A 461,373-nucleotide genomic window follows, 5' to 3' on the forward strand; every position below is an offset into this window, starting at 1 on the left:
ATAATGGAATCCCAGCTCAAATGATGCTCGATTCCTTCGACATCACGGTAAATATTTTCCTCCTGAACGCCGATCATCTCCAGAAATTCCTCCAGCAAATGATGCCGTTCCATAAGCCGCTTGCCCATCTTCTTACCTTTGTTCGTTAATACCAGCCCGCGGTATTTTTCATAGATCAGATATTCATCTTTATCCAGCTTTTGAATCATTTTCGTGACGGATGAGGGGTGAACCTCCAAGCCTTCGGCGATATCCGAAACGCGCGCATATCCCTTCTCGTCGATCAATTTGTAGATGCGCTCCAAATAATCCTCCATGCTAGGTGTCGGCATCCTTTTCCCTCTTTTCTATAATTACGTGACCCTTCAAAACCGTTCTACCCGCACCTGTAATGATACATGGTTTGAAGACTAGTTGGCAAGTCCCGGAACCTTTTTCTGGCTGAAAGCAAGCCCATTTCTTGTCCGAAACAACGCTGCTGCAGCGCCCGCTAAAACTTGTAAAATGCTAATGACATCAATCTGTCAAAATTTAAGCCACTCCGGCGTAATGCTCTGGAGCCAGATCGTAATCCGGAACATCTGGTTCGTGAACAGCAGCACCCCCATCACAATCATCAATGCGCCGCCGACCTTCATCAGCGTCTGGGAGTACTTCAGAATCCAGCGGGTGGATCCGATGAAAAACGCCAGGACAAAAAATGGCACGGCAAAGCCCAGCGAGTAAGCGGTAATGAGCGGGAACCACGTCCCCGGATCGGTAGCAGCAAGCGCAATAATCGCCATCAGAATCGGTCCGACGCAAGGCGACCAGCCTGCGGCAAAGCCGATCCCGAACAAAAAGGTGCCTATGTATCCTGCCGGCTTGCCTTTAAAATTGAATTTGAAATCTTTCATCAGCATCCGCGGCTGAAAAATACCTAACAGCATAAGTCCCATCAACACGATAAGCAGCGCGGAGAGCTGACGGATCAGTCCCTGGTATTCGATAAAAAATTCGCCGAACAGTCCGGCGCCCCATCCGAGGGAGTAATACACTGCCGAGAAGCCGAGGATGAACGCCAGCGTATGGGTCATCGTACGGAAGCGGACATCTTTGCGGCTTTGCTCATTCTTCAGATCATTGACGGACATCCCCGTAATGATCGACAGGTAGGAAGGGTACAGAGGCAAACAGCAGGGAGAGATAAAGGATGCGAGCCCCGCGGCAAACGCAATTCCAATATGAATATCGGCCATGACTATCAGCCCTCCTTAGGTCGTCGTAAAACCTTTTCTGCCCAGCATCGTAATGACAAGCAGTGCAATCAGCAGCAGCACAATTGTGGCGCCTGGCGCCAGATTGAACAGTCCGGCCATCATCAAGCCTCCGATGACAGCCAGCTCCGAGATGATCACCGACAAAATGATGGAGGACCGGAAGCTTCTGGCGAGCAGCAGACTGATTGCCACCGGAATCGTAAGCAGCGCGGACACAAGCAGGGCGCCGACGATTTTAATCGCTGTGCTGACAACAAGCGCGGTCAATACCGTGATCAGCATGTTCATCATCTTCACGGGCAAGCCGCTTACACTGGCGGCATCCTCCTCGAAGCTAAGCAGGAAAAACTCCTTGAACAGCAGCGCAACGACAGCAATGACAACCACGGTTACGCCGGCTACCATATAGATATCGGTTGTGTCCAGCGTGTAGATGCTGCCGAACAGATAACTCATGACATCGGTGTTGTACCCCATTCCCAGCGTGAAGAAGAGGGAGGCCAGCGCCACACCGCCGGACATGATGATGGCTATCGACAGCTCGGCATAGCTTTTGTAAGCCTTGCGGAGCTTCTCGATCGCAAAGGACGCGAGCACTGCAAACACGAGGCCGGCTGCGATCGGGTATACCTCAATCAGAAAGCCGAGCGCCACGCCCGCGATGGTCACATGGGACAGCGTATCGCCGATCATGGACAGCCGGCGCAGCACGAGAAACATCCCGATGAGCGGTGCCGTAATGCCGATCAACACGCCGCCGACAAGCGCCCGCTGAAAAAAATCGCTAAACAATATATCAAGCAATGATAACGTCTCCTTCACCTACGATGTTCAATCAAACGAGAGAATGCTGAAGATCCTCTTCCGCACAGTTCTCTATTTCATGCGAGTGCCGGACAAAGAACTGGATTTTGCCGTTCTGCGAGACCGGGGATTCTCCCAAATAATCCTTCACCATATCCAGATCATGGGTCACCATCAGGAACGTCATGTGATGGCGGGCGTGCATATGGGTAATCAGATCAAAAAAACCTGCCTGCGTCTCCGCATCGATCCCGATCGTCGGTTCGTCCAGAATGAGCAAATCCGGCCGGTTGATCAGCGCCCGGGCCAGAAAGACCCGCTGCTGCTGTCCGCCGGACAACGCACCGATCCGCTTGTCCGCAATATCCTGAATACGCATCACCTCAAGCGCATCATCACATTTCTGCTGGTCCTGACGGGACAGGCGCTTGAACAGGCTTTTGCGATTGTAGAGGCCGGACATCACCACCTCCCGCACCGTGGCAGGGAACAAGGGGTTAAATGCGTTTTTTTGCGGAACATAGCCGATGCGCTCCCAGTCCTTGAATTTGCGGATCGGTGTGCCGAACAGCTCAATCGCCCCTTCTGCAGCAGGCAGCAGCCCGACAATCATGCGCAGCAGCGTCGTTTTTCCCGCGCCGTTCGAGCCGACGATCCCGACAAAATCCCGCTCCTTGACCGAGAAGTTCAGATCGCGGATGACCTGCTGGTCTCTATAGCTGAAAGAAACCTTGTTTAATTGTATGATGGATTGATGGCAATCCTGTACTTCCGGCTCCATAAATCTGGCCGCCTTTCTATGGATAAAATCGAATATTCGAATGCATGTCTTAAAAAAAGTGTAAGATGGGGATTAGAATCCCCATCTTATTTATTGTAAAGCCTTCTTCAGATTTTGCAAATTTTTCTCCATCAGTGTGAAGTAGTTTTCCCCGCGCTCCGCCTGCTCTTTCGTCAGGCCTTCCACCGGGTTCAGCACCAGCGTGTCGACGCCGGCTTCAGAAGCAAGCATTTTGGCAATCTTGTCAGACACCAGTTCCTCAAAGAACACGTACCGAATTTGGTTGTCTCTGACGATGTTCGCAAGCTTGACAATATCCTGCGCTCTTGGCTCCGCATCTGGTGACAAGCCCATGATCGCATGCTGTGTCAGTCCGTAGTCGCGAGCCAAATATCCGAAGGCCTGGTGTGAAACGACGATATCTTTTTTCGGCAAGCCAGACAGCTCGGTCTCAAAATCTTGATCCAGCTTGATCAGCTTCTGCTGGAGCGCTTCAAATCGCTGCTCATAGCCTTCCTTGTTCGCAGGGTCCACCTCGATCAGACTGTTCTTGATGTTCTCAGCCATAATGAGCGCCGATTTCGGGCTTACCCAAGTGTGGGGGTCGGTGTGATGGCTGTGATTGTGACCGTCGCCGGATGTGTCTGCGCCTGTGTCTTCTTCAGCTGCGTGATCCGCTTCCGCCTCATGACTGTGATCATCCCCGGCATGTTCTTCTTCATGAGCGTGGTCATGACCTTCATGCTCATGATCATGCTCATCTTCATGGGCATGATCGCCAGTCTCGTGCTGGTGATCGTCATGAGCATGGTCATCATGAGCGTGGTTATCTTCCTCATGTCCCGGATCCTCTACGGCTCCGCCATGATTATGACCGTCGTCTCCCTCGGCGTTAATCAATTGGATCCCTTGGCTGACTTCAACCGCCTTCACCTCGGAATCCTTGTTCAGCCCTTTCAGGAACCCTGGAACCCAGCCCTCCAGCCCGGCTCCATTGTACAGGAACAGCTGCGCTTTGGACGTGTTCAGGATGTCCTGACTCTTCGGCGTCCAATCATGGGGCTCCACTCCCGTAGGCAGCAAACTGATTACATTCGCATCTTCGCCGCCGATTTCCTTGGCAAACTCATATATCGGATAAAATGTTGTAATCACGTTGACTTTGCCTTCCACAATGCCTCCCGAGCTGTTTCCACAGCCGGTGATCGCGAGGATAATCGTCAGCAGGATGGCTGACATCCATGTTGCTTTTTTCTGTCTCTTCATAACTCAAACTCCGCTCCTATCAACTAATCGTAATGATTACTATCAAGATTATAAGAGCAAACATGAGCCAAGTCAACATAAATCGTAACGGTTACTATTAATGTTCATTCATAGCCAGAGCTGCCTCCGGCAAAAAAGCGGAATGCCTTGGCCAAGGCATTCCGCTTCCATATAAGGCTTCACGATGAGCCGTTTATTTAACAACCGCGCCATTAGGCATGCTGTCCGGCACCGTAGCCAGCGTCAGCTGTTCTCCTTCGGAGGCCGCCAGAATCATGCCCTGAGACAGCTCTCCTCTCAGCTTGACCGGCTTCAGGTTCGTCACACAGATCACCTTGCGACCGACCAGCTCCTCCGGCTTGTAAAATTTCGCGATGCCGGATACCACCTGGCGCTGCTCAAAGCCGAGATCCAGCTGCAGCTTGAGCAGTTTATCCGCCTTCTTCACCGGCTCACAGGCGATAACCTGGGCGACACGCAGCTCCACCTTCGCAAAATCCTCGATGCCGATCTCCTCTTTAAGCTCCACTGGCTCCGCTGCTGTTTCACTGCCAGCAGCCGGATTCTTGCCGCCTTCACCTTCGGATGCGGAAGCTGCCGCCCCGCCGGTCATGGCGCTGGCAATGTAGGCCACTTCAACTTCCGGGTCAAGACGCGGGAAGATCGGATCTCCCTTGTGCAGCTTGGTGCCGCCCGGAATAGCCCCCAATGTGCGGCCGCTGTCCCATGCGGTCAGCTCGCCTTCCTCGATGCCGAGTTGCGCCCAAATTTTGCGAGGGGTGCGGGTCAGGAACGGCTGCAGCAGAATCGAGGCAATCCGCAGCGACTCCACCAGATGGCTCATGACAGAAGCCAGCTCCTCGCGCTTGCTCTCATCCTTCGCCAAGGTCCAAGGCTGCGTCTCATCAATATACTTGTTGCTGCGGCTCACGAATTGGCTGATCGCCGTCAAGGCCACGGAGAACTCCATATTCTCCATAGCGGCTTCCACTTTGTCATAGACAGCCTGCGCCGCTTCTTCCAGCGACGCATCAAACGCCGTAACTCCCGCGCGGAAAGCCGGAACTTCTCCGCCGAAATATTTATCTACCATAGCGACTGTACGATTCAGCAGGTTGCCCAGATCGTTGGCCAGATCGGAATTCACGCGCTCTACAAAGCTTTCCGGCGTAAACGTGCCGTCCGCTCCGAATGGAACCTCGCGCAGCAAGTAATAGCGCAGCGCATCGAGGCCATAACGGTCGATCATCGTGACCGGATCAACGACATTGCCTTTGGACTTGGACATTTTGCCATCCTTCATCAGCAGCCAGCCGTGTGCGAACACCTTCTTCGGCAGCGGCATATCCAGCGCCATCAAGATGATTGGCCAGTAAATCGTATGGAAACGGACAATCTCCTTGCTCATCAGATGAACATCCGCCGGCCAGTACCGCTCATACAGCGAGCTGTCCTCTGAACCGTAGCCAAGCGCCGTCACATAGTTCAGCAATGCATCGATCCATACATAGATCACATGCTTCGGATCACTCTTGACCTTGACGCCCCATTCATAGGTTGTACGGGAAAACGAGAGATCCTCCAGCCCCGGCTTGATGAAGTTGTTAATCATTTCATTCTTGCGGGAAATCGGCTGAATGAAGTCCGGATTCTCCTCATAATATTGCAGCAGACGATCGACATATTTGCTCATCCGGAAGAAATAGCTTTCTTCCTTGACCAGTTCTACTGGCCGGCCGCAGTCCGGGCATTTGCCGTCCACAAGCTGCCGCTCCATAAAGAACGATTCGCACGGGGTACAATACCAGCCTTCATATTCGCCTTTATAAATGTCGCCCTGCTTCAGAAGCCGCTCGAACACGTCCTGTACGACACTCGTATGACGCTTCTCCGTCGTCCGAATAAAGTCTTCATTCGAAATATCCAGCTTCTTCCACAGCTCCTTGATGCCAGCCACGATGTCATCCACGAACTGCTGCGGTGTCTTGCCAGCCTCTTGCGCTTTGCGCTCGATCTTCTGTCCATGCTCATCCGTCCCCGTCAGATAACGGACGTCATAGCCGCGCAGACGCTTGTACCGGGCAATCGCATCCCCCGCCACCGTTGTGTAAGCATGCCCGATATGGAGCTTGTCGCTCGGATAATAGATCGGCGTCGTAATATAAAACGTCTTCTTGTCTGTCACTTGGCACCATCCCTTTGCACTGAATTGAATTGATTGTGAAATTTGACCTGCTTGCTGCTTGCTGCTTGCTGCAAAACAGCAAAAAACTCCCGCCCCCTATGGGACGAGAGTTGATCTCACGTGTTACCACCCAATTTCCCTGCGTCCTTGACAGACCGCAGGCTCATCAGCCGCGCATAACGGCTGTCCATTAACGCTGGATCACGCCGCTCCTTTACGGCAGCTTCAGGCAGATGCTGCAAGCGCTCAAAAGCGGATCCTCCAAGACCATTTTCCGAAATCAGCCAAGACCGGTTTGCAGCTTCCCCGGCTCTCTGTACAAGGCTTGTCGTTTCGTACTTATCTCTTCCTCGGATATTGCGATATCGGTATAGTTGTATTCATTTTATTAAAGCTCTATCCACGATGTCAAGCGATGCCGTACTATTCCGCTTCCACCCGTGTTTTCTGGCCGCCGGGCGGTGGAACCAGGTCGATTCCGCCCGGATGGAATGGATGGCATTTGGCGATTCGCTTGGCCGCCAGCCAGGAGCCCCTCAGCGCTCCGTGCACCTCAATGGCTTCCAGCGCATAGGCCGAACAGGTCGGGTAAAATCTGCAGGTCGCCGGTTTGAGCGGCGAAATGTATTTCCGATATACATGGATTGGAACTTGAACCACCCTGCGCGCCGCCTTCATCCCCGCTCATCCCGCCTGGCCGCGCCCACGCCTGACATCGGCTTGCCGCCCTCTTCCTGTCCGCATTCGCGGCAGTAGCCAAACACCTCGAATTTATGCTGTACAACCTGGAAATCATCCGGAGCGTCTGTCAGCTGCATCGGACAGAACGTAATCGGATACGTCTTCTGACATTGCAGGCAGATCATGTGATGATGGTGATGATCTTCGCTGCAGCGGCCTCTGAACTTGACCCCTTCTTCGAAGACGACTTGCTCGAGAACTCCCAGATCGTTCAAAACGCGCAAATTGCGATAGACGGTATCAAAGCTGAGACCGCTGTACTTCTGCCCCATATATTCATATACATCTTTGGCCGTCAAATATCCCGAATGTTCGCCAAACAGCTTGGCGAGCGTCTTCCGCTGATCGGTAATGCGCAGCCCGTGTTCCGACATGGCTTCGATGATCTGATCTGTCGTAAGCATACGCGGCTGACCTCCATTTCTGTCGATGCTTGTTCTTTCAGTCTATTATCAATTTCGGGTACCGGCCTCTTCCGATTTCTAAGCCAACCCCTCTACCGAATCGGCATGAACGCTCAATTACAAGTAGAAAGCCGCACCAAAAGACGTGCACAATTCTCCCTTAATAATGCCTGAAAATGATAGTATCGTCAATGAACGGCCTCATTGCCTGATCGCCGGGCATCTCGAAAATACGAAAACACCCCCCGTTCTGTAACGGAGGGTGCGGAATTCTATCCTAGGATAAAGGTAAAAGGGCATGCATGCAGTTCATATCACGGCAGGCGGCTCATCCCGTCCAGCGCTTACTTGCTTTCCGGAAGCGGCTGGAGCAGCAGATTGACCGGCAAGCTGCTGCCTGGGGCAGCAGTGAACAGAATCTCTACGCTCCGCTCATAATCCCCTGTGCGATAGAGCACGGTTGCTTCATGCGGTGCGGCTACCGCCCCGCTGTTCGGCACGTTGATAATGTTGCCGTTGACCATCACTGCGCCCATGTATCTGCCTCCACGCGGATTCAGCGTGATCAGCGTGTTCGGGGCGACGCGATGGAGCTTGATTTTGTACAGCACACCAAAGTTGCCGGAATTGGACTGCGGAACGCCAGTGATGCCATCAAAGCCTTCCAGGTTCGGATCATTAACGCGATCGCCGATCGCAATTCTGGCCGGCGTATCGCCCACCCGTTCATAAGTCTCAATGATGCGCGTTGCATCCGCATAGGTTCCTCTGTTATGCACGCCGTCAACCGGCTGCAAAATGAGATGAGGCAGCTTCTGGATCGGGTCCTTCGCCTCATCGATCATAATGACATCGTAACGGATCGGCGAGTCGGTATACAGATCGGCAAACATGGAGACCACATGTCCGTTCGCAAGCGACTGTCTGCTCAAATCATCCAGGATAACTCTGCTCTCACCCGGCGCCAGCGAGATGGTCTTGAAGCTGTCCGCGGACTGCATCGACTCGAGATAGCGCTGAACGGATGCCCGCCCAGTAGCCGTCGGAATATCAATCGGACCGCCCATGCCGGTGTATTGGGTAGTGATCCGTGCTGGGGTGTTGTTGATGTTGGTGGCCACCACGTACATTTTCATTCGCTTGCCTGTAGCGTTCAAATGGTGGATCATGAACCGCGTGTTGCCAACGCCAACCTCACGGTACACGATACCCTCCCGGTACACCGTTTCAGGCGAATTGCTTCGGATCAGAAGCGCAGGCTCCGATCTTCGGGTAATCGGCACGAGATTCATCGACGGAACCTCCAGCCCGTTGAATGTGAACTTGTCCCCGATTTCGGTAAACATATGATTGAATTCATCGCGGGTGTACATCACCTCGCTGGAGACCTGAATAACCTGCTGATAGCTGGAGGTCGCTCCATGGCTGTCGGTGACGACAAGCGTTACCGTATGACGTCCAGCCGTAAAGAAGGCTGGTTCGTTATTCTCCCAGCGGTAGGTGATCTCATCGCCAGGATCGCGGTCATAGCTTTGATTGATGTACGTAATTTTCTCGCCGATTTTATACTCTTTCTTGTCTGTCATAAACATGGCGACAGGCGGTGTATTCGGCGCCTTGACTTCAATGTTCACATAGTACGGATCGCTCCACTGTCCGCTCGAATCCTGAACGGAATAGGAAACGGTATGCAGGCCCGGTTCATGAAACAGGTCCTGACGTCCTTCCCAGCGCTCATCCACGATATCCAAGCCGACTGGAGAGTGTGCGCTAGTGGAATACCGCACCCGGGTCTGTCCGGCAAAAATCTCGCCCGGCTGAACCGTAAAGGAGGCGATCGGCTTGGTAGAAACGTTGAGAATGACCCGTTTGTTCGGCTGATCCACCCGATACGGAATGTCCAGCGCTTGCGTGATGGAGGTCAGCGGCACCATGAACACATTGTTCGATTGGTATGCTGCGCCTTTCATCGTTCTTTGCTGACCATTGACGGTGTACACATTGCTGTTCGTTTTAAAGCGCAGCACGTCATTGCCGCGTGTAATGATCGTTTCCTTCGTGGTGTTGTCGTAGGTTAGCCGCAAGCCAACCCGGTCCACCAGCGCCCGAATCGCCACGTAGGACACGCCGTTTGTGACTGCCATCGGTTGACCGGCGGTGTATTCCCGGCCGTTTTGCACCATTCTGGCACTGTTCATATACAGAACCAAATCATGCGGTCCAACGCCCGGAATATTCGGCGTTCCGGTTCCCGGGTTGGCCGTGCCTCCCCCAGGCTGTCCACTGCCGCTTTCCATTCGCGCAAGGTCCAGAATGACCCGCTTGCCCGGCTGATCAACGGAGTACGGAATGCCAAGTGCCTGCGTAATCGCCGTCAGCGGCACCATGAACACATTGTTCGACATATAGGCTGTGCCCCTCATCGCACGGGTCTCGCCGTTCACTTTATAGTTGCTGCTTCCGTTCGTGAAGCGAAGCTCATTGCCATTTTTCAGAATGATTGTTTCTTTCGTCTGGTTATCATACCTTAACGTCAATCCGGCCCGTTCTACCATCGCGCGGATCGCTACATAGGATACGCCGTTCTTCACTGCCATCGGCTGGCCGGCCGTAAACTTCTCACCATTGTGGTACATGACGTCGCTGTTCATCAGCAGCACCAGGCTATTAGGGGCAGACGCTGCCGCTAAACCGCTTGCAGAGCTTGTGGCCACTGCCTGAGAATTCGCCGCGGTCCCTTCCGTTTGACCGGACTCCGTTGCAGGCTCTCCTTCGCTTGGCTCCGAGGTGATCGACTCCTGCTCCGTAGCGTCCGAATGGCTCACAGATGCTTCATCCGTTTCTCCGCCGGACAGATCGCCATCGTGTGACACAACTTCTGCTCCATCGACAGCCGTGAACCCTTCACTGGCCGGGGACTCCATATCTGCTGACACACCATCCGCAAGGCCAGACTCCCCGGTCAAGCTGCTCGGATCTTCTTCAAGAGATGAAGGCACGGTATTGCTTGATGATACCGTCGTTGTTGTCCAATCCTGTGATTCTGCTACTACGGGTACAGTGCTCATGACCTGGGCCGCAGCAAGCACGGTAATCATCGTAAATCTTCTAAAATTCATCATTTGCTCCTTTATTGCACGTTATAGTTGACTTAAGCTAAGAATAACTGCGAAATCATATCATTAGACGCAGAAAATGCGAAAAAGTTGCTATTATCATGTCGAAAATAGCAATCTGAGAGAATCCATGGATATCCTATTCTGAATCGAAAGTCATAGACCAGCACTCGGTCTGCGGGGACGTTCAATGGTGAGAAATCGATAGAGGGGACTTCATCGTCAGAGAGGCAATGGTATTCTGTTCATCTATATATCGGTAACCACACGTGGAATGTTTATGTCGAAGATGTGAATGATGATGTCAAAAAAACGGACATATGCCCCTGCATCTGCTTGAAACGCTTTATCAGATCTACAGGGGCATGGGTTCTCACATCCGTATGTCCATATCTATGGATAGGTTAGGAGCTATGAGCGAGCGGGTACTCTTCGCCAAGCGCCACCGGCAGCTTGCCTTTCGGCTTGAGCTTCCCAATCAAGGCGGCCGCTGCCGCCTGCATCAGAGGCGGCGTGTTCTCATAGCTGCACAGATAGGTTTTGATTCCTTCAAGAAATTCGATGTCATACGGGTTGCGCGAAGCCAGCACAACCAGAGACCCGCGCTGCAGTGAAGCCAGCTTGTTCACCAGCTGCTGCTGGCCATGCGGCAATCTGCTCTCGGCCGTATAGGTGACGGCGATGATCTGCTTGTACCCGTCGGCATCTTGGACGACCTGCGCCACTTCCTCGTCCGTCATATCAGTGCTGATACGCAGCTCGCGCACGGGCACGCCATAGTCCTTCAGGGCGTCACCAAGGGTGTAGCTTTTGCTCCAGGCCTCATCGACCTGGGTCGCTTGGCGCAGCTCCGGCCAGATGACCAGCGTATCCACATCCTTGCGGATCGGCAGCTGCCCCTCATCCTTCACCAGTGTCAGGCTTCTTCCGGCGATGGCATACAGAAGCTGCTGTACTTCCTCCTGTGGCACACCGGATGCCGAGAGCGGAAGCTGCTCACGCTGCTTAATCTGCCGCTGCTTCAAAGCGAGAATCCGCTCCACCGATGCGTCGATCCGGCTCTCCGGAATTCTTCCGCTCCGGACCGCTTCCACAACCGCCCGAATGGCTGCGTCCTGCTCCGCATAGGTGTGGCTGACCAGCACGCAGTCGGCTCCCGCCAGTATTGCGAGCACGGCGCCTTCCGCCACGCCATACTGCTTGGAGATGGCATGCATCTCCAGGCAATCGGTAACGATCAGCCCTTGGAATCCCATCTCCTCACGCAGCAGGCCGGTCAATACCGGGCGCGACAATGTAGCAGGATAGCCGCTGTCCTCGATCGCCGGGAAGCTAACATGGGCGGTCATAATCGCATCAACGCCCTCGCGGATCGCTTGTGCAAACGGAACCAGCTCCACCCGGTTCAGCCGCTCCCGGTCATGCGGCACGGAGGCTCTGCCCAGATGGGAATCCACACTTGTGTCTCCATGTCCCGGGAAATGCTTTGCTGTTGCCGACACCGCTTCCTCCTGGTAGCCGCGGATAACGGCGCAGCCAAGGCGGGCAACCGCTTCAGGGTCTTCGCCGAAGGATCTCACCCCGATCACCGGGTTGCGAGGGTTGTTATTGACATCAAGGCATGGCGCAAAATTCATGTTGACGCCTACCGATCGCAGCTCGCGCGCACAGATTTGGGCGGCGATGTACGCATCCTCTTCGCGGCCGGACGCCCCCAGGGCCATGCTGCCCGGAACCCGGCTGACTCCGTCCTGGTCGATCCTCGCCACCATCCCGCCTTCCTGGTCAATCGCGATAAACAGCGGCGGCTGATCGCCGGCGGCCGCCAGCTCCTGCAAGGAATCGGATAAGGCCGACAGCTGGCTTAACGAACGAACATTGCGGCGAAAATAGATGATTCCGCCTACCTGATGTTGCTCCACCAGTGCCCGGGCATGCTCATTAGCTTCAATATCATCAAAGCCGCATATAAACAACTGTCCTACCTTTTGCTCCAAGCTCAACGATTGCAACGTCCACTTCATCAATTGGGCACCTGCTTTCCTATAGTCGATTTGGTTATATGGCTCTTCCCCGTCAGCTCCCGGTACTCGGATGGCGTCATTCCGGTCGCCTTCTGGAACACTCTCGTGAAATATCGCCGTTCATGATAACCGACGTATGCGCCGATCTGGGTAATGCTTCGATCGCTGTTCTCCAGCAGGAACCTGGCTGCCTCCACCCTTTTGCCGGTCAAGTACTCCACAAATGTCTGCCCGACATGGTTCTTAAACAGGAGGCAGAAATAACTCGGGCTGATGCCAAGCAGCTCTGACAATTCCTCAATGCCAAGGTCCTGGCCCATATGCGTGTTGATATATTCCAGAGCGGCGGTCATCATCTGCTCGGGTGTTCTTTTGCCCGTGTCATCCGGCTCCGGCGTATCGTCGAATAGAGGAAGATGGCCGTAATATCGTTCCTTCGCCTGTTTGATGCGAATTTCCTCGCCTGTCTCCCGAATCTTCATCTCAAGCTCCCCGTAATGGATCGGCTTGCTGATATAATCCTTCACACGAAGCTTGATCGCTTCTCTTGCATATTCGAATTCCTCATAACCGGTCAGCAGAAAGATCTCCGCATGGCAACCCTGCTCCCGAAGCTTCGCTATAAACGTCAAGCCGTCCATGACCGGCATGCGTATGTCGCTAAGCACGAGATCGGGCGTATACCGGGCAGCCAGATCCAGCGCCTCCATACCGCTTCGCGCCAGTCCGGACACCTCCATCCCCATCTCGCTCCACGGCAATACCTGGTGAAGGTTGCGCAGAATCGGAGCTTCATCGTCAACCAGCAGTACTTTCAGCATGTTCCCACCGCCTTCCATCGTGATAAGGGATTACGCATTGAATGACCGTGCCGCCAGGACGGCTGGAGCAGATGTACAGCCCGTAATAATCGCCGTACTGGATCCTTATGCGGTCGGCAACACTCCTTATGCCCAGCCCCCGCTGTTCCCGGTTCTCCATCACATGATCCGGCGCTTCATCAACGTGATTGTCCACAGGATCATCGCTCGCCATGTATTCAAAAGCCGCCAGCTGCTCGGCGTCCATCCCGAGTCCGTTATCCTCCACACGTATGATGACGTTGCCCCGCTCCTTCCAGGCCGTGACCCGGATCATACCCTTGTACGGGATGCCTTCAAACCCGTGCTGGATGCTGTTCTCCACCAGCGGTTGCAGCGTCAGCTTCAATATTCGGCTCATTCTGAGCTCTTTCGGGATATCAATCTCGTAATCGAACACGTCCTCAAAACGGAATTTCTGGATCTCCAGATAGCTCACCAGATGCTTGATCTCCTCTTCCAGTGTGATTTCCTCCCGCTCCTGGATGCTGATCCGCAATATGCTGGCCAGCCGGTACACCATCTCGCTCACCTTGCGCCCCTCATTCTGCACAGCCAGAACGTTGATCGACTCCAGCGTATTAAACAGAAAATGCGGCTTGATCTGGGCCTGGAGCAGGCGCATCTGGGCTTCGGTGTTCTGCCTCTGCTCCTGCTTGATCTGGGCAAACAGGCCGTTGATCCGGTTCATTAAATTGTTGAAGCCCTTGGACAGCAGCAGCAGCTCATCCTCGCCCTTCTCCTCCACCCGGGCATTCAGGTCCCCGTCTTCAACCCGGCGCATAAACCTGACGATGACGGCAATGGTGCCGGTAATCCGGTTCATGAACAAGCGGTTGAACACAATTGCCGTTACAAGGCAAGCGCCGATAATGACCAAAAACCATTTGGCAAATGAGGTGACTTCCTGAGACAAAGAATTCCAGTCCGTGAAAGACACCAGATTCCAGGCATAATCATCCAGATGATAGATGGAAACGATATTTTCCTCTCCGTTAAAATTCGCCTTGAAACTTTGGTATCCCTCCCTGAATTCCACATTCTGCCTCAAATATTGTCGAATGTTCTGCCCGTCCATCGTGCCGCCCGGGTCGAAAAGGATAAGCCCGTCGTTGTTGACCAGCATGAAGGAGGTGTTCTGATGATTGTTGGAAAGTGTCAAGTTGCGAAAAATATCCTCGAACTCCCAGGTCTTGATCTGGACAACGAGAAAACCGAGCTTGCGCAGCGTGTTGACATCCTTGACGAGCCGGATCTGCGTGAACACCGGCTCCGTGCCGGTCAGTTCCGGGAATTCATGCGGCGCGAGCCACTTCGGAATCCCGTTCAGTTCGATCACTTCATGATAGAGTCGGTTGTTCTTGAAATCATCAAACGGAAGCGCCTGGAAATTTTCTTTGCTGAAAATCGGAATCGGCGCGGACTCGCGGTTGAAATGGTACAAAAAAGCGTAGTTGATCGCTGGGTGATTGTACAGAAGGTTGCGGAAGCTGCGCTGCCGCTCGTTCAGGTTGAGCAGCTCCGAATCGGTGATCAGGTTCTGGGAATCCGGATCCTTGGCGCTGAGCGCCATCGCAAACACCGAGGTGGCAATCCCGTTGTCGGTGACATACTCCATCTCCTTAAACACGCTCGATATGCTGTAGCTGATCGCCTTTAGCGAATATTCGGCCTGCTGGCTGTATTTTTTCTCGATCGAATTGTAGGTGATGAAAAATGTAAATAAGCCAAGCGCAAATAACGGAATGATGATCAATCCCAAAAATGCGGTAAACAGCTTGTTCCTTAAATTCATGTGTTTGCTCCCGTAATGCTCAAGTTATAGCGGGCCAGCCCCACGCCACGATTGGTGAAATTCACTCCGTCTGCCGGAACAATGCTGCTGCCGGATAACATGACTGACCGCATCCACTCATTCCCTTCCCGCATTGGCTGCCTCCTGTACCTCCTGAACCCGCATCAGCATATCCCTGGCCCCGATCTTGCCGCCAATCACCTGCTGGATGCCGATGCTCAGTTCCGTATTGACCTCAGCTTGGACGAGGGCGTCAAAGGCCGGGTACGACTTGTCGATGTCGTTCAACGCCTTGAAAATGTCCTGCAGCAGCGGATCATCCGAGGTGGAATTCATCACGGCCAGGTCCATCTTCATCGCCGGCAGCACGCCGTCCTCCTTCAATCCTCTAAGCTGCATCTCCTCATTCCACATCTGCTTGATAAAGAGCTTGACCGCGTGCAGCTTCCGCGGGTCTTTGGCAACGGCGGCAGAAAAACCGTACCCGTTATTCGCATCCTGCATCACGACAATCGGGTCGTCTTCATGGACCGGTGGAAGGTTAAAGTACCCGATCTGCCCCACCAGCTCACCCGCCTGCTCCGGATCACGAAAGATGGAGTTGGCCCAGGAGCCGTCCATCATCATTACCGCTTCGCCGGAGATGAGCTGCTCTCTCATGTCGGCATAATCAAGGCCAAGCTCGCCTTTTTTGAAATATCCCTTCTCCACCCATTCCTGGTGCTTCTCTACCCCTTCGACCACCTGCGGGTCTGTCCATTTCGTATCGCCGGTCTTGAAGCCGTAGGTGACCCCGGGGCCGGCGTAGTAACTCCACAGGTTGTTGGTCAGCATGAGCGGAATCCAGGCATCCTTGGAAGACTGGGCAAAGGGCACCTTCCCGTCCGCTTTGATCGCATCGGCAACCTGCTCAAGCTCCGCAAGCGTACGGGGAACGCTGAATCCTTTTTCCTCGAAATAAGGTTTGTTGTAATAAATGCCCTCAATCGTGCTTCCGATCGGCAAGCCGTAAATTTTTCCGTCATGGGTGAACGGGTCCAGCGTCGTGAATTTGTCCCTCAGCTCCAGCTCATCCAGAATCGGCGTCAGATCGAGCATCAGCCCTTCCTTGGCATACAGTCCGGCTTCCGGGCTCCCGAACACATCAAAGATGTCCGGTGGCTTGCCCGCAGCCATCTCCCCTCTCAGCTTCTCCTTGCGGTTCACCTCGGCATCCACCGCATCCAGCCGGATGGTCAGGCCAGGTACGGCCGCTTCCGTTTTGCGTACTACCTCATTAAGCAGGGCGAGGCGAAACTTCTTGGAGTCGCCCACCTGTGTATGACGGACGGTCATTTCAAACGGATCGGAGCTGACGCTGCCCGCTTCTTCCCCAGGCTGTGCAGACTCGCCGCCGGGAACACTGCAGGAAACGAGGAGTATGGAGGCTGCCAGCCACCAAGCGATCCAGATCGCGGCGCGTTTATCGTTCATCGTTCATGACCCCTTCAACAATAACCGGTATTTTGTAAGCTTTCAGTCCCCTGATTCTCTGTTTATATCCCATTATAGAAAGCGATTTCGGTTTGCGGAAGGTCACTTTTGGCTATAGCAGGGATAAAATCGTCCACAGCTCTCGCGCCATTGCCTGCTTCCGGCAGGGGTTCTAACGTGATAGCTTGCCTGCAGAGCCCGAAGAAGACCGGTACGGGCGTCAAGCACCAGTCAGTCGTCAAGTCGCTCGTTGCAGGACGACGGCCTCGCACATAATAAAGAGCACTTAACCGAAGCTCCCCTCTGTACGGACTAGCCCGAACAGGGATCAAGCTTATGGTTAAGTGCTCGTCATGGCTTATTGGATTGTCAGAAAACAAATGACCGATTCTCTCCGCGTGGTGGCGCATCTTCCGTGCGCGGCTCTGCCGCTACTTCCAGGCTATACGCTCGCAAGGGCCCTGCCTTCCTCGATCAGCCGGTAGGCACGATCCACCTCGGCTTCGGTTGGCGAAGGCATGCCTTCCAGCGGGTAGGCTTTGCCGAGAGCCTCCCATTTATAGACGCCCATCTGATGGTAGGGAAGAATTTCGAACTTCTCCACCCCTTGCAGGGTGCCGATAAATTGGCCCAGCCGGTGCAGGTCCTCCTGATCTTCATGGATGCCCGGAACATAGACGTGCCGGACCCACATTTTCCGGCCATGGTCAGACAGCCAACGCGCGGTCTTTAACGTCCGTTCATTCGATTTGCCGGTCAAAACGATATGCTTCTCATCGTCGATATGCTTCAGATCCAGCAGCACCAGATCCGTGACCTCCAGCAACTCACGAATTTTCTCCGGCTCGTTGTAGCCGTTCGTGTCCAGGGCAGTGTGCAAATTCCACCGGCGCTTAACCTCCCGGAACAGCTCGGTTACGAACGGATACTGAAGCGTCGGCTCGCCGCCAGACACGGTCAGCCCGCCGCCGGATGAACGATAGTAGGGCAGATACGATTCGATCTCGCTCAGCACCTCATTGATCGTCATCTCGCGTCCTTCATTCAGTCCCCAGGTGTCCGGATTATGACAGTATTGGCATTTCAGCAGGCAGCCTTGCATGAAGAGTACAAAGCGGATACCCGGACCGTCAACCGTACCGAAAGTTTCTAGGGAATGGACATGGCCTTTCATCATAGGAAGTCATCCTTTCTGTATCCGCTTTGTTATTGGCTGTACTGGTCTGCCGTGTTACATCGAGGCATGGAAGGTCCGGTTAATGACGTCGAGCTGCTGCTCGCGGGTCAGCTTGATGAAGTTGACCGCATAACCCGATACACGCACCGTCAGCTGCGGATAGTTCTCCGGATGCTCCATCGCATCGATCAGCTGCTCGCGGTTGAATACGTTCACGTTCAGATGATGCGCCTTGCTGCCAAAATATCCGTCCATCATCGAAACGAGGTTGTTCCGGCGAACGTCTTCCTCCTTCCCAAGCGCCTTCGGCACGATGGAGAAGGTGTTGGAGATGCCGTCCAGACTGTCCTCGTACGGCAGCTTCGCCACCGAGGTCAGCGAGGCGAGCGCGCCTTTGCGGTCACGACCGTGCATCGGGTTCGCGCCCGGTGCGAACGGCTCTCCTGCCTTGCGGCCATCCGGCGTGGTGCCGGTCTTTTTGCCATATACAACGTTCGACGTGATCGTCAGCACCGATTGGGTCGGCAGCGCGTCGCGATACGCCTTATGCTTGCGCAGCATGCTCATGAAGGTTTCCACAAGCTCAACGGCTATGCTGTCTACCCGGTCATCGTTGTTGCCATAGCAAGGGAAATCGCCTTCGATCTCGAAGTCAACGGCAACGCCTTGCTCGTTACGGATCGGCTTCACCGTCGCATATTTAATCGCGCTTAGCGAGTCGGCAGCAACGGACAAGCCGGCAATGCCGCAGGCCATCGTGCGCAGAATGTCGCGGTCATGGAGCGCCATCTCGATCCGCTCATAGCTGTACTTGTCATGCATGTAATGGATGACGTTCAGCGTGTTCATGTACAGCTTCGCCAGCCATTCCATCATCGGCTTGAAGCGGTTCATCACTTCGTCGTAATTCAGCACCCCTGCCGTAATTGCCGGGTACTCCGGTCCAACCTGGGCGCCGGATTTCTCATCCTTGCCGCCGTTGATCGCATACAGCAGCGCCTTCGCCAGGTTCGCCCGAGCGCCGAAGAACTGCATCTGCTTGCCGATCCGCATGGCGGATACGCAGCAGGCAATGCCATAATCATCGCCATAAATCGGACGCATCAGGTCATCGTTCTCATATTGAATGGAGCTTGTTTCGATCGATACTTTGGCACAGTACTTCTTGAACGCCTCCGGCAGCTTCTCAGACCACAATACAGTCAGGTTCGGCTCCGGTGCAGGTCCCAGGTTGTACAAGGTGTGCAGGAAGCGGAAGCTGTTCTTGGTCACGCGGGTTTCGCCGCCGACGGACATGCCTCCGATCGATTCGGTTACCCAAGTCGGATCCCCGCTGAACAACTCGTTATAATCCGGGGTGCGCAGAAACTTCACGATGCGCAGCTTCATGACAAAGTGGTCGACCAGCTCCTGGGCTGTCTGCTCGTTCAGCGTTCCTTCTTGCAGGTCGCGCTGTACGTAAATGTCGAGGAAGGAGGATACCCGGCCCAGCGACATCGCCGCTCCGTTCTGCTCCTTGATCGCAGCGAGATAACCGAAGTACAGCCATTGGAATGCTTCCTTGGCATTGTTGGCCGGTTTGGCAATGTCATAGCCGTGCATCTTGGCCATTTCCTTCAATTCCTGAAGGGCGCGAATCTGTTCGGACACCTCTTCACGCAGACGAATGACCGCTTCATCCATATGATCCACTTCAAGCTCCTGCAGTTCACGCTGCTTATCGCGGATCAGGAAATCCACGCCGTACAGCGCCACCCGGCGATAGTCGCCAATAATGCGGCCGCGGCCATAAGCATCCGGCAGACCGGTGATAATGCCCGCTTTACGCGCTGCTCTCATCTCGGAGGTATAGGCATCAAACACCCCTTGGTTGTGCGTCTTGCGAATGTGAGTGAACATGTCCACGATGCTTTGCGGAAGCTCGAAGCCGTAAGCATTGCATGCGTCGATCATCATCCGGATACCGCCAAACGGCTGAATGGAACGTTTGAACGGCTCATCGGTTTGCAATCCGACGATCTGCTCCTTGTCTTTATCCAGATAGCCTGGCCCATGTGACAGTATGGTGGATGGCGTGTTGACGTCCACATCCAGAACGCCGCCGCGCTCGCGCTCTTTCACGCTCAGCTCGGATATAATTTCCCACAGCGCCTTCGTGTTCTCCGTCGGACCCGCCAAGAACTGCTCATCCCCATAGTAAGGTGTAATGTTGCGCTCGATAAAATCATTGACATCAACAGCCTTCGCCCATTTACCGGTCGTGAAGCTTCTCCAGCCGACTTCCTGTGTAATCACCGACATATTGAATCCCTCCAATATTTTTTTAGGCAACTTGAGCCCGGAGCGGGAAATCCACGGGCGACATCCCAGATCCGCTTATGTGACATATTTCACAAATGTGGATGCTGCTATCCCGCTCACAAGCTGCAAGCTTCCGTTTTTCTTCACTTGATCTGGGACTCCAGAATGCTTAAATCCTGCTACACCTTTATTGTAGACCTGCTGCCAGCCTCAATCTGTGATAATGATCACAAATCATGGCCTGAACGTGATTTTTATCACCTGTGACTCCGCTCCTCGAAACGCACTAGCCGCCATCATTCAAGCTTCGCCTTGCGGTGCGGAGCCCGTCTGACATCCGCCTCGGGAGCCCGCCGCAGCCGATTAGAATCGGCCGTAGAAGGCGTTGCGATAGATGTCTGCCAGTTCGCTGACCAGCGGCAGCTTCGGATTGCTCGTGGTGCACTGATCCTCGAATGCCCGGTCAGCGAGCTGTTCTACCCGGCTCTCGAAATCGGCCGGATCGAAGCCCAGCTGCTGGAACGATTCTTCAATGCCCAGCTTGCGGTTGAGATCGCGAATGGCCTGGATCAGGCTGTTCACGCCTTCCTCGGTCGTGCGCGCTGGCAGTCCGAGAATGCGGGCGATCTCTGCATACCGCTGATCCGCCACGAACGACTTGTATTTCGGCCATGCGGCATGCTTGGTCGGCTTCTTGGCATTGTAGCGGATCACATGCGGCATCAGAATCGCATTGGTACGACCGTGCGCGGTATGGTACTGACCGCCCCATTTATGCGCCAGACTGTGGTTGATGCCGAGGAAGGCGTTGGCGAAGGCCATGCCCGCCAGGGTCGAGGCGTTGTGCATTTTCTCCCGCGCAAGCTTGTCACCCGTCAATGCCGATGCTTCAAGATATTCGAATACCAGCTGGATCGCTTTGATGGCGAGGCCGTCTGTATAATCGTTGGCCATGACCGATACGTAAGCTTCAATCGCATGGGTCAGCACATCCATCCCTGTATCGGCAACCGCCGTTTTCGGCAGCGAGTATACGAATTCCGGATCGATAATCGCCACATCTGGCGTCAGCTCATAATCCGCCAGCGGATACTTGGTATTGCCCTGGATTTTGTCCGTGATGACCGCAAACGAGGTCACTTCCGAGCCTGTACCCGAGGTTGTCGGAATCGCCACGAATTGGGCTTTCTGGCCAAGTCTCGGATATTTGAACGTCCGCTTGCGGATATCCATGAACTTCTGCTTCAAACTGTTGAACTCGGTGTCCGGATATTCGTAGAACAGCCACATTGCTTTCGCGGCATCCATTGGCGAACCGCCGCCAAGGGCAATAATGCAGTCCGGCTGGAAGCGCGCCATCATTTCTGTTCCGCGCTCGACCGTCGTAGTCGACGGGTCCGGTTCCACTTCCGAGAACACTTCGATCGCAACCGGCGTCCGGCGCTGGCGCAGGTAATACTCCACCCGCTCCACGTAACCGAGCTTCACCATCACGGGGTCGGTCACGATGGCCACACGTTGAATGTCCGGCATTTTGGCAAGGTACTGCGTTGCGCCTTTTTCAAAATAAATTTTGCTCGGCACTTTAAACCACTGCATATTCACGGTACGTCGGTTCACCCTTTTCACATTAATCAGGTTGACAGCCGTTACGTTCGAAGACGTTGCATTCCGTCCGTAAGAGCCGCAGCCCAGCGTCAACGACGGCAGGTTCGTATTGTAGATATCCCCGATGCCTCCCTGGGAGGACGGCTGATTCACGAGAATGCGGCAGGTCTGCATGCGATCGGAAAACTTGGCAATGACCTCTTCGTTATTCGAATGGATGACCGAGGAGTGACCCATCCCGCCGAAGGCAACCATTTCCTCTGCCCGCTTGATCCCCTCTTCCGCATTCTTCACTTTATAGCAGGCCAGCACCGGGCTCAGTTTTTCCGCAGACAGCGGATAGCCAGGTCCAACCCCGGCCAGCTCGGCCACGAGAATCTTGGTGTTCTCCGGCACTGTAAAGCCGCATGCCTCGGCGATCTTGACCGCAGGCTGTCCGACGATCGCAGGGTTCACTGCGCATTTATCGGCAACCATTGCCCCGGCCGTCAGCTTCGCTGCTTCCTCTTTGCTTACAAAATAGCAGCCGTTCTCGATCATTTTCTTCTTCACCTGGTCATAGATCGGCTCTTCAATGATGACCGCTTGCTCGGATGCGCAGATCATGCCGTTGTCAAACGTCTTCGAGAGGATCAAATCATACACCGCCTGATCCAGATCAGCGGTTCTCTCAATAAAGCATGGCACATTCCCGGGACCGACGCCGAGCGCTGGCTTGCCGCAGCTGTATGCCGCCTTCACCATTGCCGAACCGCCGGTGGCCAAGATGAGCGCCACATCCGGGTGGTTCATCAGCAGATTTGTTTTTTCCATGGAAGGCTCCTCAATCCATTGGATGCAATCGGCAGGCGCCCCATGCTTCACTGCAGCCTCCAGCAAAATTTTGGCTGCCTCGCGACTGCAGGCCTGTGCTGACGGATGGAACCCGAAGATGATCGGATTGCGCGTTTTGATCGAGATCAGCGCCTTGAATATCGTGGTGGATGTCGGGTTCGTCACCGGTGTAATGCCCATAATGATGCCGACCGGCTCCGCAATCTTTTGATAGCTTTCGTACGGATTATCCTCAATGACACCTACCGTCTTGTCATATTTGATGCTGTTGTGAATATATTCGGTAGCGAACAGGTTTTTAATAATTTTGTCTTCATATACCCCTCTTCCCGTTTCCTCCACGGCCATTTTGGCCAGCTGCATGTGCTGCTCAAGCCCGGCCATCGCCATCGCCTGCACGATCCGGTCTACTTGTTCTTGATCGAGAGCCATAAACTTCTCCCGCGCCCGGTTCGCTTTTGCAATCAATTGATCAATATAACCGGTTGCCGTTTGCTTTTTGTTATCCGCGTTTTCTTTCGTTACAGCCATCTCTCTTCGCCTCCTAATGGTATTCGTTTCTATGTTCAGCGCATCCTCACGCTGCTTACGGTTTGATCATATCATGCGCCAAACCAAAATCATGTGAATTTTTTCACAATATAAAAAATAACGAAATATTTCGTTAAAACACCTATACCTGTGCCTTTTCATTCCAATCACGATCCGCCCCACTATGCTATTCTTCCCCGTTTATCACCTCTTTTAAGTGAAAATGATCACAATGTTTGAAATTTAGACACTTTTGTCGCGTCACAAGTGAATTTTTTCACGTTATAATGTATTTAAAGATTGAATGTATTAAAAATAGGATGTTAGGAGATGCCAACAATGAAAACGATGGAACTGACAATGCAAGCCCAAGGAAACACACGCTGTTTTTCGGAGCAGAACTTGAACCGTCTGCTCGTTGCCATGAAAGATAGAACGCTCCCTGAAGGCTCCCATCTGTTTTGGGAAGGCGATTTTTCCGACAAACTTTATTACATCAAGAGCGGCTGTGTCAAATTAACGAAATCGACCGATGAAGGCAAAGAACTGATCCTCTATATGTATCATCCCGGCGACATGGTTGGCCAGGCCGATCCGTTCTTCGGAACGAATCACAGCTTCTCGGCCGAAGTGGTAGAGGACACGGTGGTCGGCGTCATCGATCAAAAAGAGCTGGAAATGCTGATCTGCCAACACTGCGATTTTGCGATTGATTTCATGAAATGGATGGGCATCCATCACCGCATCACCCAAACCAAATTCAGAGACCTGATGATGTACGGCAAGCCGGGGGCGCTCACCTCCACGCTCATCCGCCTGAGCAACAGCTACGGTCAGCAGCAAGAGGACGATACCGTTCTGATCAACAAAAAGATTACGCACACCGACCTCTCCAACATGATTGGCGCAACCCGGGAAAGCGTAAACCGGATGCTGAGCGACCTGCGAAGAAAAGACGCCATCGAATATATCGGAGGCATGATTCTGATCAAAGATATGACGATGCTGCAGGATATTTGCCACTGCGAGCTGTGCCCGGAGGAAATTTGCAGGATCTAGGCGAGCAATACCATAGCATGAGCCTCCCCCACCCGGCTGGGCTATCCTTCAGATCAACGATATCGAGGATGGCCTTTTTCTTTTGTCACAAAAGCGGACTTATGCAGCTGGCTAGCCTGTAAAGTCCGCTTTCTTGTTATGTTTATTTAGCCAGCGTCTTCTCCTGGCCGCTGTCCTGCGTCTTCGTGCTTGTCTTCGTCTTCGCCGAAGAGATGAACCAATAAGCCATCCCGAGAAACACACTGCCCCCGACAATGTTGCCAAGCGTCACCGGCACCATGTTGCCGATCCAACCGGCAATCGACACCGTCTCCGGATGCCCGGGCAGCATGACCGCCAGCGTAAGCAGCGACATATTCGCTACGCTATGCTCGTACCCTGTTGCAATAAAGGCAAACAAGCACCACCAGATCAGAATGAGCTTCGCCGTCTCCCCTTTGGTGCGCATGCCCATCCATAAAGCGAGACAGACGAGCCAGTTACACAGAATCCCCCGGAAAAACAGTTCCATAAACGGATCGTTCATCTTTTTGGCGGCCGCGGTAAAAATCAGGTGATCAGCCGGAATGCCCTTAAACAGTCCGGAGCCATAGATCAGACTGCTGAGCACAATGGCTCCGACAAGATTTCCGATGAACACAACCACCCAGTTCTTCAACGTATCCGATACGGTGGTCCGTCCGGACAGCGTGCTCATCGTAAAAAACATATTGTTGCCGGTAAACAGCTCCGATCCTGCAAACACAACGAGTGTGAGCGCAATCCCGAAGGCCGCTCCCATCACGAGAGACTGAAGCGGCGAACCTTCCGCTGCAAGCGGAGCGCCCAGCCTGAATATCAGCATGATGCCGATTCCGACATAAGCGCCCGCCAGCATCGCGGATACGAAGTAACGCAGAAAATTGGTCTTCATCTGTTCCTTTTTCTTGACCGCCGCCTGGACGACGGCTTCCACATCTTCAGCGAACACGGACCTCACCTCCCGGGTGCTCCGTCTGCTGGCCGCCTGCCGCCACGCCTACCTCAATCATTCCATCGGCCTCCCGGACCGGAAACGTTCGCACGTGGCCGGTATCCGGCGCTTGCACGAGGCCCGTCGTCAGATCAATTTTCCAGTCGTACAGCGGATCATATATATAGTGGCCGGATACGATGGCCTCGGCCAGCGTTCCTCCTTTGGGGTTAGGGTTTTTGTTCTCCAGTGCAAACCAGCGATGATCCGAGGTTCGGAAAACGGCGATTTCCTCGCCGCATACTGACACCGTCCTTCCGAGCAATGTCGGGAAATCCTCCGGCCGGCCAACAGGTGTAAACATTCCGTTCTCCATGTGTATCATCCTCCGTTCAGGTTTTATAAAATCAGCTCATCGTGACCGGTTTGACGTCCTCAAACAGCGTTTCCCGCAGCGTCTCATCCTTCAGCACTTTCTTCCAAGGGTCTTCGACCTGCTTGAGGGCAAGCTCGATTCTTGCGACCAGCGCCTTCCGCTCGCCGTCATTGCTCAGCACCGCTTCACGGATAGAATCAAGGCCCAGACGCTCCACCCATTCCGATGTTCTTTCCAAATATTTGCCGGTCTCGCGGTAATACTGCATCAGCGCCGCACAGATCTCAATCAGCTCTTCATCCGTCTTCACTTTGCAGAAAGAATCGGCAAGGCGTGCTTTCGTTCCCCCGTTGCCGCCGACAAAGATTTCCCAGCCGCCGTCATTGCCAACGATGCCGATATCTTTGGTGCAGGCTTCGGCGCAGTTCCGCGGACAGCCGTTAACCGCCATCTTGAATTTCGCCGGGAAGTCCAGCCGCTCGAACTTCTTCTCGATCAAGGCGCCCATGCTCATGGAGTCCTGTGTGCCGAAGCGGCAGAACTGGGAGCCTACACAGGTCTTCACCGTCCGCAGCGACTTGGCGTACGCATAGCCTGACGGCATATCCAGCTCCTCCCACACCTTCGGCAGGTCCTCCTTCTTCACGCCGATCAGATCCAGACGTTGACCGCCCGTCACCTTGACGACTTTCACATTATATTTCAGCGATACATCCGCAATTTTCTTCAGATCCTCCGGTGTCGTCACCCCGCCGTACATCCGCGGCACTACCGTAAACGTGCCATCCTTCTGAATGTTGGCGCTCAGCCGCTCGTTCACAAAGCGGGACTCTCGCTCCTCCTGATGCGTTTCCGGATTCAGCATGACGAGGTAGTAATGGATGGCAGGCCGGCACTTCGAGCAGCCCTCGGGATTGCTCCAGCCCAGGACATGCATGACCTCTCTCGTGGAGGTGAGTCCTTTATCCCGGATCTGTGCCACAATTTCATCCCGGTCGAGCGTCGTGCACGGACATATTCCCTGCTTGGCACTGGCTGTATAGCCGGCCCCGAGCACGCTCTGGAGAATCTGCTCCACCACCGGCTTGCAGCCGCCGCAAGAGCGGGTCGCTCCCGTGCAGGCCTTAATTTCATCTACTGTCGTTAAGCCCTCTCCGTTAATGGCATCCACAATCGCCTTTTTCGTCACCCCGTTACAGCCGCACACAATCTCGTCATCCGGCATGTTCTCCACCATCGCAGCTTTGCTGCCCCCGTGTCCTCCGCATCCGGTTCCCATGATGGAAGCATAGATTTCATCCGTCATTTCCGCCTTCTGTCTGACCAAAGACTGCAAGCTGGCCGATTCGCTTACGTCGCCGAACAGGATCGCTCCGACGATGCGCCCGTCCCGCATCAGAATTTTTTTGTATGTCTTCTTCCACTCATCCTTAGCGGTAATCACGGTATGCTCCGGCTGCTCCAGGAACTCGCCGGCCGAGAACACATCAACTCCGCTGATCTTCAGCTTGGTCGATACCACCGATCCTTCATACGGCTTAGTGTCCACCCCGCTTAAATGCTTGGCCAGCACCTGTCCCTGCTCAAACAGCGGAGCCACCAGGCCATAGCATACGCCGCGATGCTCACAGCATTCGCCTACCGCATATACATCTGGCATCGACGTTTCCATATAGTCATTGACGACAATCCCGCGTCCGGTCTCAATGCCGCTCGCTTGAGCCACCGCCGTATTCGCGCGAATGCCGACCGCCATCACAACCAGCTCGGCCTCCAGTTCGCCCCCATCCTTGAAGCGCAACCCTTTCACCCGGGTATCTCCCCATATTTCAGTCGTCTGTTTCCCGAGCAGGAAACGGATTCCCTGGCGCTCAAGCTCCTGCTGCAGCATCCGGGCCGCATGGGAGTCGAGCTGGCTCTCCATCAAGTCGTCCATCAGGTGAACGACAGTGACCTCCATACCAAGACTCACCAGCCCTTTGGCTGCCTCAAGTCCAAGCAAACCGCCGCCAATGACAGCCGCCTTCTTGTAGGTTTTGGACGCTTCGAGCATGCGGGTACAATCCGCAATATCCCTGAAGCCAACGACGCCTTCCTTATCACTGCCTGGAACCGGAAGAATAAACGGCCGCGAGCCGGTCGCAATAATCACCTTGTCGTAAGGCACGTTCAAGCCATTGTCGCAGACCACCACTTTGTTTGCCTCATCAATGGCTGTCGCTGCCGTACCGGTGTGAAGCGTAATCTGATTGTCTTCATACCATTGCCAGTCATTCAATACGATATCATCGATCGTTTTGCTGCCCTCCAGAACGTAAGACAGCATGATCCGGTTGTAGTTCGGGTGTGGCTCCTGGCCAATGACCGTAATATCATAGGCTCCGCCCAGTTTAATAATTTGTTCAATCGTGCCAATTCCGGCGATGCCGTTTCCTATGACAACTAATTTTTGTTTTTTTCGATTCGTCACGATGCATTCCTCCCCACTCGTTATGCAGCTTATCTCTTCCCTTACATGTCAATTATATCGTTTGAGTCCTTCTAATTTTGTGATATTTTTCACATAATATAGTTAAAAATTTAATTATTCATACGAATACGAAAATAAACCCTGACTGAGAACATGTCTCAGGTCAGGGTCTATTTTTGTGGAAGTGCCGAATGAACCACCGTCATTTTTCAATCCATTGCTCCGCCCAACTGGAGATTTCATCCATTACGGGACGAAGCGCTTTCCCCTTTTCAGTTAATTCGTATTCAATACGAACCGGAGTCTCCGGGTAAACATGTCGTACCAAAATGCCCTCACATTCCAAGTCCTTCATTCTCTCGGACAGCATCTTGTCACTCATGGACGGTATGACACTGGAGATGTCTTTAAACCGCTTCGGTCCGCTCATCAGCGCCTGAATGATCAGTCCATTCCATCGCTTGCCAAGGCATGCAAACGCCGACTCAAACCGGGGACAGAGCTTGATGTTTGTAGCTCCCATATCCTTCACCTCTTTGCGAAGTCACCTTGTACTCATCATTATACGGGTAAACACTAACATGTGAAACTTACGATTAGTTAGTATGTTTCATTTTAGCATATTTTTAGGCTTCTGAAAACCTTTTAGCCCTTTTTCCTCATAAAATCAGCTGTTTCTTCTTAAAATTTGAGATAAATGATCCAGATCAGACATAACAATATCGGTCAGCTTCCTGTTATATAGTATAGCAGCCGGATGAAACAAAGGGAATATTTGATAGATTTCCCTTGAGAAGATATAGCCCTTATCCGGCATTGCCGGATCGGCCGCCTGCTGAACTGGCCCTTCAATCAGCTTGCCGTGCAGTGAAGTAATCGTTTCGTGACTGCCAATCAGTCTGTGCAGCGCCGTATTGCCCATCGGCACAATGATCTGCGGCTGAACCCAGCGAATCTCTTCATCCAGTATGGGCGCATGCGCCAAGATTTCAGTTTTGGTAGGCGTTCGGTTGGAACGGCTGATCACCGTCTCCCCTGACGCCCGGGTCAGCGGCTTCTCCTTATACGGTCTGCTGCGGATGACGCTGGTGATATACACCTCATCACGGGTAAGCCCAAGCCGCTGTAAATACCCGTCCAGCTCCTCCCCGGCCTGACCGGAAAACGGCCGTCCTTCCTGGATCTCTGTCGCTCCCGGCGCTTCACCGACAAACATCACCTGTGCCGGATACGTGCCTCCCCCAAGCAGAAATCCTTCCACCGGGTGCCCGCTCAGCCGGGCTCTGCAGACGGCAATGACGGATGGATCCACCGGCGCGCTTCGGATTCCACTCAGCATTCGGTTCCCCTCCTTCCAGGTTATCCACCCTTTCATACATTATATTACCCTAAGATGCAAAGAAACCGGTCAAGAATATATAATCCTTGACCGGTTCTGCCGCTATTATGAATGCGGAAGCTAACTTATACGACCGGAATCTGCAGCGGACGGATCGGCTGACTGTTTCCGAACACCTGTTTACCCGCTTTGGATGGTGCCCACCGAATCGCATTGGAAATGACTTTCAGCACTTCAGGGTTGCGGTAGGTTGGATAGGTTTCATGACCTGGACGGAAGTAGAAGATATTGCCATGTCCGCGCTTGAATGTGCATCCGCTGCGGAACACCTCTCCTCCGGAGAAATTGCTGATAAAGATCAGCTCATCCGGGGCTGGAATGTCAAAGAACTCCCCGTACATCTCCTCTTGATCGATAATGATCGGACCTGTAATTCCTTCAGCGATCGGATGCGTCGGGTTGACGCTCCACATCAATTCCTGCTCCCCGGCTTCCCGCCATTTCAAATCGCAACTTGTGCCCATCAGAGCTTTGAATGGCTTGGAGAAATGGCCGGAGTGCAGAACGATCAGCCCCATACCGTCAAGCACGCGCTTTACCACTCGATCTACAATCTCGTCGCTAACCTTGTCATGAGCCATATGTCCCCACCACAGCAGTACATCGGTGGAATCGAGCACGTCCTGGGTCAGTCCATGGTCGGGCTGATCCAGCGTTGCCGTCCGGATGATAAAATCCGGATGCGCCAGACCCTCGGCCAAAGCCATATGAATCCCTGTCGGATACACGGCTTTAACCTCCTGATGAATATTTTCGTGAACGAACTCGTTCCAAATCGTTACATTAAGCATGTAGCTGTTCCCCCTAGAAATGCATTTAGTCGTTAGCTTGCACAGCGGATCAAATAACTTATACCCACCACATTTCTCCGAGCGGCTCTTCGATAAGCACTTGTTTCAGGTTATCCACCGCTTTGGAGAAGCCTTCTTCTACAGACATCAAGCCATCCTCGTGCTCGATGCTGACCACATAATCATACCCGACGAGACGCAGAGCGCTCATCATATCTGCCCATTCCTTCACATCATGACCGAATCCGACGCTGCGGAACTGCCAAGCGCGATCCAGCATATTCGTGTAGGACTGCATATCCGTCAAACCGTGCTTGTTAACATTGATTGGATCAATGCTGGTGTCCTTCGCATGGAAGTGATGAATCGCTCCGGCACGGCCCAAAATTTGAATCGCTTGTACCGGATCAATGCCCTGCCACCACATATGGCTCGGATCAAGGTTCGCCCCGATCACTTCGCCGGCAGCCTCACGCAGGCGCAGCAGCGTGCCTGGAGTATGAACGGAGAAGCCGCCATGCAGCTCAAGACCGATCTTCACATTGCGGTCAGCAGCGAATTTACCCCACTCGGTCCAGTAAGGAATCACTTTGTTTTCCCATTGCCAGTCCAGGATTTCCTGGTAATCGTTCGGCCAAGGAGCTACAGGCCAGTTCGGATATTTGGCATCCTCATGGTCACCTGGGCAGCCGGAGAACGTGTTAACGACAGGCACTTCCAGTTTCTCAGCAAGCTCAACTGTTTTTACGAAGGCATCGTGAAAATCTTTTGCGATCGCTTTTTGCGGGTGAAGCGGGTTGCCGTGGCAGCTCAGCGCACTGATGATCAGCCCGCGCGATTCCACCGCATTTTTGAAATTCTTCAATGCCGTTTCATTCTCAAGAAGCTCCGCCGGGTTGCAGTGCGCATTCCCCGGGTAACCTCCGGTTCCAATTTCAACCGCTTTCAGCCCTTTGGCTGCAACATAGTCAAGCGCATCTTCCAGCTTGCGCCCGCTGAACAGTACCATAAATACTCCAAGTTTCATTGTTGGATCTCCTCCTGTTTCCATGAATTGATTCGAATTGATTCGGGAACTTCCCTTGCTGTAATTACCACAATAAATCCGGGCAGTAACTTTCTTCGACAAGCACTCCCTGTGCTCCTGCTTCACGAGGAGATGTTATCAGGCAGTATCTTTTACTGAACAGCCGTGCATATACACCATCTTGTGTCATGCTTCCCTCTGCTTGGCGGATTAGCCCAAATCGGCCTGCTGCGGAGCCGGGAGCTTGCCGTAATGATAAGTGCTCTGCAGCACGATATGGCGGCCCTCCAGAGACGACTGCTGGAACGACTGCATAATCTCCAGCACATGGTACGCAAGGCGTCCGCTTGCGCGATGATCCTTGTTGCTGTGGATCGATTCAATCATGTCATTAATGCCGAGCCCGCGCTCATTCTGCCCGCACTCGAACACAGGATCCAGCGTTTGCCATTCATCGGATCCTTGCTTGCGCAGCTTAACCTCACCATTGAAGTAGTTCGGATCGCCGAGGCTGAGCGTGCCCTGCGTGCCGTAAATCTCAAGCCACGGCAGCGAAGACCCGCCGAAAATATCGAAGCTGGTAATCATCGTGGCAATCGCTCCGTTCTCGAAATCGAGCGTGCCTGCCAGATGCGTCGGGGTCTGCACCGTAATCGGCTTGCCCTGCAGCGGACCGGAGCCTATGCTGCGATCAGGAATCTGAATGCCTGCCGATGCGCTCACCCGGCTTGCAGGACCCAGCAGCTCGACCAAAGCCGACAGATAGTACGGCCCCATGTCCAGCATCGGCCCGCCGCCCGGCGCATAGAAAAATTCAGGATTGTGGTGCCAGGCCTCCGGCCCGGAACCCATCATGAATGCGGTCGCCGCAATCGGACGGCCAATCAGCCCGGATTCAATGGCTGCCTTGGCTGTCTGGACGCCGGAGCCGAGGAACGTATCCGGCGCACAGCCGACGCGCAGCCCTTTCAGGTCTGCCTTGTTCAGCACCTCTCGTCCTTCTTCAAGCGTGATCGCCAGAGGCTTTTCGCTGTATACGTGTTTCCCGGCCTCAAGCGCCGCTACATCGACACTTGCATGGCTGGCCGGAATCGTCAAATTAATAATCAGATCAATGTCAGGACGCGCCAGCATCTCTTCTACCGTGCATACGCCCGGTATGCCGTATTCCTTGGCCTTTGCTTCTGCGTAATCCATAACCAGATCGGCGCACGCGATCACTTCAACCCACGGGCTGTTCTTCAGGTTGGTGAAGTATATGCCGCTAATATTGCCGCAGCCGATAATGCCTGCTTTCATTTTTGTCATCGTTGTCACTCCTTGACCCATTGGATATGCCCGGTCTAGTAACCATGGTATTCTGAAACGCTTTCGTTTAAAATGAATAATATGATTGAAACATGAACTATCTGGTCATTATTTTCTTTTTTGAAGGAGACATTTCGTCATGGAACCATCTTTTACAAGCCAAGTCGTCGCAGCAGATTTTTCCTTTCACCGTAAGCCTTTTGAGATGACGCTCCCCGACGGTTTTGACTCCTACTTAATGCGGCTTCAAACCAACGGACGCTGCCGTGCGATCATCGACGGCGAACTTGTCCATATCGAGCCCGGCGATCTGCTTATATGCCGTCCCGGTCAGCCTTACGAGCTTAAGATTGACGATGAACTTAACGCCCATGGAGAACTGACGATTGAAAGCGGCGATTATCATATCTTTATCAAAGGCGATTGGGTTGATGCATGGTGGAACGCTTTAAAGCGCCCGGCCAAAATCCGGATGCCGCTGGAAGAACGCTACCTGAGCCATTTTCGCTCGCTCGTGCTGGAGCAGCGGCGCATCACCAACCCCTATCCCCAGATCGCCGACTATACGGTCCGGATTCTGTGTCTTGAGGTGGACCGGCTGCTGTCCGAGCAGCCATCCACAACGCCGAAGACCTATCTGGCATACCGCATGAAGAACTATATTGAAGAGAACGCCTCCTCGATGTTCAAGCTGGAGGATGTCGCCGGGCATGTCGGCATCAGCGTCTCCCGGGCAGTGCATCTGTTCAAAGAGGCGTTTGGCACCACCATCATGCAGTACACGATGGAAGTGCGGCTGAACATGGCCAAGGAACGGATCGTATTCAGCCCGCTCTCGCTTGAAGATGTGGCGGAGACGTCGGGCTTTGCCAACTATACTTATTTTCACCGGGTATTCCGGTCCCGATTCGGCGTATCGCCCAAACAATACCGCATGGCCAGCCGCACGCCTACCTGAGCAGCTGATGCTTAGAGTCTGACTTTAGCTGCACATTCTAACAGCGCCTGTGTCTGCCGCTGTGCGAATGCCGCTTCGGACGATAATCGCATAGGCGTAGGCAGCAGTTCCAAAGGCAACAGTGGAGTGAACCGCATCAGACTGTTATTACTAAACAAGCCCGGGCAAGGATCCACTCCTTCCTCCGGGCTTGTTAGGATTCACGCGATAGTTCAGATGACGCTTCACCAGCTTAACAGGTCAAAGACTAGCATCCTCTAACGCGCTCCCTTCACTTCCATATCTCCATATTCCTTACAAAGATCCTTTTAAAGAAGAATCCAGACATGCCTCAACAGCATGCTTTACCTCAGAATACAAGAGCGGCTCGCAAGCGACTGTTACCCACAGTCTTTGCAAGCCGTCCGCCTTCTATGTACCGCTCTTGCGGGCGGCAGCGATCTGTTCCATCGCCTCGGTAACCACCGCGGCCAGATCGTCATTCCCGTAGAGGGACAAAACGCCAAGAACGGTATGATCCGCAATATCCCCGGCTTCCTCCTTCGGCACAGTCAGCGCAAGCGCTCTGGCCAACGGTTCATTCACCGGCTGATCGGGATATGCCTTGCGGTAAAGCTCCGCAGGGCCCAGCCCCTGATTCACGCACCACTGGGCGAACACCAGGATCATCATATCCTCATCCTGCCTGTAGCTTTCCACAATCCGCTCTTCTAGGGATTTTGATTCTGAATCCATATGATCGGTCTCCTCCTCATGTATCCAAGGGCTTCACCCGCGTGCAGCTCCAAGCGCGCAGGGAAGGATGCGGATTGACCCAGCATCAACCGCATGTTGACCCTTTCCTCATGAGCACATTATAACGGTATCTTCGCCAGGAGACAAAACCCGCGGATTAATCCGCCATCTTCACTTGCACAGGCTTGCGTTTTTGCTTGTCATCATTCTTTTTCTTCGTCCACAAGCCTAGACCGATAATAAGGATAACGACAATAATTTCAAATCCATACTTCAACACGTTGTTTGCAAACCAGTGATGAATGAGCGGCTCTTCTACGATCATCTTGGAAGCGGTCCATGTCAGAACGGCTGCACCGATCGTAATGACTACCGGATAACGTGTGGTCAGCTTCAAAATAATTGTACTTCCCCATACCATAATCGGCACCGAGATGGCCAGACCGAGAATAACGAGCAGGAAGCTCTCGCCCGCTGCACCGGCAACCGCAAGCACATTATCCAGACCCATCATCGCATCCGCGATAATAATGGTCCGAATGGCTGCCCACATCTGGTTCCCTGCCGAAATTTCATGATCCTTCTCATCCACCATCAGCTTGTAGGCAATCCATAGCAATGCCAGACCGCCAACAAGTCGCAAGCCTGGAATCATCAGCAGATATACAACAAGCAGCGTCGCAACGACACGAACGGCAATGGCGCCGACCGTTCCCCAGATGATGACCTTCTTCTGGTCTTCCTTCGGAACGTTGCGTGCAGCCAGACCGATGACGATCGCGTTATCGCCTGCCAGCACCAGGTCAATGAGGATAATGGACAACAGCGCGGTCCAAAATTCTACTGACATGATATCCATGCTTCTTCACTCCTTCTTTCTTGATATCGATATGTTTTCCTGATACCGACGTCCACCATGCAAAAACGTTGTTTCCTTTTTCTAAGCAGTTCAACAACGTTTTATAAGCGCAAAAAAGACCTTTACCTCATCAATAAATAAATGCAGGCAAAGGTCTCGCTAAACAACTGGTTCGTTGCCAGTAAAGCCGGAGTTCGGTGAACTCGTAATGACGACTTTACTGCTGGAGCTACTCCCCTTTGGGAACTATTCGGCTGGACACATTATAGCACATGACCAACATGTTGTATATATAAGTTTTGACATGAGCACCACTTCTTTCTTGGGGCCAGGACTGCATATTTTCAACCCGTACGTAAACGGACGGCAGCGGCTCTTTTCTGGTATGATAGATATATTCGCCAGCTCAGCAAGAAAGGAAATTATGATCATGAAATGGCTCGTTCCTGCAGTCTATCTCTGTGTGCTCGTTATCGCCTTTATATACAGGCAAGACATCTTCATCTGGCTGGAGCAGTCCCCGGCATTTCCACTGATGATGCTGCTTGCAACGGTGTTCGCTCTGTTTCCCTTGATGCCGTACAAGGCGGTCATCGCCGTGCTCGGGTATACCTACGGGACGATGGGGGGAGCGGTTATCGCCTGGGTCGCCACCACCATCGCAGCCATCGTGGTTTATGCGGTAGCCCGAGTGGTGTACCGCGACTCCGGCCACAGGCTGATCGAGCGGTATCCGGCTCTGGCCTCGTTTACCAAGGCGGTGCAGACCTACCCATTTCGGGCAGTCATCATCGCGAGGCTGCTGCCGGTCATCCCGCAGACGGCCGTCAACATCTATGCCGGGGTGGCGCCTGTCCCTTTCTGGACTTATGTGATCGCTTCTGGCATTGGCAAAATCCCGTCCATTCTCATCTATGCCTACCTCGGTCACGGCCTGTCCTTGAACCCCGCGCTGTTCGGTACTGTGGCCGCCATCATCATATTGCTGTCCACACTGCTCATGATCGCCTATCAAAAGAAAGGCAGCCGAAGATGAAACTTTCCTCCTGCCTTTTTGGCTTCATGGAACCAAATGATTTATAATATAATGCACAGCGTTTAAATTCTAACCCTATTATGGAGGGATAATATGAATCACTCAACGAATGAACTGGCGACATTTGCCGGAGGCTGCTTCTGGTGTATGGTCTCTCCGTTCGATCAGCTGCCCGGCATCGTGAAGGTCGTATCCGGCTACACTGGCGGCCATACCGAGAATCCGACCTATGAAGAGGTATGCTCCGATACTACCGGCCACTACGAGGCTGTCCAGATCACCTACAATCCGGACATTTTTCCTTATGAGCGACTGCTGGAGCTGTTCTGGCAGCAGATCGACCCTACCGATGCAGGCGGCCAATTCTATGACCGGGGCGCCTCTTACCGCACCGCAATTTTCTATCATACCGATGAACAGCGCGAGCTGGCGGAGCAATCGAAGCAGGCGCTGGCACAAAGCGGACGTTTTGACAAGCCGATCGTGACCGAGATCCTGCCGGCCAGCACGTTCTACGAGGCAGAGGAATACCATCAGGACTACTACAAGAAAAATCCCGTTCACTACAAGCGGTATCGCAAAGGCTCCGGGCGCGAGGATTTTATCGAATCCCACTGGAGTGAGCCGATTGACAAGAACGAGCTGAAACGCCGTCTCTCCCGCCTTCAATATGAGGTAACCCAGAACAATGCTACCGAGCCTCCATTCCGGAACGAATACTGGGATCATGAAGGCGAAGGAATATACGTGGACATCGTCTCCGGCGAGCCGCTGTTCTGCTCGCTGGATAAATATGATGCCGGATGCGGATGGCCGAGCTTTACCCGTCCCATTCAGGATCATGTCATTAAAGAGCGGATCGACCTCAGCCACATGATGGTGCGTACCGAGGTTCGCAGCCGCCGCGCCGACTCCCATCTCGGTCATGTCTTTGACGACGGCCCGGGTCCGGACGGCTTGCGCTACTGCATTAACTCTGCCGCGCTGCGGTTTGTGCCGAAGGAGGACCTTGAGAAGGAAGGCTATGGACAATATTTAATGCTGTTTGAATAAAGGCGGAGCCATTCTACAACTGCCTGATATTCGGCTGAAGAAGGGGATAACTCCCCTTCTCAGGCTGTCGAGAAAGTCTCGACAGCTATTTTTTTGTGTATTTAGTTCAACACGACACCGCGTTAATATTGTATAATATTTAGTAAATAAACTGTTCGGAAGGGTGTTAAATATGTTGCGTTCTAACCGAGAAAAACAGCAGGCTTACGAGTTTGTTTCGATTGAAGAATTGGTTCCCCACGATCATCTGCTTCGTAAAGTGGACAAGTATATCGATTTCTCTTTCATCGACGAAAAGGTCCGTCCGCTTTACTGTGCTGATAATGGGCGACCAGCCATCGATCCTGTCGTGTTATTTAAGATGATTTTCCTCGGTTATTTTTACGGCATCCGTTCAGAACGTCAACTGGAACGCGAGATTCAGACAAATCTGGCATACCGTTGGTTTCTTGGTTTGGGATTGACAGACAAAGTTCCGGACCATACCACCATTAGCTGGAACCGACGGACTCGTTTCAAAGACACTACTATCTTTCAAGATATCTTCGATGAGATTGTGCTGCAGGCAATCGAGCATCGCATGGTCGGCGGACGAGTCCTGGTTTCGGATTCCACGCATGTGAAGGCCAATGCGAACAAACACCAGTACACCAAACAGCAGGTTCTACAAAACACACGAGATTACATGGACGAACTCAATGGCGCAGTAGAAGCCGACCGGAAGGCGCATGGAAAAAAGCTTTAAAACCCAGAGAGGATGTGGTCGAGAAGAAAGAAATCAAGGTGAGCAAAACCGACCCGGATAGCGGTTATATGATTCGCGATGGCAAACCGGAAGGATTCTTTTATTTAGATCACCGGACCGTTGATCTAAAATACAATCTGATTACCGATGTCCACGTCACGCCGGGAAACGTTCATGATTCTGTACCGTATTTGTCGCGTTTGGATCGCCAACGAGAGCGATTTGGTTTTGAAGTTGAAGCCGTTGCCCTGGATTCAGGTTATTTAACAACCCCCATCTGCAAAGGATTGCAGGAACGGGGGATCTTTGGCGTGATTGCTCACCGGAGATTTCATCCGACCCAAGGCTTGTTTCCGAAGTGGAAGTTTACCTATGATGCCGAGCGTAACCGTTATATTTGTCCGCTCCAGCATGAATTGTTGTATCGCACCACGAATCGAGAAGGATACCGGCAATATGCCTCCGACCCGAAGCACTGCAAGACTTGCCCGATGCTGGAGCAATGTACCCGTTCACGGAATCACCGCAAGGTCGTCACGCGCCATGTCTGGGAAGACAGCAAGGAATGGGTACGAAACAACCGGCTCAGTCGATCCGGTAAGTATTTATACCGAAAACGAAAAGAAACGATTGAGCGAAGCTTCGCGGATGCCAAAGAGCTCCATGGGTTTCGCTATTGCCGGTTGCGCGGGTTGCAAAACGTCAGGGAACAAGCTCTGATGACAGCAACCGTGCAGAATATGAAGAAGATGGCGATCCACTTGGATCGCCTGGAAAACAGGGGGTAATCCCCCCATTTCCCCTCTTGAAGTGACCACTTAAAAAGGGAGAAACCCTGTACTTTGAAAAAAGTGCAGGGTTTCTCGACAATCTGAGAAGGGGATAACTCCCCTTCTTTTTTTTGTTGTGTATGCCGCGCTCGCCTTCTAACTTGCTGTTGGATGCTTTCTTATCCTCGGTCGCCCGAAGTTTGGCTTAGGTCGGTTAAGCCCATGTTCTCACGGGTAATAGGTCTGTAACGAAGCAGCTGCTGAAATCGATGCTGAAATGGAGGGATATCCATGCCTTGGAGTGCGAATGATTATCCGCCGTCCATGAAATACTTGAAGCCGCGTGTCCGCAAAAAGGCGGTTGAGATCGCCAACGCGCTGCTCGAGGAAAACTACGAGGAAGGCAGAGCGATTGCCATCGCCACTGCCAAAGCCCAGGAATGGGACGAGAACCATCCGGAGGACGAGGAATAACCGGGATTCATCTTGATTATACCAAGACAAACGCGAGTACCCGCACGGGGGACCAGATGCGTAAGCGGCTGCTGACTTACGACCATGCGCAGCTTGAATAATCAAAAGCGGTCATTCGTGATAAGACTCACGAGTGACCGCTTATTGTTATTTCCGATTCGGTTATGATTCAAGGGTTACACCGACCTCCCGCTCACGGGATGGGCGCTGCCAGGCTTGGCGGCAACAGCAGCTCGCCGGGCCGTTGCACGTTTGAATATCGGCTTGAGCGGCTTCGGTTTCGCGACTTGCTTCTCCCGGCCATAAGCGACCGTCATCGAAATGACCTGCCCTGCAATCGTAACCGCCAGAATGGTGAACATGGTCTCCATCAGCGGCAGATACGCCAGCGACAGAAGCAGCACCGCGGCATCCATGATCAGAATGACCGTACCGACCTTAAGTCCGCTCCATTCGCTGATCAGTACGGAGATCGCATCATCCCCGCCCGTAGCACCGCCATAACGCAGAACGATTCCCGCTCCAAAGCCGGTAAGCACACCGGAGATTAGAGCCGCAACCAGCAGGTTATGGTGAAGATCGATCACCAGGGTCGAATAACGCTCCATCAACGCATAGAACAAAGAGAACATCGCCGCTGCCACGACCGTGTTAATGATGAACTTCTTTCCCTTCAAAAACAGGGCAACCAGCAGCACCGGAATATCCAGCAAAATCATGCCGAGCGCTGGCGGAATGTCCAGCACATACTTGCCCAGCAGTGCCAGGCCTACAAATCCGCCTTCGGATAAATGGTTCTGAAAATTAATATGATAGTAGGTAAAAGCCATTAATAACGTACCAAATAACATCGCTGACATTTCAATAATGAAGTCTTGTCTTTTCCTCATACAGGATCCCTCTTGTCGTAGTAGATTGGTCAGACAAAGGCCCATCTCTACGCACAGGCATCCTGGAGGAGCTCATCCTTCGGATAATCATCCTATCCTTCCTTTCGTAGAGACCGTCCTTGTCTTCAGACGTCCGACATCGCTCTACGGAGGAAGCTATGTGTATGACAGATCATAACGTTTCCAAATCGTCCTTTGGGGAATTGTCCTTCGGGGACACATGGTATCCTGATCCTTTCTTTATTTAGTTGTTTGCCAAGTTCCAATTGTATTATACCACAAAGTGAAGGCCGACTAAACAGGGGCTGGAGATATTTGGGCAATCAAGCAGTAAAATACACGCCGGCTCCCCCTCATGGCTCATGCTCCCTCTATGTATACGACCAGCATCGTTCACATATTCGAAAAATCCAGTGTGACGATAATCACAAATGGATGTTCGGGCCATCCCTATACTTGACACATACGAATGATTTACAATGCTTATTCACGAGAAACAGTATCTGGAAAAAAGGGAGGCCGTGTTATGCTGCACAAAGAAACGATTGCAATCATCAAATCCACCGTGCCGGTACTCGAAGTTCACGGGACCGAGATTACGTCTGTGTTCTACACAAGACTGTTCGACAATCATCCCGAGTTGCTGAACATATTCAACCATGCGAACCAGCGCCAAGGGCGTCAGCAAACTGCGCTGGCCAACGCCGTATATGCCGCCGCAGCGCATATTGACCGCCTGGAGGAGATTGTGCCTGTCGTCAAGCAGATCGGCGAGAAGCATCGCGCGCTCGGCATTTTGCCGGAGCATTATCCCATCGTGGGCACAACCCTGCTTGCGGCGATGAAGGAAGTGCTGGGAGATGCGGCGACACCTGAAATTTTGAATGCTTGGGCGGATGCCTACCAGGTGATTGCTGATGCGTTCATCAGCGTGGAGGCGGAAATGTACGAGAAGGCAGCCCGTGTGCCTGGCGGCTGGTCCGGCTTTCGGCGTTTTGTCATCGATCGGAAAGTGACGGAAAGCCCGTTGATCACCTCATTTTATCTCGTGCCGGAGGATGGCGGGGAAATCGCGAGCTACGAACCCGGACAGTATATTACACTGCGGGTGAAGCCAGAGGGAGACTCGTATTCTCATCTGCGGCATTACAGCTTGTCCACGGCTCCCGGAAAGCCTTACTACCGCATTACAGTCAAACGCGAGGACGGGGTGAATGGCGAAGGCGCCGGCGTCGTATCCACCTGGCTTCACCGCCAGGCTGAGGAAGGAACGGTCGTTGAAGTCAGCGCGCCAGCCGGCTCCTTCACCTTAAATTCCGATTCGGAGTTGCCCCTGGTTCTCATTAGCGGCGGGGTTGGATTGACCCCGCTGGTGAGCATGCTGGAAACGGCGCTCACCAAGCAGCCGTCCCGTCCAGTCGTATATATTCATGCCGCCAAATGTGGAAGCCAGCACGCGATGCGCGATCATATTGAGCAACTGACTGTCCAGCATCCGCAGCTCCGCTCTTACGTGATCTATGAATCTCCAGAGCAGGAAGACCAGTGCCATAAGACAGGCTACATTGACCTTGAGTTGTTGCAGGAAACAACCGATCCGGGCTCCGACTTCTACTTCTGCGGACCGGTGCCGTTCATGCGCGCCGTATACAGCCACCTGAAAGCGATGGGCGTGCCTGCGGATCGGGCGCATTACGAATTTTTTGGACCTGCCGGAACGATCGAGCAATAATCTGTTTTCCTTCAGAGGCTCCGCTCAGCGTACATAGCATCTGCGCGCTGGGATGGCAGCCTCTTTATGATTCAGCATAAGCCTGCCTAGCCCCGTTCGTTAAATTCCGGTGAACGCAGCAGCCGATTAACCGTTTCCCGCCGTACGCCGATCAGCTGTCCGATTTCCTCCTGGGTCAAATATTCGGTCAGATGCCTGCCGTCGGAGTGCTCGTCCAGCCAGCGCATTAGCAGTGTCAGCCGCTCCTGCGGCGTGCCCACGGTCAAGTGGTCCAGCCGGGTCTGCATAAAGCGCAGCTTCTCCTGAAGTAGACGCGCCACCTCCAGCGGTTTCTCCGGATCTTCCCGGAGCTCTCGGTACCAGGTCTCCGCCGGGATCACTTCCACTTCGCTCTGCATCAGCGCCGTAGCGGTTCCATGCGTTTCCTTCGGGCTGATGAGCGAATGATGAGGAACCGTTTCACCCGGATATAAAATGTTGAAAAGAACCATATTGCCATTCTCGTGCAGACGCGTGACCTTGAACAGACCGCTTTCGATACGATATAAATACTTCCCGCTATCCCCTTGCCGAAACAAAATTTCTCCCTTGTTCAGTCTCATTCCCGATCACACTCCTTTGTCGCGTAGGTTTATGCTAAAGACAACGAAATTCTCCATAACGATATGGAGCCATGAATCACACAATGCGATTACCGTAACTATAACAGATGAATGCGCTCAACATCCCTGGAAGAACCAGAATTTGTGGATTGTTTTTCAATGGATGAAGTTCTAAGATGAAAGAAAAGGAACGTATGTTCCTGTATATGTATAAGGTATCACGCTGCATCTACATCACTTGAATCAAGGATGTGCCGCTATGACAAGACTATCCAAGACGCCTCCCCCTCCATCGGAGGAAGACGCCGCCCTGGTTCGAGACTATGTCACTTACTCGGTGCTGCTCGCTTGTGCGAACCGGGATCTCCGGACGCTGCGCACCCTCGATCTGAAGCTGTCCAGCCTGTATATCCACAGCCTGGATGAAGTGAAGAAGGACATAACGGAACACAGACGCCGCATCCAGCTGCAGCTTCGCCGGCACGGCATTCGGCTGTATCGTGAAGAGCGGTGTGCCTATGGCATAGAAGCCCATTACTTGTGCCGAGGCTTCACGTGCAGCCTTGTCGCGGAATGGGCCGAGATGAAGCCGATCTGGATTCATCTTATGATGAATCACATCATGAACCAAGTGTCTCCCGGAACACAAACAGACTGCTGACAGCGGGGACATCCGCTATCAGCAGTCATTATGCAGCATGGCGCTCCATCGCTATTCGACCACGCTGCCCTCCGGGGCCAAGGCCGTGGTTCCTCGCTCCACCAGCTTGACCGGAACGAGCACGCGGCCTGGAGTCTGTCTTCCCTTCTCCAGCCACTCGACAATGATTTCGGCAGCCTGACGCCCGATTTCATAGAAATTTTGCTCAATCGTCGTGAGCGGGATAAGCACATGCTCGGTTACCGGATTATTGTCAAAGCCGATAATCGAGAACTCTTCCGGAATCCGGATGCCTCTGTCCAGGCATAAATTGAGCAGCGATGCGGCAATGAGATCATTTTCGGTATGGACCGCCGTCACGCCATCCGCGCTGTACGAGTCCAGCAGCTCCTTATAGAACCGCTCCCCTCCGACCTGCTCCCGATATCCCTTCATATTGAGCCGGATATAGCGGCTGTCAATCGGAAGGCCGTGGTCTTTCAGCGCCTGGCAGTAACCGAAATACCGGTCTCTGACGGAGGAGGTCGATTCAATCGTCACCGCGGTCAGGAAAGCGATCTTGCGATGGCCAAGCTCTATCAGCCGCGAAACCGCCTGGTAAGAGCCGTTAAAATTGTCGGATACGACAGCCCCGAGCGGCAAGCTTTCAAAATATTTATCTATCGTGACGATCGGATACTCGTCCAGACAGAGCCGATGCAATATATCGTAATTCGTCTGGTCATTCCGAGGATATAAAATGATGGCCGCGATGCCCTTTCGGGTCAGCATCTCCAGCAGATCGCGCTCCTTCTGCGAATCGTAATCACTTTGATGGATGCTCAAATAGTAGCCGTTAGCGTTCAGCCAGTCCGAGGCCCCGCGAATATACCCCATCGTCCCCCGGTCATCCTCTGACGGCAGGATCAGCGATATCATCTTCCCGGTTCCCTCAGCTCTGTTCTCCTGTCCCCGGTTTCTGGGCTTGACGAAGCTGCCGCTTCCCTTGATCCGGTAAATGTATCCGTCCCGCTCCAGTTCATCGAGCGCTCTGCGCGTCGTGATGCGGCTGACTCCGAATCTAGAGCTCAGCTCTGCCTCGGTCGGCAGCTGGGATTCAGGACGATACAGGCCCGATGAAATTTCCGACTTCAACTGATCCATGATCACGCTGTACAGCGGTTTATTGTCTTTAGTCAACTTCGTTCTCATCCCATCTACGGTTCTCTTTTTCAGTATCTCTCCCGGTATTAACACTTGCAAAATTCGGACGACGCTGCATCCTTGTTATAGTAAATTATAGCGTTTTCCGCATTGCCGTGTAAACTGAGGGGCAGCTTGCCTCCCTGCAATCATGGCTCACTTTACATTTATATACCGCTCATACTGCGCTCTCTTGATGTCCAAATATTTGCTTGCTCCCATCCTCTCCAAGGTGGAGACATAGGTGTCCCAATCCGTATCCAGGCTCGCTTTGCCGGTCACGAACTTCACGCGCATCTCTTCAATATACTTGTTGATGTCGGTGAGAATCGCGCTCGTTGTTCCCGCTTCCTCGTCGGTTGGCACAAAATCCGGCCACAGCTCCTTCGGCGCCAGCTCGTCCAGCTCGGCAGGATCGGCCTTAATCTCATTTTCCACCGTCGTGCCTCTCGCAGCCATCCGCAAGTCATCGTCCGGCTCGACATACGGATAATAAGCGCCATATACATTGTCTACATATTGGAATGCTCCCAGCTGCACACCGCCCTTGTAGTTCAAAATTTCATCCTTGTATCTCGGCTTGCCGTCCACGATCTCATACGTTTCCCCTTCCAGGCCGAAGGTGCCGAAGTTAATCCCTTCTTCCCCGTAGAAGTAGTCAATCCATTTGATCGTTTCGACTGGATACTTGTTTTTATTGGTGATAATAAAACCGAAGATGCCTTTGGCCGGCGGCCCCAGCGTACTAGCCACCTTATCCCCGTTCGGACCTTCCAGGGCGTTGATGCCGACATAGTGCTCGGACGCTTCCTTGCCGATATACCCCGGTCCCTCCCATACGAAGGAGCCGATCAGGTTATTCGCGCCGTCGGTGGACCATTTGGCGTAATCATAGCCGGTCGTGAAGTTCTGCTGCGCCAGCGAACCGTCCTGATACAGCTCATGCATATACCGCAGAAGCTCCCTGTATTTCGGATCATTAAACGTCGTTTTCACCTGACCGTCCGTATCCTTATACAGATACTGGCCAAACGCCTTGGCACCTCCCTCGCCCATGCCGAAGCTGCCGGCCAGGAAGCTCTCCAGGAATGTCCAATACTGCGTTTCGAGAACCCAGCCGAGGCGGTTCGGATCCTTCTCCCGCACGGTCTTTAGCGCCTGACGGAATTCCTCCGTCGTTGCCGGCACCGGCAGCCCGGCCTCATCGAGCCAGCTCTTGTTGATATACAGGCGGACAGAGTTGAACGCCTTCGAGAAATCAACATAAGGCAGGGCATAGATATGCCCATCCGACATCGTGATGGCGCCTCTAATGTCCGGATTGTCATTCAGCAGCTTTTGCAGGTTGGGCGCATGCTCCTCGATCAGATCCTCAAGCGGGATGAACAGCCCCTGCTTGCCGTATTTCATCAGCTCGTCTGTGCCGAAGGCAATCCGGTAGAAGGCGTCGGGCAGATCATTCGAGCCGAGCATCACATTTTTTCGCTCCGTGACCGCTGAGCCGGCCAATTCTTCAAACTCGACATGGATGCCGGATATCTCCTCATACTTTTGCCACATCCACAGCTGGTCTGCAGGCGGATGGACGTCGGTGTATCCGCGCTTGACCATTTTCAGCGTAATCGTTCCCGGATCGTCCGTCTCTCCCGGCTCCGGCGTTGCCGTATTGTCCGAGCCGCTGCATGCCGCAAGCAGCAGAGCACACGATATTGTCCAGGCAAGCAAAGCAAACCATCTTGTTCTCATCATTCTCTTAACCCCTCTTTCGTTCATGATCATGAGGCAAGCGCAGCCTTGGCGCACCGGCGGTGATGAATCCGGCCTCAGCCTTTAATTGCACCCACTATAATGCCTTTCTCAAAAAAACGGGACAGCATCGGATACAGCAACAAGAGCGGCAACGCAGAGATGACCACAATCGCATATTTCAGACCTTCCTTCACCATCATCTGGTCCGCATACTCCGCGCCCACCGATATCCCGGCCATCTCCTTGAAATCGTTCTGGACCAGAATTTCCCGCAAAATAAGCTGAAGCGGAAATTTCTCTCGGTCCGTTAAATAAATCATCGCATCAAAATAGGAATTCCAGTGGCCTACACCGTAGAACAGAATCATGACGGCAATGATCGGCATCGACAGAGGCAGCACAATCCTGTACAGCATCTGAAAATCATTGCACCCGTCCACATACGCGCTCTCCTCCAGCTCATCCGGAATCCGGGTCTGGAAGTAGGTGCGCATAATAATCATGTTGTAGGCGCTGATCGCGCCGGGCAGAACAAGTGCCCACATTGTGTTCAGCAGGCCAAGCTGCTTGTTGACCAGGTAGAGCGGAATGAGGCCTCCGCCAAAAAACATCGTAAAAGCAAACAGCATCGTAAACAGCCTTTTCCCATAAAAGCGCTTTCTTGACAGCGGATAAGCGCCGAGCACCGTCATCCCAATATTGATCGCGGTCCCGGTCAGCGCATACAGGAGCGTATTCCCATAGCCCCGCCAGATTTCGCTGTTCTCGAACAGCTTGGCATAGCTGTCCAGATTGAAGCCCGCGGGATACAGCAGCAGCGGCTTGTCCCAAAGCTGACGCGGATCAGAGAACGAGGCAAACAACACAAACAGCAGCGGGTACAAAATAACAATTGTAATGAGGATCGCCAGCACGAGGAGGATCGCATCGGCCAGCTTCTCCCCCGGTGTGCGCTTGATGTTCAGCAGCACGGCTCACACTCCCTTCTTGAATGACCTTTGCCTTCTACCACAGGCTTGTTTCGCCCACTCGCCGGGCCACCGCGTTCACGATGATCAGAATGATAAAGTTAATGATGTTGTTGAACAGCCCGACGGCTGCAGAGAAGCTGTACTGCGTATTCAGCAAACCGCTTTTGTACATATAAGTGGAGATGACCTCCGAGGTTTCCAGATTCATGGCGTTCTGCATGAGCAGAATTTTCTCGAAGCCAACACTCATAATGCCGCCGGCACTCAGGATCGACAGAATGACAATCGTCGGTATGATGCCGGGAAGCGTAATGTGCCAGATGCGGCGGAGCTTGCTTGCCCCGTCCATATAGGCCGCTTCATACAGGTCTGGAGAAATGCCGGAGATCGCCGCGCTGTAGATGAGCGAGGACCAGCCAATGCCCTGCCATACGCCCGACCATACATACAGATGCCAGAAGTTTGAAGGCTCGGCCAGGAAATCTTTCGGCTGACCGCCGAGTGCAACGAGAATGGAGTTAAAGACACCGTTGGTTGGAGAGATGAAGAAAAACAGAATGCCGACCGCAACAACGACCGAGATGAAGTGAGGCGCATAGGAGATCGTTTGGGCGAAGGAGCGGAATTTGCGGCTGCGCAGCTCGTTGAACAGAAGCGCAAGCAGAATCGGTGCAGGTATGCCGACAAGCAGCCCGTACAAGCTGATCCCGAGTGTATTTTTTAAGATAGTCCAGAAGTAATAAGCATTGAACAGCCGCTCGAAATGATCGAAGCCGACCCATGGACTGTTCCAGATGCCTAACCCGGGCATAAAATCTTTAAAGGCGATCTGCACGCCGTACATCGGCCAGTAATGCCAGATCAGAAAATAGAGCACCGCCGGTGTAATAATGATGTACAGCCCGAGATTTCGTTTCAGCTGCTTCTTCGCATATGTCCATCTCCCCGGGCTTGTTGCCGGCTCCGCGGACGCCGAGTTTAACGGTTTTAGCGGGACGCTCATACAGAATTTGACCTCCTTTGTGCATGGAATCATGAAATCGACCGCCTGCCTTCAAGCAGGCCAATCTCCTGTGACCGGATGGTTTCTATGGGAAGAACAACGCATCCTTATCCACCATATGCGCGATCACCTCCGCCTCTTAATTTGTACTACCATTTTTTTGCGACTCTCATATTTGTTATAACACATTCTAGTGAGAACTCATTTTACCGTCAATATCCCTTGAAAAAACGTTACTTTAGTATCATTCTCCCGAAATTTGTTATGACAAATAACGACATGAACCTGGGCTGATATGGCTGGATAAACCGAATTTCGACAGAAATCCGATCTAGCTCCAGTACGCTATAGGCATAATTCACTACCTGAACAGCTCCATGCGACAGGCCTAATGGATAGCGGATGATATAACAAAACGCCCCGCTCACTCCTGCTCAGGCAGAAAGGATCGGGGCGTGTAGCACCACATATGTTATTGTCACAGCCTCAAGGCGGAGGACAACTCCACCCTTAAAACGGATGTCTTGTCCGGGATGCCTTGTCCAGGCTGGCGTGTAACCGAGCAATGGTGTCATTCGGTTAACGCTACATTCCTTCATCACCCGCTTCGTGCCATCCTGACGAGTCCTCGGCCAGTATCCGCAGCGTTTCCGGGTCCAGTTCACCCAGCCGCCACAACACGATATCCGAAATGCCCGCAGCCTCCGCCTGCTTGATCCATCCCGCAAGCGTAATACCATCGGCATACCATACCGTGTGCTTCGCCCCCTGCTCATCGTTGTACTCAAAAAACAGCGCTCCGCTATCCGGATCCCGCTTCGGATCATCTGCGCTCAGCTCCGCCAGCTCTCCTGCCCGCTTCTCGGTGACGGCAACAACGCTGCCGTCTTCACTCCAGGCAAACCCGCCTGTAGCCAGCGCCAGTTCATGCTCCCCCGGAAGACCGTTCAGCTTGCCCGCCAGTTTCCGGATTAATTCATGATCCGCCTTCGGTCCGGGCCCGCTGTGACCGCCATACAAATTATAGGCCATCATGACATAGGACGGCCCTTCCGGCAACCGCATTGCATCCAGATCTGCGCCAGGCTCAAGCACCACCCGCAGGCTCAGTCCTTCCTTCCGCAGACGCTCGTACAATTCCTTATAAAATCGGGACAAGCGGCTCCAGTCTGTCGGCTGCACCTTTTCGTAATCGATCTCCACCCCGGAGAATCCGTACCTTACCGCTGTCGCAGCGATCTCCTCGATATGGCGGCTGCGCGACTCCTCCGAAGAGATTAGGCGGGATACGAGCCCGGGGTCCTTCTGTACGATCACACCGCCGTCCTGGAAGTAATCATTGACAATCGTCAGCAGCATGCCATGTATTCCCGCCTCCACGGCCGTCTCCCGCACGCGGGGCAGCCCCTCTGCAAATGCCGGCGTAAAATGGAGCGCATCCGACGCATCATAATAAGCCGCAAAAAAACGAACACTTTCCAGCTGGGAGCCTAGAAGCTGCAAATCCTCCGCACCTGCCTCCCACTGCCAGTCGGTGACCCAGGCGGACAGCGAAATCGAAGCTGCCGATGAGCCTACAGGCTCCCCGGCGTCTCCTCGCTGTTCTCCACCCCATATGACAAAGACCACGGCCAATATGCACACTGCCAGAGCAGCTGCGGCAACAGCCCATCGTATAGCCTGCTTGCTCATCGGACCATTCCTTTCGCGCTGCTTATCAGAAGTTATCAATGGCCCAATCCACTACGGTGTCAAACATGTTTCTTGCTTTCACCGCCGCGCCTTTCATCCCGGTCTGCTTGCTTGTGAACAGCACGGTACGCTTGTGATCCGGAAGCTCTTCCGTGGTCACCGTCACCTGATCAAATATCGCATCATAAATGTCATCCTTCTCATTCTGCTCGTGATACTGCGCTTCAAGGGCTACGCCGCCAGTGCGGATCGAAGGGTCGATGGACAAACGCTCGAGAATGACCTGCTGATCCGCGATAATGCGTACGGAATTGCCGGTAACCGAAACTTCCAGCTGCCGCTTGCCCGGAATATTGATCGGGTATTCCGGCTCATCCTGACGGGCGCCGGACTGGGTTTGTGCCTTGGAATAGACCGTCGCTTTATCAAATCGGAGATCTTCTTCGCCCCACTTCACATCCGACAGCTTGTAGGTGAACAGCTCCTTCGGAAGCTCGCCCTCCTTCTTCTGCTCCAGCCGAATGACGTTATTGTCCAGCAGTACGCGGAGATATGATGACTTTGCTCTGTCATGCCGGATGTAGATCGACTGCTTTCCAACGACGTTGCCGAGCAGCGTTGCCGAGACGGTTGTTGTCGCATCAAACGCCGCCTGCTCGCTGCCGTTCAGATACACCGTCCCTTTGCCGGACGGAGGCGAAGTGACGATGATCTGGCTGCCCGCGAACTCGGCGGCTCCGTCGAGCAGGCTCCATTTCTCCGCGAGCGCTTCATCACCGCGAACGAACTGCAGACGCTCGCCGGTATCCTTGCGAAGCTTCATCAGGAGATGATTGGTCGACCAGTAAGGAGCAGGCTGGACCCGCGTCAGGTTGTGCGGTCCGCTGTCCTTCGTGTTCCAGGCACTCCCTTCGCGGCTGAAGTTCAGCTTGAACAAATCTTCAATCTGTGACACATTGGCGTCCCGAACCAGATTGTTCATCCCCTGGTCAAGCGCGTTGGCATGCATGATCATATACGTGCCCGGCACATAACCGAGCGATTCGGTATACACGCTCCGCATCAGCTCATAATCAGCGCCAATGCGTTCCTCCATCTGTTGCCGGTTCTCCGTCGGAATCATATTCTCGTCGCGAATGAAATCCATCAGATAGTGATTGTAGTATTCCACATCCGACTTGTCCGTCAGCTCGTTCTCGTCCTTCACGCCGATGAACCCGCCGTCTTTATCAAAAATGTTGATATACGTCAGCCGGTATCCGTTCGTCCCGAGCTCCCAGAAACCCGTTTCTTCCATCTTCAGCATCTCTTTGGGCTGGAGGAACTTTCCTTCACTGGCCCCCATTTTGTTGGCATAGGACAGGAAGGTCGCCTTGCCGTTGTACTTTTCCAGAATAGGCTGGGCGAACAGCGCGGAATCATTCCGGCCGTCCTCAAACGACAGGAACAACGCCCGCTTGGGCAGCGGCTTGCCCCGCTCATAAAAATCGATGATATCCTGCTGCGAAATCGTCACATATCCCTGTTCATGCAGCACCTTGAGATGATCATTAAGCTGGCTCTTGGCAACCAGCTTGGACGAGCCGCTCCGCCCAACTCCGAAATAGGAGATGGCAATAAAGCCTTCTGTCTGATCCCAGCTAGCCCGGTCAGGCTCGCTGTAGGTTTTCAAATCAAATACGGCATTGACCAAAATAGCGGTCAGCAGCACCAGCAGGAATACCTGCACAACGACCTTCATTTTTTTTCTGCGATTTTTTCTATCCACATTGAGCGCCGGATTGCGCTTGTTATCCATTACCGTCATCCTCATTTCAATATCCTCGGACACCGGTTGATGCCGTTATCCGGTTAATCCGCCTTTGCGCTTGCGCGCTTCTTTCTTCAGTCTGGCTTCCACATCCTGCGGCGTGTCCCGGGTCCCCCAGGTGGACTTCCAGAACGTAAACCAGGCGACCGGCATCTGCCACAGCAGCACAAACTCATAGAACAGGCAGAATACAAAACCGAATATCCACAGCCTGCTCTTGCGCAGCAGCAGATGGGCCAGGCTCATCAGCATCGCCATCATCAACAGCCCCAGCAGGAACGTTCCCGGGAAGATGCCGTGCACAATCGGCACATACATCAGGTTGTAGGCAACTACGATCGGGGCGGCGATCGGAACGATCAGGCCGACGTAGAAGAACAGCGCCATGAACGGCTCCTTGCGCCATATGAATCCGCCGGCCCGAAGCGACTCCCGCAGCCAGGAGCGTTTCCAGCGCATCTGCTGCTTCAGAAACACGTCGACCCGCGAAGGTACGATTGTCGAGCAGACCGCGGAATCCTGATAGCCTGTGCGATGCTCCTTCAATATAAAGTTGGTCATGCTTCGGTCATCACCGAATGTCGCCGGCTTGCCAAGAAACTTCTGGTTCAGCCAGTCGTCGGCATACTTCAGCACCAGATCCTTGCGGTAACAGGACAGCGGCCCGGACAGACAAGTGACGCTGTCAAACCACGATTCCGCAGCCTTCATAATCCGGAACGCGATATAATACCGGACCGTCTGCAGCTTCGTAATGGAGTTGGTATATTTGTTCTCCACATCGGTCCGTCCGGCCACACCGCCCATTTTCGGGTCCTGGAAAGGCTGTACCAGATGGCGGATCGCCGTCGGGTCCAGGAAGCTGTCCGAATCCACAAACACGACCAGATCATGCTTCGCCATCTCCACCCCTTTGACAAGTGCGGCCCGCTTGCCTGCATTTTCAGGCAGCACTGTATAGAAGAGCCGATCCTTCGTTGCATAGCGCTCTGCCTCGTTGTGGATCGTCTCGATCATATCCCTGATTCTCTCCACCGACTGGTCTGTCGAGCGGTCATCCACCACGATGACCTCCAGCTTATCGACCGGATAATCCTGGTTCATACAGCTCAGAATCGTTCGCTTGATCCATTCCGCTTCATTGAAGCATGGGATAATAATCGATACGCCGGGCGTATAGCTCGGGTTAATCGGAACATCCCGGTACAATGCGCCAAACAGGTAGCGAGTCAGCAAAAAGGCCGCCGCAATCAAGCTGTACAAATACAGCACCATATTATATTTGAAATAGATCAGACTTTCGGTCCGAAGCAGCATAATGAACAGCACGGTGCCGAGCAGAAGCGCACTGGCGGAATACACCGAGTACCCCCAGCGCTTGCGCTGCATGTATTCCGTGAGCGGCTTCGCGAACTCCATCGCCAGCATATATTCCACTTGTCCCGCCTCGCCCTGGGCCTCGAACCTGCGCACGACCGTCGCGTCGATCTTCACCCCGGATTCGAAGCCTTCCGGCATCGCGCCTGGCGGAATATTGAACCTCGCCCTGATCTTGTCCCCCGGCTTCAGTTCCGGATGTTCGGACGGCAGCCTCAGGAGAAGCCCGGTGGCCGAAATATCCGATGCTTGTGCGCGGATGCCTTCACGCCGCCTCCACTGCCCTTCACGTTGCACCAGCACGTCAAAGTCGGCGGCATACCGCAGGCTAAGCATCCGGAGCTTCTCCAAGTATTCGGTATCGGACAGATCGGCATCCAGGACATGTCGGCCTCTTCGATCTGCCGACACCCGAATCTGCTCCGGGTCCGGTACATAGGACAACCGTCTCCGGTCGGCTCGCGGCTGCGTCAGAACCTCTTTCATTTTTTGGCGTCGTTTATTAAATATCACAGCAATTTCTCCAATCTATCAGCTTACAAGCTCCAGTAGCGGAAGCCTCTGCTCTCGCATTCCGCCCGGTTATAGGCACCCTTCACATCAACCAGAATCCGTTCGTCCGCCGAGCCGAACATCCGCTCCACATCAGCGAGGGATAAAGCTTTGAATTGACGGTGCGGCACCGCCATAATGGCCATGTCCAGGCTGTGAAGATCGGTCATCTCCGACAGCTCGATGCCGAACTCTTCATACGCGTGTGCCGGTTCGATATAAGGATCTACTACCAGCGGCTGAACCCCGTATTCCCGAAGCTCCCGAATCAGGTCTATGACCTTGGAATTGCGAATATCGCGGCAATCCTCCTTGAAGGCCAGCCCCATGACGGCCACTTTGGCGTTTCGAAGATCCAGGCGATACTTCACGGCAAGCTTGATCGCCTGCTGCGCCACATACTTGCCCATGCCGTCATTGATGTGCCTGCCGGCTAGAATGATTTTGGAATGATATCCGAGATCCTCTGCCTTGTAGGTCAGGTAGTACGGGTCAATCCCGATGCAATGCCCGCCCACCAGGCCGGGCCTGAACTTGAGGAAATTCCACTTCGTCTCCGCCGCACGCAGCACCGCGTTCATATCGATCTCCATCTGGTGAAACAGCATCGACAGCTCGTTCATGAACGCGATGTTAATATCGCGCTGGGCATTCTCGATCACCTTGGCCGCTTCCGCGACCTTGATGCTCTCCGCCCGGTGGACACCGGCCTCGATAATGAGCTCGTACAGCCGGGCCACCGTATCCAGCGCCTCCCCATCGCTGCCAGACACAATCTTCACGATATTCTCCAAACGGTGCACCTGATCCCCCGGGTTGATGCGCTCCGGCGAATAGCCGACCTTGAAGTCCTCGCCAAGACGCAGCCCGGACGCCTCTTCCAGAATCGGCGCACATACTTCCTCGGTGACCCCGGGATATACCGTGGATTCGAATACCACCAGCGATCCGGGAGTCAGCGCTTGACCGACCATTTGGCTAGCCCCGCGCAAAAATTTCAGGTCCGGCACATTGCCGCTTTTCACCGGTGTCGGAACAGCGACGATGAAGCAGCGAGCCTCCTTCAGCTTGTCCGGATCGGAGGTGAACGCCACGGTGCTATCAGCCAGCTCCACCCCAAGCTCGCCGGTAGCATCGATGCCCTGCTGATAGAGCGCAATCTTCTCCTGGCTCAAATCAAAACCGATAACATCCACCTTTTTCGAAAAGGCAACGGCCAGCGGCAGCCCGACATATCCAAGGCCCACCACCGCAACCTTGTCGGTACGGTTCACAATATTGTTGTATAGTCCCATCTTTAATTCCTTTCCCTGGCACCGCTCTGATGCTCGATCATATCCGCCATTTTCACAAAGGTATATCCCTTATCCTTCAGTCCTGTCAGCACGCGCGGCAGCGCTTCAATCGTATGAAGGCCATCCAGCATATGCAGCAGAATGACGCTTCCCTCTTCCGTCTTGGTCATAATGCCGTTCACGATGTCATCCGCTGTATTGCTCGTATCCCAGTCGAGCGTAGTCACGTCATACATGGCCATGATTGGATAGCCGGTTGCCGCAATGGCCTTGGCACGCAAATCATCGACCACGCCGGTTGGCGGCCGAAACAGCATGACCGGCTGCTCCTGTATCGCTTCGGTGATGACTTGATGGGCCTTGACCACATCCTCCTGCAGTTCCTCGGGAGTCAGCGTCGTGACAACAGGGTGACTGTAGGTATGGTTGGCTACATCATGGCCGCCCTCCAGCATCGCTCGGGCCAGGTTCGGATTGTCCTCCACCCCTTTTGCCCGAAGGAAGAAGGTTACCTGTACATCATGCTCCTCCAAAATATCCAGAATCTGCGTTACCGTCTTGTCGCTTCCGAAATCATCAAACGTAAGCGCGACTTCTTTGCGGTCCGTTCTCGCTTTATACACCAGCTCGTAAGCAGCATCGTGATAGTCCGGGTTGATCTTGGCCGCATCATAACCCGGAATGGATGCAAGCGGCTTGCGTTCGCCGCCATTCTCAACCAGCTCATCCAGTGTGATCAGCCGGTATCCAATGTCTTCCGCTGCCTGAGCAATATACTTCACCGCGGCCACAACTTCCGGATTGATGTCCGTGTTCATGGAAATAATACCGCCCCGGGTCATATACCGGGCGACATATTCCCCGATCTCCTCGGCGCTTTGCATGTCACGGTCCCGCGGATTAATGTTATAGCTGACCACAGCCTTCATTCCCAGATGTGCAGCCGCTAGCGGAACGTCCTCTGGGTAGTCTCCAGATCGTGTGCGAACATAGCGGGGCTTCACGCCCGTCTCGCGCTCAATGACCTCGTTAGCCAGCTGGATCTCCTTATATATGCCGTCATAATCAAGCGTGCTCATATCGAGCTGATTCAGCGTATTATTCTCAATTTCATGCCCGCGGGCCGCAATCGCCTTGGCGATATCCGGCTCCTCCGCCACCCTGACGCCCGGGAGAAAGAACGTCGCCTTCACCCCGTGTGCATCCAGCTCATCCAGCAGGGCTGTCATCGTCTTCTGGTCCCCCATGCCATTAAAGGTAAGGGACAGCTCCTTTCGGGCCGTGTACACATAGGAAATTTCCCTGCTCTTATCCCCTTCATAGCGCTCCACTGCCGGGGCCGGCGATTTGACCTCGCCCTTGATCGTGCCTGATGGATGGCCCAGCAGACTGCATCCTCCAAACACCGGAATAATGGTTAGCAATATTAAAAACCGGAATCCTGAAAACATTGTCTCTTTTACTTTAACTTTCATTTCCACGCCTCTCTCTCAACCAATAACCACGTCTTTTGACTTATTTCAGAAATGGAATATACCGCCAAAGAATCACCTGCTATGCTGTCAATGTAACCGGAGCCGTCTTTCCAGCCTAGGAAGTTTGACATAGCGACTCATAGTATACGACCGGCTTCTCTACAATTCCTATACAGCCTGACAGCATGCTGTCAGGGGTCATTGATGCAGAAATGATAAAGGTGCTCATTTTCATTTCATGCCCATGCGCGAAAAAGCCCGTGTACACGCAAAAAAAGGCCGAAAACCAGCTCGGTAAGAGCCAGTCTTCGGCCTTTTATGTTTTTTTTATGAACAATGTACATTTCTTGTATGCTTGTGATGTTCAGTACGGTGCAGCAAAGGGTCCACAACTGACATCAACGTTCTTCTTCCGCCATGGACATCCTTCGATCCATCCACGCCTGATAGTGATGAACGGCCAGACCGGCGAACGACGGATGCCCGCTGCCGAGCGTTGCCGCCCGCTGTGCTTCCTCCTCCATCGCCTGCTCGCTTTTGGAATAGAAGGTCAGATGGTCGCCCTCGTCCGTGTTGCCGAGCTCCATGCCAATCCATACCTGCTTGCCAAGCTCATCCGCCTGTTCAAGCTCCTGGCGGGACAGTTCGTACATCAGCTCCCCATCGTCACGGTAGGCCATGACGGCAATGGCATCCATTCTGGATATGATCCAGCGGCTGAACGATCCGGAACCGGACGGGCCAGGAATCCTATCGAGCCAGAAAGGAACCGCGGCGCTGATATATAGCCCTTGCCGGGACGCTTCCCTTGCCCATGCCGACATATTGATGCTCCATTCCGCGACGACCTGCTGCTGCTCCTGCTCCCATCGCTCTCTCACATAGGGCTCCACATCAAATTGAATGCCGTCAAACCGTTCCTCCGGCCGGGATGCCGCGTGAAATCGTTCCAGCCAGGAGAGCAGCTTCATCCCCTCATCAAGTCCCTGCGAATAGGCCCATTCGGGATGCCCGTCCAGCGCATGAACCTCAATGCCAGCCCGATGCGCAAGCGCATTGAAACGGCGATAGTCCTCATCCCGCACTTCCTGCTGAATTTGCAGAAAGATCGTCGTGATCCCTTCATTCATACTGAAGGAGACGATCTCCTCGGCTTGGCTCCGGATCAGCTTCGCTTCCCACACCCAGGTCGCTTTGTTCTCATTCACCGAAGGCGAAGGGAGAAGAAGAGGAAGAAGGACGAGCAGCAAAAGTCCGGTGAGCCCTGCCAAGATGAACAACCTTGCCCTTGCCGATACGTTCTTCATTCCTCGCCTCCATTCTTTTAGGCTAATACCGCCTCGCCAGGCTCAGGGATGTGCTGGACGGAATGACCGATTTTATAAATATGCGGCTTGGCATGTGCTTTAAACGCATTCCGCGTATCCAGGATCGGAACCCCGAGGGAAGCGATGGTGCCATAATCAAATCGGCTGTGGTTGGTGATAAGCACCATGCAGTCATACCGGCTGAATGCCGACAGATCGTATTCAATGCTGCGGACCGTCTCCCCTTGCTTGTTCACAAAGGAGGTCGCGTAAGGATCATAATAATCCACCGCAGCTCCGTTCTCCTTGAACAGTTCATAGACCTCAAGCCCCGGTGATTCCCGCAGATCGCTGATATCCGGCTTGTACGCCATGCCGAGCAGCAAAATTTTGGACCGTTTGACCGATTTGGCGTATTCATTCAGAATGGTGGCCGTTTTATTGATGACATAATAAGGCATGTTGTCATTCGTCGACTGGGCCAGCTCGATAAATTTGCTGTAGAAGCGATAACCCTTCGCCTTCCACGACAGATACATCGGATCAAGCGGAATGCAGTGGCCGCCAATGCCCGGTCCCGGATAGAACGGCATGAATCCGAACGGCTTCGTCGCCGCTGCGTTGATCACCTCCCACACGTCAATCCCCATGCGGTCGCACATCATCGCCATTTCATTCACAAAGGCGATGTTGACACTGCGGAACGTGTTCTCCAGCAGCTTGGACATTTCCGCAACCTTCGGACTGCTCACCGGCACCACCGTCTCCACATATTGGCTGTACAGCGCCTCGCCCAGCTTCAGGCATGCTTCGGTCGTTCCGCCGATCACCTTCGGCGTGTTCCGCGTATTAAACCGGCTGTTGGACGGGTCGACACGCTCCGGCGAAAAGCACAGGAAGAAGTCTTGGCCAACCTTGTATCCAAGCCTTTCCATCTCGCCCTGAATCAGCTCCTCGGTTGTGCCCGGATAGGTCGTGCTCTCGAGTGTGATCAGCGCTCCCCGCTTCATGAACCGCTTCAGCTGGTCCACCACCATCGTAATGTAAGAGGTATCCGGGTCCTGATTCTCGCTCAGCGGAGTAGGAACACAAATGCTGACCGCATCAATGACCGCGAGCATGCTGTAATCGGTCGTCGGCTTGAAACGTCCGGTATCGATGCAGGCGGCAAGCTCTTCGGATGAAATATCGGTGATATAGGATTCGCCACGGTAAATACGTTCGATTTTATCCGCGTCCAGATCAATACCCACCACGGTAAATCCTTGCTTCACCATCTCTACGGCCAGCGGCAGCCCGACATACCCCAAGCCAACGACACCCAAAACAGCCTTTTTGCTTTCAATTGCGTTCAATAACGTTTTGTATTCCTCATTCACAAGCACTCAACCTCCATTGGATGTGTATAGTCTATTGCTCCAGCACTAGCGACAACAAGCTTCTTATCGATTTATTGCAGGCAGCGGCGGATGCGGGCGTCGAGCTCGACGGGCGAGAACGGCTTCGTTACGTAATCGTCCACGCCGCTTTCAAAGCACTGGCTTATCGTCTGCTCCACCCGTTTTTCCGTCAGCACCACAATTTTGGGCGGATGCTTCACCGCAAGCTGCTGGATATGATGAATGAACGGCAGCCCGTCGATCCCGTGCAGGTTCAGCTCCGTAATCATCAGATCCGGCTCCCATTTCACGATCAGGTCAAGCGCCTCCAGGCCATCTGCAGCCTGCAGCGTTTCATATCCTTGCATCGCCAGCCGAATATGCAGAAATTCGCGCACGGCCGCATCCTGATCGACGATCAATATCCGGCCGCGGCCCCTTTCAGATTCCTGCTCTGTATAAATATAAATATCCGAGCTGGTGCTCAGGCGAGTCGCTTCCGCCATCTGTTTGATCACAGACGAAGCTGGCGGTTCTGTCAGGGCAGCAAGCGTAATCCGAGGCTCGCCCAACCTCTGCTCCTCCAGCAGCTGCTTCAGCAGAAGCGCCTCATAATGGGCAGCATCCAGAGAATAGCCCGGCAGCGTCACCGCCAGCGTCCGCATTGCCGCATCCTCCCGAACTTGTGCGCCTGATGCGGACAGCTGCTCCACATAACCGCGGACAGCATCCTTCATCTCGCTCAGACGGTCGGCGCTGTACAGAAACATCAGCGCAAAACCGCTGCCTCGATGCTGGCGAGCTTCTTGTTCCAGCTCGTCGTATAAATCTGTTGACTGTACACGCTGCAATGTAGCTTGAGACATGATCCACTCCACCTCTCTTTAATTATTGAATGTATATCTTATTGAACCGGGCCTGGCTGCGGTCTAAGCTGTCTTGGACTTCTCTTTCCAGCTCTGCCGGGTCATCGTGCCCCATGTGTTGTTGTTCTGCAAATATTGAATATGGCCCTGCACTCTCCACAGCACGCCCAGCTGGTGGTATCCCACAAACTTGAGCGCCGAGAACAGCAGCATTTTCACCAGATCTGACAGCTTGTTGTACCGTCTGAACGCCATCTCCTCCAGCAGCAGCGCCCCGATGCTGAGCAGGTAGCCGCCCAGGAAATTGACAAGTCCGAATACAAGCAGCACATGCCAGTTGGTCATATCCATCAACACATATCCAAGCAGAGCCAGCAGGCCCGTAATTCTGAAGTAAGGGTTCAGCGCTTCAAAAATGACGTTGTAAGGCATCGTAAGCCAGCCCATCACCTTGTATCTCGGGTTGAAGAGCATGTCGCGATTCTCGATCATGTTCTTCAGGTTTCCCCGGCCCCAGCGTTTGCGCTGGTTCGAGAGAATATGATACGAGTCTGGCGCCTGTGTCCAGCACACCGCTTCCGGACAGAAGGCTACACGATACGGAATTTTATTCTTCAGCATATAGCGGTGAAGCTTGATGATAATGTTCATATCCTCACCCGGATATCCGCCACGGTAGCCGCCAACGGCAATGACATAATCCTTGCGGAACATGCCGAACGCTCCCGAGACGATGATGAGACCGTTGATATGGCTCCAGCCGATGCGGCCGCCCAGAAAAGCTTTCAAATACTCAATGGACTGGAACATGGGCCACATCTTGCGGGGAAGCGAAACTTCCTTGACCGCTCCGTTCTCAATGATGCAGCCGTTGGCAATCCGAACGTCTCCTCCGATCGCCACCGTCTCCTCCGGATTTTCCATGTACATTCTCGCCATCCGGATCAAAGCATCCTTCTCCAGCAAAGAATCGGCGTCAATCGACGAGATGAGCGGATAGCGCGACAGATTAATGCCGGCGTTCAGCGAATCGGCCTTGCCGCCGTTTTCCTTGTCAATCACATACAGATGCGGATACTGCGGATTATGGTAAACGCCGCGAATTCTCTGCGTATCCAGACGCCCCCGGATTTCAGGGTTCGGAATAGCCTCTAGCTCATATTCCTTCAACAACACGTCCAGCGTGTCATCAGAAGAGCCGTCATTGATGACAATGACCTCGTAATTCGGATAATTGAGTGTCATCAGACACCGCACGTTCTCGGTGATCGTCAGCTCCTCGTTGTAGGCTGGCACCAGCAGCGACACCGACGGAACGAGCTCGGAGCCGGATAATGTGTTGTATGCCGAATAGGCAGCACGTCTGGAAATGTTCCAAATATTTCTGAAAGATAGCATCATAATTACAAAATAAAGTGCACTAACGATCATGACGTAATAAATTGCCGTCATGCCATAAACGAGCAGGATGTCCCTAAGCAGTGTAATCGCCTCCTACCCCTGCCATTTTGCCGATGCGCTTGCTCGGCTTCGCCCCGCCGAAATAGCGGTCATACAGCAGCTTTTTCTTGTTGAAATCCACCATCTGCTCCACTTCCTCATGGTTCCCTTCCTTCGCCATGATCCGTTCGATCCGGTACAGGGCAGTCTCCCTCGCCGGGCCCGTACCGTGAAGGGCCGCCTGGCATAATGTCTCAAATCCCTGCTCACCGAGAAGGGCCAGACTCTCTGCGCTATAGTTGCGCACATGCCAATTGTCGTCCTTCAGCGCCTCAGCCAGCAGCGGAATGCTGCCTGCCGCATGGAGACGGCCAAGCGCTTGCGCGCAAGCGGCCCGAACCTCCCATTCATGATCGTTCATCAATTGGGCAATCGTCGCATCCTTGAGCACCGGATTCGAGCTAAGGTACAGCTTGACCGCCTCGGCCCGCACATCCTTCTCGCTCGATCCGACGAGCCGATCCAGGGTAGGGACGGCGCTTGGCACCGCCTGCCCCCACATCGCCACCAGCGCCACCTTGACCAGCCCTGGTTCTGGGTCGTCAAGGAAGCGCCGCAGCAGACTTGCCGAATCCAGCCTCGTCTCCAGCAATATGTCAGCCGCCAGCGCGTGAATCGGCTTGCCGCTGGCCAGCAGCTGCAGCAGCATGTCTCGAATCTGCTCCGGCTGATCGGCGCTCTTCGCAATCGCCCTGGCGATGATGATCGCCAGCGGGCCATAGTTCGTGCGGGCGAGCAGCTTGAGCAGCTGCGGCACCGCCTCCGATGCCCGCATCCCGCCAAGACGGTAGGCCGCCTCAATCCGCTTGCCCTTCCGGAAGCTGGACAGGCTGCGAATGTCCCGCTCAACAAAACCGGCTTCCCGGCACAACAGCAGCAGCTTCTCTCTTGCTTCCCCTTTCAGTTGCTCAATCCACTCCATCAGCTTGGCCTGGATGACGTCGGCCTCGATGCGGTCCAGCCTGCCGGGGGGCAGCTGCAGTTTGACATCATCGTGCAGATGCATCTGCACGTATACGAAATAGTCGCGATGCTTCGCCGTGTATGCCTCTATTTTGCGAAGGGCTGCATTATGCTTGATTTTCATGCAGAACAACAGAATAATGCCTGCTGTGATCATCGCCAGACAGATATAGATAAATCCATAAGCCAAGGCTATATTTGAAAACATATCCGGATGGTTCCTCCTTTTGATAGGATCTAGGTGCAGCGTTAGGTATAGGCGTTAAGGCAGCCGCTGGAAGAGCTCCTGCATCTCGTAATAACTTTTCTTAAGCCGCTCTTGATATCCAACCGTTTCCCAAGGCTCCCATGTGTACAGTGGAATATGCTGCAAATTGATGGTGCTTGCGGCATCTGACGGGATGTCCGGCACCTCTTCGCCCGCCGGATCGGCGGCTCTCTCTGCAATCCACGGAATCAGCCGTACGCCCTCCGCGGTTGTGGTGGTGAATTCCCGGTTGTCCCCAAGCGGACTGTAGTCAATGACCTGCAGCGAGCTTGGATCGCCAAAGCCCAAGAGCATCCAAGGGATCCGCATTTCCACGGTATTTCCCTCATACTGCCACGTCGTAAGCGAATTGAATTCCGGCGAGCCGGGATCGCTGATGCCCCGCTTGAGCAGGCCTACGGTTTCATCCAGGAAGGGATGGGAGAAGCGGGTATCCGGCGGATTCATCAGCAGGCTGATCGCGAGCTTCCAGGAATGGAAGCTTCCGCCCGGCACCTTCGGGTCGTCCTTGGACCCTTCTGCCGGATCTTCCGGCAGCATCCAGTATCCTTCCTTGCCATACAGACGCTGGTGAAAATCATAGGATGGAGCAATCGCAACCTGGGACTCGCTGTCCTTGCCAAGCTGGATCAAAGCCTCGAGGCCTCCGCCGTCCATCCGGATTCCGCCCAGCTCCTTCTCAGGCACGTCCCCGCCCTCAATGGTGTCGGCACCGATGAATAATCTGGACCGCTGCGGATCAAAGGGCTGCTCCAGCTCCATGCCGATATACAGGTAAGCTTCGTCATGGGTGAGACGCATGCTGCGAATGCCTGGCGCCTCTCCGCCCCATAGCTGCACCTCCTCCTCGGGAAGCTGGTCCCAGTCGGACAAATCGCCGTCAATGACGATATCCCCATCCTTGCCGGACTGCATGGCCAGCAGGCCGAACATCTTTTCATTGGTGAGCACATTGAGCCAGAATGGACGCCGGTCATCGGGAATTTCAAACGGCATCGTATTCCATGTTTTTTTGAACCATTCGTCCTGCCACATGAACAGGATGGCTCCGGAATAACCTTCCTCATATATGTCTTCAGTCAAGGATACATTCACCTTGCCCTGCTCGATTTCATCATGACCGCCCTGGTCGCGTCCTCCCGGCCCATAATGGGAAATTCCGATGGAGGATGGGACCCCGTACTCGGTAACCATAATCGGCATGTCCGTGAATTCGGCCTTCAGTCTGCGAAGATACGCTTTGTAGGTGTTGTAGCCCCCTTTGTCATCCGGGATCGTCCAAAGCGTCTCATCTGTCCGGAAGAAATCCGGATAGTACGGATACACGTGATAAGAAGCAAAATAACCTGCCTCCCAGTCGACCGGCTGTACATGTCTGGCATCCACGGACACCATGTCCTCTTCAAACAGCGGCTCTCCGGGATGCTCCAGCACGTCGGTAGTCACCCAATTCGTAAACGTTATCGGGTGCTCCCAGCCGTACTTCCGCTCTGCGGCAGCGGTGTGGTCCAGCATCGAGGCAAGCCAGCTTTCGAACGGACTTGCTCCTTCCACGGCCGAGAAGTAGGCCCCTTCATAACGCGGCATATCCTCGTGGAGCCGGTTCGTATTGTCGACCATCGCCGGGTCCCACTCGGTACCGATATGCCAGGCCATTAAATACTTGCCTGCGTTTACCGTGTATTTGCCGCTGGCGCTGCCCTTCTTCTCCTCCAATGTGATGTCCCCGTATACCGCTGCGACTGCTTTTTCAATCTCCTGCTTGAACATCTCGACAATTTCCGGATCATAGGCATCCTGACGTTCAATCAGCTGCTCCTCCGGGGACCAGATGCCTTGCATGAAATAGAGGGCGTCTTCTCCCTTATCATGGTTGTACTTCACAAGCGCTTTGTAGAAGACCGGGTTATGGACCGTGTAAATTCGGATCACATTCGCTCCCATCTCATCGATCTGCCGGAACCAGCGCAGGTAGTCCTCCTCACGAATTGGCATCTCGCCCGGAAAATGCCCCGGTACCGTCGCTCCCAGGTTGACGCCCTTGGCAAACATCGTCTGCCAGTTTCCATGTTCGTCATACACCTGAAACTCTGTGCCTTCGGTTTTGAACTTCATCTGGACTCCATCTGCATCCGCATAAGCGGGCAATGACGGACGCATCCATCCGAATATTACAGCGACACCGCAGAGAAGCATCACCGTAAGCAAGCATACTGCGACTATCCATTTACGTTTGCTCATCGTCTCGTCTTTCACCTTCTCCTTCTGTGACATGTTCATGGCCACATACCGGCTGAATCGACGTTTGAGCTACATCGCCATTCTATAGCCGATATCGTCCCGTTGCCATATTCCTTCTTTACCAACTTTTATTTTGAAAATAATAGTCATAAAGAATCGAATATGGAATTTTCCACTCTTTTTTCATAAAAGGCGTCTGCTCGTCTTATTCTTCTGTATTCGTCCGCTTGAAACCGTTCTAACGCCGTCTGTAGCGCTGGCCCCTTATGTAAGTTTAAAAGGCTATGGATGACAGAACATGTAAGGGCCGGCACGTATTGCGAGCTTGCATATGAACACGCTCGGACGGAAGCGAATCGATTATTTAAACGCAAGAAAATTTCTAAAGTTACGGTCATTTTTACATCATTATCCATATATATTACAAAATTGATACCAAAGTCATACAGAGAAACGAGGGAAAACCGCGTCCTGCATAGGGTTTCCACAAATCGCCTTTTGATCAAAATAAGAAGGGAGTCCCGTACCGGGATGGGTATTATTTTAAAACAACGACCTTCGCGTTCAAGTGGTAAGTATCGCCTATTTTTTTAGGAACCTGTTTCTGCAGTGATGAAATGGGTGTCTCAATTAGTTACAAAAATGATAATTTTCCGCGCAAACTGCTTACGACGGAGACCCTGAAATTCATTTTATAATTATGATTCTCATTAAAATCATTTCCTGATCCCACCATCAGGTCCTGTTATTCACATAACATAAACAACCACTGGAGTTAGAGGCTGGGTTAAATAACGGCGAACCTTCATAAACGGCTGCCCCATTCCTTGTTCTTGAAGGAGCAGCCCCAGCGCAAGGATGATAAAGGATGTCCCCCTTTTATCCTAAATCGCAATATTGTGCTATTAAGCAACAAAATCTTGTTAGGTCCACAAGCTTCGTTCCGATACAATAAAAGAGACAGAACAGGCGCGAATAAAGCGCGAGAGGAGCTATGATCATATGCCGGATTTGCAACCTTGGTCCCGTCTTCGAATGGGTGTAGATTATTATCCCGAGCACTGGGATGTGTCAATGTGGGAGGAAGATGCTCTTCTAATGAAGAGAACAGGTGTCAAAATTGTGCGATTAGCCGAATTTGCATGGAGCCGCATGGAGCCTGCCGAAGGTCAATTTGACTTCACCTGGCTGGACCAGGCCGTAGATCTATTTCATCATCACGACATCGGGGTAGTCCTGGGCACGCCCACGAACACCCCTCCGCGGTGGTTAACCGATTCCTGCCCGGACGTGCTGCCGATCACCGCCAGCGGACAGACTGTACATGCGGGAGTCCGCGGCCACCGCTGCTTCAACAGCCCTTCCATGCGCACGTATGCCAGCCGCATCGTGCACAGGCTTGCCGAACATTATGCGGGCCACCCGGCCGTGGAGGGATGGCAGATCGACAATGAATACTGGCTGCTGGAATGCCACTGCTCCGCCTGTAATGAACGTTTTCGCGAGTGGGTGAAAGCGAAATATGAAACGCTCGACGAGGTGAACCGTTCCTGGGGAACGGTCGTATGGAGCGGCGAGTTCAATGACTGGACTCAAATTACGACACCGCTTGGCGGATCTCCATTCCAGAATCCGTCTTACCTGCTGGATTATTACCGGTTTCAGTCGGCTTCGGCTGCCGAATTCCAACAGGAGCAAATCGCTTTGCTACGGAAGCTTGCACCGGAGCATTACATCACGCATAACTTCCACAGCTATCCGCAGAAGCTCGATCTGCATCAAATTGGCGAAGAGCTGGACTTTGCTTCCTTCGATTATTATCCGAATACATCGCCGGACAAGACCTCTACTGGCCCTTATAGCGGCGCGCTGTCCCTGGATTTGACGCGCGGGATCAAACAACGGGGCTTCTGGATTATGGAGCAGCTGAGCGGACCTCCCGGCTGCTGGTTCCCGATGTGGCGGACGCCGCAGCCCGGTTTTATTAGAGCTTTTGCCTGGCAGACGATTGCCAGAGGCGCGGACACCGTCGTTCATTTCCGCTGGCGGAGCGCGCTTCAAGGGGCTGAACAGTACTGGCATGGCCTGATCGACCACAGCAACGTGCCGGGACGTCGCTTCGAGGAGTTCACACAGCTGTGTGAGGAGGTCAACAAGGCCGCGGCTAATCTGTCAGGCACCACCGTGCAGAGCGAAGCGGCCATACTGTACGCAAGCGACCAGCTGCTCTCCATGGGCATTCAGAAACAGTCCGAGGGGCTCGATTATTATGAAAATATAAAGCAGTGGCACAAGGCGCTAACCAAGCTTGGCATCGGGGTCGATGTCATTCATACCGATGCCCAGCTGGACAGCTACAAGCTTGTCATTGCCCCTCATCTCTATTTGATGGACGAAGCCTTGGCCGAGCGGCTGGAGTCCTACGCCGCTTCGGGCGGCACCGTCATTCTGACCACGCGATCCGGGGTGAAGCAGATGAACAATATTTGTCATATGGAGCAGCTGCCTGCGCTCCTCTCGCGCTGTGCCGGGGTAACCGTCTCCGAGTATGACCCCATTGGCAAGGATGCCCATATCATCACGACCGGTGATGCTTCTTATGCTTGCTCGCAGTGGAATGATCTGCTCGTGCCGCAGACCGCTGAACCGATTGCATGGTACAACGATGACTTTTACTGCGGCACTCCGGCAGTTACGCGCAACCGCCTCGGAGAAGGAACGGTGTATTATACCGGAACCCAGCCGGAGGAAGCATACCTGATTCGGCTTCTCCGTGAAGCCGCCTCGGTCGCCGGTCTCAGCTGCTTCGACAAGGAGCTCCCGGAAGGCGTGCAGCTCACCGTGCGTACAGGTGAACAAGCATCCTATCTATTCGTGCTCAATTTGAGCCGAGAGGAAGCTGTTGTCGAGCTTGAAGCAGCGTATCCGAGCCTGCTGACCGGCGAGGTCTGCGGGCGGGAGCTGACCCTCCCGCCATATGGCGTGGAGATCTTGGAACTGCCGCGTGAACATGCATAGGGCCCGCTGACGCTAGGCGGGCGAGCTTCTTGCGGGCGAGCTTCTTGCGGGCGAGCTTCTTGCGGGCGAGCTTCTTGCGGGCGAGCTTCTTGCGGGCGAGCTTCTTGCGGGCGAGCTTCTTGCGATACAAAAAGCCTCCCTCCGTCCATGGCTGTGACGCCATAGACGAGGGAGGCTTTTGTATAATTTCCGGATGCTGCTATTCGTTACTGCACTTCCACTACAAATGAAGCGGTGAACACTTCACCTTTGTGTTGAAACTGCCCCCATATTTTATAAACACCGCTCTCTGGAAACGAAGTAACGAACTCGGCTTTAGGCCCGGTGTCCTGCCCGTCAAGCGGATGCACATGGAGATAATGCTCCGCATCTTCGGATAGGATGACCACATGCCCGATTGCGCCCAGATACGGCTCCAGATCCTGGATTCCTTGCTTAGTTGCCGCATCCCGGATATCAAAGGTCAGAATTGCTTCCTCATTCGAGAGGGTATTGCTGAGCGTCAGCTCAACTTCCTTGCCGTCGACCTCTGCGATCAGGCTTTCGTCAGCCATTAGCGGTTGCAGCTCCGCTACTTCTCCATCCGCCTCCATCCAGTCACTGACGGTCATGCCACCTTGGCCCTTCGGTACAAAATCGGCAAACAGCTTGTACCTTCCTCCATACGGAAATTCGGTTGTCACCGTAAATCTGCCGTTCTCCTCATAATCAGGGTGAATATGCTCAAAAAACGACAGGTCCTCATTGACTACAATCAGATGCATCAGTTTCTCATGACTGATATCAAAATCTTGAACCGGATTCCCCTCCGAGTCAGTTACCTCTAGCGTCAGCTCCGCATTCTCGGCTGCTCTGACAGGCCCATTGAACGAAAAATCCACCTGGTAATGATCCCCCGCAGCGCTGTGCATATCCGAGTGGCTATCGTGCCCGGCATGACTGTCTCCATGACTGCCAGACTCATGATCTGCCGAGCCTTCCTCATGTTCATCGTCATGCGTTGGTGACATGACCGCCGTATTTTCCTGATCGGATCCGACATGCCCTTCGGCATGCTCGTCGCTCGTGCCCGGCCCCTTGCATGCCGTCAACAAGCCAGAAACAAGTAATAAACCGACTGTCATGAGCGTTAATTTTTTTATCATTGCGACCTCCCTATCAATACTGTTCTCGTGCTGTTATCGCCCTGATCTCGCTACGAAATAGCACTTTTACATCACACAGTATACCCCCCTATCCTATATATAAACAAGTTTTACTATCATTCTCCACATATAAATGCAATCATGACCACCCGTCCAACGGGTGGTTTGCTCTTGGGGTATAACCCCTTGTTGCCAAACTGCGCCTAAAGACGCTAGCCTGACAATAAAATTGTTCAGGCTCAGTGTAATTTGTCACTTTCACTTACCCGTTAAACGGGTTTACTTCTTTTTGCTACTGTTTCTGCTAAATGGATCTTCATACTCTTTCACACTCAATTTATCTATTGCTTGGTCATGTGCTTCTTGTTCACGGATATATTTTGCGACGGTTGCCTCATTCAATCCTACTGTACTGACGTAGTATCCCTCCGCCCAAAATTTTCGATTGCCATACTTATACTTCAAGTTGGCATGCTTCTCGAATATCATAAGTGAGCTTTTTCCCTTCAGATATCCCATGAACGATGATACTGATATCTTTGGGGGAATGGCTACCAGCATATGTACATGATCTGGCATCATGTGGCCTTCTATGATCTCTACTCCCTTGTATTTACACAATCGTTTGAAGATTTCGATTAAATCTTTTCTCACTTGATTATAGATCTCTTTCCGTCTATACTTCGGGGTGAACACAATGTGGTACTTGCACATCCACTTCGTGTGAGCTAGACTATAGCTCTTGTTTGCCATCTAAGACCATTCCTTTCATTTTATTGAGCCTGAACATCTCAATTTTATCGGAATGGTCTGGATGGTCAAACCCTCGATCCCTCCACCCGCATAGCGGGTGGTTTTTTGTTTCGCACGCTTCGCGAGCTCAACTGGCTAAAGCCATAACAAAAAAGAATGCCCAAGCGCGTTGCTCTTCGGCATCCTTCAAAGGTTAGGTCGCTTTATTCATCCCGATAATCTCATAAATCCGATTCATATCCAGATGCTCGCGGACGATGTTGGCGACACGATCAAACTCCTGCTGCTTGCGCTCCCTGGCGTTGAAGGAAACGGAAACGGCGGGCAGGCCTTTGGTCATGCGAATCCCGTTCAACCAGGCTCTGCGAAACAGATCATTGTCAAACAAACCATGCAGATAAGTGCCCCATATTTGTCCGCCTGGCACACCACAGCCTTCCTCATGCCAGCCATGTTCCTCAGGGGATGACGAAATGTCGGAGACTCCCTCTATGCGAAATAAAGATCTGCAGGAAGCTCCCCCCTCATCCAAGTAACGGGTAATTCCCATGTGTATTTCGTATGCCTCAAGCGGCAGCACGTGCTCTTCATCCGGAAGGTGCAGCCTAAGGGGATGATGATCCGCCAGGTGTCCAGATGCTCTTACGGTTCTTTTATGCTGGAGGAAGGTTGTCGTGAGTGGCAGCAGTCCCAGCCCGCTCGCTTCCCGGGTGCTTCCCTCCACCGCATGCGGATCTAGCAGCTGCTCGCCAAGCATCTGATAGCCGCCGCAAATGCCGACAAGCTGGGTTCCTCGTTCCCGAACCTGGTGCAATATGGCCTGATCAAGCCCCCGATCCCTCAAAAATTGAAGATCGCTGATCGTATCCTTGGTCCCGGGCAGTATGACAACATCCGGTGTGCCAAGCTCATCCGCGGCGCTGACATATCGCACAGCGGTATCCGGTTCCCAGCCGAGCGGATCAAAGTCGGTAAAGTTGGAGATGCGCGGATAACGAATAACGGCAATGTCCAGTTCCCGATCATGGCCTCCGGCATGACGGCGGCGAAGTTCCTCTAGCGCCACAGAGTCCTCGGCATCGATCCGCATATCCTCCACATAAGGAAGAACGCCAAGCACCGGGATGCCTGTCCGCTCTTCCAGCCAATCCAGCCCAGGCTTGAGCAGCGCCAGGTCTCCCCTGAACTTATTGATAATAAACCCTTTTACCCGTGCGGCTTCATGCGGTTCCAGCAAGGCCAGCGTGCCGACGATGGAGGCAAATACCCCGCCGCGATCGATATCGGCTACGAGGATGACCGGGGAATCCGCCCAGCCCGCGAGATTCATGTTGACGATATCCCGGTCCTTCAGATTGATCTCCGCAGGGCTTCCGGCCCCTTCCATCACCACGATATCGTATTCCGCACGCAAGCGATCCAGCGCTTCCAGCACGATCTGTTTAGCCGTCGGCAAAAACTCCGTCCGATAAGCCATTGCACTCATACGTCGCTCCGGCACGCCATGAATGACAATCTGCGAGGTCATGTCCTTGACCGGCTTGATCAGAATCGGATTCATATCGGTTGTCGCGACGATGCCGCACGCCTCAGCCTGAACCCCCTGCGCCCTCCCAATCTCTTTGCCATCCAGCGTTACATAGGAGTTCAGCGCCATATTTTGCGATTTATATGGTGCCGGCCTGAACCCGTCCTGTAGAAAAATACGGCACAGTGCCGTCGTCACCACACTCTTCCCGATATCAGAAGCTGTTCCCTGGAGCATAACCACCGCCCCTTTTTCGCTGGCAGCAGCCCTGTTCTTCCTGGTCTTAATCGGCTCCAACTCCATTGGCTCTCCCCATCTCTATACGAACTTTCCACGCTCCGCTCCTAAGTGGAGTGCGCGTTGTCATACCTCATTATCGTCGGCTTTTATGCGCTGTGCAAGTTATTAAAGAGTAGCCTGGTGGGACGGATGGTATCCCTCTAACATGTGTTGCGGATGTATGAAGCTAAGGCTAGCCCCTTCAATCCTGCTTCGTTTCATGTATAAAAGCGACCTGCCGCCATCTTCTGGCGCAGGTCGCTTAGTAGATACGTTGCTTCACTATCCTGTTTCGGACAAGTTCATCCGGATGGAATGCCGCCTTTTTCGCTTACAGAGGGGCAGGAAGACGCAGCTTGGGCCCCCATCACATCGTCAAGCTTGGCGACTGGCCTAGTGCGGCACCTGCGAACGAAAATCCCCTCGGCTCGACTGGTCCCCGTGGTAAAACACCACATCCCCGTCCCTTAGCGGAAATGTATTTCCGTACGGGTCAGCATACGTGCTGCCATAGCCCTCCAGCCGCCACTGATTCATCAATGGCGCATGAATGTACTGCAAATGCGGCTGACTCGTGTTCCCTTCGCGAATCGTCTCAATATTGAAATTCACAATAATATAACCGTTTCGCAAAAAGATGTCCGCTTTCTCATCCAGCCGGTTCGTCCGCCCATACTCGGCCACATTCGTTCCTTTCGGCACGACATACACATCTGCCGGGATGCTGTATTCCCCGTACCAATGCTGGATCGACGCATTCGCCCGCAGCGGGTTCACCGAGGCCGGCAGGTTCGTTTTCGGCCCCAGCAGGGTGCGTACCTCCGGCGGCAGCAGCAGCCAGTCATAGCGTCCGACCCATGTTTTGGACTTGCTCAGCTTCTCGATATACTGCCTCGCGTACGCCGCGCCGCTCAGGCCCGAAGGCGCGCCCCCCGTCTGGTAGATGTACGCTGCCGTGTCCTGCAGTTCCTGCTGCGGCACATTTCTCAGCCGCTCGTTCAGGATCACGTAGCGCTTCTCGGTATCCTGCGGCGAGCCGACGCGGATGAAGTACTGCTTGCCGCTGTGGTAGTACAAATCGACCGGCTGCCGTCCCGTTCCGTCCTTGTTCACAAAGTAAAAGCTCGGTGTAATCGAAATCGCATCTCGCGGACCGAACATATTCCCTTTCGTTTTCAGGTCAAATTTGAAATGGTAGCCGGTCTTGACGGCAGCGTTCTTATAGCCCTGCACCGGATGTTTGCCCGGCGCAACCGGCAGCGTATACGGAAGCGCGTTGCCACGGGTGCGGCCGTCAATATCGCGCAGTCCGGTCCAATAGGACGCCCCGGTGGGGTTCGCACTGCCTTTGGCCGTCCGGAACACCGTCTCCCAGTTGTAATCCGCAATGTCGGTAATATGAAAATCGTAGACCCGCCCGATCACGTCCACCGGCTCGATATCGGTGGCCACATGATGGCGCCAGTCCCGGTTCGCTCCCGCCTCGGGGGTGAAGTCCGGCGGCGCATTCTCGGCAATCGTGCGGAAGTACACGTCATAATTCCCTTCGTCGACCCAGACCGGGAGGAAGAACTCGGTATCCAGCTGAGCCGTCGGAATGGTAATCCAGGTCTGCTTCGGGTAAAAGGTGCGCCGATCCCCGCTGTACACATCAAACGGAAAATACACCTGCTTGACCCGAACGTATTTGGCATAGTCCCGGTTTCCGTAGCCCGGATAGTTCACATGCTGCCCCGCGGTCGGAATGCGTACGGTGAAGGGCCGGTCCAATATGAAGGCCGCCCGGTTCGGATTCGGGTTGGTTTTCTGGTTGTGCGGCTGATCGTCGGTCACGGACGAGTAGTTCACCACCGGCGTATGCACGGTCACCGTGTTGATGCCATGAATCGGGAATTCCTTGTTGTCCCCGCCGTTGATGTTCCCGGGAAGCAGGGTGTAGAAGATTGTTCCCGCACTGGTGGTGTTGGCCCGGTTCACTTTGTCCGGCGTGATCAGATTCCCAGGCTTGTACAGCACATTCTGATCGATCTGAGGCGGTTCCGGTATAGGGCTTGGTCTAGGCCCCGTTTCCGCAACCCGGCTGCCGCTCATGAGGGTCTGCCCGTTGAAAACCAGGGTGTCGTTGGTCACCTGTACTTTCTCGACGCCTTGCTCGGCCACGCTCTGTAAATTCTCGCTCGGTGGGGATGGCCGGCTGGTGAAGCTGCTGCCGCCATAGGTGCCTGGCGGAGCGGTAATCGGGTCCGCCGGAGAAGGCGGCTCGAAGCTGCCGGTTGGGCTGGCCGTAAACGGCGGCGGCTGATATCCTTGCGGCGAAATGGTGATCTCGCCGCCGGGGAGCGCGTAGTTTCGAAGCAGACCGCGATCGATGCGGTAGACTTCGAGGTTGTCGATAACCCAGTAGGCATACGGGCGCTCGACAGTGTATCGCTCGACCACCGTCTCGGTGTCGGTCTGCGGATCCGGCACAGTGGTTGGGTTGCCGTCGGCATCCTCCGGCCCCGGCTGCCCGGGATCCCAGTGCAGCGTCCAGTTCTTCTCGACATTCACTTCAAAAGTGCAGACGCCGGACATCTGGACAAAGGTATGCTGGGCCAGGTAGCTCCTTGCAAAAATGTTGCCATATAGCGTCTCGGAAGTCGGTATGCCCTGCAGCACATCGAACCGTTCGCTGCCGCGCTGGTCGGCCAAGATTTTCGCTGTGACGACTGGATCCATGTAACGGCCCTTGATCTTCGTGCCAGGTGATGGTGGTGTACATGCCGCTGTTGGCGGATCCGGGTCTGGTGTAGGCGCTCCGCCCACTGTGATCGTAATTGATGCGGTCAGAATATAACCGTTATTCTCATCACTCTTCCATACAGCTGTGATCTTAGCTGTGCCCGGGCTATTGGCCATCACCCTGCCGTTGTCATTGACCAGACTGACCACGGAGGATTTGTCTGAACTCCAGGTCGTTTGATCCCTTGAAGCAACGTTCACAGGATTTTTATAATCTGTCTCTCCAGGAGCTATGGTCGAAACCAGTGCCTGCAAATCTGTTTCCTCTCCCACTGCCAAGCTTGTTTTCCCTTTGACTTCCATGCGTTTCTGTTCTACTTCATCAGCACGCCAGAAGAGATTCAACGGTGTGTAGAATCCAACTCTCTTCACGGTCCAGGGTAGAAAGCAACTGCAGGTGTCATTCCATGGACGTTCACCGGTGTCTTCATACCTGAACTCCTGATATAAATCAGAACTTGATGGGCCCACTTTACCGGTTTGGGATGTAATTAGTACTGCTGTTTTCAGATCCGTGATTTCAAGCTTTGTGATGTTTGATTCCACACCTTGGCGTAGCGGCACGGTTTCGACCCTGGTAAGCCTTTCGTTAGTTAAACTGCTTTTGGGTACAGGAAGGCCACTGTAATCGACATACCCATGCGGCTGATATATCGGATTACTTTTCATCTCAATTTTATCCCTTACCTCACCAATGGCTGGATATCCGTTGGAAGCTGTGCCGATGTTCGCCACGTAGACAAACCCACCTGGAGCTCGGTAGCTTTCCGCTGCAAAGCGACCATCCGCAATTTGAAACCAATACACCCCCGGATTAGATTCACGCTGACCTTGAACTGTTCGAATTCTCTTTTGGTAAGCTGTAGGCCCTTTGGAAGCGTCCGGTGTGTACGTTGGAGGCCCGATATCTTTGGGTTCATCAGGGCTGACATCAACGACTAGACCATTATCTGGTGCAGCACTGACTGAATGAATCCCAAGGATAGAAACGGTTAAGCAACTCATTAAAAGAGAGATGATAAGATAGTTAATCTTCTTCATCTTACACTTCCTTGTTATTCTGGTTTATAAGGAGGTCCGAACATAACCAATGTATTGCCGCTACCCATTTCCCCACCACTATCCCCCAGATATCTATGCATCCAGAAACGGCGTGGAATATCCTTTTTGAAGAAACCGGTGGTTAAGAAATCGTCAACTCTAGGCAGTACGGTGAGACCGTATTTAGAAATAGCTCCACTTTCAAACCCTCTTCCTTGGGTAAAGTTGTACAACGTGGAAGTAGGAAAAGCCGCATTGGATAAAGATGTGTTATCATTTGGAACTACTGTAGTCTCAAGGAAAACATTATAAGCATCATCAAATATTGGCCAATTGAATTTTTCATCCACGAACATTTTCCCGTACAAATTTTTCGGATTTTTCGACGTATCAGCATCAACCACAATCATCCGATGAATCGTCATCATGCCTCGGTTGTACATCATTTTGTAAGGCTTATCTTTAATGCGGTCAAAGCTTGTCTCCTTATCAGTTCCTGAAAATTTACGAAATCTATATGGCGTTGCCGTCGTCAAATTCGTCCCAGTCAGTCCGACCTCGCGCATTTCTCTCAAATCCTGGAAGTCTTCCGGATCCTTATCCTGCACGTTTACGTATCTTGCCAGAATTACGGCGACTTCAGCGCGGGTTGTTGTCTTCCCCGGACCAAACGATCCGTCCGGATAGCCGGACATCAGTCCAGTTCCAAGTGCCACCGCCACATAAGGATAATCGGCTTTATTCAGCCCGCCCTTGTAATACTCGGCCACCGGAACGAGCGTATCCTTGGTGTCGCTAACAGCTTGTTTGAAGTCTTCATGCTTCGCGGCTAGCCCCGAAGCCATCCACTTCGCCATTTCTCCCCGGGTCAACGCCGTTCCCGGCTTGAATCCGTTCGGATAATCCTGAGCCGATATAAATCCCATCCCTATCGCCTGAGCGATTGCGGATTGAGCCCAGTGGCCTTGAATATCCGAGAAGGTTCCTTGTCCGCTCTCCATTTCATTATTAGACACTCTGGCCATTAACGCAGCAAATTCCGCCCGGGTGATGTTGGCATTCGGACGAAAGGTCCCGTCGGAATAGCCCTTGAAATAACCTTTATGAACAGCAGATTCTATCGCACTTCTCGCCCAATGATCTGCAGGGACATCCTTAAACGAGGATGCTGCCGATGCAGGCTGAACATCCACGACTCCGCATACGGACAGCAAAATTGCCAATGCAGAAATGATATGCTTGCGCAGTGAATGACGAACGTTTACTTTGGTCAAAATGTACTCGCTCCTTCTCCCTGTTCTGGAAAGCTCGTAATCGATCATTGAAATGAGCCGAATCCCATGCCCATCTCGCCCACATTATCCCTCTTCCTCTCTACCTCCTCACCTCTCACAACTAAGGCACTGCTTTATGTATGATGAATCTCCTTCCTACGCCCTTGCTTAGGGACATGCACGACTTCTCTCACATCCACCCTTCGAAAACAAATAGAATTATGCAAGAGAATTTGTAGTCATTTTATCACATATTACAATATATTGGTATAAAATCCCTATTAAAATATGATCCGATAGTCTCTATCTCATGTTTGTGTACAAAACAAAAACAGCAGCCCCCCCAAGACCTGCTGCCTTGGGGACGCCGCTGTTCTATAGATACTCCTATCCATCTCTAATGGTCAAAATATTGTCTTTTCGCAGATTACTCCTTCACAACCAGCTTCAGCGGAGCCGGAATGTTCTGCTCTACCTCGTTGCCCTGCAGCACATCACTCGCTGCCTGAACGGCCAGCTGACCGATCAGATCCGGCTGCTGGGCCACCGTTGCGGTCAATCTGCCCGCCACAATCGATTTCAGGGCATCATCATTGCCGTCAAAGCCGATGACCATAATGTCCTTGCCGGAGCTTTGGATCGCTTCGATCGCACCCAGGGCCATCTCATCATTATGTGCGAACACTGCCTGCACATCCGGGTTGCCCTGCAGCAGGTTCTCCATGACGTTCAGCCCTTTGGTCCGGTCAAAATCAGCTGCCTGCTTCGCAACAACATTCAGCTGCACATCCGCCACATCGTGGAAGCCCTGACCGCGCTCACGGGTTGCCGATGCACCCGGCACCCCCTCAAGTTCAATCACTTTAGCGCCTTCGCCAAGCTGCTCTACAATATATTCCGCCGCCATCTGGCCGCCCTTCACGTTATCGGAGGCCACCAGCGCTTCAACCTCGCCCTGCTCAGCCGAACGGTCCAGCGTAATAACCGGAATGCCCAGACTGTTCGCAGTCTGTACCACTGTGGAAATCGCCGAGGAGTCGGTAGGATTAATCAACAGCACGTCTACCCCTTGTTGGATCAGGTCGTCGACGTCATTGCTTTGTTTGGCGGAATCATTTTGCGCGTCCACCACAACCACATCCATACCCAGGTTGGCTGCCTCAGCCACCACGCCGTCCTTAAGCGATACAAAGAACGGGTTGTTCAGCGTGGAGATGGAAAGTCCGATTTTCATATCCTTAATGTCTCCAGATCGGGTCGGCTTTGCCCATTCCGGCGGCTCCAGGGAGCAGCCGGTCATGAAGATGAGCAGAAGCGATACCAGGAACAATGTTGTTTTTTTCATCGTTGATTCTCCTCCTTAGGCCGATTTCTTCCGGTCGATCAACACGGCAATCGCGATCACGACACCTTTGACCACCATTTGATAGAAGGAATTGACACCCAGCAAATTGAGTCCGTTATTTAGCGTTCCGATAATAAGCACACCGATTAATGTGCCGACAATCCGTCCGCGGCCGCCAGTCAGGCTCGTTCCTCCCAGAACGACCGCCGCGATGGCATCAAGCTCGTAAGAAGTGCCCGCCGTCGGCTGCGCGGAATTCAGACGCGAGGTCAGAATAGCGCCTGCAAGCGCGGACAGCATGCCCGCCAAAGAATAGATCATAATTTTGACACGCGACACTTTAATGCCGGATACAAGCGATGCCTTCTCATTGCCGCCAATCGCGTAGGTTTTGCGGCCGAAGGATGTTTTATGCAAAATGACCCATAGAATCGCAAACGTAATCATCATCGTAATGGCAGGCACCGGAATGCCAAACAGATAACCGCGCCCGAACAGCTGGAAAGCCATGCTGTCGCCAAGGCCTGTGATCGGATTTCCGTTTGTGTATACCAGCGTCAATCCCCGAAAGATCGTCATCGTTGCCAAAGTTGCAATGAACGGGGCCATCTTGCCCTTCGTGATCATAAGACCGTTGACCATCCCCATGACGCCCCCGAGCAAACAGCCGATAATGATCGCAAGAATCGGATCAAAGCCGGCCAGCATCATGTTAGCCACGAACGCACTGGACAGGGCCAAGATCGAGCCGACGGACAGGTCGATCCCGCCTGTCAGAATAACAAAGGTCATGCCAAACGCAATCAAGGCGTTAATCGATACCTGGCGCAGCAGGTTCAGAATGTTAAGCGGTTCCAGAAAGCTCGGATTAAGGATCGAAACGATGACAATTAGCAGCACCAGCCCGAGCAGCGGACCAAGCTTTTGCGTCAAGCCGGAGACCTTGAACCCTTTTTCCATTTTCGCTTCATTGATACTCGTCATGTTAATGCCCTCCTGTAGCTAGAGTCATAATAAACTCCTGTGTTGCATTCGAACGGTCCACTTCTCCAGTAATTTTGCCCTCGTGCACAACCAGAATCCGGTCGCTCATGCCAAGCACCTCCGGCAGCTCCGAAGAGACCATAATGATGGCCACCCCGCGCTCAGTGAGCTCGTTCATCAGCTGGTAAATTTCCCGCTTCGCTCCGATATCCACACCCCGGGTCGGCTCATCGAGGATAAGCAGGCTCGGTCCGATGCCGATCCATTTGGCAATGACCACCTTCTGCTGATTGCCCCCCGACAGATTGCGGGCTGCCGTTTCGGTCGTATGCGTTTTGATCTGCAGCCGCTGGACCAGGGTATTGACGAAATCCCGTTCCTTTTTGCTGGAAATAAACCCGTTATGCGAGAAGCTGAACAGATTCGTCAGCGCCATATTCTCCCGAACCGAGAAGTCCAGCACCAGACCCTCGTCCTTCCGGTCCTCCGTGATAAACCCGATGCCATGCTTGACGGCGTCTGTCGGCTTGCGGATCGCCACCTTCTTGCCTCTCATATAAATCTCGCCGCTGTCCAGCGGGTCAAGCCCGAAGATTGCGCGCATGATTTCCGTTCGCCCTGCCCCCATCAGACCGGATACACCGACAATTTCCCCGGCGCGGACGGCAAAGCTGACATTGTCAAACCGTCCCTTGGCCGACAGGTTCTTCACTTCAAGCACCACCTCGCCCGGCGAAGGGCTGCGCGCAGGATAACGCTCGGTCAACTCGCGGCCAACCATCTTGCGGACAACCTCGTCAAAGCTCGTATCGGCAATCGCTTGAGTATCGACGGTCTTCCCGTCCCGCATCACCGTAATCCGGTCACAGATCGCAAAGATCTCCTCCATCCGGTGCGAGATATATACGATCGACACGCCCTGCTTTCTCAGTGCGTCGATCACTTCGAACAGCTTCTGAATTTCCCGCTCAGTCAAGGCCGCCGTCGGCTCGTCCATGATGATCACCTTGGCATCCGTCATCAGCGCCTTGGCAATTTCAATCATCTGCTGCTGTCCAACGGAACACTCCCCCGCCTCCTGTGTCAGCGGTACCGACACAGACAACTGCTCAAACTGTGCCTTCGCGAGCGCTTTCATCTGTTTTGTGTTCAAAAAGCCGAAGCGCGACGTCATTTCCTTGCCGATGAACAGATTTTCCAAGACGGTCATTTCCGGCCAGATGTTAAGCTCCTGGTGGATAAAGGCCACGCCCTTCTCCTCCGCCTCCTTCGGGCTTCCGAAATAGGTTTCCTTCCCGTCGATCACAATCGTCCCTTCATCCAGACGGTGCAGGCCGGTCAGAATGTTCATCAGCGTCGATTTGCCTGCGCCGTTCTCGCCCATGAGCGCGTGCACCTCTCCTTCGCGGAGGTCGAAATCCACACCGGTCAGCACACGGTTCGCGCCAAAAGCTTTATGAATGTTTTTCATCACGATGTTCATGGTTGTTCCTCCTCTTTAGCCGAAATGGACACCTGCCTGCAAAATGCAGTTCGCGTACGGTTTCGCTTCCCCTGTCCGGATGACCGCCTTCGCAGTGGCCATCTGCTGCTTGAGCTCTTCATGCGGGCAAGCATCGATATCGCAATGCTGGAACCTGTTATGAATATATTGAAGCGTCTCCGCATTGGCTGCATGGATTTCCTCGGCAACGATCACCTTCTCCACCACCATATCTTCGGCGATGGCATCCACCACATCGCGGAAGCTCGGCTGGCCATGCTTGATGGCCAGATCAATCTTGAGGACCCCCGGCGGAACCGGGAGGCCGACGTCCCCGACCACAATCGTGTCGGTATGACCGAGATCGGCCAGCACTTTGGCAATGTGGCTGTTCAGTATGCCCTGCTTCTTCATGTTACAGACTCTCCTCTACGAGGCTCCGCGTCGGCATGCCGCCCTGGGCGCCAAATTTGGTGACTGACAAGGATGCTGCCCGGTTGGCGAATTTCAGACTGTCTGCCAGACTCTTGCCCTCGGCCAGCGCGACCGCCAAAGCGCCGTTAAAGGTATCTCCAGCTCCCGTCGTATCCACCACTTCGACCTCATAGCCCGGGATGACCACTTCCTTCGTCCCGTCATAATAGCGCACGCCCCGCTTGCCCTCGGTTATGAGCAGTTTGTTCGGATAACGGCGAAGCGACTCTTCGAGCGGCGCGCCGCCGAACAGAATCGACGCTTCATGCTCATTCGGCGTAATATAGGCTGCCTGCTCAAGAACTGCCTCTGGCACCGGACGCGCTGGCGCCGGATTCAGAATGAGCGGAACGCCATGCTTCGCGCACAACGCACTTACATAAGCTACCGACTCCTCCGGTATTTCATGCTGGACCAGCACCATATCCGACTGCTTGATCACATCCTCGGTCTTCTCGATATAAGCAGGCGTCACGCAATCGTTGGCGGCTTTAACAACGACGATGCTGTTGTCTCCTTCAGCCAGCACGATGTGCGCCGTTCCGCTCTCCATACCTGTAACCGGTTCCACATGCTTTACAGAAACACCGTTGTCTCTGAAATTTTGCAAAATGGCCTGCCCGAAGTGATCATCGCCCACACAGCCGATCATCGACACTTCGGCTCCCAGCCTTGCGCAAGCGACCGCCTGGTTGGCGCCCTTGCCTCCCGGAACCGTCTTGAAGCTGTCGCCGAGCACCGTTTCGCCAGCGCCAGGGCGTTTGGACGAGGTCACCACCAGGTCCATCGAAGAGCTTCCAACTACCGTTATTTTTGCCATGATTAGTCCACCTTTCTCGTTGTCTGTCGTTCGATGAATTGAACGGGATATTGTTTGCTTTTTCGTTCGATATGCTGTCCTTCCATGAGCTGTATCAACAGCTCCGCAGCCTCGCGCCCCATCTCATAGGCCGGCTGGTGAATCGTGGACAGGGACGGAGCAAGCAGTCTGCTGAGCGGAATGTCGTCAAATCCGATAATCTGGACGTCCTCCGGCACCCTTTTCCCTAACCGAAACGCTTCCTGCAGCACCGCCGAAGCCACGATATCGTTACTGGCGATCACCCCGTCGGTATCCGGGTATAGCCGGAACAAGTCTTGGGCCCAGCCCTCCGCTTCGGTAAATGAAAAGGATGTCGTCTTCAGCACATCATATGAAAGACCCCGCTCTCGCACGACCTCCACCGCACCCTCGTACCGGTCCATCGCCGGTCCGACATGAGCCGGTCCCTGGATGATCGTGATCCGCTTGCTGCCGCGCTTGATGATCTCCCGCGCAGCCAGTCTCCCGCCTTCTCTGCCATCCGCATACACGGATGGACGGTCGCTCGTCGTCCGGTCAAGGAACACAATCGGAATGCGCAGCTCGGCGTACATCTCCGCACCGGGATCATTCGTGGAGGATATGATGCCCACTACGTGATTCTGAATGAAGGTCTGGATGTAGTCCATCTCCTTCTCCCGGTTCTCATCGCTGTTGCCAAAGATCAGCCGATAGTCGTTCTCCTGCATCCGGTCCTCGACGCCGCGCGCCAGCTGCGGAAAGTAAGGGTTCGTAATATCGGGCAGCAAGAGCCCCACCAGCTTCGACTTCTTCTTGTATAAAGAACGAGCCACCTCATTCGGTGTATAGTTCAAGGCGCGAATCGCCTCTTCCACCTTCTGCCGGGTATCCTCATGCACATAGCCGTTTCCATTCAGCACTCGGGAGACGGTAGCGACAGATACTCCAGCCCGGCCCGCTACATCCTTAATTGTTGCCATCAGCCATCACCTCTTTGATGTGTGTAACCGGTTACAGGTATAACATATCATACCCTTCTATTTTTTGCAAGCGTTTTATTCGCATATCGAATTTTGTAAATATATTACTTTCTTCTAACATAAATCCCAACTTATTTTTACATATATTCCCTATACTCAATAGCTGAAAGGCCAAGTGTGGAAAGTGAGGTCAATCAAAGACATGGAAAAAGAATTCACGCTGTCTCCACCGAGCACGCCCATCACGCCTCCGGCTAATGAGATGGAATCCGCGCGCGAGCGCAAGCGCACCTCCATTCGCAAAATCCGTCGCAGGGAAATCACGCTGGCATACGCCTGCTTGGCCCCCTCGCTGCTGCTGTTCGGCGCGTTTCTGTTCTACCCCTTGCTCAAATCCGTATATCTCAGCCTGTTTCTTACGGATCCGCAGGGCCGCGTAGCCGAATTTGTCGGCTTTGGCAATTTCAAGGATATTTTAAGCTCGGACATGTTCTATAAAAGCTTTGGCAACACCCTGATGTTCATGCTGCTGACCGTTCCAACCGGCATTGCGGCCGCGCTGTTTTTTGCCGCTCTAACGCACAACAAGCTGACAGGCATGAAGATATTCCGGTTCATCTTCTCGCTCCCGATGGCCGTTTCGGTTGGGACAGGCTCGATGATCTGGATGATTCTGTACCATCCGACACTCGGCATGCTGAACTATATGCTGTCACTGGCCGGCCTCGGCCCTGTGCAGTGGCTGACCGACCCGAAGTGGGCGATGATATCGATTGCCATCATGACCGTGTGGATGAATCTGGGCTTCAATTACATCCTGATGCTCAGCGGCATCCAGGGCGTGTCAGAGGATATCTACGACAGTGCGCGCATCGACGGGTCCGGTCCGCTTCGGACGTTCTTCCGGATCACGATGCCGCTCATTTCGCCGACGCTGTTCTTTACGCTGGTTGTATCCATCATTGGTGCCTTCCAAGCATTCGGCCAAATCAATATTTTGACAAAAGGCGGGCCGATGAACAGCACCAACGTCATCGTGTACAACATCTATCAGGACGCCTTCATCAACTTCCGGTTCGGCATCGGAAGCGCCCAGGCCTTGATCCTGTTTGTCATCATTCTGACGCTGACCCTCCTGCAGTTTAAATTCGTGGAACGGAGAGTGCACTATCAATGAGTTTGCGACTTCTGCCCAAAAGCTTCATCTACCTGCTTCTCCTTGTCGGAGCGCTGGCCGTAGCTTTTCCGCTCCTGTACACGCTGTCCACCTCTTTGATGACCGAAGCGGAATCGGCCGTGTACCCGCCGCCGCTGCTTCCGGAGACAATCAATCTGGCCAACTTCCTCAAGGTTATCGAGACGATTCCGGTGCTCCGGTTTATCGCCAACAGCGCCATCGTCTCCTGTGCCACCATGATTGGACAAGTCCTCACCTCCGCGCTGGCCGCCTATGCGTTCGCCTTTCTTCGATTTCCCGGGAAAACGCTGCTGTTCAGCCTGTTCCTTGCCACGATGATGGTTCCGTGGGAAGTCATTATGATTCCGAACTATCTGACGATCAGAAGCCTCAATTGGCTGGATTCCTACCAAGGTCTGATCGTCCCGTTTCTGGCCACCGCCTTCGGCACCTTCCTGCTCAGGCAGACCTTTCTGTCATTGCCGAAGGAGCTGTTCGAGGCCGCCCGGGTGGACGGCTGCGGGCATGTCCGGACGTTCCTCAGCATGGTGCTGCCTTTGTCCGTGCCGGGGCTTGCAACGCTGGGGGTGTATTCTTTTTTGAATAACTGGAACATGTATTTATGGCCGCTGTTGACCACGAACCGGGAGGAAATGCGCACCGTCCAGATCGGCATCGGGATGCTGCAATTCGAGGAGATGAACTCCTGGAATCTGATCTTGTCCGGCGTGCTGCTGATGCTCTTGCCTTCCCTGCTCCTGCTCGCGCTTGGCCTCAAGCCGCTTGTGCGAGGGATTACTGCCGGGGCGCTGAAAGGCTAGGCTCCGCCCGCTTCAATTACCGTACAGCTATAGTTTGTCGTTGTGCAAACGAAAATCAGCCTTGTGCTGCGGACAGGCTCCCAGAGCCCAGGCCCGGTGCAATTTCTGATAAATGAATTTTCATAAGGGAGAGATTAACCGATCATGAAACGTTTTGGCAAAAAATCCTTCAGCCTGCTTCTTCTGAGCTGCATGATGATGTTCACAGCCGCCTGCGGCGCAGGCACAACTGCCAGCGGAAGCGATTCCGGACAAACTCCGAGCAGCGCTTCACCCGCGTCTGCAAGTAACAACGAGCAAACGCAAGAACCTATCAAAGTCGTATGGTGGCATTCCATGAGTGGTGAACTCGGAACAGCCGTTGACCAGCTGATTGCTGAATTTAACTCGTCCCGCTCGGACATTCAGGTTGAAGGCGTGTTTCAAGGAACCTATGATGAAAGCCTGAACAAGCTGAAAGCATCCCTCGGCTCCAACAGCGGTCCGACGATGATTCAGGTTTACGAAATCGGCAGCCGTTTCATGATGGATACGAAGGCGATTCGTCCGGTGCAGGACTTTATGGATGCAGAACAGTATGATATCTCTGCTCTCGAACCTAACATCAAGAGCTATTATACCTTTGACAACAAGCTTCATTCGATGCCGTTCAACTCGTCCAATCCGATTCTGTATTATAACAAGGATGCATTCAAAGCGGCCGGGCTGGACCCGGAAAATCCGCCGCAAACCTACGAAGAGGTAGCCGAAGCAGCCAAGGCGCTGACAACAGGCGATCAGACCGGCGCTTCCTTTGCCATCTACGGATGGTTCATGGAGCAGTTCTTCTCCAATCAAGGTGCGGAGCTGCTGAACAACGGCAACGGACGGAATGATCTGGCCACCGCTTCCCAGCTCAACAGCCCTGCCGGTGTGAAAACACTGGAATGGTGGAAGCAAATGCTCGACGACAAGGTGCTGCTGAATCTGGGCCGGAAAACGGATGATACCAAGAAGGCTTTTGCAGCTGGGCAGATTGCCATGATGCTCGACTCAACGGCATCCCTGCGCGGTATTGTCAATGCGGCCGAAGGCAAATTCGAGGTAGGGACAGGCTTCCTGCCACGTCCATCCGATGGCGGCAAGGGCGGCGTGATCATCGGCGGGGCAAGCCTGTGGCTGATGAACAACAAGCCTGAAGAAGAGCAGAAGGCCGCTTGGGAATTCATGAAGTTTTTGGCTGACCCAACGACCCAAGCCTACTGGCATGTGAACACCGGTTACTTCCCGGTAACTACCAAGGCCTATGATGAGCCTATCGTGAAGGAAAATCTGGCGAAGTATCCGCAATTCCAGACAGCCGTTGACCAGCTGCATCAGACTGAAGAGAACCTGGCTACTCAAGGGGCGGTTATGGGCGTATTCCCTGAGGCGCGTCAGCTTACGGAGACTGCGATCGAGGAAGTATTAAACGGTCAGAAGACCCCTCAGGAGGCGCTGGACAAGGCAGCTCAGGAGATCACCTCCAAAATCGAGATTTACAACAAAACAGTGAAGTAATCGCTTGGTGCAGGATATGCCCCTTGAGGTGCAGCTGCGGATTCTACGACGATCTGCGGCTGTACCTTCAAGGGGTGTTTTGTTTCGACCCCAAACTCCGGCCGCCGTTATCCAAGCCGCCACCTTCTTCCCTTGTCTTCGCTCCTCTTCCCGGTAGCCTCCCGTCTTCTTGCCGGAGCGTCGCTTCCGAGCAGCATCTCCCACTTGCAGATTGTACTCCATGCCTTACGGCTTCTTCGAGGCTATCTATCTATGGATGATCTCCCTGATACGGGGCGCCTTCTCGTGCCTGACAGCAGCAGCTGGGTAATGAGCGCCAGCACCGGCAGCTCAATAAGCGGCCCTACAACGAGCGCCAGCGCCACCAGCGGCTCGTCCGGAAATGCCGTGACGGCAATGGCCAACGCCACCGGCGAATTGCGGGCAAGGATCGTCAGTCGCAAGCTGGCCGAGTCCTCGTAGGAGAACCCGAGCAGCCTGCTGGCAAGTCCGCCAACGATGTAATTGACGGCAAAAAACAGCAGCACCGGCACCAGCAAAATGTACACCGTCTCCATATGGGCAAACAGCTGCGCACCCTGCGACGCAAACATGGCCGCAATGGCCAGCGACAGAAACCACAGCTGGGCTTTAGCAAAAAACGGGGTTATGCCCCGCTCCAGCCAGGCCGGTCTTCTGCGAAGCAGCGCGCGCGTGAGCAAGGCAAGCCCGAACGGCAGCGCCAGAACGAGCAGCACACTTTCCGCCAGCGAGCTCAGGTCGAATGTGCCCACTGTTCCGGAGAATACCAGCAGATATACCGGAAGCAGCAGAAGCTGCAGCATCAAATTCATCGGCAGAATCGAAGCCGACAGAGGCACATTGCCTCTGGCAATCGAAGTGAACACCAAGTACCAGTCTGTACACGGGGTCACCATCAGCATCATAAACCCGATCCACAGGGCAGGATGCTCTGACAGAAAGATGGCGCCAAGCCCCCATGCCAGCAGCGGGGTCCACATATAATTAATGACCGCGCTGGCCGACAGAAATCGGAGGTTCGCGAAAGCCTGCCGCAGCTGCCTGAGCGGAATTGTCAGAAACAGGCCGTACATCATCAGCAGCAGCGACGGCAGAATGATCATCTCGGCATAATAAAGAGCGGTCGGGATTTGGCCAATCGCTAAACCAATCCCAACCGCCGCTATAATAATCAGTGTTTGTAGCTTATCCATCGTACTCATCGCCATTCCTCCGCACACGTCGGCTCGTATCTGTAGACCCGATCGTCTCAGTGCCGGAACATAGCGATCTTCCGCACGCAACATCCATCTTAGGTCCAACCGTAACCCCATTATAGCAACTGGAGCTGCAGCCGTCCACGGGCACAGCGTGTTCATGCGAAGCGACTTAGTCGAAGTACACGGCCTTTCCGGTACGTGCAGACTCATAAAGAGCTTCCAAAATTTGCGAAACGACAAAAGCCTGTTCCGGCGTAACTACCGGATCGGTATCGTTCTCGATCGCTTCAATCCATTTTCTCATTTCCACGTCCGGAGCTTCTTCTTTACCGCCCTCATAGAAAGCAACGCCGCCAGAGCTAAGCTCGATGTCCTTGGTGTACAGACGGCTGAATTTCTCTCCGTTGATCCGCAGACCGTTCTTCATGTCTGCTCCGCCCTCGGTGCCGCTCAGCGTGCACTTCGCTTCATCCACTTCGAGCGTATTGAGCGCCCAGCTGGATTCCAGCATAATGGTTGCGCCATTCTCCATCACGATCATCCCGAAAGCGGAATCCTCAACGGTAAACTTCTTAGGATCCCATGGTCCCCAAGCGTTAGCCGCGTTCTCGCGTTTGGCCAGCTCATGATAGGTCGAACCAAGCACAACCTTCGGCTTATAGTTGTCCATCATCCAGAGGGTCAGATCAAGCGCGTGAGTACCGATATCAATCAGCGGACCTCCGCCTTGCTTCTCCTCGTCCAGGAACACACCCCAGGTTGGTACGGCTCTTCTCCGCACGGCATGGGCTTTTGCAAAATAAATATGTCCAAGCTCTCCGGCATCACACAGCTCCTTGAGATACTGGCTGTCGTTCCGGAAACGGTTGTTGTAGCCAATCGTCAGTTTCTTGCCTGTCCGTTTCGCCGTTTCCATCATCCGCTTCGCGTCAGCGGCTGTTTTGGCCATCGGCTTTTCACACATTACATGCTTGCCCGCCTCAAGCGAAGCAATGGAAATCTCCGCGTGAGAATCGTTCGGAGTCAACACATGAATAATGTCAATTGTATTATCCTTCAGCAGCTCCTTGTAATCTGTGGTTACCTGAGCTCCCTCGATTCCGTACTTCCCGGCCGCCTGCTCGGCCCGCTCCTGAACGATGTCACAGAACGCTACCAGTTCTACATTGTTCAGCTTGCTCAAGCTTGGCAGATGCTTGCCGTTCGCGATTCCACCACATCCGATGATCCCTACACGATATACTTTGCCCATGTTGATCGTCACCTTCACTTTCTCAAATTTCTGTTCCGGCATGATAAGTATGTAATATCCTGACAGCCATCTCTAAGGTATCATATTTTGCAGCTTTTTTTAGTATAACAATGCGACATGATGTGTATAAAATTACGACATCCGCCTGATCCAGCCTGCTCTTGTTTTGGCAGGTTTCACCGTCTCTTTTCGACAGTATTCGTAATTTTCCTTAATAGAGGATTAATTTTTAGCTTCTTCATGGTAAGATGATAGTAAAAAAATATAGAAGTGAGTGGGTCATGAATACTATCAATAATCAGGAACCGAATCATGCCGTAGGATACAACTCTCTGACCAAAGTTTTTTTTGATACCATTAAAACCGGAATTATCAAGTCCAACCTCATTGCCATGTTTGCGGGGCTGTGTATGGCACTGTACGTGTTTGACACCTCGTTCATGGACAATATAACGAAGATATGCCTGGCTTTGCTCGGATCGTCCCTTGTGATCGGTTCGGCAGGCGCGTTTAACAACCTATATGACCGGGATATCGACGCAATTATGGAACGCACCAAGAACCGGCCGACCGTCACCGGACAGGTGGACACGCCGATTGGACTGACCATCGGGATTCTGATGAGCCTGTCAGGCTTCATCGTCCTGTACGCCGCTTCACCGCTGGCGGCCCTGTTCGGATTTCTCGGACTGTTCTTCTACGTGGTGCCTTACACGATGTGGACGAAGCGGACGACGGTGTACAACACCGAAGTCGGAAGCATCTCCGGCGCCGTGCCGCCTCTGATCGGCTGGGCCGCGATATCCAGCGACATGCTCCGCATGGAAATATGGGCGATCGTCATCATGATGCTGCTGTGGCAGATGCCCCATTTCTATGCCATCGCCATCCGCAGACTGGATGAATACAAGGCTGCCGGCGTTCCGATGTATCCGGTCATCAGAGGAATCCGCAGAACGTATCACCGCACCAACGTCTATCTTGTGCTGCTCGTACTGTCCAGCCTCCTGTTCTGGTCGCTGAACCCGTATATTGCAGCGCTGGCCGTGCTGATGAGCCTGGGCTGGCTCATCCTTAGCCTGGCGAGCTACCGCGAGACAGATCCGGCCTCGTGGGCGAAGAAGATGTTCATCTTCTCCCTCAATCACCTCACGCTGCTGTTTCTGGTCGTTATTATCTTTTCCGTTGTCGCTCAAATTTTATAACTCTTTCAACAGGGCTGTCCTTTGCGGGCAGCCCTGTTTTGCAGATCATGCATGACAAACAGGCGACGAATCGGCGCAATACCGGCAACGCTCCTGTATCAGGAAACGCCGGCCGACAGGATATCGTCAATCCTGATCCATTCCCACTCCCCGGGTCCAGTCGTCAGCTTGATCTCCCGCCGGTGGGTCAGGACGATCGTAACCACGCCGGTCCGCTCCACCTCTTCGTATTCATCGTACAGCCGCAGCGTAATCGTCCGGTGATCGTAAAAAGATTCCGCCAGCGCATGTTCAATCAGCTCCATCTCCTGTGCGTCCAGCGTCGGCTTAACCTTTCTCCCCTCTTCCAGCTGACGGCGAATAATGGACTCCTTATGCTCCGGCAGCATCATCCGGCTCGATTCCCACAGCCCGTTGCCTTCCAGTTTTTTTCGTGTTGTCATCTGTAGTGACCTCCTATCTTCGTTGAGCGATCCAGTGCCTGGCCTGCCTCTGTCATAGAAACAGCCCGAATAATGATGGCATCCCCGTATTTCCGTTTCAGCGCATCGGTCGTGCGCTCAAGCGCCATCCATTTCTCCCGGTCCATATCAAACAGCGATAATTGATACTCTTGGTCCGGGGTCAGCTGCGACAGGCTGATGCCCACCTGCCGGACCGGCAGGCCGTCCCAATGCTTCTCCAGCAGCCTGCACGCCCAGCGGTACACCTGATTGGTGACGTTGGAAGGATCATCCATCTTCATCTGTCTTGAGAAACCCGAAGGCCGGTCGAAATCGGCACCCGTGCAGTGGACGGAAACGACATGCCCCATGAATCCAAGCCCGCGGCACCGCTGGCATACCAGCTCCGTCAGTTCCAAGAGCACCACCTTGATCTCTTCCAGCCTGCCGTAATCGCGGGGCAGCGTCATCATATGCCCCACCGACTTCGGATCCACCTGATGCGTCCCCGGACGCACGGGGCTGTCATCGATGCCGTTGGCGATTCGCCAGTAGAGCTCAGCCTGAATATCCGAGTTCCTGCCAAACTTCCGGCGCATCATCTGCTTCAGCTTGGCCAGAGGCGTCCTCGCCACACTGCCGATCGTAGGCAGCCCCATCGCCATGAAATGCCGGGTCATCCGGCTGCCGGCCATAAACATGTCGCTGACCGGCAGCTTCCACAGCGTCCCGTCCAGATGATCTTTGGACAAGGTATAGATCCCTGACGGCGATTTTTTGCCATAGTTGTCACAGGCCATCTTCGCCAGAATCTTCGAGTCGGCAATGCCGAAGCGGGTGTACACCCCTGTCGCTTCCTGGACGTAATTCTGAATCATGCGGGCCAGTTCCTCCGGTGTACAGCCGTACAGATGCAAGCTGCCGGTCACATCGAGAAATTGCTCGTCAATGCTGTAAGGCTCCACCAAATCGGTGAAGGACTTGTAGATATCCGTAATCTTCATGGAGACGTCAATGTACCGCTGCATCCGGGGTTTGATGACAACCAGCTCCGGACACTTCGCCATGGCCTCCCCTAGCCTTTCTGCCGTTTTTACCCCCTTCTCCTTGGCCTTCGGACACGCTGCAAGGACAATGCCCGAGCGTCGCTCCGGATCGCCGGCAACGACCAGCGGCCGGTCTTGATATTCCGGATGCTCCGCCTTCTCCACGCTTGCATAGAAAGACTGGCAATCGGCCAGCATGATCACCCGTTTCGATGCCTTCACATCAGACACCCCTTGTCTTCCGGCTTAAGCCCGAGGTAAGCATACGCCCTCTGCTCAATCTCCGCCTCGATCAGCCCCCACAGCATGGACAGCTTGTGATGATAGCCCCGGCATACAAAATCAACCTCAATCCCAAGGCTTGACCTTCGGTTGTCGTAAACCTTCAGATCGCTTTCCCGCATCTTCCGGCGCGCCTTCGTCAGATCCGCCATCGCCGCAAGCTGCAATTGATCGATCATCATCCGGGTCAATTCCGGCGTTCTGGCATCGCATCGGCACAGCGTTTCCCCGTCATTCTCCAGCACGTCGAGCAATAACGGCAATACAGCATAATCCTTCACCAGTCTCGTTTCTTCCGGTTTGAGACCTATACTCAACATGACAATCCCACCTCATAATGAGAACGTTTGTTTGTATTATATGCGAACATACGTTTTATTATCAATGTAAATATAATCCTATTGGCTGATCGCTCTGGAGGACCGATGAAATACGCGCCAGATTCATAAGAATAACCGGATTGGAACAGGATATAGTTATCGATCTTATCAGGCGGCATACTGCGAAGCTGCAACCAAAATTCGTGATTGAAACCGAAGGAGGAAATGTCCCCCTATGCATGGAGTTGAGCAATGGCTGCATTCCGCAAGCCACAATTATCTTTTGATCGCTGTCGCAGCTGTACTCTTTTTTGCTGTCAAAGCTGTGATCGGGTACATAACCTACCGCCATTATGATCGTCAATTGAAGGAGCTTGATCAGAAAATCGAAACGCTGCTGCAGCAGAAGCGATAAACAAACATTAGCACGCACAGCCTATACCGCTGGTATGTGGAAGCGGATCTCGACCTCGCTAACCAATGCATGCATCCACAAAAAAATCCCCCGGCAGGGTCATCCGCGAAATGCGGACTGCCAGGGGATTTTTCCATAACATCAACCGTACAGATGAATCAATGCGGAACAAAAACGAGCTGAAGTACAAACAGCACTGCAAAAATATACATCAGCGGATGCACGGCCTTTCCTTTGCCCTTCACGATTTTCATCAGCGGGTAGGAAATGAAGCCGAGCGCAATGCCGGTCGCGATGCTGGAGGTGAGCGGCATCGTCAGAATGACGAGAAAAGCCGGGAACGCCTCATCAAAGTCCTTCCATTCGATATGGCGGACATTGCTCAGCATCAGGCAGCCAACCACGATCAGCGATGGCGCCGTAATAGCCGACAATCCGGCAACAGCGCCGATGAGCGGGCTGAAGAATGCCGCCACCATGAACAGCAGCGCCACCACGACCGCTGTGAGGCCAGTCCGGCCGCCTGCGCCGACACCGGCTGCCGATTCAATATAAGCGGTAGTCGGACTGGTGCCGACCATCGAGCCAGCCACCGTGGCCACAGAGTCCGAGAACATCGCCCGCTCGGCGCGCGGCAGCTTATTATCCTTCATCAGCCCGGCCTGTTCAGCCACGCCGACAACCGTCCCTGTCGTATCAAACAGCGTCACGAGCAGGAAAGAGAAGACGACGGCATACAAGCCGTGGGAGATCACGTCAGCAATCGAAGTGACCGGATTCCATACCAGAATCCCCTCAGGCAGCGTCGGGAGCGACACAACTCCGCCCGTAAACGACAGCATGTCCGCAAAATAAGCGATGATCCCCGTAATAATCATGCCGATGAACAGCGCCCCCTTCACATCCCGGGCCAGCAGCACAAGCGTCACCGTCAAACCTGCCAGCGCCAGTACAACGGTCGGCTCATGGAGATTGCCAAGAGCAACCAGATTGTCCGGATGGGCCGTAATGATGCCGCTCATTCGCAGGCCGATAAAGGCGATGAACAGCCCGATCCCGACCGTAATCGCATGCTTCAGATTTCCGGGGATCATCTCGATCAACCTGCGCCGAAGCGTGGTCATCGAGAGCAGCAGGAACAGAATCCCCGCCACGAACACCGCCGAGAAGGCCTCGACGTATCCAAGCCCGTTATGGCCCTGGACAACCGAGTATGTAAAATACGCATTCAGCCCCATCCCGGGCGCAACCGCAATCGGATACCGCGCCACGAGCCCCATCAGCAGCGTCCCGATAACAGTCGCAATAATCGTAGCCGTGAAGCTCTGTTCAAACGGAACCCCCGCTTCAGACAGAATGAGCGGATTCACCACCATAATATAAGCCATTGTAAAAAAAGTCGTCGTACCGGCTACCACTTCAGTCTTGGCCGAGGTGCCGCTTGCTTTTAAATCAAACACAAACCATATCCTCCATTTCTAATGCTTGTTGCTGTAACCGCTGCACCCCTCTTGGGCATGCAGACTCATGCATGGTATACTCTAACACAAACGATGATATCGATCCAAGGAGGCCATAGAAACGATGTGCGGACGCTATACATTGACCGTGACCTGGGAAGAGCTGCTCATGCGCTACTTGATTGACCCGGATTCGGTGTCCCCGTTCCATATACCCCGTTATAACATTGCGCCCAGCCAGCAGGTGACCGCCATCATTCATGACGGTACACGCCGCCGGATCGGGCAGCTGCAGTGGGGGCTTGTCCCTTCCTGGGCCAAGGACGCGTCCATGGCCGGCAAAATGATCAACGCTCGCAGCGAGACGCTTGAGAACAAGCCTGCTTATAAGATACCCTTTTATCGTAAAAGATGCCTCATCCCTGCCGACGGATTTTACGAATGGCAAAAAAACGAACATGGCAAGCAGCCCTTCCGCATTCGTCTTCGGGACGGCGGCATCTTCAGCATGGCCGGACTGTACGATACATGGGTGACGCCGGACGGTCAGAAGCGCAGCACCTGCACCGTCATTACAACCGAGCCGAATGCGCTGATGGCGCCCATTCACAACCGGATGCCGGTCATTCTGCGGAAGGAAGATGAAGCGCTGTGGCTGCGCCGTGAGGACGCCTCCGCAGCCGGCGATGCGCAGGCCATGCTCCAAGCGCTTCGGGAGCTGCTGCGGCCGTATCCCGCCAGCGAGATGCAAGCCGAGCCGGTCAGCACAGCCGTCAATTCGGTCAGAAACGATACCGAAGCATGCATCCAGTCGATCGCCGATGCTTGAGCGATCACCGAACACTCAGCTCTGTCTACACCGCGCCGTCTCGCTGATCTCGTCACGGCAGAAGCCCCGGCTGTGGAGGAGACCCTCCCGCAGGGGCTTCTTCAATTCCAGCGATGAGATGTTCGATCGTTCTAACGGAACATGCCCCACAGCTTGATCAAATGGAACGTATTCTTCGGATCAATCCGCTGAGCAAGCACGAACTGAACGATTTGCTGCTCCTGCGTTGCCGTAAGCCTTTCATTCAGAATGCCGCTGGCTGTCCGCACCAGCTGCTGCACCTTTAAACTGTTCTGGAGATCGGATTTCGTCAAATGTTGAGTCAGCCCTTTAATTCTCTCCTTGACCGCCGGGTTTTTCATTTTCAGCTTGATCCGCTCCACCAGCTGAGGACTAATGCCGTACTGCTGATAGCTCAATATTCAGGCACCTCCCGTTATAATTGCTGTCGCTTTTTGAGTATATGACGAAAGCCTGTCCATTGTGCTAATAGATTCGGTCACTTGTCCGGGCGAAACGGGCCTTGCGCTGTTAGATGAGCGCCAATCCGAGCGACCCTGTAAACGCGGGTAGCCTGAACTTCAGCCAGACTCCATCGCTTACACCGCTCGATCGTTTACACCAATCGGGAGCTAATCCATAATATCGCCTTGAAAAATGTTCTCCTGCTGCAAGTAATTCCGCAACGGCGCATACTCGGGCGATGTCCAGAAGGCGCTGTCGCTCACCAGCGCTGCGGCATCATCGCGAGATTCCTCGACGATCTTGAAATCGGCGGTCATATCCGCCAGCCTGAACTCCGGCAGCCCGCTCTGCTTCGTGCCGAAGAAATCCCCGGGTCCCCGAAGCTCCAGATCACGCCGCGATACTTCAAAGCCATCATCGGTCTCCGTCATAACCTGCATCCGCTCCTGGCCTACCTCCGATTTCGGATCCGCTACCAGGATGCAGTAGGAGGCATGCTCGCCCCGGCCAACCCGGCCCCGAAGCTGGTGCAGCTGGGAGAGGCCAAACCGGTCCGCATCCATAATCACCATCAGCGTAGCGTTCGGCACATCAACACCTACCTCAATGACGGTGGTGGAAATGAGCAGCTGCACCTCATTGCTGTAGAACTGCCGCATCACTTCATCCTTCTCGCCCGGGGTCATCCGGCCGTGCAGCAGCCCGACCCGGTATTTCGGAAACGCCTGCTGCATCTGAACATGCAGGTCAATCGCATTTTGAACATCCAGCTTGTCCGATTCTTCAATCAGCGGTGTAATGAGGTACGCCTGGCGCCCCTGATCCACCTCTCGTGCAATAAAGCCGAGCACGCGCTCCATCATCTCATGCTTGACCCAGTAGGTCGTGATCGGAATCCGTCCCTTCGGCCGCTCCGACAAGGTAGACACATCCATATCGCCAAAAGCGGTAATAGCCAGCGTGCGCGGAATCGGCGTTGCCGTCATCGTGAGCACATCCGGGTTATACCCCTTGCGGCGCAATATGCTGCGCTGGTTGACGCCGAAGCGGTGCTGCTCGTCGGTGACAACCAGGCCGAGCTGGCGGAAATACACATCCTCCTGGATCAGCGCATGCGTGCCGACAACAACATCCGTCAAGCCCATCTGCAGCGAAGCGAGCAGGTCCTTGCGCTTTCTCCCGTTGACGCTTCCCGTCAGAAGCCCTACCGTAATCCCGAAGGGCTCGAACAGCTTCTGGAGCGAGCGTGTGTGCTGCTCGGCCAAAATCTCTGTCGGCACCATCAGCGCCCCCTGAAAGCCCGAGCGCACCGTCGTGAACAGCGCAATCGCAGCCACGACCGTTTTGCCGGAGCCGACATCACCCTGGAGCAGCCGGTTCATGCAGTAGGGTGAGCGCATATCGTGCAAAATCTCCAGCTCCACCTTCTTCTGTGCATCGGTCAGCTCAAACGGCAGGCTCCGAACAAACTCCCGGATCGTGGCATTGTCCGCCGTATGGACCACGCCGTCCATACGCTTCCGGTTCAGGGCGCGGAATGCCTGCATTTTGAGCTGAAACAGAAACAGCTCCTCATACACCATCCGCCTGCGCCCTTCCTGGCCTTCTCGCGTATCCACCGGCTGATGAATCGTGCGAATCGCCTGTTTCCGGGGCATAAAATCATATTTTTGCAGCAGCGTCTTCGGCAAAATTTCAGGAATCATATCCCCATACTGCTGCAGCGCCTGGGTCATCGTCTTCCGCATCCAGGCCTGGGTAATCTTGCCTCCGACCGAATAGACCGGCTGCACCGTTCCGCTGCGGAACGCGCCCTTGTCCGGGAACTCCGATTCCGAAACGGTAAGCTGCATTCTGCGCTGATCCCATTTGCCTGTCAGCACAATTTCCCGGCCCGCAGCAAGCTGATCCTTCAAGAAGTGACGGTTGAACCAGGTTGCCGTAAACATCCAGCTCTCCGCCAGCATCTTGCAGGTTAAACGAGACTTGCGTCCGTAGCGCTGGAGCACCGGTACGCCGGCGATTTTGGCTTGAATCGTAATTTTGTCCCCGTCCTTCACCTCGCTCAGGGAGCGAAGCCGATAATCCTCATAACGAAACGGATAATATTCGAGTAAATCCTTGACCGTAGAGACGCCAAAGGCGTGAAGCTCCCCTTCCTTGAGGGCGCTCACGCCGTTGATCTGTCTGACGGATATTTGATCGAGTTCCAAACTCATAACATCTACCTCACTTAAGCAGGCCATATATAAGCCGCGATCGTGCCCGGCCCGACATGGGTGCCGATAACCGGCCCGATGTCGGAGTACACCACATCCTCCACCGTAAACACTGCGGACAGCTGCTGCAGGAAATCCTCCACCAGCCCCCGATCGGCCGTATGGCCTACCGCGACATGAACCTTCGTCACACCTGTCAGATCTTGCTGGAACAGCTCCACCATGCGAGCTGTCGCCTTTTTGCGGCCGCGAACCTTTTCCACCGAGAAAATAATGCCTTCCTCATCGATAGACAGGATCGGTTTAATATTCAGCAGCGTTCCCAGAACAGCCGAGGCTTTGCCAATTCGTCCGCCCTTCTGGAGATACTCCAGCGTATCAACCAGGAAGTAGAGGCGGCGCTTGCTGCGCAGCTCCTCAATCGCGGTTATAATCTCCTCGACTGGCTTGCCCTCGGCTGCCAGCTTGGCTGCATGGGCTGCAAACAGCCCGAATCCGTAGGAAGCCGATTTGGAATCCCATACCGTAATCTGGTCCGCTTTCTCCTCTAATAGCGAGGTGGCCAGCTTAGCCGATTGATAAGTGCCGCTCAGCCCTGACGAAATATGAATCGACAGAATGGAGCATTCCGGATATTGCTTGAAAATTGACTCGTAAGCCTGCACAAAATCAGCAGGAGACGGCTGGGAAGTCGTTGGAAGCTGCGGAGATTCCACAAGCCGCTTATAGAACTCCCCGGCCGATATATCTACGCCATCCAAATATGAATCCTCGCCGAACATCACTTTTAACGGCACAATATGAATGTTATATTGCTTCACCAGGTCTGCCGGAATATCTGCGGTGCTGTCTGTTACAATCACGGTTTTATTCACCGTAACCCCTCCTAATCCATACAATCAAATTGAATGATTCGGTTAAGACTCCACAGAGAACAGGTACGAATAGATCGGCTGACCTCCATAGTGCACTTCCACTTCAGCGTCCGGATATTGTTCCCCTAACCAGCCCGTGAGCGCCTGGGTATCTTCCTCGGAAGCATCTTCCCCTGTAAGCAGCGTCACGATTTCATCGCCGGATTCCATCATCTTGCCAAGCAGCTGTTTGCTCGCTGACAGCAGATCCTCCGCTGCCGCTACAATGTTGGAGTTCCGAATGCCAATAAACTGGCCGGCCTTGATCTCCAAATCGTCGATGGTTGTGTCGCGTACGGCATAGGTCACCTGGCCTGACTGCACCCGCGCAATCGCATCCAGCATGTTCTCCGTGTTCACATCAGCACTCTCGTCTTCCTGGAAGGCGAAGGCAGCCGCAATTCCCTGCGGAATCGTCTTGCTTGGAATGACCGTTACGCTGCGCTCATCCTCAAGCAGCTCTCTGGCCTGCTGAGCCGCGAGCACGATGTTGGAGTTGTTCGGAAGAATGTAAACATGCTGCGCTGAAATCGAAGACACCGCGTTCACGAAATCTTCCGTGCTCGGGTTCATCGTTTGACCGCCTGCCAGAACGACATCGATGCCGAGGCTTTTGAAAATCTCGGAGATGCCGTCACCTGACGATACCGCGATGAATCCAAATGGAGCTATCTCGTCTGCCGGCGGAACCGCCGGAGCTTCAGGCGTGCGGGCTTCTGCCGGAATATCGGCAAACAGCTCCGGCATCGGGGCGATATCCATCCCCGTCGTGAGCAGCTCGCGATGCTGCTCGCGCATATTCAGAATATGAATCTGGGTAATCTCGCCATATTGCAGGGCCAGGTTCAGCACTTCCCCCGGCGCCTTGGAATGAACGTGAACCTTGATCGTCTCGTCATCCGCAATGACAATAATGGAATCCCCATTCACTGCAAGCGCTTTCCGGAAATTATCTTCATCGAAATCTGCGTCTTGTCCCCCGCCAAGCTGGCGATTGATAAAGAATTCCATATCATACAGAAATTCGATATCTTCAGTTGCAAGCCTGGACTGCGCCGAGGTTGGAACCGGGATCTCTGCCGCTGCAAACGGGCTTGTCTGCTGTACCGGTTCGGCGGAACGGGACACTGCTTGTGCCGTATCAACCGACGCCACACCTACCGGACCAGCCGTCGTCTCTTCTTTTAAAGCAGCCAGGAAACCTTCGTAGATGTAAACGAGCCCCTGTCCGCCCGAATCGACAACGCCCACCTGCTTGAGTACCGGCAGCATGTCCGGTGTCTGGGCCAGCGTTTCCTTCGCTTTCGCCAGCACCTGCTCCATCAGTTCCACAATGTCTGCCGTTCGGCGGGAATAGTATACACCATGCTTGGCCGCTTCCTTGGCCACCGTCAAAATCGTACCTTCAACCGGCTTAACGACCGCTTTGTATGCCGCCTCCACGCCGGTCTGAAGCGCGGCTGCAAACTGCTGAGGCGTCAGCTCCGCATGCGGTGCCGCATATCGGCTAAAGCCCCGGAACAACTGGGATAGAATAACACCCGAGTTGCCGCGCGCGCCCATAAGCAGCCCCTTGGACAGCACACCAGCGCTATGTCCTACCGACTCCGAATATTTGTTCTTCAATTCAGTCACACCGGCAGTCATCGTCAAATTCATATTGGTTCCTGTGTCACCGTCCGGCACTGGAAACACATTCAAGGAATTAACGTGCTCCGCATGCTGCTGAAGCCGCTCCGCTCCGGCTAGAACCATCGCGGTAAATTCTGTTCCATTTAAAGAACGCTTACTCAATGAGAATTCCCCTTCCTGACTTGATACCCTAACATCAATCACATTCTATTTCAAAGCTCACCAGCCGAAACGAAATGCCCAAGCCATATATAGACACTCTATAATATACCTAAGTCAATGACCTAGGATCACGGACATGATGGGCTGAAATCTCGTCCCTTCGTTCGACATGAACAGGGCCCCGCCCAAACATGCCGATGATCCATAACTTTCCGTCATTCGAAATATTATGGACTAAACAACATTGTACTATAAGAAGTAAGAGAAATAAATGTTTTTAGGGCAGTTGACGGAGCAATTTTTACTGTGATATTATATTTAAGTATTGTTTTATGCAGGGTTAGTGAACAAGGAGGTGTAATAAATGGCTCGCAAATGTTATGTAACTGGCAAGAAACCAAGCAGCGGAAACCATGTTTCCCACGCAAACAACCACAACAAGCGCACTTGGGGCGTTAACGTTCAAAAAGTCCGCATTCTCGTGAACGGCAAGCCAAAACGTGTATACGTCAGCACTCGTGCTTTGAAATCCGGTAAAGTGACTCGCGTATAATCATCTCATGTTATAATGAAGAAAAACTTCTTAATCTCCAGCACCTTTCGGGGAGCGGTCCGGGGCAGGAAGTTTTTCTTGTTTTTGGATACATACATATCTAAACAAAAAGCACCTTGCGCAGCCAGGTGCTTTTTCAGATATAAGAAAGCCCCAAAGCAGCTGCAGCTACACCCGAGCACTCTCTTATATCACAAGAAAAACCTTCCGCGGGGCCTCGGTATGTCTCCCCTATCCGGTATACCCGCATCACATCGTGATTCCTTATGTTCTTCATCCAGTAAAGCACCCCTGGCGGTGCCGCCCCAGTCGAAAGGTTGGTTGGCCGTGACAAGCTGTCAGCCTTTGTGAAACGTATTTAAAATGGCTTTCACAAAACCTCCCAAAAACTTCGGCAGCTTGAACGTATAGAATTTCATGTCTCACCCTCCCCAATCATTCTCATGCCTTCCTATAATATCGTATGCACCAAGCCTACAGATGTGAACACAGACAAAAAAAGGCTACATGAGAACCCAGCTCATGTAACCATACTTATGCGGTAACGCCCCGCCCTATGCATCGCATGTGGTCAAACCGGGCAGCTCCCTGGGAAAAACACCACGCGCAGTGAGGGGCGCACGTGGTGCAATCAGCAAAAATCATGTTAGGTTGCCTCGTTGCCGGCTTAGGATACGCTGCTGCGAATGCCGGCGATTGCGGCAGCGCGATCGGCCTGGCCGTACACAGCGCTTCCTGCCACCAGCACATTCGCTCCGGCTGTAGCGACCAGCGGCGCTGTCTCCGCCGTAATGCCCCCGTCTACCTCAATGTGAAGATCGGCTTGGCCCGACTGCTCCGCCCATTCGCGGATCTGACGAATCTTGTTCACGGTCCGTTCAATAAAGGCTTGTCCGCCAAATCCGGGATTCACCGTCATGACAAGCACCAGATCCAGATCCGGAAGCACCTCCTGCAGCACATGCGCCGGCGTGCCCGGATTGATGGCTACCCCTGCCTTCGCGCCAAGCTCCTTGATCTGATGAACGACACGATGAAGATGAGGGCAGACTTCAGCATGAACGGTAACATAGTCCGCTCCCGCCTTCACGAAATCCGCGATATAACGCTCCGGCTGCTCGATCATGAGATGAACGTCAAGCGGCAGCGAAGTATGCGGTCTGATGGCCTGCACAATCGGCGGCCCCAAGGTAATGTTCGGGACGAAGTGCCCGTCCATCACATCGACGTGGATCCAATCGGCTCCGCCTGCCTCAACCTCCCGCACCTCTTGCCCCAGCTTGGCAAAATCAGCTGACAATATCGATGGCGCTATTATGATCATATTAATACCTCCGCTTCTTGTCTTTCATTTCTGCATAAAACTCTGTGTAATGAACATAGCGGCTTTCTGCAATGCGGCCCTCTGCCTTGGCCCGGATCACTTCACAGCCCGGCTCGTGCATGTGGCTGCAGCCACGAAACTTGCAATCCGCCGCATAAGGAACGAACTCGCGGAAGCAGCTCGACAGCTCCTCAACCCCCAGCTCCAGAAAATCAAGCTGGCTGAAACCCGGCGTATCGGCAACGAATCCGCCATTATCCAGCTCAATCAGCTCCACATGGCGCGTCGTATGCCGGCCCCGTCCAAGACGCATGCTAATCTCGCTTGTCGTCAGCGACAGCCCTGGCTGGAGGGAATTCAGCAGCGAGGACTTTCCTACGCCGGACTGTCCGGCAAACACGCTGATTTCGCCCGCCAGCCGCTGCTTGACCTGCTCAACACCAATCCCTTCCAAGGAGCTGGTAATCAGCACCTCGTAACCGATGTTTTCATACAGCGCCTTGACCTCTTGAACCTGTGTATCGTTCTCGTCAGCCAGGTCCTGCTTAGTCAGGCATATTAACGCATCCAATCCGGAATGTTCGATATGTACAAGAAATTTATCCAGCAGCACCAGATTCAAATCCGGCTCCTTCACAGAAAACAGAAGCACAGCCAGATTCACATTCGCTACCGGAGGACGAATTAATTGGGAAGACCGTGGAAGAATTTCATCCACGGTCCCCTCCCCATTCTCAGTTAGCGAGTACTTTACATGGTCTCCAACGAGCGGAGAGATGCCTCTTTTTTTGAAAATGCCGCGGGCTCTGCATTGAACCGCCTGGTCTTCCCCGGATATCGACCGGTCATCTCGAAATGGTTTGACATAGTAATATCCGCTTAGCGCCTTCACGATCAGTCCCTCTAGCATATAATAGGCCTCACCTTTCCTGTTGGATTTAGATTTATAATGAAGTTCAAGAACCGGCTACCGCAAGCGACATACCGGACAGACGAACTCATCCGAAAGCATGTGCTTGTAGTGTCCGGCCGGTTATGTCAGCTTCGGCTAGTCATCGTTAGTCGTCATTTCCGCGACCGTTCCCTCTGCCGTTGCCATTACCATTGCCGTTACCATTCCCATTATCATGGCCTTCACCTTCATCCTCAGAGCCGCCCTCCTCGGAACCGCCCTCACCTTCGCCTCCGGAAACCGGAACATCCCGCACCGGCGGCGGTTCAATCGTAGGCTCCGTCACGGTGCCGTTCTTGGCATCCGTATAGGATACGACATAAGTGTCAATGACCCGCCCGTCACGGTGAACCATGACGGTTGCATCTTTGTTTGGCGCGAGGACAAGATCGACCGGTATCGTCTCCATCGTTGTAATCGTTTTGTTCACGGCTTCCTTGTTCTCGCCAAGCGCATCTGTGAATACAACACGGATTCGGCTCGGCTCACCCTCATAGGCAGGAGCAACCGGTACGTTATAACGATAGTTGACGATGTCATCCGGCAGTCCGGAGCTTACCGTAATCGTAATCTTCGTTCCGGGAGATACCGCTTCATTCGCTTCAAACGGCCACTGCTCCATTACTTTGCCTCTCTCGACATCGTAGCTCGATTTCTCCTTCACGGCCTCTACTTCAAGGCCTAGCGACTCAATCGTCTTGACAGCTTCGTCCCTGGACATGCCAATCAGACTCGGCATATTCACCGTCTGCTTGCCGCGGCTGATCGTCAGCACAATCTCCACCTGGTCCGGATCGAACTCCGCACCAGCAGCTGGCGATTGCCGGATGATCTTGTCTGCATCCACCTCATCGTTGTGCTCGGTGTTCTGCTTGATCGTCTCCTCTTTCACGTTCTGCGCCTTCAGCAGCGCAAGCGCCTCTTCGTAGGTTTTGCCGCTTAAATCCGGCATGACGCTGAGCGGCTTGGCCGCGCCTACGGACAGCTGGATCAGCGAATCCTTCTTCACCACAGTGCCTTCAGGTCTGCTTTGACCAAATACGATCCCTTCATCCACCCCTGGCTTGTACTCCCGGATGACTTCCGGATCAACCGCAAGGCCGCTTTCCTCCAGCAGACGAATCGCGTCCTCTTCCGGCATATCCACTACGCCGGGCACCGTCACCTCAGGCACTTCAAGCATCTTGTTAACATAGGCAACAACCCCGGCCATAATCCCCAAGAACAACAGCACAGAAGCGATGATCACCGTCGGCTTCACCCATTTGCGCTTACGTCTGCCGGCGGCTTTCTCATCCGGCCCGTCCTCTTCCGCATCCGGCTCGTCCTTCGGACGGCTGCTGCGCTCCATGCTTTTGATCGCCGGCATAACCAGCGTGGAATCCTCATCTTCCTCAAATTCCATCTTCGGTTCATTGATGCGGCTTGGCAGCAGGCAAGTCTCCAGATCCTCCATCATTTCCTCGGCGGACTGGTACCGCTCCTGCGGATTTTTGCGCATCGATTTCAGAATGACGTTCTCCACGCTCTGAGGAATGAGCGGATTCACTTCCCGCGGCTCCTCAAATTCCTCCTGCAGATGCTTCAACGCAACGCTGATCGGGCTTTCACCGAGAAACGGCAGCCGACCGGTCAGCATTTGATACAGTACGATGCCAAGCGAGTACAGATCCGATTTCTCCCCTGTGGCCACCCCTTTGGCGTGCTCCGGAGAGAAATAATGAACCGACCCGACCACCGAACCCGTCTGCGTAATCGTAGTCGAAGTGACCGCTCTTGCAATACCGAAGTCCGTCACCTTCACCCGGCCGTTGCGGCCGATCAGAATGTTGTGCGGCTTGATATCGCGATGAATGATCTGATTCTGATGGGCGTGTCCAAGGGCATCGCAGATCTGCGTAGCAATTCGGACCGCTTCCTCGACCTGCAGCGGCGCCCGTTCTTTAATGATTTCGTTAAGATTATTCCCTTCCACATACTCCATAACAATATAATGAATGTCGTCTTCCTGGCCCACATCATAGATGCTGACCACGTTCGAATGCGATAGGGATGCCGCAGACTGCGCTTCCCGCCTGAAACGACGGATAAATTCCTCGTCATGCACAAACTGCTGCCGCAAAACTTTGATCGCCACATAACGATTCAGCAAAATGTCCTGCGCCTGATAGACGAGCGCCATCCCGCCGCCGCCAATTCGCTCTATAATTTTGTAACGACCAGCCAATTCATGTCCGATCATGAATCCCACCCCTTTATACGTTGCCCGGCGGCCTCTTCCTGATGTTCAAACATCGCCACGGTAATGTTATCCTCACCGCCGGCAAGAAGCGCGAGCTGAAGCAGCCGATCCGCTCTTTCCTCAAGAGGAATGTCCAGTGCGCCGGCAATTTGGCCGATTCGTTCCCGGCTGACGCGGTTGCTAAGCCCGTCGCTGCATAACAGCAGCACTTCCCCGTCGCCGAGCGACACCGGAGTCAGTTCAACCGATACGTCGATATCGGTTCCGAGCGCCCGGCTTAACACATTCCTCCGGGGATGCGTCTCCAGTTCATCTTCCGTAATCTGGCCGCTCTTATATAGCTCATTGACCAGCGTATGGTCCTCGGTCAGTCGAATAACCTGCTCAGGCGCAACCTTATATGCCCGGCTGTCGCCGATATGACCGATATACCCTTCGTTCCCCCGGAACAGCACCGCGACAATCGTCGTCCCCATATTGTGCAGACGCTCGTCGGAAGCAGCCTCCTGGTATATGACCTCGTTCGCATGCAGTATCGCATCGCCGAGCGCGGCGCGAACGCCTTCCATCGACATGTCCGGGTCCAGGGAGGACAAATCCTCGGCCACGGTGTCCACAGCGAGCCTGCTGGCGGTATCGCCGGCCTGATGGCCGCCCATGCCGTCGGCCACAACGCCAAGCGTGTAGCCATGCTCCATATTTCGAACGAATACTGAATCTTCGTTTACAGGACGGACCCGTCCAACATGGCTTACATGAACCGTCTTGATCAATGTTTTCTCACCTCAACTCCATATGCTTGGCCCGAAGCTGGCCGCAAGCGGCAGCGATATCGTGGCCTTGCTCGCGCCGGATGGTAACGTTGACTCCTTTATCCGCAAGCGCGCGCTGAAATTTGAAAATATCATTTCGCGATGTGCGGACATATTTCCGCTCCGGCACATGGTTCACCGGAATCAGGTTGACAAAACAGTTCATGTCTTTAATGACATCCGCCAGTTCTTCCGCATGTTCAACCTGGTCGTTCACCCCGCCGATCAGAGCATATTCAAATGTGATGCGGCGGCCGGTCTTCGCTTGATAATACCGAAGCGACTCGATAACATCATCAAACGGGAATCTGCGGTTGACAGGCATCAGCTTCGAACGCAGCTTGTCGTTCGGCGCGTGGATGGAAATCGCCAGATTGATCTGTGTATCCTCATCGGCAAATTTATAAATGTTAGGCACAATGCCGCTGGTCGAGACGGTAATGTGACGCTGCCCGATGTTCAGCCCCTTCTCATGGATCATGATCCGCAGGAACTTCATCGTGGCCTCATAGTTCTCAAACGGCTCCCCGGAGCCCATGATCACGATGCTGCTTACCCTCTCGCCGCTCTGATCCAGAATCTTCTGAGCCTGAACGACCTGGGCCACAATTTCTCCCGGAGTCAGATTCCGCTTCAGTCCGCCGAGCGTAGAAGCGCAGAACGTGCAGCCGATACGGCAGCCGACCTGTGTCGTAACACAGATGCTGTTGCCGTAGTTATGCTTCATGATGACCGTTTCGATCGCGTGATCGTCGTGAAGGCCGAACAGAAACTTGACCGTTCCGTCCTTGGACTCAAACCGCGTGATCTCCGACAGCGTCACAAAGCTGAACTCGTCCTCAAGCTTGCGGCGAAGCTCCTTCGACAGATTTGTCATCTCCTCAAAGGCGTTCACACGCTTCACGTACAGCCAGTCAAATATTTGGGAGCCCCGAAACGCAGGCTCGCCCTGTTCCTGAGCCCATGCTTGAAGTTCTTCCAATGAATAGTCGTATATAAAAGGCTTCATTTCACCACACCTGTCTAATTTCATTCATATGCACATCTTTTTTCATTCTTCCTATTTTAACATAAATAAAAGGCACCGTAAAAGAGAAAACCCGCCGAAGCGGCGGGATAACAGGATTCTTGGACCGCTCTCCAGCGCTTAGGGAAGCTTCCGGAGTCTCGCAATATAGAATCCGTCACTATGAAAATGCTGCGGCAGAATCTGAATGCCTCCCCCTCGCACGAGCGCCGCCTCACGCAAGCGAGAAAGCGGGCCAAGAGCGTCTTCGGCAAGGGCAAAGTCCGCGCGATCCGCGAGGAAATCCGCCACGGCCTCCTCGTTCTCGGCAGGCTCGATCGTACAGGTGCTGTATACGAGCAGCCCGCCTAGCCGCAGCAATTCGGCTGCGGTATGAAGCAGCCTTCTCTGCAAAGCGGCGATCTCGGCGATATCCTCCGGCGACTTGCCCCATTTCAGATCCGGCTTTCGTCTGATGACGCCAAGCCCCGAGCACGGCGCATCCAGCAATATCCGGTCGAAGGATGCCGGCTCGAACCGGGAAGACAGCTCCAGCGCATCGCCAGTTATCGTCGTCACACAGTCGAGACCCAGTCTGGCAACCTGCTCACGGATAAGCTTGCCTTTATGAGTGTGAATATCGTTCGCAACGATCTCGCCTTCATCCTTCATCAGCTCAGCCATGTGAGCCGTCTTCCCCCCGGGGGCGGCGCAGCAGTCCAGCACCCGCATGCCCGGCTCCGGCGCAACTGCCTCGGCCACGAGCATCGAGCTCTCATCCTGAATCGAGATCATTCCTTCGCGGTACCATTCGGTGAGCGCCATATTGCCGCCGCCCTGCACCACGATGCCATAGGGGCTTAGCGCGGAGGGTTCTGCTGTCAGATCATGCGACCGCAGCTCTTCCAGCATCGCGTCCCGGCTGATCATCGTGGTGTTCACCCGGACGCTGACGGCAGGCGGGGTGTTGTTGGCGGCGCATATCGCTTCGGCCGTCGCCTCGCCATATTGCAGCATCCAGCGCTCAGCAAGCCATTCCGGGTGGGAATGGCGCAGCGCGATCCGGCGGGCCGGAGGCAGAGCGTCCGGAATCTTCAGCTCATCCTTTTGCCTCAGTACACTGCGCAGCACGCCGTTGACCATGCCGGAAATGCCCTGATGCCCCCGGCGCTTGGCCAGATTCACCGCTTCGCTCACCGCTGCATGCTCCGGAATCCGGTCAAGGTACATGAGCTGATAAAGGCTGAGACGAAGCAGCGCCCTTACCCACGGCTGGAGCTTCGCCACCCCTTTGTTCACGAACTTGTCCAGAAAATAGTCCAGCGTGTTCAGTCGCGAAATCGTCCCGTACACCAGCTCCGTTGCCAGGCCGGCATCCGCGCGGCTTAGAGAAGCCTTCTGAAGGGCAGCGTTGAGCAGCAGGTTGCTGTAAGCCCCCTCCTGCTCAACTTCGGTCAGCACATTCAGCGCCAGCTCCCTTGGGGATGCCGGACGCCCTTTAGCTTTGCCGCTGCCGCTCATCCGAGTACCGTCCCGACCGTCATGCTTGTCCCGCGGACAAACTGCTCGGCAGTCATCGCCTTTTTCCCGCTTGGCTGCACGGTCAGCAGCTTGATCGTCCCGTCACCGGTCTTCACCAACACGCCCTGCTCCGTCAGCTCAAGCACCGTGCCTGGCGCTGCATCCGCCGGTCCTGCCGCTCCCTCCGGCTTGGCGGTGGCCCACACCTTGAACACCTCGCCGTTCCACAGGGTAAATCCGCCGGAGAACGGGACCAGTCCGCGAATTTGATTGTAAATGTCGCGCGAGGAGCGGGACCAGTCAATCCGTTCATCCTCCCGGGTCAGGTTAGGCGCATAGGTCGCCTCAGCTTCGTTCTGAGGCTCCGCCTCCACCTTACCCTGCATGAGCCGGGGCAGCTGCTGCTTGAGCAGTTCCGCCCCGGCAACGCTCAGCTTCTCGAACAGGCTTCCGGCCGTATCCTCCTCCGCGATCGCGACCTCAAGCTTCGCAATCATATCGCCGGTATCCAGCCCCTCGGCCATATACATCAGCGTGATGCCGGTGACCTTCTCGCCGTTGATAATGCAGCGCTGAATCGGCGCGCCCCCGCGATAGGCGGGGAGCAGCGAGCCGTGCACATTCAGACAGCCAAGCCGCGGCATATCGAGCACCGATTTCGGCAAAATCTGGCCGTAAGCTGCCGTGATGATCATATCCGGCTCATACTTGGCCAGTTCAGCCACCGCCTCCGGACTGCGCAGCCGCTGAGGCTGCAGCACCGGGATGCCGTGGCGAAGCGCCGCTTCCTTGACCGGTGTAGGCGTCAGCACTTTCTTGCGCCCTTGCGGTCGATCCGGCTGCGTAACGACGGCAACCACGCGGTAACCTTCGGACAGGAGCATCTCCAGGCTGGGTACGGCAAAAGCCGGCGTTCCCATAAATACGATGTTCATCGGTTCTCCAGCTCGCTTCTCGGCGGCTCCGGCGTATATTCATACACCCGTTCCGCGATATCGGTGAACAGCACGCCGTTCAGATGATCGATCTCATGCTGGAAGGCACGGGCCAGCAGTCCTGTCCCCGTTACAACAATCTCGTTGCCGTCGCGGTCCAGTCCCTTGACAGTAACCTTCTCTGCGCGCCGCACGTCTCCGTTCCAGCCCGGGATGCTAAGGCAGCCCTCCGGACCAAACTGCTCGCCCTCGCTCTCGATAATCTCGGGGTTGATCATCTTGATCAATCCGTTCTCGTCCCCGGCATCAACAACGATCAACCGCTTCAAAATGCCGACCTGCGGAGCCGCCAGCCCGACACCATCCGCGTCATACATCGTGTCTGCCATATCATCCAGCAGCTTCTGCACGTTCGGGGTAATTTTCGTTACTTCCTTGGCTCTTTTGTGAAGAACCTCATCCGGTTCCTTTACGATAATACGAATTGCCATTTACGCTACACACCTTCCTTGGACTTTTCAACATTATATGCGGATTTACATTAACATTTGCGGATCAACGTCGATGCTGATGGCAAGCCCGCTGTCCCGTACCGATTCCTGCAGCTGCTCCGCAGCGTCCCGGGTCAGCGAGACGGCATCCATCGTCCCACGCCATTTTATCATACATTGAAATCTGTATCTATTTTTAAGCCGGGGAATCGGGGAAGCGACAGGCCCGAGAATATCCAGCGCATCGGCTGCGAATCGGTCCAGGCTCCCGAACCATCCCCGCCGGTCTGCTTCTTTCTTCACCATCGCGGCATAATTTTCAGCGGTTCGCACAAGCAGCGGCAGCTGTTCATGGGAAAGGGTCACCAGAATGAGCCGGCAATACGGCGGATAATGCAGCGCCTTCCGATGCTTGAGCTCATCTTTGACAAAGGATAAATAATCATGCCCGCTCGCATGGATAATGGAATAGTGCTCCGGCGTATAAGACTGGATAACCACCTCGCCGGGCAGCTGATGGCGGCCGGCTCGACCGGCCACCTGCGTCAGAAGCTGGAAGGTCTTCTCCGCCGCCCGGAAATCCGGGAGATTCAGGGCCGAATCGGCCGTAATGACGCCGACCAGCGTCACATCCGGAAAGTCAAGCCCTTTGGCGACCATCTGCGTGCCCAGAAGCACGTCCGCTTTTTTGTCCCGAAACTGCTGAAGCAGCTTCTCGTGGGACCCTTTTTCCGTCGTGGTATCCACATCCATCCGAATGACCCGAATGCCCGGAAACAGCTTGGCCAGCTCTTCCTCTACCCGCTGTGTACCCGTGCCGAAATAACGGATATGCTCGCTTCCGCAATCCGGACAAACGTCGGGCGAAGGAGCGGCATAACCGCAATAGTGGCATCTGAGATTATTAGACTTCTGGTGATACGTCAGCGAGATGTCACACTCCGGGCAGCCTGCAACATAGCCGCAGCTCCGGCACATGACAAAGGTCGAATAGCCCCGCCGGTTCAGCAGCAGAACGGTCTGCTCCCCTCGCTCAAGACGCGCTGCAATCGCTTCATGAAGAGGGATGCTGAACATAGAGCGATTCCCTTCGCGCAGCTGCTCCCTCATATCGACAACCCGAACCTCCGGCAGCCGGTTGCCCAAAGCGCGGGAATGCATCTCCAGCAGCACAGGGGCAAAATCATCCTGGGCCTGGGAACGGGCCGCATGATAGCTCTCCAGCGAAGGGGTGGCCGAGCCGAGTATGACGGCAGCCCCGCTTAAAGCAGCCCTGTGGATCGCCACATCCCTTGCATGATACTTCGGCGTTTCTTCCTGTTTGTACGACGTTTCGTGCTCCTCATCCATAATGATGAGGCCAAGACGGTCAAACGGCGCGAAGACCGCCGATCTGGCGCCGACCACAACCGACGCTCTGCCTTCCCGGATTTTGCGCCACTCGTCATACCGCTCTCCGTCCGAGAGGCGGCTGTGCATGACCGCCACCCGATCACCGAAGCGGGCCTTAAAGCGCTCCACCATCTGCGGTGTCAGCGAAATTTCGGGCACGAGCACAATCGCTTGACGCTCCTGCTGAAGACAGCGCTGGATCGTCTGCAGATAGATTTCCGTCTTGCCGCTGCCCGTAACGCCATGCAGCAGAAACACGCCGTGCTGGCGCTCGTCCAGCTTGTGCACGATCTTGTCGTATACCCGCTGCTGTTCCTCCGTCAGAACAAGCGGCTCGCTCGGCTTGAAATGTCGGCCCCGATACGGATCGCGGAACACTTCCACATCCTTGATCGCAATGAGTCCTTTATCCGCTAGCGCCTTCACCGTGCCTGCCGTCACGCCAAGCGTCTGCAGCAATTCCTTCTGCGAGATCGGCAGCAGCGGCTCGATCTCCAGCAGGTAAGAGAGCACCTCTCTCTGGCGCTGGGCTTTCGCCGGGAAATCCCCCAGCGCCGCTTCCGCCGCCGCTTTCTCTACCGCCAGTTCGACGGCCTTCATCGTTTTCTTCTGCAGCTTGTCCTTGATCTGCTGGTGCTCGCTCAGCATTCCCCGCGCAAGCAGCGTCTTGATCACATCCGCCTGATCCGGAAACGCGCGGGACAGCTGCTGGATCGTCACCTCGCCCCGTTGGCCGACAAAGCCGAGAATCCGCTCCTCCTCTTCGCTTTCAGGCTGAAGAGAGAACAGCCCTTCGGTCTCATCAGGGGTGTCAGAACGCTCCGGCAGTGAAATGTATCGTTCAGCCTTCCCCTTCAGCGCGGTCGGCAGCATCGACTGCAGCGCTGTAATCTGCCTGCACGCATACCGCTCCTTCATCCATTCCCCGAGCTGCACCAGCTCCCGGGACAGCGGCGGCAGCACATCGAGCACCTCCTGGATCGGCTTCATCTTCGAGGTGTCCATCTCGGGACGGGGATGCAGCGACACAACGAATCCCTGCAAGGTCCGATGCCCGAAAGGAACACCGACCCGGCTCCCTACCTCAATCCAGGGCCGCAGCGAAGCAGGGACCAAATAGTCAAACGGCCGGTCCGTATCCTTGGACGGCACGTCCACAATGACTTTGGCCATTTCCATCAGACAGACCTCCCGGATATCCGCTCGGCGGCGAGCAGCAGCAGCCTGCGGGCAACTTCCTCCTTGGACATCAGCGGCAGCTCAAGCACAAGACCTTCCGCGTCATAGATATGAACCTGGTTCGTATCCGTACCGAAGCCCGCCCCCGCTGCTGTCACATCATTGGCTACGATAAGATCACAGTTTTTGCGCTTCAGCTTATCCTTGGCATGTTGCTCGAGCGAATCTGTCTCGGCGGCGAAGCCGATCAGATACTGAGAGCTTTTGCGTTGGCCGAGGCTCTCCAGAATGTCTGTCGTCTTGACCAGCTCAAGCGTCATCGTATCCCCGCGCTTTTTAATTTTTGACGTAGCTACTTGCGCAGGCCGGTAATCGGCTACGGCAGCCGACTTAATCACAATATCGCTGTCGTCAAAGACGCGCAGCACCGCCTGATACATCTCCTCGGCAGACTCCACCTGTTCGGCGGAGATCCCCTGCGGAGGCGGCTCATCGGTATGGCCGGCGATCAGATGAACATCAGCGCCCAGCGCTTGGGCCGCTTTGGCGATAGCAAACCCCATTTTGCCGGAGGAATCGTTGGTGATATAACGCACCGGGTCGATCCGCTCCATCGTCCCTCCTGCGGTTACAACCACTTTTTTACCTTTCAATATGTCAGAAGATGCCGCGTTGAGCGCTCCCACAGCGTCCTGGTCGGCCTGCAGGCTCGTCTCCCGGTCCCTGAAAAACTGCTCCACAACCTCAACAATCGTCTCAGGCTCTTCCATCCGGCCTTTTCCTACATAGCCGCAGGCCAGCAGGCCATCGCCAGGTTCAATCATCTGCACGCCCCGGGATACCAGCGTCTCCATATTCGCCATGACAGCCGGATGGGTGTACATATGCACATTCATCGCAGGCGAGATCATTACTGGAGCTGTTGTAGCCAGCAATGTCGTCGTCAGCATGTCGTCCGCGAGGCCATGGGCCATTTTGGCAATCACATTGGCTGTAGCAGGGGCTACAAGCACGAGGTCGGCCATATCCGCCAGATGAATATGCGAGACAACCGCAGGATCTCTCTCATCAAATGTATCGCTGTATACAGGGTTTTTCGTTAAAGTTTGCAGCGTCAGCTCTGTGATGAACTGTTTCGCGGATTCCGTCATGATGACATGAACATCCGCCCCTCTCTGGACGAGCCTGCTGCATAACGTCGCCGCTTTATAGGCAGCAATGCCGCCAGTAACGCCAACCACGATCACTTTTCCGCTTAACATGAACTATCCCCCGCTTTCGTTCGTAACAAGCTTGCCGTCCTATACCAAACAACTTCAATTCAAAAAAATAACAACCTTTCGGTTGTCACATTGTGCTTATACAAGCGTCCTATTCAGCTATCGGGGAAGCTTACGCTTCTCCCCGTTCAACCTTGATGTAGTCGCCGTAAATCTCCTCAAGCGCAACGCCTACGAATTTGTGAGACTTCGGATCCTCCAGTTCGCTCGGAGCCCCTTCACGCAGCTGGCGCGCGCGGCGGGATGCAGCCACAACCAGCGAGTATTTACTGTCAACCTTGTTCATCATTTCATCAATGGAAGGGTATAACACAGTACAGCACCTCTTTCATCATACTTAAAGTCCCCGTTGTGAGAGGGGTAGGTCCATTCATTCCAAGTAAGGGAAAACAAAACCGCCTAACACCGAAGTTACCTTGCGATTAAAGAAAGCGCAGCTCCTTCTTGAGAAGCATGCTTTCTTTAACCCACAAAAAAACCTCACCCTGCACATGGTCAGCGGCGGTTACTTTCTTATTTTACAATGTTCGGCTGTAATAATCGATTGTATTCGTTCACAAGCCAGCTCAATCTTGTCATTCACTACCGCATAATCATAATGCTGCAGCAGATTGATTTCGTCAACCGCGACGGACATCCGGTGGTCAATCGTATCCTGGCTCTCTGTTCCGCGGCCCTTGATCCGGTCTTTCAGTTCATCCAGAGACGGCGGCATCAGGAATACAAAGATTCCATCCGGAAACTTCTCCTTCACCTTCAGTGCTCCTTGAACCTCAATCTCCAGAATAATATCCTTGCCCTCAGCCAGCGTCTTCTCCACAAAATCACGGGGAGTTCCGTAATAGTTCCCGACATATTCAGCATATTCCAGCAGCTGATCATGTTCGATCATCTCAAGGAACTGCTCGCGCGTCTTGAAGAAGTAGTTGACGCCATCCACTTCCCCCGCACGCGGAGAACGCGTCGTGGCCGATACAGAATACACCAGATCCGGAACCTGGCTGCGCAGCGCCGTGCATACGGTTCCTTTACCAACTCCGGACGGACCGGACAATACAATCAATAATCCCTTAGACATAATACTCCTCATTCTATTCGTCGTTGTCGTCATCTTTGCTGGACAGACGGTGTGCTACCGTCTCAGGCTGTACCGCCGATAAAATCACATGATCGCTATCGGTGATAATAACAGCTCTAGTCCTGCGGCCATATGTAGCATCAATCAGCATATGACGATCTCGTGCTTCTTGAATAATCCGTTTGATCGGAGCCGACTCCGGGCTCACGATAGAAATGATTCGGTTGGCCGATACGATATTTCCGAAGCCAATATTAATGAGTTTGATTGCCATTTTGCGGTTGTTCCCCCTATACATTTGACTCTATTGCCGATTCAAGCCGAGCTCATTCCACGTTGGCGGCTTGTTCACGAATCTTCTCCAGTTCCGCTTTCATTTCGACAACACGGTTTACCAGAGTCAGATGATTGGCTTTCGATCCAATCGTATTGACTTCCCTGTTCATTTCCTGAATTAGAAAATCCAGCTTTCGGCCGACAGGTCCTTCATGGTGAAGCAGCTTCCTGCTCTGCTCCAGATGGCTCCGAAGACGCGTGAGCTCCTCGTCAACATTGGAGCGTTCGGCAAACAAAGCCACTTCCATTCCAAATATATGTTCATCTACAGCCAGTGACCCGTCATCCAGCGCCTCGATACGCTGTCGCAGACGCTTCCGGTATTCCTCCGGAACCGTCGGTGCAAGCTCTGTCATCTCACGGTGCAGCGCCTCAATGCGTTCAAGCCTGTGCTCGATATCCGCGGCCAGAAACGCCCCTTCCCTGCTTCGCATCTGCAGCAGTCCGTCAAGCGCCTCGTTCAGCCCGCCCAGCAGCGCCTTCTCCCACGCTTCCTGGCCGTTGTCGTCCATCGGCAGGCTGCCTCTTGGACTGACCAGAATGTCGGGCAGCGACAAAATATCCTTCGCCGTCAGACTTCCCTCGATACCGTAGGCTTTCAGCTCCTCGGCGGCCTGCAGATAGGCCTTGACCCGGGCGTGGTTCAGCACCGCATCGGCGTTGTCGCCGCTGTGCTCCCTGTTAATAAATACATCCACCCGACCGCGCCCGATTCTGGACTGAACAGCCCTTCTGAAGCTGTCCTCGAAGCATGTCCATTCACGGGGCATCCGGAACACAACCTCACAGTATCTGTGATTGACAGACTTCACCTCAAACGACACGCTATAGCCCTGAAAATCGATAACGGACTGGCCATATCCGGTCATGCTCAATGACATCGGAAATCACATCCATTACACTATTGTAATTGAAAATTATTAATGAAACAAGTGGGGGGTCGGCCTTCCCGACTTCTCCCATACATGCTCCATCAACTGTACACTCATCTCATAGAACATGAACGGCGTCATCAAATAAATACCGTTAAAATGCTCCATTGCTACCTCCAGCAGCTCCTGGCCGATCTGAACCCCCATCGCCCGGCCTTCAGCGCCTTCAAGCCCGGCCATGCGCTCACGGACGGCGTCCGACAGCTGAATGCCCGGCACCTCGTTATGAAGATATTCGGCGTTGCGGCCGCTGGCCAGCGGCATGATGCCGATAAAGATCGGAATATCCAGATGCGCGGTCGCTTCCTTCAGCTTCACGATCAGCTCCGGATCATATACGGGCTGGGTCATAATGTAGTCCGCGCCAGAGGCAATCTTCTTCTCCAGCCGCTGAACCGCCTTGTCCAGATGCTTCACATTCGGATTAAATGCAGCGCCAACCACGAACTTCGCTTTCTGCTTGAGCGGCTTGCCGGAGAAGGCGATCCCTTCGTTCAGCTGCTTGATCATCCGAATGATCTCAAACGATGTCATATCATACACCGAGCTTGCCCCCGGCAGATCGCCGAACCGTGCCGGATCGCCGGTGACAGCCAGCACATGGTCGATGCCAAGCGCATCAAAGCCCATCATATGAGACTGGGTGCCGATCAGATTCCGGTCCCGGCAAGCAATGTGAATAAGCGGCCGCAGCCCTACCCGCTCCTGCACCAGATGGCCAAGCGCCATGTTGCTCATCCGGGTGACGGCCAGCGAGTTGTCCGCCAGCGTCAGCGCATCGGCCCCGGCCTTTTTGAGCGCTTCTGCCCCCTTCATGAACTTCGTGATGTCCAGGTCGCGCGGCGGATCAAGCTCCACGATGACCGTATGGCGCTCCTTGACCAGATCCACCAGGCTCGGGCTCTGATTCAGGTCATCGCCCCTTGAGGCATCGCTTGAACCCGGCTCCTGTACCACAATTCGCGATGGAATAGCTTCATCCCGCTTCGGCAGCGGCACAGGCGTATAGCCGGACAGCGCCTTGGCAATCTCCGAAATATGCGCCGGCGTCGTTCCGCAGCATCCGCCGATAATTCTGGCGCCCAGATCGGCAAAAGGAACAGCCGTGCTACCGAAATAGGAAGGGCTGGCACCATAGCGGTACTCCCCGTCCACGTAATCGGCGATCCCGGCATTCGGAAAGACCGAAGCCGGAAGATTCAGTTCCCCTTCCAGCGTCTCCAAAGCGCGCTTGATGCCGTTAGGCCCAGTGCGGCAGTTGAATCCGATAACATCTGCGCCCTCATCACTGAGTATACGGCAAGCTTCCGGCATCGTATACCCGTCCAGCGTGCGCGCCACATCCTCGACAGCAAATTGACAGATGACCGGCAGGCTGCTCAGCCGGCGCATCTCCTTCAAAGCTAGCTGAATTTCTTCCACATCATAGAAGGTTTCGAGCAGAATGCCGTCAACCCCTTCCGACAGCAGCACGTCCAGCTGCTGTTCGAAATACCGCTTCAGCTCCGATGAAGACAGATCCCGCCGCCGCCCGGCGCGAATCGAGCCTATTGCGCCGACGACGTAGACCTGCTCGCCCGCTGCCTCGCGCGCAATCATGGCACCGGCCCGGTTAATTTCAGCCACTTTGGATTCCAGACCGTATTTGGACAATTTATCGTAATTGGCGGAGAAGGTGTTCGTCTCAATCACCCGGGCCCCCGCTTCGATATATTGGCGATGAACATTTCTGATGACCTCCGGGGAGGTCAGATTCAGCTCTTCATAAGAAATTCCGACGGGGAAGCCTTGCTGATACAAATAGGTACCCATCGCGCCGTCGCCGACCAGTACCTCTTTCTCCAATGCCTGTCGCAGATCCGGTTTCACTGCATTCCCCTCCAACTGATTGTTATTTTCAATAATGTATCATAAAACCTTCCCAAAGATAAAGGGACAAAAGCGAGTTCGGACGCGAAAAAACCGAAGCCTGCTCCCCTCCTGCTTGAGGCCTTTTCCACCCATGATCCGAAACCACCGATAACGAAAAAGAAGCCCTTCCCCGGAAGCTGCCCTGATGGATCGCTCCTGTCTGAATGAGAACAGCGCGAGGTGCGAGACCCCTGTCTCATGCTTGGGAGCCGATCCTCGTCAACGCCGAGGAAAGACTTCTATACAAATGTCGTGCAAGGCACGTTCTACTCAGCTACCGTACCTTTATATACGATTTCAGCCGGCCCTGTCATGTACACGTGATTGTCGCTTTCGTCCCACTCGATGAACAGATCCCCGCCCTTTAGCGAGATCGTGGCCGAGCGATCCGTCTTCCCGTTCAGAACGGAAGATACCAGCGTTGCGCAAGCGCCTGTACCGCAGGCCAGCGTCGGCCCCGCTCCGCGCTCCCATACCCGCATGTCCACCTGGTCCTTCGCGTTCACCGTCGCAAATTCCACGTTGATCTTCTTCGGGAACAACGGATGAACCTCCAGCTTCGGCCCCCACGCAGCCAGATCGAAGTTGACGGCATCGTCAACGTAGATCACACAGTGCGGGTTGCCCATCGAAACCGCGGTAAAGCGGAATTCGCGTCCGTCCACCTCGACCGGATGGTCGACGACAGGATTCGCATCCACCGTAGTCGGCACGCTCAGCCCATCGAGAACCGGCTCGCCCATGTCCACGCGCACGCTGCTTACCTTGCCGCCGCTGACGGTCAGCTGCAGCTTCTGCACCCCTGCGCCAATCGTCTCGATTGTAATCTCCTCGCGGGTGGTCAACCCGTGATCATAGACGTACTTCGCGACACAGCGGATGGCGTTGCCGCACTGCTCCGCCTCGGAGCCGTCCGAGTTCATAATTCGCATCATGAAATCCGCCTTCTCGGAAGGCAATATATAGACAAGCCCATCGGCACCGATGCCGAAGAATCGATTGCATAATTTCACAGCCAGGTCGGAGGCATTCTGCGGAAGCTCCTTCTCACCGTAAACAACGACAAAGTCATTGCCCAAGCCATGCATTTTCGTAAATTCCATCCTACATCCATCTCCTCTGCGGTTGCTGCTTATGGACTTAGCATACCGCAGATTCGAGTGGACATCCAATTCATTTTATGCCGAAATATTTGCACTCTTCGTCATCATGCTCCGGCGGCGGTTGCGTCTGCCGCCCCACACGCTGCCAGCGCCCATCAGGAAGGTAGGAATGCCTGCGGCCACAAGGGTAAGCGCCCATTCCTTCAGGCCGAGCGGCACCGTTTTGAAGATCGGCTGAAGCGCCTCGATATACATGACGCCGAGCATCAGCAGCACCGAGGAGGCGACGGCCAGCACCAGCGACTTGTTCTGCAGCGGGTTGCGATGGAAGATCGAACGCGAGCTGCGGCAGTCAAACACATGAATCAGCTGCGCCATGACAAGGGTGGCAAAGGCCACTGACTGCGCTTTGGCCAGTTGGGCCGGATCGTTCGGGGCAATGCGGAGCGTCAGCCAGAACGCGCCGAGCGTGCAGAGTCCGATCAGGAAGCCGCGGCTAATAATTTTCCAGCCGAGACGTCTGGCAAATATGTTCTCTTTGGCGCCGCGCGGCTTCTGCTCCATCAGATCCTTCTCCGGCTGATCCACGCCGAGCGCCATCGCCGGCAAACCGTCGGTCACCAGGTTCACCCACAGAATCTGAATCGGGGCGAGCGGCAGCGGAAGTCCCATCATCATCGCAAAGAACATCGTCAAAATTTCACCTACGTTCGAGGCAAGCAGATAGCGGATAAATTTGCGAATATTCTCATAGATGCTCCGCCCTTCCTCGATCGCCGCCACAATAGTGGAGAAGTTGTCATCGCTCAGGATGAGCGACGACGCTTCCTTGCTGACATCCGTGCCGGTGATGCCCATCGCTATCCCGATGTCGGCCGCCTTGATCGCCGGAGCATCATTGACGCCGTCGCCGGTCATAGCCACCACATGCCCTTTGCGCTGCAGCGATTTGACGATGCGCAGCTTGTGCTCCGGCGAGACCCGGGCGTACACATAGGTCTGATCAACTCTGGCGTCAAGCTCCTTGTCATCCAGGCGGGCCAGCTCCTGGCCGGTCATCGACAGTCCGTTGCGCGGCAAGATGCCCAGCTGCGCCGCAATCGCCTCGGCCGTCGTGCGATGGTCGCCGGTAATCATGACCGTCTTAATGCCTGCCCGGCGGCATTTGGAGATCGCGTCGCGCACTTCCTTGCGCGGCGGATCGATCATGCCGGTGAGCCCGATAAAGATCAGCTGGCATTCCGCTTCCGTCTCGCTCTCCGGTCTATCATGCGGACGCAGGTCCCGGTAAGCGAGTCCGAGCACCCGCAGCGCCTCGGAGGCCATCTTCTCATTGGCGCCGAGCACTTTTTGACGCAGCGTTGGCGTCAGCGGAACGACATTGCCGTCCCACAATATATACGTACATTTATCCAGCAGCACATCCGGGGCGCCCTTTGTGCACAGCAGGCGGCCTCCCTGATGGCTGACGATGACGGACATCAGCTTGCGCGTGGAATCAAACGGGAATTCCTTGTCCCGCTGGTACATGTTCGCCAGGCTTGTCTGGGTTAGTCCCATCTTCGAAGCCAGCGTCAGCAGCGCGCCCTCCGTCGGGTCCCCCTTCAGCTCCCAGACGGCTGCCGGCTCCGCTTCCTTCCCTTTGCGGCGGCTGCGGCTTTCCTCCTGCGCCGTTTCTATAATCTCGGCGTTGTTGCACAGCCCCCCGACCTGGAGCAGGCGGCGCAGCGCCTGATCGGAACGGAGCTCAACCGGTTTTCCTTTGAGCAGAATTTGTCCGGCAGGCTCATAGCCTTGCCCGGTCACCTCCATCGTACGCCCCCCGAGCCACACCCGGGTGACCGTCATTTTATTCTGGGTGAGCGTGCCCGTTTTATCCGAGCAGATTACGGAGGCGCAGCCAAGCGTCTCCACGGATGGCAGCTTGCGCACGATCGCCTTGCGCTTGATCATCCGCTGTACGCCGAGGGCCAGCGCGATCGTCACGATGGCGGGCAGCCCTTCAGGTATGGCCGCCACGGCAAGGCTGACGCCCGCAAGAAACATGCCCGGTACCGGCTGTCCATGCAGGATCCCCGCCACAACAACGAGAATCGTAAGGCCGAGGGAGACGCCGATCAGAATCTTTCCAAGCTGCTCCAACCGGTGCTGCAGCGGGGTTTCCTGGGACTCCGTATTTTGGATCAGATCGGCGATTTTGCCCATCTCCGTCTCCATGCCGGTCCGGATGACGACACCTCGGGCCGTCCCCCTTGTCACCATCGTCCCCATGAAACCGATGTTCTTCTGATCCCCGAGCGGCACATCCTCCTCAAGGATTTCGGCCGAATGCTTGTTCACCGGCATCGATTCCCCGGTCAGGGCCGATTCCTCGACGCTGCAGCTGTTCGTTTCGATCCAGCGCACATCGGCCGGAACACGGTCGCCGCTTTCGACCAGCACCACATCCCCCGGAACGAGCTCCCGGGCTGCAATGTAAATCACCTTGCCGTCCCGCACCACCCTCGTGGTCGGCGCCGACAGCTGCTTGAGCGCCCGCAGCGACCGTTCCGCTCTGAACTCCTGGATAAATCCGAGGATCCCGTTAATGAATATAATCGCCACGATGGTGACGGCATCCAGGTACTCGCCCAGCAGACCGGAGATCAAGGTCGCTCCCAAGAGGACCAACACCATAAAATCCTTGAATTGATTCAAAAAGAGGGCCACCGGAGAAATTTTCACGCCCTCGGACAGCTCGTTGTATCCGCTCGTTTTGCGTCTTTCCCCGGCCTCTTCTTCCGTGAGGCCCTGGTCCGGATCAAGCTGCAGCGCCTGCTGGAGCTCCTCCGTCTTCATCTGGTGCCATTGCTTTTGTTCCATGCTTCCCTTCCCTCCCGGTTGATTGCAAGTTCCGGCGGATGACAGCTTTTCCACCCTCTCATTCGTAAATGTATTCGGACAGGTCTTGAATTATCACACGATAGCCCTTAAGTTTTTGCTGGAATTATGGCATCATAGAGAGGTGCTCAAGCGAAGGGCAACGAGAAGATAGGAGAATGATTATGGCACTCGACGGAATTGTTACAAGAGCCATTGTGCATGAGCTTCAGATGTGCAGAGGCTCCCGCATTAATAAAATATATCAGCCAAACGACCGCGACATCGTGCTTCATCTGCGCACCCAGCAAGGAAATGCGAAGCTGCTGCTGTCGGCGAACCCGACCTATCCCCGGGTCCATCTGACGCAGGAAAGCTTCCTCAACCCGGCCGAAGCGCCGATGTTCTGCATGCTGATGCGCAAGCACTGTGAGAGCGGCATCATTGAGGACATCGAACAGGTTGGCATGGAACGGATTATCCACATCTCGATCCGGCAGCGCGACGAGCTTGGTGACGTGTCCCTGAAGAAGATCATCATTGAACTTATGGGCAGACACAGCAACATCATCCTTGTCGATCCGGCGGCGGGCACGATTCTGGATGGCATCCATCACGTCACCCCGGCCATCAGCAGCTATCGGGTCGTCATGCCCGGCTTCAGCTACACGGAGCCGCCCGAGCAGCACAAGCTGAATCCGCTCGAAGTGGATGGGGAGTCCTTCCGGGATGCTTGCCTGCTCGATTCGCAGCCGGCCGTCTCGTGGCTTGTCGGCGCGTTCAGCGGACTCAGTCCGCTGGTTGCATCGGAGATCGCCTACCGCGCGGGCGAAGGCAGCGGCCATTCGGCGGAGGAAAGCGAGAAGGATTGCGGCAGCTTGTGGAGCGCCTTTCACGATGTGATGCAGCAGGTGAAAGAGCATCGATACACGCCGGTATCCGGGGAGAATGCCAAAGGAAAATCGGTGTTTTCCGTCATTCCGCTAACGATGCTGGGCGGGGAAACGACGCCATTCGAATCGGTCAGCGCATGCATGGAAAATTTCTACGGCGAGAAGGCCCAGCGCGATGCGGTCAAGCAGAAGGTCAGCGATCTGCTTCGCTTCCTTCAGAACGAGCGGACGAAGAACATTAAGAAGCTGGACAAACTTCACGAGGATCTGGCTGAAGCCGACGATGCGGACCGGTACCGGATATTCGGCGAGCTGTTGTTCGCTTCCCTGCATGCCATAGCGAAAGGCGACCGTGAAGCGAGACTCGTGAATTTCTACGACGAGAATCAGGCCGAGGTGACGATCCCGCTTGATCCGCTGCTGTCGCCATCGGATAACGCCCAGCGCTATTTCAAGAAATACAACAAGTACAAAAACAGCCTGGCCGTCATCGAGGAACAGCTTGGCAAGACACGCGAGGAAATCCGTTATATCGACAATCTGCTGCAGCAGCTTGCCCATGCCTCCCTGAACGATATTGACGAAATCCGGGATGAGCTGATCCAGCAAGGGTATCTGCGAGACCGCAGCAAAAAGGTCAAAAAGAAGAAAAAGAACGACAAGCCGACCCTGCACGTCTTCACATCGTCCGAAGGCATCGAGATTTACGTTGGCAAAAACAACCTCCAGAACGAATATGTGACCAATCGTCTGGCCGCTTCAGCGGACACCTGGCTTCACACGAAGGACATTCCGGGCTCGCACGTGGTCATCCGCAGCGCGGAATATGGCGAGGCTACGCTGGAGGAAGCGGCGATGCTGGCTGCCTATTACAGCCAGGCGAAGGAGTCCAGCAGCGTGCCGGTCGATTACACCCTGATCAAGCATGTCCGCAAGCCAAGCGGTGCCAAGCCGGGGTTTGTCATCTACGACAATCAGAAAACGCTGTTTGTGACCCCGGACGAGGAGCGGATCAAGCAGCTTCCTAACGTAATCAGAAACAACCGGAACTAACGCCGGGTGTTCGCAGCCGTAATCTGCCATGGACACTCGGGTAAATGCTGCGTTTGTCTTATGTAGCGAGAGAATATGCTAGCGTGTTTCAGGCTTATAGTTCGAATCTTGCGTCCCCACAACAAACAGCCCGGCAAGGCTCTGACCTTGTCCGGGCTGTTTGTTTCGTTCCACGTCTGTGTATTCCACGTCTGTGTATTCCACGTCTGTGCATTCCATGTCTGTTCGTTATGTTCCAATGGGACGTTGTATTTCAAAAGGCTTCGTCCCTGCCTTCGCGCCCAGGCAGCTCGCTGCTGCTCCGCCAGCAGATGCGCGGCTAGGATAGAGTTGCCTTCTCCTTCTAGCGGAAACAAACGAAAACAGCCGCCAACCGCTACAGACCGGTCGTTCGGCATGCTTGTCGCAGCCGGTCCAGTACGTCTATCGAAATCCGGCGGCTGCCAATGTCACCGTGAAACACCTGCCCCTGCCGGACGCCGTGATAATCCGATCCGGCGGTAACGATCAGGCCGAACTCCTTGGCCAGCGCCAGGTAGCGTGCCTCTTCCTCCGGCCCGTGATCGGAATGGTACACTTCAATGCCGGCCGGCTTGGCCTGCTCAATGATGCTGCGCACAAGCTCATCGTCTTCATATAACCCCGGATGGGCAAGCACAGGGGCGCCGCCAGCCTCGCGAATCCAGGCGCAGGCTTCCTGCGGCGATATGCGTGGCTGGGATGCATAGGCAGCGGCCCCCTTGGCCAGATAGCGGTCGAATGCATCGCGCATCGTCTCCGCATATCCTTTGCGCACCAGCGCGTCGGCGATATGCGGACGGCCGATGCTTTCGTCCGGTTTGAGCGGTCGGCCAAGACCGCCGATCACCTCTTCCATCGTTATATCGATCCCGAGCTGCTGCAGGTTGGCGATGATCTGGTCGTTGCGCCGCTCCCGGGTCTGACGAAGTTCGGACAGCCGCGCAAGCAGCGTCTCATCCCGGTGATCGACATAATAGCCGAGAACATGAATGTCCTGGCCTCCAGCCATCGTGCTGATCTCTACGCCCGGAACGACGGTCAGGCCGTCACGTTCTCCGGCAAGGAGCGCTTCCTCGATCCCGGCCACCGTATCATGATCCGTAATCGCTAGCGCGGCAAGGCCGCGTTCCCGCGCCAGCCGCACATTCTCTTCCGGCGTGTTCATCCCGTCCGATGCACGGGTGTGGGTATGCAGATCACATTCCCTTTGTTTTATCTCATCCTGTATATTCATCGCTCAGCAACCTCTCTTATAGATTGTTCTGATTCTCTTATTAAGTCCACTGCCGCTTGCGAAGATAAGACAAAAACGTCATCGCCGACATCGGCAGCAGCGCCGATTTCAGCTGAATGGCATAAAACTTCCGCTTGAAGGATGCATCTGCGATATCAATCATTTTGACCAGACCGAGCGCCGTCTCATGCTTGACCGTCGAGGTGGACAGCATCGTAATCCCCAGCCCTTCCTCGACCGCCGATTTGACCGCGCCGGTGCTTCCAAGCTCCATAACGGTGCGGACGCTGCCGGGATCGATGCCTCGCTCATGCAGAACATCCTCCATCACCTGGCGGGTTCCGGAACCTTTCTCCCGCAGCACAAAAGGATACGCCAGCACATCCTCCAGCATGACCTCACCATCCTGTTGCGCAAGCGGATGATCGGCAGGAACGATAAGCTTCAGCTCGTCCTCCATCACCGCATCAAGCATCATATCAGGATGATCCACCGGCGCTTCGATCAGGCCGAAGTTCAGCTGATGGCTGGCGATCTCATCCAAAATCTGCGTGGTGTTCATCACTTTCAGCATGATCGAAATATCCGGATACTCCCGGCCGAACGGACCGAGCAGACGCGGAAGCACATATTCTCCGATCGTCAGGCTGGCACCGAGCTGAAGCCTTCCCTGCAAGCTGCTGGAAAAAGCGGCCATCGCCGCATCCGTCTCCCGGGACAGCTCCAAGCTTCTGCGCGCAAAAGGCAGCAGCGTCCTCCCCGCTTCGGACAGCTCCATATGCTTGGTGGAGCGATGCAGCAGCTTGGTGCCGAAGTATTCCTCCAGCGCCTGAACCTGCATCGTCACCGCAGGCTGGCTCATATGAAGCGCCTGGGCCGCCGCCGAAAAACTTCCCGCTGTCGCCACCGTGTAAAAAATATGTAGCTGATGAAAATTCATAACTGCAATCCCCTCTCGCTGCCTCTATACCGTTTATTCTACCATACAAGCGCATTCAAAAAAGACATCCGCGCTTTCGCTCGCATGTCGATTCCTATATGTTACGCTTAAATTCCGCTTAGGTGATGACCCTGATGCGGCTCCTTATTTCCGTTTGCGGCTGTTCTTAATCAACGTCATCCGCCGGGAATGACGCAGCCAGGAATAATAGGATTTCAGATCACGAAGCTCAATCGTTTCCGACATCCGTCCCAAAAAGGTAATAATAATCATCCGGTGCAGCGGATTTCCGATCAGATCCCGCTCTTCCTCCAGTTCGGCGAATTCGGCCACAACGACCAGGTCGTCATCGATCAGATAGACGTCCTGTTCATTCCGGTAGTAAGGCACAATCCGGTCCTGCTTCAGGCACTCCCACATCCAGGAGCCAATCTCCTCATGCGATGTGGTAACGCCCTTCACCCGGTCTGTATATCGATTCTTCGCGTGGTTCGTTATGACGATGTCGGCTACCTTTTTATCATTGAGTGTTATATAAAACGGCTCGTAGGTGCTCCACCGCTCCGTCCCTTTGTCGCGCATGGAATATCACTCTCCACCAAATGGGTCTTTATATCTAAGTATATATACCCAACATATTACATCATTCCACTTATATTCACAAGATTGAAACATGACATGATGTGAACAATTGAGTAAAATTTAGAATCTTCTGCATTTTTATCCAGTGTCTCTATCATTTTATCGCGCTAGAATGCAAATTATGCCAGTCACCGGTGAATACACGATAAAAAAATGACGCATAAAAAAACAAGCGGCCTTTCGGCCGCTCGTGCGAGCTTGGCATCATTCCTGATGGGACGCGGCGAACCGTAGACAACCGTTCAGGTTACGGTCCGAAATATTTGGTCTTGTCAGGAACTTTGCTGCTGTATTCCGTCTTGATCTCATTCCGGTAGGAGCGTTCAATTTTGCGAACATAGGAAAGCCTCCGGATATTCTTCATAATCTCTTCAGCACGGTCTGCATTGACGTACATGACGACATAATGCATTCTGCGCGAAATATAATGTACGCTGCCGTATTTCTCCAGATTTCTCGCAGCCTTAACGTCGCTTACCCATATGATGTAACCGGTGCGTTCCGCCAGCATCCTCTTCCCCTCGCTTCACTTTCGTCTCGGTCATCCGGCCAGATGCACTAGCCGCACTGACACCCGCCGCCGCTTCCGCAGCCCTTCTTCGGCAGTGGATCATTGCCTGGAACCTTGATGCTGTCTGATACGGAGTAGGCAATTTTCTCCGACATGGTATGCAGGAGATCGTCCAGATTCTTCTCGGCCAGCTTGAAGCGCTTGACAGCCTCGAAGGCCTCCAGCTCAGCTTCGACCGCGCTTACTTCTTCCTTCGCCGAATGGTAGTTCGGATGGAAATGGCCAAAGCGCTGTGTCTCTTCGAACAGCTCTTTCTTCTGCTCAAGCTTTCTGACCAGAGCCTGAATCTCCGGATCGTTCTGTACCGCCTGCTTCCAATATAGATAATCCGCCACTTCGACGGAAGCATTGATCATATCGCCCAATTCATAGGCATAGGTGAGCACCTCGGCCATATCGACCGTATTGATTTCCGATACGCTCATGAACTCATCCCGCTTCTTTATTAGATTGGTCCGCCCGGTGGGTGGACTCTTTTATCATAGCATAACGCACGTCTATTAAGAAGGGGGAAATCCAATGCCTGCTATGGAACAATCAGCCTCATCTCCTGCCATTGCCCCTCGCCAAGCTGAACATCGGCGCCAGGGGAATCCGCATCCGGCTCGTAGAGGACGCCAGCGACCCTCCACGGGCTCCGCAGCAGCTGTACCGGAATAAACTCCCTTCTCTTGCCTTCGAGCGAAATTTCGACCTTGAGGGCCAGCTGTACCGCCTGTTCCATTATTTGTTTGGCCGTAGACAGATGGTATGAACGGTAATCCCGCGTCCACATCACCGGAAGCTGGGCCAGGTCCGGGCTGTTGTCTTCCTTCGGCTCGGCCTCATCCGGCCTGTACAGCAACGCAGGATGAGACATGCGGATAAGACCGGAAGAAGGCGCGGAAGGGCGGTCATCTGCTCTCTCATTGCCCGCTTTCCCCGCTTCGCTGCCATATTTGTCGGTGACTGCCGGGACAGGCGGGCTGATAGGGCTCATATGCGCCATCCCAGCCGCTTGCTCCATCGTTTCCAGTGTCGCCATGCCGCGTCTTGGCGGCAGTCCTGCTGCCGTCAGCAGCTTGCGGATGTCCGAGACCTTGTCCGCCTGGACGGCAAAATACAGAGGGCCGAGTCGCTTGATATCGTCCTTGAGCCGAGGATGATTCTCGATCAGATCCGCTTCGTCCGAAGTCGTGCAGGCCAGCACGGTCAGCTCCATAAAGGCCGTTCGCCCGATCTCCGCCGACCACTGCCGCAGAGCCGCAGCCACATTGTCCGGGATGCCCCCGGCCGCATGCGCCTCCAGAAAGGAAATGGCCTGGCCGGGACTTAGGTCCGCGTCCGCAGCCATAGCCAGCGCTTCCCGGGAAAGACGGTAAACCGACATATGGTCATCGGCCACCCGTTCAGCAAGCCGTGCCGCCGTATACCGGACCGTGTACGGCGTATCCGGCGGAATCAGCACTTCGAAATCCGGCTGTACGATCAGCGTGGCAGGTTCTCCCTCCGCCTCCATCCAAGGGATATCCTCAGCCAAGAGCTGTGCGCCTGTCCGCATGCGCCAGCGGAACAGCGTGTCTCCGCGCTCGTTCTCGCCAAGATCCAGCCAGCCCGCTCCGCTCAGCAACTGAAGCCACGCCTTCAGTGCCTGAAGCAGCCGGCTCCGGTTCGCTTCAGGCAGCAGCCGCTTCTCCTCCAGCTGCTGCAGCAGCTGGGTGTCGGCATGCCACACTCCGGCCGCTAGCCGAGGACTGCACAGCAGCCATGCCGCGTGCTGAAATTCCGGCTCACTTTTCATATAACGCTGCATCAGACACTGCAACAGCCGCTTCTCCATCGCCGCTCGGGGCAGCTTCAGCCATGCGTCCAGGGAAGGCCTGTGCAGGACAAGCGCTTCTGTGTCCGGCCGCAGCAGCCCCAGCGCCAGCAGCAAATCCAACATAACAGCCACATGGGGGGGGTACGCTTCAATATGTTCGTAAGGCAGCTCAAGCCCTCTCACATCGTCAGAGGATAAGGACAGCACCTGCGACAGCCGCTGGATATGCTTCTTGTGCAGCACCCCTTTGGCGGTGAGTGACAGCTCATGCAAGGACGCATACACCAAAGCATTGAACAGATCTGTTGCTATGCCGGCCCTTCCCTCCTGGATCAGACTGACAGACGATGTCAGATCCGGACGATCCGCCAGCCCGCCGTAAAGCGACGCAAGCTGGACCAGCCTGTCGAAAGGGATGTAATACAGCCGCTCCCCCCAGGCTTTGATGACCGCTTGGACCCATCCAAGCTGGCGCAGCTCGGCAAAGACCGCCCGGACTTCAGCCCCGCTCATGCGCTGTACCTGAAGCGCACGGAGCTTGCCATCATCAAAGCCGGTGCTGGTGAATGTGCGCCATATCTGATCCAGCACAGCGCGCTGCCCTGGCTTAAGCCCGGCAATCGTTTCGTGATCCGTTGATCGTATGGTCATCGCTGGCCTGATACCTCCCTTTCCGCAGCAGCGCCAATCTGGCCTGGCTTCCGTCCCTGTTCTTCAGCCAGGGGGATCGACATCGCCTCATAGACGTAGCCCTGCTCGACAAGGAACAGCTGGCGCCGCATGGCAAACATCTCCTCACGGCTGTCGCTGGACACGAGCGTATAGAAGTAGGCTCGGTTCTCGCCGCTCTTCGGCCGCAGAATCCGCCCCAGCCGCTGCGCCTCTTCCTGGCGGGAGCCGAAGGTCCCGGACACTTCGATCGCCACGGACGCATCAGGCAGGTCAACGGCAAAATTGGCCACCTTGGATACGACCAGGACCGGCGTCTCTCCCCGGCGGAAGGAGGCATACAGCTCATGGCGCCGCTGCTGCGGCATTTGGCCTGATATGAGCGGAACCTGCAGCTGCTGGGCAATGGCGGTCAGCTGATTCAGATATTGGCCGATAATCAGAATTTGAGCGCCTGGATGGCGCCGGACAAGCGCTTTGATCAGCTCCAGCTTGGCTGGATTCTCGGCAGCCAGCCGGTACTGCTCCCGCTTGCCGCTGTACCGGCATCTTTCCTTGATCGGACCCGGCAGCGGCACCTTCACCTCGATACAGCGGACAGCCGCGATCCAGCCCTGCTCCTCCAGCGCCTTCCACGGCATCTCGTATCGCTTGGGCCCGATCAGCGAGAACACATCCGCCTCCCGGCCATCCTCCCGCACAAGCGTCGCGGTCAGTCCGAGCCGCCGCGTAGCCTGAATATCCGCCGTAGCCCGGAACACCGGTGCAGGCAGCAAATGAACCTCGTCATAGATGATCAGCCCCCAGCGGCGCTCGTTGAACAGCTTCATATGAAACTGCTCCTCCTCTTTCCGGTGGCGATGGGTCAGAATCTGATACGTAGCCACCGTCACCGGACGAACCGCCTTATGCTCGCCCGTATACTCTCCAATCTGCTCCGGCAGCAGCGTCGTTTTATCCAGCAGTTCGCTAATCCATTGTGTGACCGACGTGGCATTTGAGGTCAGAATCAGCGTCTCGCACTGGAGTTCGCGCATCGCAGCGAGCCCGATGATCGTCTTCCCGGCTCCGCAGGGCAGGACCAGCACGCCGCTGCCTCCCTCACCGCCCGACTCCTTGAAGGCGTCCACCGCCGCCCTCTGGTAGTCGCGCAGCCGGAAACTGCCTTTCGGAGCGGCTACACTGCCAGCCAGAATCCCGTCGACCCGCTCCGCGCCTTCTTGCTCTGCAGAGCGGCCTTTCTGCCCACTTGATTGAGCAGAAGCCGCAGCGGATATGGCCCGGGGAGTGCCCGTCTGCTCCGACAGCGGCTCCTGCCGCTCCGGTTCCCTTTGTCCGGACGTGCTTCGATCCCCGTCCCGCCAGTCCAGCGGCAGAAACTGCCCGTCCTGATATCCGACATGATCGAGCACAGGGTACCCCAGCCGGGTCAATTCCTGCTTCAGCAGCCCTCTTAGCCGAGAGGGCGCCTCCGCTTCCAGTTCACTTAGGATGACGAGACCGCTGCTGGCCAGTGAAGGATACCCCTTCAGCTCCGCCAGGACGGATGCACTCCGGCTCTGAAGCAGCAGCCGGCCATCACGCGCCGGATGCATCTTCAGCGTCAGCTGTCCATATCTGGCAACGAGACGCCGAATGTCTTCCTCCAGCGCCGCAGGCAGCTCCCACCGGGAGAGCGACCGGAGACTTATGCATATGTGATCTGCGGTCAGTCCTGCGGCAGCGGCGTTCCACAAGGATAGTGGGGTAATGCGATATGTATGGTATGCGGCCGGACTTTTGACCATATCGGCGTATTGCGCCAGCTCTGCCCGGGCCTTCTGGAAGGACGGGTGAGCTGTTTCCAGCAGCACGGTCCGGTCCCGCTGGACAATACAAGGCTTCTGTTCCACATCGATGACCTCCTTGGCTAAAAAAAGAAGCTCACATCCATTTAAGCTGGATCTGAACTTCCGGTTATGATGTCATATTATTTCCCAATTGCCAAGGTTCATGCATCGGTCCGGGTCCGGACCGTTTCCGCTGCTGGCTCCTCCCTTATTCCCCACGCTGATAAGCGCGGACAAGCTCGGTCAGCAGCCTCGCTCCGTAGAGCATTGCGTGCTCATCGAAATCAAACTTCGGATGGTGATGCGGATATACCGCCTGCTTCTCCTCGTTGCCCGCCCCGATAAATATGAAGCAGCCCGGGATTTCGCGAAGGTAGTAGGAGAAGTCCTCTGCCGGCATCAGCTTGGTCGACTCCTTGATGGCGCCGGGCTCAAACACCTTCGGTGCGGTGCGGAAAAAGCGCGCGGTCTCCGCCTCATCATTCACCAGCGTCGGATAGCCCATCAGATAGGATACCGACGCCTGCGCACCATAGGTTTCCGCTACCGATGCCGCCATCGCCTCAATCTTCCTGCGGACCATCAGACGCGTCTCCTCGTCAAAGGTGCGCACCGTGCCGGTGATCCGGCTTGTGCCGGCAATCACGTTCTGCGCGGTGCCGGCCTGGAACGTGCCTACGGTGACCACCGCAGGCTGAAGCGGATCCACCGAACGGCTGACAATCGTCTGCAGCTGCATGACCAGCGCCGCTCCGGCAACAAGGGCGTCTGATGTGACATGAGGCATGCCCCCGTGACCGCCGCGCCCGGTGATATCGATAAAAAATTCATCCGCCGATGCCATCAATGGCCCCGGAGCGCTCGCCACCTGGCCGACCGGCAGCGGGGTCCAGAGGTGAAGCCCGTATATGACGTCAGCTCCTTCAAGCGCGCCATCCCGGATCATCTCGATGGCCCCGCCCGGGCACACCTCCTCCGCAGGCTGGAACAGAAACCGGATCTCGCCCTCCACTTCCTCCGGCCGGGATGCAAAATAAGCCGCTGCGCCCAGCAGCATGGAGGTGTGGCCGTCATGCCCGCAGGCATGCATGGCGCCCGGAACCTTCGATGCATACTCGCAATCCTTCTCATCCTGAATCGCAAGGGCGTCCATATCCGCGCGAAGCACCACCGTTTTGCCCGGCTTTCCGCCCTTGAGGCTGCCGATCACACCGTGACCGCCGACGCCTGTTCTCACCTCGATGCCGATCTCCCTCAACCGTTCGGCGACATATGCCGCCGTCTCCCGCTCGTGAAAAGACAGCTCCGGATGGCTATGTAGATGCCGCCGCCAGGCGACCATTGTCGGGAACCACTGCTCCCAGAACACTTCCTTCATCTCTGATCATCCTTCCTTTAGCCTATCGGCTGGTGTTCGTCGGCAGCAAGCCATGCAGCATGGAGAGAAACAGCCCGTGTCCTACCATCTGATCCACTTGGCCTCCCTCCTTGATCGTATGACAGGCCTCACGTAAAGGAACCCAGATGGCAGCCACATCCTCTCCATCGTCTGGCTCCGGCTCTGCCGCTCTCTTGATGTCATCAGTATAATAAAAATGCACCTTGCGATTGGTCAGCGAGGCTGCAGGGTAAGCCTCTCCCATATATGTAAGTTCATTGCACAGCACGCCGGTCTCCTCGGCAAGCTCCCGCTGAACAGCCGTGACCTTGTCCTCGTCATGCCGGATCGTTCCGCCCGGCAGCTCCCATGTCGACGCTGACACCGCCTCCCGGTGCTGGCGAACCATGAGCAGGCAGCCTTCATGAATGACTACCACCGCCGCCGATTCCGGCATATGGTCAATCACCGCGATCTCCTTCCCGTCATGCTCCTCCACCGCATAATACTCCGTATCATACACGATTCGATTCATCGGACTTCCCTCTTTTCCGTCAGTTATTTGGGCATCATGAAATATATACCCCTGCCGGAGCGGGAAGCAGCAAACGGATCGGGCTGGAAAATTACTTTTATTCTAACAGAAAAGATAGAGATCTGTCCTACACGAAAACACCCTTCGGATAAAAGGGCTGCAAATTGAAGGCTCACAAGAGCTTCAGGCTTGCACAAGTTACTGAAACATACTATCATATTAAAGAACTTTGCTAGTGGAATATTAAGGGGGTTAACGCCGCATGATTTTTGAAAATACAGGCTTGGACGGTATGCAAAGCGATTTGGCTTATCTCGACGAATGCGCCGAGAAGGTCGGCTTTATTCGTTGGCAGTGGGAATACTACCGCGCTACATATGATTTGAAAATTGAAGATAAAAAAAATAACGATGAGTACTTCCTCCGCTTCAATACCCGCGTGGTTGAAGGAAAGCTGGAGAAGCCGGACACCATCCTTAAGATTGAAGCCGTATACATGGGCAGAGCGACATTCCCGCACGGCCTTGAGTATGAAACGATGGCACCGTCTCCGGTGATGAACATCGCCAACAAAAAGCTGCAGGAGCTCAAGGCTCTCCTGGAAGCGTAAGTGGTAACATCTTATGATGAAAACGACCAATCCCCAGCCCCAGACCAAAAGAGGGACGCCAGATTTTCAATTGCTTATTCTTACCCTGCTGCTGGTCGGATTCGGACTGATCATGGTATTCAGTTCCAGCTCAAGCTTGGCCGTCTTCAACGAGAAATTTAATTACGACCCGCTCTATTTCACCAAGAGGCAGGGGGTATTTGCCGCTCTTGGATTGCTCGTGATGCTGGTCGCAATGAACATCAATTACAAGATATACAAAAAATTGTTTATTCCGGTGTTTTTCCTAACACTGATTCTGCTCATCTTGCTGATCATCATCGGATCGGCTACCAACGGCGCCCGGAGCTGGTTTAACATGTTCAGCCTGGGAATCCAGCCTACCGAGCTTGCGAAAATCGCCACCATTGTATATTTGGCCGCGCTGATATCCAAAAAAGGGGAGCGGATCCGTCAATGGAAAGGCGGATTTTTCCCGGTGCTGATCATCGTTGGCGTCGTGGCAGGTTTAATTATGCTGCAGCCCGATCTGGGCTCCTGCTTCATCCTGGTCGCTACGTGCGGCCTGGTGATCTACGCAGGCGGAGCAAGCCTGAAGCATATTCTCGGCTGTATATCCCTCGTCGTTCTAGGATTGGTGCTTACACTCGGAGTCGGCTCCCTGTTCGATTCGAGCGGCCCCTCCGACGAGGCATCTAAAGATTATAAGGTCGGCCGAATCGAGGCGTTTCTGGACCCGTTCCAGGACGAGTCCAACACAGGCTACAATCTCGTTCAATCCTTGATCGCGATTGGCCAGGGCGGCATTACGGGCGCGGGCTACGGCGAGAGCATCCAGAAGCTGCACTATCTGCCGAACCCTTATAACGACTTTATCTTCTCCGTCATCGGCGAGGAGTTCGGCTTTATCGGCACCTGCCTCTTCCTGCTGGTGTATCTGTATTTTATATTGCGGGGCATCATTATCGCGCTTCGCTGCTCCGACCCGTTCGGCACATTGACCGGGGTCGGCATTATGGGACTGATTGCGATTCAATCCTTTATTAATATCGGCGGAGTCACCAATACGATTCCGATCACAGGGGTTACCCTTCCGTTCATCAGTTACGGCGGCTCTTCCCTGCTTGTCATGATGCTGAGCATGGGCATTATGCTGAGTATTTCAAGGGACAGCAACCGCCCTGTCAAAGAGGAACAGGTAAAATCTGTAGTAAAAAAAGACTACCGGACATCCGTGTAGTCTTTTTTTATGCTTCGGGAAGGGTATGTACTCCCCGATGACTATTTCGTTCTTTGCGGCACATCATCCATGATGTCATCCTTGAAGGCAACGCCCTCGACCTTGACATTCACCTCGACGACTCGAAGTCCGGTCATGCTTTCCACCGCTTCGCGGACATTCTGCTGAAGCATACGGCAGACTTCATGAATCGGCGTCTCATAGAGCACGATAATCCGAAGATCGATGGCCGCCTCAAGCTGACCTACCTCCACCGTAACACCTTTTTGCACATTCTTTCCGCTCAGCCGCTTGGCCCATCCTTCGGATAATCCGCCTGACATGGCTGCAATTCCGGGTGTTTCCAGCGCCGCCAGTCCGGCAATTTTCGAGACGACATCATCCGATATCCGAATCAAACCGCTATCCAGTTGAAGTTGTTCCGTCATGCCATATCCTCCTTCACCTCATTATCAGTTATTGTAAATCCTAACAGGCCCAAAAAGCAAATGCCAAGCGCAGATGAATCATTAATTTTTCGAAAAAAATGGGTATATTACATGAAGGATATGGTACCGAACGACATCTTCCTCCAGCGAAGCTTAGACAAATTACTACAAAACCATCGGATTCGGGGTGCATACGATGATAAAAAAGCGGTTGAAGCCGATCTTGCTCATCCTGACCTTCCTGCTGAGCGCGGCCGGACACTTTGCCGGCTGGAACACAACCGTTCAATTTCTGCTGTCCGCGATTGCGGTCATCTTTGTAGCCGGGTTTCTCGGCCGGGCGACCGAGAGCGTAGCCCACTACGCCGGACAGCGCCTGGGCGGCTTTCTGAACGCCACCTTCGGCAACGCAGCAGAGCTGATCATTGCGATCCTGCTGATTAGAGAAGGGCTGTACGACATGGTCAAAGCGAGCATCACCGGCTCCATCATCGGCAATCTGCTGCTGGTGCTCGGGCTGAGCCTGTTCATGGGCGGGCTGAAATTTAAAATCCAGAGATACAACGCCACGCTGGCAAGCCTTAACGGCTCCCTGATGACGCTGTCCATCATCGCCTTGTTTATCCCGGCTGTGTTTCTGAACACCCATTCTATTACAACCGAAGGCATCAAGATGCTCAGTCTGATTGTCGCCGGCATATTGATTGTCGCTTACTTAGCGTGGCTCGTGTTCTCCATGATTACACATAAGGAATACTTGGCAGATGTCAGCGACAGCAACGATGAAGATGCGCTTGCGCATGAGCATGAGCCGGCCTGGACCAAAAAGCGCTCGATCGTTTATCTCGTCATTGCAACAGTGATGGTCGCCTTTGTCAGTGAATGGCTTGTCGGGGTGCTGGAGCCGATTAGCCATCAATACGGCCTCAGCGAGCTGTTTGTGGGCGCCTTCCTCGTTGCCATCATCGGCAATGCCGCCGAGCATAGCGCAGCGATCATGCTGGCGATGAAGAACAAAATCGGAGCGGCCGTTGAGATCGCCGTCGGTAGCAGTCTGCAAATCGCCCTGTTTGTAGCCCCTGTGCTTGTGTTTATCAGCTTCTTCCTCGGCAATACGATGGATATCGTATTTACGACCCTGGAGCTGTTAGCGATCGGCGTAGCCGTGTTTATCGCCCGCTCCATCACACAGGACGGCGATTCCAACTGGTATGAGGGACTGCTGCTTCTAGCGGTTTATATTATTTTGGGTGTTTCTTTCTTTCTCGTCTAAAAGGAACAAGCGACTGGCCACGGGCACCTTGTTAGGGCCTGCCAGTCGCTTTCGTTTTTAGTCTTTCGCTTCACAAGCTAACGATCAGCAACAATGGATGATCCCGTCCCGGCGGCCTACATACAGCTTAGTTCAGGCAGCCATACCTTCGCCTGCCGCTTTGCGCTTTCGACAGCGCCCAGCGTCATCGCCAAGCTGTGAATATTGTGCCTGATATCCGTTTCCGAGCGTTTGCCGGACTTCAATGAATCAAACATCTCGTCAAGACATGCCTCTCTTCGTTCTGGCCCATACCACGAACCCTGCCTCCCCGCCGCCGAGGCTGATTCCAATGCATCCGCTCCTTCATACACTGGCTCATGATCGCCGTCCCACAGCATCGTTCCCTTGGGTCCGACAAGCCGCCATGCTCCCTCCCAGGAGGTGGAATGCCCTACCGCGCTCCAGCTTCCGTTGTATGAAAATACCGCTCCGCAGCTGAACTCGAATATGCAGACAGCTGACGAATTACCCTGATACCAGGAGCCGTCCGGATTAAATTCGTGACAATACACGGCCATGGGATCCGACCCGATTAAATATCTTGCTGCATCAAACGTGTGGATCGCCATATCAATGAGCAGAGGGTGTGCCATCATTTCCCGAAAGCCGCCAAATCGCGGACCGAGAAAAAAATCGGCTGTCACAAAGCCCGGAGGACCGATCCGGCCGGTGTCAAGCTCCGCCTTCAAAGCTCTGATCTCCTTGGTATAGCGTCGATTTTGCATCACTGCACAGCTTCGTCCAGTACGATCCGACACGTTGATCAAACGAACGGCATCTTCCATGGAAAGTGCCATCGGCTTCTCCATCATCACGTTCGCGCCATGCTCCATTGCCGTAATGGCATTGGCGGCATGCGCTTCCGGGATGGAAGTGTCCAGCAGCAGATCGACTCCCTCGGAAGCAACTGCTTCGGCCACCGCTTCATACACCGGCAGCTTCAGGCCGAAGCGCTGCATAGCCTCAAGGGCCTTCTCCGGCTGAACATCCACGAGGGCAACGAGGTCCACATCGTTTCGCTTCAGCGCGTATTCCAGCCAGCGTGTCCCCATGCTGCCGCATCCGGCCAATACCGTCTTGTATTTCAAACGCCTCACTCCCCGCTACAGCTTTCCGCTGCCGTATGAAATCCGTGGATTCGTGACATATTCACCGCCCCGGCATCGTTTCAAATATTGAAGCGAGCTTACCTGCGCGCTCATCTCCAGCTCGTCCTTGAAGACCGGGTCATGCCTGCCTTCGATGTCGATGCTGCCTTCATAGCCTTGTTGCATCAGTATCGTCACTACATCCGTCCAGTTCGTATCCCCGAAGCCAGGCGTCCGGTGCCACACAAACGGATGAGGACCATGGATGCCATGCTCCCGAATGACATCCCATGCGATGGTGGCATCCTTGCCGTGTACATGAAAAATCTTGGATGCCCATCTCCTTAGCTGGGCAATCGGATCGATCAGGCTGACCATCTGATGGCACGGCTCCCACTGCAGTCCCAGGTTGTCATTCGGCAGCGCGTCAAACATAAGCTCCCATGCAGTCGGGTTGTGGGCGATGTTCCAGTCGCCCTTGTCCCATGTGCCGTGCATATCGCAGTTTTCAAAGGCCAAGCGGACTCCGCGATCCTCTGCCCTGCGGGCAAGCTCGCCGAATACCTGCTTGAACTTCGGCAAAGAAGCCGGGATCGGTTCGTCCGGAATCCGTCCTGTAAATCCGGATACCACGTCGCAGCCGAATGCGGCGGCATGGTCGATCGCGCGCTCCCAGCTTGCCAAGGTGTCGGCATTATCGCCGGTACCGGTTAGGGGATTGCCAAAAACCGTCAGGCTGGACACAACAGCTCCGCTGCCGCCCAGCAGCTCGCGAACTCGCTTGGCTTGCTCTTTAAGATCGATGTCGCCTGTCGTCTGCCAGTAAGTGATGCCAAAGCTTTCAAAGCCATGATCCAGGTAATAGGGAATAACTTCCTCCGCGTAGACACCCTTGATTAGGGCACCTATCTTTAAGTGCCTCATGGATGATAACGCCCTCCTTCGCCCCCTTGTGCACCTTCATTCTTATCCCAAGCCAGATAAAGCGCATGCGTTCCCTTCTCGGTTAACCCGGCTTCAGCGATCCGGGCATATAACTGACGAGCCAGCGATAGGCCTGGAAGCTCAATCTTCATGTCATCCGCCACCTGCAGCGCAATTTCCATGTCCTTGATGAAATGCTTCACATAAAAGCCAGGCTCGAAGTCTCCCTCGATGATCCTAGGGGCAAGGTTGCTCAAAGACCAGCTCCCGGCAGCGCCTGTCTCAATGCTGCTCAGCACCTTTTTCAGATCCAGACCCGCCTCCGCAGCATACACAAGCGCTTCGCATACCCCAACCATATTGGAAGCTATGGCGATCTGATTCACCATCTTCGTGTGTTGACCGGCTCCAGGACCTCCCTGCAGTACGATGCGGTTGCCCATCTGTTCAAAGATCGGGAGGACGGTGTTGAACGCTTGGTCATCTCCTCCCACCATGATGGATAGCGTCCCATTCCTTGCCCCAACATCTCCCCCTGATACAGGGGCATCCAACGCATGCAGCCCCTTTAAGCAGGCCGATTCATAAATTTGCTTGGCCAGAAGCGGGCTTGATGTTGTCATATCGATGAGGTATGTCCCTGGCCGTGCATGATCAATCACTCTGTCCTCACCCAGATAAAGAGCTCTAACATCACTTGGATAACCCACCATCGTGATCACGACGTCGCATTCGGCAGCCAGCTCTCCCGGGGAGGCCTTCCATTCCATCCCCAGATCAAGCAGCTCCTGTGCTTTCGCTTTGGTCCGTGTATAAATGGAAAGCTTGTATCCTCCCTGCTGTAAATGCTTGGCCATGCTGCTTCCCATAACGCCCGTTCCGATAAAACCGATTCTTGCGTTGTCCAATTGTACAGTCATTCTTCTGTTCCCCTCTCCTGCCATATATAGAATCTGATCTTGGTTTCCAGGATTATCCGCCTCTATCTAAGGTGCCCCTGCTATTCGAACGATTGTCAGCGTGCCTGCTCGGGTTCCTTATGCCCGCAGGTGATTTTCACAGCTTCCCAAACTTGAACCTGCGGCACGGTAAACCGCAGCTCAGCGCCGTCTGTCGTAAAGGGAAGCTTCCCGTTCTCCAGCAGGCCATTCACTTCCGCGATCCCGCCTGTTAACGAGAGAGGAAGCCTCACCTCAAGATGATGAAGCGGAACCGGCTGGGCTAGCGGTCTTCTTCCCGTTCCGTTGACAAAATGAAGCAGGAAGCCGTTCCGGTTGCGGTATATTGTAGCCTGAAGTCCGGCATTCGGCGCAACGCGCAGCAGCCGTTCCCCCCGGTTACTTAAATCGATCAGATTGTCCAGCAGCTGATAATGCTCTCCTAGTTTAAATTCATCAATTAATTCACTGAGCGAAAACGTTAGGAACAGCACACTCCCCAGACCCTTCTCATGCCTTACCACGAGTGGAATATCGGTTCTGGGCACGGATAGAGAGGCTCTCTCCGGCGGAGCTCCGACACTTTCCAGCGGAGAAAACGGCGGCACCAGCGTGGCCAGAACGTGAGCGTCAGGGGATGGCTTGCAGTAAACAACATGCCCCCTATGGGGAATCAGCTGTGTATCCTCCATCCCCTTCTGCAGCGGATTTGCGGTTCCTTCGAACCGCAGGTAGCTTGCCGTCAAATGCTCGCTAACCGTCATGGCAGGCTCAATGCCAAGCAGGTCGGCAAGCTCCTTCCTGAACGGGCCGCTGCTTAATCTCCCCTCCACCATGAGGTTTCCGCCTTGCTCTACATATGCCCGCCACGAGGACAGTTCCCTCTGGCCGATCGGATACAATTCCGGAACGATTACAGTGCGATACCGTTTCAACGTCACCAGGCCGGCTTCTTCCTGCGGCAGGATGTCAAACGGAATTTGGCGGCTGACAAGCCCGTCCGCCCAGCCCCCTACCGACCTGCCTGAATGCCATAGCAGGGCTGTCTCCGCCAGAGCTTCTGCTTCATGCATCTCTTCTGCCAGCTTCTCTTCCCGGGAGTTATGAGCCTTTACCGTTCTCAGAATACGCTTATCCGTAATCGTGTCAGGAATTCCGGTCAACGAATGCCAAATCTGGCCCCCATATGCCGGAATTTGTGCCAACCAGAACGCGTATTCAGCCGGCGGCATTCCGGTATGTCTCCAGTCCATTCCGGGGCAGGAATGAACAATGCCGAGCGGCGGAGCGGCGAGTGCCTTGCCCCGGCCCAGCTTAATGCTCAGCGCAGGCTTCCAAAATTCCGGGATATGGCGATACCCGCGAGAAAGGACATTTTGCGGCTCTGTGCATAGCAGATCGCTTCCGGCCTTCCGATCCTCTAAGCTTTCATGAAACAGATTATAATACCCGAGTACCGGCACCTCCTTCCGGATCTCCTTGATCGTGCCGTTCAGCAGCTCCATATTGTCGCGAAGACATATCGAGCCCCAGGTTCGGTCCAGCTCGGACCGATCCTCCGGCATCGGATATCCGTACAGCTCCTGGTATTTGTCCTGGCAATTTCCGCACAAGCAAGGAATCGTACCCGGATTATTGAAAAAAACGCCGTCGATATCATATTGATTCAGCGTTTCCCGCAGTACCGGCACAGCCAGCGCTTCGTTGCGATATCCGGTATTGATGCAGGTGGACATCAATAGCGACCAATTCCCCGGCCGCTTAGCTCCGATGATCTCCGGTTCTCCGTCCTTGCTTCGCACAAACCACTCTGGCCGATGCTGATATACGAAGTCATCCGCCTTGCTGAAATCGTATCTTGCCACAAACCGCAAGCCCTCCCGATGAAAGCACTCAATCATCTCCTGCAGCAGATCCCCCTGATCCGGCAGAAATTCATTCACGTGGTGAAACGGAACCTCGCTCCTGTACCAGGCGTATATCCCGCCCACATTAAAAACAACCGTATTGGCACACATCTCTTTCAGTTGTTTAGCCAGCCGCTCAGGGTCAATCCGCGCCGTGTCCTTCACCTGCATGTTGGGCTGGATGATGCGAAGCGGCTGATGCCACCACCATTCGTTAGCGGACATGAATAAGTTCCTCCTTTTTGTGACAACTGTGCCCTACGCGTTACCCTGCAGATGATAGGCGGCATAGACCCCAAGCTTCGGAATCTTGAGGGCGATCAAGTTTTCGTCCCTTTGAAGCTCAGCCGTCTGACCATCAACCAAAGCTTCCACATGGTCAACCTGGCCGATTCCTCGCAATTGAATATTAATATCATGCATATCAATCGGCGCTTCATAGGTCGATCCATTAAAGCCTGATAAGTTCAACAATTGCAGCATATAGGATTCATCCGGCAACCGGTGGAGGTTGATCTCCACGCTGGGATGAGCCTCGGCGCGCAGTGTCGCAGTTCCGTTCAGCAAGTGTCGTATCGCCCCGCATACGATATATTTATGGTCGGCAAAACCGTGGTCATGGTACAAACGGCCAACGTTCCAGCCCATGTACGCCCCCATCCCCTTGCTATCCGTTGTTTTCCCGAATAGAACGAGACCATAGCGGTCCGTAAGCTCATGCCCGTACGCCCGCTCCGGCGGCCCGAAGCTGGATGGCGCCATATAGGGTAGCTTTGCGGATGCCTGGCTTCCGGGGTGAAGGACTGCAAAAGGACCTTGGACGATAACCCACTGCTTTCGCTCAAGCTCAGGGTACATGGTCTTATCATCCACGACCATATAGGAGGCCGTCGTGTCGGCGATGATCGTATCCACCGAAGTCCCGAACAGGCGCGAAAGCGCGGTCGTTTGAGCGGACAAGGCCGCTCCCGTTGCCAGAATATGCTTGCCGCCATCCCTTGCTTCCAGCAGAACATCCAGCTCCTCCGCTGTCGTCCTTGTGATTCCCGGCAGCACCACCACCCTGGCCCTGCTTCTGCGGAGCTGCTCCAATCGATTCTGTGAGATCACATCAAAGAGGATATGGGACTCCTTCAGCATCTTGAATAGTCCCAGGTATTCTGTATATGAATCCCGCTCGGAGGCCGGCGGCTTCACGAGCACAACGTCAGCCATGGAGGAGAAGCTGCCAAACAGATGCTCGTGCTTCTTGTGAAACCGAAAAACCTTCGCGACGCTATCCATATTGTCCATGTCCGGATAATCTTCGAAAACACCGATAATGCAAAAATCCAGCCCCGAACCATTCACCAAATTTTCGTACAGCCTAATCTCGGTTTCATATCGCGATACCCCTGTGAACCTGTAGGTCAGGTCGATGGCGTTAATGGAGCAGTTGCTTGACAGCTTGTCATCATAGCTGCCGGAAATCGGCATCACGTTCTCCGCAGCCGAATACAACCATTTCGAAGAAGCGCGATTTAATGCGGTAGCCGACTCATGCCTAACGATATCCACCTTATGTGGATGATAGGTACTGATCGCTGTCTGCGGATTCAACGCCTTGATATGATCGTGGATGGTATCCAGCATTTCCATTGCGGTGATCTCTTGGAATTCGCGATACTTCCTGTACACGAAGTCATCTTGCTGCTCTGGCTCCGGAAGCTGAAGACCATACATTTCCCGAAAACGCGTCCTGCAGTTGTCGCAATAACAGATGCCGTAATGATTCCCGCTGTAATCCCAGTTTTGATAACCAAACATATTAAAGAATACGCCGTCCACATCATAGCTGCTTAACACTTCTGTCAAAATATCAAGGGAATAACGCTGCTGATAGCCCCCGTTCAGACAGGTGTGAACGATGCCGTAATAGTTCACCTCCCGTCCTTCCCTAGTACGGTAGAACCATTCCGGTCTCTGCCTGAACACCGACTCATGCGCCTTGCTGAAGTCGAACCGGGCAATGAAGCGAATCCCGTTCGCGTGAGCTTTGGCTATCGCTTCGCCTAGCAGATCCTTTTTCAAGTAGGGAGTTACATAATGATAGCGAAGTCGGGACGGATAGAAGGCAAATATGCCGCCTGCATTCATCATCAGTACATTGGCTTCCAGTTGCTTAAGCTGATGGATGAGCGCATCAACGTCCATATTCGCGTCGACTTCACGCAGATTATTCTGGATCAGCCTGAGCCTGTTGCTGCTCCACCATGTCATATAACAGCCACTCCTTTCTTGTTGACTTGTTGGCCTATCTTTTACCGCTTTGGCCCTGGCGGAATTGCTGCGGGGTAACGCCGTAGTAATTTTTGAACAGCTTGATAAAGTAATGCGCCGTTTGGTAGCCTGTCTGTTCGGCCACCTCGTATATTTTGGAATCCGTCTTTCGCAGAAGGACAGCGGCATGCTCCATCCGTCGTTTCAGCAAGTAATCGCTTAGCGTCTGCCCTGTTTCCGATTTATACACTTTAGAGAGATAGGCCGGGTGAAACCCAAGCTCCTCTGCAATAAGCGGCAGAGATAAGTCCTCGTTCAAGTGACGCTCAATATATTGCTGGATGCGCTGGGCAAGAGAAAGTGTCGTGCTTCTGTATCCCGGCTTCTGTTCTTCGGCTAGCTCTGCTATGCACTGAAGCGACTTGAAAGCCCAGTCGCGAAAGCTCCGCAAATCCCAGGTCGTATGCTTCTCCAGCATCGAGGCATATAAAGGGCCGATCATATCGACCAGCTGCTTGCCTTCCTTATGCGAGACAAACTGGAAGGAACCAGCGATGACAAAAAATGCTTCCTGGGCATATTCTGGCGAATCCGTCCATTTATGTTCAAGCTCGGCAAAAATATCCCGAAGCTTCTCGTACGCTTCTTCCCAGCGCCCGATCTCCATCAGATTGGAGAGGGATGGCGGCTGGTATAGGGAATCAATCAGTCCCGACAGCTTCGGCTGCGGAAGTTCACTGATGATAGCGAACAGGCCAGCCACTTTATCCTCCCGGTTGCGGAACAACAGACGGCTTTTGTGAGAGGCCTCGTTCAGTTCATCGGGGAAAGCTACCGGGCTGCTTACAATCCCTACCGAGATCATGTGTTTCAGATACCGATAGACGCTGCGCTGAAATTCCTTGGCCCTGCGCTCCAGTCTGTCTGCGGCGTGCAGCCCTTTATTCTCCCTCGGCTTGAGCACAAATGCGATGATCCGATCATTCATGGCCGTATACCAGACATCAAATGAATCCTGCAGCAGTTCTTCTCCGATATTGCCGACTGCGTAACTGATCAATGCCTTGTCATGCCCGTTGTAGCCCGACAGGTCATCCTCGAGCTGGATGGCAAAAAACAACACCTCATCTCCGGCGGTAAACGGAAGCTCAAGGGCCTGCAACCGCCGCTCCAGGTCACGTCGCAGAATCGCCTTGCCTTCGATAAGATCCCGAAGGAACGCTTCCCTGATCAGGGGGGTATGCACCCGCATTGCGTGAACTGCTTGCTGGTACATCTGGGTCCGATTCGCCTCCGTCATAATCTCACCGTGAAGCTTGTGCAGCGTATCCAGCAGCTCAGAATCTTTGACCGGCTTCATGAGGTATTTCGAAGCATGTAATTCCATCGCCCGCTGGGCATACTCGAACTCGGCGTAACCGGAAAGCAGCACGCATTTTACCTGTCTGGAGCTCTCCCTTATCCGGCTGATCAGTTCAATCCCGCTCATCTCCGGCATCCGAATATCCGTAATGACAATGTCAACCCGGTGGGCAGCAAAACACTCGAGCGCCTCCTTCGCGGAATATGCTTTATAAACCGCTCCTATAAACGGAAGCCCTGACTCCGTCACAATATGGGCGATTCCGTCGGCCTGATGCGGGTGATCATCTACGATAAGCAGCGATATCATTCTGATCCCTCCGAATGCTTGTGCTTGTTAAGCGATTTCTCTTCTTGAACACGGAAGCGGAGCACTACCTTCAATCCTCCCAGTTCGGAGGGGGCAAAGCTAAGACCATTCCCGTCCTCGTTATACAGCAGCAGACGCTGGTGAATGTTCCACAGGCCGCATCCCATGTTCTCATCCATCGTACGGTTCATCCTGCTCCGAAGATGCTCAAGATCCTCGGCTCTGATTCCTCCCCCGTTATCCTCCACGGTGATAACCGCATGTGTCTCTTCCATGCGGCCGGTTACGCGTATGAGCCCATCGTTGAGCGAATTCTCGATGCCGTGCACAATCGCGTTTTCCACAACCGGCTGAATAATGAGCCTTGGAATGGACCAACACCGAAGATGTCTAGGCACATCGATGTCATAGTCCAACCTTGGAATCTGCATCCTGTGAATTTCCAGATAGCTTTGAATCAACTCAAGTTCTTCATCAAGGCGGGTTGTTGTCATTTCGGTACGGGTCGTATACCGGTAATACTGGCTGAGATGCTGGGTAAAAGCGATGACTGCCTCCCGGTTCCCCATCTGGGTCATGCTCTGAATAAAGGCAAAGTTGTTATACAAAAAGTGCGGATTGATCTGGGACTGCAGTTGCTTCAGCGTAGCGTCCCTAATTCTGAGCTGGCTGACATACACCTTCTCGATCAGCTCCTGCGTCTCCTCACTCATGCGGTTGAACTCGGAGAATAGATAATGAAATTCACTCTGCCCGTTCACCGGAAGCCGAAAAGCATAATTCCCCTGCTTCAGTCTGCGTACCCCCTTAATCAGCTGCAGCATCGGCCGCTGCACGCTGCGGTATATAATGACCGCGAAACCAATGCCGATGAGCAGCAGCAACGCCATCATGAAGTAGAACCACATCAAGCTTTGATTCAAGGAGGCGATAACTGTCTTGAGCGGGACGAAGTCAACTAGATACCATCCCGGCCATGTGGATTCCGTATAATTCATCAGATACTTCTGCCCGCCAGACCTTACAATTTCGTAGCCGTTGCCTTCAAATGGATAATCGCTGAGCAAACCCTGGAGATGATCCGTCCCTTCGAAATCGGCAAGATGGCGGGTAATGCCTCCATAGTCCGGATGGTAAAACATCGGTTCCCCGGACCTGCCCGCAGCAAATTGCTCCATCATTTGCGCAATGTTACTGGCAGGGATGGCCGCCTCCAGGATCAGGCTCAGCTCCTCTGGATGATCATCGAGCGTGAACGGTTTGGTCATATGGCGCACAAAATAATATTGCTGGCCAGCACCCGAATCGAGCTTGACATATGACCAATTCGTATAAAAATGCTCACTAAAGTAAGCGTTATCAAATTGCCGGTTCGAATCGGTAGTAATATACATGCCAGTGACGGGGGAAAAAAGGGTAAGCTCATATTGCCAACTGTACGATGTGCTCTGCAGCCGCAGGTGATGCTCCAGCGCCTCGATCGTTTTAAACGTATCGTAGCCCGGTTTTGTAATTGAAGGATGCTGCAGCATTAACGCATTCGGATCGGACATCGTAATATAAGCCGATTTCCACAGCTGCTCACTAATCATATCGAGCTGCTCTGTCAGAAAGTTCTGTTGGTTCAGCGTGAGCTGAATCAACTCCTGTTGAATGATGCTCATACTAACCCGATTGGAATAGGTGTAAATCAGGATGACCGGTACCAGCAGGATCGACAGCAGGACAATGATTTTCTGAAAGGTATTCAGCCGCTTCATATTCGCCTCCGCTCTTCAAAGGATGTCTCAATGTCAGTTTACATGAAATCAATGAAGAACGGTCTGTTTTAACCTTTTACCGAGCCCAGCACAATTCCTTTAACAAAATATTTTTGCAAGAACGGGTACACCAGCAAGATAGGCAGTGCTCCGATAAAGATTTGAGATGATTTGACAGTTCTGTTCGAAATCTGATGAAGTGCTGCCAAATCGACACCAACCTCCGAGAAGTTCTCCTTGACCACAATCGTATGAAGAAATGAAGCCAACGGATAATCCTCAACCTTGGTCATATACAGAATGCCGTCAAACCAGGAATTCCAGTGCACGACCATCGTAAAGAGCATAATGGTGGCCACAGAGGGCATCGAAACCGGTATGAAGATGGAGAACAGCGTCCGGAAATGTCCCGCACCGTCCATCAGTGCAGCCTCCTCCAGCTCCTGCGGCAAATTCCTGAAGAAATTGAGCATCAGAATCATATTCCATACATTGACAGCCGAAGGAATCACCAAGGCCCAGATCGAGTCCATCAGACCAGTGCCGCTCACCACCAGATAGGTGGGGATCAGCCCGCCGTGAAATAGCATGATGATGATAAAGTACCAGGAGTAGATGTTTCTGCCGCGGAACCGATGCTGCTCCTTTGACAGCGAATAAGCGGCCATCATCGTCACGATCAGGGATAGCACTGTACCTAGCACCGTCCGCTGCACCCCGATCAACAGCGCCCGAATGAAGTTATTGTTGCCGAGGGTTTCCTTGTATGCGGCTGTAGTGAAGTCAATGGGAATAAAATTGACGATATTGGCCGTAGCCGCATCCCGGGAGCTGAACGACACCGCGAGAATATGAATTAACGGTAAAATACAGGCAAGACTGAGCAGAGCGATACATGTATAATTGAAAAACTGGAACGTCTTATAAGTCTTAGAGTAAAATCGCATTCCACACCTCCTATCCTTAAGAAAAAGCTTCTTGCAAGCGGCCTCTCTACAACCCTAGAATATCCGGTACCCGGCCCATTTGTATGCCAGCCGATAGCTGATCACGATCATGATGAAGCCGATTAACGATTTAAAGAAACCAATGGCCGTTGCGAAGCTGTATTGACTGCCCAGGAGGCCGACCCGGTATACAAATGTGTCAATGATATCTCCTTTGCTGTAGACAAGCGGATTATACAGATTAAAGATCTGATCGAATCCAGCGTCCAGCACCCTGCCCAGCGACAGCGTCGCCACAACGATGAAGATCGGGGCTATGGCGGGCAGAGTAACGTGAAGGACCTGCTGCCAGCGGTTTGCGCCATCGATTTCAGCAGCTTCGTACAGAGATGGGTTCGTGCCTGCAATCGCCGCAAGGAAGATGATCGCCGAGAAACCAAAGTCTTTCCACGCATCGGTCACAATGACTGTAAATCTGAACCAGTCCCCGTTCGAGAGAAATGCAATCGGATCGATTCCCAGCGTGCCGAGGAAACGGTTCACAATCCCGCCGCGGATAGATAGAATATCAACAAATATCCCGCCCAAAATGACCCAGGACAAAAAGTGCGGCAGGTAAACCAGCGTTTGCGCCGTTCGTTTAAACCACTTGATGCGTATCTCATTCAGCAATAGGGCGAAGATAACCGGCACAAACATATTGGTCATTATTTTCGCAAATGCAATGATCAGGGTATTGCGGATAATCTGCATGCTGTCGGGGTATTCGAACAAATACCGAAAATGATCGAGCCCCACCCACGGGGAGCCTCCAAAGCCGAGCCACGGTTTGTAATCCTGAAAAGCGATCACAATGCCCATAATCGGAATGTAATTATAGACAAGGGCAAGGAGGACGGCTGGAAGCAGAAGGACATGAAGGGGCCATGTCTTTTGTAAATACGCCCGCCAGCCTCTCGTAGGGAGACGCAGCGCCTTCTTATCGGTATTGAATACCGGTTCGGTCATACACTCCCCTCCTTCCTTTCATGATTCTGTGGTGGTTACTGCTTGACATTTTCGTACCATTCATTAACTTCCTCTGTCATCTGATCCCCTCCGTTCTTCTTCCATTCCTCGACGAAGGTATCAAAATAATCTACAGGCTCGTCGCCATAAATGATCTTCAAATAGCTCTCCGTCATCAGCTTGATCAGCAGCTCGCCTTTGGAGACCATCGTTTTGGTAGGCGGACCGTTGAAATAGTTCACAATCACATTATCGTTCTGGGACACTCGCACAATCCCAGCCTCCAGCATGCGCGGCTTTGCCTTCGATACACTGATCTCCGCCATGTTGTCCGGGTCTGCATCCGGGTCGGAAAGGAATTTCTGGAATGCGCTGTCGCTTTGGAATGGGATGATGCCGTTCATGAACGGTAATGTCAAGTCATAGGTGACGTTGGCGTCGGCTGGGTTCGGCCATTTATCACTTGGTATCCCATGCTCATCAAAATTGCCCCGGTACACGTTCCCTTCATGCAGCACATAGTCATAGCCTTCCATCCATCCGTTTCGCAGCGCCTCATCGAAGTATGGATCTTCTTCACCGAAACTTGCGGCATAGATCTTGTTAATATAGCCCATCATGGCGTCAACATTATTGAAGTCCTTGTTGAACACAAGATAATCCCTGACCATCGATTTTTCGGCGCGCGCCTGCTGCCCGCCAGGTCCAGCTGGAAGCGGATACGCCTTAAACCCTTCTACACCTCCAAGCGGGTACCCATCCATCCAGGGAGGTCCGAAAATAATGCCCGCCTCACCGCTCGCAGCGATCTCCCCTGCCTTGGCAGCGTCCTTGATGCCTGCTTCAGGATCGACATAGCCGTTGGACATCCAGTCTCTCATCTGCGCTAGGAAGTCCTTGATTCCAGGCTGGATACCGTTGTATACCAACTGTCCGCTCTCGTCCGGATTCCAATATTCCCATATATATTTGGAAGGCATATGGTTGCCGAAAGCTCCGACCAAACCGTCCGCCGAGGACATCCAGTTATAGGGTCCTTCCTTCAGCGAAACCGCGAGTCCGAGCGTATCATCCTTGCCGTTGCCATCCGGATCATCCTCGGTGAAAGCTCTCAGCACCTCCGTCATCTCATCAATCGTGGTTGGCGCCTCGAGGCCCAGCGCGTTAAGCCAATCCTCTCGGACCCACATCACGGTGCCTTCATCCATCGCAAACATATTCGGAAGGCCGTAGATTTGCCCGTCTCTAGTGACAGGGTACAGCACCTCCGGATATTTCTCATAAATCGCTTTCAGATTATCGGACAAATACTGATCGATGTAATCATTAAGAGGCTGCACCTTTCCAGCCGAGATAAGGTCATTGGCCATCTCTACTTTCGTTGTGAACACATCCGGCAGCTTCTGGTTTCCCGCCATCATCAGTCTCAGCTTCGTCTGGTAATCCTCCAGGTTGGGAACGACAAAGTCAAAGGTAAGGTTAATGCCCATGGAGTCGCTCATCCATCTGGTGTGGAAATTATCCTGGATCGTTTCCCCTTCCTTGAATTCGTTCTCCCCCTGTGCAGACCAGCGTATGCCGGTCGAAACAGTGACCGGCGGATCAAATTTGAAATCTTTGGGGTTTGTGAGCACCGGGCTCTCCCGATCGATGCCCCCCTCTTCCGCAGTGCTGCCCTCCTTCTGCACCTCTCCGCTGCAGCCTGTAATCACCAATAAAAGTGCCAGCACCGTCATTAGCGATTTTCCCTTCCATGAAACCCGATTCATGGACATTCCCTCCTTCATGCTGAATGATGTTGTTTCATGTGTTCATTGTATGGATGATTGGAAGCGCTTTAAATACAACAGTTTTTAGTTTATATCAATAATTTAAGCTGTGAATCCAAGCTGAACATAAAAAGGCTATCCCCGGCAGATCGGGGATAGCCTTATTTCTATGTATGCCGCCTGTACGAGGACAGGCTATTCGGCTTGTTGATTCATGGCTTCGTACAGGAGCGCCAGATTGCGTTCCAACTTGCTGATCAGCTGTTTTCCCGTACTCTCCGGCAGAAGGCCCGCACGAACGGCAAAGTCAACTTCCTTGGAAAAACCGTACATTTGAGTATCCAGCACTTCCTCATAGAGAGGGCAGTAACGGGTTGCCAGATTCTCCATCTGTACTTCAATGAGCTTTAGAATTTTATCTGCATCTTCATGTAGAAGACTGATCGCTTTAAGATTCAGCTGTTCCTGCAAATCAGATGAAGTCATGATCTTCCCCCCTATGTCAATATCACAACAAGTAACAAGTGATAACTACTATCATTAATATTAGTCGAAATCACAAATCAATACAAGGACTAGATCATAAAAACGTCTATCGGTGTGCGTGCTCCGGAACACCTTATCCTGTTAACAGCAGTTTCTTGCATTATAGACGTCTTCATCGCCGCTGTAAAATTACAATATCTACTATCCTCAAAATCGTATGCTTCATCCGCGTAAAAAAGCACCCCTCATCCCACAAAAGGATGAAGGGCGCCTCTCCAATGTCTATTCAATTACTTTGACGTTCAGGCCGTGCTTATCAAACACTTCCAGCAGCGCCTTCTTCGCTTCTTCTGCATCAGGCCCATGGACATGAAGCTCATAGCTTTGGTTGCTTACCAGTGTCGTGAACAAGCCTAGGATGCTCTTTACATCGATGTACTTGTTCTCGGCCTGCAGAACAATGGAGGATGAAAATTGACTGGCAGTTTGCGAAATTTCGACAACGGCCTCATTGTTCTTATTGGACATACGAATCCCTCCGTAACTTTAGGATCTCTGATTGCTCATCATTGCTCCTTCATGATACATTGAATCCGTTTTCTTTTGCAACATATTTTCCAATCTATTTAAGATTTTCCGGGTTCAATGCTTCCAGTTCCGGCAAAACAAAGAGACCGTCTTTCCGGATCAGAACATCGTCAAAATAAATTTCGCCGCCGCCGTATTCCGGGCGCTGAATCAGCACGAGATCCCAGTGGATGGATGAGCGGTTGCCGTTGTCTGTCACTTCGTAAGCCTGGCCAGGCGTAAAGTGCAGGCTGCCGGCGATTTTCTCGTCAAACAAAATGTCCTTCATCGGCGTGAGAATGTACGGGTTGAAGCCGATCGCAAATTCTCCGATATAACGCGCGCCTTCATCGGAATCTAAAATTTCGTTCAAGCGCTTCGTGTCGCTGCCTGTCGCTTCGACAATTTTACCGTTCTCAAACACAAATTTGATGTTCTCGAACGTTACGCCGTTATATAAGGTTGGCGTATTGTACGTGATCATACCATTGACGGAATCGCGCACCGGCGCGGTGTATACCTCTCCGTCCGGGATGTTTTTCTGGCCGGAGCATTTCTCGGCCCCGATGCCTTTGATCGAGAAGCTGAGATCTGTCCCCGGGCCAACGATCCGCACCTTATCCGTGTTTCTCATAAGCTCGGCCAGCGGATCCTGCGCACGGTCCATTTTGGAATAGTCAAGATTGCACACATCGAAATAGAAGTCCTCGAACGCCTCCGTGCTTGTATTGGCAAGCTGGGCCATACTCGCGTTCGGATAGCGCAGAACAACCCATTTCGTATGCTTGACACGCTGCTCGCTATGTACAGGATGTGAATAAATGGAATTGTACATCTTCATCTTCTCTTCCGGCACATCCGCCAGATCATTCACATTCTCGCCTGCGCGGATGCCGATGTAACAATCCATCTGCTTCATCCGGTTCAAATCCAGCTCTGCCCAAAGCGCTAGCTGCTCACGGGTTGCATTTTTCAACATAGCCCGCTGAACCGTCCGATCCGTCAGTTGAACGAACGGCCGTCCTCCCTTATTGGAAACCTCCTCGACGATGGCGTTGAGGAGATCGCGCTCGGAACCGATCATCTCGATGAGCACATTCTCGCCAGGCTGCATATCAATCGAGTAGTTCACGAGATTTTCAGCCAGCTTCTGTATTCTTGGGTCACGCATCTGTCTAGTCCTCCTCTGATGCTGTCACTATGTTGCCAACAAATTGAACAGCGGTAAATTCATAGCCTATTGTAGCACGGGAGAGACTCCGGCGTCAGCGCCCAGCTGCAAAAATAAACGCTTCAGCCCTTACGGTTCGGCAAACGTAATATCCGACACAAGCGTTTCGGTCCGCCTCCCGCCTGCGCCGTCCGGCAAGGATAACTGCCGTTCCATCGTCAGCCTCGTCGGCAGCTGGGAACGCTTGTTTATCGTCACATGATACACCGCGTTGACCTCCGCCTGCTGCAGCAGTTTGGCAAGCTCGTCATTTTCCTTTTGCCACAACGCCTTCAGCTGCTTCCGGACAGACGGATTGTCGCTGTAGAGCGGGTCACCCTTCTGCTCAATTCTTCTTCCGATGGCCTCCATCTGCTCATTCAAAGCTTCCCGTGTCATCCGTGAGGCCGCTTCGGCAGTAAGCTCCACCCGAAGCACGCGCGTGCCCCGGGCCGCTCCAGACTCATCGGCAACCCGTTTCTCCGCCCTGCCTACATATTCAAGCTGTTCAAGCGGATTCAGCCGCGACATCCACATGTCCTCTGTATGGCCGGGCGATAGCATGCTCCATTGCCCCTGCTTCCGCTTGAGCGTCACCTTATGCCCGCTCGCCATCCAAGGGCGCGCTGCCGGCATATCATGGTGTGCCAGCTTCTGATTTTTTTCCGTCTTAGAGGAAAGGATTAACTGGTTATGCTGTTTCAGCTCGCCCTCAAAGGCCAGATTTTGCTCAAAAATGCCCTCCTCGCCGCTGCGAATCGCTGCGTTGCCTTTGAAGGCCAGATTATCCACCCCCGACAGACCGGCAATCGCCCGGTTCAGCGCCTCCTCCGGCGGCAGCGGATTGTCCCATGCGCATCCCGAGGTTCCTCCCGCTGCCAGCACGAGCAGACATCCTATAAACAGCCGCATATGTCGCCATTTGAGCTTGTTGAACATGCATCCCGCCTCTTTCCATTCGTTCTTGATTTTAGACTGTCCGACCTGTGCCTGTTTATACCCTTCATCACCAGCAAGCTGGGCAGCCTGTCTGTCATCGGTGCGGATGTTTAGAACCACAAGAAAGAAGCCCCCAGGCATGCACCTTGAGGCTTCTTCAGCTACCGTATTATTCTGTCTGTGACTTCTCGACCACGATCCGGTTCCGGCCCCCGTTCTTCGCTTCATACAAGGCCATATCCGCCCGGTAAAATAGGGATTCTACACTCACCTTCTCGTCCGTCCAGCTCCACTCCGATATGCCGCAGGACACGGTGACTCTAGGGTCCGTCTCCTCCGCAACCCGGGAGCGAATTCGCTCTGCCACCCGCACCGCCTGCATCACACCGAGCCCGGGCAAATAGACGGCCAGCTCCTCGCCGCCCCATCGGGCAGGGATATCATTGTGCCGGATCGCAGATTTCACAATTCCGCTTACCTGCTTCAATATGTTATCCCCTCGCTGATGCCCGAAGGTATCATTCACCTGCTTGAACTGGTCGATATCAATCACGATCAGCGAGCCGCATACGTCCCGATTCTGGCATTCCTGGATGAGATCGTCGAGATAGTGGCGCGCATACAGCCCTGTCAGCATATCCCGATTGGCCATTCTCCGCACCTCGGCGTGAAGGAAGGCATTGCCGATGGCCAGGCCGATATGGCTCGTAAGCGCCTGCAACAGCCGATAGCTGTCGTATGAGAAATAATGAGGCTGATGGTGAGTCAACAGCACAACCCCGCCCACTTCCCCGTTGATCAGCAGCGGAGTTGCAACGAGCGATCGGGAGCCTGTGCTTTCCATCAACCTCGATTCTGCCGGACGCTCCTCCTCATAGTCCGCCAGAATGAGCGCCTCCTTGGACCGGTACACCAGCCCGCCAAGTCCGTAGCTGATATCATGCACTTCCTTCAGCATCCACTCCGCATTGCTGGACACGACCTCAAGCCCGTCCAACTCCGCATTGTAGATCAGAATGCAGCAATAGTCTGCCCCGAGCATGCTCAGCAGCTCCTGATTGGCAAATTTAAAAATCTCGACCAGATGCAGGCTTTTGTTCAGTCTCCGCGTAAGCTCATTCATCATCCGCAGTTCATGAATCATCAGATTGGACTGCTCGTACAGCTTGGCATTCTCAAAAGACGTTCCCGCCGCATCCGCCATCATGCTCAGCAGCTCTAGATCCATCTCCGAGAACACCGAAGGGGCAGCCTCCAGATGGAACACGCCGTATACGCCCTGCCTTCCTCCCATCGGAATTCCGACTTCCACCAGGGCATCCGGATCTTCTTGCTTATGTATGGTCATTTTGCCCTCCATAAAGGTGCGGACAAAAACCTCCTCCTGCCAGTGCCGAAGCAGCAGCTGGCGAACCAAGGGATGCGCGCTCTCATGATCCTGGGACATGTACAGCTCGACCTTTACGTCGGGATACAGGGAGAGGACACTCTCGATCGCCTCCGTAATGACGCTGTCAACGTTAATCTGGACATGCATCCGTTTCACATACTGAAACAGAAGAGAACGGCGGGACGCTTCGCGCTCGGCCTTGACGTGAACTTCTTCCAGATCCTTCACAAACAGATGCTCAAATCGGCGGTAGAAATTGGCACGGTAAAGCAGCGCATAAGGCTCCGTTAGCAGCAGCGCCCTGTCCTTACCCGGTTCATCCGGCGGCGACACGCTGATCATGATCGCGAACAGGTCGCCGTACACCCGGCTCAAGAGCGGGACCGCGCAGATCACCTGGCCGCCGAGCCTTTCCATGCTTCTGCTGCATACCGGCTTGCTGTACCTAAGCGCCTGCGCTACCGCATCGTCATCTCCCGCGGCAAAATACGCTCTCAGCTCTTCCGCTCCGGCCAGCCAAGCTCCGTCATGAGAAAGGACAGCCCACCGAAACGGCCTGAGCGCTTCAATCTGTGAGCACTCTTGCAGCCACTCCATATAACTGTCCTCAATCAGCGGGTGCAGGTAAGTAAAATCGTAAGGGGTAATATCCAGATTTTGCAGAATGGAAGAAGCCCCTCTTAGCGGCATCTCGTCATCGATAATCGCAGGACCGATATAGCCCTTATACACTTCACGTTGTTCCTCTGACATAATGGGCGCTCCTTTGCACCATGATAAAGCCTTTTCTCAAGCTTACGGACATGAACTCCGGCTTGAAGATGCTTCCGGTTGATGCGCATGCTGCCTAAAACAACGTATTAACACCGGACATAAACAGGCTACATACCAAATCAAATCATGTAGAGTAGCTATTTGCGACTAAATATACTATTCTTATCTTAATCTGTTTTACCCACGATTGCATTATATTTCTTGCGTTATTCCCAATATTTTTTAGTTCTATAGTCCTATCGACAAATTTAGACAAACTTATGTAAACCTCGAACTTGACTTTATATCATTACTTCATATAATATTTATTGTTGAGTCAGAATGCAATGCATTCAATGAATTTGGGCGGAATCGTTGTGTCACCCTCACGTCATTTGTTACTGACAGGACAGCGGCTGAACTTTCCCGTCAGATTCTTTCCGGCATTGAACGGATGGAATAGAGACAAATACGGCGCAAATAGAGCCCTAATGAAACTTTACTAAAAAAGGAGTCTATATAACAATGGCACGTTACACCGGTCCTAAATTTAAATTGAGCCGTCGTCTTGGAATTTCCTTGAGCGGCACTGGCAAAGAATTGAAACGTCCTTTTCCTCCAGGCCAACATGGTCCTAACCAACGGAGAAAAATGAGCAACTATGGTATGCAGCTTCAAGAAAAACAAAAGCTCCGTCACATGTACGGCTTGGGCGAGAAGCAATTCCGCACCCTGTTTGCGAAAGCAACCGGCATGAAAGGTATTGCGGGTGAGAACTTCATGTTCCTGCTTGAGAGCCGTCTGGACAACCTCGTTTATCGTCTTGGCTTCAGCAACTCCCGTGCAGGTGCTCGCCAGCTGGTAGCACACGGTCACGTGACTGTGAACGGCAAAAAAGTAGACATCGCTTCTTACTCCGTAAACCCTGGCGATGTTATCGGTCTTCGCGAGAGAAGCCGCAGCCTTTCTTCCATCAAGGAAGCTTTGGCTAACCGCGTGCATCTCCCGGCTTACCTTGAGTTCGACGAAACGGCAATGGAAGGGAAATACATCCGTCTTCCAGAGCGTTCCGAGCTTTCTCAAGATATCGACGAGAAGCAAATCGTCGAGTTCTACAACCGTTAAGATCCACAATAAGAAACCCGGAAGGCCTTTGGGCCTCCGGGTTTTCTTATTGTGTCTGGCGAGTTGACCGCCCTGTTGCCCCGGCGCATCGGTATAGGGGCACTCCACTCCCCATACGTGAAAACGGGCTCCGCAAGCCGAATGTCAACTGGCTGTTGCCTTAAGGCCAGTTGGCTTCAGCTAGGAAGCCCGTCTTGTTCATAGGTGCCCCGATCAGGACAGCTTCAGCTTGGCAAATTTGCGTTTGCCGACCTGAATAATATCCCCCTCCTGCGGCGTAATGTCCGCGTTGACGTCCGTTATTTTATCCTCATTCCATTTCACAGCGCCCTGCTGAATGCTCCGTCTCGCTTCCCCGTTGGAAGATGCAAAGCCAAGCAAGGTCAACAGCCGGATCAGGCGAATAGCGCCCTGGTCAAGCTCCTCTGCCGGGATCTGGTACTCCTGAATGTCGTCAGGCAAAGCCCGCTGCTGAAAGACGGTAACAAAATGCTGCTGAGCCGCATCGGCTGCTTCCACCCCATGGTACATCCGCACGAAGGTGTGCGCGAGGCGCATTTTGGCATCCCGGGGATGAACGCTGCCGTCCTTCAAGCCTTCTTCCAGCGCCTTCAGCGCTTCATTGTCGAGGTCCGTCGCCAAGCTGTAGTACTTCATCATGAGTTCATCCGGGATGGACATCGACTTTCCGTAAATCTCATTCGGCTCCTCATCGATCCCGATGTAGTTGCCCAGGCTTTTGCTCATCTTCTGCACGCCATCGAGCCCCTCGATAAGCGGCATCGTAATCGTTATTTGCGTGTCGACACCGTATTCCTTCTGGAGCGTGCGGCCCATCAGCAGGTTGAACTTCTGATCCGTTCCGCCCAGCTCGATGTCAGTCTTCAGCGCCACGGAGTCCATCCCCTGCATGAGCGGGTAGAAGAATTCATGGATGCTGATCGGCTGTCCGCTCTGGTAACGCTTCGTAAAGTCATCCCGCTCCAGCATGCGCGCAACCGTCACCTTCGCCGACAGATTGACGACATCGGCAAAGGTCATCGGCGCAAGCCATTCGGAATTGTAGTAGACCTTCGTCTTCTCCGGATCCAGAATTTTGTAGATCTGTTTCTGGTAAGTTTCGGCATTTCGTTTCACATCTTCTTCGGTCAGCTGTTTCCGCGTCTCCGATTTGCCTGTCGGATCCCCGATCCGGCCGGTAAAGTCACCGATAATGAGCTGAACCTGGTGCCCCAGCTCCTGGAATTGACGCAGCTTCTGCAGCACAACCGTATGGCCGAGGTGAAGATCCGGCGCGGACGGGTCCATACCCAGCTTCACGCGCAGCGGCTCACCGGTCACCACCGATTTCGCCAGCTTCTGCTTCAGCTCCTCTTCCGGAATGATCTCCACGACACCGCGCGAGATGATGTCAAGCTGACGCTGAACCTCCTGTTGCTGCCTATCTGTAAGTTCTTCCCATTTCATCCAACAACACTTCCTCTCTAAACGGATTGGTATTCCATCGCTATGCGCACAAAAAAGCTCCTTCTCATCCCAAGGGACGAGAAGGAGCGCTCGCGTTACCACCCTAGTTAAAATCCGGCAGCTGCAAAAAAGGGTTGATCCCAGCCTGCAGCGAACAGACTTTCACTTCATTGCCATAACGGGAATGTAATCCCGGTACCGAACTACTGCGCGCAAGTGAGCCTAAAGCCCATTGCACGGTTCCCACGGCCAGCTCAGGACGGTAATTCAAAGGGGAATCGTTATCGGTTTGCACCAGCCACCGACTCTCTGCCAACGCTTGCTCGCCCTTTTACTGAGGTCCTTCAACGCTTTTCAACGGTATGAAACTTTTGCAATTATTTATAACACAAGCGTTTCGGAAAAGTCAATCTTCTGCAAAAAAGGACATGCTAAAGACGAACATATGATTCAAAACCTTCGATTTATGCTATAATAGGTGCGTTAAAAGGAGGAGTAACATTTCATGGTTGAGGAGAAAAAACAGGGGCCTGCTAAGAAGAAAAAAGCCCCGACCAAAAGATCCTTTTGGCGGATCATGGGTTCGGTTTTCGGATGGCTCTTCGTGCTGGGGATGATGGGCGTCTTGTTCGTCGGAGGAGCCGTTGGCGGCTACGTCACCTCCATCGTTAAGGAGGAACCTGTAAGATCGAGATCTGTCATCGAACAGACGATCAACGAAAACGCCATAACCGGCTTCGCCTACTTCAGGGATGGCTCCCCTATCGGACAGCTCAGGACCGATGAAGACAGACGTCCTGTCAATTATGAGGATATTCCGCAGATCGTCATAGATGCCATCGTTTCAATCGAGGATAATCGCTTTTTTACCCATAAAGGGGTGGATTTCAGAGGAACTGCCCGCGCGGTGAAGGAGCGCCTCTTGAACGAACCTACCCAAACCGGGGGAAGTACGCTGACCCAACAGTTGGCTAGGCTCACATTTCTAAGCCGGGATCGGACGGACAACCGTAAGGTCAAGGAGATTCTGCTGTCCATGCGCATGGAGCGCTTTCTGACGAAAGAGCAGATTGTTACCGGGTATTTGAATAAAGTTCCATTCGGCAACGGCTCCAGCGGCTATCAAGTATTCGGCATTAAAGCCGCAGCCCGGGGAATCTTTAACATCAACGATCTGAATGAGCTGAACATTGCCCAAGCCGCCTATTTGGCGGGTCTGCCTCAGCTTCCTTCAGCCTACTCGGCCTATAACGGGCAGGGCAATTTCGATGAGGAAGCGTTCAAGCGAGCGTTGAACCGTCAGTCCCGAGTGCTGGCCAGCATGCTGCAGGAAGGCAAGATTACGCAAGCGGAGTATGAAGAAGCCAAAGCCTTTGATATCAAAAGCTCGCTGGCTCCGAAAACTCAGAAGGCTTATGTTACCTATCCATATCTGATGATAGAGGTCGAGCGTCAGGCATCCAAAATTTTGATGGAGCTCGCCGAGAACGACTCTGCCGACGAAGACAGCAAGGCTGCGAAGGAAGCCGCATTGGTGCAATTAAGCACCGGCGGTTATAAAGTCTATACAACCATCGACCGGACGGTGTACCGGACGATGCGCGCGATCGCCGAGGATGACAGCAACTTCTTCCCTGACAGCGAGGAAAAAGGGATGGAGCAGACGGCCGCGATGATGATTGACAATAAGACCGGCGCCATTCTCGGCATGATTGAAGGCCGCGATTTCTACAAGGAGCAGATGAACTACGCTACGCAGATGGAAAGACAGCCAGGCTCGGCGATGAAGCCCGTAGCCGCCTATCTGCCGGCGCTGGAGTCAGGTGCGCTTCAGCCTGCAAGCATCGTGGATGACTCGCCGATTATTTTGAAGGATTATTCCAAGGTATATCATATTCCAAAGAACTCTTACAGCGGATACAGAGGATTGATGACCGCCCGTCAGGCGTTGAACGATTCTACCAATACGGTGGCGCTGAAGCTGTTTAACGAGACCATCGGCATAGAGAACGCTTGGGAGTTCTCCAAGAAGCTGGGCATCAATACGCTGAAGGAGAGCGATTACGCGGCGTCGACCGGCGTTCTGGGCGGTCTTAGCACCGGGGTAACGGTCGAGGAGCTGACCAACGCCTATAGTGCGATCGGAAATCAGGGCAAATTCAACGATGCCTATATGATTGAGAAGATCGTCGATTCCAAAGGCAACATCGTGTATAAGCACGAAGCGGAGCCTGTACAGGTATTTTCCGAGCAGACTGCTTATCTGATGACCGATATGCTTCGCACCGTCATCACGAACGGTACAGGCAGCAAAGTGCGCGATACTTACAAGAAATTTAATGAAATTCCGGTTGTCGGCAAAACAGGCTCCACGCAAAACTACGGCGACGTCTGGTTCATGGGATACTCCCCTGATATCACACTCGGCGTTTGGGTGGGCTATGAGAAGCCGATCCATACGCTGGTTGGCGATCAGCGAAGACATGCACAGGCGATTTGGGCCCGGATTATGAACGAGGTTACAGATGCCAAACCAGACTTGTTCCCGACCAGCGCTTTCGAAAGACCGGAAGGAATCGTGTCGAAGACGGTGTCCGCATACAGCGGCAAGCTGCCTTCAAGCTTGACGGACAGATTTGTAACAGACCTGTTCAACCAGAAGTATGTGCCAACCGAAGTGGATGACGGCATTGTCAAAGCCAAGTACATTACGTACCGAGGCGTCAACTACATTCCGCGAGAGGAAACGCCGGAAGACATGCTCAAAGAACAAAATGTCATCAAGCGGCCTAAGCCGATTGATGAATTGATCAGAGAGCTGGAAGAAGCGCTGCGGGTGATGAAGGGCGAGAAAGGATCGCTTGAATCCTACTTGCCGGCTGACGCCAAATCCGGAGTGCCGACTAAGATCGATCCGAGAACTGATGACGGCAAAGCGCCGACACCACCGAAGAATGTGAGTTACTCGGCAGGAAGCATCAGCTTCTCGCCTAGCGGATCACCGGATGTCGTCGGTTATCGCCTCTTCAAATCGCTAAACGGCGGCGCCTTCGTGCAGGATCGCGTTGTGCTGGCCGATGAAACGACGGTATTTACCGGCCTTGGCTCAGATAGTCCATTTACAGCCTACTACGTGGTGGCCGTCGATGTGGTCGGCAAAACATCCGAGCCAAGCGCAATTGTTGGTCCACTCGGCATTCACATGCCGATGCCAGGCGACGATGAAGAGGATTTGGACTCCTTCCCCGATGATACACCTGGGGAGTCCGACGGCGAAGAAATAACGGACCCGGCTACAGGCGGCCAGGCGGATACCATGATCCCGCCGAGCCCTCCGGGACAACCGACGTTGTCGGCAACACCGGAAGGGTTCAGCGCCACTTGGCCGGGCAATGCCGGACAGGAAGAAGTGATTCGCTACAACGTATACTTCAGTCCGGACAACGGCAATTTTCAGCAGATCGGATCTAGCCATTCCACAGAGTTCTACTACACAAGCGGCAATCCGATCAGTGGCTACTTCCGAATTACGGCCGTGAATGCCTATGGTGAATCATCGCCATCTTCCGCGGTATTCTTCGAAAAGAGTGAATAATTGAACCATAATGAACACGAGGGTGTGCCCGGTATTCGCCAGGCACACCCTCTCTTCAATTTAATCTCGCCAACTGTAGCCTTCACTCCTCACTCCTCACGATGCACAGAAAAAGCCTTCCTTGCCGTATGGAAACGATGTTTCCATACGCAGCAAGGAAGGCTTTTGGTTATCCTTAGTCCTCGATAGTAGACAGATCCCCTGTCGGCAAATCCAGCTCCCATGCTTTCAACACGCGGCGCATGATTTTACCGGAACGGGTCTTCGGCAGCTTATCCTTGAATTCAATCTCGCGCGGAGCAGCATGTGCAGACAGACCTTCCTTCACGAACCGGTAGATCTCTTCCTTAAGCTCATCGGAAGGAGCATAGCCTTCGCGCAGCGAGATAAAGGCTTTGATAATTTCGCCGCGGGTAACGTCCGGCTTCCCGATAACGCCGGCTTCTGCCACCGCCGGATGCTCCACAAGCTTGCTCTCGACCTCAAACGGACCGATACGCTCTCCAGAGGAATTGATTACATCATCGATTCGGCCCTGGAACCAGAAGTAGCCCTCTTCATCCATGTAAGCTGAGTCACCGGATATATACCAGCCCGGGATGCGGAAATACTCCTCATACTTGGCTTCATTGTTCCAGATCGCCCGCATCATGGATGGCCACGGCGTCTTGATCGCCAGGTTGCCCATCGTGTTCGGCGGCAGCTCACGCCCTTGATCGTCGAGGATCGCAGCGGTAATGCCTGGCAGCGGACGTCCCATGGAGCCCGGCTTGATTGCCATGCCCGGATAATTACAGATCAATTGACCGCCCGTCTCCGTCATCCACCACGTATCGTGAATCCGCTGTTTATAGGCCTTATACCCCCAGCGCACCACTTCTGGATTCAAAGGTTCACCGACGGAGAGAACATGCCGCAGGGAGCTCAAATTGTACTGATCGATCAGATCAGAGCCGGCCCCCATCAGCATCCGGAACGCGGTTGGTGCACTGTACCATACCGTTACCTTATTCTTCTCAAGCGTGCTGTACCAATCCTGCGGGCTGAATCTTCCGCCCCGAACGACATTCGTCACCCCGTTCAGCCAAGGCGCGAATATGCCGTAGGAGGTACCCGTCACCCAGCCCGGATCCGCTGTGCACCAGTAGATGTCATCCTCCTGCAAGTCTAGTACCGCTTTGCCCGTATAATAATGCTGAATCATCGCATTTTGAACATGATAGACGCCTTTGGGCTTGCCGGTGGAACCGGAAGTGTAGTGCATGATCAGTCCATCTTCGCGCCCCAGCCATTCCAGCTCCAGCTCTGATGAAGCAGCTTCCATCTCGGAGAAATAATCGATCAGCGATGAATCGTTCAGCGGCTCCGTATCACCGACCACAATGACATGTTTCAGTTCAGGCAGCTCGTCTCTTTTTACACGCGGCAAGAGCGCAGGCGTAGTTACCAATGCGACGGCTCCGCTGTCCTCCAGCCGGTCCTTAACCGCCGTTTCCATGAACGCTTCGAACAATGGACCGACAACGGCACCGATTTTCAATATGCCCAGCAAGCTGACATAAAGCTCCGGACCGCGCGGCATGAATATAAATACCCGGTCGCCTTTTCCAATTCCGTACTTGCGAAGCACATTCCCGAACTTGTCGGACTGCTCCTTAAGCTGGGCATAGGTAAGAGATTCATTGCGCGAAGCATCACTGTACATCAACGCAACCTTGTCTCCTCTTCCCTCGGCTACATGCCGGTCAATCGCTTCATAAGCCATGTTCACCTTGCCGGTCTCGTACCAGGTGAAGTGCCGCTCGATCTCATCCCAGGAAAATTGGGAACGCGCCTGCTCATATTGGCCCATATTGGAGTAAGAAACTTCACTTGGCAATATTTCGCTATGCGTTTGATTCATCGTTTACATCCTCCTCATTCTTCAATCGTTCTCCTTATAGGTGGACAGCGCTTACAAAATGATTGAATGAAACCTACTTCACACCAAATCCCGGGTTATTCCGAAGCTTCAGTCATGCGGCGAATCTTTAACCCTTTTATTTAGGGAGCAGACACCTGTTGTCAACGGAAAAAATGTGAAAAATTTATGTCGAAGTGATTATATCATAGGACGCGTTTATCTGTCATTGCTTTTCATTTTTTTATTTTTTTGCTATAAGTAGGGTATGGAACTGAAAGGAGTCTGACGGATGGAACACTGCAAGCTGTACCAATCTCATGTGCTGTTTCCGGAGAACCAGAACCTCGTCATTGAAGGACCCGTCCCCCCCGAGCAGTTGTCCCAGCTCGATTTTCATCCCGGCCTCCATGCTTTTCGCCGTCCGGCAGAGCAGCATGAAGCGCTGATCGAAATCGCAGCTCTTCCGGAAGGTAGAATTATTATCACACGCGATCGCAACCAAATTGTAGGTTATGTCACCTTCCATTATCCCGATGAGCAGGAACGATGGTCGGAGGGCCAGATGGAAGATTTAATTGAGCTAGGTGCCATCGAAGTCGCTGCAGAATACCGTTCTCTCGGACTTGGTCAGCAGATGATTCGAACCGCGTTCGAGCAAGGTCAGATGGAACGATACATTGTGTTTACGACGGAATATTATTGGCATTGGGATCTGAAGGGAAGCGGCTTGAACGTATGGGAGTACCGCAAAATGATGGAGCGGCTCATGAAAGTTGTCGACATGGAGTGGTACGCGACCGACGATCCGGAAATATGCTCGCATCCAGCCAACTGCCTCATGGTCCGGATCGGCAGTAGAGTCCCCTTAGCTTCCCAGGAGCAATTCGACCGACTGCGCTTCCGGCAACGATTCATGTATTGAATAAACACGGTCAAGGATATTCGAAACGTTCGAAACGTACAGTGTCTAAATAACAGTAAATCCCCGGGCTCTGCAATGAAGAGAGACTCGGGGATTTTGGCATTATCTATAGCCGGTTCAGCATATAATATACAATGTCGTAGGAACGTTCAGAGGCTTTCGCCGTAAATTCCGGAAAATTGATATGCGCCGACCCGTCGGCTTTATCGGACATCGAACGGATGACAACATAAGGCACATCGTTCATATAGCATACCTGGGCCACGGCAGCCCCTTCCATCTCGGCACATGCCCCGTCCAGCTGCTCATGCAGCAGCTTCACTGTGTCTCTGCTGGCTATAAACTGGTCGCCGGACAGCACTTTGCCAACTACATACCGCTCCACAGACAACGCCTTGCACGCTTCCTCAGCCAGCTGAACCAATGCCGCATCCGCAGGAAAATCCGATACCTCCTGATATGGAATGACGCCACGGGCAAACCCGAGCGGCGAAACATCCATATCATGCTGCAGACAGGACGCCGAAATGACGATGTCCCCGATATCCAGCTGCGGATGAAGCGCCCCTGCCACGCCGGTGAACACCACTTTGGACACGCCGAAGGTGTCGATCAGAATCTGCGTCGTTACCGCTGCATTCACCTTGCCCACACCGGATTTGCATACAACGACCCGCTTTCCTTGAATGCTGCCTGTTAAATAAGAGATTCCCGCTTTCACGATCTGTTCCTGGTTCTCCAGCTGCCCGAGCAGCAGCTCAATCTCTGCATCCATAGCCCCAATCAGCCCAATGACCGGCTCTGTCACTATCATCCATCCCTTTCTGTTAATCCGTTAATGTACAGCGATGATCGCATCAAATCCCAGAAAAAAAGCTCCTTCTAAAAAGGAGCCTTCTTCATTTCCATCATGTATGAATACAACTGTACCCTTCAGCATTCAGCCTATTCGTTAACATGGCTGACCGAGAGGCGAAGGATCGTTTCATGCGGCAAAATAACCCGCGGGTTGTCCACATTCTCCTTCTTCATCAGCTTGGTCAACAGACGCATCGCCACCGCTCCCAGATCATACATCGGCTGGGCCACGGTCGTAAGCTGCGGACGCACCATCGAAGCCATGCGGATGTTGTCTACACTAATAATCGAGAAATCATCCGGCACTTTATAGCCTTCATCCTGAATGCTGTGGATTGCACCGATCGCCATTTCATCGGTTGCCGAGAAGATGGCCGTCGGCTTCTTCTTCAGACCGAGGAAATACTTCATTGCTTCCACACCGGACTCGTAGCGATAGTTGCCGATGCGCACCAGATCCTCCTGATATTCGATGCCCGCCGCTTCAAGCGCACGCTTGTATCCCTGGAAACGGGAATAACCATTCGCCGGATCCTGCAGCGTACCACTGATCATCGCAATTTCCCGATGTCCGTGACGAATGAGCGTGCTCACCGCATCGAATGCCGCCTGCTCATGATCGATATCAACAGACGGATAGTTGCCCTGCTCGTCACGCGTTGCGCACAATACGATAGGCACAGCCGAGGTCTGGAACGCCTGGATATGCTCCTCCGTAACCGTACCGCCCATGAAAAGAAGCCCGTCCACCTGCTTCTCAAGCAGGGTGTTGATGACACGAATCTCCTTCTCCTTGCGCTTGTCCGCATTACACAAAATAATGTTGTAGTGATACATGTTCGCGATATCCTCGATGCCGCGGGCAATTTCCGCAAAAATCGAGTTCGAGATGTCCGGGATGACGACCCCGACAGTGGTTGTCTTCTTGCTGGCCAGACCTCTGGCCACCGCATTCGGACGATATCCCAACCGCTCTATCGCTTCATACACTTTCTTCCGGGTTTGGGGCTTAACATTGGGATTATTGTTAACAACCCGCGAAACCGTTGCCATGGAAACGCCTGCTTCACGCGCTACATCGTAAATGGTTACCGTCAAATTCCTTCTCTCCATTGCCAATAGATTTTATTCGCTCAATACTAATTGAAAATATGATACGACAAAATATTGCTTTGTGCAAACACGCGGCCTCAAATGCCGTCCACTTGTTCCTTTAGCGCTTCAATCGTAATATGGGAATGGGAGTCATGCCAGATTGGCACTCCGTTTGTTACCAGGATGACCTGCGGCGATTCATGCCGAATGCCCAGGATGTCTGCCGCCTGATTGGACACCGGGCGGTCGGCGATAACGTCAATGATTGCGTAATCTGCCCGCTCATTCGGCTGGTCGTTCAGATACGAGACTACTTCCTTATACGCGGCTGCACTAATGGGACATCTGGTGCTGTGTTTGAACAGCAGCAGCGGTCTATGTACCGATGCTTCAAGTGCGTTGTTCAGCTGTTCGGTAGTAGTCATTTTCGTCAAGGTCGCCACTCAATATACATTCCCTTCAGTATTGAAGTTCTTAACCTTACCTATATCCTAACAAAAAGTGCGTGAAAAATCCAACAACCGCGAAAATTTTCTGAAAATTATCTGGCATAAAAGTTCGAGTTTTCAGGGAGTAATACTGCGAATTCACTTAATTGTTCCAGTCGTTCCTGGATTTCCCGCATCCAATCCTCATCTTTCATCTTCCGGGCACAGCCGAATAAATCCAGCAGCATATTGACACGGTCGTCAAAAGCCTCCTTGAAGCGTGCAAAAACTTCGGCCTCCGTCTCTTGATCAGCTCCCTGGAGAACGCTGTAAAGGACATGCACCGACTCATTCATCTCCGCCAAGGATACGTCGGCATGCTCGAGACTGCCATCGATGGCTGCTATGTACTGAACAACGTAAGGCTTTACCGGTTTCAAAACTTCGTAATGTTCACAATGTTCACATACGTAAACCGGCACATCGTATATTCTCGTTTTCTTCTGGTGGATTAACATTCTCAATTCCAGATTCATCTTCTGCCCACAAGTACAATGACTACCTTTGAACAAATCGCCCACCCCAAATTCATTGCGTATTGTCTTTAGTCCCAACAAGCCTTCGATTCACCTATCAAGCACTAGTTCTCTCCGACTATCATAACAAAGAATGTCCCAAAATTGGGTGAATGCTTTATTTACCAGATATATAATACTTCGGTCATTGGGTCCATCTATTTTATCTAACGCGCAAAAAATGAATTTCGTTTGTTTTTTTGTTACAATAAGCTCGTTTAGAAGAGTGGTATTCACATTACGCCTGCTCTTGAGTATAGAAAGGAGCTGATCTTACGAATGAGACTTTCAGGGAAAAAAGTAATCGCTCTGGTTGACGAAGAATTCGAGGATTTAGAGTTATGGTACCCGGTATACCGGGTTCGTGAAGAGGGCGCCGAGGTTCATCTCGCCGGCTATGAAAAAGGCAAAACCTATATCGGCAAATACGGGGTTCCCGCGTTGGCCGAGTATTCCTTCGAGGAGCTGCGCAGTGAGGATTATGATGGTATTCTCGTGCCGGGCGGCTGGGCGCCGGACAAGCTGCGGCGTTATGACAAGGTGCTGGAGCTTGTTCGAGAGATGCATGAAGCCAAGAAGCCGATCGGGCAAATCTGCCACGCCGGCTGGGTGCTGATTTCGGCTAAAATTTTGGAAGGCGCTACCGTCACATCCACCCCGGGAATCCGGGACGACATGGAGAATGCTGGAGCCATTTGGAAGGATGAGGCTGTCGTGGTTGATGGACACATCATCTCGGCGCGGCGTCCTCCCGATCTTCCGCCATACGGCCTCGCATTCTGCGATGCGCTTGCTCAGTCCAAATCATAGGTGGGGCTCTACGCCTCACCCCCTTTTTTTAAAGAAAGGTCATTCCAGTAATAATACATTTGCGCCATGTGCGGAAGGAGGCTGCCTCTGTTGTTTGATTCCTATTATCATCCTTATCCATCCTACCGAATGCCCGTATATGCCGCCAAAGGCATGGTGGCCACTTCACAGCCGCTCGCGGCTCAAGCCGGGCTTGATGTCCTCAAGCAAGGCGGCAACGCCATTGATGCGGCGATCGCGGCAGCTGCTGCGCTGACCGTCGTGGAGCCCAATGCCAACGGCATCGGGGGCGACGCCTTTGCCCTCGTCTGGACGGGCGGCTCGCTTCACGGGCTTAATGCCAGCGGACCGGCCCCGCGTTCGATATCAATTCAGGCGGTGAAGGAAGCCGGCCATGAGAAAATGCCGACCTTCGGCGCTTTACCCGTTACCGTCCCTGGGGTTCCGGCTGCATGGGCCGAACTGTCTCGCAGATTTGGCCGCCTGCCCTTAGCGGAAACATTGAAGCCGGCGATTACATATGCGGAGGAAGGCTTCCCCCTGTCGCCTACGGTGGCTTTTTTCTGGGAGAAGGCCTACGCCCGCTTTAAAGAGATTTTCAAGGAAGACTGTTACCAGGGCTGGTTCGATACGTTTGCCCCCGCAGGCCGTGCGCCTCGGCCGGGCGAGCTGTTCCGGCTGCCGGATCATGCCCGCACCCTGGCAAGCATCGGCGAGACCGGCGCTGAGATTTTCTATCGCGGCGAGCTCGCGGAGCGAATCGCTTCTTATGTCAAGGAAGCCGGCGGCTACCTGGAGGCCGACGATCTGGCTGCTTTCAAGCCTGAATGGGTACAGCCGATCAGCGTGTCCTACCGCGGGTATGACGTATGGGAAATTCCGCCAAACGGGCAAGGCCTCGTCACCCTGATGGCGCTTAATATGATGAAGGGCTTTGATACGCAGAGCAAAGACAGCGTCATCGACTATCATCGTCAGATTGAGGCGATGAAGCTCGCTTTTGCCGATGGACAGCGCTATATTACGGACAGCCGCCATATGAAGGCGGATCTAGGCCGCATGCTGTCCGAGGAGTATGCTTCGATTCGCAGGCAGAAGATCGGCGATACCGCCATCATGCCGGAGGCCGGCGATCCAAGCGGCAGCGGCACCGTCTATTTGGCCGCAGCCGATGGCGAGGGCAATATGGTGTCATTCATCCAAAGCAACTACATGGGCTTTGGATCAGGGCTGGTTGTGCCTGGAACCGGAGTTTCACTCCAGAACCGGGGCAGCGACTTCTCGCTGGATGAGAGCCACGACAATCGCCTGGAGCCGGGGAAACGGACTTATCATACGATTATCCCGGGCTTCCTGACTAAAGATGGCCAGCCTGTCGGGCCGTTTGGCGTCATGGGCGGCTACATGCAGCCGCAAGGCCATCTGCAGGTGGTCATGAATACCATTGATTACGGACTGCATCCGCAAGCTGCCCTGGATGCGCCTAGATGGCAATGGACCAGCGGAAAAACGGTGCATGTGGAGCCTTCATTCCCGAATGCTATAGCACAGGCGCTGGCGCGCCGGGGCCATGATATCCGGGTCACCCTCGATTCCGGGTCCTTCGGCCGGGGACAGATCATATGGCGGGATCCATCCACAGGCGTGCTGTGTGGCGGAACCGAGTCCCGGACCGACGGTACGGTCGCAGCCTGGTAAACTGCATCCTATCTATTGCGCGAACCAAGACCAAGAAAGGCCGCCCTCGCATATAAGAAGAGGATCTTCCTCTCCCTTTGCGAGGGCGGCCTTTTCGCTGTGCCGCGCTTTGTCGTGCAAGGCTTGTCCTTATGACAAAGAAGCTGCATCATAAAAACATCAATCCAATCGATTCGCTCCTAGCAGCATAAACGACAGTGAAGCTCAGCACACTCGGCTTCTACATCGTCTCGCCGAGGAAGCTTCACACCATGCTGTCCGGCAGCCCAAGTCGGCATAGGCTACACAAGCGCCATAGGTCCACTGGCAGTTTCGTTTAGCTGTATAGGATACAAGCCACGTCAGTCCACACAAGAGCCGCAGACATTACGATGCGGAATAATCCGTGCCATTGCCCCCGGACTGAAAGCTGCTCCGCTGGGCAAACGCCGTCAGCCGCTCTTCGACCGCCGAGCTGGTCCGGAGCTTGTAGCAGGCCGCTGCCTCCACCTTCGCTTCAGACGCCTTCGTGTTCAGTATCCGATGCTTCACCCGGAGCAGCGACTGGGTAGACATGCTCAAATCATGCACGCCAAGCTCCAGCCACAACGGAATCGCTCGCTCATCCCCGGCCAATTCGCCGCATACGCTAACAGGGATGCCCGCCTGCTTCGCTGCTTCCACGGTCGTTCGCAGCATGCGCAGCACGGCCGGATGAAACGGATGATACATATGTGCAATCTGTTCGTTCATCCGGTCTACAGCCAGCACATACTGTACGAGATCATTGGTGCCGATGCTGAAGAAATCCGCCTCTTCCGCGAGCAGATCCGAGATCGTAACGGCTGCCGGCACCTCAATCATGATGCCAACCTGGATCTCTTTGTTGTAGTCGATGCCGCGGCGATCCAGCTCCGCTTTGGCCCGGGCCAGAATGACGTTGGCCTGTCTGATCTCCTCCACCGAGGAGATCATCGGATACATAATCTTGACGTTGCCATATGCGCTGGCCCGAAGAATCGCGGTCAGCTGCGTCTGGAACAGCTCCGTCCGGTCCAGGCTGATTCTGATTGCCCGGTAGCCGAGAAATGGATTATCCTCCTCCGGCAGAGAGAAATAGTCGAGCTGCTTGTCGCCGCCGATATCGAGCGTGCGGATGACGACCGATGAGCCGCCCGCCTTCTCTGCGACTTGGCGGTAAACCTCGAACTGCTCCTCCTCGCTCGGGAAGCTGTGGCGATCCATATACAGAAACTCCGTCCGGAACAGTCCGACGCCCTTGGCACCATTTTGCAGGGCGATATCCAGCTCCTTGATCGAGTTCATGTTCGCTGCCAGATTAAAATACACGCCGTCCTTCGTGACTGCATCCACTGAAGCGAGCAGCTGCAGCTGCTCCTTCTTCTTCAGCAGCTGGTCGCGGATCAATTCATAGCGTTCAAGCACCGCCGCGTCCGGATTCAGATACAATAGCCCCTGATCCCCGTCCACGATCAGCTTCTCCCCGGTCTGTATCGGATGTTCCAGCTTGTTCTCGATCCCGGAGACGAGCGGAATGCCAAGCGCACGCGCCATAATGGCCGAGTGGGACGTCTTGCCTCCGGTCATCGTGACGATCCCCAGCACATGGGAGGGATTAAGATGCACAAGCTGTGATGGCGAGAGCTCCTTGGCCACGAGAATATAGGGCTGCGTATCGGCCGGCAGCTTCACCTCCGGCGCACCCAGCAAATGCTTGAGCAGCCGGTTCCCGACATCCTTGATATCAAGCGCACGTTCTTTCATGTACTCATCGTCAAGCAGGTCGAACATGGACACAAAATGGTCGATCGCTTCCTTGACCGCCACCTCGGCTGCCTTGTACTGACGCTCGATAATGCCCTGTATTTCATTCATGAACACAGGGTCCTCAAGGATGGCCAGATGCGCATCGAAAATTTGAGACTCCTCAGGCCCCACCATCTCCTTGAATTCGTTTTTGATATATTCGATTTCATTTTTGGAGGTTCGGATGCCCTCATAAAGGCGCTCAAACTCCTTGGCCAAATCGACTGCATTCATCTCGGAATCCGGAAGATCCAGTTCCCAGTGCGGCAGCACAAAAGCCTTTCCGATTGCGACACCTGCTGCTGCGCCAATGCCTTGTATCATGATTCTCTACCCCCAGCGTGACTCTCATTTAAAACAACGGACATGACGGAAGACTGCCCTTTTTTGACCGACTTGAACGGAGCGAAGCTCCAGGATCTGACCTTGTCCGGATTCGTGATCACCATCGGCGTTGCCAATGAAGCGGCATGTGTCTTCAAATACGCCAGATCAAACTTCACCAGCAGCTGCCCGGGCTCGACTTCATCCCCTTCGCTGACAACCGCGGTGAACGGCCCTTTTAATTGTGAAGTATCAATACCGATGTGGATCAGCACCTCAAGCCCTTCCGGCGTGGAAATGCCGATGGCATGCATCGTCGGATACACATGCATCACCGTGCCGTATACCGGAGATACCAGTTCCCCCTTGTCCGGAAGGAAGGCGACCCCGTTACCGACCAGTTTGGCTGCAAAAATATCATCCGGCACCTCATCAATCGGCATCATCCTCCCCTGTACAGGCGCACTGAACAATACCCGCGGCAAATCGCGCTGCATCAGCTTGTTGATCTCCTCCCGAATCAGCTCGGAATACGTGCCGAACACCACCTGCACATTGCCTCCGCCCAGCTTGATGATCCCTGCCGAGCCCAGAAGCTTGAGCGCGTCGGAATCAATCTGACGGTCATTATGTACCGTCAATCGCAGGCGTGTCATGCAGGACTGCACCTGGACGATGTTGTCCTTGCCCCCCAGAGCCTCAAGAATAAGCGGCGCCTGGTAAGGAATATCCCCGGCCCATCCTTCCAGCGCGGAGCCTTCCTCGCGGCCTGGAGTCGGTATTTCGAAGGTACGGATGGCCCAGCGGAACAGAAAATAATACACCAGGCCATAGCCGACCCCGATCGGAATCAGCATCCATGCATTTTGGGACAGATGGTAGTTGAGCACAAAATCGATAAATCCGGCGGAATAGGAAAACCCGTGGTGAATGTCCAGCATATACGTCAGCACCATCGCAAATCCGGCCATCAACGCATGCACGACATACAGGAACGGGGAAGCGAACAAAAACGCGAACTCAATCTGCTCCGATACCCCGGTCAAAAAACAGACGAGCGCAGACCGCATAAACGTTTTTTTCACCTTGGGCTTCAGATCTTCACGGGCCTCCTGAATGATGGCAAATGCAATCGCCGGCAGCGCGAACATCATAATCGGAAACAGACCGGCCATAAAGTCGCCCGCCGTCGGATCCCCCGCAAAGAAACGAGGCAGGTCCCCCTGAACGATCGTCCCATCCTCCGTCTCATATGTACCTAGCTGAAACCAATACACATTGTTTAGCAGATGATGCAGACCGAAAGCGGTCAAAACCCGGTACAGGATACCGTATAAAAACAGACCGAATGCGCCCATCTCCAGCGTGAGGACGTAAAAGGAATCAAGCCCCTTCTGGACAAACGGCGCCACCCCCAGCATCATCCAAGCGAACAAGGCCGAGAACAGGCCCATAATCAGCAGCACAAATCTGGAGCCGCCGAAAAACTGGATAGCCTCCGGGAGCTTTATATGTTTAAACCGGTTATATACATAACCGGATAGCATTCCGAAGATGATACCGACCAAGGTCGAGGGCTGTACACTGCCATCCCCCAACCGGGTAATAACCTGATCATAGATGAACATGCCCGCGAGCGCGGCAAGTCCTGCCGGCCCCCCCTGATTTGACAGCCCCCAGGCTACTCCGATCGCAAACAGATAGGGCATGTAATAGAACACGCCATGTCCGGCAGCCTGAGCAACCGAGCCCACGGATTCCAGCCCCCACGCCGCCCAAGGCAAACTCCCGATGCTAAGCAGGAGAGCTGCCGCAGGTAGCGCCATCGTAGGGAGCATAACCGCTCTGCCCAGCTGCTGTAATGATCCCAACCAATTCAAGGCGAGCCCTCCTTTCTCTATCCTTGATGGTACGCGATAACCTTGTTTTTTGTCAAAGAAATACAGAAAAAAACAAGCCCTGTGCCTGCACGGGACGCTCTGCCGCCTTGATCGTCAAGACACGCGCGATCCGCCACCCGCATTATCGGCAAGGGCCTGCTGATCATCCTTCCTCACATATCGTTACGATTTGCCTCCGGCAAGCGCGATGGCATCCTCGACCTTGATGCACCGGTCCATGATGACTGTCAGTCCATGCTCCTGCGCGATGGCGGCTGCCTCCTCGCTCACGATTCCCTGCTGGAGCCACAGCACCTTGGCGCCAATCTCCACCGCTTCACGGGCCACATCGGCGCAATACTCGCTTCTTCTGAATACGTTCACGATGTCCACCGGCTCAGGGATATCCTTCAGGGTCGGGTAGCTCTTCTCCCCTAAAATCTCAGACGCGCCGGGATTTACCGGAATGATGCGGTAGCCCCGCTCCTTCATTGCACCGGCTACCATGTGGGACGTCCGTTCCGGTTTGTCAGATAGTCCGACAACCGCGATGTTGCCCGCGTTTCGCAAAATGTCCGCAATTTGTTCCCGGCTTGGATTTTCAAATGCCATGTAAAACCCCACCTTTCAGTCTATGATATAAAGCTTTAGCAAGAATTTTTCTGCTGTTGTTTATTTTACCCATTCCACATCGGCGCCAAGCGCCTGCAAATGATCAAAATATTGTGGGTAGGATTTGGCCACATGATGCGCATCTTTAATACGGATCGGCTGCCGGGAGCGAAGACCGACAACGGTCAGAGCCATGATCACGCGATGGTCATAATGCGCGTTGATCTCTACGCCGCCCTCGACCCCTTCCGGACGCCCATGCACGATGATCTCCGCCTGACGTTCCTCCACTTGGGCTCCGGCCTTGGCAAGCTCCGTCAAGTAATCGGTAATGCGGTCGCATTCCTTGTAGCGAAGGTTCTCCACATTGTAGAAGCGGGAGGTCCCTTCGGCAAAGACAGCTGCGGCTACCATCGCCAGCACCGCATCCGTGGCGGTGTCCCCGTCAAACTCCAGCGCTTTCAGCTTGCCGTTGCCCTGTACGCGGACGTTGCCGTTCTCGTGCGTAAGCGGCACCTCCATCGTGCGAAGCACATCGATAATGGCGCGCTCTCCTTGCTTGCTGTCCTCGGACAGGTTGCGGATCGTCACATCCGACTGCGTCACAGCCGCTGCCGCCAGCACCGCTGCCGAGCCCGGGTAATCGCCTTGCACGGTATAGACCTGCGCTTTATAAGACTGTTGGCCAGGCACGCGGAAGGAGGTGTAATCATCCGCAGCCTCGATCGTAATACCGGCCTGCGCCAGCACTTCCAGCGTCTGGCCAACGACCACTTTGGATTTCAGGTCACCGGTGACCGTAATTTCACTGTCCTCCGGCAGCAGCGGCGTCAGGAACAACAGCGCGCTCAAATATTGGGAGCTGACTTCACCGGAGACAGTAATGCGACCGCCCTTCGGTTTCCCTCCGCGAATGGTGATTGGCAGGCGCCCATTATGGTGCTCCACCTGCACTCCGAGCTGCTCAAGCGCATCGATCAAGTCGTCATGCGGCCGCTTCCCGAGCGAATCCGGATATGTGTTGACAAACTTCACTTCCGAAGACAAGGCAGCAATGCCCATTAGGAATCGCAGCACAGCACCGGCATTGCCCACGTTCAGTTCCGCAACGTCACGAGGCGCGCTGCCAAAACCGGTGATGACCGCCTTCTCGTCATCCTCGACAATCGTCGCCCCGAGATCTTGGATGCATCTTCTCATCGCATCGCTGTCCTCACTGTGGGCCGGATAATAGATCGTGCTGGTTCCTTCGGCGAGCGCGGCCACCAGCAAATAGCGTGTCGTGTAATTTTTCGAAGACAGGGCTCCAATTTCGCCGCTTAGTTTCTCAGTAGGTCTTACGATAACATCCATGATTGGTAACGCTCCTTTTAGGTTGGAATAGGGCATGAATCCCCGCTGCCGAGCAGGCGTTTCTTCTTTAAATTGACAGGGAAAACGCCGCTTCGTTATCATAGACTATGTAACTTGTAGTCCATTCTAAAATTTAGTATACAAAACATATTTCTTCAGAAAAGAGGCAACCTTTATGAAACCGATCCCTCAAATTGAAACTTCAGAGCTTCGAGAGAGACTGCAAAACGGCGAGAACATCTATATGATCGACGTCCGCGAGGATGAAGAAGTGGCCGCAGGCATGATCAGCGGCGCCAAGCACATCCCGATGGGGGAAATTCCCGCCAGACTGAACGAAATTCCGAAGGATCAGGAAGTGATCTTCATCTGCCGCAGCGGCGGCCGCAGCCAGCATGTGTGCGAATATTTGAGCCACCAAGGCCATGCCAATGTGGTGAACATGAAGGGCGGCATGCTGCAGTGGGCGGCTGACGAAGAATAAGATGCCCGCCATCGGCGATTGAGGCGAGGGAACTGCGGTTCCCCGCCTTTTTTTTTATGTTCGTACAAGCACGGGAATCCGTGCCAATCTGTGACTGTCATCCGAACGCCTGCCTCACCTCACTGCATCCGAAAGCCTATACGGGAGCGACAGTCCCTGATCCACGCATCACATCTGCTAACAAGCTTAGCCGCGGTAATGCGTTAAAATCTCGGTCGCGACTTCATCCGCGCTTCGCCCTACCGTATCGATGGTCACATCGGCGAAACGATATTTGTCTTCTCTCTCCGCCATAATCCGGCGCACCCGCTCCTCCACATCGCCCGCAAGCAATGGGCGATTCGCATCTCCCCGCACCCGCTCGATAATGGTCTCCGCATCCGCCGTCAAAGCAGCTACCCATCCGCCCTGCTTCATCGCTGCGCAATTGTCTGGATTCAGGACGGCTCCCCCGCCCGTTGCGATGACAAGCCGCTTGGCAGCAAGCACGTTATGAAGCGCTCTGGATTCCGCCTTGCGGAAATAAGCCTCGCCTTCCTCTGCAAACATCTCGGGGATCGTCCGTCTCTCCATCCGCTCAATCTCGGCATCAAGGTCGAGCAGCTGAAAGCCGAGCCGCTCTGCAACGAGACGACCGACGGTGGTCTTTCCCGTCCCCATCATCCCGATCAGAATGATGTTCTGGCTTACCTGATTCAATCCTACACCCCTCTTATGCTTTCCGATAGGGCTGGTGTTTGCCTTCACCGGAATTAGATTGAACATATCATACCACAGGCAGAAATCTTTCGACAATGCATGTCGCTTCAGTTCAGCCGTGCCTAAAGGACACCGCAAGCTTGTCGCGACCCGAAATGCGGTGTCTATCTTAACATCCACACTCATATGCTACATAGTGAGAGATTATAAGAAAGGAGGAGGGCGCATGTCTGTCTCCTGCGAGGACGATAGCCGTCTCCCCATCCCCAAGCGGCTCAGCCGGATTATGGACCCGTCTTATCCGCTATGCCGGGAGGATATTGTGTGGGTGCTCCATTATGTACAAAAAAAAGTGGCCCGGAAAGATCCGGCCTTGCTGGACCTTTCCAAGCCACGTCTGCTGCAAAACTTCAGCAGTTACTGTGAAGCCGCCCTGCTCCTGCTCGGAAGCGGCGGCTACTGTCATACCCGAAGCGATGATCTTCGCGCTTGCCTGCTTGAGGCGATGCATGGGCTGGTGGACGGACAGCGCAGCCTCCCGGGCTGCGCGACCGCCATACCGCCGGAAGCTTCCCCTGAGATCAGGGAGCAGAACCGGATTATCCCATCCAGTTAAAGTGGAACGTGCCTTCCTTGTCCACCCGCTGGAACGTATGCGCGCCAAAGTAATCGCGCTGCGCCTGCAGCAGGTTCGCAGGAAGGTTAGCGGAGCGATAGCTGTCGTAGTATGCCAGCGCGCTTGCAAAGCCCGGAACCGGAATGCCGAGCGTCACCGCAGAGGCAACGACTTTACGCCATGCGTCCTGGTAGGATTCGATAATGTCCTTGAAGAACGGATCCAGCAGCAGGTTTTTCAGCTCCGGATTGTTCTCGTAGGCATCTGTAATGTTCTGCAGGAAGCGGGAACGAATGATGCAGCCTCCGCGCCAGATTTTTGCCAGCTTGCCGTATTGCAGGTTCCAGTCGTACTCATCGGACGCCACGCGCAGTTGCGCGAAGCCTTGAGCGTAAGACACGATTTTGCTCGCAAAGAGCGCTTTGCGCACATTCTCGATGAACTCCGCACGGTCGCCGTCGAAAGACGCCGTTTTCGGTCCGTTCAAAATTTTGCTTGCTGCTACGCGCTCTTCTTTCAGTGCAGAGAGGAAGCGGGAGAATACCGACTCGGTAATCATGGACAGCGGCACGCCCAGATCAAGGGAGCTTTGGCTTGTCCATTTGCCTGTGCCCTTCTGCCCGGCCGTATCGAGAATAACGTCAACCATCGGCTTGCCGGTCTCCTCATCATACTTGGAGAAGATGTCCGCCGTGATCTCGATCAGGTAGCTGTCAAGCTCACCTTTGTTCCATTCGGAGAAAATTTCATGAAGCTCCTTGGCATCCAGGCCAAGCACATCCTTGAGCAGTTGGTACGCTTCGCAGATGAGCTGCATGTCGCCGTATTCGATGCCGTTGTGAACCATCTTCACGTAATGACCCGCGCCGTCCGGACCAATATATGTACAGCAAGGCTCGTCGTTTACTTTGGCAGAGATCGCTGTCAGAATCGGCTCAACCAGCTTGTAGGCACTTTCCTGTCCGCCAGGCATGATGGAAGGGCCCTTCAGTGCGCCTTCTTCGCCGCCGGATACGCCGGCTCCGATAAAGTTAAAGCCCAGGTCTGCCAGCTGTTTGCTGCGACGCTGGGTGTCCGGGAAGTAAGCGTTGCCGCCGTCGATGATGATGTCGCCCTTGTCCAAATGCGGAATAAGCTGCTCAATCGTAGCGTCGGTAGCTTGTCCGGCTTGAACCATGATCAGAATTTTGCGAGGCGTTTCCAGAGAATCGACAAACTCTTCAATCGAAAACGTTCCCTTAACCTGCTTTCCTTCCGCTTCCTTGAGCATTTCTTCCGTTTTTTGCGGAGAGCGGTTATATACGGAAACGGTAAAACCTTTACTCTCAATGTTCAGGGCCAAGTTTTTGCCCATTACAGCAAGGCCAATGACACCAATTTGTTGTTTTGCCATCTGGTTCTCCATCCTTTGCTCCATTATATTTTTGTAAGTAACTCACCTCGCACCGAGATGATTTACAATACTCTTATATTAACGTTTTTCCGCATAGAAGTGAACCCCTGCCCCAAAATCAGACCGCGCGAAAACACCCCTTTAGAAACGGAGTGTTGTTCGTGCTCCCTATGTTGTATGGTTCTCACCACTCAAGCCTCATCAGCTCGAGCCACAGCTCTTCAAGTTTTCGTTTGCATGCGCCTATCTCTTCCTGATCACCGCGCTGCATCGCGGCATGCAGCTTCTCCAGCTCATCATCGGTTTCCAGTCTGCACAGCAGAAGCCGCCGCTCGCCCTCGCTTGACTCGAATAATTTGACCATCTCCTGCTCCGTCATCGGCGTCCCCTTCTGGAACAGCACCCGCTGCCGGTACCCCGAAATCTCAACAAGACGGATGACCTCTCCGAACAGAATATTCTCAATCAATATCTGGCGGTCCTTAAAGCGTTTGACAACCGCATGCCCCCGCGTGTTCTCAATCAGCTTCTCCATCCACTCGGCCAGCTTCGGGTCGCGGATCATGTAATCGCCAACCAGCTTATATCCGGTACCCGTGCGCTGAAACCGAAGTTTCACCAGCTTGCGCCCCGTCCGGATTGAAATGACAAACTGAGCTTCATTCTCGTTCCAGTACAGCGAATACCCTTCCTGAATCAGCTCTTTGATCAGATCCTGGATATGCCGACGGTCAAACCGGAGCTCCAGGTTACAATATTCCACTTCCTCGCTCTTATTCACGGCACTCCCTCCTCTGGTTTGCTAGCGATCTCAAAACGGCGGTGAGGATGCTTGGATTTTGACGTTGTCTTATCTATATCTTATACTCCATCTTATGTAAGGGTAACTTGGTTTATTGACTATTTTTGCTTGCATGAATATCGCATGAAGGTGGTTCTAGCATCTCATTATTTCAATTTCCGCTATGGTATAATGGGTACACTAAACGCGCATCATATGCTCACGAAGACAGGGAGGCTGTACATAGATGAATTTCAACGGATTTAACGAGCAGGATTTTGACGTATTCTCGGTTCCGGGGCTTGAGGGGCGCATGGAGGCACTGATCGAGCGGGTCAGACCGAAGCTGGAGACGCTCGGCGCCGAGCTCGCACCGTATGTATCCGCTTTGGCCGGGGAGGAAATGCATGTTCACGTGGCCAAGCATGCCCGGAGAACGGTGAATCCGCCGATCGACACCTGGGTCGCCTGGGCGGCCAACAAGCGGGGATACAAGGCGCTGCCCCATTTTGAGGTCGGCATGTTCGGGTCCCATCTGTTTATCATCTTTGCAATCATATATGAAAGCCCGAACAAAACCGTGTTCGCCGCGAATCTGGAGCGCCAGCTCAGCAAGACGATCAAGGCGCTGCCCGATACCTTCTACTGGTCCATGGACCACATGAGTCCGCAGGGCACACCGCACAAAGCGATGAACAAGGAAGACTTCCAGACGCTGATCGGCAAGCTTCAACAAGTCAAGAAGTCCGAAGTGATGTGCGGCTTGCAGATTCCGCGTGAAGAAGCGGTCAAGCTGAGCGGAGATGAACTGATCGAAACCATTCAGAAGACATTCGAAACGCTGCTGCCGCTATATCGGTTGGCATTTTAACCGGACGCGGGACCGCCGCATCCTGTCAGATAACTGCAAGTCGTTTCAGCAGAGGCGAGGGAGACCACTCGTGCACGTATCCGAGGAGACCGAGAAACCCGTGCCTGCTATGAATCTGCCTGCGATCGATCAGGCCGATAGCGGCAGCCATGAACCTCCAGGGAGCTTGTGTGAATCATCACGCAGGCTCCTTTTTCATGGTGTCAGCGGCATATTCCAGGCGCCCGTCGTTCATACTGAAACAGCGGCGCAAGCTTCTTCCCCTTCACTTCATGCGATGGCTGATCTCCCGGCGGGGAGGAATCGCAGATTATGTGCTTGCATTCCCCACCTATTTTGCTATACTCAATTTTGTTTCAGATTTTTGCAAAATTCGATTTTTTCCGCCCCCTGACAACGTCGGTGGAGATGGATCAAACCGTTTGGCTCGATATACTGTCCGATGTGGAAGCAGCCGCTCGATTTTCGCAAAATATACATTTGGATGAAACGCAAAGCTAAAATTCGATCTCCTACCAAGAAAGGTTGTGACAAATGTCCATGGACCATAGCCGTACACCGCTCTTCACCGCACTGAAGGAACATGCGGCCAAAAACCCGGTGCAATTTCACATCCCGGGACACAAGAAGGGTCTCGGTACCGATGCGGAATTTCGTGAATTTATCGGGGATAATGCCCTTTCCATAGACCTGATCAACATTGCACCGCTGGATGACCTGCATCAGCCGACAGGCGTGATTGAGGAAGCCCAGAAGCTGGCGGCAGACGCATTCGGAGCAGATTATACGTTTTTCAGCGTGCAAGGGACCAGCGGCGCCATCATGACGATGATCATGTCTGTCTGCGGACCCGGGGAGAAAATTATCGTCCCGCGCAATGTGCATAAATCGGTCTTGTCTGCCATCATTTTTACAGGAGCCAAGCCGGTGTTTGTTTCCCCTGCCCAAGATGAGAATTTCGGCATCGATCACGGCATTACAATCAGTTCGGTTCGAAAAGCGCTTAAGCGCCATCCGGATGTAAAGGCCGTGCTCGTCATCAATCCGACATATTTCGGCGTGAGCACCAACCTCAAGGACATCGTCGATCTGGCACACAGCTATAACGTCCCTGTGCTCGTTGACGAAGCGCATGGCGTGCTCATCCATTTTCACGAGGACCTTCCGATGTCGGCGATGGAGGCCGGAGCGGATATGGCGGCAACGAGCGTTCACAAGCTCGGCGGCTCAATGACCCAGAGTTCGGTGCTTAATCTCAATACCAAGAACGGGTACATTAATCCTTACCGGGTGCAGACGATTATCAGCATGCTGACCACGACGTCCACCTCGTATATCTTGCTTGCATCACTAGATGCGTCCCGCCGCAACCTGGCTTTGAACGGACGAGCTATGGCCCAAAGAGCGATAGACATGGCACAGTATGCCCGCAAGAAAATCAACGAGATTCCAAGATTGGTTTGCTTCGGGGAAGATATCTTGGGTACGGAAGCGACCTATTCCTATGATCCGACCAAGGTGACGATTCATGTCCGCCATTTGGGGATTACTGGATATGAGACGGAGAACTGGCTTCGCGAACATTACAATATCGAAGTTGAGCTTAGCGACATGTACAACATCCTGTGCCTGATTACACCGGGAGATACTCCGGAGACCATCGAAACGCTGCTGCATGCGCTGCGCGAGCTGGCCGAGAAGTACAAGGATGTGAACGAAAGCAATGAGCTTATTGTGAAAATACCGGAGATTCCGCAGCTGTCCCTCATCCCGCGCGATGCGTTCTACGGGGATACGGAGGTCGTACCGTTCAAGGAGTCTGCCGGGCGGATCATCGCAGAATTCATTTATGTATACCCGCCGGGGATCCCAATTCTTCTTCCGGGCGAGGTTATCTCCCAGCAAAATATCGATTACATTATTGATCATGTCGATGTCGGATTGCCGGTGAAGGGTCCGGAGGACCGCAGCATCCAGAACGTCAAAGTGATCGTTGAGGCCAATCCGATCTTCTGACCGCTTGAAGTGAAGCCGGTTGTACGCATCAAGAAAGTGTCCCTGAGCTGTTTGGCGATAGGGGCACTTTTTCTATACAAAAGCAAAAAAAGAAGCCAATGAATGAATTCCCTTCATTCCTTGACCTCTTGTTCGTTCGTCCGTTTACTCCTGGGATGCTGCCGCTACAAGCTCGTTATAAGCCGCTTCGACTTCATTCCATTCGTCTTCATCTTCGATATTGTAAAGAACCATTTCCTCGTTCTCTTCTTCCATACGCAAAATGACACCGTCTGCTCCCGGATTGCCGCGCTCAAGCAGAAGGGCGTACAGCTTCTCGCCGACATCAAATGTCTCCACGAGCACCATTTCTACTTCTTTTCCCTGCTCATCCGTCAAAGTCAGGACAAACTCCTCATGCTCATGATCATGGTCGTGATCATGTCCACAGCCGCATGCTTCGCCGTGCTCATGGTTATGTTCGCTCATTAAGAAAACCTCACTTCGGTTAAAATTATTCATACTCCCGTATCGTATCACGGAAGCATCTGTCAGGTCAATTTGCCGCCTGGAAGCCCGAGCGCTTAATCCAGTGCGGTGATCACCTTCTCCGCCACCTTGACAAAGCTGGCATTGGCACTGGTCCTGATGTAGAATCCGACCGAGTATTTTCCTGCCGTATTAAAATCGTAGGTGAAGTCGTAGGTCCTGAACCAGAAATTATCCTTGCTCGGGTCTCTGATCACCTGTGACTGAATGTCCTTAATGTTCCCCGCAGGATCTTCGATCGCAACTTTCACGGCATAGATCTCATTGTTGAGGCTGTCAATCTGGCTGAATACGTTGAACTTCAGCTTTCCTTTATTGACGTTACCGAATACAGTGTCTCCCTTGAACAAAAATATATGCACATTCGGCTTGATGACCTGAACATTCCCCGTTCTGGAATCCCATTGGACCGCACCATCAAATTCACGAACCGGCACATAAGTCGTGCCATTAATCAAGTAACCCCCATCCTTCAACTCACGTCCGTTCAGCCATACACGCACACGATCATTAATGGAATCCGCAAATAACAGTCCGCTTCCTCCGATTAAAGATAGCACAAGTACACATACCAGCACCTTTTTCCATTTCATAATTGAAAGCGTCCCTCCATCGAATCACATGTTGTTATATGTGTATACTACAAGCCTCATCACAAGTTGCGCCCCAAACCGGACTTTATGGCGAAAATTCGGACAAAACCCGCCTGTAGTCCTATGCGCAATCTCGCATAAACTCGTGTAATCGCGAGCGTTTTCGTTTAAAATATAGTAGGCTTAACGGATTTTTACAACACCATCATCAGGAGGTCGCCCAACTTGAGTTTGAAATTGCAAATGCTTGGCACGGGCAGTGCGTTTGCCAAGAAATACTATAACAACAACGCACTGCTCTTAGACGATGATTTCACCCTGCTCATTGATTGTGGAAGTACAGCTCCTCTGGCGCTCCATGAAATGGGACGCTCCCTCAACGATATTGATGCTGTCCTGATCACCCACATCCATGCCGACCACGTGGGCGGGCTGGAAGAGCTTGCGTTTATGATGAAGATGAAGTTCAAGCGGAGAATCCCGCTGTACATCGGCGAGGCACTGGCTGCCCCGTTGTGGGATCATACGCTGCGGGGCGGTTTGTATCAACAGGGAGAGATTTCTTGCCTGGAAGATATCTTTGATGTTCGTCCGCTGAAGCCCGGCGTGAAGGCCGACATTTCCAAAGGGATCACGGTCGAGTTGATCCAGACCCGCCATATTCCGGGCAAGGACAGCTATTCCCTCTATTTGAACGACCGCATCTTTTATAGCGCCGATATGGTGTTTGACCCCGAACTGCTGAACAAGCTGGTGAATGAACGGGAATGTGAACTGATATTACATGAATGCCAGCTCCAGGGGCCCGGCGAAGTTCATACGACGCTTCAAGAGCTGCTCAGCCTGCCTGAACATATCCAGCAGCGTACATACCTTATGCATTACAGTGATGATGTGCAAGACTTTGTAGGTAAAACCGGCGAGATGGAGTTTGTTGAGCAGCAAAAGATATATGAATTATAGTGCTATAAAGGATCGGGATGAATAGGCTGCAAGCTGCCATGGGAACACTATCCCCAGGGAGGCGATAGACTATGGCAAATGAAATGCAGCAATCCGAGGTTGTGGCCGTTCGTAAAAATAGCGACGGCGATATTGTGGAACTTCAGCTTGATTCCGGTTCAGTGGTGGATTACAAAACGGCACAAGCAATGGTTAAAAATAAAGAGATCAAAAACCTGAATGTCTTCCGCGGCCGGGATGGTGACGAACACCTGCGTTCCAACGCTGACGGTGATCCGAGCAACAACCTGGACAATCTTCCGACATTCTGACACAGAAGCTCCCCGCAGCCATCATGCTTCGGGGAGCTTTCTCGTGTAGATACTAAAGTTCTTTTTTCATTCGAACATGTGGAATACCTGCATCATCAAACGGCTCCTCCGAAATGGTAACATATCCGAGCTTTTGATAAAACTCTTCCGCTTGACACTGGGCATCCAGGACGGCATACTTCAGCTTCAGCTCTCGTGCTTGCGATTCCAGAGCCATCATGAGCACTCTTCCGATGCCTTTGGAGCGAAACGGCTTACGAACGGCAATGCGCTGCATTTTAGCAGAATCTTTATTATAATAAGTTACCCGCCCGGTTGCGGCGTACTGCCCTTCTGATTTGATCAGAATATGATGAGCATCGGCCTCCAGACTGTCGTATTCATCAATTTCAAGCTCGATAGGAACCTTCTGTTCAAGCACAAATACATCCTTCCGAATGTCCAGAGCCTGCTGCAACTGTTCTTCTGTCGTTACATTAATAATCTCTGCCGCCATGGGACAACACCTCTTTATGTAAAAAGTTCGCAGTCTCATATAGAAACCAGGTCGCAATATTATACAAAATATTCGATTTCCTGTATAGTGTAAGCAGACATCTATCGGAAAGGGGTACCTGCATGGAAAGCGGCAGCATGGGAAGCACGATATTTTGGGCCGTGATCATTTCGGTCGCCATCATCTATCCTGTCTTCTACGCAATTAAAAAAGGATATTCCCGCAAGTGGGATGAAGAAGAATAGCACCTCACTATGGAGAACCGCCAGCGCTGGAAGGCAGGCGGTTCTGGACCTTTGCCATCTACAACGGGAATCAAAATCTAGCTCTCGATTATCGAACGCGCTTCAGCGTATCCCAGTCATCTGCTGGCTTTAATGTTTCTTCCTCTTCGAGGGTTTCAATTTTCGGAGAAGAATATACCTCACTGTCCACCGAACGATCATACACATCCAGCATCACCGCCCCAGCAGGCGAATGAAGAGGAACCAGCTCAACGGACGTCCTTTCAGCTATGCTACATCCGCTACAAAGTAGCGCCGATAGTACAAGAGTACTGATCGTTCTGCTTCTACGGCTTGCTCGCTTGATCTTCACTGTGTTCAGCACGCTCCTGTCCGGAAAAATCATACTTTATCTATTCTGGACTGAACAGCGATTTTTTATAACGAAAAGCAATTGACATCAGGCAAAACGGGTGTTAATATAATTAATACATTTGAAAATTATTCATGATCTGTTAGCTCAGCTGGGAGAGCACCATCTTGACAGGGTGGGGGTCAGTGGTTCGAGCCCACTACAGATCATCGCCGAGAGCCCTTGCGTAGCAAGGGTTCTTTTCTTTGTTACTTACTACCAATCAATAGAATTCGATGAGTAAAAAAACGAAGGAGCCGAATACGACCCCTTCACGATGGATATAAAACGTAAGATGGCGGTGCAAAGGACTATCTCCCTACTCCTCCTTCCGGAGCAATTCCTCAGGCACTTCTCCCTTATAAACGAACAGAATGCTGGCCGTGCTTACGGATACTACAGCAACCAAAGAAAGGACCGATGCTAGCGATGACAGAAGACGACGATTGATCCTGCGAACGAGATTAACCATGTCTGGATTCACCTCCTATTCGATGTATAAGCGTTAATGACTGAGCAAAAAAGCTGACAGCCACAACTGGCGACAGGATAAACAAATTACTGGCTACCAGAACGGCGGATGATATCCGCAGCGCAGGATAGTATTTGGGACGAATCCGTGTGTAGCCTGTGATGCCCGAAGGTGCAAAGAAAAGTACAAGAACGATGCTTATGCAGGTGAGAGCCACAGTTATTGCTTGTCCAGGCTGAAGAAATGACAAGGAAGTGAATAGAAACGAGGAAAGAAGAATACAGCCAACATTCGATTGAAGGTGGAATCCTCCGGACAATTGCCGGAGCAAGCCAAACGATAGAAGAATGATTACAACCTCCCGGGTGTTCCCTGTAATCAGGGAAATACCCAGCGACATAACAAGGATGCCTACCGTATTCAGGATAACATCCAACCCGCGCTTAAGCACGGGGATGGATGCCTTATGGTCGGGAACATGTTTCTTCAGTCCTTCGGCCAATTTTAATGATAATGAATCAATCATGGACCTTCTCCTTTCGTATTGCGTAAAAAAGAAGAAAACCGGCATTAACGATGAAAAACAGCAATGTTAGCCACGTCTGATTCAGATATAGGAAAAGCGTAATCGCTCCAATAAAAATGATGATAAATATCATGACCAAGAAATCTTCAAATTTAAACCTTAAAACCTCCATATTAAAGGCGAATCCGAGATTTCGTTTCTTTAAAACCCATGAGATGATTAACAGAACAGCTGCACTTGCTAACTGTAGCAGATAACCATTCATGACCGAGGTTTGAATCGCTGTGATCGAACCAAACACCGTCACAATAATGCTTGTCTGTATCACGGCGAAAATAACGTATCCGAGTATTGTAGCAAGCACTGCCCATACAAACGGCATCTTCACAACAACGGCGAAGAAAAAAACGAACATTAAAATGCTGATTACCGGAACGAGATCGGATAAGGCAAACTCATTCCTGAGAATAAAGCTTTGTACATTAATCAACAAAACCAGGGTAACGGCCTGCCAGGCGTAATCCATAACTTTAAACCTGAACAAAGCCATAATCAACACATATAAGGACAACGCCTCAATGGAAGAAAAAAACATAAAGCCAAGCCATTCTAGATGCAAACAAAACACCATCCTCTATATAATTCTAGAACGATTATATAGGGCTTAATAGTTATAATCACAGGTAATTAAATACATATGTGGGATATTCAATTTTGAATATTGCAGTTGTAACAAAAAAGAAACACGAGAGGAAGTCTTGAAGCGAATAGATGGAGTTAATTGACTATATGTCAATTATACAAGAACACCCGTTCGTTGTTAATGCTCGATAGATTGCTTAGCCGAGCTATACGTCCTCTTCCATCTCCATACATTGATGATGAGCAGCGCGAGAATGAAGGCCGCCATGCCCAGAACATGCATGCGGCTCGCGATATGAATCGCCACCACCGCTCCAAGAACGAACATTGCGGCAAATACCATTCCTCCGCCGCTCTGATTGGCCATGGAGAATGATTGCGAAAATGGCGGATCACTGAGCATGACCTTGCCAAACAACGGTACAACAGCTGTTCCAACCAGTAAAATACCGAGCAGATCCGGTATAATCCGAGATCCAAATATAAATGCAAACACGGTGGCATTCACGAAATAGAGCGGCAGGTATATTTTGACCACGAATGCTTTAAGTGCTCCTTTGTACAGCGGATCAAGATTCGAAAAAGGCGCTGCCCCAAACAGCCAGAACGCTTTTGATTTCCCTGAATATTTAAGCATGAAAACAGCCGAAATGATCATCAGCGGCATCATGTACAGGAAATAGAAAAAGCTGCTTTCCCGAACCTCCGACCAAGCTGACCCTGAATTCGACATAGAAAAGAGAAAAAGGTATGGGAAGAAAAGCGCCATCCCCAGTGACGGGTAAACCTTGAGCTTAAACTCCCGCTCCGTCCGCAGCATAATGGCGGAGAATCGAAAGCAGGATCTTTCCTCTTCCGTCCGGCAGACCAATTTGGACAGCATGCGGTCAAAGCGATCACGGGGACGCCCCCTTCCCGCATCGCTATGCGCCAGCTTTTCGAGATGCTGCTCGAAAGAGGCCATTAACCGAACATACAGCATCAATAAAATAATCGGGACAATCAAAGCCAGCGCTGACAACAAGTACAGCCATGCGCTGCCTCCGCTTCCTATCAGCCATTCATACGGAGCTGCATACCATACAGGCGGAAGGAACAGCTGCCACCAAACCGGTTCAAAAGCCATATCCATCCCCGCAAAATTAAAAGATCGGATAACAAACTGATAGCCAACCGCGAGGACAACCGTCAGCCCGATTTGCACATAATTAATAATGTCCTTCAGTTTCTCTCCATTTAAATACTTCATCAGCAGCAGATAAGTCACCGAAGTCACAACCAGAATCAGAAGATTCACCAACACCAATTCGATAACGTATATAACAAAAAAGAGAACGCCGTGCTTGATGAGCCCCGCAACAAGCGAAGCAGCGGCCAGTGAACCTGTTAGCATCAACAAATAGATAGCGGTATGTATAGCCCTTGCCATGCCGACAGTTCTGCCATCAACCGGCCGGGTCATAATAATGCTTCGGTCCCTTACATCAAGCATGACAGCTGAGAAATCCGAAATCATAGACATCATGATGAAGAACATCAGGATTCCCATTACCAGACTCATTAGCAGCATATATTGGGTTTCCAGCATCATAAACAGAACAAGCATCAAGCCGAGCAGAGCATACAACCACAAGGAACGCACAAAATAATTAACTTCCTCGTCCTCGCTCCGGTTTCGGTTCGACAAGAGGGTGGGAACTCTTCGCCGATCCATCAGCAATTTTACCTGAAGGATCCGGCGCAGGGTCGGATAATGGATGCCGGTTGTCCTTAGAAGAGGTTGAAGCCGGTCCAGCAGACGCAAGATTCGAAACTGTTGATCCGCTTCCCGCATATTAATCACCCTCCCGAACAATCGAAACAAACCGCTGGGCAATGGAGGCGTGTTCATGGAATCCGGTCAACTGATTGAACACTTCCTCCAGCGTCCCCTCCGAGGATTGCTGCTGCAATTCCTGAAAGGTGCCATCGGCCGCAATCCGGCCATCAGCAAGCAGAATGATCCGGCTGCTGATCTTCTCTACTACATCCATAATATGAGAGGAGTAAAAGATCGTTTTTCCCTGAGCTGACAATAGCGCCAAAATCTCCTTCACCACCATCACACTATTGGCATCAAGCCCGCTTAGCGGCTCGTCCAGAAACAACAGATCCGGGTCATGCAGCAGGCTGGAAATGAGCAGCACCTTCTGCCGCATCCCTTTGGAGAACGTAGCGATCCTGGAATGGTAGACCTTTTCCAGTTCAAAGCATTCCATCAACTGTCGAGCCTTAGAATCCGCATCATCTGCCGACAGCCCGTACAGCTCCCCGGTAAACGTCAAATATTCTGAAGCGGTCAACTGATCATACAGCTCTGCGACCTCCGGAACATAGCCGATTCTGCGCTTATATTCGTAACTTCCCGCATCAATATCTTCACCGAAGACACGCACCGTCCCCGTATATCCCTTCGTCAAGCCGAGCAATATTTTTACTGTGGTACTCTTCCCAGCTCCGTTCGGCCCGATATAGCCAATCATCTCCCCTTCCCTCACATCCAGATCAATGCCATTCAGCACATAACGCTGATTAAACTTCATCCGTAAATCCCGTATCGACAAAACTTCGTTCCTCATCCTCTTCAGTCCCCTCCGCATCTTCCAACCCATACTTTCAACCATTTGATCCATATAGTTCCAATTTAACAAAATAGGTTGGTTGCGGCTACGACAAAATGTTCCAATTCTCTATGAAATGAAATATGCTCAATGCAGGATCGCAGGAGACATCCTTCACGATCAAAAATATCGACCCCCAAAGGCTTCCAGTCCCATGGAGGTCGACCTGATTACATTAAGATCTACAAACTACACGAATGCATCATACAATTCGGTGCATGGACCACACAATGCCCGGGGTCGGACCGCCGATATTCAGCGGAATTGTCAAGCCGTTTGCTTCATAAAACAATCCGATCACATCGCCTGCATTCAGCTCCACATCTCCCCCTAATGTCACTGTGCCGCTCCCAAGAATAGCCCGTAGGGATAAGACTAGAGCAATATTCACATTCAATACCGGGAAAAGCCCATTCAATAAATTCGTGACAGGAGCCGAAGTCCGGCGGATCACAAATGCCGGGTTGATTCCCGTCCCTAAAGATACCGTCAGAGCTGCCGTCGTTGCATAATTGATGGTCGCTTTAACGGAGTACCTGCCGGTGGTCGGCACGGTAAAGTTTCCGGTTGCTGGATTGAAGGTGCCATTGTTATAAAAAGGACTGGTGACGGTAAAGCCAGTTAACTGCGTCGATCCGCTATTGTCGGAGCACTTGCTAGTGCCGAGAACCCATCAACCCCCAAAACTGGTCCAGTCGGGCCAGCCACGCCGGTCGCTCCCGTCGTTCCAGTGGCTCCGGTCGCTCCGGTAGCACCAGTTACTCCAGTTGCTCCTGTTGCTCCTGTAGCGCCTGTTGCTCCGGTCACTCCCGTGACCCCCGTCTCGCCTGTAGCACCGGTCGTTCCGGTGGCTCCGGTGATCGAAGAAATATTTTCAATCTGTATCACTGCTGAGCCGCTGGTTACTGAAACATCGAGTGTTTCTGACTCAAAAATAAAACTCTCTCCCATGCCAATGGTGGCTTCTCCTGTTGTACCCTGAACACTGAATAAAGTAGCGCCCGGTTCAAGTGCTCCTGTCGGTCCTGGCGGACCTGTTGGGCCGGTTTCACCTGTGGCCCCGGTCGCTCCGGTCTCGCCAGTCACTCCAGCTTCTCCTGTGGCTCCGGTGGCTCCTGTTTCGCCAGTCACCCCGGCTTCACCAGTTGCCCCAGTCGCTCCCGTTTCACCAGTCGCCCCAGCTTCTCCTGTGGCCCCAGTCGCTCCGGTCTCACCAGTCACTCCAGGTTCGCCTGTGGCTCCGGTCGCTCCGGTCTCGCCAGTCACTCCAGGTTCGCCTGTGGCCCCAGTCGCTCCGGTCTCGCCAGTCACTCCAGCTTCTCCTGTGGCTCCGGTCGCTCCCGTTTCTCCGGTCACCCCAGTTGCTCCCGTGGCACCGGTCGCTCCTGTCTCACCAGTCACCCCTGCTTCTCCTGTAGCCCCGGTCGCTCCTGTTTCGCCAGTCACTCCTGCTTCTCCTGTAGCCCCGGTCGCTCCGGTCTCGCCAGTCACTCCAGCTTCTCCTGTGGCTCCGGTCGCTCCCGTCTCTCCGGTCACCCCAGTTACTCCCGTTGCCCCGGTCGCTCCTGTCTCACCAGTCACTCCAGCTTCGCCTGTCGCCCCGGTCCCTCCGGTTGCACCCGTAGCCCCAGTGGCTCCGGTAGCTCCAGTCACTCCCGGCTCACCAGTTACTCCGGTTGCCCCTGTTATTCCCGTGGCCCCGGTTATAGATGACACGTTTTCAATTTGCACAATTGCAGACCCGCTTGATACCGATACATCAAGTGTGTCTGACTGAAAAATAAAGCTGTCCCCCACCCCGATCGTTGCTGCTCCCGTTGTTCCCTGAACGGTGAATAAAGAAGCACCCGGTTCAAGTCCTCCCGTCGATCCTGTAGGACCTGTTGGTCCAGGCGGCCCGACAGAGATCGGAGTTGACAGAATGCTCTCCAGTTTGCTCTACAGCAGCCATTCTTTTTTCGTCAAGTCCTGAAGGGTGCTCCTTACACTTTCATTCATTAAAAGAAGATCGCTAAGCGTGGCACCAGGTCCTGTTAATCCCGGTAAAGTGCCGAGCACATACTGCAGTTTTTCTCCCTCTGCATTAATAATATGGCTGAGCCCAAGCTCCTCCATCGCAATTGATGACAGAAGGAGATTGATTGCATCGTCTCTGCTAACAGTAATGACAGGTGTAATATTAGGAATATTGGACTGAGACATTTGAAAGACCCACCCCATTTCATTATAGATTCACGTTCATAGCTTGCCTTCCCTAGCCCTCACCATCACTCACCTTGCATCATTTCACATCCCAGCCTTGCCATGACATGATGATCCTGTCAATAATCAAGATTGTGTCCCTTCATCAGTCCCTCCCTGACTCTCAGTGAGCATAAACACAGTCCGGTTAGCATTGCATTTATTGGCAAGGAGGGTATAGCGCTCTACTTCGACTTAAGATCCCCGTGAAGACACGAGCGAGCAGTGTAACCCGAGCACCAGCAATGAAGGTACCCGCCAGTGGCCAAAACTCTCTCAAATTTCCAGAGCGCAATCTCGAAACTGACTGCGATAATCCTAATGCAGCATTCTAAAAGGAACAGTTCGGGAGGGAGGAAGTTGATGTTCCACGGTACAGAAATTGCGATACGAGAAATGGAAGGTTTGGAACGTTCGACATCATGCCGAATGCAGCATACTTGCCGATTTATGGATCTTTTCCCACGGTTCGCTTCAGCCGTTAAGTTCTGCACCTGGAACATGTTCATTTCCCGTTCGAATCCCCTTCTCTCCACCCCCCTCTCCAAATATCCAAACTGGACTGCTGCTACATAAGCTTCTTCACATGCCCATCATTCTGACTACGATTTGCACTTGCACGATTCGCCATCCGCGTCGTCTAAGTGACAACAATCCACATGAATCCTGAGCACCTGACGGTGTCCATATCTTCGAGATGAAACTGATTCGTCTGCGGTTGCTTGAAGCGGACAATTCTATCGCAAGTCAAAATTGACAAGTCTATTACGGCAGAACATGCGACTGAATCCTTATATATACTATCGGAAAAAATTTACAATAATGCTTTTCCGATGTACTCATCATGTAAAATAAATTCATTTAATTGAATTATATGGAATTTATTACACGGAAGCTCCGGTTCCTCGGACAAAGAAGCCAGGAGCGCCAACGCGGCGTCCTGGCCCACAACAGCAACAAACGACAGCCGAGACGGGCTGTCGTTTGGTCAATTACATATTCACCGCGTGGCCGCTAACGGCAGCGCGCCTTCCTTCAAGCTCTGCATCCATTTCCGAGCGCATCGGGTCGAGCTTATAGAAGAGCGTCGTAATCCCGATCAGCACGCACAGCATCAAAGGAACCCATATAAACGAAATTTCAATATACGTTAACGCGGTAGCGGTTTGTGTCATATTCGGGACATAGCCGCCCATATTCAGGAAAGCGCCGACCAGCGCGCTGGCAAGCCCCATGCTCCCTTTGACGAAGAAGCCTTGGAAGGCCGCGATCATGCCAGAGATGCTCTTTTTCTTTTTATACTCTGAATAGTCGATCACGTCCGGCTGAATGGCAAAGGTGGTGCCGAATATCCCGTAAATGCCAAGACCGGTGATCGCCAGCCCTGCAATAAGCATCACAGGTGATGTTTTTCCGAAATAGATGATGAAATCACCGACAATATAAATGGCTGCGCTTAACAGCAGCACATGTTTCTTCGACATCCTTCTTTGCAGCCAAGGCAGCACAAGCAGCATCGGCAGCCCGGACAGAATGCCGAACAGTCCGACAAACGTCAGCCAATCCGTCCGCCCGAGATTGTATGTGAAATAATAGATGACCGTTGTGTTCCGGATAACAAACAAGGCAAAGTACAGAAAATTCAAGATAAAGAAGATCCACGCCTGATCCGTTAAACCTTTAAAGTCCTCACGGAATGACGATTTCGTGCGCTTGACGGACGGAGGGACAACCTCTTCCGTATTCATAAAGGTGAACACAAAGATCAGCATCGCGATCACACCATAGAGCGACATCGTAATGAGGAAGCCCTGCTGGGTATTTCCCTTGCCAAAAAACTCAACAAGCGGCATCGTGATCGACATCACTAAAGCGGTTCCAATCAATGCGCAGATCATTCTTGTGGAGACGAGCCAGTTCCGCTCATGCACATCCGAAGTGAGCCGCGGCACAATCGTGTTTAACGGAATATTCACCACCGTATAGGCCGTGCATAACAGCGTATACGTCACATAAGCCCAGATCACTTTTCCCGTCATGCTGAAATCAGGGACGATAAACGTCAGCACCGTGAACACGGCAAAAGGGAGCGCGCCGATCAGAAAGTACGGCCTTCCTTGCCCCCATCTGGTCTTCGTCCGGTCAACCAGTAGCCCCATGCCGGTATCCGTTATCGCATCAAAGATTTTGGTTACCAGCATTAAAGTTCCGGCGGCGGCTGCAGTAATGCCAAACACATCGGTATAAAAAAACATCAAATAAGACGCCATAGTGCTAAATACAAGGTTGCAGCCCAAATCACCAACACCATAACCGATTCTTTTCTTCCATTTGTTCATCTGCTCACATATCCTTTTCCAGCAAATTTGGTTCCCTCCTGAAGCGATTGGTCTGTGATCAGTCGATCAAGCCAGCCGCGTCAACGCCTTCATATCCAGCTTCAAATTATTGTAAACCGATTTATACACCTGGTAATATTCATTGTATTGATCATGATTGTGCGGATCCGGCATGATCTTCTCATCCAGCACCTGCCACTTCTTCACGTCCTCGTAGGTCAGCAGCCCTGTGCCGATACCGGCCAGCATCACATCCCCCATATTCGCCTCCACATCGTGCACGGGACATACAATCGGATAACCCGTCACATCGGCAAAAATCTGTCTCCACAGCCTCGATTTCGTGACCCCGCCAGCAAGTAGAATATACTCGCCCAGATCTTCCGCAGTCGCTTCCATCGCATCGCGCAAGGAGTAGGCAACCGCTTCCATGAAGGCTCTGTAGATATGCGCTTTCGTATGGGCCAGCGACAGCCCGACAATCGTTCCCTTGGCATCCGAATCCCAGATTGGACTTCGCTCTCCCATAAAATAAGGGAGCACAATCAGCCCTTCACTTCCTGCCTTAATGGCAGCGGCCTGCTCATTCAGCACGTCGTACGCTTTTTTTCCGCCTGCCTGTTCAGCTTCCAGCTCAAATTGGCACATCGTTTGGCGGAACCATTTCACAATCGCCCCGGCAGTCGCTCCCCCTGCAAAATAATAAGAGAGACGCTTCGCATCGTACAGATAAGGCCAGGCGATCAGGTCCTTGCCCTTCACCGGCTTGTCGGAGATCAGCGCCGCGCACATCGATGTCCCGATGGCCGCCGCGTAGACGCCGGATTCGAACACGCCCAGCCCAATGTTGGCTGCGCCGCAGTCAATCCCGCTGGCGACTACCGGCATGCCTGGAGCCAGCCCCAATTCGGCTGCCGCTTCCTTCGTCAAGCCGCCTACCACGTCAGTCGATTCCACCAGTCTGTCCGGCATCATCGACCGCGGAATGCCCATCGCCTCCATCATCTCGGACGACCAGGTTCTCGTATTCATATCAAAGATGCCGCCAATATTGCCAGCCGATGAATAATCGATGGCGACCTCTCCGGTCAGTTTGTAGATGACATAATCATTCGGAGGCAAGAACAGCTTCGTTTTGTTCCAATGATCAGGCTCATTGTTTTTCATCCACAGCATCTTGGTAAAGCCATAGTAAGGATCGGCTCCATTATGCGTAATCCGGCGCAGCTTCTCCTCGCCGATATGGTCAAGAACCCACTGCGCTTCCTTTTCAGCTCTCCGGTCCATCCAGATCATGCACGGTCTCACCGGCTCCATGTTCTCATCCAGCGGAATGCCCGAGCCGCCGTACAGGCCGCTGATGGCGATGCCGCGAATGTGTTCTGGCGGGATGCGTGATTTTCTAACGGTGTTTTTAATCGAGGCTTTGGCTGCCTGGAGCCAAACATCCGGCCACTGCTCGGCCCACAGCGGTTTAGGTGTCAACACATCATACTCCTGAAGATCCTGAGCGATGAGATTGCCCTCCACATCCATCAGAATGGTCTTGGTGCCGGACGTGCCAATATCTGTTCCAAGTAAATAATTCATCGAGTTGTCCTCCTGTTTATGTGCACAACGTCGGTTGCTGCGCGGTTAAATGCAAGTAAACGCTCCATCCACCACAAAGTCGGCTCCTGTTGTAAAACTGCTGGTGTCGCCCGCAAGATACACGCAGATCGATTGCAGTTCTTCCGGTCTTCCCATCCGTCCGAGCGGGGCCATCTCGTTCCACTGCGCAATGAGCGGCTTCAGGCTGGGCGAATTCAGCGTAAGCTCGGTACCGATATAACCGGGGCTTATGCAATTCACACGCACATTACGGGTAGCCCATTCAACAGCCAGCGATTTCGTCAACTGGATAACTCCGGCTTTAGAGGCGTTGTACGAGCTCTGCGGCTGCGGAACATTGACGATATGTCCGGACATGGAGGCTGTATTGATAATGGAGCCGCCGCCTTGCTTCAGCATTACTTTGCCTGCCGCCTGCGCCGTCAGGAATACGCCGGTCAGATTGATGTCAATCACTTTCTTCCACTGCTCATAGGTCATCTCTTCAGCCGGAATATTCAAGCATATCCCCGCATTGCAGAAGGCAACATCCAGACGTCCAAACACATGCAGAATCTTCTCGATCATGGCCTCGACATCTTCCGGTTTCGTTACATCCGTCTGGATCGCAATCGCTTTAATCCCATGGTTCTGCTCAAGCTCTGCAGCAGTCTTCTCCGCTTCAGCAATATCCAGGTCCACGATGGCCAGATCCGCTCCTGCTTCAGCGAAAGCGATTGCAACACTTTTACCAATTCCCCTTGCGCCACCTGTAACAAAGATCTTCTTGCCGTCCAAGCGCATTTTCTCAATAATTCCCATATATGTTTCCTCTCCATTCCCTAAATTAATTTTATAAAATGATTTTATAAAATGCATTTATAATATAAAACGTGAAACCGCATTCGTCAACACCTAAACAGATCAAATTTGGCATAATCCTTCTTGCCAAAGTTTCTTTATTTTCTTGGGTATGCTATATTGAAACTGAAATTAGGCCAATCCATTTTACAAAACAACTTTATATAACGGGGTATGATCATGGATCAGAGCATCACGTTTCAAGACATTAAAAAAAATAACTATTCCTCGATTTACCATCTCATCTATCAGCAGGGAAAGCTGTCCAAGCAAGAAATAGCCAGTCAGCTTCGCTTGAGCTTGCCCACCGTATCCCAGAATCTGGTCCGTCTCGAAGAAGAGCAGCTGATTGCGAAGAGCGGACAGTTTGAATCCTCTGTAGGCCGGCGTGCAACCGCCTATGCGATATGTCCGCAGGCCCGGGTTGCCATCGGGGTCGAGATTCAGAAGGAGACGGTGCGCATGCTTGCCGTCGACTTGCTTGGCACCGTTATTCAGAAGACGGATGTCCCGCTTCCTTATGTCAATGCCGACAGCTACTACCAAGCGCTGAGCCGGATCGTCCAGGATTTCATTGCTTCGCTGGCGGTAACGGATGAACAGGTGTTGGGGATCGGGCTTGCGGTACAAGCCTTGACGTCGGTGGATGGACGTAAGATTACGTATGGCAAAATACTGAACTTTACAGGGCTTGAAATTACGGCATTCTCTCAATATCTCAAGTATCCTTGCAGGTTTGTGCATGATGCCAAATGTGCGGCGACCACCGAGCTGTGGGTGAGGAATGATATCGGCGATGCCGTCTACCTGTCGATCGGGCGACACCTCGGCGGAGCCATCATCATCAACAATCAGATTGAGATGGGAAAAGAAGGACATAGCGGTACCGTGGAGCATATGACCATCGATCGCAACGGGCCCTCCTGCTATTGCGGCAAGAATGGCTGCATGGAAACCTATTGCTCTGTCAGCGCACTTCTGGAGGAAGGCGAGACGCTCGATCATTTCTTTGCCCAGCTGCGCTCCGGTGCGGCTCCGTTTATGGCGAGGTGGGACCGGTTTCTGGATATGCTGGCATTGTCCATCAACAACATTCACCTTGTCATTAACCGGGAGTTCATTATTGGAGGACATATTTCCCCTTATCTGGAAGAACAGGATCTTCACATTCTTCATGAAAAGGTACATGAAAAAACGGCATTTCCGAGCCATGAGCCCTTTATTCATCTCAGCCGTTCACCGGAAAATGGAGTTCCTGTCGGGGCAGCGATTCCGTTTATCCAATCCTTCCTGGATCGCATCTGAAGACTTGTGCGTTTGTGCGTTTAATTTCTTCTCCATTTGCTTCCGGCAAAGCCGTTCTGCTTGATGTGACTCCCCTCCATTCTTGGCGGGGACGGCTTCAAGTCGATGCCCGGGAGCATTTCCGGTATAAAATCTAAAAAAGCCGAGCACGTCAATCGGGGATCAGCCCCGCTTCGTGTTCGGCTTTTTGGATAGGTTGTGCTTACGGGCGGCGCATCTTGCTCCGCATGGACTGTTGCCGCCCCGTTTTATGACCCATATGGCGCTGCGAATTCAATAATGTTACGGTCCGGATCAAGCAGAAAGATTTGAGCAAATCCGGCTACGCTGTCCGGCCTGGCCTCATAAGAAATGCCTGTCTGATCCAGATATGCCTTCGTCTCACTGAAACTAGCCACCCAGATCGAAAAATGCCCGTCCGTCGTATCAATACCTCGATCACGGAGCGTATCGCCTTCCGGATGCTCGAGCAAATGCAGCTGTTGATCACCAACCGCATACCACACCCCTTTGGAATTAAACGGTGGACGCGGCAGCTCCGGAAATTTCAGCACTTCGGAGTAAAAGACTTTGGCCCGCTTCAGATCCCGCACCGCCAAACTGACATGATGCAGTCCTTGAAACCGAATCATCGTTACAACATCCCCTTTCATCCGTATATGGTCGTATGTTTGTTCATTGTACAGGAAAACTTAACTAGCATGAAGCCTTGTATGACTTGAATTTTACCACAAAGGAGCCGTCCACATGGAAATTCGCACGAATGAGTATACCATCGCAGCCCTGAACGAGGAGGACAGCACCTTGAAGGCGATTCAGGATGCCGAGGCCACCATCGCCCAAATTACCGGCCGGGACATCACACTTATCGCCTATGAGAAGAAACCGATAGACGCCGAGGAATAACACGCTCTTGCTCAAGCTTTCTGCTGCTTTCCGGTCATAAAAACAGCGAGCTGCCCAGGCCTGTTGGCCGAGACGGCTCGCTGTTTTAGTTCAATTCAATGTTATGTTTCAAGTTAACGCTCAGCGCTTGTTCATGTTCATGAGCGGCTTATTTTAGCGTGCAGCTCTCACACCGAGCGTTACGATCTCATAAGGCTTGACCGCAAGACTCAGGTTGCCTCCCTCGGCCAGCTCCAGACGCGCGCCTTTCGTTTCCAGAATGTCGCTCTTATAAGCTCCGGTGGCAGGCAGCGCAGTGCTCAGGTTGAGTTCGGCATCATTCCCCGCAAGATTGTACCAGCGCAGCATCAGGTCGCCTGTCTTCGCATTCACCTTCAGCGAGGAGAACGCCAGCGAACCGTCATTCCATTCAAACGGTGTGAACACAGGCGCAATCGTGCCCTCCTGCACGCCCGTCTGAACAGCTGTCCAAGGCACCTGGAACTGGTACGCCTCGGCATAGGCTCCATCCCCGATGCCGCTGCCCTGATGCGGGATCACTTCCATACGCACGGTGTATTCACCCAGACACTGGGCTTCCGGCGTCGGGAAGTACCCCCAATCGCCCAGCTCGCCCACAGCGCGAAGCAGCGTGACGGCAATCGTGTTGCGGCCGTCGCGCAGCACCTCGTATTCGTTCAAGCCGAGGTTGGCTACGGTCAGCCCCGCGCCTTCGGAAGCAACATCCACGAAGGCTTGCTGATGCGCCGTGTTGCTCGGATTTTCCCACTCCTTGGCCGGCACGTTGTTCCGCTTCGCCACCTCGAACATGGAGTCAACGAAATGGAAAGATGCGTCCAGATCCGTCGGGAACAATGCACGAACACGATGATCCTTCGCGCGATTATCCAGCGTTGTCTCAATCTCTACACCTTTACCGCTGCGGTTCAAGCTGAGCACGGTGCGGATGGTCATCGGCACCAGCTCTGCCGAGCGCTGCGACTTGCGGTACGGATAGTACACCAGCTCGCGCTGCTCCTCATCCAGCTTGGCCTCTGCAGAGGCCGGAATCGACCAGTTATGGACGATTTCAACGGAAGCCCGGTACGGCGTATCCTCCAGCACCCGGAACGTCGCCGCCAGCCCTTTCGTGGTCAACGGCTGCTCGCCATCCGGCTGCTTGTACATGTACTCGTTTCCGATATCCCCTGTATCCTCATAGATGCCGAGGTCGCGGTATACTTGTCCGCTCTTCTTATCCGTCAGCGTAAAGGATCCGTCTTCGGCAATATCCACTTTAAGCAGCTCATTCTCCAGCACCCGGACACCGCTGAATAGCGTGCCTGTCACCGCAGGCTTCCGGTCGCTCTTCACCCAGGCATAGGCGGACAGCCCCATCGCCGGAATATCGGTTGCTTCAAATGTCAACCGAACCCGTCTGCACATATAAGGCTGACGGAATTTATCATCCGGCAGATCATAGCCGAACTGCTGGCCGAGATCCTCGACGGTGCATGGAATGGCTTGTCCCTGTGCGTCCACAAGCACGCGGCCGGATAGATCAACATCCTTCATCCGGCGGCTTGTCTCCTTAATGGAGAAGCCATCCCGGAAATAGAGACGCTCTGCGTCCAGCTCAACGCTGACCGTACCGCTGCGGCTCCATCCGGTCGTGTTGAACACCACCAGCGGCAATGGGTCTTCCCCATACTGGGCAAATGCCGTTGTATTCACTGCGTCTGCAATGACACGTACGCTATCGTCCAGGATGTTCTCGGCCACATGGGCGCTCTTCTCGAAACGGGTGACCATCTCGCGGTGCACCTCATCCACGCTGCAGCCGCAGATGCTGTCATGCGGATGGTTCTGCATCAGCGTCTTCCATGCATACGTAAACAGATGATGCGGGTATTCCCGGCCAAGGAGGCTCGCGTAGGAGGCCAGCGGCTCGGCCACTTTCTCCAGCAGCGTCTGTCCGCGCTGGTTCATCTGTTTCAAATAAACGCGAGCCGAGGCGGTGTTAACCAGTGTGCCCCAGCCATCAGTGCGCTGGCTGCGCAGCTCGCCTTTGACGGATGACAGATCCTGCGGAAGCTTCTCGCGAACCGCCTTCAGATAATCATCAAAATTCGAATGAATGAATTCGGTATCCGGGTACAGCTCTTTAGCAGTGCGGATCGCTTCCGGCAGATCGGTCTGAATCGGCTGATGGTCACAGCCGTTCATGTACAGCAGCTCTTGGGTCGAGGCATACTTCTCGGCATCCGCCAGCTTGCGGTCCCAGAATTTCTTCGCCTCTTCCTTATCCACCGGCACTTCGTTGCCGTTGCTGTACCAGTTGGCAAACAGAATGCCCAGCACCTTGGAGCCATCCGGGCCCTCCCACATCAATTCGGAGAAGGAGGATTCATATCCGCCATCCGATACGGTGTTATTGAAGCCGGTCGGCTTCACGCCCCGGCCGAAGAAGGCGTTATCGATGCCGGATTGCACCATCAGCTGCGGGATTTGTCCGGTCAGGCCGAACGTATCCGGGAAATAGCCGATTTTGGCTACCGTTCCGTACTTCTCCGCATCCTGATGGCCAATCTGCATGTTTCTGACGTTCGCCTCACTGCTGGTCAGGAAAGCATCCTGCAGAATGTACCAAGGGCCGATAATGATGCGCCCGTCGCGGATCAGCTGCTCCAGCTGTTCCTTCTTCTCAGGCCTTACCTGCAAGTAGTCCTCAATGATAATTGTCTGCCCGTCGAGGAAAAAGCTTCGGTATTCCGGTTCCTTCTCCATCGTTGCCAGCAGGCTGTCCATCAGCTCGATCAACCGTACATGATGTTTTTCATACGGCAGGTACCATTCCCGGTCCCAATGCGTATGCGAAATGATATGCGCCTTTCTGGATTGATCCATCGTTATCCTCCTTAATTAGCCTTGTGCCGCCGCTACCGTTACTTCTTCTGGGCGGTAAACCGCAAGCAGCTCTCCGCTCTTGTTCACAGCGAACAGTACTGAACGATCTGCTTCCAGTATAAAGGAATATACCGCGTTCGACACGGGGTCCTTGATTTCAATCTCCGTATCCCAGCTTTGCTCCGAGCCGAATACAAACAGCGCGCCATCTTCAAACGAAATTTTCCGGCCATACACGCCGGACGCTTCGCCGCCTTTATGCCAGATCAGGCCCTGATCTGCTCCGGACTTCTTCATCGCATAGCGGTAAGCCGCCGCAACCGTATCGATCCGGTCGTTCAGCTCCAGCGGAAGCGGGCTCCACAGCAAGCGGCCGTTTCCGAGCGCAACTTCAATGATCGATGGCACCGCCATCCCGTTTCCAGCTTCAGCAGGGACTTCTTTGCACAGCTCGGCGATTTTGCGGTGTCCATAGGAGACCTGAACCGTCTCTTCACCGATACGAAGCGCTTCTTCACGTCTGACATTGTGCAGCTGTCTGTTGCCCAGCTCGCCTACAAGGCGGCTCACCGGACGCCAATAAGCATCCAGACTGAGAGGACCTGTCAGCAGCAGCGTCGCTCCCGTCTCCTTGACGATGTCGATCAGATCGGCAAACGCACTATCATCCACATTATGAGCGCTCGGCAGAATGATCAGCTTGGCCGGATCGCGGCGCAGCGAACTCAGATCGTACTCCCCTACGCCTCTAAACGGCACGTTCAGCTCATAAGCCAGCGCCCGTGTCGCCTTGGTTGTGGCCTCAAACGCCAGCTTCCGGTTAGAGAAATCATTCGAATATGGGAAAATAACCGCGGTCTCTTCCAGCTTGCGTCCTTGGAACAGATCACGGATGCTTTCCATGAACGATCCGAAATCATAGGACACGTCCGCTTCTGGCTTCTCTGTTCCGTCTGCGCGAACCGCCCCGATATGTGATTCATTGGCATTATCCATATAAAAATTCGTATTCCAGATCCAGTGGATCGCTCCTGCACCGCCGGTTGCAAACGCATAAGCGTACTTGCGCTCCAGCAAGTTGCGAAGCTCCGCTTCACTGCGCTTCGCCCGTCCGTCCGGCGTCTCCACGTACATGATGCCCGTCTCTTGGATCAGATTCGGCTTGTCCGGCGTCTTCGCGAAGATACCGTCCCAGATCAGATAATCGTTGAGCCACCAGGAATGCACCGTTGTATAATCCGCCGCCTCGGCGTAGAAGAACGGGGACGGCCGCTGCGCGCCCAAAGCCTCATCCTGTCCAACGGTAACCAGATGATCAGGACATACGTCTTTGATCGATTCATACAGCTCCTTCGCCCAGCGATTATGCATCTCCATCGAGAACAGCACATAATCGAGCCACTGCAGTCCTTTTTTGCCCTGATGCATATCCTGGACATCGAAGTTGATTTGCTCCGGCTCCGGCGGCACTGCCGCTTCGAAGGAAGGCAGCTGTTCCGCTGTCATATTCCACCGCTCCTGCAGCCGTTCAATGCGGCCATGGCGCTGCTTCAGCCACTCGGCATAGGCCGACCGCTCGAACCGGTCCCGCGAGGAACGAGGCCCATCCGAGAATATCCGCGGCGGGTCGAACATCGATGGTTCGTTGATCAGATCCCAGTCGACGTTTTTCGTGTTTTTATGGCGCATGATGATCGAGCGAATAAACCGCTTCTGCGCCTCCACGCTTCTCGGATCAAGATACGGGTTCTCGCCTTCCCACGTCTCGGGCGTAAAGGAGAAGAAGGTGAAGGTGACCTGCAGGTCATGCTTCTTCGCCGTCATCAAGAAGGCGTCAATGGAGCGCAGCACCTCTTCCGACGCATGGCCGTCCACCTGCATGATGTTGCGATAAGCGGTCCATATGCCTGTCCGAATCCAGTTGATGCCTGCTTGACGCATCTGGGCCATATCCCGATCCCACACATCCGTATTCGGGAGGAACAGAAACTTGCGCGCCACATCGGACGTCATATAGGTCATGCCCACGACGGGCAGCGGGCGCCCGTCCTTCATGAAATAATCCCGGCCGGCGCTGATCGGTGTGCCCTGCTCCAGCAGCTGCGCATCCGCTCCCCAGAAGCCTTGACGCAACCGGCGAACTTCACCGCCGGGGCCTTTCGCTTCGCACATGACGCGATACGCCCCTGGCCGCACCTCCACCGGCACAGCCATGCGCTGCACATGGAACTGACCTGTAACATCCACCGATAGATGATGCTCCCAGACTAGAGCCGAATCTTCGGCCAATTCAACCCGAATATGAAATGTCCATGTCTGTTTCTCATGCGCTGAAAGCGCCTTGCCCAGCCGCTGAGCCTGCAAGGTCAACACCGGGCGCTCGCCAGCTTCATAGGAAGCATAATTCGGCTTGATCCACAGCTCAGTCACGCCGAGCGCACAAAATTCCGCCCAGCGGCGAATCTCCTCTGCCCCTCCTCCTTCCCAGAAGGAAGAGGAGAGCGGCTGATTGACGAACAGCCAGCGGGCGCCGACATATGGGCCGCCGACATGCTCCCACAGCACCGCCGGCGCTGATACTTCGCGCCCCGAATCTGTCGTGCCGGTAAGCAGCGGATAGATGCGGGTGTCCATCGGACCCGCCGAACCCATCTGATGCGGGAGATCGCTGCTCTTGGTGACATGCGGCACAAGATTCCAGGTGTCGCTCACGTCCAGCAGGCCGCTGCTTGCGCTCATCAGCGGAATGTCTTCGCTGCTCTTCAGACCGCTGACGCGTCCGCTGTCAACAGGCAGCGCTTCATGGATGTGAAGCTGCTGATGGTACGCGGTCTGCTCGTGCTCGGCGATCCATTCGCCGTCCTCGAAGCGGACCGGACGTTTAAACGGCGCTCCGCCGATGCTGACAAGGCCGCCACCCTCGCGAAGGAAGCCGAGAATCTGAAGCCAAGCCGCCTTCGGAAAATACGGTGCATGCAGATTGACGAAGCTCGCGCCGCTGCCAGTTTCCTTCGCAAGCACGTCGGCAAGCTCCGCGGCGCTGCATACAACGTCAAACGCTGCCAATCCCTCTGCCGAACCCGGCAGGCCGGCAGCCGAAGCTGCCGGAAACGACGGATCATATAACGCAATGAGCCTGCTCATTACAGAATCCCTGCCTTCATCGCCTGATACACAAGCTGTGAGAAGAGACTGTTCGACCAAGCGAACCACTTTCTCGTAAACTCATGCGGATTGTCCGCATGGAAGCCTTCATGCATAAAGCCGGTATCCGCATCCGTGGCCTCCAGCATATCAATCATCTGCAGCTTCTCTTCCGGCGTCTCTGCGGTGATGCCCTGCATCGACAGCGCCATATGCCAAATGTAGTTCGGCGGCGTGTGCGGGCTGCCGATTCCTTTGGCCACTTTGCCCTCATAGTAGAACGGATTCTCTTTGCTCAGGGCAAAGCGTCTTGTATTCTGGTAAATCGGATCATCGGCCGATACATAACCAAGGTAAGGAATCGACATCAAGCCAGGCGTACCTGCATCGTCCATCAAGCAGTAGTTGCCATAGCCGTCAGTCTCATAAGCGTAGATCGGGCCGAACTCCGGATGGCGATAGATGCCGTACAGCTGGATGCCATGATCAACCTCTGCTTCCAGCTCCTTCAATTCAGCCAGCAGCTTCATGTCGCGGAAGATCCACTCAGCGAATTCCTGCATTTGGCGCAGCGCTACCACCGCGAACATATTGCCCGGAATGTTGTAATGGAAATCGCAAGCGTCATCGCTGGAGCGGAAGCCGGACCAGATCATACCCGTATAATTGACCGGCATGCCAAGGCCTTTGTTGCGCAGGGAATCGGTCGGAATGCCGTTGTTGCGCGTGAAGCGGTACGGCGATTTCTCGAAATGATGCTGCTCGGTTTTGAACAGCTCGACAATCGTCAGCAGCGCTTTTTTGAAATTGGCGTCAAATACGTCCGTCAGGCCGGTTTCCTTCCAATACAGATAGGCCAAACGCACCGAGAAGCAGAGGGAATCGATCTCGAATTTCCGTTCCCATACCCAAGGCGACATATCTGTCTCATCCGTTGTATTCCAGTGCCAGTCATTCGCCGACTCATTGAATGCATTCGCATAAGGGTCAATCAGGATGTACTGGAAGTGACGCTTGATCAAGCCGCTCAGGATGCGCTGAAGGGCAGGGTCATTCTTCGCGAACGGAATGTAATGAACGACTTGCTCCACGGAATCCCGCAGCCACATCGCCGGAATGTCACCGGTAATGACAAATGTCGTACCGTCATCCAAGAGCTTGGTTGTCGTCTCCAGCGTATTCGGAAATGTGTTCTTGAACAGCTTCAGCAGCTTCGGGCGATGCGCAAGCTTCTCGTCGGCCTCCTGCAGCACGTCCTGAATCGATTGCGGCAGCTCAAGCTTAGGCATCGGTATTTGGGGGAGTCTGAATTGTTCCATGATGTATAGGCTCCTTTGACTGTTAATATTATTGGATGTTGAATTTGATGGTCTTGATCTCGTACGGTTTGAAGGACAACACAAGCGCGCCTTCCTGGGCCTCGATGCGCTCCAGCGCTTCCTCCAGCGCATTGGACAGGCTCGCCGTATGATACGGAAGCGGCCATGTCAGCCTCACGTCTTCCCTGCCGCCGGCAGATTCATACAGCCGCAGGATGAAACCGGAACCGTCCTCGGCCGGCTTCACCGTATCCAGAATGACATGGCGGCTATCCAGCCCAATGAGCGACTGGCTGGATGGCAGGCTTCCCTGCTTCGGACTTGCCTTGACGCACGGCAGTTCCTGATTCAGCTCCGCTGCCCGGCGGAGTGTCTCGCTGCTGCGCCAATCGCCGATGTGCGGATACAGCGAGTAGGTGAAGTCATGCTCGCCCAGATCCGCCGTGATATCCGGCCACTTCGGCGCACGCAGCAGGGACAGGCGAATCGTGCTTCCCTGAATGTCGTAGCCGTATTTGCAGTCATTGAGCAGGCTGACGCCGTATCCGTGCTCCGACACATCCGCGAAGCGGTGGCCGCACACCTCGTATTGCGCCTGCTCCCAGCTTGTGTTGCGGTGCGTCGGCCGTTCGATGGTGCCGAACGGAATTTCATACGTTGCCTTATCTGCAACGACCTCAACCGGGAAAGCCACTTTAAGCAGCTTATGGGATTCGTTCCAGCTGACATGCGTTTTGAAATCGATTCGCCGGTCATGATGATAGAAGATCACGTCCTGTTCGATCTCCGAGCGATGAAGCTTCCAGCGGAAACGAAGCACATCCATCATTTCTCCACAGTGAACAAGCTTCTTCTCCATCAGCTTAGCTTCGCCGGCAGGCTGCTCCTCATAACGAGGATCGATGTCCCATGCATCCCACAGCGTCGGACGGTCATGGAAGAACTGGAAGCGGTTTGCCGCCTCGCCCGCCTGAATCACTTCCCGGCAAGCCTCTTTATCCCACAGGCTGATCATTTCACCGCGTTCATTGAAGCGCACCTTGTAGTAAGGCGTCTCCCATGTGTCCTCCAGCCCCATTGTATCCTTCTGCGCTTCCCCTGCATTTCCTGCCTCCGGTCGCAGCCAGATGGTGGCGTACCCCAACGCCGGAATGCCGGTCATATATACATACAGGCCGCTTCTTGCCTGATGCGCTTCCCCTTCTTCTCCAGCAAGCACATCATAGCGCAGACGCGTGCCATGCTCGTCATACGGGACAAGCCCGGCGTGCTCGGTACCCAATTCGATGAACACCATCCCGTCCCGGACCCAGCCGAGGCTGTTAAACACCACATACGGAATGCCGTCCCCGTCCGTGTTCACCTGATCGGTTAACACCTGGAGACCCTGCTGCAGGCTTGCGCGTCCTTTATGGAACACTTCCGCATACTCCTTCTCGGAGGTAACATACGATTCAGTAATGGCCGAGCCCGGAATGATGTCGTGGAACTGGTTGAGCAGGATCAGCTTCCAGCCCTCGTGCAGCTCATGGACCACGCGCTCTTTCGCCTCGTCAGCCATGGCCGGGAAGGCAAGCGCGTTCCACAGCTCGGCCTCGCGGTACAGAATTTCGGCTTTGCGATTATGCCGCTTGTTCCGCGCATGGGTGGTATACGTTCCGCGATGCAGCTCAAGATACAGATCGCCGTGCCACTTTGGCAGCTTCGGCGCCTTCTGCTCAATGCTGCCGAAGAATTCAGCGGCTGTGCTGTATTGGCTTGCTGGCTGGCCGACCATCAGCTCCGCCCGGTTCACATATTCCAGCATTTCACGCGTAACGCCGCCTCCGCCATCTCCATGCCCGTACAGCAGCATCTGCTCCGGATGCACAGCCTTCTGACGGTAGGATTGCCAATGATCGTGCACATCCTTCGGCAGCGTGTTCTCATTCACACCGTGGTTGCAGTAGGACAGCATCGGCGTGCCGTCGATCCCGACCCAGTGGAACAGATCATATGGGAAGGTGTTGGTATCATTCCAGCCAAGCTTTGTGGTCATGAAATAACGAATGCCGCCATGCTGCAAAATCTGAGGCAGCGACGCACAGTATCCGAACGTATCCGGCAGCCACTCGATGTACGAGGTCAGGCCGAATTCCTGCTGATAGAAGCGCTGCCCGTACAGCATCTGACGCATTAACGACTCGCCGCTCGGCATGTTCAGGTCCGGCTCGACCCACATGCCGCCCACCAGTTCCCAGCGTCCTTCCTTGATCCGTGCCTTCACCCGTTCGTACAGCTCCGGATCATGATCCTTCAGAAACTGGTACAGGAGCGGCTGGCTCTGCGCAAACTTATATTCCGGATACTCGCGCATAAGCGCATCCACGGTGGAGAACGTTCGGCTAGTCTTCCGCACCGTCTCCCGGACCGGCCACAGCCACGCGATATCGATATGGGACTGTCCGACCATATGCTCTACGCCTTCGCTGTTGCCGCCGATCTCTGCAACCTGCTGCTTCAATTGCTCCTCGATGGCCGCTACCGCCTGACCGTCTCTAATATCCTGCTCATCCAGATCCACATAAGCATCCATCGACCGATAGAGCGCTTCTTTAAGCCGGATGCGGCGCATATCCGCTTCCGGCAGCAGGAGCAGCGAATCTCGAATGATCGTGACTGTATACATCAGGCTTTGCACCTGCGGATTCGCTTGGACAAGCAGGCTGTTCACCTTCGTAATCGGCGGTTGAATGACCGCCTGCTGGTTGAGTGGATCCACTGGCTCCGGAATCGGATCGAACAGCTCAATCTCCAGCTCCATCTTCATGCCGACCTGCTGCGGATCCAGCGTCACATACGTATGATTGCGATCCAATCCGTGGTAGGAAGCGCCGTTAATGCGCAGCAGCCCCTCCCCTCCGGACTGGAAGATGAACCCGATGGAGGACCCTTCCCAGGTTTCCGGAATGCTCAGGCTGCGCCGGAAGAAATACGTCGTTCCCTGCTTGCTCGGAAAGCGTTCGAAATCCAGCCCTTCCGGATAAGGCTCCGTTCCTTCGTAAACACCGGGCACCATGTAAACGGTGCGGGTGATGTCCCACTCCTTGAGCTCGATCACCTCCAGCCACTGGTGCTCTGACAGCTCGCGAATCCACCTTCTCATCCGTTCCATCGCTTAATCCTCCTTCACCGTCAGATCCACACTGAGCGTCTCCTGGACATTGCCGCCAATCATAATGCGGAATAACCCGGGTTCCACTACCTGCTTGTAGTTCTGTCCGACATACTGGAGCTGCTCTGCTCCGATGTGAAATTCAACAATCTGCTTTTCGCCCGGCTGCAGCCGGATTTTGCGGAAGCCTTTCAGCTCCTTGGCCGGACGGGTATACCGGCTCTTCACGTCGCTGACGTAGAGCTGAACAACCTCGGCCCCTTCCCGGTCGCCACTGTTCTCCACCTGAACGGAAACCACCGCGGAACCGTTTACTCCGATCACTTCATCCGAAATACGAATATCACTGTAGGTGAATTGCGTATAGCTAAGCCCGTATCCAAACGGATAGCGCGGCTCTGAATTTTCTTCCAAGTACCGTTTGCCCCGGGATCTTTTGCCGTTATAATACACCGGCAGCTGCCCGACATGCTTCGGCACCGAAATCGTCAGCCTGCCGGACGGATTGACATCGCCGAACACAATGTCGGCAACGGCATGTCCGCCCTCTTGCCCCGGATACCACGCTTCCAGAATCGCATCTGCATGCTCATCAATCCACGGCTCCGCCACTGGACGGCCATTGATATAGACAACCACCAGCCGCTTGCCCAGCTTGTGAATTTCCTGAGCCAGCTCAAGCTGAACGCCGGAGAGCTGAAGTGTCATCCGGTCGATTCCTTCGCCGCAGTCCATGTCGCTGTATGCATCATCCGTCACCTTGGAGGCTCCGGTGCGAAGATCAATCGTCCCTTCCCCGAAATCGCGGGCGCTTGATCCGCCAAGCACGAGCACTACCGTGTCCGCCTGCTCGGCACAGCTCAGCGCATAATCGAAGCCTTCTCTGGAATCATCCTTGATCCGGCAGCCCGGCGCATACAGCACCCGGTCCGGCTCATGTCCCAGCTTGGCGCGAATGCCCTCGAGCACGGTCGTGACGCTGGATGGCGGCTGCGGTGAGGTATAATCACCGAGCTGGTTGTAGCCCTGATTGGCATTGGGTCCGATGACCGCGATGATGCCGTTATCCTTGGCAAGCGGCAGCGTTTGGTGCTCGTTCTTGAGCAGAACGATGCCTTCAGCAGCAAGCTGTCTGGCCAGCTCCTTATGCTCCTTGCTGCCAATCACACGCTCGGCCACCTGCGGATCGACATAAGGCTTCTCGAACAAGCCAAGCTTGAACTTCAGCGTCAGCACGCGGCGCACAGCCTGGTCAATGACCGACTCATCCAGTCGCCCGGACGCTGCAGCAGCCAGCAAATGCTTGCCGAACATGACGCCCGACATCTCCATATCAATGCCGGCCTCGATTGCCTGAACGGCAGCATCCATGCCGTCTTCAGCCGTATCATGACCGGAAGCCACCATATCAATCGCTCCGCAATCGGTGATGACCATCCCTTCGAAGCCCCACTCCTGACGCACGATGTCCTCCAGCAGCTCGCTGTTGACGGTACATGGAACACCGTCGATCTCGTTGTAGGCAGGCATAATGGAGGCTGCCCCGGCTTCAACCGCCTTCTTGAACGGATACATATCCACCTCCAGCAGCTCGCGCATTCCCATATGAACAGGACCTGCGTTTCTGCCGCCCTCAGAGCTTCCATACCCGACAAAATGCTTCAGTGTCGCAGCTACGCTATGCTCGCTGTCGAGCCGCTCTCCCTGCAGCCCTTCCACAGACGCAACGGCAAACTCGCCGATCAGATAAGGATCCTCGCCGAAGCATTCCTCCGTGCGTCCCCATCTCGGGTCGCGCACGACATCCAGCACGGGCGAGTAGGTCACGGCGCCGCCCTGGCTGCGCGTTTCCAGCGCGACCGCCCGGCACATCTCGCGGTACAGATCGACGTTCCAAGTGCTGCCGATGGACAGCGGCACAGGGAAGACCGTCGCTCCGATCGCCATGTGCCCGTGGGAGCATTCCTCTCCGATCAAGATCGGAATGCCCAGTCTCGACTCCTCGATGGCGAAGCGCTGAATCTCGTTTACGGCCACTGCGCCTTCACGCGGAGAAAGACCGGTTTCAAGCGTTACACCGGTCCATGGGTCAGCGCGCAGGGTCCCGTACAGGGAACCTACGCCGCTATCTTTTACTTGTTGCTGAAACTGCTCGGTCAAGACGACTTTGCCGTCCTTCACCTCGTAAGTCTCCCAGCCGAACGGCTGAATGAGTTGTCCGATCTTTTCTTTCAGTGTCATCAGGCCCAAGAGATTCTCGACCCGCTCATCAATCGGTTTGCTAGCATCTTTGTATGTCATGTTATCCCCTCCGGGTAGCTTAAGCCATTATTCTTTTACCGCACCGATGGTCAGACCTTGGATGAAATAGCGCTGGAAGAACGGATAAGCGAGAATGATCGGCCCCGTTGCCAGCACAACCATCGCCATGCGTGACGTGTCTTGCGGCAAGCTTTGCAGAGCTTGCATGCTCAGCGAAGAATTATGGGAATTCTGCAGAATGAACTGCATGCTCGTCTCAATCCGCATCAGCATCGATTGCAGCGGAACGAGGTTCGGATCATCGATATACAGCAAGGCGTTAAACCAATCGTTCCAGTAGCCCAAAGTGCTGAAGAGACCGATCGTTGCCAGACCCGGCAGCGACAATGGCAGCACCAGCTTGTAGAAAATCTTAAACTCACTCGCACCGTCAATTTTGCCGGACTCGATAATCGCATCCGGTACGCTTGTGCTATAGAACGTGCGCAGGATCATAATATAGAACGCATTAAGCGCCAGCGGCAAAATCAAGGCCCAAATCGAATCTTTCAGACCCAGCAGCTGCGTGGCCACGATGTAGGTCGGCACGAGACCGCCGTTGAACAACATCGTGAAGAAGGCGAAAAACGAGAAGAAATTCCGGTAGCGGAACGATTTTCTCGAAATCGCGTAAGCGTACAGCGAAATAATGAACAAGCTAAGCAATGTGCCGACAACCGTAACGAAGATCGTCACGCCGTAAGAGCGAAGCAGCGCATCGCCTGTCTGGAATACGTAGCGGTAGGCCTCAAGGCTCCATTGTTCCGGCCAGATTTGATAGCCGTTTCGAGCCAGCGTCGTTTCGTCCGTGAAAGAAATGATCGTCACAAATAGGAACGGAAACACGCACAGAAATGCAAATATACCGGCAATCAGGTTGAACACAATGTTCCACCCGAATGAAAGCTGATGGAAATCCTTCATCTTGCTTTTCGATTTGAACACATCACATACCTCCTTCTTGGTAGACCGACCGATTAGAACAGCGCATTATCCCGGTCATATTTACGAACGATATAGTTGGAGAAGATGACCAGAATGAAGCCGACGACCGATTGGTACAGACCAGCGGCGGTACTCATGCCAATCTCGCCAGTTGTCTTCAGACCGCGGTACACGTAGGTATCGATAACGTTCGTGACGGAATACAGCGTTCCCGAATCTCTCGGAACTTGATAGAAGAGACCAAAGTCCGCATAGAAGATTTTACCGATCGCAAGAAGCGTAAGGATCGTCATCAATGGTTTCAGCATCGGAAGCGTGATGGCTTTGATCTGCTGCCATTTATTCGCCCCGTCGATCATCGCCGCCTCGTACAACGATCTGTCAATCCCCATTATGGCGGCCAGATATACGACGCTGTTGTAGCCGATCACCTTCCATAAGCTGATCAATGTCAGAATAACCGGCCAATACTTGGCTTCCGAATACCATTGAATCGGCTCTGCCCCAAACCATCCGAGAATCTGGTTCAGCATCCCTTTGTCCATGCTCAGGAAGCTAAACACAAAATAGCCGACAATAACCCATGACAGGAAGTACGGCAAGAACATTCCGGTTTGATATACTTTCGCCAGTTTTTTGTTGGCAATCTCGGAAAGCACGATGGCAAGCGCCACGGCAAATATCAGGCCGAGAATGATGAACGTAAAGTTATAGAGCACCGTATTTCGCGTAATGATATAAGCGTCATTGGTGCTGAACAGAAACTTGAAGTTGTCAAAACCTACCCATTTGCTGTTTACGATGCTCGCCCAGAAGCCGTCGCGGCTGAAACGGTATTCCTTAAATGCGATGATCGTCCCGAACATGGGCAAATATGAGAATAAGAGGAACCATATCGTCCCCGGCAGAACCATGAACAGCATGGCTTTGTTGGTCATAATATTTTTAAAAAACTGTCCGATCGCTCTCACGCTTACCCCTCCTCGTGAAGTACATCCATGAACAAAAGAAGGGCGGTCCATTTCAGCCGCCCTGTCCTTGTCCATACCCAATCGGTGAGCCTCCCCGAAGGAGGCTGACCTCAGGCATTGCTATTACTTGATTTCTTTCCAAGCGTCAATTTGGCTCTGTGCTTCTGCGATGATTTTGTCAAGACCTGCTGCATTCAGCTTCTCGATCGCTCTTGGCAGGAATTCTTCCGGATCAACCGTACCTGTCATAAGCGGGGACCAGAATTCTTCTTTTACGTTGTTGACAGCAGCAAGCTCCGTCGAAACATTGCTAGGGTCGAAGTTGAAACCAAGGAGCGGAGCCGGAACGCCGGACTCATTGAACTTCTTGAACTCTTCCCACTTGTTCTCCGGATCTTCCGGATTCAGATAAGTCAGCATGACGTTGCCCAGTGCGAACGTAGGCATATCATAGTTTTTAGCTTCTGGCAGGTTCTCCGCCACGTTCTCGCTCAGCTTCTTGTAGTGAACATCCTCGATACCGGAATCAACCAGGTTCCGAAGATATACGTCGGTGTTGAGCAGATTCAGGAATTCCATCGCCTTCTCAGGATACTTGGAGTTTGCTGAGATCGCTTGCATCGAACCCATTACCGACCAGTTGAAGATCGTTGCATCGCCTGCAGGCGTCGATACGACAGGGTAGCCGTAGCTTTGAGTCCACAGGTTATCCGCGAATGGCTGGGTTGCCGCACGGTCCACGAACCAGTTGCCGGAAGTCATCAAATCTTGGGTCGAAGTCGTTGTAGCGGCTTCAGGAGAGATGTAGCCGGCTTTGTAATACTTGTTCATCAGTTTCAGTGTTTCCAATGTTTCTGGCATTTCCAGGAAGTTGACAACCTTCAGCTCTTCGTTGTCATCCAGGTACACGGCCATCGGCATTTTCTCGATGATGTAGTCAAATGGAAGCAAAGGAGTGAAGTCTTTGCCGATGGCAAAAGGAACGACGTTCGGTTCGTTCTCCTTGATCGTCTTGAGCAGCGGCTCGAGACTCTCCATGGATCTTACGTTGGAGATATCCAGGTTATATTTGTCCAGCAGGTTTTTGTTAAAGCGCCACACCTCTTGCGCAGGAAGCTCTTTATTTGCCGGAATCGCATAGTTATGTCCGTCTACTTTGGAGCCTTCCAGGAACGCTGGATCGATCACCTCTTTAATGCCTTGTCCATGAGATTCGATCAGCTCGTCCAGCTGCATGAATGCGCCTTTACGTGCGTTTTGCACATAGTCGAATGCCCAGGAGCTGGTGAACAGAATGTCCATTGGCTCACCGGAAGCAGCCATCACTTGCATCTTCTGGTTGTAGTCACCGAAATCGATCATCTTCATGTCGACGGTAACACCGATTTTCTCAGCGGTGTATTTATTGATTTCCTCTACGACCTTACCAAGGTCCTTCTGAGGAGCTCCGATCGTGTACCAGATCAGCTCAACCGGTTTCTCGGCTGTTCCCCCGCCGGTCCCCGCGCTCTCGCTTTTGCTTCCTCCGCAAGCGGACAGCAGCATGGATGCAGACAATAGCAGTGTCAGCGGCAGGAGCCATTTCTTTTTCAATTTACTCATGTTTATCCTCCCTTTTGATTCCAGTTGTCTCTACACCTATAAGGTTATAGGATGAAAGCATTTTCACATAGGCGAAAAATTAAAGGTATTATGGTGAAAATAAAGAAAAAACTCTGATTCTACAAATCAGAGCATTCCTCTAAAATCTCTTGGTGATAAGCCAACAAATTTTTTGAACTGTTTGTAAAAGTAACCGGTTTCCCAATAGCCTACACTTTTGGCGATGTCCTGAACCTTCATTGGCGTATGGCGCAGCAGGTCCTTGGCCCTGTCAATACGGTACCGGTTAATATACTCCGTAAAGCTCTCGCCCGTCTCTTTATGGAACAGATGCCCGAGGTACACCGGGTGTATATGATAGTCCGCGCCAAGCGCCTTCAGCGACAAGTCCTCATGAAAGTGCTGCTGGATATGATGCAGGATCTGCTGGATGACCGGGCTTTTCACATCATGGTTCAGAGAATCGACCAGACCGCCAACGCCGTCCTTCACCGCGGTAATGAGGGCGTCGATGGAGACGGATTCCATAATGTCCGACACTGTATTTTTCAGAAAATCAGGCGCTGCCGTATACTGGATGTCATTCAATTCCAGCTTTAGCCGGATGACCATCTCTACCGCAATGCTCTTCAGAATCGTCGGTGTCATGCCGGGCATATGACGCAATCGATCAAAGTCACTGTCAATGAGCTGAAACAACACCTCCTTGTCCCGTGCGGCAATTCCTTTCGCATATTCGGGCCAGTCGATGCTATAGGAGAGCGAAGCTTCTCCCTTCTTCGCCTGTACATCCACATAGTCCACATAGGAAGGCTGCTCCAGCACCAGATAGTACTCCTGGGCTTCCTTCGCATGAAGATAGCTGTCGGTATAACGCCCGCCAAGGCTCTCCACGCTTCCGAGCGAAATGGACAGCTCATCCTCGAAGCACTGCCCCCGCACTTGCTGAAGCAGACGAATCGCCCGGGCCTTGTCGGTGTCAGGGTCCTTCATCATAAAAATAACGACATGGTCCCCGTCATGATCCCGGAAATAGAGCACGCCGGACTCTTGCTCGGCCAGCTGATACAGGCTGCTTTCAATCGGGGCAAACTCGGCCCTGACGATGGCCACCATCACATAGGGCTGGTTCAGGTCGAGTCCGAGCAGAGCCGCCCGTTCCTCCAGTTCCTTCGGTCCGATCCGGTCCGTGATCCAGCGGTACAAAATATTACTGCGCAAAATATGAATATCGTATTCATCCAGCCGCATCTCCTGGCGGGACTTATTCATCTTGTCCGTTGTGCTGACCAGCGTTTCCTCCAGCTCCCTCAAATTGATCGGCTTGAGCAGATAATTCTCAATGCCAAGTCGAAGCCCTTCCTTCAGGTATGCAAAATCGTCAAATCCACTGAGCACGATCACCTTCAGCTCGGCGTTCAGCTTGCGCGCTTCCTCGATCAGTTCAAGCCCGGTCATGACAGGCATGGAGATATCGGTCACCAGAATGTCCACCGGCACGACGGACATTCTCTCCAGTGCCTGCCGCCCGTTCTCCGCATGGCCAACAATCTCCATGCCGTATTTAGCCCAGTCCACCACATCGTACAGACCCTCGATGATAAACGGCTCGTCGTCTACAATAAAAACCTTATACATCGCGCTCCTCCCCCTCCTTCATGATCGGCAATTTGACGGTTACCACCGTCCCCGCATCCGGCTCGCTCTGGATGTCCATGCCGTAAGCGCTGCCGTAAGTCAGCTTCAGACGCTCATGAACGCTCCGAATCCCGAACGATTCCCCGCTCGTCTCGGCCAGCTGCAGCCGGTTGTTAATCTCCTCCAGCTCCTCGGGTTCGATGCCCCGGCCGTTATCTACAATCTCAATATGCACGGCCTCCCCCTTCTGAACGGCCGTAATCGTCAGCCAATTATCGTCCCGCTCGCTCCGCAAACCATGAACGATATAGTTCTCGATGAGCGGCTGCAGCGTCATTTTGATCATCTGTACAGACTTGATGCTCTCGTCACAGTGCATCTTGTATATGAATTTATCCTTATAGCGGATCCGGAACAGCTCCAGATACAGGCGACACGCTTCCAACTCATCCTTGAGCGTGTAGCAGGATTTGTGCTGAACGATATTTCTGAACAGCATGGACAGGCTGTAGATCATATCGCCCACGTCCTGCGCTCCCTGTGACAGCGCCCGCATTCGGATGACCTCCAGCGTATTGTACAGAAAATGCGGATTGATTCGTGCCTGCAAAGCAGCCAGCTCGGCATTCTTCTGGTTGATCTCCGCTTTATAGACCTTATCGATATACCGCGTCAATTCGTCCAGCATCTCGTTGAAGCTGCTCGCGATCTGGCCCAGCTGGTCATCCTTGGAATCCTGCATCCGGGCAACAAACTCCCCTTTTTCCACCTTACGCATAAACCGGATAATGTTATCCGTCCGGCGTGAGTAATTGACAATGACAAGCGAGGGAATCGACACCGCTACCACAATGCACACTGCGGCAACGATGATAATCGTATTTTTAAGACCTTGCAGGGATTCCGAAATTTCTCGTTTGGGCGTAATCCCGACTACCGTATAACCCGCCTGACTGTGGGCGGATGTTGTGACATAAGATTCCTCGCCCAGATCCACCGTTCCTTTGGATTGGACGAGCCGGTCTGCGTACATATATTTTTCGCCATAATATCTGCCGGAAGAATCAAACAGCACCCGTCCATCCCCCGACATCACCATCACAAATCCCTTCATCGGCTCCTCTTGTCCTTGCAGGACGGAGTTGATGGCATCCGTGCGATAGAACACAAGCAGTTGCCCCAGATTTTTGTAGGTGCTCATATCGTTGATTGGCACGCGAATCGAATATAACGGCATTTCGGGCTCTCCGGTCAATTTGCGAATCCACAGATTCGGAAGCGTCACGCTCTGACTCTCCATGGCCATCACATCCGGGATGTACGAGTGGGTGGCATTGGCTGGATATAACCTGGTCATGCTGCCTTGCTTGTAGACATACATATACTGCTGCTCGGCACTGTACAGCATAATATTCTCGATATCCGGATCATCATCGATTCTCTGCTTGAAATAAGCCAGCACGCTGTCTGTGTTGGCCTGTACGTTGTCCGCAATCCGGCTCATGCGTTTGGCCATATATTCATTGAATGTATTCATCAAGAAGTACGATGTGTCAATGCCGAGCGAGGAGTTCCGGTACAGCTCGTTGACATAGGACTGCACATTCTCATATTTACTGTTGACGCTGCGTTCGACCCGCTCCACCGCCCCGCGCTGGATGTCGAGCTCGCTGCTGACCGCAGACTGAAACAGAAAATAGTACATCACAATCGATAACGTCACGATGGTCAGCACCGCGATCAGCGAGATCGTCAGCAGCATCTTGGTAAACATGTTGCTCTTTATATATTTTCGATAAAAGCGTGCAGGAGACATTCCCAATCCCCCTTCCTGCTTCAAGCCTAAATTTGCCTGTCCCTTAAATATACCATCGGTCGCCCGCTGTCCTCCGATGAAATTTCTACCAACTGGTGAAGTTGTAATTTGCCTATTTTAGCTGTATCTGGGTTCCCAGGCGCATCCGGCATCATAGGTTAATACCGGAAGGAGTGAAACTTATGCCACAATACCGCATCATCGTAGATCTGTCCGATTTCCGGCTGTACCTCTTGGATGGTGATCGGGTCGTGCGCGAGTTCCCGGTTGCGATCGGGAAAATGGCGACGGAAACCCCGCCGGGCACATATCTGATTGTCAACAAACAACCGAATCCCGGTGGCCCTTTTGGAGCCTACTGGCTCGGGCTGTCCAAGCCGCATTATGGCATACACGGCACGAATGATCCATCCTCTATCGGGAAAGCCGTATCCCATGGCTGTATACGTATGCATAACGAAGATGTTGTGCAGCTGGCAGCCCTCGTTCCGGTACAAACCCAAGTCACCATCCGGCCTTGATGCTATCGCCCCGATTTCATCCTCCTCCAAACGGGTTAAATACAAATGTTACAACTATTAAGCCATCACCCATCTGGAGGAGGATTTCCCATGCTGGAAAGCAAATATTTCAGAACATGTTTCGGGATTATGGCTTTGCTCCTGATCCTTTATCTTGGTTCGAAGGTCAGCTTTCTGTTCCGGCCTTTCGTCTCCATGGTTAAAATGCTCATTTTCCCTACGGCGATCGCCGGTTTCTTCTATTATTTACTGCGTCCTATCGTTGATTATTTGGAACGCCAGAAGATCAAGCGCGCGCTCGCGGTGCTGATGATCTATTTTGTTTTCGGGGGAATCTGTGCCATCTTCATCACGGTCGTATGGCCGACGCTCCGGGAGCAGATCGATCTTTTCATCGAGCATGCGCCTTTTCTCGTGCAGGATGTACAGCATCAAATCTCGCAGCTGCAGCAAAACCCTGCCTGGTCCCGGTTTATCCCGACCGAATCGGAGCTGGCCACCACGATCACCGATTCCATCAACCGTATGATGACCTGGATCAGCAATTCGATCACCCATCTGATCAGCCTGGTGTCGAGTGTAATGATTATTATTGCCACGGTGCCGATCTTCTTGTATTACATGCTGAAGGAAGGCAACAAGCTTCCAGCCAGACTGCTTGCTGTCATCCCCAAAAGATACCGGAATGATGGACAAGAGGTGCTGGACGATATCGATCACGCACTCAGCAATTTTATTATCGGCAAAGTAATCCTGAATTTGATTCTGAGCGTGTTAATGTATATCGGATTTTTAATCATAGGCCTGCCGTATTCGCTTTTGCTGGTTGTCGTCTCCTTTTTTCTCAATTTCATTCCTTATGTAGGCGCATTTCTCGCCTCCATTCCCGTCGTCATTGTAGGCTTTATCGAGTCGCCTACGATTGCTCTCTGGTCTGTGGTTGTGATCGTCATTGCCCAGCAAATTCAGGACAATATTCTGACACCGGTCATCTATGGCCGCCAGCTGGAGATTCATCCCTTAACGACAATTGTGCTTATCCTGGTCGGGGGCGATTTCTTCGGCCTCCTGGGTGTGCTGTTAGCTATTCCGATCTATATTATGATCAAAATCGTCGTCGTCCGATTGTACGAGCTGTTCCTCGCACGCCGAATCGAACGGCTCTAAGCAAGCAAACAAAAAAGGTGTCTGACTGCCGATGGCCGCATGCGAACTATGCGACAGGCTTGGACACCTTCTTAATTATTTCGTTTGTCCTCTTAATGAACGCACAACGAATATATGTTCATCCTTAAGCAGGCGCCGCCCGTCGGATAACGTCACCGTCTGCTCATCATGCGCCGTCAGTATGGCATGCCCGGCTACCAAACGATTCCCTTTCCATATCATAACGGATGAGCCGAAATAGATGGCATTGTCAAATTGAATGTTATGGCTGATGATGTAACCGATCGAATGCAAGGCTGCAGACGAGTCGGCCTGCCGGATTCGATGGATGGAGCGAAACGGTATGGCGAGATCGCCCGGAGCGAGGATGACCTTTTCCTGAACGGTATCCCAGCCCTTGAGCACGCCTTCAACGGTAGTCATCGCATGATCTGTACGCTGAATGACAACATGACGGCCAATCCAATGCTTCATATGGGTCACCTCTATGTTTTATTCGTCTCCTTGCTCAGGCGAAAGCGGAAGCTCCCACCGAACAGGCTCCAGTCCTCTCTCGGTCAGAAAAGCATTCGCCTTCGAGAACGGGCGGCTGCCAAAAAAGCCTTTATGGGCAGCAAATGGACTCGGATGAGGCGACTTCAGCACACAATGTCTGCTCCCGTCGATAAACGCCCCTTTTTTCTGGGCATAACTGCCCCACAATATGAAAACGACCGGCTGCTCCCGCTCGTTAAGCTTCGAAATAATGGCGTCGGTGAAGGTCTCCCAGCCCAGATCCTTATGAGAGTTAGGCTGTCCCTCCCGCACGGTCAATACGGCGTTAAGCAGCAGCACTCCTTGTCTTGCCCAGTGCTTGAGCGATCCATGCTTGGGAATTTCGGCACCAACATCCTCGGCCAGCTCCTGATGAATGTTTCGCAGCGATGGCGGAATTGCGACCCCGGGCCGAACAGAGAAGCTCAGTCCCTGCGCCTGACCCTTGCCATGATAGGGGTCCTGCCCCAGAATGACCACTTTCGTCGAAGCATACGATGTCTCCTTCAGCGCTGTAAATATATCCTCCTTCGGCGGATATACCGTGTACCTTAAATATTCCTCCGCAATCCGGTACCGAAGCTCGTTGAAATACGGCTTGTCCATTTCTTCTTTTAATACATCGTCCCAATCATTATGAAATCTCTTCAAGGCCCCTCTCCCCCTGCTATGTAATAATGGTAGATCAACCGTAACACTTCTTAATCCATAGAGGATGATGGATTACCACAGAATAACAAATAGGCTGACCCACAAGGGGGCCAGCCTACTTTATGACCAGACGCAAGTTATAATGCCGAGGACCGGGATCGAACCGGTACGGTAGTCACCTACCGCAGGATTTTAAGTCCTGTGCGTCTGCCAATTCCGCCACCCCGGCAAATATCGCTGCATCCACGCGATGATCGCTTCAAAACGCCACTACGCTTTTCTCTTTACAGCGCATAGGATTCGTATTGACTGTCTGAATGATATGCAGACTGCAGATACGCCCTTTTCGTTCTGGCGACAAAGCTGATAATACCACGTTTAGCCAGCCGCTGTCAATATATGAATTCTACCATTTTTCACATCAGCTGCGCCTTGGCGATCTACGGGGAGCTCTGGAATAATTCGTACGGAATTGCCAAAAGATAAGAAAGCATGGCTGCCAGTCAGCCTCAGCCAATCGAACTTTTGAAAAGGAACCAATAACGCCATGAACAAATTTGCGATCAGTTTGCTGTTAGCCCTATCGGCATCGATAACCTGCTACGGATCCACGGCTGCCGAGCCGATGTCCTCCGCGACCAAAGGCAGGGATTATTACGAGGAACGCGGCGAAATCGTGTGGGAAGTGCCGACGCAAAAGCAAGTTATCGCCCTCACGTTTGACGACGGGCCAGACCCGAAAAATACGGGGCTAATTCTCGATCTGCTGAAACAGTATGAAGCCAAGGCCACTTTTTTTGTGGTCGGAAGCCGTGTCGAGAAGCATCCCGAACTCGTCGCCAGGGCGATCGGCGAAGGGCATGAAATCGGCAACCATTCCTTTACCCACCCCTCATTCCATCATATCGCTGCAGCGAAGTTAAAGAATGAGCTGAGCCGCACCCAGGATGCGATCTATAACGCCTCAGGTTTCACATCCGTCCTCTTTCGTCCGCCCGGGGGAAGCTATAACGAAGGGATCGTCCATACGAGCCAGGATATCGGCATGCTGACGGTGCTATGGTCCTGGCATCAGGACACGCTCGATTGGCGGAAGCCCGGCGCTCAAGCCATCGTGCGCAAAGTGCTGAATAACGCCCGCAACGGAGACATCGTGCTCATGCATGATTATGTCCCGAACAGCAGCCAGACGGTCGAGGCGCTCAAGACGATCCTTCCCGAGCTGAAGCAGCGCGGCTTCTCGTTCGTCACCGTAACCGAACTGTTGTCCTATCAGGATAAATCCCATAAGTCCATGGTCGACCACTAAGTTCCTCGTCCAGAGAAGCCGTAATGACCGCTGCCATCCCGGCAGCGGTTTATTTACCATGGGGTCCGATCTTGTGGTCAAACCCAAAATCTCTTGATTGTTATTAAGTCAATTGATAAGATACAGAACGAACGTTCAGTATACAAAAAAAGACAGAACGAATCGGAAGCAAAGGGGAGTGACCATGAACAAAAAGCAGCAGCAAAGCGAAGAAACCAAACGACGGATTGCGGAGGCCGCAAAGGCGCTGTTCATGCAGAAAGGGTACCGATCGACGTCGATCGAGAATATTGTCGAGGCAACGGGCAGCAGCAAGGGGAATATTTATTATCATTTCAAAAGCAAGGAAGGCCTGTTTCTGCATCTGATCGAGGAATGGAATGGCTGGAGAAGTGGAACAGCAAGGAGCATCAATTTGCCACGACCGCCGATAAGCTGTTCGGGATGGCAGAGCAACTGGTACGGGACGATCTGAACCATCCCTTCACCAAGGCGCTGGATGAATTCATCACGAACAATGAGGCCGCAACGGAAGATGCCTCGCAGCGGATTGCCGAGATCATCCAGAAACGCTTGGCATTCAATCAGCATTTGCTGCGGCAGGGGATTGAATCCGGGGAATTCGAGAATCATAACATTACGCATTTGGCCTTTATCTTCGAAAGCTTGATCGGAGGCCTTAGCCAGATGTCCCGAATGACGCAGGTGGCGGATGCATTGCCCATCTATCATTCGGCAATCCAGGTGCTGCTTCACGGCATCGCCAAAAATAACGTTTGGCCCATCTCTCCCTCTCCTTAGCACCGCTTATCCTCCATTTTTCGCATCTCTTTTCTTCCACATGCACGCTCCGTCCGTTTGCGTCGGGAACAGCAGCTGTACGATGATTTAGCTATATAAACCGAATGGTCAGTATAAGAGTGATTTCATAACCGGATACGCAGCTTGAATTTTCTAATCTTTTGTAGGAACTATCATCATGTCACTGGTTACTGCGCAATAATGGAGCGATTTTGCTCCTCATGTTTAATATATTTTTGGTCTTTACCGGCATCGGGCTCGTCATCCCGATCATGCCGACCTATATGGCGGAGCTCAACATCAGCGGAGGTACGGTCGGCATGCTCGTAGCAGCGTTCTCGCTCACCCAGCTGCTGTTCTCGCCGCTGGCCGGCAGGCTGTCCGATACGATCGGACGAAAGCGGATCATTATCTTCGGCATGCTCGTCTTCGCCGTTTCGGAATGGTTGTTCGGGGCAGCGAACTCCCCCGTCCTTCTGTTCGCTTCCCGCATGCTCGGCGGCATCGGTGCGGCGCTGATCATGCCTGCCGTCATGGCCTACACCGCCGATGTGACGTCGAATGAAGAGCGGGCCAAAGGCATGGGGTTCATCAATGCGGCCATCACAACCGGCTTTATCATCGGCCCCGCATCGGGGGCTTTATTGCCGAATTCGGCATTCGCGTCCCGTTTTACGCCGCGGCCGTGGCAGGGGCTGTTGCTGCGGTGATCACGCTCATGCTCCTGCCGGATTCCAAGCAATTCAAGGAGAGCGCAGCATCCCGGAACCCGTTCCTCGAAAGGCGGCAGAGCCCGGTTGCCCAGCTGCTGCGCTCGTACCAGGAGCCGTATTTTTTAAGCCTGATCATCGTGTTTGTGCTCTCTTTTGGCCTGGCCAATTACGAAACGGTATTCGGACTGTTTGTTGACCATAAATTCGGCTTTACCCCGACGGACATCGCGTTGATCATTACGTTCGGTTCCATCTCCGGAGCCGTAGTCCAGGCCACGATCTTCGGCTGGATCCTGAACCGGTTCGGCGAGAAGCGGGTCATTACGACCAGCTTGATTACCGCGGGGTGTGCATCCTGCTCACCTTGTTCGTGCACAAATACTGGCTGATCTTCCTGGTGACGTTCCTGGTCTTCCTGTCGATCGATATTTTGCGCCCGGCGATCGGCACAAGCTGGCCCGGGATCAGCAGGGCTACGTGGCCGGACTGAACTCGGCCTATACGAGCCTCGGAAACATTGCGGGGCCGCTCGTCGCCGGTTATTTATTCGATATCGACATCAACTTCCCTTACATTTCCGCCTCCATCGTCCTGATCCTGTGCTTCATCCTGGCCTTGCGGGCCGGCAGGGCTTGGTCCGCCACGGAAGCGGCCGCGCAGGAGGGACAACAGGCGGGTATCTTATAGGAGCTCGGGCTGAAAGCAACGGCCATAAGCATCCATGAAAAAAGCAAACTGCCTGAAGGAATTCCTTCGGCAGCTTGCTTGGCGTTACCGGCTGTTTCTCACAGAGGCAGCCCTTTTAATAATACAGCAACACGAACAATGCGAGAACTGCAATGATCGCAAAGAACAGCGCCAGGCCGAGCTCGAATCTTTTTTTCTCCTTGTAAGCCTTGATCGCCTTCCTGGCCTCGAACACCAGTACGACAGCCAGGAAGGCGGCCAATACAGGCAATCCCCATGACTGGTTAAGCACCCATTCCGACACTCATGATCCTCCGTCCCGAACTCGATTGATTCTATTCTTCAATTAAAACTGTATCGCATGTCGTCCATGATTTCAAATCCAGCCGCTCTGGCCGTACAGGTTCGTTAACGAGCGTTCATTCGTTCAGTGATCAAGTTTATCAAAAACAACAATAAGAAACGTGGCCACCGGACCGAGCAGCAAGGAGAGCAGAAACCAATTGAATCCGCTCCGGTTTTTTCCTTGCGCAAGCCCCGCATTGATCAAAGCCAGCGTTCCCCAGCCGACATAAAACTCGCCGCCCATGACTCATCCCTCCCTGCTACTCCTAGTTTCCATACCATACAAATGTTAAAAAAGTGGCCAACAAAACCATTTTTTCGATCGACTCCGAGCGTCGAAACGTCCAAATTACCAACTATCAACCGACAAAAGAAGAAAACCCTTGCGGCGCAAGGGTTTTCGAGAAAGTGGGCCCTATCATCATCGACTCGATCCCGCAGTCCGTTACTACGGCAGGCCGGGATTTTATTGTTGCAACAGATCATTCATTCTTTAACTTTGAAGTTCGACTGAGCAAGATAACAATTAGAATATAAAAAGGGTACATACATGTTGCAAGTAAAGCGATAAATCCGGCTCCAGCGCTCAATCGTTCTTCCGGCCTCACAACCGCGAAAAAATAATTAAAGATATAATTAACCATGTAGAAGTAAATAAACCATGTAATACAAGTGATATATACACTGTTAGATAAATTTTGATGCTTCCTTGAGATAAAATATATGTAAAGTGCAGCAAAGAGAAAGATTAAACTGATGTTGACAATAAGAATCAGATTGTTCGTAAATCCTTGTTCCCATCCTGTAATCCTGGCTATACGATATATATTTCCAAAAAGCTGGATTTCCAAAAAAAACAATATTCCAAAATAGCAACTTATAAAGTTGATATAAATAAACTGCCGCATAGATATCCACCTCCCACAGGAATCTTTAGTTGTTCTCCGCCATCCTCGTATGTATCTTTAGCGAAGCTGAGGGACATCGTGTACATCTGATCGCCAGTGGCAACAAAATATTGCGTTAACATGACTTCAACTCCGGACTGTCCTTGTGTATAGGAACCTGTAAGGATTCCTGCATCATAATCGCCGTTTAGCGCATCCGTGTAACTGATTTGCTGGTAGTTCTGGATTACCTCTCCGCCAGCACTGCTCGTTAAATCGGATACCGCCTGGTTTGCAGCTTCTTGTGCTGTCATTGCGGAATCTTCCAGGACTATATTGACATTATCAGCAAATCCCCCGGCAGCGTTAGCGTCAACAAAAGCAGCCAGAATTAAAGCATTGTCAACTTGGGGATCCACCCATGTCGAAGGGTATTCAAACTGAATATATTCATTTGAGAATAACGTAGTAGACACTTCTTCGGCCGGCTCGTTCTTAGGTTCTTTCTTCGGTTCTTGTTCAGCAGCCGCTTCTGTTTTTACATCTTCTTGATTGGAAGAAGAAGGATCGCTCTCCGTTTTGTCCCCTCCGCAAGCAGCTAATAATAATGATAATGATAATAGCAGTACAACTGATTTTTTCAAGCTTTTCATCAATGATCCATCTCTTCTCAATGTTCTCCATAGGCTGGAGGATTTGCTTATGGGAAGACTCCCCTTGCTGTCTATACTACCTGGAATATAGTAACATATTCCTATTTTTCCCATGAGGTAATTCCATCCAATCGATTTAAAGACCCGGGCGCTTAAACCTAAAGTCTCTTTTCCAGAATGATCTTCGGTTCGCCCAAGCTGTCTGTGTATGTACCGATCACATCAAAGCCGTGCTTCAGGTTCAGAATCAGCATATTGCGCCAGCGATTTTTCGTTTTGGTTTGCACTTTCTTGTACCCTTTGTCTTTAAGCATACGATGCTGTTCATTCATCAAGGCCGAGGCTACCCCTTGTTTTCGGTATTTCGGGTCCACCCCGCCAAGCCAGCTGTAAAATTTGTTGGGGCTTAACGCATAGCCAAGCTTGAACCCCACCACGCTCGAGCCATCGAGTGCGACATGCGCCAACCAGCTTGGATTGCCTTCAAGCTGCTCAATCAGCCCCTTTGGCGTCTCAAATATTTGTTGATACAGAGCTGTTACTCCATTCATCAGCTCCTGTTCCGACAGGGAGTCCAGCTGTACAATCGTAAATTTCAAATTCTTTTCTCCTTTCTGCAATTGCAATTGGATAGGTCCTTATAATTAACTCTGGTCAGCTTGACACTGACCATGTTCGGCACCACCTGCCCGCGCCACTTTACTGCACGCTTTCAATCGTCAACAAGCAAGAGCATCACCCGAAGCTTTTCGCGAAATTTCGAGGGTACATGCAAATGGAGGCTACCCGTCGAATATAGATCAGCAGAGAATGATAAAGTGAGGTGTATATTATTGTTTTTTCATATTAAAGAACTGCAGTTCCGCGCCAAGCCTGAGCGTCCGGATCCCGTCTTCGCTCGCAGGCTGCAGGAAGTGCTGGGTGGCCAGTTCGGAGAGATTACCGTTGCCATGCAGTATCTCTTCCAGGGCTGGAACGTTCGCGGAGACGGCAAGTACAAGGACCTTCTGCTTGATACCGGCACCGAAGAACTCGCGCATGTTGAGATGCTGGCCACGATGATCGCTCGCCTGCTGGATGACGCGCCGGTCGAGACGTTGGAAGAAGCGGCAAAGGATCCGGTCATTGCCGCCATCCTGGGAGGCAGCAATCCACAGCACGCCATTGTCACGGGTCTCGGCGCCGCGCCGACCGACAGCAACGGCTATCCGTGGAATTCCAGATACACGATCGCATCCGGAAATTTGCTGGCAGATTTCAGACATAACCTGGCTGCAGAATCTCAAGGACGCTTGCAGGTGGCACGTCTGTATGAGATGACGAATGACCGCGGCGTTAAAGACATGCTCGCCTGGCTGCTTGCGCGTGATACAATGCACCAGAATCAATGGATCGCCGCGATTAAAGAACTGGAGGCCAAGGAAGGGGTCGTCGTCCCTAGCACCTTCCCTAGAGAATGCGAGGTTCAGGAAGTGTCGCATATTCTGTTTAATTTCTCACGCGGTCAAGAAAGCGCACAGGGACCTTGGGCTCATGGGCCAAGTCCGGATGGCGGCACATTTCAATACGTGGCGAACCCGCAGCCGCTCGCCCCGGCCCCGCAACTGCCGCCCGCACCGCCGTATATTTATAATACACCACCCAAGGTGGTTAACCGCTCGCAAAACACCCCGCATATCCCGCCGCAATAAAGGGCCCGCTGGCAACAGCGCATTTGTGCATGTTCCGCCGTGCATATAACCGTTAATTGTACAAGGATAATTGTATCTCCCCAACCTCTTGTTATTTAGTTGACAAGCGATGAAAGACCGATAAATATCCAGATGTTCAGGTGCCTTCTTAACACATAGCAACAAACCCTTGCAAACGCAAGGGTTTTCTTCATGAGGGCTGAGGAACCCGTGCCCAACAAGTCTCCAACTGGCTACCCACCCAACTTCCAGCACCACGGTTATCGGAAGGATCTATGTATTTAACACTCGCCCCTACTCCTCCTTCGGCGTACATGGCCATCGGCCACTCATCCCGGTCATACCCCTTTTTTCGTTGTTATTCCCTTTAGCGATTCATTCCTATTATCATCAGCATCAGCCCGATCAATCGTGCATATTTCGTTAAAATATGTTATGTTGAAATAATACCTATTTTTAATAGGTCAAATTACAGGAGTGATACGCATGTTAAAACAACATGAAGAGTTTGTTCAAAATTTGATAAGGCAGATACAAGATGACGAACGATTTGTAGGTGTACTTGCTGGGGGTTCAATGGCGAAGAATTCGATGGATCAGTTTAGCGATCTGGATTTGATTCTTGTCTATCTCCCAACCTTTAAAACGGATATTATGAGGAATAGGCTGCATATAGCAAGTCAATTTGGTCATCTTTTATCTGGGTTCACTGGTGAACATGTAGGTGAACCGCGGTTACTCATTTGCTTGTACCATGGCCCTCTTCATGTTGATTTTAAATTTGTAACAATGGAAGAAATAAAAGATGGGGTAGAAACACCTATTGTGGTATGGCAACGGGATTCCTCCTTGGAACAGCTACTGAATCAAATCCAGTTTTCTTATCCTCTCCCTGATGTTCAGTGGATTGAAGATCGCTTCTGGGTTTGGGTACACTATGCAGCTACTAAACTCGGCAGAGGGGAATTATTCGAAGTGATCAGTTTTCTTTCATTTGTCAGAGAGACTGTTCTGGGTCCATTAATTTTAATGCAACACAATTCGCTACCAAATGGGGTACGGAAAATTGAAAGACATGCCCCTGAACTTATCGAGGAACTAGAAGAAACAGTTGCTGTCCATGATAAAGAAAGCTGCTATAACACAATTAAGTCTTCAATATCATTATATTTATATCTAAGACGGCACTATGAAAGCGATATACAAATAAAGCTTGAGGCCCAACAAGTATCCATCAAATATTTAGAAGCGGTCTACGAAGAAATGTGAAGATGAGGGTGTCCAAAATAAACCTTGGAACACCCTCTCTTTATTATTGCCGAGGACCCCAAATTCTATGGTCTGACTCTTTTTGCTAAAACCATAATGATCACGCCAGTGACGACTAGCATGATGCCAAAAATAAAAGTTGCATTCGTAATTCCCCATATGTAGGGTGGGATATTCAATAGAATACCATCCATCAAGACGTATTGAGTCTTGGTAAATACGAACGAGAACAATAGCACTTTTTCTAACCCCGATAACAGCATCGCGAAGCATCCAATAGCGAGCAATACAAGGCCAAGTAAAAAAATACAAACCACCTCTTTCGACATTAGGGAAGCTTTACCTCTATTATGTAAATCCTTCCTAATTATATCATTGGAAGGCATTGATGTTCTGGTTCCATAGATAAAAACAATTTAAGCGCAAGGAAAATCGCCTCCAAAGTCCATATTGAGTCTCATAATTACTTCCGCTGATTCAATCAACTCATTCCATCTAAGAAAATTGGTAAATAATACTGCATTTATATAGAAAAATATTCCTAGGTCTGATAGACTATTTCATGTCATAATATCTGGAAAGTGGGGGAAATACGAATTGAATAAGCCAATTTATAAGAAATGGTGGTTCTGGCTTCTCATTGTTATTCTCGTCGGGCTTATAGGTAATCTCGGAAATTCAGAGGAACCTAAACAAGCAGCACCTGACAAGGAAGTAGCGTCTGAGCCTGATACCGCAGCGAATGTTGAACTAACCAGTGTCAAAGAGGATGTTAAAGAGGAACCTAAGGAAGAGCCGAAGGAAGAGCCGAAGGAAGAACCGAAAGAGGAACCAAAAGAAGAACCAAAAGAAGCGGATGTCCCTAGAGAGTATAAAGCCGCATTAAAAAAAGCGGAAAGCTATGCTGAAATTATGAATATGTCAAAGGCAGGCATCTACGATCAGTTAACTTCTGAATACGGAGAGAATTTCCCCGCAGAAGCTGCTCAATATGCTATCGATAACGTTGTAGTTGATTGGAAAGAAAATGCATTGAAAAAGGCGCAATCCTACGCAGAACTTATGAGCATGTCCGATTCGGCCATTTACGATCAATTGATTTCGGAATACGGTGAGAAGTTCACGAAGGAAGAAGCACAATACGCGATAGATAATTTAGAATAAGTAACGCTGCTCCCCATTAACCTTACTTGGTTGATGGGGTCTTTTTTTACTGATGATTTCAAGGACCGCTGTTAGCAAATCCATTTCCCCTGTTTTTGAATCACCATCAAGCACTTCATTCCAACAACCCCACACATAGCAAAAAGGGGCTGTCCAATAAGTCCCTAAAGTAAAAAGGTTGGACGAGAAGAGAACCATTTCTCCGTCCAACCTTTTTACGTCCCTGCGTTTGAAAGAATGTAGCGAGGCGAATGCCTGCTACTTTCAGTAGATTGTGGGCCAAGGCCACAATCCCAAACTCTGTATGAACTTTTTCTAGACCCCGCAAGGAAAATCTGCGGAACGACCGATTGCCCTTGATGTGACCGAATACACTCTCAACCTCGACTTTACGTCGAGCATAGATCGCGGATTTCTCGTCATCCTCAAGGGCTGTTTTTGCCTTTGCCTTTAATTCTTCCCATACCGTGTTCCAGTGTACTTGACGATTTCCCTTTGCTTTCGTACATGCTGCCTTTAATGGGCAATCGCTACAATCCTCACATTCGTAAATCTTAAAGCTTTGCTCTAGGCCGGAGCGTGTCTTCTTCGTCTGGTACTTCTTAAACGAAACGTATCGACCATTCGGGCAAATAAAGCGATCGTCTAACTCTTCATACGTCCAATTGCTTGCATGCTTCATGTTCTTTTTGTAGCGTCTGGTTTGTTCGTGCATATAGCTGCCATATGGAATAAGAAAATCAAATCGCGTCTCTTTTTCTTCGCCTAACGCGTACAAATAGTTTTCCTCACTACCATAACCAGCGTCAGCAATCACGGTTTTAGGCATGGGTAAAGAAGACGCAGCAAGTTGCTCCATATGCGGAATGAAGCAGCGTGTGTCCGTTGGTCGTTGGTGAAGACTATAAAACAAAATAAATTGGTTTTCCGTTGCCATCTGTACATTGTAACCTGGTTTAAGTTGACCATTTTTCATGTGATCTTCTTTCATTCGCATAAACGTAGCGTCTGGATCGGTCTTGGAGTAGCTATTGCGATCACCAAAGCAAGCTTTCTGCTGATCATACTTGGCCAGACGTGGAAGAAAGTCTTGACGAATCTTTTTCAGAGGCTGTTTCCAGGCACTACGCTCTTTTCGTAAGGCTTTTCTCGCTTCACTGTCATTGGTTTGAGCGATCTGTTCAGTTAAGCGCTCTACTTGTTCTTCTAGAATAACAGCTGTTTCTTCAAGCTGTACAGGAAGCTCATCTGGATCGGTAGCTACCATTTCACTAGCTTCTTGCTGCGTGAGCGTATGAATATGCGCAAGGGTTGCCTGCACCTTTTCTTTGAGTTTCTCTTCAAAGCGTAACGTAGATTTTTTCCACACAAAAGAATACTTGTTGGCATTAGCTTCAATCTTTGTGCCATCCAAGAAGTAGTTCTCCATGGTAATAAAATTGTCGTTGATGAGCTTTTTAATCATCGTTTGAAAGAGCTCATCCATAAGGCTCTTCATTCGCACACCACGGAAGTCATTCAGGGTGCGGAAGTCCGGCTGTTGCATCGCAGCTAGCCACATCGCCGGTAGGTTTTCTTGTAATAGTTTTTCAATGCCACGGCAGGAATAGACTTTTTGAGAGTAGCCATAAAGAATCACTTTGAGCATCATTTTAGGATGGTAGGAACTACGGCCACCGCCAACATAATGAGCAAACAACAGCTCGTCAGGAATAGATTCAATCATTTCATCAATGATACGAGCGACATGGTGGGAAGGGATTAGTGATTCTAGATCCAAGATCATATGCATCTGCTTGTTATCATAAGCTTTAAAAGCAGGTGTGAGCTTTCGTTTAGAATCTATGTTTCCTTCTATATTTTCTAGAGGAAATGTGAGTTGCATGTTATAATGTTTAGTAGTAGTCATTTGATTACGCATAAAAACCGTCCCTTTCTGAAATGGTTGTGTGGTAACTTTCATTTTACAGGAAAAGACGGTTTTTTTGCGCATATTTTTAGCGTTTTACAAAAAAAGAGGCTGCCAGTAGTCAGGTTTCACTGACTTTCTGGACAGCCTCTTTTCTTGAAAGTGGGCCCTGAGGGACTCGAACCCCCGACCAGTCGGTTATGAGCCGACCGCTCTAACCAACTGAGCTAAGGGCCCTGAAACAACATATTCATATAAGGACAACAACCATTATAGAAATTGGTTGCGGGGGCAGGATTTGAACCTACGACCTTCGGGTTATGAGCCCGACGAGCTACCGAACTGCTCCACCCCGCGACATTGTATTACGAAACAGCGGCAATAATAAATATACATCAACTACTCAGCGAAAGTCAAGAGCTATTTTGATGGAATTTTGATTTAGGGAAGAAAACGGACGCCGTAACGTCCTTTTCTGGAGCGGTATACTTCCACCAGCTGCGGATCTTGATACCCGAACAGCCAGCCGTCCTGCTCCAGCCTTTTGGCCAAGCATCCTGCCTGAAATTTGCTTGTATACAGCTTCCCGTAATAAATCCAGTTCATCTCGATGTCTCCTTACCCGGCTGAATATGCTAATGCTGTATAGGATGCCCCATCTGCGGAAGATTCACACATACGCGGCATAAAAAAAGAAACGGCCGCCCCATCAATATGGCTGCAGCCGATCGAAGGAAGGCCTTATTTCTGCGCATCCGCCTCCGCGAATCGGGCGGCAATGCTAACAAGCTCCTGCTCCATCCCCTGGAGCATCTGGATGAACTGCTGAAGCTGAGCTTTAGTCTGCGCAGCCTCTGCCGCGAAACGCTGCTGCGACACGCCCTCCCATTCCGCATTCAACGTCTCCATAATCCGGGACAGCCGCAATACGAGCTCACCGCCATGCTGGCTGCTGCTGCGTACCTCTGCGGCCGCCCTGCGCAGATCATCAGGCGAAACCAAAATACGGCCAGACATCGAATCACCTCCAACTTTATGCTTAAGACTCGCCCGCGTTGGCTAACACGGTCTGAAACTCGTCCTCTTCTTCATCCTGATAGCCTGTAAACACGACGGTCTGAATATCTTCATGATTAAAGACATAACTGAACTCCGGGCTGATATATCCTTCAGGGTACGGACAAGCCAAATAATCGAACATCTGCGGCTCGTCGACAGCCAGTATCTGCTTTCTGCCGTAGATCACCAGCTTCTTCTCCCCTTCTTTCAAAATGACTATCGATCCGTTTGGCAGCAGCGTCTGCGGATTCCCCATCATGATCTCCTCCTTTTCTTGCTTTGCCGATGCCGCTTCGCCGTGGCTTGTGCTTCATTCCTCGCCCGCATATATGCGGCCTCCCGCTCTTCCTTAGGCAGCCCCAACGCCGGATACAGCGCTCTGAGCTTATCCATGTTGCGTCTAATAAATAGGTAGCGATGTATAAATACAACAGCTACATACAGTCCGAAGATCAGCAGCACTGAGAAGCCGGCCATCCCCAGCACCATGCTGCCCAACTCGCCGAAAAAGGCGGTCGCGAGATAATACGCAAGATAACCGATCGAGGCAAGCAGCAAGGCGGCCTTCCCTGCCCGGTTCAAACCTTTGCGCTCCATCTCCTGGTACGTCCCGCGCCGAACCGCTCTGATATGAAGCAGGCCGAACAACAAGCCAGCCGCAGCCATAAGGAGGACGGAACTGGCGCCGTACCACGGACTTTCTACACGGGCGATGTCATACATCATTTTCAGAATGGCGATCTCACTCGTCACAGCCAGCGCCGCTCCATAAATGCCCATATATAGCGTAAATACAGCCTCATAGCGGTATGGATTGACGCTGATTACAACTCCCCAGCCCAGCATGACAGCATACAAGATCGCAGCTGAATATAAATATGGGGAAAGCATCGGCGCAGCCAGCGTGACCAGCAGCGGAATGAGCATAATGAGCAGAAAGCATACAACGCCCCCCCGAATTTGTTCAGGCGGAATCAACCGAAAATGAAACCGTTCCTGCTCTTTCTCCGAAATATCCATCTCAAAAGTAAGCCCCCTTATTTGAACCAACCGGCAATGGTTGAACCCAGCTTCTCAGCTCCGATCTTCAACGTATCTGTAACGCTGTCCTTCTGTCCATCGCCGTCGACATCGGCGAATTTAATACCGTTCATCACATAGGAAGCCCCGACCGACACGCCAAAGCCAATGGCGGCACCGGCCAAGGTTCCGATTGGACCGCCTACAGCGGTGCCAATTAGGGCGCCCGCTTTGGCGCCAGCCGCTGCGGATGCAACCACTGTACCGACCCCTACCCCGACATCAACAACAGCATCGCCGGCGATTTTGGCCCCGTTTTCCTTATTCTTGATATTGGAGGCGAAGTTGCCCACCGTCGTCAAGGCGATGCCGGCATAGCCGAGCTTGCCGCCCTTCCAGCTTAGCGAATCCTTGACGGCTGCCGATGGTAGAACGTATTTCGGAATCCTCGGATGATTTTTCCAGTTATGCTCCGCATATGATTTCTTGCGAATGTTCGCCAGAAAACCGTTGCTGATGTTTGCTCTAGTTCTGCCCCGATGGTCCTTGGACAGCCATACGCCAAAGCCTTTGCGGTACATGTCCCAATATTTGTACATCGTCCCTGAAGCCGTCGCAGTCCCTAGCAGGGTGCCGGCTGCAGCGATGGGACTGGCTGCCCACATGCTGGCCCCGCCGCCAAAAGGCGCAAGCGCATCGAATTCCACGCCAGCTGCCGTCACCGGTGGCTTGGAGCTTTGCGCCCGGTTATTCCCTTGAGCATAGCTGCTTTGAAGCAGGGTATGCGGGCTGACATGCACCAGCGCCTGCTTGCCAAAAGCTAGGCTGTTCCCTGTAGACTGATCTGTCTGGGCAAAAACACTCGCTTTATTCACAAGCTGTGTCCGATTCTGTTCAAGTCTGGTGACGACTGCTTGACATGCTGCCCGGCACTGGGCCAGACGCTGCTCCACCTGTGCACGGTGGCGCGATTCCCAGGCCATGCCTTGAATCCGCTGCTGCACTCTTTCCTGCAGCTGCTGAACCTCGCTCGCAATAGCGGATAGCTGAACACCTTGCTCATTCAATAATTGTGGCGTCACGCGTATTCTGGTCATAATAAAAGGCAACCTCCATATCGAACAGATAATAATTTGTACATGTATGAACGCTGTCTGTTATTTTATACGGGAGATGACGTCCCCGAGTTCCCTGACAATTTCCATCACAGAGGCTTCCCGTATCTGATCATGGCGATCGTCGGGCCGAACGACCCAGTTGGCCTCCCGGCCTCTCAGCAGCTCGATCCCTTCTACCCGCCAATCATGCTGCAGCCGGTAATACGCCGTGAACGCGGAATAGCTTTCCGGAGCCTTCACCGCCTCGGCCAGCCGGGTGACGGCCTGCTCTGAGCTCCCTTCCTTCCGCAATGACTGCGCTGCGCCGGAAGCTTCCTGTTCTCCGTTGAGCCACTGCCAGAGTTTCCCCTTCGGCAGCTTGAGCTGCTCCGGGCACCGCTTAGGACGCTCTTGCAGATTCAAGCTGGACATGATCTTCATCCAGGCCTCAGCAGGGGTTCCAATCTCCTCTAGCTCGTACATATGCATGTGGTCGATATATTTCAGTTCAGCCTTAACAACAGCGCCAGCGCTGTAATAGAAGAAGCACTCGCTGCTTCGGCTGCGCTGTTTATCATCCACCGCGAGATGAATCGTGAGCAGCGCGCGGCTACAAATCTCTATGTATTCCAGAAGCTGAGGCACAAGCTCGGGTTCACCGTCAACCAATCTGATGTACCCAGCCTCCTCCAACTCTTGTTCAATTCGGGCAACCTCTGCCGGCATCTCTTCGGCCAGCGTTCCGCGAAATGGATCTTCAAGACCTACGACAGCCTTGGCCCCCGCAATCCCGGTCAACACAAAAAACTGCTTTCCGGTTAACCTGATCTGTATGCGAGCCTGCTCCAAGCTGCTCCCTCCTTTGACCATAAACAGCACCTTAAATTCATCCTATATATTATAGGGTAGACTTCCTCACTGGCTCTACCAAATCCTGGCCCTAAATTTCTAGGGATTTTTACCCAAATATTGCGTTATCTAAACATAAACCGCTATAGGAAGAAGGAATCAACCGACTTCGGGCCACCCTTAAACGTAAAAAGACATCCACCCTTCGCAGCATGCGATGGTCAGATGTCTCGGTCCAGATTTGCTGAACTGTTAAGTCTGAACACGTATAACCTCATTGGCGATCGTTCCGTCTGCCAGCCAGCGTTGAACCACCCGGTGAAAAAGCGCCGGATCCGCCAGCGGCACACCATGTCCAACCCCCGGGAACATGATCCCGGCAGCACGCTCCTGCAGATTCATCAATTGCTGTACAGAACGCCTCATGACGCTTTTCTCCTTCTCCCCTACGGTAACCAGCAGATTGGCGGTCGCTTTCTTGAAGCCGGATGGCACCTGGAAAGACATATTTTCCTCCAGGATGGACAGCAGTGTTTCCTTCTCCATCCGGCAGCATTCCTCATAATACTTCTCGAAATCCGCGTCTGATATGTACAACGTCCGAGCCTGCAGTCTGGAGAATGACCTGTTTCGAACGAGAGGGAAGGTTAACCCGATCAGCGGCCGCGTAAAGACACGGGCTCCTGGAAGCGGGCTTGTCAGCGCACTGTTAATGATCGCATAATCCATCAGCTCCGGCTCTTGTCCCAGCATTTCAACGAGTATTTGTGCGCCTAGCGAGAAACCGGCAACCACAAGCTCTCTTCCCTTAGCGAGATCCATTATCCAGCGATTAAGATAAGCGGCCGTATCGCTAATGGATACAAAGGGCTCTCCCGCGCTCCGGCCATGTCCTGGCAGATCCGGAATAAGACAATAACTGTCCTGAAAATAGTCCGTCACCCCATCCCACATCCAGCCGCCCACGCCGCCGCCATGCAAAAAGACGATGACCCGTTGTGATTCACGATCTCCACTTTCCTTATAATACAATGCCAGATTGTCCAGCCCCTTCTCCTAAATATTATTGTTGATCGGGTTGCATATGGCCGTCAGTCAGACTTCTCCTTGCTGCTCGGCTTGTCTTCCGGCCGCTCTATAATGCCGTAGTATAGGATCGTGGAAAGCTGCTCGCTGATGGCATTCAGGCTGCCGAGCCCCTGATACCATTCCGTTCGCGCTGAGAATTCCTTGATAAATGTCAAAAAAGCCACCAGCACCTGGGGAGAAATATCCTTGCGAATTTGTCCCATCTGCTGTCCCTTGAAGATCAGCATCTCGAATTCGGGGACCACATGCTCTTGATTGAAGCGGATCAGCTTCTCCATCTGATCGGGAAATTTGGCCAGGTCGGATACAAACTTGTCGCTGACATGGACCGAGAATCGTTCGCGCTCTTTGGTTAACCGATCAAGCGCCTCCAGCGGGCTATTGGCATGATCGACGATATCACGGTACTCTTTCATCATCTCGTCCACGATCCGATCCACAATCTGATCGAGCAGCCCTTCCTTGTTCTGAAAGTAGTTGTATATCGTCATTTTGGATACCGGTACCGCCTCGGCGATCTGCTCCATACTGGTATCGATAATGCCATGCTCCACAAACAAACGCCTCCCTGTTTGAAGCACCTCTTCCTTCTTTCGGCTCATGTCCTGCAATCCTTTCTGTTCATGTCAGTTCGTGATTGTGCCTGCGACATCACTTTCTAAGTCTTTATGCCTTCTTGGTCTTTAAAATAATCCACGCTTCCTCATTCTCATTTTTATACTTCAGATATTAATATAGTATAAAATTTAGGCGAATTTCACAATAGTATTCTCTATTTTATTTACTAATCACATGTTATGAGTATCAAAACGAGCAATAGCAGATATCATATGTCATACTCCCCATGCAGCCAAATCATGTCAGCAGGGAACAATCAAAAAAACGGCTGCCCGCAGTTTACTAACTGCAGACAACCGTTTCACAACCCTCACATAACGATGGATCAATCATCGATCCGATTTATGATTTATACGCCAAAGGCTGACGGATTCGCTCTCCATGATTGCAAAAGCGCGACATCCTGCTCCTGAATACGCTGCTCGGACAATGCCACATCGATCAGCGCGGTGTAATTGGACAAGCTTTGCAGCGGAATGCCGGCCTCAGCGAAGGCTTGTACCGCTTTATCCAGCTGATAACTGAATATTGCCAGCACGGCCAGCGGCTCTGCACCTGCATCCTTCACCGCTTGCGCCGCCTTGAGCGAACTGCCGCCGGTGGAGATCAAATCCTCGATGACAACGACCTTTTGCCCCGGCTTGATCAGGCCTTCGATCAGGTTCTCTTTTCCGTGCCCCTTCGCTTTATCCCGGATGTACGACATCGGCAGGTTCAGCTTCTGAGACACCCATGCAGCATGGGGAATCCCAGCTGTCGCTGTTCCCGCAATCGCTTCGGCCTCCGGATATTGCTCGCGAATGATGGCCGCAAACGATTCCGCGATGACATCGCGGATTTCAGGGTAAGACATCGTCAGCCGGTTGTCACAATATATCGGCGACTTGATGCCGGATGTCCATGTGAACGGCTGATGCGGACGCAGGGACACCGCCTCGATCTGCAGCAGATACGCTGCGATTTTCTCCGGAATGTTCGTTAATGTACTCACGCTTGAATCATCTCCTCGATCATCTGTTCTGCTGCTTGTCTCGGATCTGCTGCCCCCGTAATCGGTCGGCCAATCACAAGGTAGTGACTGCCGCTACGGATGGCTTCCCCCGGCGTCAGCACCCTCGCTTGGTCACCGATATCCGCTCCCGCTGGGCGAATGCCCGGCGTTACCGTCTTGAAGTCATCTCCGCAAGCTGCGGCGATTGCCGGAACTTCCAGGGAGGATGCGACTACGCCGTGCAATCCTGCCTGCTTGGCAAGCGAGGCATAACGAACGACGGTGTTCTCCACAGCGCCCGGGATGCCGATCTCCTCGTTCATCACAGCCTGGGTGGTGCTGGTCAGCTGCGTTACCGCAATGATGACAGGCATGGCAAGCCCCGGGGTGTCTGCCACTGCAGCTTCCGCCCCGGCCTTTGCCGCCTCCATCATCGCAGCCCCGCCGGCGGCATGGACATTAAACATGTCCACGCCGAGCCGGGTTACGCTGTGAGCCCCGCCTTTTACGGTATTCGGAATATCATGCATCTTCACATCGAGGAACACACGATATCCTTTGCTCTTCAGTTCCTTTATAAACTCCGGTCCGGCCGTGTAGAACAGCTGCATTCCGACCTTCAAATAACAAGGGATGCCTTCCAGCTTGCGCACGAGCTCCTTGGCCTGCCCGGCGTCAGGGTAATCCAGGGCCACCATCAGGCGGCCCGCCATTTGTTCATAACTGGCTGTCATATTCCCCTCCTTATCGGTTAAACCGGCATCGCTTCAGAGGAGAAGTTGATCGTCTCCAGCATCGTCAGCAGCTCGCGAACCGTATCCAGCGAGGTCATGCATACAACCCCGTTCTCAACCGCTTCCCGGCGAATCCGGAAGCCGTCACGCTGCGGTGTCTTCCCTTTGGTCAGCGTATTGAAGACAAAGTTCGCTTCTCCGGTGCGGATCATGTCCAGAATATTCGGCGTGCCTTCCGACAGTTTGTTGATCGTCGTCACATCGAGTCCCGATGCCTTCAAAGCTGCGGCGGTGCCGCCGGTGGCGATGATTTTGTAACCGAGCTTGTGGAATCCCTTCAAGAGCTCGCATGCTTCAGCCTTGTCCTTGTCGGCAACCGTCGCGATAATCGCGCCGGAGGAAGGAATTTTCATTCCTGCCCCGATCAGGCCTTTGTACAGCGCCTTCGCATATTTGACATCGCGCCCCATCACTTCGCCCGTCGATTTCATTTCCGGTCCAAGCGTCGGCTCTACCCGGCGAAGCTTCGCGAAGGAGAATACCGGCACCTTGACAGATACATGCTCGCTCTCTGGCCACATGCCTTCCTCGTAACCGAGATCCTTCAGCTTCGTGCCGAGAATGGCCTGGGTCGCCAGGTTCGCCATCGGAATGCCGGTCACTTTGCTCAGGAACGGAACCGTCCGTGAGGAACGCGGATTCACTTCGATGACGTACACTTCGCCTTTATAGATAACGAACTGGATGTTAACAAGTCCGCGAGTATTCAATTCTTTGGCGATTTTAATCGTGATCTCCGTAATCTTCTGCTTGAGCTCCTCCGACAGGTATTGCGGCGGGTACACGGCGATCGAGTCACCCGAGTGAACCCCGGCGCGCTCCACATGCTCCATGATGCCCGGGATGAGCACCGTGTCGCCGTCACAGATCGCGTCGACCTCCACTTCCTTGCCCAGCATGTAGCGGTCGATCAGCACCGGATGCTCCGGATTGATCTTGACGGCCTGCTCCATGTAGTTCAGGAGTTCGCTATCGGAGTACACAATTTCCATCGCACGTCCGCCAAGCACATAGGATGGTCTGACCAGTACCGGGTAGCCCAGAGACTGTGCAGTGCCCACCGCCTCGTCAACCGAGGTGACCGTGCTTCCTTTCGGCTGCGCAATGTTCAGTCTGGACAGCAGCGCCTCGAACTTCTTACGGTTCTCTGCCTCATCAATGCTCTCGAGGCTCGTACCGAGAATGTTGACGCCCGCCTTGCTCAGCGGTTCGGCCAGATTGATCGCCGTCTGACCGCCGAACTGAACGATAACGCCGATCGGCTTCTCCTGTTCGATGACATTCATAACATCCTCGAAGAACAGCGGCTCGAAATACAGCCGGTCGGAGGTATTGAAGTCCGTGGATACCGTCTCTGGGTTATTGTTGATAATAACTGCTTCGTAGCCGGCATTCTGAATCGCCCATACTGCATGGACTGTCGAGTAGTCGAACTCGATGCCCTGACCGATCCGGATCGGACCGGAGCCAAGGACAACGACCTTCTCCTTCTGGGAGTGCGTCACTTCATTTTCGGTCTCATAGGTCGAGTAGTAGTATGGCGTTGTCGCTTCGAACTCCGCTGCGCATGTATCCACCATTTTGTATACTGGACGAAGTCCGTGCTCATGGCGAAGGAAGCGGATCGATGCTTCCGTAATGTGCGTGCTCGCCTTGCCTTCGGCGCGAAGCTCGGCAATGGCGCGGTCGGTGAATCCAAGCCGCTTGGCTTGATACAGCGTTTCATAAGTCAAGGATGCTTCACTGCGGATATGCTGTTCGAACTGGATCAGACCCTCGATTTTGTCAAGGAACCACCAGTCGATGTTCGTTAGATCCTGAATTTCCTGCAGCGTATAGCCACGGCGGAATGCTTCCGCCACCAGGAACATCCGCTCATCGTCCGCTTTCACAAGACGCTCCTTCAGCACCTCGTCGCTCAGTGTCTCCGCATCTTTCAGGTACAGACGATGAACCCCGATCTCCAGCGAACGCACCGCTTTATGAATGGATTCCTCGAACGTGCGGCCGATCGCCATCACTTCGCCTGTCGCTTTCATCTGTGTTCCCAGCTTCCGGTTGGCCTGCGTGAATTTATCAAACGGCCAGCGCGGGATTTTGCTGACGATATAATCGAGCGTCGGCTCGAAGCAGGCATAGGTCTGCCCTGTCACCGGGTTGACGATTTCATCCAGCGTATAGCCCATGGCGATTTTGGCCGCCATTTTCGCAATCGGATAACCTGTTGCCTTGGAAGCAAGCGCCGAGGAGCGGCTTACCCGCGGGTTTACCTCAATGACATAATATTGATAGCTGTTCGGATCCAGCGCGAACTGCACGTTGCAGCCGCCTTCGATGTTGAGCGCACGGATGATTTTGAGCGAGGCGCTTCTCAGCATCTGATATTCTCTGTCCGACAGCGTCTGGCTCGGTGCAACCACGATGCTGTCGCCGGTATGAACGCCGACTGGATCGAAGTTTTCCATGTTACACACAACGATACAGTTATCGTTGGCATCGCGCATGACCTCATACTCCACTTCCTTCATGCCTGCGATGCTCTTCTCAACCAGACATTGGCTGATCGGGCTGTAGCGAAGGCCGGAGCTGACCGTTTCGCGCAGCTCTTCCTCTGTAGCGCAGATGCCGCCGCCTGTTCCGCCAAGCGTATAAGCCGGGCGCACGATCAGCGGATAGCCGATCTCCTGCGCAAATTCCAGCGCTTCTTCCAGCGTGGTCACAATCGTGCTCTCCGGCACTGGTTGCTCCAGCTCGCGCATCAGTTCACGGAACAGATCACGGTCTTCAGCCTTCTCAATCGAGTCCAGCTGTGTGCCGAGGAGCTTCACATTTTCCTGTTCCAAAATGCCGGCGCGCGCCAGCTCCACCGCCATGTTCAGACCGGTCTGGCCACCGAGCGTTGGCAGCAATCCGTCCGGGCGCTCCTGGCGAATGATTTGCGTTACAAAATCCAGCGTGATGGGCTCGATGTATACTTTATCCGCCATGTTGGTATCGGTCATGATGGTCGCCGGGTTGCTGTTGATCAGCACCACCTCGACCCCTTCTTCTTTCAACGCCTGGCACGCTTGCGTACCGGCATAGTCAAATTCTGCCGCCTGGCCGATCACGATCGGGCCGGAGCCGATGACAAGTATTTTTTTCAACTGTTCGTTTCTAGGCATGTTAGCGTGCTCCTTTCACGGCTGCGACCATCTCTGCTTGGCGCGGCTTCCGAATTTCATTCTTCTTATGCTCTCTGATCATGTTCAGGAAGTCATCAAACAGATAGCTGCTGTCATGAGGACCAGGTGCAGCTTCAGGGTGATATTGTACCGAGAAGGCCGGGAATTTCTTGTGCTTCAGACCTTCTACCGTTTTGTCATTGTTGTTGATATGCGTCACTTCAAGATCCGTTCCCTGAATCGATTCCTCGTTCACCGTATAACCGTGGTTCTGGGACGTGATGAAGCAGCGTCCGCTGGCCAGCTCTTTCACCGGATGATTTCCGCCGCGATGACCGAACTTCAGCTTCTCCGTATTCGCTCCGGCAGCAAGGGCAAACAGCTGGTGGCCCAGGCAGATGCCGAAGATCGGATATTCGCCGAGCAGTTCCTTCACCATCTCTACGGCGTAAGGCACATCTTTCGGGTCCCCAGGACCGTTGGACAGCTGAATGCCGTCAGGGTGAAGCCTGCGAATTTCATCGGCCGTTACGTTGTGCGGCACGACGATGACATCGCAGCCGCGAGAGGTCAGCTCGCGCAAAATCCCGCTTTTCGCACCGAAATCAACAAGCACGATCCGTTCCTTGGCGCCTGGGCTGGCGAACATTTGCGGAGTCGATGTTCTGGCCACTTGATTGCGCAGCTCTGCAATCGAAGTATCGCCGAGCATTTCCTTCAGCTCCTCCACCGATTTGTTGGAGGTTGTCAGAATCCCTTTCATCGTGCCGTGGTGACGAATGATTCGGGTCAGCATCCGGGTATCGATTTCGCTGATCCCTGGAATGCCGTACTCCTTGAGCAGTTGGTCCACACTATACTCCGCACGCCAGTTGCTCGGTACAGGCTCATGACGGCGAACGACGAACCCATGTACAAACGGGCGGATCGATTCGAAGTCATCCCGCGTAATGCCGTAGTTGCCGATCAGAGGGTATGTCATTGTGACGATCTGACCGCAATAGGATGGGTCGCTTAGCACCTCTTGGTATCCTGTAATTCCTGTATTGAAAACAACCTCCCCGGTCATTTCAGCATCCGCGCCGAAGGATTTTCCGCTGAACAGCGTTCCGTCCTCCAGTAACAATCTTGCCTGCATCCCGATCACTCCTGTCATCTATGTGTAATTTATTTTAAGAGGGCAGCCGCCTAAGTGTTCCAATTAAAATCCGTCTTGCTCCGACCATCTTACTTGTCCGTCGACCCAGGTCATCACGGGCCAACCCTTGAGCTTCCAGCCGGTAAACGGTGTATTGCGGCCTTTCGTTGCAAATTGTTCAGGGTTAACTTCCTTCTCCAAATCCAGATCAATCATGGTCAAATCCGCCGGCGCTCCCGGTGTCAGCACACCGCTGTCAAGCCCGAACACACGAGCCGGATCACTTGTCATCCGCTTCACCAGGAACGCCAGATCCCATTTGCCAGTCGCTACAAACCGCGTATAAAGCAGCGGGAAGGCGGTCTCGAAGCCTACGATGCCAAACGGCGCCAGTTCCATCCCTTTCGCTTTCTCCTCCACGCTGTGCGGCGCATGGTCGGTCACGATCATATCGAGCGTCCCATCCAGCAGCCCTTCAATGCAAGCCTCCACATCACGCGGCGAGCGAAGCGGCGGGTTCATCTTCCAGTTGGCGTCAAGCCCTGGAATGTCCTCATCCGAGAGCACCAGATGGTGCGGACACACCTCGGCTGTAACGGAGATGCCGATCGCTTTGGCCTGCCGGATCAGTCTGACCGACTGCTCGGTGCTGACATGGCACACATGGTAGTGTACCCCTGTTGCTTCTGCAAGCAGGATGTCTCTTCCGACATGAATCGCTTCGGATTCGTTCGGGATGCCTTTCAGGCCATGGCGCTCCGCGAATTTACCCTCCGTGACAAACGCTCCCTTCACCAAGGAATCATCTTCACAGTGCGCAATGACCGGCATGTTCAGAGCCTTCGCTCTCTTCATCGCATCCTTCATCATCTGGGCGCTTTGGACCCCGACGCCGTCATCCGTAAATCCGATGGCCCCTGCCGACTTCAAAGCTTCAAAGTCCGTCAGCTCGCGGCCCAGCTCGTTCTTCGTGATCGCCGCATAAGGGAGCACCTTGGCCATCTGGGCCTGGCGGGCTTTCTCAAGCACAAGCTCCACCGTCTGCGGCGTATCCGTTACCGGGCGCGTGTTCGGCATACAAGCGATCGTTGTAAATCCGCCCTTTACCGCCGAGCGGCTGCCGCTTTCAATCGTTTCCTTGTGCTCGTATCCAGGCTCTCTCAGGTGAACATGCATATCGATGAATCCCGGCGTAACCAGCTTTCCTTGCGCATCTATCGTTTGAACGCTGCCGTCCTGAACCGGTACATCCGCTCCTTCTCCGAGGACCGCCTCGATCCGCCCGTCTTTCACGACGATATGTTTGGTTTCGAGCTGTCCCTGTTCATTTAGCACCTTTGCGTTTTTTATAATTTGCACCATTGTTCCCCTCCGCAGCAGAAGCGCGGCTCGCTTCCTGTATATTGTATAATAAAAATTCACTTTTGTGTATATTTATTAGAAAAGTGCGTCAAAAATGATGATCTGCCTCGCTTAGCCCTTCATGGCTCGTTCAATGACAGCCATCCGGATTGGCACACCGTTGGACATTTGTTTGAAGATCGTCGACTTTTCGCTTTCCACCACCGCATCGTCGATCTCGACATTCCGGTTGAATGGAGCAGGGTGCATAATGATCGCATGTCTTGCCAGCCCTGCAGCTCTTTCCTCTGTCAGCCCGTAATGCTCGCGGTATTCCGCTTTCGATTTGAACACCCCTTCACTGTGGCGCTCCAGCTGTACTCGCAGCATCATCACCACATCCGCCTTCATTGCCGTCTCCATCGAGACATACGGCGCATGTACGGCAAGCTCGGGAGCCATCATCGTCTCTGGCGCGCAGAACTGTACGCGGGCTCCAAGCTTTTGCAGCGCCCACAGGTTCGAGCGTGCTACGCGGCTATGCTTAATGTCCCCAATGATCGAAACCGTCAGTCCGCTAAACTCGCCGAACACCTGCTTCATCGTATACAAATCCAGCAGCGCCTGTGTCGGATGCTCGTTATTTCCGTCACCGGCATTCACGAGCGGAATCGATACGCGTTCAGCCAGTTCCTGCAGGACGCCTGCCGGCTTCAGCCGGATTACCCCTGCGTCCACGCCCACCGCTTCCAGCGTCCGCACCGTATCGGAGATCGATTCCCCTTTCTCCACACTGGAGGCGGCGGCTGCAAAATTCATCACCTCAGCGCCGAGGCGCTTTTCCGCCATTTCAAACGAGAAGCGGGTTCTCGTACTATTTTCAAAAAACATGTTCACGACAAATTTGTGGTTTAAGATCGGCACGACCTTCTCGCTCTGCGAATCCCAATACGCTGCGCGATTCAGAATCGACATGATTTCATCCCGGCTTAAATCCTTTAGCCCCAGCAGACTGCGTTCTTTAAGTGAAATTGCCGTTGTCATGATCTATCGTTCCTCTCTTCATGAATGATCGTCACTTCATCCTTGCCGTCGATCTCCGAAAGCGCAACTACAATTTCCTCCTGCCTGGAAGTCGGCACGTTCTTGCCAATATAATCCGGCCGGATCGGCAGCTCTCTGTGCCCCCGGTCCGCCAGCACCGCCAGCTGGATCGCCCGCGGGCGCCCGCAATCCATCAGCGCGTCCATCGCGGCGCGGATCGTGCGTCCCGTGTAAAGCACATCATCGAACAGAATCACCTTTTTGTCATGGATGTTCAGCTCCGGACTTAGCATTGCCCCTTCCTTCCGCTGGAGAAGCTCTCCGTCAACCTTGCGGTCATCCCGGTAGGTAGTGACATCAATCTCCCCCCAAGGAATGGGCGTGCCCTCGATCTCATGGATCCGCTCTGCGATCCGCTTGGCCAAAAACACTCCCCGGGTCCGAATTCCCACCAGCACGCAGTCTTCGATGCCTTTATTTTTTTCCAGTATTTCATGGGCGATTCGGGTTAACGCTCTGCGTATGGCCGTTTCGTCCATAATGACATGCTGCTGTTCACTGCTCATCGATTACAGCCTCCTTCAATCTATCAGTAGCCCTTATTATGTTCAGGGTCATCCCTTGTCTCTCCATTCATTTTGCCAACAACATTCTGCACACAAAAAAACCCTTGCCCAGGGGGCAAGGGGGTATACTTCATGCGAGCGTATGAAAGCATGGCAAGCTGTCCGCAGACAGAATGATGCCTTCAAAGAATGAACCTCGGTTCACGTTACCTTGCCAGCCTCACGGGACTGATTTAAAGGTGCTATTCGATTGACTTCATTATGACAGACCCTGTATGAGATGTCAACTGTCATCAAGTCGAATTCTGTCGCAAACCTATCATTCACCCATATGCATTAGGTTTATTAAAATTCAAACTCCACGTCGCTCAATCTTCTGCGGATTTCCGAAATGACGCGCTTCTCTTCCTCTTCGCCTTTCGCTTCAAAGGTCACGGAGAAACGAACGAAATGGCCGGCATCATCCCAAGGCACAGTGGAGATCAGCTTCTCGCGGATCAAATATTGGGAGAAGTCTTCACCTGACTCGAAGCGGCGTCCGCCTTTGATGCCCTTCGGAGCTTCAACATAGAGGAAGAAGGAACCCTTCGGCTTCTCGGCCTTGAATCCAAGCCCATTGAGCGCTTCTACCAGCATGTCGTGACGGCGCGAATATTTCTCGGCGATCTTCTCGGTAATTTGCGGATTGTCAAGACCGTAAGCCGCAGCTTTCTGGATGGCGATGAATTGCCCGGAGTCATTGTTGTCCTTCACATCGCCGAACGCTTTCACCACAAGCGGATTACCTGCGATGAAGCCGATACGCCAGCCTGTCATGTTGTATGACTTGGACAGGGAATGCAGCTCCACACCAACATCCTTCGCACCAGGTACCGACAGGAAGCTAAGCGGCTTCAATCCATCATAAGTCAGCGCTGCATAAGGCGCATCATGCACTACAACGACGCCGTATTTGCGGGCCCACTCCACCACTTCGGTGAAAAATTCTACGGTCGCGCTGGCACCGGTCGGATTGTTAGGGTAGTTCAGATACAGCAGCTTCGCGCGGCGGGCAATGTCCTCCGGAATGGAAGCCAGATCCGGAAGGAACGCATTTTCCTTCTTCAGCTCTACGTTGTAGACTTCGCCGCCGAGGTATTTGGTGTGCGTACCCAGAACCGGATAACCCGGCACCGTCATAATGGTCACATCGCCCGGATTGATGAAGCAGGAAGGCAGCATGGCCAGCGCAGGCTTGGAGCCGATCGAATGCAGCACCTCGGTTGCCGGATCAATGCCATCAACCTGAAACACGTTTTTCAAATAGCGTACCGCCGCTTCCTTGAACTCGGCAATCCCGTTATCGGCATATCCCCGGTTCTCCGGCTTGGCAGCTTCCTCGGCAAGCTTGGCAACGATGCCTGCATCGGCCATTTCATCAGGCTCGCCAACACCCATGTCGATCAGTTCAGTATCCGGATGCTCAAGCTTGGCAGCCGCTTTGGCTCTTTTGATTTTCTCGAATTTATAAATCGCGGTGTCCTTGCCATAGCCCGCCCCACCGATACGGTCTGCAAAATTTTGCTGAATATAAGTTTCTTGATATTTTTCAATACTCATGGTTTGTATTCATCTCCTACTCTAGCGATCATAGTCACCCTAAATATGCCCTAAAAACATGGTGAGAGCCATGCATTTTATATCAGATGATTTGTACATTTAAGTCAGTCTCCTTCTGCCAAATTAGGGTTGCCCCCACGCCGGCGAGGCTATGATATCTCCACCCATCTCGCCATCAGCTCATCAAGCCGGATTTGCAGCCTATTCCGCTCATTCCAGATCGCTTCGAGCCTGGACACGTCAGCATGATGCTGCCCTGTATCGAGGCTTGCGTCCTCCAGCTTGCGATCAAGCGCCTGAATTTGCGTTTCCAGGGCAGAGATCTCCTCTTCCAGACGTTCCGGACTGTTCATCCCATCATCGCCCCGTGTTGACACAGACCGCTGGACGGGCGCTGCCTGGTGCTTGCTAGAAGAAGCCGCTTGAGACGGAGTCCATCCTACTATAGCCTGCTCCATCTTCAGCTTCTTATCCCGGTAAGCTTCATAGTTGCCGTGGTACACGGTCAATTGGCCATCCTTCAACTCCCATACTTTCCCCGCCAGCCGATTTACAAAATAACGGTCATGGGAAATAGCCAGAACGGTACCGCCGTATAACTGAAGCGCTTCTTCCAGCGCCTCTCTGGAGGCGGTGTCCAGATGATTCGTCGGCTCATCCAGCAGCAGCAGATTCGGCTTCCGCTGCACCAGCACCGCCAATCTCAGCCGAGTCCATTCCCCGCCGGACAGATTGCCCAGCTTCCGGAACACCGCCGGCCCATAGAATAGATACCGCGCCAGTATGCCGCGTGCTTCCCCCTCGCTTACGCCTGCCAGCTCCTGGAAAAATTTGAGAACGGTCCGCCCCGGTTCGGCTGGCTCCTCCTGCTGCGCCAAATAGCCGACCTCGATACGGGCGCCCAGCTGAACTACTCCAGCATCCGGCTCCAGGTGACCGAGCAGCAGTTTGAACAGCGTTGATTTGCCGCTGCCGTTGGCGCCAAGCAGCACAACCCGCTCCCCGTATTCCAGCAGTCCCGATATCTCCTTCAGCATATCCTTGCCGCCAAAGGACATGGACAACCCTGCGAATTCAGCTGCGCGGCGGCCGGACCGGTCCTGCTGCTCAAGCTCAAACTCGGCTCTGCGGCGCTCCAGGACAGGCCTTTTCATTTGTTGCATCCGATCAAGCGCCCGCTGCATGGAAGCCGCCCGTTTGAAGAACTTCTCGTTGCCTCCGACTCGGCCCCATTCCTCCAGCTGCTTGATCGATTCCTTCATCTTGGCCACCACTTTCTGCTGCTCCTGATACAGCTCGAACTGCTGCAGCAGCCGCTTCTCCTTGGCCTCGATATAAGCGGTATAGCCTCCTTCAGCCGTGAATCCCTCGCCATCCTCAATCTCCATCACCCGGGTCACCGTCCGGTCAAGAAAATAACGATCATGCGACACCAGCACCACCGTTCCCGGATATTCCTTCAAAAAGGATTCCAGCCACTCCACTCTCTCCAGATCAAGATGGTTCGTCGGTTCATCAAGCAGCAAAATATCTGGAGCGACAATGAGCAGGGCCGCCAGCGCAACCCGGGTCTGCTCCCCGCCAGACAGCGATCCGAACGGCTGGCCATAACTGCTCTTGGCGATGCTTAGCCCGGAAGCGATTTTGTCAATGCTCGCCCCCATCGCATAGCCGCCTTCGCGCTCAAAGCGCTCCTGCAGCGAGGCATACCGCTTCAAGATTCGATCGAGTGCATCCGGCTGCGCATGAATCTCGGCATCGCCCATACTCCGCTCCAGCTCCGTCATTTCGGCTTTCCAGTCTGTCAGCTGCTGAAGCCCGGCAGACAGCACCTCCAGCACCGTGCGCTGGCCGTGATCTGCCAAGGTTTGAGCCAAATAGCCGATACGGGCATCCTTCCGGATCATAATCTGCCCTTCATCCGGCTGCTCTACACCTGCAATAAGGCGAATCAGCGTTGATTTGCCGCTGCCGTTGAGGCCGATCAGGCCGATTCGCTCCCCTTCCTTAATGTCAAAAGCAAGATGGTCAAGCACCAGATTGGCGCCGTGATATTTGGTCAAGTTTTTTGCAGTGATAATATTCATGTTCAGGTTCCTCCCAAATCGCTTGTTCGGATGAGCACCAAGCTCCCGCACAGCGGTTTTTGTCATTGGAGAAGACCTGCACTCTGCATTACGCACATCAAAAAAAGGCCAGGGAGCAAGCTCCCCGGCCTTGGTAAACAAGCCTGATCTCAAATCAGGCTATATCCGTAAAGGCAGGCAGGCAACTTCTCGAAGATGTTACAACACGTATCATGGAATTGGACAGACTTCTCCCGTTGTCGGAAAAAGCATGAACAATACCAGCCATCGCGATTGGCAGCTGGTTAATACGGTTGTTCACCTTCTCGAAATTCATCCTGGCCCACCTCCTTTAACATTAGAATTACGTCCACTATATCATATCCCGGAGCAGGACCGCAATAAGCAGGGGCCTCTCGAACAAATGAGAAAGGAGCCGTTACCGGCTCCGCAATGACGCCAGCAGATCCTCCATATCCTGAGGCAGCGGCGCAGAAAACTCCACATATTCCCCGCTTGACGGGTGTACAAATCCAAGCACGGCAGCATGAAGAGCCTGTCCGTTCATTTTAATGCCCTTGCTCTTGCCGTATACGGGATCACCGACGAGCGAGTGACCGATATATTTCATATGCACCCGGATTTGGTGAGTGCGTCCGGTCTCCAGCTGCAGCTCAAGGAGACTGTAATCGCCAAAGCGCTCCATCACCGTGAAGTGGGTGACTGCATGCTTGCTGTTGCGATCCGTGACCGTAAACATCTTGCGATCATGCGGATCTCTGCCGATTGGCGCGTCCACCGTCCCCTGATCATGACTGATATTCCCCTGGACGAGGGCGATATACCTTCGGGTTACGCTATGATCCTTCAGCTGTGCAGCCAGGGAAGCATGCGCCTTGTCATTCTTCGCTGCCATAATCAAGCCGGAGGTGTCCTTGTCGATCCGGTGCACGATGCCCGGGCGCAGCTCGCCATTGATCCCCGACAGATCCTTGCAATGAAACATCAGCGCATTGACAAGCGTTCCGGTCAGATGACCCGGAGCGGGATGCACCACCATCCCCCGCGGCTTGTTCACCACGATGACGTCGCGATCTTCGAATACGACCTCCAGCGGAATATCCTCGGGGGCAATCTCCACCGCAGACGGCTCAGGAACATGAACGGATATCCGGTCCCCCTCACTCAGCTTGAAGTTCGCTTTCACCGGAGCGCCATTTACAGTCACATGGCCCTCGCTGATCCACAGCTGTACCTGTGAGCGGGACACTTCATCCCCAAGTGCTTCCGCTATATATTTGTCAATCCGCGTCTTGGCGTCCTCAGGTCCTGCCGTCCACTCCATAACCTCGCCCTCATGCTCGGCCCGTTCCCACATCGCCGCTGTCATATCACCTTCCTGCAAGCCTATTCATTCCCTTCCGTGCCTGTCGTTTCATGATGTGCTTTCATCTGTTCCCGTCTGCCCTCAAGGAGGGTGTCGAGTATAATGAGCCCTACCCCGATCACGATGCAGGAATCTGCAACATTAAAAATCGGGAACGTATAGCTGCCGAAATTGAATTGCAGAAAATCCACCACTTCGCCCATCAGCAAGCGGTCGATAAAATTCCCCAGTGCGCCTCCGAGCACAAGTGCCAGCGCGGTTGGCAGCAGCTTTCGTTCTTCCTTGCGAACCTTCTGCAAGTACCAGACGAGCCCGACTACAACGGCGATGGTGACGATAATGAAGAACCACAGCTGATTCTGCAGAATGCCAAACGCCGCTCCCTTGTTACGATGAGAAGTGATCAGGAAAAAATCACCGATAACCGGAATTTTATCCCCAATCTCAAGTCTGCTTGCAATTAAAAATTTCGTCCCCTGATCGATTATAAATGCGATCAATGCAATCACATAATACACCACGTCGCTATGTTCACTCCGTTCTGTCTCATCCGCTCATGCTTTGTTGCTTTTGCGGAAATTTGCTCGTCTTATTGTAGCACAGCCGCTGAACCATCGTCCATTCCTGTCCAGTCCCGCGAACATTTTCCGTCAGTAAAACCCCTGGTTAGCGCGCACTCTATAGATATCAACAATCGGCCCATAACCGGACCATGAAAGGAGCCTGACATGTCGCATTTAACTCAGGAACAGATCCGCCGACTGAAGCAGAGACTGATGGAGCGCAAGGCCGAGCTGGAATCGCGCATGGTGCATAATGATCAGCACGGCATGGGGGAATCCGAACGAGATTACACCGGTGAATTATCACATATCGACAACCACCCGGGCGACCTGGCGACCGAGGTTTATGAACGCGAGAAGGATCTGGCCCTGCAGGACCGGATGGACCTGGAACTGCAGCGTGTCATTTTCTCCCTGGAAGCGATCCATCACGGGCGCTATGGCACATGCATCATCTGCGGGGAAGCGATCCCGTACGAGCGTCTGGAGGCTGTTCCGGACACCCAGTACTGCCTGAAAGACAACCCGCGGCAAAATCCTTCCCATGACCGTCCCGTGGAAGAGGAGTTTCTTCATCCGCCGTTTGGCCGCTCAAGTCTCGATGAGCATGAATATTCCGGCTTTGACGGAGAGGACGCCTGGCAGATCGTCGAAAGCTGGGGCAACTCCAACTCGCCCGCCTTGGCCGAAGGCAACAACATCGACAGCTATAACGAAATGGACATCGAGCATGAAGATGACCAGGGCGGCTTTGTGGAGGTATATGAAAATTTTGTGGCTACAAACATCGATGGCACCGATGTATTCTTCGTCCGGAGTCCGCAATATGTGGAATATATCCAGCGCGGGGAAGGCAGCTTCCTGCTTGATCCGAATGTGCCCGGGGAAGACGATGACGACACGTTAATCTGACCTGCCCCCTGACCCCCATCTTCTTGCTGTGATTAGGTCAGTTCAAGCTGACGTTGAACGATGCGGACAATATCCGCAATGTAATCGCCGATGATTGGCAGATTCAAGGCGCCAAGGGCCTGAAGTAGATAAATGATGGTGGCAGCAAAAAAAGTAAAGCCGATCGCAATCCCAACCCCGCGAGCAGTCCCTGCCAGCAGGTTCAGACCAACCAGTCTCCACGGCCGATGCAGCAGCTGTGTATAGTCCGCGATACGGGATTTCTCAAGCTGCTGAGCGATATCAGTCGTCAGACGATGAATGGTTTGAAGCCGTTCCTCATCCGATACGGAGCTGTTTTCCTCCCGTATCTCTTGCCCTGCCTTTGGTTCTTGCGGCTTTGCTTCTTGCTTCTCCTCTGATTTCTGTTGATCCGACATCGGACAGACAAGCCCCCTTTCCGCGGCCGGCGGCGGTGTTCGTAATCGCTGCAGCAAGCGGCTGTTCCAGGAATAGTCATCGGATAAATGACGCCTGATGCCGCTCGCTTGACTCGCATTGCTGCATTGCCGTATCCATTGCTCCTCCGAAGCCAATCCGGGATACCGCTCGTATAGCCCATTGTGCTGCTATTATGTGTAATAATGTATCCGCTCATTCCTGCATACGGCACCGATGAAGCGTCTGTTTTGCCAGTGCATGCGTACGTCCCCGTACCTCTGCACGGACATTGACAGCGCATGAACGCCAAAAAGACCATCGACCATGGCAGCCTCCCGGAGGCACCATGTCGATGGTCTTTTTTTATCTAATGGATAGAAGAGACAAGCGGGCTTTTGCGATTAGTCGATCAGAATGCCGATCGTTTTGCCGCCAAGCTCCACACGCTCCATATCGGCGCTTTGTCCAAACTTCACTTCGGTGACCAGCACGTTCTCACGCAGCACCTCTTCAAAGGCGGTAATCGCCGCCTTGAGCTCATCATCGGCATCCAGCGTAAGCGCCACTCTTTTCTCAATCGGCAGATCCAGCTTCTTGCGCGTGTCCTGCACCGCACGAACAACTTCACGCACCCAGCCTTCCTGCTCCAGCTCCGGTGTAATGTCCGTGTTGAGCGCCACCGTCAGTCCATATCCGGAAGCTGAGGCGAAGCCTTCCTTCGCTTTCTTCTCCACGAGCAGCTCTTCGGAAGTAATCTTCAGCTGCTCGCCTTCCGGCGAGGCAACCTCGACACCGCCGTTCTGAACAACCGCTCGGGTCTCTTCGCTGCTCATGCCTTTGAGGACGCCTTGCAGGAAGCCAACGTTCTTACCGTATTTCTTCCCGGCTACCTTCAGGTTCAGCTTCAGCGTGAAATCCACGAAGCCGCTGTCGCTCGTTTCCACAACGATGCCCTTGACGTTGATCTCATCCTTGATAATCATTTCATAGCCGGACAGATCGAACTCGCGGTCCATGGACACAATGAGCTCCGACAGCGGCTGACGGGTCTTGATCCCCGTTTCGTTCCGCACGTTGCGGGCCAGCTCCACGATCTGACGCGCCGTTTCCATATCCTGCTCCAGCGTTTGGTCGATCATCGCTTCGTCCGCTTGCGGGAAGTCCGCCAGATGCACGCTCTCTCCGCCGCCCAGGTTGACGTAGATGTCCTCAGACAGCATTGGCGTGAACGGCGCCATCACTCTGGAAAGCACCAGCAGCACATGCGTCAGCGTGCCGTAAGCGGCCAGCTTATCCTCGCCAAGTCCGCTGCCCCAGAAGCGATCGCGGGAGCGGCGGATATACCAGTTGCTCAGCTCATCAACGAATGCCTCGATCGCTTTGGCTGCATTCAGGAAGTCATTCACAGCCAGCCCTTTGTCAACGACCAGCACAAGGCTGTTCAGGCGGGACAGAATCCAGCGGTCCAGCTTGTTCTCCGAACCTTGGAATTGATGCTTCGCCGGGTCATAACCGTCAATGCCGGCATACAGGGTCAGGAAGGCATGGGTGTTCACCAGCGTATCGATGACCTTCGATTTGGCTTCTCCGACGATGCCTTTCGAGAAGCGTTTGCTGTTCCAAGGCGCGCTGTCGGCCAGCAGCGCCCAGCGGAAGGCGTCCGTTCCGTATTCCTCGATGATCTCCCAAGGATCGATGACATTGCCTTTGGATTTGGACATCTTCTGTCCGTTCTCGTCCAGAATGTGGCCGGTAGCCATAACGGCTTTATACGGCGCTTTGCCTGTAAACAAGGTGGATACCGCCAGTAGGCTGTAGAACCAGCCGCGTGTCTGATCGATGCCTTCACAGATCATGTCGGCCGGATACTGATGTTCGAAAGTCTCATTATTTTCAAACGGGTAATGGTATTGGGCGAACGGCATCGAGCCGCTGTCAAACCATACGTCAATCACCTCGGACGTTCTCTCCATCACGCCGCCTTCACAGTGCGGACACTTCACCTTCACCTCATCAACGTAAGGCTTATGAAGCTCCAGATCCTCGCTCACTTCCCCTACAGCGTTGGCGCGAAGATCAGCGATGCTGTGCGGCGCGTACTGCCCGTCACAGGAGCTGCACACCCATACGTTCAGCGGCGTTCCCCAATAGCGGTTCCGGCTGATGTTCCAGTCCACCAGATCCTCCAGGAATTTGCCGAACCGGCCTTCACGCACATGGCCCGGATACCAGGTGACGGAATTGTTGTTCTCAATCAGCTTGTCTTTAACCGCTGTCGTCTCGATAAACCAGCTCTCCATCGCATAATAGAGGAGCGGAGATTTACAGCGCCAGCAGAACGGATAGCTGTGCTCATATTTCTCTTTGCTGTACAGCAGCCCTTTTTCCGAAAGAGCCTTCACGATATCCAGATCACAGTCCTTCACGAACCGTCCCGCAAAATCAGTCACCTCGTCGTTATAACGGCCTTGCCCGTTCACTACACTCACAAAGCTGATGCCATTCTCCCGGCAGACGCGGTAATCGTCCTCACCGTGCGCAGGCGCCATATGGACAATCCCTGTACCGCTGGCATCGGTAACGAAGGAAGCGCCCACGATCACATTGCTTTTCTCCGCCTTGATGTAGCTGAACGGCGGGGTGTAGCTTCTTCCAACCAGCTCCGCGCCCTTCAGTTCAGACAGTACGGTGAATTCACCTTTCATAACATCGTCCACAAGATTCTTGGCTACGATGTATACGCCGTCCTCCTGCTGTACCCGAACATAGTCCATATCCGGATTGACTGCCAGCGCCACGTGCGCCGGAAGCGTCCAAGGGGTAGTCGTCCAGGCGAGTACATATTCGCCGCTGTCATGCAGCTTGAATTTAGCCGTTGCAGACAGATCCTTGACGTCCTCATACCCCTGTGCAACCTCATGCGAGCTCAGTGTCGTCTGACAGCACGGGCAGTACGGGCTCACCCGGTGACCGCGATAGAGAAGACCCTTATCATGGATCGTCGCCAGGATGTTCCATACACTTTCGATATAATTGTTATCCAGTGTGACATAGGGGTGATCGAGATCGGTCCAGTAAGCAATCGCCTCGGTCAGCTCCCGCCATTTATGCTCATATTCGAACACGCTCGCTTTACACTTCTGGATAAAAGCTTCCACGCCGTAATTTTCGATTTCCTGTTTACCGGAGATGCCCAGCTGTTTCTCCACCCCAAGCTCTACCGGCAGACCATGAGTATCCCAGCCCGCTTTGCGGACAACCTGATAGCCCTTCATCGTTTGGTAACGGCCTACAAAATCCTTGATGACCCGTCCAAGCACGTGCCCGATATGAGGAGCACCGTTCGCTGTCGGCGGCCCTTCATAGAATACATAGTTCGGACGACCTTCGCGGTGCTGGATCGATTTCTTGAACGTGTCCTCTTCTTTCCATTTGTTCAGGATACGCAGCTCTCTGGCGCGCGCCTTCTCTTTCACATCAACTCTGTTCATGCCGTATCTTCCTTTCATCCTAACTCATGTAAAATCAAAAAAAGGCCCTCATCCCCCAAGGGACGAGAACCTTAACTCGCGTGACCACCCTAATTCTGTCTGACTGCAACGCACATCAAGCGCAGACCAAACAGCACCTCTGCTCCATGCCAATAACGACAGGCACGGGTCCGATGTAACGTTCGGAGGACGGCTTAGCTTACACACTCCGGATTCACGGCGCTTCGGCTTTGCTTCTCAAGGACGATATTCCACAAGGTCTGAACATTGGCTTTCAGCAGGATGCCAACTCTCTGAGGGACAGCGCCACTTGTGTACTTGTTCCCATCTGCGAATTTACGATTGTTCATTCAATTCAACTATGTTACTAGTTATAGACTTTTTCAGGCCAAAAGTCAACCGCTATCCGCCTAATATACCTCTTTCGGCTCAAGACTCGGCTCAGGCGACTCCAGCGACTCCCATCCATCCTGCTTCAGCAGTTCCAGCTGCGCTTCCACGAGCGAGCGGAAGCGTGTCCGGTAAATGGAGGCCTGCTTCTTCAGTTCTTCTACTTCCAATGCGACTTTGCGCGATTTGCCAAGCGCTTCGTTGATGATCCGGTCCGCATTCTTCTCCGCTTCCTTCACGATCAGCTGCGCTTCCTTCTTCGCGTTGTTCTTCACCTCATCCGCAGCCTCCTGGGCCACGATGATCGTCTTCGATAAGGTTTCCTCAATATTCGCAAAATGATCCAGCTTCTCCTGCATCGCCATTAACTGGTTATGCATTTCCTTGTTCTCCCGAATCACGCTTTCATAATCTTTAATAACCTGATCCAAAAATTCGTTGACCTCGTCTTCATCATAACCCCGGATTCGACGGGCAAACTCCTTATTATGTATATCAAGTGGTGTAAGTGGCATGGTGTGCACCTCCTAAGAATATCGGCTTGTTGCAGACGGGATACGGTCATCCCTGCTATAAGCCAAACCACCCGTCTATGAAAACAGCAGCGGTCATCAGAATGTATCGGTTAATCGGTCGCCATTATTAATGTTTGTTAGTAAATCTTCGACAAAAAAACGGCAATTCCTTCAAAGGCATCACGCATATTTCCCAACCTTGACACGGTACCGCCCTTTTTTTGTCAAGCCGCCCGTCTCCAGCACTTTAAACCGACCAAACCCTTGAATGGAGATCACATCCCCTTCTTTCAGCGGCGTAGAAGGATCCTCTTCCACTTTCCAGTTGACTCTGCAGCGTCCCGCTTTGATCGGAACGACAATTTTGGCCCGGCTGATGCGGAACGCATCGCTGGCAATGCCGTCGAGTCTCATGGAGGAGACCGTAATCTCCATCGTATCCAGCGTGACCGGGGACACCTGGAGCTTGTCCAGCGGCAACAGCTCGGTCATGACATGCACCCGATGCACCTGGCTCAGGTTCAAATGCAGATACGCGCTGATATCCTCGGAGACAACGGCATGACAGCCGTTCTCCAGCACATGAATATCGCCAATCTTGGAGCGCTTGATGCCGAGCCCGAGAATGGAGCCCATATAGTCGCCATGCTCCAGCTCCCCCAGCTTCTGGTCAGAAGAGGTGATGCTGAGCACCTTCATCCCCATATCCTCATTCGCCAGGTCCCGGTAATCGGGCGCGATGAAAGCACGAACACGCTCTGCATCCGGATGTCCGCCACTGTAGACGGCGTGCACATCAGGGGCGCGGTTGACCAGCGATTCCAGAATAAACCGCTGGCGCGGGTCCAGAAAGTCGGTCAGCTTCGCTTCATGGTACTGCCCCGCGTTAACGACCCACTCCCACGCCCGGTCCACAAAATCCCGTTCGTCTCGGTGAAAATGATCATAGATGTCCGGTTTCATATGGTCACACGCCCTTTATCGTTATACAAAATATCCGAGGATCGCATATACCCCGTTCTGAGCCAGCCGCAGCACAAACAGCGCAACGATTGGGGAAATATCGATCATGCCCATGATCGGCGGGATAAAGCGGCGGAATGGAGACAAATACGGCTCCACCAGCTTGCCCAGCAGCTCTCCGATAAAGCTTTCTCTTACGTTCGGAAGCCAGGACATCAGTACATACACGAGAATCATGTAGAAATAAATTTGAAACAGCAATTCGACAATGCTATAAATATTCGTCAAAGAAATATCACCTCATTCTGTTATAGTCTTGTTCGTCAGCTAAAATCTCGGAAATGGTTCCCTGAATTTCCACCGTATCCGGCGTGCACAGAAAAATGTTGCTGCCCACCTTGGAGATGCCCCCGCTGAGCGCATACACCGTTCCGCTTAGAAAATCAATGATCCGCAGCGCCTGATCGTTCCGCACGCGCTGCAGATTGACCACCACGGTCCGGAACGAGCGCAGATGATCGGCAATCTCCTGAGCTTCGTCATAGGAGCGAGGCTCAGCCAGCACCACCTTCACATTTTTCTGCGAATGTATGCTCACAATATTGCTGCCCTTTTGATTTTGATTTTTGCGGTTCTCAAACGGTGTCTCCACCTGGTCTTCCTGAGAGGTCAGCGCCTCCCGCTCTACAACTTCCTCTTCCTCCTGCAGCCCGATAAAGTTCATAAACCGGTTCATCACGCCCATCGTCACTCCTCCTCTTTTCCCACTAGAATCGAGCCGAGGCGTACCCATGTCGCCCCTTCCTCTATGGCCACTTCAAAATCATTAGACATCCCCATCGACAGCTCGGTCAGCGGCTCGGCGGTAAGCGCCTGCCTGTTCAGCTCATCTCTCAGTTGTCTCAGACCGCGGAATACAGGGCGCGTGTCCTCAGCCTCCGATTCATAAGGGGCCATCGTCATCAGTCCAATGACGCGGACATGCTCCAGACTGCTGATGCTCTTCAGGAAGCCGGCTGCTTCCTCGGGAGGAAGACCGTACTTCGATTCCTCTCCCGATATATTCACCTGCAAAAAGGCGGATATTTGTATATTCAACGCAGCAGCTTTCTTCTCCAGTTCCTTCGCCAGCGACAGCCGGTCCAGCGAGTGGATGTACCGGAATTTATCGATGACATCCTTCACTTTATTCGTCTGGAGATGACCGATAAAATGCCAGGTGCCCCGGTCACCCAAAGCCTCCCACTTGCTCTTGGCATCCTGCCAGCGGTTCTCGCCGATATGCTGCAGACCGTGATCCAGCACCGCCGCTGTCTTCTCCAGCGAGACATACTTCGTCACCGCAATGATGTTGACATCCTGACGATCCCGGCCGCTGCGGCGGCAAGCCTCCGCTATGCGCTGCTGCACTTGATCCATACGTTCCAACAAACTCAAGGGACGGTTCACCTCTTTCTTAACCCGATCCAACTTGCCATACGCCCTGTCGTTCCCCCGTCCTTGCGGTAAGAAAAGAAAAAATCATGACTACAGCTTGTACACCATGTTGTACATTCGATATGTTCCGGCAATATTCCTGCTTTAATCATAATGTGTCTGTTTATTTCTTTCAAGTTCAGCATGTATTTCCCGTTGCCTTTGTCGATATACATCCCGGAATCGCCAGCGTTGCCGGAGCGTTCCAGACCTAATTCGCGCACGCGCGACATGACCCGCTCATCCACCTCGTAGCAGCATACGCCGATCGAAGGCCCAATGGCCGCGCGAATAGCTTCAGGCTTGCTGCCGTATGTCTCAGCCATCGTCTGCACCATATGCCGGGCGATCTCGGCCACCGTGCCTTTCCATCCGGCATGAGCCAGACCGACCGCTTCCTCTATGGGGTCCCAGAAATAGAGCGGGACACAATCCGCATAGAAGGAGGTCAGCAGCACCCCAGGCACCTGGGTCACCAGTCCGTCCGTATTTTGAAAAGCAGATTCCCGGTCCAGACTGCCCTTGCCTCTGTCGTCTGCCCTGACAACAGCTACCCGGCTGCCATGAACCTGCTCGCCGCAAGTCCAGTCCGCCAGCGTGAACCCGACCGCTTCCGCAACCCGGCTGCGATTCTGCTTAATATCCTCCGGCTCATCCCCGACGTGAAAGGCCAGATTCAGGCTGTGATACGGGCTGCTGCTGACGCCGCCTTCACGCCCCGTAAAGCCTGCCGTCAACCCCGACGACGCGCCCAACTTCTCCCACTCCTCAAGAGCGAGCAGCTTGGGACCGCTTCGAGCCATTCCTACAAACGGTTCCATGTCATTCACCTCTATCCCAGTGTACCAGAAAACCTGCCCAAGGCAACCTATCGAACAGCGCCGACGGCTTCGATTTGACCTGCGTTAGAAACTTCGTCTGTCAGGCCGGTCCGGCCGGTCCAGATAACCGTGAGGCTCTTGCTCCTCCGGCCTTCTCAATTCCTCCATCTTGACCAGCACGACGTCAGAGCCGATTTTCACGATATTTCGCCATGGAATGATCAGTTCACTGCCCCCTCCGAACAGCCCCATAAACTTGCCGTAGCTAGGGACCACGATCGCTTCGATGCGTCCCTGACGCAAATCGAGCTCCAGGTCGCTCACCTGCCCCAGCCGCTTGCCGTCGATAATATTAATAACATCCTTTGTTTGAAAGTCGGAAATTTTCATTTTTTTCCCCACCATCTGATCTGGTATCATGCCATCACACCCGAGATGTATTTATGACGCCTCATCCTATAGTTCAATATATGTGGCCAGCCGTTAAAATAACTTTATTTTTTGTATCGCCCATTCCCGAAATGCGCGCGCAAGGCATGAAAAAACGATCCCGCGCACGGGATCGCTATCTGGTTTGATTGCAAGTTTCATTCAGGACTTTACATGTTTTTGCATCTGCTTGATCGCGGACTTCTCCAGCCTCGATACCTGCGCCTGAGAGATGCCGATCTCATCGGCGACCTCCATCTGGGTTTTCCCCTCATAAAAGCGCATGGACAAAATCATTTTTTCTCGCTGCCCCAGCTTGTGCATCGCTTCCCGAAGCGCAATTTCCTCTATCCAGGATACATCTTTATTTTTGTCATCGCTGATTTGGTCCATCACATAGATCGGGTCTCCCCCGTCATGATAAATCGGCTCAAACAAAGATACGGGATCTTGAATGGCATCGAGTGCAAAAACAACGTCTTCCTTAGGCACGTTAAGCGCCTCGGAAATTTCGAAAATAGTCGGTTCGCGGGAGTTCGCGTTGGTGAGTTGATCTCGGACCTGCAGCGCCTTGTAAGCGATATCACGCAGGGAACGGGAGACGCGAATCGGATTGTTGTCACGTAAATAGCGGCGAATCTCTCCGATGATCATCGGCACGGCGTAAGTGGAAAATTTTACATTCTGGGACAGATCGAAATTGTCGATGGCCTTCATCAGACCGATGCAGCCGACCTGGAACAGGTCATCCACAAATTCCCCCCGATTGTTAAATCGCTGAATGACGCTCAGCACGAGCCGCAAGTTGCCATTCACCAATTTTTCACGAGCTGACCGCTCATTGTTTTGCTGCAGCTCATGGAACAGTTCCCTCATTTCCACATTAGTCAGAACCGGCAGCTTTGCCGTATCCACACCACAAATTTCAACTTTGTTTCGTGTCATGATGGCTTACCTCCCAAGGAGAAACATTACTGTACATTATCTCCTTGAGGGTGCATTTTATTCCAAAGCGATTTCACCTCAGACCATCTTGTTGAATTCCTTGCGGAGCCGCTTGATAATTCTTTTTTCCAGTCGGGAAATATAAGATTGCGAGATTCCGAGCAGGTCAGCCACATCCTTCTGGGTCTTCTCTTCCCCGTCCTGAAGGCCGAACCGGAGCTCCATGATCATCCGCTCCCTGTCGCTCAGTTTATCCAGTGCTTTTTGCAGCAGTTTACGGTCTACCTGTTCTTCGATATTGCGGTAAATGGTATCATTTTCCGTTCCGAGCACATCGGAGAGCAGCAGTTCATTGCCATCCCAGTCGATGTTCAGCGGCTCGTCAAAAGACACCTCGCTCCGCGTTTTGTTGTTGCGGCGCAAATACATGAGAATCTCGTTTTCAATACAGCGCGAGGCATAGGTAGCCAGCTTGATTTTTTTCTCCGGGTCAAACGTGTTGACCGCTTTGATCAGACCGATCGCGCCGATCGACACCAGATCCTCGATATTGATTCCCGTGTTCTCAAACTTGCGGGCAATATAGACCACGAGACGCAAATTGCGCTCGATCAGCATCGCGCGGGTTGCCGCATCGCCTGAAGGCAGCTTTTTTAGGAGATACTCCTCCTCCTCTTTCGTCAGCGGAGGCGGAAGCGCTTCACTTCCTCCAATATAATAGATCTCCTGGCTTTTCAAGCCCAGTAAAAACAACACCCGATAATACTGCAGCTGCAGCGCTAATCTCCATTTCACTGGCATCCGTTTATTCCTCCTAAACGTTTTCCGGCTGGAAAACAAACGTCGTAGAAATTGCCTCGCCTCTTGAACAAGAAGCAGTCTCATCCATCCTTCATTGGCGCCCTAACCGATCTTCGCAAGGCAAGCAGGTCACGCATTCATTCGGTTAGCCGACCGTTCGCTCAGCTTCCTGTTCATGCGCCATCATGCCGCCTTCCGCGTTCGCAGCATCACAGCCGCCGGCCGCAATCGGCATTCCTTCCCCTTCTATCAACCCGGGATGAATAATCGCCCGGTAAGCCCGGTCGCCTGACAGTCGCCCTCCGTCCAATCCAATCAACACCTTGGTCGTTTCATAGGCCATCCCGCCAAGCTCAATGCGGATCATGTCCGGTTTGATGGCCAGCATGAATGCCGCCCCCCGGTTCACGCCCCGATAGGGGACAAGCCGCAATCGATCCTGCCAGGCAAATGCCGATACATCCGCTTCCATGATCAGTTTGTCCGGCTCCCCGCCCATCAGTTTATCACTCCAGCCCGGGGGCAGTTCTCGCTCCCATAGCGAAGCCTCCATGACCATGACGGGGGTCCGCGTTAACGGATCGCTCAATTGATTGCCTGTATCCAGAAGACCGGTGCACTGTACTTTCGTACTGCCAATCCATACGGTGACAGGAGCCAACAGCGTCTCCCGGCTCTCGGTTTTGCGTTTGGTGGTCTGAACCGCCTTGAACGCGAATACAACTACAAAAAAGGCAATACATGCAAACCAGAACCCCACCTTCAGCTCAAAGGACAGTCCCCCGGTCGCGCTATACCAAATCCCTTCAAACAGCTCACCTGAACTTTGCAGGAAATAGTGGAACCCGATAATCCCCCCGGCAATGGCAAAGTTCACGATATAGAAAGCGCCCAGATTGCGGATATATTCCTGCAGACTTGCATAACCGAAAGCGATCCAGATCATCATGAGGGATAGCATGAATTTAATGAGAAAGGTGTACAGGAACGACAGTTCCGGCACAAACATCATCACGACATACATCGCCCCAAGCAAGGAGGAGCATGCCACTCTCCATAAACGCGGCCGGATTCTTCGCATCCAGGCTGTCAGGGCAAGCAATATGCCGTCAATCAGCAGGTTGACGATGAATATCAGATCGATATAAACAACCAGTATCCTCACCCGTCTCTTTCGGATCATATCCGTTCATTTCATGCGGCATTTTCAGGGTCCCGGGAGATGTTTCTAGTATAAAAAGGATAGGAATCAAAGTCTGTCTAAACCTGGGAGGTGTCCACCGACTTTTTTTGTCGACCCAGCGGAAGTTATGAGAGGATACAGCGGATCAGGCGGCTAAATCTCTTACATGGATAAACGGCAGTATAAAGCCGGAAACCAAAAAGAGCTTCGCAGGCCTGATAGGCCTGGAAGCTCCTCGATTAGTCATTATTGCGAGAACGATTGCGAAGGAATGTAGGAATGTCCAGCTGATCGCTGGCACTCTGATTGCCGAACGGTCTTAAATTCACGTTGCTCTTCTCAGCTGGCGTCTGATGCTGCTCAGGCTGGGAAGGCTGCTGCGTGCGGCGCCCAGGGGCAGCCGGAGCTGCTTTGCTCTCAAAGCCGGTGGCAATGACCGTAACCTTGATCTCGTCCTTGTACTTCTCATCGATAATCGCACCAAAGATCATGTTGACCTCCGGATCCGAAGCCGAGGTGACGATTTCCGCCGCTTCGTTCACTTCGTACAGGGACAGGTTCGCGCCGCCTGTGATATTCATGATGACCCCGCGTGCCCCTTCAATCGAAGTTTCAAGCAGCGGGCTCATAATCGCCTTGCGAGCCGCCTCGGACGCCCGGTCTTCACCGGTTGCCATTCCGATTCCCATCAGTGCGGAGCCGCGCTCGGTCATGATTGTTTTGACATCGGCAAAGTCGAGGTTGATCAAGCCGGGAACGGCGATCAGGTCCGAGATGCCTTGCACAGCCTGGCGGAGTACGTTATCCGCTTCACGGAATGCCTCCAGCATCGGCGTCTTCTTGTCAACAATTTCAAGCAGGCGATCGTTAGGAATCACGATCAGGGTGTCTACCTTCTCTTTCAGAGCTTCAATGCCAAGCTCCGCTTGCGAGAATCTCTTACGGCCTTCAAAAGTGAAAGGACGGGTGACTACACCGACGGTCAATGCGCCGCATTCCTTCGCAATTTCAGCGATCACAGGAGCTGCACCGGTACCGGTACCGCCGCCCATGCCTGCTGTTACGAACACCATGTCGGCACCCTTCAGCGTATTCATAATCAAATCACGGGACTCCTCGGCCGCTTTTTTGCCGACCTCTGGGTTGGCACCTGCGCCAAGCCCGCGAGTCAGCTTGTCCCCGATTTGCAGTTTATGCTCGGATTTAGCAAGATGGAGCGCCTGGGCATCGGTATTTACCGTAATAAATTCCACGCCTTGCACGCCGTTCTCGATCATTCGGTTCACCGCGTTACTGCCGCCGCCACCTACACCAATGACTTTAATTTGAGCCAAGCTCTCCATTTCAAAATCAAATTCCAACATCTAATCCATCTCCCCCTCAATGTGCGTGGATGGCACGTCCACTGTCAAATGAATCCGCTATATAAACTCACTGAACATCTTCTTCAAGCGCTCGATAAATCCCGGCTTCTGGCTGCTCTCCTGAGTTGCTGCGACAGGATTATGCTGCTTGGCGCGGTTCACCGGTTTCTTGGTATTCCCACTGCTGCTTCCTCCTGTATTGCGGACTCGGATGTTTCGGATCGCATTGTGGAGGATGCCGACTCCGCTGCAGAATCCCGGATCACGAACACCGATATAATCCGGTATGGCAATTCGCACGGAAGTCGCCAGCTCATTTTGTGCCACCTGCAGCACACCGGGCATGGACATCGTGCCACCCGTAAGTATATAACCTCCGGGAAGCTCATTGTAACCCAAGCGCTTCACTTCTTGACGTACCAATTGGAAAATCTCCTGAACCCGCGGTTCGATAATGGCCGCCAAATCCTCTTGCGTGAATTCCTTGTCTACGTTGCTTCCGATTCTCGTTACTTTAAATGCAACATCAGGAGCCGCGCTTTCGATAAGGGCGCACCCGTATTTCAATTTGACCTTCTCGGCCTGGTCGGTCAATGTCCGGAGGCCGTATGCGATATCATTCGTTACGAACTCCCCGCCGACCGGCAGTGTTGAGGTAGCCGCAAGACTGCCGCCTTCAAAAACCGTCAAGGTGGTTGATCCTGCGCCGACGTCCACCAGGACAGAACCCATCGTTTTCTCGTCCTTGGACAACGCAAGCTGACCTGCTCCAAGCGGAATCAGCACCAGATCCTTCACCTTCAGACCTGCTTTTTCTACGCATCGCAATAAGTTATGTATTGCCGTTTTGGCGCCAGTAACAATCGTAGCTTCCACCTCAAGGCGAACGCCGATCATTCCTCGCGGATCGGAGATTCCTTCCAAACCGTCAACGATAAACTGTTTTGCGACGACATCGATAATCTCGCGATCCGGAGGCAAAGCGACAACCTCGGCTGCCTTCAGCACCCGATCGATATCCTCCTCGCCAATCTCGCGATCCTCGTTCGATACTGCCACCACACCATGGCTCGATTGAAGTCCAATATGACTGCCTGAAATGCCGACATATACTTCGGATATTTGAATCTCGACCATACGCTCCGCATGATCTACAGCACTGCGAATGGATTGTACCGTTTGGTCGATATCTACAATTGCACCTTTGCGAATTCCCTCCGAGTCGGCAGATCCAACTCCAATAATATTAAAGGTTCCATTATTAACTTCCCCAATAATAGCACGAACTTTGGATGTACCGATGTCCAAACTAACAATGATGTCATTGTTGCTCAAGCCCTGGCACCTCCTGTTTTTAGCAAAATAAATACCATTATAATGACACAACTCTATTTATTCAACATTCGCCGGGCTATCCCTCTTTTTTCTACATATTTTTTAGTGCCAACATTTGCTATTCAAAAGGCACTAAAATTTCAATAGAAGAATCGAATTGCACCAGCTTGCCAATACTCTCAATTGTACCATTTATTCCTATCGCTGAGTAGGGGGGGCTTATTCCCCTTCTTCGTCCTCAGACTCGGCAACAAAAGGCACATAGGAGTCCGCCTCCAGCATCGTAATGAGACCCGGCTGCTCCACTTCGGTTACCTGATTGAGGTACTCCACTTTATCCTTCAGCAGGGAAACGGTAGTAATGACTTCAAACTTGGAGCGTGTGTAAAGCTTAATCCGATCTGGAAATGACAAGGTCGGCGACGGTGTGATCTCGGAAATATCCGAGGTCAGGCTGCCGGGAATATCGGCCAGCACCTCGCTCAGCTTCGCCTTGTTCGGATCGGAAGGCTCCCAGTTCGTCAGAATCGGCTTCTCTACCGCGATGCCGCTGGCTGATACAGGCACGGATGTGCCGCTGGCCAGAATCGCCAGAAGCGAACCGTCACTGGTCAGCTCGTAAGCGACCGTGGGCTGTTCTTCAATCACGATGCTGATGCTTCCGGGGAACGTCTTGATCACCTGCGCCTCCCGAATCGTGCCAAGAGCCTGCAGACGCTCACCAATTTTATCCGGATCAACACCAAAAAACTGGTCGCCAACCCTGACTCCGCTCTCCTCAAGCAGCTGTTCATCCGTATTAAACGTATTACCCGTGATTTCGATATCCGTCACTTGGCTGACCGGGGAACGGAAGAACAGGATGGTCAGCAGGGCTATAAACAGCAGCAGCAGTATCCATATGATTTTCCTGGCTGTTTTCGGTCTGGGCTTGTCCTCTTTCAGGACAGGCATGGGTGTCTTGGACATATCCTCTCTCTCCATAAAGCCTGTCATCCCCTCCTATCGGTGAAGGAGGGGACGCCTAGGACCTCAATTGGCTAAATCAAGCGGCCGTGGCACCGGGGTCTCTCGATAAATCCGGGCGCCCAAGCCTTGGAACATGTTTTCAATCCGATCGTAACCGCGATCGATATGATGCACCTGTTCCACGACAGTCGTTCCCTGCGCAGCCAAGCCGGCGATAACCAGCGCGGCTCCGGCACGCAGATCCGTTGCCTCTACGGTAGCACCATAAATTCTCTGTACGCCTCTAATAAATGCATAGTTCATATCCGTTGAAATGTCTGCGCCCATTCGGGACAACTCCTCCACATGCTTGAAGCGTCCCTCGAACACCGTCTCTTTCATGACGCTAAACCCGTCTGCCAATGACAGGAGAACCATCACCTGTGATTGAAGATCGGTAGGAAAGGACGGGTACGGCGATGTTACGATCCGCTCCACAGCTTTGGGGCGGCTCATACAGCTTATGTTCATTATATCATTGCAGGCACTGGTTTGAACACCAGCACGCTTGAGCACATGGATTAGCGATGATAAGTGCGACGGATTCGTCTTCGTCAGCGTGACATTGCCTCTTGTTACCGCTGCGGCAATCATGACAGTTCCCGCAACGATGCGGTCGGGAATAATCTCATACTCACATGGCTCAAGTCGCTCTACGCCATGAATCGTAATCGTATCGGTCCCGGCTCCGACAATATTCGCCCCCATCTTGTTGAGAAAATGCTGGAGATCCTGGATTTCCGGTTCTCTCGCTGCATTGGTAATGACGGTTGTTCCCGCTGCTGTAGCAGCTGCCATCATGATATTTTCAGTTGCTCCGACACTGGCAAAGTCCAGATGGATATCCGTTCCTGTCAATCGGCTCGCACGGCAGTGGATTTTCTCGTCGCCCTCTATGATTTCGGCGCCGAGCGCTTTGAGTCCTTTGAGATGCAGATCAATTTTCCGTTCGCCAATCGCACAGCCGCCAGGCTGATAAATGGTCACTTCACCGAAACGGGCCAGCAGAGGTCCCATCAAAAAGATCGAGGAGCGCATCTGCTTCATTAAATCTTCCGGGACGTGAGACGAATTGGCTGACGCCGTATCCACGGTGACCGTCTCCAGCTCATGTCTGGTTTTGCAGCCGAGGCGGTTCAATATGCTGAGCATCACTTCAATGTCGAGCAAATGCGGAACGTTGCTTAGACGGACAGTCCCTTCGGCAAGAAGACTTGCCGCCAGAATCGGCAAAGCAGCATTTTTTGCACCATGGATACGAATGGTTCCTGATAGGGGATTTCCACCCTCAATCACCAATTTGTCCAATGTATCACCTCCGAGTTTACCGCTCACCCATCACATAGACCTCCCGCACCAGTTGGATCCCGTTCTTGTCGGCTACGGTGGCCTTGATATGCTCCATCAGGGCAAGCACGTCCTCTGCTGTCGCTTGACCGGTGTTCTCAATGAAATTGGCATGCTGCACGGAAATTTCCGCTCCTCCGATCCGAAGCCCCTTGAGTCCGGCTGCTTCAATGAGCCTGGCCGCATGGTCGCCCGGGGGATTCCGAAATACGCTGCCTGCGGTCGCCGACTGCAGCGGCTGTGTACGCCGGCGGCGATCCTTGTAGGATGCCATAACCGCAGAAATCTGCTCGCGGTCGCCGTATTCGAGTGCAAATACCGCCCCCGTTACAATCCCTTTTCGCTCATGCAGAATGGAATGCCGGTAATCAAACGCCATATCCTCGGCAGCATAAGTAACCAATTCCCCTGTTTCCAGTACAATGTCAGCGGACTTAAATATGCGTGACACATCCGACCCATGGGCGCCGGCATTCATGTACACGGCCCCTCCGACCGAGCCCGGAATGCCTCCGGCAAATTCGAGACCCGTTAATCCTTGTTTTCCGGCCAGAACACTGAGCTTAACGAACGACATACTGCCGCCGGCAGATGCCGTGCATCCGTCAAAGCTACAATGCTCAAACCCCTTACCGAGCTTGATGACCGCCCCGCGTATGCCTTTATCGGCAATGAGCATGTTGGAGCCCCGGCCCAGCAGAATCCACGGGATTTGATGGGCATGGAGAAGAGTGACCAATTCCGACAGCTGCTCCTTCGTTTCAGGGACAATCAGCACATCGGCCGGTCCGCCAATCTTCCATGTCGTATATTTTGCCAGCGGTTCATTCCATAGCACAGCCCCGACATTGGCCTCAGATAGTAGCGATTTCCATTGCTGCATCTAACATAAACCTCCCTTGACTTTCCAAACCAAAAGGCCATATCTTTGCGACGGGGCGAAGAGATGGCCGGGTGTCATAATGTCGGCCTCATGGGTGCGTCACGATTATAGAGTATCTTATGTCACGCTCTATAGGGATGTGACAATCGTCCGGCCGTTTTACCGTTTGCCCGTCAGCCTCCGAATCTCTTCAACAATTACGGCTGCCGAATCCGGCTTTCCAAGCTTGCGCGATGCCTCGGTCATCGCGCCTAGCACATCGCCGCTCTTCATAATGTCCTCAATCTGTCCGAACAGACGCTCCGCTGTCAAATCCTTCTCCAGGATCATGCGAGAAGCGCCAGCCTCCTCCAGCTGTCTGGCATTGGCTTCCTGATGGTTGTTGGTCACGTTCGGGGACGGAATCAGAATGGACGGAATGCCAAGCGACGTAATTTCCGCAAGGAACGAAGCCCCGGCCCGGTTGATGATCAGCGACGTAGCAGCCAGCACCTCCGGCATATTGCTAATATACGGAACGATATGCAGATGGTTTGGCATCGTGCCAAGCTCGCTGCGAATCGCCTCCCGTGTTCCTTCGAAATACGTCTCCCCGGTTACAAATACAAAATGAACGCCAGGGAGCCTGTCGATCATCGCTGCCATCCCCTTCATCGCCTCGTTGATGGCCCGGGCTCCGCGGCTGCCCCCGACAACAAGCACGATCGGGCTGTCGCTTGGAATCCCAAGCGAAGCAAATCCACGCTCACGATTGGCGGACATCACCGTCGTCGCGCGTGGATTTCCGGTATAAATTGCTCTTTTCGCTTTGGGGAACGCCTTCTCCGAGCCTTCAAAGCTGACCGCTACCGTGTCCGCATAGCGGCTCAGAAACTGGTTGGTCAGACCCGGAATGGCATTCTGCTCGTGGATCAATGTCGGGATGCCCAGCTTGGCCGCAGCGTATACGACCGGTCCGCATACATAACCGCCGGTGCCGATAACGATATCCGGCTTGAAGTCCGACAGCAGCTTCTTCGATCTGCTGACGCCCTTGAAGAAGCGCATGATCGTCCTCACATTTTCGAGTGACAGGCTGCGCCGAAATCCGGTAATATCTATGCTTTCAAAAGGAAGATTCTCCTGCGGGACAAGCTTGCTTTCCAAACCTCTCTTGCCCCCGATATATAAAAACTGAGATGTTAGCTCCTCAGCCTCACACTGTCTGGCAATGGCAACGGCAGGGTAGATGTGCCCCCCCGTACCGCCGCCTGTTAGTACGACACGCATGCCGGTTCACCTCGCATAACGGGATATATTTAATAGAATGCCGAGCGCTGTCAGCATCAGCGTCAAGGAACTGCCGCCGTAGCTGATCAATGGCAGGGTGATGCCCGTCACCGGCATCAATCCGATAACGACCCCGATGTTAATGATAACCTGGATCGCCACCATGCCGATGATGCCCACGGCCAGCAGGCTGCCAAAGCCGTCGCTGATCGTCATGGCAATGCGCATGCCCCGCCATACGAGCGCAGCGAACAGAAGCAGCACTGTCAACCCGCCGATGAATCCGAGCTCCTCAGCCAATATGGAGAATATAAAATCTGTCTGCGGCTCCGGCACATAGGCATGCTTCTGACGGCTCATGCCAAGTCCCAGGCCGCCGAGCCCGCCAGGTCCGATCGCATAGAGAGACTGGATGATCTGATAACCCGTTCCAAGCGGATCTGACCACGGATCGAGAAAGCCGGTAATTCGCTTCAACCGATACGGTGCGGCGAGAATCAGACCGACGAAGCCGGCAATGCCGCCGAGGGACAGGAAGCCGAGATGCTTCAGGCTGGCCCCTGCGGTAAATACAATCATCATCGCGGCGCCCAGCATCACCGCTCCGGTACCTAGATCCGGCTGCAGCATAATCAAGCCGAAGGCCAGACCGATCAGTCCGAGCGGGGGCAGCAGCCCCTTGGAAAAATTCGTAATATCATAGTTTTTCTGACTGAGCCATCTCGCAAGAAACAGAATCATGCCGAGTTTCATAAACTCGGAGGGCTGAATGCCAAAAGAGCTGATGCCAAGCCAGCTTCTTGCGCCGCCGCGAACGACGCCGATGCCCGGAATAAGCACGATGACAAGCAGAAAGAAGCAGACTAGCAGAATGAGCTTGCTATATTTCTTCCATACTCTGAAATCGATATTGGAGGTGAAATACATCGCGACCAGCCCCAATACCGCAAATAAACCTTGTCGTTTCACGAAGTAAAACTTGTCGCCATAATCATGAAAGGCAAGCACAGAGCCTGCACTGTATACCATGACCAGACCGATGGCCAGCAGGGCCATAATGCAAATCAGCAGCCACAGATCGGGCGCCTGACGGTTCTTGTTCATAGGAAGGCCACCTCGAACATCCAAAGTAGGGGCTTATCCACACCCCCCTACTTAAAGATTATGCACCGCCTCTTTAAAAATGCGTCCCCGAACCTCATAGGAAGGAAACATGTCCCAGCTGGCACATGCAGGCGACAGCAGCACGATATCTCCCGCTTCGGCCAGGCCGGAAGCTTTCTGAACAGCCAGGGTCAACGTGTGGGCGGCGTCCTCCCCATTATCGACGAGGACGACCGTGTTTATCCCGGCCTTCTGTGCCGCATCCGCCAATTTATCCTTGGTCTGACCAAGCAGTACCGCAGCCTTCACCTTGCCTTGCAGAAAAGGCACCAGCTCATCATAGTCCGTGCCGCGATCCAGTCCGCCCGCAATGAGCACGATCGGCTGGGTGAAGGAAGAGAGCGCCATGCTGGTTGCCTTGGCATTGGTCGCCTTCGAGTTGTTGTAATAGACAATGCCGTCCGTCTCTCTCACATATTCCAGACGGTGCTCCACCCCGCGGAAGCTGGACAGCGGGCCCTCCAGCTGGGACGGCTGCGCGCCGGCGGCAATCGCGATGCAGCTGGCAGCGAGCGCATTCTCCACATTGAAGCGTCCCGGTATACCGATGTTCTCCACACGGATGATCTCATGCGTAAAGCCTTTGTCATCTGTATAAACGATCGTCCGCTCCAGTTGGTCCTCGGTCCCCGGTATGTAAGGCGGCGACACATAGACACCTTCCCGAAGCGTCTCGTTCATCGAGAACGGAAGCACCCGGGCCTTGATGTAGGGCACGAGGCCTCTGCACACGGGATCATCCCAGTTGAGCACAGCGGTATCTTCAGCGGTCTGATTGCGGAACAGTCTGGCCTTGGATGCAACGTAATCATCCATGCCCCCGTGATAATCCAGATGGGTCTCTGTTACGTTCGTCAGACAAGCGATGCGAGGCCGGAAATCCTCGGTGCCTTTCAGCTGAAAGCTGCTCAGCTCGGCAACCATCCATTGCTCCTCCGTGGCCTCCTGGCTTGCTTCGGTAAGCGGAATGCCGATATTTCCGGCAACGATCGGAGACATGCCGGCAGCCTGGAGGATCTGTCCCACCCAGGTTGTCGTCGTCGTCTTCCCGTTCGAACCGGTGATGCCGATTATCGGGGCACGGCACAGATGGTACGCGACCTCGACCTCCGTCACTACCGGAATTTGAAGCCCAATCGCACGTTGAACTGGCGGAACCGAGTACGGAATGCCCGGATTTTTCACCACAAGCGCCACCTGCGCATCAATCAGGTCATCCGGATGCCCCCCGCACACAACAGAAATCCCCAAAGCTTCGAGCTCCGAAGCCTCAGGGCACTGGTCCCGCTCTTTTCGATCATTAACAATGACAACCGCGCCTGCCTGGTGGAGCACCTTGGCTACCTGGACTCCGCTTTTGGCAAGGCCAAGCACAACCACTTTTTGATCACGGTATCGTTCTGGATGCTTCATTTCTACAACCCCTTGTTGATATAAAGTCCGAGCACCGCAAGGATCAATCCGACGGTCCAGAACGTGATAACAACACGCCATTCCGACCATCCGGACAGCTCAAAATGATGGTGAATCGGACTCATCTTGAATATCCGCTTGCCTCTCGTTTTGAAGGATATGACCTGCAGGACCACCGAAAGAATCTCGATGACAAAAATCCCGCCGATCACGAGGAACAGCAGCTCGCTTTTGGTCACAATCGCAATTGCGCCGATGGCGCCCCCAATACCGAGCGATCCTGTATCCCCCATAAACACCTTGGCCGGATGTGCATTGAACACGAGAAAGCCAAGCACGGCACCAATCATCGCCGCCGCGCAGAACGCAGCTGCAAACGAGGTGGACTGAATCGCAATGATCGCGTAGGCGCCAAATGCGATGGCGCTGACACCAGACAGCAGTCCGTCCACACCATCTGTAAAGTTGACGGCATTGCTGATGGCCAGCATCATGATCACGATGAAGGGATAGTAGAACCACGGGCCCCAGTCAAAAGACCAGCTCATTCCCGGCATTCCGATGGCGGTGCTATGGCCGTTGGAGATCAGGAGCCAGCACATTACCCCGGAAAAGATCAGCTGCCCCAGCAGCTTCTGACGCGCGGTCAGTCCGAGCGATCTGCGGAATACGATTTTGATATAATCGTCCAGAAATCCGATCAAACCAAAGCCGAGCGTGGCAACCAGCATAACATAGAAATCGGTATCTACCGGCGAAAACTTAATAAACGTGAGCGTAAACGCCAACAGAATGACAACGCCGCCCATCGTCGGCGTCCCGGCTTTCTTCAGATGGCTCTGCGGACCGTCGTCCCGAACCTGTTGGCCGAATTTCATTCTGCGCAGGAGCGGAATAAGCAGCGGAGCTGAAATAACGGCGATGACAAACGATACAGCGATCGTCAGCAGCAGCAATTGATAGTCCATTCCGCTCACCCCCTACTTCCATTGTTTCCGCCAGGCAGTTCCGCAAGTGCCTCGACGACTTGTTCAAGCCTCATTCCGCGCGAGGCTTTGACCAGCACAACATCCTTGCTGGTGATCTGCTCTATCAATGAGGCGATCAGCGCCTCCTTATCTGTATAAGCAAACACGCTGTTCTCCGGATAATACTGACGTGCGGCTTCCGCCGTATGACGGGACAGCGGGCCGTAAGTAAACACGATGTCCACCTTGTCCGGAGACAAGTAATGGCCGATTTCCGCATGGAACTCCGCTTCCTTCGGACCGAGTTCAAGCATGTCCCCGAGCACAGCAATGCGGCGCCGATACCCCTTCATGTTCCCGAGGACATCCACGGCAGCCTTGACGGCTGTCGGACTGGAATTGTAAGCATCGTTCAGCACCGTTACGCCATGACGCGTTTCAATACACTCAATCCGCATGCCGGTAAGCTTGAGGCCCTCAAAGCCTTCGCGAATCTCCTCTTCGCTGACCCCGAGCTCGCTGGCCACCGCCATGGCGGCAAGTGCGTTTACGACGTTGTGCTGTCCAAGCAGCGGCAGGCTGAACGCCTCCCCGGCAGATCGGCTTGAGGTAAACACAATTCCCTTGCCGTGGAACATCAGGCCTGTCGGATAGCTGTCGTTATCACTGCCGGTTCCGAACGTAAAGGTCTGAAGACCTTCCGGCTTAATGGTCGACGCTTCTTCGAGCACCCGCGAGATCAGCGGTTCGTCACCGTGATAGATGAGCAGTCCGCCAGGCTTCATCCCGCTAATAATCTCCAGCTTCGCCCGCGCAATCTCCTCGCGTGAACCGAGCTGCAGCAAATGGGCCTCACCGATGTTCGTAATAACAGCAATATCCGGATTCGCAAGTCCGGACAGCAGCTCGATCTCATGCCGCCCGCTCATGCCCATCTCCAGCACGATGATCTCGGTGCCTTCCTCCATCGCCAGCACGGTCAGCGGCAACCCGATGTGATTGTTATAATTGCCCTTCGTTTTATGCACCTTATACCGTGTCTCAAGCAGGGCGGATACCATATCCTTTACGGTCGTTTTGCCGTTGCTGCCGGTGATGCCGACAACCTTGGCACCGCTCTGCCGCAAATACGCCTTGGCCAGCGCCTGAAGCGCCGCCAGCGAGTCCTCTACCACAATGACAGGGCCTTCCGGCGCCGGTCCATGATCCCGCTGCCACAGCGCGGCTCCTGCTCCTTGGTCCAGCACCTGACGGACAAACTGGTGACCGTCAAACTTCTCTCCGACAATCGGGACGAAGAGCTGGCCGGATTGTATCGTTCTGGAGTCGGTGCCGACCCCATGAATCATCGTATTCTCGTCAAGGTTTGGCGAAAGCGTTCCGCCGCACATGTCGGCGATGCTTCGCAATGTTTTATGGATCACTTTAGTCTGCCCCTTATCGCGTCTTTAGCTACGATGCGGTCGTCAAAGTCAAGCACTTCGCCCGCGATCAGCTGGTAGGTCTCATGACCTTTCCCCGCAATCAATACTACATCGCCCGGGCTTGCCATTTCAATAGCCTTTTCAATCGCTTCACGGCGATCCACGATGAGCTCATAGCTGGCCTTAGACACGCCTTCCTCGATCAGTCCCGCTTCAATATCCTTCAGAATTCGCTCCGGATCCTCTGTGCGGGGATTATCGGATGTAACAAATACAAGGTCGCTGTACTTGGAGGCGATTTTCCCCATGATCGGCCGCTTCGTCCGGTCCCGGTCCCCTCCGCAGCCAAACACGGTCAGGATACGACCTTCGGCAAATTCATTCACGGTTCGCAGCACGTTCTCCAGACCATCCGGGGTATGAGCATAATCCACGATGACCGCATACGGTTGGCCTTCATCTACAACCTCTACCCGGCCGTCAACACCCGGCACGGCTTCAAGGCTGTTCTTGATGTCTTCCAGAGGAATGCCTTCCAGAAGCGCTGCAGCAATGGCCGCCATCGCATTGTATACGTTGAACTTGCCGACCATCCGGATCGAGATATCCGCGCTGCCGCGGAACGTATCCACATGGAAGGAAGTGCCCTGCGCCGTGATGACGATACGGCTTGCCCGAATGTCTGCATCCTCCTGTACGCCGTAAGTAATCACTTCGGCTGCAGTAAGCTTTGCAAAATAAGCCGATGCCTCATCATCCGCGTTCAACACGGCATATTTGCGCTTGTTCTCGTCCTTGGCAAAAGCGTTCCCCAGTCTGGCAAAAAACAACCCTTTCGCAGCCCGGTAATCTTCCATCGTATGATGGTAGTCCAGATGATCCTGCGACAGATTCGTGAAAATTGCCGTCCGGAAGTCTGTTCCCTTCACCCGCCCCTGCTCCAGCGCATGGGAGGATACCTCCATCACGCAGCATTCGGTTCCGCTGCTCGCCATATCGTTCAAGTAACGCTGAAGGTCGAGCGCTTCCGGAGTCGTTCTTGGCATCGGGAATGACTGCCCGTTGTATCGCATCTGAATCGTGCCGATCAATCCGGTTTTCACACCATAGTCTTGAAGAATGCGTTCGATCAGGTACGTGGTCGTTGTTTTTCCGTTCGTTCCGGTCACACCGATCAGCTTCATACGCGCGCTAGGCTGGTTGAAAAACTTGTCAGCCATCGCGGCCATAGCCAGCCGGGTATCCTTAACGATAACTTGCGGAAGGTCAATATCAAGCTTCCGCTGGACGATAAGTGCGCTGGCTCCGCTAGCGGCTGCCTGCGCTGCGTAGTCGTGGCCATCCACGGTGTGCCCCGGCAAGCAGATGAACAGATCACCCGCCTTCACCTGTCTGGAATCCACCTGCAGATCCGAAATCTCAACATCACCGTCTCCATCAACGACTGCTGCTGCCAGCACGGATGATAGTTCGTACAATTTCATTGCAATCCCTCTTCTCTCTATATCCTTGATCATCCGGTTAACGAGGGCCGGATAATAAAACCAATACGTATCTTAATGTTCATGCCCTGCCTCGGAATCCTCTCCCATATAAATGCGGATGGTCGAGCCGCGCTCTACCCGGGTTCCCGGCTTAGGAGCCTGGGAGATCACAGTGTTGCCCGTTCCCGATTTGGCCAGCATGAAATTCATGTTCAAATCCTCGTACAGATCCTGAACGGTCGCTCCCACCAGGTCCGGCACGGTTACCATCGGGGTTTCCCCGTATTTGTACACGCGCGCCATCTGATCTTTGCGAGGCGGAATATCCATGTAACGCAGCGCATCCTCCAGAATGTTCTGAACGATCGGTGCCGCCACTACGCCGCCGAACTGAATGCCCTTCGGATTATCAACGGCGGTGTACACAACAATCTGCGGATCATCCGCCGGGGCAAATCCGATAAAAGACACGATATGCTCGGTGGAAGAATACCTGCCGTTCACTACCTTTTGCGCCGTTCCCGTTTTGCCTCCGACCCGGTAGCCGTCGATGAATGCCGGACGTCCCGTTCCCTTGGCCACCACGCTCTCCAGCGCTTCACGGACCTGCTTCGAAGTCTCCTCGGAGATGACCTCGCGCACAAGCTGCGGCTCAATCTCCTCCACTTTCTCGCCCGTTTCGGGATTGATCCAGGCTTTGGCCACATAAGGCTTATACAGCTTGCCTCCGTTAATTGCCGCAGAGACCGCGGCAACCTGCTGGATCGGTGTCACCGACACCCCCTGGCCGAAAGCGGTTGTCGCCAGCTCAACCGGACCGACATTCTCCAGCTTGAACAGAATCCCGTTCTCTTCCCCGTTCAGGTCAATTCCGGTTTTGGCGCCAAAGCCAAAATCGCGGATATATTGGAACAGGCTTTCTTTGCCCAGCTTCTGGCCCAGGAGAACAAATCCGGGGTTGCACGAATTCTGCACCACTTCCATAAATGTCTGGCTGCCATGACCGCCCTTCTTCCAGCAGCGAAGCCGGGCTCCGCCGACCTCAACCGCACCGGAATCAAAGAAGTGGTCGTTTTTTAAATCTACCTTTCCCTCTTCCAATGCAGCAGCCAGCGTAATGATCTTGAAGGTTGAGCCCGGCTCATAGGTCATCCAGATCGGAAGATTCCGGTTGTACGTTTCCGGCTCGAATTCCTGGTATTTCCCCGGCGAGAAGCCCGGGCGCGAGGCCATGGCCAGAATCTCGCCTGTATTGGGATTCATGGCAATCGACCATGCGCCATTGGCCTGATACTTGACCATCGCCTGATCCAGCTCGCGTTCCATAATCGCCTGAATCGATTTGTCAATCGTCAGTTCCAGGCTGAGCCCGTCCCGGGGCTCCACATACTTCTCCGTCGAATTCGGCATTTGCTTCCCGCTCGCATCGGACAGATAAGAGATGTTGCCGTCAAAGCCCATCAGCTTATCATCATGCATCGCCTCAAGTCCGGTCAGCCCCTGATTATAGGCGCCCGTAAAGCCTAAAATATGAGCAGCTAGATCACCATAAGGATAATACCGCTTGTTATCCTCGGCAACAACGATACCCGGCAGCTTCAAATCACGAATTTCCTGAGCCAGCTCCATCGTAATTTTTCGTCCGCCGGGATTGATCCGTTCTATTCTCGAACGTTTCGTAATACTTTTTTTCACGTCAGCCTCGTTCATGCCAAGCAGAGGGGCCAATGTCCGGGCCGTATGGTCCGCGTCCTTGATCTGGACGGGAATCGCCCAGATGGTCGGTGTCGTGATGCTGGTCACAAGCGCGGTTCCGTTACGGTCCAATATTTCTCCCCTCTTGGCTGCAAAAGGAATGTCCCGCCGCCACAACTCCTCCGCCTTCGCGGACAATTCGGCTCCCTGTCCAATCTGGACGTAAGCCAGTCTGACGATCAGGGCCGAGAACATCAAGAGCAGCAGCAGCAGGCTCCAGAGCAATCTTCTTCGCTGAGATACCTTGGAAACTTTCACCTTGCTTCCCTCCCCGACTTAAGCCTGTAAACCCATGAACTGGTGTTTATCTCATGAGTATTCGGTACAAGCCGGGGATAGAACAAGCTATTCCTCGTTGCTGACCTCGCTAACCCTGCCCTTCAGCATCCGCCGAGTCGGTCTCCGCGCTGCCATCCGATTCAGCCTCTTCATCCGGAGTTTCGGGTTCCTCTTCCTCCGAATCGGTTGCGCCGGTCAGCATTTCTTCCGCCGTTCTCAAAGTCAGCGTTACCGTGCGCTGCCCATTCTCTGAGCTCTCCACCTGCTTGGTGACATAGCCCTCGCCCTGGACAATGACTCTCACCTTCATCAAGGTGAGCACCTCCATCGCGTCCCGCAGCGATTCACCATGCAGATTCGGAATCGTCATTGCATGGTCGTCCTCGGTCAGCACATAGACACGCTGTCCGGAAGTCATTACCGCTCCCGGGGCAGGATACTGTCCCTTCACCGTATTCCCGCTGCCGAGCACCTCAAAGGCGAAGCCGTCCTGGAGCAGTTTATCCTTCACTTCACTGATTCTCATACCGCTTAGATCCGGAGAGGTCATTCGAACCTCAGCCGCTGCATCCTTCGCCTTCGGCGCGTTCCCCTTGCTGTTGTCAGTATCCTGCTGCGATTTGGGAATGCCCCAATAGCTGAGCGTTTGCGAGACGATCTTTTGGAACACCGGGGCAGCAGCCGCGCCGCCGCCGACCTCTTCCTTCGGTTCGTCAATGATGACGATGACGGCAATCTTCGGATCATCCACCGGGGCATATCCGACGAAAGAAGACACCTGCTTCGTCCGGTCGCGGTAGCCTCCGGTCGATTTAATCGCCGTACCGGTTTTGCCTGCTACACGGTATCCATCGATATAAGCGAGTCTGCCGGAACCGTTGACCTGATCGGCAACGACTTGCTCCAGATATGTTCCGGTTTCTCTCGCCGTTTCCGGGGTGATGATTTCCCGGATTACCTCAGGCTCGATCTTCTGTGTTTCACCGGTATTCGGATCCTGAATCTCCTTCACCATATACGGCTTCAGCAGCTTGCCGCCGTTAGCCACGGCGGAAATCGCCGCGATCTGCTGAATCGGCGTAACCGATACTGCATAGCCGTAAGTCAGCGTTGAAATATCCGAATCATTATTCATATGGATGATGCCGAGAGATTCCGCAGGCAGATCAATGCCCGATTTTTCCGTAAATCCAAACTCGCGAATGTAGTTGGTCAGCCTTTCGGCACCAAGCATTTCGTAGCCCAGCTTGACAAAGGCCACGTTGCTCGATCGCTTCACCCCTTCGAGGTAGCTGATCGTTCCCCAGTGCCGCCTGATGTCGTAGTGGGTTCTGCCTCCCGCCTTGATCGAACCGGATTCATAATAGGCGTTCGGGTTAAACAGCTTTTCCTGCACGGCGCTGGCCAGTGTTACAATTTTAAAGGTGGAGCCCGGCTCGTACACTGAACCGACCGCATGATTGAAGAAGTTGCCGACATTCGGCACATCCCAGTATGTATTCGGGTCAAAGGTCGGCAGGTTGGCCATGCCGAGAATCTCCATCGTGTTCGGGTTTGCCGCAATGACCGTGATGCTCTGGGGCTTGTACTGCTCATAGGCCTCGCGCATGGCATCTTCGATATAATACTGGATCGTATCATCAATCGTCAGTACTAAATTTTTCCCATTAATGGCAGGTTGGTATAAGTCATCCTCACTGGGAAGCTTAATTCCCTTCTTGTCACTCTTGTAAGCAGCAAAACCGTCCTTGCCTTGCAGCAGCTCATTGTAATAGGATTCGACCCCGCCGACTGCCTTGCCTTCCCTGTCGATATATCCAAGCACATGGGCAGCAAGAGAGCCTTTCGGATAGAAACGCTTCTTCTCATTGATGAAGCCGATGCCCGAATCCGGCGTTTTGCCTTCGTCCCGGAGCTCCTGCTTGAGACTCTCAGAGAACGCCTCGACCTCCAGCTTAGTATCCTGGTCAATCTTCAAGCCTTCATTTCGCACTTCGCGGTTGATCAAGTATTCCCCCTTGTCATCCTGGGCTCTTACCAATTCGCGAAGCTCGCCTTCATCCTTGCCGAGGATTTCATGAAGACCGGAAACCACCTTATCCTCCAGTCCATTCGTCTGAATGACCTTCGGATTGACAACGACCGTATACGCTGGCGCATCCATGGACAGAACGTCGCCGTCCCGGTCCATGATCGTACCGCGATTGGCAGGCAGCGGCTGCTGGCGCGACCAATAAGTTAAGGCCTTCTCCCGCCAAAAATCATTGTCAATAACCTGCAGATAAAACACCCGACCAATCAATAAAGCAAAAAAGAGGATAATACATCCCCCTATGAACACGGTGCGCAGTTTGATTTTTTTTACCATCGAAAAACCTCACACTTTAGTCATTTTGCCCTGGTAGCGGCCCTTGTGTCCCTCTCGTTCCCGCAGAAGGCTGCACATGGATCGCGTTATGGTCCTCAATCGGAACGTAGCCGAGTTCCTTGGCTTTATCCAAAATTTCCATCTCCAGCGTTTGTTTCTTCACCTGAAGCAGATCGATTTCTCTCTGAGCTGTACGGATCTCAGCCTCTGTTCTCTGAATTTGACGGTTCAGGTCATAGGAATGAACATGCCTCATGCCGATCACGCCCATGACAGCGACAACCAACACCACGGACAACAAATACAGCAGCTTTTCTTTTTGAGGCAGCTGGGATCGGCGTTTGATGACTTTGGTCTTCTCGAGATATGTGGATTGCGCTTCCTTCTGTCTCTCCTGAACGGCCAGATTGCCGCGCGTGTATGCCATGGCTGATTCTCCTTTGTCTTAGTTTCAGGATTTGCAACATTGCTGGTAGAGCTGCTCTTGGTTAGTGCATAATCCCTTTGAACGGTTAAGTTGGTTGCTGCAACTTTTCTGCGATTCGAAGCTTGGCCGAACGCGCTCTTGGATTGCTGCCAATCTCCTCCTGCGAAGGAATAATCGGCTTTCGATTGACCAGTTTCAGGTCGCCTTGCCCGCCCCCGCAGACGCACATCGGGAAATCCGGTGGACAAGTGCATTTAGGAATATAGCTGTTAAAAATCTGTTTGCAGATCCGGTCCTCCAGCGAGTGGAACGTAATGACCGACACTCTTCCGCCCGGCGCCAGACACCTAACTGCTTGGTGCAGCGCATCCTCGAAAGCGCCAAGCTCATCGTTGACCGCAATCCGCAGCGCCTGGAAGCTGCGCTTGGCCGGATGTCCGCCCGTTCTGCGGGCAGCGGCCGGAATGCCTTCTTTTATCAAATCGACGAGTTCCCCCGTCGTTTGAATAGGTCGCTGTACCCGTCTATCCGCAATGACTCTGGCAATTCGCCGCGAGAACTTCTCTTCACCGTATTCATAGAGAATCCGGGCAATCTCCTGCTCAGGCCACTCATTTACAATCTCGGCAGCGGTTAATTCCGCCGATTGATCCATCCGCATATCGAGCGGCGCATCGTGATTGTAGCTGAAGCCTCTCTCCCCTTCGTCAAATTGCGGTGAGGATACGCCCAAATCAAACAGTATGCCGTCAACCCGCGGCTGCCCGTTCACGTCTGCCCTTACTTCGCGCCGGAGCACCTCCTCCAAGTCACGAAAATTGGCTTTGACAAGGGTAACCCGATCCGCGTAAGGTTCCAGCACCTTCTGCGCATTCTCATGCGCCCAGTCATCCTGGTCAAACGCAATTAACCGGCCCTCAGAGCTTAGCCTCGAGGCGATCAGGGAGCTGTGCCCCGCACCGCCGAGCGTACAGTCAACATATATACCGTCTGGTTTGATGCGCAGCCCGTCTGTCGCTTCTTCTTTAAGCACCGTGATGTGATGAAACAAAGTCTGCGCCCTCCATTGCTTTTAACGTTTGTCATGTAATCATAGATTCCTTGCGAGCGTAGAACGGAAGCTTCACCGACAGCTACAGATCGAAGTCGAAATCGACCAGCTTCTCGGCGATATCATTAAACGCTTCTTCCGACTGCTCATAATACTTCTGCCATTGTTCCTTGCTCCAGATCTCCACCCGGTTCGAAACGCCGATCACGACGCATTCTTTCTCCAGCTTGGCGAACTCTCGCAAATTTGCCGGCAAGTTTACCCTTCCCTGCTTATCCAATTCGCATTCTGTTGCTCCCGAGAAAAAAAACCGGGTAAACGCTCTGGCATCAGACTTCATCAGTGGGAGGGATTTGAGCTTCTGTTCCATAACAGCCCATTCTTCAGTAGGGTATACAAAGAGACATTGGTCGAGGCCTCGGGTAACGACAAAGGAAATGCCAAGGAGTTCACGAAATTTGGCGGGGATAATGATCCGCCCCTTGTCATCGATGCTATGCTGAAACTCCCCCATAAACATCAGGCACTCCACTCCTTAACCCCGAATCCCCACTTTGCACCACTTTCCTCCACTTTAGAATAATAGATTCGACGTCAAGAATCAAACACCTTTAAGACCCATTTTGTTTTTTTGGGCATTTTTTCAAAAAAAGCGCGCAAAAAAACCTCCTAACATCCACTGACGGGAATGGAAGGAGGTTTGTTATGAACCGTTCTTTTCCAAATATGCCGCAGATTAATGCTGTGCCCAGCTGTCCAGATAAGCTTTTTGCTCATCGCTCAACTGGTCGATGCCGATTCCTAGACTTTCCAGCTTGTATCTCGCCACCTGCTCGTCAATTTCATAGGGTACGTTCACGACACGGCTGCCAATGGTTTCGTATTGCTCGTTCACATATTTCAGCGACAAGGCCTGCAGCGCAAACGTCATATCCATAATTTCGGCCGGATGCCCGTCGCCAGCGGCAAGATTGACCAGACGCCCCTCGGCCAGAAGATAGATTTTGCGGCCATCCTTCAGCTGGTATTCCTCAATGTTGCGGCGAACGGTCCGAACGGACTGTGCGCGCTCCATCAGATCCGGCTTGCTCACTTCCACATCGAAGTGCCCGGCATTGGACAGAATAGCCCCGTCCTTCATCACATCGAAGTCGGCGCCGCTGATCACATCGCGATTGCCTGTCACCGTTACGAAAAAGTCGCCCAGCTTGGCGGCCTCGCGCATCGGCATCACTTGGAAGCCATCCATATAAGCTTCAACCGCTTTAATCGCATCCACCTCGGTGACGATCACATTCGCGCCCAGCCCTTTCGCTCTCATGGCCACGCCTTTGCCGCACCATCCGTATCCGACAACGACAACCGTCTTGCCTGCCACGACGAGATTGGTCGTCCGGTTAATGCCGTCCCAGACCGATTGCCCCGTGCCGTAGCGGTTGTCAAACAAATATTTGCAATACGCGTCGTTGACCGCGATCATCGGGAACTTGAGCGCCCCATCCTTCTCCAGGGACTTTAGTCGCAGAATCCCGGTCGTTGTTTCCTCCGCTCCGCCGCGGATGCCTTCCAGCAGCTCGGGGCGCTCAGCATGAAGAATGGTGACCAGATCGCCGCCATCATCAATGATGAGATCAGGCTTCGTTTCCAACGTTTTAATGAGATGCTCCTTGTACTCCTCCGGGGAGGGGTTGTATTTTGCAAAGACGGTAATGCCATCCTCCACCAGAGCGGCACAAACGTCATCCTGAGTGGACAGCGGATTGCTGCCGGTAATGGTCACTTCGGCTCCGCCAGCCTTAACGACCTTGGCCAGGTACGCCGTTTTCGCTTCAAGATGAAGAGAGATCGCCACCTTGAGCCCCTTGAAAGGCTGTTCACGTTCAAACTGCTCGCGCACGCGGTTCAGTACCGGCATGTGCGCCTTTACCCAATCAATTTTCAGATGGCCTTCCGGGGCCAATTTCAAATCGGTAATGCTGCTGTTTTGAATCGAGGATGAAGTCATCACTTACCTCCTAATAAATGGTTATTGGTTTTATTATACGTGAATCAAACGGTGCGTGCCTGATGCCTCATACGGAATTTCCATCAGCCGGTCAATCAGGTCCATACCGTAGCGGTTCATATAATGGAAAATATTATACACCCGCTCCTGCGGTCTTCCCAGCGGCATCAGGCTCTGCCCGATAGCCTGCCATTGCCGCAGAGCAGCCTCATGCTGCTGCTCGAGTGCTTCTTGCGATTTGCGCAGCAGATAGTCCATCTGCTTCAGTATTTTATCCTTATTGGTCGATCCGAGCTTCACCAATCCCGATTGCAGCTTGCCAAGATCTTCGATCAATGGCTGATACAGCTGTTCGAACGCAGCCTTGGTCTGACCGAACCGCTCCTCCAGATTGAGTTCATCCTGACTGTCGAGCCAGGCCTGCCGCTTCTCCTCCAGATGATGCTGTACGTCCTGGAACGACAGCGCATACTTATCCATATGTTTATGCACCGTATCATCCAGCAATGTAAACGACATTCTCGGCAATATGAGCGGCATCTGAAGCCCCATTTCCGCAAAAGCACCGCGGGTGATGGCCCAATACGAAATTTCGCCCATCCCCAGTACCGTCCCCAGCACCGGCAGCAGCGAATCCTGCATAAGCGGCCTTGTCAGCACATTGTTGCTGAATCTGGCAGGATGCTCGTGCAGCTCGCGCAGCAGCTCATCACGCGATAATTGAATCCATCCCTTCCGGTCGACGAACCTGTCGCCTTCCCGGTACAGGAGCAGACGCATGCCTTCGTGAAGGTAGAACAGATTGGCTCCATTCTCCGGAACATCGGCCTGAACTTCAAATCCTGCACCCTCGATATCGCGGGCCATCTGCTGGTACGAAAGTCCCAGAGCCTCGTTGTTGTTGATGATCGCTTCGAACACGGGAACTTCCAAAGCGCGAAGATTCGGGTCCGCAGAATCAAGAAGAATGAGTCCGTGCTTGCCAAACATCGCGCCCAGCAGCTTGGCGAAGCCTTCGCTCAAATTGCGGGAGCCGCTGAATGCCGTGCGGGCCAGCTCAAGCAGCTCCGCCTTGCTCGGGCTGTCCGGCAATAGCTCACGCAGCCCTTGAAGCTGGAGCTCCCACTCCTCTTCGTTCACTTCGGTATAACTTACAGAGGTGCGAAGCTTTTCTCTCGGGTCCAGCTTGATTTTGGCTATATCGAGATCGCGGGTCGGGAAATAGGCGTGATTCACCTCATCCCAGTCATGATCCTCGCCGGCGATCCAGAACACAGGAACCACCGGACGGTTGAGCCTTTTGGCAGCATCTGAGGCAGCCTGAATGATAGTCACCGCTTTATAGATGACAAGGATCGGTCCTGTAAGCAGTCCGCTCTGCTGTCCGCCTACAATGGCAAGTGTCTCCGGTTGGCCCAGCGCATCCAATGCCTTATCCACCGCTGGATGGGCATTAAACTTATGATTATAGGTGCGTAGACAGTCCACCACAGCCGCTCTGGAGATGCGTTTGGCTTCGGATTGATCCAGCCATGCCGCTCTCCGTTCATAGCCGTCGCTGCTGCGGTAATCTTCACCGTAAAAGCCGCTAACGCTGTCATAACGATGAATATATGCCTGGGCAAGACGTGATCCGCCGGATAAAGGATCCGGAACGATATTCATGAAGTATGCCTCCTATTCTCTATATCGCAGCATCCATAAATGTATACAGGTATAGCCATATCGAATATGTATGTGGAACTATACTTGCGCCCTTCCCTTTGACGTCTGACGGTATGATTCCCCTATATCGGACGGGCAGGCTCTGCAATTTATAGCATTCTAGACTTATGAAGCCTTTCTTGATTGTACCGAATGATGGCGTTCTCCGTCAAAGGAAAACAACAGCCGCCGGCATACAAGCCTGCGGCTGTTGATCATACTTCGGATTTTCAGGATTGACGATCGCTGGTAGAGCTCGGTCTCAGAGCTTATGCGAAAGCTTTGGATACCCAGTGTCCCTTCGACACTTCAACCAGCTCGCTGTCCGCCTCGTGTAGCTGAACGGTCCCGTCCTCGCCCTTCGCTGCAGTGATTGGCCCTTGGCCATCATGCTCCATTCTCAGCCGCTGCTTGTTCGCCTCGATTTCGGGGTCCGGAATCGGAATAGCAGACAGCAGCGTCTTCGTGTACGGGTGAATCGGATTGGCGTACAGCTCCTCGCTGTCCGCAAGCTCAACCATTTTGCCTAAATACATTACGGCTACCCGGTCGCTGATATGCTTGACCATGGACAGATCATGGGCAATGAACAGATAAGTCAGGCCGAGACGGTCCTGCAAATCCTTCAGCAGGTTTACAACCTGCGCTTGAATCGATACGTCCAGCGCCGAAATCGGCTCGTCACATATAATAAACTTCGGATTGACTGCCAGCGCCCGGGCAATCCCGATCCGCTGACGCTGTCCGCCGGAGAATTCATGTGGATAGCGCGAGGCATGGTCGCTGTTCAGGCCAACCATATCCAGCAGCTCTTCAACCCGTTTCTTGCGTTCGGCGCGGCTGCCGGCCATGCCGTGAATGTCCAATGCCTCTCCGATAATATCCGACACTGTGAATCTCGGATTCAGCGAAGCATAAGGATCCTGGAATATCATCTGCATATCCCGGCGCATCGCCTTCATCTTCTTGGGGGACAGCTTGTAAATATCGGTCCCGTTAAACTTTACGGATCCGGCAGTTGGTTCGTAGAGGCGGAGAATCGTCCGTCCAGCCGTAGATTTGCCGCAGCCGGATTCCCCGACCATCCCGAGCGTCTCTCCCTCGCGGATGTAGAAATTCAGATTATCCACCGCTTTAAGAACATTGCCTTTCCCTACATTAAAGTATTTCTTCAGTCCTGCAACTTCAATGAGATGGTTGTCCTTCATGACGACTGTGCCTCCTTCGCCATCGGATGCAGATTCCAGCATCGAGCCATATGGGTGTCGCTGAACTCAGTGGCTCCCGGATCGATCCGTTCGCATATTCGCATCGCCTCTTCACAGCGCGCGCTGAACGGGCAGCCTACCGGCGGTTTAATCAGGTCCGGCGGCGTGCCGACGATCGGAATGAGCGGCTCGCCCTTCTTCTGATCGAGGCGCGGCATCGAACGAAGCAATCCCTTCGTATACGGATGCTGCGGATTTTTGAATATTTCCCACTTCGTGCCGGTCTCGACCACTTCCCCTGCATACATGACGATCACCCGGTCACACATGCCCGCTACAACGCCCAGATCATGTGTGATCAGAATGATGGATGTGCCTAGACGCTGCTGCATGTCCTTCATGACATCCATAATTTGCGCCTGGATGGTAACATCCAGCGCTGTTGTCGGCTCATCGGCAATCAGCAGCGACGGTTTGCAGGCCAGCGCAATCGCAATCATGGCCCGCTGACGCATACCGCCCGAGAATTCATGCGGGTATTGGTTGAAGCGCTCTTCCGGATTTTTAATACCGACAAGCTTGAGCATTTCAATCGCTTCTTTCTTCGCTTCCTTGAAGCTCATGCCCTGGTGCTTTTCCAGCACTTCGGTAATCTGCTTGCCGATCTTGATGGTCGGATTCAGCGATGTCATCGGGTCCTGGAATATCATGCCGATGTCCTTGCCGCGAATCGCCTCCATCTGTTTATTCGTTTTCTTGAGCAGGTTCTCTCCTTGGAAGATAACCTCCCCTTTCTTGATCTCTGAGGGCGGGGACGGAATCAGACGCATGATGGTCTGGGCGGTGACACTTTTACCGCTTCCGGACTCACCGACAATGGCAACCGTCTCCCCTTTGCCGATTTCAAAATTCACGCCGCGCACAGCCTGTACTTCGCCGCCGCGAACACGAAACGATACGCTCAGGTCATTCACCTGCAAGATCGGTTCCATACCTTCCCACCTCCTATTTTTTCAATTTCGGATCCAGTGCGTCACGAAGACCGTCACCGAAAATGTTGAATGCAAGCATGGTCAAACTGATGAATAATGCCGGGAACAGCATCCGCCATGGATAATACATCCAGCCGGACAGGGCGTCGTTGATCATGGAGCCCCAGGATGCTACCGGCGCCTGTACACCGAGTCCGAGGAAGCTCAGGAACGCTTCCGCGAAGATGGCGCTTGGAACAGACAGCGTCAATGTCACGATGATGGGTCCCATCGCGTTAGGAATCAGATGACGGAACAATAGTCTTGGTGCGCTGGCTCCCATCGAACGGGATGCGAGCACGAATTCCCGGCTCTTGAGTTGCATAATTTCCCCGCGGACGATCCAGGACATATTTATCCAGCCTGTAATGGTCAAGGCTAATATAATCGTCCCTAGACTCGGCTCGAACACAACGAGCAGCAGAATCGTCACGAGAAGATACGGGATCGAATACAAAATTTCAGCAAACTTGTTCATGAACTCATCCACACGTCCGCCGAAGTATCCCATAATCCCCCCGTAGATGACACCGATAAGCAGGTCGATCGCGGCAGCCGCGAGACCAACGGTAAGCGAGATCCGGGCTCCCATCCATGTCCGGACGAATACGTCGCGCCCCAGATCATCCGTACCGAACCAGTGCTCCGAAGAAGGAGGCATGTTCGTATTGAGCAAATCATTCGTTTCATAGTCATATTTAGAGATCATTGGACCGATAATAGCCATCAGAATGATCAGTATCATAATGACAAGACTCGACATGGCAAGCTTGTTCTGACGCAATCGTTCCCAGGCATCCCGCCAGGAGGACACGCTTTCGCGCTGAATGACTTCGGACTGCTTCTCATCCGGACCGATTTTCTTGAAATCCTCGGGTGTCAGCTGCTGCCCGGCCGGATACGCCATATTATTTTCTGTCGCCATGTTTACCCCTCCTTCCTGCTGGTCAGCTTGATGCGAGGGTCAACAAACATATACGCAATATCCGTTATGAAGCGGGCAAGCATCAGCAGAATCCCGTAAAAGATTGTAATGCCCATAATGACCGTGTAATCCCGGTTCGTAATGCTCTCGACAAACTGTTTGCCGATGCCCCCGATACCGAAAATTTGCTCGATCACGACCGAACCAGTAATGATGTTGGCCGTCATAGGCCCGACATACGTGATGACCGGCATAATACCGTTACGGATCACATGCCGGAACATGATGGCAAACCAGCTCAGGCCCTTGGCCTTGGCGGTTTTAATATAATCCGAGTGAAGCACTTCAAGCATGTTGGAGCGCGTCAGACGGGCGATAAAGGCGATCGGCTGCGCCGATAGCGCCATAACAGGCAGCACATAGTCCAGCGGGCCGTTAAAGCCCATGACGTTAAACAGCCCCGCTTTTTCAGCCAGCACATACTGCAGGAGCGAGGCCAGCACGAAGCTGGGCACAGCAATGCCGAGCACGGACAGCACCATCGCCACATTATCGATCAGCTTGCGATGATACAAAGCGGCCAGCATCCCCAGCAGAACTCCGATAACTACCGAGACGATGATAGCGATCAGGCCCAGCCGCAGCGATGGTCCGAAAGTTTCGACGATGATGTCGGTGACATACTGCCCTTGATGTTTCATGGACAGGCCAAAATCACCTTGAATAATATTGCTCAGATATTTCGTATATTGTTGAAATACCGGTTTATCTAAATCATACTGCTCCATCAGCCTTGCCAATATTTCCGGTGACGGCTTCTTCTCCCCCATAAAGGGATCTCCCGGTATGGCCTTCATAAGAAAAAAAGTGGCTGAGATCAGTATGAACAACGATACAAGCATATAAAAAAACTTACTCGCCACATACCTCAGCATTTCTTCAACTAACCCCCTGATCATGATGTTCTACACCAAGTATGTTGCAAGCCAGTTCAACTATTTCATTGTAGTCTTCCTGGCGAACCTTAGCACGCATAAACTTCCACCAGCAAAAACAGGATCTGGAAATCCTGTGTCCATACAAAAAATCGGGATATATATTGGGGTTGGGAAACGACCCGTATATATATCCCGAAAGATTAGATTACAGCATCACAAGCAGAGAACTACTCAATGTAAGCGCGCGTGAAATCGATGTCGCCTTTGTAATCAATGTGCAGGTTTTTCACCCATGGCTTGATCAAAGATACGCTGGAGTAGTAGTAAATCGGCATGATGACTTGATTCTCCTCAACGAGAATTTTCTCAGCTTGAGCCATCAGCTCCATACGCTCTGCATTATCGTTGGTCGTGTAAGCTCCTCTTACCAGCTGATCATATTCTTCATTGTTGAAGCCAGCGTCGTTGTTTCCGCTATTCGATACCCACATATCGATGAACGACATCGGGTCATTGTAGTCGGCGCCCCAGCCGGAACGTGCAACCTGATAGTTCAGGTCATCCCGGTTTTTAAGGAACACGCCCCACTCCTGATTCTGTACCTTCACATTGGCACCCAGATTATTTTTCCACATATCCGCGATCGCAAGGGCAATCCGTTTGTGGTTGTCATCCGAGTTATGAATGATCGTTACTTCAGGCAATGTCGTGTAACCTTCTTCACTCATTCCCTGCTCGAGCAGCTTCTTCGCTTCCTCCAGGTTATCCTCGAAATAAGCATCGGAAACTTCGTTGCGATATTCGTCATTCTCCCCCTTGATGCCAGGAGGCACAAAACCGAAAGCAGGCAGCTGTCCGCCCTGCGTAATTTTCTCTACAATCGCGTTGCGGTCAATGGCCATCGAGAAAGCTTTACGGATGTTCACATTGTTGAACGGCTCTTCCGTTGTATTAAACACATAGTAGTATGTGGTCGCAATCCCTTTGATCTCCAGTTGATCCCCAAGCTCGTTCTTGACGGCGTTCAATTGGTCAGTAGGAATGTTTCCTGTAGGATGACCTGCGTAGTCAAGCTCATTATTCCGGTAGCTGGCAAGCTCTGTGGCGGCACTGTTCACAATGCTCATCTCCACTTTCTCCAGCTTGATCGATTCGGTGTCCCAATACTGATCGTTTTTGACAAGTTCAATCTTTTGTCCTTTGACCATTTGCGACACTTTGAAAGGTCCGTTCCCAATAAGCGTATCCGGCTTAGTAGCCCACTGCGGATTGCCTTCAATCGAGCTGTGGACCGGGAAGTACGTTTGGAACGACATCAGACTCAGGAAATAAGGCGTCGGGTTCTCAAGCGTTACCTCAAGGGTGTAATCGTCCGTCGCTTTGACACCGACCTCGCTCGCGTCCTTAATGTCGCCTCCGTTGTAAGCCTCTGCGTTCTTAATGTAGTACAGCTGATACGTATATGGAGATGCAGGCGTCAGATTCGGATCCAATACCCGCTTCCAAGCGTACTCGAAATCATTGGCCGTTACAGGGTCTCCATTGCTCCATTTGGCGTCCTGGCGCAGATGGAACACATATTTCAATCCATCCTCGGAGATGTCCCAACTTTCGGCAACGCCAGGCAATTCGGTTCCGTCTTCACCTTTGCGTACCAGTCCTTCAAATACAGCGTTGATGATTGTATTAGAAGTGTTGTCCTGGGAAAGTCCCGGATCCAATGTCGGAGGTTCAGAGGCCAGGTTCATGCGAAAGACTTGATCTTTCGGTTTACCAGCGTCCCCATTGTTGGCACTCTCGTTATTGTTGTTAGCTCCACATGCCGCCAACACTGAACTGAAGGCAAGAATCAGCGTCATAAGCAGCAGAAGTTTTTTGTGTTTCCTCATCTTGCGTTCCTCCTCATAGATTTAAAGGTACATGCTAACCGATTATACAACCAGTGGTCAATAAAAATCCACATTCTTGGAATTGAAAAATCTTCCTGTCCATGATGAACAGGAAGATTTGACTGTCATTTCACGCTATTATATTAGGCATACATGACTCTGATTATGTATGTGATCAATCCAAAAAAAGTAAAAACAACATAACAAAAACTCATCGCTACAAAAGCCAGTCTCCACACGACCCGCACAAGCCGCCTGACATCCACTTTTCCTTTCCACCGCGTCTGGGCGCTGCCAATCAGTCCAACAGCAATGAGCAGCACAAGCAGGATTAAATAAAAGCCAAACCTGGATTGAAACGTATTGTTAAACAGCGCGGAGACGGAAAATAGTAAAAATAGCGTCGTGACATCCATCGCCAGCTTTACAGCCTGCTTCCGATCTTTCCCCCATCTTACGGCCAGAAAATACACCAGCCCGAACGGAATGACCGGAATAAGGCTCATTGTATTGAATATCGTTAGCAGAAACCCCATCCACAGACCTCCTTATTTGGTTGTCCCCTCAATAAGCCTGCACAGCAGTTCATGCTTCGGAGCCGCTACACCATGTCTCTGCCCCAATCGAACGATGCTCCCGTTAATCCAGGAAATTTCGGTTGCACGCCCCTCCAGCACATCCTTTAGCATGGAGGATGTGTTAGTCGAAGTCATCCGGCATACGCCCACGATCTGATCCCACAGATGATCCTCCCTTGAAATGCCCGCAGCATCATATACGGCGCATGCTTCGTCGAATAGCTCTTTCATGAGTTGAATGCGCATGGGATCGTCAAGCAAGGCGCCATTAGGAATGCGCCACAATGCCGTTAAAGGATTGATCACAGCATTGATCATCAGCTTCCGATAAATTGCAGTATAAATTTCATTCGACAAATAAGTCTTAAATCCTGCTCTGTTCAGCAGCTCAATCAGTCTAATGTCGGAAATTTCCCGCGATGCTGACTTTTGTCCTGACTCCGGCATGCCTTCGGTGTTATAGGGGCCGATCGTCGTTGTCCCGCTTCCGGCGTGAAGCACCTCCCGGGGCCCGATTCGCTTCGCGCCCTCGGTGGTAATCGCCGCATATATCGCGCCGGAAGGAAGATGCTGCTGAAGCAGCTCCAGATGGCCCGTCCCGTTCTGGAAGCATACACAGCGCTGAATACTCCTCCCATACGGGATAAACACCCGCTCCACCAAATCCTCAATCCCTTGCTGCTTCACCATCAGCACCAGATAATCCGCCGCGGCTCCAGCTTCCTCGTGAAACTCCGAGAGCGGATGCGCCTGGACTACACCAGGCGGGATATGCAGCTCTCCCCCATCGCTATGGTGGATGGTGATGCCGGACGAATGAATAGCGGCTGCCTGTTCATCGCTCCGGCACCACAAGGTCACCTTGGCCCCGCTGGCGGCTAATTTGCCTGCATATAACAGTCCAAGAGAGCCTGCTCCAATCATCTGAATGTCCAATTCCGATCCCCCGTTTTCCATATGGCTATGTTCCCCCTGTATAATCTTGAACTGAGAACCTTGTCTCGATGGTTGCCAAATCCTATGTTCTAGTATATATCAGAACCGGTATCATGAAACGCAAATAACCCATGCAGAGGACATGACAACATCCCCTTGCATGGGCTATCGCTTCAAACGTGGAGCCTTCTTATTCGATCCGCTCCAGGTTTCCGTTTGCATCCATCTTGAACCGGGTTTTCAGCTCCTCGTCTTCCTCGTTCAAAAAAGCTAGTCTACGAGCCCGGTCCATAATTTGAATCAATGCCTTATAGTCATCGTTGACCACATGATAGTCTGTCTTCACTTCACTCACTTCTTTGAGCAGCCGCTCATTTTCACTGCGCAGTCTTGCAATTTCCTCATCCTTCTCCCGGAGGCTCTTCTCCATCAATTTGAACTGACGGGAAGTCTCCTGGAATCCGCCCTTGAACTGACGCAGGAATCGGATGACCGCATCAATGGAAAGCGTTTCTTCACTTGCACCTTCGCTTTTGTATAACTCCTGGTCCAGCTCAGGCGCAGTCAAACCGGCCACTTGTGCACCGCTTGTTTGGGACTGCTTTTTGTAATAGCTCTTTTTCTGGCGCTGAGATTTTGCCAAACTGATGGCATCCTCATATTTTTTGCGGACACAGCTGTTCCAGCGGAATCCGCACGCAGCCGATGTTCGGCCAATGCGTTCGCCTACTTCTTCGAAAGCAGCTAACTGGGTGCTGCCCTCGCGAATATGGCGCAGGGTCACCTCTGCCAATATCAGATCATCCTCTGCGCTCCATGCATCCTGTCTCACTGCTGACATACCATAAAACCCTCCTAACGACATCCTTTAAAATAACCGTCTTCATTACCGTTAACATCGGCGAACTGAATAGGGTATAAAAACTGCTTATTTCATTCCTATGCCTCTCATAGAGTTCATAGAATCTATTTGATACTAAAATGTATTTCCATTTTGATTACAGATCATACTCCTATAAGGGGAAATCGGAACAAGCATTGAAGATGGAAGCATTTTCAGCAGCTGCTGTACATGGTGTGTAAAAAATCACAGAAATATCTCCAGTTAAACATTTACACGATTTTCCCATAACGCTATAATGTTCATAGCAGCATTATGTGCGTACATACGAGAGGAGGATGGTATCGTGGCACGGATGTTTCGAGTTCTCGGCTTCTTCACCCTTACGATTGGTTTAATGGCCTTTGCCGGGGATCTTGTCGAGATGGCTCTGCTTTTCTTCCTGCAGACCGCATTTTTTGTAATTTTGGGGTATCTGAAATTTACGGAGAGAACCTACATTCTTCTCTTCTGGGCTTATATGATCGTGACCTTCACCGGTTTCAGCTACTGGACGGTCTTCCATATGGGCAAACCACTTTAATGGCTTAGACAGCAAGGCCATCCGCTCGTGAAGAATGGACAAACTGAAAGTCCTCGCACAAGGGAGCGCCTGTCGTTCTAAGTAAACGCTTCAGCAATAAAAGCACCATTAAAAAAAGCGATCGGCGCTTGAGCTGCCGTATCGCTTTTTTTAAATATTTCAGCCTATATCATCATATATTGGTTGAGATGAAGGGATAGCGGACGGATTCCTTTCGACATACCTAACAATCAGGGGGGCACCTGTTTTGATGACACGAATTAAATATCGTTTCCTTCCGTTCCTGCTCGTTATCATCCTATTCGTCAGCACCCTGACGGCACCCGTGTCCTATTCGGTCCAGGAACCGATAATGCCGGATTCGGAAGAAGCTCGCAAAATACTGGAGGATAGCCTCTCTATCGTTGAAATCGATCATGAGATCGAGCGAATTACGGCCAGGCAGCAGGAGCTTGAAGTGACCCAGCGCCAGCTTCGGGAACGGATCACCGTTCTGGAGGAGCGGATCGATGAGCGAAGGGACCGGGCGGATGCGGTGCTTCGAGCGTATTATATGGGGGAACGCGATCATCTGCTGGTCATGCTGCTCTCAGCGCAAAGCTTATCCGGATTTTTCAGAATATTGGACTTTTACGATATGATTATCCAGAATGACCAGCAAGTGCTTCAATCGTATAATCAGCAGTATCGGGAGCTGCAAGCATCACGCGCAAGTGCTGAACGAAATGCGGCGGAACTTGCCCAAGTGAAGGACAGCCTTCTCCAGCAGCGGGAGCGGGTTCTTGCCCTGCAGCAGCAGGTGGACGGCGCATTGAATACCAGCGGTAATCCTGAGGCTATGCGGGCGCTGATCCATGAATTTACGCTGTACTGGGAAAATGTTGGCTTGTACGAAGTGAAGCGGCATTTCCAAGCGCTGGCGAGTGCCATGGAGAATTTGCCGGGATTTATTCAGGGCAGCAAAAACATCCTCAGCACCAATGGGAAGGTGTACACCATTAACATACATGAGGATGATCTGAATGGATTTCTTCGTTCTGAGGACAAGTTATTTGAAACGTTTGCCTTCCGGTTTGAGGATGGCAAAGTCATCGCATCCGGTGAGAGCGGCAACCTGTCCTTGCTGATTGAAGGCCGTTATTCTGTTGTAGATGAACCGCAGAACGCCATTATGTTCGAAGTCGAGCGGCTCGTATTCAATCGTCTTGAGCTTCCCGACACTACCCGGAGGTCGCTCCAGGACGAATTCGATATGAATTTTTACCCCAAACAGCTCATTTCATTTCTGAAAGCAACGGAAGTCAGCAGTTCGGATCAGCGGCTCATTGTCAGAATGGAGCTTGATCTTTAGTTGCCCATGTCAGGGCTGTTCATCCGAATAGCGTTCGGTAAACTGCTCGGCATCCATTTCTCCCATAAGCAGCTGCGAGACGGATTTGGCATAGTCAGGGAACGATCCTTCCCGTCCAAAATCCAGGGCCGCGGCTTCTTTTTGCTCCAGCAGATTGTGCATGTGGAGCCGCCATGGATCTGTCCTGACAGCTCCGGGATCGTACAGCTCTGATACTACGGGCAATGTCCCGGCGGCGGCGGTCCAGGCCCGCTGGGATTCTTTAGATGTCATATATGTAATCCATTTCCTGGAAAGTGAAGGTGAGGCTGTATGGGCCGCTATTGCAAACGATCTCGTATGGATCACCGGCTGCTCGGCATGACTGTTCAGGATAAGCGCTGTATCGATCCCTTCCTGCTGTCGATTGCGAACCTCGGAATAGGCCGTTATCTCGACAAGCGCTTCGAGCTGTGCAGCATCATCGGGAGGCTCATTCGCGTCCATCTCCGTATCTCTCTCCAGCAGCACCCAGGTCCCCTCACGGTCAGATAGCCAGTTCAGTACCTCGGCATCTGGTCTGCCAGGCTCTCCATCCAATAGCTGTACAACCGCTCCAAATGCATACGGATCTTCCGCATTCATGAAAAAGACGGGTAGCTCCACTTTATCATGCAGCTCTTGCCACGCCTTGCGCTCATCCGGGAGCGGCATCGCATCCGGCAGCTTGTCCGGTTCCCAAACCAGCATATAAGGATTTATATCAAAAGGCATTCCCCAGTGATAGCCGTTCCAGGCCAGCGGCGGCATCAATCCATTGAGAATTTCACCATCGGTTACGATGCCCTGGAAAGCATCCGCAGGAAGCAAGTATCCATTCTTTGCAAGCGTTTTAATGAAGTGACTGTCCATTAAATAAACATCAGGCCCTTCATTCAAGGCACGATTGCTCATAAAGGCTTCGATCGTCAAGTCTTCCGGATCGAGAGGAACGAGTTCGACCTCCGCTCCGGTGGTCTCTATAAAGGTGTCGTTCAGTTCCGACAGCTGTTCCCATTCGTCGTGAGAAAGGGAAACCCCAACCTGGATCGGTCCCAAGTTATCCTCTACAGTTTCCGGCTGCTGTCTTGGAGGTACCGGTTCATCCCCAGGCAAGTCTCTGCGAGGGTTGTGAGTGAAGTCATTTCCGGGAGATAGACTCGTTAATGACAGCAGCAATATGGCAAACAGGAACCAGTAATTTTTCCGCTTCATATCCCATCTTCACTCCTTTGGGGTACATGCAATTATTTTACCAAACTCCTAGTGCTGCTGTCCTATCTTTTTTTAAGATATCCAAAAGAAAAAGGATGTCCGGGAGCAGACTAACAGCTGCTGCCGGGACATCCATGATTCATTTCTCGGGAAATAACATACAGGTTAGAGCAGATCAGCCGCCAACTGGGCCAGCTTCGAGCGCTCACCTTTGGTTAGCGTGATGTGACCGCTCAATCCCTCCTGCTTAAATCGTTCAACAACGTAAGTAAGGCCGTTGCTCACCGCATCCAGATAAGGATGGTCTATCTGTTCTGGATCGCCCATCAGGATGACCTTACTGCCTTCTCCGGCCCGGGATACGATCGTTTTCACCTCATGCCGGGACAGATTCTGGGCCTCATCCACGATAATAAATTGCCCGGGAATCGAGCGCCCCCGAATATAAGTCAGTGCCTCGACCTGGATGCTTCCAAGCCCCATCAAAATTTTATCGATATCTCCAGCTTTTTTAGTATCAAACAGGTATTCCAGATTATCGTAAATCGGCTGCATCCAGGGTCTTAGCTTCTCGTCCTTCTCCCCTGGTAAATAACCGATATCCTTGCCCATCGGAACGACGGGACGCGCGATCAGAAGTTTTTTATATTTGTGCTCATCCTCCACCTTCGACAGGCCTGCAGCAAGCGCGAGCAATGTTTTCCCCGTTCCTGCCTTTCCGGTGATGGTCACGAGGGGAATGTCATCATTGAGAAGCAGTTCCAGCGCCATCCGCTGCTGCGCGTTGCGCGCGCTGATGCCCCATACCGGCTCATTGCTTAGATAGAGCGGCTCCAGTCTCGTTGCATCTTCATTGACTCGGAGCAAAGCGGATTTACCACTCCCCATCTCATCTTTCAATATGACAAATTCATGCGGATACAGCGAGTAGGACAGCTGCAAGGGTTGAACCGGAAGATAACGGTAGCTGTAAAACTCATCAATGACAGCCGGATGCACCTTCAAGGTCGTATAGCCTGGAAACAGCTCGCTCGGATCCGCCGTCCGGTCAGACAAGTAATCCTGCGCATCCAGACCGAGCACATCAGCCTTGATTCGGACAAGAACATCCTTGCTCACAAGAACGACCGGTCTGCCGTCTCCCGCCTTCTCGTCCTCCTCCAGCTTATAGTTCAATGCGACCGCCAGGATACGATTATCATTCGAGGCTTCACTGAACAATTCCTGTACCCTGACGAAGCTGCGATGATTAAGTTCAACTTTGAGCAGCCCTCCGTTCTCCATAGGCACCCCGTCATGAAGATGACCATGCTCTCTCAACCCGTCCAGCAGCCGGGACACCTGGCGGGCGTTCCGGCCGATTTCATCGGCATGGCGCTTCTTCGAATCGATCTCCTCGAGGACGATAGCAGGAATGACCACTTCATGTTCTTCGAAGGCATAAATCGATTGGGGATCATGCAGCAGTACGTTCGTATCCAGCACAAATATTTTTTTCATCTTATCCCTCCACTGCTCCTTCATCAGGTACACATAAACCTTTCCATCCCGGACATAATAAGCTTAGTGACTTGGTGACATCAGTGAATATGACCACGAAAGGACAGATCAAACCTATGAGAACTGCGATTTGCATTATGCTCACGGTTGTGTTGCTTGCCGGCTGCGCTCCGGCCCATAATAACGCATCACCCTCTCCTCGTAATCAACAAAACGGTGCCAGAGTTCAGAATGTGAATGAGAATACAAATCCAAATACCAATAATGCCGCGCCCGAGCAGGGTCAAGTGAACCAAGCTACTGCCAGTCACTTGAAGGCTATCGCAGAGAAAGTTCCAGGAGTGAACAGTGCGAACTGTGTCGTCATGGGCAATACCGCTGTCGTTGGTGTCAATGTGGATGGCAGTCTTGATCGCGCGGATGTCGGGACGATCAAATACACCGTAGCCGAGGCGCTCAGAAAAGATCCGGCCGGAGCTAATGCGCTCGTTACCGCTGATCTTGATCTGAACAACCGCATTGCCGATTTGAATCGGCATATCCAGGAAGGGAACCCCATCTCCGGGCTCGCTGCCGAGCTCGCGGATATCGTAGGCCGTATTGTTCCCCAGCTTCCTAGAGATGTAGCTCCAGGCAACGACGAGACTGGCGGCGAGACTGGCGGCGAGGTGCCACAAACGATGGAGCCGAGGGCGAACACGCCTGCTGCGCCCCGCCACCAGCATAATCAAGGCCAAAGGGCACCCGGCAACCGGGGACAATAACAGCCATCAAATGCTGACGGGTTTTGCCAATTTCCCACATATTCCATACAAAAAAAGCCCAGTGAGCTATCACTGGGCTTTGTGTATGACCATAAACAGACATCCGACCAGAAGCGATTACCGGACGGAAGCTGCCCGTGTCGTAATCTCGTACGTTGACGGAGCAAATAGCCTCGTCGTCGACAAGGTCACGGTTGTCGAAAATGCAGGCATTGTCCTCCCCATGTGGAGCAAGACTAGGATCAGTCAGCACTGCTAACCAGGAATGGGCGTTCATGTTCCAGCCGCCATAAACAAGCTTCATCAGCGCTCTGGGCATCTCCAAGCGGATTTGTGGCATCGTGAGGTAGGACATGACTACAGCCTCCTGTACAATGAACTTTCTCCTGATATATTGTATTATATCACAGCGCAAAACTTGCCTTCAATTGTCATGGCGAGTCCGTATTTTCCGCTTCTGTCCCTTCGGATTCGCTATGGCGGTGTTTCCCGGCCAGCTCATCCTTGAGCGCCTGCTTCGCTTTCTCCAACTCGCTTGGGCTCACGATAACATAAGGGCTTCTCCATTCGCCAATCACCGGCATAAACAGTACATCGTCCTTTCGGATGTCCAGATACGTGGTGATCATATGGCGAATCTGATCCTGTTCGAGATCGGTTTTCAAATTATCTTTGACCGCATCCAAAGCATTGCCGATTCTTGCGACACCGCCCAGACTCTTCATCCGGTCCAGCAAGGAATGCAAAACTTCGCTTTGACGGGCATTCCGTTCAAAGTCATTTGATTCCTTCGTCCGCGGGCTGCACTTGTTAGATGATTTGCGATATCGCACATAGTCAAGTGCTTCCTTGCCGTCCAACTTCTGAGGACCGGCCTTCAGGTCGATGTTGGTGCCGTCGGCAGAGTCCTTGTAGCACATGTTGTACTGAACATTGACATCCACGCCGCCAAAGGCGTCAACGACATCCCGGAAGCCCTGAAAGTCAACGACGGATACATAGTCGATATTGACATCGAGATACTTGCCAAGCATCGCTTTCATCTCATCTTCGGCGCTGATCCCGCTGCTCTTCTCCGCGGATTTGAATCTCGGATAGTAGGCGTTCAGCTTGTTTGCCTTATACCCTTCAAGCTCCACCAGCGTGTCCCTTGGAAGGGAGACGAGGGTCGCCGTGTTGGTCTCGGGATGCATGGAGACGACCATGACAACGTCGGTAAGATAAGTGCCAGTTTCAGGACGATGGTCTGTCCCGAGCAGCAGCATCGTAATCGGCTTTTCCTTGGCGGAATGCCCAGGAGCAACCGGCTTGTCGACACCGCTCGATTCGATAATCTCATTTCCTTTAAGATATAGGTATCCGGCATAAGACGCCGCTCCCAAAATTGCGATCAGAATCAAAATAAAAAGAAATTTAAAAAAGGATCTGACTCCGCTTTTTTTCTTCTTCTGCACAGGCTTCTTCCGGCTCTTCCCCGCGTTCTTGGCTCTCGGAGGAAGGCCTGATTGAGTAGAATTCATTGGATAACACCTAATTTCCTTCAATATTAGAGAATGTCCGGTTAACCTCCCTTTCGGTCGGCTAACCGGACTCTGGCTGACTTCTCTCTCTTATTAACGGCGAAATCGACAAAAAGTTTCATAGCCGAACAGCAACAAACTTTTTTCCCGCCTCAGGATTTCGTTTCCGACTGTGCTTTTTTCTTCTGGCGTGCTTCCACAAAATAACGAATCCGCACCATCAGCATCAATGCAACCGCTACGAGCAGGCACTGGATAATCGGCAGCTTGTCTATCTGGAATATAAGCAGCATCCCCGAACCTAATGCCATCAAAATATACAGGAGAATTTCCTTCAGAAGCGGCAGCTTCTGCTGTACCCGGAACACCTTGTTGTAGACATAGGTGACCAGTACGAAGATCAAAATATAGGAGATGAGCGGATGAGCGGCAAACCAAGCTTGCATAAACGGTTCACTCCTTTAACAAGGTAACATCTCTATTATAGATTTGCCTGAGCCATTTTGCGATGCTTTTCTGCGCGCTCACGCTCGCTCTTGTTCAGAATCTTCTTGCGAAGACGAACCGATTTCGGCGTGATTTCGCAATACTCGTCATCATTCAGATATTCAAGTGCCTGCTCCAGGGAGAAAATGAGCGGCGTCTTCAGCTTCACCGTGTCATCCTTCGTTGCCGAACGAACGTTGGTAAGCTGTTTCTCTTTACAAATGTTCACGACAATATCGTTATCGCGGGTATGCTCCCCGACGATCATGCCCTCATAAACCTCAGTGCCCGGCTCAAGGAACAACGTTCCACGGTCTTCCACGGACAGCATGCCATAGAATGTAGATGTCCCGTTCTCCGTCGATACGAGAACACCTTGGTGACGTCCGCCGACCTGGCCGCCGACAACCGGTCCGTAGCTGTCAAAGGCATGGTTCATGACGCCGTATCCACGGGTCAGTGTCAGGAAGTGTGTCCGGTAGCCGATCAGACCTCGCGCCGGAATCAGGAATTCAAGACGAACCTGACCGTTACCGCTGTTAATCATATTGACCATTTCCGCTTTGCGTGTGCCAAGGCTCTCCATAACGGCACCCATGCTCTCCTCCGGAATGTCAATCAACAGGCGCTCGATCGGTTCCATTTTGACACCGTCAATTTCCCGCACGATAACTTCCGGCTTGGATACTTGCAGCTCATAGCCCTCGCGGCGCATGTTCTCGATCAAAATTCCAAGGTGAAGCTCACCGCGTCCGGACACGATATAGGCATCCGGGCTGTCCGTCTCTTCCACTCTCAAGCTGACATCGGTCTCCAGCTCCTTGAAGAGACGGTCACGAAGCTTGCGTGACGTCACAAACTTGCCTTCCCGTCCTGCAAACGGGCTGTTGTTAACCAGAAACGTCATTTGCAGCGTAGGCTCGTCGATCTTCAGCACCGGCAGCGCCTCCGGCTGCTGCGGATCCGCAATCGTCTCACCGATGTTAATGTCCTTGATGCCTGCAATAGCCACAATGTCGCCGGCGCCCGCTTCAGGAACCTCAATCCGCTTCAATCCCTGGAAGCCAAACAGCTTCTCGATCCGGGCCGTCTTGTTTGTTCCGTCCCGCATGATGACCGTAACCGATTGCCCCTGCTTAATGACACCTCGATTGACACGGCCAACCGCGATACGGCCCAAATATTCATTGTAATCCATCAGCGTAACGAGGAATTGAAGAGGCTCTTCAATGTTCTCGGACGGGGACGGAATATGCTCGATAATCGTCTCGTATAGGGCAAGCATGTTGTCATCCTGCTTGTCCGGATCCATACTGGACGTTCCGTTCAGTGCGGAGGCATAGACGACCGGGAAATCCAGCTGGTCATCATTCGCACCAAGCTCGATGAACAGATCCAGCACCTCATCAATCACTTCTGCCGGCCGGGCAGCCGGACGGTCGATTTTATTGACCACCACAATCGGGGTCAGGTTATGGGCAAGCGCCTTGCCAAGCACAAACTTCGTTTGCGGCATGCAGCCCTCGTAAGCGTCAACGACGAGCAGTACGCCATCAACCATCTTCATGATCCGTTCAACCTCGCCGCCAAAGTCGGCGTGTCCCGGCGTATCCACAATGTTGATCAAGAAATCCTTGTACGTGATCGCCGTATTTTTGGCCAAGATGGTGATGCCGCGCTCGCGTTCCAAATCGTTGGAGTCCATGGCTCGTTCCTGTACGGTTTCATGCTCGCGAAAAATACCGGATTGCTGGAGCAATTTGTCTACCAGCGTAGTTTTGCCATGGTCAACGTGCGCAATGATCGCAATGTTGCGAATCTGATCTCTTGATTGCATAGCTATATCTCAAATCCCTTCTATTCGAATGACCACAAAAAGCGCCGGACCATATGCCGACGCTTCAACACACAAACTATAATATAGGTAAACCGTCGCAGAAATCAAGTCTTTTCAGAAAACTGATGTCATTACACGTCATGATATTACCAGCCTCGACTCCATTTATCACGTTTGGAACGATTCCGGCCGAAAATAAGCCACACGCCAATCGCAATCAGGACAAGTGCGATCACGTACAGCGCTCCCGCTTGGAGCCATGTGAAAATCCAAATCAGCACCCCGATCAGTGCAAGCCCGAGTGCAAGCGGAAGCACCCTGGCGGGTCTCGGAGTTTCAAACAGATAATATTCATACAGTCCGGCCGCAACGCCAAGAATCAGGACAGGCCACAAGGCGCTCATAAGCCCCCAGCCGCCGAGGCTGCAGATCAAAAACAGCAGGCCGTAAACGGTCAAAATTCCGCCTGGAATCAGAAAGGCCGCAGACACGCGACGAGCGAAAAACAGCAGGTGGATCAAGATCCCTGGCAGCAGCAACACAAGCGGCCACAGCGTCCGGCCGATAAAACCGAAAAATCCAAGCTTGCCGAGCAGAATAACAACGCCAGCTACAATAATAAACAGACCTAACATGAAATCTCTTCTGGAGGACATTGTGATCACCCTCTCTATACAGTATGTATAATTCCCTACACCCTTCGGTTCATGAATCCGGAGTTACGTTAATTTTAGCCCATTCCAACAAAAAAAACCACCGACCCGTCAGGTTCAGGCAGAATTTGTCCGTTATTTCTGGGAGCAGTCCGAAACATGGCACACCAAAAAGGGGCTTGCATAAGCCCCTCCCAGCTGCGCAATCTAAAGCGCCGGCGATTATAGACAGAACCTCTTTTTGCCAGAGGCGGCAATCCGCTTTCACTTATGTCACCCCTGCCGTTTGTCCTGCCTGGTCAAGCTGGCCAGGCCGCCGAACAGCATCACGGCGAAGGCGACCAGTACCGGCAGCACCGGGAACAGCTGCGGCATCCAGACGGCCAGGAGCTGGCCTGTACGAGCATCCTGGACTATCATCTCGCCTGCGGTATATGACAGAACCCCCGCGCCGATGTACAACAGCACCGGAAAGCGGTTCAGCAGCGACGAGATCAGGCCGCTGCCCCAGACGACGATCGGAATGCTGAGCACGATACCGATAACAATTAATGCAAAATCGCCATTGGCAAGTCCGGCAATCGCGAGCACATTGTCCAGGCTCATCACAAAATCCGCGATCAGAATCGTATTCACGGCAGACCATAAGCTAAGGGCGCCTGATACAGTGACCTCGTCCTCCGCCTTCGGCATCATCAGCTGAAACGAGATCCAAATCAGCAGAAGAGCCCCACCGGCCTGCAAATAAGGCACTTTCAGCAGAATCACCGCCGCAAAGGTCAGGAGACAACGCAGCACAACAGCCGCTATCGTACCGATCCATACCGCGCGCCTGCGGCTTGTCTCCGGGAGGTCCCTGCTCGCCATTGCGATGACAAGGGCGTTATCGCCGCTTAACACAAGGTTAATCATCAAAATTTGTCCCAACAGCAGCCATGTCTCCACTCTAACAACACCCCCATGACATACACATATGTGGGGGATGGTCAAGCTATGCTTGCACAACGATAAAAATAGGCCTATAATGAATCCGCCTTTTATTTTGTTATATATCGGCCGTCCTAAGAGGAGTGACAGAACATTGGAAACTACAGCCGAGTTTTTCCTTTCATTACTGAACATCATATTTCTGGACCTGGTGCTGGCAGGCGACAATGCCATCGTGATCGGCCTTGCAGCCAGAAATTTACCGCCACAAACCCAGAAAAAAGCCATCCTGTACGGAACAGGCGGCGCTGTCATTCTTCGGATTATAGCCACCATCCTCGTAGTGTGGCTGTTAAATATCCCTTGGCTTCTGCTCGTTGGCGGAATCCTGCTTGTCATTATCGCATACAAGCTGCTCGCCGATGACAACAGCGATCACAGCCAGATCAAAGCCGGACAAAGCCTTGGCGGAGCGATACGCACCATCATCGTGGCCGATGCCGCAATGGGGCTGGACAACGTGATTGCCATTGCTGGCGCCTCCAAGCACAATACGCTGCTCGTGGTCATCGGCCTGCTGATCAGCGTGCCAATCGTGGTCTGGGGCAGCACATTGTTTATTAAGCTGATCAACCGGTTTCCGTGGATTATCTATGTAGGCGCAGCCGTGCTCGCATATACCGCATCTTCCATGATCACCGATGAGCGGCATTTTGTTCTTTATTTTGAGACGCATCCCGTTATTCACTACCTGTTCATTGCCGTCATTATTCTGGGCGTGCTGACCGCAGGACATTTGCGCCGGAAGCATGCGCATCGTCCTTCATCAAGCCCGCAGCATTGAACGATGGACCCACAGAACAAGTCTGCTGAGAGAGGCAGCATCCGCTGTAAACAAGCACAAAGTGCGAGCGTACCCTGGATTGAACCCTGGGATTGCACTCGCACTTTTGCGTTATATAAGATAAGCGATGAATCGCATTCTGATGCCTGCTCTTGTCCGGAATCTACTTGTCCGAAATTAGAACCATTCCTCCTGAACGACCGGTTCACGGCTCTCCTTGCCGCTAATCCGGCTTATGTCGGTATCCGGTTTGATAATCACCGTCTCCGTCGCGGCAATCGCGGCTTCAATCAGTTCCGGAAGCCGTTCAAGGGAAGCCTCCACCCTTTCCACGACATGAAGATTCGGATTCGTGGTCGGGGATTTTGGCACAAAGAGGGTACAGCAGTCTTCATACGGAAGAATCGAGGTTTCATACGTCCCGATTTCGATGGCCTGGTTGACGATGTCGTTCTTGTCCATCGTGACCAGCGGGCGCAGAATCGGCAGCTCCGTCGCTCTGCCGATCACATTCATGCTGGCCAGCGTTTGGCTTGCTACCTGGCCGAGATTATCCCCTGTCACAATCGCCAGCGCACCAGACCGCTCCGCAAGTGCGGAGGTGATTCGCAGCATCGCCCGGCGCATCAGCGTAATAATCATATTGTCCTGGCCGTTGCCGACAAAGGAAGTTTGCACCTCGGTAAACGGAACTAGATGCAGCTTGATCCGGCCTGCATAGCGGGATAGGATGCGGGTCAGCTCGATGACCTTCTCCTTCGCCAGCTGGCTCGTGTAAGGGTAGCTGTAGAAATGCACACACTCGATTTCGAGCCCGCGCCGCATGGCCGCCCAGGCAGCTACAGGGCTATCGATGCCGCCGGACAACAGCAGCATCGCCTTGCCGTTACTGCCGAGCGGGAATCCGGCCACTCCCGGAATCGTTTCATAATACAGATAAGCTCCGTTCTCCCGAACCTCGATGCGCAGCTCTATTTCCGGCTGCTTCACCTGCACCTTCAGATTCGGATAAGCGCGAAGCACGGGCGAGCCCACCAGGTGGTTCATCTCTTGGGAGGAATGCGGGAATGCTTTCCACACTCTTCGGGCATTCACTTTAAAGGTCGTGCCTTCCGGCAGTTCCCGCTCACTCAGAAAATCAAGCGCCGTTTCAATGATCGCATCCAGATCCACCGGACATACCCGGACCGGGCTGACCGACACGATGCCAAATACTTTCCGCAGCACCTGCGTTAACTCCTCCGCAGATTCCCCGTTCAGCTCAACATACAGCCGTCCGTATTCCCGGATAATATGGACCTTCGGATACGGCTTCAGCACCGCCTTGATATGGGTGTATACCGTTTTCTCAAAACGGTTGCGATTTCTGCCCTTCAGCGTAATTTCACCGAAACGCAGCAGCAGCATATCGTATGTCATTTTAATTCGTAGTCCCCTTTCTTTCTATAAAAGGCCGCAGTTTTCCCGTCGCGGTTTTCAGTGCATCAATCAATCGCTCGGCATCCTCCAGCCGATGATGGCGGCCGAGACTGATCCGGATGCCAGACGAAGCGATGGACATGTCCTTTCCCATCTCCAGCAGAACCCGACTCGGTTCGCTCAATTTGGACGAGCAGGCCGATTTCGTGGAGACCAGCATCCCCAGCTCCTCTAGAGCATGGACGATGACTTCCGGTTTCACGCCAGGGTAAGAGAAATTCATAATATGCGGCGCACCTTCCCTGCTGCTGTTCATGACCGTGCCTGGAATTTCCGCGATTTCCTGAAGCAGTTTATTCCGGATCAGGGAAGCTTGACGATAAAATTCCGGCTGCCGCTCACGTCCCAGCCTCATCGCTTTGGCCATGCCGACCGCAGCCGCCACATTCTCCGTACCCGCCCGATGCCCGTTCTCCTGTTGTCCTCCGGACAGTAGCGGGAACAGCTCCACGCCCCGGCGAACATACAGCACGCCGATGCCTCTGGGGCCATTGAATTTATGCGCTGACAACGTATATAGATCCGCCTGCCAGTTCTTGAGCGACACTTCCAGCTTGCCGAAGCCTTGCACCCCGTCGATATGAAACAGCGTTCTGTGGTTGCGTTGTTTAACCGTTTGGCCGATCTCCATCAGGGGTTGAACCGCACCCGTCTCATTGTTGACATGCATGATGCTGACCAGTACGGTGTCCTTGCGAACCGCATCCGCAAGCGCCTGAACATCCACCCGTCCGTTGGCATCAACCGGCACGTATGTCACCTCCCAGCCAAGCTGCTCAAGCTGGCGGAAGCTTTCATAGACGGACGGATGCTCGGTTCGAGTCGTTATCAGATGTTTGCCCCGGCTTTTGTACTGGAGGGCCGCTCCTTTTATTGCCATATTGTTGCCTTCGGTTGCACCGGAGGTCAGCACAATTTCCGAAGGCTCCGCCTCCAGCGCTGCCGCACACACCTCGCGTGCTTTCTTCAGCAGCTTCGCAGCCTCCTCCCCGTATTGGTGCAAGGCCGATGGATTGCCGTAATGTTTTTTCATCACTTCAGCCATCGTGCTCACAACGTCGTCATCCGGGGGAGTTGTTCCTGCGTGATCCCAATATATCAAAGGTATTATCCCCTTTCGTCCATCCTTTAAAGTTCGTCCAGAATTATATATTTACACAAAAAGATCAAACGGTAAAGCGCACCCCGCCCAAACAGGCAGATGGGATATGCTTCTCGTTTGATCCCCGACTTCTCATTATTCAACAATGATATCCTAAATGGTATAACTCCGCCGCGCATCCATGACCTTCTGGACGTACGCCTGCGTTTCTGCCGGCAAAGCATGGAGGTTAGCCATAAGCTCCTCGTTCGACGTGATGCCGAGCGATGCTACGCGAGTAGGTCCCGCATTGTACGCAGCCAGCGCAACGGCCACCTCACCGCCGAATCTCTGCAGCAGATTGGACAGATAGCGCGTGCCGCCGTCAATATTTTGCACCGGGTCAAATGAATCGCTGACACCAAGCCCTCTGGCCGTGCCGTCCATGAGCTGCATCAGGCCTTTGGCACCCGCGTGGGAAACGGCATTCGGATTAAAAGCCGATTCGATCTGAATAACCGACTTGATCAAAGAAACCGGAACGCCATATCGTTCACCTGCTGCTGTGATGAGTTCCTCAAAGCTCGTATACCGGGTGTTCTCCGGCTGGAAATCCTGTACACGCTCCATGGAAGTGTCTATCTTCCCGAGTTGCTGCCACAGCAGTCCGTCCTCGTAAGTGACGCCAGGAGGCAGGCTACGAATCGTTCGGGCAGTCTGCTCCGAGGATTCCTCGTTCACCGCTTGCTGAAGAACATCGCTGAACCGGACCGCCGTTTCTTCCGTACTGGAACGCGTGGCCCGCTGGGTTGCTGTCGTTTGAACATAGGTTACCGGATCGATTTGCATCATATGGATCACATTCTCTCCCGTTATGATTGTTAAAATCTATTTTACATCGTTTTGGTACAATCTGCTATACCATTTCGTTAAATTTATGTAACACCTATTGGAACCATTCCAGATGAAAAAAAGCCGAAGACCAGGCAGTTAACCTGTCTTCAGCCGAGAAGAAATGTGAATAAGCGTTGTCGCTTTAATGTTTGCCGTTTAACGGGCAAATGGAATCAGGATAAAATAGCTCAGCGTTGCGAGCACGCCGAGGCCAATCCCCCAAGCTCCCATCGTTCGACTGCCTTTGTTATAAGCATAATAACCAACTACAGCAGCGATCGGGCCAAGAATGACAGACCACATGAACAAGGAGATAATCCCTAGTACAAGTCCGACATATCCGACAGTTCTGCCTGTACTCAGATCTGCTTCCGGTGAAGCCTCCCGAACCTCTTCCTTCCGTTCGTAAGTTTGCACAGGAGACGCGACTTCAGCTGAAAATTCCTCACGATGATCTTTGCGCGGGAAATCAACCCGGTGACGCTTCCCCTCGATGACCTTCATCCCTGTGTTGCGTCTTTTTTGATCCATGATTTGACCTCCATTTCCTGTAAGGTGATCATCGCCTATTTCTTCGGCTTAAATGTCAAGCAGCAGGTGGCAGACGATTGCTCGGCCACATCGCGGTGGTTGTTCATAAACGTCTCTTCCCCGTATTCTTCATTCAGCTTCACGTCGGCATGACGGTCAATCTCAATCATAATCGTATCGGCTTTGCACACATTTTGTTCTCCCCAATAGTGACAGTTGCTTACACTACATTTAACCAATGTTTTGGCATCGATGGCCATTTTGCATCACCTCGTCAACATTTTCTCCCCAGCGGTACCCCCGTATGCACAATCCGAATTGTCAGTTGGTGTTAACCGCAGCAATCTTCGGTCAAATGCAAAAACCGGACCTGCAAACAGGCCTCTTATAGCCTGCTGCAAATCCGGTTGATCATAATCGATATAAGGTTAGATGTATATCTGCCGTCTAGGCATGGTTTCTTTCCGATTGCAAGCGACGCTCGGTCAGATAATCGCTCTCGTAATAAGCCAGATCATCGCGCAGCTCTTCAAAAATTTTGGTAATGCTCATAATAACGTCCCGAGCCGGACGCACCGGTTTTTTGCGGAAACGAATGGCATCCTGCCCTGTATAGGCGTAACGGCCATCCTCGGAGTAGCTTTCATTCTTCGGATAAAAGAAATTGTTCACGCAGCGATGATACAAGTTATACAAAGCCTTCTCGGCAAATTCGGCATCAAAATTAGGGCGACGTTCGACGACGCCAAGCTTTTCATAGGAAACCTCCGAAAACACAAGCAGATGGCGAACATCCGAAAGAAATCCTTTGTAGAAATGAGCGGTCTCTTCATCCTCATCCTGAACCAATTGAGGCAACGCATGTTCATTCAAAAATGCTTCCATGATCGAAATAGCAGATTTCAACTTTTGTCTTGAGTCTGAGCATAACTTTTGAAGATTGTCTGCTGGCATTACGGTAGCTCCCCCTTAAATGGTCGTAAACCTTCGGCCGAAGCCGTCGGTCATTCTATTAAATATTATCCTATCACAATTTCCGGCTTAACGAAATCCCTATAATGAATACACTTTCAAGGATATTTTATCCGGCTTCGACCCGACAGAAAACAAGCCTGATCCGAAGCATCTTACGCATAAAATAGCGCTCCTCTTCCCACGCTAAGAGCACATCAACGAATTACGGATTGGAGGAAGCAACTGTGAGATCACGCCTATTATGGACGATCGCGGGCATCTCCGCTACGGTGGGCATCTTAATGTTTTTCCTGTATACGCCCGGAGCGCCCGGAACGCCAGGCCCTAGGCAGGCCGCCCAGGAAGAACCCCGAGCGGTGACGCCCCATCAGGAACAAACAATCAAGCAATCCACCGTTCATAACGACATCCTTGCAACAGACCGATTGAACCGTCAGGATGCGAGGCAGCATTTGCGGGCCATGGCAAACAACAGCCAATTGCGCAAGCCCGGCCAAATTCAGTCGTATGCCGCAAAAGAGCAGCGTACTCATCCGCATTTTGTCCAAGTCAAGTGGTTCCAGCTCGATAGCAATCAAGCGACAGATGTGAACGGTAAACTTCCGCAGCTGAAACCGCAGGATCAGGAGCTGATTAACCATCATTTCAAGAAGGCCCGGCAGAAGCTCAAGCGCGGAGAAGCCTACGAATCACCGAAATTCACCGTGGGTGGACAGCCCTACGTGATCGTGGCCGAGCCTTCCGCTGACAGGAAGATCGGTGCAGCCGCATTGATCAATGAAGCGGTGCTGCAGAAGGTGTCTCATCACCAGAAACGTAATCTGCGTCTGATTCCGTATCCGAAGGAAGGTAAATTCCGGGTTGAGTCGATCCATGCGGACACCCTGCGCGACATCACTGTGAAAACTGGCCATGACAACGAAAAAGCGAGCCATTTTTACGAAAATGAAATCGTGGTTTCCTTTCGGAATCCGCCGTCCGAGCAAGAGCTTGAAGCCATCTCCAAAGACATCGATTGCGGCAAGCCCCGCAAGCTCGGATATGCTTATGTATTTCGTTCCAACCGCCTGGATTATAAAGGGCTGCGTCAATATTTCGAGAAGAAATGGCAGCCGAAATATACCGAGCCTCACTATATTTATTTAACCAATGATCTTCCCCGTCAATCGGCCCGTTCCCGATCTGGCGCAGCCAACAGCGAAACGGTCAATATACCGAATGATATTCTGTTCTCGGAGTATCAGTGGAACTTGCCGGCCATTGAAACGAATCGCGGCTGGGATCTGTCCAAGGGGAGCGAGGATGTCATCATCGCCGTCATTGACACCGGGGTTGACCTGAATCATACCGATCTGGACGGTCAATTCGTTGAAGGATACAACGTTGTTGATCCGGAACAACAACCGATGGATGATGTAGGGCATGGAACGCATGTGGCTGGCATCATCGGGGCTCTGGTCAATAACGGCGAGGGTGTGGCAGGCATCAGCTGGTATAACAAAATTATGCCCGTCAAGGCACTGGACGCCTCAGGCACCGGAACGACCTATGCGGTCGCCGAAGGGATTATTTGGGCAACCGATCACGGTGCGAAGGTCATCAACATGAGTCTCGGCAATTATGCTGACTCCCAGTTCTTGCATGAAGCGGTTAAGTACGCCTATGACCGTGACGTGGTCCTGATCGCCGCCTCGGGTAATGACAATACCGAGCGCCCCGGATTTCCGGCGGCTTACCCCGAGGTGCTGGCCGTAGCGGCAACGGATGCCAATATGAATCGCGCCGAGTATTCCAACTATGGCGATTATATCGACATTGCCGCACCGGGAACCAATATCGCCAGCACCTTTCCGGGGAACCAGTACGCCGCGCTTTCGGGCACCTCAATGGCGAGTCCCCATGCTGCAGCTATGGCGGGACTTCTTCGGTCCCTGAATCCGGAGCTTACGAATCGGGAAGTGATGGAGCTCATGACCACGTACACAATTGATCTGGGCAACAGAGGAAGGGATAAATATTACGGAAGTGGCCAGATCGACATTTATGAGGCGCTGAATGCAGCGGCGGGAAATAGCCAAACTCCCGTTCAATTATGGCCGCAAAATGTCATTAACAGCCTGCTGGAAGAACTCCGGCGTCTGCGTTAACAATGACCGACCGTTCAAGCAGCTTTTGCCATCCATACCGGCAAAGGCTGCTTGATGCTGTCAATTCAGCGCCTTTAGGCAAATGCGAACCCGTACCGATTAACGCTTTCTGCGGGCGCGGCTGCCTGCACGCTTCTTGGCTGCTTTCGTTCCGGATACAGAGACAGGGCCGACAGGGCCGCCTACGCCAACAGGACCGGTCTCCTCATACGTGTAGAAATGCTGCTCAACCGGACAGCAGTGCACCTTGTCTACCACTTTGATGGGATGTATGACAGGAACAAGCTGCGGAACATAGTGATCTCTCACGATGACAATCGGGTCGCACACGATCGGTGATACAGTCGGGCATCCTTGCCCAGGGCATCCTTTTCCATAGGACATAATTTAAGCATCTCCTTTCCTTTGATGATTACAGCTTATTAGACCAGGGGCCATTTGGTATGGACGTTTGTCCCTTTAACAATATCTTCTTCAAGAACAGGTAAAAGCGCACACCTCTTGCACCCAAGCGGGCGCAGGAAGTGTGCGCTTCATTTCATGTTATTCATAAAAATTGTAGAGGCCGTCTGCAGTTAGGAAAGTTTGCCATAAGCCGGGTTCTGTGCTCTTGGTGGTCATAACGGGAACTACCCTGCCACATGAAGCGACAATCATCTATCTAGGCCTACCATTACTGATAGGCTCCAGCGACCAACCCGAACGCGCCTCGGGCAAAGGCTGTCTCCTCGAAAGAGACTGCGTTCCATTAGGTCTTGCTCCAGGTGGGGTTTACCAGGAACGAAGTCGCCAGCGTTCCTCGGGGTCTCTTACACCTCGGTTCCATCCTTGCCTGTGCTGCCATACAGCAGCCATCGGCGGTCCATTTCTGTGGCACTATCCTTCAGCTCGCGCTGACTGGACGTTATCCAGCACCCTGCCCTGTGGAGCCCGGACTTTCCTCTCGCGGTGAAACACCGCCAGCGATTGTCTGTCAAACTTTCCGGACGACGTTCATATTATACAGGAATTCGATAGGCGGCACAAGACACAAAAGATTGGTAATAGCTCAAAATAATGCCGCACCCCGCGTTACATAAACCGGAATGGCTCCGTATTGATTTGAGACGGAACGGCCTGGGTCTCGTATTTTCCATCCTGGAATTTCTGCTGCAGCCACTCGGCCACTTTGGCCTTCATAATTTTCTCAGCATTATGCCCCGGATCAATCATCGTCAGGCCGGCCGCCAGTGCGTCCTGAGCCGTATGATAATCTATGTCGCCGGTGACAAGCACGTCTGCCCCGCGGAATAGTGCCTTGCTCATATATCGGCCGCCAGAGCCCCCGATGACCGCTGCTTTCCGAATCACGCGGTCCGGTTCCCCTACGACACGCACGTGAGGAACGTCCAGCTTCTCTTTCACCACTTCGACCAGCTCCGCCAGGGTCATCTGCTCCTTCAGCTTCCCTACCCGTCCGAGCCCGAGCGATCGGCCCTTCAGATCCATCGGGTACAGGTCATAGGCCACCTCTTCATACGGATGGGCCTTCAGCATAGCCTGAATGACTTTATGGCGGACACCGTGCGGAACAATCGTCTCGATCCGCACTTCGTCAGCCCGCTCTATCTTGCCATGGGAGCCGATATAGGGGTCGCTTCCCTCTCGCGGCATATAGGTGCCAAACCCTTCAATGTTGAAGCTGCAGTGGCTGTAATTGCCGATCCAGCCGGCGCCGGCGCCCAGCACGGCATCGAGCACCTCCTGGTGATGACTTTTCGGAACAAAGACTACCAGCTTGGACAGCTGCTCATTGTGCAGGTCATGAATCGGCGACGTATCTACGATCCCGAGCGCTTTGGCCATCCAATCATTCATGCCGCCCTCGGTCACATCCAGGTTCGTATGACTGACATAGACAGCAATGTCATGCTTGATCAGCTTCTCATATACTTTTCCCATCGGAGAATCCGTCACCAGCTGCTTCAGCGGGCGATAGATGATGGCATGGTGAGCAATGATCAGCTCTGCACCCAGCTCAATGGCCTCATCCACAACCTCCTCGTTCACATCAAGCGCTACGAGCACGGTCTTGATCTCCTTCTGCAGCGTTCCGAGCTGAAGGCCGATCCGATCCTCGGGTTCAGCGACCTGCTTTGGAGCAAGCTGCTCCATATATTGAATTACCGTTTGTCCTTTGGCAAGCATGCCAGCACCTCCTGAATGACATTCATTTCTGCTTTCATATCCTCTGCTTTCTCAGCTGCTGCCGGAAGTTCGGAGCGAGACAATGAATCCAGAATACGTGCCATCTTGTCCAGCTCTAATCTCCATTTGTCATAAAACACCGGTTCCGGCTTCCGGGTCAGCCAAGGGCCGAACCGAAGAAGCCACTCCCGAGTCAGCATGGACCCTCCGGGCAGCACACGTTCCTGGTAAACCTCATCATTGGAGATCGCCGCAGCGGACTCCGGCTCAGCTACCAAAATCTCGTAGATCTTGCCGTCCTCCTCCAGGATCAGTTCCTGAATGAGAACCCATCCCCGTTCATGCAGCCAGACTCGAAGCGTATCCTCGCCTACGTTAGGCTGAAGCACCAGACGGCGCACCGAGGCCAGCTTGTCTACTCCGCGGCCCAGTATAGCCGCAATAAGGCTGCCGCCCATGCCCGCAATCGTTATCACATCCGCCTCACCAGGGGCGATGACGTCGAGGCCGTCCCCTTTGCGAACGTGGATAACTTCTGTCATCCCGGATTCCTTAACTTGCTTCAGGGCAGCCTCATAAGGCCCGGGATTCACTTCCCCGGCCACCGCCGATACTATCACGCCCTGCTGTGCCGCAGCGACAGGCAGCAACGCATGATCCGACCCGATGTCGGCCAGGCGGCTCCCGGCCGGAATCTGCTCAAGTATGAGCTGTAATCTTCTTGATAGCTTCACAATCATTCCCACACACCATTCATTAAATTATTGACGATTGTCCATAAAATTACCGTACCAGACCCTACAACAAACTGCAAACCCTCTAAATTCGCGTTCAAGTTTTCAATATTTTCCCAGCCAGGAATGACTTCAATCATTTGCAATGCCTGTTGAAAAGAGCTACAATTAAAAGCAAATGAAGGAATTATTTCCATAACGAACTAAATTTCCTGGCCGCTACGGAAAGAAAAAGACCTTGCTGCCATCATGCAGAAGGTCCCAGGAATCACGTTATTCGAGGAAATCTTTCAATCGCTTGCTTCGGCTTGGATGCCGCAGCTTCCGAAGCGCTTTGGCCTCGATCTGCCGGATCCGTTCACGCGTAACGCCGAACACTTTACCGACTTCTTCAAGCGTTCTGGTGCGACCATCGTCCAGACCGAACCGAAGGCGCAGCACGTTCTCTTCGCGCTCTGTCAGCGTATCCAGCACGTCTTCCAGCTGCTCCTTCAGCAGCTCATAGGCTGCCGCATCGGCGGGTGCAAGAGCCTCCTGATCTTCGATGAAATCGCCAAGGTGGGAATCATCTTCCTCACCGATCGGTGTTTCGAGCGACACAGGCTCTTGGGCAATTTTCATAATTTCACGAACTTTCTCGACGCTTAGCTCCATCTCTGCTGCGATTTCTTCAGGGGACGGCTCACGTCCGAGCTCCTGCAGCAGCTGTCTGGAGACACGAATCAGCTTGTTGATCGTCTCCACCATATGCACAGGAATCCGAATCGTTCTTGCCTGGTCGGCTATCGCGCGAGTGATCGCCTGACGAATCCACCAGGTCGCGTAAGTGCTGAACTTGAACCCTTTTTTGTAGTCGAATTTCTCAACAGCTTTCAGAAGACCCATGTTCCCTTCCTGAATCAGGTCCAGGAACAGCATCCCTCTGCCCACATAACGCTTGGCGATGCTGACAACGAGCCGCAGGTTCGCTTCCGCCAAACGACGCTTCGCATCCTCATCCCCCTGCTCGATACGGTTCGCGAGTTCAATCTCATCATCCGCAGACAAGAGCGGCACGCGTCCAATCTCTTTCAGATACATCCGCACTGGATCGTTGATTTTAATGCCCGGCGGCAGCGCCAGCTCATCGTCGAACGAAAAATCCTCGTTATCATGAGACTCATCATCTGGCCGATGAGCTCCGTCATCGTCATTCTCATTCACCACATCAATGCCCAGATCGGCAAGCTGCTCATAGAACTCCTCAATCTGCTCGGTGTCCTGATCAAATGGCGACAACTTTTCCATAATATCTTTATAACTCAATACGGATCTCTTTTTACCCTGTTCAATTAGTTGTTCCTTTACCTGATCCAGCGTAAAATCCGTTTCTAGTTCAGTATGCTGATCATTCGCCATCTTTCGACTCCCTCCTCCCTAGAAACAGTAAAGCTTGGCCTTCATTGTCTTTCTAGGGCGATAATCTCACTTGCAATTTGGGCGGCTCGCAAATAATCACCGGAGCGTTCCGCCGCAATCATTTCTTCTTTTTTCTGATCGATCAATTTCTGCTGGGGGTACTTCTTCACTTCTCGTATGCAGTCGTCAAGCACTTGAACATTCCAGTCCGCCGGCGCTTCCATCATCATGATCGAGCTGACCGTCTTCTCCAAACGATCATCGTGCAGAGATGACATAAAGCGGCTGATATCCGGAGCTTTCCCCTGTGCGTAATAAGCATATAGATAAGCAGCAATGGCTGCATGATCTTCAATATTAAATGATTCCCCGAGGTGTTCGCCTACATAACGTGCGGCCTCTGCATCCTGAAGCATCAGGGACAGCAGCCTTCGTTCTGCTGCATGATATGCGGGTAGAAGGACAGGTGCAGGCTGACTCCCTTTTTTATGCCTACCATTATTCCACCGATTTCCCTTATTATCCCCATCCCCCATCTTTTTTTGCATGGACTGCCTGAGCAGGTTGCAATCCTGCTTGAGGCTTTCATACGAAAGATTCAACTCGGATGATAATTCCCTCAAATAAACTTCCCGTTCGGTTGAGGAATGCAAAGCGGCGATAATGGGAAGCGCATCTTTGGCATAAGCAATTTTGCCATCTTCTTCTAGCAGTATATGGTTTTTCTTTAAATATATAAGTTTAAATTTTGTCGTGGAGACAGCCGTCTCCATCACATGTCTGAATCGTTCAGCCCCGAATTTGCGGATGTATTCATCCGGGTCGAGACCATCGCTCATCAAAGCAATTTTCACCCTGAGGCCTACGCCTTCCAGCAGCGGTATCACTTTCATGGCCGCAGCCATTCCGGCTTTGTCCCCGTCATACACGATAACGACTTCGTCGGCGATCGACTTCATCAATGCCGCCTGATTCTCGGTAAGCGAAGTGCCCATGGTGGCCACACCGTTGTGGTAGCCTGCCTCCCAAGCCGAAATGACGTCTCCGTAGCCTTCAAATAAAAGAAGCTGACGCGATTTGCGTATGGACGCTTTCGACTGATGCAGATTGTACAACGTGCGGCTTTTGTTAAACAGCAGCGTTTCCGGGGAATTCAAATACTTCGGCTGACCTTCCCCCAAAATTCTTCCTGCGAAAGCGATCACATTGCCCGTACGATCATGAATCGGAAACATAATGCGTCCCCGAAAGCGGTCGAGATACCCGTCCTGTTCATGTCTCGCGGATAATAAACCGCCCTTCTCCATCTCCTTCAGGTCAAATGATCGTTTCTCAAGAAATTGTACCAATGTGTCCCAGCGGTCCGGCGCATAACCGATCTGAAACTGATCGATCATCTTGTCGCTCATCCCGCGGGATCGCAAATACCGCATCGCTTCCGTGCCGTGCTCGGTATTTTTCAGCAGGAAGTGATACAGCTTGGCGCTCAGCTCATAAGCTTCCAGCAGTCGTTCCTTCTCCGGATTTCGAGGAATTACGGGAACCCCTTGCCCTTCCGGCATCGAGATATCATTCTCTTCGGCCATGGTCTTAACGGCTTCGGGGAAGGAGAATCCTTCGATTTCCATTCTGAATTTAATGGCGTTTCCGCCTTTACCGCAGCCATAGCAATAGAAAATCTGGCGCTCCGGCGTAACCGTAAAGGATGGGGTCTTTTCCGAATGGAAGGGACATAAGCCCTTTAAGTATTTCCCCTGCTTCGTAAGGTTCACGTATCTGCTGACCGTATCCACAATATCGGCCTTGGCTAGCACCGCCTCGATGACTTCATCCGGAATACCGCCTTGTCCGGTACTCATCCAAACCACCTTCATCTCTGTTAGCACGTAAATAAGTATTCGCTACAAGTGGACATTCTCCTGCAACTCTGTTAAAAGTTTTGTCAGTTTATGTTGAAAAAAACTTCGGTCTTCATCAAGCAGCTTGCGAGGACCTTTGCCGTATTTCCCAGACCTTCTGGCCTTCGCCGCATGATGTCTGGAATCCAGGAGAAAATCGATGTCTTCATTGCGAAGCAGGCGCCCGCGAAACGATATGACATGACAAGCCTTGGCCAGTGCAAGCGCAGCCAGTCCATAATCCTGGGTCACCACAACATCCCCGCGGTGAATATGATTGGCGATATACAGATCCGCGCTTTGATCGCTTCGGTCCACCTTGACGACAGCAACGCCTTCTTCAGCCTGCAGCAAATGATCGTAAGACGACACAAGAACCACAGGCACGCCAAAAACGCGAGCGGTCTCAGCAATCTCCTTCTTGACCGGGCATGCGTCCCCGTCAACTACAATCCGTGTCCCCGTAGCCTCGTTCATTCGCCTCACCTGCTTCTCAGCCATACGATTAGCGCAGTATTTACTGCATTTCTTACCCGCTTTCATGAAACTTCATTCAGAACAACATCTTTAAATATTATTATATACTTGTTTAGCGGATTAAAATCCTGCTTCATAAATAAACACCCGGCAAAAGAATAAGCCCGATGATCAACCGTCGTAGCATGACGAAAGCGGCATCCCGCGCCTAAACACGGGCTCCGCTTTCATTGAGCACACTATTATAGCATTTCGTCCGTTATGCTGTCACTATCCTTGGCGATTGCAACATCCGCTCGTTCTGCTTTCCGAAGAATGGTTGCGCAGCTCTTATGACCACACCAATTTAGTGAAATCCGCAAACTTTTTAAGGTCGCTGTCAATGCCTGACAGCAGCGCCAGCCGGTTCGTCCGGACCGCTTCATCCTCGGCCATAACCATCACCGAATCGAAAAAGCCGGTAATCGGCGCCTTCATATCGCCAAGCAGGGCCAGTGCGCGCACGCCGTCTGCTGCTTCAAGCGCAGCCAGGTAAGGCTCGCGGACCGTCTTCCACGCCTCATACAGACGCCCTTCTTCGGCTTCCACGAACAACTCCGGATTCACCGCTGCTTTTCCGGCTTTAGCAGCCAGATTGCTGACCCGGTTGAACGATTCAACCGTCGTTTTGAAATCATCGGTTTCCGTGACGGCCTGCATCAAGGCTTGCCCGCGCGAAACCACCGAAACCACCTGGTCGAAGCCAGCGGAAATGACGGCATCCACGACATCATACCGCTGCTGCTCGGACAGCAGCTTCTTCACACGCAGCCCGAAGAACTCGTACAAGTCTTTGCGGATCTCGTCCGCCGAGCGCTTCAGCGCCCGGATGTTCTGATGCACGTCGAGCGCAATCGTGAACACCTCCGACAGCGTGATCGGCAGCTTGTGCTCCAGTATGATCTGAACGATCCCTTGAGCCTGACGGCGCAGCGCATACGGATCCTGCGACCCTGTCGGAATAATTCCGATGGAGAAGCAGCCTGCAATCGTATCGATTTTATCCGCTATGCTGACGATGGAGCCCACCTGTGTCGTCGGTACCGCATCCCCGGCAAAGCGCGGCTGATAATGCTCAAATACCGCCTTGGCCACCTCTTCCTTCTCTCCAGCCTTGCGGGCATAATCCTCGCCCATCACGCCTTGCAGCTCCGGAAATTCGTAGACCATCTGGGTTACGAGGTCGAATTTGCAAATATCTGCGGCCCGGCTCACCGAATCGGCGGTATCCCCGGTAGCGTTCAGCTTCGCAGCCAGCGCATCGGAAATGCGGCGAATGCGGCGCACCTTGTCTCCGATCGTGCCCAGCTCCTCATGGAATACAATGCTCTCCAGCTTGGAAAGGGCGTCCTTGATCTGCAGCTTCTGATCCTCTTCATAGAAGAACTTCGCATCTGACAAGCGGGCGCGCAGCACCTTCTCATTTCCTTTGGCAATCACTTCAAGCGAGCGGCTGTCCCCGCTTCGTACCGTAACAAAGTACGGCAGCAGCTGTCCCTGGCTGTCCAGAACAGGGAAATAGCGCTGATGCTCGCGCATCGAGGTAATGAGCACCTCCTGCGGAATTTCCAGGAAGGACGGATCGAAGGAACCGTACAGCACCGTAGGCGTTTCAACCAGGAACAGCACTTCCTCCAGCAGATCGTCCTTAATGGCGATATTCCAGCCCTTCTCCTTGGCCAGTGCCTGAATCTGGGATACAATCATCTCTTCGCGTTCGTTCACATCAACAATAACATGCTGACTGCGGAGCGTCTCGCGATAAGCCGAAGCCTCACGAATAACCGCCTCACCGCCCAGGAAGCGATGTCCCCGGGTTACGTTACCTGATGGAACGCCGGTAATTTCAAGGTTGATAACCTCGCTGCCAAATAGAGCGACAAGCCAGCGGATCGGACGCACGAATTTAAACTCATGACCGCCCCAGCGCATATTTTTCGGGAAGGTCATCGACGTTAATACGCCGAGCAGCCCTTCAGCCAAAATCGATTGGGTCTGAACGCCGGCGCTGTTCTTCGTAACGTAGATGTATTCTACACCGCCAAGCTCTTTGAAGGTGAAGCTGTCCGGCTCTACGCCCTGGCTTCTTGCAAAACCAAGCGCCGCCTTGCTCCACTGCCCGTTCTCGTCCAACGCGATTTTCCGGGATGGTCCCTTCACTTCCTCGCTGACATCCTCCTGCTTCTCCGCGACATCACGCACCCATACGGCAAGCCGGCGAGGCGTTGCGTAAGCCTGCACCTCTCCGAACGGTATGCGGGAAGCTTCCAGCCATTGGAAGGTTTTGTCCTTCAGCTGCTCCATGGCAGCACGAAGGAATCTGGCCGGCACTTCCTCCAGCCCGATTTCAAACAACAAATCTTTAGACATGCTCCGCGCCCCCTTTCTTGATCAGCGGGAAGCCCAGCTTCTCGCGCTCCTCCAAATACGTGGCCGCTACCTGGCGTGCCAGGTTCCGGACTCTCATGATGTAACCTGTGCGCTCCGTCACGCTGATCGCTCCTCTGGCGTCCAGCAGGTTGAACGTATGCGAGCATTTCAGGACATAGTCGTATGCCGGAAAGACCAGGTTCTGGTTCATCGCTTTGTTAGCCTCTTCCTCGTACATGTTGAACAAGGTAAACAGCATTTTCACATCCGAAACTTCGAACGTATACTTGGAATGCTCGAACTCCGGCTGATGGAACACGTCTCCGTAAGTAATGCCATCCACCCATTCCAGATCGAACACATTCTCCTTATCCTGAATGTAAGATGCAAGCCGCTCCATCCCGTATGTAATCTCTACGGCTACCGGACTCGCATCAATGCCGCCCACCTGCTGGAAATACGTAAACTGGGTGATTTCCATGCCGTCCAGCCATACTTCCCAGCCAAGACCCCATGCGCCCAGCGTCGGCGCTTCCCAGTTGTCTTCCACGAAGCGGATGTCATGATCCAGCGGATCGATGCCAAGACGCTTCAAACTTTCCAGATAGAGCTCCTGGATGTTGTCCGGCGACGGCTTCAAAATAACCTGGAATTGATGGTGCTGGTACAACCGGTTCGGGTTTTCCCCGTAGCGGCCATCGGCCGGTCGGCGGGAAGGCTCCACGTATGCGACATTCCACGGCTCAGGACCGATGGAGCGCAGGTACGTCATCGGGTTCATCGTCCCCGCACCTTTTTCCGTGTCGTAAGGCTGTACGATGATACAGTTCTGCTCTGCCCAAAATTGCTGCAGCGTCAAAATCATCTGTTGGAAATTCATGATTTTACTCCTTTCTTGGTTCCGGAGTTGCAAATCTCGATACTGCCGCTCCCGCAGCGTGCCTCATGGGAAGCTGATCCGCCACACCATAAGGATTGCCGGCTGAGAACCGCCGCTCGACGATGCAATCATCCTCAAAGTACGAGTCTGCACAACAAAAAAGCTCTCATCTCTACGCCTGTTGTACAGACGTAGGGACGAGAGCTGACGCTTCCCGCGGTTCCACCCTACTTGGCCCTGAACTGTCGCTTCCTAGCCAACAGCTTGCAGAGCCCGCTTTATGCATTGCATCATGCTCCCGGGTGCCATGTTCATGAACATCATCCACCGGACTCTCACCATCTCCGGCTCGCTAGAGGATCAATCAATTCACTACTTTCCCGTTCAACGCATGTTATTCAATTGCTTCGGATTGTTGCCAAATCCTTCATTAGGTAAACTGTAAAAGTTATAATACCTTAAACTTATCTTCACGTCAAATGTTGTATTTGTCAAGCTGGTCCAGAAAATTTCGCGACTTCAGCCGCAGTCCGAGCTGCGCATCCATCAAAGCCCGCATCGCCTGCTTCAGCTCCGTTTTGGTGCTGTCCTTGACATCCACATTGCCGAGCCGCCTGAGATCCAGCCTAGCAAACAGCCGCAGCAGCCCCAGCGTCCTGACCGAAATATTCATGGCCGGCGGGTCCAAATGCTTGCAGTGGCGGCACAGCGCTCCGCCTAAATGGGGACTGAGCAGCATGTCCTCATCCGGTCTCGATTGACCGCATGATACGCACACCTCAAGCTCCGGACCATAGCCTGCCGTTTGAAGGATTTTCATCTCATACAGGTTGCTGATAACCTGAGGATCCTTCCCTTCCTCTAACGACATCAGACAAGCTTTCAGCTGATGAAACCAAAAAGCGCCCGTCTCCTCATCCTGCAGCACACGGTCCAGAAGCTCACAGGCATAAGAAGCATAGGCCGCTTTGATCAGATCTTCACGCAGGGAATGATGAGACTCGATAATTTCCCCGGCGTTCAAGGTACCAAGTCCCGTTCCGTTGCGAAAGAATACGTACTCGCCATAAGTAAACAGCTGCGTCAGGGCTGCGTGCCGGCTCTTCACCTTCTTCGCTCCCCTGACCAGCACGCCTACCTTCCCCCACTTTTCGGTACAAAGCGTAATGATTTTGTTCCCTTCACCGTAGTCCATGCTGCGGATGACAATCCCTTCCGCCCGATATAGCATGTTTCTTCCCCCAACCATTCCTGAAGCAACCAGTGGTTATTCGTCTTCTTCATCCGGGACCGCCTCTTCATTTGCGAACGCCGCTGCAAGCTCCGGCTCTGAACCGGCTACTTCTTTATACAGCAAATAAGCATCGACATCTCCAGTCATCGTAAAATACTTCCACGAAAAATCTCGCATTCGTATTCATCCTTTCTTCGGAAATGACGTCTGCATCTTCGAAAATAGGATGTGCGTCCGGCGCAAATTTATGAAATGCAATTGTTGGCAGGCTCATGCTTCGCCCGATAGCCCCGGTGGATGATCGGATTCTTATTGTCCCTTATGAAAACCGAGATCGCGAAGAACCCGTTCCTGATTGCGCCAGTCTTTTTTAACTTTCACCCACAGCTCCAAAAAGATTTTGGAACCGAGCAAACGCTCGATATCCTCTCTCGCCTGCTTGCCTACCTGTTTCAGCAGAGCGCCCTGCTTGCCGATAATGATCCCTTTCTGGGAATCCCGCTCCACATAAATGACAGCTGAAATGTACACCGTTCCATTCTCCTGGGCACGCATATCTTCAATGGTGACCGCAATGGAGTGAGGCACCTCTTCCCGCGTCATGTGCAGGATCTTCTCACGAATAAGCTCGGCACATACGAACTGCTCCGGATGATCGGTAACCTGATCTTCAGGATAGTACTGCGGCCCATCCGGAAGATACTTTCGAATCTGATCAAGCAGCGTGCTGACATTGTTTCCGAGCATCGCCGAAATCGGGACAATCTCCGCAAAATCATGAAGTCCCCGGTATTCCTCAATCAGCGGCAGCAGCGCCGTGGGCTCGATTTTGTCAATTTTGTTCATCACCAGAATGACCGGCGTCCGAATCGATTTCAGCTGCTCGGCAATATAGCGGTCTCCGCCTCCAATGCCTTCCGAAGCATCCACCAGAAACAGCACGGCTTCGACCTCGCCGAGGGTGCTCAGCGCAGTCTGGTTCATGTAGTCCCCGAGCTTGGATTGACGTTTATGAATACCTGGCGTATCCAGGAATACGACCTGGTAATCCTCGGTTGTGTATACGCCGTGAATTTTGTTGCGCGTCGTCTGGGGCTTGTCCGACATAATGGCTATTTTCTGTCCGATGACCTGGTTCATCAACGTCGATTTGCCGACATTCGGCCTGCCGATAATGGCTACGAACCCCGATTTAAATGATTTGTTCTGCATAACATTCCTCCGCTATATTCCTGTGTCACTATTCCTGGTTGTTTTATTTCTCCAAATCCCAAGGCCCGAAAGCGCCCGGAAGCAATTCGCTGACCGTGGTCTCCTGAATATCTCCCTTCATATTGCCGAGAAATACCGGCATGTCCGGCTTGCACAGCTCCACCAGCACCTGGCGGCACACCCCGCAAGGCGCGCATGGGCCATCCGTATCACCGACAATCGCGATCGCCTGAAAGCTTCCAGGCTGGTGTCCGTCGGCTATGGCCCGGTGCAAAGCGGTTCGCTCCGCGCAGTTGGTCGGGCTGTAAGCTGCGTTCTCAACATTGCAACCCAAATGAACTCGACCCTCCGCATCCAGAAGCGCAGCGCCTACTCCGAATTTCGAATACGGAATATAGGCTCTGCTCCTTGCTTTAATCGCTTCCTGCATCAACATTCCCGCTTCGATCATGGATCGTTCCCCCTTCAAATAGGTAAAGCTGAATCAACCGGCTGCAACATTACAATAATGAACCGATCCAGCCTCTAATCGGCTCATAGAACACCCCAATGCCGATGCCAACTGCCACAATGGCGGCGACCAGCACCGCGCCTGCTGCGGTGTCCTTGGCGATCCGCGCATAAGGATGCACCTGCGGAGAGACCAGATCCACGACCGCTTCAATCGCCGTATTGATCAGCTCAGCGGTAAAGACCAGCCCTACGGCCAACAGCAGGAACAGCCAGCGGATCAGGTCTAACTGCAGCAAAGCTGCTGCAATGAATACCATCAATGCAGCAGCAGCGTGAATTTTCATATTGCGTTCGGTTTTGAAAGCATGCACGACGCCCGCAGCGGCATTGGCAAATGTCCGATACAACGAATGTCTGTGCGGCTTCACTATCTTGTCAGTCCCAGCGCTGCCAGAACCGCCTCTTGCTTGCCCATCATCTCCGCTTCGCTGGTCTCATCCTGATGATCATAGCCGAGCAGATGCAGGAAGCCGTGGACAAACAGGAAGCTCAGCTCGCGCTCCAGCGAATGCCCGTACTCCTCGCTTTGCTGCTTGGCTCGCGGAATCGAGATGACGATGTCACCGAGCGCATCCGGAACAGGCGCTTCCTCATCTTCTTCGTCCAGCTCGTATATAATCTCCAGCTCGTCGCCAGCCATTTCATGCATCGCAAAGGACAATACATCGGTCGGCCGATCGATGCCGCGATACTCCCGATTGAGCTCATGGATCTGCTCATCATCGACAAAGGTCAGATCGACCTCGCCCTCCGTGACGCCTTCGGATTCCGCAGCCTTTTGCAAAACCCGCTCCAGCATCACGATCCATTCCTCGGGTATCTCGTATAGTTCCTGCTCATTATTCCATACCAGCTTCAGGCTCATTCCTAAACGCTCCTTCTTTTGTCCTCTTCCGACGCGGATGGCGCCTCCCCATCCGGCCCAGCTTCCGCCTCAGCGGCAGCCGGCTTCGGATTCGGACGCTTCACTTCCTCCGGATATTCAATCCGGGAATGGAAGATGCCCATCACGGTTTCCTTTAATGTTTTTGCTATAATGTCCAGCTCTTTCATCGTCAGATCACAATCATTGAACTGATGGTCATCCAGGCGGCCTTTAATGATCTTCTCAATCATGGATTCTACCTGCTCCACCGTCGGCTTGCGAAGCGAGCGTACCGCTGCCTCAACGCTGTCGGCAATGCCCACGATCGCCGCTTCCTTCGACTGAGCCTTCGGCCCCGGATAACGGAAGTCATCCTCGGTGAAATCCGGTTCGACCCCCTGCTCTTCCGCCAGCCTCAGCGCCTTGTGATAGAAGTAATGCAGGAAGGTCGTGCCATGATGCTGCTCCGCGATGTCCCGAATCGGCTTCGGCAGCTTATATTCCTTCAGCATTTCCACCCCGTCCCTGGCGTGGGCCACAATGATGGATTTGCTGAGCTTCGGCTCAATCGAGTCGTGCGGATTCTCCATGTTGTTCTGATTCTCGATGAAATAAATCGGACGTTTTGTCTTCCCGATATCATGATAGAACGACCCGACTCTGCACAGCAGTCCGTCGGCTCCGATCGCCTCCGCAGCCGCCTCCGACAGATTGCCGACCATCACGCTGTGATGATACGTTCCCGGCGTCTCAGTCAGCAGCTTGCGCAGCAGCGGGTGATTCGGATTGGACAGTTCAACCAGCTTGAGGGCAGACAATATGCCGAAGGTCACTTCAAAGAACGGCATGAGCCCGATCACGAGGATGGCGGTCAGCAGCCCTCCGGCAAACGCAAACCCGAGCGAATACAGCGTCTCGGTTCCGGTCCATTCCCCGTCCTTGATCAGCAGCATCATAAAGACGGTCAGCGTGCCGAACAAAGACACCATGATTCCGCCTTTCAGCAGCGTAGAGCGCTGACTCGCCCGATGCAGCGAGAAGATCGCAACACAGGACGTGATGGCCGCGAACAGGCCGAAACGGAAATCAAATATCTCGCCCTGCTGGACGTTCAGAATGACACTGGCCAGAATGGTGAAAATAATGACATTGAAATAGGCCAATGACATCTCCAGCAGCAGCGTGAGCAGAATAGCGCCTACAGCAACCGGAGCCAGGTATCCCACATAGGTCCGGCTGTCACTTTGCAGGTAGCCGGCCAAATGCATCGACACCAGTGTAATGACATAGATAAGCACCATCATCAGCAGCTGCGAGTTGTTGAACTTGAAATATCCAGCGTTGGATTGCCTGATGAACATGAAGATGCCGAGCGACAGCAGTATCGAGAATATCAGCAGCCCAAGCTCCGGCCAATAATTGACCTCATCCTTGAGCAGCCCGTTCTTCCCGAGCAGCTCATAAAGCTCCGGCGTAATCAGTTGTCCCCGCTCCACGAGAATATCGCCCTGCTTGATAAATACAGGCGGCGTATTCTCACGGGCTTCCACCTTCGCTTCCTTGGTCGCTTCCTCATCCATGAACTTGTTGGCGGTAATCGACACTCTCGCCAGCTCTTGAACGACCTCGCGCGCTGTCCGGTCGTCCAGCGAGCTGGTGCTGACCATTTCCGCCACCTTGGCCCGCGGCGTCTGCGCATCGGTCGTTTCATTCATCAGACTGGACACGATATCGCGAGCGACCACCTTCATCTGGCTGATATCCTCGGAATCCAGCCTAGGAATCTTAATGAAGGTCTCCTCCGGGATCCGGTAGGTCTGCTGTTCAATCACACGCAGCATTTCTTCCAGAAGCTCGGATGAATACGCATCATTTCCCCGGTTGGCGGACACGAAGTTTTTAACGAAGTCATCCACTCGCCGTGGAATTTCCTCGCGGTAGATGGAGATTTTGTCCTGGGTGGAAATATCCGTGTCCTGATTGAGCCGCTCGATCCGCTCCAGCAGCTGGGTAACCAGCACATCATTGCGCAGCGGCACGTATGTATAGATCGGCTGAACCCGCTCTGCGGCTTCCTCCTGCGCTTTCAGCGTAGCTTTGCTATCCTCGATTTGAATCGGGGCGGTGATGCTTTTCTCGCTGCGTGTTCCTACCTGAATATCATAGCGCTCGGGGAGCAGCTTGGAAGATAGACTGATATAAAAAATGAGCGCGAGCAGCAAAAACAGAATATAGCGTGTTGCCACGCTATATTTCCAGCCATTGTTTTTCGCCCGTATGGACTTGTCCGTCGATGGTTCTTTGGAGGCCATAGCGACAATCCCCTTTTTAATCTTGGTTTTCTGCAGCTTTATCATATGCAACGATTATTTTTTGTACCAAAGAGTGCCGTACAACATCCTGTTCAGCAAACCTTACAAATCCGACTTCCTCAATCCCGCTCAGCACAATCTGGGCTTCTACAAGACCTGATTTTTTGCCGCGCGGCAGGTCGATCTGGGTGACATCCCCGGTGATGACCATTTTCGAGCCGAATCCGAGCCTGGTCAGAAACATCTTCATCTGCTCCGGCGTCGTATTTTGCGCTTCATCCAAAATAATAAACGAATCATCAAGCGTCCGTCCACGCATATAAGCGAGCGGAGCAATTTCAATCAATCCACGTTCCAGCGCCTTGGCCACCTGGTCCGGTCCCATGACGTCATACAAAGCATCATATAGCGGCCTCAAATAAGGATCAACCTTCTCCTGCAGGTCTCCCGGAAGAAAGCCCAGGCTTTCTCCTGCTTCAACCGCTGGTCTGGTCAACACAATCCGTTTCACAGAACCTTCCTTGAGCGCAGCAACCGCCAGCACAACCGCCAAATAGGTTTTTCCCGTTCCGGCAGGACCTATTCCGAACACAACGTCCCGTTTCTTGATCGTCGTCACATAATGCTTCTGTCCGATCGTTTTGACCCGAATCGGCTTGCCTCTGTAAGTGGTTGTGATCTCACCCTTGAACAGATCAAGAAGCTGATCTGCCCGCAGATCCTTGGCAAGCTCGGCAGCATACAGCACATCGCGCTCGGTAAGTATATACCCGTTGCGGACAAGTTCAAGCAGCACCTCAAACAGCTGCTGCAGGCTCTCGACGTTGCGCTGATTGCCCCGAATGGTAATGACAGCCTCCCGCGAATCGATCGTGGCGGGAATTTCCTCTTCGATAATTTTCAGAAACGTATCCTGCGGTCCAAATAGGGACAGACCTTCTGACGCACTTTGAAGTAAAATTTGAATGCTGGTCTTTTGCTCTGACAAATAGCCTCATTCTCCTTGATTGTATACTATGGGAAGTTCTTTCGCGATGGTCTCTTCCACCTCGAAAAGCACTTTCATATAAACTTTACCATTCTCGTTCTTATCATGCAAAATTTTTTGGGTCACAAATCGCGAATCCGCCCCATATTTTGCTAAAATATCCCTTTTTGCAGCTTCGATCCCCTCGGTTCTGGCTTCTTCGGCGGTGATGGTCTGCTGTACCTCGGTCACCTCCATAATTTTCTCGGTCATCCATCCGAAAGGCAGTTGGCGTGTTCTCCACGTAAACGGGTCGTAGAAGGTCAGCATCTCGTGCTTGGCATAGGCGATATCCCCGTACCCCCACAACTGGATAGCGCGATCTCCCAGCACCAGGTAAGCCCGCTCCTTGTCTTGACCGGTGTATACCTTATGTTTTTTGACAAGGGGCACTTCGATGTCATATTCATGCCATACGAGCCCTCTGACCTCTCCCTTGGCCACCACGGTCTGCGAATTTTCCTCATCGCCCAGAACGCCTGATATGAGGATGTCGCCCTTCTTCACCCGGCTGTTGACCTGGACCTTGGGCAGACCCTTCTCGGCGTATATGCGGGTTACCACAGCATCTCTGGTGCTGATCAGATGTCGCGGGCTCATCAGCGGCGGCTTCTCGGGAATGTCCGCTTCTGCGATCTGGATTCGGATGCGGGTACCGGTGCGCTCAACGCCAACCCAGGACGCTTCGGGCAGCCGGGCTGTCATGTTCGTTGACAGCTTGTCCATCGGCTGAAGACGAAAAATCCACTGAAAAGGATAAACCCCCTCCTTCTGTGCAGCCGCCAGTATATCCTCATCAGCTATAGTCTCATTCCCCTCCACTTGAACATCCCATACCATCGAGCACAAGGCGGTTAACAGCGCAAAGAACAGTACAAGCCCGAGAGCAAAAGCTTTTCGCCTCCACAGATTGCGGGCGCGGAAGGGCAACCCGTTCCGCTCGATCACTTTCGTCCGGCAGCCTGTCCGCTTAAGAAGGGGACGGAGGCTCCAGAAATCCCGGAGAAGCAGCTTGATCTCCGCGGCATGCATTCCGGTCGGCTTGACATCCCAAACCGGGATTCCCGCCTCCGTCAACGCGTTGATAAACAATTCCACACGCTCTCCGCGGACGGCCAGTTTAAGATATCCCCGTACCGTTATCATTGTCGGAATATTCACGGTTTCTCCCCCGTTTCTGAATACTGAATATGATGAATGGTACCCATGACGGTCACTTCATGAGATTGAATCGCCTGAATCGAAAGACCGGCCCCTGAAATCTCCAACGACCCTTGCGACAAAGCAAGCACTAGCCGTTCATCGGAGAAATGGCGCACCCCGCGATGGTTCTCGATATGCAGCTCCTTATTGCCGATCAGCGTCAACCTTGGCAAATCGAACATCAGATCCTGGGGCAGATCCAGCACTTCTTGCATCAAATTTTGCAGCTTGCGGCTGATGCGGGACATATGAAGGCCTTCCTCCTTCCTGTACTGTAAATCCATATGCCGAACACCACCATTTTATGAGATCGAAGCTGCAAAAGGTTCCAGACGATGTGCCCATTCTGCTCCGCCTGTGCCAAGCAAGATCGTCCCCTGCCAATCGGGACTAGCAACAGGGCCTGTACATACAAAAAAACCGCCCTGTCACCATGTGACAAGGCGGTCGAGTCGGTCCGAAATGACCTCAGATTCAGCTTAAGCGGAAACTGCTGTATATTGACATACTGGCTGGGATTTTCAGATTCTAACGGCGCCCGAGCGGCCGCTTTGCGCGAGACGGGCCCAAAATTTCTGCCCATACTATGCCGTTTCTGGCCTGCTCGGCAAGCTCGCTTCTACGGCTTCCGATCTGCTCATCCGTATCGGTAACCTCCAGAATCGTTTCCGGCACATCCAGACCAATCCGGTCCAGCTGGGAGTGAATGCGGTCCAGATCCGACTGCATCATCTGCATGCGGCGATCCATGCTGTCAGGCTCTCGGTGCATCCCCTGATGGCCCCGGTTGAGCTCCTCATTTTCCAGAGAATACCCGTTCCCGCGATCTTCCTCATACCCATCCTGCCCGGCATCTCCATAGGATGTTTCAGGATAAGCATCAGCCCTTCCTGAAGCCTCCCGATGCTCCCCTTCTCCTCCGTAGCCCGGCACGCGAGGGGATCTGTTCTCATTGCCCTTATTTCGCTTGCCGAGCGCTGATATCAGAAAGAAGGCGATAACCGCGACGATATAGATATTTTCAAGTATCCAACTCATGATATCGGCTCACCTCAGCTCTTTCATTATTTTTTGGAGCCGTTGTTGCCGGAGTTATCCGTGTTCTCACCCATTTTACCGAAGGAGCCTCTCATTTGAGTATCAGCTTCGATGTTCTTCAGATTCATGTAATCCATGACGCCAAGCTGTCCGCTGCGAAGCGCTTCAGCCATAGCCAGCGGCACCTGCGATTCGGATTCCACCACGCGCGCTCTCATTTCCACAACGCGAGCCTTCATCTCCTGCTCCTGGGCAACCGCCATTGCGCGACGCTCCTCGGCCTTCGCCTGAGCAATCCGCTTGTCGGCTTCCGCCTGTTCGGTCTGCAGGTATGCACCGATGTTCTTACCTACATCGACGTCCGCGATATCAATGGACAAGATTTCGAATGCCGTACCGGCATCCAGACCTTTAGACAATACGGTTCTGGAGATGAGATCCGGATTCTCCAGTACATCCTTGTGCGAGTCGCTGGAGCCGACCGTCGTAACGATCCCCTCGCCGACACGGGCAATAATCGTTTCTTCACCGGCACCACCGACGAGTCGATCGATGTTGGCGCGAACGGTTACGCGTGCTTTTACCTTAACTTCAATCCCGTCTCTCGCTACCGCAGCAACGACCGGCGTTTCGATAACGCGCGGGTTAACGCTCATCTGCACCGCCTGCAGCACGTCGCGTCCGGCCAAATCGATGGCAGCCGCACGTTCAAACTCCAGCGGAATGTTCGCACGCTGAGCTGCGATCAGAGCGTTGACTACCCGGTCAACGTTACCGCCCGCCAAGTAGTGACTTTCAAGCTGGTTAATGGTTAATCCAAGCCCTGCTTTTGTTGCCTTGATCAGCGGATTCACAATCCGGCTTGGCGTAACACGCCGCAAACGCATAGCAACAAGCGTAATAATCCCGATGCGCACGCCGGAAGCGAGCGCCGAAATCCAGAGCATCAGCGGGAAGAAGCTGAAGAATACGCTGAGCACAATGATCGCTAGAACCCCGATCAACAAAACTGTAACCAAAGACCCATCAAATTCCATGTAGTTCACCCTCCACATCAAGTTTAAATTCTTACCCGGGCCTTGCTGCCCGGCTTGGCTCTTTTAATACTACACAATTATGAGGCACAGTTCACCCTTTTTCTTCCTCAACCACAATTCTTGTCCCGTCGGTATGAACGACGCGAACGGACTTTCCGGCTTCAACATAGCCGCCAAGGGTGACCACATCAAGCCGACGCCCCTCCAGCTCCATCGTACCGGCAGGACGCAGTGGCGTAAGGCTGACGCCAACCTGACCGACCAAGGTGCCTCGCTCCTCGTTCGGAATGTAGCCCTGTTCCTTCGTCAAGCTATCCGACAGGATGAATTTTCGCCAAATGCCCCGCTCCTTAAACACTAAGGCAACCACGATCACGGCCACTAGCGCGGACGCAGCGGCTATGCCCAGAGACAGAGCGACATGCTTCGTGCTGTAGGCTGCCCGGACAACGCCCACGATAAGGCTAGCCGAACCGATGATGCCGAGAATGCCGAAGCTTGGGACGAACAGCTCCATCGCCAGCATCACAATCCCGATGATAAACAATAGCCAGGTCTCCCAGCCTGCAAATCCGGCTACGTAATTGCCGAAGAAATAGAGCACAAAGGCCGTAACGCCAAGGATTCCCGGCACACCGAAGCCCGGCACAATCACTTCAATGAGGACGCCTGCGATTCCGATAAAGAGCAGCAGTGTCATCACACCTGGATGTGTCAAGAACGAGGCCAGACGCTCAGAGAACGTCTGCTCCATGCGGAACACATCCTGAGTGGAGTAATCCATCCAGGTGATAACTTCCTCCGTGCTTGAAGCGATGGTGTCGGCATAGCCGAGCGTCAATGCTTCTTCTGCCGTTAACGATATAATTTCGCCCGGCGATTTGGTCTTCCCGATCTCTGGCATCTCTACCGTGATGTTAAGATCGGCCATGCCCTCGGCGATTTTGGGATCGCGCCCTGCAGCCTGGGCTGCGCTGGCCATCTTGCTTTTCCACCACGAGACCATCTTCGCGTCCTCTACCGGATTGCCCATCATATCGGCCATGTAGGCAGCGCCGATCATACTGCCGCGCGCCATGGCAATTTTGTCCGCGTTCAGCGCGATATAGCTGCCCGCCGATGCCGCATCGCCTGTAATGTAAGCGACAATCGGAATTGTGGTGCTCTGCATCAGTTCGGCGATCTCGCCTGCCGAGTCTACAAGTCCGCCCGGCGTATTGATCTCCAGTACGATCAGCCCGGCTTCCATCTGCTTGGCCTCGTTGAAGCCACGGACCATAAAGCTGGTCAATCCACGCTCAATCTGCTGGTCAACCGGAATGACATATACCGAGCCGATATTGGCGGCCGAGGCAGGCTTCAAAGGACCTATGTACACAATCGTAATCAAAGCCAGCAACAGCATGGCTGCGATTTGCCGTAAACGCATTCGTGATGACGCATGTTCAGCTTTCAATATCTTTCCCCCTCCCTTTTCATATAGTTTGACAGGTTCACCCACCACTCACAAGCATAATATGTGTTGCTTCCCCGGGATAAATGTATGTGGCAACTTCCCGCCTTATGGCATATATTACGGATTACATCCCTTTTCGTTTCAAAAAGATTACCCTGACATCACCCATTAAAAACAGCCGGACCGTTCCCTCGCTTGTGCAGCCATGATTACCCTGTCGAACCGCGCATGCAACAGACCGTTTATAAAGAAAAAACACCCCTTGAGCATTCAAGGAGTGTTTCACTTATGTTGTTACAGAAATTGTTGAACAACCTGATTGACTAGCTTTCCATCTGCACGCCCTTTGACTTTCGGCATGAGAGCGCTCATTACTTTACCCATCTCGGCTTTTGAAGAAGCACCGGTTTCCTGGATGGTCTGCTGTACAATGACTTTAATTTCTTCTTCAGTAAGCTGTTCCGGGAGGTAGGAGCTAAGAAGCTCAATTTCTGCTTTGGCTTCGCTGGCAAGATCGTCACGACCCGCTTTATCAAATTCTTGGAGGGCATCTTTGCGCTGTTTGATTTCACGACTTATAATATCAAGCACTTCGCTGTCATCCAAACTTCTTTTCAAATCTATTTCAAGATTTTTTATCGTCGAACGAACCATTCGAATCGTGGAGAGTTTGAACTTGTCTTTGCTCTTCATCGCTTGCTTCATATCTTCGTTCAATCGTTCGCTAAGATTCATGCTAGTTCAGATCCTCCTAAAACTTTCTCTTACGAGCAGCCTCAGACTTTTTCTTGCGCTTTACGCTTGGCTTTTCATAATGCTTGCGTTTCTTCACTTCTGCCAATACGCCATCCTTAGCGATGGAACGCTTGAAGCGACGAAGTGCAGCATCAATTGTCTCGTTTTTGCGAACTTTAGTTTCAGACACCAGTTTTCCCTCCCTCCGACCAGACCGTCCAAGAGCAATAACACGGTTCATCAAACTTCATTATAGGGCAAACTGAAATATGGTGTCAACCTTGGGCGCTTTATTTTAAACCCCGGCTCATCAGGAATAACCCCGGCAGCCTGTTCGGACTTTCCAGGGTCTACTAAACGAGCTTAACTCAGATTAGCCGTGAGAGGAAGAAAGGCCAGTCAGCGCGCCCAATCTCGCCCCTCCGAGCAGATGATAATGCAGGTGGAACACCGTCTGCTCCCCATCGCGGCCGCAGTTGTTAATCAGGCGGAATCCGCTGTCAGATATGCCCAGCTCCGCGGCTGCCTGCTGCGCGGCCCGGTGCATCTCCCCGATCAGGGCGAAATCCTCGTCCGCCGCATCGTTCATCGACGCAATATGCTTCTTCGGAATGATAAGCACATGGACAGGCGCCGCAGGTTGTATGTCGTGGAACACAAGTACGTTATCATTTTCCAGCACCTTGTTTGATGGAATTTCACCCTTCACAATTTTGCAAAAAAGACAATCCATTCGAAAGTCCCCCTTCAAGCATTCTTATGCTCCCATCATACAAGAAAGCCCATAGCTTCGTCCAATGTTTGCCTCTGTCGGCAAAAAAAAGAGAAGTGCCCGGCCGGATCGCAGCAATCCAGCAATCGATGAAGCGGAGCAAGGGCGGGGAAAGATTATGGTGAGACCCTTGGTCCGATCCATTCGCAGGCACTTCTTAGAATGTCGGCTTAACTGTATTATAACAGCGGGTTGTTGCTGTTTCTGTGATCCTTATCACCGGTTTGACAAAGCTGCAATAGCTACATTTTCTCCAGCCGGATCTGCGATCCTGCACCGGCCTGTTCCGCCGGCTGAATGATCAGCTTGCGGGGCAGACGGGCACGAAGCTCCGGCACATGGCTAATAATGCCTACCGTCAATTTGTCGCTATGCAGTCTCTCCAGGGATGTGATGACCGTGTCGAGCAGCTCGGGATCCAGCGTGCCGAAGCCTTCGTCCAGGAAGAAGAACTGCAGCGGGTACTGTCCGCGCAGCTGAATCTGGGCTGACAGCGCCAGCGCAAGCGACAGCGAGGTGAGGAATGTCTCTCCCCCGGATAAGGTGGATACCGGACGCCGGACACCGCCGTTGGCATCATCACGGATTACAAAGCCGCCGCCAGAGTCCACCTCGAGCGAATACCGCTGCTTGGTCAGAAAGCGCAGGCGCTGGGAAGCGGCCTGACTGACCTGCATCAGCTGCTCCTCTGCGATGTATTCTACAAACGCATTCCCGCGCAAGCAGGATTGCAGCTTGGCTAACCGCTCGCCCTGCAATTGAAGGCCGGCCCGCTGCTCCTCCAGCTCCATAAACCGGACATTGCGCTTCCTGAGATCTTCAACATCCCGCTCGGCTCTCGCTCTGGCCTGTATCGCAGCCTCATCCGCTTGGCGCAGCTGCTCCTGTTCCAGACAGATCTGCTGCCATAGCGCCTCGTCAAACGGCACGCCCCCGAGCTTCTGCTCTACGTCCCGCAGGCGCAGCGACCATTCCCGCTGACTGTCCCGATGAGCGGCCACTCGCTGCTCGGAGCGCTCCTTATCTTCAGCCGACAGGCATGCCTCCAGCACGCCGGCTTCAGTGGCAAAAGGAGAGGACTCCAGCAGACTATCCCAGCGCTGCCGGGCGGCTTTGGCATGCTCTTCCGCAGACTCGGCTGCCTGCTGCGCAACCGCAGCCTCCTTCGCGGCTGCGGCCCTGGTTTCATCCGCTGTTTTGCGATGATGGTGGGCACGCTCTGCCGTTTCCTTCAGCGACTTGAGCTTGGCGACACATTCGCGCAGCAGCTGCTCTGCCGACTGGCTTCCGATCCAAGCATGAAGCCGCTCTTCCTTCTCCTTTAACACATCCGATTTGCTCTGTCTTTGCGCTTCTCCTTGAATCCAGCGCTTCTCAAGCTCGCGCTGCTCCTGCTCAAGATGCTTGACGAGCTGCGCCTTTTCCTCCAGGAAAGGCACGCTCCGCTCCAGCCCTTCCCTCACCGACTCGGCCTCGGCATCCTTCTCTTGCATGCGCCTGAAGCGTTCCTCCGCTTCGGACAGAGGCAGCTCCGGATTCTCCTGCGCCCAGGCGTCGATCGCTTCCGCAACCTCGCCCTTCAGCACACGCACTCTCTCGCGCAGCTGTGACAGCAGCAGACTGCCGCTCTCCGCCGCCGCAGTCTCCTTTGCAAGCTCCTGCTGACAGGAGAGGAGCGCGCGCTGGACCTTCTCGCCCGCTTCCCGGCACTCGGCGATATCCTTGGCTATTGAGGCCACGGCTGCCAAGGCAGCGGCCGCATATAACTCCACCTGGTCCACATCACATTCGGCTCCGAGATTCGCCAGGAGCGCCGGAGCCGCCTCTTCAGCCGGCTGAGACAGGTCTGGAGAGAGTGGATGCGCAGCATTCGCCAATGAATCAGCATCTGCTTCTGCACCATAACCGCCAGCGATCAAACCGGCTTCATTCACCAAATGCGTGAGGCGGATTCGAACCTCCTGCAGTTGCTCAGAGACTCGTTCCAGACGCTCCCGGCGCTCTTCGTCCTCATTGCCCCGGCCGTCACTCGCCATTGCCGGGTGAGGATGAGACAGGCTGCCGCACACAGGACAAGGCTCACCATCCCGAAGCTCGGCGGCCAGCTGCAACGACAGGAGGTGCCGCTGCTTCTCGCGCTGCGCAGCATTCCACTCGGCGGCAAGACGCCGCACAGCCTCCTCCGCCTGCACGATGCTTTCGCCCGCGGCTGCCGCAGCCGAGCGGCAATGGTTCGCCTGCTTCCCAAGCTGTATGTATTGCTGCTGCAATAACTGTTCCTCGCGAGCGCTCCGATCCCGCTTCGCCTCCAGCTGCTTCTGCCGCTCTTCCTGCTCCTTCAGCTCGATGGCAGCCTGGCTCAGCTGCTTCTCGGCGGCCTCCACGGCCTGCCGCCTCTGCATTGCCGCATGCAGCAGCTGCCGTTCACCGGAACGCGTCTCCAGCCCCTTCAGCTGCTGCTGAAGCTCTTCCCGGCGCTTGCTGCCGCGTTCCAGCAGCTCCTGCTCCTTGCGGAGCCGCCCGCCGACATCATCCATCTGCTGCCGGGTCTCGCCTAACTGGCGCTCCAGCTGCGCCAGCTCAGCCCGCAGCGCATCGCGCGCTCGCTGCAGCTCCGCCGCCTGCTCCAGCTGCTCCGCGCGCAGCACCAGCTTCGGCTCCTCTGCGGCCAGCACCGCCTGGGCCGCTTCGTCAGCGGCTGTCGCTTCCTCCGCGAGCTTGTCCGCCTCGGCGGCTCGAACGCGAAGCGCCTCAGCTGCTTCGCGCCGGCTCTGCCATTGCCGCTCGGCCTCGCGCCACGTCTCCAGCGCCGGCAACATGGACGCCGCTGCCCCCGTCAGCTCGAGCTGTCGCTCCAGCCTGCGGATTTCATCCTCCTGCGCCGCAAGCTCCGCCAGCTTGTTCTCCAGCCGCCGCTTCTCCAGATCGAGCTCACGCATTCTGCCCAGCGCCTCGGCCCGCTCCGTGACAGCTGTCAACTGCTTGCGCACCGCGTCCGCATGCGTTTTAGCCGCTGCTAAAGCCTCTTCGGCCTCGGCAACCGCCTCCTTGCCAGCCATTCCGAGCCCCTGCTGCTCGGCCTCCACCGACTTAAGCTCGGCATCGTTCTCCTTCACCCGCCGGCTCAGCTTCATGGCCAGCTGGTCGCCATATCGCTCCAGGTGAAACAGGCGCTGGAGCATCTGCCTGCGCTCGCTGCCTTTCAAGGACAGAAACTCGGCGAACTTGCCCTGGGGCAGAACGACAGCCCGGGTGAAATCGTCCATCTTCAGCCCCAACTTCTCTTCCACCGTCCGGGTAACATCGGCCAGCTTGTCGGCAATCACCTGATCGCCCTCCGCTGTGACGTGAATAAACCGGCTGACCGTGTTGCTGACAGACAGTTCGTTCACCCGCTTGAACCTCCGCTCCACCCGGTAGCGCTCCGCACCGCTCGCGGAAGCAAGCTCAAATGTAAAGGATACAAACAGACTGTCCTCGGAATGATTCATAATGCCCTGTGTTCCGTTTACCGCCCGTTCCACTTTGCCGTACATCGCCAAGGTAATCGCATCGAGCAGCGTCGATTTGCCGCTGCCGGTCGGACCGAAGATCCCGAATATTCCGGCTTCACACAAGGTTTCGAAATGAATCTCCTGCGGTTCCCGGTAGCTTTGAAGCCCCGATAATTTCAGCAAAATCGGCTTCACTTGGCCAGCACCTCCCCGCTGTCCGCATCCTCTTCCTCAACGAGCTCCAGGAACAGGTTAACCAGATGCTCCTCCGGCTCGCCGCCCCCGGTCTGACGCTGATAAAATTTGCGGAATATTTCCGGCAGCGGAAGCTGCGAACGCTCCGTTTCAAGCAGGAGCGCCTCCATCTCCGGATATACGGGCCGGATATGGATAATGCCGTCCCTGCTTTTCCGAAGACGCTGAATATCCGCCATGCCCATCGCCTCGGTCAAGGAGATCTCCAGATCGATATAGGCGTCCGGATCTCTTCCCTCATCCAGCCAGCGGTACACTTCCTCCAGTCCCCCCTTGGCCTTCCAGCGCACGAGAGGACGCCCGCTCCTTAGGAAAATCTCTTCCACCACCGGCGTTCCTCCCGGAGCAACGTCCACCATCGTCACCGATTTGGCCTGTCCCGCCTCGGAGAAGCTGTAAGCGAGCGGCGAGCCGCTGTACCGGATCAGGCCATCGCCCTTGACGGCTTGCGCCCGGTGCAAATGACCTAGCGCGGTGTAGCATGCTCCGACGGCCAGCGCCGAAGGGTCCACCGTATAGGCGCCGCCGACCTGGATCGGCCGCTCCGAATCGCACTCGACGCCGCCGAGAACATAAATATGACTCATGGCAAGATTGACCGTATGCGGGCTGAATTCCCTGGCCATCAGGCTCATCAAATGGCCGACCCGCTCGCTGTATGCCCGGCGAAGCTGGTCCTCGTCGCCGTCTCCGCCGAGAAGCTCATTCAGCCTGGCCTCTGAAGGATACGGAAGAGCCGCAATCTTCGCCGTTTCACCGGTTCGGGGAATAGATACCGTCACCGTCTCGGCAACGGGCGCTCCGATCAGGGTCAGCCCTCTGGCAGCCACGAGCGGTCTGACAGAGGATACCCGGTCAGGCTGATCATGATTGCCCGCAATGACGACCATCGGCCGCCCTCCTTCCGTCAGCCTTGCAGCCGCTTCATAGAACAGCTGCTCCGCTGCTGCAGGCGGATTGACCGAATCATACACATCCCCTGCCATCATAATCAGATCAGCCTGCTGCTCATCGGCGAGCGCAACCAGTTCATCGATGAACTGCTCCTGCTCCTCCAATCGGCTGCGCCCTTCAAGCGTTCTGCCCAAATGCCAGTCTCCCGTATGCAAAATGCGCATCGTGATACTCCTTCCCGGGGTCCAAGCGTACCCGCTTGATCCTTTTTCTCATTCGTGAACATGTTCTACAAAACACTTCATTACCTCTCCCCGCCAGAGAGAATTCCAATCCGAGGACAATTGCAATCCGTCCAGCCTATCCTCAATCACAACATGATATCCTCATCATCCTAGAGCTGCACCGCATGGCCCCCATCAAAAAAGTAAAGCCACTTCTCCTGCACCTGCTCTCCCAAAATGTCGGTCAGCGCCTGCGCATACAGCTCCAGCTGGAAGCGGTACAGTTCCGTGAGCGCGTCCAGGCCACCCCGATGCTCCAACACTCGATCGGTCTTATAATCGAGAAGCACCAGCCGATTGTCGATGCGGAACAGACAGTCGATGATCCCCTGAATCAGCACAGACTCGCCCTCCAGCTGCTCGAGCTGCTCAACTCGTTCGCCGAGCGCTGCGGCCTGGCCGAGAAGGGCAAGGCCTTGATAAGCTTCCGCTGCCGGCAGGGCATAGGAGAACGGCATCTCCCGCCAAATTTCTTCTGCCGCGCGGAGCCGCTGGCCAATCGGACTGTCCAGGAAGCGCCCGATTTCCTCGGGACGCACCGCCTCTGCCTGTTCAGGGGTCACAATTTCCTTCTCTACGAGAACGGCTATCGTTTGCTCTGCAATCGAGGCGAAAGAGCCTGCCTCTTCGTGACCCGCATGCCATTGCCCATCTCCTTCCGCTTGATTCAGACCCGTCCCTGCCTGAAGCGGAAGATGCTGCATAATGGTGTGGTATACCGTTCCCCGCTCTGCTGGCGACAGCTTCGAGGCTTCCATGAATTTCGGACGTCGCAAGCGAAGCGTGAACGCGTGCTCTGCCGCTGACGCCCCTTCCCGCATGCCGCGCATCACCGACTGCTCCTCCAACAGATCCAGGGACGGGCTGTCCTGCAGCGCAAGCAGCTTTTTCATTTCCGATACCGAGGTGTTGGCCGGAATTTGGCTGACCGTTTCGTAAGGGTACGACCAGGACAGCCTTTCCCGCACAGCGGAACGGCGCGCATCAGCGTCTTCCCCCGCAGCCGCACGCTCGGCCAGAGATACTGGCTGCAGGTTCCGCAGCGCGTTCCACTTGCCGTGGCGGTCATCCCCATCCTCATCGTCCGGGGCTGCGATCCGGACATCTTGCGCCGCGAGCACATCCGGCGTCGTCACCTGAATGCTCCAGGCAGACTGCTCCCCTGCCAGTACACCGGATGACGACGTCTCCGTCAACCCAGCCATCGTACGCAGCAGCCCGGCGGACGGGTGGCGAATGATCGCCGGCCCGATCCAGTCCAGGTAGCTGCGCCCTCTGGCAAGCAGGTAGTCCGGAAGCAGCAGCTCCGGATGGCTGTCCGCCTGGGCCCAGGCAGAAGCTTTTTTCGCTAAATCCTTCATCGTCCCGATCAAGACCAGCTTCTCTTTCGGCCGAGTCAGCGCCACATACAGCACCCGCATCTCTTCAGCCAGCAGCTCGAGCTGCGACCGCCGGCGGATCGCCAGGTTGGGAAGCGTCGGATAGCTGACCCGAATCGACTCGTCCACATATTTCGGACCGAAGCCAAGTTCCTTATGCATCAGGAAAGAAGCGTTCAGATCCTGCTGGTTAAAGTTCTTCGATAATCCGGCTACAAAGACGACTGGAAACTCCAGCCCCTTCGATTTATGAATCGTCATCAGGCTGACCGCATTCCCCTGATTCTCTGCTCCGCCCACGGCGCCAAGATCTCCGCCGCGCTCCCGCAAACGCGAAATAAATGTAAGGAAACGAAACAGTCCTCTCGAGGACGTATCCTGCTCGTACTGCACTGCGCGGTCGTAGAGCGCCGTCAGATTGCTCTGACGCTGCTTCCCTCCGGGCAGCCCGCCAACCCAGTCCAGATAGCCTGTCTCGCTGTAAATCCGCCAGATCAGCTCGCTCAGACTTCCCTTGCGCGCCTCTTCACGCCAGCGCTCCAGCCGCTCTGCGAATCCGCTCAGCTTCATCCCCAGCTCGGCCGATATGGCAGACTGTTCGCTCTGCCCGTTGTCGGTCCCTGGAGGATGGCCGGCAACCAGCTCATGCGTCACGGCTGCTTCGGCCAAGCTTTCCGGCTCATAGCCGCTCACCCAGCGCCCATTCACCAGTCCCGTTCTCCGCTCAGACGAGAAGGCAAGCGGTCCGCCTTGCCGAACAGCCGCAAGCAAAGCGTCATAGAAGCTTCCCTTCGCGCACAGACGAACCTGTGCCAGCTCCTCTTCATTCAAGCCAATGATCGGAGAACGCAGCACCGCCGCAAGCGGGATATCCTGCCGGGGATTATCGATCACCTGAAGCAATGACAGCATGATCTCCACTTCCGTTGCCTGGAAGTAGCCCTTGTTCTGCTCCCCCAGCGCGGGAATACCGGCCTGCCGCAGCTCCTCCAGAATCAAAGGCGCCCACAGCTGGGCCGAACGAAGCAGAATAACCATATCGCCATACTCGACCGGCCGCATCGCTTTGAGCGACTTATCGTACACCATTAGCGGCGCGCCCGTCTCCCCGGTCATCTCGCGAATCTTGCTTATGATCGCTCTGGCTTCCAGCTGGGCGGTTTCCATCTCCACCGCCTCGATAACGGTGTCGGCTCCTTCCTCCTCTTGCTCGGATTCAGAGCCTGATTCATCAGCGCCTTTGCCGCCGCGGTCAATGAGTATCAGCTCCGGCTGAAACGGACTTGCCCCAGCCCCATCATGGTCAGGGAAGGAAGCGCCGCAGACAAGCTCAGCCCGCTTGTCATAAGCGATTTCGGCCACCGATTCATTCATCAGCTGCCGGAACAGCAAGTTGACGGCATCGACAACTTCCATCCGGCTGCGGAAATTCCGCGCCAGATCGATGCGAATGCCTGCAGCGTCTGAATCCAGCCCACCTTCGGCCTGCGCTGCGGAAGACTGCCCCTCCGTGATGTCTGACACAAACCGTTTATATTTATCCAGAAACAGCCCCGGTTCCGCCAACCGAAAGCGATAAATGCTCTGCTTCACATCGCCAACCATAAACCGGTTGCCCGGCTGCTCCCTGGAGATCAGGCGGACGATGCTTTCCTGTACGCTGTTCGTATCCTGGTATTCATCCAGCAGCACTTCATCAAACTGCTGGCGATACTCAAGCGCCGCATCCGACGGCATCGTATGGTCAGGCTCGGAATCCGTGTGACGCAATATATGCAGGCAGTAATGCTCAAGATCATTGAAATCGACGAGCCCCTTGGCCAATTTGGCCTGCCGGTAACGCTCACCGAAAGCGATAACGGTTTCCGCAAGCTCATTCATCAGCGGAGCTGCCGTGTGAAGCTCCTTCAAGAATTCGGCTGCCGGACGACCGAACAGGGAGGTTTTGAGCTCATTCACCGTCTTTTTCACATTTTCGCGCAGCTCTTTCACCCGCTCTTGCAGCTCCGGCTCCACCTCGTCCTTGCGGACCGATTTCAGCTTGCCGAACGAGGCATCGCGGAAGATGCTGTACAGCGATTCCCACGGCCCGCTCTGTACAGCTTCCAGCAGCCTGTTCACCAGCTGTAAATCTTCATCCAGCGTATCCGCATATGCTCCCGGTCCGCCAGGCTGAGCAGCAAGGACACGCGCCTGCTGCAGCAGACCGGCTGCCCCGCTTAAAGCCAGGGCTGCATCCGCCATGATGCTCTGCACCCATCCGGTGCTTCCGAGCGCAGCCGTGTCGCTCACCAGAAAATCGGCCGCTGTCGTTCTGAGCCAACGGTCCGGCCAAGGATGGCTGCGCGAAAAATCATACAGCCGCTGCACAAGCCGATACAGCGCATCATCGGTTCGCTCCCCACTGAACCAGTCAGCCAGGCGTATAAAATCACCGCCATCACCAGCTTCGCCGTACTTCTCCTCGAACAGCTCCTCCATAATGTCCTGCCGCATCAGATCCGCTTCATGTTCATTCAGAATGCGAAAGCCCGGGTCGAGCGGAATGAGCTGATAATAGCGCCGGATCACATCCATGCAAAAAGAATGGAGCGTCGTGATCGAGGCTTTGCCAAGCAAAGCAAGCTGCCGGCGCAAATGCTCATTATCCGGGTCGCCGGTCAGCTCCCGTTCCAGCGCTTCCCGAATCCGCTGCCGCATTTCGGCAGCCGCCGCCTTCGTAAAGGTGGCGACGAGGAGCCGGTCCACACTGAATCCGGCCTCCGGATCCAGTACCCTGCGAATAATCCGCTCCACCAGAACCGCGGTTTTCCCCGATCCGGCAGCGGCAGCCACGAGGATGTCATTGCCGGAGAGGACGATCGCTTTCCATTGATCATCGCTCCACAAGCTGCCCTCAGGCTTGGGCGGAATTTCGTTTCTGCCGATCATCTCGCTCACTGTCCCTCTCCCTCCTTCATCTGTCCGAGCAGCTCCCATACCTGATTTCGTCCAGGCTTGCCAAGCAGCTGATAGTCGCTGCCTTCAATCGCTTCGTCAAACTGGCACACTGGACGGTACGGACAGAACGTACACGCTGTCTCCTGCTGTATGCGATACGGCTCGATTGCAACATCCCCGCCAGTAATCCGGGCGCCGATCGTTTGAATATTGTCCCGTACGGCCGAGAGAAGCACATCCCACTGCTCGGGCGTCGCCACAGCCGCACTGCTGTAGAAGCTGCCGTCGGCTTTCACCGCCACCGGCAGAATGGCCGAGTGCCCCTTCTCCAGATAGGAGTCCATGAGGGACACCGCCTCCCGATCCGCCAGCAGCAGACCCTTCATCTTGAACCGCTTAAGCAGTTCCTCGGCCGCCTGCTCAGGGGCCATGCCGTTAGCCGACTGCAGCACGGGATCATGCACGTGAAAATACAGCGTCCCTCCAGGCAGCGCGTGCTCTCCAAGCCAATCTTCCGCGAACGTCAGCAGCACGTCGAGATAGGTCAGCATCTGAAGAGACAGCCCGTAATATACCTCATGCAAACGCAGATCCGTCTGGCTGGATTTGTAATCGATCACGCGCAGCAGCAGACCGTTCTCGCCACGCGCCATATCCACCCGGTCGATCCGTCCGACAATCTCCATCGTCACCCCGCCCGGAAGCTGAAAGGTAAGCGGCGGCAGCGGCTGGCCCGGACCGAAATCCAGCTCAAGCCCCACCGGCTCAAAGTGGCCTCTGCGCGCCTGCTCGCCCAAAATGACGGAAGCCCGGCCGACTATATTTTTAAGCTTGCGCTTGATGTAACCGTATCGCTTGGAGCTGAGCAGTATTTCGCCCTGCAGCATCGGCGCTAGACGCTCTACCGTTTCCTCGGCTTCGCGCAGGCATTCCTCCGGCGTCAGCTGTCCCCAGCTCCGATGCTGGGCCTGAAATTTCTGGGCCATGCTGCTGAGCGCAGCATGAAACAGCTGCCCGATATCCGGAGCTTGAAGGCGGTAGAGCTGGCGCTCCCGCAGCTTCAGGCCGTGAGAGGCAAAATGCGAGAACGGACAGGCAACAAACCGCTCCATTCGCGATACGCTCGTCCGCAGCTTCGTTCCGTACAGCCGCTTGCTTGTCTCCTGCCCCAGCCTGCGAGCCTCATTCGTATATTGAAGCGAAGTCAGCATACGTTCCAGTGAACCTCTCCACTCCGGCTGCTCCGCAAACCAGTTGTATACATGCCACCACAGGTCGGGAATCCGCTCCCCGTTCATCCACTCCCGAAGGCGAGCGGTCAGATAGGCCAAGGATTTTCCCGGATGAACCGCATAGCGCTCCTGCTCGTCGGCGCTTAGTCCTCCGTGCGGCCGCGGCGGCAATGCGCCTTCCTCGACCCTGAACATACGCTTCAGATGACGGATCACCTCCGACGGCAGCAGCGGCTTCCCTTCATCATCCGCTGCAGGATAGCTGACCCACAGCTGCATGCTCGCTGACGTCAGCGCCCTGTAGATCAGAAATCGTTCATCGAGCAGCTTTCTGGCGATGCCCGGGGCCAGCTCCACGCCGGCTTGCTCCAGGCTTGTCCGCTCCTGCTCAGTCAGAACGCCGTCGTCCTGAAACTGGGCCGGAACGACGCCTTCATTCATCCCGAGCAGAAATGCGTATTTCACGCCGCCCGCTCTCGTCCGGTCCATGCTGCCAATCAGCACCTGATCCAGCGCCGGAGGAACCAGTCCCATCTTCAGCTCAGTCAGACCGGTGTCCAGCACGCCGGCGAACAGCTCGGTCCCCAGCTTCTCGCTTCCCATCATCTCCACAATTTGATCCAGGAGATCAAGCACAGCGCTCCATACCTGACGATGCTCCCTCGCCTCTTCCGGCCGCCCGGCCTCCAGTGCAGCGCGGCTCAGCAGCTCCAGCTTCTCCGGAATCGCCAGCTCTTCCATAAGCAAGTACACCGCCGTGCACTGCTCCTTGGCTGTGCCAGCCTTCTTCAATCGCTTCTCGAATGACAGCAAAGGGGCCGCTATAGCAGCCCTGCAGCGCTCGATCAGCTGATGTGCTTCATCCACCCTGTCGGCCCTGCTGTATGCATCCTCCCCATCTTCAAGCGACAGGCTTGGCACGCCGCGCCATGGACGTCCATCGGTCCAGCGCGAGCCTTGAATGCCGGAAGCCAGCACGAAGTTCTCAAGCTTATCCATGTCTTCGCGGGACAACGAGCCGTCCAGCGGAAGCACCAGATCGGTCTTGATGCAGCGGAACACATCCTCATATCGCCAGCGCCGCACAATGATATCTAGCGCCGAACGCAGAAATTCCACAACCGGGTGGTGCAGCTCGCTTCGCTTCTGGTCCAGAAAGAACGGAACGCCATATTCCTGGAATAGCGGACCAGCCAGATGCTCGTATTCATTCAGGTTGCGTACAAACACGGCCATCTCGCGGAACCGGGCTCCTTCCTCCCGGACGAGGCGGAGCATTTCACGCAGCGCCCCCTCGATTTCCGCCCGCCGATGGCTGGCCGCATATAGAAGCAGCCCGTCTGAGCCATCCAGCGCCAGCGGCTTGCCTTGCCACCGGATCTTCCGGTCATAGCCCGACTCCACATGGGCAAGTGCGGGCCGATCCTGAAAGCGGGGAAGCGGATCGGGTCTAAGCACATGATCTTTCGTCTCTACGCCCAGCTCATGGGCGATCCCCTTCAGCTTTATGTACGTAACTGCAGCCGGGTGGAACAAATCGAGCTCATGCGGGGCCGTTCCTTCGGCATAGGGCTTGTCCAGCGTCAGCGCAACCGTAACGCTGCCCGCATGCCGGATCAACTCGCTGAGCACCCTGTATTCCTGGGGGGTAAACCCGTTGAAGCCGTCGATCCATACCTCAGCCCCTCGCATATACGCGGAAGCTGACATCCCTTCAGCCAGCGTGGCGAGCGTATCCTCCTCATCCATATACAATCGCGAGATTTCAAGTTCAAAATCCCGATATACCTTCAGAATATCTTCAAGCTTCCGCTGCAGCAGCGGAGAGCCGTTTCCCGGGGCGGACAAGCGCTCCAGCTGCTCCTCGATGCAGCCGGTATCCACACAATACCGCTTCAGCTCCGTATACAGCTCGCTCAGCTTTCCGACGAACCCGAGCTGCTCCCCAGAATCCTTAAACAGATTGAGTTCCTCTTTGCGGCGCCTTAAAATTTTGTAAAGGAGCATCCGCTTGCCTTCCTCACTGACGGCCACTTTGGCGGCACCGCCCGTCTCCTGCATCACTCTGTAGGCCAAACGGCGGAAACTGAGCACCTGGGCCCGCATCGTCCCCCGGACATCATCCGAAGCGACGAGCGCATATTCAGCCTCAAAGGAGCCCTGCTCCGGCACGAGCAGAATCATCGGGCTACCCGAAGGGTTCTCCTTCAACCGCTCTGCAATCGCCCGACGGATGGCCGTGCTTTTTCCGCTGCCGGACCTGCCGATCAGAAACTGAACCGACATGCTGTTCCTCCTCCCATGTTCCAGCTCTGCTGAAACGTTATATACGAATCCATTGTCTCTACTTTAGAGCGATCTATAAAGCGTCTATTCACGCAAATTACTATGCTTCACTAAAGAGCCGGCCCTTGGGTATCCAGCAGGCTCAAGCCGCCCTTCAACTCGCTTCGCAGCATGCCTGACGGATCGTAAATCCAGCGGGCAATAGCCTGAAGCTGATGGTTAATAGTATAACATAAGTCCATATCCACGGAACATACGTTTGGATTTATTTAGCATTCGGACCAGCAGACTGGGGACCGTATCTCCACGCCAAAAAGCCCCCTCCACACCGGGAGAGAGCCTTTCATTTCCATATGGATGGAGCCAATCCGAACCGCTATATTTTAAGTTTGCTTCTCACTTCGAAGATGGCAAACTTCAGGTAGTGTCCTTCCTGAACACCGAGAATTTGCGGGTGATCCTTGCCCGCAGCCCGCCATTCGACCAGACGCAATACTTTACCTGCATCTTGCGCTGCCTCCTGGATCGTCTCGAGGAACAGATCCGGACGCATATGATAGGAACAGCTTGCGGTGACAAGATAACCGCCCTCGTTAACGAGCTTCATGCCGTGCAGATTGATATCCTTATAGCCGCGGCAAGCGCCCTTCACCGCCGATTTTGTCTTGGCAAACGCCGGCGGATCAAGAATGACAACATCCCAGGATCGCCCGCCCCCGGCCGTGAGCGGTTTGGAGGTATCCACCTTCTGATCCGCGCGTGCGCGCTGCTCACGCTCCTCCAGTCCTTTAACCTGGTTCCGCAAGTAGACAAAAGCGTCATCAACAACAAACTCCACCCGTTCCTGGAAGCCATTCAGCTCCACATTCTCCCGCGCGCTGTCAATGGCGTGCTGGGAAATATCCAGGCAGGTAACCTTCTTCGCCCCGTACTGGCAGGCGTGAAGGGTGAAGCTGCCCGTATGCGAGAAGCACTCCAGCACCGTCGCGCCGTCCCAGAACGGAAAGGTAACCTCCTTGCCGCTTTTGTTCACAGGCACCCTCTTCTTCTGTCCGTCCGCTTCGATCTCCTGCAGTGTAATGCCGCTGCGTTTGCCCCAGCCGGTCATCAGCGGCTTGATCGACGCACGATTCTCCCGCTGATCGAAGAAATAGCCCGTTTTCTGGCCTTCCACAATGTCCACTTTGATCTTCAGGCCGTTCTCGGTCACCGTGACATGGCGCGGGCATTCCCCATACAGCGGGCCCTTGCGCTGCTCAAGGCCTTCCAGCTCCCGAACGGATACATCGCTCCGCTCATATATTCCGGTCGGGTTCACAACTTCAACCAGCGCGCTCACAATCTCGTCACGGCAGCGATCCATCCCGAGCGTCAGCAGCTGGATAACCAGCACGTCAGCAAAGCGGTCCACGATGAGCCCGGGAAGAAAATCGGCTTCGCCATATACAAGACGATACGCGTTCTCCCCTTGCACAAACCGTTCTCTGTGACTCATGCACTGACGGAATCGTTCAGCGAAGAAAGCCTGGTCCATCTGCTCAATAGGCTCATAAGATACGACCCGCACCGTAATTTGCGAGGCCGGATTATAATAGCCGGCGGCCAGGAAGCGACCTTGATGGTTCAGTACCTGCACCAATTCCCCCGCAGCAGGTTCCCCTTCAACAGAGGCAATCTCGCTCTTGAATATCCAGGGATGGCCCTGCTCCAATCTTTTTTTACGGCTCCGATCCAAAATTACCGATGGCACTTACACTTCACTCCTCTATTTGTCTCCCCGGGGCTATTCATTGGCATGCATGTCCGCCCCCGGTCATATACGTAGTTAAAAAGGCTGCCTTCGAAGCAACGAATTCATCTGCCAGAAAAGGAGAACATCATGCTGTCTTCACTATGGTTTCCTATCTGTTACGGCCTTGTCCTGTTTCTGCTTGGCATGAAGGTGATGGAAGCCGCGCTGCAGCGCTGGGCCGGTCCCCTTCTGCAGCGATGGCTGCACAAGGCGACCTCGACTCCGCTGAAAGGCATGGTGTCCAGCATGGCGGTTACGGCCCTGCTCCAGAGCAGCACAGCCGTAACCGTGCTGTCAATCGGATTCGCCAATGCCGGACTGCTCAGCTATTCCGGAACGCTTGGCATCATCCTCGGCACCAACATCGGGACGACCGTCACCACCGAGCTGATCAGCCTGCAGATCGGACAGGCTGCGCTGCCGCTGCTGACGCTGTCCTTGATGCTCTGGGCAGGACTGGTCATATCCGCCGAGCGGGTCCCCCGCGGCTATGCGTCGCTGAAGAACCTGCTGACACGCAGCCAGTATCTGTGCCTTGCGGCCGCCGGTTTTGCCGCCATTCTGCTCGGTATCCGCTTCATGCAATCCATCGGGGCTGACCTGGAGCGCCTCGGCCTGTTCCAGTGGTTCCTTGATCAGGCTGCCCAAAGCGTCCTCTGGGGCATTGCCGCAGGCGCCGTACTGTCGGCGATCATGCACAGCAGCGCGGCCGTGATCGCGATGGCGATGAGCCTGGCTACAGCCGGCGCGCTGCCGCCCGAGCTTGGCGTTGCCATCGTCGTCGGCTCCAATGTAGGCACCTGTGTCACCGCCCTGATCGCCGCCATCGGCAGCACCGCTGCCGGTCGCTTTGTCGCCTGGTCCCATATGGTGCTCAATATCGGGGGAGCGGTGCTGTTCGCCCCATTCATCCTCGGACTGACCACCGTCTCGGGCTGGTTTGCCGCTGGTCCGGCCGGACAGATCGCCCACGCCCAGACGCTGTTCAACATCATCTGTTCCCTGCTGGCCCTGCCGTTATGCTATCTCCCGGTATGGTCCCGGAAACCCCGCCCCTGATCGGGAGGTTCGGCCGTTGCGGCGGATTTAGCGAGGAATGTTCACCTGAAGCAGCTCCAAAGCTTTGCGCAGGATGACATCATTGTTGTTATACCCGTTGCGGCGCTGCTTGTTCCAGGCTTCCAGCGGCGCATGCCAATCCACCCCGTTGATTTCTTCCAGCTGGGGTTTCAAGGTGCCTTGCACTGCTTCAACGAGATAATAATGAACCTCCTTGTCCACAATACCGTATTCAGGATGATTGTATTTATAAGGAATGATATCCACTCGTGTGATGATGCGGCCAACAATGCCCGTCTCTTCAACAATTTCGCGCAGCGCGGTCTGCTCCACCGTTTCACCCGGCTCCATTTTGCCTTTCGGAAGAGAGGTCTTGCCGTACCGGTCCTGGATGAGCTGAATTTGAAGCTCGCCTTCATGGTATCGGTACACGACGCCGCCTGCGGATATCTCTTTTCGTGTCATGTCTGCATCCTCCTTCATGTGCAACAAGGATTTCACTTCCGGTTGAATTCGGGAAATGAAATCCTTGTCAGGTACGGCCAAGCCGAAAGATTACTGGGCGGCTGCCGTTAATCCGTTGTGCATAACGCTGACCAGTTCGCCTTCGCACTCATTGACTCCGGCCTTGGTCACCTTTACGCGGCACATCTGGCCTTCAAGATCTGACGATCCGTTGAATACCAGTTGAAGATAGTTGTCGCTGTATCCCTGCATTTTCCCGGAACCGCCCTTGTACTCGCGCTCCGGAATCACTTCCAGCACCTGGCCGACAAAGCGTTTGGCATACGCCAGCTGAAGCTGTTCAGACAGGTCGATCAGCTCATGAACGCGCGCGTTCTTCACCTCTTCGTCCACCTGATCCTCCATCCGGGCAGCCGGAGTGCCGGTCCGCTTCGAGTAAGGGAAGACATGCATCTCCGAGAATTGAATTTCTTTCATCAGGTTGTAGCCGTTGCGGAACATCTCGTCCGTCTCCCCAGGGAAGCCGACGATCACATCGGTCGTGATGCCCACATCAGGCATCGCTTGACGAATCAAGCCCATCTTGTTGTAAAATTCCTCGGTTGTATATTTGCGGCGCATCCGCTTCAGAACCGTATCATCGCCCGCCTGCAGCGGGATATGTAGATGACGGCACATTTTGCTGGAGCGGTTAAGCACGTCGAGCATCTTCTCGTCGATTTGGCTGGCTTCGATGGAGCTGATGCGAATGCGCTCCAGGCCGTCCACCCGGTCGAGATCCCACAGCAGATCGGACAGTTTGTAATCCTCCATATCGTCGCCGTAACCGCCGGTGTGAATGCCGGTCAGCACAATTTCCTTGTACCCGGCTTCCACAAGCTGGTTGGCCTGCTTGAGGATGCTCTTCGGATCCCGGCTGCGCGACAGGCCGCGCGACCAAGGAATGATGCAGAAAGTGCAGAAATTGTTGCATCCGTCCTGAATTTTGAGGAACGCCCGCGTGCGCTCAGCAAAATCCGGCACATCCATTTCCTCGAACACTCTCGTTTTCATAATGTTGCGTACTGCATTGATTGGCTGGCGTGTTTTTTCGATATCATGAATGAAGCTCATAATTTTATCCCGGTCCTGGTTCCCGATTACGAGGTCAACCCCCGGAATATCCAGAATCTCGGCTGGCGATGTTTGCGCATAGCAGCCTGTAACCGCCACGATGGCGTCAGGATTGCGGCGAACGGCCCGTCTGATCATCTGCCGGCTCTTCTTGTCTCCGGTATTGGTCACGTGGCACGTATTAATAAGGTATACATCGGCAGTTTGCTCGAAATCCACCTGCTCGTAGCCTTCATTCTTGAAGTACTGCCAGATGGCTTCTGTATCGTAAAAGTTGACTTTGCAGCCCAGTGTGTAAAATGCTACGGTTGGCATGATCAAACTCCCCCCATTTCTCCAGATTCATATAAAGCGCAGGTCAACGCCGTCATTCCGGCGGTTTCGCAGCGCAGTATTCTTCGCCCGAGTCCGACAGCTTCCGCTCCGGCTTCTTCGGCGATTCGGACTTCATCCTCCGTAAAGCCGCCTTCAGGACCGATAACCAGCAGCAGGCTGGCCACCGCGCCCGAATCGGCAAATATCTGCTCAACAAAAGGCTTGAGCCGGTCCCGGATGTGCAGTCCCTGCTCTTTCTCATAACAAAAGTATACGGCATCATAGGCCGAGAATGTCTGCAGCAGCGTCTTGAAAGATACCGGCGAATCGATCACCGGAATCCGGTTGCGATGCGCCTGCTCTGCTGCTTCCTTAGCGATTTTGCGCCAGCGCTCAAGGCGCTTTCCTTCCTTTTTGGCATCATACTGAACGATGGTCCGCTCAGACCAAAAGGGCGCAAAAGCCACCGCACCGATCTCGGTGCACTTCTGGATCACCGTCTCCATCTTGTCCCCTTTGGGCAGACTCTGGGCAACGGTCACTTGCAGCCGCGGCTCTGCGGTCATCTCCAAATATTCAACAACAACGGCGCTTACAGCGGCCGAGTCGATGCTGTCGATTTCCACCAGCGCTTCCCGGTCTTCTCCATCGCTGACAATAAACTTGTCTCCGGCCCTTCCGCGCATCACCTTGGCAATATGGCGGGCGTCATCGCCCGTTATCTCAACGCGCTCCCCAGCGAACTGCGCGGGAGCAACAAAATATCGCTGCATCTCTTATCCTCACCTAACTCCAAAATCGCCAAACCCCATCATACAACTTTTCCGCTTGCCTGACCAGAGAAAAGACGTGAAAATCCCGTTATTTTAGCCGCTTCACCGAAATGAAGCATCATCATCCTCCGAAGAGGAGGATAAACAGATTCAAAAATTCGATCGACAGCATATGGGCCGCATTATACAGCGGTCGGATCGTATGCGCCTGAAACGCCGGTACAATGATGATCATCAGGAAGATCAGAATCGACCATTGCTCGATCACTCGCAGTCTGGCACTGACGCGCGGAGGAAGCACCTCCGACAAAATTCGATATCCATCCAGCGGAGGAAGCGGAATGAGATTGAACAAGCACAGAAAGAAATTCAGTAAAATAAACGTATTAAAGAAAATATGAACCGCTTGATCCACCCGATTCGTTCCGACCGCGTCGATCACTCCGAACTGGTACAGTGCCGCATAGATCAGCGCCCCCACAATGCCGAGCGCCAGATTGCTGAGCGGCCCGACAGCCGACACGATCACACTCATCCTGCGCGGGCGGCTGAAGTTGTCGCGATTCACAGGGACCGGTCTTGCCCAGCCGAAACCGGCAATAAGCAGCAGGAAGATGCCCAGAAAATCAAAATGCACAGCCGGATTCAAGGTGACGCGGCCCAGCATTTTGGCCGTTGGGTCTCCGAACTTGTAAGCCGCATAAGCATGCGCAAACTCATGGACCGTAAAGGCAATCATCAGAGCAATCAGGTAAAAAGGAAGCTGGTCCAGCGGATAAAATAAAAGCTGATCTAAAAACTCCATCACTCACTCTTCCTCGCTACAAACGCTACCCAGTCATCCTCGCGGCGAATATCCGCAATCTCGAAGCCGGACGCCTTGAGCGCCTGATCGACCATCTCTTCCTTGTTCTTGTAAATGCCTGATGCAATGTAGATGCCGCCGGGCTGAAGCGCCTGGTACACATCATCCACAAACAACAGGATCACCTCGGCCAAAATGTTCGCTACCACAATTTGCACAGGCAGCGTTACGCCAAGCTCTGCCTTGTGCTCGCGATCCGTGAGCACGGACAGCAGGTCGCTCTCAACAATCGTAATCCGGTCCTCCAGCCCGTTCAAGCGCGTGTTCTCCTTGGCGCTCGATACCGCCACCGGGTCAAGGTCAAGCGCCAGAATCCGGGATGCCCCCAAATACGCCGCGCCGATGGACAGAATCCCCGAGCCGGTACCGACATCAATCACTTCCTCGCCGCCTTGAATGACCGACTCCAGCGTCCGCAGACAAAGCGAGGTCGTCGGATGCGTACCGGTGCCAAACGCCATGCCAGGGTCCAGCTCAATGATCGATTCCGCTTCGGATTCAGGCTCATATGTCTCCCAGGTCGGCTTGATGGTCAGCCGCTCGGACACCCGGATCGGCTTGAAGTACTGCTTCCATGCCGTCGCCCATTCTTCCTCGTTGACGGTCTTCATCTCATACCGGACTTCCCCGGTGTTAATGCCGAAATCGCTAAGCTCCTCAATGCGCGGAGCGATCTCGCTTACGATCGATTCCAAGGATACCGTCTCATCAAAGTACCCTTTAATGACGGCGCAGCCCTCGGGAATATTGTTAAACGGGACGATCTCATCGAACCATTGTCCGAGGGAGGTGTCCCTTTTTTTATGGACAGTACCGGATTCCTCGATGGAGACGCCCCCGGCCCCGGCTTCATGCAAAAAGTTCGTAATCATCTCTACGGCTTCTTCCGTAGTATGTATCGTTAATTCATGCCATAACATGTGCAGCAGATCCTCCTCATTTGTACATAGCTTCTATTGTACTATATAGTGGACCTTTGACACAAAAGGAATCAAACCTATTTTCACTCGGCCAAAATACAAAAAAGCCCCTCTTACCGAGATCCATTCCGGGCAAGAGGGCTTCGTTCCTGATAGCGCATGTTGCACCGGGCCATTCATTGGCCCTGCTGATCCTTCAAAATCTCTCTCAGCTGCCGTTTGTCAGCCGCCTCGCTGCGACGAAGCGCCTCCGCATCATCGGCGTCCGCCTCGGCTGCTGCAAATTCTACATCCTCGTTCTGCACCGTTTCACGGGCAAGCAGCTTTTCGGTTTTGCTAAGAATTTTACCTTTCTTTACTCTTCGCATCATAAGTATATGACTCCTTTCTTGATCCATAACTCTAGCGGCTAACATCAAGGCTTAGCCCGCCCTGTCTATACCATCCCGCCAGACTGCTCAATGATGTTCATAGCCCGGTCAAACACGCTTTCGTCCAGCACGACAGTCAGCAGAATGTCGCGGCCCTCAAGTCCGTCCTGCCGCCCATCGCTCATCCCGCTGGCCGATGGATCTGCGGCGCCAAGAATGCCTGCCGAACGGTTCGACAACGCGGCATTCTGGGTCATCGAGGTCAGACTGTCAATATCCCCGGTCAGGGGGTGCATCGTATCATTCAATTCGCCGCCCGGATACGCGCTGAAGCGGTCGATGGACATGTCAGCCACCCGCAGCGCCTCCAGCTTTCGGGCGACGAGCTGGGCTTGCTCCGGACTTTTGAAGTAAGCAAGAATGTTCTTCTCTGCCATTTCTTTCACCTGCAATTCTTCTGTTCAATTTTCGTGGCGGATTCTGTATGTTCGGGTGGAACGATCCTAGGTTGCTTCAATGTCCGCCGTTTTATTCCGCTCGTTGTGCCAGGCGCTTCTTGCGGAACTGTGTGCACGGCCAGTCGTCGATTGGACACGTCAAAAAGCCCGGTGCAAGAACTTATGTCCCTGCACCGGGCCATTGCCGGAATGCTGTGCCTATTCACAGAGTAAAGGATCGGCGACTTTGCCTGCCGCGTCGTAAGCTTGAGCTTTCGCCTCAAGCTTACGACGCGTATCTGGCATCATCCCGAGAACGGAACCGATTGCGCTTCCTGATCCAATGTATACTTCACTTGCATCACGATGTTCTGCTCATGGTCGCCGAACTGACGGCCAAACAGATTCAGCCCTCCCTGGTGAACGGCATCCGGCTTGATGCCGATGCGCAGCCGTAATTTCGGGCTCTCCGTGAGCCCGAGCTCACTCAGTTTCACATCGGATACCTTTTCCATGTCCAGCGTTGTTTTCTCATGATCCACACGCCATCTTTTCAGAAGACCATATTGCGTAGCCCAGTCATACCACCAGTTCGGATTCAGCCTCCCGCGGCGGTCTCCGAAATCCCCGGGACTTGTCCACATGCCGATCTCGATGCCGTTCACCCAGACCGATATGTTCGACGGCCAGTTATGATCATAGTTCGGCGCCTCAGAGCACATCTCCATCGACAGCTCCAGCGACTCGATACGCGCCCCGGCCGGAATGTCCATCGGCAGCAGGTATTCCAGATAACCCTTGCGCAGCCAAATAATCTGGGCATTGACATGCTTCGGATGATAGAAGCTTGCCGGCTCATCTTCCTTGATAATATAACCTTCCGTATTGGCCATTCCGCAGGTCGGATGCACCTCACAGTCACTGTAATGCCCGATGGGCATCTCCACCTCATAGACATGGGTTACCCCTTTAGGCATGGATGTTCTTAAATTCAAGGCAATATGAATGTCGTCATAATTCCGGCTGCACACTTTCATTGCCCCACGGGATGCAGGAAGCAGTTCAGTTTGTATGAGTTCAGCGGCCTCCAGCACTTTCACGTTGCTGGCTACAGTCGAGACGGGAAGCTTGAGCTCCTCGGCAATCTCCATAATATTTAAATTTTTGGAGTTCAGAAGCCGAAGAATATCCACGCGGGAACGCGTCGATAAGGCATGAGCCACCGTTACAAGCTTCTCCGGGTCGTTAATATTAAGTTCCAGCACGAATTTGCTCCCCTTTTATGTTAATCGTTACCTTCATCTTACTTGGTAATGAATCGAAAAACAATCCAGCCGGAAAGGCTTCCACTCGTGCGCTGCTTAGGGGTTGCCGCCTGACAAAGAGCACGCCGCGGAAGGAAAAGGGCTCCCGGAAATCCGGGAGCCCCTCAGCATTCAGCTTGTATTGCACGGGCAACGGCGCATTATCCGCCGCTCCCTCTTCCCTTTAATTCGCCGGTTTGATGTCAAAGAAATCAATCTCTCCGTAGCCTTCGCCTTTAGTAAACCGGATCGTGTTCTCACCGGCATTCAGATGAATCCGGGCAGTGGACAGGGTCCAATTCTCCCAGCCTTTATTCGTAATATGGAATTGGCTTGAAGGCCCGCCATTGACGCTGAGAAGAAGATGCGACCAGCCTCCGCCGGCGGTTCCATTTGCCGTTCTGGCCAGAAGGATGTATTCGCCTGCACTCGGCACATGCACCGTATACTGTGCAAAGCTGTCCGCTGTGTCGATATAACCGGCTTTGGCTCCCCCGGATCCGTTCGGGCTTGCCGCCGCGCGCGCAGTACCGCCAAAGACGCCTTCCTCTCCCTCATAACGGATGTGCGGCGCCTCGCCGGAAGGCAGCGCTATCGGCACATTCGGATTGACAGGCACACCGAGATTTGGCGTGTTGTCGGCGTTCCAGCTGAATTTTTGCATCCGGATTTCCCGATTCCACCCGGCATTGTCGTACTTGGCCGTGTGGTATAACATCCAGTCCTCAGTGCCGTCCGGCGATTTCGTGAACGAATGATGGCCCGGTCCGAACAGTCCGTTCCCAGATCTGAATATCGGCTGGCTGCGCTTGGTCCAGGATGCCGGATTCAGCAAATCGCTGGACGTGCTCGCTGTGATCAGCCCCAGGCAGTAGTCATTCGTCCAGCTGCCGCTGGCGGAATACACCAGGTTGATGACCCCGTTTCGAATGATCACCTGTGGCCCTTCATTCACATGCGGGGAATGGTTGGTTTCCCAGCTGTAGGTTGGCCTTGCAATTTCGACACGATGCGAGCCAATCGTCCAAGGATTGCTCATCCGCGCGATATACAGATTCTGCCGGACATCCGTATCACCTTCCCAGCCAGACCATATGAAATACAGCTGTCCGCCTACCTCCAGCACGGTGCCGTCGATCGCCCATTTATTGGTCGGATCGGTAATCTGGCCTTTATACTGCCATGTGCCCTGCGTTGGATCTGGCGACGTGTTCTCCATCACGTACATGCGATGATTGACATTGTCCCCGTCATCCTTCGCATAATAGATGTACCAGGCGCCATGGATATAATGCAGCTCAGGGGCCCATATATTGCAGCATCCGGTTTCTACAACGGTGGTTGGCGCCGCATCTACCGTTGTCAAATTCCGCGATTTCCAGATCGTCACGTTGCCGCCGGTCGTCTTCGTGAAATAATAGTAGCCGTCCGTGTGCTTGTAAACCCACGGATCTGCACCATCCTGCATGATCACGTTATAGAAATTATGCTGCTGAGTTGCAGCATGCGCAGTCGGTCCGATCGGAAAAATAAGAAGCAGGCATACCGTGATCAGCAGTGTATTCCGGTAACTCATCTTCATCATTCATTCACGTTCCTTTCGGATTAAATATTAGAACCAGAGCCGGCTGTGACAGGCATATTATCGTCCCATCATGATGCTGCGAATCGCTTCAAGCGGCGCCTTCGGCTCCCTGTCATAGGTCAGCAGACCGTTGATTTCCTGTTCCACATCCGTCAGCTGTGTATAGCAATACCCTTGGATAATCGGGGATGAGAACATCGGATCCACGACCGCCTTCAGACGAATCAGGAAATCCTCCTCGTTCTCCGCGCCGGAATATCCCCAGCCATCCCACTCACTCTTCTTGAAGGCGATGCCGCCAAACTCCGATACAAGAATCGGCTGCCCTTGGTAGGAAGCGCCTCCGACAAAAATTCTGCGGTTGGCCGGCATCGCCTCGACGGCTGATTCCGCCGTTTGGTAGCGCTGCTCCAGCACCTCCTGGCGGCTCTCATAATCATGGATCGTGACCAGATCGGTCGTCATATGCTCCCAGCCGTCGTTATACACGACAGGTCTTGTATCATCAAGGGATTTCGTTAAATGATACATCGCCAGCCCGTGCTGCTGCTGACGCACATCAATCTGCACGTTCGGCACGCCCCAGCTCTCATTGAGCGGAACCCAAGTCACGATGGACGGATGATTGTAATCGCGCTCCACAATTTCCTGCCACTCTCTGGTGAAGCGGCGGACATATTCCTCGGAATACTCATACGCATTGGCGGCCTCGCCCCAGACCAGCAGACCCAGCCGATCACACCAGTACAGGAATCTCGGATCCTCTGTCTTCTGATGCTTTCTGACGCCGTTAAAGCCCATTTCCTTCGTTAATTCAACATCCCGCTTCAGCGCTTCATCTGTCGGGGCAGTCAGAATGCCTTCAGGGAAATATCCCTGATCGAGCACCAGACGCTGGAAGTATGGGCGGTTATTCAGGCACAGCTTTCCGTCCTCGATGGACACTTTGCGCATGCCAAAATAACTTCGGACCTCATCCACAACTTCCCCGCCCTGAATGAGACGGAATTCGACATCATACAGATTCGGATGTTCAGGGCTCCACAGCCGGCCCTGGCCGTGATCGGTGAAATCGCCAAGCCCAATGGCCCGCAGCTGCTCGCTGCTCCGCAGCGAATATTGATCTTCCGCAATCCGGTCATTCCCGAAGGTTACGGTAACCTGCACTTTCAAATCTCCGGATGCCGGATACCCCTCAACGAACGTCCGGATGCGAATTTCATTCCGGTCAATGTCCGGAGTGATCATCACTTTGCGCAGATGAGCAGGGGACACCGGCTCGAGCCACACGCTTTGCCATATGCCGGTCGTGCGGGTATAGAAGATGGACTCGGACTTCTCACGCCAGTACTGCTTGCCCCGAGGCAATGTGACATCGCGGCTGAAATCCTCCGCCCGCACAACGACCGTATTGCCATCTTCCCGAAGTAAGCTCGTAATGTCAGCCTGGAATGGGGTGTGTCCCCCTTCATGCACCGCTGCCAGCTGACCGTTCACCCAGACCTTGGCGATATAGTCTACCGCCCCGAAATGAAGGATGATGCGCTTGTTCTTCCAATCTGCCGGGACTTCGAACGATCTGCGGTACCAGACGACATCATGAAAGGAAGGATCCCCGATGCCGCTCAGCTTGCTTTGGAAAGCAAAGGGCACATTGATTTTGTGCGAAAAAGGGACGCGCTTCTCCGTTTGGTACCAATATTCCTTCTCCCCGACACCAGCATCGTCAAATTGAAATTCCCACTCTCCGTTCAGGCACTGCCATGCCTTGCGGACGAATTGGGGGCGCGGATATTCCGCACGCGGGTACACGGTATGGTTTGCTTCTGTATTTTTCAAGATGTTCACTCCTAAACATATGGTTAATTTTTTTATATATCAGCCTTTGATGGAACCAACGTATACGCCCTTCACAAAATATTTCTGAAGGAAAGGATAGACCATTAAGATCGGAGCCGTCGATACCACGATCGCGCAGTACTTAACCAGCTCCCGGAACGCATTCGAGCTTTGGGCGCTGTTGATAACGACGCCGCCTGCGCTTCCCATCGTCGTGGCCGTGGAGTCATTCGCAACCAGAATTTCCTTCATTAACAGCTGCAGCGGGAACAGTTCCCGGTCTTTGAGCAGCACCATGGCGTTAAACCAGGAGTTCCAGTTGCCCACCATGTAATACAGGAAAATGACGGCCAGCGTTGCTCTTGACAGCGGTATGATGACATGCACCAATATTTTCGCCTGACCAGCGCCATCCATAACCGCCGCTTCCTCCAGCTCTCGCGGAATGGCTTGGAATGCTGTTCGCAGGATGATGATGTTCCACGTATTCAAGGCCGTTGGCAAAATCATGGCCCAGAGATTGTTGTACAGCCCGATGTCTTTCATCAGCAGGAACCAAGGAATAAGACCCCCGCCAAAAAACATCGTAATTGTGATGAAAACCATGATGTAATTTTTGAAATAGAGATCACGCCGGGACAATACGTAAGCGCCGAGAATGGTCATCACCATGTTGACCAGCGTTCCGAGTCCGACATAGATAATCGTATTTTTGTAACCGTTCAACAGGCTGTTGTCTTTAAATACCAGCTTATAGCCATCAAGCGTAAAGCCCAGCGGTTTGAACAGCGCGCCTTTATGGGCGATCAATGAGACCGGATCGCTGACCGAGGCAAACAAAATGTGCAAAATCGGATAAAAACAGACCAGTGTTAAAGCCGCTAACAGCGCATAGTTCGTAAAGTCGAATACTCTGTCTCCGATCGACTTACGCTTCCAGCTTCCTCTTGCCTTGAGCTGCTTGTTATTCATGGCTTTCCCTCTTTCTTACCATAAGCTGACTTCCGATCTGCGCTTGACGATGTAGTTCGTCAGCCAGAGCAGACCGAAGTTGACGACAGAGCTGACTAGGCCTACCGCAGCGGAATAGCTGAGACTGGCCTCTCGCAAGCCTCGCCTGTATACATAGGAGGCGATAACATCCGCCGTCTCATACGTAAGCGGGTTGTATAGCAGAATGATCTTTTCATAGCCGGATGCCATCAATCCGCCGACCGCAAAAATAAACAGAATAATAATGACCGGGCTGATCTGTGGCAGCGTAATGTGCCACATTTTCTTCACTCTGCCGATGCCGTCCATATCTGCCGCCTCGTACAAGGCGGGATCAACGGAGCTCATCGCCGCCAGGTAAATGATGCTGTCCCAGCCGATGCTCTGCCAGATGCCGGAGAACGTATAAATCGGCCGGAAGAAGGAGGCATATCCGAGCAGTGACGAGTAGTCTTTTCCCGTAATGGCCTGCAGAATCTGGGTGATGATCCCTTCATCCGCGGTAAAAATGTGAATGATCCCGCACACGACCACCAAGGAAATAAAGTGTGGCATATAGGTAATCGTCTGAACGGTTCTTTTGAATTTCGAGGACTTGACTTCGTTGAGCATCAGCGCCAAGATAATCGGTGCGGTGAAGCCGAAAGCAATGGCCCACACATTCAGCATCAGCGTATTCTTAACGACCCTCCAGAAGTAAGGCCCCTCGAAAAAGTCAATAAAATGTTTAAAGCCTACCCATTCACTCGCCCCGAATCCAAGCAGCGGCTTGAAATCCTTGAAGGCGATCATGACCCCCCACATCGGGCCGTAACAGAAGACCAGGAACCATGCAATCACGGGGAGCGCCATCAAATAAACGAACCAGTTCTTTTTCAGGTCCTTCTGGATCAGCAGTTTCGTATTTTTCGGTTGTGACTCCGTGTGGGGCTGGTTCATCTTCCTGTTTCTCCGAATGATCTCCATCTTCTAACCACCCGTTCTTAAGTAATCGAAGCTATCTTTGGTTATACCGATCCAGTGCCGCTTGATGGATGCTTAGAAACTCGTCAAGCCCCATGTTCTGCGCTTCTTTCAGGAACTGATCATAAGCATCTACCGGCAATTCTCCCATGATGATCTTCGCAAAATATTCCCCGCGCAGCGTCGACAGCTGATTGCCCAGTGCAGCTTCGCGTGAAGCTTCTTCTTTCGTGAACGTTAACGGCGGCACCGCCATGCTCGTATCCATATTCTCTGTCCAGTATTTGCGAATATCGCCCGAATAGCTTCCTTTGGCCACAATCAGCGGGTTGGAATGATGCTCATCGCGGATGTTCGGCCAGCTGTGCCAGCGGTATTTCCAGATCGTCACGGCTACCGGCTGACCATCAGGGTCGTTGTAGATGTGACTGTCCTCATGGAAATATGGCATGCCATTCTCATCCACCAGGTGAACGGTGCCGTATTCTCCGAAGTTAATGATTTCCCAGCCCTTCTTGCTGTAATTGAAATCCAGCCATGCCATAGCGGCTTCGATGTTGTCGCACTGGGTCGTAATGGCTGCTTCCGTTCCGGTACGCATGAAGTTTTTATACGTTGTGGCGGACTTGTCTCCCGCGTTCAACACCGGGTTCAGTGCCCCCACAAAGTCGATGTCGTTCTGTTCCTTCCAGAAGCTCCACATCGTATCTGGCGAATCCATAATCACCGCGGTATCATCGGAGATCGCGCTCGCCATCCGCTGGTTGAAGTCAGCTGTTGCCCAGTCGCGGTTCAGCAATCCTTCCTGATTCCATTTCTGCATGGTGGCCAGATATTCTTTCGCTTTCGGCTGTGCCGGCCCCCAGGCCACCTTGCCGTTCTCATCCAGGAACGTCCAGTCCCATACCCCAAATGCGCCGTTGATAATGCCTGTAAAAATCTGACCGTAGGACGAGCCGTAATTCAGCGGCGAGTTGTATCCAACTTCCTTCGCTTTTTTCAGGAATGTGTACCATTCGTCGATGGTGTTTGGCACATCAAGACCGGTTTTGTCCAGCGCCTCCTGCTTGATCAGCATGCCGAACCACGTCCATTCGGAGTATGGAGCAATGCCGTAGAAGCCCAGCAATCTGCCGTCGTCGGTCACCGTTGTTTTTCTTCTCATTTCATCCGAATTACGCCATGCGGTGTAGTTCGGTGCATGCTCTTCCATCAAGTCGGTCAAGTCGATGTAAGCTCCGTCGTTCACGCCAGCCTCAAGCCCTCCCGGATAGCGCCCCGGTTCGATGATGATATCCGGCAGATCACCGGAAGATATCATAAGCGTAAAAGCGTCTGCTTCCTGTCCGACCGGCGGTGTAATGAAGTTGACTTTAATGCCTGTCAGCTTCTCAATTTGTGCCTGCACCGCATGATTGTTCATATCCGGCACGTTGGAGTTGGCCGGCATCCATACATCCAGCACGACCTCTTCTTCAAACGGATAAGCCGAATAATCGCTTGGAATGACGGTATCGTATAAATCACCGAGATAGCTGTCATTGAGCGTGCTGTTCACTTCGTCAATCTGCTCTTGGGTCGGTGAGGTGTTGCCGCGGATGTCCGCGCTTATATCCGTAAATTCAACCTGATTTCTTTCCCGGGGTGCGGTTTCTTCTTTCGCCTCGGGCTCGTTGTTTGCACCTTGGCCGCTGCATGCGGTTACCGTCCAGATGAGCAGCAAAGCGGTCAACAGCATAGGAATCATTCGTTTCGGAATCGTTTTCATCTTAATCCTCCCTATTGATAATTACAGAAGCCTGTTACTCATGACACGTCCAATCTGCTCCCTCTATACGCTCCCCCCTCGGTACCGAAATGCTCATTACATCTCATGAACACCTTTGTTTAATACAATAATTTTGTATTTTAACCGAAGTATAAGTTTATAAAATTCGTTTGTCAACGCTTTCATTCATAATTTGTGTAATAAATTTTGATAAAAAAAGACTTATCTACAACAAAACTGTAGATAAGTCATCTGTAATTCAAACACTTTGGATTTCCTGACAAATATTAGGGGATGACGCTCACTTCACTCGCCAGAGGGCACCGGCTGCGCGGCTCCATCGCTGGCAGGCACACCGAAATCAGGCGTGCCATCCGGCTTCCAGCCGAATTTCTGGATGCGGGTAGAACGTAAAGACACCTTGGCATCCGGGGCGGGAAGCGCATGATACACGATCCAGTCCTCCGTGCCATCCGGAGACTGGGTAAAGCTGTTGTGCCCTGTTGCATAGATGCGGTTCTCCGGGCTTTTGCGAAAGACCGGCTCCATCGATTTATTCCAGGAATTCGGGTTCATTGGATCGTCCCCTTCATTCATCGTCAGCATGCCCAGCGCATAATCCTCCGACCATGTGGTACTGGCTGAATAGATCAGGAAAATACGGCCGTTTCGATGAAGAATAGCCGGACCTTCGTTAATCGCCATGCCCCCCTGCTTTTCCCATTCCAGTGTCGGAGCCGTGAGCAAGACATGCTCCCCTGTCAATGTCCACGGATTCGACATGCGGGATATGTAAATGGCCGAGCCATAGTCTGGAAAATGGCCGTATCCCGCGTATAAGAAATACAGCTGATCCCGCAGCTTCATGACGGTTCCATCGAGACCAGGACGCGTCTTTAAGGCGCCCTTCCATGTCCATTCCCCTTCCAGCGGATCCGCCGAGGTGTTCTCCAGCACACAGATCCGGCGGGACTCGTCTCCTCCCCCGTCGTTGGCCGTGTAGTAGATATACCACGTTCCCTCCAGATGATGAATTTCCGGTGCCCACAGGTTGTGGCTGTACGGCCCTTCGGGCTCCGGCGTCCAGATCGTTTTCTTCTCTCCGTCAGCGAGCCGGCTCAAACGGGCGGATTTCGTCAATTCCAGACGTCCGCCCACCGTGTGCATGAAATAATAGAAGCCGTCGGTATGTCTCCATACCCAAGGATCTGCCGCGGGTTCAACGATCGGATTATAAAATGTTGCGCCATGTACCATTCTTGTTCCCTCTCCTTCATCATGCGGTTGCGGTCTTCCCGCCGCATCTCGCGCGTCAAATGATTTCCCCTTCACAGCCCTTCCCCTGAATAGTTGGAAAGCGCTTACCAAAGGGGGCACAGCTCTGTCGTTTCGGAATTGCATCGTCAAGCAAGTCCATATTAAGGGGAATCCCCCTGCTTTGTCGAGTAAACCTAACACTTTGATAAATGCATTTTTTTAAACCGGGGAGGCTGGGACCAAGCAATGGCGGCCTTCCTATAGAGCCAGAAATTCAGCCATAAAGGCTTGGAATTACGTATAAAAAGACCCCGATTTCACTTCATCGCAAAGTAAAATCGGGGTCTTCCTTACCTATGTCATTCTCCGTGTGTCATTCTCCGCGGAATGCTTTTTTCACACGGTCAAAAAAGGATGAATCCTGCCCATGTCCCGAATCGCCTTCCAGTGAGGAGAACTGGCGGAGCAGATCCTTCTGTTCATCGCTCAGCTTAGTGGGGGTTACAACGACCACCCGCACATGCTGATCGCCCTGGCCCATCCCGCGAAGTTTCGGCACCCCTTTGCCTTTCAGGCGGAAGAACGTGCCGGTCTGAGTTCCTGCCGGAATTTTCAGCTTCACTTTTTCGGTCAGTGTTGGAATTTCTATCTCATCGCCAAGCGCCGCCTGTGCAAAGGTCAGCGGAACCTCGCAATAGATGTCGTCCCCTTCCCTTTCGAAGAACTCATGCGGCTTGACGCGAATGACAATGTACAGGTCACCTGCGGGGCCGCCGCGCAATCCGCCTTCGCCTTCACCGCTCATGCGCAGCTGTGCTCCGTCATCAACGCCTGCCGGAATCCGCACATGGATTTTCCGCTGCTTTTTCACCTTGCCACTGCCGTGACAGGTGCCGCAGCGGTCTTTGATGATTTTTCCCGAACCTTGACAGTTCGAGCAACTACGACGATTGACCATCCGGCCAAACGGCGTATTCTGTACCACTTCCTGCTGACCGCTGCCGTGGCAGACGGAGCAGGTTTGCGGCTTGGTGCCCGGTTTCGCGCCGGAGCCATGACAAGTATCGCAAGTCTCCGTTCTCGGGATGGTGATGTCAGTCTCCTTCCCGAATACGGCCTCCTTAAACTCCACGGTCATCGTATACTGCAGGTCATTCCCCCGCTGAGGCGCATTCGGATCCCGGCGGCCGCCGCCGCCAAAGAACATATCAAAGATATCTCCAAAACCGCCAAAGTCGCCGGAGAAACCGCCGCCGCCCATACCCTGGTTCGGATCGATGTGCCCATATTGATCATAGCGCGCACGCTGCTGGCTGTCGCTCAGCACATCGTATGCCTCTTTCACTTCCTTGAATTTGGCCTCGGCATCAGCCGCTTTGTTCACGTCGGGATGATACTGTCTTGCCATCTTGCGGTACGCCTTCTTGATCTCATCCTCGGAAGCGTTCTTGCTGACACCAAGCACTTCATAATAATCACGCTTTTCAGCCACGGTTTCACCTCCATTTCACACAATCTGCTCGCATGACACAAGGAAAGTCAAAGTGCGAAGATGCGCAGCTTTGACCTTCCCATACAATCTATTCAGATTAACCTTTGTTTTTATCTTCGTCAACCACTTCGTAGTCAGCGTCCACCACGTTGTCCTTGTTCTGAGCTGCGCCTTCGCCGCCTGCTTCTTCCCCTTGCTGGGCTTGAGCAGCCTGCTCATACAGCTTGACGGACAGCTGCTGCACGATTTGCGTCAGCTCTTCGGTAGCCGCTTTGATCTCCTCAAGGTTGTCGGATTCCAGTGATTTCTTCACTTTTTCCTTCGCTTCGTTTGCTTTATCCACTTCGGAAGCATCTACCTTGTCGCCAAGATCCTTGATTGTTTTCTCTGTTTGATATACGAGCTGGTCGGCATTGTTGCGAACTTCAACAAGCTCTTTGCGCTTGCGGTCTTCTTCGGCATGAAGCTCCGCATCCTTCATCATCTTCTCCACTTCTTCCTCGCTCAGGCCGCTGGAAGAGGTGATGGTGATTTTTTGGCTCTTGCCTGTACCTTTATCGGTAGCCGACACGTTCACGATCCCGTTCGCATCGATATCAAACGTAACTTCAATTTGCGGCACGCCGCGCGGTGCTGGAGGAATGTCTCCGAGCATGAAGCGTCCCAGCGTTTTGTTGTCCGCCGCCATCGAACGCTCGCCCTGCAGCACGTGAATCTCTACGCTTGGCTGATTGTCCGCATAAGTGGAGAAGATTTGAGATTTGCTTGTCGGAATCGTTGTATTGCGCTCGATCATTTTCGTAAATACGCCGCCTGCGGTTTCAATACCGAGTGACAGCGGAGTTACGTCAAGGAGTACCACGTCTTTAACGTCGCCAGTCAAGACGCCAGCCTGTACCGCTGCACCGAGTGCTACAACTTCGTCAGGGTTCACGCCTTTGTGAGGCTCTTGACCTGTCAGCTTCTTGATCGCTTCCTGAACGGCAGGAATACGAGTGGAGCCGCCGACAAGAACGACCTTGTTGATGTCGCTAGGCGTCAATCCTGCATCGCTCAGCGCCTGACGAGTTGGCCCCAGCGTGCGCTCTACCAGATCCGCAGACAGCTCTTCGAATTTCGCGCGAGTCAGGTTCACCTCAAGGTGCTGAGGCACGCCGTCAACCACCGTGATGAACGGCAGGGAGATCGTTGTTGTCAGTACGCCGGACAGCTCTTTTTTCGCTTTCTCAGCTGCATCCTTCAGACGCTGAACCGCCGCTTTGTCCTTGCTCAGATCGATGCCATGATCCTTCTTGAACTCAGCTACCAGATAGTCGATGATCACTTGGTCGAAGTCGTCGCCGCCGAGCTGGTTGTCACCGCTTGTCGCTTTTACTTCGAAGAACCCGTCGCCAAGCTCCAGGATCGATACGTCGAAAGTACCGCCGCCAAGGTCATAAACGAGGATCGTTTGATCGTCGGATTTCTCCATGCCGTATGCCAGAGCCGCTGCTGTTGGCTCGTTGACGATACGCAGCACTTCAAGTCCTGCGATTTTACCCGCATCCTTGGTTGCTTGACGCTGGCTGTCGTTAAAGTATGCCGGAACGGTAATAACCGCCTGAGTTACCGGCTGGCCCAGATACGCCTCGGCATCCGCCTTCAGTTTTTGCAGAATGATCGCGGAGATCTCTTGCGGCGTATATTCTTTTCCGTCGATCACTTCCTTGTGGTTTGTCCCCATATGACGCTTGATGGAGATGATGGTGCGGTCGGGATTCGTGATCGCTTGTCGTTTTGCCGTATCACCGACGATACGCTCGCCGTCCTTTTTGAAGCCGACAACCGACGGGGTTGTACGGGCGCCCTCCGGATTCGGGATTACGACGGCCTCGCCGCCTTCCATCACTGCCACGCAGGAGTTTGTTGTACCTAAGTCAATACCAATTACTTTACTCATGGGAAAAATTCCTCCTTCATTAGTCAACGAAGCTTAATATGTGTTTCTCAAGACCTTTAATAAGTAAAACGGCTGGCGAGGTTATATTACATGCTCACCTTAACCATAGCCGGTCTAAGCACTTTATCTTTCAGCATATAGCCCTTCTGCACTTCCTCCACCACGATGCCTTCCTCATGCTCTTCGCTCTCCACTTGCATGATCGCCTGGTGGAACTCGGGGTTAAACGGCTGGCCTACGCTGTTCATCGCTGTCAAGCCCTCGGCAGCCAGAACTTGCTCCAGCTGGCGGAAAATCATGTTGACCCCTTTCGAGAATGACTCGAACTCCGGATTGTCTTCAGACGCCTGTAATGCGCGCTCGAAGTTGTCGATTACCGGCAGCAGCTCCTGAATGAGCTTGGAAGAAGCATATTTGGCCAGCTCCTCCTTCTCCTTCTGCGTGCGTCTGCGGAAGTTGTCAAAGTCGGCCTGTGCGCGAAGCGCACGCTGCTGCGTCTCGGAAAGCTCGTTACGCAGTCTTTCAATTTCCGCCTGTGCAGCAGTGTCCCCTGCTGCTTCAGCAGCCTCCGCTTCTGCGGCTGGCTCCTGCTGCTCTGATTGCGGAGCGTCTGAAGCCTCTGCAGCCTCGTTATTTTCTTCCGTTTCGGGCGCTGTTTCCTTCATTTCCTCAGCATGTTCTGCTTGTACCGTATCTTGAACCGTTTCGTTGTTCTCCTTATTCAAGATGCGCTCACCTCCTTATAATGTAGCCGCTAATCTTGTGCGCTGCCCTGTCCTATACATCAGCAGAATCGCCCAATTCTTTCATCTTAATAACATGATGTATTCGCAGCACGGCTGCGGCAACTTCCCCTGCCGCCCGCAGCCCGTGAAGCTTCACAGGAGCCGGGTCCACAATACCGGCCGCCTCATAATCCACGACACTGCCGTTATCGCAGTCGATCCCCATGCTGTCCGAGCCCTCGTTAATCTGCGCAGCACGCACCTCTTCCATTTTCTCTAGAGGGTTGTAGCCGGCGTTCAATAGAATCTGCGACATCGGCTTGCGCAAAGCAGAAGAGACCGCTTCGAAGCCGAAGGCCTCCATTCCTTTCTGAGCCTCGCGTATTCGCTCCAGTTCGTAGGAGACGGCAAGCTCGCTCGTTCCTCCTCCCGGCAGCACTCCGCCGGTAACGGCGGCCTGCAGCGCGGAAGCGGCATCCCCGGCTATTCTTGCGGCCTCTCCGACAACCTCGGAGGTGCTGGCGCCAACGATGACGGTAACGAGACGTTCGTTCGTCCCGCCGCATGCCAGGCGGATCTTCTCAATCCGTTCATCATACGTCACCTTCGGCGTGCGGCCCATCAGACCTAACAATTGCTCCGCGTCTTTATGTAGCGCTTTGCGGCGCATGGCGACCGCCCCGGTCATGTCACACACCTGACGCAGCACCGTCCGTGATACGCGCGGCACAACCATGATCCCATGATCGAGACAGAACTGCTCCGCATCAGGATGAACGCCTTTTTCGAGCAGGATCAGCTTCACCGACAGATCGGCTAGCCTGGACAGATCGGAAGCAAACAATTTGCGAAGATCCATATACTCTGCGAAGCCGGCCTCGGTTGTCAGCGCTTCTTCATCAATCTCGTCCGGCTCCAGCGCATCGAACAGCACCAGGACACGGGCATCCTCAAACTCCCGAGCCTCCCGGTTGTAGATGGGCTTTTGCCGGAGAAGCAGTCCTTCAAATACCTCATTCTCGGCATTTTCCAGCGCAACAATATGATCCGCAAGCGTATAGGCAGGGTCCTTCAAACGTGCAAGCCCTGCCTTGCTTGCGGCTTCCATGATCAATTCCACAATATCGCGCCGTTCGCGGCCAGCTACATATACCGTGCGCTCCAACAGCGGATCGTCCAGGCCATCAATATGACGGACCCGGTCGCGAAGCAGCTGCAGCGCTGTAGCCACCCCCTGCCGCATGCCCTCCACCACTTTGGAGGCGGGAACGCCCTTCGTTATGCGGGAGACCCCTTCCTGCACCAATGCCCCTGCGAGCACGGTCGCTGTGGTGGTGCCGTCCCCGATCTTCTCCTGCTGGGCTCTGGCGACCTGAATCAGGAGACGAGCGGCGGGATGGGACACATCCATCTTGTCCAGAATCGTAACCCCGTCGTTCGTAATGATAACCTCGCCCCTTGGTCCGACCAGCATGACATCGAGCCCTTTAGGTCCCAGCGTTCCTTCGACAGCCGAGGTTACCGCCCGGACGGCATTGCTGTTATTCAGCAGCGTGGAGTATCGGTCATCACCGTCCACATGACCTTGTTGTCCTTGGCTCACCTGTCTCACTCCCTTATTTGTACCAGTGTGACAGCAGCTTCGTCAGATCATGGGACAGAATGTTCAAAATGCCGATCACCCGCGCATATTCCATGCGCGTCGGTCCCAATATCCCGATCGTGCCCAGCGCCTTGCCGTCAATCGAATAGGTTGCTGTAATCAGACTGCAGTTCGATATCGCTTCATGCGTGTTTTCCGTGCCAATCTTAACCTGAATGCCCTGCTCTCCGGGAGCAGGCGTCATCAATTTGGTCAGCAGCGGCGTCTGTTCCAGGAGCTCGAAAATATCCTTGACCTTCTCGACGTCCTTGAATTCAGGCTGGTTCAGCATATTGGTGGTGCCGCTAAGATAAACCCGATGATCCGGCTGATTGTCCAGCGCAATATCCAGCATGCTCATGATCTCCTCATAATGCTCGATATGGCGCTGCATCTCTTGACCAAGCTCTGTGTACAGCCGGGTCTTCAATTTATAAAGAGGCACGTTGACCAATTTGCTGTTCAGGAGATTGACCACCCGCTCCAGATCGGAAACCGATACTCCTGGCGGAATGGATATGGTCTTGTTCTCTACTTGTCCTGTGCTGGTCACTATAATCGCTACAGCCTGATTCTCATGAAGAGGCAGCAGCTGGAAGTGACGCAAAGACGTATGAAAAACTTCCGGTCCAAGCAGGATGGAAGTATAGTTCGTCATTTGGGACAATATGCTGGCTGCATGCTGAATCATCTGTTCCATCGCGTTCAGCTTCTCCGCAAAAAACGTCTTCATCATATGCAGCTCCGCAGGATTCAAGGAAAACGACTGCGTAAGATGATCAACATAGTAGCGATATCCTTTATGCGACGGAATTCTTCCGGCTGACGTATGAGGCTGCTCCAAAAAGCCAAGCTCCTCCAGATCGGCCATCTCGTTGCGAATGGTCGCCGGACTGAATCCAACATCCCCGCGTTTGGAAATACTTCTTGAGCCTACCGGCTCTGCCGAACGGATATAATCATCAACAATCGCATTTAATATCATGCGCTGACGGTCTGTTAACAAGTCGCTCCCCTCCTTGCTGACTGCTCATATTCACCTCGTTAGCACTCAACGTCATCGAGTGCTAACCGATATAACAAAAATACCAAACCGACCTGAGTATTGTCAAGTCAGTTCAGTACTTTAAGGACCGCTATTTCGTCACAGGCATGCTGCTTTTTGCAATGGATGCAATCCGTCCATACCTTTTCCGGAAAGATCTCCTTTTCAACGACAGCAAAGCCGTTTTTCACAAAAAATGAAACCTCATAGGTGAGCGCCATCACCTTCGGAATTTTCCGCCGCCGGGCTTCTACTACGAGCGCTTCCAGCAGCATCGAACCGATCCCTCTTCCCTTGTACCCTTCGTTGATGCCGAGTGAACGAATCTCGACCAGATCATGGCCAAGCTGGCACAGCGAACCGCATCCGATGACATTCCCCTCTTCTTCCGCTACAACGAACTCCCCGATCTGTCTCTCCAATACCTTGCGGGACCGGGGCAGCATAATCCCCTTCTCCGCATAGCCCTGAATCATCTGAAACAGCGGCTCGATATCATCAGGTGTCGCTTTTCTGCAAACCGCCGACATGTTGAATTCCGTCTCCCCTTTACACGCTCCGTCATGTTATGAATAAATATACAACAGGGCGTATAGAAGTTCAATAGATTAATTTGCGGACAGGCTGCCGATAAATTCTGCGAACACCTCGTTGCCGAATAGAACGCCCTTGCTGCTCAGCTTGTAGCCCTCATCGGTCGACTCAAGCAGGCCGCGTTGCGTCATTCTTCCGAGCGGCCCTGCAAACACATCGTCCAGTGAAGCATCGAACTGCTGTGCGAACCGACTGCGCGAAATGCCGTCAAGCACACGCAAGCCGACCATGACAAAGTCCTCCATCGCTTCCTCATGTGTAATTTCATAGCTCTCCAGCCTTGGCAAGCCAGCTTGGGCCGCCTGAATATACGGGGTAACCCCCTTAATATTGATATGCCGCTTTCGCCCGATATAACCATGCGCCCCAGCGCCCAGCCCGTAATAGTCCTCATTGCGCCAGTAGGTCATATTATGCCGGCTTTCAAAGCCCGGTTTGGCAAAATTGCTGATTTCATATTGTTTATAACCGGCCTCGCGCATCCGTTCCATCAACAGCAAATACATGTTCAGCTCATCCTCCTCATCGGGAAGCGGGAGCTGGTTTTTCTGGAACAGGGTATGGAACAGCGTGTTCTCCTCCACCTTCAAGCTGTAGATCGAATAATGCGGCAGTCCGAGCTTGAGCGCCTCGGTTACACTTTCGGACAGCATCTCCACCGTCTGGTTTGGCAGGCCAAACATCAGGTCGATCGAGATGTTGGAGAAGCCCGCGCTTCTCGCATTCTCCAGACTGCGATAGACGTCATCCGTATCGTGAATCCGTCCGATCCCGGTCAGCAGGCTGTTCTGGAAAGCCTGAACCCCGAAGCTGATCCGGTTGACGCCTCCCGCTCGCATGACGGACAGCTTCTCCAAATCGGTCGTGCCGGGATTCGCCTCCATCGAGAACTCGATATCCTCCGCCCAGTCCGGGAAATGCGTTTTAACACTTTGTAAAAAATACGCCATCTCATCCGGTTTCAGCACGGTAGGTGTACCGCCGCCTACAAAAATACTTTTGATCCTGCCCGGAGGATTCTCCTTCACCGTCAGCTCCATTTCCTTATCGAGCGCTCTCAGATAGTCCATTACGGGCTGATCTTTCAGCACATAGGAGTTGAAGTCACAGTAAAAACATTTATTCGTACAAAACGGAATATGGATATATACCGCTTCCGTCTGTTGATTCATGGATCGCATCCTTAAACCCTCCTTGCTGCCTCTATAACTTGCTATATTCATATATTAAATAAGAAGAAAGAAAGGAAAGCCGATACCGGCTTTCCCAGCTGCATTATTTGTCGTCGATTTTCAATACGGCCATAAACGCCTCTTGAGGCACCTCAACGCTGCCGACCTGCTTCATCCGCTTCTTACCTTCTTTCTGCTTCTCCAGCAGCTTCCGTTTCCGCGAAATGTCGCCGCCGTAACATTTGGCAAGCACGTTTTTGCGCATTGCCTTTACGGTCTCGCGCGCAACAACCTTCGTGCCGACCGATGCCTGGATCGGCACTTCGAACATCTGGCGAGGAATCAGCTCGCGCAGCTTCTCGCAAATGCTGCGGCCGCGATGGTAAGCGCGGTCCCTGTGCACGATGAAGGACAGGGCGTCCACCTGTTCGCCGTTAAGCAGAATGTCCATTTTGACCAGATTCGATCGCCGGTAGCCGGACAGCTCGTAATCGAAGGAAGCATACCCCTTCGTGCTCGACTTGAGCTGGTCGAAGAAATCGTACACGATTTCCGACAGCGGAATTTCATAGGTGATCGTGACACGCGTTGTATCCAGGTATTCCATGTTGATGAATTCACCGCGCTTGCCTTGACAGAGCTCCATAATAGCACCTACAAAATCATTCGGCACAATAATGGCAGCCTTGACATACGGTTCCTCGACATAATCGATCTTGCCGATTTCGGGATAATGCGACGGGTTGTCGATCTGTATCTGCTCACCGTTTGTCAGCGCTACGCGATAGATAACGCTCGGGGCTGTCGTAATGAGCGGAATGTTGAATTCCCGCTCAATCCGTTCTTGGATGATCTCCATGTGGAGCAGGCCGAGGAATCCGCAACGGAAGCCGAATCCGAGCGCACTTGAAGTTTCCGGCTCGAAGCTGAGCGATGCATCGTTCAGCTGCAGCTTCTCCAGCGCCTCCCTCAGGTCGTTGTAATCCGAGGTTTCGATCGGATACAGACCGCAGAATACCATCGGATTGATCTTACGGTAGCCTGGCAGCGGCTCCAGCGTCGGATTCTTCGCATCGGTCACCGTGTCACCGACCCGGGTATCGCCGACATGCTTGATTCCGGCAACGATAAAGCCGACATCGCCCACCTGCAGCTCGTCCACAATGCTCATGCGCGGCTTGAAGGCGCCGACCTCGATGACCTCGAACGTTTTGCCCGTCGCCATCATTTTAATCTTGGAACCGGCTTTGATGCTGCCGTCGATGACCCGCACATAGACGATAACTCCCTTGTAAGGATCGTAGTGAGAGTCGAAGATCAGCGCTTTCAGCGGATTCTCGGATTGGCCCGTCGGAGCCGGCACCTTCTGCACGACCTGCTCCAGAATCTCCTTGATCCCGATTCCGGCCTTGGCCGAAGCCAGAACGGCTTCGCTCGCATCCAGACCGATAACATCCTCAATCTCCTGTTTCACGCGATCCGGATCCGCACTTGGCAGATCGATCTTGTTGATGACCGGCAATATTTCAAGGTTGTTGTCAAGAGCGAGATACACGTTCGCCAGTGTCTGGGCCTCGATTCCCTGCGCCGCATCCACGACCAGCAATGCTCCCTCACAAGCGGCAAGGCTTCGGGAAACCTCGTATGTAAAATCGACGTGCCCCGGGGTGTCAATGAGGTTCAGGATATACTCCTCACCGTCGTCAGCCTTATAATTCAATCGAACCGCCTGCAGCTTGATTGTGATGCCGCGCTCTCTTTCCAGGTCCATCTGATCGAGAACCTGCTCCTGCATTTCACGCGAGCTTAACGCGCCTGTGTACTCCAGAATACGATCCGCCAATGTCGACTTCCCGTGGTCTATATGTGCAATAATACAGAAATTACGAATTTTTTGTTGTCTTACTTGAACGTCAGTCATGCCTAACCCCCACCAACCACCAGATGTTTGAATCAATTTATTATACCAGTTGAAGGAGATCACAGCAATGCCGTTGCCGTACGCTTTATTATTCGATGATGGAGCCGAACATCGAGACGACCCAGCGGATCCCCTGATCCGACAATTCCTGGAGCAGGCCTGCGGTTTTGTCTGCCAGAACATCCGCAGGCGGCTTCGGCCGGTCCGGGAGCAGAATATCGCGCGGCGCTGGCTCAAACTTCGGCTTCGTCTCCACCGCTTCTGCCTGGGCATCGTCGTAGCCCTCCACCGATTGCGGGAGGCGGGCATTGCCTCCCCATCCGGTTGATACCACATCCTCCGTGACCGGCTCCTGCTCCTGCACACGTCCGATCAGCTCGTTAGCCGGTGTATGTCCGCCCCCCAGCTGCATGCCGATCAGCACTCCGATCCCTGCCCATATCAGCAAAGCCACAAAACGTTTGGCAGCTCTTGACATGATAGTCCCCTCCTAAAAATATCAGATCTCTGATCCGGTCCGCCCCCAGGAAGCCTAACCGCTATGGCTGCCACTTGACATGACGCTTGCCTTCTCCGCTTCCTGCTCCTGCCAATATACCTCGGCGATAATGTCTGCCAGTATTTCCGCCGTCCGCTGCAGTTCCTCTCTCGTATTGTCAATGCCTCCAACTTCGATCAGAATGCTGTTCGGCGACAGGGACTGATTGTATTCTCCGTTCCCTTGATCAGCCGATTTCCCCCAGATGCCGCGCGATATTCCAGGATAAGAAGCCTCTAGCTTCTCGTTGATTTTGCTGGCGAACGCTTCATTCTCCCGCCAGTTCTCGTTGCCATGACCGATGATGAAGTACACCTTTGCATAAGTGAGACCGTTAATCGTAGCCGTTGTTTTGTTATACCGCTGAGAATCGCGGTGGATGTCAATCAGGTAATCCAGTCCATCATGATTTGCCATTGCCGCCTTCACGGTCTCACGGGAGTATTTGTATGAATAATTATAGTTATATCCTTCTACCGTGGATTGATAGTCGCTTTTATCGTGCAAAGTGCCGATGCCGTTGGCCTCAAGTCTCTCTTTCATAAAGTTCCCTACCAGCATCACATTTTTCTGCGGCGAGACCGCTCCCGGGTTGTCCGAAGGATGCGTTAACAGCGGATTATACGCCTCTTGCGGATGGGAGTGATAGATGAGCACCGCCTTTTTGCCATTGGTTGTTTTCTCCGAATCCGGGGTCCCTTCAGGCTCGTCCTGACCTGTATCCGGCTCCTCTGCTCCGGTTCCTTGGCCGGGGTCTTCCACATGCTCTTCCGGTTGCTGGGGCTCGGCAGGCTCCTCCCCCGTCCCTTCCGCCGCACCTTCTATAGAATCCGGGCGATAATCCGCCGGTGCTTCGCCGGAATCATTGCCCGATCCGCCCCGCAGCTGAACCGGCTGATTCACCTTCATGCCCGGCATTTCACCGGCCAGCAGGCTTTTCGGGTCCCGAAGATTGACATTGGTCAGCATCTGAACCACAAACGTAGTCATTTTGTCCCCGGAAAAAACGGAGCTCTCCTTCGACGCAGCCATATGCGGCATCTCCATCCCGATCATATCCGTGAAAAAGTGGCTTGATAGAGACGCTGCTAGACCTTTCATAGAAGAAACCGGCGACGTGTTCAGCCGCTGCTCCGCCATGCCTGCCAAACCAAGCAAAATAAAAAACACCAGGGAGCCCAGCATGAGGATAATCATCGTTTTCCCCATACTCAAGCCTTCCATCGTCTTTCTTTTGAGCCGGGCAATGTTCCATATCCGAAACTTCTGATTGTTCATATCGAGTCCTCCTCATCGTTCTCGGGAGCGTGAAGCAGATTCCAGCCGTGCCCACGCGAATTTGAAATCTCTTATACTCCCAATCTATGAACAGGGTTGTTTCGATAGAACCTATAGCCTTCCAAAAAAATATAAAGCCCCGCTAGATTCGGAGCTTTAATGGATAGTTGCGTTCGGTTAGTGGGTGTACGCCCCGACATTGCCGGGATCTACCGCTTCATGAAGCGCGGCGTTAAGACCGGTCGCCACGATGTTCGCGATATCTTCTATAAATTCGTCGATCTCCTTCGGAGTGACGATCAGATCATGTCCAAGCGGCTCCAGCACTTCCTTCACCAGCGCCAGACGCTCCTGCTCGGGAAGATCGTGCAGCATGCCCATAATTTTGCCCGTTTCCTTCGTTTCACTGCCAAGATGCGACTTCATCATCTCAATCGCATTGTTCACAATGGTAGACGCATAGCAGACCGTTGGCACACCGATGGCGACGCAAGGCACGCCCAAAATTTCCTGTGTGAGCCCTTTGCGCTTATTGCCGATGCCCGAGCCGGGATGAATGCCGATATCGGCAATCTGGATCGTCGTATTTACGCGCTCCAGCGACCGGGATGCCAGCGCATCAATGGCAATGATCAGATCAGGCCGTGTGCGCTCCACAATGCCTTGCACAATCTCGCTGGACTCAATGCCCGTCATTCCCAGCACGCCCGGAGCCACGGCGCTGACCTGCCGGTAACCCGGGGCGACCCGCTCCGGCATCAGCTCAAAATATTGGCGCGTAACCATCACATTCTCTACAACAATCGGCCCGAGGGAGTCCGGGGTTACATTCCAGTTCCCCAATCCGACAATCAGCACAGTTGCTTTAGGACCAATCCCGATCCGCTGCATGAATGCCTCGAACTCGCGCGCGAACACCATTGACACTTGATCCTGCAGTCCGGTGTCTCCCTTGCGAAGATCAGGTACTTCCAGCGTCACGTAATGTCCTTTCACTCTGCCGATTCGCTGAGAAGCCGCATCGTCCTGAACATCAAGGCGCGTAATTTTGATGCCGTCCTCCTGAACCACATCCTCCAGCACGCCCGCAATCGGCTGCTCACTTCCATTTCCCGCCAGCTCCCTTGATTCTACGGCGAGGTCAGTACGGACAGAATATTTTTGAAGATCCAGTTCCATAAACAATCACACTCCTCCTAATCGATAAGGATAGTGTGCGGGACTATGCAGCGGATTATACAGAAGTCTTATAGAGTATTGCTTTTTGTCCACCCTCATGCTAAAATATTTTAAGTTGTGAATCATTTCGCTCTATTGAAATGCCTTACAGGAGGTGAATGTAATGCCAAACATCAAATCCGCGATTAAACGTGTTAAAACAAGTGACAAACGCCACGCGCTTAACATTTCTCAAAAATCCGCGCTCCGCACAGCTGTAAAGAACGCTGACGTTGCGCTGAACGGTACTGAAATCGAAGCTGCTAAAGCTGCTTTCCAAGCCGCTTCCAAAAAGCTTGACAAAGCCGTAACCAAGGGCCTGATCCATAAAAACGCAGCTGCCCGCAAGAAATCCCGTCTGGCGAAAAGACTGAACGCTCTTACGTCCCAAGCGTAATAGCCGTTTAATTGAATATGATTATTGAAAAAAACCTGGGCTGACCTATGTCGCTCAGGTTTTTTTGAGTTCAGTGGGCTCAAGGTATAAAGCTCAGGCGCCAGCAGAGGGCTGGCGGCATCCTATCCTCATCCGCCGCTCCCTTCACTGACGCCTGTTCGCACGATGCTGCAAACTCTCTCACCGCGGGTGTTCCGCTGCGTGATGGCGGTTAGTTGATCACATGAGCCATCTCACCTTCCGATTTACGCACCCAGCCGGAGCAGGAACAGCTCTAGACCGAGCACCTTGTCCACAGCCCCGGTCTTCATCTCATAGTCCAGCTGTGCAAGCCGGTTCAGAATCCGCTCAAGCCGCACCGTTTCAAATTTCCGTGCCTGCTCCCCTGCGATTTTCACCGCATAGGGATGCAGTCCGATCTGCGATGCAATTTGCTGCTGGGTGTACCCTTGCGAAGACAAGGTCTTCACCTGCAATATGATTCGGAACTGCCGTGTAATAAGCGCTGCAATTTTGATCGGTTCCTCGCGCTGCTTCAGCAGCTCATAAAAAATAGCCAGCGCCTTGTCCAGCCGGAGATTCGCAATATCCTCGACCAGCGCAAATACGTTCTGTTCCGTGCTGCGCGCAACCAGCATATTGACGGTGTCAACATCAATGACGCCCCCTTCACCTGCATACAGGCACAGCTTCTCTACTTCGGCTGACAATGATTGAAGGTTCGTGCCGGCATTTCGCACAAGGACGTCCGCGGCCCCATCGGCCAGCGTACAGCCCTGCTGGCGTGCCTGCTTGTCCACCCAACCGAGCAGTTCCTCGCCACCGAGCGGCGCAAACGAAAGGGCAACTCCGCCTTTTTTGACCGCTTTAACCACTTTCTTGCGTTCATCCAGCTTATCCTGCTGCACCATAAATACGATGATGCTGTAATCAGCAGGATTATTCATATAATCCAGCAACGCCTCGGGGCGATGCTCAACCTTCCCATTGTCCTTGGCGGCAGTGAAAAACGAGGTGTCCCGAACAAAAATCAGCTTCTTCGGCACCATAAACGGAACGGTCTCCGCCTCCTCTACCACACTTTGAATCGAAGTATCGGCCAAATCGAGACGGACGATCGCAAAGTCCCGCTCTTCCTTCGGAATAAGCTGTTCCTCCAACAAAGCTGCAAATTCATTCATCTGATACTTCTCGCTGCCATACAGCAGATACACCGATGCGGCTTCTCCCTGCTTGACCGCCTTGGCCGCCGTCTTGGCATCCATCGGCGCTCCCCCTTTCCTTCTGTGTAACACTATACCAAAAAACTCGGTCCGGGGCGATACGATGTCCGAGGCTTGTATAAAACAAAGGGACCTCGGCTTTATCAGCAGCAAGGTCCCTTTGTCCCAACACATCTATATAAACGCCGAAAAGGATGCTCTAGAATCATCCCCCGAGGCGGTCATACGACGCTACGTTGGTCTTGTGTCTCTCTCTAGTATATCGTATTCATATCTCCAGATAATGTGCGCTATTTCTTATATCTCTACATAAAATTGGGCTTATACAGCTTCGGATGCTTTACGGTCTGGCAGGCGTATTCTGGCCTCCGGAAGAACCACTTGTTCCGGTTCCGGACGTCTCCTGTGAAGACGAAGACTTCTTAACGGTATATACGGACTCTACCGTCTGCTCCTCGACCTTCACTCGGTACCTGAACGTCTGATTGTCAACCCATTCTCCGGCCACCCACTCCCCTTTCAAAGGCACCGATTCTACAATCTCTGCCGGTACATTCGAATCTGTGGGTATACTGTATACGATAAAATCATTTGCTTCGAGCTGGATCATATATTTGCCATCCGGAGACGTCCAGACTGCAGCAGGCACCGTAGCCATCAGTCCCATATCGAGCCTTCCGCCTTCGGGCTGGGAGCTCTCCAGCGCGCCCGCTTCCGGAGGGTTCACTTCCGCTTGATTCGAAGGCCCTTCTCCCCTGCCGTCAGATTCAGGCGGCAGACTCTCGGCGGCATGAGGCGGAACGGCTGCCGTCGGCGGCGTCGACTCGCTCCCCTCGGAAGGGTTGTTGCTCCCTGGGGTCTGCGAATTCCGGGTGCTGTTAGTGCCCTGTGGATCATTCGAGGCACTCGGCGTGCTTGAATCGTTTGGCGCAGACTCTTGCGGCCCCAGCTTCTCGGAAACTTTCTCTGAAGGCTCTTCGGGCTGATGATCCGGTTTCGAATCCGGGGTTATCCCCGGAGCATCATCCTGGCTTGTCGTGGACGGAGCCGTGTAGATGTGGGCATCGGCAGCACCGGCAGCGTCTCCATCATCCCCTGAATCCATCACGCTGCCCGCCGGAGCATCCTCCATCATCATGCTTGCTTCCGGTTGCTCCGCATCATGATTTTCCCCGGCCGCGCTGGTCTCATTGGTAAGCGTCTCAGCCTCCTCATACGGAAGCTCAGCCTCGGAGATAACCTTCGGCTCAAAGCTAAAGATCGCCACACCGAGAATGACAGCAGCAGCGGCCGCGCCGATCGCTGTTCTTCCGCCAATCGTGCTCCACCAGTTGGCTTGGCGTCTCGGGCGCCGAATCTCAGGCGTCATCTCGGCGGGCTCGCTGCTGATTTCCTTGGAAGGAGCAGGGCTCTCGCCACGTTCACGGTCAATCGCATCCAGACGGGGCATAATGGCATCCACCAGGCTGATGGGCGGCGTCACGGCCGGAAGTTCTTCAAGCTCTTTGGATAAGGACTTCAATAACTGAAACGTCTCCGCACATGATGGGCACACAGCAATATGCTGATACATCAGCGCGGTCTCATCCGAGCTCAAGTCCCGGTCCAGATACCGATGCATGCTCTCCACCACCTCTTGACAATTCATCCTGATACACCACCTTTCTGATGCTCATGGAGCATATTCTGCAGCTGCTGTCTGGCTCTGAATAAATACGATTTCACCGTATTCAGCGGAAGATTCAGACAAGCAGCAATTTCGTTGTAGGATAAGTCCTGCAAATACCTTAGAACGATGACGGTCCGATGATGATCCGGCAGCTTGTTGATGGCCTCGTGGATGTCCTGGGCCAAATAACCGGAGAGCACTTCCCTCTCCACATCGGTCTGATCCTGGAACACCATCTCATGCTCCTCGATGGACACCGTCGGCTTCGTTCTGCGGAACTTGTCGATGCATATATTGGTGACAATACGCTGCACCCAAGTTTTGAACTGCGCTTTCTCCTCATAGGAGTTGATCTTGGTGTACACGCGTATCAGCGCTTCCTGCGCCGCATCCAACGCATCCTGTTCATTGTTTAAAATATAGTAGGCCGTTCGGTAAACATGATGTTCAATTTCTCGCAATAGGGTGATTAGAGCGTCGCGATCGCCCGATTGAGCGGCTCTGATGAGTCCCTGCTCCACCACAGTGGATCCCCCTCTCCCTGCATACATACAGACGGATATGATGACAAAAATGTTGCGTTATGTAACCTATTATTTTCAGGAAACTTCATCTAACTATACCAAATATCAAAGGCAACGTCATCAGGCTGCCTTCGACCAATTCCTGTAACGCGGCTAATACAAACATGTCACGATTCGTCGGAGGCTGTCAATCTCGTTCTTGCCTCGAACAAACCATCCTTTATTCTCAACTGAATTTCCCCGTGAAGATTGGTCTGATATATGAGCGTTCCGCTCTCTTCAAGCCGATGGACCACATCCGGATGGGGATGGCCGTACCGGTTGTTAACGCCTGCCGAGATGACCGACACCTTGGGCCGCCAGGCGCTCAGCCAGGCTTCCGAAGTGGATGTTTTGCTCCCGTGATGCGCAACCTTCATAACATCGACCGGCCCCTTTGCCATCACACGGTCGCGTCCTTGCTGAAGCAATAATTTCTGCTCTGCGGCCGCATCTGTATCACCGGTAAAAAGAAATCGTCCTCCGCTCATCTCCATCTCAAATACTAGTGAAGCATGATTCTGTTCCTTAATCAACGGCAGCAGGCTATGATTTCCTGTTCCCTCCGGCAGGCTGGGCGCAAGAAACCTCACTTCGGTATCCTTGTCGATCCTCCATGCCCCTGACTCGGCCTTTCCGGGATATACCGGAATTCTCTTTGACACGGCGGACGCCATGAACGCTGTAAAGGCACTGGAATCCGCGGCCGTTCCGTTGATCCATATCGACTTCACCGGAATTTCCTCGATCACCGCCAGCAAGCCGCCCACATGATCCTGATCAAAATGGGTTGCAAGCACGGCCTCCAGCTGATGAACACCGCGCTTCTTCAATAGCGGCACGACCACATTTTTCCCCACTTCAAAAGGGTCCTTCCTTTCTTTCCACGCATCGCTCTCCTTGCGAAAATTGAGTGTCCCGCCGCCATCGATGAGAATAAACTTCCCTTCCGGGGTGGTCACCAGAATCGAATCTCCCTGTCCCACGTCCAGAAACTGCACCACTCCGGCTCCGTGAGTGGATGGCGACTGATATCCGCTGTACAAAAGCAGCAGCAAACCGCCTGCACAGCACATCGTCAGCACCCGGTATCCATAACGCTCCAGCAGCTGCCCCGCAGCGTAGAACCTGCCAAGCATCAGGCTGGAGATAAGCCTGCCTATAACGGGCGGCAGCCCGGCGCCCGCCGGCGGGGCAAGTCCGCGCGTCCCCGGCGCATAGCCTGTCGCTCCTGTATCCCCCCTTCTCGACGCAGGGACGAGGAGAGGGACCGTGTCATCCGAAGACTGGCTGTCCGGCGCCAAATCCTCGGCTCTCTTTTTCAACAAATAAAGCAAGCCGTACAGCAGACCGAAATATCCGACAATCCATAAGAATGAAGGAGATGCCCAAATCGTCCTGAAGCTTAGAGGCGCATTCATCCATTCTACAATGCCAAACGTGAGTCCATTGATCAGCTCTGCCGCCCGTGCCACCCATCCTGCCCCCTCCATCCATAGCCAGCCCAGGAGCAGCGAGATCATCCCCAGCGGCAGCACGACCATGCTGATGAGCGGAACCAGAACCAGATTGGCCGCCACCGACAGCAGCGAAAACTGGTTGAAATAATAGATCGTGAGCGGAAAAGAGACCAGCTGGGCGACCACCGTTACACTTGCCGATCCTGCCAGCCATGCCGGTAATTTCGAGAACAGCCTCATCATCATCGGAACAAAAATCATCAGTCCTGCGGTGACAATAAACGAGAGCTGAAAGCTGACATTCAGCAAATAATACGGATTCCAGACCAGCATTATGAGCGCGGCCGCACTTAAAATGTTCAATCCGTCCTTCAGCAATCGTCGCTTGGCTGCATACAGCCCGATGACCCCCATCATGCCAGCCCGCACCACAGATGGACTGGCTCCTGTCAACAACACGTACAAGGGAAGCAGCCACATGGCAACCGTCAATGAAGTTTCCCGGGTCAGCTTCATGGCAGACAAGATGAACAGCAAACATCCTGTCACTACCGCGACATGCATTCCGGATATCGCTAATATATGGGTCAACCCCAGACGTGAAAACTCGCGAAACGTCTCCGGGTCCAGATCATCGCGGTTGCCGATGACCAGGCCTTTCATAAAGCCCGCATGCACGCCGTCATACAGCTGGTCCAGCTTGTCCCCGAGCCTCTGCCTGATCGAATCATTCCATCTTAATATATGACCAGGACGCCATGACTTTGGTGCCGCCACCTCAGCCTGGCTCACACCATTCATCCGAACGATCCAATGGATCTTCTCGGTCCGCAAATACGCCCGGTAATCAAAACCGTCAAAATTACGCGCCTCCCCCGGCTGCTGTAGCTCTCCTTGAAGCCAAATCGTATCCCCTCGCTGCCAAGCTCGGACCACCTGGACTTCATCAACGCTCAGCAGTTTGACCTGAACCATCACCGTTTCCTTGACGGATCGTCCTGATGTGTACGCTCCGCCCCCTTGTACATCGGCAGCTTCATCAACCCCAGCATCCATTTGCGGGTCTGCGGCTGCCAAGGCGCTGCCGTCACTCTCGCCGATATCTGCTTCACGCAGCATAACTCTAAAACTGGCCCGATCTCCGTCGATCTCAACCGGAGATGCAATCGTACCCGAGCCGGTAATCGTCCCCATCTCATCCCCGGACGCTGCGCTGGACGATAGCTGGCTCACATTGGCCGCATCATGCATCTCCCAATACAGAGCCCCCAGAGATAGTGACAATAGCATACACAGCATTATTCCTCGCCCTGCCTCTTCCAGGCAGCAAAGGACGAGGACCAGCATCAGCATGCCTGCCAGCACGAGCATAAGCCGGGAGCCCGACCACATGCTTGCCGCCCCGCTTCCGATGACCCACATTACGGTAAACGCCAGAAGAGGTCTTCGTTTCATATCATTCCACCCACCTTTCCTGTCCCAGCTCACTAAAAAACCCTGGTCCGCTTTAAAAAAAGCAGACCAGGGTACTTCCCCAAACTGTATGAATGATCTATTAAAGCAGTCTCATTCGACCACGCTCATCAACGTCTCGCGCGGAGGTTCATATTGCAGGAGCTGGCGGAACTGAATCCCCTTCTGCTTCATCATCCGCGATACCTTTTCCGTATCCTTAGGATACGGGCGATGATACACGATTTCAACGATGCCGCTGTTCGCTAGCATATTGGCACATGTCCAGCAGGGCTCATCCGTCACATAGACGGTGCTGCCCTCCCTGTCGATCCGATCGGTAAACAGCAGCAGATTCTGCTCCGCATGAATCGTGCGGATACAGCGCTGTTTTTTCACCATGAACTCCTGCCCGTCCTGGTTCACAACCTCATATTCCTCCGAAATCATGCAGCCTGCCTCCGAGCAGTCCGGCACACCCATTGGCGCCCCGTTATAGGCAGTGCCCAGCAGCTTCTTGCCCTGTACCAGCACGGCGCCCACATGACGACGGGGGCACTGGGAGCGGGTCGATACCATGTAGGCGATATCCATAAAATAGGTATCCCAATCTTTACGTTGATCCGTACTCATTGTAATGTCACCTGTTCCCTTATCAGTAATCTGTCTTGCCTTTATTGTAGCACACAGCTAAAGTCCAACGTAAGGCATCATCTTCTCCATCATTTTCGGTCCGATGCCTTTGACATTCATCAGATCGGTGGCATTCCGGAAAGGTCCGGACCGGTTGCGGTATTCGATGATCGCTTGGGCTTTCTTCTCGCCGATGCCTGGCAGTTCCATCAGCTGTGCCGCGGATGCGGTATTGATGTTGATTATGCCGGACGAACTCGAAGCCGGGTCAGCGGGCTGAACAGATGGAGCGGCGGCGACCGGCGGCGAAGCGGCGCTACCTTCAGCCTGGGAAGGGGCTTCAGCTGGCGGGACTGTGCTCGGGATCGCACCAGCGGGAGGCGCCTGCCCGCCCGCTTCATCCGGACCAGGCATCTCCTGCTCTTGTGAAGCGGCTCCCTGCTGCTGGGCCAAAGCTGCTTCACCGCTATTGTTCTGCGGCGCCTTCGCATTCGTATCCGCCGCAGCCATCGAAGCAGGCAGCCCAGCGTCTCCGCTCGCTTCAACTACAGGGGCCGGCTGCTCCAGCTCCAGCAGCGTCTGCTCTAACCGGTCATTAAGCGGTTCCCAGCCCTCCATCCCTTTGGAAGGCGTTCCGGCAAACAAAATAAGTCCACAGCCGACAATGCCTGCTGCCATCATGAACCCGTGAGATATTCGTCTCATTTACACCACTCCTGTTCTTCAATTCAACTTCACTGAAAGAACTTCCTTGCTAACGCAAATCCTGTAATCTAAATGCTGCGAAATTGGTCATGATTCGCCGACTCTCACATACATTAGACGTAAGAACGGTACATTTCTGCCGTAACGCGCGAAAGGAGGGAAGTAACCATGAAGGTCGGTTTTATCGGTACGGGCAGTATGGGAAGCCTGCTGATCGATTCCTTCATCCACTTGGGTGCACTCCAGCCTAAGCAAATTCTTGTCAGCAATCGGAGCCCTGAAAAAGCGTTGTTGCTGGCGGAGCGGCATCCCGGCTTAAGCGTTTGCAGCTGTAATTCGGAAACCGCCTCGGAAAGCGACCTCATCTTCTTATGTATCAAACCGTTGGAATTTAAGGCTGTCATTGATGAAATCCAGTCCTCGCTCAGGCCCGAGCAGATCGCGATTTCGATCACCAGCCCAGTCCAGCTGATCCACCTGGAATCGTCGCTGCCATGCAAGGTGGCTAAAATTATACCCAGCATCACCAACAAAACGGGAGGCGGAGCGACGTTATGCATGTATGGCTCCCGAATAAAAGAAGAAGACAGGCAGCTTATTGAAAGCCTCCTGTCTTATATCAGCAGGCCCGTTGAGATACTGGAATCGCACACGCGAATCACTTCCGATTTCTCCAGCTGCGGGCCTGCTTTTTTGAGTTTGTTTGTGGAAAAATGGATCGACGCTGCCGTCGAACTAACCGGGGCTGACCGCGGAACGCTGAACACGCTGGCCGGTGAAATGCTGCTTGGCACCGGCAAGCTGCTCACGGAAGAAGGTTTCTCCCCTGAGCAGCTTCAGGAACGTGTAGCGGTTCCAGGCGGCATCACCGCTCAGGCGCTGCGCCTGCTTAACGGTCATCTGAACGGGCTGTTTTACCAATTAATCCAAACGACACATGACAAATATGATGAGGATTTGGTAAAACTCGACGCCGCCTTTGGTTTTACAATTAACCGGCCACGATATTGACCAGTTTACCCGGTACAGCGATTACTTTGCGAATACTCTTCCCTTCCAGCGCCTGCTTGACATTTGGAAGGGAGAGGCTATGTTCTTGCATGGCTTCTTGATTCATGTCCGGCGCAACCTTGGTGCGCTCCACAATTTTGCCGTTAACCTGAACGACGATTTCGACTTCAGCTTCCACGGTCCAAGCCTCGTCATATTCCGGCCAGGATACATAGGTAATGCTGCCGCTGTAACCAAGTCGGCTCCACAGCTCCTCAGCCAAGTGAGGCGCAAGCGGGGACAGCATCTGTACGAAGTTCTCCATCGCCTTGCGCGGAAGCACATCGGTTTTGTAGGCTTCATTAATGAAGATCATCAGCTGGCTGATCGCCGTGTTGAAGCGCAGATGCTCGAAATCGTCGGTGACTTTTTTAATCGTTTTGTGCAGCATACGCTTGAACTCGTCGGTACCCTCAGCGTCCACAATTCTAGGATTGAGGCTGCCATCTTCTCCGATGAACAGGCGCCATACGCGCGAGAGGAAGCGGTACGTGCCTTCCACTCCGTTCGTATTCCATGGCTTGGTCGCTTCCAGCGGCCCCATGAACATCTCGTATACACGCAAGGTGTCAGCACCGTATTCCTTTACAATATCATCCGGATTGATGACGTTGCCGCGGGATTTACTCATCTTCTCATTGTTGGTCCCCAGGATCATCCCCTGGTTCACCAGTTTCTGGAACGGCTCCTTGGTGTCGACCACACCCAGATCATACAGGACCTTATGCCAGAAACGGGCGTACAGCAAATGCAGCACCGCATGCTCCGCACCGCCGATGTACAGGTCAACCGGCAACCATTCCTTCTGCTTCTCCTTCGAGCACAGTTCTTCGTTGTTCTTCGGGTCGATGTATCGCAGATAGTACCAGCAGCTGCCGGCCCATTGCGGCATCGTATTGGTCTCGCGCCGCGCCTTCATGCCGGTCTCCGGATCCACTGTCTCCACCCATTCCGTCACGTTTGCAAGCGGAGATTCACCGGTGCCGGACGGCTTGATCTGATCGACATCCGGAAGCAGAAGCGGAAGCTGATCCTCAGGAACCGGCTTCATCGATCCGTCTTCGAGATGGAGAATCGGTATCGGCTCTCCCCAGTAACGCTGGCGGCTGAACAGCCAGTCGCGAAGGCGATAGGTCACTTTCTTCTGACCTTTGCCGTTCTTCTCCAGCCAGGCGATCATTTCGTTGATGGCCGCTTCGTTGTTCAATCCGTTCAGAAAGTCGGAGTTGACATGCTCTCCATCGCCCGTATAGGCCTCTTCCTCCACATTGCCGCCCTTCACTACCTCAATGATGTCCAGGCCAAACTGCTTGGCAAACTCCCAGTCGCGGGTATCATGGCCCGGTACGGCCATAATCGCGCCTGTGCCGTAGCCTGCGAGCACATAATCAGCAATCCAGATCGGCATTCTGGCACCGTTCGCCGGATTGATGGCATAAGCGCCCGTGAATACGCCGGTTTTGTCCTTGGCAAGATCTGTCCGCTCCAGGTCGCTCTTGCGAGCAGCCACCTCTTGGTAAGCTTTAACCGCCTCGCGCTGCTCTTCGGTTGTAATCCGTTCGACCAGTTCATGCTCCGGAGCCAGTACGCAGTAGCTCGCTCCGAACAGGGTGTCCGGGCGAGTCGTGAATACTTCGAGCTGGCTGTCATGGCCCTCGATGTCAAACCGGACTTCCGCACCGGTCGACTTGCCGATCCAGTTGCGCTGCATCTCCTTCAGGCTGTCGCTCCAGTCCAGCTCATCCAGATCCTCGAGCAGGCGATCAGCGTATGCCGTAATGCGCAGAATCCACTGACGCATCGGCTTGCGCACAACCGGATGGCCGCCGCGTTCACTCTTGCCGTCGATGACCTCTTCATTCGCGAGAACCGTGCCGAGTGCTTCGCACCAGTTCACCGGAACTTCCGCCACATAGGCAAGACCCCGCTTGTAAAGCTGTATAAAAATCCACTGGGTCCATTTATAATAGTCCGGGTCGGTGGTGCTGATCTCCCGATCCCAGTCATACGAAAAGCCCAGCGACTTAATCTGTCTGCGGAAATTATCGATGTTCTGCAGTGTGAAATCGCGCGGATGCTTGCCCGTATCCATCGCATACTGCTCGGCAGGCAAACCGAATGCATCCCAGCCCATCGGATGAAGCACATTGTATCCGCGCATACGCTTGTAGCGGGATACGATATCAGTTGCCGTATAACCCTCGGGATGCCCTACATGGAGGCCTGAACCCGATGGATACGGGAACATATCCAGTGCATAAAATTTCGGTTTGGAAGATTGCTCTTCGGTTTTAAAGGTTTTGTGCTCGTCCCAATACTTCTGCCACTTGGGCTCGATTTGCGTCGGCTGGTAGCCGTATCCTGATTGCTGATGATCCGTCATACTTCCTGCTCCTCCTTCACAGTCGGGCACGCGCGCCTGCGCCGTGCCATTGCAACCTGCGCCGATCGACGCAGGTTGCTGAAACCGGACCGCATCCTAGACGCGGTCTCTTGCTTTCGCTATCATCAAGCTAGCCAACAGCGTCTTGATGGCAGATTGATGATAGGGTTAAAACCAAAAAACCTCCCGTCCATAGCGTCGATCGCTAGGGACGGGAGGTTAGATTCCCGTGGTACCACCCTAGTTAGTCAAAGGCATGCTTCGCCTTTCACTCACTTTTGCATCCTTAGCGCGGATGAGACGGCAATGCTTCGTCGGTCACTTCAGCGAGACTAGCGCTGCTGACACCGGTTGACACCGCTGCTCCGAGGTGAGTTTCATTCCCATCGTCAACCGGCTTCCACCTAAAGCGCCGGCTCTCTGGATGATCAATGCAGAATTACTGGTCCTCATCATCGCATTCCATGTGTATCATTTTAATGTGGCTATTATAACCAAAATGCAAGGTGAAGTCAATGAATGTCGACCCCGCTTTTACGGTAATGCTCCGGCGTTGCGCCTACCATCTCTTTAAACATCCGGCTGAAGTGAGCCAGATGTTTGAACCCTGCAGCCTGACTGACTTCCGTAATGCTCAGATCGGGATTCAGTCTCAGCAAAATTTTGGCCTGGTTGATCCTGCGATTGTATACATATTTGAACACGCTCGTGCCCGTAATCTCTTTAAAGAGGGAGGACAGATAATGCTTGGTCACATGCGCCTCCCTGGCGATTTGGTCCAGGGTCAAATCATACATATAGTTTTGCTCTACAAATGAAATAACATGCTGCACATGCCGCTCCTTATCCGAAACGGCTTCCTGGTCCTGAACCGCGCCCTGACACCAGTCTGATATCATGTACATCATCTCTTGCAGCCTCAGCGCCATACGCTCCCGAACGAACCTGTTCTTCGACAGTCCAAGCCGATGCATGCCAGCCAGCATGCTCTCGAATTCCGCCTTCCTTGCTCCCTCCAGCGTCATTCGGTAATTAAGCAGGGACGCAAAGGGTTCAAGCAAAGCGCTTCTTACAGACTCGGGCATATCCCTGCACACCCAAGCGGGATCAAAATGGATGATGCTTCTTATGTAAGGCGTGCCCGGCTCAACCTTCGGACAATGAAGCGTCAGTCCGTTCATCAGCAGCAGGTCGCCAGGCTTCAGCACAAAGATCGAATCCCCGATCAGATATGTGCAGCGCCCTTCGTGAAAATAATAGATTTCATACAGAGAATGGGAATGAAACTGGCCTCCGGTCATCGGGGAATCCACATGGTAACCGAAATCGAACGGCTCCTGCTGCCCCATAGGATCGAAGAGCGAGATGCGCCCGGAATCGGATGATGAAGTCATGAGCAACCCTCCTTATACCACCGCTGCCCCTCTTGCCTGAGCGGGCTCTCCATGATCTTCATTATATAGCAATTATTGAATTCGCACGGCTTCTTTTTGCGCGAGTACACATAACTCCCCGGCTTTAAATGCATGCTCCTGCGTCATCGCGTGTTCCGTACGGTTCAGACAGTCGAGAATAAGCTCCCCGAAAAACGGATAACCTACCTTCCCCCGCAGATCCATATGGAACTCGCCCTCGCCGTTTACGAGATACAGCTGATCCCCATACGGATGCCGGGCCACATCAATATATTTGCGAAGCTCGATATACCCTGCTGTGCCGAGAATGATCGTTCGCCCGTCCCCCCAAGTGCCAAGTCCGGCGGGAGTCAGCCAATCGACGCGGAAGTAGCCCGTTGCTCCGTTGTCGCCGATCAGGGAAGCGTCACCGAAATCCTCCAGCTCCGGATATTGCGGGTTGGCGTAATTAGCCACTTTGCTGCCGGCAATTCTCGCATTCTTGTTGCCTGTATAATAAAGAAACTGCTCAATCTGGTGAGAACCGATATCACATAAGATTCCGCCATACTGCTCATGCTTGAAGAACCAGTCCGGCCTGGACCCGGCGTTCAAGCGATGCGGTCCCGTGCCGATCACCTGGACGACCTTGCCGATCGCCCCGTCGTGAATGAGCTTCCCCGCATGAACCGCGCTCTCCACATGAAGGCGCTCGCTGTAGTAGACCATGTACTTCCTTCCGGTCTCTGCCGCCTTCGCACGCGCAGCAGCTACCTGCTCCAGCGTTGTGAATGGCGTCTTGTCTGTAAAATAGTCCTTTCCATGGGACATCACCTTGAGGCCCAGCGCACAGCGTTCCGAAGGAATAGCAGCCGCTGCCACAAGCGCAACTTCAGGGTCCTCCAGGATTTGCGCCTCCGAGGATGCCGCTTTCACACCGGGATATTTATCACAAAAGCTTTGCACCTTGGCCGGGTCCGCATCATACACCCATTTCAACACAGCACCCGCCTCGATCAATCCGTTGCACATGCCGTATATATGCCCGTGCTCCAACGCCATCGCCGCGATTACAAACTCGCCTGGCTTGCATACCGGCTGCGGCTTGCCCTCGGGCGCATACATCATTCCGTTGCTGCGATCCATCACCTTTCCTCCTCCCATGCTTCAGCATCAATAAGAGCCGAACGTTGAGCTCATATCCACAGATTCAATCTCCTGAACCGGCTTGCGCTTGACCGAGTTCGCTGCCCGCTCCTGCAGCATGCTATGATACAGTTCCTCATCCAGCGGGAGCTCAACCCAGTTGTCCGTCCAGGTGGACAGATGCATCGCATTGGACAGGGTCAGGCCATGAATTCCCTCTTCTCCGGGAGCAATCAGCGGAGTGCCTTTCAGAATCGCGTCGGTGAAATTTTGTAAAATTCCGTTATGCTGAGGATGATGCGGATCTACCGGAACGTCGCATTTCCAGCATTCGGGTTCGCCGAAGCCGCCCTTATAGGTTTGATTGAATTCAGGCTCCGGAACACGAAGCCGCCAAAATGTCAGTTTGCCGTCCTCAATTACGATTTTGCCGCGGTCCCCGTTCACCTCATACCGATTCGTCCCCGGCGCTTCGCCCGTGGTCGTAATAAAGACCCCCGTCGCCCCGTTTTCATACTCCACATAGGCCGTTACATCATCCTCAACCTCAATGTTGCGATACTTTCCGAAGGCGCAGAAGGCGCGAACCCGGACAGGCATCATGCCGGTCGTCCACTGCCATAAGTCAAGCTGATGCGGGGATTGGTTGATAAGCACGCCGCCGCCTTCGCCGGCCCAGGTTGCCCGCCATCCTCCGGAATCGTAATAGCTCTGGGAGCGGTACCAATTGGTGATAATCCAGTTGGTGCGGCGGATTTCCCCCAGCTCTCCGGCAGCGATCAGCTCGCGCAGCTTTTTATACAGCGGATTGCAGCGCTGATTGTACATAATCGAGAACACCTTGCCGCTGTCCGCAGCGACCTTGTTAAGCTCCCGCACCTGCTTCGTATATACGCCGGCCGGCTTTTCGATCAGCACGTGCAGCCCTTTGTTCAGACACCGGATCGCTTCCTGCGGATGTCCGTAATGCGGCGTCGCGATCACGACAGCATCAACCTCGCCCGAGGCCGCCATCGCTTCCGCATCGCTCCACACCTTTACATCGGCTGGCAGCGTCTCTGCAGCCGCCTGCTGCTTCGCCGGATTAATATCGCATACTGCAGTCAGCTTCGCCCCGGCTATGGCTCCGGAAGCCAGCGATTTCGCATGCGAGAATCCCATTCCAAGTCCAATGACACCGATTCTGACCTGTTTCATGTGCATTCCTCCTCTTTATCTAAAAGCTGCTTATACCGTTTTGAGGCTGGTCCATAACCCCATTTTCTCTGCAAATTGAATCAGCATCTCTCGGGATGCATGAGTGCCGCTGAAATCCTCAATTCCGAAATACCCGTCGTATCCCACCGCTTGCAGATCCGCAATCACCTGTGCCCATGGAACAGCACCTTCATCGAGCGGAGACCATGACGTACCCCAGACCGCTTTGCCCGGACCGCCTGCGGTCGCTCGGTGGTAACCTCCATTCTTGACATGAACATGGGCCAGGTAAGGCCCCAGCAGCTCCAGCCCCATCCTGTAATTCTCATATCCTTCATGCACCATATTACCTGGATCGTAGAGCACGCCGATGTGGTCGGGGTGAAAATGCCGGACAAGCCGGTACGCCAAGCTGGCGCTCGGGGCAATCGTCTGATGATGCGTCTCCACCAGCGCCTTCAGCCGGTAAGAGGAAGCCATCTGCTCCACTTCAGTTAAATAGGCCACCGTTTGGGCATACAGCTCATTGTAATTGGACGTCCGGTCATAACCTGGAATCCCGATACGAATGAAGGAGGCGTCCAGTAATGCAGCCGCTTTCATAACGCTGTCCGTCGCTTCCAGATCCCCGCATGTCAAATAAGGGACCACCGCCAGACTTTTACGTCCATATAACTCTGCTGCTCGCTTGAATCGAAGCCATTCCTCCTCGGAGCCCCCGGGGTCGATGGAACAGCGATTATTCCGCCAGAAGGATGGGCTCTCATCGGCAGCCTCCGGCGGCACCTCCTTGAATCTCCATTCAATGCCTTCAATCCCGGCATCCATGGCTGCCTTGGCCAGCTCTTCCGGCGTCAAGTCCGGGGTTGCTACGGTAAAAACAGATAGCTTCATGCTCGTATACCATCCTTTCCCGTCGGTGATCCATCATCAACAGATCCGTGACAATGACAGGTGCGTTGATTTTTTGATCATCCTATCACAGTCCCATCGCCAAACCTATACCGTTTCCGCTCCATCTTAACCACAGTCAAATAAACATGCGCATTCGCATCTTTCAATTAATCCGGCTGCATACAAAAACACCTTCACACAGCGCTGGAACGCTATACGAAGGTGTATTTTATGCCCATCGATTTCATTTAAGAACGCGTGCATGCCGCCGCATTACTTGATCGCAACATAGAACAGCCGGCTCGCATCCGGCCCGGCTTCGATCCATTCGAAGTCCGCGTAGCATTGCACGTCGCGAAACCCGGCCTTGACCAGCTCGGTTCTCATCCATTCAGGGTCGTAACCCCGCTGGACATGTGTCTCTTCAAACCGGCGATAGATGGATGGATCTTTCTCATCGCGCGCAAAAATCGAGAGATGATGCTCGATTTCGCAGCGGGCTTCATCCAGTGCGCAGGTCCATATGTAGGAAACGCCCCGCTCATCCAGCACAAACGGCTGCTCTTCATCGTAGCGGACAAATGTGTTCGGATGATGAACATCAAACAGAAACGTGCCGCCTTCCTTAAGACCGGCATAGGTTCTGTCGAATGCGGAGCGGATATCGTCCTCTTCCAGCAAATAGTTGAAGCAGTCACAGAAGGAGATGACGGAGTCCACCTGCTCCGGCAGCTCCCAGGAGCGCATATCCTGCTGAATCCAGCGGATGCTGCCTTCCCGGTACAGCCGGCTTCCGCCCGCAGTGTCCTCCAGCTTGCGACGGGCAACGGACAGCATGTCGGCAGACAAGTCGATCCCGGTAACCTCGAATCCGGAGTTGACCAGCGGAATTGTAATGCTGCCGGTGCCGCAGCCCAGCTCCGCAACGCTTTTCGGCATCCCGTGCTTCTCCCATGCCGTTCTGGCAAACCTGATCCAGTCCGGGTAGGGCATATCCTCCATAAGTTGGTCATATACGTAGGCGAACTTGCGATAAGACATCATGACGGCACCACTTTCTGAAACTTTGCTTAATTATTTCGTCGGTTTGGCTGTATCTGGGGACTCAGGCTCGTCTTTATTCACAAGGTAGGTCCAGCTTTCCTTCTGGGTAACGAGACCGTCCTTCATCAGTTTCCCAAGCGCCCGCTTGAAAGCCGATTTACTGATCCCAAACCGCTGTTTGATAATATCTGGCGGTGTTTCATCGGAATAAGGCATCGCATGCCCCGGACGCTCCTTCAGAAAAGCAAGCAGCCGATCCGCATCATCGTTACGGCTGACTTCCTTGCGCGGCACCATCGACAGATTAACCCGGCCATCCTCACGAATATGACTTACCCGCACACGGACCTCCTCACCAAGGCGAAGAAGGCGCGTCCGTTCCGAGGAGTGAATCATGCCGATTACGCCAAATCCGATGACCCCGCCATCCACGATGACAAACGTTCCCATCTGAAGCGGCTTGTACACCAGCGCATTGAACCATTCTCCCTTCCAGGAGTCAGGTGCATGGAACGCAAGCGGAGCCAGTTGCTCTTCTCCGGCCAGCTTGGCCCGAAGACGGCCCTGCTTGTCATGCTCCATCGTAACAAACACATGGTCGCCAACCTGCGGATGGAGCTCGCGCAGCTCCGGAAGCTCCCGAATCGGAAGCAGCAGCTGTCTGCCAAGTCCCATCTCCAGAAAGCAGCCCAGTCTCGGGTGAACGTCAGCCACCATCAGCTTGGCTGTCTCGCCGAGAGTCAAGTATGGTTTTTTCATCGTAGCTGCGAGCCGGTCCTCGGTATCGAAGAAAATAAACACCTCAACCTTGTCGCCAGGCTGAATTTTCCCGATAATCTCCGAGTAATGAAGCAGAACATCCCGATCCCCGGCATTCAGAAAGTATCCATACGGAGATACCTCTCGGGATACTTCAAGCTCAACGATGGTCCCTGCGAGCAGGCTCATACTTTCTCCACCACTTTGGCGTCAGACCACAGACGCTCGATGTTGTAATACTCGCGCTCGTCCCGGTGGAAGATATGAACGACCACATCTCCGATATCCATCAGCACCCAGCGCGCGGCATCCATTCCCTCAAGACCGCGCAGGGAAGCTCCAACCTCATGCACCCGCTTGCGAATTTCAGTTGCAATCGCCTGTACCTGGGTGTCCGAGTTACCGTGACAGATGACAAAATAGTCAGCCACCAGCGAAATCCCTTTTAGATCGAGAACTACGATATCCATTGCTTTTTTGTCTTCTGCAGCCTGAACGGCCACTTGTAACAATTCATTTGGACCTAATGTCATGAATTCGCCTCCAATTGCTTAATAAGATCATTGCGTGCCATAAACGTTAATGGAAAAATGATCTGCCTTCTCGACAGAAGAAATTGTATTGTTGACTCGAATCCGGCAACCAGCGCCTCCTCAAGGCTATGGTTGGCCAGATCGCGAATATTATTCACCCCGGGAAAATCGCGTCCCGGCTCGATGTAGTCGGCCAGACAGACCACTTTGTCAAGCAGGGTCATGCCGACGCGGCCAGAGGTGTGATATCGGATCGCATCCAGCACTTCCTGATCCTCCACACCGTATTCCTGCCTGGCTACAAAAGCGCCCACCTCGGCATGCCACAGCTGTTTGTCATAATCCAGCAGCTCTGAAGACAAGCCGTGATCCTTGATCATCTGCTCCAGCTTCTGTACCGGCCAATACTTCGCAACATCGTGCAAAATCGCCGCCAGATCCGCCTTGACGGGGTCCGCGCCGTATTGTTCCGCCAGCCGGACTGCCGTCTCCATAACCCCAAGGGTATGCGCCCATCGTTTGGCTGGCATCTGGGCAGATACCGCCTCCATCAACTGCTCACGGCTGTACACCATAAATACCGCTCCTAACAATATAATCATATACCCGGTCCGGCACCATAAAACGAATGGATTTACCCGCTGCCGCCCGCTCGCGAATCGTCGTGGACGAAATATCGACAAGCGGCATATCCGCCGTCACTACCGCCTTCTGCAGGAAGTCTGGCAGCTGATCAACCGCAAGCTTCGAACCCGGACGGTTGACGCCAATAAAAGTCAGCATCCCGGCAAGCTCCTCAATCCGGTTCCACTTTGGGAGATAATTGACCATATCGGCCCCGATAATGAAAGCAAAGCTGTGATCGGGATATACCTCCTTCAGCTCCTTCACCGTATCAACGGTGTAGGAAATCCCGCCCCGCTTCACTTCCCAATCGAGCAGGCGAAAGGACGGATGACCGGCTATCGCTTCAGCGGCCATCGCAAGCCGCACGCGGCCGGTCATGCCTGCGTCCTCCTTGTGCGGAGGGATGTGGCTCGGCATGAACCATACTTCATCCAGGGCGTGGGCATCGCGGGCAGCTTCGGCGGCCAGCAGATGTCCGATATGAATCGGATCAAAGGTGCCTCCCATAATACCTATCTTCATCACGAATCCCCTTATGCACCAAGGTGGCTTTTATGCGTCAAGGAAGCTCGATCGTTTTGTGATCCTTCGATTCCTTGTACAGCACAATCGTTTTGCAAATAACCTGAACCAGTTCCGCATGTGCGCCAGCCGAAATCTCCTCGGCAATATCACGCGGATCCTCCAGGCAGTTGTTAAGAACCGATACCTTGATCAGCTCCCGCTTCTCAAGCGCCTCAGACACATGTCTGATCAAATGCTCATTGCTTCCTCCTTTGCCGACCTGAAAGATCGGATCCAGATGGTGGGCCTGAGACCGTAAAAATCGCTTTTGCTTTCCAGTTAACATGTATATACGTGCTCCTTAATGATTCATCTATTGAAATCCAAGTGTCTTTATTTATTTTAACCCTAGTTTACCCTGAGCGAAAGCTGTTAAGCACCGCTTCCCGCATGGCCGTCACCGGGGCATCCAGCCCAGTCCAGAATTCAAATGCGTAAGCGCCCTGGTTGACAAACATGCCAAGCCCGCCGTGAACGGTGCACTGTCTTCGCTCGCTTTCGCGCAGCAGGGACGTCTTCAGCGGATTGTAGATCAGGTCACTGACGACAGCCCCCTCGCGAATGAAGTCCGGATTGACGGGAACATCTCCAATGTTCGGATGCATGCCGACCGAGGTCGTATTAATGACGACATCTGCAGCAGCCAGAACTTCGCAGCTTGCCTCCTCGCCAAACCCCCGGATGTCCGCGAGCTTGCTCCATTCCTCGGCCAGCTCCCGCGCTTTGGCTTCCGTCCGGTTCAGAATCGAAATCACTGCAGGCTGCTCGGCGATCAACGCGTAGACAATAGCGCGGGCTGCGCCCCCGGCTCCGAGAACCGCGATCCGCTTGCCGGACAGATCCGGGCACGCCTCGTCCTTAAGGGAACGGACGTATCCGATGCCGTCCGTATTATATCCCTTCAGCCTGCCATTGTCATTCACAATCGTGTTCACCGCCCCGATCTGGGCTGCGCCTTCATCCACTTCATCCAAGTACTTCATGACCTCAACCTTGTGCGGAATTGTCACGTTCACACCGCGAAAATGTAAGGAACGCACGGCCGAAATTGCATCCGCAAGCCCTTTCGGACGTATGTGAAGCGGGACGTAAGCGCCTTGCAGGCCAAGCTCGGCTAACGCCGCCTGATGCATGACCGGCGATTTGGAGTGAGCGATCGGATCGCCCATGACACCGAGCAGCAGCCAACTGCTGCCGTCTACAGTGCCGTGCATAATATTACCGTTCATTTCTCCGCCTCCATCAATAACCGTCTCCATCCTGCTGTCAGATCAAGGACGGGCGCAGCAGCACCTTGACGCCTCGCGGCACATGAACCGCTACGAGCGCGCCTTGATCGCTGTTCACCTTAACCCAGCCAAGACCGGACATGAACACATCAAGACGGGATCCCTTCGGAATCCGAAGCTCGTGTCGGGTCCATTCCGGCATCTCGGCCAGCCGCTCTCTCGTCGGCGGAGACAGAAGCTCACCCGCATGTTCTTCGAACAGCTCATCCGCCCGCTCCAGCTTAGTGCGATGAATCTTCAGCCTTCCGCTCACAAAGCAGGTGAACGATTGATGTTCCCCCTGTACAAAATCAAACCGTCCGAGCCCGCCAAAGAACAGCGTCTGCCCTTCATTGAGCTGATAAACCATCGGCTTGAGCGGATTCTCTGGCATGATCGCGCCCAGATCCTCACGGCTCACCAATTCGCTATATCTCCACGGGTATACGATCCCCGGTGTATCAATGATGAATTTTCCGTCATCCAGCGGGATGTTGACCATATCGAGCGTCGTCCCCGGATAACGCGATGTCGTAAGCTCCTGATCCAGATCGCTGTAATCCCGGATCAGCCGGTTGATCAGCGTGGATTTGCCTACATTGGTAGCCCCCACGACATAGACATCCCGGTCTCCTCTGCGGGCTGCGACCGACTCCAGCAGCCGATCAAAGCCCTGGTTCTTCTTGGCGCTGCACAGCACGATATCAACCGTTCTCAGGCCATGCTCCTTGCAGCTCTTTTGTACCCAGTTGAGCACCTTGTTCCAGTTGGTCACCTTCGGAAGAAGGTCTGTTTTGTTAACAGCCAGAATGACCGGGTTATTGCCAACAAACCGCTGCAACCCCGATATCAGGCTCCCCTCAAAATCAAACAGGTCCACAATATGAATAACGAGCGCATTCTTGCCGCCGATCTGTCCCAGCAGCCGCAAAAATTCATCCTGATCCACCGCGACGGAAGATGCCTCGTTGTAGTTTTTAATCCGGAAACAGCGCTGACAGATGACCGGCTCCCGCTCCCAGGCCTTATCCGGCAAATATCCCGGCTCGCCCTGCGCTGTACTTTGAAGACGAATGCCGCAGCCGCTGCATTTCTTGATGTCTTGTCCGCTCCAAGGCTCTGTCATGTATTCTTTTCCTCCTCAAACCATAATCCCTTTTTACGGAGCCGCGTCAATGCGATCCGCTCGATCCGGCGATTGATCAGGCGTGTGAACCAGCCTTCGTCACCAATGGCAATCGGCATGACGAGAATCGTAAACAATCCCAATCGATTGCCGCCATAAACGTCCGTCAGCATCTGGTCTCCGACCACCACCGTCTGGTCCGCAGGCAGGTCCATCATCGTCATCGCTTTGCGGAACGGCGCATTGGTCGGCTTGCGCGCTTGGTGAACAAATTCAATATCCAGCGGCGTCGCAAACTTCGACACGCGCTCCAGTTGGTTATTGGACACAATAATCAGCTGGAATCCGATCTCCTTCACCTTCTTGAACCATTCAACCAGTTCAGGTGTAGCCAGCGGCGCCTTCGCACCGACAAGCGTATTATCCAAATCCGTAATGATGCCGCGGTAACCCTGCTGATAGAGCTTCTCCAGATCAATATCAAACACGGTGTTTACGCGGAGCTTGGGCACAAGCATTTCAAACAAGATACGTCACCTCAATTTCATACGAAAAACTATACCATATTCCGGTTCCTTAGTAAAAAAACATCTTGGCTCATTTCAACCCCAGGCGCTGTATTCGAGCAAAAGACCACCCGGCATTCCGACAGTTTCGGAAACCCGGGCGGTCTTATTTAAATAAGTTTGACTTTCTTCATCGATTTCTTGAGCAGATCAGCCTGCTCCTGGACGGCGCGCCACTCGTCCTCCTGCACCTGGGCAGGGCTGTAACGGGCGGACTCAAACTTCCGCAACAGCGGATGCAGTTCAGTCCGAAGTGTCGGATACGTATCCGCCCAGCGCATAATGGATTCCCGCAAGGTTTCATGTGACTCGCGCACAAGCCCTCTCCGATGGACAAAGCGCAGCCAGCGTTCCGTCTCGGCAATCACCTTGTCCGCTGGTGTCAGCGGCTTACCTGCTTTCAGGCGTGCGCCTGCGAAACGCAGATCGAGCTTCATTCTCCACAGAATGTAGGCCCCCCACAGGGCGATAATTGCCGCTGCGATCATCACAATCCATTTCATAAGGCCGGAGGATGCCTGCTCTGGTGCCGCAGCCGGTGCAGACTCTTCCAGAGCCTCCTCCTCTTCCAGCAGCTCCTCCGAAATGACCGGCTCGGATTCCTCCATGCTAGTCAGAATCGGCATGCTGAAACCTGGCGTAGCCTCAATTGGAATCCAGCCGTACTCCCCGAAGTACACTTCCACCCAGGAATGCGCATCGGCATTGGTGACCGTGTACATGCCAGGATCCATGCTGACCATCCCATCCATCGGCATGAACTCTTGAATGGACACGCTTCCCGGTGCGTAGCCTTTCACCCAGCGTGCAGGAATATCAAGCGATCTGGCCATCATGACCATCGAGGTTGAGAAGTAGTCGCAGTAGCCTTCCCGGATTTCAAACAGAAACCCTTCCACAAAGTCGGGACTTTGCTTGCGGGACAGATCCGGCGAGTTGGTGTAGGTATAATTCGATTGCAAATAATCCTGCAGCAGCACCACTTTCTCATAAGGCGTCTGCCCCGTAGCGGTTACCTCTTCCGCGAGCAGCTCTACCCGGTCCGGAAAATTCCTCGGGATTTGCAAATAAGCATCGTCCACCGAGCCTGAATACAGCTCCTCATAGGTTCGTTTACTTAGCTCTTCCACAGGAATTACCGGAATTTCCGATGTCACGGTGTAGCTCTTAGGATAACGCTGCTGGCTCCTCATGTGAAGCTCCGATCCTTCAGGCACCCAGCGCAGCAAGTCAGGGTCGACATCGGCATCCATGCTGTCGATGCGAGAAACGGCGTAGGCCCCAAATAATACGGGATAGACATCATCGCTCAGCATCGTTATTGTTTGCTGAACGCTCTTCGTTGATACCGTCGTGGACAAATCGCCTTGCAGGTCATCGTTCAGGCGGACATCCGAACCGCCTCTGCGCCCGCCTCCGTCTGCCCAACCGGTCCCTGAGTATTGCGTTCTGACCTCTCCTCGCCAATAGCTCCGCTCATCAGAGCTCACTGTCATAACAGGTGAGTAGTCGAAGTTGAATCCAGCCCCGAGGTTATTGTCCTCCCGGCCATACCCGGACGTGCTTTCCGTCGGCACTTCGAGCAAAGATCCGGTGCCTGTTGTAGAAGTACCCGACAGCGGTGATCCGCTCAGTTCCCTCCACGCCGTATACGGGTCTGTCAGTGTTGGCTGAACATAGGGCATGTTCACCCCGGCCAATATAATTAACGAAAAGATAACCAGGATGTTGGCGATAATCTTGAACGGAGACTTGGAAAGATGACGCCAACCTTGCGGAAACCGCGCCCTGAATTTATTGAAATGGCTTGTCACCAGCCAGCCCATGCCGGCAGCGGCAATCCATGCCGTTTCATCCCACAGCTCAAGATGGGTGAAAGAATCGAGTATCGTAAAGCTGATGACGTTGATCGCAATGATCATTAGAATCTTTCTTCTGCTGTCCGACAGCCTAACGATGAGCAGAACGATCGCCCACGCCGCCAGCGCAAACCACAAGTAAGGCAACAGATACGATGCTTCGTCCGACAGCAAGCCCCTCACCATGTCCGTTGGCACAGGCAACCCGTGAGCATCCAGAATTCTGTGGACGGAGAAAGCGATGAGTGCCACCTGCAGCAGCATCCTTAAAACGAACGTTGCCGGTATCAAAGCTTCAATGATCGCTGTAATGGACAACGCTGCAATAACGACTGCTGTCGTCTCATCCAGCCAGATCGTTTCCGTAAAGGATACCCACTGCATGCCAATGATCCATATCCACAGCATGGTCAGCCCCTGAAAGAATACTGACGACAGCTTGTCCACCCATAGCTTCACGTGACACCACCTCCTAGTGCGGCAGGAAGCCCCTCCAGTGTCGAAGTGGCGTAGCTGGATATCCCCCGCGTCTTCAGCAGCTGCAGCGTTTCATCCGGCGCAGACGCCTGATTCGCGCTTTCGATTCGCAAGAAACAAGGATTCATGCCCCTCGTCTCAGCCCAGCGCAGCACCTCTACAGCTTCCCGGCCTGTCATCGGACTGATCAGCATAAACAGGGCGCCTTTAGGAAAATGACGATATGATTTCTCCAAAGCGGTAATAAGATCGCCCTTACGGTCTTTATCTACGTCCACCAAATGCTGGATCATGCGCATCCGGTCGCCCTTGTTATCGGTTGGCGGAAACAGCTTCGGCTCCTGACCCGCCGTGAACAAGCCTGTTCCTGTATGCTCGCGGCCCGTATATTCGATCAGAGAGGCTGCAGCGGATACCGCCAGTTCGAATTGCTGCGAATGCTCATAGCTCGAGGCGGTACAGTCCAGAACGATCATCGTTTTCGGAAAAGACTCATGCTCGAACTCCTTCGACTTCCACGATCCTGTCTTGGCAGTTGCATTCCAGTGGATCCGCGAGATCCGATCGCCGTATACATAATCCCGGACGCCGTTGATCTGTGTCGTCTCCCGGCGTGAAGACGAGATCGTCGTCTGTGTGCCACCAAGCCTGGAGTTGCGAATGCTGCGCTGCCAGTCCGGAATATGGATCGTCCGCGGCAGAACGCGGAATTCGGTAGCCACCTCGATACGCCCCCGGTGTTCCATCAGTCCGAAAATATCTTCACTGATACATTCGGTATTGGAGAAGGCATATCTCCCCCGCTCCAGAGAGGGGGTCTGAAATGTAAGACGCCCTTCACCGCGAAAGTTGGGAATGACACTGTCCTCAAAGGACCAGGTGTCGCCATTATGTCGTTTGAGCACTTCGCGGATAATGAGGTAGGGCATCGGCAGCAGGCCCGGCACGTTCACGTTCAGTTGAATGCGCACCTGCTCCCCGGCGCGCAGCGTCTCCCGGTTGCCTGTGCCGGATACGCTGCGTGAGGCTTTCACGCGATTAACTCCGCCGAACCCGGCACCGATAATATAAATCGCAAGCAGACTTACCATAGAGAACAGCATGAGCGAGGTTTTGCCGCCTTGAAAGAGCACGTACAGCAAACAAATGCCCCATACCGCCAACACCGCTGCCAGTTTGGACGGCTGCATCCCTTTCAGTAATAAGAAAACCGCACGACGCATGCTATTTCCCCATCTGTACAGGCACTTTCACCTGACGCAAAATATATTGAAGCACCGATTCGGCATTGGTGTTATCCAGCCTGGACTCCGGACGCAGCATAATCCGGTGCGAAAGGACGTAAGGGGCAAGGGTCTTGACGTCATCAGGAAGCACGTAATCGCGCTCCTGCAGGAAAGCATAGGCTCTGGCCGCGTTCATGAACGATAGCGTAGCTCTCGGGCTGGCCCCGAGCAGCACAGCCGGATGTTCACGGGTAGCGCGGGTTATATTCAACAAATAATCAGCCACAGGATCTCCGAGGTATACCTCACGAATCTCATGCTGAATGGCCGCTATCATTTCCATATGAGTGACCGGTGCAAGCTTGTCCGTCAGCTGTCCTTCACGCGAGCGAACCATCAGCTCCTTCTCGGTTGCGGCATCAGGATAGCCAAGACTCAGCTTCAGCATGAAGCGGTCCAGCTGCGCTTCTGGCAGCATGTACGTACCTTCAAAGTCAATCGGATTCTGGGTTGCACATAGCATAAACGGATGCGGAAGCGCATGGGTTTCGCCATCAACAGTTACGCTGCGCTCTTCCATGACTTCCAGCAAAGCGGATTGGGTTTTCGTGGTGGCACGATTGATTTCATCGGCCAGAAGAATGTTGGTCATCACGGGGCCCGGCCGGAAATAAAAGCGTTCATCACGCGGATGAAACACGGACACCCCTGTAATATCACTAGGAAGAATATCCGGGTTGCACTGGATTCTTCTGTAATCCCCTTGCATCGATTTGGCAAGCCCTTTGATGAGCTGGGTTTTGCCGGTTCCAGGTACATCCTCGATCAGAACATGGCCGCCAGCCAGCAGCGCTGTGAGGAGCAGCTGTATCTCAAATTCTTTGCCTAGCAGGCACGACTCCAGATTGGATCGCACCGAGGAAATGATTTTCATGGATTCTTGGCTTACGGGCATGTATGACTAACCTCCTGTAGGGAATAAATAGATGGTTTAGTACTATTGTACATGATTGGGATGCCGGAGTACATTCAAGTGCGTTATTTATCGCCGTCCACAGCCAAATTCCTTTAATACACAGCAAAAAACCCTGGTTTAACATACCAGGGCTTTCGTGCTATGTTCGGCAATTCAGTTTTGAACGATATGTTGGCCGGATCATGTTTGGCAAATCGGCTTCCCGAAAGCTTCACCGAAGGCTTCAAGAAAAAGTTCTTAACCTTTTGGGCGAAACAGAAGGGCGGCAATAAAGGAGAAGATAATCGCGGAGGATATCCCCGCGCTAGTCACCTCAAATATCCCTGTGACAACACCGATCCATCCGTCCCTCTCCAGCTCGGTCAGCGCGCCATGGACAAGCGAGTTGCCGAAGCTGGTGATGGGTACCGATGCGCCGGCTCCCGCAAATTTCACGAGCGGATCGTACAAGCCGAGGCCATCGGCAATCGCTCCGACAACGACCAGCGTGCTCATCGTATGCGCCGGCGTCAGCTTGATAAGGTCCATCATGAGCTGCCCGATAACGCAGATGAGGCCGCCGACAATAAAGGCCCATAAAAATTGCATCTCGTTAACCTCCCATCTCTAATGCTACTGCGTGCGCGATACAAGGAATCGTCTCCCCCTGCTGATAAGAAAGCGGCGACAGAAGCGCTCCTGTAGCCACGACAAGCACTCTTTTCAGCTCCCCTTTTCGCATGCGCTTCAGAATATGACCATACGTAACCACGGCTGAGCAGCCGCAGCCACTGCCGCCGGCGTTAACGAATTTCTGCTTGGTCAAGTCATAGATCATCAGGCCGCAGTCATCAAATATCGTTCCGTCCATCACAACGTTGTTCTGCTTCAGCAGATCCTTGGCAATCGGCAAGCCAACCGAAGCCAGGTCACCGGTTACAATCAGATCATAATCGGAGGCTTTGCGCCCTGTGTCCTTAAAGTGCTTCGTAATGGTATCCGCTGCCGCCGGGGCCATGGCCGAACCCATGTTAAACGGATCCTTGATGCCAAGGTCCATCACCTTGCCGATCGTCGCATGCGTTATGGAGGGACCGTCGCCCTGATCAGATACCACGGAGCAGCCTGCGCCGGTAATGGTGTACTGCGCATAGGGCGGCTTCTGGGAACCGTACTCCGTCGGATATCGGAACTGCTTCTCAACCGTACAGTTATGACTTGCCGTGCCGGCCATAACATATTTCGCCCCGCCCGAATCCACGATCATGGACGCAACGGCCAGGCTTTCCATCGAGGTCGAACATGCGCCGAACACGCCCAGATAAGGCACGCCCATCTGTCTGGCGGCAAATGAACTGCTAATAATCTGGTTCATCAGGTCTCCGCCAACAAAAAACTGAACTTCGTCTTCCGTGATTCCAGCGTTCTCGGCAGCCTTTCGGGCGGCTTCTTCCAGCAGTCTCCGCTCGGCCTTCTCCCAAGTCTTCTCATTGATCCGAATGTTATCGTAGACATAATCAAAGTCTTCGGCCAGCGGCCCCTCCCCTTCCTCAGGACCTACAATGGTGCCTGTTCCGATAATGACCGGTTTGTTCTCATATTCCCATGTCTGTCCGGTTACCTTCATGTCCGCTTACCCCCTTCCACCGAAGCCCAGCAGGGCATAGATGATGCCGATAATGAAAGCAGCCACTGTACCGAATACAATAACGGAACCAGCCAGTTTAAACATTTTGGCCCCCACACCCAGAACCAGCCCTTCCGAACGATGTTCCAAAGCGGCGGAACACATGGAATTCGCAAATCCGGTCACGGGCACAGCGCTGCCTGCACCCGCCCACTGGGCGATTTTGTCATACACGCCAAAGCAGGTCAGAACGACGGAGATAATAATAAGAACCGCCACGGTCGGACTGGCTGCCTCTTTGGTGGTCATGTCAAACACCGACATAAAAAACTCCTGAATGCATTGACCAATCAAGCAAATAAGACCTCCGACCAGAAACGCCCGAATGCAGTTTCGAATGACCGGTCGGGAAGGTTCGTGTTTTTTGGCAATGGCTTTATATTCATCCGAGCTCATCTGGCTTAAGCTTGACTGGGATGCTTGATTGGAGTCAGACATTATGAACGCACCTCCGGTATGTGATTTGATTCGCACGAAAGGATCCGGCGAAATAGCTAGGATATCCTAGTCATCATTATGCTTTGAATGATCTTCCTTTATGTTTGGAAAATGGTCCTTGCTTGCCAATATTCATTCCCGTTTTGGCACAAACTGGCGGTTTATAATAGGCGCTCCCTACCGCCTGTTCGATAAGCTTGTCCATTTAAACGGCCTGAAATCGCCCGGTGTTAGCGCGTCTCCCCATAGCCGGTAGCCGCATACAACAAAACAGCGCCCAGCGAAGGCTGGACACTGTTTTTCAGACCTCGTTATTTACCAGGTTAAATCAATACATACAGCAGCAAAATAACCAATAATATAAAGAGCACCACGATGAGCAGAAGATCTCTCACATCCGCTTGCCGTTCCCACACATCCCCTGAATGTTGGCCCATAGTCAGTCCTGTCCCTTCCCTCCGAGATCCAAGTAAAGCAGTGGTCCATATATCGTATTCCCGCTCAGCGGATCGGGTGCTTGTTCAAAGTGTTCATGAACAGGGTTCGCGCCGTTCCTTTCTCGCGGAATGTCATGACGAAGGTAATCGTATGTATGCCCTCAAAGCCGCCATGGCATATCGTCGTCAGGTGGACATTTGTACGTGCCGGGGGCATACTAGAACTATGCAGATTATACATACCTTTATACGAAGGAGCGAATCATAGAATGAATGAATCGACACGCGAGCTATTCCGTACATTGACCGAATTCCCGGCAGCGCCGGGCTTTGAGCGCGAGCTTCGGGCTTTGGTGAAGAACGCCCTCTCCCCCTACACCGACGAGTTCGTACAGGACCGCCTCGGCAGTCTGTTCGCCGTATTGAGAGGGAAGGAGGAAGGACCGCGGGTCATGGTCGCAGGCCATATGGATGAAGTGGGATTTATGGTTACCGGCATTACCGAGGCCGGCATGATCCGCTTTCAGCCACTGGGCGGCTGGTGGAGCCAGGCCATTCTCGCCCAGCGTCTGCAAATTATAACGGACAATGGACCGATCATCGGGGTGGTCGGATCGACGCCGACCCATTTGCTGGATGAAGCTCAGCGCAGCAAACCGGTTGACATCAAGTCGATGTATATCGATATCGGCGCTGACAACAAGGCGGAAGCCGAATCATTCGGCATTCGTCCGGGCCAGCAGATTGTTCCAATCTGCGAATTTACGCCGCTGGCAAATCCGAAGAAGATTATGGCCAAAGCATGGGACAACCGCTATGGTGTCGGTTTGGCCATCGAGCTGGTCAAAGCGCTTCATGGCGAACAGCTGCCAAACATCGTTTATGCTGGCGCTACGGTTCAAGAAGAGCTTGGGCTTCGCGGTGCCCGCACCGCTGCCAATCTGATTCAGCCGGACATTTTCTTCGGACTCGATGCCAGTGCTGCAAATGACATGACGGGTGACAGAAGCCAGTTCGGCCAGCTCGGGCAAGGCGCGCTGCTTCGCATCTTCGACCCGACTATGCTGACCCATCGCGGGATGGTCGAATACGTGCAGGATACTGCCGAGACACACAAGATCAAATATCAGTACTTTGTATCTCCGGGCGGAACGGATGCAGGCCAGGTACACCTGAGCGGTATCGGCGTGCCGTCCACCATCATCGGCATCTGCTCCAGATACATTCACACGTCCTCATCGATTATCCATACCGATGATTACGAGGCGGCCAGAGAGCTGCTGATCAAGCTTGTCAAAGGGCTTGACCGCACCACACTGAATACGATCTTGGAACGGGCTTGATCCTCGCTTGCCGTCCACATCGTTCACTTGGAAGGAGCTGTCTCAAAAGGGGGGTTAAAGAACGTACGAATCAGTAATCCCTGCTTTAGACATTGAAAAACGGCCGGTCAGGAGTCTATTCCTGACCGGCCGTTTTCAATTTTTTGACTCAATGTCGCTCGCTTGAGCAGATTGTGGGCAAGCGAAAGCCACCCTACCTCCGTGCTCACTTTCGGCAAGCCTCGAAGCAGGAATCGCCGGAATCCTCGGTTGTTTTTCATTTGTCCGAACACACTCTCAACCTCAATCATGCGCCGGATGGATAACTCTCGTCCTTCCTCGCTCCGAAGCTTCTTTCTTGCTTCTGCCTTGTAGCGAAGAAAGGTCATGCTCACCTCGATCTCTCGGTTCCTGTTTGTTTTACTGCATCTTTCTCTGAATGGACAGCCCTCACAGTCAGCACTCCGATAATGGCGTACCTGTTGCTCATATCCGCTTTCGTTCTTTTTCTTGCGCTCTCGCAGGAAGTGGAGCGTGCGGCCATTCGGACACAACCAAGTATCGGACTCCTGCTGGTAAGTCCAGTTGTCGATCTTGCTGATGTCTTGCTTCCACTTCTTCGAATTTTCTTTATGAAAGGTGTTATATTTGACAAGCGCCTCGCAATCTTCCTGCTCCAAGCGCGCGTAATTTTCTTCGCTGCCGTAACCAGCGTCCGCAATGATGGTCTTCGGCAACTTACCCAACATTTCTTTTACTTTCTCTAGATGGGGAATGAGGCAGCGCGTGTCCGTCGGTCGTTGGTGCAAGGAGTAGCCGACGATAAATTGGTTTTCCGTACCGATCTGAACATTGTATCCTGGCTTAAGTTGGCCGTTTCGCATATGGTCTTCTTTCATTCGCATGAAGGTTGCATCCGGGTCAGTCTTACTGTAGCTGTTACGGTCGCCCAGCAGTTTCCGTTGAAGCTCATACTTATGCTTGCGGGGAAGTAGATCCTTGCGCAGAAGGCGGACGGCTTTCTTCACTGGTTTGTTTTTCGGTTCATGTTGTAGCTTTTGCTCCAATTTCGCAACGGCCTTCTCCAGCTTAGCGCTGGTCAGTTCGTTGGACTCGCCCAGTTCAGCCAGATCCTCGCCCGCATGAGCCGCTTCTTCCAGCAGTTCCTGCTCCTCAATCTCGGTGAAGAGCGATTTTACTTTCTCCTCAAGTTTCGCCTGTTGCTTGACAACGGATTTCCCCCAGACAAACGTATAGCGGTTGGCATTCGCCTCGATCTTGGTACCGTCGACGAAGTAATGCTCTAGCATAATGTAGCCCTCTTCCACAAGCAGTTCCAACACAGCCGTGAATACTTTTTCGAGAACGTCTTTCATCCGCTCTGAGCGGAATCGGTTTATGGTGCGGAAGTCCGGGCGCTGCCGGGCGGCAAGCCACATGAAGGGGATGTTCTCCCTCACAGCCTTCGCAATTTGACGGGATGAATAGATCCGTTGGCTGTAGGCGTAAATGATGATCTTCGTCATGAGTTTGGGGTGGAAGCTAGGACGACCGCCTCCAGAGTAGGCGGCCTCGAAGATCTTGTCGTCGATTCGGTTGACGGCATCGTTGATGATGCGAACGACGTGATTTTGTGGAATATCTTCCTCAAGGTCCATTGGCAGAAACAGTTGGTCCATGGTATATTGAATGTACAAAGAAACCTCTCCTTTAGGGAAATGTTTGGGTGGTACCTTCATTTTACCAAAGAGAGGTTTCTTTTTGTTTTACAAATTAAAGAAGGAGCTGTCCCTCAGTCATCTACGATGACTTTTGAGACAGCCCCTTCTTTGTATATTGTCCACTGCCTAGGATGAAGAAGACAGCTCCTTATGTCTGGCCAGCCGAAAGGACAGCACAATCGCAACAAGAACCGCAGCTACGAGCCCGGTCGTCAGCGCAAACATCATCCGCATCCCGCCAGCGCCGTCAGTGCCCCCAGACTGAGACAGCAGCACGCCTCCGGCGGCTGTTCCGAACATCATGCCCAGATTGCGGGAAAGGGCCAGAAGACTGCTGATTAGCCCGAGATCCGATTGGGCAGCCCGGTTCATCACAAGGGAATTGTTCGGCGGGGTTATCATTCCCATCGATCCCCCTAGCAAGACAATCAGCAAGATAAGAACAATTAAAGGATAGGAAGCTGACACAAAACTGAGCGCCATCAAAACGATTGTCATCATGAACAGTCCGGCACTAAGCAGCGGGAAGGTGCCGAGCCTGTCTGACAAACTGCCCGATAGAGGCGAGACAATAATGAGAGATAACGGATATCCCGCCATAATCAGGCCAGCGATAGCCGGGGCGATACCGAGGTCCCCAAGCAGAAATATCGGCAGCGCCAGCTGGGCCGCAAAAGCAGCCATATAAGTGATAATGGTTGTCAATATGCCGAGGCTGATTCCGGCATCCCGGAACAGCTCCAGCTTGATAAAGGGACGCTCCCTGCGCCCTTCCTTGCGCCAGCGAGCAGATAGGCACCAGCCGACGAAACCGCAAGCCCCGGCAAGAAACAGGAGGATCAGCAGGGAAACCTGCCAGGACCCCCAACCCCAGCGCGCGCCCATATTGACCGCCGTAACGAGTCCTGTCAGGGAGACGGCAAACCATATGGCCCCCGGCACGTCCAGACGGCTCTCCCCATCCGGCTCATCTTTCGGGATGAAGCGCTGTGCGCATATCCACATCCCAAGCGCAAGCACAGCAAGCATCCAGAAATTGCTGCGCCAGGAGAACCACTGAATGAGAACCCCTCCGAGGCTCGGTCCGATCATAGAACCCGCTGCGACAAAGGTGCCGATTAACCCGAGCGCTTTACCCCGCTGCGCGGTTGGAAAAGCAGAAACGATCAGCGCCATATTGGTAGCCTGGTACATCGCGGCCCCCGCTCCCTGCAGCCCTCTTGCAGCAATCAGGCCATTCAGTGAAGGGGATAGCGCACAGAAGACCGATCCGGCCATAAACAGAAACGCTCCTGCGTTATGAATCACGCGCCTGCCCATCTTATCTCCGAGCTTGCCCATTACGGGCAGAAGGATGGAAATGACCAGCAGATACGCGGTCACAATCCATTGAGCGGATGAAATGGTCGTTGCAAAGGAGCCTGCGATATCAACAAGCGCAATATTAAACATCCCTGCCGACAAATTTGATAGAAACGCCCCCATGCATATCGTATATTGCGCAAGCCGCTGTGTCCTGCTATTCATCTTGATTCACCAGCTTTGTTATTCAATATGGATCATTCATGTACTGGTTCAAACAAAAAGCCCCCTTAAAATTTAAAGAGAGCTTATCCATCCGTCGTTTCTATTCCATCTCCTTCTGTCAGCGGGAGAGTGACATTGACTCGCGATACTCCGGGGCTTTGTCAGCCCAGACATCCACGATTCGCTGTACTCCGCACACGCTGCCAAAATAGCCCGCGATATTCTCCATTGTCATCTCGTGTGCTGTTCGGGAGTATGAGGCACAGGCATCCTCGGCCAACACAATATGATAATCAAGCATAAAACCGTCTCTGGCGGTCGATTCTACACATACATTCGTGCTGACGCCCGTCATAATTAATGTTTCAATCTTGAGCGTTTTTAACACCGAGTCGAGACGTGTGTTTACAAATGCGCTGTACCGATGCTTGTTGACGATAATGTCATCCTGCGTTGGTGTCACCTCATAAAACTCGGCCCCCCAGCTGCCCACCCGGCATACGCTCGCAGAACGCCCGGAGGAACGGGTTGTCCACGCTTCAGAGTCCGTTGCCGGTTCATGAAGCGTCTGAATATAAATGACCGGAACTTGGTGCTCCTTCGCAGATATCAGCAGCTTCTGCAGCTGCCCGATCATCCCCGGTATGCCGCTGATGTCACATCCGGCGCGGGGCAAAGCCCCTTCCGGGTGGCAGTAATCATTTTGCACATCCACGACAACGACGGCCGTTTTACTGTTTAACAGCAGTTCGTTTAATGATTTCATCGGATAAAGTCATCTCCATTTCGAAAGGTTTTCGCCCCATCAGAGCGCAGGATAGGATGGCAATCGTTATTGGCCGGATCGTTCCACAAATTGCATATCTACCAGCCCGTCATACGTATAGTCGCCCTTGAAAATGCCGGTCTGAATCATAACATCCATGTCGGTGTCCAAAGCCGTCTCCGAGATCATTCCGTCCAGACTCCACAGATGATCCTCATATGCACGATCCAGGGATGCCTGAATGGCCTCGTCAGACAACGTAGGAAATTCGGCCTTCAAATTGCGCTTGGCCAGCTCCTTGTCCGTCTGTACCGCTTGCAGCGCTTCGATAATCGCGTCGGTAAAGTTTTGCACCGTCTCCGGCTCCTTCTCAATCGTGGATTTCTTCACGCTAAGCACGGAATACGAGAAGTCGCCGAGATCATGAAATTTATAGAACGGCTCGTCCCATACCTCTTTCGCAATGCCGTCACTGATCTGCGGTTCAGCCCCGTTGGCGATATCGGCCGCCCCTTGTTGAACCATCGTGACAACGGTCGAAGCATCAGCCGGCTCAAGCAGCTGTACATCCTTCTCCGGATCAAGCCCGAGCTGGATAAGCAAATACCGGGTGAGCAAATTCGGAGTTCCACCGTGACGTCCGGCGTTAATCTTTTTGCCCTGGAGAAAAGCTTTCAGCTCTTCCGGCGAGCTTCCCGCCGGGCCTGTCCCTTTTTTAGCCATAAGATAGACGTTGGCCCGATTCACCACATTCACAACCGAAATGATCGGGTCCGAATTGTTGTTGTTCGCCAGCGCGTTGGACTCTGTGCCGCCGATCACCGCCCAGGCGTCTCCGCTGACAACCGCCGCTACGTGGGCCCCGCCTGCAGCCTGAATAACCTCAACCTCCAGTCCTCTCTTCTCAAAATATCCTTCTCTCTGCGCCACATAGAGCGGCAAATAACCCGTGGAGTGAAGCGGTTCAGCGATCACAAGCTTCCTCAGCTTGCCCCCGTCCGAAGCGGCGTTCGCGCTGCCGCCCGCATTCCCGCCCGAACAGGCGGAAAGGATGCTTACAATCATGATCATGGCAAGTAACAACGGCAGCAGCTTCGTCATCTTTTTGTACATAGGAATCCCCCTTGATTAATTAAATGGATTAATCCGTCGCCATGCTTGTGAAGGCAAGTCTGAGTATAGGTTGTCTACTGCTTGGCCAGCCCTTTGGACAGCCATTTCTCCAGAACAACCACACCCCAGTACATCAGCATGGACAACAGCGACAGCACCACGACGCCCACCCACACCAGATTGATGTCCAGAATCGTTCCTGCATACATAATCATTCGTCCGACACCTTGACTGGAGGCGATGAACTCTCCGACAATGGCGCCAGCGAGGGCAAGCGCTATGTTAATGCGCAAGCTGCTAATGATCCAGGGCATCGACCATGGAACGACCACCTTCGCGAACACCTGATGCCGCTTCGCGCCCAGAGAGTACATCAGCTTCTCCATGTCCGGGTCAACGCTTTTCACACCGCTGTAGGCAGACAGCGCGGATACGACCACCGTCATGGAGAAGGCCAGCGCAACTTTGGAGAAAAATCCGATCCCCAGCAGGATGACCAGCACAGGCGCAAGCGCCAGCTTCGGCATGGCGTTCAGAATGATCAGGTACGGCTCACTGATGCCCGCATAAGACCTGGACCACCAGAATGACAGCCCGAGCAGCGCGCCTAGAAAGGTGCCAAACACAAAGCCAAGCAAGGTCGAGCCTGACGTATAAGCGATATCCCCCAGCAGCGACCCCTCCGTGATCTGAGTCCAGGTGGTCGTTAGAATGGCGCTCGGACTGCTCCAATAATAGGAATCCAGCCATCCGATCCGCGTAAACACTTCCCAGACCAGAAAGATAAGGACGGCAACGGCAAAGCGCCCCCACACAATTCGTCTGCTTCTGGCGCGCGCGATCGCCTCTTCATCCAGAATATAGGGCACCACCTCCGGCCTTACAGACGTTTCCGGCACCGTTTCCGCCGGTGCAACAGCATGAACGATAAAAGCTTCCTTACGTGCAGTTTCCATCGGCAATCTCTCTCCCTTTTATGAAATTTGCTCCTCGTCATGTCCGGCAGACAGCAGATCCAGCAAATGATGCTTTAAATCTATGAATGCCGGAGAGGTCATATCCTCGGTTTTTCGCGGGCGTTCCATCGTAACGGTAATCTTGGTCTTGATTCTCCCCGGCCTGGAAGAGAACACATAGATGTCGTCAGATAAATAAATTGCTTCATCAATGTCGTGGGTGACAAACAGCACCGTTTTGCCGAAATCGGCCCAGATTTGCAGCAGCCAGTTTTGCATCGTCAGCCTCGTCTGCGCATCCAGCGCCCCAAAGGGCTCGTCCAGCAAAATAATATCCCGGTCATACAGCAATGTCCGAAGCAGCGCAGCCCGCTGTCTCATTCCCCCGGAAAGCTCCCGTGGATAATGCTTGTCGAAGCCTTTCAGCCCATACTTCTCCATCAACGGCAGCGCCCGCTCGGTCGCTTCCTTGTATGGAACTCCCCGAATCTCCATGCCTAAAATGATATTGTCCAGAATAGTGCGCCAAGGCAGAAGCATATCCTTCTGCAGCATATAGCCGACATAGCCGGTCTTGCCCACAATGTTCTCCCCGTCGGCAAGCACCTTGCCTGTGGAGGGCGGCATGAGCCCGGCGATAATATTGAACAGCGTCGATTTGCCGCATCCGCTGGGCCCGATGATGCTGACGAATCTCCCTGCTTCAATCGAGAGGCTTGTCTCCCTCATGGCAGGAATCTCTTGACCGTCTCTGCGAAACCATTTGCTGACACCGGAAATCTCGATTTTGTGACTCATTATGCGTCCTCCTTTTGATCGTATAGTGAGTTTGTTGACAATATGGGTATAAAAAAATCGCCAGTCCAGTCCCAAAATGCAACGAAGTGCATATGGGTACCAAACTGACGATTGGCCAGCTCTCCTCTCAGAGTTCGGGCTTGTCGTTCAGATAAGCTTCCACGTCTTTCTCCAAGAACACGATGGTACCGGAGTATTCGGTCTCTGCATCGTAATCTTTAAGAATCGTAATGATATTCAATTTAAACTGCGTTTCAAAAGATTGTTTGATCTCCTGTTTCAACAATTGAAATAAAAGGTGGTCCAACTGCCGGGTAGAGAGGGGGTAATTCTCATCCAGCAGTTTAAGGACGGGGACTCGACTGTTCCTTGACACAATAATGATTTTGTTGCCGACGAAGTCGACCTTTTGCTGCTTTACACCCACGTTAAATATTTTCTTATTTATCGCGTTGTAAACCCTCAAAATGTCCTGTTTGAGTTCGCCTGCTGTTGTCATTATTCAACATCCCTTATGTGTAATATATTATTACATTGACCGGGGTAGGTATTCGGGTGTTCATCAAGAAACATCATCCTTGGGTTTAATTATAGACAGTATCAGCGTGATGTCAATACTATAACGTCAAAAAAGTTAACAATTATTCTTATTGTGTCATATATGATAACATAATAATGACATCTTGGACTGTTGTAACCGACACACCCACACCCTATCCACTTATCCCAGCACGCTTTGTAAAAATTGAACGGCCTGCCGCTTCTGATACTCGTTCACCTCATGCCCCGAAAATGGATAATCTTTCATTTCCTTCGGGGCCTGCATTCGATTGTATGCGGCATATATCGTCTCAGGCATGCAGACGGTGTCCTTCCACCCAGCCGACACGAGCACAGGCGCCTTGATCCGGGGCCCCAGGTTCAGCATGTCAAAATGGGCCAAATGCTCAAGCACGGCATCGAGCTGATCCGGAAATCTTTTAATGTAACCCGCCACCTCGCTCAATGAACTTGCTGAGTGCAGCACGCCATAATCCATGCGGCACATGTTCGGAATATCGGCTACGATCGCAGCGACCTTCCCGCTGAGGGCTCCGCACATCAATGACAGGCCACCGCCTTGACTGCCGCCCGCTACAGCAATTCGATCCGGATCAACCCCGGGCAGGACCGCTGCTGTGTCGATTGCCCGCACAGCATCTATAGAAATCGCCATATAGTAAGAACGGTGAATATCCGTAATGCCCTGCGTCATCCATCCTTTGACAACGCCGCTGTCCATCGGCAGCAGATTGCCGGTTTCCCCGCCCTGTCCCCTTACATCGACCGCAAGCACCGCATAACCAAGAAGCACCCAGTGCGCATATCGCTCGGGATATCCCTTGTCCCCGGTATAGCCCGGAAATGTCACGATACATGGAATGCGGCGTTCTTCCTCCGCGCGTGATTTCGGCCTGATATACCATGCATGAATCGGAGTGTCATCATATCCCCGATAGCTGACTTTGGATACGTCCATGGCCGAATAAGGGGTCACTTCAGGGGTTAACACGATATCTAGCATTTTGCCGGAATATCCGGTTAGCGCTTCATCCCAGAAGCGGGTTAACGTCTCTGTATCCATGGTCGGTTCCGGTCTGCAATTGTCCAGCTCCAGCTTTCGCTGCTTGATTGTGTTCATATCGGTTATAAGCTCCTTTACGACTGGATTATGATGTTAGGGATCGGGACAGCAACAAGCCTGTCCGCATGGCAAAATCCCGGTATGCTCATGATTCAGCTTTTCTAGCCGCCCCAACTCCTTATTCGTCATTGTGCGCCCAATCCCTGTCCCGGCCGCCAAATTCAAGAACGATCACATCTCAAGCTATGCCCCGTATGAATCGCCTCAGCGATTAAAATGGCTTAGTGGAATGTGAGCATAACCCTGTTCATTTGCTCCGCTTGGTTTTATACTGTTGGAGACAGCCTGATGTTTCGGTGTGATCTTTAATCAATTCTAATCATGAATGGAGTCGATAACGATGCAACAAGGACTGACAGGAGCAGGTTTGGGGAAATTGGAAAGCGACACACAGCTGATTGAACTGGCCTCCCGCTATCATTTTTCCGTTGTGGATGTAAGCGCTAAAGGACTTGTCGATCGCCTGGGTACAGACGAGGCGCTTTCTCTGCTTGAAGAGCGGCATATCCGCATTGGAGCCATCGGCCTCTCGGTAGAATGGCGTAAAGGAGACCGCGAATTTCTCGAAGGACTGGCGGCATTGCCTGCCGAGGCTGCTGCTGCAGCGGCGCTCGGATGCACCCGTTGCTGCACGTACATTCTTCCGTCCACGGATTTGCCGGCAGCGCATTTCATGGCGCAGGCAACCAAGCGTTTGCGTCTATGCGCTGAGATTCTTGGTGCCTACGGCATCCGGCTTGGCCTTGAATTTGTGGGTCCGCACCACCTCCGTACCCAGTGGAAACATCCTTTTATCTGGACGATGCAGGAGACGCTTGATTGGATCGATGCGATTCACGCACCGAATGTAGGACTGCTGCTCGATGCATTTCACTGGCATACCAACGAAATGGAAGTGGCGGATATTCACAGCCTGAAGCCGGAGCAAATCGTCCATGTACATATCAATGACGCCAGAGATGTTCCTGTTCAGGATGTCCTCGATAATGATCGCTTATATCCTGGCGAAGGGGTTATTGATCTGACTGGATTCCTCCAGGCTTTGGACACGATCGGATATAACGGGCCGGTAACGCAGGAAATACTGACAGCTGCGGCGCCGGAAGGCTCGCCGGAGGAGCTGGCAGCCAAGTCGCGCCAAGCCTTTGACAAGGTGTTCGGAGCAGCTGGACTGGTGTAAAAGTAAGGGGAGCCGCGACTCGCACCGTGCTGCACGGCAGTCGATAAATTGCTGGCGGGGCGATTGTCGCCGGATGAGGGCGTCTAATCATACAATCATGCTCCACGGGGATGACTTGGGACATATTTCCCCTTTTTACCGGGCACACTACCGACATATCCTGCAGAAGGAGTCGCTGCCATGAGCCCTTTCAAGAAGGAAGACCGCGATCGTTACACCGATCTGTCCACCGTGGAATCCCAGCGGAACGACCTTACGGCCGAGGAATTCCCGGAAGGACCTTTCGGATCCAGCATCACCGCCGACTCTCTCGGCAAGAGCACACCGTGGAGGGTCGATCAACGACCGCCGAACCGCTTTGACTATGAAAATCGAAGTCTGCATAAACAGCAGCAGCGGGATTTCCCCTCCGAGGATCAAATCCTTCAGCCTGAGCTTGATGCAGAACAGGCGTCTTACGAATCCGATCCTTCATGAAACGACCCTCCTGTCCATCATCGGACAAGGAGGGTAATTTTTTGGGAGAAAATCGGACATTCAGATGAATACCGCACGCAGGCTGGACATAAAATGGCATGAAAAATATCGAATGCTGAGTGCTGTGAAAAAAACGATACAAACACAAAGGGGAGCGGAATGAGAACGAGGAGAAACGATGAATTTGTTGTCTACGTGGTGTCGTTATCCAGCCTAACGCGGTATGTTTCCATTGAGTTTATCGGCGGGTTCTGCGGATATGTCATTGGGCAGAAGGGACTGCACTCCGAAATATTCGGCATGGTGGGCAGCGTTGCTGCACCGATGCTTCTTCGTACCGTGACTTACGGTCCCCCTACCCTACTCCGTCGTCTGGCATCGCTGCGCAGAGTTACGTTATCGTCGAACTAAACGTGGGGGTGGGCAATTTCCAGGTTTTGGGCACCGAACATTCGGATTATTAATATTTAGGATGTTTAAGAATTGAAATGATATAAGCCCCTGACGGGGCTTATTCTTAGTCCATGAATGTTATCTCGTTTCGTTCCTTGTCGTGCCTGATTAAACATTCATTTCTTCTGCTTGTAAAACTCATGATACAGCTTCATAAGCGCACGCTTCTCAATCCTCGACACGTAGCTCCTTGAAATGCCCAGCTCCTTAGCGATTTCCCGCTGTGTTCTCTCTTCCCCGCCTGCTTCCAGTCCGAAGCGTCCGATGACCACTTCCTTCTCTCGGTCATCCAATATGTCGAGATTTCTGTAGATTTTACTTTTCTCGATTTTCAATTGTACGGCATCCACGATATCATCCGCTTCACTGCCAAGGATATCGATTAAGGTGATCTCATTTCCTTCCTTGTCCGTCCCGATCGGATCATGCAGAGAAACATCCTTTCGTGTCTTCTTAAGTGATCTGAGATGCATCAGTATCTCATTTTCGATACAGCGAGCGGCAAACGTAGCCAGCTTGGTCCCTTTGTTCGGGCGAAAGCTTTCAATCGCCTTGATCAGTCCAATCGTTCCGATGGAGATTAGGTCTTCGAGGTCCTCGCCAGTATTGTCGAATTTTTTGACAATATGCGCCACGAGCCGAAGGTTATGCTCAATCAGCTTGTTGCGTGATTGGGGATCGCCTTCGGCCATTAGCTGCAAATGCTTAGCCTCCTCTTCCTCGGTCAGAGGCTGGGGAAACGCATTGTTTTTCACGTACGATACGAGCAGGGTCAACTCTTTGATAAATAATGCAATGGCGGTAAACAATCCAGGCACTTGGGGACACCTCCTGCGAAAATACAATGCAACCGGTCCTAGATCGGCACGGTTTCTCGGTCCTTTCATTGTATGTAGGCAGTCGCCCAGAAGTGCATGTACAGCCACCATTTGCTAAAATATACACCGAACCTGATCAAGGTGCGGGAATGGTTTGATACTGATGATTCCCCGGCATGAATTAACAGCTGGTGGTACACGCTTGTGGCAATAATTCTACAAAAAGCATGCAACGATACGAGAGGAACATACCGGTATGTGCTGCTTTTTAACTCATGATTCTGATTATTGATTAAAAGATTGCTTTATGGAAGCTTTGCCATCCCTTACTTCAACCTCAGCATATGCCCCGTTAATAAAAGTGATTTGTGGTGGAACATGACCACAATCAATATCGTAGATTATTGGAATCTGCAATTCCTCATTTAGCTCTTTGTAAATCTCCTCCGCTGTATAATTGTCAACAGGTTGATTTGCATCGCTTCTTCCAAACAGAATACCCGAACAATGATCAAACCAACCAGCTAACTTCATCTGAACCAACGATCTGCGTAAATCAGTTGTCGATAGTTCGCAATTCTCTAAATACCATAAGATGGGCTCATTATTCACACAATTCTTTTGAAAATGTCGTACTTCACCAAACGGTGTGCCAATTAAATGTCTTATCACATCGATACATCCACCGAGTAAGCGACCGTGTATTTTAACATTAGTATCTTGAATAGTCTTCCAATAAGTTTGTTCTGTTAAATGAAAGACACATGGCGAAGGATCAGAGTGTTTCCATTCCTTTTGATATTTCTCCGATGAATGCTGGATGATGGATTCACCAGTTTTAGTTGATAAGACAGATTGCCACATTGCAGTTGTGCTATCAGAAAATTCTCCACGTAAATCAATAAGATTTGTACCATGAGCAGTTGCTATGCCTGTTTTTAAGGTTATTGCTAACAATAATACACTTGTATCTGAATAACCTAAAATCCACTTTGTCTTTAAATTTTCAAAATCAATGTATTCAAGAATTTCGATTAAAAGTTCGCCTCCCCAAGGCGGGATGATAATACCAATGTGATCATCTCTCATCATTTCATTGAATTCAGTAGCACGTAATTGTGCTGGCGCAGACTTAGCCTTTTCTTGAGTCCATACCGTTTCTCCACAAGCAACGTTGAATCCCTTCATCTCCATACGTTTGAAGGAAAGTCTGAGCATATCGTGTAATTCGACTTTCACCCCTGAAGAGGGCGCTGTTACACCAATTGTTGTTCCTTTTTTCAAAAACGGATATCTGATCATCTGAATCAGCCTCCCCTAAATTGAATTATCATATTGTAAAAATTTGTGTGATGCAATATCTTTTAACGTTTCATATAGGGTTGAAGTGGTCTGATTCTTTTAGTTTTGCTTAAAATATATGATATCCTTAATGTCCTAACCGTGGGCCGGAGTATGTTTCTTCTTATCACACGAACGAAAAAGGCAAACAAAAGTTATAGATTGTCCGTAGGATTGTTAATGCATATTGAGCATATTTAGGATTGAAGTTTGCGTAGATGTAACTCTTACCTCTACCTTCTCATCTCAACCAGCACCGCCTCCGGTCCCGTCGGTCTCAGGCTGCCTCCCTTGGGCTCCATGCTGACCACGATTCGCTCGGCATCTCCCGTCACAACACCATAATAATAGCTTCTTCCTTGCGGCCCCGGAACGAGCATAAATCCGGCACTCGACAGTTGATTGCCGTTCTGGAGCCAGACCTGGTAGTCCTTCTCCTCCAGAGAGTGCAGGCCCTTTACAACGATCAGCATCTCCCCGGAAGCCCGCTTGAGCCATACCGATCCGCTGCCATAGAAAGGCCCTACCGGTTGAATGACATATCGTTCGGTATCCTCGCTCTGCATATGGGCGATTCGCTGGTTCACCGTATGCTCAAAGGTCGCTTCCTGTTGGCCCAGATCGTTCTTGAACGAGAACAAACCGATGACAAGCATCACGAGCAGCGCACCCGCCAATGCCTGACTGGCAATGAACGGCCATGGCCTGGATTTGATTCTTCTCACAATCGCGCGTTTATAAGCGGCGCGCATCAGCTTGCTCCTTAATCGGGCCGATGGCTCATGTGCGGCTGTCACTCCTGGATATGCATCGCTCGTAAGATTCCATTCCGCAACCGAAGGTATATAGTCATATACAGCATGCTCGTCCCCATCCCTGACCATAACTCCCTCCTGGCTAGTGGCTGCGGTTCCGAGCGGCATATCATGCGTAATGGCTCCCGCTTCGGCGCCAAGCAAGTTCTGCCACTCCACGACCGTGCCGGCACAACGGGCACATGTGGCAAGATGGCGCTCCAGATGGTGTGACTCGAGCGCTGAGAGCCGGCCCATCGCGTAATCCACCAGCTTCTCTTCCGGATAAAGCGGACAGCCGGGGTACTGCTCAGCAAGATATTCAAGGCCGGACTTTGAATGTTTCATGCTCCGAGCCCCCTCCTTCCTTCCCGCTGACGATATCCAGTCGCTTTCTTACGTTCTGTATGCCGTATCGGATCAGTGATTTCACAGTGCCTACAGGCCGCTTCATCAGTTCGGCCATCTCCCGGTGCGACATCTGCTCCACATAGCTTCCGTAGACGGCCATTCGCTGCATCGGCGGTATGGTTTTCAATGCCTTTTTCACCTGCTCCAGCTCGACCTGCCTCAGGGCAGCAACCTCCACAGCTTCCCGTTCCCCCGTCCACAACGTCTCCGGCAGCGTATCCTCGCTCCATTCCGTGATCGCCAGACGCTGTTTCCGCCGCAGCCGGTCCATTGCTCTACAGCGCGTTCTTACTGCAAGCCATGCCTCGACACTGCCCCGATCCGGGTCATATTGCTCTGCTTTATGCAGCACTTCCATGAATATATCCTGGCATAAGTCCTCCGCTTCGGCGGCATCTTTCGTAAACTGGAAGGCCAGCCGGTACACCATTTTGGCGTAGGCTTCATAGAAGCGTCCAAAGGCCGCCGCCGACCCCTCGGCAATCTCCGCCAGCCACATCTCAGGATTGTCGTTCATCCCAAGCTCCTCCTTATCCCCTTTCCTTTATGGATCAGCCGAATTTTTTCGATCACATTTTAGCAAAACTGTTCGTTGTTTTGAATCCTGTTCCGGGCTTTTCATGTTCTTTTAATGAATTTTTTAGCTTCTTTTAAGCTTTGTTGTAAATCCACTTCTGCGCGTCATTCGTACCCTTTATGACCACATAAAAATCAGGAGGGGTAGTTCATGAATGTATCCAAATCCAAAATGAAACTGCTGAGTTTGCTGCTCCTATTCGTGCTGGGGGCAAGCCTGTTTACGAATGGAAAGTCGGCCTTTGCCGCGGGTGAAGTGACACTGTACACCCCATATACCTCGATTTCCGTTCCGCCGGGGGAGACAATCAACTATAGCGTAGAGGTATACAACAACACCAACAGTGTCGTCACGGCCCCGCTCCAGCTGTCGGGTCTGCCGGAGAACTGGACCGCCAAGCTGAACAGCGGGGGCTGGCAGCTGAAGGAAGTGTCCGTCAAGCCTGGAGAGTCCGAGTCCGTGACGCTGGAGGTCGGGGTACCGCTTGAAATTGACAAAGGGTCTTATCGTTTTCAATTAACGGCCGGCAGCATGGCCAGTCTGCCTTTGACAGTCGAAATTACGGAAAAAGGAACGTATCAAACCGAGCTGACCACAGATCAGGCCAATCTGGAGGGACATGCCGATTCCACGTTTACGTATACCGTAAACTTGCAGAACCGAACCGCGGAAACCCAGAACTATGCGCTGCAAGCGAGCGGCGAACCGGGCTGGGACGTGAAGTTTACGTCCGGTGGCAACCAGGTGTCCTCCGTCGAGATTGAGGCGGGACAAAGCCAGTCCATCACCGTGGACGTCAAGCCGCCAGCCGAAGTGACGCAAGGCACGTATTCCATTCCGATTCGGGCATCCAACCAGTCCACCTCCTCTGAACTGACCTTGGAAGCGGTCATTACCGGTTCTTACGGGCTTCAGCTTACGACACCTAGCGGCCTGCTGAGCTCCAATGTAACCGCCGGTGGCAGCAAAACGATCGAATTGCTAGTAAAAAATACAGGCACCGCCGATCTGAGCGACATCAACCTTAGTTCCGAAGCTCCGGTGGATTGGGAGGTTACCTTCAATCCGAAAACGATCGAAAGCCTGGCTGCAGGGCAGTCCACGACAGTTGAAGCCAAAATCACCGCTAGCGACAAAGCCATTGCCGGCGATTATGTGACCAGCCTGAAGGCTTCCGCTGCTGAAGCCAGCTCAAATGCGCAATTCCGCATCGCCGTGAAAGGCTCCATGCTGTGGGGATGGATCGGGGTGCTTGTCATTCTGGCGATACTCGGAGGGATCTACTATTTGATTCGCACGTACGGGAGGAGATAACCGTGACGGAAACGGTCATTGATATTCACGAGTTAACCAAAAGCTACAACGGAACCAAAGCGGTTGACGGTCTGTCTCTTCAAATCCAGCGCGGCGAGATTTTCGGTCTGCTCGGTCCGAACGGCGCCGGCAAGTCCACTACCATTCTGATGCTGCTTGGGCTGAGTGAGCCGGATTCCGGGACGATCAACGTCCTCGGGCTTAATCCGACAAGAGAACCGATTCCGGTCAAGCGGCGGGTCGGATACTTGCCCGACGATGTCGGATTCTATGAAGATCGAACCGGGTTTGAGAATTTGATGCTCACTGCTCGCTTGAACGGCATCCCGGAGGAGACAGCCCGCGGCAGAGCGACAGAGCTGCTGGAGCAGGTTGGCTTGACTCATGCCGCGAATAAAAAAGCGGGAGCCTATTCCCGCGGGATGCGCCAGCGGCTCGGCCTGGCTGATGTGCTGGTGAAATCGCCCGAGATCATCATTCTCGATGAGCCTACGCTCGGGATTGACCCGACAGGGATGGAGGAGCTGCTCGGCCTCATAAGAAAGCTCAGCCGCGAGCAGCACCTGACGGTGCTCCTGTCATCCCACCAGCTGCATCAGGTGCAGCAAATCTGCGACCGTGTCGGTCTGTTCGTCCGCGGGCAGCTGCTGGCTCAAGGCGACGTTTCAAGCCTCTCGCGCACCTTGTTTGCCGATGATCCGATTATCATCACCGCCGAGATGGACGGATACAGCTCCCGCCTCCAGGATGAAATCCGAAGCATCGAGGGCGTGCATCATCTGGAGGTTGGCGCTTCCTTGCAAGCAGATAACAGCCCGGCAGAAGCGGATGTGCCTGAACCGGACACTGCGGTGAGGCTCATTATCCGTTCAAGCACAGACTGCAGTCCGGAAGTTGCCAGAAGAATTGTTGAGGGCGGTGGAAGGCTGTTCTCCCTGAGCAGACAGCAATATGGCCTCGACGAAATTTACCATCGTTATTTTGCAGGAGGTGACGACAAGCATGGAGAGAAGAGCGACAGCAAGCATTACAGCCAAGCTTAAAAGCCTCGGAGCAAGCGCAAGCAGTCTGGCCGCCAAAGTGAAACAGTCGCTATCGAAACGGCCGGGCCCTTCCGCCCGTGACTCCGTGCGAGCGCATCATTCGGGTCCATCTCCATTCGGGGTACTGATCCGCAAGGAAGTGGCCGATCATATTCGGAGCTGGCGTTTTATTCTGCTGCTTGGCATTATCGCCCTGACTTGCGTAGCGTCGCTGTACACGGCCATGAACAGCATTCAGGAAGCGATCCGCTCGGACAGCGAAACGAATGACTTTGTCATTCTGAAGCTGTTTACCATCTCGGATGGCACGCTCCCAACCTTCATCGGCTTTGTCGGGTTTCTCGGCCCGCTGCTTGGAATCGGCATGGGATTTGACGCTATCAACAGCGAGCGCAACAAGGGAACACTGAGCCGGATTATGGCCCAGCCGATCCACCGCGACGATCTGCTCAATGCCAAATTTGTTGCTTCCCTCATGGTCATCAGCCTGATGTTTCTGACGCTCGGTTTGCTTACGATGGCGCTCGGCACACTCATTATCGGCATCCCGCCTACTTTCGAGGAATTTTTGCGGGTGATCAGCTTTCTGGTGGTGACGATCTTTTACGTCGCCTTCTGGCTCAACCTGTCCATCACGTTCTCGGTGCGGTTCCGCCAGCCGGCAACCTCCGCGCTCTCCAGCATCGCGGTGTGGCTGTTCTTCAGCTTCTTTTTTGACATGATTCTGAACCTGCTGGCCCGAGGCATAGCCCCGAACGCCGCAACCGCCACGATGAATGATGTGCTGAACTATCAAAATATGATGCTATGGCTGGGAAGATTGTCCCCGTACACGCTGTTTAACGAGGCGGCGAGCACCTTGCTGATGCCGTCAATCCGAAATTTGGGGCCGCTGACGACCGAACAGGTATATGGCGCCATCGCCAGCCCGCTTCCATTCGGCCAAAGCCTGCTGCTCGTGTGGCCGCAAATTACCGGCCTCACTGCAGCCACGCTGATCTGCTTTGCCATTTCATACGTGATGTTCCTGCGCCAAGAGATCAGAGGACGGGCCTGATTCGCGGACTACCTCATCAGCAGCGAACCTATATAAACAACAAGCTCATCCGAATCGCCATGATTCAGATGAGCTTGTTTCTTATCTTCTGGATGAACCCTTCATGATCTCATGTCCGATCATGGAGAAGAGCTCGCTTTTTCCTACTCCTTTAGATAACCGATCGTTCTTAACCACTCCTCGCATAAGCTTGTCCACCGCGATACATCCGGCACATCCTCGGCCAGGCCAAGTCCATGTCGTCCATGCGGGAAGACGTGAAGCCCGAACGGAATATGATGTTTACTTAACGCTCCCGCATACAACAGACTGTTCTCGACCGGAACTGCACTGTCGTCGGCCGTATGCCATAGAAACGCCGGCGGCGTGTTCGGCTGGACCGCGAGTTCTCCGGACAGCTCGCGCCGCAATGCCTCAGTCGGATGATCCCCCAACAGGTGGCTTACCGACCCTTCATGCGTAAATTGCTTGAATGAGATGACCGGATAGCACAGCACCGAAATGTCGGGACGGGAGCTCTCCCGTTCAACCGGATCAGATGCCTCTGGATCCCCTTTATCAAAATGCGTACTTGCACATGCGGCCAGATGCCCTCCAGCAGAAAAGCCCAGAATACCGATACGATTCTGATCGATGTTCCATTCCTGGGCATGGTATCGCACAAGTCGGATCGCTCGTTTGGCATCCAGAAGCGGATAAGGATGCTGGTACGGTGACACACGATAATGCACCACAAACGCCGACAAACCGATGGAGTTCAGCCATTTGGCCACCGGCTCCCCTTCATGATCCGCTCTGAGCCTGTATCCACCGCCAGGCAGCACAAGCACCGCGCCCCGAACGACTCCATCCTCAATCAGATAAGGCGTTATTTCAGGCACAAATGCCCCTTCTCCCGGTTCATAGCCTGGGGTTTGCTGTATATTCTCCCATAGTTTCATCCACTGCAGCTCCTCTCGGTTATATTGCCAGCCTCCAGAGTCTGCTATAAGACCCTGGAGCAGTCTGGCGTATGATCATCGATGCATGAAGCTTAGGACGTGGGCTGACTCCCTTTCATTTCCGCTCCTTCTTCACCCTTGTCCCTTGGCAAGCAGGTCCAGTCTGAGCGGTGTGAATGTGTCCAGCAGGACCGATGGCTCCAGCGCCTTGACGCCATGCTCCGCATTGCCGGGGATGACAATGGTATCCCCTTCGCGGATGACCGTTATTTCGCCATCAATATAGAATTCGATAGAACCTTTCAGGCAATAACTCATCTGTTCATGGGGATGTCGATGCAAAGCGCCGATGGCTCCCTCCTCGAAATGAACCTCCATCATCATCAGTTCTTTTCCCGGCTGGAACAGCTTCCGTTTCACGCCCGGCTCTGCCGCTTCCCATACTCCGATGGGTGCCATAAATAACCATTCCTCCTTCGCTTGTGATCCATTGCTCCTCCCGAGTTTCCCCGGACAGTACACCGCCTGCCGCTTCACAGATCCATGCTCAGCCTCGCTTCCTTCAGCCGATCATTTCCCGTATCTACTTCGCCGCAGGCCTATCGTTCTCCTACTCCTACCGCATCCTTTTTGCGACTGTTTATACTGGGGCGGCCCGCTTGCTGCAAAACCGCTGATCCCGGGCGAATTCCGGGAATCTGGTAGCTGCCGCTACATTTCCTTTCCGTCCAGACCCGGACTGCGGTTGTCCCTGTGCAGGGTTCCTATACGGAACGCCGGGAACGAAGGCGAGGCCAACCAGCCGACCAGCAGCTGAAGCAGCGCAATGCCCGTCAGCACCCATACCAGCGCGCCCTGCTCCAGCTGGACCGAAATCAGCATGTACAGAATAACGCCCGCACATCTTCCGGCATTGGTGAACGTTTCGCGCAGCACCACCGCCTCCACCTTGAAATGCTCTCCGAGCGGAAGATCTCCGCTAAGCTTGTAGTAGTAAGAGGTATATGCGTTGTTTTGCAGCGGCTTTACACAAGAGAACAACAGCATGAACAAAATGACCGACCACAGCTCAATTCCGGCAAACAGCGGGATCGAGCCGATAATGAAGCCGGCTGCAGCGATGTTCAAATACAGGTTGTTCAGCCCGGGCCGCCCCCACTTGGCCAGTGCAAACCCTGACAGGATCGTGACGCTCAAAAAGACAACATTCATGTAATTGACAAAGGCCTCCCTCGGCACAGCCTGATAGAGCAGGATCGCCGGAATATAGGCGAGGATTCCTTGTGGAAGCCCGAACACAAACCAGCCCAGCAAGGACCGGTAATAAGCCGGATATTTCCGCATGATTTGTAGCGCATATTTTAAATAATAGGCTTTATGCTGGGTTTCCCGTCTTTTCATTTTCAGGCTGTTCACCGAGGCATAAGCAAACATCAGAAATGCCAAAAGATACACATAGGTATAGCCTTGAAACCCGTCGGACCATCCGACGATCACGCCGGCCAGCGCCGGTCCAGCCAACAGCGAGACGTTGGTAATAATGAGATTCAGCCCGAGGTAGCGGTGCCGGTTCTCATGATCTGTCACATCCTGAATCATCGTGAAATGCCCAAGCCAGTAAAAAGCGGTGGAGATCCCTTTCAAAAGGGCAAAGGCGATATACCAATCCACCATCCGCTCACCGGCAATCAGGATACACAGATAGAATAGCGCCGTCAGATATATCCCCAGCCGATAGGCAAGCAGCCGGTCCCTCTGCTTGGCTGCCTTTCCGATCAAAATCGAGGCCATCGGCGCCACGGCCAGCGTCATCAGATTGAACACTCCGTTGACCCATAGATCGCTCGTGAGCCGCCACAAATACAGGTTGACCAAAATCGCCGCCAAAGCGTTCCCGAATTGATAGATGCCGTGGTTGAACAGGGTGATACGCGCTTCTTCGGAGAGCTGGTTGTCCGGAGAAGATCTCCCGGACCCCCGGATCCATCTGCCGAAACTACCCATCCGCCGAGGTAAGCCTGGTGGACAGCCAGACCTTTGCAGCCGGCAGCATCTGTTCATCCAGTCCGGCAAATTGCCGCAGGGAATAGCGGATGAGAACAGCCTGCGTACCGGCGTTCATATCCCCTTCAACCTCTCCTTTCCCGATCGGAACCGCTGCTGGCATGTCGGGGTAATACTCACCCTGTTTAACCTGGGCCACATTCGGCGCCGGCGGTGAATGGTCAATCTCTCTGGAAAAACCGCCATCCGTTCGCTTAAGCCTTGCCATGTTGTCCAGTGTGATCTCCGCGATCTCAGTCAACTCCTCTTCGGTCATCGGGACATGGATCGCCGATAGCAGACTGATCGGATTGCGGATATAACACATGTCCGATGCGGTTTCATGCCGCAATGCATGAAGCAGCGCATTGTAAATTTGTTCAGTACGCGGAAGCGGCACTTCAAATTTGCTGTAGAACGTCAACAGCTTGAAGGTTCCGGATATTTGAACGTAGGGAGCGCCTTCGCCCCAGAGTCCCGTCTCTGGATTCTGTATGCTTGCAAAATAAGACAGCGCCTGCTGCAAAAACGGCTCACGCTTCTCCTCCTCCATCTGCGCTAAATAAGGAGCGGAGTTGCACAGCCTGTCGCAGCCGCGCCAGCTGTTTGCGAGACTGATCGAGCGAAGCCACTCGCCGTACGCTTCGGGCGATTGACAGTAATCCGGAAATGAACTCGCCGCATCTCCAAGGCTGCTGCCCGGCAGCGGATACAGCGGCTCCGCGCCGAATTTACGGAGTGCCCTAAGACTGTATCCGAGCGCGCGGCCCACCATCACGTCGTCTTGTCTCATATTCGGATTGGCATCATAGAAATACCCCGTCTCTGGGTCCTGTCTGCTCTGAAAAAAACGGACAACGCCCTTCTTCATGTCCTCTGTCAGGTATGGGGTAAGCCCGCAGCGCTCGATAATGTTCAGCGCCTGAGCCGTTGATTCGATATCCGGCACAAACTCCCCGGAATCCCTTGAACTGCGCGCATAATAGAAGCCTCCGGAGTCCGGATCGTATTGGCCCTCAAGCCATTCAAAAAAGCCGTCAAACAATCCGTCTCCCCGTTCAAGAATACCATCCAATCGCCGCTTCATTCCGTTCCCTTCTTTCGTCTCTAGTTATAGCTCTTTATAAGTGAATTTTCGGAAGACCGCCTTGCCGCGGCCCACGGCATCCAGTCCGATGCGAAGGCTCTGAAACCCGCCGAGCGTATTATGGTGCATGCCTGATGCGTCCACCACCTTGTCATACTTCATCCACTTCGTGCCATCAAAACTGTAATAAAAAGAAACGATGTGCTCATCATTCACGATCCGCACCCAGGCGTATCCGCTGTCGCTTGGCATCGTGGCATAATTTTTGAAGGAACGGAAAAACCGCACTCCGCCGCCGTGTACACCAAGCCCCAAATAGGCATAGTCGTTGTAATACAGCAAGAGCCTCCCCTCGACTTCCCCTTCCAGCGCAACCTCTACCTCTGCCATATACCGCTTGTGCGCCGGCATATAAAATAAAGGCGAGTGCCGCTCCTTCTCCGAAGCTCCGGACGCAATCAGCCCACCCGGACCGGTTCGAAAACGCTGTTCCGGTTCTGTGCCTTCTGTCTGCCACTCCAGGCAAAGGCCCGGTTCCTGGAAGGAATCTTGGAACTTGAAGGCTTCAGCAGCCGGATTGGCTTCTGCCTTGCCAGCCGCGCGGAACCAGCCGTCTTCTGTCCATTCAATCGGCTCCAGCAGCGTCTGTCTTCCGAGCGTATGATAGCCGCTTGCATAGGCATGATAGACCATCCACCATTGCCCGTCCGGTGCATCAATAAGCGATGCATGTCCCTTGGACCACCACGCCTCTTCCTTGCTCCAGGTGCGGACCACCGGATTATACGGGGAATGCTCCCACGGTCCCCAAGGCGTCCTGGACCTTGATGACACCGCCATATGGCTCGTAGGCGGACCGGCTGTCCCTCCGACGGCCACGGTCAAATAGTAATAGCCGTTATGATAGGTGACCTTAGGGCCTTCCAGGCTGTACCCTTCGACCACCCAATCCTCCGGATAGCGCCAGCCCTCGTAGATTTCCCTTGCCTCGCCGGCCACCGACAGTCCGTCATCGCTCAATTCAACAATGTATCCGCCGGACATATGCAGATAGCGCTTACCGTCCGGACCAACCGTATGACCAGGGTCAATCCCCTTAATTCCGAGATTGACCGGTTCACTCCACGGACCGGCCGGATGCTCCGCCGTTACGACCCAGTTCGTCCCTCCGGCAGGATAATAGATATAGTAGCGCCCGTTATGCACGGCAAAATCGGGCGCCCACACATCCCCGCCATAGCGGGTCAGCGCAGCGCCAACTTTCGTCCAATGGAGCAGATCCCGGGAATGCCAAATGATGAGTCCAGGTGTCAGCTTATAGGAAGAATGCGTCATATAATAATCTTCACCGACCCGAATAATGGAAGGATCGGCGTAGTTCCCGCCAATAATAGGCGCGTACAGCTTGTTCTCCATGAGAGCTCCTCCAAGTGTTCTTATTATCCTTTAATCGAGCCGAGCAGGGCCCCCTTGGCAAAATGCTTCTGCAAGAACGGATATACGCACAAAATCGGAAGCGTCGCCACCACGATAACCGCCATCTTCACCGTCTGCTCTGGCGGCCGGACAAAGTCCTCCATGCTGGAGGTGTCGGCGGTCAGCCCGCTGGCCAGGATAACGATCTGGCGCAAAATAACCTGCACCGGCCACTTGGCTCCGTCATTCAGATACAGAATCGCCTGCATGTACGTGTTCCAGTAGGTCACGGCATAGAACAGCGAAATCGTTGCAATCGCAGGCATGGACAGCGGAATGACAATCCGGAACAAAATCCCCCAGTCGCCGGCACCGTCAATTTTGGCAGATTCCTCAAGACCTTCGGGCAGGTTCTGAAAAAAGTTCCTCATAATGATAAGGTTGAATGCATTAATCGCCGTCGGTACGATCAGCGCCGCATACGTATCGATCATGCCAAGCTCCTTCACCACGAGGAAGGTCGGGATCATGCCGCCGCTGAACAGCATCGTAAATACGACCATGAACATAATGAAATTGCGTCCGTCCAAATCTTTGCGAGACAGGCCATAGGCCATCAGACATGTCAGCAGCATGCTGAACATCGTGCCGAAGAACGTGACCCCGACAGAAACGCCAAGGGATTTGAATATGGTATTCGTTGAAAATATATATCTGTAAGCGTCCAGCGACCATTCCGTCGGGAACAGGACAAACCGCTTCTGTGCCAGCTCAGCCACCGTCGTAAACGAACCGGCGATGACATGCAGGAAAGGCAGAATTGTAACGAGGCCGATAATCAACAATAGCGTATAATTGACGATATCGAAAATCCGGCTCGGTATTGTTTTGTCATGTACCATAGCGCTCCACCTTTCTCATCTTAATAGATGCCCTCTTCGCCGGCTTTTTTGGCCAGCCAGTTGGCCAGCATTACCATAATCAGACCGATGATCGACTTGAAGAATCCGACCGCCGTACTGAAGCTGAACTGCCCCTGCCGAAGCCCTGCGGTATATACATACGTATCGAATATTTCCGCCACTTCCCGGTTCATCGAGTTCAGCAGCAGATAGACATGCTCAAATCCAAGCTCCAGCACATCCCCGATCTTCAAAATCAGCAACACCACGATGACACTGCGGATCGAAGGAAGGGTAATATGCCAGATTTGGCGGAACCTGCTGGCCCCGTCGATGCGGGAAGCCTCGTACAATCCCGGGTCAATCGCCGCCATCGCTGCCAGATAGATAATTGTCCCCCAGCCGGCTTCACGCCATATGACCTGGAGCACATACATTGGCCTGAACCAGTCGCTGCTCATCAGGAAATTGATTTTCTCAAAGCCCATCATCGCCAGCAGCTCATTGATGATCCCGCGGTCCATGGACAGCATGACAAATGAAATCGATACGATGATGACCCACGACATGAAGTGAGGAATGTATACCATCGTCTGGATAAAACGCTTGAATACTTCGCGCCGCACCTCATTCAGCATCAAGGCGAGAATGATCGGCACCGGAAAATAGAACAAAAGATTCATCATGAACAGTATTAAGGTATTGCTTAATATCGTAAAAAACATCGGCTCTGTGAACAGACGTTCGAAATGCTTGAACCCTACCCAGGGGCTGTTCATTACTCCCAGAAATGCTTGATAGTCCTGAAAAGCAATTACCAATCCCGACATCGGGATGTATTTAAAGATCAGGAAGTATAAGAACCCGGGAAGAATCATCATATAGATAGCTCGGTTTTTGATTATTCGCTTCATCCGTCCTGAATCTTGCTTGGGCGGCTTTACATCTACATCTGGATTCATCCCGGTGCTCACAGCTGTCTCACTCATGATCCTCGACTTCCTTTCTGTTCCCGACAATACCCGAAGGCCGAGCGGGCTGCTCGGTCTTCGGGAGACGGGATACTCGTGTACTGTTATTTCGAAGCCTCGTTTGATGCGTTGAATTCATCGATGATCTGTTGGCCTCCGCTGTTCAGCCAGTTGTCCACAGCGGCCTGGAAGCCATCCTCGTCGATATCGCCAAGCATGAAGCGGTAGGTTGCATCCTTGATAAGCTCTTGGAGCTGCACGCCTTTTTCGTTATAGGTTTTGGAATCGAGCGCTGCAGCAGGGTCTTCGATCAGGAAATCATTGTTCTCCACAATGAGCGCCTCAGCTTTGGCTTTCACCGGTCTTGTATGCTTCGCTTCCAGAAAGCCTTCAACCGTGAGCGGTCCGCCGACCTGAAGCACCTGATAAGGCTTCACTTCGCGATCCCAAAGCTTCGTGTCTTCGGTTGTAATGACCTGACCGTCCTCAAGCGTGTGGTGCTCGCCCTCGATTCCCCAGTAGATCAGGTTCGCCAGTTCGGGGCTCATCAGCTGATCCACGAAGGACAGCACTTGCTTGAGCTCTTCCTCTGTCTTGATCGCCGTTTTCGGGAACAGGGTCACCGAACCGTACCCTGGTACGGACCATACGCCAAAGCCGTTTGGACCACCGTCAATTTTGTTCTGCACGTCAAGCTCCGCATCCGGATTAATCTCCAGCACCTTCGGCTCTAAGCTGGACACATCGCCCATTGCACCGATATATACCCCTGCTTTGCCTGTGGTCAGCAAGTTCTGCTGGTCGGTTTTACTTGTCACCGGGAAGTCCTGATTGATCAACCCTTCCTGATGAAGCTTCTTGAAGAACTTCATCGTTTCCACGTACTCAGGGAACATGAATTCAGGCAGAAGCTGGCCGTCCTTCTCACCCCAGTTGTTCGGCGTGCCGAACCAGGAGCTTACCGTCTTGAATGCGCCGTAGACGAGATCGTTGCGGTCGGTGAGCGGGATCGTATCGTTCTGTCCGTTGCCGTCCGGATCGTTCTCCTTGAACTGCTTCAGCATCTCGTAGAACTCGTCAATCGTTGTCGGAGCGCCGAGTCCAAGCTTGTCAGCCCAGTCCTTGCGGTAGATGATGCCCTGACGGGATAGCGGCACCTCGCGATAGATGGCGTAGATTTTGCCGTCCACCGCCGTGTTCTTCAATACTTCCGGTTTCAATTTGCTCAAATTCGGGTAGTCCTGAAGATAAGGCCCAATTTCCCAGAACTGCCCGTTGCGGATTGCATCTCTCATATTAATAAGAGAGGCGGCATTCTTCAGCAGCGTTACCTGCGGCAGCGTGCCGGTAGCAAAGGATGCATTCACCTTTTCATCGTACGTGCCGTCTGGAACCCACTGAATCTCTAGCTTCGTGTTTGTTTTCTCTTCAATTAATTTCTCGATTTTGTCTGAAGGAACTTCCGGGGTGTGGAGGTTAGCCATAATCGTGATGGCTACTGGCTGATCGCTCTCTCCCTGAGCGCCGCTGCCCTGCTGCTTCGTTCCGGATGCGCTTCCTCCGCCTCCGCCGCAGCCGGCCAATACCGCTAAAGCGGTTACAATTGCCAAGACAGTGCTGGCTTTTGTCTTTTTCATTTTTTCTGACCTCCGTTTTAATTGAAATTTGAAATGTTGACAGGAACAGCTTAAAACACCGCCTCCCGGTACGTATATAATCTTGAGATTGGGGATGCGCCGTGCACGCCATTCCTTCGTTTCCGCTCCATCCGAAGGAGCGGAAAACTAATCTAATGATTATCACGGTTCCAAGGATCCCGTTGTGGACAGGCAGCAGACGAAGAACAAGCCGCTTGAATCCCGCGTCATAGGGTGAGCGCGTGCGAATTCAAGCGGCTTAAAAGATCGGTTGCGTGTATGTAATATCAGGCATTTGCCTACAGTCGCGGCTACATTTATGTTTGTGCGAATAAGCCTTTCATCATGTCAAGCCGCTGGCCCTGGCCCTAGTCTGGCTCCCTTCATTTAATCCGGTGACAACGTCCCGGCCGTTTGAGCATAAGCCTCATTATATTCCCGGATAATTCTCTCCCCACCTTGCTGAAGCCACCGCTCCACCTCCGCCTGGAACCCGGCTTCATCCAGCATCCCGATCATAAATTGGTACGTAGCATCCCGAATGATCTCCTGTAGCCGCACGCCAATCTCGCTATCCAGCGGAGATTCCAGCGGATCTGTCGGATCATATATCAAGAATTGTTCATTATCATAGATTAACCGTTCCGCTTTCTCCTTGACTTCGTTCAGGGTAATCGGCTGCAGCATGCCCGGAATGGTGCTGAAGCCTCCGATCATGAGCGACTGATACGGCTTTACTTCCTTCTCCTTTAACCAATGGGAGTCCACGGCCATCGCCTTCCCTTCCCGAATAGTATAGTGCTCCTCCTTCACTCCCCAGTAGATCAGATTGGCCAGTTCCGGACTCATCAGCTGGTCATAAAAAGATAGTACCTGCCTCAGCTCTTCCTCGGTAGCGATGGCGGATTTAGGGAACAGCACGACCGTTCCGTAGCCTTGATTCGCCCAGATGCCATATCCCTCAGGCCCGAGAATCCGGTTATGAACATCCAGCACAGCGCTGGGATCATGCTGCTTCAACTTGGATTCCAGGGTGATGACATCCCCCATCGCTCCAACGTATACACCGGCCTTTCCCTTCACAAAGAGCTCCTGTTGATCCTGCTTGCTGGTCACCGGGAAATTCGGATTAATGAGCCCCTCCTCATGCAACTGACGGAACAACTTCATCGTCTCCATATACTGCGGAAACATAAACTCCGGCAGCAATGAACCGTCCTTCCAGCCCCAATCATTCGGAGTGCCAAAGTATGATGAAATCGTCTTGAATGCCCCGTAGATCAGGTCATTCCGATCCGTTAGGCCATAGGTATCCTGCTTGCCATTGCCGTCCGGGTCATCAAATGTAAACCCTTTCAACATGAGGTATAGCTCATCAAGCGTCGTCGGCGCTTGAAGTCCCAAGCGATCGGCCCAGTCCTTGCGGTAAATGATTCCCTGCCTCGACAAAGCCCGTTCCTGATACAAGCTGTATAGCTTGCCGTCCACCGAGGTGTTGTTCAGCACTTCCGGCTTCAGCCTCGATAAATTCGGATATTCAGGAATGAACGGCCCAATCTCCCAAAACAAGCCCGCTCGAATTTCATCACGAAAAAACGGCAGCGAGGCCGCATTTTTCAAATAGAGTGCTTTCGGAAGCGTGCCTGTCGTCAGCGACGCATATACCTTTTCATCGTAGATCCCGTCCGGAACCCACTGCACGTTAAGCTCGGTGCCGGTATGTTCCTCGATCATCTGTTTGATCTTATTGGATGGAATCTCCGCTGTATGCAGATTGGCCATAATCGAGATAGACAAGATGTCTCCTCCGGCTGCTTCGGTGCGATTATCCAGCGCCATCGATCGCAACATAAGCAAACACATCACTATTAACACAGCCCCGGACAGTACAATCCATACATTTCCCGATAGACGCCCCTTCATAACAAGCCCACCTCCGCGCTCAAGCATATTTCGCATTATGATTCGAATAACAGCAGACAGTTCCTCGTAAAATCCACAATATCCCAATCCAGTGATTATTCTTTATGAAATGATTATTGAATCATGAGAGCGTTACCAATACAATGATTATACACTTTGTTAAACGGGAAGGTGTACCCTTTGCATCCAAAAAACAGTCTTTATTCCAAAATGATACTGTTCGGCTGCGTCATCAGCATTATTCCGTTGATCGCGCTTGGATTTTTCTCTTTTATGAAATCGTCCGCCTCAGTACAAAGCCATGTGAACAGCAGCAATATCCAGCTTATGAACCAAACGAACAGCAATTTGGAGCAGGTCCTCAAGACCGTAGACTATACACTTAACTATGTTATCAATTCCAATATTTTGCAAGAGGCGCTGTATCGCCCTCTGTCCTACTATGATTTCCAGCTCTACAACAAGCTGAGAGAAGAACTAAGTTTGCTGCAATCACCGGAGACGAAGGTGACGGATGTCATTCTGGCCAACGCCACGATGAACTGGCTCGTCAACAACCGGGGAATGTACGACTTTTATGAATACGCTTCCAGTGATACATTGCTGTCGTTAATGGAATTAAAAAGCAATTCGAACTGGCTCCTTCTCGAAACCGAATCCCTGGGCTCAAGCGACACCCAGAGCTATGCTTGCCCATATACGATCACGCTTGCGAAGAAAATGCCGCTGTCCTCCTCCGAGGCGCGCGGCATAGCCGTAGCGACTATTCCAAGCTGCAGCCTTGCTGCCATGATGGACAGTCCTTCCGATACGCGGGAGGTTATGGTGCTTGACCATGATTATCGGATCGTCGTTCATCCGGAACCCGGCAAGCTCGGCCGTTACTTGACCGATACCGGCTATGAGCAAGAAGACTTGGAGCGCTTCGACAGCAAGTCGGGGCAGTTCGAGACGAGAATTGACGGCAAGCCGGTGTCCATCACCTATGTTCGTTCCGATTTCAACGGCTGGCTGTACGCCTCCTTAACCGAGATGGCCGCAGTGACTAAGGAATCCCGCTCCATCGGATGGTTTACACTGTACATCTGCCTGGTCATGATCGGCTTCAGCCTGCTTGTTGTGTGGCTCGGCACGCGCAGGATGTATACGCCGATCCGGCATATTTTCGAGAGCATTGTGGAGCGTCTGCCGGAAATTCAGGCGAATAAGAAGAACGAGCTGCAAATTATCGATGAACATATCCGTGACATGTTCCAGTCCAACACGCAGCTTCGCAACGAGCTGCGCCAGCATAGCCAGCAGGTTCGCACCTTCTTCCTGCACAAGCTGTTTCTGGGCAAGATCAATGCTCCCGAGGCGGAAGAGCAGATCGAGCTGTTCGGTTACCGGGAACTGGTATCGAAGTGGGAGCGCATGGCGGTCTTTACCCTCCAGATCGATATGCTGGACGAAACCCGTTATGAACGAAAGGACAGCGACCTGCTGCTGTTTGCCATTCATAACATGATTGAAGAAATTATACCGTCCGAGCACAGGCTCCCGTCGGTCATTATTGATCAAACCCAGGTTACCCTGATCGGGCGCGGCGAGATCACCCTTGAGCAATTCAACGACTATATCTACAAGCTGTCCGAGGAAATTCAGAAAACGACCCGTTCCTTTCTTGATCTGGATGTCAGCATCGGCATCAGCCTGCCGTACAGCAATCTGTTCAAAACTGCGCGCGCTTATCAGGAAGGGCTTGAGGCGCTAAAGCACCGGATCAAGCTTGGCACAGGCGTCATCATTCCTTATCACAGTCTGAACTCCGGGAAACATACCCGCGTGTACTTCTATCCGACTCAGGTGGAGAACGAGCTGATCGACGCGATCAAGCTGGCCGATGAGGAACGCGCGCTGGAGTTGCTTGGACAGTGGCTGTCCGATGTATTTCACAAAGACCGGACTCCGCATGAATATCAAATCTCACTGATCCGGCTGTTGAATGATCTGATGATTGTCATGCAGGAGAGCGGGATTATGCTGGAGCAGGTCCATATCCAGGACGGCTCCCTTGTCGAGGAGCTGCTGAAGCTGTACACAAGCTCCGACATCGAGAGATGGTTCCATACCCGAGTCATTCAGCCGATGGTGAAAGTGTTCCGCGACCGGCAGCAGTCGCAATACCAGAACTTGTCCGAGCAAATGATCGAAATGATCCGCAACGAATTCGACCGCAACATTACACTTGAAGAATGTGCTTCCCGTCTGCACTATAACAATTTTTATCTGAGCAGTGTGTTTAAGAAGGAAACCAATATGTCCTTCAGCGAGTATCTGACCCAGTACCGATTCAAAATGTCAAAAAAATGGCTCGTTGAAACCGATATGCCGATTAAGGAAATTGCCGAGAAGTTAAGCTATAACAATTCCCAGAACTTCATTCGTTCCTTCCGGAAGCTTGAAGGCATGACCCCTGGACAATATCGGAGCAAATACAGGCAAGAAGGGTGAGCGCAGAATATGCAGGTGCGCTCCCCTTCTTCCTTTAAGTCAGCCTCCGCTTCTCCCAGTCCCACGACCCGCCCTCGCTTAGTACGCTGCCTAGCGCGTAGCTCTCGGCTTCTGCCTCGTCAATCTGAGCTGACCAGGGGACACGCCTGTGAGAGACCGCCCCTGGGCCGCTGCTCTCATATTCTACATACGTGACGGTGGCTTCACTTTCGGGTTTGTTCCAGTTGTCCCATCCTTCGCGCCGGATATGCGCCCCCATCCAGCAGCGGATATAAGCGACCTTCGCATCATTGCGCCACGGTCGGCCCAGATAGACACTCTCCGGGGGGGCGTCGCCAATCAGCCTGCAATCTATAAACACGTAGCCGTAGCTTCTACCCTCCGGCGTCGACGCTGCCGTTACCCAGCCGCTGATATGAGGATGAAGCTTAACATTCGCCTGGTTCTCCTCGGTTAGACGATTGCGGGAGTAGATATCGCATGCTGTAAAAACAGCCGTAGCCGAACCGAATATGAAATCAACGTCGCCCTCAATGTAGCAGCGATCATACCACTGCCGGTGAACCGCTCTCCTTGGCTCTCCCTCCCGCGGTCCGCCGAAGCTTCCGCCCTGCAGCGGCTTGTCCGGCAACGGACCGGTGAACAGCGTGTCCTGATGCCCGATAAACCGGCATTCGCGAAAACAGACACGATCCCCGTCCACATAAGCCGCGAGCGCCTGCCCGACCAGCTCGCCCCGCCCCGCATCATTGCGAAAGGTGATATCCTCAGCCACGATATCATCCGCCCCGAATAGAATCGTGTAAGAGTTAAACGTCTTATACTCCGAGCCGTCCGGGAACCGCTTTCTGGCATAGTCATTGTAGGTAATGATTGTGTCATTCGCATGCTCTCCCTTTAAATAAAGAAACGGCTTATCAATATGAACCTTCTCCTTGTACACGCCACGCTTTATCCTGATGACGGTCCAGTTCCCCGCCGATCCCGCCGGCGCCAGGTCAATCGCCTCCTGAACCGTGCGGCAATGCCCGCTCCCATCCTGAGCAACGATAATGCTCCGGCCTTCCTGATTCGATATCCCCATCGATCCTTCCCCCTATCGCCCGCCATATCAAGCACGGCAATCGTATCATCTTCGTACCCTCGTTGCAGGCACTCACCTGCCAAGACGGCCGCGAAACCCTGTATATGCCTTATTGTATAAAACACACCTTATTCCGCCTACAATCCAGCCATTAGATGCTCCTCTCTCCCCTATGATGGCGGGCATATCCCATGTGATGATTATCGGCCTGCCTAACCTTCGTCTGCCCGGTCACGTTTAAGGCACGAACCGGGTGAAACAACGCATCATTTTACCAAAAAAGGTCACGCCTATCCGGTACTCATCCGCTGGGGAAGCCTCTACAATGAAAATAGTTATCTTTTTCACCCTAGTCTGTTTCAATACCAAACCAAAGGAGATCTGCAATTATGATGCGAGAAATGCAAGCTGATATCGTCATTTTGGGCGGCGGAACAGGCGGAACCGCAGCAGCGATAGCTGCAGCAAAATCCGGAAAAACAGTCATTATGACAGAAGAAACTTCCTGGATCGGCGGGCAGCTCACAAGCCAGGCCGTCCCGCCGGATGAACACCCCTGGATTGAATCCTTCGGCTGCACCCGAAGCTACAGACAATTTCGCGATGGCGTGCGCCAGTATTATCGGGATCACTTCCCGATGACGCCTGCGGCAAGAGCTGTGCGGAATCTCAATCCCGGCAGCGGCACCGTCAGCCGCCTATGCCACGAACCCCGGGCTGCGCTCGCAGTGCTGCATCAAATGCTGGCCCCGTATGTGCATAGCGGCAGGGTACGTATTCTGTACCATACCGCCGTTACGAAGGCTGAAGTTCAAGGGGATCATGTAGAGAGCGTCACGGTCAAGCAGCTGGATACCGGCGATCACATCGCCCTCCACGCACCGTATTTCATCGACGCAACCGAGCTTGGCGATCTGTTGCCGCTGGCAGGCATTGAATATGTGACGGGCGCTGAGTCCATTGCGCAGACCGGAGAGCCCCATGCGGTCGACGGCGAGCCCCTGCCCCAAGACATGCAGGGCTTCACCTACTGTTATGCCGTCGATTATTTCGAAGATGAAGATCATACGATTGCCAAGCCCGACATGTACGATTTTTGGCGCCAGTACAAGCCGGACTTTTGGCCGGACCGGCTGCTTAGCCTCAGGGCGGTGAAGCCGTCTACCAACGAGCCGATCGATTATGAAATCTTTCCGGGATACGGGAGGTTCTCGCTGTTTCAATATCGGCAAATTCTGAACCCTGACCATTTTGCAGAGGGGGCATTTGCCAGTCCGGTATCCTTGGTGAACTGGCCGCAGAACGACTACTGGCTCGGGTCGATCATTGATGTTCCGCAGGAGAAGGTGGAGCGGCATCTGTATGAAGCCAAGCAGCTAAGCCTGTCCTTGCTGTACTGGCTGCAGACCGAAGCGCCGCGCCCCGACGGCAAGCAGGGCTACCCGGGACTGCGCCTTCGTCCTGATGTCGTGGGCACCGAGGACGGCCTCGCCATGTACCCGTACATCCGGGAGTCCAGACGAATTCTGGCTGAATTTACCGTCCTTGAGCAGCATGTAGCGACCGACGCTAGACCGAGCGGAGTGGCCGAAACCTTCTTCGATTCCGTCGGCATCGGCTGCTACCGGATTGACCTCCATCCGAGCACAGGCAATCGGCCATACATCGACATATCGTCACTGCCGTTCCAGATTCCGCTTGGCAGCCTGATCCCGAAACGGGTCCGCAATGTGCTCGCAGCCAGCAAAAACATCGGGGTCACCCATATTACGAATGGCTGCTATCGGCTGCATCCGGTGGAGTGGAACATCGGAGAGGCCGCGGGCTACCTGCTCGGATACTGTCTTGACCACAACGCCCTCCCAACCGAGGTCCGCAATGACGAAGAGAAGCTGGCAAACTTTCAGCAAAGGCTGGTTAACGAAGGCATTGAGCTGCAATGGCCATCGCTCCGCCCGGTATAAAACACCAGCAGGCTGAATACAAGACAAAAAGCGATCCAAACCTGGCCAGAATGCCGGTTCGGATCGCTTTTTTCAGTTGCTCTTCCAACGCGGGAGCCGGGGTCAATTGCCCCGGCCCACCCGTGAACACGATTTCGGTATACTCAAACCTTGATTACCGTCCATGTGACCGGTTCAAATACTCTGCCATTTGCAGCATTCTTGTCAGCACTGCGGCCGCTTCCGCCCGGGTCGAGTCCGCTTTCGGCGCAAACAGCTGCCCGGACCGGCCATTCATCAGCCCGGTTTGAACCATTACAGCCACCGCCTCTTCCGACCAGCCTCCGAGACGGTCCCGATCACTAAAGCTTCCCAGCAGAGCATCCTTGTTCCCGAGCTCTACCCGGGTCCCGGCCAGCTCCATTGCGCGAAGCAGCAGCACGCTCATCTGTTCCCTCGTGATCCGGTCGTTCGGACGGAACTCCCCGCTGCTAAACCCTTCAATCAGCCCGTGCTCCACCGCCGTCTTAACGGGATCAGCATACCAAGCGCCCGCCTGCACATCAAGGAATCCGCTCTGGCCCGGCTGCAATTCAAGACCGAGCGCCCGTACGATCATGGCGGTGAACTGGGCTCTTGTGACTGGCTCGTTCGGCCCGAACCGGGATTCCCCGAGGCCTTCGATCAGCTTCTTAGACGCCAGCAGGGTCACATCTTCACGTGCCCAGTGTTCCGTCATGTCGCCAAAGGTCTTCTCATTGGAGACGAGCGTGAATACACCGTTCTTCATGACTCGCAGCAATACGCGTGACTTCCCATCCACTGTATGGAACAGTGCCGGTACGAACACCGCCTGATCCGAACTTGGATGGCTTCTCAATACCGTTGTCGTGGACGCATGAACGACGCGGTCCAGCGTTCGAGAGAACGTAGCAAACATGCCGGAAGGCAGCTCCACTGCAGCGCCGATCTCCCCTTCTTGCTTCCAGTGCAACGCGATCTCGTAAGAGGACTCGAACGCCAGCAGATCTCCAAGCAGCGTTCGGGCTCGCTGCTCCTGTTCCCGAGAAGCCGTGCCGATCCGAATATGCAGATGCTCCGCCTGCCCGGTATTCGTCATCAGCGGCTTCAGTGCCGCAAGCGGAAGCTCGAAACGGCCCAGGGACGATTCGATAGCCACAGCGCCATCTGGCAGCCTGTTCACAGCGTTGCGGAGCCCTTCAGCCGGAAGATCCATTGTGAGCATATCCCCCTCCGCCGCTGTCCCGGCCAATGAATAGGCCAGCACCTGTGCAGCTGGCGACAGCTTGCTCAGCCTCTCGATATCTTCCAGCAGCCGCAACTCATTCACCTCGACATGGATAGCCGTCCGGCCATCCTCATCTGTCCCGCTGCTGATCGTTAACCGTTCCGGCCGGGCAGGTTCCGGCTGCGGGGCACTTCCCGTTCCCCCGTCTGATCCTGCCACGGGGACGCCAGGACTGCCTGGAGATGATCCGCCGTCTCCTGTCGATGTGCGGATGATGTCAAAGGTTTTGCTGTTCGTTTTGTAGCCGTCGACATACACGTCAACCGTGACTGAATTGCTCCCTGTTGCCAGAGGAATGGCAGCGGTAAATCCGCCGTTTGCCGACAGCGCCGCATCGGCTCCGTTCACTTTCACCGCAGCCTGACCTGGGCCGAGCACCTCGACCTGACCCTCAAGCTGGATCTGGCTTTCCCTCGTTTCCCGTCCTTCATCGTCCAGAAGGCCGCTTAACGCAGCAGACCGGACCTGATCGCCAACACTGTAGGCATTCGCCACAAGCTGGCGCAAGGTTCGGATGCCTGAAGGGTCCAGCGCCGAAATGACGAACCCGCCTTGCGGAATGACACTGTTATTCTCCTCCGGTGCTCCCCAGCTCCACCGAATCGCCTGATTTTTGTTCACGACCCGGGTGACAGTGCCCGTATCATCGACAACCACTTCGACTCCGAAGCGATTCGTGCCTGTGGAGTAACCGAAATCCTCGGTCATGACATTCACATTGCCTTCAACCCGGTTGACATTATAGAAGTGCCCTTCCATGAAAGAATCCGGATGCCCCGGCAAGCTCATACCAAGCTGAAAATCCTTCACCCACTCCCGATTCTCCAGCGATGCCTGAACAACGGTCCAGTTCACCTGCGAAGCATCAAACAGCATAAGCCCGTTCGTTGACGAGAGCCCCGCCTGGAACACTTCGCGCTGCACCGCCGGAACCTGCACATTATTCATCGCGATGCCGGCATACAGCGGAATTTCTCCATTGGTTACAATATTGCCGAGGGTAATGTACTTCTGAATTTCCCGGCTCGTCGTCTGGTACGCACCAATCATCAGGAAATCAAGGTACTCGATATATCCGGTATCGTAATACTCCGGTGTATACACCGACTCCTCCGGCATATTGAGCGCAGGGTGGTATCTGAAGTTTTTGCTGCCCCAGTTCACGCCGTTCAGATAATAGGTTTCATACCAGGAGCCGACATAGGAAGAGACTTTGATCTCCCTGCCTTCCCGGGCCTCATACGAATCAACCAGTGACTTCACCTCTGCGAAGAAGCTCTGGATTGTACCGGAGCGGAATTCCCACCACTCTTGAATCAGCGGACCATCGACACGGGCGTTATTCTCATAATAGAAAATATCCTCCGGCCAGTTCTCCAGCTGTTTCCCCCGCTGCTGCAAAAATTGCTCGAACTTGGCCCGCGTAACATCGCTGAAATCAGCCCCTTCATTGTCATAGCGGCCACGATCGTGCACGACGCCGTCAACGTCGTAATTCTTAATGATCTCCTCAAACGTCTTGAGTTGGTACTCCCTCACTTCGTCATGGGACGGATTGACAAAGGCCACCAGCCCTTGTCTGGCACTCTCCCGCAGACGCTTGATCTCGCCGTTATTTTCCGGGAAATAGACCCGCTCCTCCCAGTCCAGATGATCGTTTAGCACCGCATATTCATGATGAGCGATAGAACCCTCGGCAAACACGTTAATCGCAGCGTGAATCTCCAGACCCAATGGGTGTCCGTGGTCGATGAATTCCTGGAGCAGATCAAGATTCGGGCTTGCCCCCGCCTTCTCCGGCGCCTGGATTTCACTGACGTACGGCCGGCCTGTCAGGTCGTTCTTCTTATAAGACACATAGCCTTCTACGCCTTTAACATCAAGCACAACCGAGGTAATGCCGGTATCCTTTGCTTTTTGCAAGAACTGCCGCACATCCTCGCTTGACTGGAATTTGCGCACGTTGGCCGCCTGATCCACCCATAGAATCACTTCTTTATTCGATGAGAAGCCCGGCCTTGCAAAGACAGCAACATACCGCACATCCTGCTCAATGTCATTTTTCAACACTTTGACTTCAATATAGTTGGTGCCGCTAGCGAGTGGATACGTATAGGAAAAAGAACCGTCAGCCTCAAAGGAAACTTCCGTCTCGTCAATCAGCAGCTGGATCGCATCGATGTCATCCATATTATCGATTTTGCCAGAGATGACCGTACTGCCTTCAGTCACGGTGTACATCGGCTCATTGTGAAGCGACAGTCGGGCGATCAGGCCGTTGCCGCTCATCAGATCGCGAACCTGAACGACCTCACCGTTCTTGCGCAGCTTGATCACATCGCCAGCTCGAAAGTTCTCCGCCAGGAATCGTTTAATATAGTGCCCTGTATAGCTGTCATCCTGCGCCATCAGCACATAGCCGCCTTCGGGAATAGCAAGCTCGGTCGGGCCGGTCCACACCGGCGGATTCCCGTTAATGGACGGATTGATAACCTGCAGCACACGATTGTTGGCATCGACCTGAACCGCCACATTAAACTGGGGGATCAGAACGGACGCGCCGTAATCCTGTGTAAACAATGCCACGATATTCGGGACTCCCGTCACGTCCCGGTCAACATAATTCAGTTGAATGCGCGGGCCGTCGATGTCGATGGTGATATCCTTCGGAGCTGCCTCAACCTCGATATAATCCTGATCCTCCAGCGGTTCATATACAACCGTCAGATGGCTCGTCGCCAGCTCATGGCCTGACTCAAAGAGCTTTACAGGGATCACTCTCACTCCCGGCTCCAAATACACGACGTGACGGAACACGCCCTCCGGCGACAGATTAGCCGCCTCGCCATCCACTGTGACGGACAACGCCGAGCTGTCATCAGGCAGATTTGCAATGAATCCGGCCACCTCGATCGCCGGAACGGACACGATCGTATCGTTATGCGTGATCAGATGCAGCTCCGGCCCAACCGTGCCCGGGTCTGGATCAGGATCGGGTTGAGGGCCGGGATCCGGCTGCTGTGGAATAAAATCAGCTGCGGTGACCACCGTTCCTCCCCGCATCAGCTTCACTTGGTCACCAGGCTTGAAGTGCTGGAACAGCTGCTGTTGATAAGCCGACTGCTCCCAGCTCCCCCCAGCCAGCACGACATATCCGCCCGCAGGGATAGGCAGCTGCGTGTCCGGGTCCCAGACGAAAGGCGGGTCGGCATCCGGTCCGGTTACGCTGACCACACTTCCGCTAGCATCCACGGCAACAGCTATATGCTGGGATGGCACCCACACCGCTTCACGGTATACGGCATTGGTGACCCCCGAGCCGCTTGTGTACAGGGCCAAGTAGTCCGGCTTGCCTGCAAGGGCGTCCCCGGCTGCATTAATATCCGTCAGCTGCAGCGGCTGACCGCCACCCTCAGGCACAAAAGTAACCGGCTCCTCCGACGCCCCACCAGGCAGCTCTGACAAAGACGCGCTATCGCCATAGACCGCCGGCGCAGCCGGCAGGAGCATGGATATCAGCAGCGTCAGACAGAGAAGCCGGGACAGCTGCTTTCGAAGCATTCGATTCATAAACAGTACCACCTTTCATCTCATGGATTATGGCTAACACCAGATTGATTTGCAATTAAGTAAACACCTCATTTTTAGATCAATGTAAACAGATTTAGAACAGATTGTCAGATGAAGGGTGTGGAAAAAGCAGCTGCACCATGCAGACTGCTTTTTCACATCCATTTACTTCGAGGATTGAAACCATTCGTTGGCTGCCGCAACCATATCGGCTCCGCCCTCCGCCCTCCACTGGGCGAGGAACTTGTCGTAATCCTCAATTGGCTTCGCTCCGGAAATAAACTGAAGTACATTATCATCAAGCATCGTCGTTAAGCGGAGCAGGTTCTTGGAAACCGCATCGATCGGCGGCGCCGTGGACATCGGATCAACCACGATCAAGCCTTCCGCATTGCTCTGGAACTCTTCAAAATGCGCCTGCAGCACCGGGTCCTTACGAACGCGCGCCTGCCAGTAGATCGGATATTTCTCTTCATCCACACCGGTCAAGAAACTGCTGGCGTTGTTCAAATCATCATTGAATTTAGGAAGAATCGGATAATACTTGCCATCCTTCACTTCATGATGCACGCCCTCTTCCCCGATCGCAATTCCTTTGAAAGTCTCCGGCTCCAGCTTGGCGTTCAGGAAATCCATCGTCGCTTCCTTGTTCTTCGAGGACTTCAGAATCGAGATATACCAGGTTGTATTCGCTTTGGCACCGACTACCGCCTTGCCATCCTTCCCTTTCAGATAAGGCACAACGGCCGTCTTGGCCTCCGGAAAGTTCTTCTCCAATGCTGAAATCGTCGTGCCTGCATTCCACCAGGCCAGTTTATACATGGCGGCATTGCCGCCCGCAAATTTCTCGATGGACTTCTGAGCCGTATTGATCGGCGTTTCGGTGTCCAGCAGGCCTTCTTTATACAGTTTGTTCATATACGTAATGAACTCTACCATCTCCGGCAATTCTGCGCGGTGCATCAGCTGGCCGTCCACTTCCTTCCAATCGGTCAGCACCCCGAACGTCGTTGCAATATCTCCGTAGATCGAGTCTTTGCTCATCGTCAGCGGAATGACGTTTTTCTTTTCTTTGATCGTTTTTAATACGTCGTACAGCTCGTCGGTATTGGTCGGAATCGACAGCCCCAGCTCATCCAGCCAGTCCTGACGGACAACCAGCTCTTCACCGATGCTGACGCCGGCTCCCGTTTCCGGAATTCCATAGATCTTGCCGTCAATCATCGCGCTGCCAAAAGACTCCGGCTTGATGGACTGCTTGATATAATTGCCGTGCGACTCAATCAAATCATCCAGCGGCTCCAGCGCTCCTGCGGACGCCAGATTGTAGAACTGCGCCGCGTTCAGTTTCACCAGATCGTAATTATCCTTGCTGGACACAAGCAGGTTCAGCTTCTCATCAGCTCCCTCCGCAGGCAGCAGCTCGTATTCCACATTGTAGCCAGTTCTTTCCTGAATATATTTCGCCGCAAATTCCGTCTTCGGGTCAAACAAGCCGTACTGCATAATCATGCGCAGATTTGGCTTTTCAGCAGTTTCTCCCCCGGACGCACCTTGTCCTTGCTCCGGCGTAGTCGGCGGTTCATTGGGCTGTTCCGCGGTACTTCCCCCGCCACCGCAACCGGACAGTGCCAGCGTGAATCCGAGCACCGCAGCCAGAATCGAAGATCTCTTAAGCTTGATCATGGATAACCCTCCTTATAATTGAGTAACTAGACCAGCATGAATTCACTCTTAACGGGAAGCATCACCACCTTCGAGAAGTTCAGATGCTGCACATGCTTAATGACCTTTCGCGTGCTGTGATGTTCAGCCTTTGACCGAACCGACCAGCACCCCTTTGACAAAATACTTCTGCAGGAACGGATACACAAGCAGAATCGGAATCGTCGCCAGCAGGATTGACGAGGCTTGGATTGATTGCGGCGTCGTATTGATTGCCGCGTCGATGTTATCCTTCAGAAAGTCGCCGCTTGAGGATACCAGAAGCTCCTTCAGATACAGCTGCATCGGCTTCAGCCCCGGATCGGTAATGTAGATCATGGCCGCGAAGTAATCGTTCCAGAAGGCTACCGCAAAAAACAGTCCGATGGTGGCCATAACCGGAAGCGAGAGCGGGAGGATGACTGACAGCAGGATGCGGATGTTTCCGGCCCCGTCGAGCTTGGCGGACTCCTCAAGCGAATCCGGCAGACCTTCGAAATAGTTTTTGATGATCAGCATGTTGTACACGTTGATCATCGCTGGCAGAAACAGCACCGGGAACGTATTGACGAGGTTCAAGTTCTGCATAAGCAGATAGGTCGGGATCAGACCGCCGCTAAACAGCATGGTGAATACAAACATAAGCAGCAGCCATTTGCGCCCGCGCAGCCGGTATTTGGACAGCGGATACGCGGTGAGCGTGGTCACTGTCAAGCTGCAGGCTGTGCCGACAAGCGTCAGCAGCACGGAGTTTTTCAGTGAATTTAAAAACAAGGAATCCTGCAGCACATACCAGTACGTATCAAACTGCAGCCCTACCGGCAGCAAACCGACTCTTCCCGAGATCACCGCCCCCTCGCTGCTTAGCGATTTGGCGATCAGATTGACAAAAGGGAGCAGGGTCGTCAGACCCATCAGAATGAAAAAGGTGTAATTGAATACCGCAAAGCATTTCTCGGAGAAGGACAGCTTGATGACACCTCTGGCTGTGCTGTTCCCCTCCAGCGCTTTTTTGTGATCTTCCATTGAAGTTCCGCCCTTTCTTTACCAGATCCCGCGCTGCAAATATTTTCGGCTCATCGCATTGCCAACAATGACAAGCGTGAAGGAAATGACAGCTTCGAACAGGCCGACCGCGGTTGAAAAGCTGTAATCCTGATTGCCAAGCCCCATCCGGTATACATAAGTGCCGATAACGTCCGACACTTGATAGACGACAGGGTTGTACATGACAAGGATTTGCTCTGTCCCGGCCTCCAGTACGTTGCCAAGCCGCAAAATAAACATCAGAATGATGATCGGCGCAATTCCCGGCAATGTAATATGCCACAGCTGTTTCCAGCGGCCGGCGCCGTCGATTTTGGCTGCTTCATATAGCATCGGGTCAATCATCGTGAAAGCCGCCAGATAGACAATCGTGCTCCATCCGGTCTCCTTCCAGCCCGCAGAGGTGATCAGCACGCTTCGGAAGACGCTGTTGTCGAGGAAGAAGGCAATCGGCTCCATGTTTAAGGACACAAGAACTTTGTTCACGATGCCGCCGTTTGTAGAGAGCAGATCGATGAATAGGCCGCCGACGATTACCCAGGACAGGAAATGCGGCAAATAAATGACGGTCTGCACCGTCCGTTTGAACAGCATGTTTCGCAGTTCATTCAGCATGAGGGCGATAATGATCGGAAGAGGAAACAGAATGATAATTTTAAGAAAGCTGATAATGACCGTATTTCTGAATACCTGGGCGAAGTCCGGGGACGTAAACAATTTCGCAAAGTGCTTCCACCCGACCCACGGACTGTCTGCATAACCGGCAAAAATGTTAAAATCCTTGAACGCAATCGTGATCCCGTACATCGGGGTATATTTGAAGAGTAAAATGACCAGGATTCCCGGCACGAGCAGCAGATACAGATCCCATTCCTTCCAGATGTCCGACCCCAGGCGGCTCCAGTAGCCCCGCTTTCGGTTCAAGTGTGGGCCCGGTGTCGGTGAGGCCGCTGATGCATCCTGTGGTTCGATTGTTGTTCTCACGAGCTTGTTTCCCCCTTTCGATGTCATTCATCTCTTGTCGTTATTACAAATTGTAATTCGCGCCGCAGACACTGAGTAGGCGAGGATCATTACTATTTATGGTAATCTGATGTTGTGTTGGGGCAGGGGTGTCAGTAATGATGCCATGGAGTTGCGGTCGGTTTGTCACGAGGATGTGATGGTGATGCTTCAACGGAACGACTTAGTTAACACTTCGAATTCAGCTTCCGGATGGATCATAGTTTCAAAATAAAAAGGCCGGGCGAGAAAACGTAACGTTTTCCGTCCAACCTTTTGTGGATGCTTTTACAGGAATGCAGCTAATGTCTCCCTTGCCAATGGCCTGGTGGTCCATTGTGATGTAATGTCTGCAATGAGCTTGTAAATTATCGTTCCAAGCCGCTCGTGCGTGAGGGCTTTCACGCGGGGTACCGCGTAAATCGTGTGACGTACGGAATTTTTGCAAGCTTGCCTATAGGCACGAAGGCACTTTAACCTAACTACTCTATTCGTAAGCCGCAGGCGCCTTAAAGTACAGCGCACGCCCCGTGGCGCCTCCCAGCGGAGCGAACGAATCAATTCCGGAAAAGCGATAGCGGTCGCCTTTGGAGCTGAATTTCTTCCTCGCTTCTATGATTCAGGAAATTCAGCGACAACAGCGATTGGAGGAATGATACGGTCGCAGAGCGCCTACGATTCGTCACTTACAGCGACAATGCTACGCAAGCACGTCTCTCCGCTCCACGCCCCCTCTCCAGCTTGCCACTCACCCCTTGAATTCTCCCGGATTCACCCCCCAATACTTTCGAAACACCTTCGTAAAATAGCTCACATCCCGGTACCCGACCAGGCGGGCGGTATCGTAAACCTTCTGTCCCTGCTGCAGCAGGGATTTGGCCCGCTCCATCTTGCGCTCCAGCACATAAGCGGAGAATGCAACTCCCACCTCCTGCTTGAAGAGCCGGCTTAAATAGGACGAATTGACATATAACCGGTCCGCTACTGTATGCAGCGTAATCTCCTGGTCCATTTCTTCCTCCAGCAGGTGAAGGATATCCTTGACCAGCTGATTGCTGGATGTTTTTCGCTGCTCGCGCATGAATCTGGCGATATGCCGGACGGTTCGCGTGAGCAGCGACCAGGTCTGCATTTTGGTGCTGAGCAGCCTGACGTTGTGGAAATAGGCGATATCCTCGCCAACGATTTTCTTCAACGTCCAGCCTTGCTTATGAATGACCCGGGTCAGAAATCCGCTGACATACAGGATCGCCTCATGAAATTCATCAGAGGATGCGGAACGCGTGAACACTTCCTCCCACAGCTCTTCCAGCAGTTCCAGCGCTTTCGTCTCGTCGGCGGTTTCCAGGGCAATTTCCAGTGCCTTCTCCAGACTCTGCTGCACGGCAACCGCCATCCCGTGACCGTCCGCTGCCTGCT

At 53.3% G+C, this 461,373-nt stretch carries 388 protein-coding genes, 4 tRNA genes, 1 other RNA gene, 4 pseudogenes and 3 other annotated features (2 of these 400 cut by a window edge); of the genes and pseudogenes, 61 read left to right on the forward strand and 336 right to left on the reverse strand.

The genetic code is table 11. The features are described 5' to 3' along the window. From mntR to adhE, 17 genes are all read right to left on the reverse strand, one after another. Positions 1-332: the 5' portion of a transcriptional regulator MntR gene (mntR, locus tag MKX64_RS00320; RefSeq protein WP_095263390.1), read on the reverse strand. The gene continues 94 nt to the left of window position 1, outside the view; only the first 332 of its 426 coding nucleotides appear in the window; the start codon lies at positions 330-332; its stop codon lies off the left edge, out of view. A gap of 192 nt (positions 333-524) precedes the next feature. Further along, positions 525-1,238 (reverse strand): cytochrome c biogenesis CcdA family protein, encoded by a 714-nt coding sequence (locus MKX64_RS00325; protein ID WP_095263389.1) that lies wholly within the window; start codon positions 1,236-1,238, stop codon positions 525-527. Between the two features lie 15 nt (positions 1,239-1,253). Continuing rightward, positions 1,254-2,063 (reverse strand): metal ABC transporter permease, encoded by an 810-nt coding sequence (locus MKX64_RS00330; RefSeq protein WP_095263388.1) that lies wholly within the window; start codon positions 2,061-2,063, stop codon positions 1,254-1,256. A 31-nt stretch (positions 2,064-2,094) separates the two neighbouring features. Further along, a complete protein-coding gene (locus MKX64_RS00335) occupies positions 2,095-2,844 on the reverse strand; it encodes a metal ABC transporter ATP-binding protein (RefSeq protein WP_095263387.1) in 750 nt (249 codons plus the stop codon). A gap of 90 nt (positions 2,845-2,934) precedes the next feature. Continuing rightward, complete coding sequence (locus tag MKX64_RS00340) at positions 2,935-4,110, reverse strand: metal ABC transporter solute-binding protein, Zn/Mn family (protein WP_341035183.1); 1,176 nt, start codon at positions 4,108-4,110, stop codon at positions 2,935-2,937. 193 nt (positions 4,111-4,303) lie between these two features. Next, positions 4,304-6,295 (reverse strand): methionine--tRNA ligase, encoded by a 1,992-nt coding sequence (gene metG, locus MKX64_RS00345; protein ID WP_341035184.1) that lies wholly within the window; start codon positions 6,293-6,295, stop codon positions 4,304-4,306. A gap of 423 nt (positions 6,296-6,718) precedes the next feature. Then, positions 6,719-6,973, reverse strand: a complete 255-nt coding sequence (yidD, locus tag MKX64_RS00350) for a membrane protein insertion efficiency factor YidD (RefSeq protein WP_155617365.1) — start codon at positions 6,971-6,973, stop codon at positions 6,719-6,721. Continuing rightward, complete coding sequence (locus MKX64_RS00355; RefSeq protein ID WP_095263383.1) at positions 6,970-7,440, reverse strand: Fur family transcriptional regulator; 471 nt, start codon at positions 7,438-7,440, stop codon at positions 6,970-6,972. Before MKX64_RS00355 ends, yidD begins: the two co-directional genes overlap by 4 nt. A 344-nt stretch (positions 7,441-7,784) precedes the next feature. Then, positions 7,785-10,559: a stalk domain-containing protein gene (locus MKX64_RS00360; protein ID WP_445670823.1), complete on the reverse strand. Its 2,775-nt coding sequence runs from the start codon at positions 10,557-10,559 to the stop codon at positions 7,785-7,787. Between the two features lie 401 nt (positions 10,560-10,960). Continuing rightward, a complete protein-coding gene (gene nagZ / locus MKX64_RS00365) occupies positions 10,961-12,580 on the reverse strand; it encodes a beta-N-acetylhexosaminidase (protein ID WP_095398034.1) in 1,620 nt (539 codons plus the stop codon). After that, entirely contained in the window at positions 12,580-13,401 is an 822-nt protein-coding gene (locus MKX64_RS00370; protein ID WP_095263380.1) for a response regulator transcription factor, read from the reverse strand. The genes nagZ and MKX64_RS00370 overlap by 1 nt, the downstream gene beginning before the upstream one ends. Further along, positions 13,379-15,235 (reverse strand): cache domain-containing sensor histidine kinase, encoded by a 1,857-nt coding sequence (locus tag MKX64_RS00375; protein WP_095263379.1) that lies wholly within the window; start codon positions 15,233-15,235, stop codon positions 13,379-13,381. The genes MKX64_RS00370 and MKX64_RS00375 overlap by 23 nt, the downstream gene beginning before the upstream one ends. After that, complete coding sequence (locus tag MKX64_RS00380; protein ID WP_155617362.1) at positions 15,232-15,369, reverse strand: hypothetical protein; 138 nt, start codon at positions 15,367-15,369, stop codon at positions 15,232-15,234. Before MKX64_RS00380 ends, MKX64_RS00375 begins: the two co-directional genes overlap by 4 nt. Next, complete coding sequence (locus tag MKX64_RS00385; RefSeq protein ID WP_341035186.1) at positions 15,353-16,708, reverse strand: ABC transporter substrate-binding protein; 1,356 nt, start codon at positions 16,706-16,708, stop codon at positions 15,353-15,355. Before MKX64_RS00385 ends, MKX64_RS00380 begins: the two co-directional genes overlap by 17 nt. Positions 16,709-17,150: 442 nt before the next feature. Then, positions 17,151-17,885 carry a pyruvate formate-lyase-activating protein gene (pflA, locus tag MKX64_RS00390; RefSeq protein ID WP_341035187.1) on the reverse strand — a complete coding sequence of 245 codons (735 nt, stop codon included), beginning with the start codon at positions 17,883-17,885 and terminating at the stop codon, positions 17,151-17,153. 54 nt (positions 17,886-17,939) lie between these two features. After that, on the reverse strand, positions 17,940-20,186 hold the full coding sequence (pflB, locus tag MKX64_RS00395) for a formate C-acetyltransferase (RefSeq protein WP_095263376.1): 2,247 nt from the start codon (positions 20,184-20,186) through the stop codon (positions 17,940-17,942). A gap of 363 nt (positions 20,187-20,549) precedes the next feature. Beyond that, a complete protein-coding gene (adhE, locus tag MKX64_RS00400; RefSeq protein WP_095398033.1) occupies positions 20,550-23,159 on the reverse strand; it encodes a bifunctional acetaldehyde-CoA/alcohol dehydrogenase in 2,610 nt (869 codons plus the stop codon). Between the two features lie 339 nt (positions 23,160-23,498). On the opposite strand from adhE, the gene MKX64_RS00405 reads away from it, so the two are divergent. Continuing rightward, positions 23,499-24,218, forward strand: a complete 720-nt coding sequence (locus MKX64_RS00405) for a Crp/Fnr family transcriptional regulator (RefSeq protein ID WP_095263375.1) — start codon at positions 23,499-23,501, stop codon at positions 24,216-24,218. Positions 24,219-24,360: 142 nt separating this feature from the next. Here the strand turns inward: MKX64_RS00405 and MKX64_RS00410 are convergent, their stop codons facing one another. The 8 genes from MKX64_RS00410 to MKX64_RS00445 form a co-directional block, all read right to left on the reverse strand. Next, positions 24,361-25,188, reverse strand: a complete 828-nt coding sequence (locus tag MKX64_RS00410) for a formate/nitrite transporter family protein (RefSeq protein ID WP_095263374.1) — start codon at positions 25,186-25,188, stop codon at positions 24,361-24,363. Beyond that, positions 25,178-25,546, reverse strand: coding sequence for a nitrite reductase small subunit NirD (gene nirD / locus MKX64_RS00415; RefSeq protein WP_341035188.1), 369 nt, complete (start codon positions 25,544-25,546; stop codon positions 25,178-25,180). The genes MKX64_RS00410 and nirD overlap by 11 nt, the downstream gene beginning before the upstream one ends. 31 nt (positions 25,547-25,577) lie before the next feature. Further along, on the reverse strand, positions 25,578-28,016 hold the full coding sequence (gene nirB / locus MKX64_RS00420; RefSeq protein WP_341035189.1) for a nitrite reductase large subunit NirB: 2,439 nt from the start codon (positions 28,014-28,016) through the stop codon (positions 25,578-25,580). A gap of 202 nt (positions 28,017-28,218) precedes the next feature. After that, the gene (locus tag MKX64_RS00425; protein WP_095398031.1) at positions 28,219-28,539 is read right to left on the reverse strand and encodes a winged helix-turn-helix transcriptional regulator; all 321 of its coding nucleotides are present in this window, start codon (positions 28,537-28,539) and stop codon (positions 28,219-28,221) included. A 144-nt stretch (positions 28,540-28,683) separates the two neighbouring features. After that, positions 28,684-29,355 carry a uracil-DNA glycosylase gene (locus tag MKX64_RS00430; protein WP_230875556.1) on the reverse strand — a complete coding sequence of 224 codons (672 nt, stop codon included), beginning with the start codon at positions 29,353-29,355 and terminating at the stop codon, positions 28,684-28,686. Positions 29,356-29,480: 125 nt separating this feature from the next. Further along, positions 29,481-30,206: a ThuA domain-containing protein gene (locus tag MKX64_RS00435; RefSeq protein WP_095263370.1), complete on the reverse strand. Its 726-nt coding sequence runs from the start codon at positions 30,204-30,206 to the stop codon at positions 29,481-29,483. Between the two features lie 58 nt (positions 30,207-30,264). Further along, positions 30,265-31,233 (reverse strand): sugar phosphate isomerase/epimerase family protein, encoded by a 969-nt coding sequence (locus MKX64_RS00440; RefSeq protein WP_095263369.1) that lies wholly within the window; start codon positions 31,231-31,233, stop codon positions 30,265-30,267. A 210-nt stretch (positions 31,234-31,443) separates the two neighbouring features. Further along, the gene (locus MKX64_RS00445) at positions 31,444-32,541 is read right to left on the reverse strand and encodes a Gfo/Idh/MocA family protein (RefSeq protein ID WP_341035190.1); all 1,098 of its coding nucleotides are present in this window, start codon (positions 32,539-32,541) and stop codon (positions 31,444-31,446) included. Between the two features lie 139 nt (positions 32,542-32,680). On the opposite strand from MKX64_RS00445, the gene MKX64_RS00450 reads away from it, so the two are divergent. Further along, the gene (locus MKX64_RS00450; RefSeq protein ID WP_095263367.1) at positions 32,681-33,499 is read left to right on the forward strand and encodes a helix-turn-helix transcriptional regulator; all 819 of its coding nucleotides are present in this window, start codon (positions 32,681-32,683) and stop codon (positions 33,497-33,499) included. Positions 33,500-33,910: 411 nt separating this feature from the next. On the opposite strand, the gene MKX64_RS00455 is transcribed toward MKX64_RS00450, so the two are convergent. Continuing rightward, complete coding sequence (locus MKX64_RS00455; RefSeq protein WP_341035191.1) at positions 33,911-34,234, reverse strand: hypothetical protein; 324 nt, start codon at positions 34,232-34,234, stop codon at positions 33,911-33,913. Between the two features lie 157 nt (positions 34,235-34,391). Next, a complete protein-coding gene (locus tag MKX64_RS00460) occupies positions 34,392-35,093 on the reverse strand; it encodes a TerC family protein (RefSeq protein WP_095263365.1) in 702 nt (233 codons plus the stop codon). Positions 35,094-35,523: 430 nt separating this feature from the next. On the opposite strand from MKX64_RS00460, the gene MKX64_RS00465 reads away from it, so the two are divergent. From MKX64_RS00465 to MKX64_RS00480, 4 genes are all read left to right on the forward strand, one after another. Further along, the gene (locus MKX64_RS00465) at positions 35,524-36,129 is read left to right on the forward strand and encodes a TVP38/TMEM64 family protein (RefSeq protein ID WP_341035192.1); all 606 of its coding nucleotides are present in this window, start codon (positions 35,524-35,526) and stop codon (positions 36,127-36,129) included. 93 nt (positions 36,130-36,222) lie between these two features. Further along, positions 36,223-37,182 (forward strand): peptide-methionine (S)-S-oxide reductase MsrA, encoded by a 960-nt coding sequence (gene msrA, locus MKX64_RS00470; RefSeq protein WP_155617356.1) that lies wholly within the window; start codon positions 36,223-36,225, stop codon positions 37,180-37,182. A gap of 172 nt (positions 37,183-37,354) precedes the next feature. Further along, positions 37,355-38,715, forward strand: a protein-coding gene (locus MKX64_RS00475; protein ID WP_095268202.1) for an IS1182 family transposase whose coding sequence is annotated in 2 segments (ribosomal slippage) — positions 37,355-37,922 and positions 37,922-38,715 — 1,362 coding nt in all. Because the reading frame shifts where the segments join, the coding sequence is not laid out codon by codon here. Between the two features lie 273 nt (positions 38,716-38,988). Beyond that, complete coding sequence (locus MKX64_RS00480; protein WP_095263363.1) at positions 38,989-39,171, forward strand: hypothetical protein; 183 nt, start codon at positions 38,989-38,991, stop codon at positions 39,169-39,171. 176 nt (positions 39,172-39,347) lie between these two features. Here MKX64_RS00480 and MKX64_RS00485 read toward each other — a convergent pair whose 3' ends face one another. Beyond that, positions 39,348-40,061 (reverse strand): YitT family protein, encoded by a 714-nt coding sequence (locus MKX64_RS00485; RefSeq protein WP_341035194.1) that lies wholly within the window; start codon positions 40,059-40,061, stop codon positions 39,348-39,350. A 526-nt stretch (positions 40,062-40,587) separates the two neighbouring features. Between MKX64_RS00485 and hmpA the strand changes: the two genes are divergently transcribed. Beyond that, positions 40,588-41,793: an NO-inducible flavohemoprotein gene (gene hmpA, locus MKX64_RS00490; protein WP_341035195.1), complete on the forward strand. Its 1,206-nt coding sequence runs from the start codon at positions 40,588-40,590 to the stop codon at positions 41,791-41,793. A gap of 86 nt (positions 41,794-41,879) precedes the next feature. On the opposite strand, the gene MKX64_RS00495 is transcribed toward hmpA, so the two are convergent. Beyond that, positions 41,880-42,395: a Crp/Fnr family transcriptional regulator gene (locus tag MKX64_RS00495; RefSeq protein ID WP_095263360.1), complete on the reverse strand. Its 516-nt coding sequence runs from the start codon at positions 42,393-42,395 to the stop codon at positions 41,880-41,882. Between the two features lie 259 nt (positions 42,396-42,654). Here MKX64_RS00495 and MKX64_RS00500 point away from each other — a divergent pair, with 259 nt between their 5' ends. Continuing rightward, on the forward strand, positions 42,655-43,056 hold the full coding sequence (locus MKX64_RS00500; RefSeq protein ID WP_095263359.1) for a hypothetical protein: 402 nt from the start codon (positions 42,655-42,657) through the stop codon (positions 43,054-43,056). 51 nt (positions 43,057-43,107) lie between these two features. Here MKX64_RS00500 and MKX64_RS00505 read toward each other — a convergent pair whose 3' ends face one another. The 15 genes from MKX64_RS00505 to MKX64_RS00575 form a co-directional block, all read right to left on the reverse strand. Then, entirely contained in the window at positions 43,108-44,235 is a 1,128-nt protein-coding gene (locus tag MKX64_RS00505) for a GntR family transcriptional regulator (RefSeq protein ID WP_341035196.1), read from the reverse strand. A 159-nt stretch (positions 44,236-44,394) separates the two neighbouring features. Beyond that, a complete protein-coding gene (locus MKX64_RS00510) occupies positions 44,395-45,984 on the reverse strand; it encodes an extracellular solute-binding protein (protein ID WP_095263424.1) in 1,590 nt (529 codons plus the stop codon). Positions 45,985-46,061: 77 nt separating this feature from the next. Then, on the reverse strand, positions 46,062-46,958 hold the full coding sequence (locus tag MKX64_RS00515; protein WP_341035197.1) for a carbohydrate ABC transporter permease: 897 nt from the start codon (positions 46,956-46,958) through the stop codon (positions 46,062-46,064). 34 nt (positions 46,959-46,992) lie between these two features. Next, complete coding sequence (locus MKX64_RS00520; RefSeq protein ID WP_095263357.1) at positions 46,993-47,961, reverse strand: ABC transporter permease; 969 nt, start codon at positions 47,959-47,961, stop codon at positions 46,993-46,995. A gap of 585 nt (positions 47,962-48,546) precedes the next feature. After that, a complete protein-coding gene (locus tag MKX64_RS00525) occupies positions 48,547-49,653 on the reverse strand; it encodes a glycosyl hydrolase family 18 protein (RefSeq protein WP_095398027.1) in 1,107 nt (368 codons plus the stop codon). A 25-nt stretch (positions 49,654-49,678) separates the two neighbouring features. After that, positions 49,679-51,460 (reverse strand): polysaccharide deacetylase family protein, encoded by a 1,782-nt coding sequence (locus tag MKX64_RS00530; RefSeq protein ID WP_341035199.1) that lies wholly within the window; start codon positions 51,458-51,460, stop codon positions 49,679-49,681. Positions 51,461-51,496: 36 nt separating this feature from the next. Beyond that, complete coding sequence (locus MKX64_RS00535) at positions 51,497-53,326, reverse strand: glycosyltransferase (protein ID WP_155617462.1); 1,830 nt, start codon at positions 53,324-53,326, stop codon at positions 51,497-51,499. A 50-nt stretch (positions 53,327-53,376) separates the two neighbouring features. Further along, entirely contained in the window at positions 53,377-54,687 is a 1,311-nt protein-coding gene (locus MKX64_RS00540) for a nucleotide sugar dehydrogenase (protein ID WP_341035200.1), read from the reverse strand. Between the two features lie 2 nt (positions 54,688-54,689). Further along, positions 54,690-56,162 carry a polysaccharide deacetylase family protein gene (locus MKX64_RS00545; RefSeq protein ID WP_341035201.1) on the reverse strand — a complete coding sequence of 491 codons (1,473 nt, stop codon included), beginning with the start codon at positions 56,160-56,162 and terminating at the stop codon, positions 54,690-54,692. A 398-nt stretch (positions 56,163-56,560) separates the two neighbouring features. Further along, positions 56,561-57,469 carry a hypothetical protein gene (locus tag MKX64_RS00550; RefSeq protein ID WP_341035202.1) on the reverse strand — a complete coding sequence of 303 codons (909 nt, stop codon included), beginning with the start codon at positions 57,467-57,469 and terminating at the stop codon, positions 56,561-56,563. Positions 57,470-57,486: 17 nt separating this feature from the next. Further along, positions 57,487-58,848, reverse strand: a complete 1,362-nt coding sequence (locus MKX64_RS00555; RefSeq protein ID WP_341035203.1) for a nucleotide sugar dehydrogenase — start codon at positions 58,846-58,848, stop codon at positions 57,487-57,489. 71 nt (positions 58,849-58,919) lie between these two features. Next, entirely contained in the window at positions 58,920-59,714 is a 795-nt protein-coding gene (locus MKX64_RS00560) for a response regulator transcription factor (protein WP_341035204.1), read from the reverse strand. Positions 59,715-59,777: 63 nt separating this feature from the next. Next, the gene (locus MKX64_RS00565; protein ID WP_176475512.1) at positions 59,778-61,166 is read right to left on the reverse strand and encodes a glycosyltransferase family 2 protein; all 1,389 of its coding nucleotides are present in this window, start codon (positions 61,164-61,166) and stop codon (positions 59,778-59,780) included. Between the two features lie 22 nt (positions 61,167-61,188). After that, a complete protein-coding gene (locus MKX64_RS00570; protein WP_095263349.1) occupies positions 61,189-62,385 on the reverse strand; it encodes a HEAT repeat domain-containing protein in 1,197 nt (398 codons plus the stop codon). A gap of 54 nt (positions 62,386-62,439) precedes the next feature. After that, positions 62,440-64,686 (reverse strand): hypothetical protein, encoded by a 2,247-nt coding sequence (locus tag MKX64_RS00575; RefSeq protein WP_095263421.1) that lies wholly within the window; start codon positions 64,684-64,686, stop codon positions 62,440-62,442. 1,002 nt (positions 64,687-65,688) lie between these two features. Between MKX64_RS00575 and MKX64_RS00580 the strand changes: the two genes are divergently transcribed. Beyond that, positions 65,689-67,704 carry a beta-galactosidase gene (locus MKX64_RS00580; RefSeq protein ID WP_341035205.1) on the forward strand — a complete coding sequence of 672 codons (2,016 nt, stop codon included), beginning with the start codon at positions 65,689-65,691 and terminating at the stop codon, positions 67,702-67,704. Between the two features lie 206 nt (positions 67,705-67,910). Here the strand turns inward: MKX64_RS00580 and MKX64_RS00585 are convergent, their stop codons facing one another. The 11 genes from MKX64_RS00585 to MKX64_RS00635 form a co-directional block, all read right to left on the reverse strand. Beyond that, positions 67,911-68,849 (reverse strand): hypothetical protein, encoded by a 939-nt coding sequence (locus MKX64_RS00585; protein WP_341035206.1) that lies wholly within the window; start codon positions 68,847-68,849, stop codon positions 67,911-67,913. A gap of 279 nt (positions 68,850-69,128) precedes the next feature. Beyond that, positions 69,129-69,602 carry an IS200/IS605 family transposase gene (tnpA, locus tag MKX64_RS00590; RefSeq protein WP_341035207.1) on the reverse strand — a complete coding sequence of 158 codons (474 nt, stop codon included), beginning with the start codon at positions 69,600-69,602 and terminating at the stop codon, positions 69,129-69,131. Between the two features lie 193 nt (positions 69,603-69,795). Next, the gene (locus MKX64_RS00595; RefSeq protein ID WP_341036192.1) at positions 69,796-71,367 is read right to left on the reverse strand and encodes a cobyric acid synthase; all 1,572 of its coding nucleotides are present in this window, start codon (positions 71,365-71,367) and stop codon (positions 69,796-69,798) included. Positions 71,368-71,802: 435 nt separating this feature from the next. Next, positions 71,803-74,445: a DUF5704 domain-containing protein gene (locus tag MKX64_RS00600; protein ID WP_341035208.1), complete on the reverse strand. Its 2,643-nt coding sequence runs from the start codon at positions 74,443-74,445 to the stop codon at positions 71,803-71,805. Between the two features lie 800 nt (positions 74,446-75,245). After that, entirely contained in the window at positions 75,246-76,424 is a 1,179-nt protein-coding gene (locus tag MKX64_RS00605; protein ID WP_341035209.1) for an S-layer homology domain-containing protein, read from the reverse strand. A gap of 508 nt (positions 76,425-76,932) precedes the next feature. Beyond that, positions 76,933-77,850 carry a ribose ABC transporter substrate-binding protein RbsB gene (gene rbsB, locus MKX64_RS00610; protein ID WP_341035210.1) on the reverse strand — a complete coding sequence of 306 codons (918 nt, stop codon included), beginning with the start codon at positions 77,848-77,850 and terminating at the stop codon, positions 76,933-76,935. Between the two features lie 15 nt (positions 77,851-77,865). Continuing rightward, positions 77,866-78,834 carry a ribose ABC transporter permease RbsC gene (gene rbsC, locus MKX64_RS00615; RefSeq protein WP_095263343.1) on the reverse strand — a complete coding sequence of 323 codons (969 nt, stop codon included), beginning with the start codon at positions 78,832-78,834 and terminating at the stop codon, positions 77,866-77,868. Position 78,835: 1 nt separating this feature from the next. After that, on the reverse strand, positions 78,836-80,317 hold the full coding sequence (locus MKX64_RS00620) for a sugar ABC transporter ATP-binding protein (RefSeq protein WP_095263342.1): 1,482 nt from the start codon (positions 80,315-80,317) through the stop codon (positions 78,836-78,838). A 15-nt stretch (positions 80,318-80,332) separates the two neighbouring features. Then, a complete protein-coding gene (rbsD, locus tag MKX64_RS00625; protein WP_095263341.1) occupies positions 80,333-80,731 on the reverse strand; it encodes a D-ribose pyranase in 399 nt (132 codons plus the stop codon). A gap of 1 nt (position 80,732) precedes the next feature. Then, positions 80,733-81,611, reverse strand: a complete 879-nt coding sequence (rbsK, locus tag MKX64_RS00630) for a ribokinase (RefSeq protein WP_095263340.1) — start codon at positions 81,609-81,611, stop codon at positions 80,733-80,735. Positions 81,612-81,613: 2 nt separating this feature from the next. Then, complete coding sequence (locus MKX64_RS00635) at positions 81,614-82,594, reverse strand: LacI family DNA-binding transcriptional regulator (RefSeq protein WP_095263339.1); 981 nt, start codon at positions 82,592-82,594, stop codon at positions 81,614-81,616. Between the two features lie 202 nt (positions 82,595-82,796). Between MKX64_RS00635 and MKX64_RS00640 the strand changes: the two genes are divergently transcribed. From MKX64_RS00640 to MKX64_RS00650, 3 genes are all read left to right on the forward strand, one after another. Further along, positions 82,797-83,771: a carbohydrate ABC transporter permease gene (locus tag MKX64_RS00640; RefSeq protein ID WP_095263338.1), complete on the forward strand. Its 975-nt coding sequence runs from the start codon at positions 82,797-82,799 to the stop codon at positions 83,769-83,771. Further along, entirely contained in the window at positions 83,768-84,592 is an 825-nt protein-coding gene (locus MKX64_RS00645) for a carbohydrate ABC transporter permease (protein WP_341035211.1), read from the forward strand. The genes MKX64_RS00640 and MKX64_RS00645 overlap by 4 nt, the downstream gene beginning before the upstream one ends. Positions 84,593-84,736: 144 nt before the next feature. After that, the gene (locus MKX64_RS00650; protein ID WP_095263336.1) at positions 84,737-86,131 is read left to right on the forward strand and encodes an ABC transporter substrate-binding protein; all 1,395 of its coding nucleotides are present in this window, start codon (positions 84,737-84,739) and stop codon (positions 86,129-86,131) included. Positions 86,132-86,373: 242 nt separating this feature from the next. Here the strand turns inward: MKX64_RS00650 and MKX64_RS00655 are convergent, their stop codons facing one another. Continuing rightward, positions 86,374-87,354 (reverse strand): arsenic resistance protein, encoded by a 981-nt coding sequence (locus MKX64_RS00655; protein WP_095263335.1) that lies wholly within the window; start codon positions 87,352-87,354, stop codon positions 86,374-86,376. A 166-nt stretch (positions 87,355-87,520) separates the two neighbouring features. Beyond that, complete coding sequence (locus MKX64_RS00660; RefSeq protein WP_095263346.1) at positions 87,521-88,603, reverse strand: Gfo/Idh/MocA family protein; 1,083 nt, start codon at positions 88,601-88,603, stop codon at positions 87,521-87,523. A gap of 281 nt (positions 88,604-88,884) precedes the next feature. Between MKX64_RS00660 and cyoE the strand changes: the two genes are divergently transcribed. Further along, positions 88,885-89,808 carry a heme o synthase gene (cyoE, locus tag MKX64_RS00665; protein ID WP_095263334.1) on the forward strand — a complete coding sequence of 308 codons (924 nt, stop codon included), beginning with the start codon at positions 88,885-88,887 and terminating at the stop codon, positions 89,806-89,808. Positions 89,809-89,906: 98 nt separating this feature from the next. On the opposite strand, the gene MKX64_RS00670 is transcribed toward cyoE, so the two are convergent. From MKX64_RS00670 to MKX64_RS00680, 3 genes are read right to left on the reverse strand one after another with little or no spacing between them, the layout of a single operon-like run. Next, positions 89,907-90,251: a YolD-like family protein gene (locus tag MKX64_RS00670; RefSeq protein WP_095263333.1), complete on the reverse strand. Its 345-nt coding sequence runs from the start codon at positions 90,249-90,251 to the stop codon at positions 89,907-89,909. Further along, positions 90,248-91,519: a DNA polymerase IV gene (locus MKX64_RS00675; RefSeq protein WP_244908057.1), complete on the reverse strand. Its 1,272-nt coding sequence runs from the start codon at positions 91,517-91,519 to the stop codon at positions 90,248-90,250. Before MKX64_RS00675 ends, MKX64_RS00670 begins: the two co-directional genes overlap by 4 nt. Further along, complete coding sequence (locus MKX64_RS00680; protein WP_095263332.1) at positions 91,516-91,899, reverse strand: hypothetical protein; 384 nt, start codon at positions 91,897-91,899, stop codon at positions 91,516-91,518. Before MKX64_RS00680 ends, MKX64_RS00675 begins: the two co-directional genes overlap by 4 nt. 235 nt (positions 91,900-92,134) lie before the next feature. Between MKX64_RS00680 and MKX64_RS00685 the strand changes: the two genes are divergently transcribed. Further along, positions 92,135-92,314, forward strand: a complete 180-nt coding sequence (locus MKX64_RS00685; protein WP_095397531.1) for a hypothetical protein — start codon at positions 92,135-92,137, stop codon at positions 92,312-92,314. 158 nt (positions 92,315-92,472) lie between these two features. Here the strand turns inward: MKX64_RS00685 and MKX64_RS00690 are convergent, their stop codons facing one another. After that, on the reverse strand, positions 92,473-93,774 hold the full coding sequence (locus tag MKX64_RS00690) for an NCS2 family permease (RefSeq protein ID WP_095397530.1): 1,302 nt from the start codon (positions 93,772-93,774) through the stop codon (positions 92,473-92,475). A 124-nt stretch (positions 93,775-93,898) separates the two neighbouring features. Between MKX64_RS00690 and MKX64_RS00695 the strand changes: the two genes are divergently transcribed. Continuing rightward, positions 93,899-94,603, forward strand: a complete 705-nt coding sequence (locus MKX64_RS00695) for an SOS response-associated peptidase (RefSeq protein ID WP_095263330.1) — start codon at positions 93,899-93,901, stop codon at positions 94,601-94,603. Between the two features lie 131 nt (positions 94,604-94,734). Here MKX64_RS00695 and MKX64_RS00700 read toward each other — a convergent pair whose 3' ends face one another. The 4 genes from MKX64_RS00700 to MKX64_RS00715 all read right to left on the reverse strand — a co-directional run bounded on the left by MKX64_RS00700 (position 94,735) and on the right by MKX64_RS00715 (position 99,995). Next, complete coding sequence (locus MKX64_RS00700; RefSeq protein ID WP_095263329.1) at positions 94,735-95,022, reverse strand: stage VI sporulation protein F; 288 nt, start codon at positions 95,020-95,022, stop codon at positions 94,735-94,737. Positions 95,023-95,235: 213 nt separating this feature from the next. Beyond that, a complete protein-coding gene (gene recG, locus MKX64_RS00705; protein WP_095263328.1) occupies positions 95,236-97,287 on the reverse strand; it encodes an ATP-dependent DNA helicase RecG in 2,052 nt (683 codons plus the stop codon). 14 nt (positions 97,288-97,301) lie between these two features. Then, positions 97,302-98,162 carry a DegV family protein gene (locus tag MKX64_RS00710; protein ID WP_330163915.1) on the reverse strand — a complete coding sequence of 287 codons (861 nt, stop codon included), beginning with the start codon at positions 98,160-98,162 and terminating at the stop codon, positions 97,302-97,304. Positions 98,163-98,204: 42 nt separating this feature from the next. Next, complete coding sequence (locus MKX64_RS00715; RefSeq protein WP_155617340.1) at positions 98,205-99,995, reverse strand: DAK2 domain-containing protein; 1,791 nt, start codon at positions 99,993-99,995, stop codon at positions 98,205-98,207. Between the two features lie 364 nt (positions 99,996-100,359). On the opposite strand from MKX64_RS00715, the gene rpmB reads away from it, so the two are divergent. Continuing rightward, entirely contained in the window at positions 100,360-100,548 is a 189-nt protein-coding gene (rpmB, locus tag MKX64_RS00720) for a 50S ribosomal protein L28 (RefSeq protein ID WP_095263315.1), read from the forward strand. Positions 100,549-100,886: 338 nt separating this feature from the next. Here the strand turns inward: rpmB and spoVM are convergent, their stop codons facing one another. The 18 genes from spoVM to MKX64_RS00810 form a co-directional block, all read right to left on the reverse strand. Beyond that, complete coding sequence (spoVM, locus tag MKX64_RS00725) at positions 100,887-100,967, reverse strand: stage V sporulation protein SpoVM (protein ID WP_095263314.1); 81 nt, start codon at positions 100,965-100,967, stop codon at positions 100,887-100,889. Between the two features lie 248 nt (positions 100,968-101,215). Beyond that, on the reverse strand, positions 101,216-101,872 hold the full coding sequence (gene rpe / locus MKX64_RS00730) for a ribulose-phosphate 3-epimerase (RefSeq protein ID WP_095397529.1): 657 nt from the start codon (positions 101,870-101,872) through the stop codon (positions 101,216-101,218). Between the two features lies 1 nt (position 101,873). Further along, positions 101,874-102,782: a ribosome small subunit-dependent GTPase A gene (gene rsgA, locus MKX64_RS00735; protein ID WP_341035212.1), complete on the reverse strand. Its 909-nt coding sequence runs from the start codon at positions 102,780-102,782 to the stop codon at positions 101,874-101,876. A 148-nt stretch (positions 102,783-102,930) separates the two neighbouring features. Further along, entirely contained in the window at positions 102,931-105,066 is a 2,136-nt protein-coding gene (pknB, locus tag MKX64_RS00740; protein ID WP_341035213.1) for a Stk1 family PASTA domain-containing Ser/Thr kinase, read from the reverse strand. Next, positions 105,063-105,839: a Stp1/IreP family PP2C-type Ser/Thr phosphatase gene (locus MKX64_RS00745; protein ID WP_095263310.1), complete on the reverse strand. Its 777-nt coding sequence runs from the start codon at positions 105,837-105,839 to the stop codon at positions 105,063-105,065. Before MKX64_RS00745 ends, pknB begins: the two co-directional genes overlap by 4 nt. Before the next feature lie 7 nt (positions 105,840-105,846). Continuing rightward, on the reverse strand, positions 105,847-106,887 hold the full coding sequence (gene rlmN, locus MKX64_RS00750) for a 23S rRNA (adenine(2503)-C(2))-methyltransferase RlmN (protein ID WP_095263309.1): 1,041 nt from the start codon (positions 106,885-106,887) through the stop codon (positions 105,847-105,849). A 138-nt stretch (positions 106,888-107,025) separates the two neighbouring features. Further along, on the reverse strand, positions 107,026-108,405 hold the full coding sequence (gene rsmB / locus MKX64_RS00755) for a 16S rRNA (cytosine(967)-C(5))-methyltransferase RsmB (RefSeq protein WP_155617339.1): 1,380 nt from the start codon (positions 108,403-108,405) through the stop codon (positions 107,026-107,028). After that, positions 108,402-109,340 (reverse strand): methionyl-tRNA formyltransferase, encoded by a 939-nt coding sequence (fmt, locus tag MKX64_RS00760; RefSeq protein WP_341035214.1) that lies wholly within the window; start codon positions 109,338-109,340, stop codon positions 108,402-108,404. The genes rsmB and fmt overlap by 4 nt, the downstream gene beginning before the upstream one ends. After that, the gene (def, locus tag MKX64_RS00765) at positions 109,337-109,831 is read right to left on the reverse strand and encodes a peptide deformylase (RefSeq protein ID WP_095263306.1); all 495 of its coding nucleotides are present in this window, start codon (positions 109,829-109,831) and stop codon (positions 109,337-109,339) included. The genes fmt and def overlap by 4 nt, the downstream gene beginning before the upstream one ends. 45 nt (positions 109,832-109,876) lie before the next feature. Beyond that, positions 109,877-112,402 (reverse strand): primosomal protein N', encoded by a 2,526-nt coding sequence (gene priA / locus MKX64_RS00770; protein WP_155617337.1) that lies wholly within the window; start codon positions 112,400-112,402, stop codon positions 109,877-109,879. Continuing rightward, positions 112,402-113,664, reverse strand: coding sequence for a bifunctional phosphopantothenoylcysteine decarboxylase/phosphopantothenate--cysteine ligase CoaBC (gene coaBC, locus MKX64_RS00775; protein ID WP_095263304.1), 1,263 nt, complete (start codon positions 113,662-113,664; stop codon positions 112,402-112,404). Before coaBC ends, priA begins: the two co-directional genes overlap by 1 nt. 130 nt (positions 113,665-113,794) lie before the next feature. Further along, positions 113,795-113,995: a DNA-directed RNA polymerase subunit omega gene (rpoZ, locus tag MKX64_RS00780; RefSeq protein ID WP_095263303.1), complete on the reverse strand. Its 201-nt coding sequence runs from the start codon at positions 113,993-113,995 to the stop codon at positions 113,795-113,797. 192 nt (positions 113,996-114,187) lie between these two features. Next, positions 114,188-114,760, reverse strand: coding sequence for a guanylate kinase (gmk, locus tag MKX64_RS00785; RefSeq protein ID WP_095263302.1), 573 nt, complete (start codon positions 114,758-114,760; stop codon positions 114,188-114,190). A 13-nt stretch (positions 114,761-114,773) separates the two neighbouring features. Further along, the gene (gene remA / locus MKX64_RS00790) at positions 114,774-115,034 is read right to left on the reverse strand and encodes an extracellular matrix/biofilm regulator RemA (RefSeq protein WP_006209218.1); all 261 of its coding nucleotides are present in this window, start codon (positions 115,032-115,034) and stop codon (positions 114,774-114,776) included. A 52-nt stretch (positions 115,035-115,086) separates the two neighbouring features. After that, positions 115,087-115,977 carry a YicC/YloC family endoribonuclease gene (locus MKX64_RS00795; RefSeq protein WP_095263301.1) on the reverse strand — a complete coding sequence of 297 codons (891 nt, stop codon included), beginning with the start codon at positions 115,975-115,977 and terminating at the stop codon, positions 115,087-115,089. 39 nt (positions 115,978-116,016) lie between these two features. Next, on the reverse strand, positions 116,017-117,897 hold the full coding sequence (locus tag MKX64_RS00800; protein ID WP_095263300.1) for a bifunctional homocysteine S-methyltransferase/methylenetetrahydrofolate reductase: 1,881 nt from the start codon (positions 117,895-117,897) through the stop codon (positions 116,017-116,019). Between the two features lie 308 nt (positions 117,898-118,205). Beyond that, positions 118,206-119,042 carry a diaminopimelate epimerase gene (gene dapF / locus MKX64_RS00805; RefSeq protein WP_095263299.1) on the reverse strand — a complete coding sequence of 279 codons (837 nt, stop codon included), beginning with the start codon at positions 119,040-119,042 and terminating at the stop codon, positions 118,206-118,208. 75 nt (positions 119,043-119,117) lie between these two features. Next, positions 119,118-121,904, reverse strand: coding sequence for a calcium-translocating P-type ATPase, SERCA-type (locus tag MKX64_RS00810; protein WP_095263298.1), 2,787 nt, complete (start codon positions 121,902-121,904; stop codon positions 119,118-119,120). 182 nt (positions 121,905-122,086) lie between these two features. Here MKX64_RS00810 and MKX64_RS00815 point away from each other — a divergent pair, with 182 nt between their 5' ends. Beyond that, entirely contained in the window at positions 122,087-123,847 is a 1,761-nt protein-coding gene (locus MKX64_RS00815; RefSeq protein WP_341035216.1) for an Rqc2 family fibronectin-binding protein, read from the forward strand. 376 nt (positions 123,848-124,223) lie between these two features. Here MKX64_RS00815 and MKX64_RS00820 read toward each other — a convergent pair whose 3' ends face one another. The 9 genes from MKX64_RS00820 to MKX64_RS00860 form a co-directional block, all read right to left on the reverse strand. Further along, positions 124,224-125,096: a PHP domain-containing protein gene (locus MKX64_RS00820; RefSeq protein WP_095397556.1), complete on the reverse strand. Its 873-nt coding sequence runs from the start codon at positions 125,094-125,096 to the stop codon at positions 124,224-124,226. Between the two features lie 46 nt (positions 125,097-125,142). After that, positions 125,143-126,042, reverse strand: coding sequence for a LysR family transcriptional regulator (locus tag MKX64_RS00825; protein WP_095397520.1), 900 nt, complete (start codon positions 126,040-126,042; stop codon positions 125,143-125,145). A 144-nt stretch (positions 126,043-126,186) separates the two neighbouring features. Next, a complete protein-coding gene (locus tag MKX64_RS00830; protein ID WP_095263295.1) occupies positions 126,187-126,624 on the reverse strand; it encodes a hypothetical protein in 438 nt (145 codons plus the stop codon). 307 nt (positions 126,625-126,931) lie between these two features. Beyond that, entirely contained in the window at positions 126,932-127,195 is a 264-nt protein-coding gene (locus MKX64_RS00835; protein ID WP_095263294.1) for a YlbG family protein, read from the reverse strand. A gap of 47 nt (positions 127,196-127,242) precedes the next feature. Further along, positions 127,243-127,680 carry a YlbF family regulator gene (locus MKX64_RS00840; protein ID WP_095397519.1) on the reverse strand — a complete coding sequence of 146 codons (438 nt, stop codon included), beginning with the start codon at positions 127,678-127,680 and terminating at the stop codon, positions 127,243-127,245. 101 nt (positions 127,681-127,781) lie between these two features. Beyond that, positions 127,782-129,707: a helicase-associated domain-containing protein gene (locus tag MKX64_RS00845; RefSeq protein ID WP_341035217.1), complete on the reverse strand. Its 1,926-nt coding sequence runs from the start codon at positions 129,705-129,707 to the stop codon at positions 127,782-127,784. Beyond that, positions 129,704-131,617 (reverse strand): DNA repair helicase XPB, encoded by a 1,914-nt coding sequence (locus tag MKX64_RS00850; protein WP_341035218.1) that lies wholly within the window; start codon positions 131,615-131,617, stop codon positions 129,704-129,706. The genes MKX64_RS00845 and MKX64_RS00850 overlap by 4 nt, the downstream gene beginning before the upstream one ends. A 145-nt stretch (positions 131,618-131,762) precedes the next feature. Beyond that, a complete protein-coding gene (locus MKX64_RS00855; RefSeq protein ID WP_341035219.1) occupies positions 131,763-132,932 on the reverse strand; it encodes a M20 family metallopeptidase in 1,170 nt (389 codons plus the stop codon). Positions 132,933-132,954: 22 nt separating this feature from the next. After that, entirely contained in the window at positions 132,955-133,467 is a 513-nt protein-coding gene (locus tag MKX64_RS00860; protein ID WP_095263290.1) for an NUDIX hydrolase, read from the reverse strand. 262 nt (positions 133,468-133,729) lie between these two features. Here MKX64_RS00860 and MKX64_RS00865 point away from each other — a divergent pair, with 262 nt between their 5' ends. Then, positions 133,730-134,077, forward strand: coding sequence for a YugN family protein (locus MKX64_RS00865; protein WP_095263289.1), 348 nt, complete (start codon positions 133,730-133,732; stop codon positions 134,075-134,077). A 16-nt stretch (positions 134,078-134,093) separates the two neighbouring features. After that, on the forward strand, positions 134,094-135,317 hold the full coding sequence (gene ftsW, locus MKX64_RS00870; protein ID WP_341036195.1) for a putative lipid II flippase FtsW: 1,224 nt from the start codon (positions 134,094-134,096) through the stop codon (positions 135,315-135,317). Between the two features lie 41 nt (positions 135,318-135,358). On the opposite strand, the gene MKX64_RS00875 is transcribed toward ftsW, so the two are convergent. Then, positions 135,359-135,745 carry an Asp23/Gls24 family envelope stress response protein gene (locus tag MKX64_RS00875; RefSeq protein ID WP_095263288.1) on the reverse strand — a complete coding sequence of 129 codons (387 nt, stop codon included), beginning with the start codon at positions 135,743-135,745 and terminating at the stop codon, positions 135,359-135,361. Positions 135,746-135,944: 199 nt separating this feature from the next. Here MKX64_RS00875 and cax point away from each other — a divergent pair, with 199 nt between their 5' ends. Next, a complete protein-coding gene (gene cax / locus MKX64_RS00880; protein ID WP_341036197.1) occupies positions 135,945-137,018 on the forward strand; it encodes a calcium/proton exchanger in 1,074 nt (357 codons plus the stop codon). 116 nt (positions 137,019-137,134) lie between these two features. Here cax and MKX64_RS00885 read toward each other — a convergent pair whose 3' ends face one another. The 15 genes from MKX64_RS00885 to MKX64_RS00955 form a co-directional block, all read right to left on the reverse strand. After that, entirely contained in the window at positions 137,135-138,157 is a 1,023-nt protein-coding gene (locus MKX64_RS00885; protein WP_341035220.1) for a Gfo/Idh/MocA family protein, read from the reverse strand. Between the two features lie 6 nt (positions 138,158-138,163). Then, a complete protein-coding gene (locus tag MKX64_RS00890; RefSeq protein ID WP_095263286.1) occupies positions 138,164-139,072 on the reverse strand; it encodes a sugar phosphate isomerase/epimerase family protein in 909 nt (302 codons plus the stop codon). Further along, on the reverse strand, positions 139,069-139,992 hold the full coding sequence (locus tag MKX64_RS00895) for an NAD(P)-dependent oxidoreductase (RefSeq protein ID WP_095263285.1): 924 nt from the start codon (positions 139,990-139,992) through the stop codon (positions 139,069-139,071). The genes MKX64_RS00890 and MKX64_RS00895 overlap by 4 nt, the downstream gene beginning before the upstream one ends. Before the next feature lie 95 nt (positions 139,993-140,087). Next, positions 140,088-142,142 (reverse strand): alpha-amylase family protein, encoded by a 2,055-nt coding sequence (locus MKX64_RS00900; protein ID WP_341035221.1) that lies wholly within the window; start codon positions 142,140-142,142, stop codon positions 140,088-140,090. Positions 142,143-142,175: 33 nt separating this feature from the next. Beyond that, complete coding sequence (locus tag MKX64_RS00905; RefSeq protein WP_095397513.1) at positions 142,176-144,176, reverse strand: alpha-amylase family protein; 2,001 nt, start codon at positions 144,174-144,176, stop codon at positions 142,176-142,178. A 34-nt stretch (positions 144,177-144,210) separates the two neighbouring features. Then, positions 144,211-145,848 carry a response regulator transcription factor gene (locus MKX64_RS00910; RefSeq protein WP_095263282.1) on the reverse strand — a complete coding sequence of 546 codons (1,638 nt, stop codon included), beginning with the start codon at positions 145,846-145,848 and terminating at the stop codon, positions 144,211-144,213. After that, entirely contained in the window at positions 145,845-147,608 is a 1,764-nt protein-coding gene (locus MKX64_RS00915) for a sensor histidine kinase (RefSeq protein ID WP_095263281.1), read from the reverse strand. Before MKX64_RS00915 ends, MKX64_RS00910 begins: the two co-directional genes overlap by 4 nt. Positions 147,609-147,676: 68 nt before the next feature. Then, the gene (locus MKX64_RS00920; protein WP_095397511.1) at positions 147,677-148,555 is read right to left on the reverse strand and encodes a carbohydrate ABC transporter permease; all 879 of its coding nucleotides are present in this window, start codon (positions 148,553-148,555) and stop codon (positions 147,677-147,679) included. A gap of 54 nt (positions 148,556-148,609) precedes the next feature. Then, the gene (locus MKX64_RS00925) at positions 148,610-149,563 is read right to left on the reverse strand and encodes an ABC transporter permease (RefSeq protein ID WP_095263279.1); all 954 of its coding nucleotides are present in this window, start codon (positions 149,561-149,563) and stop codon (positions 148,610-148,612) included. Positions 149,564-149,598: 35 nt separating this feature from the next. After that, entirely contained in the window at positions 149,599-151,332 is a 1,734-nt protein-coding gene (locus tag MKX64_RS00930; RefSeq protein ID WP_176475455.1) for an extracellular solute-binding protein, read from the reverse strand. A 195-nt stretch (positions 151,333-151,527) separates the two neighbouring features. Further along, complete coding sequence (locus MKX64_RS00935; RefSeq protein ID WP_095263277.1) at positions 151,528-151,818, reverse strand: YlaN family protein; 291 nt, start codon at positions 151,816-151,818, stop codon at positions 151,528-151,530. Between the two features lie 282 nt (positions 151,819-152,100). Further along, on the reverse strand, positions 152,101-152,346 hold the full coding sequence (locus tag MKX64_RS00940; RefSeq protein WP_095263276.1) for an HPr family phosphocarrier protein: 246 nt from the start codon (positions 152,344-152,346) through the stop codon (positions 152,101-152,103). Between the two features lie 94 nt (positions 152,347-152,440). Next, complete coding sequence (locus MKX64_RS00945) at positions 152,441-153,556, reverse strand: aminopeptidase (protein WP_095397510.1); 1,116 nt, start codon at positions 153,554-153,556, stop codon at positions 152,441-152,443. 129 nt (positions 153,557-153,685) lie between these two features. Beyond that, the gene (locus MKX64_RS00950; RefSeq protein WP_341035224.1) at positions 153,686-154,654 is read right to left on the reverse strand and encodes a hypothetical protein; all 969 of its coding nucleotides are present in this window, start codon (positions 154,652-154,654) and stop codon (positions 153,686-153,688) included. 49 nt (positions 154,655-154,703) lie between these two features. Continuing rightward, entirely contained in the window at positions 154,704-156,677 is a 1,974-nt protein-coding gene (locus MKX64_RS00955) for a sensor domain-containing diguanylate cyclase (protein WP_341035225.1), read from the reverse strand. 525 nt (positions 156,678-157,202) lie between these two features. Between MKX64_RS00955 and rpsD the strand changes: the two genes are divergently transcribed. After that, entirely contained in the window at positions 157,203-157,802 is a 600-nt protein-coding gene (gene rpsD / locus MKX64_RS00960) for a 30S ribosomal protein S4 (RefSeq protein ID WP_095263273.1), read from the forward strand. A 213-nt stretch (positions 157,803-158,015) separates the two neighbouring features. On the opposite strand, the gene tyrS is transcribed toward rpsD, so the two are convergent. Further along, positions 158,016-159,269, reverse strand: coding sequence for a tyrosine--tRNA ligase (gene tyrS / locus MKX64_RS00965; protein ID WP_341035226.1), 1,254 nt, complete (start codon positions 159,267-159,269; stop codon positions 158,016-158,018). Positions 159,270-159,338: 69 nt separating this feature from the next. Continuing rightward, positions 159,339-159,626: a binding site (T-box leader), on the reverse strand. A gap of 148 nt (positions 159,627-159,774) precedes the next feature. Between tyrS and MKX64_RS00970 the strand changes: the two genes are divergently transcribed. Further along, entirely contained in the window at positions 159,775-162,864 is a 3,090-nt protein-coding gene (locus MKX64_RS00970; RefSeq protein WP_095263271.1) for a transglycosylase domain-containing protein, read from the forward strand. A gap of 175 nt (positions 162,865-163,039) precedes the next feature. On the opposite strand, the gene acsA is transcribed toward MKX64_RS00970, so the two are convergent. Beyond that, the gene (gene acsA, locus MKX64_RS00975) at positions 163,040-164,767 is read right to left on the reverse strand and encodes an acetate--CoA ligase (protein WP_095263270.1); all 1,728 of its coding nucleotides are present in this window, start codon (positions 164,765-164,767) and stop codon (positions 163,040-163,042) included. Between the two features lie 289 nt (positions 164,768-165,056). Between acsA and MKX64_RS00980 the strand changes: the two genes are divergently transcribed. Beyond that, positions 165,057-165,689 (forward strand): GNAT family N-acetyltransferase, encoded by a 633-nt coding sequence (locus tag MKX64_RS00980; protein ID WP_095263269.1) that lies wholly within the window; start codon positions 165,057-165,059, stop codon positions 165,687-165,689. Positions 165,690-165,795: 106 nt separating this feature from the next. Here MKX64_RS00980 and MKX64_RS00985 read toward each other — a convergent pair whose 3' ends face one another. The 4 genes from MKX64_RS00985 to MKX64_RS01000 all read right to left on the reverse strand — a co-directional run bounded on the left by MKX64_RS00985 (position 165,796) and on the right by MKX64_RS01000 (position 168,588). Then, complete coding sequence (locus MKX64_RS00985; RefSeq protein WP_155617323.1) at positions 165,796-166,503, reverse strand: 5'-methylthioadenosine/adenosylhomocysteine nucleosidase; 708 nt, start codon at positions 166,501-166,503, stop codon at positions 165,796-165,798. A gap of 131 nt (positions 166,504-166,634) precedes the next feature. Continuing rightward, positions 166,635-167,645, reverse strand: coding sequence for a catabolite control protein A (gene ccpA / locus MKX64_RS00990; protein ID WP_095263268.1), 1,011 nt, complete (start codon positions 167,643-167,645; stop codon positions 166,635-166,637). A gap of 92 nt (positions 167,646-167,737) precedes the next feature. After that, positions 167,738-168,085, reverse strand: a complete 348-nt coding sequence (ytxJ, locus tag MKX64_RS00995) for a bacillithiol system redox-active protein YtxJ (protein ID WP_095263267.1) — start codon at positions 168,083-168,085, stop codon at positions 167,738-167,740. Between the two features lie 98 nt (positions 168,086-168,183). Beyond that, entirely contained in the window at positions 168,184-168,588 is a 405-nt protein-coding gene (locus tag MKX64_RS01000) for a hypothetical protein (protein ID WP_341036198.1), read from the reverse strand. A 336-nt stretch (positions 168,589-168,924) separates the two neighbouring features. Between MKX64_RS01000 and MKX64_RS01005 the strand changes: the two genes are divergently transcribed. Both MKX64_RS01005 and ggt read left to right on the forward strand, forming a co-directional pair. Then, on the forward strand, positions 168,925-169,455 hold the full coding sequence (locus tag MKX64_RS01005) for a type 1 glutamine amidotransferase domain-containing protein (RefSeq protein WP_095263266.1): 531 nt from the start codon (positions 168,925-168,927) through the stop codon (positions 169,453-169,455). 66 nt (positions 169,456-169,521) lie between these two features. Then, positions 169,522-171,153: a gamma-glutamyltransferase gene (ggt, locus tag MKX64_RS01010; protein WP_095263265.1), complete on the forward strand. Its 1,632-nt coding sequence runs from the start codon at positions 169,522-169,524 to the stop codon at positions 171,151-171,153. Between the two features lie 366 nt (positions 171,154-171,519). Here the strand turns inward: ggt and ptsP are convergent, their stop codons facing one another. From ptsP to aroA, 4 genes are all read right to left on the reverse strand, one after another. Then, on the reverse strand, positions 171,520-173,283 hold the full coding sequence (ptsP, locus tag MKX64_RS01015) for a phosphoenolpyruvate--protein phosphotransferase (RefSeq protein ID WP_095397504.1): 1,764 nt from the start codon (positions 173,281-173,283) through the stop codon (positions 171,520-171,522). Continuing rightward, positions 173,280-175,163 (reverse strand): glucose PTS transporter subunit IIA, encoded by a 1,884-nt coding sequence (locus MKX64_RS01020; protein WP_095263263.1) that lies wholly within the window; start codon positions 175,161-175,163, stop codon positions 173,280-173,282. The genes ptsP and MKX64_RS01020 overlap by 4 nt, the downstream gene beginning before the upstream one ends. Positions 175,164-175,346: 183 nt before the next feature. Further along, positions 175,347-175,775, reverse strand: coding sequence for a CoA-binding protein (locus MKX64_RS01025; RefSeq protein WP_341035227.1), 429 nt, complete (start codon positions 175,773-175,775; stop codon positions 175,347-175,349). Between the two features lie 60 nt (positions 175,776-175,835). Further along, entirely contained in the window at positions 175,836-177,128 is a 1,293-nt protein-coding gene (aroA, locus tag MKX64_RS01030) for a 3-phosphoshikimate 1-carboxyvinyltransferase (RefSeq protein ID WP_095263261.1), read from the reverse strand. Between the two features lie 175 nt (positions 177,129-177,303). Here aroA and MKX64_RS01035 point away from each other — a divergent pair, with 175 nt between their 5' ends. Next, the gene (locus MKX64_RS01035; protein ID WP_095263260.1) at positions 177,304-177,612 is read left to right on the forward strand and encodes a rhodanese-like domain-containing protein; all 309 of its coding nucleotides are present in this window, start codon (positions 177,304-177,306) and stop codon (positions 177,610-177,612) included. 186 nt (positions 177,613-177,798) lie between these two features. On the opposite strand, the gene MKX64_RS01040 is transcribed toward MKX64_RS01035, so the two are convergent. Continuing rightward, a complete protein-coding gene (locus tag MKX64_RS01040; RefSeq protein WP_341035228.1) occupies positions 177,799-178,311 on the reverse strand; it encodes a shikimate kinase in 513 nt (170 codons plus the stop codon). 226 nt (positions 178,312-178,537) lie between these two features. Between MKX64_RS01040 and MKX64_RS01045 the strand changes: the two genes are divergently transcribed. Next, positions 178,538-178,927 carry a hypothetical protein gene (locus tag MKX64_RS01045; RefSeq protein WP_244908055.1) on the forward strand — a complete coding sequence of 130 codons (390 nt, stop codon included), beginning with the start codon at positions 178,538-178,540 and terminating at the stop codon, positions 178,925-178,927. Here MKX64_RS01045 and gndA read toward each other — a convergent pair. After that, positions 178,911-180,320, reverse strand: coding sequence for an NADP-dependent phosphogluconate dehydrogenase (gene gndA / locus MKX64_RS01050; RefSeq protein WP_176475453.1), 1,410 nt, complete (start codon positions 180,318-180,320; stop codon positions 178,911-178,913). The two genes, MKX64_RS01045 and gndA, sit on opposite strands and share 17 nt — an antisense overlap. 184 nt (positions 180,321-180,504) lie before the next feature. After that, on the reverse strand, positions 180,505-181,101 hold the full coding sequence (locus MKX64_RS01055; RefSeq protein ID WP_095263258.1) for a hypothetical protein: 597 nt from the start codon (positions 181,099-181,101) through the stop codon (positions 180,505-180,507). 247 nt (positions 181,102-181,348) lie between these two features. Between MKX64_RS01055 and MKX64_RS01060 the strand changes: the two genes are divergently transcribed. Both MKX64_RS01060 and MKX64_RS01065 read left to right on the forward strand, forming a co-directional pair. Then, positions 181,349-181,972, forward strand: coding sequence for a YktB family protein (locus MKX64_RS01060; RefSeq protein WP_095263257.1), 624 nt, complete (start codon positions 181,349-181,351; stop codon positions 181,970-181,972). Between the two features lie 540 nt (positions 181,973-182,512). Further along, entirely contained in the window at positions 182,513-183,988 is a 1,476-nt protein-coding gene (locus tag MKX64_RS01065; protein ID WP_095263318.1) for an aminotransferase class I/II-fold pyridoxal phosphate-dependent enzyme, read from the forward strand. A gap of 144 nt (positions 183,989-184,132) precedes the next feature. On the opposite strand, the gene MKX64_RS01070 is transcribed toward MKX64_RS01065, so the two are convergent. Both MKX64_RS01070 and MKX64_RS01075 read right to left on the reverse strand, forming a co-directional pair. Further along, positions 184,133-184,456 carry a DUF1292 domain-containing protein gene (locus tag MKX64_RS01070; RefSeq protein WP_341035229.1) on the reverse strand — a complete coding sequence of 108 codons (324 nt, stop codon included), beginning with the start codon at positions 184,454-184,456 and terminating at the stop codon, positions 184,133-184,135. Between the two features lie 95 nt (positions 184,457-184,551). Then, positions 184,552-185,109, reverse strand: a complete 558-nt coding sequence (locus MKX64_RS01075; RefSeq protein WP_095263255.1) for a copper amine oxidase — start codon at positions 185,107-185,109, stop codon at positions 184,552-184,554. A 225-nt stretch (positions 185,110-185,334) separates the two neighbouring features. Here MKX64_RS01075 and MKX64_RS01080 point away from each other — a divergent pair, with 225 nt between their 5' ends. Both MKX64_RS01080 and MKX64_RS01085 read left to right on the forward strand, forming a co-directional pair. Further along, a complete protein-coding gene (locus tag MKX64_RS01080; protein ID WP_095263254.1) occupies positions 185,335-186,072 on the forward strand; it encodes an MBL fold metallo-hydrolase in 738 nt (245 codons plus the stop codon). A 71-nt stretch (positions 186,073-186,143) separates the two neighbouring features. Beyond that, positions 186,144-186,383: a DUF3892 domain-containing protein gene (locus MKX64_RS01085; RefSeq protein ID WP_230875547.1), complete on the forward strand. Its 240-nt coding sequence runs from the start codon at positions 186,144-186,146 to the stop codon at positions 186,381-186,383. 52 nt (positions 186,384-186,435) lie between these two features. Here MKX64_RS01085 and MKX64_RS01090 read toward each other — a convergent pair whose 3' ends face one another. After that, positions 186,436-186,879, reverse strand: a complete 444-nt coding sequence (locus MKX64_RS01090; RefSeq protein WP_095263253.1) for a GNAT family N-acetyltransferase — start codon at positions 186,877-186,879, stop codon at positions 186,436-186,438. A 122-nt stretch (positions 186,880-187,001) separates the two neighbouring features. Here MKX64_RS01090 and MKX64_RS01095 point away from each other — a divergent pair, with 122 nt between their 5' ends. Then, a complete protein-coding gene (locus MKX64_RS01095) occupies positions 187,002-187,124 on the forward strand; it encodes a hypothetical protein (RefSeq protein WP_255222950.1) in 123 nt (40 codons plus the stop codon). Positions 187,125-187,612: 488 nt separating this feature from the next. After that, positions 187,613-187,685, forward strand: a tRNA-Val gene (locus MKX64_RS01100). Between the two features lie 149 nt (positions 187,686-187,834). Here MKX64_RS01100 and MKX64_RS01105 read toward each other — a convergent pair. From MKX64_RS01105 to MKX64_RS01155, 10 genes and pseudogenes are all read right to left on the reverse strand, one after another. Then, the gene (locus MKX64_RS01105) at positions 187,835-187,987 is read right to left on the reverse strand and encodes an AgrD family cyclic lactone autoinducer peptide (RefSeq protein WP_095397499.1); all 153 of its coding nucleotides are present in this window, start codon (positions 187,985-187,987) and stop codon (positions 187,835-187,837) included. Further along, positions 187,980-188,513 (reverse strand): accessory gene regulator ArgB-like protein, encoded by a 534-nt coding sequence (locus MKX64_RS01110; protein WP_176475452.1) that lies wholly within the window; start codon positions 188,511-188,513, stop codon positions 187,980-187,982. The genes MKX64_RS01105 and MKX64_RS01110 overlap by 8 nt, the downstream gene beginning before the upstream one ends. Continuing rightward, positions 188,506-189,132: a hypothetical protein gene (locus MKX64_RS01115; RefSeq protein ID WP_095397497.1), complete on the reverse strand. Its 627-nt coding sequence runs from the start codon at positions 189,130-189,132 to the stop codon at positions 188,506-188,508. The genes MKX64_RS01110 and MKX64_RS01115 overlap by 8 nt, the downstream gene beginning before the upstream one ends. A gap of 201 nt (positions 189,133-189,333) precedes the next feature. Beyond that, positions 189,334-190,989, reverse strand: coding sequence for a hypothetical protein (locus MKX64_RS01120; RefSeq protein WP_095397496.1), 1,656 nt, complete (start codon positions 190,987-190,989; stop codon positions 189,334-189,336). A gap of 1 nt (position 190,990) precedes the next feature. Next, positions 190,991-191,773: an ABC transporter ATP-binding protein gene (locus tag MKX64_RS01125; RefSeq protein WP_095263248.1), complete on the reverse strand. Its 783-nt coding sequence runs from the start codon at positions 191,771-191,773 to the stop codon at positions 190,991-190,993. Between the two features lie 244 nt (positions 191,774-192,017). Continuing rightward, positions 192,018-192,155 (reverse strand): hypothetical protein, encoded by a 138-nt coding sequence (locus tag MKX64_RS01130; RefSeq protein ID WP_217989071.1) that lies wholly within the window; start codon positions 192,153-192,155, stop codon positions 192,018-192,020. A gap of 281 nt (positions 192,156-192,436) precedes the next feature. Next, positions 192,437-194,017, reverse strand: a pseudogene (locus tag MKX64_RS01135) (collagen-like triple helix repeat-containing protein). Between the two features lie 1,031 nt (positions 194,018-195,048). After that, positions 195,049-196,395, reverse strand: a complete 1,347-nt coding sequence (locus MKX64_RS01145) for an MFS transporter (protein WP_095263247.1) — start codon at positions 196,393-196,395, stop codon at positions 195,049-195,051. A gap of 66 nt (positions 196,396-196,461) precedes the next feature. Beyond that, on the reverse strand, positions 196,462-197,985 hold the full coding sequence (locus MKX64_RS01150; RefSeq protein WP_095263246.1) for an FGGY-family carbohydrate kinase: 1,524 nt from the start codon (positions 197,983-197,985) through the stop codon (positions 196,462-196,464). Between the two features lie 45 nt (positions 197,986-198,030). After that, a complete protein-coding gene (locus MKX64_RS01155) occupies positions 198,031-198,807 on the reverse strand; it encodes an SDR family oxidoreductase (RefSeq protein ID WP_095263316.1) in 777 nt (258 codons plus the stop codon). A 219-nt stretch (positions 198,808-199,026) separates the two neighbouring features. Between MKX64_RS01155 and MKX64_RS01160 the strand changes: the two genes are divergently transcribed. Next, the gene (locus tag MKX64_RS01160) at positions 199,027-200,151 is read left to right on the forward strand and encodes an ROK family transcriptional regulator (protein ID WP_095263244.1); all 1,125 of its coding nucleotides are present in this window, start codon (positions 199,027-199,029) and stop codon (positions 200,149-200,151) included. Between the two features lie 248 nt (positions 200,152-200,399). On the opposite strand, the gene MKX64_RS01165 is transcribed toward MKX64_RS01160, so the two are convergent. Then, positions 200,400-200,783, reverse strand: coding sequence for a VOC family protein (locus MKX64_RS01165; RefSeq protein ID WP_095263243.1), 384 nt, complete (start codon positions 200,781-200,783; stop codon positions 200,400-200,402). A 115-nt stretch (positions 200,784-200,898) separates the two neighbouring features. On the opposite strand from MKX64_RS01165, the gene MKX64_RS01170 reads away from it, so the two are divergent. Next, positions 200,899-201,057, forward strand: a complete 159-nt coding sequence (locus tag MKX64_RS01170) for a hypothetical protein (RefSeq protein ID WP_176475451.1) — start codon at positions 200,899-200,901, stop codon at positions 201,055-201,057. 153 nt (positions 201,058-201,210) lie between these two features. Here MKX64_RS01170 and MKX64_RS01175 read toward each other — a convergent pair whose 3' ends face one another. The 10 genes from MKX64_RS01175 to MKX64_RS01220 form a co-directional block, all read right to left on the reverse strand. Then, the gene (locus MKX64_RS01175; protein ID WP_341035231.1) at positions 201,211-203,943 is read right to left on the reverse strand and encodes an alpha-mannosidase; all 2,733 of its coding nucleotides are present in this window, start codon (positions 203,941-203,943) and stop codon (positions 201,211-201,213) included. Positions 203,944-203,958: 15 nt separating this feature from the next. Beyond that, positions 203,959-207,087, reverse strand: coding sequence for an alpha-amylase family protein (locus MKX64_RS01180; protein WP_341035232.1), 3,129 nt, complete (start codon positions 207,085-207,087; stop codon positions 203,959-203,961). Continuing rightward, on the reverse strand, positions 207,087-208,406 hold the full coding sequence (locus tag MKX64_RS01185) for a glycoside hydrolase family 125 protein (RefSeq protein WP_095263240.1): 1,320 nt from the start codon (positions 208,404-208,406) through the stop codon (positions 207,087-207,089). Before MKX64_RS01185 ends, MKX64_RS01180 begins: the two co-directional genes overlap by 1 nt. Positions 208,407-208,434: 28 nt before the next feature. Beyond that, the gene (locus MKX64_RS01190; RefSeq protein ID WP_155617308.1) at positions 208,435-211,560 is read right to left on the reverse strand and encodes an alpha-mannosidase; all 3,126 of its coding nucleotides are present in this window, start codon (positions 211,558-211,560) and stop codon (positions 208,435-208,437) included. Between the two features lie 3 nt (positions 211,561-211,563). After that, on the reverse strand, positions 211,564-213,861 hold the full coding sequence (locus MKX64_RS01195; RefSeq protein WP_155617307.1) for a glycoside hydrolase family 3 N-terminal domain-containing protein: 2,298 nt from the start codon (positions 213,859-213,861) through the stop codon (positions 211,564-211,566). A gap of 27 nt (positions 213,862-213,888) precedes the next feature. After that, on the reverse strand, positions 213,889-214,785 hold the full coding sequence (locus tag MKX64_RS01200) for a carbohydrate ABC transporter permease (RefSeq protein ID WP_155617451.1): 897 nt from the start codon (positions 214,783-214,785) through the stop codon (positions 213,889-213,891). A 53-nt stretch (positions 214,786-214,838) separates the two neighbouring features. Continuing rightward, entirely contained in the window at positions 214,839-215,768 is a 930-nt protein-coding gene (locus MKX64_RS01205) for an ABC transporter permease (protein ID WP_176475462.1), read from the reverse strand. Positions 215,769-215,900: 132 nt separating this feature from the next. Next, complete coding sequence (locus MKX64_RS01210) at positions 215,901-217,379, reverse strand: ABC transporter substrate-binding protein (RefSeq protein WP_095263236.1); 1,479 nt, start codon at positions 217,377-217,379, stop codon at positions 215,901-215,903. 126 nt (positions 217,380-217,505) lie between these two features. Further along, complete coding sequence (locus MKX64_RS01215) at positions 217,506-219,017, reverse strand: response regulator transcription factor (protein WP_341035234.1); 1,512 nt, start codon at positions 219,015-219,017, stop codon at positions 217,506-217,508. Continuing rightward, the gene (locus tag MKX64_RS01220) at positions 219,010-220,833 is read right to left on the reverse strand and encodes a cache domain-containing sensor histidine kinase (RefSeq protein ID WP_095397487.1); all 1,824 of its coding nucleotides are present in this window, start codon (positions 220,831-220,833) and stop codon (positions 219,010-219,012) included. The genes MKX64_RS01215 and MKX64_RS01220 overlap by 8 nt, the downstream gene beginning before the upstream one ends. Positions 220,834-221,015: 182 nt before the next feature. Here MKX64_RS01220 and MKX64_RS01225 point away from each other — a divergent pair, with 182 nt between their 5' ends. Together MKX64_RS01225 and MKX64_RS01230 are read left to right on the forward strand one after the other, a co-directional pair. Next, entirely contained in the window at positions 221,016-221,354 is a 339-nt protein-coding gene (locus MKX64_RS01225; protein ID WP_095263233.1) for a L,D-transpeptidase, read from the forward strand. A gap of 90 nt (positions 221,355-221,444) precedes the next feature. After that, on the forward strand, positions 221,445-222,521 hold the full coding sequence (locus tag MKX64_RS01230; protein ID WP_095397486.1) for an AI-2E family transporter: 1,077 nt from the start codon (positions 221,445-221,447) through the stop codon (positions 222,519-222,521). Positions 222,522-222,596: 75 nt separating this feature from the next. On the opposite strand, the gene MKX64_RS01235 is transcribed toward MKX64_RS01230, so the two are convergent. The 3 genes from MKX64_RS01235 to MKX64_RS01245 all read right to left on the reverse strand — a co-directional run bounded on the left by MKX64_RS01235 (position 222,597) and on the right by MKX64_RS01245 (position 223,935). Continuing rightward, a complete protein-coding gene (locus MKX64_RS01235) occupies positions 222,597-222,995 on the reverse strand; it encodes a hypothetical protein (protein WP_095263231.1) in 399 nt (132 codons plus the stop codon). A gap of 18 nt (positions 222,996-223,013) precedes the next feature. Further along, positions 223,014-223,706 carry a uracil-DNA glycosylase gene (locus tag MKX64_RS01240; RefSeq protein WP_095263230.1) on the reverse strand — a complete coding sequence of 231 codons (693 nt, stop codon included), beginning with the start codon at positions 223,704-223,706 and terminating at the stop codon, positions 223,014-223,016. Positions 223,707-223,849: 143 nt separating this feature from the next. After that, a tRNA-Leu gene (locus MKX64_RS01245) sits at positions 223,850-223,935 on the reverse strand. A gap of 318 nt (positions 223,936-224,253) precedes the next feature. Between MKX64_RS01245 and MKX64_RS01250 the strand changes: the two genes are divergently transcribed. The 3 genes and pseudogenes from MKX64_RS01250 to MKX64_RS24245 all read left to right on the forward strand — a co-directional run bounded on the left by MKX64_RS01250 (position 224,254) and on the right by MKX64_RS24245 (position 227,216). Further along, a complete protein-coding gene (locus MKX64_RS01250) occupies positions 224,254-225,015 on the forward strand; it encodes a polysaccharide deacetylase family protein (RefSeq protein ID WP_095263229.1) in 762 nt (253 codons plus the stop codon). A 184-nt stretch (positions 225,016-225,199) separates the two neighbouring features. Next, positions 225,200-225,816 (forward strand): annotated as a pseudogene (locus MKX64_RS01255) (TetR/AcrR family transcriptional regulator). Between the two features lie 221 nt (positions 225,817-226,037). After that, positions 226,038-227,216, forward strand: a pseudogene (locus MKX64_RS24245) (MFS transporter). 115 nt (positions 227,217-227,331) lie between these two features. On the opposite strand, the gene MKX64_RS01275 reads toward MKX64_RS24245, so the two are convergent. The 4 genes from MKX64_RS01275 to MKX64_RS01290 all read right to left on the reverse strand — a co-directional run bounded on the left by MKX64_RS01275 (position 227,332) and on the right by MKX64_RS01290 (position 229,700). Further along, positions 227,332-227,520, reverse strand: coding sequence for a hypothetical protein (locus MKX64_RS01275; protein WP_095263228.1), 189 nt, complete (start codon positions 227,518-227,520; stop codon positions 227,332-227,334). Positions 227,521-227,643: 123 nt separating this feature from the next. Then, the gene (locus MKX64_RS01280) at positions 227,644-227,805 is read right to left on the reverse strand and encodes a hypothetical protein (RefSeq protein WP_176475448.1); all 162 of its coding nucleotides are present in this window, start codon (positions 227,803-227,805) and stop codon (positions 227,644-227,646) included. A 633-nt stretch (positions 227,806-228,438) separates the two neighbouring features. Then, complete coding sequence (locus MKX64_RS01285) at positions 228,439-229,101, reverse strand: hypothetical protein (protein WP_341035237.1); 663 nt, start codon at positions 229,099-229,101, stop codon at positions 228,439-228,441. A 158-nt stretch (positions 229,102-229,259) separates the two neighbouring features. Then, on the reverse strand, positions 229,260-229,700 hold the full coding sequence (locus tag MKX64_RS01290; protein WP_341035238.1) for a GNAT family N-acetyltransferase: 441 nt from the start codon (positions 229,698-229,700) through the stop codon (positions 229,260-229,262). A 234-nt stretch (positions 229,701-229,934) separates the two neighbouring features. Between MKX64_RS01290 and MKX64_RS01295 the strand changes: the two genes are divergently transcribed. Continuing rightward, positions 229,935-230,792 carry a manganese catalase family protein gene (locus MKX64_RS01295; protein ID WP_095263226.1) on the forward strand — a complete coding sequence of 286 codons (858 nt, stop codon included), beginning with the start codon at positions 229,935-229,937 and terminating at the stop codon, positions 230,790-230,792. A 190-nt stretch (positions 230,793-230,982) separates the two neighbouring features. On the opposite strand, the pseudogene MKX64_RS01300 reads toward MKX64_RS01295, so the two are convergent. Next, positions 230,983-231,217 (reverse strand): annotated as a pseudogene (locus tag MKX64_RS01300) (hypothetical protein); the annotation flags it as partial. Between the two features lie 61 nt (positions 231,218-231,278). Between MKX64_RS01300 and MKX64_RS01305 the strand changes: the two are divergent. Together MKX64_RS01305 and MKX64_RS01310 are read left to right on the forward strand one after the other, a co-directional pair. After that, positions 231,279-232,061 (forward strand): aminoglycoside 6-adenylyltransferase, encoded by a 783-nt coding sequence (locus MKX64_RS01305; RefSeq protein WP_341035239.1) that lies wholly within the window; start codon positions 231,279-231,281, stop codon positions 232,059-232,061. 597 nt (positions 232,062-232,658) lie between these two features. Then, positions 232,659-233,225 carry an Ltp family lipoprotein gene (locus MKX64_RS01310; protein ID WP_155617303.1) on the forward strand — a complete coding sequence of 189 codons (567 nt, stop codon included), beginning with the start codon at positions 232,659-232,661 and terminating at the stop codon, positions 233,223-233,225. A 115-nt stretch (positions 233,226-233,340) separates the two neighbouring features. On the opposite strand, the gene MKX64_RS01315 is transcribed toward MKX64_RS01310, so the two are convergent. From MKX64_RS01315 to lspA, 23 genes are all read right to left on the reverse strand, one after another. Then, positions 233,341-235,146, reverse strand: coding sequence for an IS1182 family transposase (locus MKX64_RS01315; protein ID WP_341035240.1), 1,806 nt, complete (start codon positions 235,144-235,146; stop codon positions 233,341-233,343). A gap of 151 nt (positions 235,147-235,297) precedes the next feature. Next, positions 235,298-235,371: transfer RNA gene (locus MKX64_RS01320), tRNA-Ile, on the reverse strand. A 43-nt stretch (positions 235,372-235,414) separates the two neighbouring features. Continuing rightward, positions 235,415-235,491 (reverse strand) — tRNA-Met (locus tag MKX64_RS01325). Positions 235,492-235,575: 84 nt separating this feature from the next. Further along, entirely contained in the window at positions 235,576-235,740 is a 165-nt protein-coding gene (locus MKX64_RS01330) for a hypothetical protein (protein ID WP_176475447.1), read from the reverse strand. Between the two features lie 135 nt (positions 235,741-235,875). Continuing rightward, complete coding sequence (locus MKX64_RS01335; protein ID WP_095263200.1) at positions 235,876-236,151, reverse strand: WXG100 family type VII secretion target; 276 nt, start codon at positions 236,149-236,151, stop codon at positions 235,876-235,878. Between the two features lie 22 nt (positions 236,152-236,173). Then, on the reverse strand, positions 236,174-236,452 hold the full coding sequence (locus MKX64_RS01340; protein WP_176475446.1) for a DUF4176 domain-containing protein: 279 nt from the start codon (positions 236,450-236,452) through the stop codon (positions 236,174-236,176). Beyond that, positions 236,449-237,213: a hypothetical protein gene (locus MKX64_RS01345; RefSeq protein ID WP_095397456.1), complete on the reverse strand. Its 765-nt coding sequence runs from the start codon at positions 237,211-237,213 to the stop codon at positions 236,449-236,451. The genes MKX64_RS01340 and MKX64_RS01345 overlap by 4 nt, the downstream gene beginning before the upstream one ends. Before the next feature lie 17 nt (positions 237,214-237,230). Next, positions 237,231-238,310, reverse strand: coding sequence for a WXG100 family type VII secretion target (locus MKX64_RS01350; protein ID WP_155617301.1), 1,080 nt, complete (start codon positions 238,308-238,310; stop codon positions 237,231-237,233). A gap of 60 nt (positions 238,311-238,370) precedes the next feature. After that, positions 238,371-239,159: a hypothetical protein gene (locus MKX64_RS01355; protein WP_230875545.1), complete on the reverse strand. Its 789-nt coding sequence runs from the start codon at positions 239,157-239,159 to the stop codon at positions 238,371-238,373. 252 nt (positions 239,160-239,411) lie between these two features. Continuing rightward, the gene (locus MKX64_RS01360; protein WP_230875544.1) at positions 239,412-240,191 is read right to left on the reverse strand and encodes an alpha/beta fold hydrolase; all 780 of its coding nucleotides are present in this window, start codon (positions 240,189-240,191) and stop codon (positions 239,412-239,414) included. A 59-nt stretch (positions 240,192-240,250) separates the two neighbouring features. Next, positions 240,251-240,850, reverse strand: a complete 600-nt coding sequence (locus tag MKX64_RS01365; protein ID WP_095397455.1) for a TetR/AcrR family transcriptional regulator — start codon at positions 240,848-240,850, stop codon at positions 240,251-240,253. 365 nt (positions 240,851-241,215) lie between these two features. Then, on the reverse strand, positions 241,216-241,857 hold the full coding sequence (gene pyrE, locus MKX64_RS01370) for an orotate phosphoribosyltransferase (protein ID WP_095263194.1): 642 nt from the start codon (positions 241,855-241,857) through the stop codon (positions 241,216-241,218). Then, the gene (gene pyrF / locus MKX64_RS01375; protein ID WP_095263193.1) at positions 241,854-242,591 is read right to left on the reverse strand and encodes an orotidine-5'-phosphate decarboxylase; all 738 of its coding nucleotides are present in this window, start codon (positions 242,589-242,591) and stop codon (positions 241,854-241,856) included. Before pyrF ends, pyrE begins: the two co-directional genes overlap by 4 nt. Positions 242,592-242,608: 17 nt before the next feature. Next, positions 242,609-245,815, reverse strand: a complete 3,207-nt coding sequence (gene carB / locus MKX64_RS01380) for a carbamoyl-phosphate synthase large subunit (RefSeq protein ID WP_095397454.1) — start codon at positions 245,813-245,815, stop codon at positions 242,609-242,611. Between the two features lies 1 nt (position 245,816). Further along, entirely contained in the window at positions 245,817-246,953 is a 1,137-nt protein-coding gene (carA, locus tag MKX64_RS01385) for a glutamine-hydrolyzing carbamoyl-phosphate synthase small subunit (RefSeq protein ID WP_095263191.1), read from the reverse strand. A 63-nt stretch (positions 246,954-247,016) separates the two neighbouring features. Continuing rightward, on the reverse strand, positions 247,017-248,315 hold the full coding sequence (locus MKX64_RS01390; protein WP_341035241.1) for a dihydroorotase: 1,299 nt from the start codon (positions 248,313-248,315) through the stop codon (positions 247,017-247,019). Positions 248,316-248,426: 111 nt separating this feature from the next. Next, entirely contained in the window at positions 248,427-249,341 is a 915-nt protein-coding gene (locus tag MKX64_RS01395; protein ID WP_303621122.1) for an aspartate carbamoyltransferase catalytic subunit, read from the reverse strand. Then, a complete protein-coding gene (gene pyrR / locus MKX64_RS01400) occupies positions 249,335-249,904 on the reverse strand; it encodes a bifunctional pyr operon transcriptional regulator/uracil phosphoribosyltransferase PyrR (protein WP_095263188.1) in 570 nt (189 codons plus the stop codon). The genes MKX64_RS01395 and pyrR overlap by 7 nt, the downstream gene beginning before the upstream one ends. A 345-nt stretch (positions 249,905-250,249) precedes the next feature. Next, the gene (locus tag MKX64_RS01405; protein WP_095263187.1) at positions 250,250-251,503 is read right to left on the reverse strand and encodes an LL-diaminopimelate aminotransferase; all 1,254 of its coding nucleotides are present in this window, start codon (positions 251,501-251,503) and stop codon (positions 250,250-250,252) included. Positions 251,504-251,652: 149 nt separating this feature from the next. Further along, positions 251,653-253,590 carry a ribosomal protection-like ABC-F family protein gene (abc-f, locus tag MKX64_RS01410; RefSeq protein WP_341035242.1) on the reverse strand — a complete coding sequence of 646 codons (1,938 nt, stop codon included), beginning with the start codon at positions 253,588-253,590 and terminating at the stop codon, positions 251,653-251,655. A gap of 154 nt (positions 253,591-253,744) precedes the next feature. After that, a complete protein-coding gene (locus MKX64_RS01415) occupies positions 253,745-253,906 on the reverse strand; it encodes a hypothetical protein (RefSeq protein ID WP_176475445.1) in 162 nt (53 codons plus the stop codon). 102 nt (positions 253,907-254,008) lie between these two features. Beyond that, positions 254,009-254,959: an RluA family pseudouridine synthase gene (locus MKX64_RS01420; RefSeq protein WP_095263220.1), complete on the reverse strand. Its 951-nt coding sequence runs from the start codon at positions 254,957-254,959 to the stop codon at positions 254,009-254,011. A gap of 17 nt (positions 254,960-254,976) precedes the next feature. Continuing rightward, positions 254,977-255,477 (reverse strand): signal peptidase II, encoded by a 501-nt coding sequence (gene lspA, locus MKX64_RS01425; protein WP_095263185.1) that lies wholly within the window; start codon positions 255,475-255,477, stop codon positions 254,977-254,979. A 207-nt stretch (positions 255,478-255,684) separates the two neighbouring features. Here lspA and MKX64_RS01430 point away from each other — a divergent pair, with 207 nt between their 5' ends. After that, positions 255,685-256,431 (forward strand): TraR/DksA C4-type zinc finger protein, encoded by a 747-nt coding sequence (locus tag MKX64_RS01430; protein ID WP_095263184.1) that lies wholly within the window; start codon positions 255,685-255,687, stop codon positions 256,429-256,431. 32 nt (positions 256,432-256,463) lie between these two features. On the opposite strand, the gene MKX64_RS01435 is transcribed toward MKX64_RS01430, so the two are convergent. The 38 genes from MKX64_RS01435 to MKX64_RS01620 all read right to left on the reverse strand — a co-directional run bounded on the left by MKX64_RS01435 (position 256,464) and on the right by MKX64_RS01620 (position 299,459). Further along, positions 256,464-256,850, reverse strand: coding sequence for a DUF5665 domain-containing protein (locus tag MKX64_RS01435; protein WP_341035243.1), 387 nt, complete (start codon positions 256,848-256,850; stop codon positions 256,464-256,466). A gap of 402 nt (positions 256,851-257,252) precedes the next feature. Next, the gene (gene ileS, locus MKX64_RS01440) at positions 257,253-260,342 is read right to left on the reverse strand and encodes an isoleucine--tRNA ligase (protein ID WP_095263182.1); all 3,090 of its coding nucleotides are present in this window, start codon (positions 260,340-260,342) and stop codon (positions 257,253-257,255) included. A gap of 55 nt (positions 260,343-260,397) precedes the next feature. After that, positions 260,398-260,682: a binding site (T-box leader), on the reverse strand. A gap of 70 nt (positions 260,683-260,752) precedes the next feature. Beyond that, positions 260,753-261,247, reverse strand: coding sequence for a DivIVA domain-containing protein (locus MKX64_RS01445; protein ID WP_095263181.1), 495 nt, complete (start codon positions 261,245-261,247; stop codon positions 260,753-260,755). A 180-nt stretch (positions 261,248-261,427) separates the two neighbouring features. Beyond that, positions 261,428-262,210: a YlmH family RNA-binding protein gene (locus MKX64_RS01450; RefSeq protein ID WP_095397449.1), complete on the reverse strand. Its 783-nt coding sequence runs from the start codon at positions 262,208-262,210 to the stop codon at positions 261,428-261,430. Between the two features lie 21 nt (positions 262,211-262,231). Further along, a complete protein-coding gene (locus tag MKX64_RS01455; protein WP_095263219.1) occupies positions 262,232-262,489 on the reverse strand; it encodes a YggT family protein in 258 nt (85 codons plus the stop codon). A 16-nt stretch (positions 262,490-262,505) separates the two neighbouring features. Next, a complete protein-coding gene (locus tag MKX64_RS01460) occupies positions 262,506-262,955 on the reverse strand; it encodes a cell division protein SepF (RefSeq protein ID WP_095263179.1) in 450 nt (149 codons plus the stop codon). Between the two features lie 2 nt (positions 262,956-262,957). Beyond that, on the reverse strand, positions 262,958-263,647 hold the full coding sequence (locus MKX64_RS01465; protein WP_095263178.1) for a YggS family pyridoxal phosphate-dependent enzyme: 690 nt from the start codon (positions 263,645-263,647) through the stop codon (positions 262,958-262,960). An 8-nt stretch (positions 263,648-263,655) separates the two neighbouring features. Beyond that, positions 263,656-264,507, reverse strand: coding sequence for a peptidoglycan editing factor PgeF (gene pgeF, locus MKX64_RS01470; RefSeq protein ID WP_341035244.1), 852 nt, complete (start codon positions 264,505-264,507; stop codon positions 263,656-263,658). Positions 264,508-264,591: 84 nt separating this feature from the next. Next, entirely contained in the window at positions 264,592-264,927 is a 336-nt protein-coding gene (locus MKX64_RS01475; protein WP_095263176.1) for a YlmC/YmxH family sporulation protein, read from the reverse strand. Between the two features lie 171 nt (positions 264,928-265,098). Next, entirely contained in the window at positions 265,099-265,881 is a 783-nt protein-coding gene (sigG, locus tag MKX64_RS01480; RefSeq protein WP_095263175.1) for an RNA polymerase sporulation sigma factor SigG, read from the reverse strand. Positions 265,882-265,959: 78 nt separating this feature from the next. After that, positions 265,960-266,682: an RNA polymerase sporulation sigma factor SigE gene (sigE, locus tag MKX64_RS01485; RefSeq protein ID WP_007129475.1), complete on the reverse strand. Its 723-nt coding sequence runs from the start codon at positions 266,680-266,682 to the stop codon at positions 265,960-265,962. Between the two features lie 145 nt (positions 266,683-266,827). Beyond that, complete coding sequence (gene spoIIGA / locus MKX64_RS01490) at positions 266,828-267,865, reverse strand: sigma-E processing peptidase SpoIIGA (protein WP_176475444.1); 1,038 nt, start codon at positions 267,863-267,865, stop codon at positions 266,828-266,830. A 239-nt stretch (positions 267,866-268,104) separates the two neighbouring features. Next, the gene (ftsZ, locus tag MKX64_RS01495; RefSeq protein ID WP_095263174.1) at positions 268,105-269,229 is read right to left on the reverse strand and encodes a cell division protein FtsZ; all 1,125 of its coding nucleotides are present in this window, start codon (positions 269,227-269,229) and stop codon (positions 268,105-268,107) included. Between the two features lie 57 nt (positions 269,230-269,286). Continuing rightward, positions 269,287-270,564 carry a cell division protein FtsA gene (ftsA, locus tag MKX64_RS01500; RefSeq protein ID WP_095263173.1) on the reverse strand — a complete coding sequence of 426 codons (1,278 nt, stop codon included), beginning with the start codon at positions 270,562-270,564 and terminating at the stop codon, positions 269,287-269,289. A gap of 219 nt (positions 270,565-270,783) precedes the next feature. Then, positions 270,784-271,533 carry a cell division protein FtsQ/DivIB gene (locus MKX64_RS01505; protein WP_341035245.1) on the reverse strand — a complete coding sequence of 250 codons (750 nt, stop codon included), beginning with the start codon at positions 271,531-271,533 and terminating at the stop codon, positions 270,784-270,786. Positions 271,534-271,596: 63 nt separating this feature from the next. Then, a complete protein-coding gene (murA, locus tag MKX64_RS01510; RefSeq protein ID WP_095263172.1) occupies positions 271,597-272,880 on the reverse strand; it encodes a UDP-N-acetylglucosamine 1-carboxyvinyltransferase in 1,284 nt (427 codons plus the stop codon). A 16-nt stretch (positions 272,881-272,896) separates the two neighbouring features. Then, positions 272,897-273,802 (reverse strand): UDP-N-acetylmuramate dehydrogenase, encoded by a 906-nt coding sequence (gene murB, locus MKX64_RS01515; RefSeq protein WP_341035246.1) that lies wholly within the window; start codon positions 273,800-273,802, stop codon positions 272,897-272,899. Between the two features lie 159 nt (positions 273,803-273,961). Further along, positions 273,962-275,071, reverse strand: a complete 1,110-nt coding sequence (gene murG, locus MKX64_RS01520; protein ID WP_095263170.1) for an undecaprenyldiphospho-muramoylpentapeptide beta-N-acetylglucosaminyltransferase — start codon at positions 275,069-275,071, stop codon at positions 273,962-273,964. 6 nt (positions 275,072-275,077) lie between these two features. Continuing rightward, positions 275,078-276,175, reverse strand: a complete 1,098-nt coding sequence (gene spoVE / locus MKX64_RS01525) for a stage V sporulation protein E (protein ID WP_095263169.1) — start codon at positions 276,173-276,175, stop codon at positions 275,078-275,080. A gap of 51 nt (positions 276,176-276,226) precedes the next feature. Then, positions 276,227-277,648, reverse strand: a complete 1,422-nt coding sequence (gene murD, locus MKX64_RS01530) for a UDP-N-acetylmuramoyl-L-alanine--D-glutamate ligase (RefSeq protein WP_095263168.1) — start codon at positions 277,646-277,648, stop codon at positions 276,227-276,229. Between the two features lie 2 nt (positions 277,649-277,650). Continuing rightward, the gene (gene mraY / locus MKX64_RS01535) at positions 277,651-278,616 is read right to left on the reverse strand and encodes a phospho-N-acetylmuramoyl-pentapeptide-transferase (protein ID WP_095263167.1); all 966 of its coding nucleotides are present in this window, start codon (positions 278,614-278,616) and stop codon (positions 277,651-277,653) included. A 5-nt stretch (positions 278,617-278,621) separates the two neighbouring features. Further along, complete coding sequence (locus tag MKX64_RS01540) at positions 278,622-280,040, reverse strand: UDP-N-acetylmuramoyl-tripeptide--D-alanyl-D-alanine ligase (RefSeq protein ID WP_095263166.1); 1,419 nt, start codon at positions 280,038-280,040, stop codon at positions 278,622-278,624. Next, a complete protein-coding gene (locus MKX64_RS01545) occupies positions 280,037-281,524 on the reverse strand; it encodes a UDP-N-acetylmuramoyl-L-alanyl-D-glutamate--2,6-diaminopimelate ligase (RefSeq protein ID WP_095263165.1) in 1,488 nt (495 codons plus the stop codon). Before MKX64_RS01545 ends, MKX64_RS01540 begins: the two co-directional genes overlap by 4 nt. A gap of 72 nt (positions 281,525-281,596) precedes the next feature. Then, the gene (locus MKX64_RS01550) at positions 281,597-283,537 is read right to left on the reverse strand and encodes a stage V sporulation protein D (RefSeq protein ID WP_095263164.1); all 1,941 of its coding nucleotides are present in this window, start codon (positions 283,535-283,537) and stop codon (positions 281,597-281,599) included. A 109-nt stretch (positions 283,538-283,646) separates the two neighbouring features. Continuing rightward, positions 283,647-285,926 (reverse strand): penicillin-binding transpeptidase domain-containing protein, encoded by a 2,280-nt coding sequence (locus MKX64_RS01555; RefSeq protein ID WP_095263163.1) that lies wholly within the window; start codon positions 285,924-285,926, stop codon positions 283,647-283,649. A gap of 16 nt (positions 285,927-285,942) precedes the next feature. Then, on the reverse strand, positions 285,943-286,353 hold the full coding sequence (locus tag MKX64_RS01560) for a cell division protein FtsL (RefSeq protein ID WP_095263162.1): 411 nt from the start codon (positions 286,351-286,353) through the stop codon (positions 285,943-285,945). Positions 286,354-286,438: 85 nt separating this feature from the next. Next, entirely contained in the window at positions 286,439-287,404 is a 966-nt protein-coding gene (gene rsmH, locus MKX64_RS01565) for a 16S rRNA (cytosine(1402)-N(4))-methyltransferase RsmH (protein WP_095263161.1), read from the reverse strand. An 82-nt stretch (positions 287,405-287,486) separates the two neighbouring features. Then, a complete protein-coding gene (gene mraZ, locus MKX64_RS01570) occupies positions 287,487-287,924 on the reverse strand; it encodes a division/cell wall cluster transcriptional repressor MraZ (protein WP_095263160.1) in 438 nt (145 codons plus the stop codon). 216 nt (positions 287,925-288,140) lie between these two features. After that, positions 288,141-289,409, reverse strand: coding sequence for an adenosylhomocysteinase (locus tag MKX64_RS01575; protein WP_095263159.1), 1,269 nt, complete (start codon positions 289,407-289,409; stop codon positions 288,141-288,143). Positions 289,410-289,442: 33 nt separating this feature from the next. Next, entirely contained in the window at positions 289,443-291,074 is a 1,632-nt protein-coding gene (gene bshC, locus MKX64_RS01580) for a bacillithiol biosynthesis cysteine-adding enzyme BshC (protein WP_095263158.1), read from the reverse strand. A gap of 308 nt (positions 291,075-291,382) precedes the next feature. Further along, the gene (locus MKX64_RS01585; RefSeq protein WP_095263157.1) at positions 291,383-292,321 is read right to left on the reverse strand and encodes an ABC transporter ATP-binding protein; all 939 of its coding nucleotides are present in this window, start codon (positions 292,319-292,321) and stop codon (positions 291,383-291,385) included. After that, positions 292,318-293,313, reverse strand: coding sequence for an ABC transporter ATP-binding protein (locus MKX64_RS01590; RefSeq protein ID WP_095263156.1), 996 nt, complete (start codon positions 293,311-293,313; stop codon positions 292,318-292,320). Before MKX64_RS01590 ends, MKX64_RS01585 begins: the two co-directional genes overlap by 4 nt. Before the next feature lie 13 nt (positions 293,314-293,326). Beyond that, positions 293,327-294,277 carry an ABC transporter permease gene (locus MKX64_RS01595; protein WP_095263155.1) on the reverse strand — a complete coding sequence of 317 codons (951 nt, stop codon included), beginning with the start codon at positions 294,275-294,277 and terminating at the stop codon, positions 293,327-293,329. Between the two features lie 2 nt (positions 294,278-294,279). Further along, positions 294,280-295,212: an ABC transporter permease gene (locus MKX64_RS01600; RefSeq protein WP_095263154.1), complete on the reverse strand. Its 933-nt coding sequence runs from the start codon at positions 295,210-295,212 to the stop codon at positions 294,280-294,282. A 230-nt stretch (positions 295,213-295,442) separates the two neighbouring features. Beyond that, positions 295,443-297,104, reverse strand: coding sequence for a peptide ABC transporter substrate-binding protein (locus MKX64_RS01605; RefSeq protein ID WP_095263153.1), 1,662 nt, complete (start codon positions 297,102-297,104; stop codon positions 295,443-295,445). 143 nt (positions 297,105-297,247) lie between these two features. Beyond that, a complete protein-coding gene (locus tag MKX64_RS01610; protein WP_095263152.1) occupies positions 297,248-297,640 on the reverse strand; it encodes a DUF3397 family protein in 393 nt (130 codons plus the stop codon). A gap of 12 nt (positions 297,641-297,652) precedes the next feature. Next, positions 297,653-298,639 (reverse strand): ketopantoate reductase family protein, encoded by a 987-nt coding sequence (locus tag MKX64_RS01615; RefSeq protein ID WP_244908049.1) that lies wholly within the window; start codon positions 298,637-298,639, stop codon positions 297,653-297,655. A gap of 169 nt (positions 298,640-298,808) precedes the next feature. Then, complete coding sequence (locus tag MKX64_RS01620; protein WP_095263151.1) at positions 298,809-299,459, reverse strand: RsfA family transcriptional regulator; 651 nt, start codon at positions 299,457-299,459, stop codon at positions 298,809-298,811. A gap of 346 nt (positions 299,460-299,805) precedes the next feature. Here MKX64_RS01620 and MKX64_RS01625 point away from each other — a divergent pair, with 346 nt between their 5' ends. Both MKX64_RS01625 and MKX64_RS01630 read left to right on the forward strand, forming a co-directional pair. Next, entirely contained in the window at positions 299,806-300,042 is a 237-nt protein-coding gene (locus MKX64_RS01625) for a DUF2626 domain-containing protein (RefSeq protein WP_095263150.1), read from the forward strand. Positions 300,043-300,292: 250 nt separating this feature from the next. Then, entirely contained in the window at positions 300,293-301,393 is a 1,101-nt protein-coding gene (locus tag MKX64_RS01630) for a coiled-coil domain-containing protein (RefSeq protein WP_230875542.1), read from the forward strand. A 9-nt stretch (positions 301,394-301,402) separates the two neighbouring features. On the opposite strand, the gene MKX64_RS01635 is transcribed toward MKX64_RS01630, so the two are convergent. Beyond that, a complete protein-coding gene (locus tag MKX64_RS01635) occupies positions 301,403-302,626 on the reverse strand; it encodes an extracellular solute-binding protein (protein ID WP_095263148.1) in 1,224 nt (407 codons plus the stop codon). 165 nt (positions 302,627-302,791) lie between these two features. Next, positions 302,792-304,126: a PhoH family protein gene (locus MKX64_RS01640; protein WP_095263147.1), complete on the reverse strand. Its 1,335-nt coding sequence runs from the start codon at positions 304,124-304,126 to the stop codon at positions 302,792-302,794. Positions 304,127-304,263: 137 nt separating this feature from the next. Between MKX64_RS01640 and MKX64_RS01645 the strand changes: the two genes are divergently transcribed. Further along, positions 304,264-304,890 (forward strand): YhcN/YlaJ family sporulation lipoprotein, encoded by a 627-nt coding sequence (locus MKX64_RS01645; RefSeq protein WP_230875568.1) that lies wholly within the window; start codon positions 304,264-304,266, stop codon positions 304,888-304,890. A gap of 431 nt (positions 304,891-305,321) precedes the next feature. Here the strand turns inward: MKX64_RS01645 and MKX64_RS01650 are convergent, their stop codons facing one another. From MKX64_RS01650 to MKX64_RS01670, 5 genes are all read right to left on the reverse strand, one after another. Then, positions 305,322-306,410, reverse strand: a complete 1,089-nt coding sequence (locus tag MKX64_RS01650) for an LCP family protein (RefSeq protein WP_095263146.1) — start codon at positions 306,408-306,410, stop codon at positions 305,322-305,324. Positions 306,411-306,562: 152 nt separating this feature from the next. After that, entirely contained in the window at positions 306,563-306,856 is a 294-nt protein-coding gene (locus MKX64_RS01655; RefSeq protein WP_095263145.1) for a YlaH-like family protein, read from the reverse strand. 35 nt (positions 306,857-306,891) lie between these two features. Beyond that, entirely contained in the window at positions 306,892-308,733 is a 1,842-nt protein-coding gene (gene typA, locus MKX64_RS01660; protein ID WP_095263144.1) for a translational GTPase TypA, read from the reverse strand. A 146-nt stretch (positions 308,734-308,879) separates the two neighbouring features. Continuing rightward, the gene (locus MKX64_RS01665; protein WP_430091616.1) at positions 308,880-309,368 is read right to left on the reverse strand and encodes a hypothetical protein; all 489 of its coding nucleotides are present in this window, start codon (positions 309,366-309,368) and stop codon (positions 308,880-308,882) included. A gap of 291 nt (positions 309,369-309,659) precedes the next feature. Next, on the reverse strand, positions 309,660-310,331 hold the full coding sequence (locus MKX64_RS01670; protein ID WP_095263142.1) for a TerC family protein: 672 nt from the start codon (positions 310,329-310,331) through the stop codon (positions 309,660-309,662). Positions 310,332-310,467: 136 nt separating this feature from the next. On the opposite strand from MKX64_RS01670, the gene MKX64_RS01675 reads away from it, so the two are divergent. Then, the gene (locus tag MKX64_RS01675) at positions 310,468-311,157 is read left to right on the forward strand and encodes a TerC family protein (protein WP_341035247.1); all 690 of its coding nucleotides are present in this window, start codon (positions 310,468-310,470) and stop codon (positions 311,155-311,157) included. A 177-nt stretch (positions 311,158-311,334) separates the two neighbouring features. On the opposite strand, the gene thiI is transcribed toward MKX64_RS01675, so the two are convergent. From thiI to MKX64_RS01705, 6 genes are all read right to left on the reverse strand, one after another. Next, positions 311,335-312,576 carry a tRNA uracil 4-sulfurtransferase ThiI gene (gene thiI, locus MKX64_RS01680; protein ID WP_095263140.1) on the reverse strand — a complete coding sequence of 414 codons (1,242 nt, stop codon included), beginning with the start codon at positions 312,574-312,576 and terminating at the stop codon, positions 311,335-311,337. A 1-nt stretch (position 312,577) separates the two neighbouring features. Further along, complete coding sequence (locus MKX64_RS01685) at positions 312,578-313,738, reverse strand: cysteine desulfurase family protein (protein WP_155617289.1); 1,161 nt, start codon at positions 313,736-313,738, stop codon at positions 312,578-312,580. A gap of 153 nt (positions 313,739-313,891) precedes the next feature. Beyond that, positions 313,892-314,569 (reverse strand): lytic transglycosylase domain-containing protein, encoded by a 678-nt coding sequence (locus tag MKX64_RS01690; protein WP_445670812.1) that lies wholly within the window; start codon positions 314,567-314,569, stop codon positions 313,892-313,894. Between the two features lie 198 nt (positions 314,570-314,767). Next, positions 314,768-315,142 (reverse strand): hypothetical protein, encoded by a 375-nt coding sequence (locus MKX64_RS01695; RefSeq protein WP_095263138.1) that lies wholly within the window; start codon positions 315,140-315,142, stop codon positions 314,768-314,770. 35 nt (positions 315,143-315,177) lie between these two features. Continuing rightward, positions 315,178-315,402: a DUF1540 domain-containing protein gene (locus MKX64_RS01700; RefSeq protein ID WP_095263137.1), complete on the reverse strand. Its 225-nt coding sequence runs from the start codon at positions 315,400-315,402 to the stop codon at positions 315,178-315,180. A gap of 187 nt (positions 315,403-315,589) precedes the next feature. Next, the gene (locus MKX64_RS01705) at positions 315,590-316,096 is read right to left on the reverse strand and encodes a YpuI family protein (protein WP_095263136.1); all 507 of its coding nucleotides are present in this window, start codon (positions 316,094-316,096) and stop codon (positions 315,590-315,592) included. Between the two features lie 245 nt (positions 316,097-316,341). On the opposite strand from MKX64_RS01705, the gene MKX64_RS01710 reads away from it, so the two are divergent. After that, positions 316,342-318,264 carry a S8 family peptidase gene (locus MKX64_RS01710; protein WP_095263135.1) on the forward strand — a complete coding sequence of 641 codons (1,923 nt, stop codon included), beginning with the start codon at positions 316,342-316,344 and terminating at the stop codon, positions 318,262-318,264. Positions 318,265-318,363: 99 nt separating this feature from the next. Here MKX64_RS01710 and MKX64_RS01715 read toward each other — a convergent pair whose 3' ends face one another. The 31 genes from MKX64_RS01715 to MKX64_RS01865 all read right to left on the reverse strand — a co-directional run bounded on the left by MKX64_RS01715 (position 318,364) and on the right by MKX64_RS01865 (position 356,165). Continuing rightward, the gene (locus MKX64_RS01715; protein WP_095263134.1) at positions 318,364-318,648 is read right to left on the reverse strand and encodes a hypothetical protein; all 285 of its coding nucleotides are present in this window, start codon (positions 318,646-318,648) and stop codon (positions 318,364-318,366) included. Between the two features lie 192 nt (positions 318,649-318,840). Then, an RNA gene (gene rnpB / locus MKX64_RS01720) (RNase P RNA component class A) lies at positions 318,841-319,246 on the reverse strand. Positions 319,247-319,335: 89 nt separating this feature from the next. Beyond that, on the reverse strand, positions 319,336-320,451 hold the full coding sequence (locus tag MKX64_RS01725; protein WP_095263133.1) for a Nif3-like dinuclear metal center hexameric protein: 1,116 nt from the start codon (positions 320,449-320,451) through the stop codon (positions 319,336-319,338). Beyond that, positions 320,427-321,185: a tRNA (adenine(22)-N(1))-methyltransferase gene (locus MKX64_RS01730; RefSeq protein WP_095263213.1), complete on the reverse strand. Its 759-nt coding sequence runs from the start codon at positions 321,183-321,185 to the stop codon at positions 320,427-320,429. Before MKX64_RS01730 ends, MKX64_RS01725 begins: the two co-directional genes overlap by 25 nt. 2 nt (positions 321,186-321,187) lie before the next feature. Then, positions 321,188-321,382, reverse strand: a complete 195-nt coding sequence (locus MKX64_RS01735) for a hypothetical protein (protein WP_341035248.1) — start codon at positions 321,380-321,382, stop codon at positions 321,188-321,190. Positions 321,383-321,458: 76 nt separating this feature from the next. Beyond that, positions 321,459-322,583 (reverse strand): RNA polymerase sigma factor RpoD, encoded by a 1,125-nt coding sequence (gene rpoD / locus MKX64_RS01740; RefSeq protein ID WP_095263132.1) that lies wholly within the window; start codon positions 322,581-322,583, stop codon positions 321,459-321,461. A gap of 41 nt (positions 322,584-322,624) precedes the next feature. Beyond that, entirely contained in the window at positions 322,625-324,442 is a 1,818-nt protein-coding gene (dnaG, locus tag MKX64_RS01745; protein WP_095263131.1) for a DNA primase, read from the reverse strand. A gap of 42 nt (positions 324,443-324,484) precedes the next feature. Then, positions 324,485-324,958 carry a YaiI/YqxD family protein gene (locus MKX64_RS01750; RefSeq protein WP_176475460.1) on the reverse strand — a complete coding sequence of 158 codons (474 nt, stop codon included), beginning with the start codon at positions 324,956-324,958 and terminating at the stop codon, positions 324,485-324,487. 330 nt (positions 324,959-325,288) lie between these two features. Beyond that, positions 325,289-327,367 carry a glycine--tRNA ligase subunit beta gene (gene glyS, locus MKX64_RS01755; RefSeq protein ID WP_341035249.1) on the reverse strand — a complete coding sequence of 693 codons (2,079 nt, stop codon included), beginning with the start codon at positions 327,365-327,367 and terminating at the stop codon, positions 325,289-325,291. Further along, positions 327,360-328,247: a glycine--tRNA ligase subunit alpha gene (gene glyQ / locus MKX64_RS01760; protein ID WP_095263128.1), complete on the reverse strand. Its 888-nt coding sequence runs from the start codon at positions 328,245-328,247 to the stop codon at positions 327,360-327,362. The genes glyS and glyQ overlap by 8 nt, the downstream gene beginning before the upstream one ends. 475 nt (positions 328,248-328,722) lie before the next feature. Next, the gene (gene recO / locus MKX64_RS01765; RefSeq protein WP_341035250.1) at positions 328,723-329,478 is read right to left on the reverse strand and encodes a DNA repair protein RecO; all 756 of its coding nucleotides are present in this window, start codon (positions 329,476-329,478) and stop codon (positions 328,723-328,725) included. A 36-nt stretch (positions 329,479-329,514) separates the two neighbouring features. Further along, positions 329,515-329,658: a YqzL family protein gene (locus tag MKX64_RS01770; protein WP_095263126.1), complete on the reverse strand. Its 144-nt coding sequence runs from the start codon at positions 329,656-329,658 to the stop codon at positions 329,515-329,517. 132 nt (positions 329,659-329,790) lie between these two features. Beyond that, entirely contained in the window at positions 329,791-330,693 is a 903-nt protein-coding gene (gene era, locus MKX64_RS01775; protein ID WP_095263125.1) for a GTPase Era, read from the reverse strand. Between the two features lie 43 nt (positions 330,694-330,736). After that, complete coding sequence (gene cdd / locus MKX64_RS01780) at positions 330,737-331,141, reverse strand: cytidine deaminase (RefSeq protein WP_095263212.1); 405 nt, start codon at positions 331,139-331,141, stop codon at positions 330,737-330,739. Between the two features lie 52 nt (positions 331,142-331,193). After that, positions 331,194-331,574, reverse strand: a complete 381-nt coding sequence (locus MKX64_RS01785) for a diacylglycerol kinase family protein (protein ID WP_095263124.1) — start codon at positions 331,572-331,574, stop codon at positions 331,194-331,196. After that, positions 331,574-332,071, reverse strand: coding sequence for an rRNA maturation RNase YbeY (gene ybeY, locus MKX64_RS01790; RefSeq protein WP_095263123.1), 498 nt, complete (start codon positions 332,069-332,071; stop codon positions 331,574-331,576). Before ybeY ends, MKX64_RS01785 begins: the two co-directional genes overlap by 1 nt. Before the next feature lie 2 nt (positions 332,072-332,073). Further along, on the reverse strand, positions 332,074-334,383 hold the full coding sequence (locus MKX64_RS01795) for an HD family phosphohydrolase (RefSeq protein WP_095263122.1): 2,310 nt from the start codon (positions 334,381-334,383) through the stop codon (positions 332,074-332,076). 16 nt (positions 334,384-334,399) lie between these two features. Next, complete coding sequence (locus tag MKX64_RS01800) at positions 334,400-335,371, reverse strand: PhoH family protein (protein ID WP_095263121.1); 972 nt, start codon at positions 335,369-335,371, stop codon at positions 334,400-334,402. 6 nt (positions 335,372-335,377) lie between these two features. After that, entirely contained in the window at positions 335,378-336,571 is a 1,194-nt protein-coding gene (gene yqfD, locus MKX64_RS01805; protein WP_095263120.1) for a sporulation protein YqfD, read from the reverse strand. Then, entirely contained in the window at positions 336,568-336,861 is a 294-nt protein-coding gene (yqfC, locus tag MKX64_RS01810; RefSeq protein ID WP_095263119.1) for a sporulation protein YqfC, read from the reverse strand. The genes yqfD and yqfC overlap by 4 nt, the downstream gene beginning before the upstream one ends. A 280-nt stretch (positions 336,862-337,141) precedes the next feature. After that, a complete protein-coding gene (locus MKX64_RS01815; RefSeq protein ID WP_095263118.1) occupies positions 337,142-337,651 on the reverse strand; it encodes a hypothetical protein in 510 nt (169 codons plus the stop codon). Positions 337,652-337,677: 26 nt separating this feature from the next. Beyond that, a complete protein-coding gene (floA, locus tag MKX64_RS01820) occupies positions 337,678-338,688 on the reverse strand; it encodes a flotillin-like protein FloA (protein ID WP_095263117.1) in 1,011 nt (336 codons plus the stop codon). Between the two features lie 91 nt (positions 338,689-338,779). Next, a complete protein-coding gene (locus MKX64_RS01825; protein WP_413773583.1) occupies positions 338,780-340,093 on the reverse strand; it encodes an NfeD family protein in 1,314 nt (437 codons plus the stop codon). A 345-nt stretch (positions 340,094-340,438) separates the two neighbouring features. Further along, on the reverse strand, positions 340,439-340,879 hold the full coding sequence (locus MKX64_RS01830; RefSeq protein WP_095263115.1) for a GatB/YqeY domain-containing protein: 441 nt from the start codon (positions 340,877-340,879) through the stop codon (positions 340,439-340,441). 16 nt (positions 340,880-340,895) lie between these two features. Beyond that, the gene (rpsU, locus tag MKX64_RS01835) at positions 340,896-341,069 is read right to left on the reverse strand and encodes a 30S ribosomal protein S21 (RefSeq protein WP_005547957.1); all 174 of its coding nucleotides are present in this window, start codon (positions 341,067-341,069) and stop codon (positions 340,896-340,898) included. A 183-nt stretch (positions 341,070-341,252) separates the two neighbouring features. Then, positions 341,253-341,612: a histidine triad nucleotide-binding protein gene (locus MKX64_RS01840; protein ID WP_095263114.1), complete on the reverse strand. Its 360-nt coding sequence runs from the start codon at positions 341,610-341,612 to the stop codon at positions 341,253-341,255. Positions 341,613-341,893: 281 nt separating this feature from the next. Continuing rightward, entirely contained in the window at positions 341,894-345,340 is a 3,447-nt protein-coding gene (locus MKX64_RS01845; protein ID WP_341035251.1) for an SMC family ATPase, read from the reverse strand. Next, the gene (locus tag MKX64_RS01850; RefSeq protein WP_341035252.1) at positions 345,337-346,518 is read right to left on the reverse strand and encodes an exonuclease SbcCD subunit D; all 1,182 of its coding nucleotides are present in this window, start codon (positions 346,516-346,518) and stop codon (positions 345,337-345,339) included. The genes MKX64_RS01845 and MKX64_RS01850 overlap by 4 nt, the downstream gene beginning before the upstream one ends. Before the next feature lie 170 nt (positions 346,519-346,688). Then, positions 346,689-350,888, reverse strand: a complete 4,200-nt coding sequence (addA, locus tag MKX64_RS01855) for a helicase-exonuclease AddAB subunit AddA (protein ID WP_341036209.1) — start codon at positions 350,886-350,888, stop codon at positions 346,689-346,691. 5 nt (positions 350,889-350,893) lie between these two features. Beyond that, positions 350,894-354,415: a helicase-exonuclease AddAB subunit AddB gene (gene addB / locus MKX64_RS01860; RefSeq protein ID WP_155617284.1), complete on the reverse strand. Its 3,522-nt coding sequence runs from the start codon at positions 354,413-354,415 to the stop codon at positions 350,894-350,896. Between the two features lie 376 nt (positions 354,416-354,791). Continuing rightward, positions 354,792-356,165 (reverse strand): class I SAM-dependent rRNA methyltransferase, encoded by a 1,374-nt coding sequence (locus tag MKX64_RS01865; protein ID WP_095263110.1) that lies wholly within the window; start codon positions 356,163-356,165, stop codon positions 354,792-354,794. A gap of 129 nt (positions 356,166-356,294) precedes the next feature. Here MKX64_RS01865 and MKX64_RS01870 point away from each other — a divergent pair, with 129 nt between their 5' ends. Continuing rightward, positions 356,295-357,266, forward strand: coding sequence for a Na/Pi cotransporter family protein (locus MKX64_RS01870; RefSeq protein ID WP_095263109.1), 972 nt, complete (start codon positions 356,295-356,297; stop codon positions 357,264-357,266). A gap of 27 nt (positions 357,267-357,293) precedes the next feature. Here MKX64_RS01870 and MKX64_RS01875 read toward each other — a convergent pair whose 3' ends face one another. The 25 genes from MKX64_RS01875 to gpr all read right to left on the reverse strand — a co-directional run bounded on the left by MKX64_RS01875 (position 357,294) and on the right by gpr (position 385,759). Beyond that, complete coding sequence (locus MKX64_RS01875) at positions 357,294-357,731, reverse strand: NUDIX hydrolase (protein ID WP_095263108.1); 438 nt, start codon at positions 357,729-357,731, stop codon at positions 357,294-357,296. A gap of 90 nt (positions 357,732-357,821) precedes the next feature. Then, positions 357,822-359,159, reverse strand: a complete 1,338-nt coding sequence (gene mtaB, locus MKX64_RS01880) for a tRNA (N(6)-L-threonylcarbamoyladenosine(37)-C(2))-methylthiotransferase MtaB (protein ID WP_095263107.1) — start codon at positions 359,157-359,159, stop codon at positions 357,822-357,824. A gap of 2 nt (positions 359,160-359,161) precedes the next feature. Next, entirely contained in the window at positions 359,162-359,932 is a 771-nt protein-coding gene (locus tag MKX64_RS01885; RefSeq protein WP_095263106.1) for a 16S rRNA (uracil(1498)-N(3))-methyltransferase, read from the reverse strand. A 121-nt stretch (positions 359,933-360,053) separates the two neighbouring features. Further along, positions 360,054-360,737 (reverse strand): site-2 protease family protein, encoded by a 684-nt coding sequence (locus MKX64_RS01890; protein WP_095263105.1) that lies wholly within the window; start codon positions 360,735-360,737, stop codon positions 360,054-360,056. Continuing rightward, the gene (gene prmA / locus MKX64_RS01895) at positions 360,737-361,717 is read right to left on the reverse strand and encodes a 50S ribosomal protein L11 methyltransferase (RefSeq protein WP_095263104.1); all 981 of its coding nucleotides are present in this window, start codon (positions 361,715-361,717) and stop codon (positions 360,737-360,739) included. The genes MKX64_RS01890 and prmA overlap by 1 nt, the downstream gene beginning before the upstream one ends. Positions 361,718-361,893: 176 nt before the next feature. Further along, entirely contained in the window at positions 361,894-362,088 is a 195-nt protein-coding gene (locus MKX64_RS01900) for a YfhD family protein (RefSeq protein ID WP_095263103.1), read from the reverse strand. A gap of 65 nt (positions 362,089-362,153) precedes the next feature. Continuing rightward, complete coding sequence (locus MKX64_RS01905; RefSeq protein ID WP_155617435.1) at positions 362,154-362,525, reverse strand: hypothetical protein; 372 nt, start codon at positions 362,523-362,525, stop codon at positions 362,154-362,156. 305 nt (positions 362,526-362,830) lie between these two features. Next, entirely contained in the window at positions 362,831-363,790 is a 960-nt protein-coding gene (locus MKX64_RS01910; RefSeq protein WP_095397438.1) for an ArsR/SmtB family transcription factor, read from the reverse strand. 223 nt (positions 363,791-364,013) lie between these two features. Continuing rightward, positions 364,014-365,411: a family 43 glycosylhydrolase gene (locus tag MKX64_RS01915; RefSeq protein ID WP_341036210.1), complete on the reverse strand. Its 1,398-nt coding sequence runs from the start codon at positions 365,409-365,411 to the stop codon at positions 364,014-364,016. Positions 365,412-365,471: 60 nt separating this feature from the next. Then, positions 365,472-367,253 (reverse strand): glycoside hydrolase family 2 protein, encoded by a 1,782-nt coding sequence (locus tag MKX64_RS01920; RefSeq protein WP_341035256.1) that lies wholly within the window; start codon positions 367,251-367,253, stop codon positions 365,472-365,474. A gap of 39 nt (positions 367,254-367,292) precedes the next feature. Continuing rightward, positions 367,293-368,225 carry a carbohydrate ABC transporter permease gene (locus MKX64_RS01925; RefSeq protein ID WP_095263098.1) on the reverse strand — a complete coding sequence of 311 codons (933 nt, stop codon included), beginning with the start codon at positions 368,223-368,225 and terminating at the stop codon, positions 367,293-367,295. Between the two features lie 15 nt (positions 368,226-368,240). Then, the gene (locus tag MKX64_RS01930) at positions 368,241-369,212 is read right to left on the reverse strand and encodes an ABC transporter permease (RefSeq protein WP_095263097.1); all 972 of its coding nucleotides are present in this window, start codon (positions 369,210-369,212) and stop codon (positions 368,241-368,243) included. Positions 369,213-369,243: 31 nt separating this feature from the next. Continuing rightward, on the reverse strand, positions 369,244-370,977 hold the full coding sequence (locus tag MKX64_RS01935; protein ID WP_095263096.1) for an extracellular solute-binding protein: 1,734 nt from the start codon (positions 370,975-370,977) through the stop codon (positions 369,244-369,246). Positions 370,978-371,283: 306 nt separating this feature from the next. Next, complete coding sequence (locus MKX64_RS01940; protein WP_341036212.1) at positions 371,284-372,234, reverse strand: glycoside hydrolase family 43 protein; 951 nt, start codon at positions 372,232-372,234, stop codon at positions 371,284-371,286. 373 nt (positions 372,235-372,607) lie between these two features. Continuing rightward, on the reverse strand, positions 372,608-373,726 hold the full coding sequence (dnaJ, locus tag MKX64_RS01945) for a molecular chaperone DnaJ (RefSeq protein WP_095263094.1): 1,119 nt from the start codon (positions 373,724-373,726) through the stop codon (positions 372,608-372,610). A gap of 97 nt (positions 373,727-373,823) precedes the next feature. Then, positions 373,824-375,665: a molecular chaperone DnaK gene (gene dnaK, locus MKX64_RS01950; protein ID WP_095263093.1), complete on the reverse strand. Its 1,842-nt coding sequence runs from the start codon at positions 375,663-375,665 to the stop codon at positions 373,824-373,826. A gap of 86 nt (positions 375,666-375,751) precedes the next feature. Beyond that, the gene (gene grpE, locus MKX64_RS01955) at positions 375,752-376,330 is read right to left on the reverse strand and encodes a nucleotide exchange factor GrpE (protein ID WP_341036213.1); all 579 of its coding nucleotides are present in this window, start codon (positions 376,328-376,330) and stop codon (positions 375,752-375,754) included. A 112-nt stretch (positions 376,331-376,442) separates the two neighbouring features. Then, positions 376,443-377,993: a TCP-1/cpn60 chaperonin family protein gene (locus MKX64_RS01960; protein ID WP_330163909.1), complete on the reverse strand. Its 1,551-nt coding sequence runs from the start codon at positions 377,991-377,993 to the stop codon at positions 376,443-376,445. 13 nt (positions 377,994-378,006) lie between these two features. Next, the gene (gene hrcA / locus MKX64_RS01965) at positions 378,007-379,038 is read right to left on the reverse strand and encodes a heat-inducible transcriptional repressor HrcA (RefSeq protein ID WP_341035257.1); all 1,032 of its coding nucleotides are present in this window, start codon (positions 379,036-379,038) and stop codon (positions 378,007-378,009) included. 107 nt (positions 379,039-379,145) lie between these two features. After that, on the reverse strand, positions 379,146-379,607 hold the full coding sequence (locus tag MKX64_RS01970) for an N-acetyltransferase (RefSeq protein ID WP_095397433.1): 462 nt from the start codon (positions 379,605-379,607) through the stop codon (positions 379,146-379,148). Positions 379,608-379,685: 78 nt separating this feature from the next. Beyond that, the gene (gene hemW / locus MKX64_RS01975) at positions 379,686-380,852 is read right to left on the reverse strand and encodes a radical SAM family heme chaperone HemW (protein ID WP_095397432.1); all 1,167 of its coding nucleotides are present in this window, start codon (positions 380,850-380,852) and stop codon (positions 379,686-379,688) included. A gap of 94 nt (positions 380,853-380,946) precedes the next feature. Continuing rightward, on the reverse strand, positions 380,947-382,764 hold the full coding sequence (lepA, locus tag MKX64_RS01980) for a translation elongation factor 4 (RefSeq protein ID WP_095263088.1): 1,818 nt from the start codon (positions 382,762-382,764) through the stop codon (positions 380,947-380,949). Positions 382,765-382,852: 88 nt separating this feature from the next. Beyond that, complete coding sequence (locus MKX64_RS01985; protein ID WP_155617277.1) at positions 382,853-383,242, reverse strand: hypothetical protein; 390 nt, start codon at positions 383,240-383,242, stop codon at positions 382,853-382,855. 54 nt (positions 383,243-383,296) lie between these two features. After that, positions 383,297-384,580: a stage II sporulation protein P gene (locus tag MKX64_RS01990; RefSeq protein WP_155617276.1), complete on the reverse strand. Its 1,284-nt coding sequence runs from the start codon at positions 384,578-384,580 to the stop codon at positions 383,297-383,299. A 177-nt stretch (positions 384,581-384,757) separates the two neighbouring features. After that, entirely contained in the window at positions 384,758-385,759 is a 1,002-nt protein-coding gene (gene gpr, locus MKX64_RS01995; protein WP_095263208.1) for a GPR endopeptidase, read from the reverse strand. 163 nt (positions 385,760-385,922) lie between these two features. Here gpr and rpsT point away from each other — a divergent pair, with 163 nt between their 5' ends. Then, entirely contained in the window at positions 385,923-386,195 is a 273-nt protein-coding gene (gene rpsT / locus MKX64_RS02000) for a 30S ribosomal protein S20 (RefSeq protein WP_095263085.1), read from the forward strand. A 245-nt stretch (positions 386,196-386,440) separates the two neighbouring features. Here the strand turns inward: rpsT and holA are convergent, their stop codons facing one another. The 6 genes from holA to MKX64_RS02030 form a co-directional block, all read right to left on the reverse strand. Next, entirely contained in the window at positions 386,441-387,460 is a 1,020-nt protein-coding gene (gene holA, locus MKX64_RS02005; RefSeq protein ID WP_095263084.1) for a DNA polymerase III subunit delta, read from the reverse strand. A gap of 298 nt (positions 387,461-387,758) precedes the next feature. Then, a complete protein-coding gene (locus tag MKX64_RS02010) occupies positions 387,759-389,066 on the reverse strand; it encodes an anti-sigma factor family protein (RefSeq protein WP_341035258.1) in 1,308 nt (435 codons plus the stop codon). Beyond that, positions 389,063-389,611 (reverse strand): RNA polymerase sigma factor, encoded by a 549-nt coding sequence (locus tag MKX64_RS02015; RefSeq protein WP_095263082.1) that lies wholly within the window; start codon positions 389,609-389,611, stop codon positions 389,063-389,065. The genes MKX64_RS02010 and MKX64_RS02015 overlap by 4 nt, the downstream gene beginning before the upstream one ends. Positions 389,612-389,778: 167 nt before the next feature. Next, complete coding sequence (locus MKX64_RS02020; RefSeq protein ID WP_155617273.1) at positions 389,779-392,565, reverse strand: ComEC/Rec2 family competence protein; 2,787 nt, start codon at positions 392,563-392,565, stop codon at positions 389,779-389,781. Between the two features lie 111 nt (positions 392,566-392,676). Beyond that, positions 392,677-393,195 (reverse strand): deoxycytidylate deaminase, encoded by a 519-nt coding sequence (locus MKX64_RS02025; protein ID WP_155617272.1) that lies wholly within the window; start codon positions 393,193-393,195, stop codon positions 392,677-392,679. 57 nt (positions 393,196-393,252) lie between these two features. After that, complete coding sequence (locus MKX64_RS02030; protein ID WP_341035259.1) at positions 393,253-393,900, reverse strand: ComEA family DNA-binding protein; 648 nt, start codon at positions 393,898-393,900, stop codon at positions 393,253-393,255. A gap of 168 nt (positions 393,901-394,068) precedes the next feature. Here MKX64_RS02030 and comER point away from each other — a divergent pair, with 168 nt between their 5' ends. Continuing rightward, entirely contained in the window at positions 394,069-394,911 is an 843-nt protein-coding gene (gene comER / locus MKX64_RS02035) for a late competence protein ComER (RefSeq protein ID WP_095263078.1), read from the forward strand. Here comER and leuS read toward each other — a convergent pair. The 20 genes from leuS to spoVAC all read right to left on the reverse strand — a co-directional run bounded on the left by leuS (position 394,892) and on the right by spoVAC (position 415,093). Then, positions 394,892-397,333, reverse strand: coding sequence for a leucine--tRNA ligase (gene leuS / locus MKX64_RS02040; RefSeq protein ID WP_095263077.1), 2,442 nt, complete (start codon positions 397,331-397,333; stop codon positions 394,892-394,894). The genes comER and leuS overlap by 20 nt on opposite strands. A gap of 204 nt (positions 397,334-397,537) precedes the next feature. After that, positions 397,538-397,798, reverse strand: a binding site (T-box leader). A 47-nt stretch (positions 397,799-397,845) separates the two neighbouring features. Then, positions 397,846-398,727, reverse strand: coding sequence for an AraC family transcriptional regulator (locus tag MKX64_RS02045; protein WP_095263076.1), 882 nt, complete (start codon positions 398,725-398,727; stop codon positions 397,846-397,848). A gap of 72 nt (positions 398,728-398,799) precedes the next feature. Further along, on the reverse strand, positions 398,800-399,873 hold the full coding sequence (locus MKX64_RS02050) for a Gfo/Idh/MocA family protein (protein WP_095263075.1): 1,074 nt from the start codon (positions 399,871-399,873) through the stop codon (positions 398,800-398,802). 27 nt (positions 399,874-399,900) lie between these two features. After that, complete coding sequence (locus MKX64_RS02055) at positions 399,901-401,070, reverse strand: Gfo/Idh/MocA family protein (RefSeq protein WP_095263074.1); 1,170 nt, start codon at positions 401,068-401,070, stop codon at positions 399,901-399,903. Between the two features lie 30 nt (positions 401,071-401,100). Beyond that, positions 401,101-401,964: a sugar phosphate isomerase/epimerase family protein gene (locus tag MKX64_RS02060; RefSeq protein ID WP_095263073.1), complete on the reverse strand. Its 864-nt coding sequence runs from the start codon at positions 401,962-401,964 to the stop codon at positions 401,101-401,103. A gap of 273 nt (positions 401,965-402,237) precedes the next feature. Continuing rightward, positions 402,238-403,008 carry a class I SAM-dependent DNA methyltransferase gene (locus MKX64_RS02065; RefSeq protein WP_095263072.1) on the reverse strand — a complete coding sequence of 257 codons (771 nt, stop codon included), beginning with the start codon at positions 403,006-403,008 and terminating at the stop codon, positions 402,238-402,240. A 30-nt stretch (positions 403,009-403,038) separates the two neighbouring features. After that, on the reverse strand, positions 403,039-403,956 hold the full coding sequence (locus MKX64_RS02070; RefSeq protein ID WP_095263071.1) for a CvfB family protein: 918 nt from the start codon (positions 403,954-403,956) through the stop codon (positions 403,039-403,041). Beyond that, complete coding sequence (gene rsfS, locus MKX64_RS02075; RefSeq protein ID WP_095263070.1) at positions 403,953-404,300, reverse strand: ribosome silencing factor; 348 nt, start codon at positions 404,298-404,300, stop codon at positions 403,953-403,955. Before rsfS ends, MKX64_RS02070 begins: the two co-directional genes overlap by 4 nt. Beyond that, positions 404,297-404,875: a bis(5'-nucleosyl)-tetraphosphatase (symmetrical) YqeK gene (yqeK, locus tag MKX64_RS02080; protein WP_095263069.1), complete on the reverse strand. Its 579-nt coding sequence runs from the start codon at positions 404,873-404,875 to the stop codon at positions 404,297-404,299. The genes rsfS and yqeK overlap by 4 nt, the downstream gene beginning before the upstream one ends. After that, the gene (locus MKX64_RS02085) at positions 404,859-405,449 is read right to left on the reverse strand and encodes a nicotinate-nucleotide adenylyltransferase (protein ID WP_095397426.1); all 591 of its coding nucleotides are present in this window, start codon (positions 405,447-405,449) and stop codon (positions 404,859-404,861) included. The genes yqeK and MKX64_RS02085 overlap by 17 nt, the downstream gene beginning before the upstream one ends. Positions 405,450-405,486: 37 nt before the next feature. Continuing rightward, positions 405,487-405,777: a ribosome assembly RNA-binding protein YhbY gene (gene yhbY, locus MKX64_RS02090; protein ID WP_341035260.1), complete on the reverse strand. Its 291-nt coding sequence runs from the start codon at positions 405,775-405,777 to the stop codon at positions 405,487-405,489. Positions 405,778-405,844: 67 nt separating this feature from the next. Then, positions 405,845-406,720, reverse strand: coding sequence for a shikimate dehydrogenase (aroE, locus tag MKX64_RS02095; protein WP_230875541.1), 876 nt, complete (start codon positions 406,718-406,720; stop codon positions 405,845-405,847). Positions 406,721-406,757: 37 nt separating this feature from the next. Beyond that, a complete protein-coding gene (gene yqeH / locus MKX64_RS02100) occupies positions 406,758-407,885 on the reverse strand; it encodes a ribosome biogenesis GTPase YqeH (protein WP_155617268.1) in 1,128 nt (375 codons plus the stop codon). Beyond that, a complete protein-coding gene (locus MKX64_RS02105; RefSeq protein WP_095263065.1) occupies positions 407,882-408,412 on the reverse strand; it encodes a YqeG family HAD IIIA-type phosphatase in 531 nt (176 codons plus the stop codon). Before MKX64_RS02105 ends, yqeH begins: the two co-directional genes overlap by 4 nt. Positions 408,413-408,561: 149 nt before the next feature. Continuing rightward, positions 408,562-410,769 (reverse strand): DUF4129 domain-containing transglutaminase family protein, encoded by a 2,208-nt coding sequence (locus MKX64_RS02110; protein ID WP_341035262.1) that lies wholly within the window; start codon positions 410,767-410,769, stop codon positions 408,562-408,564. Next, positions 410,766-412,010 (reverse strand): DUF58 domain-containing protein, encoded by a 1,245-nt coding sequence (locus MKX64_RS02115; RefSeq protein ID WP_095397424.1) that lies wholly within the window; start codon positions 412,008-412,010, stop codon positions 410,766-410,768. The genes MKX64_RS02110 and MKX64_RS02115 overlap by 4 nt, the downstream gene beginning before the upstream one ends. A gap of 1 nt (position 412,011) precedes the next feature. Next, the gene (locus MKX64_RS02120; protein WP_095263063.1) at positions 412,012-412,968 is read right to left on the reverse strand and encodes an AAA family ATPase; all 957 of its coding nucleotides are present in this window, start codon (positions 412,966-412,968) and stop codon (positions 412,012-412,014) included. 258 nt (positions 412,969-413,226) lie between these two features. Further along, positions 413,227-413,577, reverse strand: a complete 351-nt coding sequence (spoVAE, locus tag MKX64_RS02125; RefSeq protein ID WP_095263062.1) for a stage V sporulation protein AE — start codon at positions 413,575-413,577, stop codon at positions 413,227-413,229. A gap of 4 nt (positions 413,578-413,581) precedes the next feature. Further along, positions 413,582-414,595: a stage V sporulation protein AD gene (spoVAD, locus tag MKX64_RS02130; protein WP_095263061.1), complete on the reverse strand. Its 1,014-nt coding sequence runs from the start codon at positions 414,593-414,595 to the stop codon at positions 413,582-413,584. A 6-nt stretch (positions 414,596-414,601) separates the two neighbouring features. Next, on the reverse strand, positions 414,602-415,093 hold the full coding sequence (gene spoVAC / locus MKX64_RS02135; protein ID WP_155617267.1) for a stage V sporulation protein AC: 492 nt from the start codon (positions 415,091-415,093) through the stop codon (positions 414,602-414,604). A 706-nt stretch (positions 415,094-415,799) separates the two neighbouring features. Between spoVAC and MKX64_RS02140 the strand changes: the two genes are divergently transcribed. After that, positions 415,800-416,873, forward strand: coding sequence for a M42 family metallopeptidase (locus MKX64_RS02140; RefSeq protein WP_155617266.1), 1,074 nt, complete (start codon positions 415,800-415,802; stop codon positions 416,871-416,873). Between the two features lie 107 nt (positions 416,874-416,980). Here the strand turns inward: MKX64_RS02140 and MKX64_RS02145 are convergent, their stop codons facing one another. The 8 genes from MKX64_RS02145 to MKX64_RS02180 all read right to left on the reverse strand — a co-directional run bounded on the left by MKX64_RS02145 (position 416,981) and on the right by MKX64_RS02180 (position 425,414). Next, positions 416,981-418,549: an IS1182 family transposase gene (locus tag MKX64_RS02145; RefSeq protein ID WP_341035263.1), complete on the reverse strand. Its 1,569-nt coding sequence runs from the start codon at positions 418,547-418,549 to the stop codon at positions 416,981-416,983. Between the two features lie 150 nt (positions 418,550-418,699). Further along, positions 418,700-420,100: an MFS transporter gene (locus MKX64_RS02150; protein WP_341035264.1), complete on the reverse strand. Its 1,401-nt coding sequence runs from the start codon at positions 420,098-420,100 to the stop codon at positions 418,700-418,702. A 118-nt stretch (positions 420,101-420,218) separates the two neighbouring features. Continuing rightward, a complete protein-coding gene (locus tag MKX64_RS02155; RefSeq protein ID WP_095263057.1) occupies positions 420,219-420,866 on the reverse strand; it encodes a cysteine hydrolase family protein in 648 nt (215 codons plus the stop codon). A gap of 66 nt (positions 420,867-420,932) precedes the next feature. Further along, complete coding sequence (locus MKX64_RS02160) at positions 420,933-421,979, reverse strand: ABC transporter substrate-binding protein (protein WP_095263056.1); 1,047 nt, start codon at positions 421,977-421,979, stop codon at positions 420,933-420,935. Positions 421,980-422,053: 74 nt separating this feature from the next. Next, positions 422,054-422,935, reverse strand: coding sequence for an ABC transporter permease (locus MKX64_RS02165; RefSeq protein WP_095263055.1), 882 nt, complete (start codon positions 422,933-422,935; stop codon positions 422,054-422,056). An 18-nt stretch (positions 422,936-422,953) separates the two neighbouring features. Then, positions 422,954-423,733: an ABC transporter ATP-binding protein gene (locus MKX64_RS02170; protein ID WP_341035265.1), complete on the reverse strand. Its 780-nt coding sequence runs from the start codon at positions 423,731-423,733 to the stop codon at positions 422,954-422,956. Positions 423,734-423,860: 127 nt separating this feature from the next. Further along, on the reverse strand, positions 423,861-424,232 hold the full coding sequence (locus MKX64_RS02175; protein ID WP_095263053.1) for a Na-translocating system protein MpsC family protein: 372 nt from the start codon (positions 424,230-424,232) through the stop codon (positions 423,861-423,863). A 222-nt stretch (positions 424,233-424,454) separates the two neighbouring features. After that, the gene (locus tag MKX64_RS02180) at positions 424,455-425,414 is read right to left on the reverse strand and encodes an acetylxylan esterase (protein WP_095397421.1); all 960 of its coding nucleotides are present in this window, start codon (positions 425,412-425,414) and stop codon (positions 424,455-424,457) included. Positions 425,415-425,757: 343 nt separating this feature from the next. Between MKX64_RS02180 and MKX64_RS02185 the strand changes: the two genes are divergently transcribed. From MKX64_RS02185 to MKX64_RS02195, 3 genes are all read left to right on the forward strand, one after another. Then, the gene (locus MKX64_RS02185) at positions 425,758-426,597 is read left to right on the forward strand and encodes a sugar phosphate isomerase/epimerase family protein (RefSeq protein WP_095263051.1); all 840 of its coding nucleotides are present in this window, start codon (positions 425,758-425,760) and stop codon (positions 426,595-426,597) included. Positions 426,598-426,777: 180 nt separating this feature from the next. Further along, positions 426,778-427,074: a hypothetical protein gene (locus MKX64_RS02190; RefSeq protein WP_095397420.1), complete on the forward strand. Its 297-nt coding sequence runs from the start codon at positions 426,778-426,780 to the stop codon at positions 427,072-427,074. A gap of 159 nt (positions 427,075-427,233) precedes the next feature. Further along, a complete protein-coding gene (locus tag MKX64_RS02195) occupies positions 427,234-427,485 on the forward strand; it encodes a hypothetical protein (RefSeq protein ID WP_341035266.1) in 252 nt (83 codons plus the stop codon). Between the two features lie 158 nt (positions 427,486-427,643). Here the strand turns inward: MKX64_RS02195 and sigK are convergent, their stop codons facing one another. The 4 genes from sigK to MKX64_RS02215 all read right to left on the reverse strand — a co-directional run bounded on the left by sigK (position 427,644) and on the right by MKX64_RS02215 (position 431,408). Further along, positions 427,644-428,345: an RNA polymerase sporulation sigma factor SigK gene (gene sigK, locus MKX64_RS02200; protein WP_095263048.1), complete on the reverse strand. Its 702-nt coding sequence runs from the start codon at positions 428,343-428,345 to the stop codon at positions 427,644-427,646. 285 nt (positions 428,346-428,630) lie between these two features. Next, positions 428,631-429,647, reverse strand: a complete 1,017-nt coding sequence (locus tag MKX64_RS02205) for a S66 family peptidase (protein ID WP_341035267.1) — start codon at positions 429,645-429,647, stop codon at positions 428,631-428,633. Between the two features lie 272 nt (positions 429,648-429,919). Further along, positions 429,920-430,828, reverse strand: coding sequence for an anti-sigma factor (locus MKX64_RS02210; protein ID WP_095397418.1), 909 nt, complete (start codon positions 430,826-430,828; stop codon positions 429,920-429,922). Further along, a complete protein-coding gene (locus tag MKX64_RS02215) occupies positions 430,803-431,408 on the reverse strand; it encodes an RNA polymerase sigma factor (protein WP_095397417.1) in 606 nt (201 codons plus the stop codon). Before MKX64_RS02215 ends, MKX64_RS02210 begins: the two co-directional genes overlap by 26 nt. A gap of 210 nt (positions 431,409-431,618) precedes the next feature. On the opposite strand from MKX64_RS02215, the gene MKX64_RS02220 reads away from it, so the two are divergent. The 3 genes from MKX64_RS02220 to MKX64_RS02230 are packed head-to-tail and all read left to right on the forward strand — an operon-like array spanning position 431,619 to position 434,882. Beyond that, on the forward strand, positions 431,619-432,782 hold the full coding sequence (locus MKX64_RS02220) for a COG1470 family protein (protein WP_095263045.1): 1,164 nt from the start codon (positions 431,619-431,621) through the stop codon (positions 432,780-432,782). 2 nt (positions 432,783-432,784) lie between these two features. Beyond that, positions 432,785-433,825 carry an ABC transporter ATP-binding protein gene (locus tag MKX64_RS02225; protein WP_244908046.1) on the forward strand — a complete coding sequence of 347 codons (1,041 nt, stop codon included), beginning with the start codon at positions 432,785-432,787 and terminating at the stop codon, positions 433,823-433,825. Then, positions 433,785-434,882, forward strand: coding sequence for an ABC transporter permease (locus MKX64_RS02230; protein ID WP_095263043.1), 1,098 nt, complete (start codon positions 433,785-433,787; stop codon positions 434,880-434,882). Before MKX64_RS02225 ends, MKX64_RS02230 begins: the two co-directional genes overlap by 41 nt. 143 nt (positions 434,883-435,025) lie before the next feature. On the opposite strand, the gene MKX64_RS02235 is transcribed toward MKX64_RS02230, so the two are convergent. From MKX64_RS02235 to MKX64_RS02275, 9 genes are all read right to left on the reverse strand, one after another. Continuing rightward, on the reverse strand, positions 435,026-435,823 hold the full coding sequence (locus MKX64_RS02235) for an alpha/beta hydrolase (protein WP_095263042.1): 798 nt from the start codon (positions 435,821-435,823) through the stop codon (positions 435,026-435,028). 132 nt (positions 435,824-435,955) lie between these two features. Further along, positions 435,956-436,282 (reverse strand): cupin domain-containing protein, encoded by a 327-nt coding sequence (locus MKX64_RS02240; RefSeq protein WP_095263041.1) that lies wholly within the window; start codon positions 436,280-436,282, stop codon positions 435,956-435,958. Between the two features lie 252 nt (positions 436,283-436,534). Further along, entirely contained in the window at positions 436,535-437,827 is a 1,293-nt protein-coding gene (locus MKX64_RS02245) for an MFS transporter (protein WP_095263040.1), read from the reverse strand. After that, positions 437,820-438,953: a hypothetical protein gene (locus MKX64_RS02250; protein WP_341035268.1), complete on the reverse strand. Its 1,134-nt coding sequence runs from the start codon at positions 438,951-438,953 to the stop codon at positions 437,820-437,822. The genes MKX64_RS02245 and MKX64_RS02250 overlap by 8 nt, the downstream gene beginning before the upstream one ends. Positions 438,954-438,977: 24 nt before the next feature. Further along, positions 438,978-440,369 (reverse strand): family 43 glycosylhydrolase, encoded by a 1,392-nt coding sequence (locus MKX64_RS02255; RefSeq protein ID WP_095263038.1) that lies wholly within the window; start codon positions 440,367-440,369, stop codon positions 438,978-438,980. 23 nt (positions 440,370-440,392) lie between these two features. Further along, the gene (locus MKX64_RS02260) at positions 440,393-441,271 is read right to left on the reverse strand and encodes a carbohydrate ABC transporter permease (RefSeq protein ID WP_095263037.1); all 879 of its coding nucleotides are present in this window, start codon (positions 441,269-441,271) and stop codon (positions 440,393-440,395) included. A gap of 20 nt (positions 441,272-441,291) precedes the next feature. After that, positions 441,292-442,260: an ABC transporter permease gene (locus MKX64_RS02265; protein ID WP_095263036.1), complete on the reverse strand. Its 969-nt coding sequence runs from the start codon at positions 442,258-442,260 to the stop codon at positions 441,292-441,294. A gap of 86 nt (positions 442,261-442,346) precedes the next feature. Then, positions 442,347-443,879, reverse strand: a complete 1,533-nt coding sequence (locus tag MKX64_RS02270) for an extracellular solute-binding protein (RefSeq protein WP_095263035.1) — start codon at positions 443,877-443,879, stop codon at positions 442,347-442,349. A gap of 387 nt (positions 443,880-444,266) precedes the next feature. Beyond that, on the reverse strand, positions 444,267-445,730 hold the full coding sequence (locus MKX64_RS02275; protein WP_230875565.1) for an extracellular solute-binding protein: 1,464 nt from the start codon (positions 445,728-445,730) through the stop codon (positions 444,267-444,269). 252 nt (positions 445,731-445,982) lie between these two features. Between MKX64_RS02275 and MKX64_RS02280 the strand changes: the two genes are divergently transcribed. Next, positions 445,983-448,295, forward strand: coding sequence for a helix-turn-helix domain-containing protein (locus MKX64_RS02280; RefSeq protein ID WP_230875540.1), 2,313 nt, complete (start codon positions 445,983-445,985; stop codon positions 448,293-448,295). A gap of 34 nt (positions 448,296-448,329) precedes the next feature. Here the strand turns inward: MKX64_RS02280 and MKX64_RS02285 are convergent, their stop codons facing one another. Then, positions 448,330-449,379, reverse strand: coding sequence for a pectinesterase family protein (locus MKX64_RS02285; protein WP_341035269.1), 1,050 nt, complete (start codon positions 449,377-449,379; stop codon positions 448,330-448,332). A gap of 389 nt (positions 449,380-449,768) precedes the next feature. Between MKX64_RS02285 and MKX64_RS02290 the strand changes: the two genes are divergently transcribed. Further along, complete coding sequence (locus MKX64_RS02290) at positions 449,769-451,343, forward strand: FAD-dependent oxidoreductase (protein WP_095397411.1); 1,575 nt, start codon at positions 449,769-449,771, stop codon at positions 451,341-451,343. Positions 451,344-451,497: 154 nt separating this feature from the next. Here MKX64_RS02290 and MKX64_RS02295 read toward each other — a convergent pair whose 3' ends face one another. The 5 genes from MKX64_RS02295 to MKX64_RS02315 form a co-directional block, all read right to left on the reverse strand. After that, positions 451,498-456,201, reverse strand: coding sequence for an S-layer homology domain-containing protein (locus tag MKX64_RS02295; protein WP_341035270.1), 4,704 nt, complete (start codon positions 456,199-456,201; stop codon positions 451,498-451,500). A 165-nt stretch (positions 456,202-456,366) separates the two neighbouring features. Further along, the gene (locus MKX64_RS02300; RefSeq protein ID WP_155617258.1) at positions 456,367-457,887 is read right to left on the reverse strand and encodes an extracellular solute-binding protein; all 1,521 of its coding nucleotides are present in this window, start codon (positions 457,885-457,887) and stop codon (positions 456,367-456,369) included. Positions 457,888-458,010: 123 nt separating this feature from the next. Further along, positions 458,011-458,931 (reverse strand): carbohydrate ABC transporter permease, encoded by a 921-nt coding sequence (locus MKX64_RS02305; RefSeq protein WP_095263030.1) that lies wholly within the window; start codon positions 458,929-458,931, stop codon positions 458,011-458,013. 18 nt (positions 458,932-458,949) lie between these two features. Then, positions 458,950-459,876: an ABC transporter permease gene (locus tag MKX64_RS02310; RefSeq protein WP_095263029.1), complete on the reverse strand. Its 927-nt coding sequence runs from the start codon at positions 459,874-459,876 to the stop codon at positions 458,950-458,952. Positions 459,877-460,702: 826 nt separating this feature from the next. After that, on the reverse strand, positions 460,703-461,373 hold the 3' portion of the coding sequence (locus MKX64_RS02315; RefSeq protein WP_341036218.1) for a response regulator transcription factor. Its footprint extends 943 nt past the window's final position; only the last 671 of its 1,614 coding nucleotides appear in the window; the start codon falls outside the window, past its right edge; the stop codon is at positions 460,703-460,705.

The sequence above is a fragment of the Paenibacillus sp. FSL M8-0334 genome, from assembly GCF_038000405.1.
Lineage (GTDB): Bacteria > Bacillota > Bacilli > Paenibacillales > Paenibacillaceae > Paenibacillus_AQ > Paenibacillus_AQ campinasensis.

What these genes read in the sequence shown, in the direction of transcription:
- MKX64_RS01070 (WP_341035229.1), bottom strand. Translation starts at nt 184,456, where the DNA reads ATGAGCGAACATAACCATGAGCACGGCGAAGCATGCGGCTGTGGACAT.
- MKX64_RS01940 (WP_341036212.1), bottom strand. Translation starts at nt 372,234, where the DNA reads ATGGTACATGGCGCAACATTTTATAATCCGATCGTTGAACCCGCGGCA.
- MKX64_RS02235 (WP_095263042.1), bottom strand. Translation starts at nt 435,823, where the DNA reads ATGAAACTATGGGAGAATATACAGCAAACCCCAGGCTATGAACCGGGA.
- MKX64_RS01110 (WP_176475452.1), bottom strand. Translation starts at nt 188,513, where the DNA reads ATGATTGATTCATTATCATTAAAATTGGCCGAAGGACTGAAGAAACAT.
- pyrF (WP_095263193.1), bottom strand. Translation starts at nt 242,591, where the DNA reads ATGACAGCCAGTTATGAACAAATGGCGGGCCGCCTGATGGTGGCCCTG.
- MKX64_RS00570 (WP_095263349.1), bottom strand. Translation starts at nt 62,385, where the DNA reads ATGTTTTCAAATATAGCCTTGGCTTATGGATTTATCTATATCTGTCTG.
- MKX64_RS01555 (WP_095263163.1), bottom strand. Translation starts at nt 285,926, where the DNA reads ATGGTAAAAAAAATCAAACTGCGCACCGTGTTCATAGGGGGATGTATT.
- spoVAC (WP_155617267.1), bottom strand. Translation starts at nt 415,093, where the DNA reads ATGTCTGACTCCAATCAAGCATCCCAGTCAAGCTTAAGCCAGATGAGC.
- MKX64_RS01830 (WP_095263115.1), bottom strand. Translation starts at nt 340,879, where the DNA reads ATGAATCTTAGCGAACGATTGAACGAAGATATGAAGCAAGCGATGAAG.
- MKX64_RS02270 (WP_095263035.1), bottom strand. Translation starts at nt 443,879, where the DNA reads ATGAAAAAGACAAAAGCCAGCACTGTCTTGGCAATTGTAACCGCTTTA.
- MKX64_RS00895 (WP_095263285.1), bottom strand. Translation starts at nt 139,992, where the DNA reads ATGACTGTACAATTGGACAACGCAAGAATCGGTTTTATCGGAACGGGC.
- MKX64_RS01190 (WP_155617308.1), bottom strand. Translation starts at nt 211,560, where the DNA reads ATGGAACGGATGAGAAGGTGGATTCGCGAGCTGTCAGAGCACCAGTGG.
- rbsD (WP_095263341.1), bottom strand. Translation starts at nt 80,731, where the DNA reads ATGAAGAAGCAGGGCATACTGAACAGCCACATTGCCAAAGTGCTGGCC.
- rsmB (WP_155617339.1), bottom strand. Translation starts at nt 108,405, where the DNA reads ATGAGCGGCAGCGGCAAAGCTAAAGGGCGTCCGGCATCCCCAAGGGAG.
- murD (WP_095263168.1), bottom strand. Translation starts at nt 277,648, where the DNA reads ATGAAGCATCCAGAACGATACCGTGATCAAAAAGTGGTTGTGCTTGGC.
- MKX64_RS01120 (WP_095397496.1), bottom strand. Translation starts at nt 190,989, where the DNA reads ATGCGGGAAGCGGATCAACAGTTTCGAATCTTGCGTCTGCTGGACCGG.
- MKX64_RS02155 (WP_095263057.1), bottom strand. Translation starts at nt 420,866, where the DNA reads ATGAAATCATTAAACGAACTGCTGTTAAACAGTAAAACGGCCGTCGTT.
- MKX64_RS01990 (WP_155617276.1), bottom strand. Translation starts at nt 384,580, where the DNA reads ATGAACAATCAGAAGTTTCGGATATGGAACATTGCCCGGCTCAAAAGA.
- rpoD (WP_095263132.1), bottom strand. Translation starts at nt 322,583, where the DNA reads ATGGCGAATGATCAGCATACTGAACTAGAAACGGATTTTACGCTGGAT.
- MKX64_RS00970 (WP_095263271.1), top strand. Translation starts at nt 159,775, where the DNA reads ATGGTTGAGGAGAAAAAACAGGGGCCTGCTAAGAAGAAAAAAGCCCCG.
- rpsT (WP_095263085.1), top strand. Translation starts at nt 385,923, where the DNA reads ATGCCAAACATCAAATCCGCGATTAAACGTGTTAAAACAAGTGACAAA.
- pflA (WP_341035187.1), bottom strand. Translation starts at nt 17,885, where the DNA reads ATGATGAAAGGCCATGTCCATTCCCTAGAAACTTTCGGTACGGTTGAC.
- fmt (WP_341035214.1), bottom strand. Translation starts at nt 109,340, where the DNA reads ATGAACATCGTATTTATGGGAACGCCGGCTTTTGCCGTACCCAGCCTG.
- aroE (WP_230875541.1), bottom strand. Translation starts at nt 406,720, where the DNA reads ATGAACGGTAATATTATGCACGGCACTGTAGACGGCAGCAGTTGGCTG.
- MKX64_RS02220 (WP_095263045.1), top strand. Translation starts at nt 431,619, where the DNA reads ATGAATGTATCCAAATCCAAAATGAAACTGCTGAGTTTGCTGCTCCTA.
- MKX64_RS00450 (WP_095263367.1), top strand. Translation starts at nt 32,681, where the DNA reads ATGGAACCATCTTTTACAAGCCAAGTCGTCGCAGCAGATTTTTCCTTT.
- acsA (WP_095263270.1), bottom strand. Translation starts at nt 164,767, where the DNA reads ATGAATCAAACGCATAGCGAAATATTGCCAAGTGAAGTTTCTTACTCC.
- coaBC (WP_095263304.1), bottom strand. Translation starts at nt 113,664, where the DNA reads ATGTTAAGCGGAAAAGTGATCGTGGTTGGCGTTACTGGCGGCATTGCT.
- MKX64_RS01595 (WP_095263155.1), bottom strand. Translation starts at nt 294,277, where the DNA reads ATGGCGACAGAAAATAATATGGCGTATCCGGCCGGGCAGCAGCTGACA.
- MKX64_RS00375 (WP_095263379.1), bottom strand. Translation starts at nt 15,235, where the DNA reads ATGAATTTAAGGAACAAGCTGTTTACCGCATTTTTGGGATTGATCATC.
- MKX64_RS01315 (WP_341035240.1), bottom strand. Translation starts at nt 235,146, where the DNA reads ATGCGTAATCAAATGACTACTACTAAACATTATAACATGCAACTCACA.
- MKX64_RS02210 (WP_095397418.1), bottom strand. Translation starts at nt 430,828, where the DNA reads ATGAAACATTCAAAGTCCGGCCTTGAATATCTTGCTGAGCAGTACCCC.
- spoVM (WP_095263314.1), bottom strand. Translation starts at nt 100,967, where the DNA reads ATGAAATTCTATACGTTCAAGCTGCCGAAGTTTTTGGGAGGTTTTGTG.
- MKX64_RS02010 (WP_341035258.1), bottom strand. Translation starts at nt 389,066, where the DNA reads ATGAATTGTCAAGAGGTGGTGGAGAGCATGCATCGGTATCTGGACCGG.
- MKX64_RS01195 (WP_155617307.1), bottom strand. Translation starts at nt 213,861, where the DNA reads ATGACATACAAAGATGCTAGCAAACCGATTGATGAGCGGGTCGAGAAT.
- bshC (WP_095263158.1), bottom strand. Translation starts at nt 291,074, where the DNA reads ATGAATATCGTTCCGGATCCTTTATCCGGCGGATCACGTCTTGCCCAG.
- MKX64_RS02065 (WP_095263072.1), bottom strand. Translation starts at nt 403,008, where the DNA reads ATGATGTCTTATCGCAAGTTCGCCTACGTATATGACCAACTTATGGAG.
- MKX64_RS01450 (WP_095397449.1), bottom strand. Translation starts at nt 262,210, where the DNA reads ATGAAACCGGACATCTATGATCATTTTCACCGAGACGAACGGGATTTT.
- MKX64_RS01345 (WP_095397456.1), bottom strand. Translation starts at nt 237,213, where the DNA reads ATGGATATTTCGGAGAAAGAGCAGGAACGGTTTCATTTTCGGTTGATT.
- MKX64_RS02195 (WP_341035266.1), top strand. Translation starts at nt 427,234, where the DNA reads ATGAGAACGAGGAGAAACGATGAATTTGTTGTCTACGTGGTGTCGTTA.
- rsgA (WP_341035212.1), bottom strand. Translation starts at nt 102,782, where the DNA reads ATGCTAGAGGGACTGATCGTGAAGGCGCTAAGCGGATATTACTATGTC.
- MKX64_RS01065 (WP_095263318.1), top strand. Translation starts at nt 182,513, where the DNA reads ATGGACCATAGCCGTACACCGCTCTTCACCGCACTGAAGGAACATGCG.
- MKX64_RS01600 (WP_095263154.1), bottom strand. Translation starts at nt 295,212, where the DNA reads ATGCTGAGGTATGTGGCGAGTAAGTTTTTTTATATGCTTGTATCGTTG.
- MKX64_RS00620 (WP_095263342.1), bottom strand. Translation starts at nt 80,317, where the DNA reads ATGAACATCGTGATGAAAAACATTCATAAAGCTTTTGGCGCGAACCGT.
- MKX64_RS02170 (WP_341035265.1), bottom strand. Translation starts at nt 423,733, where the DNA reads ATGAGTCACAAAATCGAGATTTCCGGTGTCAGCAAATGGTTTCGCAGA.
- MKX64_RS01925 (WP_095263098.1), bottom strand. Translation starts at nt 368,225, where the DNA reads ATGAATAACAAGCAGCTCAAGGCAAGAGGAAGCTGGAAGCGTAAGTCG.
- MKX64_RS00845 (WP_341035217.1), bottom strand. Translation starts at nt 129,707, where the DNA reads ATGACCATACGATCAACGGATCACGAAACGATTGCCGGGCTTAAGCCA.
- MKX64_RS01650 (WP_095263146.1), bottom strand. Translation starts at nt 306,410, where the DNA reads ATGAATTCTACTCAATCAGGCCTTCCTCCGAGAGCCAAGAACGCGGGG.
- MKX64_RS00340 (WP_341035183.1), bottom strand. Translation starts at nt 4,110, where the DNA reads ATGAAGAGACAGAAAAAAGCAACATGGATGTCAGCCATCCTGCTGACG.
- MKX64_RS01690 (WP_445670812.1), bottom strand. Translation starts at nt 314,569, where the DNA reads ATGATGCAAATCGATCCGGTAACCTATGTTCAAACGACAGCAACCCAG.
- MKX64_RS01715 (WP_095263134.1), bottom strand. Translation starts at nt 318,648, where the DNA reads ATGTCCTATGGAAAAGGATGCCCTGGGCAAGGATGCCCGACTGTATCA.
- MKX64_RS00835 (WP_095263294.1), bottom strand. Translation starts at nt 127,195, where the DNA reads ATGCTGGCGGAACGCACCGGTTACATCATATGGGTAAGCGACGTTAAG.
- sigE (WP_007129475.1), bottom strand. Translation starts at nt 266,682, where the DNA reads ATGCCAGTGAAATGGAGATTAGCGCTGCAGCTGCAGTATTATCGGGTG.
- MKX64_RS00455 (WP_341035191.1), bottom strand. Translation starts at nt 34,234, where the DNA reads ATGGATTCAGAATCAAAATCCCTAGAAGAGCGGATTGTGGAAAGCTAC.
- MKX64_RS00485 (WP_341035194.1), bottom strand. Translation starts at nt 40,061, where the DNA reads ATGAGGAAAAGACAAGACTTCATTATTGAAATGTCAGCGATGTTATTT.
- MKX64_RS01335 (WP_095263200.1), bottom strand. Translation starts at nt 236,151, where the DNA reads ATGTCTGGCCGTATTTTGGTTTCGCCTGATGATCTGCGCAGGGCGGCC.
- MKX64_RS00935 (WP_095263277.1), bottom strand. Translation starts at nt 151,818, where the DNA reads ATGACTTCATCTGATTTGCAGGAACAGCTGAATCTTAAAGCGATCAGT.
- MKX64_RS01340 (WP_176475446.1), bottom strand. Translation starts at nt 236,452, where the DNA reads ATGATGGGGAATCCGCAGACGCTGCTGCCAAACGGATCGATAGTCATT.
- MKX64_RS01750 (WP_176475460.1), bottom strand. Translation starts at nt 324,958, where the DNA reads ATGAACGAGGCTACGGGGACACGGATTGTAGTTGACGGGGACGCATGC.
- MKX64_RS01435 (WP_341035243.1), bottom strand. Translation starts at nt 256,850, where the DNA reads ATGTCGGATCAACAGAAATCAGAGGAGAAGCAAGAAGCAAAGCCGCAA.
- MKX64_RS01025 (WP_341035227.1), bottom strand. Translation starts at nt 175,775, where the DNA reads ATGGCATTTGAAAATCCAAGCCGGGAACAAATTGCGGACATTTTGCGA.
- yidD (WP_155617365.1), bottom strand. Translation starts at nt 6,973, where the DNA reads ATGAAGGCGGCGCGCAGGGTGGTTCAAGTTCCAATCCATGTATATCGG.
- MKX64_RS01605 (WP_095263153.1), bottom strand. Translation starts at nt 297,104, where the DNA reads ATGAGGAAACACAAAAAACTTCTGCTGCTTATGACGCTGATTCTTGCC.
- MKX64_RS00550 (WP_341035202.1), bottom strand. Translation starts at nt 57,469, where the DNA reads ATGAAGAACGTATCGGCAAGGGCAAGGTTGTTCATCTTGGCAGGGCTC.
- MKX64_RS01545 (WP_095263165.1), bottom strand. Translation starts at nt 281,524, where the DNA reads ATGAAATTGTACGAACTATCATCCGTGCTGGCAGCAGCAGTCGTTGAT.
- MKX64_RS02230 (WP_095263043.1), top strand. Translation starts at nt 433,785, where the DNA reads ATGGAGAGAAGAGCGACAGCAAGCATTACAGCCAAGCTTAAAAGCCTC.
- MKX64_RS02290 (WP_095397411.1), top strand. Translation starts at nt 449,769, where the DNA reads ATGATGCGAGAAATGCAAGCTGATATCGTCATTTTGGGCGGCGGAACA.
- MKX64_RS02115 (WP_095397424.1), bottom strand. Translation starts at nt 412,010, where the DNA reads ATGCGTCGTGCGGTTTTCTTATTACTGAAAGGGATGCAGCCGTCCAAA.
- MKX64_RS00370 (WP_095263380.1), bottom strand. Translation starts at nt 13,401, where the DNA reads ATGCTGAAAGTACTGCTGGTTGACGATGAAGCTCCGATTCTGCGCAAC.
- MKX64_RS01870 (WP_095263109.1), top strand. Translation starts at nt 356,295, where the DNA reads ATGCTGTCTTCACTATGGTTTCCTATCTGTTACGGCCTTGTCCTGTTT.
- MKX64_RS01630 (WP_230875542.1), top strand. Translation starts at nt 300,293, where the DNA reads ATGACACGAATTAAATATCGTTTCCTTCCGTTCCTGCTCGTTATCATC.
- MKX64_RS00910 (WP_095263282.1), bottom strand. Translation starts at nt 145,848, where the DNA reads ATGATATCGCTGCTTATCGTAGATGATCACCCGCATCAGGCCGACGGA.
- MKX64_RS00920 (WP_095397511.1), bottom strand. Translation starts at nt 148,555, where the DNA reads ATGCGATTTTACTCTAAGACTTATAAGACGTTCCAGTTTTTCAATTAT.
- MKX64_RS01095 (WP_255222950.1), top strand. Translation starts at nt 187,002, where the DNA reads ATGGAAAGCGGCAGCATGGGAAGCACGATATTTTGGGCCGTGATCATT.
- yqfC (WP_095263119.1), bottom strand. Translation starts at nt 336,861, where the DNA reads ATGTCCCGCATCAGCCGCAAGCTGCAAAATTTGATGCAAGAAGTGCTG.
- ftsW (WP_341036195.1), top strand. Translation starts at nt 134,094, where the DNA reads ATGAAAACGACCAATCCCCAGCCCCAGACCAAAAGAGGGACGCCAGAT.
- gndA (WP_176475453.1), bottom strand. Translation starts at nt 180,320, where the DNA reads ATGGCAAAACAACAAATTGGTGTCATTGGCCTTGCTGTAATGGGCAAA.
- MKX64_RS01635 (WP_095263148.1), bottom strand. Translation starts at nt 302,626, where the DNA reads ATGAAGCGGAAAAATTACTGGTTCCTGTTTGCCATATTGCTGCTGTCA.
- mraZ (WP_095263160.1), bottom strand. Translation starts at nt 287,924, where the DNA reads ATGTTTATGGGGGAGTTTCAGCATAGCATCGATGACAAGGGGCGGATC.
- MKX64_RS00860 (WP_095263290.1), bottom strand. Translation starts at nt 133,467, where the DNA reads ATGAATCGAATCGTGTATGATACGGAGTATTATGCGGTGGAGGAGCAT.
- MKX64_RS02250 (WP_341035268.1), bottom strand. Translation starts at nt 438,953, where the DNA reads ATGAAGCGGCGATTGGATGGTATTCTTGAACGGGGAGACGGATTGTTT.
- gmk (WP_095263302.1), bottom strand. Translation starts at nt 114,760, where the DNA reads ATGTCTAAGGGATTATTGATTGTATTGTCCGGTCCGTCCGGAGTTGGT.
- MKX64_RS01105 (WP_095397499.1), bottom strand. Translation starts at nt 187,987, where the DNA reads ATGGTTAATCTCGTTCGCAGGATCAATCGTCGTCTTCTGTCATCGCTA.
- MKX64_RS00680 (WP_095263332.1), bottom strand. Translation starts at nt 91,899, where the DNA reads ATGTTGAGTATAGGTCTCAAACCGGAAGAAACGAGACTGGTGAAGGAT.
- MKX64_RS02275 (WP_230875565.1), bottom strand. Translation starts at nt 445,730, where the DNA reads ATGTTGCGATCGATGGCGCTGGATAATCGCACCGAAGCAGCCGGAGGA.
- floA (WP_095263117.1), bottom strand. Translation starts at nt 338,688, where the DNA reads ATGGAATTTGATGGGTCTTTGGTTACAGTTTTGTTGATCGGGGTTCTA.
- MKX64_RS00585 (WP_341035206.1), bottom strand. Translation starts at nt 68,849, where the DNA reads ATGATAAAAAAATTAACGCTCATGACAGTCGGTTTATTACTTGTTTCT.
- MKX64_RS00955 (WP_341035225.1), bottom strand. Translation starts at nt 156,677, where the DNA reads ATGTCAGAGGAACAACGTGAAGTGTATAAGGGCTATATCGGTCCTGCG.
- rbsK (WP_095263340.1), bottom strand. Translation starts at nt 81,611, where the DNA reads ATGGCAAAAATAACGGTAGTTGGAAGCTCTTCGATGGACCTGGTGGTG.
- tyrS (WP_341035226.1), bottom strand. Translation starts at nt 159,269, where the DNA reads ATGAAATGGGAAGAACTTACAGATAGGCAGCAACAGGAGGTTCAGCGT.
- MKX64_RS01815 (WP_095263118.1), bottom strand. Translation starts at nt 337,651, where the DNA reads ATGAGTTGGATACTTGAAAATATCTATATCGTCGCGGTTATCGCCTTC.
- MKX64_RS00325 (WP_095263389.1), bottom strand. Translation starts at nt 1,238, where the DNA reads ATGGCCGATATTCATATTGGAATTGCGTTTGCCGCGGGGCTCGCATCC.
- MKX64_RS01840 (WP_095263114.1), bottom strand. Translation starts at nt 341,612, where the DNA reads ATGGATTGTCTTTTTTGCAAAATTGTGAAGGGTGAAATTCCATCAAAC.
- pknB (WP_341035213.1), bottom strand. Translation starts at nt 105,066, where the DNA reads ATGATCGGACATGAATTGGCTGGTCGTTACAAAATTATAGAGCGAATT.
- MKX64_RS00355 (WP_095263383.1), bottom strand. Translation starts at nt 7,440, where the DNA reads ATGCTTACGACAGATCAGATCATCGAAGCCATGTCGGAACACGGGCTG.
- hemW (WP_095397432.1), bottom strand. Translation starts at nt 380,852, where the DNA reads ATGCGATCCATGAATCAACAGACGGAAGCGGTATATATCCATATTCCG.
- MKX64_RS00645 (WP_341035211.1), top strand. Translation starts at nt 83,768, where the DNA reads ATGAGTTTGCGACTTCTGCCCAAAAGCTTCATCTACCTGCTTCTCCTT.
- hmpA (WP_341035195.1), top strand. Translation starts at nt 40,588, where the DNA reads ATGCTGCACAAAGAAACGATTGCAATCATCAAATCCACCGTGCCGGTA.
- MKX64_RS01475 (WP_095263176.1), bottom strand. Translation starts at nt 264,927, where the DNA reads ATGATACCAGATCAGATGGTGGGGAAAAAAATGAAAATTTCCGACTTT.
- MKX64_RS00425 (WP_095398031.1), bottom strand. Translation starts at nt 28,539, where the DNA reads ATGGGAGCTACAAACATCAAGCTCTGTCCCCGGTTTGAGTCGGCGTTT.
- MKX64_RS01350 (WP_155617301.1), bottom strand. Translation starts at nt 238,310, where the DNA reads ATGACCAGAATACGCGTGACGCCACAATTATTGAATGAGCAAGGTGTT.
- MKX64_RS00430 (WP_230875556.1), bottom strand. Translation starts at nt 29,355, where the DNA reads ATGCTGAGTGGAATCCGAAGCGCGCCGGTGGATCCATCCGTCATTGCC.
- MKX64_RS00575 (WP_095263421.1), bottom strand. Translation starts at nt 64,686, where the DNA reads ATGAGCAAACGTAAATGGATAGTCGCAGTATGCTTGCTTACGGTGATG.
- prmA (WP_095263104.1), bottom strand. Translation starts at nt 361,717, where the DNA reads ATGTTATGGCATGAATTAACGATACATACTACGGAAGAAGCCGTAGAG.
- MKX64_RS02295 (WP_341035270.1), bottom strand. Translation starts at nt 456,201, where the DNA reads ATGAATCGAATGCTTCGAAAGCAGCTGTCCCGGCTTCTCTGTCTGACG.
- tnpA (WP_341035207.1), bottom strand. Translation starts at nt 69,602, where the DNA reads ATGGCAAACAAGAGCTATAGTCTAGCTCACACGAAGTGGATGTGCAAG.
- MKX64_RS01575 (WP_095263159.1), bottom strand. Translation starts at nt 289,409, where the DNA reads ATGACTTCATCCTCGATTCAAAACAGCAGCATTACCGATTTGAAATTG.
- MKX64_RS01145 (WP_095263247.1), bottom strand. Translation starts at nt 196,395, where the DNA reads ATGAACAAATGGAAGAAAAGAATCGGTTATGGTGTTGGTGATTTGGGC.
- grpE (WP_341036213.1), bottom strand. Translation starts at nt 376,330, where the DNA reads ATGAAGGAAACAGCGCCCGAAACGGAAGAAAATAACGAGGCTGCAGAG.
- holA (WP_095263084.1), bottom strand. Translation starts at nt 387,460, where the DNA reads ATGGATGCCAAGACGGCGGCCAAGGCGGTCAAGCAGGGAGAAGCCGCA.
- glyS (WP_341035249.1), bottom strand. Translation starts at nt 327,367, where the DNA reads ATGTCTAAAGATTTGTTGTTTGAAATCGGGCTGGAGGAAGTGCCGGCC.
- mraY (WP_095263167.1), bottom strand. Translation starts at nt 278,616, where the DNA reads ATGGACTATCAATTGCTGCTGCTGACGATCGCTGTATCGTTTGTCATC.
- MKX64_RS02020 (WP_155617273.1), bottom strand. Translation starts at nt 392,565, where the DNA reads ATGAAACGAAGACCTCTTCTGGCGTTTACCGTAATGTGGGTCATCGGA.
- MKX64_RS01560 (WP_095263162.1), bottom strand. Translation starts at nt 286,353, where the DNA reads ATGGCATACACGCGCGGCAATCTGGCCGTTCAGGAGAGACAGAAGGAA.
- MKX64_RS00830 (WP_095263295.1), bottom strand. Translation starts at nt 126,624, where the DNA reads ATGCGCGACAAAGGGACGGAGCGGTGGAGCACCTACGAGCCGTTTTAT.
- MKX64_RS01825 (WP_413773583.1), bottom strand. Translation starts at nt 340,093, where the DNA reads ATGCTGTTGCTGGCTTTGATTACGATTGTGTACATAGGTCCTTTGAAG.
- mtaB (WP_095263107.1), bottom strand. Translation starts at nt 359,159, where the DNA reads ATGCCAACCGTAGCATTTTACACACTGGGCTGCAAAGTCAACTTTTAC.
- pflB (WP_095263376.1), bottom strand. Translation starts at nt 20,186, where the DNA reads ATGTCGGTGATTACACAGGAAGTCGGCTGGAGAAGCTTCACGACCGGT.
- priA (WP_155617337.1), bottom strand. Translation starts at nt 112,402, where the DNA reads ATGGAAATGGCCAAAGTCATTGTGGACGTGCCGTCCAAGGATACGGAC.
- MKX64_RS02215 (WP_095397417.1), bottom strand. Translation starts at nt 431,408, where the DNA reads ATGAACGACAATCCTGAGATGTGGCTGGCGGAGATTGCCGAGGGGTCG.
- MKX64_RS02070 (WP_095263071.1), bottom strand. Translation starts at nt 403,956, where the DNA reads ATGAGCCTGCTCGCAGGGACCATCGTTGAGCTTGAAGTATCCCGAGAG.
- MKX64_RS00560 (WP_341035204.1), bottom strand. Translation starts at nt 59,714, where the DNA reads ATGTCTCAAGCTACATTGCAGCGTGTACAGTCAACAGATTTATACGAC.
- MKX64_RS02050 (WP_095263075.1), bottom strand. Translation starts at nt 399,873, where the DNA reads ATGGATCGCAGCAACGGAATGATGTATGCGCCCGAGGGCAAGCCGCAG.
- aroA (WP_095263261.1), bottom strand. Translation starts at nt 177,128, where the DNA reads ATGGATGTTATCGTAAGACCTACTGAGAAACTAAGCGGCGAAATTGGA.
- MKX64_RS00595 (WP_341036192.1), bottom strand. Translation starts at nt 71,367, where the DNA reads ATGCTCCAGGGAACAGCTTCTGATATCGGGAAGAGTGTGGTGACGACG.
- MKX64_RS01090 (WP_095263253.1), bottom strand. Translation starts at nt 186,879, where the DNA reads ATGGCGGCAGAGATTATTAATGTAACGACAGAAGAACAGTTGCAGCAG.
- MKX64_RS00360 (WP_445670823.1), bottom strand. Translation starts at nt 10,559, where the DNA reads ATGAATTTTAGAAGATTTACGATGATTACCGTGCTTGCTGCGGCCCAG.
- MKX64_RS01700 (WP_095263137.1), bottom strand. Translation starts at nt 315,402, where the DNA reads ATGGCCATCGATGCCAAAACATTGGTTAAATGTAGTGTAAGCAACTGT.
- MKX64_RS01175 (WP_341035231.1), bottom strand. Translation starts at nt 203,943, where the DNA reads ATGGATCAATCCAGAAAGGCGCATATCATTTCGCATACGCATTGGGAC.
- pyrR (WP_095263188.1), bottom strand. Translation starts at nt 249,904, where the DNA reads ATGAGCAGTGAACAGCAGCATGTCATTATGGACGAAACGGCCATACGC.
- MKX64_RS01735 (WP_341035248.1), bottom strand. Translation starts at nt 321,382, where the DNA reads ATGGAAATAATTCCTTCATTTGCTTTTAATTGTAGCTCTTTTCAACAG.
- MKX64_RS00380 (WP_155617362.1), bottom strand. Translation starts at nt 15,369, where the DNA reads ATGCGGGAAGGGAATGAGTGGATGCGGTCAGTCATGTTATCCGGCAGC.
- MKX64_RS00385 (WP_341035186.1), bottom strand. Translation starts at nt 16,708, where the DNA reads ATGAACGATAAACGCGCCGCGATCTGGATCGCTTGGTGGCTGGCAGCC.
- MKX64_RS02025 (WP_155617272.1), bottom strand. Translation starts at nt 393,195, where the DNA reads ATGAGTACGGATCAACGTAAAGATTGGGATACCTATTTTATGGATATC.
- MKX64_RS00670 (WP_095263333.1), bottom strand. Translation starts at nt 90,251, where the DNA reads ATGACAACACGAAAAAAACTGGAAGGCAACGGGCTGTGGGAATCGAGC.
- MKX64_RS00930 (WP_176475455.1), bottom strand. Translation starts at nt 151,332, where the DNA reads ATGAATCGGGTTTCATGGAAGGGAAAATCGCTAATGACGGTGCTGGCA.
- MKX64_RS02120 (WP_095263063.1), bottom strand. Translation starts at nt 412,968, where the DNA reads ATGCCCGTAAGCCAAGAATCCATGAAAATCATTTCCTCGGTGCGATCC.
- recO (WP_341035250.1), bottom strand. Translation starts at nt 329,478, where the DNA reads ATGCTATATCGGGCGGAAGGGATTGTCATCCGCAGCATGGACTACGGT.
- MKX64_RS00465 (WP_341035192.1), top strand. Translation starts at nt 35,524, where the DNA reads ATGAAATGGCTCGTTCCTGCAGTCTATCTCTGTGTGCTCGTTATCGCC.
- MKX64_RS01220 (WP_095397487.1), bottom strand. Translation starts at nt 220,833, where the DNA reads ATGTCTCCTGCACGCTTTTATCGAAAATATATAAAGAGCAACATGTTT.
- MKX64_RS01615 (WP_244908049.1), bottom strand. Translation starts at nt 298,639, where the DNA reads ATGGAAAACGGGGGATCGGAATTGGACATTCAGATGATTGGAGCAGGC.
- MKX64_RS02045 (WP_095263076.1), bottom strand. Translation starts at nt 398,727, where the DNA reads ATGACTTCATCATCCGATTCCGGGCGCATCTCGCTCTTCGATCCTATG.
- MKX64_RS01075 (WP_095263255.1), bottom strand. Translation starts at nt 185,109, where the DNA reads ATGAAATGGAAAAAGGTGCTGGTATGTGTACTTGTGCTATCTTTAATC.
- MKX64_RS00405 (WP_095263375.1), top strand. Translation starts at nt 23,499, where the DNA reads ATGAAAACGATGGAACTGACAATGCAAGCCCAAGGAAACACACGCTGT.
- MKX64_RS02205 (WP_341035267.1), bottom strand. Translation starts at nt 429,647, where the DNA reads ATGATCAGATATCCGTTTTTGAAAAAAGGAACAACAATTGGTGTAACA.
- MKX64_RS00900 (WP_341035221.1), bottom strand. Translation starts at nt 142,142, where the DNA reads ATGTCCGCTAACGAATGGTGGTGGCATCAGCCGCTTCGCATCATCCAG.
- MKX64_RS01225 (WP_095263233.1), top strand. Translation starts at nt 221,016, where the DNA reads ATGCCACAATACCGCATCATCGTAGATCTGTCCGATTTCCGGCTGTAC.
- MKX64_RS02180 (WP_095397421.1), bottom strand. Translation starts at nt 425,414, where the DNA reads ATGAACACAATCAAGCAGCGAAAGCTGGAGCTGGACAATTGCAGACCG.
- MKX64_RS01200 (WP_155617451.1), bottom strand. Translation starts at nt 214,785, where the DNA reads ATGAAGGATTTCCATCAGCTTTCATTCGGGTGGAACATTGTGTTCAAC.
- MKX64_RS01125 (WP_095263248.1), bottom strand. Translation starts at nt 191,773, where the DNA reads ATGAGGAACGAAGTTTTGTCGATACGGGATTTACGGATGAAGTTTAAT.
- MKX64_RS00525 (WP_095398027.1), bottom strand. Translation starts at nt 49,653, where the DNA reads ATGAGCAAGCAGGCTATACGATGGGCTGTTGCCGCAGCTGCTCTGGCA.
- MKX64_RS00915 (WP_095263281.1), bottom strand. Translation starts at nt 147,608, where the DNA reads ATGAAGCGGCTGAATACCTTTCAGAAAATCATTGTCCTGCTGTCGATC.
- leuS (WP_095263077.1), bottom strand. Translation starts at nt 397,333, where the DNA reads ATGACGGATCATCAGCAATCAGGATACGGCTACCAGCCGACGCAAATC.
- MKX64_RS01405 (WP_095263187.1), bottom strand. Translation starts at nt 251,503, where the DNA reads ATGAGTATTGAAAAATATCAAGAAACTTATATTCAGCAAAATTTTGCA.
- rpmB (WP_095263315.1), top strand. Translation starts at nt 100,360, where the DNA reads ATGGCTCGCAAATGTTATGTAACTGGCAAGAAACCAAGCAGCGGAAAC.
- recG (WP_095263328.1), bottom strand. Translation starts at nt 97,287, where the DNA reads ATGAGTTTGGAACTCGATCAAATATCCGTCAGACAGATCAACGGCGTG.
- MKX64_RS01235 (WP_095263231.1), bottom strand. Translation starts at nt 222,995, where the DNA reads ATGAAGCATTGGATTGGCCGTCATGTTGTCATTCAGCGTACAGATCAT.
- MKX64_RS02030 (WP_341035259.1), bottom strand. Translation starts at nt 393,900, where the DNA reads ATGAGACGAATATCTCACGGGTTCATGATGGCAGCAGGCATTGTCGGC.
- glyQ (WP_095263128.1), bottom strand. Translation starts at nt 328,247, where the DNA reads ATGAATTTCCAACAGATGATTTTGACGCTGCAGCAATTTTGGGCAGAG.
- MKX64_RS01085 (WP_230875547.1), top strand. Translation starts at nt 186,144, where the DNA reads ATGGCAAATGAAATGCAGCAATCCGAGGTTGTGGCCGTTCGTAAAAAT.
- murB (WP_341035246.1), bottom strand. Translation starts at nt 273,802, where the DNA reads ATGCAGCAATGGAAATCGCTACTATCTGAGGCCAATGTCGGGGCTGTG.
- MKX64_RS01585 (WP_095263157.1), bottom strand. Translation starts at nt 292,321, where the DNA reads ATGAAGGACAACCATCTCATTGAAGTTGCAGGACTGAAGAAATACTTT.
- MKX64_RS01620 (WP_095263151.1), bottom strand. Translation starts at nt 299,459, where the DNA reads ATGTCAGCAGTGAGACAGGATGCATGGAGCGCAGAGGATGATCTGATA.
- MKX64_RS01460 (WP_095263179.1), bottom strand. Translation starts at nt 262,955, where the DNA reads ATGGGCGTGATGAACCGGTTTATGAACTTTATCGGGCTGCAGGAGGAA.
- MKX64_RS00580 (WP_341035205.1), top strand. Translation starts at nt 65,689, where the DNA reads ATGCCGGATTTGCAACCTTGGTCCCGTCTTCGAATGGGTGTAGATTAT.
- MKX64_RS01000 (WP_341036198.1), bottom strand. Translation starts at nt 168,588, where the DNA reads ATGTTAATCCACCAGAAGAAAACGAGAATATACGATGTGCCGGTTTAC.
- typA (WP_095263144.1), bottom strand. Translation starts at nt 308,733, where the DNA reads ATGCAATCAAGAGATCAGATTCGCAACATTGCGATCATTGCGCACGTT.
- MKX64_RS00685 (WP_095397531.1), top strand. Translation starts at nt 92,135, where the DNA reads ATGCATGGAGTTGAGCAATGGCTGCATTCCGCAAGCCACAATTATCTT.
- MKX64_RS01695 (WP_095263138.1), bottom strand. Translation starts at nt 315,142, where the DNA reads ATGGATCAAAAAAGACGCAACACAGGGATGAAGGTCATCGAGGGGAAG.
- thiI (WP_095263140.1), bottom strand. Translation starts at nt 312,576, where the DNA reads ATGACATACGATATGCTGCTGCTGCGTTTCGGTGAAATTACGCTGAAG.
- cyoE (WP_095263334.1), top strand. Translation starts at nt 88,885, where the DNA reads ATGAATACTATCAATAATCAGGAACCGAATCATGCCGTAGGATACAAC.
- era (WP_095263125.1), bottom strand. Translation starts at nt 330,693, where the DNA reads ATGCAGAACAAATCATTTAAATCGGGGTTCGTAGCCATTATCGGCAGG.
- MKX64_RS00945 (WP_095397510.1), bottom strand. Translation starts at nt 153,556, where the DNA reads ATGCGTGACCCAAGAATACAGAAGCTGGCTGAAAATCTCGTGAACTAC.
- sigG (WP_095263175.1), bottom strand. Translation starts at nt 265,881, where the DNA reads ATGACACGAAACAAAGTTGAAATTTGTGGTGTGGATACGGCAAAGCTG.
- MKX64_RS00635 (WP_095263339.1), bottom strand. Translation starts at nt 82,594, where the DNA reads ATGGCAACAATTAAGGATGTAGCGGGCCGGGCTGGAGTATCTGTCGCT.
- MKX64_RS01725 (WP_095263133.1), bottom strand. Translation starts at nt 320,451, where the DNA reads ATGCTTGCCAAAGGACAAACGGTAATTCAATATATGGAGCAGCTTGCT.
- adhE (WP_095398033.1), bottom strand. Translation starts at nt 23,159, where the DNA reads ATGGCTGTAACGAAAGAAAACGCGGATAACAAAAAGCAAACGGCAACC.
- spoVAD (WP_095263061.1), bottom strand. Translation starts at nt 414,595, where the DNA reads ATGAAGGTAACCGGACAGACATGGGAATATGAGAACAAACCGGTCATT.
- MKX64_RS02245 (WP_095263040.1), bottom strand. Translation starts at nt 437,827, where the DNA reads ATGGGTAGTTTCGGCAGATGGATCCGGGGGTCCGGGAGATCTTCTCCG.
- MKX64_RS01430 (WP_095263184.1), top strand. Translation starts at nt 255,685, where the DNA reads ATGTCGCATTTAACTCAGGAACAGATCCGCCGACTGAAGCAGAGACTG.
- MKX64_RS01420 (WP_095263220.1), bottom strand. Translation starts at nt 254,959, where the DNA reads ATGACAGCGGCGATGTGGGAACGGGCCGAGCATGAGGGCGAGGTTATG.
- MKX64_RS00875 (WP_095263288.1), bottom strand. Translation starts at nt 135,745, where the DNA reads ATGACGGAACAACTTCAACTGGATAGCGGTTTGATTCGGATATCGGAT.
- MKX64_RS02265 (WP_095263036.1), bottom strand. Translation starts at nt 442,260, where the DNA reads ATGAGTGAGACAGCTGTGAGCACCGGGATGAATCCAGATGTAGATGTA.
- dapF (WP_095263299.1), bottom strand. Translation starts at nt 119,042, where the DNA reads ATGGAATTTACGAAAATGCATGGCTTGGGCAATGACTTTGTCGTTGTT.
- MKX64_RS01645 (WP_230875568.1), top strand. Translation starts at nt 304,264, where the DNA reads ATGCTCACGGTTGTGTTGCTTGCCGGCTGCGCTCCGGCCCATAATAAC.
- MKX64_RS01185 (WP_095263240.1), bottom strand. Translation starts at nt 208,406, where the DNA reads ATGGAACAATTCAGACTCCCCCAAATACCGATGCCTAAGCTTGAGCTG.
- rbsB (WP_341035210.1), bottom strand. Translation starts at nt 77,850, where the DNA reads ATGAAAAAAACAACATTGTTCCTGGTATCGCTTCTGCTCATCTTCATG.
- MKX64_RS00500 (WP_095263359.1), top strand. Translation starts at nt 42,655, where the DNA reads ATGACAAGACTATCCAAGACGCCTCCCCCTCCATCGGAGGAAGACGCC.
- MKX64_RS01985 (WP_155617277.1), bottom strand. Translation starts at nt 383,242, where the DNA reads ATGTCAAGAGCTGCCAAACGTTTTGTGGCTTTGCTGATATGGGCAGGG.
- MKX64_RS01850 (WP_341035252.1), bottom strand. Translation starts at nt 346,518, where the DNA reads ATGCGCATTTTGCATACGGGAGACTGGCATTTGGGCAGAACGCTTGAA.
- MKX64_RS00335 (WP_095263387.1), bottom strand. Translation starts at nt 2,844, where the DNA reads ATGGAGCCGGAAGTACAGGATTGCCATCAATCCATCATACAATTAAAC.
- MKX64_RS01930 (WP_095263097.1), bottom strand. Translation starts at nt 369,212, where the DNA reads ATGGAGATCATTCGGAGAAACAGGAAGATGAACCAGCCCCACACGGAG.
- yqeK (WP_095263069.1), bottom strand. Translation starts at nt 404,875, where the DNA reads ATGGTGTACAGCCGTGAGCAGTTGATGGAGGCGGTATCTGCCCAGATG.
- pgeF (WP_341035244.1), bottom strand. Translation starts at nt 264,507, where the DNA reads ATGGAACCGTTTGTAGGAATGGCTCGAAGCGGTCCCAAGCTGCTCGCT.
- remA (WP_006209218.1), bottom strand. Translation starts at nt 115,034, where the DNA reads ATGGCAATCAAACTCATTAATATTGGCTTCGGAAATATCGTATCGGCC.
- MKX64_RS01060 (WP_095263257.1), top strand. Translation starts at nt 181,349, where the DNA reads ATGAATTTCAACGGATTTAACGAGCAGGATTTTGACGTATTCTCGGTT.
- MKX64_RS00925 (WP_095263279.1), bottom strand. Translation starts at nt 149,563, where the DNA reads ATGACCGAACCGGTATTCAATACCGATAAGAAGGCGCTGCGTCTCCCT.
- rlmN (WP_095263309.1), bottom strand. Translation starts at nt 106,887, where the DNA reads ATGAAGCCTTTTATATACGACTATTCATTGGAAGAACTTCAAGCATGG.
- MKX64_RS00655 (WP_095263335.1), bottom strand. Translation starts at nt 87,354, where the DNA reads ATGAGTACGATGGATAAGCTACAAACACTGATTATTATAGCGGCGGTT.
- MKX64_RS00660 (WP_095263346.1), bottom strand. Translation starts at nt 88,603, where the DNA reads ATGGGCAAAGTATATCGTGTAGGGATCATCGGATGTGGTGGAATCGCG.
- MKX64_RS01900 (WP_095263103.1), bottom strand. Translation starts at nt 362,088, where the DNA reads ATGATGCGAAGAGTAAAGAAAGGTAAAATTCTTAGCAAAACCGAAAAG.
- MKX64_RS02160 (WP_095263056.1), bottom strand. Translation starts at nt 421,979, where the DNA reads ATGTACAAAAAGATGACGAAGCTGCTGCCGTTGTTACTTGCCATGATC.
- MKX64_RS01160 (WP_095263244.1), top strand. Translation starts at nt 199,027, where the DNA reads ATGGATCAGAGCATCACGTTTCAAGACATTAAAAAAAATAACTATTCC.
- MKX64_RS01365 (WP_095397455.1), bottom strand. Translation starts at nt 240,850, where the DNA reads ATGAGCCGAAAGAAGGAAGAGGTGCTTCAAACAGGGAGGCGTTTGTTT.
- MKX64_RS00440 (WP_095263369.1), bottom strand. Translation starts at nt 31,233, where the DNA reads ATGAAACTTGGAGTATTTATGGTACTGTTCAGCGGGCGCAAGCTGGAA.
- MKX64_RS00890 (WP_095263286.1), bottom strand. Translation starts at nt 139,072, where the DNA reads ATGAGGCACTTAAAGATAGGTGCCCTAATCAAGGGTGTCTACGCGGAG.
- MKX64_RS01215 (WP_341035234.1), bottom strand. Translation starts at nt 219,017, where the DNA reads ATGTATAAGGTTTTTATTGTAGACGACGAGCCGTTTATCATCGAGGGT.
- nirD (WP_341035188.1), bottom strand. Translation starts at nt 25,546, where the DNA reads ATGGAGAACGGAATGTTTACACCTGTTGGCCGGCCGGAGGATTTCCCG.
- rbsC (WP_095263343.1), bottom strand. Translation starts at nt 78,834, where the DNA reads ATGACGAGTATCAATGAAGCGAAAATGGAAAAAGGGTTCAAGGTCTCC.
- ggt (WP_095263265.1), top strand. Translation starts at nt 169,522, where the DNA reads ATGTGCGGAAGGAGGCTGCCTCTGTTGTTTGATTCCTATTATCATCCT.
- MKX64_RS00435 (WP_095263370.1), bottom strand. Translation starts at nt 30,206, where the DNA reads ATGCTTAATGTAACGATTTGGAACGAGTTCGTTCACGAAAATATTCAT.
- addB (WP_155617284.1), bottom strand. Translation starts at nt 354,415, where the DNA reads ATGTCGGTTCAGTTTCTGATCGGCAGGTCCGGCAGCGGAAAAAGCACG.
- MKX64_RS00865 (WP_095263289.1), top strand. Translation starts at nt 133,730, where the DNA reads ATGATTTTTGAAAATACAGGCTTGGACGGTATGCAAAGCGATTTGGCT.
- comER (WP_095263078.1), top strand. Translation starts at nt 394,069, where the DNA reads ATGAAGGTCGGTTTTATCGGTACGGGCAGTATGGGAAGCCTGCTGATC.
- MKX64_RS00855 (WP_341035219.1), bottom strand. Translation starts at nt 132,932, where the DNA reads ATGAAGGAAGTGTTCTGGGAGCAGTGGTTCCCGACAATGGTCGCCTGG.
- MKX64_RS02300 (WP_155617258.1), bottom strand. Translation starts at nt 457,887, where the DNA reads ATGATCAAGCTTAAGAGATCTTCGATTCTGGCTGCGGTGCTCGGATTC.
- MKX64_RS01170 (WP_176475451.1), top strand. Translation starts at nt 200,899, where the DNA reads ATGGAAATTCGCACGAATGAGTATACCATCGCAGCCCTGAACGAGGAG.
- MKX64_RS01445 (WP_095263181.1), bottom strand. Translation starts at nt 261,247, where the DNA reads ATGCCACTTACACCACTTGATATACATAATAAGGAGTTTGCCCGTCGA.
- MKX64_RS01305 (WP_341035239.1), top strand. Translation starts at nt 231,279, where the DNA reads ATGTTAAAACAACATGAAGAGTTTGTTCAAAATTTGATAAGGCAGATA.
- MKX64_RS01280 (WP_176475448.1), bottom strand. Translation starts at nt 227,805, where the DNA reads ATGGGCGGCGAGTTTTATGTCGGCTGGGGAACGCTGGCTTTGATCAAT.
- MKX64_RS02185 (WP_095263051.1), top strand. Translation starts at nt 425,758, where the DNA reads ATGCAACAAGGACTGACAGGAGCAGGTTTGGGGAAATTGGAAAGCGAC.
- MKX64_RS01415 (WP_176475445.1), bottom strand. Translation starts at nt 253,906, where the DNA reads ATGAATTTCGAGAAGGTGAACAACCGTATTAACCAGCTGCCAATCGCG.
- MKX64_RS02305 (WP_095263030.1), bottom strand. Translation starts at nt 458,931, where the DNA reads ATGGAAGATCACAAAAAAGCGCTGGAGGGGAACAGCACAGCCAGAGGT.
- MKX64_RS01250 (WP_095263229.1), top strand. Translation starts at nt 224,254, where the DNA reads ATGAACAAATTTGCGATCAGTTTGCTGTTAGCCCTATCGGCATCGATA.
- MKX64_RS02240 (WP_095263041.1), bottom strand. Translation starts at nt 436,282, where the DNA reads ATGGCACCCATCGGAGTATGGGAAGCGGCAGAGCCGGGCGTGAAACGG.
- yqeH (WP_155617268.1), bottom strand. Translation starts at nt 407,885, where the DNA reads ATGACAGAGCCTTGGAGCGGACAAGACATCAAGAAATGCAGCGGCTGC.
- gpr (WP_095263208.1), bottom strand. Translation starts at nt 385,759, where the DNA reads ATGGAACTGGATCTTCAAAAATATTCTGTCCGTACTGACCTCGCCGTA.
- MKX64_RS01230 (WP_095397486.1), top strand. Translation starts at nt 221,445, where the DNA reads ATGCTGGAAAGCAAATATTTCAGAACATGTTTCGGGATTATGGCTTTG.
- MKX64_RS01390 (WP_341035241.1), bottom strand. Translation starts at nt 248,315, where the DNA reads ATGGTGCAAATTATAAAAAACGCAAAGGTGCTAAATGAACAGGGACAG.
- MKX64_RS01165 (WP_095263243.1), bottom strand. Translation starts at nt 200,783, where the DNA reads ATGATTCGGTTTCAAGGACTGCATCATGTCAGTTTGGCGGTGCGGGAT.
- spoIIGA (WP_176475444.1), bottom strand. Translation starts at nt 267,865, where the DNA reads ATGATCCGAAAGAGACGGGTGAGGATACTGGTTGTTTATATCGATCTG.
- MKX64_RS01155 (WP_095263316.1), bottom strand. Translation starts at nt 198,807, where the DNA reads ATGGGAATTATTGAGAAAATGCGCTTGGACGGCAAGAAGATCTTTGTT.
- murG (WP_095263170.1), bottom strand. Translation starts at nt 275,071, where the DNA reads ATGCGTGTCGTACTAACAGGCGGCGGTACGGGGGGGCACATCTACCCT.
- MKX64_RS00540 (WP_341035200.1), bottom strand. Translation starts at nt 54,687, where the DNA reads ATGGGACTATACAACAATATTGTGAACCGTACCGACAAGGTTGCGGTG.
- MKX64_RS02165 (WP_095263055.1), bottom strand. Translation starts at nt 422,935, where the DNA reads ATGGAAACTGCACGTAAGGAAGCTTTTATCGTTCATGCTGTTGCACCG.
- MKX64_RS01330 (WP_176475447.1), bottom strand. Translation starts at nt 235,740, where the DNA reads ATGAACTGGATTTATTACGGGAAGCTGTATACAAGCAAATTTCAGGCA.
- MKX64_RS00695 (WP_095263330.1), top strand. Translation starts at nt 93,899, where the DNA reads ATGTGCGGACGCTATACATTGACCGTGACCTGGGAAGAGCTGCTCATG.
- MKX64_RS00530 (WP_341035199.1), bottom strand. Translation starts at nt 51,460, where the DNA reads ATGACGGTAATGGATAACAAGCGCAATCCGGCGCTCAATGTGGATAGA.
- MKX64_RS01210 (WP_095263236.1), bottom strand. Translation starts at nt 217,379, where the DNA reads ATGAGTAAATTGAAAAAGAAATGGCTCCTGCCGCTGACACTGCTATTG.
- spoVE (WP_095263169.1), bottom strand. Translation starts at nt 276,175, where the DNA reads ATGAACAAGAACCGTCAGGCGCCCGATCTGTGGCTGCTGATTTGCATT.
- ftsZ (WP_095263174.1), bottom strand. Translation starts at nt 269,229, where the DNA reads ATGTTGGAATTTGATTTTGAAATGGAGAGCTTGGCTCAAATTAAAGTC.
- MKX64_RS01505 (WP_341035245.1), bottom strand. Translation starts at nt 271,533, where the DNA reads ATGTCCAAGACACCCATGCCTGTCCTGAAAGAGGACAAGCCCAGACCG.
- MKX64_RS02055 (WP_095263074.1), bottom strand. Translation starts at nt 401,070, where the DNA reads ATGAAACAGGTCAGAATCGGTGTCATTGGACTTGGAATGGGATTCTCG.
- MKX64_RS01875 (WP_095263108.1), bottom strand. Translation starts at nt 357,731, where the DNA reads ATGACACGAAAAGAGATATCCGCAGGCGGCGTCGTGTACCGATACCAT.
- MKX64_RS01005 (WP_095263266.1), top strand. Translation starts at nt 168,925, where the DNA reads ATGAGACTTTCAGGGAAAAAAGTAATCGCTCTGGTTGACGAAGAATTC.
- rpsD (WP_095263273.1), top strand. Translation starts at nt 157,203, where the DNA reads ATGGCACGTTACACCGGTCCTAAATTTAAATTGAGCCGTCGTCTTGGA.
- abc-f (WP_341035242.1), bottom strand. Translation starts at nt 253,590, where the DNA reads ATGAATATTATCACTGCAAAAAACTTGACCAAATATCACGGCGCCAAT.
- MKX64_RS01285 (WP_341035237.1), bottom strand. Translation starts at nt 229,101, where the DNA reads ATGAAAAGCTTGAAAAAATCAGTTGTACTGCTATTATCATTATCATTA.
- spoVAE (WP_095263062.1), bottom strand. Translation starts at nt 413,577, where the DNA reads ATGCAATTTTTATGGGCCTTTATTGTCGGCGGCCTCATCTGCGTTATC.
- MKX64_RS01905 (WP_155617435.1), bottom strand. Translation starts at nt 362,525, where the DNA reads ATGGCAGAGAAGAACATTCTTGCTTACTTCAAAAGTCCGGAGCAAGCC.
- MKX64_RS01150 (WP_095263246.1), bottom strand. Translation starts at nt 197,985, where the DNA reads ATGAATTATTTACTTGGAACAGATATTGGCACGTCCGGCACCAAGACC.
- MKX64_RS01035 (WP_095263260.1), top strand. Translation starts at nt 177,304, where the DNA reads ATGAAACCGATCCCTCAAATTGAAACTTCAGAGCTTCGAGAGAGACTG.
- MKX64_RS00810 (WP_095263298.1), bottom strand. Translation starts at nt 121,904, where the DNA reads ATGGAACAAAAGCAATGGCACCAGATGAAGACGGAGGAGCTCCAGCAG.
- MKX64_RS00795 (WP_095263301.1), bottom strand. Translation starts at nt 115,977, where the DNA reads ATGTCATTGAGCATGACCGGATATGGCCAGTCCGTTATCGATTTTCAG.
- MKX64_RS01970 (WP_095397433.1), bottom strand. Translation starts at nt 379,607, where the DNA reads ATGTCGGCGGTTTGCAGAAAAGCGACACCTGATGATATCGAGCCGCTG.
- carB (WP_095397454.1), bottom strand. Translation starts at nt 245,815, where the DNA reads ATGCCTAGAAACGAACAGTTGAAAAAAATACTTGTCATCGGCTCCGGC.
- MKX64_RS00640 (WP_095263338.1), top strand. Translation starts at nt 82,797, where the DNA reads ATGGAAAAAGAATTCACGCTGTCTCCACCGAGCACGCCCATCACGCCT.
- MKX64_RS00495 (WP_095263360.1), bottom strand. Translation starts at nt 42,395, where the DNA reads ATGAGACTGAACAAGGGAGAAATTTTGTTTCGGCAAGGGGATAGCGGG.
- ileS (WP_095263182.1), bottom strand. Translation starts at nt 260,342, where the DNA reads ATGAACAGAGTTGATGTGAAAGAGAAGGCGCGCGCCAGAGAGCTGCGT.
- MKX64_RS01890 (WP_095263105.1), bottom strand. Translation starts at nt 360,737, where the DNA reads ATGGAGTTTTTAGATCAGCTTTTATTTTATCCGCTGGACCAGCTTCCT.
- MKX64_RS02175 (WP_095263053.1), bottom strand. Translation starts at nt 424,232, where the DNA reads ATGACAACAGCAGGCGAACTCAAACAGGACATTTTGAGGGTTTACAAC.
- addA (WP_341036209.1), bottom strand. Translation starts at nt 350,888, where the DNA reads ATGATCGGCAGAAACGAAATTCCGCCCAAGCCTGAGGGCAGCTTGTGG.
- MKX64_RS02260 (WP_095263037.1), bottom strand. Translation starts at nt 441,271, where the DNA reads ATGGTACATGACAAAACAATACCGAGCCGGATTTTCGATATCGTCAAT.
- MKX64_RS01795 (WP_095263122.1), bottom strand. Translation starts at nt 334,383, where the DNA reads ATGGCCTCCAAAGAACCATCGACGGACAAGTCCATACGGGCGAAAAAC.
- rpe (WP_095397529.1), bottom strand. Translation starts at nt 101,872, where the DNA reads ATGATCATAATAGCGCCATCGATATTGTCAGCTGATTTTGCCAAGCTG.
- MKX64_RS00650 (WP_095263336.1), top strand. Translation starts at nt 84,737, where the DNA reads ATGAAACGTTTTGGCAAAAAATCCTTCAGCCTGCTTCTTCTGAGCTGC.
- MKX64_RS01640 (WP_095263147.1), bottom strand. Translation starts at nt 304,126, where the DNA reads ATGAAAAAAATATTTGTGCTGGATACGAACGTACTGCTGCATGATCCC.
- MKX64_RS00535 (WP_155617462.1), bottom strand. Translation starts at nt 53,326, where the DNA reads ATGAAAGAGGTTCTGACGCAGCCGCGAGCCGACCGGAGACGGTTGTCC.
- MKX64_RS00545 (WP_341035201.1), bottom strand. Translation starts at nt 56,162, where the DNA reads ATGAAAGTTAAAGTAAAAGAGACAATGTTTTCAGGATTCCGGTTTTTA.
- MKX64_RS00825 (WP_095397520.1), bottom strand. Translation starts at nt 126,042, where the DNA reads ATGAATTTTCATCAGCTACATATTTTTTACACGGTGGCGACAGCGGGA.
- MKX64_RS01655 (WP_095263145.1), bottom strand. Translation starts at nt 306,856, where the DNA reads ATGCAAGCTTGGTTTGCCGCTCATCCGCTCATCTCCTATATTTTGATC.
- carA (WP_095263191.1), bottom strand. Translation starts at nt 246,953, where the DNA reads ATGCAGGCAAGATTGTTACTGGAGGACGGAACGCTGTTCAGCGGAAAA.
- MKX64_RS01665 (WP_430091616.1), bottom strand. Translation starts at nt 309,368, where the DNA reads ATGTTAGGTCTGTTTATTATTGTAGCTGGCGTTGTTATTCTGCTCGGC.
- MKX64_RS00565 (WP_176475512.1), bottom strand. Translation starts at nt 61,166, where the DNA reads ATGACGGCAATTTATTACGTCATGATCGTTAGTGCACTTTATTTTGTA.
- MKX64_RS00905 (WP_095397513.1), bottom strand. Translation starts at nt 144,176, where the DNA reads ATGACATGGTGGAGCAGCAACAGGCTCAGGCTGATCCAGAATAATCTG.
- MKX64_RS02255 (WP_095263038.1), bottom strand. Translation starts at nt 440,369, where the DNA reads ATGGAGAACAAGCTGTACGCGCCTATTATTGGCGGGAACTACGCCGAT.
- MKX64_RS00480 (WP_095263363.1), top strand. Translation starts at nt 38,989, where the DNA reads ATGCCTTGGAGTGCGAATGATTATCCGCCGTCCATGAAATACTTGAAG.
- msrA (WP_155617356.1), top strand. Translation starts at nt 36,223, where the DNA reads ATGAATCACTCAACGAATGAACTGGCGACATTTGCCGGAGGCTGCTTC.
- MKX64_RS00460 (WP_095263365.1), bottom strand. Translation starts at nt 35,093, where the DNA reads ATGGATATCATGTCAGTAGAATTTTGGACCGCGCTGTTGTCCATTATC.
- MKX64_RS00510 (WP_095263424.1), bottom strand. Translation starts at nt 45,984, where the DNA reads ATGAGAACAAGATGGTTTGCTTTGCTTGCCTGGACAATATCGTGTGCT.
- MKX64_RS01045 (WP_244908055.1), top strand. Translation starts at nt 178,538, where the DNA reads ATGTCTGTCTCCTGCGAGGACGATAGCCGTCTCCCCATCCCCAAGCGG.
- MKX64_RS01770 (WP_095263126.1), bottom strand. Translation starts at nt 329,658, where the DNA reads ATGCGAGATTTTTCGTGGAAGTATTTTACGATGACTGGAGATGTCGAT.
- rsfS (WP_095263070.1), bottom strand. Translation starts at nt 404,300, where the DNA reads ATGACATTAGGTCCAAATGAATTGTTACAAGTGGCCGTTCAGGCTGCA.
- yhbY (WP_341035260.1), bottom strand. Translation starts at nt 405,777, where the DNA reads ATGTTAACTGGAAAGCAAAAGCGATTTTTACGGTCTCAGGCCCACCAT.
- dnaK (WP_095263093.1), bottom strand. Translation starts at nt 375,665, where the DNA reads ATGAGTAAAGTAATTGGTATTGACTTAGGTACAACAAACTCCTGCGTG.
- MKX64_RS00520 (WP_095263357.1), bottom strand. Translation starts at nt 47,961, where the DNA reads ATGAGCGTCCCGCTAAAACCGTTAAACTCGGCGTCCGCGGAGCCGGCA.
- MKX64_RS00840 (WP_095397519.1), bottom strand. Translation starts at nt 127,680, where the DNA reads ATGAGCGTATCGGAAATCAATACGGTCGATATGGCCGAGGTGCTCACC.
- MKX64_RS00985 (WP_155617323.1), bottom strand. Translation starts at nt 166,503, where the DNA reads ATGATAGTGACAGAGCCGGTCATTGGGCTGATTGGGGCTATGGATGCA.
- MKX64_RS01590 (WP_095263156.1), bottom strand. Translation starts at nt 293,313, where the DNA reads ATGGAACCGATCTTGCAGGTGAATGACCTGAGCGTATCGTTTCGTGTT.
- dnaG (WP_095263131.1), bottom strand. Translation starts at nt 324,442, where the DNA reads ATGAGTACCGGACAAGGCGGTATTCCGGATGAAGTCATCGAGGCGGTG.
- MKX64_RS01915 (WP_341036210.1), bottom strand. Translation starts at nt 365,411, where the DNA reads ATGAAGATGAGTTACCGGAATACACTGCTGATCACGGTATGCCTGCTT.
- MKX64_RS02150 (WP_341035264.1), bottom strand. Translation starts at nt 420,100, where the DNA reads ATGAATAGCAGGACACAGCGGCTTGCGCAATATACGATATGCATGGGG.
- MKX64_RS00980 (WP_095263269.1), top strand. Translation starts at nt 165,057, where the DNA reads ATGGAACACTGCAAGCTGTACCAATCTCATGTGCTGTTTCCGGAGAAC.
- MKX64_RS01935 (WP_095263096.1), bottom strand. Translation starts at nt 370,977, where the DNA reads ATGAAAACGATTCCGAAACGAATGATTCCTATGCTGTTGACCGCTTTG.
- MKX64_RS02060 (WP_095263073.1), bottom strand. Translation starts at nt 401,964, where the DNA reads ATGAAGCTATCTGTTTTTACCGTAGCAACCCCGGACTTGACGCCGGAA.
- def (WP_095263306.1), bottom strand. Translation starts at nt 109,831, where the DNA reads ATGGCAATTCGTATTATCGTAAAGGAACCGGATGAGGTTCTTCACAAA.
- MKX64_RS01610 (WP_095263152.1), bottom strand. Translation starts at nt 297,640, where the DNA reads ATGGGGTTTCTGCTAACGATATTCAATACAATGAGCCTTATTCCGGTC.
- MKX64_RS02140 (WP_155617266.1), top strand. Translation starts at nt 415,800, where the DNA reads ATGAATGAATCGACACGCGAGCTATTCCGTACATTGACCGAATTCCCG.
- MKX64_RS00815 (WP_341035216.1), top strand. Translation starts at nt 122,087, where the DNA reads ATGGCACTCGACGGAATTGTTACAAGAGCCATTGTGCATGAGCTTCAG.
- MKX64_RS00940 (WP_095263276.1), bottom strand. Translation starts at nt 152,346, where the DNA reads ATGTCCAATAAGAACAATGAGGCCGTTGTCGAAATTTCGCAAACTGCC.
- MKX64_RS01885 (WP_095263106.1), bottom strand. Translation starts at nt 359,932, where the DNA reads ATGCAGCGATATTTTGTTGCTCCCGCGCAGTTCGCTGGGGAGCGCGTT.
- nagZ (WP_095398034.1), bottom strand. Translation starts at nt 12,580, where the DNA reads ATGAAGTGGACGTTGCAATCGTTGAGCTTGGAGCAAAAGGTAGGACAG.
- MKX64_RS01705 (WP_095263136.1), bottom strand. Translation starts at nt 316,096, where the DNA reads ATGCCAGCAGACAATCTTCAAAAGTTATGCTCAGACTCAAGACAAAAG.
- MKX64_RS02285 (WP_341035269.1), bottom strand. Translation starts at nt 449,379, where the DNA reads ATGGGGATATCGAATCAGGAAGGCCGGAGCATTATCGTTGCTCAGGAT.
- MKX64_RS00445 (WP_341035190.1), bottom strand. Translation starts at nt 32,541, where the DNA reads ATGACAAAAATGAAAGCAGGCATTATCGGCTGCGGCAATATTAGCGGC.
- lepA (WP_095263088.1), bottom strand. Translation starts at nt 382,764, where the DNA reads ATGACTGACGTTCAAGTAAGACAACAAAAAATTCGTAATTTCTGTATT.
- MKX64_RS02085 (WP_095397426.1), bottom strand. Translation starts at nt 405,449, where the DNA reads ATGAAGATAGGTATTATGGGAGGCACCTTTGATCCGATTCATATCGGA.
- MKX64_RS01180 (WP_341035232.1), bottom strand. Translation starts at nt 207,087, where the DNA reads ATGAGCAGGCTCATTGCGTTATATGATCCGTCGTTTCCGGCAGCTTCG.
- MKX64_RS02190 (WP_095397420.1), top strand. Translation starts at nt 426,778, where the DNA reads ATGAGCCCTTTCAAGAAGGAAGACCGCGATCGTTACACCGATCTGTCC.
- ybeY (WP_095263123.1), bottom strand. Translation starts at nt 332,071, where the DNA reads ATGAGCCTGAAGCTGGTATGGAATAATGAGCAGGAACTATACGAGATA.
- ptsP (WP_095397504.1), bottom strand. Translation starts at nt 173,283, where the DNA reads ATGATACAAGGCATTGGCGCAGCAGCAGGTGTCGCAATCGGAAAGGCT.